Annotated in this window: 392 protein-coding genes, 1 tRNA gene, 1 other RNA gene, 3 pseudogenes and 1 riboswitch (2 of these 398 running past the window's edge); of the genes and pseudogenes, 242 read left to right on the plus strand and 155 right to left on the minus strand. The window is 63.3% G+C overall.

Annotated features, from left to right (window positions below; translation table 11 throughout):
* Positions 1 to 1,284 carry the 5' end (the start) of a diguanylate cyclase domain-containing protein gene (locus tag AC0IYS_RS05480; RefSeq protein WP_471704219.1) on the minus strand. The gene continues 1,803 nt to the left of window position 1, outside the view, so 1,284 of the gene's 3,087 nt are visible here — the first part of the coding sequence; the start codon lies at positions 1,282 to 1,284; the stop codon falls past the left edge of the window.
* Positions 1,285 to 1,470: 186 nt separating this feature from the next.
* Positions 1,471 to 1,580: riboswitch (TPP riboswitch) on the plus strand.
* Positions 1,581 to 1,651: 71 nt separating this feature from the next.
* On the opposite strand from AC0IYS_RS05480, the gene thiC reads away from it, so the two are divergent.
* The 10 genes from thiC to AC0IYS_RS05530 all read left to right on the plus strand — a co-directional run bounded on the left by thiC (position 1,652) and on the right by AC0IYS_RS05530 (position 13,471).
* Positions 1,652 to 3,568 carry a phosphomethylpyrimidine synthase ThiC gene (gene thiC / locus AC0IYS_RS05485; RefSeq protein ID WP_471704220.1) on the plus strand — a complete coding sequence of 639 codons (1,917 nt, stop codon included), beginning with the start codon at positions 1,652 to 1,654 and terminating at the stop codon, positions 3,566 to 3,568.
* 7 nt (positions 3,569 to 3,575) lie between these two features.
* Complete coding sequence (gene thiS / locus AC0IYS_RS05490; RefSeq protein ID WP_471704221.1) at positions 3,576 to 3,806, plus strand: sulfur carrier protein ThiS; 231 nt, start codon at positions 3,576 to 3,578, stop codon at positions 3,804 to 3,806.
* Between the two features lie 16 nt (positions 3,807 to 3,822).
* Positions 3,823 to 4,608: a thiazole synthase gene (locus tag AC0IYS_RS05495; RefSeq protein ID WP_471704222.1), complete on the plus strand. Its 786-nt coding sequence runs from the start codon at positions 3,823 to 3,825 to the stop codon at positions 4,606 to 4,608.
* On the plus strand, positions 4,605 to 5,447 hold the full coding sequence (gene thiD, locus AC0IYS_RS05500) for a bifunctional hydroxymethylpyrimidine kinase/phosphomethylpyrimidine kinase (protein ID WP_471704223.1): 843 nt from the start codon (positions 4,605 to 4,607) through the stop codon (positions 5,445 to 5,447). The genes AC0IYS_RS05495 and thiD overlap by 4 nt, the downstream gene beginning before the upstream one ends.
* Positions 5,448 to 5,481: 34 nt before the next feature.
* Entirely contained in the window at positions 5,482 to 6,180 is a 699-nt protein-coding gene (gene thiE / locus AC0IYS_RS05505; protein WP_471704224.1) for a thiamine phosphate synthase, read from the plus strand.
* Between the two features lie 35 nt (positions 6,181 to 6,215).
* Positions 6,216 to 6,845, plus strand: coding sequence for an ANTAR domain-containing response regulator (locus tag AC0IYS_RS05510; RefSeq protein ID WP_471704225.1), 630 nt, complete (start codon positions 6,216 to 6,218; stop codon positions 6,843 to 6,845).
* 270 nt (positions 6,846 to 7,115) lie between these two features.
* Complete coding sequence (locus AC0IYS_RS05515) at positions 7,116 to 7,568, plus strand: response regulator (protein ID WP_471704226.1); 453 nt, start codon at positions 7,116 to 7,118, stop codon at positions 7,566 to 7,568.
* Between the two features lie 121 nt (positions 7,569 to 7,689).
* Positions 7,690 to 8,796, plus strand: a complete 1,107-nt coding sequence (locus AC0IYS_RS05520) for an S-(hydroxymethyl)glutathione dehydrogenase/class III alcohol dehydrogenase (RefSeq protein WP_471704227.1) — start codon at positions 7,690 to 7,692, stop codon at positions 8,794 to 8,796.
* A gap of 141 nt (positions 8,797 to 8,937) precedes the next feature.
* Positions 8,938 to 11,055, plus strand: a complete 2,118-nt coding sequence (locus AC0IYS_RS05525) for a M56 family metallopeptidase (RefSeq protein WP_471704228.1) — start codon at positions 8,938 to 8,940, stop codon at positions 11,053 to 11,055.
* 100 nt (positions 11,056 to 11,155) lie between these two features.
* Entirely contained in the window at positions 11,156 to 13,471 is a 2,316-nt protein-coding gene (locus tag AC0IYS_RS05530; protein WP_471704229.1) for a UvrD-helicase domain-containing protein, read from the plus strand.
* Positions 13,472 to 13,632: 161 nt separating this feature from the next.
* On the opposite strand, the gene AC0IYS_RS05535 is transcribed toward AC0IYS_RS05530, so the two are convergent.
* From AC0IYS_RS05535 to AC0IYS_RS05545, 3 genes are all read right to left on the minus strand, one after another.
* Positions 13,633 to 14,415 (minus strand): BPSS1780 family membrane protein, encoded by a 783-nt coding sequence (locus AC0IYS_RS05535; RefSeq protein WP_471704230.1) that lies wholly within the window; start codon positions 14,413 to 14,415, stop codon positions 13,633 to 13,635.
* Positions 14,415 to 15,371, minus strand: coding sequence for a homoserine kinase (locus tag AC0IYS_RS05540; RefSeq protein ID WP_471704231.1), 957 nt, complete (start codon positions 15,369 to 15,371; stop codon positions 14,415 to 14,417). The genes AC0IYS_RS05535 and AC0IYS_RS05540 overlap by 1 nt, the downstream gene beginning before the upstream one ends.
* Positions 15,372 to 15,480: 109 nt before the next feature.
* Positions 15,481 to 15,894 (minus strand): hypothetical protein, encoded by a 414-nt coding sequence (locus tag AC0IYS_RS05545; protein ID WP_471704232.1) that lies wholly within the window; start codon positions 15,892 to 15,894, stop codon positions 15,481 to 15,483.
* A 257-nt stretch (positions 15,895 to 16,151) separates the two neighbouring features.
* On the opposite strand from AC0IYS_RS05545, the gene polA reads away from it, so the two are divergent.
* The 6 genes from polA (at position 16,152) to AC0IYS_RS05575 (ending at position 21,775) form a co-directional block, all read left to right on the plus strand.
* Positions 16,152 to 18,923, plus strand: coding sequence for a DNA polymerase I (gene polA / locus AC0IYS_RS05550; protein WP_471704233.1), 2,772 nt, complete (start codon positions 16,152 to 16,154; stop codon positions 18,921 to 18,923).
* A 97-nt stretch (positions 18,924 to 19,020) separates the two neighbouring features.
* Positions 19,021 to 19,905 carry a dienelactone hydrolase family protein gene (locus tag AC0IYS_RS05555; protein WP_471704234.1) on the plus strand — a complete coding sequence of 295 codons (885 nt, stop codon included), beginning with the start codon at positions 19,021 to 19,023 and terminating at the stop codon, positions 19,903 to 19,905.
* 221 nt (positions 19,906 to 20,126) lie between these two features.
* On the plus strand, positions 20,127 to 20,885 hold the full coding sequence (locus AC0IYS_RS05560; RefSeq protein WP_471708801.1) for a ZIP family metal transporter: 759 nt from the start codon (positions 20,127 to 20,129) through the stop codon (positions 20,883 to 20,885).
* Positions 20,886 to 20,945: 60 nt separating this feature from the next.
* Positions 20,946 to 21,233, plus strand: a complete 288-nt coding sequence (locus tag AC0IYS_RS05565) for a hypothetical protein (RefSeq protein WP_471704235.1) — start codon at positions 20,946 to 20,948, stop codon at positions 21,231 to 21,233.
* A complete protein-coding gene (locus AC0IYS_RS05570; protein WP_471704236.1) occupies positions 21,217 to 21,495 on the plus strand; it encodes a hypothetical protein in 279 nt (92 codons plus the stop codon). The genes AC0IYS_RS05565 and AC0IYS_RS05570 overlap by 17 nt, the downstream gene beginning before the upstream one ends.
* Positions 21,467 to 21,775: a type II toxin-antitoxin system RelE/ParE family toxin gene (locus AC0IYS_RS05575; RefSeq protein ID WP_471704237.1), complete on the plus strand. Its 309-nt coding sequence runs from the start codon at positions 21,467 to 21,469 to the stop codon at positions 21,773 to 21,775. The genes AC0IYS_RS05570 and AC0IYS_RS05575 overlap by 29 nt, the downstream gene beginning before the upstream one ends.
* On the opposite strand, the gene AC0IYS_RS05580 is transcribed toward AC0IYS_RS05575, so the two are convergent.
* From AC0IYS_RS05580 to AC0IYS_RS05590, 3 genes are read right to left on the minus strand one after another with little or no spacing between them, the layout of a single operon-like run.
* On the minus strand, positions 21,772 to 22,623 hold the full coding sequence (locus AC0IYS_RS05580; protein WP_471704238.1) for a sulfurtransferase: 852 nt from the start codon (positions 22,621 to 22,623) through the stop codon (positions 21,772 to 21,774). The genes AC0IYS_RS05575 and AC0IYS_RS05580 overlap by 4 nt on opposite strands.
* 12 nt (positions 22,624 to 22,635) lie before the next feature.
* A complete protein-coding gene (locus tag AC0IYS_RS05585; protein WP_471704239.1) occupies positions 22,636 to 23,559 on the minus strand; it encodes a DMT family transporter in 924 nt (307 codons plus the stop codon).
* A gap of 29 nt (positions 23,560 to 23,588) precedes the next feature.
* Positions 23,589 to 24,689 carry an aromatic ring-hydroxylating oxygenase subunit alpha gene (locus AC0IYS_RS05590; RefSeq protein ID WP_471704240.1) on the minus strand — a complete coding sequence of 367 codons (1,101 nt, stop codon included), beginning with the start codon at positions 24,687 to 24,689 and terminating at the stop codon, positions 23,589 to 23,591.
* Positions 24,690 to 25,057: 368 nt separating this feature from the next.
* On the opposite strand from AC0IYS_RS05590, the gene AC0IYS_RS05595 reads away from it, so the two are divergent.
* Genes AC0IYS_RS05595 through dxs form a run of 3 tightly spaced genes read left to right on the plus strand, consistent with a single transcriptional unit; the run spans position 25,058 to position 28,080 of the window.
* Complete coding sequence (locus AC0IYS_RS05595) at positions 25,058 to 25,315, plus strand: exodeoxyribonuclease VII small subunit (RefSeq protein ID WP_471704241.1); 258 nt, start codon at positions 25,058 to 25,060, stop codon at positions 25,313 to 25,315.
* Positions 25,312 to 26,202, plus strand: a complete 891-nt coding sequence (locus AC0IYS_RS05600) for a polyprenyl synthetase family protein (protein WP_471704242.1) — start codon at positions 25,312 to 25,314, stop codon at positions 26,200 to 26,202. The genes AC0IYS_RS05595 and AC0IYS_RS05600 overlap by 4 nt, the downstream gene beginning before the upstream one ends.
* Entirely contained in the window at positions 26,203 to 28,080 is a 1,878-nt protein-coding gene (gene dxs / locus AC0IYS_RS05605; protein ID WP_471704243.1) for a 1-deoxy-D-xylulose-5-phosphate synthase, read from the plus strand.
* Between the two features lie 5 nt (positions 28,081 to 28,085).
* Here the strand turns inward: dxs and AC0IYS_RS05610 are convergent, their stop codons facing one another.
* Positions 28,086 to 29,309 carry an SGNH/GDSL hydrolase family protein gene (locus AC0IYS_RS05610; RefSeq protein WP_471704244.1) on the minus strand — a complete coding sequence of 408 codons (1,224 nt, stop codon included), beginning with the start codon at positions 29,307 to 29,309 and terminating at the stop codon, positions 28,086 to 28,088.
* Positions 29,310 to 29,406: 97 nt separating this feature from the next.
* On the opposite strand from AC0IYS_RS05610, the gene AC0IYS_RS05615 reads away from it, so the two are divergent.
* Positions 29,407 to 30,366: a LysR family transcriptional regulator gene (locus AC0IYS_RS05615; RefSeq protein ID WP_471704245.1), complete on the plus strand. Its 960-nt coding sequence runs from the start codon at positions 29,407 to 29,409 to the stop codon at positions 30,364 to 30,366.
* 10 nt (positions 30,367 to 30,376) lie between these two features.
* Here AC0IYS_RS05615 and AC0IYS_RS05620 read toward each other — a convergent pair whose 3' ends face one another.
* Positions 30,377 to 30,952: a cob(I)yrinic acid a,c-diamide adenosyltransferase gene (locus AC0IYS_RS05620; protein ID WP_471704246.1), complete on the minus strand. Its 576-nt coding sequence runs from the start codon at positions 30,950 to 30,952 to the stop codon at positions 30,377 to 30,379.
* A 19-nt stretch (positions 30,953 to 30,971) separates the two neighbouring features.
* Positions 30,972 to 31,529 carry a suppressor of fused domain protein gene (locus AC0IYS_RS05625; protein ID WP_471704247.1) on the minus strand — a complete coding sequence of 186 codons (558 nt, stop codon included), beginning with the start codon at positions 31,527 to 31,529 and terminating at the stop codon, positions 30,972 to 30,974.
* 126 nt (positions 31,530 to 31,655) lie between these two features.
* Here AC0IYS_RS05625 and AC0IYS_RS05630 point away from each other — a divergent pair, with 126 nt between their 5' ends.
* The 3 genes from AC0IYS_RS05630 to glcF are packed head-to-tail and all read left to right on the plus strand — an operon-like array spanning position 31,656 to position 35,497.
* Positions 31,656 to 33,155, plus strand: a complete 1,500-nt coding sequence (locus AC0IYS_RS05630) for an FAD-linked oxidase C-terminal domain-containing protein (protein WP_471704248.1) — start codon at positions 31,656 to 31,658, stop codon at positions 33,153 to 33,155.
* Positions 33,156 to 33,165: 10 nt separating this feature from the next.
* A complete protein-coding gene (gene glcE, locus AC0IYS_RS05635; protein WP_471704249.1) occupies positions 33,166 to 34,248 on the plus strand; it encodes a glycolate oxidase subunit GlcE in 1,083 nt (360 codons plus the stop codon).
* 10 nt (positions 34,249 to 34,258) lie between these two features.
* Positions 34,259 to 35,497 carry a glycolate oxidase subunit GlcF gene (gene glcF / locus AC0IYS_RS05640; RefSeq protein WP_471704250.1) on the plus strand — a complete coding sequence of 413 codons (1,239 nt, stop codon included), beginning with the start codon at positions 34,259 to 34,261 and terminating at the stop codon, positions 35,495 to 35,497.
* Between the two features lie 18 nt (positions 35,498 to 35,515).
* Here the strand turns inward: glcF and AC0IYS_RS05645 are convergent, their stop codons facing one another.
* The 4 genes from AC0IYS_RS05645 to AC0IYS_RS05660 form a co-directional block, all read right to left on the minus strand.
* Positions 35,516 to 38,026 carry an EAL domain-containing protein gene (locus tag AC0IYS_RS05645; protein ID WP_471704251.1) on the minus strand — a complete coding sequence of 837 codons (2,511 nt, stop codon included), beginning with the start codon at positions 38,024 to 38,026 and terminating at the stop codon, positions 35,516 to 35,518.
* Positions 38,027 to 38,174: 148 nt separating this feature from the next.
* Complete coding sequence (locus AC0IYS_RS05650; RefSeq protein WP_471704252.1) at positions 38,175 to 38,660, minus strand: glutathione peroxidase; 486 nt, start codon at positions 38,658 to 38,660, stop codon at positions 38,175 to 38,177.
* Positions 38,661 to 38,674: 14 nt separating this feature from the next.
* Positions 38,675 to 39,811, minus strand: a complete 1,137-nt coding sequence (locus tag AC0IYS_RS05655; RefSeq protein ID WP_471704253.1) for a PilT/PilU family type 4a pilus ATPase — start codon at positions 39,809 to 39,811, stop codon at positions 38,675 to 38,677.
* Between the two features lie 99 nt (positions 39,812 to 39,910).
* Positions 39,911 to 40,954, minus strand: a complete 1,044-nt coding sequence (locus AC0IYS_RS05660) for a type IV pilus twitching motility protein PilT (RefSeq protein WP_090316767.1) — start codon at positions 40,952 to 40,954, stop codon at positions 39,911 to 39,913.
* Between the two features lie 60 nt (positions 40,955 to 41,014).
* Between AC0IYS_RS05660 and AC0IYS_RS05665 the strand changes: the two genes are divergently transcribed.
* Entirely contained in the window at positions 41,015 to 41,725 is a 711-nt protein-coding gene (locus tag AC0IYS_RS05665) for a YggS family pyridoxal phosphate-dependent enzyme (RefSeq protein ID WP_471704254.1), read from the plus strand.
* Position 41,726: 1 nt separating this feature from the next.
* Positions 41,727 to 42,551 (plus strand): pyrroline-5-carboxylate reductase, encoded by an 825-nt coding sequence (proC, locus tag AC0IYS_RS05670; RefSeq protein WP_471704255.1) that lies wholly within the window; start codon positions 41,727 to 41,729, stop codon positions 42,549 to 42,551.
* A gap of 62 nt (positions 42,552 to 42,613) precedes the next feature.
* On the opposite strand, the gene AC0IYS_RS05675 is transcribed toward proC, so the two are convergent.
* From AC0IYS_RS05675 to AC0IYS_RS05685, 3 genes are all read right to left on the minus strand, one after another.
* Positions 42,614 to 42,964, minus strand: coding sequence for an ElaB/YgaM/YqjD family protein (locus AC0IYS_RS05675; protein ID WP_471704256.1), 351 nt, complete (start codon positions 42,962 to 42,964; stop codon positions 42,614 to 42,616).
* A gap of 88 nt (positions 42,965 to 43,052) precedes the next feature.
* Positions 43,053 to 43,907, minus strand: coding sequence for a 4-hydroxybenzoate octaprenyltransferase (gene ubiA, locus AC0IYS_RS05680; protein WP_471704257.1), 855 nt, complete (start codon positions 43,905 to 43,907; stop codon positions 43,053 to 43,055).
* Positions 43,908 to 43,980: 73 nt separating this feature from the next.
* Entirely contained in the window at positions 43,981 to 44,913 is a 933-nt protein-coding gene (locus tag AC0IYS_RS05685; RefSeq protein ID WP_471704258.1) for a hydrogen peroxide-inducible genes activator, read from the minus strand.
* Positions 44,914 to 45,090: 177 nt separating this feature from the next.
* On the opposite strand from AC0IYS_RS05685, the gene rfaE2 reads away from it, so the two are divergent.
* Both rfaE2 and AC0IYS_RS05695 read left to right on the plus strand, forming a co-directional pair.
* Positions 45,091 to 45,576, plus strand: coding sequence for a D-glycero-beta-D-manno-heptose 1-phosphate adenylyltransferase (gene rfaE2, locus AC0IYS_RS05690; protein ID WP_471704259.1), 486 nt, complete (start codon positions 45,091 to 45,093; stop codon positions 45,574 to 45,576).
* Positions 45,573 to 45,866: a hypothetical protein gene (locus tag AC0IYS_RS05695; protein WP_471704260.1), complete on the plus strand. Its 294-nt coding sequence runs from the start codon at positions 45,573 to 45,575 to the stop codon at positions 45,864 to 45,866. Before rfaE2 ends, AC0IYS_RS05695 begins: the two co-directional genes overlap by 4 nt.
* 6 nt (positions 45,867 to 45,872) lie before the next feature.
* On the opposite strand, the gene trmL is transcribed toward AC0IYS_RS05695, so the two are convergent.
* A complete protein-coding gene (trmL, locus tag AC0IYS_RS05700) occupies positions 45,873 to 46,343 on the minus strand; it encodes a tRNA (uridine(34)/cytosine(34)/5-carboxymethylaminomethyluridine(34)-2'-O)-methyltransferase TrmL (protein WP_471704261.1) in 471 nt (156 codons plus the stop codon).
* Positions 46,344 to 46,379: 36 nt separating this feature from the next.
* Complete coding sequence (locus tag AC0IYS_RS05705; protein ID WP_471704262.1) at positions 46,380 to 47,222, minus strand: ComF family protein; 843 nt, start codon at positions 47,220 to 47,222, stop codon at positions 46,380 to 46,382.
* Between the two features lie 94 nt (positions 47,223 to 47,316).
* On the opposite strand from AC0IYS_RS05705, the gene AC0IYS_RS05710 reads away from it, so the two are divergent.
* The 7 genes from AC0IYS_RS05710 to AC0IYS_RS05740 all read left to right on the plus strand — a co-directional run bounded on the left by AC0IYS_RS05710 (position 47,317) and on the right by AC0IYS_RS05740 (position 53,346).
* Positions 47,317 to 48,243, plus strand: coding sequence for a methyltransferase domain-containing protein (locus AC0IYS_RS05710; RefSeq protein WP_471704263.1), 927 nt, complete (start codon positions 47,317 to 47,319; stop codon positions 48,241 to 48,243).
* 432 nt (positions 48,244 to 48,675) lie between these two features.
* Positions 48,676 to 49,893, plus strand: a complete 1,218-nt coding sequence (gene coxB, locus AC0IYS_RS05715; RefSeq protein WP_471704264.1) for a cytochrome c oxidase subunit II — start codon at positions 48,676 to 48,678, stop codon at positions 49,891 to 49,893.
* 15 nt (positions 49,894 to 49,908) lie between these two features.
* On the plus strand, positions 49,909 to 51,504 hold the full coding sequence (gene ctaD, locus AC0IYS_RS05720; protein ID WP_471704265.1) for a cytochrome c oxidase subunit I: 1,596 nt from the start codon (positions 49,909 to 49,911) through the stop codon (positions 51,502 to 51,504).
* 18 nt (positions 51,505 to 51,522) lie between these two features.
* Positions 51,523 to 51,630 (plus strand): cytochrome oxidase small assembly protein, encoded by a 108-nt coding sequence (locus tag AC0IYS_RS05725; protein ID WP_471704266.1) that lies wholly within the window; start codon positions 51,523 to 51,525, stop codon positions 51,628 to 51,630.
* 3 nt (positions 51,631 to 51,633) lie between these two features.
* Positions 51,634 to 52,230: a cytochrome c oxidase assembly protein gene (locus AC0IYS_RS05730; protein WP_471704267.1), complete on the plus strand. Its 597-nt coding sequence runs from the start codon at positions 51,634 to 51,636 to the stop codon at positions 52,228 to 52,230.
* Positions 52,217 to 52,423, plus strand: a complete 207-nt coding sequence (locus AC0IYS_RS05735) for a DUF2970 domain-containing protein (protein ID WP_090316718.1) — start codon at positions 52,217 to 52,219, stop codon at positions 52,421 to 52,423. Before AC0IYS_RS05730 ends, AC0IYS_RS05735 begins: the two co-directional genes overlap by 14 nt.
* 38 nt (positions 52,424 to 52,461) lie before the next feature.
* On the plus strand, positions 52,462 to 53,346 hold the full coding sequence (locus AC0IYS_RS05740; protein WP_471704268.1) for a cytochrome c oxidase subunit 3: 885 nt from the start codon (positions 52,462 to 52,464) through the stop codon (positions 53,344 to 53,346).
* Positions 53,347 to 53,540: 194 nt separating this feature from the next.
* Here the strand turns inward: AC0IYS_RS05740 and AC0IYS_RS05745 are convergent, their stop codons facing one another.
* Positions 53,541 to 53,744: a twin transmembrane helix small protein gene (locus AC0IYS_RS05745; protein WP_090316716.1), complete on the minus strand. Its 204-nt coding sequence runs from the start codon at positions 53,742 to 53,744 to the stop codon at positions 53,541 to 53,543.
* A gap of 39 nt (positions 53,745 to 53,783) precedes the next feature.
* Here AC0IYS_RS05745 and AC0IYS_RS05750 point away from each other — a divergent pair, with 39 nt between their 5' ends.
* The 6 genes from AC0IYS_RS05750 to AC0IYS_RS05775 are packed head-to-tail and all read left to right on the plus strand — an operon-like array spanning position 53,784 to position 58,836.
* Positions 53,784 to 54,518: an SURF1 family protein gene (locus AC0IYS_RS05750; protein WP_471704269.1), complete on the plus strand. Its 735-nt coding sequence runs from the start codon at positions 53,784 to 53,786 to the stop codon at positions 54,516 to 54,518.
* Positions 54,519 to 54,546: 28 nt separating this feature from the next.
* On the plus strand, positions 54,547 to 55,125 hold the full coding sequence (locus AC0IYS_RS05755; RefSeq protein ID WP_471708802.1) for an SCO family protein: 579 nt from the start codon (positions 54,547 to 54,549) through the stop codon (positions 55,123 to 55,125).
* A 5-nt stretch (positions 55,126 to 55,130) separates the two neighbouring features.
* Entirely contained in the window at positions 55,131 to 56,294 is a 1,164-nt protein-coding gene (locus tag AC0IYS_RS05760; RefSeq protein WP_471704270.1) for a COX15/CtaA family protein, read from the plus strand.
* 9 nt (positions 56,295 to 56,303) lie between these two features.
* Positions 56,304 to 57,197, plus strand: a complete 894-nt coding sequence (gene cyoE, locus AC0IYS_RS05765; protein WP_471704271.1) for a heme o synthase — start codon at positions 56,304 to 56,306, stop codon at positions 57,195 to 57,197.
* On the plus strand, positions 57,194 to 57,784 hold the full coding sequence (locus AC0IYS_RS05770; RefSeq protein ID WP_471704272.1) for an SCO family protein: 591 nt from the start codon (positions 57,194 to 57,196) through the stop codon (positions 57,782 to 57,784). Before cyoE ends, AC0IYS_RS05770 begins: the two co-directional genes overlap by 4 nt.
* A complete protein-coding gene (locus AC0IYS_RS05775; protein ID WP_471704273.1) occupies positions 57,781 to 58,836 on the plus strand; it encodes an AI-2E family transporter in 1,056 nt (351 codons plus the stop codon). The genes AC0IYS_RS05770 and AC0IYS_RS05775 overlap by 4 nt, the downstream gene beginning before the upstream one ends.
* Before the next feature lie 24 nt (positions 58,837 to 58,860).
* Here the strand turns inward: AC0IYS_RS05775 and AC0IYS_RS05780 are convergent, their stop codons facing one another.
* Positions 58,861 to 59,259 carry a GFA family protein gene (locus AC0IYS_RS05780; protein WP_471704274.1) on the minus strand — a complete coding sequence of 133 codons (399 nt, stop codon included), beginning with the start codon at positions 59,257 to 59,259 and terminating at the stop codon, positions 58,861 to 58,863.
* Positions 59,260 to 59,468: 209 nt separating this feature from the next.
* On the opposite strand from AC0IYS_RS05780, the gene AC0IYS_RS05785 reads away from it, so the two are divergent.
* Both AC0IYS_RS05785 and AC0IYS_RS05790 read left to right on the plus strand, forming a co-directional pair.
* Positions 59,469 to 59,681, plus strand: coding sequence for a hypothetical protein (locus tag AC0IYS_RS05785; protein ID WP_471704275.1), 213 nt, complete (start codon positions 59,469 to 59,471; stop codon positions 59,679 to 59,681).
* Positions 59,682 to 59,692: 11 nt separating this feature from the next.
* Complete coding sequence (locus AC0IYS_RS05790; protein WP_471704276.1) at positions 59,693 to 60,280, plus strand: hypothetical protein; 588 nt, start codon at positions 59,693 to 59,695, stop codon at positions 60,278 to 60,280.
* Here the strand turns inward: AC0IYS_RS05790 and AC0IYS_RS05795 are convergent.
* The 4 genes from AC0IYS_RS05795 to AC0IYS_RS05810 all read right to left on the minus strand — a co-directional run bounded on the left by AC0IYS_RS05795 (position 60,277) and on the right by AC0IYS_RS05810 (position 63,197).
* Positions 60,277 to 61,614, minus strand: a complete 1,338-nt coding sequence (locus tag AC0IYS_RS05795) for a hemolysin family protein (RefSeq protein ID WP_471704277.1) — start codon at positions 61,612 to 61,614, stop codon at positions 60,277 to 60,279. The genes AC0IYS_RS05790 and AC0IYS_RS05795 overlap by 4 nt on opposite strands.
* Positions 61,615 to 61,825: 211 nt before the next feature.
* Positions 61,826 to 62,206, minus strand: coding sequence for a hypothetical protein (locus AC0IYS_RS05800; protein WP_471704278.1), 381 nt, complete (start codon positions 62,204 to 62,206; stop codon positions 61,826 to 61,828).
* A gap of 26 nt (positions 62,207 to 62,232) precedes the next feature.
* Positions 62,233 to 62,697: a hypothetical protein gene (locus AC0IYS_RS05805; RefSeq protein ID WP_471704279.1), complete on the minus strand. Its 465-nt coding sequence runs from the start codon at positions 62,695 to 62,697 to the stop codon at positions 62,233 to 62,235.
* An 8-nt stretch (positions 62,698 to 62,705) separates the two neighbouring features.
* The gene (locus tag AC0IYS_RS05810; RefSeq protein ID WP_471704280.1) at positions 62,706 to 63,197 is read right to left on the minus strand and encodes an Hcp family type VI secretion system effector; all 492 of its coding nucleotides are present in this window, start codon (positions 63,195 to 63,197) and stop codon (positions 62,706 to 62,708) included.
* A gap of 293 nt (positions 63,198 to 63,490) precedes the next feature.
* Here AC0IYS_RS05810 and AC0IYS_RS05815 point away from each other — a divergent pair, with 293 nt between their 5' ends.
* Both AC0IYS_RS05815 and AC0IYS_RS05820 read left to right on the plus strand, forming a co-directional pair.
* Positions 63,491 to 64,105, plus strand: a complete 615-nt coding sequence (locus AC0IYS_RS05815; RefSeq protein ID WP_471704281.1) for an energy transducer TonB — start codon at positions 63,491 to 63,493, stop codon at positions 64,103 to 64,105.
* A gap of 131 nt (positions 64,106 to 64,236) precedes the next feature.
* Positions 64,237 to 64,713, plus strand: coding sequence for a GNAT family N-acetyltransferase (locus AC0IYS_RS05820; protein WP_471704282.1), 477 nt, complete (start codon positions 64,237 to 64,239; stop codon positions 64,711 to 64,713).
* Here AC0IYS_RS05820 and AC0IYS_RS05825 read toward each other — a convergent pair.
* Positions 64,679 to 65,122: a GNAT family N-acetyltransferase gene (locus AC0IYS_RS05825; RefSeq protein WP_471704283.1), complete on the minus strand. Its 444-nt coding sequence runs from the start codon at positions 65,120 to 65,122 to the stop codon at positions 64,679 to 64,681. The two genes, AC0IYS_RS05820 and AC0IYS_RS05825, sit on opposite strands and share 35 nt — an antisense overlap.
* A 133-nt stretch (positions 65,123 to 65,255) precedes the next feature.
* Positions 65,256 to 65,855 (minus strand): TetR/AcrR family transcriptional regulator, encoded by a 600-nt coding sequence (locus AC0IYS_RS05830; protein ID WP_471704284.1) that lies wholly within the window; start codon positions 65,853 to 65,855, stop codon positions 65,256 to 65,258.
* Between the two features lie 87 nt (positions 65,856 to 65,942).
* Here AC0IYS_RS05830 and AC0IYS_RS05835 point away from each other — a divergent pair, with 87 nt between their 5' ends.
* Positions 65,943 to 67,088, plus strand: a complete 1,146-nt coding sequence (locus AC0IYS_RS05835) for an aldo/keto reductase (protein ID WP_471704285.1) — start codon at positions 65,943 to 65,945, stop codon at positions 67,086 to 67,088.
* Here AC0IYS_RS05835 and AC0IYS_RS05840 read toward each other — a convergent pair.
* From AC0IYS_RS05840 to nhaR, 3 genes are read right to left on the minus strand one after another with little or no spacing between them, the layout of a single operon-like run.
* Positions 67,085 to 67,606 carry a hypothetical protein gene (locus AC0IYS_RS05840; RefSeq protein WP_471704286.1) on the minus strand — a complete coding sequence of 174 codons (522 nt, stop codon included), beginning with the start codon at positions 67,604 to 67,606 and terminating at the stop codon, positions 67,085 to 67,087. The genes AC0IYS_RS05835 and AC0IYS_RS05840 overlap by 4 nt on opposite strands.
* Positions 67,603 to 67,968, minus strand: a complete 366-nt coding sequence (locus AC0IYS_RS05845) for a GFA family protein (protein ID WP_471704287.1) — start codon at positions 67,966 to 67,968, stop codon at positions 67,603 to 67,605. Before AC0IYS_RS05845 ends, AC0IYS_RS05840 begins: the two co-directional genes overlap by 4 nt.
* Positions 67,969 to 68,024: 56 nt before the next feature.
* Positions 68,025 to 68,936, minus strand: coding sequence for a transcriptional activator NhaR (nhaR, locus tag AC0IYS_RS05850; RefSeq protein WP_471704288.1), 912 nt, complete (start codon positions 68,934 to 68,936; stop codon positions 68,025 to 68,027).
* Between the two features lie 110 nt (positions 68,937 to 69,046).
* On the opposite strand from nhaR, the gene AC0IYS_RS05855 reads away from it, so the two are divergent.
* From AC0IYS_RS05855 to AC0IYS_RS05870, 4 genes are all read left to right on the plus strand, one after another.
* Entirely contained in the window at positions 69,047 to 70,099 is a 1,053-nt protein-coding gene (locus tag AC0IYS_RS05855; protein ID WP_471704289.1) for a DUF475 domain-containing protein, read from the plus strand.
* A 115-nt stretch (positions 70,100 to 70,214) separates the two neighbouring features.
* A complete protein-coding gene (locus AC0IYS_RS05860) occupies positions 70,215 to 70,790 on the plus strand; it encodes a TerD family protein (RefSeq protein ID WP_090316687.1) in 576 nt (191 codons plus the stop codon).
* A gap of 33 nt (positions 70,791 to 70,823) precedes the next feature.
* Entirely contained in the window at positions 70,824 to 71,522 is a 699-nt protein-coding gene (locus tag AC0IYS_RS05865) for a TIGR00266 family protein (protein WP_471704290.1), read from the plus strand.
* A 37-nt stretch (positions 71,523 to 71,559) separates the two neighbouring features.
* Positions 71,560 to 72,141 carry a TerD family protein gene (locus AC0IYS_RS05870; protein ID WP_471704291.1) on the plus strand — a complete coding sequence of 194 codons (582 nt, stop codon included), beginning with the start codon at positions 71,560 to 71,562 and terminating at the stop codon, positions 72,139 to 72,141.
* 86 nt (positions 72,142 to 72,227) lie between these two features.
* Here AC0IYS_RS05870 and AC0IYS_RS05875 read toward each other — a convergent pair whose 3' ends face one another.
* Positions 72,228 to 73,550 carry a porin gene (locus AC0IYS_RS05875; protein WP_471704292.1) on the minus strand — a complete coding sequence of 441 codons (1,323 nt, stop codon included), beginning with the start codon at positions 73,548 to 73,550 and terminating at the stop codon, positions 72,228 to 72,230.
* 200 nt (positions 73,551 to 73,750) lie between these two features.
* On the opposite strand from AC0IYS_RS05875, the gene AC0IYS_RS05880 reads away from it, so the two are divergent.
* The 6 genes from AC0IYS_RS05880 (at position 73,751) to AC0IYS_RS05905 (ending at position 80,761) form a co-directional block, all read left to right on the plus strand.
* The gene (locus AC0IYS_RS05880) at positions 73,751 to 75,172 is read left to right on the plus strand and encodes a DHA2 family efflux MFS transporter permease subunit (protein ID WP_471704293.1); all 1,422 of its coding nucleotides are present in this window, start codon (positions 73,751 to 73,753) and stop codon (positions 75,170 to 75,172) included.
* A gap of 15 nt (positions 75,173 to 75,187) precedes the next feature.
* On the plus strand, positions 75,188 to 76,006 hold the full coding sequence (locus AC0IYS_RS05885; RefSeq protein WP_471704294.1) for an HDOD domain-containing protein: 819 nt from the start codon (positions 75,188 to 75,190) through the stop codon (positions 76,004 to 76,006).
* 322 nt (positions 76,007 to 76,328) lie between these two features.
* The gene (locus AC0IYS_RS05890) at positions 76,329 to 77,093 is read left to right on the plus strand and encodes a FadR/GntR family transcriptional regulator (RefSeq protein WP_471704295.1); all 765 of its coding nucleotides are present in this window, start codon (positions 76,329 to 76,331) and stop codon (positions 77,091 to 77,093) included.
* Positions 77,094 to 77,319: 226 nt separating this feature from the next.
* The gene (kdgD, locus tag AC0IYS_RS05895) at positions 77,320 to 78,231 is read left to right on the plus strand and encodes a 5-dehydro-4-deoxyglucarate dehydratase (RefSeq protein WP_463452560.1); all 912 of its coding nucleotides are present in this window, start codon (positions 77,320 to 77,322) and stop codon (positions 78,229 to 78,231) included.
* A gap of 80 nt (positions 78,232 to 78,311) precedes the next feature.
* Entirely contained in the window at positions 78,312 to 79,886 is a 1,575-nt protein-coding gene (locus AC0IYS_RS05900) for an aldehyde dehydrogenase (NADP(+)) (RefSeq protein WP_471704296.1), read from the plus strand.
* On the plus strand, positions 79,874 to 80,761 hold the full coding sequence (locus AC0IYS_RS05905; protein WP_471704297.1) for an SMP-30/gluconolactonase/LRE family protein: 888 nt from the start codon (positions 79,874 to 79,876) through the stop codon (positions 80,759 to 80,761). The genes AC0IYS_RS05900 and AC0IYS_RS05905 overlap by 13 nt, the downstream gene beginning before the upstream one ends.
* 67 nt (positions 80,762 to 80,828) lie before the next feature.
* Here AC0IYS_RS05905 and AC0IYS_RS05910 read toward each other — a convergent pair whose 3' ends face one another.
* The 8 genes from AC0IYS_RS05910 to AC0IYS_RS05945 form a co-directional block, all read right to left on the minus strand.
* Entirely contained in the window at positions 80,829 to 81,548 is a 720-nt protein-coding gene (locus tag AC0IYS_RS05910; protein WP_471704298.1) for an NADPH-dependent F420 reductase, read from the minus strand.
* A gap of 110 nt (positions 81,549 to 81,658) precedes the next feature.
* Positions 81,659 to 83,218 (minus strand): pectinesterase family protein, encoded by a 1,560-nt coding sequence (locus tag AC0IYS_RS05915; RefSeq protein ID WP_471704299.1) that lies wholly within the window; start codon positions 83,216 to 83,218, stop codon positions 81,659 to 81,661.
* Positions 83,219 to 83,226: 8 nt separating this feature from the next.
* Positions 83,227 to 85,071, minus strand: a complete 1,845-nt coding sequence (locus AC0IYS_RS05920) for a glycoside hydrolase family 28 protein (protein ID WP_471704300.1) — start codon at positions 85,069 to 85,071, stop codon at positions 83,227 to 83,229.
* A 10-nt stretch (positions 85,072 to 85,081) separates the two neighbouring features.
* Positions 85,082 to 86,470, minus strand: coding sequence for a pectinesterase family protein (locus AC0IYS_RS05925; RefSeq protein ID WP_471704301.1), 1,389 nt, complete (start codon positions 86,468 to 86,470; stop codon positions 85,082 to 85,084).
* A gap of 35 nt (positions 86,471 to 86,505) precedes the next feature.
* On the minus strand, positions 86,506 to 87,321 hold the full coding sequence (locus tag AC0IYS_RS05930) for a rhamnogalacturonan acetylesterase (RefSeq protein WP_471704302.1): 816 nt from the start codon (positions 87,319 to 87,321) through the stop codon (positions 86,506 to 86,508).
* Positions 87,322 to 87,408: 87 nt separating this feature from the next.
* A complete protein-coding gene (locus AC0IYS_RS05935; RefSeq protein ID WP_471704303.1) occupies positions 87,409 to 87,717 on the minus strand; it encodes a hypothetical protein in 309 nt (102 codons plus the stop codon).
* A gap of 119 nt (positions 87,718 to 87,836) precedes the next feature.
* Positions 87,837 to 90,137 carry a TonB-dependent receptor plug domain-containing protein gene (locus tag AC0IYS_RS05940; protein WP_471704304.1) on the minus strand — a complete coding sequence of 767 codons (2,301 nt, stop codon included), beginning with the start codon at positions 90,135 to 90,137 and terminating at the stop codon, positions 87,837 to 87,839.
* Positions 90,138 to 90,354: 217 nt separating this feature from the next.
* Entirely contained in the window at positions 90,355 to 91,053 is a 699-nt protein-coding gene (locus AC0IYS_RS05945) for a FadR/GntR family transcriptional regulator (RefSeq protein WP_471704305.1), read from the minus strand.
* Positions 91,054 to 91,376: 323 nt separating this feature from the next.
* Here AC0IYS_RS05945 and garD point away from each other — a divergent pair, with 323 nt between their 5' ends.
* Positions 91,377 to 92,939 (plus strand): galactarate dehydratase, encoded by a 1,563-nt coding sequence (garD, locus tag AC0IYS_RS05950; RefSeq protein WP_471704306.1) that lies wholly within the window; start codon positions 91,377 to 91,379, stop codon positions 92,937 to 92,939.
* Positions 92,940 to 93,011: 72 nt separating this feature from the next.
* Entirely contained in the window at positions 93,012 to 93,821 is an 810-nt protein-coding gene (locus tag AC0IYS_RS05955) for an NAD-dependent epimerase/dehydratase family protein (RefSeq protein ID WP_471704307.1), read from the plus strand.
* A gap of 57 nt (positions 93,822 to 93,878) precedes the next feature.
* Here AC0IYS_RS05955 and AC0IYS_RS05960 read toward each other — a convergent pair whose 3' ends face one another.
* The 3 genes from AC0IYS_RS05960 to AC0IYS_RS05970 are packed head-to-tail and all read right to left on the minus strand — an operon-like array spanning position 93,879 to position 95,933.
* On the minus strand, positions 93,879 to 94,472 hold the full coding sequence (locus AC0IYS_RS05960) for a flavodoxin family protein (RefSeq protein ID WP_471704308.1): 594 nt from the start codon (positions 94,470 to 94,472) through the stop codon (positions 93,879 to 93,881).
* 10 nt (positions 94,473 to 94,482) lie between these two features.
* On the minus strand, positions 94,483 to 94,866 hold the full coding sequence (locus tag AC0IYS_RS05965; RefSeq protein WP_471704309.1) for a DoxX family protein: 384 nt from the start codon (positions 94,864 to 94,866) through the stop codon (positions 94,483 to 94,485).
* On the minus strand, positions 94,863 to 95,933 hold the full coding sequence (locus AC0IYS_RS05970; RefSeq protein WP_471704310.1) for an aldo/keto reductase: 1,071 nt from the start codon (positions 95,931 to 95,933) through the stop codon (positions 94,863 to 94,865). Before AC0IYS_RS05970 ends, AC0IYS_RS05965 begins: the two co-directional genes overlap by 4 nt.
* Before the next feature lie 116 nt (positions 95,934 to 96,049).
* Between AC0IYS_RS05970 and AC0IYS_RS05975 the strand changes: the two genes are divergently transcribed.
* Positions 96,050 to 96,964 (plus strand): LysR family transcriptional regulator, encoded by a 915-nt coding sequence (locus tag AC0IYS_RS05975; RefSeq protein ID WP_471704311.1) that lies wholly within the window; start codon positions 96,050 to 96,052, stop codon positions 96,962 to 96,964.
* A 39-nt stretch (positions 96,965 to 97,003) separates the two neighbouring features.
* On the opposite strand, the gene AC0IYS_RS05980 is transcribed toward AC0IYS_RS05975, so the two are convergent.
* The 7 genes from AC0IYS_RS05980 to AC0IYS_RS06010 all read right to left on the minus strand — a co-directional run bounded on the left by AC0IYS_RS05980 (position 97,004) and on the right by AC0IYS_RS06010 (position 105,409).
* Complete coding sequence (locus AC0IYS_RS05980; protein WP_471704312.1) at positions 97,004 to 97,993, minus strand: GlxA family transcriptional regulator; 990 nt, start codon at positions 97,991 to 97,993, stop codon at positions 97,004 to 97,006.
* A gap of 33 nt (positions 97,994 to 98,026) precedes the next feature.
* Entirely contained in the window at positions 98,027 to 99,106 is a 1,080-nt protein-coding gene (locus AC0IYS_RS05985; RefSeq protein WP_471704313.1) for a DJ-1/PfpI family protein, read from the minus strand.
* A 101-nt stretch (positions 99,107 to 99,207) separates the two neighbouring features.
* A complete protein-coding gene (locus AC0IYS_RS05990) occupies positions 99,208 to 101,568 on the minus strand; it encodes a lysostaphin resistance A-like protein (RefSeq protein ID WP_471704314.1) in 2,361 nt (786 codons plus the stop codon).
* A complete protein-coding gene (locus AC0IYS_RS05995) occupies positions 101,565 to 102,305 on the minus strand; it encodes an ABC transporter ATP-binding protein (protein WP_471704315.1) in 741 nt (246 codons plus the stop codon). The genes AC0IYS_RS05990 and AC0IYS_RS05995 overlap by 4 nt, the downstream gene beginning before the upstream one ends.
* An 87-nt stretch (positions 102,306 to 102,392) precedes the next feature.
* Entirely contained in the window at positions 102,393 to 103,076 is a 684-nt protein-coding gene (lepB, locus tag AC0IYS_RS06000; RefSeq protein WP_471704316.1) for a signal peptidase I, read from the minus strand.
* Positions 103,077 to 103,139: 63 nt separating this feature from the next.
* Positions 103,140 to 104,906, minus strand: coding sequence for a gamma-glutamyltransferase (gene ggt, locus AC0IYS_RS06005; protein WP_471704317.1), 1,767 nt, complete (start codon positions 104,904 to 104,906; stop codon positions 103,140 to 103,142).
* Entirely contained in the window at positions 104,903 to 105,409 is a 507-nt protein-coding gene (locus AC0IYS_RS06010) for a hypothetical protein (RefSeq protein ID WP_471704318.1), read from the minus strand. The genes ggt and AC0IYS_RS06010 overlap by 4 nt, the downstream gene beginning before the upstream one ends.
* Before the next feature lie 156 nt (positions 105,410 to 105,565).
* Between AC0IYS_RS06010 and AC0IYS_RS06015 the strand changes: the two genes are divergently transcribed.
* On the plus strand, positions 105,566 to 105,832 hold the full coding sequence (locus tag AC0IYS_RS06015) for a hypothetical protein (RefSeq protein WP_471708803.1): 267 nt from the start codon (positions 105,566 to 105,568) through the stop codon (positions 105,830 to 105,832).
* A 74-nt stretch (positions 105,833 to 105,906) separates the two neighbouring features.
* Here AC0IYS_RS06015 and rpoH read toward each other — a convergent pair whose 3' ends face one another.
* The 5 genes from rpoH to AC0IYS_RS06040 all read right to left on the minus strand — a co-directional run bounded on the left by rpoH (position 105,907) and on the right by AC0IYS_RS06040 (position 110,914).
* Positions 105,907 to 106,800, minus strand: a complete 894-nt coding sequence (gene rpoH, locus AC0IYS_RS06020; RefSeq protein WP_471708804.1) for an RNA polymerase sigma factor RpoH — start codon at positions 106,798 to 106,800, stop codon at positions 105,907 to 105,909.
* 349 nt (positions 106,801 to 107,149) lie between these two features.
* The gene (gene ftsX / locus AC0IYS_RS06025) at positions 107,150 to 108,070 is read right to left on the minus strand and encodes a permease-like cell division protein FtsX (RefSeq protein ID WP_471704319.1); all 921 of its coding nucleotides are present in this window, start codon (positions 108,068 to 108,070) and stop codon (positions 107,150 to 107,152) included.
* A complete protein-coding gene (locus AC0IYS_RS06030; RefSeq protein WP_090316612.1) occupies positions 108,067 to 108,723 on the minus strand; it encodes a cell division ATP-binding protein FtsE in 657 nt (218 codons plus the stop codon). The genes ftsX and AC0IYS_RS06030 overlap by 4 nt, the downstream gene beginning before the upstream one ends.
* A 60-nt stretch (positions 108,724 to 108,783) precedes the next feature.
* Complete coding sequence (ftsY, locus tag AC0IYS_RS06035; protein ID WP_471704320.1) at positions 108,784 to 109,848, minus strand: signal recognition particle-docking protein FtsY; 1,065 nt, start codon at positions 109,846 to 109,848, stop codon at positions 108,784 to 108,786.
* A 118-nt stretch (positions 109,849 to 109,966) separates the two neighbouring features.
* On the minus strand, positions 109,967 to 110,914 hold the full coding sequence (locus AC0IYS_RS06040) for a MerR family transcriptional regulator (protein WP_471704321.1): 948 nt from the start codon (positions 110,912 to 110,914) through the stop codon (positions 109,967 to 109,969).
* Positions 110,915 to 111,188: 274 nt separating this feature from the next.
* On the opposite strand from AC0IYS_RS06040, the gene AC0IYS_RS06045 reads away from it, so the two are divergent.
* From AC0IYS_RS06045 to AC0IYS_RS06090, 10 genes are all read left to right on the plus strand, one after another.
* Positions 111,189 to 112,487, plus strand: coding sequence for an NAD(P)/FAD-dependent oxidoreductase (locus AC0IYS_RS06045; protein WP_471704322.1), 1,299 nt, complete (start codon positions 111,189 to 111,191; stop codon positions 112,485 to 112,487).
* Positions 112,477 to 113,286 (plus strand): DUF1365 domain-containing protein, encoded by an 810-nt coding sequence (locus AC0IYS_RS06050; RefSeq protein WP_471704323.1) that lies wholly within the window; start codon positions 112,477 to 112,479, stop codon positions 113,284 to 113,286. The genes AC0IYS_RS06045 and AC0IYS_RS06050 overlap by 11 nt, the downstream gene beginning before the upstream one ends.
* Positions 113,283 to 114,545, plus strand: a complete 1,263-nt coding sequence (locus AC0IYS_RS06055) for a class I SAM-dependent methyltransferase (protein WP_471704324.1) — start codon at positions 113,283 to 113,285, stop codon at positions 114,543 to 114,545. Before AC0IYS_RS06050 ends, AC0IYS_RS06055 begins: the two co-directional genes overlap by 4 nt.
* A 2-nt stretch (positions 114,546 to 114,547) precedes the next feature.
* The gene (locus AC0IYS_RS06060; protein WP_471704325.1) at positions 114,548 to 115,120 is read left to right on the plus strand and encodes a chalcone isomerase family protein; all 573 of its coding nucleotides are present in this window, start codon (positions 114,548 to 114,550) and stop codon (positions 115,118 to 115,120) included.
* Positions 115,117 to 116,406 carry an MFS transporter gene (locus tag AC0IYS_RS06065; RefSeq protein WP_471704326.1) on the plus strand — a complete coding sequence of 430 codons (1,290 nt, stop codon included), beginning with the start codon at positions 115,117 to 115,119 and terminating at the stop codon, positions 116,404 to 116,406. Before AC0IYS_RS06060 ends, AC0IYS_RS06065 begins: the two co-directional genes overlap by 4 nt.
* A gap of 15 nt (positions 116,407 to 116,421) precedes the next feature.
* A complete protein-coding gene (locus AC0IYS_RS06070; RefSeq protein WP_471704327.1) occupies positions 116,422 to 116,976 on the plus strand; it encodes a DUF3833 domain-containing protein in 555 nt (184 codons plus the stop codon).
* Positions 116,977 to 116,981: 5 nt separating this feature from the next.
* Entirely contained in the window at positions 116,982 to 117,761 is a 780-nt protein-coding gene (locus AC0IYS_RS06075; RefSeq protein WP_471704328.1) for an SDR family NAD(P)-dependent oxidoreductase, read from the plus strand.
* Complete coding sequence (locus tag AC0IYS_RS06080) at positions 117,758 to 118,192, plus strand: nuclear transport factor 2 family protein (RefSeq protein ID WP_471704329.1); 435 nt, start codon at positions 117,758 to 117,760, stop codon at positions 118,190 to 118,192. Before AC0IYS_RS06075 ends, AC0IYS_RS06080 begins: the two co-directional genes overlap by 4 nt.
* Before the next feature lie 816 nt (positions 118,193 to 119,008).
* Positions 119,009 to 120,085, plus strand: coding sequence for a porin (locus tag AC0IYS_RS06085; RefSeq protein ID WP_471704330.1), 1,077 nt, complete (start codon positions 119,009 to 119,011; stop codon positions 120,083 to 120,085).
* Between the two features lie 87 nt (positions 120,086 to 120,172).
* Positions 120,173 to 120,703, plus strand: a complete 531-nt coding sequence (locus AC0IYS_RS06090; protein WP_471704331.1) for a hypothetical protein — start codon at positions 120,173 to 120,175, stop codon at positions 120,701 to 120,703.
* A 131-nt stretch (positions 120,704 to 120,834) separates the two neighbouring features.
* On the opposite strand, the gene AC0IYS_RS06095 is transcribed toward AC0IYS_RS06090, so the two are convergent.
* On the minus strand, positions 120,835 to 122,535 hold the full coding sequence (locus AC0IYS_RS06095; RefSeq protein ID WP_471704332.1) for a thiamine pyrophosphate-binding protein: 1,701 nt from the start codon (positions 122,533 to 122,535) through the stop codon (positions 120,835 to 120,837).
* Between the two features lie 115 nt (positions 122,536 to 122,650).
* On the opposite strand from AC0IYS_RS06095, the gene rnpB reads away from it, so the two are divergent.
* From rnpB to AC0IYS_RS06195, 20 genes are all read left to right on the plus strand, one after another.
* An RNA gene (gene rnpB / locus AC0IYS_RS06100) (RNase P RNA component class A) lies at positions 122,651 to 122,994 on the plus strand.
* Positions 122,995 to 123,058: 64 nt separating this feature from the next.
* Entirely contained in the window at positions 123,059 to 124,558 is a 1,500-nt protein-coding gene (gene glpK, locus AC0IYS_RS06105; RefSeq protein WP_471704333.1) for a glycerol kinase GlpK, read from the plus strand.
* A 701-nt stretch (positions 124,559 to 125,259) separates the two neighbouring features.
* Complete coding sequence (gene mraZ, locus AC0IYS_RS06110; RefSeq protein ID WP_090316576.1) at positions 125,260 to 125,688, plus strand: division/cell wall cluster transcriptional repressor MraZ; 429 nt, start codon at positions 125,260 to 125,262, stop codon at positions 125,686 to 125,688.
* Positions 125,689 to 125,697: 9 nt separating this feature from the next.
* Complete coding sequence (gene rsmH, locus AC0IYS_RS06115) at positions 125,698 to 126,663, plus strand: 16S rRNA (cytosine(1402)-N(4))-methyltransferase RsmH (RefSeq protein WP_471704334.1); 966 nt, start codon at positions 125,698 to 125,700, stop codon at positions 126,661 to 126,663.
* On the plus strand, positions 126,660 to 126,935 hold the full coding sequence (ftsL, locus tag AC0IYS_RS06120; protein ID WP_471704335.1) for a cell division protein FtsL: 276 nt from the start codon (positions 126,660 to 126,662) through the stop codon (positions 126,933 to 126,935). The genes rsmH and ftsL overlap by 4 nt, the downstream gene beginning before the upstream one ends.
* Positions 126,932 to 128,707, plus strand: coding sequence for a peptidoglycan D,D-transpeptidase FtsI family protein (locus AC0IYS_RS06125; protein WP_471704336.1), 1,776 nt, complete (start codon positions 126,932 to 126,934; stop codon positions 128,705 to 128,707). Before ftsL ends, AC0IYS_RS06125 begins: the two co-directional genes overlap by 4 nt.
* On the plus strand, positions 128,704 to 130,293 hold the full coding sequence (locus tag AC0IYS_RS06130) for a UDP-N-acetylmuramoyl-L-alanyl-D-glutamate--2,6-diaminopimelate ligase (protein WP_471704337.1): 1,590 nt from the start codon (positions 128,704 to 128,706) through the stop codon (positions 130,291 to 130,293). The genes AC0IYS_RS06125 and AC0IYS_RS06130 overlap by 4 nt, the downstream gene beginning before the upstream one ends.
* Positions 130,293 to 131,693, plus strand: a complete 1,401-nt coding sequence (locus AC0IYS_RS06135; protein ID WP_471704338.1) for a UDP-N-acetylmuramoyl-tripeptide--D-alanyl-D-alanine ligase — start codon at positions 130,293 to 130,295, stop codon at positions 131,691 to 131,693. Before AC0IYS_RS06130 ends, AC0IYS_RS06135 begins: the two co-directional genes overlap by 1 nt.
* A 2-nt stretch (positions 131,694 to 131,695) precedes the next feature.
* Entirely contained in the window at positions 131,696 to 132,865 is a 1,170-nt protein-coding gene (gene mraY / locus AC0IYS_RS06140) for a phospho-N-acetylmuramoyl-pentapeptide-transferase (protein WP_090316561.1), read from the plus strand.
* Positions 132,865 to 134,385, plus strand: coding sequence for a UDP-N-acetylmuramoyl-L-alanine--D-glutamate ligase (gene murD, locus AC0IYS_RS06145; RefSeq protein ID WP_471704339.1), 1,521 nt, complete (start codon positions 132,865 to 132,867; stop codon positions 134,383 to 134,385). The genes mraY and murD overlap by 1 nt, the downstream gene beginning before the upstream one ends.
* Positions 134,385 to 135,605, plus strand: a complete 1,221-nt coding sequence (gene ftsW / locus AC0IYS_RS06150) for a putative lipid II flippase FtsW (protein WP_471704340.1) — start codon at positions 134,385 to 134,387, stop codon at positions 135,603 to 135,605. Before murD ends, ftsW begins: the two co-directional genes overlap by 1 nt.
* Positions 135,606 to 135,613: 8 nt before the next feature.
* Positions 135,614 to 136,705 carry an undecaprenyldiphospho-muramoylpentapeptide beta-N-acetylglucosaminyltransferase gene (murG, locus tag AC0IYS_RS06155; protein ID WP_471704341.1) on the plus strand — a complete coding sequence of 364 codons (1,092 nt, stop codon included), beginning with the start codon at positions 135,614 to 135,616 and terminating at the stop codon, positions 136,703 to 136,705.
* A gap of 3 nt (positions 136,706 to 136,708) precedes the next feature.
* On the plus strand, positions 136,709 to 138,100 hold the full coding sequence (gene murC, locus AC0IYS_RS06160) for a UDP-N-acetylmuramate--L-alanine ligase (RefSeq protein WP_471704342.1): 1,392 nt from the start codon (positions 136,709 to 136,711) through the stop codon (positions 138,098 to 138,100).
* Between the two features lie 2 nt (positions 138,101 to 138,102).
* The gene (locus tag AC0IYS_RS06165) at positions 138,103 to 139,065 is read left to right on the plus strand and encodes a D-alanine--D-alanine ligase (protein WP_471704343.1); all 963 of its coding nucleotides are present in this window, start codon (positions 138,103 to 138,105) and stop codon (positions 139,063 to 139,065) included.
* A gap of 7 nt (positions 139,066 to 139,072) precedes the next feature.
* Positions 139,073 to 139,879 carry a cell division protein FtsQ/DivIB gene (locus AC0IYS_RS06170; RefSeq protein WP_471704344.1) on the plus strand — a complete coding sequence of 269 codons (807 nt, stop codon included), beginning with the start codon at positions 139,073 to 139,075 and terminating at the stop codon, positions 139,877 to 139,879.
* Positions 139,880 to 139,891: 12 nt separating this feature from the next.
* Entirely contained in the window at positions 139,892 to 141,124 is a 1,233-nt protein-coding gene (gene ftsA / locus AC0IYS_RS06175) for a cell division protein FtsA (RefSeq protein ID WP_090316542.1), read from the plus strand.
* A gap of 160 nt (positions 141,125 to 141,284) precedes the next feature.
* Positions 141,285 to 142,508: a cell division protein FtsZ gene (ftsZ, locus tag AC0IYS_RS06180; protein WP_471704345.1), complete on the plus strand. Its 1,224-nt coding sequence runs from the start codon at positions 141,285 to 141,287 to the stop codon at positions 142,506 to 142,508.
* A gap of 131 nt (positions 142,509 to 142,639) precedes the next feature.
* Complete coding sequence (locus AC0IYS_RS06185; protein WP_463452512.1) at positions 142,640 to 143,143, plus strand: peroxiredoxin; 504 nt, start codon at positions 142,640 to 142,642, stop codon at positions 143,141 to 143,143.
* A 133-nt stretch (positions 143,144 to 143,276) separates the two neighbouring features.
* Complete coding sequence (locus tag AC0IYS_RS06190; protein ID WP_471704346.1) at positions 143,277 to 144,176, plus strand: LysR family transcriptional regulator; 900 nt, start codon at positions 143,277 to 143,279, stop codon at positions 144,174 to 144,176.
* Positions 144,177 to 144,302: 126 nt separating this feature from the next.
* On the plus strand, positions 144,303 to 145,049 hold the full coding sequence (locus tag AC0IYS_RS06195; RefSeq protein WP_471704347.1) for an SDR family NAD(P)-dependent oxidoreductase: 747 nt from the start codon (positions 144,303 to 144,305) through the stop codon (positions 145,047 to 145,049).
* Between the two features lie 51 nt (positions 145,050 to 145,100).
* On the opposite strand, the gene AC0IYS_RS06200 is transcribed toward AC0IYS_RS06195, so the two are convergent.
* Positions 145,101 to 145,877, minus strand: coding sequence for a class I SAM-dependent methyltransferase (locus tag AC0IYS_RS06200; protein ID WP_471704348.1), 777 nt, complete (start codon positions 145,875 to 145,877; stop codon positions 145,101 to 145,103).
* Positions 145,878 to 145,968: 91 nt separating this feature from the next.
* Here AC0IYS_RS06200 and AC0IYS_RS06205 point away from each other — a divergent pair, with 91 nt between their 5' ends.
* On the plus strand, positions 145,969 to 146,727 hold the full coding sequence (locus AC0IYS_RS06205; protein WP_471704349.1) for a helix-turn-helix transcriptional regulator: 759 nt from the start codon (positions 145,969 to 145,971) through the stop codon (positions 146,725 to 146,727).
* Between the two features lie 164 nt (positions 146,728 to 146,891).
* Here AC0IYS_RS06205 and AC0IYS_RS06210 read toward each other — a convergent pair whose 3' ends face one another.
* The 3 genes from AC0IYS_RS06210 to ctaD (AC0IYS_RS06220) form a co-directional block, all read right to left on the minus strand.
* Positions 146,892 to 147,344, minus strand: a complete 453-nt coding sequence (locus AC0IYS_RS06210) for a DUF2628 domain-containing protein (RefSeq protein ID WP_471704350.1) — start codon at positions 147,342 to 147,344, stop codon at positions 146,892 to 146,894.
* Positions 147,345 to 147,424: 80 nt separating this feature from the next.
* Positions 147,425 to 147,892, minus strand: a complete 468-nt coding sequence (locus AC0IYS_RS06215) for a DUF2244 domain-containing protein (RefSeq protein ID WP_471704351.1) — start codon at positions 147,890 to 147,892, stop codon at positions 147,425 to 147,427.
* 13 nt (positions 147,893 to 147,905) lie between these two features.
* Positions 147,906 to 149,543, minus strand: coding sequence for a cytochrome c oxidase subunit I (ctaD, locus tag AC0IYS_RS06220; protein ID WP_471704352.1), 1,638 nt, complete (start codon positions 149,541 to 149,543; stop codon positions 147,906 to 147,908).
* 181 nt (positions 149,544 to 149,724) lie between these two features.
* Between ctaD (AC0IYS_RS06220) and AC0IYS_RS06225 the strand changes: the two genes are divergently transcribed.
* Positions 149,725 to 149,913, plus strand: coding sequence for a hypothetical protein (locus AC0IYS_RS06225; RefSeq protein WP_471704353.1), 189 nt, complete (start codon positions 149,725 to 149,727; stop codon positions 149,911 to 149,913).
* Between the two features lie 5 nt (positions 149,914 to 149,918).
* Here the strand turns inward: AC0IYS_RS06225 and AC0IYS_RS06230 are convergent, their stop codons facing one another.
* From AC0IYS_RS06230 to AC0IYS_RS06240, 3 genes are all read right to left on the minus strand, one after another.
* On the minus strand, positions 149,919 to 150,317 hold the full coding sequence (locus AC0IYS_RS06230; RefSeq protein ID WP_471704354.1) for a VOC family protein: 399 nt from the start codon (positions 150,315 to 150,317) through the stop codon (positions 149,919 to 149,921).
* A 112-nt stretch (positions 150,318 to 150,429) separates the two neighbouring features.
* Positions 150,430 to 151,002: an SMI1/KNR4 family protein gene (locus tag AC0IYS_RS06235; RefSeq protein WP_471704355.1), complete on the minus strand. Its 573-nt coding sequence runs from the start codon at positions 151,000 to 151,002 to the stop codon at positions 150,430 to 150,432.
* Positions 151,003 to 151,070: 68 nt separating this feature from the next.
* Complete coding sequence (locus tag AC0IYS_RS06240) at positions 151,071 to 151,658, minus strand: DUF4240 domain-containing protein (protein WP_471704356.1); 588 nt, start codon at positions 151,656 to 151,658, stop codon at positions 151,071 to 151,073.
* A 358-nt stretch (positions 151,659 to 152,016) separates the two neighbouring features.
* On the opposite strand from AC0IYS_RS06240, the gene AC0IYS_RS06245 reads away from it, so the two are divergent.
* Together AC0IYS_RS06245 and lpxC are read left to right on the plus strand one after the other, a co-directional pair.
* A complete protein-coding gene (locus AC0IYS_RS06245; RefSeq protein WP_471704357.1) occupies positions 152,017 to 152,859 on the plus strand; it encodes a DMT family transporter in 843 nt (280 codons plus the stop codon).
* A gap of 54 nt (positions 152,860 to 152,913) precedes the next feature.
* Positions 152,914 to 153,849 carry a UDP-3-O-acyl-N-acetylglucosamine deacetylase gene (gene lpxC / locus AC0IYS_RS06250; RefSeq protein WP_471704358.1) on the plus strand — a complete coding sequence of 312 codons (936 nt, stop codon included), beginning with the start codon at positions 152,914 to 152,916 and terminating at the stop codon, positions 153,847 to 153,849.
* Here lpxC and AC0IYS_RS06255 read toward each other — a convergent pair.
* Positions 153,846 to 154,325: a DciA family protein gene (locus AC0IYS_RS06255; protein ID WP_471704359.1), complete on the minus strand. Its 480-nt coding sequence runs from the start codon at positions 154,323 to 154,325 to the stop codon at positions 153,846 to 153,848. The two genes, lpxC and AC0IYS_RS06255, sit on opposite strands and share 4 nt — an antisense overlap.
* Positions 154,326 to 154,582: 257 nt before the next feature.
* Between AC0IYS_RS06255 and secA the strand changes: the two genes are divergently transcribed.
* Positions 154,583 to 157,375 (plus strand): preprotein translocase subunit SecA, encoded by a 2,793-nt coding sequence (gene secA / locus AC0IYS_RS06260; protein ID WP_471704360.1) that lies wholly within the window; start codon positions 154,583 to 154,585, stop codon positions 157,373 to 157,375.
* Between the two features lie 42 nt (positions 157,376 to 157,417).
* On the opposite strand, the gene AC0IYS_RS06265 is transcribed toward secA, so the two are convergent.
* The 3 genes from AC0IYS_RS06265 to AC0IYS_RS06275 are packed head-to-tail and all read right to left on the minus strand — an operon-like array spanning position 157,418 to position 160,730.
* On the minus strand, positions 157,418 to 159,061 hold the full coding sequence (locus AC0IYS_RS06265; RefSeq protein ID WP_471704361.1) for a sensor histidine kinase: 1,644 nt from the start codon (positions 159,059 to 159,061) through the stop codon (positions 157,418 to 157,420).
* A 27-nt stretch (positions 159,062 to 159,088) separates the two neighbouring features.
* The gene (locus AC0IYS_RS06270) at positions 159,089 to 159,502 is read right to left on the minus strand and encodes a type 2 periplasmic-binding domain-containing protein (protein WP_471704362.1); all 414 of its coding nucleotides are present in this window, start codon (positions 159,500 to 159,502) and stop codon (positions 159,089 to 159,091) included.
* 13 nt (positions 159,503 to 159,515) lie between these two features.
* Positions 159,516 to 160,730 carry a porin gene (locus AC0IYS_RS06275; RefSeq protein WP_471704363.1) on the minus strand — a complete coding sequence of 405 codons (1,215 nt, stop codon included), beginning with the start codon at positions 160,728 to 160,730 and terminating at the stop codon, positions 159,516 to 159,518.
* 376 nt (positions 160,731 to 161,106) lie between these two features.
* On the opposite strand from AC0IYS_RS06275, the gene argJ reads away from it, so the two are divergent.
* The 6 genes from argJ to AC0IYS_RS06305 all read left to right on the plus strand — a co-directional run bounded on the left by argJ (position 161,107) and on the right by AC0IYS_RS06305 (position 165,690).
* Positions 161,107 to 162,342 carry a bifunctional glutamate N-acetyltransferase/amino-acid acetyltransferase ArgJ gene (argJ, locus tag AC0IYS_RS06280; protein ID WP_471704364.1) on the plus strand — a complete coding sequence of 412 codons (1,236 nt, stop codon included), beginning with the start codon at positions 161,107 to 161,109 and terminating at the stop codon, positions 162,340 to 162,342.
* A gap of 1 nt (position 162,343) precedes the next feature.
* Positions 162,344 to 163,231, plus strand: a complete 888-nt coding sequence (locus tag AC0IYS_RS06285; protein WP_471704365.1) for an ATP-binding protein — start codon at positions 162,344 to 162,346, stop codon at positions 163,229 to 163,231.
* Positions 163,228 to 163,647, plus strand: a complete 420-nt coding sequence (locus AC0IYS_RS06290; RefSeq protein ID WP_471704366.1) for an NUDIX domain-containing protein — start codon at positions 163,228 to 163,230, stop codon at positions 163,645 to 163,647. The genes AC0IYS_RS06285 and AC0IYS_RS06290 overlap by 4 nt, the downstream gene beginning before the upstream one ends.
* A 131-nt stretch (positions 163,648 to 163,778) precedes the next feature.
* The gene (locus tag AC0IYS_RS06295) at positions 163,779 to 164,315 is read left to right on the plus strand and encodes a DUF3455 domain-containing protein (protein ID WP_471704367.1); all 537 of its coding nucleotides are present in this window, start codon (positions 163,779 to 163,781) and stop codon (positions 164,313 to 164,315) included.
* A 104-nt stretch (positions 164,316 to 164,419) separates the two neighbouring features.
* Positions 164,420 to 164,974 carry a sigma-70 family RNA polymerase sigma factor gene (locus AC0IYS_RS06300; RefSeq protein ID WP_471704368.1) on the plus strand — a complete coding sequence of 185 codons (555 nt, stop codon included), beginning with the start codon at positions 164,420 to 164,422 and terminating at the stop codon, positions 164,972 to 164,974.
* Positions 164,971 to 165,690, plus strand: coding sequence for an anti-sigma factor (locus AC0IYS_RS06305; RefSeq protein ID WP_471704369.1), 720 nt, complete (start codon positions 164,971 to 164,973; stop codon positions 165,688 to 165,690). Before AC0IYS_RS06300 ends, AC0IYS_RS06305 begins: the two co-directional genes overlap by 4 nt.
* Before the next feature lie 123 nt (positions 165,691 to 165,813).
* Here the strand turns inward: AC0IYS_RS06305 and yacG are convergent, their stop codons facing one another.
* The 4 genes from yacG to AC0IYS_RS06325 all read right to left on the minus strand — a co-directional run bounded on the left by yacG (position 165,814) and on the right by AC0IYS_RS06325 (position 168,355).
* The gene (yacG, locus tag AC0IYS_RS06310) at positions 165,814 to 165,987 is read right to left on the minus strand and encodes a DNA gyrase inhibitor YacG (protein ID WP_090316479.1); all 174 of its coding nucleotides are present in this window, start codon (positions 165,985 to 165,987) and stop codon (positions 165,814 to 165,816) included.
* A 9-nt stretch (positions 165,988 to 165,996) separates the two neighbouring features.
* Complete coding sequence (gene zapD / locus AC0IYS_RS06315; RefSeq protein ID WP_471704370.1) at positions 165,997 to 166,752, minus strand: cell division protein ZapD; 756 nt, start codon at positions 166,750 to 166,752, stop codon at positions 165,997 to 165,999.
* A gap of 109 nt (positions 166,753 to 166,861) precedes the next feature.
* Positions 166,862 to 167,464, minus strand: coding sequence for a dephospho-CoA kinase (coaE, locus tag AC0IYS_RS06320; RefSeq protein WP_471704371.1), 603 nt, complete (start codon positions 167,462 to 167,464; stop codon positions 166,862 to 166,864).
* A gap of 15 nt (positions 167,465 to 167,479) precedes the next feature.
* The gene (locus AC0IYS_RS06325) at positions 167,480 to 168,355 is read right to left on the minus strand and encodes a prepilin peptidase (RefSeq protein WP_471708805.1); all 876 of its coding nucleotides are present in this window, start codon (positions 168,353 to 168,355) and stop codon (positions 167,480 to 167,482) included.
* A gap of 228 nt (positions 168,356 to 168,583) precedes the next feature.
* On the opposite strand from AC0IYS_RS06325, the gene AC0IYS_RS06330 reads away from it, so the two are divergent.
* Together AC0IYS_RS06330 and AC0IYS_RS06335 are read left to right on the plus strand one after the other, a co-directional pair.
* Complete coding sequence (locus AC0IYS_RS06330) at positions 168,584 to 169,399, plus strand: sensor histidine kinase (RefSeq protein WP_471704372.1); 816 nt, start codon at positions 168,584 to 168,586, stop codon at positions 169,397 to 169,399.
* 367 nt (positions 169,400 to 169,766) lie between these two features.
* Complete coding sequence (locus AC0IYS_RS06335) at positions 169,767 to 172,376, plus strand: hypothetical protein (RefSeq protein ID WP_471704373.1); 2,610 nt, start codon at positions 169,767 to 169,769, stop codon at positions 172,374 to 172,376.
* Here the strand turns inward: AC0IYS_RS06335 and AC0IYS_RS06340 are convergent.
* A complete protein-coding gene (locus AC0IYS_RS06340; RefSeq protein WP_471708806.1) occupies positions 172,373 to 173,623 on the minus strand; it encodes an IS256 family transposase in 1,251 nt (416 codons plus the stop codon). The two genes, AC0IYS_RS06335 and AC0IYS_RS06340, sit on opposite strands and share 4 nt — an antisense overlap.
* Positions 173,624 to 173,861: 238 nt before the next feature.
* Here AC0IYS_RS06340 and AC0IYS_RS06345 point away from each other — a divergent pair, with 238 nt between their 5' ends.
* Positions 173,862 to 177,800, plus strand: coding sequence for a hypothetical protein (locus AC0IYS_RS06345; RefSeq protein ID WP_471704374.1), 3,939 nt, complete (start codon positions 173,862 to 173,864; stop codon positions 177,798 to 177,800).
* A gap of 319 nt (positions 177,801 to 178,119) precedes the next feature.
* Here the strand turns inward: AC0IYS_RS06345 and AC0IYS_RS06350 are convergent, their stop codons facing one another.
* The 3 genes from AC0IYS_RS06350 to AC0IYS_RS06360 form a co-directional block, all read right to left on the minus strand.
* Positions 178,120 to 179,343 (minus strand): type II secretion system F family protein, encoded by a 1,224-nt coding sequence (locus AC0IYS_RS06350; RefSeq protein WP_471704375.1) that lies wholly within the window; start codon positions 179,341 to 179,343, stop codon positions 178,120 to 178,122.
* Positions 179,344 to 179,368: 25 nt separating this feature from the next.
* Positions 179,369 to 181,108 (minus strand): type IV-A pilus assembly ATPase PilB, encoded by a 1,740-nt coding sequence (pilB, locus tag AC0IYS_RS06355; protein WP_471704376.1) that lies wholly within the window; start codon positions 181,106 to 181,108, stop codon positions 179,369 to 179,371.
* Positions 181,109 to 181,263: 155 nt separating this feature from the next.
* Entirely contained in the window at positions 181,264 to 182,550 is a 1,287-nt protein-coding gene (locus AC0IYS_RS06360; RefSeq protein ID WP_471704377.1) for an HlyC/CorC family transporter, read from the minus strand.
* A 238-nt stretch (positions 182,551 to 182,788) separates the two neighbouring features.
* Between AC0IYS_RS06360 and AC0IYS_RS06365 the strand changes: the two genes are divergently transcribed.
* From AC0IYS_RS06365 to AC0IYS_RS06375, 3 genes are all read left to right on the plus strand, one after another.
* A complete protein-coding gene (locus AC0IYS_RS06365; RefSeq protein ID WP_471704378.1) occupies positions 182,789 to 183,364 on the plus strand; it encodes a hypothetical protein in 576 nt (191 codons plus the stop codon).
* Positions 183,365 to 183,379: 15 nt separating this feature from the next.
* Positions 183,380 to 184,417: a hypothetical protein gene (locus AC0IYS_RS06370; protein WP_471704379.1), complete on the plus strand. Its 1,038-nt coding sequence runs from the start codon at positions 183,380 to 183,382 to the stop codon at positions 184,415 to 184,417.
* Between the two features lie 79 nt (positions 184,418 to 184,496).
* A complete protein-coding gene (locus AC0IYS_RS06375; protein WP_471704380.1) occupies positions 184,497 to 185,714 on the plus strand; it encodes a glutamate carboxypeptidase in 1,218 nt (405 codons plus the stop codon).
* A gap of 88 nt (positions 185,715 to 185,802) precedes the next feature.
* Here AC0IYS_RS06375 and AC0IYS_RS06380 read toward each other — a convergent pair whose 3' ends face one another.
* Positions 185,803 to 187,311, minus strand: a complete 1,509-nt coding sequence (locus tag AC0IYS_RS06380; RefSeq protein ID WP_471704381.1) for a tetratricopeptide repeat protein — start codon at positions 187,309 to 187,311, stop codon at positions 185,803 to 185,805.
* An 18-nt stretch (positions 187,312 to 187,329) separates the two neighbouring features.
* On the minus strand, positions 187,330 to 187,683 hold the full coding sequence (gene uraH, locus AC0IYS_RS06385; protein WP_471704382.1) for a hydroxyisourate hydrolase: 354 nt from the start codon (positions 187,681 to 187,683) through the stop codon (positions 187,330 to 187,332).
* Between the two features lie 109 nt (positions 187,684 to 187,792).
* Here uraH and puuE point away from each other — a divergent pair, with 109 nt between their 5' ends.
* From puuE to AC0IYS_RS06435, 10 genes are all read left to right on the plus strand, one after another.
* Entirely contained in the window at positions 187,793 to 188,746 is a 954-nt protein-coding gene (gene puuE / locus AC0IYS_RS06390) for an allantoinase PuuE (RefSeq protein ID WP_471708807.1), read from the plus strand.
* A 7-nt stretch (positions 188,747 to 188,753) separates the two neighbouring features.
* Positions 188,754 to 190,223, plus strand: a complete 1,470-nt coding sequence (gene xdhA / locus AC0IYS_RS06395) for a xanthine dehydrogenase small subunit (RefSeq protein ID WP_471704383.1) — start codon at positions 188,754 to 188,756, stop codon at positions 190,221 to 190,223.
* 11 nt (positions 190,224 to 190,234) lie between these two features.
* The gene (gene xdhB / locus AC0IYS_RS06400; RefSeq protein WP_471704384.1) at positions 190,235 to 192,583 is read left to right on the plus strand and encodes a xanthine dehydrogenase molybdopterin binding subunit; all 2,349 of its coding nucleotides are present in this window, start codon (positions 190,235 to 190,237) and stop codon (positions 192,581 to 192,583) included.
* Positions 192,584 to 193,600 carry a xanthine dehydrogenase accessory protein XdhC gene (gene xdhC, locus AC0IYS_RS06405; RefSeq protein ID WP_471704385.1) on the plus strand — a complete coding sequence of 339 codons (1,017 nt, stop codon included), beginning with the start codon at positions 192,584 to 192,586 and terminating at the stop codon, positions 193,598 to 193,600.
* 62 nt (positions 193,601 to 193,662) lie between these two features.
* Entirely contained in the window at positions 193,663 to 194,973 is a 1,311-nt protein-coding gene (gene guaD / locus AC0IYS_RS06410) for a guanine deaminase (RefSeq protein ID WP_471704386.1), read from the plus strand.
* A gap of 22 nt (positions 194,974 to 194,995) precedes the next feature.
* Positions 194,996 to 196,471 (plus strand): adenosine deaminase family protein, encoded by a 1,476-nt coding sequence (locus tag AC0IYS_RS06415; protein WP_471704387.1) that lies wholly within the window; start codon positions 194,996 to 194,998, stop codon positions 196,469 to 196,471.
* A gap of 617 nt (positions 196,472 to 197,088) precedes the next feature.
* On the plus strand, positions 197,089 to 200,505 hold the full coding sequence (locus tag AC0IYS_RS06420; RefSeq protein ID WP_471704388.1) for a TonB-dependent receptor: 3,417 nt from the start codon (positions 197,089 to 197,091) through the stop codon (positions 200,503 to 200,505).
* Positions 200,506 to 200,662: 157 nt separating this feature from the next.
* Positions 200,663 to 202,372: a bifunctional metallophosphatase/5'-nucleotidase gene (locus tag AC0IYS_RS06425; protein WP_471704389.1), complete on the plus strand. Its 1,710-nt coding sequence runs from the start codon at positions 200,663 to 200,665 to the stop codon at positions 202,370 to 202,372.
* 33 nt (positions 202,373 to 202,405) lie between these two features.
* Positions 202,406 to 203,644: a phospholipase D-like domain-containing protein gene (locus AC0IYS_RS06430; RefSeq protein WP_471704390.1), complete on the plus strand. Its 1,239-nt coding sequence runs from the start codon at positions 202,406 to 202,408 to the stop codon at positions 203,642 to 203,644.
* The gene (locus AC0IYS_RS06435) at positions 203,641 to 204,711 is read left to right on the plus strand and encodes a S1/P1 nuclease (RefSeq protein ID WP_471704391.1); all 1,071 of its coding nucleotides are present in this window, start codon (positions 203,641 to 203,643) and stop codon (positions 204,709 to 204,711) included. The genes AC0IYS_RS06430 and AC0IYS_RS06435 overlap by 4 nt, the downstream gene beginning before the upstream one ends.
* A 4-nt stretch (positions 204,712 to 204,715) precedes the next feature.
* On the opposite strand, the gene AC0IYS_RS06440 is transcribed toward AC0IYS_RS06435, so the two are convergent.
* Positions 204,716 to 205,492, minus strand: coding sequence for a DeoR/GlpR family DNA-binding transcription regulator (locus AC0IYS_RS06440; protein WP_471708808.1), 777 nt, complete (start codon positions 205,490 to 205,492; stop codon positions 204,716 to 204,718).
* Positions 205,493 to 205,571: 79 nt separating this feature from the next.
* On the opposite strand from AC0IYS_RS06440, the gene AC0IYS_RS06445 reads away from it, so the two are divergent.
* From AC0IYS_RS06445 to AC0IYS_RS06455, 3 genes are all read left to right on the plus strand, one after another.
* Positions 205,572 to 206,150, plus strand: a complete 579-nt coding sequence (locus AC0IYS_RS06445; RefSeq protein WP_315212052.1) for an NUDIX domain-containing protein — start codon at positions 205,572 to 205,574, stop codon at positions 206,148 to 206,150.
* A gap of 114 nt (positions 206,151 to 206,264) precedes the next feature.
* Positions 206,265 to 206,546 (plus strand): hypothetical protein, encoded by a 282-nt coding sequence (locus tag AC0IYS_RS06450; RefSeq protein ID WP_471704392.1) that lies wholly within the window; start codon positions 206,265 to 206,267, stop codon positions 206,544 to 206,546.
* 9 nt (positions 206,547 to 206,555) lie between these two features.
* Entirely contained in the window at positions 206,556 to 206,942 is a 387-nt protein-coding gene (locus tag AC0IYS_RS06455) for a c-type cytochrome (protein ID WP_471704393.1), read from the plus strand.
* A gap of 12 nt (positions 206,943 to 206,954) precedes the next feature.
* Here the strand turns inward: AC0IYS_RS06455 and AC0IYS_RS06460 are convergent, their stop codons facing one another.
* From AC0IYS_RS06460 to AC0IYS_RS06475, 4 genes are all read right to left on the minus strand, one after another.
* The gene (locus tag AC0IYS_RS06460) at positions 206,955 to 207,926 is read right to left on the minus strand and encodes an ABC transporter permease (RefSeq protein ID WP_315212049.1); all 972 of its coding nucleotides are present in this window, start codon (positions 207,924 to 207,926) and stop codon (positions 206,955 to 206,957) included.
* A 7-nt stretch (positions 207,927 to 207,933) separates the two neighbouring features.
* Entirely contained in the window at positions 207,934 to 209,007 is a 1,074-nt protein-coding gene (locus AC0IYS_RS06465) for an ABC transporter permease (RefSeq protein ID WP_471704394.1), read from the minus strand.
* Positions 209,004 to 210,533, minus strand: coding sequence for an ABC transporter ATP-binding protein (locus AC0IYS_RS06470; RefSeq protein WP_471704395.1), 1,530 nt, complete (start codon positions 210,531 to 210,533; stop codon positions 209,004 to 209,006). Before AC0IYS_RS06470 ends, AC0IYS_RS06465 begins: the two co-directional genes overlap by 4 nt.
* A gap of 113 nt (positions 210,534 to 210,646) precedes the next feature.
* The gene (locus AC0IYS_RS06475; RefSeq protein ID WP_471704396.1) at positions 210,647 to 211,642 is read right to left on the minus strand and encodes a BMP family lipoprotein; all 996 of its coding nucleotides are present in this window, start codon (positions 211,640 to 211,642) and stop codon (positions 210,647 to 210,649) included.
* 591 nt (positions 211,643 to 212,233) lie between these two features.
* Between AC0IYS_RS06475 and AC0IYS_RS06480 the strand changes: the two genes are divergently transcribed.
* Positions 212,234 to 214,579: a TonB-dependent receptor gene (locus tag AC0IYS_RS06480; protein ID WP_471704397.1), complete on the plus strand. Its 2,346-nt coding sequence runs from the start codon at positions 212,234 to 212,236 to the stop codon at positions 214,577 to 214,579.
* 72 nt (positions 214,580 to 214,651) lie between these two features.
* On the opposite strand, the gene AC0IYS_RS06485 is transcribed toward AC0IYS_RS06480, so the two are convergent.
* From AC0IYS_RS06485 to AC0IYS_RS06495, 3 genes and pseudogenes are all read right to left on the minus strand, one after another.
* Complete coding sequence (locus tag AC0IYS_RS06485) at positions 214,652 to 214,921, minus strand: hypothetical protein (protein ID WP_471704398.1); 270 nt, start codon at positions 214,919 to 214,921, stop codon at positions 214,652 to 214,654.
* Between the two features lie 94 nt (positions 214,922 to 215,015).
* Positions 215,016 to 216,179, minus strand: coding sequence for a M20 aminoacylase family protein (locus AC0IYS_RS06490; RefSeq protein ID WP_471704399.1), 1,164 nt, complete (start codon positions 216,177 to 216,179; stop codon positions 215,016 to 215,018).
* A gap of 21 nt (positions 216,180 to 216,200) precedes the next feature.
* A pseudogene (locus AC0IYS_RS06495) lies at positions 216,201 to 217,429 on the minus strand (diaminopropionate ammonia-lyase).
* Positions 217,430 to 217,579: 150 nt separating this feature from the next.
* On the opposite strand from AC0IYS_RS06495, the gene AC0IYS_RS06500 reads away from it, so the two are divergent.
* Positions 217,580 to 218,047, plus strand: coding sequence for an Lrp/AsnC family transcriptional regulator (locus AC0IYS_RS06500; RefSeq protein ID WP_471704400.1), 468 nt, complete (start codon positions 217,580 to 217,582; stop codon positions 218,045 to 218,047).
* A gap of 21 nt (positions 218,048 to 218,068) precedes the next feature.
* On the opposite strand, the gene AC0IYS_RS06505 is transcribed toward AC0IYS_RS06500, so the two are convergent.
* Positions 218,069 to 218,950 carry an SDR family NAD(P)-dependent oxidoreductase gene (locus tag AC0IYS_RS06505; protein ID WP_471704401.1) on the minus strand — a complete coding sequence of 294 codons (882 nt, stop codon included), beginning with the start codon at positions 218,948 to 218,950 and terminating at the stop codon, positions 218,069 to 218,071.
* A 62-nt stretch (positions 218,951 to 219,012) separates the two neighbouring features.
* Between AC0IYS_RS06505 and AC0IYS_RS06510 the strand changes: the two genes are divergently transcribed.
* The 4 genes from AC0IYS_RS06510 to pcp all read left to right on the plus strand — a co-directional run bounded on the left by AC0IYS_RS06510 (position 219,013) and on the right by pcp (position 221,916).
* A complete protein-coding gene (locus tag AC0IYS_RS06510) occupies positions 219,013 to 219,486 on the plus strand; it encodes a MarR family winged helix-turn-helix transcriptional regulator (RefSeq protein WP_471704402.1) in 474 nt (157 codons plus the stop codon).
* Positions 219,487 to 219,556: 70 nt separating this feature from the next.
* Positions 219,557 to 220,255 carry a DUF969 domain-containing protein gene (locus AC0IYS_RS06515; protein WP_471704403.1) on the plus strand — a complete coding sequence of 233 codons (699 nt, stop codon included), beginning with the start codon at positions 219,557 to 219,559 and terminating at the stop codon, positions 220,253 to 220,255.
* Positions 220,252 to 221,208: a DUF979 domain-containing protein gene (locus AC0IYS_RS06520; RefSeq protein WP_471704404.1), complete on the plus strand. Its 957-nt coding sequence runs from the start codon at positions 220,252 to 220,254 to the stop codon at positions 221,206 to 221,208. Before AC0IYS_RS06515 ends, AC0IYS_RS06520 begins: the two co-directional genes overlap by 4 nt.
* A gap of 57 nt (positions 221,209 to 221,265) precedes the next feature.
* On the plus strand, positions 221,266 to 221,916 hold the full coding sequence (pcp, locus tag AC0IYS_RS06525; protein WP_471704405.1) for a pyroglutamyl-peptidase I: 651 nt from the start codon (positions 221,266 to 221,268) through the stop codon (positions 221,914 to 221,916).
* A gap of 12 nt (positions 221,917 to 221,928) precedes the next feature.
* On the opposite strand, the gene AC0IYS_RS06530 is transcribed toward pcp, so the two are convergent.
* Complete coding sequence (locus AC0IYS_RS06530; protein ID WP_471704406.1) at positions 221,929 to 222,828, minus strand: NmrA family NAD(P)-binding protein; 900 nt, start codon at positions 222,826 to 222,828, stop codon at positions 221,929 to 221,931.
* Between the two features lie 29 nt (positions 222,829 to 222,857).
* On the opposite strand from AC0IYS_RS06530, the gene AC0IYS_RS06535 reads away from it, so the two are divergent.
* Positions 222,858 to 223,829, plus strand: a complete 972-nt coding sequence (locus tag AC0IYS_RS06535) for a LysR family transcriptional regulator (RefSeq protein WP_471704407.1) — start codon at positions 222,858 to 222,860, stop codon at positions 223,827 to 223,829.
* 9 nt (positions 223,830 to 223,838) lie between these two features.
* Here the strand turns inward: AC0IYS_RS06535 and AC0IYS_RS06540 are convergent, their stop codons facing one another.
* The 3 genes from AC0IYS_RS06540 to AC0IYS_RS06550 are packed head-to-tail and all read right to left on the minus strand — an operon-like array spanning position 223,839 to position 226,855.
* Positions 223,839 to 224,744, minus strand: a complete 906-nt coding sequence (locus AC0IYS_RS06540; RefSeq protein ID WP_471704408.1) for a LysR family transcriptional regulator — start codon at positions 224,742 to 224,744, stop codon at positions 223,839 to 223,841.
* 26 nt (positions 224,745 to 224,770) lie between these two features.
* Positions 224,771 to 225,682, minus strand: coding sequence for a pseudouridine-5'-phosphate glycosidase (locus AC0IYS_RS06545; protein WP_471704409.1), 912 nt, complete (start codon positions 225,680 to 225,682; stop codon positions 224,771 to 224,773).
* Between the two features lie 3 nt (positions 225,683 to 225,685).
* Positions 225,686 to 226,855 (minus strand): carbohydrate kinase, encoded by a 1,170-nt coding sequence (locus AC0IYS_RS06550; RefSeq protein ID WP_471704410.1) that lies wholly within the window; start codon positions 226,853 to 226,855, stop codon positions 225,686 to 225,688.
* A gap of 256 nt (positions 226,856 to 227,111) precedes the next feature.
* Here AC0IYS_RS06550 and xapA point away from each other — a divergent pair, with 256 nt between their 5' ends.
* The 7 genes from xapA to AC0IYS_RS06585 all read left to right on the plus strand — a co-directional run bounded on the left by xapA (position 227,112) and on the right by AC0IYS_RS06585 (position 235,707).
* Positions 227,112 to 227,951: a xanthosine phosphorylase gene (gene xapA, locus AC0IYS_RS06555; protein ID WP_471704411.1), complete on the plus strand. Its 840-nt coding sequence runs from the start codon at positions 227,112 to 227,114 to the stop codon at positions 227,949 to 227,951.
* Between the two features lie 48 nt (positions 227,952 to 227,999).
* Positions 228,000 to 229,193 carry a phosphopentomutase gene (locus AC0IYS_RS06560; RefSeq protein ID WP_471704412.1) on the plus strand — a complete coding sequence of 398 codons (1,194 nt, stop codon included), beginning with the start codon at positions 228,000 to 228,002 and terminating at the stop codon, positions 229,191 to 229,193.
* A complete protein-coding gene (deoC, locus tag AC0IYS_RS06565) occupies positions 229,190 to 230,152 on the plus strand; it encodes a deoxyribose-phosphate aldolase (RefSeq protein WP_471704413.1) in 963 nt (320 codons plus the stop codon). The genes AC0IYS_RS06560 and deoC overlap by 4 nt, the downstream gene beginning before the upstream one ends.
* A 13-nt stretch (positions 230,153 to 230,165) precedes the next feature.
* The gene (locus tag AC0IYS_RS06570) at positions 230,166 to 232,547 is read left to right on the plus strand and encodes an aldehyde dehydrogenase family protein (protein WP_471704414.1); all 2,382 of its coding nucleotides are present in this window, start codon (positions 230,166 to 230,168) and stop codon (positions 232,545 to 232,547) included.
* A gap of 182 nt (positions 232,548 to 232,729) precedes the next feature.
* The gene (gene deoA / locus AC0IYS_RS06575) at positions 232,730 to 234,052 is read left to right on the plus strand and encodes a thymidine phosphorylase (protein ID WP_471704415.1); all 1,323 of its coding nucleotides are present in this window, start codon (positions 232,730 to 232,732) and stop codon (positions 234,050 to 234,052) included.
* Between the two features lie 12 nt (positions 234,053 to 234,064).
* Positions 234,065 to 234,469, plus strand: a complete 405-nt coding sequence (locus AC0IYS_RS06580; RefSeq protein WP_471704416.1) for a cytidine deaminase — start codon at positions 234,065 to 234,067, stop codon at positions 234,467 to 234,469.
* 5 nt (positions 234,470 to 234,474) lie between these two features.
* On the plus strand, positions 234,475 to 235,707 hold the full coding sequence (locus AC0IYS_RS06585; RefSeq protein ID WP_471704417.1) for a nucleoside deaminase: 1,233 nt from the start codon (positions 234,475 to 234,477) through the stop codon (positions 235,705 to 235,707).
* 21 nt (positions 235,708 to 235,728) lie between these two features.
* Here the strand turns inward: AC0IYS_RS06585 and AC0IYS_RS06590 are convergent, their stop codons facing one another.
* The 4 genes from AC0IYS_RS06590 to AC0IYS_RS06605 form a co-directional block, all read right to left on the minus strand.
* Positions 235,729 to 236,154, minus strand: a complete 426-nt coding sequence (locus AC0IYS_RS06590; protein WP_471704418.1) for a VOC family protein — start codon at positions 236,152 to 236,154, stop codon at positions 235,729 to 235,731.
* Positions 236,155 to 236,284: 130 nt separating this feature from the next.
* The gene (locus AC0IYS_RS06595) at positions 236,285 to 237,106 is read right to left on the minus strand and encodes a LytR/AlgR family response regulator transcription factor (RefSeq protein WP_471704419.1); all 822 of its coding nucleotides are present in this window, start codon (positions 237,104 to 237,106) and stop codon (positions 236,285 to 236,287) included.
* Positions 237,103 to 238,032 (minus strand): sensor histidine kinase, encoded by a 930-nt coding sequence (locus AC0IYS_RS06600; RefSeq protein ID WP_471704420.1) that lies wholly within the window; start codon positions 238,030 to 238,032, stop codon positions 237,103 to 237,105. Before AC0IYS_RS06600 ends, AC0IYS_RS06595 begins: the two co-directional genes overlap by 4 nt.
* Positions 238,029 to 238,295: a hypothetical protein gene (locus tag AC0IYS_RS06605; protein WP_471704421.1), complete on the minus strand. Its 267-nt coding sequence runs from the start codon at positions 238,293 to 238,295 to the stop codon at positions 238,029 to 238,031. The genes AC0IYS_RS06600 and AC0IYS_RS06605 overlap by 4 nt, the downstream gene beginning before the upstream one ends.
* Positions 238,296 to 238,618: 323 nt before the next feature.
* Here AC0IYS_RS06605 and AC0IYS_RS06610 point away from each other — a divergent pair, with 323 nt between their 5' ends.
* Positions 238,619 to 239,683 carry a collagen-binding domain-containing protein gene (locus tag AC0IYS_RS06610; protein WP_471704422.1) on the plus strand — a complete coding sequence of 355 codons (1,065 nt, stop codon included), beginning with the start codon at positions 238,619 to 238,621 and terminating at the stop codon, positions 239,681 to 239,683.
* 172 nt (positions 239,684 to 239,855) lie between these two features.
* On the opposite strand, the gene AC0IYS_RS06615 is transcribed toward AC0IYS_RS06610, so the two are convergent.
* Both AC0IYS_RS06615 and AC0IYS_RS06620 read right to left on the minus strand, forming a co-directional pair.
* A complete protein-coding gene (locus tag AC0IYS_RS06615) occupies positions 239,856 to 240,518 on the minus strand; it encodes a TetR family transcriptional regulator C-terminal domain-containing protein (RefSeq protein WP_471704423.1) in 663 nt (220 codons plus the stop codon).
* Positions 240,500 to 241,987, minus strand: coding sequence for an aminotransferase-like domain-containing protein (locus AC0IYS_RS06620; RefSeq protein ID WP_471704424.1), 1,488 nt, complete (start codon positions 241,985 to 241,987; stop codon positions 240,500 to 240,502). Before AC0IYS_RS06620 ends, AC0IYS_RS06615 begins: the two co-directional genes overlap by 19 nt.
* A 187-nt stretch (positions 241,988 to 242,174) precedes the next feature.
* Here AC0IYS_RS06620 and aptA point away from each other — a divergent pair, with 187 nt between their 5' ends.
* From aptA to AC0IYS_RS06665, 9 genes are all read left to right on the plus strand, one after another.
* Entirely contained in the window at positions 242,175 to 243,491 is a 1,317-nt protein-coding gene (aptA, locus tag AC0IYS_RS06625; RefSeq protein ID WP_471704425.1) for an omega-aminotransferase AptA, read from the plus strand.
* Positions 243,492 to 243,516: 25 nt separating this feature from the next.
* Positions 243,517 to 244,632, plus strand: a complete 1,116-nt coding sequence (gene ald, locus AC0IYS_RS06630; RefSeq protein ID WP_471704426.1) for an alanine dehydrogenase — start codon at positions 243,517 to 243,519, stop codon at positions 244,630 to 244,632.
* A 31-nt stretch (positions 244,633 to 244,663) separates the two neighbouring features.
* A complete protein-coding gene (locus AC0IYS_RS06635) occupies positions 244,664 to 246,166 on the plus strand; it encodes a CoA-acylating methylmalonate-semialdehyde dehydrogenase (RefSeq protein ID WP_471704427.1) in 1,503 nt (500 codons plus the stop codon).
* 59 nt (positions 246,167 to 246,225) lie between these two features.
* Complete coding sequence (locus AC0IYS_RS06640) at positions 246,226 to 247,623, plus strand: NAD(P)-dependent oxidoreductase (RefSeq protein WP_471704428.1); 1,398 nt, start codon at positions 246,226 to 246,228, stop codon at positions 247,621 to 247,623.
* On the plus strand, positions 247,623 to 248,909 hold the full coding sequence (gene preA, locus AC0IYS_RS06645) for an NAD-dependent dihydropyrimidine dehydrogenase subunit PreA (RefSeq protein WP_471704429.1): 1,287 nt from the start codon (positions 247,623 to 247,625) through the stop codon (positions 248,907 to 248,909). The genes AC0IYS_RS06640 and preA overlap by 1 nt, the downstream gene beginning before the upstream one ends.
* 146 nt (positions 248,910 to 249,055) lie before the next feature.
* On the plus strand, positions 249,056 to 250,540 hold the full coding sequence (locus AC0IYS_RS06650; protein WP_471704430.1) for an NCS1 family nucleobase:cation symporter-1: 1,485 nt from the start codon (positions 249,056 to 249,058) through the stop codon (positions 250,538 to 250,540).
* A gap of 25 nt (positions 250,541 to 250,565) precedes the next feature.
* Positions 250,566 to 251,960, plus strand: coding sequence for a dihydropyrimidinase (hydA, locus tag AC0IYS_RS06655; protein ID WP_471704431.1), 1,395 nt, complete (start codon positions 250,566 to 250,568; stop codon positions 251,958 to 251,960).
* An 18-nt stretch (positions 251,961 to 251,978) separates the two neighbouring features.
* Complete coding sequence (locus AC0IYS_RS06660) at positions 251,979 to 253,214, plus strand: Zn-dependent hydrolase (protein ID WP_471704432.1); 1,236 nt, start codon at positions 251,979 to 251,981, stop codon at positions 253,212 to 253,214.
* A gap of 45 nt (positions 253,215 to 253,259) precedes the next feature.
* Positions 253,260 to 254,600, plus strand: coding sequence for a tetratricopeptide repeat protein (locus AC0IYS_RS06665; RefSeq protein WP_471704433.1), 1,341 nt, complete (start codon positions 253,260 to 253,262; stop codon positions 254,598 to 254,600).
* 78 nt (positions 254,601 to 254,678) lie between these two features.
* Here AC0IYS_RS06665 and AC0IYS_RS06670 read toward each other — a convergent pair whose 3' ends face one another.
* Positions 254,679 to 256,448 (minus strand): allantoate amidohydrolase, encoded by a 1,770-nt coding sequence (locus AC0IYS_RS06670; protein ID WP_471704434.1) that lies wholly within the window; start codon positions 256,446 to 256,448, stop codon positions 254,679 to 254,681.
* A 103-nt stretch (positions 256,449 to 256,551) separates the two neighbouring features.
* On the minus strand, positions 256,552 to 257,490 hold the full coding sequence (locus AC0IYS_RS06675; RefSeq protein WP_471704435.1) for a LysR substrate-binding domain-containing protein: 939 nt from the start codon (positions 257,488 to 257,490) through the stop codon (positions 256,552 to 256,554).
* 130 nt (positions 257,491 to 257,620) lie between these two features.
* Here AC0IYS_RS06675 and AC0IYS_RS06680 point away from each other — a divergent pair, with 130 nt between their 5' ends.
* The 8 genes from AC0IYS_RS06680 (at position 257,621) to AC0IYS_RS06715 (ending at position 267,761) form a co-directional block, all read left to right on the plus strand.
* On the plus strand, positions 257,621 to 258,838 hold the full coding sequence (locus AC0IYS_RS06680) for a urate hydroxylase PuuD (protein ID WP_471704436.1): 1,218 nt from the start codon (positions 257,621 to 257,623) through the stop codon (positions 258,836 to 258,838).
* An 11-nt stretch (positions 258,839 to 258,849) separates the two neighbouring features.
* Positions 258,850 to 260,079, plus strand: coding sequence for an ArgE/DapE family deacylase (locus AC0IYS_RS06685; protein ID WP_471704437.1), 1,230 nt, complete (start codon positions 258,850 to 258,852; stop codon positions 260,077 to 260,079).
* 172 nt (positions 260,080 to 260,251) lie between these two features.
* Entirely contained in the window at positions 260,252 to 261,526 is a 1,275-nt protein-coding gene (locus tag AC0IYS_RS06690) for a paraquat-inducible protein A (protein WP_471704438.1), read from the plus strand.
* On the plus strand, positions 261,519 to 263,150 hold the full coding sequence (locus AC0IYS_RS06695; protein ID WP_471704439.1) for a PqiB family protein: 1,632 nt from the start codon (positions 261,519 to 261,521) through the stop codon (positions 263,148 to 263,150). The genes AC0IYS_RS06690 and AC0IYS_RS06695 overlap by 8 nt, the downstream gene beginning before the upstream one ends.
* Positions 263,147 to 263,782, plus strand: a complete 636-nt coding sequence (locus tag AC0IYS_RS06700; RefSeq protein ID WP_471704440.1) for a PqiC family protein — start codon at positions 263,147 to 263,149, stop codon at positions 263,780 to 263,782. Before AC0IYS_RS06695 ends, AC0IYS_RS06700 begins: the two co-directional genes overlap by 4 nt.
* A gap of 31 nt (positions 263,783 to 263,813) precedes the next feature.
* Positions 263,814 to 264,518 (plus strand): histidine phosphatase family protein, encoded by a 705-nt coding sequence (locus AC0IYS_RS06705; RefSeq protein WP_471704441.1) that lies wholly within the window; start codon positions 263,814 to 263,816, stop codon positions 264,516 to 264,518.
* A 53-nt stretch (positions 264,519 to 264,571) separates the two neighbouring features.
* Complete coding sequence (locus AC0IYS_RS06710; RefSeq protein WP_471704442.1) at positions 264,572 to 266,956, plus strand: DNA polymerase II; 2,385 nt, start codon at positions 264,572 to 264,574, stop codon at positions 266,954 to 266,956.
* A 10-nt stretch (positions 266,957 to 266,966) separates the two neighbouring features.
* A complete protein-coding gene (locus AC0IYS_RS06715) occupies positions 266,967 to 267,761 on the plus strand; it encodes an isocitrate lyase/PEP mutase family protein (protein WP_471704443.1) in 795 nt (264 codons plus the stop codon).
* Here the strand turns inward: AC0IYS_RS06715 and AC0IYS_RS06720 are convergent.
* Both AC0IYS_RS06720 and AC0IYS_RS06725 read right to left on the minus strand, forming a co-directional pair.
* Positions 267,758 to 268,177 (minus strand): DoxX family protein, encoded by a 420-nt coding sequence (locus AC0IYS_RS06720; protein ID WP_471704444.1) that lies wholly within the window; start codon positions 268,175 to 268,177, stop codon positions 267,758 to 267,760. The two genes, AC0IYS_RS06715 and AC0IYS_RS06720, sit on opposite strands and share 4 nt — an antisense overlap.
* A gap of 42 nt (positions 268,178 to 268,219) precedes the next feature.
* Entirely contained in the window at positions 268,220 to 269,044 is an 825-nt protein-coding gene (locus tag AC0IYS_RS06725) for a pirin family protein (RefSeq protein ID WP_471704445.1), read from the minus strand.
* Positions 269,045 to 269,162: 118 nt separating this feature from the next.
* Here AC0IYS_RS06725 and AC0IYS_RS06730 point away from each other — a divergent pair, with 118 nt between their 5' ends.
* Positions 269,163 to 270,050 carry a LysR family transcriptional regulator gene (locus AC0IYS_RS06730; protein WP_471704446.1) on the plus strand — a complete coding sequence of 296 codons (888 nt, stop codon included), beginning with the start codon at positions 269,163 to 269,165 and terminating at the stop codon, positions 270,048 to 270,050.
* Positions 270,051 to 270,060: 10 nt separating this feature from the next.
* Here AC0IYS_RS06730 and AC0IYS_RS06735 read toward each other — a convergent pair whose 3' ends face one another.
* Positions 270,061 to 270,798 carry an SDR family oxidoreductase gene (locus AC0IYS_RS06735; RefSeq protein WP_471704447.1) on the minus strand — a complete coding sequence of 246 codons (738 nt, stop codon included), beginning with the start codon at positions 270,796 to 270,798 and terminating at the stop codon, positions 270,061 to 270,063.
* Positions 270,799 to 271,315: 517 nt separating this feature from the next.
* On the opposite strand from AC0IYS_RS06735, the gene AC0IYS_RS06740 reads away from it, so the two are divergent.
* Both AC0IYS_RS06740 and AC0IYS_RS06745 read left to right on the plus strand, forming a co-directional pair.
* Positions 271,316 to 272,083, plus strand: coding sequence for a PEP-CTERM sorting domain-containing protein (locus AC0IYS_RS06740; RefSeq protein ID WP_471704448.1), 768 nt, complete (start codon positions 271,316 to 271,318; stop codon positions 272,081 to 272,083).
* 167 nt (positions 272,084 to 272,250) lie between these two features.
* Complete coding sequence (locus AC0IYS_RS06745; RefSeq protein WP_471704449.1) at positions 272,251 to 273,351, plus strand: NADH:flavin oxidoreductase/NADH oxidase; 1,101 nt, start codon at positions 272,251 to 272,253, stop codon at positions 273,349 to 273,351.
* Position 273,352: 1 nt separating this feature from the next.
* Here the strand turns inward: AC0IYS_RS06745 and AC0IYS_RS06750 are convergent, their stop codons facing one another.
* Positions 273,353 to 274,249: a LysR substrate-binding domain-containing protein gene (locus AC0IYS_RS06750; protein WP_471704450.1), complete on the minus strand. Its 897-nt coding sequence runs from the start codon at positions 274,247 to 274,249 to the stop codon at positions 273,353 to 273,355.
* A 101-nt stretch (positions 274,250 to 274,350) separates the two neighbouring features.
* Between AC0IYS_RS06750 and dkgB the strand changes: the two genes are divergently transcribed.
* The 3 genes from dkgB to AC0IYS_RS06765 all read left to right on the plus strand — a co-directional run bounded on the left by dkgB (position 274,351) and on the right by AC0IYS_RS06765 (position 277,039).
* Positions 274,351 to 275,154, plus strand: a complete 804-nt coding sequence (gene dkgB / locus AC0IYS_RS06755) for a 2,5-didehydrogluconate reductase DkgB (protein WP_471704451.1) — start codon at positions 274,351 to 274,353, stop codon at positions 275,152 to 275,154.
* 42 nt (positions 275,155 to 275,196) lie between these two features.
* The gene (locus AC0IYS_RS06760; protein WP_471704452.1) at positions 275,197 to 276,132 is read left to right on the plus strand and encodes a cyclase family protein; all 936 of its coding nucleotides are present in this window, start codon (positions 275,197 to 275,199) and stop codon (positions 276,130 to 276,132) included.
* Between the two features lie 199 nt (positions 276,133 to 276,331).
* A complete protein-coding gene (locus AC0IYS_RS06765) occupies positions 276,332 to 277,039 on the plus strand; it encodes a Fic family protein (RefSeq protein WP_471704453.1) in 708 nt (235 codons plus the stop codon).
* Between the two features lie 238 nt (positions 277,040 to 277,277).
* Here the strand turns inward: AC0IYS_RS06765 and AC0IYS_RS06770 are convergent, their stop codons facing one another.
* Positions 277,278 to 278,171, minus strand: a complete 894-nt coding sequence (locus tag AC0IYS_RS06770) for a LysR family transcriptional regulator (RefSeq protein WP_471704454.1) — start codon at positions 278,169 to 278,171, stop codon at positions 277,278 to 277,280.
* A gap of 164 nt (positions 278,172 to 278,335) precedes the next feature.
* Here AC0IYS_RS06770 and AC0IYS_RS06775 point away from each other — a divergent pair, with 164 nt between their 5' ends.
* On the plus strand, positions 278,336 to 279,535 hold the full coding sequence (locus AC0IYS_RS06775; protein ID WP_471704455.1) for an MFS transporter: 1,200 nt from the start codon (positions 278,336 to 278,338) through the stop codon (positions 279,533 to 279,535).
* 35 nt (positions 279,536 to 279,570) lie between these two features.
* The gene (locus tag AC0IYS_RS06780) at positions 279,571 to 279,960 is read left to right on the plus strand and encodes a cyclophilin-like fold protein (protein WP_471704456.1); all 390 of its coding nucleotides are present in this window, start codon (positions 279,571 to 279,573) and stop codon (positions 279,958 to 279,960) included.
* Between the two features lie 147 nt (positions 279,961 to 280,107).
* Here AC0IYS_RS06780 and AC0IYS_RS06785 read toward each other — a convergent pair whose 3' ends face one another.
* Positions 280,108 to 280,518, minus strand: coding sequence for a limonene-1,2-epoxide hydrolase family protein (locus tag AC0IYS_RS06785; protein ID WP_471704457.1), 411 nt, complete (start codon positions 280,516 to 280,518; stop codon positions 280,108 to 280,110).
* A gap of 10 nt (positions 280,519 to 280,528) precedes the next feature.
* Positions 280,529 to 281,296, minus strand: a complete 768-nt coding sequence (locus AC0IYS_RS06790) for an SDR family NAD(P)-dependent oxidoreductase (RefSeq protein ID WP_471704458.1) — start codon at positions 281,294 to 281,296, stop codon at positions 280,529 to 280,531.
* 112 nt (positions 281,297 to 281,408) lie between these two features.
* Between AC0IYS_RS06790 and AC0IYS_RS06795 the strand changes: the two genes are divergently transcribed.
* Positions 281,409 to 282,338: a LysR substrate-binding domain-containing protein gene (locus tag AC0IYS_RS06795; RefSeq protein WP_471704459.1), complete on the plus strand. Its 930-nt coding sequence runs from the start codon at positions 281,409 to 281,411 to the stop codon at positions 282,336 to 282,338.
* A gap of 26 nt (positions 282,339 to 282,364) precedes the next feature.
* On the opposite strand, the gene AC0IYS_RS06800 is transcribed toward AC0IYS_RS06795, so the two are convergent.
* From AC0IYS_RS06800 to AC0IYS_RS06815, 4 genes are all read right to left on the minus strand, one after another.
* Positions 282,365 to 283,273 carry a LysR family transcriptional regulator gene (locus AC0IYS_RS06800; RefSeq protein WP_471704460.1) on the minus strand — a complete coding sequence of 303 codons (909 nt, stop codon included), beginning with the start codon at positions 283,271 to 283,273 and terminating at the stop codon, positions 282,365 to 282,367.
* A gap of 63 nt (positions 283,274 to 283,336) precedes the next feature.
* A complete protein-coding gene (locus AC0IYS_RS06805) occupies positions 283,337 to 283,729 on the minus strand; it encodes a carboxymuconolactone decarboxylase family protein (RefSeq protein WP_471704461.1) in 393 nt (130 codons plus the stop codon).
* A 114-nt stretch (positions 283,730 to 283,843) separates the two neighbouring features.
* Positions 283,844 to 286,087 carry a catalase/peroxidase HPI gene (gene katG, locus AC0IYS_RS06810; RefSeq protein WP_471704462.1) on the minus strand — a complete coding sequence of 748 codons (2,244 nt, stop codon included), beginning with the start codon at positions 286,085 to 286,087 and terminating at the stop codon, positions 283,844 to 283,846.
* 118 nt (positions 286,088 to 286,205) lie between these two features.
* A complete protein-coding gene (locus tag AC0IYS_RS06815; RefSeq protein ID WP_471704463.1) occupies positions 286,206 to 287,255 on the minus strand; it encodes an NAD(P)-dependent alcohol dehydrogenase in 1,050 nt (349 codons plus the stop codon).
* A gap of 167 nt (positions 287,256 to 287,422) precedes the next feature.
* On the opposite strand from AC0IYS_RS06815, the gene AC0IYS_RS06820 reads away from it, so the two are divergent.
* A complete protein-coding gene (locus AC0IYS_RS06820; RefSeq protein ID WP_471704464.1) occupies positions 287,423 to 288,352 on the plus strand; it encodes an AraC family transcriptional regulator in 930 nt (309 codons plus the stop codon).
* A 20-nt stretch (positions 288,353 to 288,372) separates the two neighbouring features.
* Here the strand turns inward: AC0IYS_RS06820 and paoC are convergent, their stop codons facing one another.
* Complete coding sequence (gene paoC / locus AC0IYS_RS06825) at positions 288,373 to 290,583, minus strand: aldehyde oxidoreductase molybdenum-binding subunit PaoC (RefSeq protein ID WP_471704465.1); 2,211 nt, start codon at positions 290,581 to 290,583, stop codon at positions 288,373 to 288,375.
* Positions 290,584 to 290,810: 227 nt separating this feature from the next.
* Between paoC and AC0IYS_RS06830 the strand changes: the two genes are divergently transcribed.
* A complete protein-coding gene (locus AC0IYS_RS06830; RefSeq protein ID WP_471704466.1) occupies positions 290,811 to 291,716 on the plus strand; it encodes an AraC family transcriptional regulator in 906 nt (301 codons plus the stop codon).
* Positions 291,717 to 291,734: 18 nt separating this feature from the next.
* Here AC0IYS_RS06830 and AC0IYS_RS06835 read toward each other — a convergent pair whose 3' ends face one another.
* From AC0IYS_RS06835 to AC0IYS_RS06845, 3 genes are all read right to left on the minus strand, one after another.
* The gene (locus AC0IYS_RS06835; RefSeq protein WP_471704467.1) at positions 291,735 to 292,436 is read right to left on the minus strand and encodes a helix-turn-helix transcriptional regulator; all 702 of its coding nucleotides are present in this window, start codon (positions 292,434 to 292,436) and stop codon (positions 291,735 to 291,737) included.
* Positions 292,437 to 292,438: 2 nt separating this feature from the next.
* Complete coding sequence (locus AC0IYS_RS06840; protein WP_471704468.1) at positions 292,439 to 293,380, minus strand: NAD(P)-dependent alcohol dehydrogenase; 942 nt, start codon at positions 293,378 to 293,380, stop codon at positions 292,439 to 292,441.
* 91 nt (positions 293,381 to 293,471) lie between these two features.
* A complete protein-coding gene (locus AC0IYS_RS06845; protein ID WP_471704469.1) occupies positions 293,472 to 293,681 on the minus strand; it encodes a hypervirulence associated TUDOR domain-containing protein in 210 nt (69 codons plus the stop codon).
* A 114-nt stretch (positions 293,682 to 293,795) separates the two neighbouring features.
* Between AC0IYS_RS06845 and AC0IYS_RS06850 the strand changes: the two genes are divergently transcribed.
* From AC0IYS_RS06850 to AC0IYS_RS06885, 8 genes are all read left to right on the plus strand, one after another.
* Entirely contained in the window at positions 293,796 to 294,404 is a 609-nt protein-coding gene (locus AC0IYS_RS06850) for a TetR/AcrR family transcriptional regulator (protein WP_471704470.1), read from the plus strand.
* Between the two features lie 98 nt (positions 294,405 to 294,502).
* Positions 294,503 to 295,960 (plus strand): NAD-dependent succinate-semialdehyde dehydrogenase, encoded by a 1,458-nt coding sequence (locus AC0IYS_RS06855; RefSeq protein WP_471704471.1) that lies wholly within the window; start codon positions 294,503 to 294,505, stop codon positions 295,958 to 295,960.
* Between the two features lie 28 nt (positions 295,961 to 295,988).
* Positions 295,989 to 297,140: an alkene reductase gene (locus AC0IYS_RS06860; protein WP_471704472.1), complete on the plus strand. Its 1,152-nt coding sequence runs from the start codon at positions 295,989 to 295,991 to the stop codon at positions 297,138 to 297,140.
* Between the two features lie 2 nt (positions 297,141 to 297,142).
* A complete protein-coding gene (locus tag AC0IYS_RS06865; protein WP_471704473.1) occupies positions 297,143 to 297,883 on the plus strand; it encodes an SDR family oxidoreductase in 741 nt (246 codons plus the stop codon).
* Between the two features lie 15 nt (positions 297,884 to 297,898).
* On the plus strand, positions 297,899 to 298,033 hold the full coding sequence (locus AC0IYS_RS06870; RefSeq protein WP_471704474.1) for a hypothetical protein: 135 nt from the start codon (positions 297,899 to 297,901) through the stop codon (positions 298,031 to 298,033).
* 83 nt (positions 298,034 to 298,116) lie between these two features.
* A complete protein-coding gene (locus AC0IYS_RS06875) occupies positions 298,117 to 298,746 on the plus strand; it encodes a M17 family peptidase N-terminal domain-containing protein (RefSeq protein WP_471704475.1) in 630 nt (209 codons plus the stop codon).
* Between the two features lie 148 nt (positions 298,747 to 298,894).
* Positions 298,895 to 300,409: a family 43 glycosylhydrolase gene (locus AC0IYS_RS06880; RefSeq protein WP_471704476.1), complete on the plus strand. Its 1,515-nt coding sequence runs from the start codon at positions 298,895 to 298,897 to the stop codon at positions 300,407 to 300,409.
* Positions 300,410 to 300,653: 244 nt separating this feature from the next.
* Entirely contained in the window at positions 300,654 to 301,754 is a 1,101-nt protein-coding gene (locus tag AC0IYS_RS06885) for a porin (RefSeq protein ID WP_471704477.1), read from the plus strand.
* Positions 301,755 to 301,775: 21 nt separating this feature from the next.
* Here the strand turns inward: AC0IYS_RS06885 and AC0IYS_RS06890 are convergent, their stop codons facing one another.
* Positions 301,776 to 302,666: a LysR family transcriptional regulator gene (locus AC0IYS_RS06890; protein ID WP_471704478.1), complete on the minus strand. Its 891-nt coding sequence runs from the start codon at positions 302,664 to 302,666 to the stop codon at positions 301,776 to 301,778.
* A 103-nt stretch (positions 302,667 to 302,769) separates the two neighbouring features.
* Between AC0IYS_RS06890 and AC0IYS_RS06895 the strand changes: the two genes are divergently transcribed.
* Positions 302,770 to 303,936 carry a mandelate racemase/muconate lactonizing enzyme family protein gene (locus tag AC0IYS_RS06895; protein ID WP_471704479.1) on the plus strand — a complete coding sequence of 389 codons (1,167 nt, stop codon included), beginning with the start codon at positions 302,770 to 302,772 and terminating at the stop codon, positions 303,934 to 303,936.
* Between the two features lie 124 nt (positions 303,937 to 304,060).
* Here the strand turns inward: AC0IYS_RS06895 and AC0IYS_RS06900 are convergent, their stop codons facing one another.
* Positions 304,061 to 305,386 carry an ATP-binding protein gene (locus tag AC0IYS_RS06900; RefSeq protein ID WP_471704480.1) on the minus strand — a complete coding sequence of 442 codons (1,326 nt, stop codon included), beginning with the start codon at positions 305,384 to 305,386 and terminating at the stop codon, positions 304,061 to 304,063.
* On the minus strand, positions 305,383 to 306,120 hold the full coding sequence (locus tag AC0IYS_RS06905) for a response regulator (protein WP_471704481.1): 738 nt from the start codon (positions 306,118 to 306,120) through the stop codon (positions 305,383 to 305,385). The genes AC0IYS_RS06900 and AC0IYS_RS06905 overlap by 4 nt, the downstream gene beginning before the upstream one ends.
* 162 nt (positions 306,121 to 306,282) lie before the next feature.
* On the opposite strand from AC0IYS_RS06905, the gene AC0IYS_RS06910 reads away from it, so the two are divergent.
* Genes AC0IYS_RS06910 through AC0IYS_RS06925 form a run of 4 tightly spaced genes read left to right on the plus strand, consistent with a single transcriptional unit; the run spans position 306,283 to position 308,787 of the window.
* Positions 306,283 to 306,999 carry a cytochrome c biogenesis CcdA family protein gene (locus tag AC0IYS_RS06910; protein ID WP_471704482.1) on the plus strand — a complete coding sequence of 239 codons (717 nt, stop codon included), beginning with the start codon at positions 306,283 to 306,285 and terminating at the stop codon, positions 306,997 to 306,999.
* Positions 307,000 to 307,001: 2 nt separating this feature from the next.
* Positions 307,002 to 307,541, plus strand: a complete 540-nt coding sequence (locus tag AC0IYS_RS06915) for a thioredoxin family protein (protein ID WP_471704483.1) — start codon at positions 307,002 to 307,004, stop codon at positions 307,539 to 307,541.
* Positions 307,542 to 307,571: 30 nt separating this feature from the next.
* The gene (locus AC0IYS_RS06920; RefSeq protein ID WP_471704484.1) at positions 307,572 to 308,591 is read left to right on the plus strand and encodes an alpha/beta fold hydrolase; all 1,020 of its coding nucleotides are present in this window, start codon (positions 307,572 to 307,574) and stop codon (positions 308,589 to 308,591) included.
* Positions 308,592 to 308,628: 37 nt separating this feature from the next.
* Positions 308,629 to 308,787 (plus strand): hypothetical protein, encoded by a 159-nt coding sequence (locus AC0IYS_RS06925; protein WP_471704485.1) that lies wholly within the window; start codon positions 308,629 to 308,631, stop codon positions 308,785 to 308,787.
* A 76-nt stretch (positions 308,788 to 308,863) separates the two neighbouring features.
* Here AC0IYS_RS06925 and AC0IYS_RS06930 read toward each other — a convergent pair whose 3' ends face one another.
* The 3 genes from AC0IYS_RS06930 to AC0IYS_RS06940 are packed head-to-tail and all read right to left on the minus strand — an operon-like array spanning position 308,864 to position 311,677.
* Positions 308,864 to 309,952: an alkene reductase gene (locus tag AC0IYS_RS06930; RefSeq protein ID WP_471704486.1), complete on the minus strand. Its 1,089-nt coding sequence runs from the start codon at positions 309,950 to 309,952 to the stop codon at positions 308,864 to 308,866.
* A 27-nt stretch (positions 309,953 to 309,979) separates the two neighbouring features.
* The gene (locus tag AC0IYS_RS06935; RefSeq protein ID WP_471704487.1) at positions 309,980 to 310,618 is read right to left on the minus strand and encodes an NADPH-dependent F420 reductase; all 639 of its coding nucleotides are present in this window, start codon (positions 310,616 to 310,618) and stop codon (positions 309,980 to 309,982) included.
* Positions 310,619 to 310,654: 36 nt separating this feature from the next.
* Positions 310,655 to 311,677, minus strand: coding sequence for an alpha/beta hydrolase (locus AC0IYS_RS06940; RefSeq protein WP_471704488.1), 1,023 nt, complete (start codon positions 311,675 to 311,677; stop codon positions 310,655 to 310,657).
* Positions 311,678 to 311,868: 191 nt separating this feature from the next.
* On the opposite strand from AC0IYS_RS06940, the gene AC0IYS_RS06945 reads away from it, so the two are divergent.
* From AC0IYS_RS06945 to AC0IYS_RS06975, 7 genes are all read left to right on the plus strand, one after another.
* Positions 311,869 to 312,837, plus strand: a complete 969-nt coding sequence (locus tag AC0IYS_RS06945) for a LysR family transcriptional regulator (RefSeq protein ID WP_471704489.1) — start codon at positions 311,869 to 311,871, stop codon at positions 312,835 to 312,837.
* A 159-nt stretch (positions 312,838 to 312,996) separates the two neighbouring features.
* Positions 312,997 to 316,086 (plus strand): sensor histidine kinase, encoded by a 3,090-nt coding sequence (locus AC0IYS_RS06950; protein WP_471704490.1) that lies wholly within the window; start codon positions 312,997 to 312,999, stop codon positions 316,084 to 316,086.
* Positions 316,087 to 316,116: 30 nt separating this feature from the next.
* Positions 316,117 to 316,536: a limonene-1,2-epoxide hydrolase family protein gene (locus tag AC0IYS_RS06955; protein WP_471704491.1), complete on the plus strand. Its 420-nt coding sequence runs from the start codon at positions 316,117 to 316,119 to the stop codon at positions 316,534 to 316,536.
* A 157-nt stretch (positions 316,537 to 316,693) separates the two neighbouring features.
* Positions 316,694 to 317,908: an efflux RND transporter periplasmic adaptor subunit gene (locus AC0IYS_RS06960; RefSeq protein WP_471704492.1), complete on the plus strand. Its 1,215-nt coding sequence runs from the start codon at positions 316,694 to 316,696 to the stop codon at positions 317,906 to 317,908.
* A gap of 3 nt (positions 317,909 to 317,911) precedes the next feature.
* A complete protein-coding gene (locus AC0IYS_RS06965; RefSeq protein ID WP_471704493.1) occupies positions 317,912 to 321,109 on the plus strand; it encodes an efflux RND transporter permease subunit in 3,198 nt (1,065 codons plus the stop codon).
* Position 321,110: 1 nt separating this feature from the next.
* Positions 321,111 to 322,616, plus strand: a complete 1,506-nt coding sequence (locus AC0IYS_RS06970; RefSeq protein ID WP_471704494.1) for an efflux transporter outer membrane subunit — start codon at positions 321,111 to 321,113, stop codon at positions 322,614 to 322,616.
* 87 nt (positions 322,617 to 322,703) lie between these two features.
* Positions 322,704 to 323,699: a LysR family transcriptional regulator gene (locus AC0IYS_RS06975; RefSeq protein ID WP_471704495.1), complete on the plus strand. Its 996-nt coding sequence runs from the start codon at positions 322,704 to 322,706 to the stop codon at positions 323,697 to 323,699.
* Positions 323,700 to 323,730: 31 nt separating this feature from the next.
* On the opposite strand, the gene AC0IYS_RS06980 is transcribed toward AC0IYS_RS06975, so the two are convergent.
* Positions 323,731 to 324,069 (minus strand): hypothetical protein, encoded by a 339-nt coding sequence (locus AC0IYS_RS06980; RefSeq protein WP_471704496.1) that lies wholly within the window; start codon positions 324,067 to 324,069, stop codon positions 323,731 to 323,733.
* Positions 324,070 to 324,273: 204 nt separating this feature from the next.
* Between AC0IYS_RS06980 and AC0IYS_RS06985 the strand changes: the two genes are divergently transcribed.
* From AC0IYS_RS06985 to AC0IYS_RS06995, 3 genes are all read left to right on the plus strand, one after another.
* On the plus strand, positions 324,274 to 324,918 hold the full coding sequence (locus AC0IYS_RS06985; protein WP_471704497.1) for a response regulator transcription factor: 645 nt from the start codon (positions 324,274 to 324,276) through the stop codon (positions 324,916 to 324,918).
* A 133-nt stretch (positions 324,919 to 325,051) separates the two neighbouring features.
* Positions 325,052 to 325,897 (plus strand): alpha/beta fold hydrolase, encoded by an 846-nt coding sequence (locus tag AC0IYS_RS06990; RefSeq protein WP_471704498.1) that lies wholly within the window; start codon positions 325,052 to 325,054, stop codon positions 325,895 to 325,897.
* Positions 325,894 to 326,415, plus strand: a complete 522-nt coding sequence (locus tag AC0IYS_RS06995) for a VOC family protein (RefSeq protein ID WP_471704499.1) — start codon at positions 325,894 to 325,896, stop codon at positions 326,413 to 326,415. Before AC0IYS_RS06990 ends, AC0IYS_RS06995 begins: the two co-directional genes overlap by 4 nt.
* Here AC0IYS_RS06995 and AC0IYS_RS07000 read toward each other — a convergent pair.
* Positions 326,412 to 327,755: a YncE family protein gene (locus AC0IYS_RS07000; protein ID WP_471704500.1), complete on the minus strand. Its 1,344-nt coding sequence runs from the start codon at positions 327,753 to 327,755 to the stop codon at positions 326,412 to 326,414. The two genes, AC0IYS_RS06995 and AC0IYS_RS07000, sit on opposite strands and share 4 nt — an antisense overlap.
* Entirely contained in the window at positions 327,752 to 328,168 is a 417-nt protein-coding gene (locus tag AC0IYS_RS07005) for a DUF305 domain-containing protein (RefSeq protein WP_471704501.1), read from the minus strand. The genes AC0IYS_RS07000 and AC0IYS_RS07005 overlap by 4 nt, the downstream gene beginning before the upstream one ends.
* A 90-nt stretch (positions 328,169 to 328,258) precedes the next feature.
* Here AC0IYS_RS07005 and AC0IYS_RS07010 point away from each other — a divergent pair, with 90 nt between their 5' ends.
* Positions 328,259 to 328,675 carry a response regulator gene (locus tag AC0IYS_RS07010; protein ID WP_471704502.1) on the plus strand — a complete coding sequence of 139 codons (417 nt, stop codon included), beginning with the start codon at positions 328,259 to 328,261 and terminating at the stop codon, positions 328,673 to 328,675.
* A 16-nt stretch (positions 328,676 to 328,691) separates the two neighbouring features.
* Here AC0IYS_RS07010 and AC0IYS_RS07015 read toward each other — a convergent pair whose 3' ends face one another.
* Both AC0IYS_RS07015 and AC0IYS_RS07020 read right to left on the minus strand, forming a co-directional pair.
* Positions 328,692 to 329,576: a PEP-CTERM sorting domain-containing protein gene (locus AC0IYS_RS07015; RefSeq protein WP_471704503.1), complete on the minus strand. Its 885-nt coding sequence runs from the start codon at positions 329,574 to 329,576 to the stop codon at positions 328,692 to 328,694.
* Positions 329,577 to 329,604: 28 nt separating this feature from the next.
* Positions 329,605 to 330,489: a PEP-CTERM sorting domain-containing protein gene (locus tag AC0IYS_RS07020; RefSeq protein WP_471704504.1), complete on the minus strand. Its 885-nt coding sequence runs from the start codon at positions 330,487 to 330,489 to the stop codon at positions 329,605 to 329,607.
* Positions 330,490 to 330,921: 432 nt separating this feature from the next.
* Between AC0IYS_RS07020 and AC0IYS_RS07025 the strand changes: the two genes are divergently transcribed.
* The gene (locus AC0IYS_RS07025) at positions 330,922 to 333,954 is read left to right on the plus strand and encodes a S8 family peptidase (RefSeq protein ID WP_471704505.1); all 3,033 of its coding nucleotides are present in this window, start codon (positions 330,922 to 330,924) and stop codon (positions 333,952 to 333,954) included.
* Between the two features lie 1,483 nt (positions 333,955 to 335,437).
* A protein-coding gene (locus tag AC0IYS_RS07030; protein WP_471704506.1) for an IS3 family transposase occupies positions 335,438 to 336,603 on the plus strand; the annotation gives its coding sequence in 2 pieces (ribosomal slippage) (positions 335,438 to 335,714 and positions 335,714 to 336,603; 1,167 coding nt in all).
* Here the strand turns inward: AC0IYS_RS07030 and AC0IYS_RS07035 are convergent.
* Positions 336,578 to 336,925: a hypothetical protein gene (locus tag AC0IYS_RS07035; RefSeq protein WP_471704507.1), complete on the minus strand. Its 348-nt coding sequence runs from the start codon at positions 336,923 to 336,925 to the stop codon at positions 336,578 to 336,580. The two genes, AC0IYS_RS07030 and AC0IYS_RS07035, sit on opposite strands and share 26 nt — an antisense overlap.
* A gap of 114 nt (positions 336,926 to 337,039) precedes the next feature.
* Positions 337,040 to 338,080: an SMEK domain-containing protein gene (locus AC0IYS_RS07040; RefSeq protein ID WP_471704508.1), complete on the minus strand. Its 1,041-nt coding sequence runs from the start codon at positions 338,078 to 338,080 to the stop codon at positions 337,040 to 337,042.
* 111 nt (positions 338,081 to 338,191) lie between these two features.
* Here AC0IYS_RS07040 and AC0IYS_RS07045 point away from each other — a divergent pair, with 111 nt between their 5' ends.
* From AC0IYS_RS07045 to AC0IYS_RS07065, 5 genes and pseudogenes are all read left to right on the plus strand, one after another.
* Entirely contained in the window at positions 338,192 to 338,359 is a 168-nt protein-coding gene (locus AC0IYS_RS07045) for a hypothetical protein (protein ID WP_471704509.1), read from the plus strand.
* The gene (locus tag AC0IYS_RS07050) at positions 338,360 to 338,611 is read left to right on the plus strand and encodes a transposase (RefSeq protein WP_471704510.1); all 252 of its coding nucleotides are present in this window, start codon (positions 338,360 to 338,362) and stop codon (positions 338,609 to 338,611) included.
* Positions 338,578 to 338,916: pseudogene (locus AC0IYS_RS07055) on the plus strand (transposase); the annotation flags it as partial. The gene AC0IYS_RS07050 and the pseudogene AC0IYS_RS07055, both read left to right, overlap by 34 nt.
* 98 nt (positions 338,917 to 339,014) lie before the next feature.
* A complete protein-coding gene (locus AC0IYS_RS07060; RefSeq protein ID WP_471704511.1) occupies positions 339,015 to 339,503 on the plus strand; it encodes a hypothetical protein in 489 nt (162 codons plus the stop codon).
* Between the two features lie 40 nt (positions 339,504 to 339,543).
* Positions 339,544 to 340,200: a DUF2026 family protein gene (locus AC0IYS_RS07065; RefSeq protein WP_471704512.1), complete on the plus strand. Its 657-nt coding sequence runs from the start codon at positions 339,544 to 339,546 to the stop codon at positions 340,198 to 340,200.
* 28 nt (positions 340,201 to 340,228) lie between these two features.
* Here AC0IYS_RS07065 and AC0IYS_RS07070 read toward each other — a convergent pair whose 3' ends face one another.
* The 3 genes from AC0IYS_RS07070 to AC0IYS_RS07080 form a co-directional block, all read right to left on the minus strand.
* Complete coding sequence (locus tag AC0IYS_RS07070; protein WP_471704513.1) at positions 340,229 to 341,044, minus strand: DUF2971 domain-containing protein; 816 nt, start codon at positions 341,042 to 341,044, stop codon at positions 340,229 to 340,231.
* Between the two features lie 68 nt (positions 341,045 to 341,112).
* On the minus strand, positions 341,113 to 343,350 hold the full coding sequence (locus AC0IYS_RS07075; RefSeq protein ID WP_471704514.1) for a hypothetical protein: 2,238 nt from the start codon (positions 343,348 to 343,350) through the stop codon (positions 341,113 to 341,115).
* On the minus strand, positions 343,347 to 344,540 hold the full coding sequence (locus AC0IYS_RS07080; RefSeq protein ID WP_471704515.1) for a hypothetical protein: 1,194 nt from the start codon (positions 344,538 to 344,540) through the stop codon (positions 343,347 to 343,349). Before AC0IYS_RS07080 ends, AC0IYS_RS07075 begins: the two co-directional genes overlap by 4 nt.
* 1,237 nt (positions 344,541 to 345,777) lie before the next feature.
* Here AC0IYS_RS07080 and AC0IYS_RS07085 point away from each other — a divergent pair.
* Complete coding sequence (locus AC0IYS_RS07085; RefSeq protein WP_471704516.1) at positions 345,778 to 347,100, plus strand: ImmA/IrrE family metallo-endopeptidase; 1,323 nt, start codon at positions 345,778 to 345,780, stop codon at positions 347,098 to 347,100.
* A 534-nt stretch (positions 347,101 to 347,634) separates the two neighbouring features.
* On the opposite strand, the gene AC0IYS_RS07090 is transcribed toward AC0IYS_RS07085, so the two are convergent.
* Positions 347,635 to 347,711, minus strand: a tRNA-Pro gene (locus AC0IYS_RS07090).
* A 109-nt stretch (positions 347,712 to 347,820) separates the two neighbouring features.
* Between AC0IYS_RS07090 and AC0IYS_RS07095 the strand changes: the two genes are divergently transcribed.
* The 6 genes from AC0IYS_RS07095 to arsC all read left to right on the plus strand — a co-directional run bounded on the left by AC0IYS_RS07095 (position 347,821) and on the right by arsC (position 355,732).
* Positions 347,821 to 349,272, plus strand: coding sequence for an alkaline phosphatase (locus AC0IYS_RS07095; protein WP_471704517.1), 1,452 nt, complete (start codon positions 347,821 to 347,823; stop codon positions 349,270 to 349,272).
* A gap of 24 nt (positions 349,273 to 349,296) precedes the next feature.
* Positions 349,297 to 350,694: an alkaline phosphatase gene (locus AC0IYS_RS07100; RefSeq protein WP_471704518.1), complete on the plus strand. Its 1,398-nt coding sequence runs from the start codon at positions 349,297 to 349,299 to the stop codon at positions 350,692 to 350,694.
* A gap of 52 nt (positions 350,695 to 350,746) precedes the next feature.
* Positions 350,747 to 351,454: a hypothetical protein gene (locus AC0IYS_RS07105; protein ID WP_471704519.1), complete on the plus strand. Its 708-nt coding sequence runs from the start codon at positions 350,747 to 350,749 to the stop codon at positions 351,452 to 351,454.
* A gap of 134 nt (positions 351,455 to 351,588) precedes the next feature.
* On the plus strand, positions 351,589 to 352,869 hold the full coding sequence (locus AC0IYS_RS07110) for a vanadium-dependent haloperoxidase (RefSeq protein ID WP_471704520.1): 1,281 nt from the start codon (positions 351,589 to 351,591) through the stop codon (positions 352,867 to 352,869).
* 153 nt (positions 352,870 to 353,022) lie between these two features.
* Entirely contained in the window at positions 353,023 to 355,344 is a 2,322-nt protein-coding gene (locus AC0IYS_RS07115; protein WP_471704521.1) for a TonB-dependent receptor, read from the plus strand.
* Positions 355,345 to 355,384: 40 nt separating this feature from the next.
* Positions 355,385 to 355,732: an arsenate reductase (glutaredoxin) gene (arsC, locus tag AC0IYS_RS07120; protein WP_471704522.1), complete on the plus strand. Its 348-nt coding sequence runs from the start codon at positions 355,385 to 355,387 to the stop codon at positions 355,730 to 355,732.
* Between the two features lie 179 nt (positions 355,733 to 355,911).
* Here arsC and ispB read toward each other — a convergent pair whose 3' ends face one another.
* On the minus strand, positions 355,912 to 356,901 hold the full coding sequence (gene ispB / locus AC0IYS_RS07125; protein WP_471708810.1) for an octaprenyl diphosphate synthase: 990 nt from the start codon (positions 356,899 to 356,901) through the stop codon (positions 355,912 to 355,914).
* Positions 356,902 to 357,173: 272 nt separating this feature from the next.
* Here ispB and rplU point away from each other — a divergent pair, with 272 nt between their 5' ends.
* The 6 genes from rplU (at position 357,174) to AC0IYS_RS07155 (ending at position 363,123) form a co-directional block, all read left to right on the plus strand.
* Positions 357,174 to 357,485 carry a 50S ribosomal protein L21 gene (gene rplU, locus AC0IYS_RS07130; RefSeq protein ID WP_008445658.1) on the plus strand — a complete coding sequence of 104 codons (312 nt, stop codon included), beginning with the start codon at positions 357,174 to 357,176 and terminating at the stop codon, positions 357,483 to 357,485.
* 38 nt (positions 357,486 to 357,523) lie between these two features.
* Positions 357,524 to 357,805: a 50S ribosomal protein L27 gene (gene rpmA, locus AC0IYS_RS07135; RefSeq protein ID WP_090316164.1), complete on the plus strand. Its 282-nt coding sequence runs from the start codon at positions 357,524 to 357,526 to the stop codon at positions 357,803 to 357,805.
* Between the two features lie 112 nt (positions 357,806 to 357,917).
* Positions 357,918 to 359,027, plus strand: coding sequence for a GTPase ObgE (gene obgE, locus AC0IYS_RS07140; protein WP_090316161.1), 1,110 nt, complete (start codon positions 357,918 to 357,920; stop codon positions 359,025 to 359,027).
* 241 nt (positions 359,028 to 359,268) lie between these two features.
* Positions 359,269 to 360,387 carry a glutamate 5-kinase gene (proB, locus tag AC0IYS_RS07145; RefSeq protein WP_471704523.1) on the plus strand — a complete coding sequence of 373 codons (1,119 nt, stop codon included), beginning with the start codon at positions 359,269 to 359,271 and terminating at the stop codon, positions 360,385 to 360,387.
* 164 nt (positions 360,388 to 360,551) lie between these two features.
* Positions 360,552 to 361,682 (plus strand): alginate O-acetyltransferase AlgX-related protein, encoded by a 1,131-nt coding sequence (locus tag AC0IYS_RS07150; RefSeq protein ID WP_471704524.1) that lies wholly within the window; start codon positions 360,552 to 360,554, stop codon positions 361,680 to 361,682.
* 19 nt (positions 361,683 to 361,701) lie between these two features.
* Positions 361,702 to 363,123, plus strand: a complete 1,422-nt coding sequence (locus AC0IYS_RS07155; protein WP_471704525.1) for an MBOAT family O-acyltransferase — start codon at positions 361,702 to 361,704, stop codon at positions 363,121 to 363,123.
* Between the two features lie 18 nt (positions 363,124 to 363,141).
* Here AC0IYS_RS07155 and ampC read toward each other — a convergent pair whose 3' ends face one another.
* The 8 genes from ampC to fdxA all read right to left on the minus strand — a co-directional run bounded on the left by ampC (position 363,142) and on the right by fdxA (position 371,110).
* Positions 363,142 to 364,296 (minus strand): class C beta-lactamase, encoded by a 1,155-nt coding sequence (gene ampC, locus AC0IYS_RS07160; protein WP_471708811.1) that lies wholly within the window; start codon positions 364,294 to 364,296, stop codon positions 363,142 to 363,144.
* Between the two features lie 74 nt (positions 364,297 to 364,370).
* Positions 364,371 to 365,018: an endonuclease III gene (nth, locus tag AC0IYS_RS07165; RefSeq protein WP_471704526.1), complete on the minus strand. Its 648-nt coding sequence runs from the start codon at positions 365,016 to 365,018 to the stop codon at positions 364,371 to 364,373.
* Positions 365,015 to 365,767 carry an electron transport complex subunit RsxB gene (rsxB, locus tag AC0IYS_RS07170; protein WP_471704527.1) on the minus strand — a complete coding sequence of 251 codons (753 nt, stop codon included), beginning with the start codon at positions 365,765 to 365,767 and terminating at the stop codon, positions 365,015 to 365,017. Before rsxB ends, nth begins: the two co-directional genes overlap by 4 nt.
* 34 nt (positions 365,768 to 365,801) lie before the next feature.
* Positions 365,802 to 367,565 carry a chloride channel protein gene (locus AC0IYS_RS07175; protein WP_471704528.1) on the minus strand — a complete coding sequence of 588 codons (1,764 nt, stop codon included), beginning with the start codon at positions 367,563 to 367,565 and terminating at the stop codon, positions 365,802 to 365,804.
* Entirely contained in the window at positions 367,558 to 367,986 is a 429-nt protein-coding gene (locus tag AC0IYS_RS07180) for a MarR family winged helix-turn-helix transcriptional regulator (protein ID WP_471704529.1), read from the minus strand. The genes AC0IYS_RS07175 and AC0IYS_RS07180 overlap by 8 nt, the downstream gene beginning before the upstream one ends.
* A 127-nt stretch (positions 367,987 to 368,113) precedes the next feature.
* The gene (locus tag AC0IYS_RS07185) at positions 368,114 to 369,349 is read right to left on the minus strand and encodes a polyhydroxyalkanoate depolymerase (RefSeq protein WP_471704530.1); all 1,236 of its coding nucleotides are present in this window, start codon (positions 369,347 to 369,349) and stop codon (positions 368,114 to 368,116) included.
* 259 nt (positions 369,350 to 369,608) lie between these two features.
* Entirely contained in the window at positions 369,609 to 370,673 is a 1,065-nt protein-coding gene (locus AC0IYS_RS07190) for an NAD(P)/FAD-dependent oxidoreductase (protein ID WP_090316145.1), read from the minus strand.
* Between the two features lie 113 nt (positions 370,674 to 370,786).
* Positions 370,787 to 371,110, minus strand: a complete 324-nt coding sequence (gene fdxA, locus AC0IYS_RS07195) for a ferredoxin FdxA (RefSeq protein WP_471704531.1) — start codon at positions 371,108 to 371,110, stop codon at positions 370,787 to 370,789.
* Between the two features lie 216 nt (positions 371,111 to 371,326).
* On the opposite strand from fdxA, the gene AC0IYS_RS07200 reads away from it, so the two are divergent.
* Complete coding sequence (locus AC0IYS_RS07200) at positions 371,327 to 371,608, plus strand: polyhydroxyalkanoic acid system family protein (protein WP_471704532.1); 282 nt, start codon at positions 371,327 to 371,329, stop codon at positions 371,606 to 371,608.
* A gap of 45 nt (positions 371,609 to 371,653) precedes the next feature.
* Here the strand turns inward: AC0IYS_RS07200 and AC0IYS_RS07205 are convergent, their stop codons facing one another.
* Complete coding sequence (locus AC0IYS_RS07205; protein ID WP_471704533.1) at positions 371,654 to 371,905, minus strand: acyl-CoA-binding protein; 252 nt, start codon at positions 371,903 to 371,905, stop codon at positions 371,654 to 371,656.
* A gap of 193 nt (positions 371,906 to 372,098) precedes the next feature.
* The gene (locus AC0IYS_RS07210; protein ID WP_090316135.1) at positions 372,099 to 372,386 is read right to left on the minus strand and encodes an HU family DNA-binding protein; all 288 of its coding nucleotides are present in this window, start codon (positions 372,384 to 372,386) and stop codon (positions 372,099 to 372,101) included.
* Positions 372,387 to 372,589: 203 nt separating this feature from the next.
* On the opposite strand from AC0IYS_RS07210, the gene AC0IYS_RS07215 reads away from it, so the two are divergent.
* On the plus strand, positions 372,590 to 373,351 hold the full coding sequence (locus AC0IYS_RS07215; RefSeq protein ID WP_471704534.1) for a hypothetical protein: 762 nt from the start codon (positions 372,590 to 372,592) through the stop codon (positions 373,349 to 373,351).
* A 20-nt stretch (positions 373,352 to 373,371) separates the two neighbouring features.
* Here the strand turns inward: AC0IYS_RS07215 and AC0IYS_RS07220 are convergent, their stop codons facing one another.
* Positions 373,372 to 373,728: an FKBP-type peptidyl-prolyl cis-trans isomerase gene (locus tag AC0IYS_RS07220; RefSeq protein WP_090316130.1), complete on the minus strand. Its 357-nt coding sequence runs from the start codon at positions 373,726 to 373,728 to the stop codon at positions 373,372 to 373,374.
* A 163-nt stretch (positions 373,729 to 373,891) separates the two neighbouring features.
* Here AC0IYS_RS07220 and AC0IYS_RS07225 point away from each other — a divergent pair, with 163 nt between their 5' ends.
* The 7 genes from AC0IYS_RS07225 (at position 373,892) to AC0IYS_RS07255 (ending at position 383,412) form a co-directional block, all read left to right on the plus strand.
* Positions 373,892 to 374,860 carry a YVTN family beta-propeller repeat protein gene (locus AC0IYS_RS07225; protein WP_471704535.1) on the plus strand — a complete coding sequence of 323 codons (969 nt, stop codon included), beginning with the start codon at positions 373,892 to 373,894 and terminating at the stop codon, positions 374,858 to 374,860.
* Between the two features lie 77 nt (positions 374,861 to 374,937).
* Entirely contained in the window at positions 374,938 to 375,726 is a 789-nt protein-coding gene (locus AC0IYS_RS07230; RefSeq protein WP_471704536.1) for a polysaccharide deacetylase family protein, read from the plus strand.
* Complete coding sequence (locus AC0IYS_RS07235; RefSeq protein ID WP_471704537.1) at positions 375,727 to 376,722, plus strand: sterol desaturase family protein; 996 nt, start codon at positions 375,727 to 375,729, stop codon at positions 376,720 to 376,722. It begins immediately after the preceding gene.
* Entirely contained in the window at positions 376,722 to 377,564 is an 843-nt protein-coding gene (locus AC0IYS_RS07240; RefSeq protein ID WP_471704538.1) for an EI24 domain-containing protein, read from the plus strand. Before AC0IYS_RS07235 ends, AC0IYS_RS07240 begins: the two co-directional genes overlap by 1 nt.
* A 24-nt stretch (positions 377,565 to 377,588) precedes the next feature.
* Positions 377,589 to 378,374, plus strand: a complete 786-nt coding sequence (locus tag AC0IYS_RS07245) for a competence/damage-inducible protein A (protein WP_471704539.1) — start codon at positions 377,589 to 377,591, stop codon at positions 378,372 to 378,374.
* A 434-nt stretch (positions 378,375 to 378,808) separates the two neighbouring features.
* Positions 378,809 to 381,934, plus strand: coding sequence for a transglycosylase domain-containing protein (locus AC0IYS_RS07250; protein ID WP_471708812.1), 3,126 nt, complete (start codon positions 378,809 to 378,811; stop codon positions 381,932 to 381,934).
* A gap of 113 nt (positions 381,935 to 382,047) precedes the next feature.
* Positions 382,048 to 383,412, plus strand: coding sequence for a TAXI family TRAP transporter solute-binding subunit (locus AC0IYS_RS07255; RefSeq protein ID WP_471704540.1), 1,365 nt, complete (start codon positions 382,048 to 382,050; stop codon positions 383,410 to 383,412).
* A gap of 4 nt (positions 383,413 to 383,416) precedes the next feature.
* Here the strand turns inward: AC0IYS_RS07255 and AC0IYS_RS07260 are convergent, their stop codons facing one another.
* A complete protein-coding gene (locus AC0IYS_RS07260) occupies positions 383,417 to 383,875 on the minus strand; it encodes a rhodanese-like domain-containing protein (RefSeq protein ID WP_471704541.1) in 459 nt (152 codons plus the stop codon).
* A gap of 314 nt (positions 383,876 to 384,189) precedes the next feature.
* On the opposite strand from AC0IYS_RS07260, the gene glnA reads away from it, so the two are divergent.
* The 5 genes from glnA to corA all read left to right on the plus strand — a co-directional run bounded on the left by glnA (position 384,190) and on the right by corA (position 390,114).
* Positions 384,190 to 385,605: a type I glutamate--ammonia ligase gene (gene glnA / locus AC0IYS_RS07265; RefSeq protein WP_471704542.1), complete on the plus strand. Its 1,416-nt coding sequence runs from the start codon at positions 384,190 to 384,192 to the stop codon at positions 385,603 to 385,605.
* Between the two features lie 125 nt (positions 385,606 to 385,730).
* The gene (locus AC0IYS_RS07270; RefSeq protein ID WP_471704543.1) at positions 385,731 to 386,264 is read left to right on the plus strand and encodes a DUF4124 domain-containing protein; all 534 of its coding nucleotides are present in this window, start codon (positions 385,731 to 385,733) and stop codon (positions 386,262 to 386,264) included.
* Positions 386,261 to 387,373 (plus strand): nitrogen regulation protein NR(II), encoded by a 1,113-nt coding sequence (glnL, locus tag AC0IYS_RS07275; protein ID WP_471704544.1) that lies wholly within the window; start codon positions 386,261 to 386,263, stop codon positions 387,371 to 387,373. The genes AC0IYS_RS07270 and glnL overlap by 4 nt, the downstream gene beginning before the upstream one ends.
* Positions 387,374 to 387,442: 69 nt before the next feature.
* Entirely contained in the window at positions 387,443 to 388,975 is a 1,533-nt protein-coding gene (gene ntrC, locus AC0IYS_RS07280; protein WP_471704545.1) for a nitrogen regulation protein NR(I), read from the plus strand.
* 170 nt (positions 388,976 to 389,145) lie between these two features.
* The gene (gene corA, locus AC0IYS_RS07285; RefSeq protein ID WP_471704546.1) at positions 389,146 to 390,114 is read left to right on the plus strand and encodes a magnesium/cobalt transporter CorA; all 969 of its coding nucleotides are present in this window, start codon (positions 389,146 to 389,148) and stop codon (positions 390,112 to 390,114) included.
* Between the two features lie 98 nt (positions 390,115 to 390,212).
* On the opposite strand, the gene AC0IYS_RS07290 is transcribed toward corA, so the two are convergent.
* Positions 390,213 to 392,882: a TonB-dependent receptor gene (locus tag AC0IYS_RS07290; RefSeq protein WP_471704547.1), complete on the minus strand. Its 2,670-nt coding sequence runs from the start codon at positions 392,880 to 392,882 to the stop codon at positions 390,213 to 390,215.
* A gap of 429 nt (positions 392,883 to 393,311) precedes the next feature.
* Positions 393,312 to 394,955: an NAD(P)/FAD-dependent oxidoreductase gene (locus AC0IYS_RS07295; RefSeq protein ID WP_471704548.1), complete on the minus strand. Its 1,644-nt coding sequence runs from the start codon at positions 394,953 to 394,955 to the stop codon at positions 393,312 to 393,314.
* A gap of 1,250 nt (positions 394,956 to 396,205) precedes the next feature.
* On the opposite strand from AC0IYS_RS07295, the gene AC0IYS_RS07300 reads away from it, so the two are divergent.
* The gene (locus tag AC0IYS_RS07300; protein ID WP_471704549.1) at positions 396,206 to 399,106 is read left to right on the plus strand and encodes a TonB-dependent receptor domain-containing protein; all 2,901 of its coding nucleotides are present in this window, start codon (positions 396,206 to 396,208) and stop codon (positions 399,104 to 399,106) included.
* An 83-nt stretch (positions 399,107 to 399,189) separates the two neighbouring features.
* Here AC0IYS_RS07300 and AC0IYS_RS07305 read toward each other — a convergent pair whose 3' ends face one another.
* The 3 genes from AC0IYS_RS07305 to AC0IYS_RS07315 form a co-directional block, all read right to left on the minus strand.
* Complete coding sequence (locus AC0IYS_RS07305) at positions 399,190 to 400,473, minus strand: aspartyl/asparaginyl beta-hydroxylase domain-containing protein (protein WP_471704550.1); 1,284 nt, start codon at positions 400,471 to 400,473, stop codon at positions 399,190 to 399,192.
* A gap of 148 nt (positions 400,474 to 400,621) precedes the next feature.
* Positions 400,622 to 401,173 (minus strand): flavodoxin family protein, encoded by a 552-nt coding sequence (locus AC0IYS_RS07310; RefSeq protein WP_471704551.1) that lies wholly within the window; start codon positions 401,171 to 401,173, stop codon positions 400,622 to 400,624.
* A gap of 169 nt (positions 401,174 to 401,342) precedes the next feature.
* On the minus strand, positions 401,343 to 402,068 hold the full coding sequence (locus tag AC0IYS_RS07315) for a 16S rRNA (uracil(1498)-N(3))-methyltransferase (protein ID WP_471704552.1): 726 nt from the start codon (positions 402,066 to 402,068) through the stop codon (positions 401,343 to 401,345).
* 549 nt (positions 402,069 to 402,617) lie between these two features.
* Between AC0IYS_RS07315 and AC0IYS_RS07320 the strand changes: the two genes are divergently transcribed.
* The 4 genes from AC0IYS_RS07320 (at position 402,618) to AC0IYS_RS07335 (ending at position 411,863) form a co-directional block, all read left to right on the plus strand.
* Positions 402,618 to 405,644 carry a TonB-dependent receptor gene (locus tag AC0IYS_RS07320; RefSeq protein WP_471704553.1) on the plus strand — a complete coding sequence of 1,009 codons (3,027 nt, stop codon included), beginning with the start codon at positions 402,618 to 402,620 and terminating at the stop codon, positions 405,642 to 405,644.
* 190 nt (positions 405,645 to 405,834) lie between these two features.
* Entirely contained in the window at positions 405,835 to 407,829 is a 1,995-nt protein-coding gene (gene tkt / locus AC0IYS_RS07325; protein ID WP_471704554.1) for a transketolase, read from the plus strand.
* Between the two features lie 49 nt (positions 407,830 to 407,878).
* Positions 407,879 to 408,889 carry a type I glyceraldehyde-3-phosphate dehydrogenase gene (gene gap, locus AC0IYS_RS07330; RefSeq protein ID WP_315223063.1) on the plus strand — a complete coding sequence of 337 codons (1,011 nt, stop codon included), beginning with the start codon at positions 407,879 to 407,881 and terminating at the stop codon, positions 408,887 to 408,889.
* Positions 408,890 to 409,166: 277 nt separating this feature from the next.
* Positions 409,167 to 411,863: a TonB-dependent receptor gene (locus AC0IYS_RS07335; RefSeq protein WP_471704555.1), complete on the plus strand. Its 2,697-nt coding sequence runs from the start codon at positions 409,167 to 409,169 to the stop codon at positions 411,861 to 411,863.
* A 68-nt stretch (positions 411,864 to 411,931) separates the two neighbouring features.
* On the opposite strand, the gene AC0IYS_RS07340 is transcribed toward AC0IYS_RS07335, so the two are convergent.
* A complete protein-coding gene (locus AC0IYS_RS07340; protein WP_471704556.1) occupies positions 411,932 to 414,868 on the minus strand; it encodes a TonB-dependent receptor domain-containing protein in 2,937 nt (978 codons plus the stop codon).
* A 203-nt stretch (positions 414,869 to 415,071) separates the two neighbouring features.
* Entirely contained in the window at positions 415,072 to 417,891 is a 2,820-nt protein-coding gene (locus AC0IYS_RS07345; RefSeq protein WP_471708813.1) for a TonB-dependent receptor domain-containing protein, read from the minus strand.
* Here AC0IYS_RS07345 and AC0IYS_RS07350 point away from each other — a divergent pair.
* Complete coding sequence (locus tag AC0IYS_RS07350) at positions 417,860 to 418,039, plus strand: hypothetical protein (RefSeq protein WP_471708963.1); 180 nt, start codon at positions 417,860 to 417,862, stop codon at positions 418,037 to 418,039. The genes AC0IYS_RS07345 and AC0IYS_RS07350 overlap by 32 nt on opposite strands.
* Before the next feature lie 171 nt (positions 418,040 to 418,210).
* On the opposite strand, the gene AC0IYS_RS07355 is transcribed toward AC0IYS_RS07350, so the two are convergent.
* Both AC0IYS_RS07355 and glnE read right to left on the minus strand, forming a co-directional pair.
* Complete coding sequence (locus tag AC0IYS_RS07355) at positions 418,211 to 418,666, minus strand: cache domain-containing protein (protein ID WP_471704557.1); 456 nt, start codon at positions 418,664 to 418,666, stop codon at positions 418,211 to 418,213.
* Between the two features lie 114 nt (positions 418,667 to 418,780).
* Complete coding sequence (glnE, locus tag AC0IYS_RS07360) at positions 418,781 to 421,555, minus strand: bifunctional [glutamate--ammonia ligase]-adenylyl-L-tyrosine phosphorylase/[glutamate--ammonia-ligase] adenylyltransferase (RefSeq protein ID WP_471704558.1); 2,775 nt, start codon at positions 421,553 to 421,555, stop codon at positions 418,781 to 418,783.
* Between the two features lie 180 nt (positions 421,556 to 421,735).
* On the opposite strand from glnE, the gene AC0IYS_RS07365 reads away from it, so the two are divergent.
* From AC0IYS_RS07365 to tldD, 3 genes are read left to right on the plus strand one after another with little or no spacing between them, the layout of a single operon-like run.
* Positions 421,736 to 425,959, plus strand: a complete 4,224-nt coding sequence (locus AC0IYS_RS07365; protein ID WP_471704559.1) for a YhdP family protein — start codon at positions 421,736 to 421,738, stop codon at positions 425,957 to 425,959.
* A gap of 40 nt (positions 425,960 to 425,999) precedes the next feature.
* On the plus strand, positions 426,000 to 426,797 hold the full coding sequence (locus AC0IYS_RS07370) for a carbon-nitrogen hydrolase family protein (RefSeq protein ID WP_471704560.1): 798 nt from the start codon (positions 426,000 to 426,002) through the stop codon (positions 426,795 to 426,797).
* Between the two features lie 42 nt (positions 426,798 to 426,839).
* Positions 426,840 to 428,300: a metalloprotease TldD gene (gene tldD / locus AC0IYS_RS07375; protein ID WP_471704561.1), complete on the plus strand. Its 1,461-nt coding sequence runs from the start codon at positions 426,840 to 426,842 to the stop codon at positions 428,298 to 428,300.
* A gap of 90 nt (positions 428,301 to 428,390) precedes the next feature.
* Here the strand turns inward: tldD and AC0IYS_RS07380 are convergent, their stop codons facing one another.
* Positions 428,391 to 431,051, minus strand: a complete 2,661-nt coding sequence (locus AC0IYS_RS07380; RefSeq protein ID WP_471704562.1) for a TonB-dependent receptor — start codon at positions 431,049 to 431,051, stop codon at positions 428,391 to 428,393.
* Positions 431,052 to 431,603: 552 nt separating this feature from the next.
* On the opposite strand from AC0IYS_RS07380, the gene aroG reads away from it, so the two are divergent.
* From aroG to AC0IYS_RS07395, 3 genes and pseudogenes are all read left to right on the plus strand, one after another.
* Positions 431,604 to 432,683, plus strand: a complete 1,080-nt coding sequence (gene aroG / locus AC0IYS_RS07385) for a 3-deoxy-7-phosphoheptulonate synthase AroG (protein ID WP_471704563.1) — start codon at positions 431,604 to 431,606, stop codon at positions 432,681 to 432,683.
* Positions 432,684 to 433,002: 319 nt separating this feature from the next.
* A pseudogene (locus tag AC0IYS_RS07390) lies at positions 433,003 to 433,434 on the plus strand (TonB-dependent receptor plug domain-containing protein); the annotation flags it as partial.
* Between the two features lie 473 nt (positions 433,435 to 433,907).
* Positions 433,908 to 435,884 (plus strand): TonB-dependent receptor domain-containing protein, encoded by a 1,977-nt coding sequence (locus AC0IYS_RS07395; RefSeq protein WP_471708814.1) that lies wholly within the window; start codon positions 433,908 to 433,910, stop codon positions 435,882 to 435,884.
* A 51-nt stretch (positions 435,885 to 435,935) separates the two neighbouring features.
* Here the strand turns inward: AC0IYS_RS07395 and AC0IYS_RS07400 are convergent, their stop codons facing one another.
* From AC0IYS_RS07400 to AC0IYS_RS07410, 3 genes are all read right to left on the minus strand, one after another.
* On the minus strand, positions 435,936 to 438,776 hold the full coding sequence (locus AC0IYS_RS07400; protein WP_471704564.1) for a TonB-dependent receptor domain-containing protein: 2,841 nt from the start codon (positions 438,774 to 438,776) through the stop codon (positions 435,936 to 435,938).
* 415 nt (positions 438,777 to 439,191) lie between these two features.
* Complete coding sequence (locus AC0IYS_RS07405; protein WP_471708815.1) at positions 439,192 to 441,864, minus strand: TonB-dependent receptor; 2,673 nt, start codon at positions 441,862 to 441,864, stop codon at positions 439,192 to 439,194.
* A gap of 436 nt (positions 441,865 to 442,300) precedes the next feature.
* Positions 442,301 to 445,078: a TonB-dependent receptor gene (locus tag AC0IYS_RS07410; RefSeq protein WP_471704565.1), complete on the minus strand. Its 2,778-nt coding sequence runs from the start codon at positions 445,076 to 445,078 to the stop codon at positions 442,301 to 442,303.
* Positions 445,079 to 445,653: 575 nt separating this feature from the next.
* Between AC0IYS_RS07410 and AC0IYS_RS07415 the strand changes: the two genes are divergently transcribed.
* From AC0IYS_RS07415 to infB, 10 genes are all read left to right on the plus strand, one after another.
* Positions 445,654 to 446,592 (plus strand): ABC transporter permease, encoded by a 939-nt coding sequence (locus AC0IYS_RS07415; RefSeq protein WP_471704566.1) that lies wholly within the window; start codon positions 445,654 to 445,656, stop codon positions 446,590 to 446,592.
* Entirely contained in the window at positions 446,589 to 447,617 is a 1,029-nt protein-coding gene (locus tag AC0IYS_RS07420; protein WP_471704567.1) for an ABC transporter permease, read from the plus strand. The genes AC0IYS_RS07415 and AC0IYS_RS07420 overlap by 4 nt, the downstream gene beginning before the upstream one ends.
* Entirely contained in the window at positions 447,617 to 449,320 is a 1,704-nt protein-coding gene (locus AC0IYS_RS07425; protein WP_471704568.1) for an ABC transporter ATP-binding protein, read from the plus strand. Before AC0IYS_RS07420 ends, AC0IYS_RS07425 begins: the two co-directional genes overlap by 1 nt.
* Positions 449,321 to 449,345: 25 nt before the next feature.
* Positions 449,346 to 450,308 (plus strand): VTT domain-containing protein, encoded by a 963-nt coding sequence (locus AC0IYS_RS07430; protein ID WP_471704569.1) that lies wholly within the window; start codon positions 449,346 to 449,348, stop codon positions 450,306 to 450,308.
* A gap of 175 nt (positions 450,309 to 450,483) precedes the next feature.
* A complete protein-coding gene (locus AC0IYS_RS07435) occupies positions 450,484 to 451,509 on the plus strand; it encodes a glucokinase (protein WP_471704570.1) in 1,026 nt (341 codons plus the stop codon).
* A 318-nt stretch (positions 451,510 to 451,827) separates the two neighbouring features.
* Entirely contained in the window at positions 451,828 to 452,622 is a 795-nt protein-coding gene (gene scpB / locus AC0IYS_RS07440; protein WP_315221184.1) for an SMC-Scp complex subunit ScpB, read from the plus strand.
* Positions 452,609 to 454,939 (plus strand): pseudouridine synthase, encoded by a 2,331-nt coding sequence (locus AC0IYS_RS07445; RefSeq protein WP_471704571.1) that lies wholly within the window; start codon positions 452,609 to 452,611, stop codon positions 454,937 to 454,939. The genes scpB and AC0IYS_RS07445 overlap by 14 nt, the downstream gene beginning before the upstream one ends.
* A gap of 317 nt (positions 454,940 to 455,256) precedes the next feature.
* The gene (gene rimP / locus AC0IYS_RS07450; protein WP_315221180.1) at positions 455,257 to 455,745 is read left to right on the plus strand and encodes a ribosome maturation factor RimP; all 489 of its coding nucleotides are present in this window, start codon (positions 455,257 to 455,259) and stop codon (positions 455,743 to 455,745) included.
* Positions 455,742 to 457,307 (plus strand): transcription termination factor NusA, encoded by a 1,566-nt coding sequence (gene nusA, locus AC0IYS_RS07455; protein WP_090316017.1) that lies wholly within the window; start codon positions 455,742 to 455,744, stop codon positions 457,305 to 457,307. The genes rimP and nusA overlap by 4 nt, the downstream gene beginning before the upstream one ends.
* A gap of 46 nt (positions 457,308 to 457,353) precedes the next feature.
* A protein-coding gene (infB, locus tag AC0IYS_RS07460; RefSeq protein ID WP_471704572.1) for a translation initiation factor IF-2 crosses the window boundary here: on the plus strand, positions 457,354 to 459,685 show its 5' portion. Its footprint extends 539 nt past the window's final position; the window shows 2,332 of its 2,871 coding nt (coding positions 1-2,332); the start codon lies at positions 457,354 to 457,356; the stop codon falls past the right edge of the window.

Raw genomic sequence — 459,685 nt, forward strand, 5'->3', positions numbered from 1 at the left:
CTCGGTGCCGAGGTAGACGCTGCCGCCGCGCCCCGGCGCCATGGCCAGCACCCGGCCGGTCGGCAGCGTGCCCGGCGTGCCGGGCGGCGCCGGCGCCAGGCGGGCGACGGTACCCCGTTGCGGATCGACGATGTCGATGCCGCCGCCGACCACGCCCAGCCACAGCCGGCCGTCCGGGTGGACCAGCATGCTCGGCACGCTGAGCTTGGCGGCGGCGCCGCCGGTGGCCGGGCCGGTCGAGCGGATCGTCGTCACCGCCCGCGGCAGCGGGTCGTGCTGGCTCAGCGCGCCCATCGCGCCGACGAAGATGATGCCGCTGCGCTCGCGAAACAGCGCCATGACGTCGTTTTCGTACAGGCTGTCGGGCGTGTCGGGCTGGTGGCGGATGCGCCGCGTGGTGCCGCGCAGCGGATCGACCGCCACGATGCCGCCGTTGGCGCCGTCGGTGCCCAGCCAGACCTCGCCGAGCCCGGCCTCGACGATGGCGGTGACGCGCTCCCGGTCCAGCGTCGGCGCCGGGCCGCCCTCGCGCACGGCGCGCGCCACGGCGCTGCCGGGCTCGATGACGAAGGCGCCGTCGCGGCGCGTGCCGATCCAGATCCGTCCCGCGCTGTCCTGCATCAGGGCGCTGATGTTGGCGCCGGCGCCGTGCCCGGGGAGCGCCACGGCCACCGGCGCCGCCGCGCCGCGCGCGCGCCGCAGCAAGCCGTCGCGCGTGCCGATCCACAGCGTGCCGCCGCCGTCGCGCAGCAGCGCGCCGACCGCGCGCGCCGGCAGCGCCCGCGCGCCGCGCGTGCGCGCGCCGCGCGCGTCGAGATGATCGAGGCCGCCGCCGGTGCCCACCCATATGCCGCCGGCGCCGTCGTCGGCCAGCGCGGTGACCTGGGCGTCGCCCAGGCCGGCCGGGCCGGACGGCAAGCGGGTGAAGTGCTCGCGCGCGGCGTCATAGCGCGCCAGGCCGCCCGAGCTGGTGCCCACCCACAGCCGGCCGGCCTGGTCGACCAGCAGGCTGGTGATGTAGTTGTCGGGCAGGGCGTCCGCGCGCAGCGGATCGGCGACGAATTTGCGCGGGCGGTTGCCGTCCCAGCGCACCAGCCCGGTCTGGGTGCCGATCCACACGAAGCCGGCGCGGTCCTGGGCGAACGCCAGGCCGGCGCCGGTCTCGGCAAAGGTGTGGTGCTTGAACGCGGTGTGGGTCAGCGCCGCCCAGCGCGCCGGTTCGGCGCCGTCCGCGCGCGCCGGCGCCGGCAGCAGCGACAGCAGCGACAGCAGCGACAGCAGCATGGGCAGGCATGGGACGACGAGACGATGAAAGTTGCATTGTGGCATAAATCGACTATACATCAGCCGCCCCCGGCCGCGGACCGCCCCGGCACGGGGAAGCGTCCGGGCGTCGGATTTTCGCCACGCGGCGGCGCTGCCGGCCGCTGTGCCGGGTGCTCTGTTATAATCACCGCGCTGCCGCAAGGCGGCACACGCTAGGGGTCCTGCAAATCGCATGCAATGCGAGGCGCGGGTGAGAAATACCCTCCGAACCTGATCTGGATAATGCCAGCGAAGGGAAGCTTAGGACAACGCCGCGCCGCGCCACCTGCGGGCGCGGCGCCGTCCCACCTCCTTTGCTGGCTCCTGTAGCCAACCGAGGAGCCAAATGAACGCCAATCCCCAATTCCTGTCCGCCACCGCCACCGTGGACGCGGCAGCGATCCAGCCTTTACCCAATTCCCGCAAGATCTACGTCGAAGGCAGCCGCCCCGACATCCGCGTGCCGATGCGCGAAATCACCCAGGCCGACACGCCCGCGTCGTTCGGCTTCGAGGCCAATCCGCCGGTCTACGTCTACGACACCTCCGGCCCGTACACCGATCCGGAGGCGGTGATCGACATCCGCTCCGGCCTGGCCGCCACGCCCCGTTTGCCGTGGATCCTCGAGCGCGGCGACACCGAGGCGCTGGCCGGCCCGAGCTCCGAGTACGGCCGTGCGCGCCTGGCCGATCCGGCGCTGGCCGCATTGCGCTTCAACCTGCACCGCCAGCCGCGCCGCGCGCGCGCCGGCGCCAACGTCACCCAGATGCACTACGCGCGCCGGGGCATCGTCACGCCGGAGATGGAATTTGTGGCGATCCGCGAAAACCTGCGCCGCAAGGAGTACCTGGACCACCTCAAAGGCGCCGGTCCGATGGGCCAGCGCCTGGCCGACCTGATGGGCCGCCAGCATCCGGGACTATCGTTCGGCGCGGCCATCCCGGCCGAGATCACCGCCGAATTCGTGCGCGAGGAAATCGCCCGCGGCCGCGCCATCATCCCGGCCAACATCAACCACCCGGAGATCGAGCCGATGATCATCGGCCGCAATTTCCTGGTCAAGATCAACGCCAACATCGGCAATTCGGCCGTGACCTCGTCGATCGGCGAGGAAGTCGAAAAAATGACGTGGGCGATCCGCTGGGGCGGCGACAACGTCATGGACCTGTCGACCGGCAAGCATATCCACGAAACGCGCGAATGGATCATCCGCAACAGCCCGGTGCCGATCGGCACGGTGCCGATCTACCAGGCGCTGGAAAAGGTCAACGGCAAGGCCGAGGACCTGACCTGGGAGATCTACCGCGACACCCTCATCGAGCAGGCCGAGCAGGGCGTCGACTACTTCACCATCCACGCCGGCGTGCTGCTGCGCTACGTGCCGATGACGGCCAAGCGCCTGACCGGCATCGTCTCGCGCGGCGGCTCGATCATGGCCAAATGGTGCCTGGCGCACCACAAGGAATCGTTCCTGTACACGCACTTCGAAGAGATCTGCGACATCATGAAAGCCTACGACGTCTCGTTCTCGCTGGGCGACGGCCTGCGTCCCGGCTCGATCTACGACGCCAACGACGAGGCCCAGCTGGGCGAACTCAAAACCCTGGGCGAACTGACGCAAATCGCCTGGAAGCACGACGTGCAGGTGATGATCGAAGGCCCGGGCCACGTGCCGATGCAGCTGATCAAGGAGAACATGGACCTGCAGCTGGAGCAGTGCCACGAGGCGCCGTTCTACACCCTGGGGCCGTTGACCACCGACATCGCGCCCGGCTACGACCACATCACCTCCGGCATCGGCGCCGCGCAGATCGGCTGGTACGGCACCGCCATGCTGTGCTACGTCACGCCCAAGGAGCACCTTGGCCTGCCGGACAAGAACGACGTCAAGGACGGCATCATCACGTACAAGATCGCCGCCCACGCCGCCGACCTGGCCAAGGGCCACCCGGGCGCGCAGATCCGCGACAACGCCTTGTCGAAGGCGCGCTTCGAATTCCGCTGGGACGACCAGTTCAACCTCGGCCTCGATCCGGACAAGGCGCGCGAATTCCACGACGAGACCCTGCCCAAGGATTCGGCCAAGGTGGCCCATTTCTGTTCGATGTGCGGCCCGCATTTCTGCTCGATGAAGATCACGCAGGAGGTGCGCGAGTACGCGGCGGCCAACGGCATGAGCGACGGCGTGGCGATCGAACAGGGCATGCAGGTCAAGGCGGTGGAGTTCATCAAGAACGGCGCCGAACTGTATCGCAAGCTGTGAGGCCGGCATGGATGACGCAAACATTTCGATAGCGCCGATTGCGATAGAACTGAACGGCGCGCCCCACCAGGTGCCGCCGCAACAGACGCTGGACCAGCTGGTCGACGCGCTGTCCCTGACCGGGCAGGCGCTGGCGCTGGCGGTCAACCGCACGGTGGTGCCGCGCCAGCAATGGCCGCAGCGCGTGCTGCAGCCGCAGGACAAGGTCGACATCGTGCGCGCCATCGGCGGCGGCTAACAAGAAAGGAAAAGACATGAGCAATCAAGACTGCCTGACGATCGCGGGCAAGCAATACACCTCGCGCCTGCTGGTCGGCAGCGGCAAATACAAGGACCTGCAGCAGACCCGCGAGGCGACCGACGCCGCCGGGGCGCAGATCATCACCGTGGCCATCCGGCGCGTCAACATCGGCCAGGACCCGAAGGCGCCCAGCCTGCTGGACGTGCTGCCGCCGTCGCAGTACACCATCCTGCCCAACACGGCCGGCTGCTACAACGCCAGGGACGCGGTGTACACCTTGCAGATGGCGCGCGAGCTGCTGGGCGGCCACAAGCTGGTCAAGCTCGAAGTGCTGGGTGACGAAAAGACCCTGTTCCCGCACATGCCGGAGACCCTGGTCGCCGCCGAGGCCCTGGTCAAGGACGGCTTCGACGTCATGGTCTACTGCAGCGACGACCCGATCCAGGCCAAGCTGCTCGAGGACATCGGCTGCGTGGCGGTGATGCCGCTGGCGTCGCTGATCGGCTCGGGCATGGGCATCCTCAATCCGTGGAACCTGTCGCTGATCATCGACCAGGCCGAGGTGCCGGTGCTGGTCGACGCCGGCGTCGGCACGGCGTCGGACGCCGCCATCGCCATGGAACTGGGCTGCGACGGCGTGTTGATGAACACCGCCATCGCCGGCGCGCGCGACCCGGTGCGCATGGCGCGCGCCATGAAGCTGGGCGTGCAGGCCGGCCGCGAAGCCTGGCTGGCCGGGCGCATCGCGCGCAGGTTCGCCGCCTCGCCATCGTCGCCGATGGCGGGCCGGCTGGCATGACGGCCACCGCGGCCGCGCGGCCCTGCGTGCTGGTGTTTGCCGGCATGGACCCCTCGGGCGGCGCCGGCATCGTCGCCGACGCGCAGGCGGTGGCCGGGCAGGGCGCGCACGCGCTGTGCGTGGTCACCGCGCTGACGGTGCAGGACAACGACCGCGCCTATGAGGTGCAGCCGGTCGAGCCGGAGCTGGTGCTGCGCCAGGCGCGCGCGCTGACGCAAAAGATCGCGGTGGCCGCCGTCAAGATCGGCATTCCCGGCAGCGCCGCCAACGCGCTGGCGATCGCGCAGGTGATCCGTGAACTGCGCGCGCGGCAACCGGAACTGCCGGTGGTGCTCGACCCGGTGCTGGCCAGCGGCCATGGCGACACGCTCTCGCGCGGCGACGCGGTGGCGGCGCTGGCGCCGTTGCTGCCGCTGGTGACGGTGCTGACGCCGAACGGCCCGGAGGCGCTGGCGCTGAGCGCGCAGGCCACGCCCACCACGCCCACCACGCCCACCACGCCCACCACGCCCGGTGCGCAGGCGCGTGCCCTGCGCGCGCTGGGCTGCCGCCACGTCCTCATCACCGGCGGCCATGGCGATGGCGAGGAAATCGTCAATCGCTGGTTCGGACCGGGCGCCGAGCCAGGGGAAGAGCCGCCGGCCACGCAGCAATGGCGCTGGCAGCGCCTGGCCGGCGGCTTTCACGGCAGCGGTTGCACCTTGGCTTCGGCCATCGCCGGCCAGCTGGCGCTGGGTATGCCGACCGGCTGCGCGCTCGACCAGGCCCAGTACTACTGCAACGCCGCGCTGCGCGACGCCTACGGCATCGCCGCCGGCCAGCGCATGCCGCTGCGCTAGCCCCACCCACGCATCATCAACAGGAGAACCCATCATGCAAGGACTGTATCTGGTCACCCCCAACTGGGACGACACCGCGCGGCTGCTGGCCGCGAGCGAAGAGGCGCTCGACGCCGGCGTGGGCCGCGGCATCGGCGGTGACGACGGAATTGGCAACCTCGTCGCGCTGCTGCAATACCGCCACAAGGAAGCGTCAAGCGCGTTGCGCCTGGAGCAGGCCGGCGCGCTGCTGGCGCTGTGCCGGCGCTACGGCGTGCCGTTCATCGTCAACGACCACGTCGACCTGTGCCTGCAAACGGGCGCCGACGGCGTCCACCTCGGCGGCACCGACGCCGACGTCGCGCAGGTGCGCGGCCGGCTCGGCGCCGACAAGCTCATCGGCGCCTCGTGCTACGGCGACTTGCCGCGCGCGCTGGCGGCGCAGCGGGCCGGCGCCAGCTATGTCGCCTTCGGCGGCTTCTACCCGTCGCGTGTTAAACAGTACGCGGTCACCACGGGCCCGGAGATCCTCGACCAGGCGCGCGAAACGATTACCATTCCGACCGTCGTCATCGGCGGCATGACGCCGGAGAACGCCGCGCCGCTGGTGGCGCGCGGCGCCGGCATGGTCGCCGCCATCAGCAGCGTCTATCAAGCTGAAAGCGTGCGCGGCGCGGTCGGCGACTTCGCCTCGATGTTTGTCGTACACAACACCCGCAAATCATTCCAGCGGAAGAGTCTTTCCGCTTTATAATTGGGCCGTTCGCCATAGCCCAAGGTTGCCGCCACATGCCAGTTTCCCCTAGCCCCAAGCGTCTGATCCTGATCGTCGACGACGACCAACTGCTGCTCGACTTTCTCGGTGAAGTACTCGGCAACGCCGGCTACGACATCCTCAAGGCGTCGTCGGCCGAACAAGCGCTGGCCGTGATCGCCCAGCGCGAACCGGACCTGGCGCTGCTCGACATCCACATGCCCGGCATGACCGGCCTGGAGCTGGCCAAGCAGCTGCACGCGACCAGCTCGGTGCCGTTCATGTTCCTGTCCGGGCGCGGCGACGCCGACGCCGGCAAGCAGGCCGCCTCGTACGGCGCGGTCGGCTTCCTGGTCAAACCGGTCGACGAAAAACACCTGATGCCGGCGTTTGCCGCCGGCCTGGCGCGCGCCGACGAGATCCGCCAGCTGCGCCGCACCGAGCTCAATCTGAACGCCGCGCTGGCCGCCGGCCGCGAAACCAGCCTGGCCGTCGGCCTGCTGATGTGCAAATTCCAGACCGACCGCAACACCGCCTTCGAGGTGCTGCGCGACCACGCCCGCTCCAACCGGCGCAAGGTCAACGAGGTGGCCGACCAGCTGCTGGCCGCCGAGGAAACGTTAAACGGCCTGCACGCGGCGTTTAACCAACGTCTGAAAAAATAGACAGCGGCGTGATTGTTGTAGATCAAGGCAGGAATTTCCTGCCTTTTTATTTCCTTTTGGAATTTTTGTTGTACAATATCAACTAGCAACACCGAATATCAGCAACAAAGCACCGCGCCGCAGGGCCTCGTCTTCGCCTGCCGCCGCTCCGGCCGCCATTTCCCCGCGACCGTCTCAACCCCTCGGCCCAACTCCGCCGACCTGCTCCCGACAGCTTTCACACCAGCGCTGCCGGCCATGCATTGATTTCAGCCTTGTGCGGAGAACACCATGACCAACGATTTTTCCAACGACACCTTGCGTGCGTTCAGCGACCACGACGGCGCGGCGATCGGCTTTTCCATCTACGCGGCCGCGCCGCGCGTGCTGCACATCGACAGCGACGCCGACGCCGCGCTGGTGCTGGCCACCCTGCTGGTGCCGGAAACGCAGGTGACCCACGTGGCGACGATGGCCGCCGCCCAGGAACTGCTGCGCCGCGAGCAGTTCGCGCTGGTGGTGATCGATCCCGACCTGCAGGACGGCGACGGCGGCGCGCTGCTGCACGGCTTGCACCAGCACCAGCAGGACGCCCGCGTGCTGCTGTATTCGGCACGCCATCCGGAACGCCACATGGCCGGCAGCAGCTTCCTGCCCAAGCCGTGGACCTCGCCGCGCCAGCTGTGGCGCACCGTGTCGGACCTGCTGGCGATCGGCCCGGCGATGCCGGTCGAGCCGCAATAGTTTTTAAAGAACGCGCATTATCCCTGTTTGGCTCCCCGGCTTGTTATCATGACGGATCACCGGAACGGTTTGCCGTTCCGCTCTCCCGTATTCGCGTAACAACACAGCCAGAGGACGAACAATGAAAACCAAAGCCGCCATTGCATGGCAAGCGGGCCAGCCGCTGACGATCGAGGAAGTGGAGCTGGGCGGACCGCGCGAAGGCGAGGTACTGGTCGAGATCAAGGCCACCGGCATCTGCCACACCGATTACTACACCTTGTCGGGCGCCGATCCGGAAGGCATCTTCCCCGCCATCCTGGGCCACGAGGGCGCCGGCGTGGTGGTCGACGTCGGCCCCGGCGTCAAGTCGCTCAGGAAGGACGACCACGTCATTCCGCTGTACACGCCGGAATGCCGCCAGTGCAAATTCTGCCTGTCGCAAAAGACCAACCTGTGCCAGTCGATCCGCTCGACCCAGGGACGCGGCCTGATGCCCGACGCCACCAGCCGCTTCTCCATCGACGGCAAGCCGATCTACCACTACATGGGCACGTCGACCTTCTCCAACTACATCGTGGTGCCGGAAATCGCGCTGGCCAAGATCCGCGAGGACGCCCCGTTCGACAAGGTGTGCTACATCGGTTGCGGCGTGACCACCGGCGTCGGCGCGGTGCTGTTTACCGCCAAGGTGGAGGCGGGCGCCAACGTCGTCGTGTTCGGCCTGGGCGGCATCGGCCTGAACGTGATCCAGGCGGCCAAAATGGTCGGCGCCGACAAGATCATCGGCGTCGACATCAATCCGGCCCGCCAGGACATGGCGCGCAAGTTCGGCATGACCCATTTCATCAACCCGGGCGAGGTGGAAAACGTCGTCGACTCCATCGTCCAATTGACCGACGGCGGCGCCGACTACAGCTTCGAGTGCATCGGCAACACCACCACGATGCGCCAGTCGCTCGAGTGCTGCCACAAGGGCTGGGGCCAGTCGATCATCATCGGCGTGGCGGCGGCCGGGCAGGAGATTTCAACCCGTCCGTTCCAGCTGGTGACGGGACGCGTGTGGAAGGGGTCGGCCTTTGGCGGCGCCCGTGGCCGCACCGACGTGCCGAAGATCGTCGACTGGTACATGGAAGGCAAGCTCAATATCGACGACCTGATCACCCATCGCTTGCCGCTCGAGCGCATCAACGAAGGCTTCGACCTGATGAAGAGTGGCGAATCGATCCGTTCCGTCGTGATCTACTAAAACGCGATCGCCGCTTCGGCAAGGATGTAGAAAAAAAGTTCTAGACACGGCGTTCTAGATAATTTATTCTACATCCATCAACCGGGGAGCGCGGCATGACTAGTTCACACATCAGCATGAATTCGCGGCGGGCAGGCCGTCATGGTTAGCGCGCTGTCCGTGCTGGTGCCGGCCATCGGCTGGGCGCTGCTGCACTTCATCTGGCAAGGGCTGCTGGTCGGCTGGGGCGTGTCGATTGCGCTGTTTTTGCTGCGCGAAGCCCGTCCGCAGACGCGTTATGCGGTCGCTTGCGCCGGCTTGCTGCTGTGCGCGGCGCTGCCGCTGGCCGGCATCATCGTGCAGCTCAGGGCGGCCGATGCCGTCTCGCCTGCCGGCGCCGGCCTCGGCGCCGCCGCTTTACTGATTCCCGTCCTCTCGGCCGGCGCCGACGCCGCCCGGTCGGGCGCCGCCGCCACCGCCGCCCTGATCGACGACGGCACGCTGGCAGGCTGGGAAGCCACCCTGCGTGGCCAACTGGCCTGGGTGGTCGGCATGTGGCTGGCCGGCGCCGCGCTGATGTCGTTGCGCCTGGCCATCGGCCTCAAGTGGGTTGCCGAGCGCACCCGCAGCGACCGTTACACCGTCAACCACTACTGGCAGCGCCGCCTGTCCGAGATGGCGCGCCGCTTCGGGATTGCGCAACACGTGCGCCTCGGCGTGGCCGACCTGCTCGACAGCCCGATCACGGCCGGCTGCTGGCGCCCCATCGTGCTGGTGCCGGCCTCGCTCATCACCGGCATGGCGCCCGACCTGCTCGAAGCGCTGCTGGCGCACGAGCTGGCGCACATCAAGCGCCGGGACTATCTGATCAACCTCATTCAAAGCGCGGTGGAAATCGTGCTGTTCTATCACCCTAGTGTTTGGGCCTTGTCGCGCCGTATCCGTGTAGAGCGAGAACAAATCGCCGATGACCTTGCAGTCGCCATGCTCGGTCAACCGCAGATGCTGGCAAAGGCCTTGTCCGAACTGGATAAATTCCAGTTCGATACCATACAACTAGCCCACGCGGCTCACGGAGGAAATCTCATGTCTCGTATCAAACGCTTGCTGCGTCCCGATGTTGAACCGGTCAGCTGGAAAATGGCCGTGCCCCTGATCGGCCTGTTCGCGGCCACGGCCGTGTTTTATGTGCAGGCCGCCCCGCAGCCGCCGGCGGCGCTGCCTGCCGCCATTGGCGCGGTTGCCGCCGCTGCGCCCGCCGCTGACATGGCCGAACTTCCGGCGCTGCCTGAATTGCCGGAGCCGGCTTTGCCACCGGAACCGCCGGAGGTTCCCGGCGTGGCGGGAGGGCCCGGCGTGGCGCCTGCGGCACCGGCCGCGCCAGCCGCACCCGCCGCGGCTGCGCTGCCCGCCGCGCCGGCGATGGCGGCCTTGCCTGCCATTCCAGCGTCCCCGGCAGCGCCAGCGCTTCCCGCCGCGCCGGCCGCTCCTTACTCGTTGGGCAACAGCGCGGTCAACCTGTCTGTCAACAGCGGCGACCATGCCTACGCGATCGTCACCCGGGATATCGATCAAGTTCAGGTTTCCGGCTCGTCCGACGACATGCGCCGCATCGCCGAACTGCGTTCGAGCGCCAAGGGCGACTTTGTTTGGTACCGCGAAGGCGGCAAAACCTATCTGATCAACGACCCGGCCGTCCTCGCCAGGGTCCGGCAGCTGTGGAAGCCCGTCAACGAGCTCGGCGAGCGAATGGACGCGCAAGGCAAGCGCATGGACCTGCAGGCCAAGGTCATGGACGGCCTGGCCGCGCGGATCGACGCGGTGACCCGCGACGTTGATAACGGCCCTGTGGCGCAAGAGCGCCAGCGGCTGGAGCGCCAGATGGAAGCGCTGGCGGCGAAGCAGGAAGCGATCGCCGAGCGCATGGTGGCCGCCAGCGAACCGCCGAGCCACGACCAGGGCAAGGAAAGCCTGCGCAAACAGCGCGAGCTGGAGGCGGCGCTGCACCGCGAAATGGCTCCGACGCAACGCGAAATGGCGCAACTGCAGCGCGACATGGCCGAGAAAATGGCCGGCCTGCAGCGTAACCAGGCGCCGATGAAGGCGCTCAACCTGCAGATGGCCGAAGCCAGCAAACCGATGGCCGAACTGGGGCGGCGCATGGGCGAACTGGGCCGCGAGCAGGCCAAGGCCAGCCGCGAAGCCGAGCGCAACTTCAAAGCGCTGGTGCAGGACGCCATCCGCAGCGGCAAGGCGGTGCCGGCGCAAGGCTTGATGTAGGCGTGGTGTGCGCCGCCGGGCCGCTTCGGCGCATCCCGGCGGATGCCGCAACGCCACATATGGACCGACCCCGAAAGGCCGCTGCCGGTATAATCACGGCATGCAAAATCTTCTTCACAATCTTAACGACGAACAACTCGCTGCCGTGACCCTGCCGGCCCAAAGCGCCCTGATTCTGGCCGGCGCAGGCTCCGGCAAAACCCGCGTCCTGACGACCCGCATCGCCTGGCTGATCCAGACCGGGCAGGTGTCGCCGTCCGGCATCCTGGCCGTGACCTTCACCAACAAGGCCGCCAAGGAAATGACGGCGCGTTTGTCGGCAATGATGCCGATTAATACACGGGGCATGTGGATCGGCACGTTCCACGGATTGTGCAACCGCCTGCTGCGCACGCATCACCGCGATGCCGCGCTGCCGCAGACCTTTCAAATTCTCGACTCGCAGGACCAGCTGTCGGCGATCAAGCGCCTGATCAAGGCCAACAACATCGACGACGAGAAGTTCCCGCCGAAAGAGGTGATGTACTTCATCAACGGCGCCAAGGACCAGGGTCTGCGCGCCGACAAGATCGACCCGTACAACGCCGACGAGCGCAAGAAGGTCGAGCTGTACCAAATGTACGACGACCAATGCCAGCGCGAGGGCGTGGTCGACTTCGCCGAGCTGTTGCTGCGCACTTATGAACTGCTCAGCCGCAACCAGCCGCTGCGCCAGCATTACCAGCAGCGCTTCCAGCACATCCTGGTCGACGAGTTCCAGGACACCAACGATCTGCAATACAAGTGGCTCAAGCTGCTGGCCGGCCATGGCGAGCAGGGCGGCGGCGCGCTGTTCGCCGTCGGCGACGACGACCAGAGCATCTACGCCTTCCGCGGCGCCAACGTCGGCAACATGAGCGCCTTCGAGCGCGAGTTCCACGTCAAGAACCTGATCAAGCTGGAGCAGAACTACCGCTCGCACGGCCACATCCTGGACGCCGCCAACGTGCTGATCGCCAACAACAGCAAGCGCCTGGGCAAGAACCTGCGCACCGACGCCGGCCATGGCGAGCAGGTGCGCGTGTACGAAGCCAGCTCCGACCTGGCCGAGGCGCAATGGATCATTGAAGAAACCAAGAACCTGATCGCCGATGGCGCCTCGCGCAGCGAGATCGCGGTGCTGTACCGCTCCAACGCGCAATCGCGCGTGATCGAGCACGCGCTGTTCTCGGCCGGCATTCCGTACCACGTCTACGGCGGCCTGCGCTACTTCCAGCGCGCCGAGGTCAAGCACGCGATCGCGTATTTGCAACTGATGGACAACCCGCACAACGACTCTGCCTTCCTGCGCGTGGTCAACTTCCCCACGCGCGGCATCGGCCTGCGCTCGATCGAAGCGTTGCAGGCGGCGGCCGACCAGCACCGGGTGTCGCTGTACGCGGCCGTGCCATACGTCATGGGCAAGGCCGGCTCGTCGCTGGGCGGCTTCGTCAAATTGATCGAGGGTGCGCGCTTCGAAACGCAGCAGATGGCGTTGCCGGAACTGGTGCGCGTGGTGCTGGAGGCCAGCGGCCTGTTGGCGCACTATCAAACCGAAAAAGAAGGCGCCGACCGCATCGAGAACCTGGAGCAGATGGTCAGCGCGGCGACGCAATTCGTCTCGGAGGAAGGCTTCGGCCAGGGCGCGCCGGCGCACCTGGGTCCGCGTTCGCAGGAGCAGTCCGGCCTGCCGGTGGTCAACGAAGACGGCTTTGAGATCCTCGACGCCGACGCCCCGCTGGCGACGGTGATGTCGCCGCTGTCGGCGTTCCTGTCGCACGCCTCGCTGGAGGCTGGCGACAACCAGGCCACGGCCGGCCAGGAAGCGGTGCAGATGATGACGGTGCACTCGGCCAAGGGGCTCGAGTTCAACAACGTCTTCATCACCGGGCTGGAGGAGGGCTTGTTCCCGCACGAAACCAGTTCGCGCGAGGATGGCGGCGTGGAAGAGGAGCGGCGCCTGATGTACGTGGCGATCACGCGCGCGCGGCAGCGCCTGTACATGTGCTTCGCGCAGACGCGCATGCTGCACGGACAAACACGCTACAACATGAAGTCGCGCTTCTTCGACGAATTGCCGGAGGACGCGCTCAAGTGGCTGTCGCCGAAGGTGCAATCGCACTGGTTCGCCAACAAGAAAACGCCGTGGGACGACGTCGCGCCGCTGGCCGGTTCCGACAACGCCATCGCGCAAAAGATCGCGCAAAACATGGCCAACAAGGTGCCGGGCGCTGGCTGGCGCATCGGCGAATCGGTCGCGCACGGCAAGTTCGGCGAAGGCGTGATTGTCAATATCGAAGGCAGCGGCGCCAACGCCCGCGCCCAGATCAACTTCGGCAGCAACGGCATGAAGGTGCTCGACCTCAGCATCGCCAAGCTCGAGCGTTTAGCCCATTGATGAGGTGCCACGGTTCCACGTAGGGCAACTCCGGGGTCAGGTCCACCATTTCTACACGGGCTTAACCGTGGATCCTTAAATGGCGGTTTAGAGCGTGATTTTGCGCGCGGCTTAATCGGTACGGTCCCGTCCGTGTAGAAATGGTGGACCTGACCCCGGAGTTAAAGCAACGGTTCCGGGCTGTCTTCTTTGACTGGAACGCCGAGGTCGGTGGGGCCGAAGATTTGTCGGTAGGCGATGTACAACGTGCAGTGCGTCAGCACGATGGTGATCAGGAACAGCGTGAAGATGCCCGCCATCGCCAGCTGCGACGCGCCAAGGATCAGCACGACGATCTGGCAGGCGATGAAGTTCAGCAGATATAAGGTCACCGCCGCCGTCAGAAAGGCTTTCCAGCCACGCAGCACCGCAACCACGCTGAAAAACAGCGCCTTGTTCAACTTCATCTGTTGCCAGTAGATCAGCGGCGCGGTCAGGCACATCAGTATCCAGCCCACCGTGTAGATCGTCGATGCGATGAGCACCGCGACCAGCAAACCGTCTAACTGGCCCTGCTCGATCTGCGGTGGACGCTTGCTGACCAGCATGACGGTCTCGCCGGCCATGGCGTACAACACGCCCAGCGCGAGCGCCACCAACAGCAGGTTGAGCGCGCCCACGGTCAGCAACGGACTGCGCACCGGCTTGCGGAAACCGCTCAGCAGCAGATTCGGCAGGGCGCGCTTGCCCTGGTCGACCTGCGCGCAGCCTTCCAGGATCGCGACCGAGAACAGCGGCGTCAGGATGAATGGCGCGATCTGCCCCAGTATCGGCACGATCATCGAAAACAACGACACGAACATGCAGCAAAAGAACAGCGCCATGAGGCCGCCGGGCTGCTTGCGGAAAAGCATCATGCCCTGCTTGACCCATTGCCATCCGGCGCGCGCGGGGAATTTATTCATCAGAAAAGTTTCGGCGCCAGCGTGGCGATGCGTTCGCGCAAGATGCGCTCAAAGTGGGTCGGATCGTGCGGGGTGAGCATTTCGGCTTCGCGCGGCAGGTAGTAATCGTACAGGCGCGACAGCCAGAAGCGCAGCGCCGCCGCCCGCAGCATCGGCTGCCAGGCGGTTTGTTCGGCCTCGGTGAACGGACGCACGGCGTGGTAGGCGTCGAGCAGCGCGCGCACGCGGGCCGTGTCGAGCACGCCGGTGTCGAGATCGATGCACCAGTCGTTGACGGTGACGGCGACGTCGAACAGCCAGGTGTCGCAGCCGGCGAAGTAAAAGTCGAAGAAGCCGGTCAGGCGCTCGCCGTCGAACATGACGTTGTTGCGGAACAGGTCCGCGTGCACCGGGCCGCTTTGCAGTGTGCGGTAGGTTTCGCAGCCGGCGAACGCCTCCTGGAAGTGCATCTCGGCCTTGAGCAGGTGGGCGTTGCTTTCCGACAGGAAGGGCAGCACTTGCGGCGTGGTGGCGTTCCACCAGTCCAGGCCGCGCAGATTCGGCTGTTGCAGCGGATAGTCTCGGCCGGCAAGATGCATGCGCGCCAGCATGGCGCCCACTTCGGCGCAATGGACCGGCTGCGGGGCCATCTGCGAGCTGCCCTCGAGCTTGGTGACGATGGACGCCGGCTTGCCGTGCAGCGGCACGATCAGCTCGCCGTTGTCGGTGGCGATCGGCGCCGGCACGGCCACGCCGCGATCGGCCAGGTGGCGCATCAGGTTCAGATAGAAAGGCAGTTGCTCGAACGATAAGTTTTCAAAGATCGTGAGCACGAACTCGCCGCGCTCCGTGGTCAAGAAGAAATTGCTGTTCTCAATGCCGGAGGCGATGCCCTTGAGGGCCAGCGGCTTGCCGAGGGGGAATTGCGTGATCCACTGGGTGACATCGTCCAGGGTGACCGGGGTAAACACTGCCATGTGCAAGCTTGATGAGGTTCGTTGTATCGGCGCCCGCCGTGGCGGACGTCCGGAATGCCTGCCGAGGCAGGCGCGTCTTTAATAATAATTGTTGTTGATACTACCGCGTTTACTTGGCGGCCGGCGCTGCTGGCGGCGGTGGCGGTGCGTCGGCCTCGACCGCCGCTTCGTCTTCCGGATTTTTCTTTTTCTTGCCGCCGAAGGTCATCACGGTCCACTGCGGACCGCGCGCGGCGCCGGACATGGCGTCGCCCGGCAGGGAACTGCCCACCGGATGGGTCGGTTTCAGGGTGTAGGTGCTCGGACCGCTTTTGACGGTCGCTTCCACCACGTTGCCGCTGTTGTCGCGGCGTTCGGTGATCTGGCGCTCCGGCGCCGGCTTGGCCGTCACCGTGATCGGATCGTCGGCCACTTCCTCCAGTTTTTCCAGTTTCGGCGGCGCCTGGCTCGGCGTCGACTGCGCGAACGCGTTGGCGCCGAGCGCCAGGAGGAGTGCCGGCCAGAGGAGTGAGGTGCGCGTCATGATGGATCGCCTTAGTAGGTAAAAAGCCGTGGAATTTTTATGTATGATCCATTGTAACAAACAGACACGCTTCCCTGTGCGCCGTGGCCGATTTCGCGCTGATTTACGGAGGATTTCCCCACACGGAATGTGGAATTTCCTTAAGATATTGTCATACTTGAAATGCGGGCGCGGCAGGCGGACGTCGGCCAAAACCTGCGATAATGCGGCATTCGTGGCAAATCACGCCCTTTTGCCCTCACATCTCTTTAGTTCCTATGCAAAATACCCTGCTGTTAGTTGACGGTTCCAGTTACCTTTACCGCGCCTTCCACGCGCTGCCCGACCTGCGCAGCCCGGACGGCCACCCGACCGGCGCCATGCACGGCATGGTCAATATGCTGCGTCGCCTGCGCGCCGATTACCCGGCCGCCTACATCGCCTGCGTGTTCGACGCCAAGGGTAAAACGTTCCGCGACGACATGTATCCCGACTATAAGGCCACGCGCGCGCCGATGCCCGACGACCTGCGCCTGCAGATCGAGCCGATCCACATCGCCGTCAAGGCCATGGGCTGGCCGATCCTGATGGTCGACGGCGTCGAGGCCGACGACGTCATCGGCACCTTGTCGGTGGACGCGGCCAGGGCCGGCATGAAGGTGGTGGTGTCGACCGGCGACAAGGATCTGGCGCAACTGGTCAATCCGCAAGTCATGCTGATCAACACCATGACCAACGAGAAGATGGACGAGGCCGGCGTGCTGGCCAAGTTCGGCGTGCCGCCGAACCGCATCATCGATTACCTGACCCTGATCGGCGACACGGTCGACAATGTGCCCGGCGTCGCCAAGTGCGGACCGAAGACGGCCTTGAAGTGGCTGACGCAGTACGACAGCCTGGACGGCGTGATGGCCAATGCCGACAAGATCACCGGCGCCGTCGGCGAGAACCTGCGCAAGGCGCTCGAGTGGCTGCCGAAGGGCCGCGAACTGATCACCGTCAAGACCGACTGCAACCTGTCCGAGCACATGATGTCGATCAGTGAATCGCTGATCGCGCGCCCCGAGGACTCGGAAACCTTGCTGACCTTCTTCGGCCAGTACGGCTTCAAGACCTTGCTGCGCGAACTGAACGCGCTGACCCCGGCCGCCCCGATCGGCGCGGCTGGCAAGGCGGCGGCGGCCGTCGCCGCCGGCGGCGCGGTGTCGGCCAACGGCGACCTGTTTGGCGAAGTGCCGAAGGTCAACGTCAACTACGAGACCGTGTTTACCGACGAGCAGCTCGACAAATGGATCGCATTGATCGGCGCCGCCGAGCTGACCGCCGTCGACACCGAAACCACGTCGCTGGAGCCGATGACGGCGCAGCTGGTCGGCATTTCGCTGTCGGTGCAGCCGGGCGTGGCTTGCTACATTCCGGTCGCGCACGCCTATCCCGGCGTGCCGGAGCAGTTGACCCGCGAGCATGTGCTGGAAAAACTCAAGCCCTGGCTGGAGGACGAAACAAAGCTCAAGGTCGGCCAGAACCTGAAATACGACAGCCACATCTTCGCCAACCACGGCGTATCCCTGCGCGGCATCCATCACGATACCTTGCTGCAATCGTATGTGTTCGAATCGCACCGCACGCACGACATGGACGGCCTGGCGCTGCGCCACCTGAACCACACGACGATCCCGTTCGTCGACGTCTGCGGCAAGGGCGCCAGCATGATCACCTTCGACAAGGTGGACATCCAGCGCGCCACCGAATACGCGGCCGAGGACGCCGACATCACGCTGCGCCTGCACCTGTCGATGATCGGCGAGGTCGAGAACGACGAGCGCCTGAGCTACATCTACCGCAACATCGAGCTGCCGACGGCGGTGGTGCTGCAAAAGATCGAGCGCAACGGCGTGCACATCGACGCCGCGCTGCTCGACACGCAATCGGCCGAACTGGGCGCGCGCATCGTCGAGCTGGAGGCGAAGGCGCATGAGCTGGCCGAGCAGCCGTTCAACCTGGGTTCGCCAAAGCAGATCGGCGAGATCTTCTTCGAGAAATTGAAGCTGCCGGTGGTTAAGAAGACCCCGAGCGGTGCGCCGTCGACCGACGAGGAAGTGCTGCAAAAGCTGGCCGAGGACTATCCGTTGCCGAAGGTGCTGCTGGAATACCGCAGTCTGTCGAAGCTGAAGTCGACCTACACCGACAAGCTGCCGAAGGGCATCAACAAGGAAACCGGCCGCGTGCACACCAACTACGCGCAGGCGGTGGCGGTGACGGGCCGTCTGGCGTCGAACGATCCGAACTTGCAGAATATTCCGATCCGCACCAAGGAAGGCCGCCGCATCCGCGAGGCATTCATCGCGCCGCCGGGCAGCCACATCGTCTCGGCCGACTATTCGCAGATCGAGCTGCGCATCATGGCGCATATTTCGGGTGACGAAAACATGCTGCGCGCGTTCGCCGAAGGCGTGGACATTCACCGCGCCACCGCCGCCGAGATCTTCGGCGTGGCGCCGGACGAGGTCTCGAGCGAGCAGCGCCGCTATGCCAAGGTCATCAACTTCGGCCTGATTTACGGGATGAGCGCGTTCGGCCTGGCGTCCAACCTGGGCATCGAGCGCGCCGCCGCGCAAAGCTACATCGACCGTTATTTCGCCCGCTTCTCCGGCGTGAAACAGTATATGGACGACACCCGCCTGCAGGCGAAGGCGCGCGGCTATGTCGAGACCGTTTTCGGACGCCGCCTGTGGCTGCCGGAGATCAATTCGCCGAACGGTCCGCGCCGCCAGGGTGCCGAACGGGCCGCGATCAACGCGCCGATGCAAGGCACGGCGGCCGACCTGATCAAGCTGGCGATGGTGGCGGTGCAGAACTGGCTCGAGACCGACAAGTTGCAGACCAAGATGATCATGCAGGTGCACGATGAACTGGTGCTGGAAGTGCCGGATGCCGAGCTGGAGCTGGTCAAGCAAAAGCTGCCGGAATTGATGGCCGGCGTCGCGCAACTGAAAGTGCCGCTGACGGCCGAAGTCGGCGTCGGCAAAAACTGGGATGAAGCGCACTAAAAGCACGCTTCGCCAACAACCGACCCGCAAGTCTGGGGTCGTACCCGTACGGGGTACGACCCCGGTGTGCCGGGTCTAACATTACCGGAGGAGTCGCATGGATGATTTGAAGCGGGACGCGGAGAGTTTGTTGACGAAAACCAGCCTGTCGGACGGTGTCGACCGCCGCGACTTCCTCAAAGTGGCGCTGGGCAGCGGTTTTGCCGCCGCAGCGATGCCGGTGATGGCGCAAAACGTCATCAAAACCGACACCGCCGGCCTGACCGCCGGCACCATCACCCTCACGGTCGATGGCCAGACCGTCCCCGTCTACCGCGCCCAGCCGGAAGGCAAGAGCAATCTGCCGGTGGTGCTGGTGATTTCCGAAATCTTCGGCGTGCACGAACACATCGCCGACGTCGCCCGCCGCTTCGCCAAGCTCGGCTATCTGGCGCTGGCGCCGGACCTGTTCGTGCGCCAGGGCGATCCGCAAAAATCGGCCTCGATCGCCGACCTGCAACGCGACATCATCTCCAAAACCCCGGACACCCAGGTCATGGCCGACCTGGACGCGCTGGTCGCCTGGGCCAAGGCCAATGGCGGCAACCCCGACAAGATCGCCATCACCGGCTTCTGCTGGGGCGGGCGCGTGACGTGGATGTACGCGGCGCACAATCCGTCGATCAAGGCCGGCGTGGCCTGGTACGGCCGCCTGGTCGGCACCTCCAACGCCAACACGCCCACCAATCCGATCGATATCGCGGCCAAGCTGAATGTGCCCGTACTCGGCCTGTACGGCGAGAAAGATACCGGCATCACCCAGGATTCGATCAAGGCGATGCAGGCCATGCTGGCCAAGGGACCGAACAAATCGACCTTCGTCATCTACCCCAATTCCGGCCACGCCTTCCACGCCGACTACCGTCCCAGCTATGTGGAAGCGGACGCCAAGGACGGCTGGGGACGCATGCTGGCGTGGTTCAGGCAGAACGGCGTGGCGTGATACAGCAGTCGGCGGATTGAGCCGCGCGGCAACCCGGAAAGGCGGGGTCGTACCCCACGGGGTACGACCCCCGTGTGCCGCCGTACGGGGTAAAAAAGCCGATTTAGCCACTTTTCAGCCAAAAATGAGCAGGAAAGCGTGCCGGGCGGTAAAATAACGCCCCCGGCCTGCGCAGCGGCACGGCTCCAGGTACAAGAGGCTATAACATCGATCCCATACTCATCTCCATATTACTGGCGACCACACTAGCCGGTGTCGTCAGCATTTCGGCCGCTGCCGTGTTCTCGTTTACGTTGCTCTCGAAGGTAGTCGAGCGCATGGTCAGCCTGTCGGTCGGCATCATGCTGTCGACCTCGCTGCTGCACGCCTTGCCGGAAGCGTTCGAATCGCACGCCAGCGCGCGCAGCCTGTTCGCCACCTTGCTGGCCGGCCTGCTGGCGTTCTTCCTGCTGGAAAAGCTGGCCATCATGCGGCACTCGCACCACCACGAGGGCGACGGCCATCATCACCACCACGGGCACGACAAGCATGAGGCGGGCAAGGCCGGCTGGATGATCCTGGTCGGCGACGGCATGCACAACTTCACCGACGGCATTTTGATCGCCGCCGCGTTTATGGCCAACCCGGAGCTGGGCCTGGTGACGGCGCTGGCCATCATCGCACACGAAATCCCGCAGGAAATCGGCGACTTCATCGTGCTGCTCAACGCCGGTTTTTCGCGCACTCGGGCGTATGTCTACAATTTGCTGTGCAGTTTGCTGGCGATCGCCGGCGGCCTGCTGGGTTATTACACCCTGGACCGCGCCAGCGAGCTGATCCCGTATGTGCTGGTGTTCGCGTCGTCCGGTTTCATCTACATCGCCGTGAGCGACCTGATGCCGCAGATGCAACGCCGCGCCACCTTGCGCGAATCGGTGCCGCAAGTGCTGCTGATCGCCACTGGCGTTGCCATCGTGCTGTTCCTGACCCGCAACCATTGATCCACCCGTCTCGCTTGCGTTGAAGCTTGCAGCCAGCGCCGCCCGGCGTATGATGGTGGAATGAACCCCAGAGAAAAGAAGCAGGCGGAAGCGTTAGCGGCCCTTTCGGCCGCCGATCGCGCTCGCCTGGAGCGCCTGGCGGCGATGGCGAAAATGAGCGCCGATGATCTGTGGACGGATGTCCGGCGTTACGGTTTCGACGACGTTGAGGAGGGCATTCTCGCCGACATCGAGGCCGACGAGTATTTTAAGTCCAATGCAGGCATCGCCAATGAGGAAGTGATGAGGCACATTAAGGACTTGATCGCAAATCACAGCAAGAGGAATTTAGATGGACGCCAAATCTAAACAGGCGGTGGCACTGGCTGCTCTCTCGGCAGCAGATCGGGCGCGGCTGGAGCGTTTGGCCGCTCGCGCCGACGTAAGTCTAGAGGCTATATGGTCCGACGTGTGGCTCTACGGGTTTGAAGATACGGAGGACAGCGTCGAGACGAATCTGGCTGCCGCCGACGACATTGCAGCAGGTCGGACGGTCTCCAACGAGGAAGTGATGAAAGGGCTGAAGCGTATAGTGGATAGCCATGCCGGCCGCAAACAGCGCTCCGGTTAAGCTGCCAATTCGATGGCTGCCGAACGCGCAAAGGGCTGCCGAGAAATCACTTAATCATATTGCTGCGCAAGACCCAAACGCTAGCGCGCTGGTCTACAAGCGTTTGCTTAGCGCTCTAGACGTGATCTCGCTGCAGCCAGCGATTGGCACTCCGACGCATCAAAAGAATATCAAACGTTTCCCTATCCCTAAGACCGGGCACACGATTGAGTACCGCCCCACAACAAGTGAAATCGTCATTACCCGCTGGATTCGCCAAGCGAGACTGCGGAAGCCTTAGCCCCCGGTCGCCACCGGCCGCGCCGGATCCGAGCACCACTCGCTCCAGGAGCCGGGATACAGCGCCGCGCCCGGCAGCCCTGCGACCTCCAACGCCAGCAAATTGTGGCAAGCCGTCACACCCGAGCCGCACTGCATGATCGCTTGCGGCGCCGCCGCGAACAACGGTGAGAATTCCTGTTTCAACTGCTCGGCGCTCTTGAAGCGTCCATCCGGCGTCAGATTGTCCTTGAAGAAGCGGTTCTTGGCGCCGGGGATATGCCCGCCGACCGGATCGATGGTCTCGTTCTCGCCACGGAAGCGGTCCGCCGCGCGCGCATCGACCACCACCCGCGTCTGCGTGACCAGGTTCGACTCCACATCCTCCAGCGTCACCGTGTGCATCAGCGAAGGTTTGTCGCTGATCGTTCCGGCCGACCGCGTGACCACCATCGTCACCAGCGGCAAGCCCTGCGATTGCCACGCGGCCAGGCCGCCGTCGAGCACCGCCACCGCCGGATGGCCGACCCAGCGCAGCAGCCACCACAGCCGCGCGGCGAACATGCCGCCGTGCGCGTCGTAGGCCACCACTTGCGTGTCGTCGTCGATGCCCCAGCCGCGCAAGGTCGCGATCAGCGCGGCGCGATCCGGCAGCGGATGGCGGCCGTGGAACTTGCCGTCCGCGCCCACCTTGGCGCCCGACAGGTCGGTGTCGATGTTGGCGAACTGCGCGTTCTGGATATGGCCGATGGCAAAGCCGTCGCGGCCCGCGTTCGGATTCATCAGGTCATGCCGGCAATCGAGGATGACCCAGTTGTCATCGTTCAGATGTTGGGACAGGTCGGCGGCGCTGATTAACGTGGTGTGCATGTTCCGGACTCCTTAGACTTCACTGGCGATCGGGTCGGTATTGGCGATGGCCTTACCGCGTTCGGTGTTGCGGGTATTGTAGAACGTCGCGGCCACGCCCGACGCCAGAATGATGGCAATGCCGGCCCAGCTGTGCCAGCTGAACACGTCGCCGAACACCAGCACGCCCCAGATACTGGAGAAGACGATGCCGGTGTACTGCAGATTGGCGACGACCAAGGTCTGGCCGAGGCGGTAGGCGCGCGTCATGGCGATCTGCGCGCTGGTGGCGCACACGCCGATGCCCAGCAACAGCAGGGCGCCGTGGACCGTGTTGATCGGATGCCACACGGCCGGTTTGTCGCCGGCAAAAAGGAAATTGCCGGCCACGCCGGCGACGATGTTCATCACCGCGAAGTAGAACACCACGCGGTTTTCCGGTTCGCCGGCCAGGCCCAGCTTGCGCACCTGCATGTAGGCCATCGCCGTCAGCACGCTCGAGAACAGCGCGATCAGCGCCGGCACCAGCTGGTTGGCGTGGAAGGCCGGTTGCAGCAGCAGGGTGACGCCGACAAAACTCATCGCCACGGCCACCAGCAGCGGCCATTTGACCTGGTTCTTGGCGTGCCACCAGCCCATCGCGAACAGCCACACGGCGATCCAGATCGGCGACAGGTAGTTGAGCGTCATGGCGGTGGCCAGCGGCAGGTTGGCGATCGAGTAGTACCACAGCCACAGCGAGATGACGCCGATCAGGCAGCGCCAGAAGTGCGCCATCGGCATGGTGGTGCGGAAGCTGCCGCCCTGGGCGCGGATGATCACCGCCAGCACGATGACGCCGACGATGCCCCGGTACATGACCATTTCAGACGTCGAGAACTCTTCGGAGGCCAGCTTCACGCACACCCCCATGATGGCGAACATGAAGCTTGCGAACAACATCCAAAGTGACTGCATCTGATTCCTTACATCTGCGTGAAACGGTTTTATATGTCTATATTGGCGCGGTACCACTCGTGGAAGTGCTGCATGCCGTCTTCCATCGGCGACTGGTAGGGGCCGGCGTCGCTGGTGCCGCGATCGAACAGGGCCTTGCGGCCGGCGTCCATGCGCAGGGCGATCTCGTCGTCCTCGGCCACGGTTTCCATGTAGGCGGCGCGTTCGGCCTCGATGAACTCGCGCTCGAACAGCACGATTTCCTCGGGGTAGTAGAACTCCACCACGTTGCGGGTGCGCTGCGGGCCGTCCGGCCACAGGGTCGAGACGATCAGCACGTGCGGATACCACTCGACCATGATGTTCGGATACAGGGTCAGCCAGATGGCGCCGTACGGCGGCGGTTCGCCGCCACGGAACTTGAGCACCTGCTCCTGCCAGCGCTTGTAGATCTCGGAACCCGACTTGAGCAGGCCCTTGTTCACGCCCACGGTCTGCACGCTGTAGTCGCGGCCGAATTCCCAGCGCAGGTCGTCGCAGCTGACAAAGCCGCCCAGGCCCGGGTGGAACGGTTCGACGTGGTAGTCCTCCAGATAGACCTCGATGAAGGTCTTCCAGTTGTAGTTGCAGATCTGCACTTCGGCGTGATCGAACATGTAGCCGGAGAAATCCAGGTCCCCCGTCACCGACAGGTTCTTGAGCTTGTCCATGACGTTGTAGCCGTTCTGCTCGAACAGCAGCCCGTTCCAGCTTTGCAGCTGGGTCTTGGGCAGGTTCAGGCACGGCGTCTCGGCGAAATGGGGCGCGCCGATCAGCTCGCCCTTGAGGTCGTAGGTCCAGCGGTGCAGCGGGCAGACGATGTTGTTGGCATTGCCACGCCCGTTGAACATCAGCGCCTGGCGGTGGCGGCAGACGTTGGACAGCAGCTCGAGCCCGTTTGCGTTGCGCACCAGCATACGCCCTTCGTTTTCGGAAACAAGGGTCGCAAAGTCGCCGACGTTCGGCACCATCAGTTCGTGTCCGACGTAACGCGGACCGGCCTGGAATAATTGCTGCATTTCACGCTGCAACAGCGCTTCGTCGAAGTAGACGTTTACCGGCAGTTGCGCGTGTGGACGCGCCAGCTTGGCGTGGGTACCCAGATCGGACATCCCAACCCCCCTTAATATGTACATCAAACCAAAGAGAGACAGAATCCGTAAAGACCTGAATTCAAGTTCGTTGAAAATGGTATTTCGGACAGAACCGGCGATTATAGCGTGTTTCATTCCCTGCCGACAGACGCCAGTGCTTGTTTTCTGTGCAAAAACTTGTAACAAACACATGCAGATCATGTATATGGGGTCGATTGCGATAAAATCCATAGTTCGCCAACGGTGCGGCCGCTATAGTTCCACCGGAGAAGGTGGTTTGTTCTAAAATAACGGGCTACACTGCGCTGGCGGGTATTGTTAACCGCAAGTTAGCCTGGAATACGCCTGGAATTTGCCTTGAAGTTTGCCTTGAAGCCTGAGTGACTATGTCTAAGAAATTAACCGCCGACGCGACCGCCGCCGCCCCCGTCTCGTTTGAAGAAGCGATGGCGGAGCTGGCAACACTGGTCGCGCAAATGGAAGCAGGGCAACTGCCGCTCGAAGCGTCCGTGGCCGCCTACGCGCGCGGCTCGGAGCTGGTCAAGTTCTGCGCCGCCCAGCTCGAGAAAGTCGAATCCCAGGTCAAGGTGCTGGAGGGCGACATGCTCAAGCCGTTCGCGGAGACCGGCGAGGCCGAACAATGAGCGGCGCCTTCGACGACTGGATGAAAACCGTGCAGGCCGGGTCTGAAAACGATTTATCCGGTTTCCTGCCGACCGCGACGACGGTGCCGGCCAAGCTGCACGACGCCATGCGCTACGCGCTGCTCGGCGGCGGCAAGCGCGTGCGCCCGCTGCTGGTGTACGCGGCCGGCGCGCTGTTCGACGCCGACCCGGCCACCTTGGCGCGCGCCGCGGCCGCCGTCGAAATGATCCACGCCTATTCTCTGGTCCACGACGACATGCCGTGCATGGACGACGACGCGCTGCGCCGCGGCAAGCCGACCGTGCACGTCGCCTACGACGAGGCGACCGCGCTGCTGGTTGGCGACGCGCTGCAATCGCAGGCCTTCCTGGTGCTGTCCGAGGCGACCGGCGTGCCGCCGTCCCGCCAGGTGGCGATGCTGCGCCTGCTGGCGCACGCCTCCGGCTCGGCCGGCATGTGCGGTGGCCAGGCGATCGATCTGGACAGCGTGGGCCTGAGCCTGACCTTGGAACAGCTGGAGCAGATGCACCAGCTGAAAACCGGCGCGCTGCTGCGCGCCGCCGTGATCCTTGGCGCGCTGGCCGGCAAGGATCTGGACGACGCCGAACTGGCGGCGTTGAACACCTACGCGCGCGCCATCGGCCTGGCGTTCCAGGTGGTCGACGACGTGCTCGACGCCACGGCCGATTCGGCCACCCTGGGCAAGACCGCCGGCAAGGACGCCGCCGACAACAAGCCGACCTACGTCTCGATACTGGGTCTGGAACCGTCGCGCGCGCTGGCGCAAACATTGCGGCTCGATGCGCACGCAGCGCTCGCGCCGTTCGGAGACAAGGCTCTGCGGTTACGCGAACTCGCGGATTTGATCGTGCAGCGGAAGGCATAAATGAACTTGCTACAAAATATAGATTCACCAGCCGATGTGCGCAAACTGGCGTACACCCAACTGACGCCGCTGGCGCACGAACTGCGCGCCTACCTGCTCGATTCGGTCTCCAAGACCGGCGGCCATTTGTCGTCCAACCTCGGCACCGTCGAACTGACCGTGGCGCTGCACTACGTGTTCAACACGCCGCACGACCGCATCGTCTGGGACGTCGGCCATCAGACCTATTCGCACAAGATCCTCACGGGCCGGCGCGAGCGCATGAACACCTTGCGCCAGCTGAACGGCATCTCCGGCTTCCCCAAGCGCGACGAGAGCGAGTACGACACCTTCGGCACCGCGCACTCGTCGACGTCGATTTCGGCCGCGCTGGGCATGGCGCAGGCGGCCAAGATCAAGGGCGAGCAGCGCCACGCGATCGCCGTCATCGGCGACGGCTCGATGACCGCCGGCATGGCGTTCGAAGCGCTGAACAACGCCGGCGTGCAGGACGACATCAACCTGCTGGTCATCCTCAACGACAACGACATGTCGATCTCGCCGCCCGTCGGCGCCTTGAACCGCTACCTGGCGCGCCTGATGTCGGGGCAGTTCTACGCCGCCGCCAAGAATGTCGGCAAGTCGGTGCTGCCAGGTCCGGTGCTGGAACTGGCCAAGCGCCTGGAAGAACATGCCAAGGGCATGGTGGTGCCGGCCACGATGTTCGAGGAATTCGGCTTCAACTACATCGGCCCGATCGACGGCCACGATCTGGATTCGCTGATCCCGACGCTGCAAAACATCAAGCAGCTCAAGGGACCGCAGTTCCTGCACGTGGTGACCAAGAAGGGCCAGGGCTACAAGCTGGCCGAGGCCGAGCCGACCCTGTACCACGGCCCGGGCAAGTTCAATCCGGCCGAGGGCATCAAGCCGGCCACCGCGCCCGGCAAGATGACCTACACCGAGGTGTTCGGCAACTGGCTGTGCGACATGGCGGCCGCCGACCAGAAGCTGGTCGGCATCACGCCGGCCATGCGCGAGGGTTCGGGCATGGTGCGCTTCGAGCAGGAATACCCGGACCGCTACTTCGACGTCGGCATCGCCGAGCAGCACGCGGTGACCTTCGCCGCCGGCCTGGCGTGCGAGGACATGAAGCCGGTGGTGGCGATTTATTCGACCTTCCTGCAACGCGCCTACGATCAATTGATTCATGACGTCGCGCTGCAAAACCTGGACGTGACGTTCGCGCTGGACCGCGCGGGCCTGGTCGGCGCCGATGGCGCCACGCACGCCGGTAATTACGATCTGGCGTATCTGCGCTGCATTCCGAACATGGTGGTCATGGCCGCGTCGGACGAAAACGAATGCCGCCAGATGCTCACCACCGGCTACCAGTACAAGGGACCGGCGGCGATCCGCTATCCGCGCGGCGCCGGCATCGGCGCGGCCATCAAGCCGGAGCTGACGACGATCGACATCGGCAAGGGCGAGATCAAGCGCAAGGGCCAGAAGATCGCGATCCTGGCGTTCGGTTCCATGGTTTCCCCGTCGATGACTGCGGGCGAAACGCTCGACGCGACCGTCGCCAACATGCGCTTCATCAAGCCGCTGGATGTGGAGCTGGTCAAGCAGCTGGCCGCCGATCACGATTACCTGGTGACGGTGGAAGAGGGCTCGATCATGGGCGGCGCAGGTTCGGCAGTGGCCGAGGCGCTGGCCGCCGAAGGCATCGTCAAGCAGGTGCTGATGATAGGCTTGCCGGACAAATTCATCGACCACGGCGATCCGGTCAAGCTGCTCGCCAGCGTGGGCCTGGATGGCGCCGGCATCACCGCGTCGATCAAGAAGCGTTTCGACAGCGCCGGCGACGAGCCGCGCCTGGTGGTCAACAACGGTTGATCCGCTTACGGTAATCCACCCGTCGCCACCTCTTTGGCCATCGCCTCGTATCCCGCATCGCCGGGATGCAGGTGGTCGCCACTGTCGTAACGCGGCAGCATGCGCGCCGGCCGCGCCGGATCGCGCAGGGCCTTGTCAAAATCGACCACCGCGTCGAACTCTCCGCTTTCCCGTATCCACTGATTGACTTCGCGCCGTACCGCATCCTTCGCCGGCGTGTAATAGCCCTCCAACGGCGTGCCGCGCAGCGCGCCCTCGAACGGCAGCAACGTGGCGCCGACGATGCGCACCCCGCGCACGCGCGCCTGCGCGATCAACTGCCGATACACGGCGATCATATGCTCCGCCCGCATCGGCGGCTCGTCGGGCGCGAAGGCGCTTTGCGGCCAGCCGATGTCATTGATCCCCAAAAGAATCACGACGGTCTTCACGCCTGGCTGGCTCAGTACATCCTGCTCGAAACGCGCTGCGGCGTTGACGCCCATGCGATCGCCCAGCAACCGCGCACCGGAGATGCCGGCGTTGACCACGGCGACGCCGTCCGCGCTTAAACGGGCCGCCAGATAATCCGTCCAGCGGCGGTCGCGGTCCGGTGTCGAGCCGTTGCCATCGGTGATGGAGTCGCCCAGCGCGACCACTATGCCTTTGCCATTTGGCGCTTCGACCAGGATGGCGCTGAGCAGCGCGCGGCCATGCATCGCTTGCGCATCCTTGGGGGTTTCCGTTCCGGTAGCGTTGCCGTCGACGATATGGCCGGTTTGCTGCGCGCCCCAGTGGAAGGTCTTCAACGGCGTCGCCTCCGGCAGGTAGACGCTGACCGCCAGCTTTTCCAGGGTGCCGACGCGCATATCGACAGGATCGCTGACCAGGGGCGCCCCGGCCGGAATGGTGGCTGCGCGCTTGCCGCCAAAAGTCAGCTCCCGCGCGGTACCGGCTGTGTCGCCGGCGCGGGCGATGCGTGCTTCTCCAATGATGATCGGCGCGTCGCCATAGCGGTTCGACAAGACGATGCGTACGCGCGCTCCGCCGACGCTGATGCGCACCGTTTCGCGCACGGTTTGCCGCTCCAGCGTGGCAGGTACGGCGGTCGGCAGCGGAAAATCGGCTCCCCATGTGGCTTGCGGACTGGCGTACCAACTGGTGGTCCAGCCGCCCGTTCGTTCGGCGGCGTACAAAGGCGCCGCCAGTGTCAGTGCGGCGGCAAGTGCGAGATGGTTCAAAGTTTTCATCATGGGCTCCTGTAAAACCGCACGATAGGTCATTCCTAATGTCACGAGAAGACGCGTAATCGGACTATACTTCATTCAAATATCGAATAAACGAGCCATGGATACCATCCGATCATTACGCTGCTTCGTGCGCGCCGTCGAATTGGGCAGCCTGTCGGCGGTCGCGCGCGAAGAGCGCACCACCCAGCCCACCGTCAGCAAATTGATGGCGGCGCTGGAGCGTGAACTGGGCGTGCGCCTGCTCGAGCGCAGCACCACCAGCCTGCAACCGACGCCGCAGGGCAGCCGCTTCTATCAGCGCGCGCTTGGCGTGCTGGCGGAATACCAGGAGGCGGTGGCCGAGGCGCGCGGCCAGACCGACACGCCGGCCGGGCTGATACGCGTCAACGCGCCGGCGGCCTTCGGCCAGTTCCGGCTGAACGCCATGCTGGCGTCCTTTCTGGAGCAGTATCCGCAGGTCGACATCGAACTGATACTGGACGATCGCATGGTCGATCTGGTGAAGGAGGGCGTCGACATCGCGCTGCGCCAGGGCCGTGAGCTGCCGCCGGACGCGGTGGCGCGCCTGGCCGGCGTCTCGCCCAGGCATCTGGTGGCGGCGCCGTCCTATCTGCGCCTGCGCGGCCATCCGTGCCTTCCTGCGGAGCTGGCGGACTTCGACTACATCCGCTTCGCCTGGCTGGCCGATGCCGACATGCTGACGCTGCACAGCGGCGACAAGGTTGAAAGCGTGGTCACGCGCGGCCGTTACCGCGTCAACCACGCGCTGGCGATTCGCGAAAGCCTGGCGGCCGGCGGCGGCATCGGACTGTGTCCGCTATGGCTGGTGCAGGATTTGCTCGACAGCGGGGTGCTGGTGCGCGTACTGCCGGAGTGGGAGGGCCAGCCGCAGGCGCTGCACCTGCTATCGCCCTCGCGCCGCTACCAGCCGCTGCGCGCGCGCTTGCTGCTCGATCATCTGGCCGCGCACATCGCGCGGCTGCCGGGCTACGTCAGTTCGCAACCCGCAACCCGGAATCCTTCAACGGCAGGCGCGCGCCGCCACCATGGGGTCTGACCCTGTTGGGTCAGACCCCGCCTGGATTTGCGGGTTTGCTGCGGCGTTCGTGCTGCCACAGCACATCGCTACCGCCGCCGAAGCGGTTCAGCACCCGCGACAGCACGAACATCAGGTCCGACAATCGATTGACGTATTGGCGCGGATGTTCGTGGATGGTTTCCGTTTTACCCAGGGTGACGATGGCGCGTTCGGCGCGGCGGCACACGGTGCGGCACACGTGCGCCTGCGAGGCCGCGCGCGAACCGGCCGGCAGGATGAATTCCGTCAGCGCCGGCAGTGTCGCGTTGTATTTGGCAAGCAGCGTGTCGAGCCGCTCGACATGCGCCTCGGTGATCATCTGGTAGCCGGGGATGCACAATTCGCCGCCCAGATCGAACAGGTCGTGCTGGATCGTCACCAGCTCCTCGCGCAGGTCGGCCGGCATGTCCTCGCACAGCAGCAGGCCGATGTGCGAATTCAGTTCGTCGACTTCGCCGATCGAATGTATCCGTATGCTGTCCTTGTCGGTGCGGCTGCCGTCGCCAAGGCCGGTGGTGCCGCCGTCGCCGGTGCGGGTGGCGATCTTTGAGAGTCGGTTGCCCATGTGTGGCTCCTGGTGTGGATTATTTGCCGGCGATACTGGCGCGGGTGGGATCGTAGGGGTGGAAGCCGGGCGTGTTCCAGAATGCCTCGAGGCCCTTGGACTCGTACATGGCGATTTCCTCGTCATACATCGGGAACAGGCCGGCCAGGTAGATGGTGCGGTCTTGAAGTTCGAACTTGACCTGGTCCTTGTCCATGAACTGCGGACGGTAGACGAAGCAGGCGTTCATCGCGCTGTCGCCCGACATAGGCATATGCAGGGCGAACGACGACTGGTACGCGAACGCGCGCTTGCCGAAGAACTCCTGCGCGAGGTAGGCGGCGCCCTTGCCCCAGCCCCGATCGGTGGTCCTCAGCGTAAAACTCAGCTCCGGCTTGCCGTGCACCCAATCAGGGTGGCCGGCATTGGACAGGCCGGCGGTGACGGCCGTCAGCATGCCCGCCGCCGGGAAGTCGGCGAAATAGAAGATCAGCATGCGGGGACGACCGCTCAGCGTGATATGGGCGATTTCCGTCGCCTGCATGTTGAAGCGCCGCTCCAGTGCCAGCAGCCACTCTTTTTCAAAATTGTATTCCATACTATTCCAATGGGTTGATATAGCGACGGCCGGGAGATTATACGCCGCACATCGGTCAAAGATATCGCCTGGCGGGACGTTTGTGCTTACAATCGAGGCTCACTCGTGTTTTCAGGCGCAGGTCCCATGAACACTGTCATACCCGAAGCGGAAGTACTAGCCGATATCGCCGCCCGCCGCAAGCAGGTCGCCGGTGCGCTGCGGCAGGTGCTGCCGTCGAGCGCCATCTTGTCCGCGCCGGAGGATACCCGGCCTTACGAGTGCGACGGCCTGGCCGCCTACCGCCAGTTGCCGATGATCGTGGCGCTGCCTGACAGCGAGGCGCAGATCGTCGCCGTGCTGCGCGTGTGCCGCGAGTTGAACGTGCCGATCGTGCCGCGCGGCGCCGGCACCGGCCTGTCCGGCGGCGCCATGCCGATCGCCGATGGCGTGGTGCTGTCGACCGCGCGCCTGAACCGCATCGTGCGCATGGATGCGTACTCGCGCACGGCGGTGGTCCAGCCGGGCGTGCGCAACCTCGCCATCTCAGAGGCGGCGGCGCAGCACCGCTTGTACTACGCGCCCGATCCGTCGTCGCAGATCGCCTGCACCATCGGCGGCAACGTGGCGGAGAACTCGGGCGGCGTGCACTGTCTGAAGTACGGCCTCACCGTCCACAACGTGCTGCGCGTGCGCATGGTGACCATCGACGGCGACGTGGTGGAACTGGGCGGCGAAGCGCTGGATGCGCCGGGACTCGATCTGCTATCGGTTTTCATTGGCTCGGAGGGCATGCTCGGCATCGTGACCGAGGTGACGGTCAAGCTGGTGCCCAAGCCGGCGACGGCGCGCGTGATCATGGCGTCGTTCAACGAGGTGGTGACCGGCTGCGAGGCGGTGGCCGCGCTGATCGCGGCCGGTATTATCCCGGCGGGGCTGGAGATGATGGACCAAACCTCGTCGCGCATGGTCGAACCGTTTGTCCAGGCGGGCTACGACACCGACGCCGCCGCGATTTTGCTGTGCGAGGCCGATGGCACCGCCGAAGAGGTGGAGGAGGAGATCGCCCGCATGTCGGCCGTGCTGCAAACAGCAGGCGCCAGCGCGATCGCCGTGTCGCAGTCGGAGGCGGAGCGCCTGAAGTTCTGGTCCGGCCGCAAGAACGCCTTTCCGGCCGCCGGCCGCATCTCGCCTGACTACTACTGCATGGACGGCACGATACCGCGCAAGCGCCTGGGCGAGGTCCTGACCGGCATCGCGCAAATGGAAACCAGATACGGCCTGCGTTGCGCCAATGTCTTCCACGCCGGCGACGGCAACCTGCATCCGCTGATCCTTTTTAACGCCAACATTCCCGACGAATTCGAGCGCGCCGAAGCCTTCGGCGCCGAGATCCTGGCGCTGTGTGTGGCGGTGGGTGGCACCATCACCGGCGAGCATGGCGTGGGCATCGAGAAGATCGATTCGATGTGCGTGCAGTTCGCGCCGTCCGAGCTGGCGGCGTTCTTCTCGGTCAAGCGCGCGTTCGACCCGGCCGGCCTGCTCAATCCGGACAAGGCGATACCGACGCTGAACCGCTGCGCCGAATTCGGCAAGATGCGCGTCAGCGGCGGCGTGCTGCCGTTCGCCCATCTGCCGCGTTTTTGAACGGAGCCACATGTCCGACGCATCGAAGGATACATACACAGACATCGCCGCGCAGCTTGGTGACCGCATCCGCGCGGCGACGGCTGCCGGAAAGCCCTTGCGCCTGCGCGGCGGCGGCACCAAGGACTGGTACGGCCAGGTGTTGGACGGCGACGTGCTCGACACGCGCGCCTATTCCGGCATCGTGTCGTACGAGCCGACCGAGTTGGTGATCACCGCGCGCTGCGGCACGCCGCTGGCCGAGATCGAGGCGCTGCTGGCGCGGCACAATCAAATGCTGGCGTTCGAGCCGCCCCGCTTCGGGGCCGAATCGACGATAGGCGGCGTGGTCGCCAGCGCCTTGTCCGGGCCGCGCCGCGCCAGCGCCGGCGCCGTGCGCGACTTCGTGCTGGGCGCGGTGTTGATGGATGGAGCCGGCGAGGGACTGCGCTTCGGCGGCCAGGTCATGAAAAACGTCGCCGGATATGACGTCTCGCGCCTGCTGGCAGGATCGCTCGGCACCCTGGGTTTGATACTTGAGGTGTCGCTCAAGGTGCTGCCGTTGCCGGTGAGCGAAACCAGCCTGCGGTTCGACATGAGCGAGATCGACGCGTTGACGCGGTTGAACGAGTGGGCGGGCCAGCCGCTGCCGATATCTGCCAGTTGCTGGCATCGGGGCGCGCTTTGGGTGCGCTTGTCCGGCGCGGGGGCTGCGGTGGACGCGGCGCGGCAAAGGCTGGGCGGCGAAGCGCTGGACGACGGCGTCGCGTTCTGGACATCGCTGCGCGACCAGACGCACGACTACTTCAACGGCGGCGCCTTGTGGCGCCTGTCGGTGCCGCCGGCGGCCAGCGCCATCATCCTGCGCGGCGAGCAGTTGATCGAGTGGGGCGGCGCCCAGCGCTGGCTCAAGGTGGACGATTGCGACGCCGCGCAGGCGGCCGGTATTCGTAGCGCGGTGGCGGCGGCGGGCGGGCACGCGACGCTATTCCGGGGCGGCGACAAGCAGCTTGGCGTCTTTCATCCCCTGGCACCGGCGGTGGCAAAGATTCATGACCGGCTGAAGCAGTCCTTCGATCCGGCCGGGATCTTCAATCCCGGCCGCATGTATTGACAAGAATCCTATGCAAACCAATCTGGCCGATTTCATCAAGAATACCCGCGAAGGCGAAGAGGCCGACGCCATCCTGCGCTCGTGCGTCCACTGCGGTTTTTGCACCGCGACGTGTCCCACCTACCAGTTGCTGGGCGATGAGCTGGACGGGCCGCGCGGGCGCATCTATCTGATCAAGCAGGTGCTGGAGGGCGCGCCGGTCACCGCCAAGACGCAAACGCACCTGGACCGCTGCCTGACTTGCCGCAACTGTGAAACGACTTGTCCGTCGGGCGTGCAGTATGGGCGCTTGATCGACATCGGCCGCAAGGTGGTGGAGGAGCGCGTCGAGCGTCCGCTGATGGAGCGGCTGAAGCGCAAGGTATTGAAGGAGGGCTTGCCGCGCAAGTCGGTCTTCACGGCGGCCTTGCGCGCCGGGCAGCTTTTCCGTCCGCTGCTGTCGCCCGCCATGCAGGACAAGATCCCGGCCATGAAGAGCGCCGGGGCCTGGCCGACGCGCGAGCATGGGCGCAAGATGCTGGTGCTGGAAGGCTGCGCGCAGCCGGCCATGGCGCCCAACATCAACGCCGCCACCGCGCGGGTGCTCGATGCGGTGGGCGTGCAGTTGATTGTCGCCCCCAAGGCCGGCTGCTGCGGAGCGGTACGGCATCACTTGAACGATCACGAGGCGGCGCTGGACGACATGCGCCGCAATATCGACGCGTGGTGGCCGTATGTCGAAAGCGGCGCGGTGGAGGCGATCGTCATGACGGCGTCCGGCTGCGGTTCGACGGTCAAGGATTATGGGCATCTGCTGGCGCACGACAGCGACTACGTCGGCAAGGCGGCGCGCATCTCGATGATGACGCGCGATCTGAGCGAAGTCATGCCGGAGTTCGAGGAGGGGCTGGCGCGGCTTGGCGCCGTCATCGAGGAGCGTGTGGCTTATCATCCGCCGTGTACTTTGCAGCATGGGCAGCAGATACGCGGCAAGGTGGAGGGCGTGCTGCGCGCGGTTGGCGTCGACGTGACCTTGTGCGCGGAGAGCCATTTGTGTTGCGGCTCGGCGGGCACGTATTCGCTGCTGCAGCCGGAGTTGTCGTTACAGCTGCGCGATCGCAAGCTGGCGAATCTGGCCGATACCGGGGCGACCACCATCGTCTCGGCGAACGTCGGCTGCACCGCGCATTTGCAATCGGGGACGCAGACGCCGGTGCTGCATTGGATCGAATTGATCGACAGGGCGTTGGCGGCGCGCAAGCGGCGCTGAGCCGCCACCAGCGTTAGCCTACCCCGCGAACAGCGGTATCTGCGCGGTGCCGCCGGCCGGCTCGTCGCTATGCAGGCTGACGATCGGCGGCAATGCGGCGGCGGCCTGCCACATGGGCGCCAGGTCGAAGCCGTCGACCCACGCCAGCACTTCTTCCGCCGGCATCGGACGCGCTATCCCGTAGCCCTGCACCAGGTCGCAGCCCAGCCGCATCAGCATCGCCCCGTGTTCGACCGTCTCGACACCCTCGGCGATCACGCCCAGGCCGAACGACCTGGCCAGGCCGATGACCGCGCTGACCAGGTGCAGATCGTCGCGGTCGACCAGCATGTTGCGCACGAAGCTTTGATCGATCTTCAGCAAATCCGCCGGCAACCGTTTAAGGTAGGACATCGACGAATAGCCGGTGCCGAAATCGTCCAGCGCGAAGCTGATGCCCAGCGCCTGGCAGTCGAGCATGATGCCGCGCACGTGGTTGATATCGCTCAGCGCCGACGATTCCAGGATCTCCAGCTCCAGCATATGCGGCGGCACATCCGGGAACTCGGACAGGATGGCGGTGAGCCGGTCGACGAAATCGCCGCGCTGGAAATGGCGCGCGGCGATGTTGACGCTGATGACCCAGGCCGGATCGAAGGCGCGCCATTGCTGCAACTGGCGCAAGGCCTCGCGCAGCACCCATTCGCCGATGTCGACGATCACGTCGCTGTGTTCGACAATGGGCAGGAACTCCATCGGGCCGACCACGCCGCGCGACGGATGCTGCCATCGCAGCAGCGCCTCCATGCCGACGATGCGGCCCTTGCGCATGTCCAGTTTGGGCTGATAGTACAGCCGCAGCTCGCCGGCGCGCAGGGCCGAGCGCACCTCGGTGCGGCGGTTGTGGTGCGTGCGCACCTGCTCGTCGAGGTCCGCGTCGAAGAAGTGAAAGCGGTTGCGGCCCATGATCTTGGCCTGGTACAGCGCCTGGTCGGCGTGGCGCAGCAGGCTGTCGGCGCTCACTTCGTTGCCGGTGTAGACGGCGATGCCGGCGCTGGCCGACATCGCCACCGCCTGGCCTTCGCCCAGGTAGTCGCGCGACAGCGCCGACATCAGCCGGTCCATCGCCACCTCCACGGCCGCGCGGCAATGCATCTCCGGCAGCAGCAGGACGAATTCATCGCCGCCCAGGCGCGCGGCGTAGTGGCGCTGGCCGGCGAAATCGTGCAGGCGGCTGGCGACCTGCTTGAGCACCTCGTCGCCGACCGTGTGGCCCAGCGTGTCGTTGACGCGCTGGAAGTGGTCCAGGTCGAACAGGCACACGGCCAGCAGGTAGTCCTGCTCGCGCGCGCGCGCGACCTCGTTTTCGAAGCGTGCCGCCAGTGCCGCGCGGTTGGGCAGTCCGGTGAGGACGTCATGATTGCTTTGCCACGAGATCTGCTGCATCAACTGACGGCGTTCGGTCACGTCGCGGAACACCAGCACCGAACCTTGCACCTCGCCGTGGGCGGCGCGGATGCCATTGGCCGTGTACTCCACCGTGAATGTCTCGCCACCGCGATGGCGCAGGCTCTGGTTGCCGACCTTGACCACTTCGCCGCCGTCGTAAATCGCCGACATCGCCTTGAGCAGCGAGTGCTGGCCGAAGTTATTCGCCAGGACGAACACCTGGTGCAGCTCCATGCCGCGCGCGAGAGGCTCGGACCAGCCGGTGAGGCGCTGGGCGACCTCGTTGATGGATTCGATCTTGCCCGTCAGGTCGGTGGTGATGACGGCGTCGCCAATCGACGCCAGGGTCACCTCGATGCGCTCCTTTTGCGCCTGCAACTGGTCCTGCGCGGCCAGCGTGCGTTGGAGCTGTTCGCTCAATTCTTTCTCGCTGGTTTGCAGCTTGCCGACCAGCGCCTGCACGCGCTGCGCCATGTTGTTGAAGGTAACCGCCAGCATGCGCGCCTCCAGCGTACCGCGCACCGGCAGGCGCACGTCATGCTCGCCGCCCTGGAAGCGCCGGGTGACGTCGTTGAGGCGCTTGAGCATGCGCTTGTTGGCGAAGATGATAATGCCCAGCAGCGTGTAGATCACGGTGACATTGAGGGCGGTGATGACCATCTGCTTCCAGACCGACTCCCACACCCTCGCCACCGGCAAGGTCGGATCGAATTCCAGCACAAGGCTGGCGGTGCCGATGTAGATGTGGCGGCGGATCGGCTCCAGTGGATGCAGCCGGGCGAACCATGCGGGGACGTCGGAGCGTGGCGGCGGCTGGCGCAGCGCCTCCAGATGGCCGCCGGCGAAGTCGAGGCGGGCGGCGGCCAGGTCGGGACTGAGCAGCAGGGCGTCGGCCAGCGCGCCGTCGATGGCTGCGCGGTCCGGCACTGTCACCGAAGGCAGCAGCGCCTTGTGCAGATAGATGCCGATGTCGCTGGCGTCCTTTTGATAGCGCGCGTTGGCGTTGGCGGTCTCCCCCTGAAACAGCAAGGTGTAGCGCACGCCCACCACCATGGCGATGATGATGAAGATGGGCACGAACAGCCGGGAGTACATTCCCATCCGCAGCCAAGGCGACAATAATTTTCCAAACACGGACATAGGGACTTGATTCGATGGGGCCAAGGGCCATTATTACCGAAAAGTTAACCTAAGGCACGTTTTTTGAAGAAGGGATCGCAGAATTTACGTGGTGTACTAGACAACGATATTATTCTGCCAGCAGTTTTTCGATGTCGGCGATCAGCTCTTCCGGCTTGGTGGCGGGGGCATAGCGGTTGAAGACGGTGCCGTCCTTGCGGATCAGGAACTTGGTGAAGTTCCACTTGATCGCCTCGGTGCCGAGGATGCCGGGGGCGTCCTTCTTGAGCTTGACGAACAGCGGGTGGGCGCGCTCGCCGTTGACGTCGATCTTGGCGAACAGCGGGAAGGTGACGCCGTAGTTTTTCTCGCAGAAGGCGCCGATCTCGTCGGCCTGCCCCGGCTCCTGCGAGCCGAACTGGTTGCAGGGGAAGCCGAGCACCGTCACGCCCTTGTCCTTGAACTGCTGGTAGACCTGCTCGAGCCCCTTGTACTGCGGCGTGAAGCCGCACTTGCTGGCGGTGTTGACGATCAGCAGGACCTGGCCCTGGTACTGGCGCAGGTCGACGGGCGCGCCCGTCAGGCTGTCGGCGGAAATGTCGAAGATGGTGCTCATGGCGATGCCTTCTATTAGATGATGCCCAGGTGTTCGGTGCCGGCGGACAGGTCGCGGTTTTTCGCGGCCTTGCCTTCGAGCTTGATGGCCAGCCGCAGGTCGTTGACGGAATCGGCGTTGCGCAGCGCGTCCTCGTACGTGATGATATCCGCTTCGTGCAAATCGAACAGCGACTGATCGAAGGTTTGCATGCCCAGCTCGCGCGACTTCTTCATCAGCTCCTTGATCTCGTGGACCTGGCCCTTGAAGATCAGGTCCGAGATCAGCGGCGAGTTGAGCATGATCTCGATCGCCACCGCGCGGCCCTTGGCCTCCTTGCGCGGGACCAGGCGCTGCGAAATCATGCCCTTGAGGTTGAGCGACAGGTCCATCAGCAGCTGCTGGCGGCGTTCCTCGGGGAAGAAGTTGATGATGCGGTCGAGCGCCTGGTTGGCGCTGTTGGCGTGCAAGGTGGCCAGGCACAGGTGGCCGGTCTCGGCGAAGGCGATCGCATGGTCCATGGTCTCGCGGTCGCGGATCTCGCCGATCTGGATCACGTCGGGCGCCTGGCGCAGCGTGTTTTTCAGCGCGACGGCCCAGTCGTCGGTGTCGACGCCGACCTCGCGCTGGGTCATGACGCAATTCTTGTGCGGGTGGACGTACTCGACCGGGTCCTCGATGGTGATGATGTGGCCGTAGCTGTTCTCGTTGCGGTGGTTGACCATGGCCGCCAGGGTGGTCGACTTGCCGGAACCGGTGGCGCCGACCATGATCACCAGGCCGCGCTTGGCCATGACGACGTCCTTGAGCACCTCGGGCAGGCCAAGGTCGTCGAGCTGGGGAATCTCGCTGGTGATGGTCCGCAGCACCATGCCGACCGAACTCATCTGCACGAACGCCGACACCCGGAAGCGGCCCAGGTCGCCGGGGCTGATGGCGAAGTTGGCCTCCTTGGTCAGTTCGAACGACGCGGTCTGCTTATCGTTCATGATCGAGCGGGCCAGGTCGACGGTATGGGCGGCGGTCAGCACCTGGGACGACACCGGCGTCATCTTGCCGTCGATCTTGATCGCTGGCGGAAAGCCGGCGGTGATGAACAGGTCCGAGCCTTTTTTGCTGGTCATCAACCTCAGCAGATCGAACATGAATTTGGAGGCCTGGTCGCGTTCCATGATATTCCTTCAGGACGGGGTCAAGTCTGTCATTCGGACACGAGCTGTACCGCCACGTGTCGAGTCCGTGTCCGAATGACAGACTTGACCCCAGTAGTTTTAGCCGGGGAAGTTGTCCGGGGTTTTGGCGGCGCTGCGGGCGGCGGCGGCGGAGATGACGTTGCGCCGCACCAGGTCCGTGAGGTTCTGGTCCAAGGTTTGCATGCCGACGTTGCTGCCGGTCTGGATCGCCGAGTACATTTGCGCGATCTTCGATTCGCGGATCAGGTTGCGGATCGCCGGCGTGGCGACCATGATCTCGTGCGCGGCCACCCGGCCGGCGCCGTCCTTGGTCTTGAGCAGCGTTTGCGAGATCACCGCCTGCAGCGATTCCGATAGCATCGCGCGCACCATTTCCTTTTCGTCGGCCGGGAAGACGTCGACGATGCGGTCGATCGTCTTGGCCGCCGACGAGGTGTGCAATGTGCCGAACACCAGGTGGCCGGTCTCGGCCGCCGACAGCGCCAAGCGGATCGTTTCGAGGTCGCGCAGCTCGCCGACCAGGATGGCGTCCGGGTCTTCCCGCAGCGCCGAGCGCAGCGCGTTGTTGAACGATAGCGTGTGCGGCCCGACCTCGCGCTGGTTGATCAGGCATTTCTTCGATTCGTGCACGAATTCGATCGGGTCCTCGATCGTGAGGATGTGGCCGTATTCGTTTTCGTTGAGGTGGTTGACCATTGCCGCCAACGTCGTCGATTTGCCCGAGCCGGTCGGGCCGGTCACCAGCACCAGGCCGCGCGGCTTCAACGCGAATTCGGCGAAGATCTTGGGCGCGTTGAGCTCTTCGAGGCTGAGGATCTTCGACGGAATCGTGCGCAGCACCGCCGAGGCGCCGCGCTCCTGGTTGTAGGCGTTGACGCGAAAGCGCGCCAGCCCCGGGATCGCGAACGAGAAGTCGACCTCCAGCATCTCCTCATACGCCTTGCGCTGGCCGTCGTTCATGATGTCGTAGATCATGCCGTGCACTTCCTTGTGCTCGAGCGGCGGCAGGTTGATGCGCCGCACGTCACCGTGCACCCGTATCATCGGCGGCAGCCCGGCCGACAAGTGCAAATCCGAGGCCTTGTTCTTGACGGAGAATGCGAGAAGTTCGGATATGTCCATTTATAATCCCTGCCTGGCGTTGGTGTGATGACGCTTACCGCTGTCTTTTACTCGATGATTATGTCCCCGATCCCCCAAAACTTGCAAGCAATCACCGCGACTATCGTTGCCGCCGCTCAAGAATCCGGCCGCGCGCCGGACACGGTGCAACTGCTGGCCGTGTCCAAGACTTTCGGTCCGGAAGCCGTGCTGGAGGCGGTGCAGGCCGGCCAGCGGGCCTTCGGCGAAAATTATCTGCAGGAAGCGCTCGACAAGATCGCGGCGCTCAGCGCGCAGCCCGAGGTTGCAGCCACCCCGCTGGAGTGGCATTTCATCGGCCCGATCCAAAGCAACAAGACGCGGCCCATCGCCGAACATTTCGATTGGGTGCACACGGTCGAGCGCGAGAAGGTCGCGCAGCGCCTGTCCGAGCAGCGGCCGGCCGGCATGGCGCCGCTGCAAATCTGTTTGCAAGTGAATATCAGCGGCGAGGCCAGCAAGAGCGGCGCCGCCCCGGAGGAGGTGGCGGCGCTGGCCCACAAGGTCGCGGCGCTGCCGAATCTGACGTTGCGCGGCCTGATGGCGATCCCCGAGCCGGCCGTGGAATTCGACCAGCAGCGCGCCGCGTTCGCGCGCTTGCGTCAGTTGTACGAGCAGCTGCGCGCCGACGGCCTGGCGCTCGATACGCTGTCGATGGGCATGTCGGCCGACATGCGCGCGGCGATCTTCGAGGGCGCGACCATCGTGCGCGTCGGCAGCGCCATTTTTGGAGCACGAACTTACAAGGCTTGATATGAAGATTGCATTTATTGGCGGGGGCAACATGGCCTCCGCGTTGATCGCCGGCCTGGCCGGCAAGCTGACCGCCGGCGCGAACATCCATGTGGTCGATCCGAATCCGGCCTCGCTGGAAAAACTGAAGCAGCAATACGGCGTGACCACCGCCGGCGCCGCCGACGCCGTCCTGGGCGCGGCCGACGTGATCGTGCTGGCGATCAAGCCGCAGAGCATGCGCGAAGTGGCGGCGCAGTTGCTGCCGCTGCTGGGCCAGGCCAAGCAGACCTTGATCGTGTCGGTGGCGGCGGGCATCCGCAGCGCCGACCTGTCGCGCTGGCTGGGCGGCTACGGCGCCATCGTGCGTTGCATGCCGAACACGCCCGCGCTGATCGGCATGGGCATCACCGGCATGTTTGCGGCCGCCGGCGTCAGCGACGCGCAAAAGCAGGCTGCCGACGACATCCTGCGCGCGGTCGGTCCGACCGTGTGGCTGGGCGACGAGGCCAAGATCGACGCGGTGACGGCGGTTTCCGGCAGCGGCCCTGCCTATGTGTTTTACTTTATCGAAGCGATGCAGCAGGCGGCCGAGGAAATGGGCCTGAGCGCGGAGCAGGGCACGCAGCTGGCGCTGGCGACCTTTGCCGGCGCCGCGCAGCTGGCCAAGCAGTCGAGCGAGCCGGTGTCGCTGCTGCGCGAGCGGGTCACGTCCAAGGGCGGCACCACCTACGCGGCGCTGACCAGCATGGAGCAAGGCGGCGTGAAGGCGGCCATCGTCAAGGCGGTGAAGGCCGCCGCCGCGCGCGGCAAGGAAATGGGCGACGAGCTGGGCGCGGCCAACTAAGGTCGCGCCCGGACAACGGTGTCGCGTTTAATCAAGCCGCGCCCGAACGAACGGGCCGCGTTTTAGCGGCGCGACACCAGGATGCCGAGCAGCACGCCGACGGCCGCGCCCACGCCGACCGCTTTCCACGGGTTGTCGCGCACATACACGTCGGCCACTTGCGCCACCTCGTGGCTGCGGGCGATGACGCTGTCCTCGAGTTTGCGCAGGTCGGTCCTGGCGGTGCGCAAGGTGTCCTCGAAGCGGGCGCGGACCTCGGAGGCCTTGTCGCCGACTTGTTCGCCGGCATCGCTGAGATAGTGTTCCGCTTCGCCGATGGCGGTCTTCAAGCCGTCCATCAATTTGTCGCGTGCCGCGCCGCTGGCGGCCTGTCCGTTGGAGACGCCGTTGCCGTTCTGATGAGTTTGATCCATGGTGATGACCTCCTGTCTGTCGCTTGTTGAAAGGGGATAGCCGGTGCGGGCGCCAGTAGCGCGCGGCCATCGCGCCGGGGCTATCGTTTCAGCGCAGCGAGTAATCGACGGCAATACCCGCAAACACCGCTGCACCCAGCCAGTTATTATGGCGGAAAGCGTAAAAACACGCGTCGCGCTCCCGTGCGCGGATCAAGGTGTAGTGATACAGCGCGATGCCGGTGGCCACCGCCAGGCCGGCGAGGAACCACGACCCCAATCCCATCTGCAGCCCGCACACCAGCAACAGCGCCAGATGCACGCCGTAGCACAGCATGACGGCGGCGACGTCGTAGCGGCCGAAGGTGATGGCCGAGGTTTTGATGCCGATCTTCAGGTCGTCGTCGCGGTCGACCATCGCGTATTCGGTGTCGTAGGCCAGCGCCCAGAACACGTTGCCCAGCAGTAGCACCCAGGCCAGCGGCGGCACGGTGGCCTGGACCGCGGCGAACGCCATCGGAATGCCGAAGCCGAAGGCGATGCCCAGGTAGGCTTGCGGGAGGGCAAAGAAGCGCTTGAAATAGGGATAGGTGCCGGCGATGATGACCGCCGCCACCGATAACTGCTTGGTCAGCGTGTTGAGCGGCAGGGTCAGGCAGAACGAGACGATCGCCAGCCCGGCGGCGATGGCCAGCGCTTCCTTGCCGCTGATGCGCCCGCTGGTGATGGGACGCTGCGCGGTGCGTTTGACGTGCTTGTCGAAGTCCTGGTCGGCGTAGTCGTTGATCGCGCAGCCGGCCGAGCGCATCAGCAGTGTGCCAAGCGAGAAGATCACGATCAGTTTCCAGTCCGGTATGCCGCCGGAGGCCAGCCACAGCGCGCATAGCGTCGGCCACAGCAGCAGCAAGGTGCCGATGGGTTTGTCCAGTCTGACCAGGCGGAAATACAGCTGCAGCTTGTTCATCGATTGCGTCGCTTGAAGGGAAAGACTGGCATTATCGCAAATCTTTCGAGCGGGACGGCCCGGGCCGGCCGCTTTATTCCTCGCAGAGGGTGGTGATGCCGGGCAGGTTGCAGGAGGCGACGACTTCGCAGACGGCGTCGATGGCCGCCTTGCGGGTGAAGCTCTTGCGCCAGACGATGACGACGCGGCGCGATGGCTGCGGCGCGTCGAAGTTGCGGAACTGCAGCATGCCTTCGGTGGTGTTCATGTCCGGCACCGAGGCGCGCGGCAACACGGTCAGGCCGATGCCGCTGGCGACCATGTGACGGATGGTTTCCAGCGACGAGCCTTCGAAGGTGCGCTGCATGCCGTTGCCGGGCGCCGAGAAGCGCGCCATTTCCGGGCACACTTCCAGCACCTGGTCGCGGAAGCAGTGTCCGTTACCGAGCAACAGCATGTTTTCGGTCTTGAGGTCGTCGGCGGGGATGGTCTTGCGCTTGGTCCACGGGTGCTGGGCCGGCATCGCGACCACGAACGGCTCGTCGTACAGTGCCTGCATCGCCATGCCGTGGTCGGGCAGCGGCAGCGCCATGATGGCCGCGTCGAGCTCGCCCTGGCGCAGCATCTCCAGCAGCCGCACGGTGAAATTTTCCTGCAAAATCAACGGCATTTGCGGCACTTTGTCGATCATGCCCTTGACCAGCGGCGGCAGCAGGTACGGGCCGATGGTGTAGATCACGCCCAGGCGCAGCGGGCCGGCCAGCGGGTCTTTGTTCTGTTTGGCCAGTTCCTTGATCGCGGCGGTCTGCTCCAGCACGCGTTCGGCCTGGGCCACGATTTGCGCGCCCAGCGGGGTGACCGAGATCTCGGCGCCGCCCCGTTCGAACAGCACCACGCCCAGTTCGTCTTCGAGTTTTTTGATGGCGACCGACAGCGTCGGCTGCGCAACGTAGCAAGCCTCGGCGGCGTGTCCGAAATGTTTCGCGCGCGCAACGGCAACTATGTATTTCAGTTCGGTCAGAGTCATGAATCTATTTGAACACAGGCAATGTACAGATGCAATAATTGTGGGGCAAGAAAGGTCATTGTAGCGGAATGGTGTCGATATAATGCACCTTGGCGGACCAAGCCGGAGAAAGAAGGGTGTTATGTCCACGACATTCGGACCGCGAAGAACCCAAGTAATCACATCGAAAAGACTTACATGCCCCAATTTGAAGACAAGATCTGCACCCGTGAACAATTGGCCGCGCGCGTGGCCGCGCTGCCCAAACCGGTGGTGCTGACCAACGGCGTATTCGATATCCTGCACCGGGGCCACGTCACGTATCTGGCGCAGGCGCGCGCGCTGGGGGCGTCGCTGGTGGTCGCCGCCAACACCGACGCGTCGGTCAAGCGGCTGGGCAAGGGCGACGACCGGCCGCTGAACAACTGCGCCGACCGCATGGCGGTGCTGGCCGCGCTGGAGTCGGTCAGCCTGGTGGTGGATTTCGACGAGGACACGGCGCTGGAGGTGGTGCAGCAGGCACGGCCCGAGATCTACGCCAAGGGCGGCGATTATCAGATGGATGCCATTCCGGAGGGTAAGGCGGTGCTGGCGTACGGCGGGCAGGCGATCGCGATCGATTTCGAGCATGACCGCTCGACCACCAAATTGTTGACCAAGGTGCGCGCGCAGCGTCCGGCATGAGGCTGCTGCTGATCGCCGTCGCGGTGCTGGTGTTCATCGGCGTGCTGTGGGGGCCGGTGACCTATGTGGCGTGGCGGCTGTGGCAGCGCGGCGATCCGGTCGCGTTCCGGCAGCTGCGGTTCATGCTGCCGGCGCAGCTGATGGCGGCGGTGGCGCTGGCCTTCACGGCCGATGTGCTCGGCATGCGCAATCCGCCGGCGCTGTTTGCCGCCTCGACGGTGATCGTCAGCGCCGTCGGCACCGGCGCGCTGGCGCTGGCGCGCTATGTCGCCAGGCGCAAACGTCGATAATGTATTTCAGGCGCCGCCGTCGTAGCCGTTCTGGCGCCAGGCTTCGAAGACCACCACTGCCACCGTGTTCGACAGGTTGAGGCTGCGGTTGTCCGGACGCATCGGCAACCTGATGCGCTGGGCCGGCGGAAAATTCTCGCGCAGCGCCGGCGGCAGGCCGCTGGTCTCGGAACCGAACACGAACACGTCGCCCGGCTGGAAGCTGGCCTGCGCGAACGGCGACGAGCCGTGCGTGGTCATCGCGAACATGCGCGCCGGATCCGGCTGCAGGTCCGCCAAAAACGCTTGCCAGTCGGCGTGCACCTTCATCTTCGCGTATTCGTGGTAGTCCAGCCCGGCACGCTTCATCTTGGAATCCTCCAGCGGAAAGCCCAGCGGTTCGATCAGGTGCAGCTGCGCGCCGGTGTTGGCGCACAAACGGATGACGTTGCCGGTGTTCGGCGGAATTTCGGGATGGACCAGCACTACGTGAAACAAAATGTTCTCCTCAAGCCTTAATATTCAATGCGCAATTCAATGTGGCGGCGTGCGCGCGAACACCAGGTTGCTCACGCGCGCGGCGCCGTGGCGCTTCAGGGTGGCCGCCAGTTCGTCCAGGGTGCCGCCGCTGGTCATGACGTCGTCGACGATGCCGATATGCCTGCCGCGCACCAGCGCCGCGTCCGGCACCGCGAACGCGCCGGCAATGTTGCGCTGGCGTTGCTCCGGCGCGACGCTGCTTTGCGCCGTCGTGTCGCGCACCCGGGCCGTCAGGCGCGGATGCAGCGCGACGCCGAGGCTGCGCGCCAGCGGCCTGGCGATTTCCAGCGCCTGGTTGTAGCCGCGCTCGGCCAGCCGGCGCGGTCCCAAGGGCACCGGGCAGATCAGCGCCGGCAGCACGAAGCCTGGCTGCTGCAACACGGCGTCGCGCAGCAGGCGGGCAAACAGCACGGCCAGCGCCAGCCGGTGGCCGAATTTCAGTTGCAACACGAGTTGGTCGACCGGCATCGCGTAGTCGGCCGCCGTCAAGGTGACGTCGAAGGCGGGCGGATGCGTGGCGCACAGGCCGCACAGCCGATGATCGGGCACGGCGCGTGGTCGCCTGCCTGGCTGGGGTTGCGCCTCCGGCTGCACCACCGCGCCGGGCAACGGATTGGCGCAGCAAACGCAGCGCGCGAGCGCGACATTGGCGCCGAAAAATTGCGCCGCGCAATCCGGACACAGCGCTTCGTCGCTGCCGAGGCCGCACAGCGCGCACGATGTCGGCAACAGCGATCGCAAGACCCCGGCGCTGGTGCGCCGCAACAATCCGCCGCCCGGGCCGGCCCTGGCGCCACGGTCGGCGTACGTTGTTTCTTCGATCAGCTTGCCTCGCATGCCACGCTCCCGGCAAAAAACGCGCGCCATCCGCGTCGCATTCGCGTTCAACCATGTACACTGCCGACATTATCGCATTACAGACCACCCCACGATGCATGTGCCCGCAAATCCACCCAAACTGAGTGCGCCTATCGATCTGGAGCGTGTGCGCGCGCTATTTTCCCGCCCTGAACGCATCGCACCGGCCGATTTCCTGCGCCGCGAAGTGTCGTCGCGCATGTTCGACCGATTGGAACTGATCAAGATCGCGCCGCAGCGCGTGCTCGACGCCGGCTGTGGCGCCGGCGCCGACCTGCCGCTGTTGCAGAAATCCTACCCGGCCGCCCAGATCCTCGGGCTCGATTCGGCCGAGGCGCAGTTGCGCGCAGCGCAAGGCCAGTCGACCCGGCAATCGTCGCTGAACCAGCTGCTGAGCAAGCTGTTGCCGTCCAAGACAGGCGTCGACCTGATGTGCGGGGATTTCGCCGAATTGCCGCTGGCGCCGAACTCCGTCGACCTCGTGTGGTCTAATCTGGCCCTGCATTGGCATCCCCAGCCGGATCGCGTGTTCGCCGAATGGCGCCGCGTGCTGCGTGTAAACAGTCTGCTGATGTTTTCCTGCTTCGGTCCCGATACCTTCCGCGAGTTGCGGGCGGCGTTCGCCGAGGCCGATCTGGCCCAGCACGCGCTGCCGTTCGTCGATATGCACGACTTCGGCGACCAGCTGGTGGAGGTCGGTTTTTCAACGCCGGTGCTGGACATGGAAGTGATCACCGTGACCTACGACACCCCGCGCGCGATGCTGGCCGATGTGCGCGCCCTGGGCGGCAATCCGCTGGGAACGGTGAGCAGGGGACTGATGGGCAAACACGCCTGGCAACGCATGCTGGACGCGCTGGAAAAGACCCGCCGTCCGGACGGCAAGCTGGGGCTGACCTTCGAGGTGATTTACGGGCACGCCTTCCGGCCGGCGCCAAAAGTGACTTCCAAAGGTGAAGCCATCATTCGCTTCGATCTGCCCCGCAAGCCGCGCCAGTAGCGGGTTTGCGGCTGTTTCACCTTTTGTTTAACATTTCGCACTGTGGTAAAGCTGAGTGCGCTGTAAGGCACGGAAGAGTTGCAAAATGGATTATTTGTTGATGTGCGCCGTTGTTGTTATATATAATCATTGACTAATTTTGCCAGCATGTCACGTCGCCAGCTATCACCCACCGACGCGAGGCGAAAGCAGTCAGAACGAACAAGAACAAGCAGTTGAATTAAGCAGAATCAGGCTTTTATGTTGTCCCTAGGCAGTATGTAGGGACGACAATAAAAGTCTCAAGGTCCCGCCGGGGCCGCGTTGAAGAAGTTTTTCAAACGTGGCTGGCATGGGGCCTGAAGTTGTTTAAGGAGCGGCGCCGGTTCAGTTCACCGAAATCCGGAGTCGTTAAAAAAATATTTTTTAATTTCTTGGGTGGTTGGGGAAAACATGACACATGCGAAGCGACTTCAATCGTTGATGCTCGGGCTGACGATGACGGCAGCCAGTATCCCAGCGTGGGCGGCGGAGACGGCGGCAGGCACCTACGGTCCGGCGACCGGCGGCACCGGCGGCCCCGTGCCCGGGCAGGTGAACCTGCAACCGCCCGCGACCCAGATCGCTTCCCAAATCTACGACCTGCACACCTGGATGATGGTGGTCTGCCTGGTCATCTTCGTCGCCGTGTTCGGCGTGATGTTCTATTCCATTTTCAAGCACCGCAAGTCGGTCGGCCACAAGCCGGCCACCTTCCACGAATCGACCGCCGTTGAAATCGCCTGGACGGTGGTGCCGTTCCTGATCGTCATCGGCATGGCGCTGCCCGCCACCCGCACCGTGGTCGGCATGAAGGACACCTCCAACGCCGACATCACCATCAAGGCCACCGGCATGCAGTGGAAGTGGGGCTACGACTACCTGAAGGGCGACGGCGAGGGCATTTCCTTCCTGTCGAACCTGAAAACCCCGCGCGCACAAGTGGGCGCGCCAGGCTTCGCGCCGACCGAGGCGCGCGGCGACAACTACCTGATGGAAGTCGACAACGAAGTGGTGGTGCCGGTCAACAAGAAGATCCGCATCGTCACCACCGCCAACGACGTGATCCACGCGTGGTCGATCCCTGCCTTCGGCGTCAAGCAGGACGCCATCCCCGGCTTCGTGCGCGACACCTGGTTCAAGGCCGACCACACCGGCACCTACCGCGGCTATTGCTCCGAGCTGTGCGGCAAGGAGCACGCGTTCATGCCGATCGTGGTCAAGGTCGTCACCGACGCCGAGTACAAGACCTGGGTCGACGGCAAGAAAAAGGAAATGGCCGCGCTGGCCGACGATCCGACCAAGACCTGGACCATCGACGAACTGAAAACCCGTGGCGAGAAGGTCTACACCGCCAACTGCGTGGTCTGCCACCAGGCCACCGGCAAGGGCGTGCCGAACGCCTTCGCGCCGCTGGACGGCTCGGCCGTGGTCAACGGCCCGAGAGCCGATCAGATCCATGTGCTGCTGAACGGCCAGAAGAGCGGCAAATACCCGGCCGAGATGCCGGCCTGGAAGCAATTGTCGGACACCGACATCGCCGCCGTCATCACCTACACCCGTAACAGCTGGTCGAACAAGGCCGCCGAAAACATCGTTCAACCGGCCGAAGTCATGGCTGCACGTAAGTAATCAGGAGCGTTACAAATGAGCACAAGCACCTTGGATCACGCACACGATCACGCACACGATCACGCTCACGACCACCCGCACGGGCTGTCGCGCTGGTTGTTCGCCACCAACCACAAAGACATCGGCACGCTTTACCTGTGGTTCTCGTTTGTCATGCTGCTGTCGGGCGGCGTGTTGGCGCTGATGATACGCAGCGAGCTGTTCAAGCCGGGCCTGCAATTCTTCCAGCCTGAGTTCTTCAACCAGCTGACCACGATGCACGGCCTGGTGATGGTGTTCGGCGCCATCATGCCGGCCTTCGTCGGCTTCGCCAACTGGATGATCCCGCTGCAGATCGGCGCCTCGGACATGGCGTTCGCGCGCATGAACAACTTCTCGTTCTGGCTGCTGCCGCCTGCCGCGCTGCTGCTGGCGACCTCGTTCCTGGTCCCGGGCGGCGCCACCGCCGCCGGCTGGACCCTGTACGCGCCGCTGTCGACCCAGATGGGACCGGGCATGGACATGGCCATCTTCGCGATGCACCTGATGGGCGCGTCGTCGATCATGGGCTCGATCAACATCATCGTCACCATCCTCAACATGCGCGCGCCCGGCATGACACTGATGAAAATGCCGATGTTCTGCTGGACCTGGCTGATCACCGCCTACCTGCTGATCGCCGTCATGCCTGTGCTGGCCGGCGCCATCACCATGACCCTGACCGACCGCCACTTCGGCACCACCTTCTTCAACGCGGCCGCCGGCGGCGACCCGGTCATGTACCAGCACATCTTCTGGTTCTTCGGCCACCCCGAGGTGTACATCATGATTCTGCCGGCATTCGGCATCGTCTCGCAGATCCTGCCGGCGTTCGCCCGCAAGCAGCTGTTCGGCTACGCGTCGATGGTGTACGCCACCGCGTCGATCGCGATCCTGTCGTTCATCGTCTGGGCCCACCACATGTTCACCACCGGCATGCCGGTGACGTCGCAGCTGTTCTTCATGTACGCGACGATGCTGATCGCGGTGCCGACCGGCGTGAAGGTCTTCAACTGGATCGCCACGATGTGGAAGGGTTCGATGACGTTTGAAACCCCGATGCTGTTCGCGGTGGGCTTCATCTTCGTGTTCACCATTGGCGGCTTCACCGGCCTGATCCTGGCCGTGACCCCGATCGACATCCAGCTGCAGGACACCTACTATGTGGTGGCGCACTTCCACTACGTGCTGGTGGCCGGCTCGCTGTTCGCGCTGTTTGCCGGCTTCTACTACTGGTCGCCGAAGTGGACCGGCCACATGTATAACGAGACGATGGGCAAGGCGCACTTCTGGCTGTCGCTGATCACCTTCAACGTCACCTTCTTCCCGATGCACTTCCTGGGGCTGGCCGGCATGCCGCGCCGTTATGTCGACTACTCGGCGCAGTTCACCGACTACAACATGATCGCCACCATCGGCGCCTTCGGTTTTGGCCTGTCGCAGGTGTTCTTCCTGTTCGGCGTCATCATCCCGACCATTCGCGGCGGCAAGAAAGCCGAAGCGAAGCCATGGGATGGCGCCGAAGGGCTGGAGTGGACCGTGCCGTCGCCGGCGCCGTTCCACACCTTTGAAACCCCGCCGCAGTTCAAGTAACGCGGTTGGATTAAGATCATGTCAGAACATAAGAAGCCGAACAACGCGCGCACCGGCTGGATCCTGGCCGGCCTGGCGCTGTTCTTTTTCCTTTCCGTGTTCGTCAAGCGGATGTGGTTGAGTTAAGCGTTGAGCACAGATAAAGAAACCAGCGGCTTGAACCGCACCCTGCTGGGCAAGCTGATCGTCATCGCCGTGGTGATGTTCGGCTTCGCCTACGCGCTCAATCCGTTCTACCGCCAGATCTGCGAAGCGCTGGGGCTGAACGTGCTGACACAAAAGGATGGCACGGTCGAGTTCGACAAGAACACGCAGGTCGACAAGACCCGCAACGTCGTCATCGAGTTCGACGCCAACGCGCAGGGGCCGTACCGCTTCCGCCCCACGGTGACGAACATGACGGTGCACCCGGGCGAGCTGGCCACGGTCATGTACGAGGTGGTCAACACGCAGAACCGCGATGTCGCGGCGCAGGCGATTCCAAGCTACGCGCCGCAAAACGCGATGCAGCACTTTAAAAAGGTCGAATGCTTCTGCTTCAAGCAGCAGGCGCTGAAACCGAACGAGGCGCGGCAGATGCCGGTGGTGTTCTTCATCGATCCGGCGCTGCCGAAGGATGTGAAGACGATCACGTTGTCGTACACCTTCTTCGAGGTGGGCGGCATGGATAAAACCGCGGCCAAGACCGCCGCGGTGAACGGGGGCGCTCAAAATGCCGTCCGATAAAAAGGAAAGCGCGTCGTTCCTGTACTCGTTGCGGGCGGTGTTCTGGTCGTTTTTCGGCCTGCGCAGGAAGAGCGATTTCGATACCGATTCGGCCAAGCTGAATCCGCTGCACATTGTCATCGCCGCCCTGATCGGCGTGGCCGTTTTCATCGGCCTGCTGATCACGATAGTCAAATTAGTAGTGGCACAATAAAAGTAGCATCCTCGAATAAATGATTTAGGGAGATGAAGATGAGTTCACAGGTCGGTTCACACGCCGGTTCGCACAACGCCACGGCGCCGTACTACTTTGTGCCGGGGCCGTCCAGATGGCCGCTGTTCGCCGGTCTGTCGCTGTTGATCACGATGGTCGGCGCTTCCGGCTGGGTGAACGACGCATCGTGGGGCATGCCGGTCAACTTTATTGGCCTGGCGGCGATCATCACCGTGCTGTATTTCTGGTTCGGCGACGCCATCAAGGAATCCGAAGCCGGGCAATACAGCCAGCGCATCGACTACTCGTACCGCTGGTCGATGGCGTGGTTCATCTTCTCGGAAGTGATGTTCTTCGCCGCCTTCTTCGGCGCGCTGTTCTACGCGCGCACGATCACGATGCCGTGGCTGGGCGACCTCGACCACAAGTTCATCTGGCCTGACTTCGCCGCGCACTGGGGCAACACCGGCCCGGCCGGCACGGTGGAAACCTTCAGCACGATGGGCCCGTTCCCGATTCCGACCATCAACACCGCGTTGCTGCTGACCTCGGGCCTGACGTTGACGATTTCTCACCACGCGCTGCGCGCCGGCCACCGCGCGCAGACGGCGATCTGGCTGTTCGCCACCGTCCTGCTGGGCGCCATCTTCATGGGTTTCCAGGCCTACGAATACATGCACGCGTACTCGGAACTGAACCTCAAGCTGACCTCGGGCATCTACGGCTCGACGTTCTTCATGCTGACCGGCTTCCACGGTTTCCACGTCACGATGGGCGCGATCATGCTGTCGGTGGTGCTGTACCGGGTCCTGAAGGGCCACTTCACGCCGGACAACCACTTCGCGTTCGAAGGCGCGGCCTGGTACTGGCACTTTGTCGACGTGGTCTGGCTCGGTTTGTACGTTGTCGTGTACTGGCTGTAAGGGCGCAGCGTTATAATGCCGCGACGGGTTCGTCGCGGCGCAAAAAAGCCGCAGACGGGAACGCCCGCTGCGGCTATTTTTTTAACTGCAACTCCGGGGTCAGGTCCACTTTTTCTACACGGTCTGGACTGTAAGTCGTGAAAATGCCGCCCCAAGGTTGGGTTCGTGTAGAAATGGTGGACCTGACCCCGGAGTTAGGTGCGGATGCCGGTGGGGTGGATGTAGCCGAGCTTGTAGAAGAGCAGGATCAGCAGGAACAGGGCGATCGATAGCCCGACCCGCAGCGCGAGCGCGTTGACGGTGTTGTTGCTTTTGCCCTTGTCGCGCATCAGGAAAAACAAGGCCGATCCCAGGCTGCCCAGTATCAGGATGAACGCGATGGCGACAGCAATTTTCATGACAGGACCGGGCGGTGAAATGATTGAGGCTCCATTGTAATGCCTATTAGCTTCCGCTTTAAATTGATCCCTTTCGTGGCGACCGTGCTGCTGGTGACGCTCGGCATTCAGCTGGGCAACTGGCAGGAACGCCGCGCCGCGCAAAAAATCTCCGCACAGGATAAACTTGCTCAAGGTAACCTCGCCGGGCCGCTGCTGCTCGACGGTAAGCCGCTCGACGCCGGCGCCGTCGAATTCCGCCGCGTGACCGCGACCGGCCGGTTCGTCGCCGACTGGCCGCTGTATCTGGATAATCGGCCCTATCAGGGACGATCCGGCTTTTACGTGCTGATGCCGTTTAAGATCGCCGGATCGGGCATGCATGTGCTGGTCCAGCGCGGCTGGCTGCCGCGCGATTCGGCGCAGCACGACAAACTGCCGGCCTACATCACGCCGACGGGCGAGGTGACACTCGAAGGCGTGGCGCGCTTGAATCCGGGCCGTGTGATGCAGCTGGGTACGGCGCCGCCGCTGGCGCCGAACGCGATCGTGCAGAACGCCGATCCGTTGCACGTGGCCGAGCAGAGCGGGCTGACGATGCAGCCGTTCGTGCTGCAGCAGACGGCGCCGGCCAAGCCGGGCGGCGACGATACCGGCATGGCGCGCGATTGGGCGCTGCCGGCGATGAGCGTCGAAAAACATCAGGGCTACGCCTTCCAGTGGTACGCGCTGGCGGCGATGGCCGTTGTCTTCTTTGTTGTGAACGGATTCAGACGTGCAAAACCCGCCAAATAATCAAACCTCCCGTGGCCGCTGGAAGCTGATGGCCGTGCTGGCCGTGTGCGCCGCGCCGCTGATCGCTTCGTATTTTATGTATTACGTGGTCAAGCCCAAGGGCGGCGTGACCAACTACGGCACCCTGATCGATCCGCGCCTGCATCCGATTCCGCCGATGGCCAGCACCACCCTGGACGGCAAGCCGGCCACCCTGGACAACTACAAGGGCAAGTGGATCATGCTCAAGGTCGGCCCGTCCGAGTGCCTGCAGGAATGCCAGGACCAGCTGTTCGCGATGCGCCAGCTGCGCACCATGCAAGGCAAGGAGATGGAGCGCATCGAGCGCGTGTGGATGATCACCGACAGCGAACCGCTCGATACGGTGCTGATGCGCGTCAACGACGGCACCCGCATGCTGCGCGCGCCGGCGGCCGTGGTCGACAAGTGGCTGCCGCTGGACAAGTCCGCACCGGCCGACAAGGTCGCCGACCACGTCTACCTGATCGATCCGCTGGGCAACCTGATGATGCGCTTCCCGAAAGGCGCCGTCTCCAGCGACACCGAAAAAGTGCGCAAGGTTCACAAGGACCTGTACAAACTGCTTAAAGCTTCGGCGATCGGATAGCCATCATGCACATGACCCTGATCCAAATGGCGGTCACGGCGTTGCTGGTCGCGCTGCTGCCGCTGTCGCTGGTCTACACCTCGTCCGACGCCAGCAAGTACCGCAAGCTGGTGTGGGTCAGCGTGTTCCTGACGTTCGACCTGATCGTGTTTGGCGCCTTCACCCGCCTGACCGATTCCGGCCTGGGCTGCCCGGACTGGCCGGGCTGCTATGGCGCCGCCAATCCCTTCCTGGCGCACGCCCAGATCGTTGCCGAGGAAACCTTGCGCCCGACCGGCCCGGTGACCGTGGTCAAGGCCTGGATCGAGATGATCCACCGCTACCTGGCGATGGCGATCGGCGTGCTGATCGTGGCGATGATGTCGCAGGCGTGGTACCGCTGGATCAAGTCCCAGCGCACCCGCATCGAGTACGCGCCGGCGATGCCGACCTTCCTGTTTTTCTTCGTCTGCCTGCAGGGCGCGTTCGGCGCCTGGACCGTCACCCTGAAGCTGCAACCGGTGATCGTCACCATCCACCTGCTGCTGGGCATGGGATTGCTGGCGCTGCTGGTGTGGTACGGCGGCCGCCAGAACCAGCTGATCGCGCCGGTGCGTACGGTGACGGCCTCGCCGCCGGCGATGCGCAACATCCGCCTGCTGGCGGGCGCTTCGGCGCTGATCCTGCTGGTGCAGATCGCGCTGGGCGGCTGGGTCAGCACCAACTACGCGACCCTGGCCTGCACCGATTTCCCGCTGTGCGGCGGCAAGCTGGTGCCGGAGATGGACTTCGAGCACGGCTTCACCCTGTGGCGCGAGCTGGGCAAGACCGCCGCCGGCCATTATTTGCCATTCTCGGCGCTGACGGCGATCCACTGGGTGCACCGAAACATGGGCTTCCTGGTGGCGCTGGTGGCCGGCTACACGGCCTGGCGCGCGTGGGACCACCCGGCGCTGCACAAGGTGGCGCGCGGCATCGCCGTCATGCTGGCGGTGCAGATCGCCAGCGGCGTTGCCACCATTTACCTGAGCTTCCCGCTGACCATCGCCGTGCTGCACAACGCCGGGGCGGCCATGCTGGTCCTGCTGCTTACCATGTTAAACTACAAGGCTAAGTACCAGTACGATCTTGCCAAAAAAGCAGCTTCAGGCTCGGCTTTCTCGCAGATCTTGCCGGTCCGGCAACGATAAGCACACCTGATGACCACTCACACCGCCATTTCCAAACCACCCAGCCGCGCCTCGCAATATTGGGCGCTGACCAAGCCGCGCGTCACCCAGATGGCGGTGTTCTGCGCCGTCATCGGCATGTTCCTCGCCACCGAGGGGCTGCCGGACTGGCGCGTGGTGGTGGCCGCCACCATCGGCATCTGGCTGCTGACGGGCGCCGCCTTCGCCGTCAACTGCCTGGCCGAGCGCGAGATCGACGCCCGCATGGCCCGCACCGCGCGCCGTCCGATGGCGCTGGGCGATATCACGGTCATGCAGACGGTGGTGTTTGCTACCATCATTGGCGGCGCCGGCATGTGGATTCTTTACACCATGGTCAATCCGCTGACGATGTGGCTGACCTTTGTCACCTTCATCGGCTACGCCATCATCTACACGATGATCCTGAAGCCTTCCACGCCGCAGAACATCGTCATCGGCGGGCTGTCGGGCGCCATGCCGCCTGCGCTGGGCTGGGCCGCCATCGCCAACGAGGTGCCGATGGAAGCGTGGCTGCTGGTGCTGATCATCTTCGTCTGGACGCCGCCGCATTTCTGGGCGCTGGCGCTGTACCGCCGCGACGACTACGCCAAATCCGGCCTGCCGATGCTGCCGGTCACGCACGGCATGCAGTTCACGCAGTTCCACGTCTGGCTGTATTCGATCGCGCTGGCCGCCACCACCTTGCTGCCGTTCGCAGTGCACATGAGCGGGCTGATTTATCTCGTCTCGGCCGTCATCCTCAACGCCGTGTTCCTGCACCACGCGTGGAAAATCTACCGTCACTACACCGATCAGGTAGCCCGCAAGGCCTTCACCTGGTCGATCATTTATTTGTCGCTGCTGTTCGCGGCGCTGCTGGTGGACCACTACATCAAACTATGAAGAAAATCCTCGCCCTGGGCCTGCTGGCCGTTTCCTTGATGTTGGCCGGCTGCGGCGAGAAAACCGCGCCGGCGCCGACGTTCAAAAACGTCGATATCACCGGCGCCACCTTCGCGCGCGACTTCGCGCTGACCGACCACACCGGCAAGCCGCGCACCCTGGCCGACTACAAAGGCAAGGTGGTGGTGATGTTCTTCGGCTTCACCCAGTGCCCGGACGTGTGCCCGACCACGATGGCGGAGATGTCGGCCGTGATGAAGGAACTGGGCCCGCAGGCCGGGCAGGTGCAGGTGCTGTTCGTCACCGTCGACCCCGAGCGCGATACCAAGGAGTTGTTGTCGCAGTACGTGCCGGCGTTCGACAAGCGCTTCGTCGGTTTGTACGGCACGCCAGAGCAGACCGCCGCCACCGCCAAGGAATTCAAGGTGTTCTACGCCAAGGTGGAGGGCAAGACGCCGGGCAGCTATTCGATCGACCATACCGCCGCCAGCTACATCTTCGACCGCAATGGCAAAGTGCGCCTGCTGGTGCGCCATAACCAGGGGCCGGCGCCGATCGTGCACGACATCAAACAACTGCTGCAATGAGCGGGGACGGCGTGGGCCAGCGCTTCCAGCCTTTCACCCGGCTCGCCGCCATCATCCTGCTGGTGATCGGCTGCCTGTTCGTGCTGCGACCGTTCCTGGCCGCGATCCTGTTCGCTTGCGCCATCGCCATCTCCAGCTGGCCGCTGTACCTGCGCCTGCTTGACCGCGTGAACGGGCGGCGCTGGCTGGCCGCCATCATCATGAGCGTCGGCCTGACGTTGCTGATCGTCGTGCCGCTGACGCTGGTCACCTGGAACATCGCCGACAACGCCTCCGAATTCTACGACCACTTCAAGGGCGACCTCGACACGGGCGCCTTGTCGCCGCCGGCATGGCTCAAGGATATCCCCATCGTCGGCGACATCATCGACACATATCTGCGCAAGCTGCTGGGCAGCCGCGACGAGCTCGTCAACACCGCCAAGGGCATGCTGGAGCCGGCGCGCCACTTCCTGCTGGGCGGCGGCATGGTGCTGGGCAGCGGCGTGGCGCAGGTCAGCCTGGCCGTATTCGTGAGCTTCTTCCTATACCGGGATGGCCAGAACATCATCGTCACGCTGTCGAACGCGATGAACAAATTGATCGGCGCCGAGCAGAGCCTGTCGGTGTCCGACACCGTCAGCCGCACGGTGCGCGGCGTCATGTACGGGCTGCTGGGCACGGCGCTGGCGCAGTCGGTGGTGGCGGCGATCGGCTTCCTGATCGCCGGCGTGCCGGCCGTGGCGCTGCTGTCGGTGGCGACCTTCCTGTTCTCGTTGATACCTGTGGGGCCGCCGCTGATCTGGGGCGGCGCGGCGTTGTGGCTGTTCAACGAGGGCAGCGTGGCGTGGGGCGTGTTCATGCTGGTGTGGGGCGTGTTCCTGATCAGCGGGGTGGATAACGTCGTCAAGCCGTTGCTGATCAGCCGGGGCAGCAGCCTGCCGTTCGTGCTGGTGCTGCTGGGCGTGATGGGCGGGGTGCTGGCGTTCGGTTTTGTCGGCCTGTTCATCGGGCCGACGTTGCTGGCGGTGGGACTGGGCTTGCTGAAGAACTGGACCGGCCAGCCGGTTTGATTCGGCCGGTTTTTCGCGCCGTGGCTACAGGTGCCGCACTTCGTCCGGCGGGGTCTCCCAGTTGTCGTTGCGGCCGTCCAGATAGGTGATCGGCGCGTTGATCAGCTCTTCGGGCATGACATCGTCGAGGCAGGTCACATTGACGGCATAAAACTCGCCCCAGCGCGGCGAGCTGCCGATGCCAAACGAGCGCACGCCGCAATGGCGGCAAAACAAATGCTTGTCCCGCTTGGTCAGGAATTGATAAGTGGTGAGGTCGGCTTCGCCGGAGAGAAGCCGAAACGCTGCTGTCTCGATGATGGCCGGCCAGAACCGCACCTTGGTGCAGATCGAGCAATTGCAGCGCAAGGTTCCCTGGCTTAGATCGATGTCCGCTTCAAAGCGCACGGCACCGCAATGGCAGCTTCCACGGTAGGTTTTCACGAGTTCTCCGGCAGATTCAATGCCTTCAAGATTAACAGTGGATCGTGTCACTGACAATGTCCTGCGGCGTGCCGATTGCTACCAGAGCCGGTTTGTTTTACCTCAATGCGCGCGCGCCTGGTTTGAACTGTGTACTCGATATCGTGGGTATATAATTTTTGTTCGCAGACGTTCGATGGCGGTTTAATTGTTCTAACGAGGTGGACAATATGAGCGCGAAACCTATATTTTCCCATGCCGACGTGGCGGCGATTAATGCTCGGATCGCGCGCTATTCCACTGCGCCTCTCGCATCGGCTGATTTGCCCCGCGTTCCTGCCTCGCCGGTAGCCGCGAAAGTGCTGCGTGAGATTGGAATTTCCCGCGAAAAGCTGAACGAGGCATTCCGCACCGCTCTGATGACGGCTGATTCTGAAAAATAGGGTTAGCGGCCGTGACCTACAGTTCCGTATATCAGCGATTGACTGCGGACCCGAGCGACGCGATCGGGGTGTTCGCATACATCATCTACAAACAGCAAAAGATTGAGTTCTGTAAGTCCTTTGGTGGGCGCGAACTTACGAGGGAAGAACTGGACAGCTTTCATGTCATCGCTTCGTTGGATACATCCATCGCCGTATATAGGGCCCGTGGCGAGACTCTGATGAGATTTTTCATCAGTGCGGGTGTCGAAGAGCTTGTTGAAAGTATTGAGGCCACCACTCGCAAGGGTGTGCTGTACCGGAGAATCGAATCCGGCAATGTGGACCTTCAGGAGAAACTGGCGGCAATCAGCGGAACCCTGCGCGAAAAACGAACTATTATTGGTTGGGTGCGCGACGTTTCGGGCAATCTGATCGTCAATCTAGTGTCGATTTTCGTGCTCGGCGCGCTTTTGCTTGGATACCGGTTCAGCGCGGAGCTTCAGCAGGGCGCTGAGAGGAGGGCGGGCGTGAGTGATACGTCTGCCAGTCAGAGTCCAACAGTAACCGATCCTGCATACCCCAGCCCGGTCACTCCGCCAAGCCCACCCGATCCTTAATCCAGATCGGCGTTGTCCTCGGTGTCGTCCTTCGGAATGACCTTCACCAGCAGGATGCGCGGGCCGTTCATTTTCTTCGCGACGATATCGAAGTGGCGGAAGCTGATGCGCTGTCCCTGCTTCGGAATGTCGCCCAGCTTCAGCATGATCAGGCCGCCGACCGATTCCACCTCGTCCATGCCCAATTCCTCGTTCTCGATATCGATGCCCAGGGTGCGTTCGAGCGAGAAGATCGGCAGGCTGGCCTTGCCGATCAAGGTGCCGTCAGGCTGCTTGAGCCAGTCGTTCTCGTTGAGGCGGAACTCGTCGTGGATCTCGCCGACCATGGCGCCGAGCAGGTTATCGAGCGTGATGAAGCCCAGCGGGCGCTTGCCCTTTTCGCCGATCAGCGCGAAGTGCGGGGCGCCGTCGCGGAAGCGGCGGAACTGCTCCAGCGCCGGCGTGCGCGCCGAAATCGTCTCCACCGGCCGCAGGAACGGCATCAGGTCGGTGATCGGCTTGCCCGATTGCTGGGCGAAGAACAAATCCTTCAGGTGCACCACGCCCAGCACGGTCTCGCCGTCCTTGTCGTAGTACGGATAGCGGCTGAAGCGGTTGCGCAGCATGGTCTGCAGGTTGTCGGCCAGCGAGCGGCCCGCGTGCAGGCTGATCACCTCGTTGATCGGGCGCATCAGGTCCGACACGGCCAGATCGCTGAAATCGAGCGAATGGGCCAGGATGTTGCGTTCGTCCTTGTTGTACTTCTCACCAGGCTGGCTGGTGCGCAGGATCATCTTCAGTTCCTCGACCGAATAGTGGCTTTCGTGACCGCCCTTACCGGCCAGGCCCGCCAGCCGCAGCACCAGATTGGCGCTGCCGTTGAGCACCCAGATGAACGGATACATGGCCCAATAGAAAGCGTACAGCAGCGGCGCGCACCACAGGCCGATCGCCTCCGGCATGCGGATCGCGAGCGATTTCGGCGCCAGCTCGCCGACGACGATGTGCAGGAAGGAGATGACGCCGAAGGCGAACACGAAGGCGATGCTGTGGATGAGTTTGGGTGAGTCGATGCCGATGGCTGCCAGGAACGGTTCGAGCAGGCTGGCGAAGGCCGGTTCGCCGACCCAGCCCAGACCGAGCGAGGCCAGGGTGATGCCGAGTTGGCAGGCCGACAGGTAGGCGTCAAGCTGGCCGTGCACTTTGCCGAGGATGCGACCGCGTAGTCCCTGGGTCTTGGCGATGGCGCGAACGCGCGTCTTGCGCAGCGTGACGATGCCGAATTCGGCCGCCACAAAGAATCCATTGAGCGCGACCAGGAACAGGGCGAGCACGACAAGCATAACGTTTTGCATAGGGGCCGGGCGGCGGGCGACGTAGTTAAAACATGCATCTTAAACGACTGCGAGGAGATGGGGCGCAAATTGCCGTTCATCAATCGAAAATCGGGCCATTTCTCTGCCGTTACGAGTGGACGGTCCAATCATCATATGCATCGGACCGTACGGCGCCGCGACAGGCGATGGCGACAAGATGCCTGTAGTTATTGCAGGGTGTTTTTCCAAGCTAGCAGATTGATCCAGTTGTACTTTTCCCTGTACGCAGGTCTATTCCAAAGTGACAGGTGTACGGCGAGGCGGGGCGATCCTTGTCATAAGTGCAGTCCACGTGGCCTTTTTGACGCACACGCAGGCCCGACAGGGTACCGCAGGCATCCCTCAGGTCGGGGGCTATGGATTCGAACAGGTCCTTCGCAACCTCGCCTTGCACCATAAAGGCTGCTTTGCGATCCGCACGTGTTGGAGGCTGCTGTTCTCCCAAGTCGCCCGAGTAAACAAGGTAGCTGCCTTTAAACGACTTGTAGGAGCCATCCCAGGGCTGCCTGGCAGCGTAAGCTAGCGAAAACAATGACGCCGCCAACATGATAAGCAGGGAGAGTTTTCTCATTTTTTTGCCTCGGGATGGTATGCCGATTAATTAATTTCGAAGTGGAAGTGGTTGTCGTGCTTTTCGCGGTGTCGCACTCCGGGTATCTTGTTGTCGTTGAAAAAAATATTCATGTGTCCCGGCGCTTGCGAGCGGAAAATGCTGATTAGTCTGGCAGTCGCGTCACGGTCATACTGAGAATCATAGTAGCGGACCGATTCATGAAGTCCGTCCTTCCTTACCGGACGCACGTCCACCTCGAGTCCTTTCACGTGAGAGCTGTGATCCGGGTGTGTAATCCCCCCGGCTAAACTGATGTTTCCGATTCCAAATTTCCGTGCATCGAACAATTGCCACTCCCGTTCCACGGCCAGAATAATGTTAAGCAAGCGCGAACTTGCGTACTGGCTCGCGCCGTTTCCCGGCGTTCCGTACACATAGTATCCGGCTCCTTCAGGCGCTTGCGGAAGCATAAAGTAACCGCGTGAATCCTTTGGCTGGACTTCAAGCATAGCCCCTCCTAAGCGATTCGGTTGGTGGAGAGATCCCAGCCGCCGGAAGTATTTCCACCGGCGCCGCCGCCGATTTTTTGGTGGCAGTATTTCCACTTTACTTTGGAGAACTTCAGACCAATCGAGTCGTGTAGGATGTTGCCTTCGTGCACCACTTGGCTGATGTTGCCAATCAATACGTTCTCTAGCTCGACCTCGTAATATTTGACGCGCTCACCCTGTCCGTCGGCACGCATGAATTCGAGCCGCGCCTTTGGAATCGTCCTGCCTGCTGAACAGGTCTGCATCAGAATCGGCGAGGACATATCTGCCAGTTTGGTGATGGAGATACTCTCATGCTCGCATCGCTCCGCTGTATGTCCTCCCCCCGTTGATGCTGTCGCGCTTTTTGGCTGCCGCACGCCCCATTGTGCGGACGTGATTTCGATCCAGCCAGTGTGGGTGGAGTCCGCCGATTCGCCCTTGATGCCGTCAATTTGCAGATATACATCGATTGCCATGATTTCTCCAACTGGTTGAGGGAACGTCAGGGCAGTGTTACGTCCATAGCCAAGAAACGCGTTGTGCATAATCAATCTTAGTGCCGGCTAGAGAAAATTTTGTCGAAGTGGTTGGGCTGGGTCATATATATGGCAGGGAGGGCTGGAGAGTGTTTGGGCAACCGGCGATTTAGATCTTGTAATCAACGCCCGATACACATCCCGTCCCGATCTGTGAGAGTCCGCGTACTTTCCAGTTGAGCAAGATGCTATTCTTATCGCAGGTTCAGATAAATTAATAAATCGGAGACGGCATGCGCATCACAGGAAAATGGCAACAGGTGCTTTTTACGGCGGCGCTGCTGCTGGTGTCGGTGCGAAGTGACGCCGCACCAACGGCTAGCTGCGCCAAACCAGAGTGGCCGCAGGAAGCGCGTCGCTATGAGCTCGAAGGCACGACCACGTTGAGTTTTGTCGTGGGACCGGATGGCAAGCCCGTGTCGGCGAAGGTCGAGAAAAGTTCTGGCTGGCGTATTCTGGATAAGGCCTCCTTGATCGGACTGTCCCGTTGCGTGTTCCCGAAGCCGGAGGCGGAAGCTCCCGCCAAGCCGACGCAATTTGTGTGGCGGTTGAACGGCGAATCGATGCTGCACCCGTCGATGGTGGAGGGGAGCTGTCCAGCATCCGAACAGTTCCAGACGTTTAAAAGTCTGGACAAATCGCCCAGCGATGCCAACGGCATCCTGCTGCGCATGTTAGTGAAACCTGATGGAACGCCTTGGAACGTGAAGGCGGAGGCAACCGGGCTGTCGCCGGAAGTGCTGAATGCCGCTGCGGAATTTGTTCAAAGCTGCCGCTTCGCCGTAGACCCGGACGCCAAAGGGAAACGGACGGATACCACCTACGGCAAACTGCTGCTGAAAAACTAGTGCTCAATCCGGCCAGGCTTTCTTCCCTTAACCTGAAAAATGAAACGATACGACCATGACTATGAGGACGGGGGCGATATCGTGGCGCCACAGGCGGCAAAAATGCTCGAGGCCCTCCGGCCGTGAAAAACATGTCTGATCCTGCCGCGGGCGTGCCGATGGCGAATCGTGTCAGACAGTTTAACCAAGAGGATCTTGCCGATATCTGCCGAATTTACATCGATGCCAAGCGTGACGAGCTGGCGAACGAAGGCAAGGTGGTTGACATCGTTCCGCTTGAAGACGACGCCGTCATCCTGGCGGCGTTTCGCGAGTCCGAGGTCATCGTTTGCGAACATGGCGGAGTGATGGGGTTCGCCGCCATGTTCGACGGGCAATTGCGGGCGTTATTCGTGCACAGCGAGGCGCGCGGACGAGGTGTCGGCCACGCACTGCTGAACGCGGCCCTGGCACGAGCGCCTGGAGGACTGTCGCTGCATGTGGCGGAGTCAAATTTAAACGCGCGACAATTTTATGAGCGAAGCGGATTCACCGTTACCGGCATGGAGAATCGACACTACAACGGCACTGACATTAGCTACGTGAAAATGTCGTCGCCGTGCGTGTAAGACGGAACCCCGCATCGCGATCGTTCAACACGCTTCGGGTCCATCCCTGGCCTGTATAGAATCTGTCGGCCCGCGTGTCTTTCGACGTGCTCAAATGGACGCTGTCGTGGCCGAGCGCGAACAGCCAATCGACGGCTTCCTGCAGCAAGCGCTTGGCGATTCCCCTGCCTTCGTGGTCCTGCGAGACAAACAAAGCCCAGATCGATGCGTCGGTCTTGTCGGCGTAGGAAAAGCCGACCACGGCGCCGTCCACTTCCGCGACCCAGCCGCGCCCCAGCAGTTCCAGATAGTCCCGATACATCTGCCCGGTTACCCGGCTCGGATCGGACAGTATGTTTTCCTTGACGCTTAAACGAATGGTCGACATCGCTGGAATGTCGAGGAGGGTGGCTTGTCTGATATTTATCATTCGAAAATCGTATCACGTTCCCTGGGCGCCGCTTAAATAGAATTTTCCCCTGTGCCACTCCACATCCAGCATGCGCTCTAACAGCGCGCCGGCGACTTGCGCGCTCGCTAATGAGAAGCCGCCGCGCTTCCTTTCACGGCCACGCCCGCATCGCGGTCTCGGCCACCTTTAACAATTTGCCCCGCGCCGCGCCGTCCCGCGCGAGGGTGGACATGCCCTGAATGACGCCCATGGTCAGGCCGGCCAGCGCGTCGGCGTCGGTGTCAGCGGGCAAATGGCCCTGGCCGACCGACCAATCGATCTTGTCGCGCAGGCGCGCTTCGATGTCGCGCCGGATCGCGGCCAGCTCTTCCTTCACGTCGTTGGCGGCCTCGGAGCAACTGATCGCCGAACTGGCCAGCAGGCAGCCTGGCGGGGTATTGGCGCCGGTGTAGCCGACCGCCGAGACGTTGAGCAGTTCGCGCGCCGCGTCACGCGCCGTGGGCGCATCGTCGATGATGCTAAAGGCCGTCACCGGTCCGGACATATACAAGGCGACCGCGTCAAGAAACAGGCCCTTCTTGTCGCCGAACGCCGAGTAAATGCTCGATGGCTTGACCTCCAGCGCGGCCGTCAGATCGTTGAGGGAGGTGGCCTCGTAGCCATGCCGCCAAAACAGCAGCATGGCCTTTTGCAGCGCCTGGTCACGGTCAAAGGACAGCGGTCGTCCCTTCTTGCGGTGCGTTTCGTTCATAATACTTGAGTGATCACTAGGAAATGTGTTGTGCCGACTTTGTATCTCGGCTATGATTTTCCTATCAATCACTCGGAAAGTAAAGCCATGCCCTTGACCGACTATCGCACCCTTGGACGTTCCGGCCTCGTCGTCAGCCCGTTCTGTCTCGGTACCATGACGTTCGGCACCGCCCGCTGGGGTTCGGGCGAAGGCGAATCGCGTGCCGTGTTCAACGCCTACGTGGAGGCCGGTGGCAACTTCATCGATACCGCCGACGTGTATTCCAGCGGGCGCAGCGAGGAGATGCTGGGTGCTTTCATCGCCGATGGCGCTTTGCGCGAGCGGATCGTGCTGGCGACCAAGGCGGGATTCGCGAATGGACAGGGGCCCCACGCCGGCGGCAACGGCGCCAAGCATCTCCGCGCGGCGCTGGAGGCGTCGCTCAAGCGCCTGCGTACCGATTACATCGATATGTTCTGGATACACGTGTGGGATTCGGTCACGCCGGCGGAGGAGTTGCTGGAGACGATGGCGGCACTGGTTCGCTCGGGCAAGATCCGCTATTGGGGTATTTCCAACACGCCGGCCTGGTATATCGCCAAGCTGGCGACGTTGGCCGCCGTCAGGGGCGTGCCGGGGCCGATCGCGTTGCAGTATTTTTATTCGCTGGCCAATCGCGGTATCGAGGACGAGTTTGTGCCGCTGGCGGCGGAATTCGGCATGGGCATCGTGCCGTGGAGTCCGCTGGCGTTCGGCTTGTTGACGGGGAAGTACGACCGCGCGGCCGTGGAAGGGGCGGCGCCGAGGGCGGGCGGATTGCCGCGCGATGCGGCCCAGGCGGACGAGGCGCGGCCGGAAGGCGACAAGCGTCTGGACGGGGCGAATCCGTTTGGAGATGCGCTTTTCACTGAGCGCAATTGGGCGATCGTCGACATGGTCAAGTCGGTGGCGCGGGAGACGGGGCTGAGCCCGGCGAAGGTGGCGCTGGCCTGGGTGACGGGCAGGGCGGGGGTGGCGTCGACATTGCTGGGCGTGAGCCGGGTCGAACAGTTGGTCGATAACGTCGGGGCGTTGGCGTCGGTTTTGTCGCCGCAGCATCTCGCGGCGCTCGATGCCGTCAGTGCGCCGGATCAGGCGATGTTGTATAGCTTGTTTACGCCGTCGTTGCGGCAGCATGCGGTGTTTGGCGGGAGTTCGGTGCAACCGCATGCGGCGTTGGCGGAGCGCGGCGGATTACGCCGTGCCGGCTAATCCGCCCTACGTGGATCCGTTGATTCGTGACTCAGCAACGATTCGAGGATCGAATCATTGTCCGGCATGCGTCCGCGGAACCGGCCTTTTTCGTAGCGCAGGCAGCGGCACACCCGTTGCGTGGATGCCAACCGGCCGTCTTTCAACATCAGCGTAACCGTGCACAGGAACGCTTCGCCGATAATCTCCCGCCCATCGGCGGGTATGTACAGATCGGCGTCGAAGTTCAACTCGACCCTGGCTTCGGCCAACTCCTCCAACGGCACGCCCTTCTTGATCGCCGCGCGCCGCAGGAATTCTCCATAATTTCGGGCGACCAACTGCGCGATGTTGGTCGGCGGAATTGATGTGTGGTCAAGCAAGTTCAGTTCTACACGCAGGTCCAGCGGCGCGTTGCGATACAGCAATCCAAGCGCCCACTGGCCGCCCACATCGTTGTTGCGACTGACGAAAGCACTCGCCAGGCCTGCGGCGATGTGCCTCAGCCTTTTCAGGCTGATCGTCGGCGAGTGGCTCATCTGGTCGGCAGCCAGCGCGGCTTGGTATCGACGAACAGTTCGCGTTCCACCGGGCCGCCGTATTCCGGTTCCATGGTGCCCAGGGTGACTGCGATGCGGTCCGGGCTTTGCGTGCTGCGCCAGAATAAGGTGGAACCGCAGACGCTGCAAAAGCCGCGCCGGCCTTCGTCCGACGAGGCGTATTCCGTCACCAGGTCGGCGCCGCGCTCGAAGGCGAAGCCGGCGGTGCCGACATTGGCATAGGTGCCGGCCGCAGCGCCGTGCTGCTTCTGGCACATGGTGCAGTAGCAATGGCTGGAGTGAGACACAGGACCGTCCGCGCGGTAGGCTACGCCGCCGCATAAGCAACTTCCTTTTAACATCGCGTCCTCCGATTTAATCAGTCATCGATAAACTGTAACCGATTCGATAACGGCTGTCAGCTTGCCACCGCGAATGGTCCCCCGTGCACCGCCGACAGGATCGCCTCCACTGCGGGATGCTTGATCTTGCGGGCGTTGGAGATGGCGTAGAAATGCTCGCGCAGCTCCGGCGCGTCGCCCACCAGCACGGCGCCGAATTGCTCCTCGATATCTTGCGCCAGTGCCGACGTGGCGAAGAACAAACCCATGCCATTGCGCCCGAACGTGTTGAGCATGGCGTTGTCCTCGAACTCGCCGACGATTTCCGGCCGCACTTCGTGCTGCACCAGCCAGGCGTCGATGCGTCCGCGCAGCGCGTTGTTGCGCGTGGGCACGAGCAACGGCGCGTGGTTCAGGCTGGCGGGGAAGTTGGGGCGGTATTTTTCCGCCAGACGCGGCACGCCGAACAGCTTCATGTCGCTTTCACCGAGCAGGTGGCTAAACACCTTGAGGCTGCCGCCGGCGTGCACGGTGCGGTCCGTCAGCACGACGTCGAGCTTGCCCAGCGCCAGGTCGGCCAGCAAATCCTCGAATTCCGCCTCCATGCATACCAGCCGCACCTGCTTGCCCATTTCCTGGGTCGCTTGCAGCAGGCGGAAGGCGATCAGCTTGGGCAGCGAGTCGGAGATGCCGACGGTCAGCCGCATCTTGCCGGCCTCGGCCTCGTCGAGCGCGTCCTGCAATTGTTCGCCCAGCAGGAAGATCTGGTCGCAGTAGCTCAGCGCGAGCCTGCCGGCCTCGGTCGGCACCAGACGCCGCCCTTGCGGCTCGAGCAATTGCTTGCCGACCGATTGCTCCAGCGACGCCAATTGCATGCTGATGGTCTGCACCGCCAGCCCCAGGCGCTCGGCCGCGCGCGTAACGCCGCCCTCCTTGGCCACCATCCAGAAAAAATACAGGTGCCGGAAATTCAATCCACTGGTCTTCATTGTATCAATCTTCTGTTTTTGCGAAGTAATACTTCAATTATCTTCTATTTTTAAATTGTTCGCACGCCTATACACTGCGCTACATCAACTTATAACTGGGGAAAAAATCAATGAAGCACTTTAGAATTTCCTTCCTGGTCAGCTTCATCTGCCTTGCGGCGGCTGGCTGGTGGGGATACACGCTGAACGGATGGCCTGGCGCCTTGTCCGCTTTCGGTGTCGCACTGATTCTGGCGGCGATGGAAGTGTCGCTGTCGTTCGATAACGCGGTGGTCAACGCCTCCGTGCTGAAGGATTGGGATGAGTTCTGGCAAAAGCTGTTCCTGGGCCTGGGCATCATCATCGCCGTGTTCGGTATGCGGTTGCTGTTCCCGCTGGTCATCGTCGCCGTCGCGGCCGACATCGGCATTATGGATGTGTGGACCCTGGCGCTGAACGATCCCAAGACGTATTCGATGCACCTGACCAATCACCACGCGGAAGTGGCGGCATTCGGCGGCATGTTCCTGCTGCTGGTGTTCCTGAACTTCCTGCTCGATGAAGACAAGGAAGTGCACTGGCTGGGCAACTTCGAGAAAAAGCTCGGCTCGCTGGGCAAGGTCTCGTCGATCTCGGTGATGATTTCGCTGGGCGTGCTGATGGCCTGTATGGGCCTGGTGACCGAGGCGCAAAAGCTGGTGGTCCTGATTTCCGGCCTGTGGGGCATTCTGGTGTACGTCGGCGTGGACGCGATCAGCGGCCTGCTGGAGAAGGAAGAGTCGGGCGGCAGCGATGTCGGCGACATGGTCAAGAAGGGCGGTATCGGTGGTTTCCTGTACCTGGAAGTGCTCGATGCTTCGTTCAGCTTCGACGGCGTGATCGGCGCGTTCGCCATCACCACCGACGTCGTGATCATCATGCTGGGCCTGGCCATTGGCGCGATGTTCGTGCGCTCGATGACGGTGTACCTGGTCAAGAAGGGCACGCTGGACCAGTTCGTGTTCCTGGAGCACGGCGCGCACTATGCGATCGGTATCCTGGCCGCGATCATGCTGGCAAGTATGAAGTTCCACGTGCCGGAAATCTTCACCGGTCTGATTGGTATCGCCTTCATCGCCGCCTCGGTCTGGTCGTCGGTGCGCCACCGCCGCAAGGAAGCGGCCACCGCGGCGATCCCGGCGTAACGAGGTTGTAGTCAAACAAAGTTAGAGTTGTATCAGAACACGGCGGGTCGTTAAATACGGACACGACCCGCCGCCTGCAGTACCCAAGTCCGGTTTCTTTAAGGAGTATCACATTATGGCAATCAGTCTGCAAAAAGGCGGTAACGTTAATCTGAGCAAGGAAGCCCCGGGCCTGTCGCAAATCGTCGTCGGCCTCGGCTGGGACGCGCGCGCCACCGATGGCAGCGCCTTCGACCTGGACGGCTCGGCCTTCCTGTTGAAGGTCGACGGCAAGGTCCGCGCCGACAACGACTTCATTTTCTATAACAACCTGAAATCGTCCGACGGCGCCGTCACCCACTCGGGCGACAACCGCACCGGCGCCGGCGACGGCGACGACGAAACCGTCACTATCGACCTGACCAAGGTGCCGGCCGATGTCGAGCGCATCGCCATCTGCGTGACGATCCACGACGGCGACGCCCGCAAGCAAAACTTCGGCATGGTGCAGAAGGCGTACATCCGCACGGTCAATGCCAGCGGCAACGCCGAGATCGCCCGCTACGACCTGTCCGAAGACGGTTCGACCGAATCGGCGATGGTGTTCGGCGAGGTGTATCGTAACGGTACCGATTGGAAGTTCAAGGCCGTCGGCCAGGGCTTCAAAGGCGGTCTCGGCCCGCTCGCCGCCTCGTTCGGCGTGGGCGTTTAATTCAACTGATTTTTAACTGGAAAGGACTCAGTCATGCCAAAATTTTCGGTCACCGGTGATGTCGACCCGTTTCTGCACGTAACACTGGCGCAGGGAGAGAAGATCTACTGCGAATCGGATGCGATGGTGATGATGGAGGCGACGCTCGATTTGAAGGGCAAGGTCACCGGCGGCATCGGTGCGGCCATCATGCGGCGCTTCGCCAACGGTGAGTCCTTCTTCCAGCAACACATCGAAGCGGTGCGCGGCGGCGGCGATTGCCTGCTGGCGCCAACCTTGCCAGGCGCCATGCAGGTGCTCGACGTCGGCCAGGTGCAGTACATGTTGAGCGACGGCGCCTTTGTCGCCGCCACGTCCAACGTGGAACTGAAGGTGCGCACGCAAAGCCTGGGCAACGCCCTGTTCGCCCAGAGCGGCGGTTTCTTCATCACCGAAACCGCCGGCAGCGGCCAGGTGGCGGTGTCGGGCTTCGGCTCGATCTCGGAACTGGAGGTCACGCCCGGCAACGATGTGGTGATCGACAACTCGCATGTGGTGGCGTGGGACAACAGGCTGCGCTATGAAATCTCCGTCACCACCGGCGGCAACAGCGGCTTTTTGAGCAATCTGGTCAATAGCCAGACCAGCGGCGAAGGCATGGTGCTGCGCTTTTCCGGAACCGGAAAGATCCTGGTGTGCTCGCGCAACGGCGCGGCGTTCCGGGCTTGGGCCCAGCGCCCCGGGTCGCAGTAATCCATGATCGCCAATTAAACCAACTAAGGAGCACACAATGTCAGTCAATTTGAGCAAAGGCCAGAAGATCTCTCTGGAAAAAGAAGGCGGCGGCACACTGGGTAAGGTCACCATGGGCCTGGGCTGGGATGCCATCAAGAGCAAAGGTTTCCTGGGCTTCGGCGCCAAGACCGAGGCGGTCGACCTGGACGCCTCCGTCGTCATGTTCGATGAAGGCCAGCGTCCGGTGGACGTGATCTGGTTCCGCCAGCTGAAGAGCAAGGACGGCAGCATCGTCCACACGGGCGACAACCGCACCGGCGCCGGCGACGGCGACGACGAGCAGATCAACGTCGACCTGAACGCCGTGCCGGCCAGCGTCAAGAGCCTGGTATTCACCGTCAACAGCTTCACCGGCCAGACTTTCGCCCAGGTCGAGAACGCGTACTGCCGCCTGCTGGATGCGTCCAACGGCAAGGAAGTGGCGCGTTTCAATTTGTCCGTGCAGGGTCCGCACTCGGCGCAGATCATGGCCAAGGTGTACCGTCACAACGGTGAGTGGAAGATGCACGCGATCGGCGAAAACGGCAACGGCCGTACCTTCGACGACCTGCTGCCGCAGATCGCCGCGCACCTGTAATGAATTGGGGCGCATGCGTCCCGATAATGAGTTGTACCCGCAGTTGAAGCGGAGCACCGTACCGGCGGTGCTCCGCTTTTTTACGTTTAAAACGCGTGGCGGATGCCGAGGCTGACGATGGTGGTCTTGGCGTCGAGGTTCTGGCCGGCGCCGGCGAACAGCGGCACTTCCTGCGAACCCAGCGGCAGCAGCAGCGCGCCCGGACCGCCGGCGATCGGCAGCGGGGTGATGGCGCCACGGACGATGTTGCCGCGCTTGTCCTTGACGCCGCCGACGCGGGTGTACAGCGCGGTACGCTTGGAGAAGTTGTAGTCCAGGCCGAACATCAGGCCGCGCTCGCGTCCGCGCGTGTAGTTGGTGAAGCGCGTGTCGAGCAGGTGCGCGCTGACGTCGACCTGGCCGATGGCCTGTTTGATCGTCGCGCCCCAGGTGTTGACGGTCGGATCGGTGTTGCCGCCCAGGTTGAACTTGCCCTGATGGCCGACGAAGGCGACGGTGGTGCCGGTGCCGGCGAAGATGTACTTGAACGACGCCATGTAGGCGCGATAATTCTCGACGGTGAACAGCGGCACCAGGTTGGTGCCCGAGACCACGCCCAGCGGCACACCGCCGAAATCGTTGCGGTGGTAGGAGGCAAGCGCGGTCAGGCTCTCGCCGCGCCAGGCCAGCATGGCGCCGACGGCGCGGCCGCGGTCGTCGGTGGTTTCGGCGCCGGCGGTCAGGCCGCCGACGATTTGTCCGGTGGCGGCGGTGGCCACCGGCGTGCTGGCGGTGGCGACGGAGCGCGCGGCGCTGACGCCGCTGCCGACGCCGGCGTTGGTCGAGAACGAGGCGATCGCCGTCCATGGACCCTGTTTGACGGCATAGCTGACCTGGTTGTCCTGGAATGTTTGCAAGGTGTTCACGGCCAGGCCTGCGCTGAACAGGTCGGTGCTGCCGATCGCTTCCGGCGTCACCAGGTAATAGGCGATCAGCATCGGGCTGGCCTGGCGGCCGAGTTTGACTTCGCCGACCGGCGTGGTCAGGCCGACGTAGGCCTGGCGGCCGAAGATGCGGCCGTCGTTGGCGACGCCGCCGTTGTCGAGCGTGAGGCCGCCTTCGAGCACGAACAGGCCGCGATAGCCGCCGCCCAGGTCCTCGACGCCGCGCATGCCGAAGTTACTCTGCCGCGTGTGCGACGGGCTGACCCGCACCGAGGTGCTGGCCGGCGAGGCGATCGCGTTCGGAATCGGCGTCGTGCCGCGCAGTCCGAACAAGGTGCCCTGGACGTTGCCTTCGCCTTTTTCGATGCGGTCGACGCCGACATCAAGGGTACCGTAGAGGGTGACGGACGATTGCGCGAGAGCGTGCCCCATGGCAAGGAAGGCGAGCGCGGACAGGCATGCTGCGGATGCGGCGGTTCGTTTCATATTCTTGTCTCCAGATTTTTTATAGTGGCTATCAAAACCGACCATATGCTCGGTCGTGTTGACGTTTTAAGTGTAGAGCAACATGCCGTGTGTTACGCACAGTTGTCATTAAAAGAAGGCGCGGTGCGTATAATTTGTGTACCGCAAACAACGCCCGTTTATTCCATGCTTACTTCCCGCCGCTTCTCCAAGGCCTGCGCGTGAGCGGCCACGCCGCACAGCCGGCGGCCGGCAAATGGATCGCGCTGCTCGTGGCCGGCGCCTTCTTCATGGAGAACCTGGACGGCACCATCATCACCACCGCGCTGCCGGACATCGCCAAATCGTTCGGCGTGGCGCCGCTGGCGCTGAACATCGGCGTCAGCGCTTACCTGCTGACCTTGGGCGTGTTCATCCCGATCAGCGGCTGGGTGGCCGAGCGGCTCGGTGCGCGCCGCGTCTTCGCGGCGGCGCTGACGATCTTCACCTTGGCCTCGGTGCTGTGCGGCATGGCCGACAGCGTGACCGAATTCGTCTGTCTGCGCGTGCTGCAAGGCGTGGGCGGGGCGATGATGGTGCCGGTCGGACGCCTGCTGGTGCTCAAGAACACCCCCAAGGAAAAGCTGATCGGCGTGATTGCCACCCTGACGTGGCCAGCGTTGGTGGCGCCGGTGCTGGGGCCGCCGGTGGGCGGCTTCATCGCCAGCTACCTGTCGTGGCGCTGGATCTTCTATCTCAATCTCCCGCTCGGCGTGATCGCGCTGGCGCTGGCCTTGTGGCTGATCCCCGAGCAGCGCGCGGAGACCCGGCGCCCCTTCGATTGGCCCGGCTTCGTGCTCAGCGCGGGCGGTGTGCTGTTGCTGACATGGGGCGCCGAGTCGGTCGGCGGCGCCAACCCGGACTGGGTCGAGGCGCTCTCCTGCATGACCGCCGGCGCCGTCATGCTGGCGGCGATGGTCTGGCACCTGCGCCGCGCCGCCCATCCGTTGATCGACCTGGGTGCGTTCGCCATCCCGACCTTCGCCATTACCCTGGTCGGCGGCTCGCTGTTCCGCATGGCGATCGGCACCGTGCCGTTCCTGCTGCCGCTGATGTTCCAGCTCGGCTTCGGACTGGACGCCTTCCAGTCCGGGCTGCTGGTGGTGGCCGTCTTCGCCGGCAACCTGATGATGAAGCCGGCCACCACGCCCATCCTGCGGCGCTTCGGCTTCAAGCCGGTGCTGCTGGTGAACGGCCTGGCCAATGTCGCCTCGCTGGCGGCGTGCGCGCTGCTGTCGCCGGCCACGCCGGTGTGGCTGATCGCCGCCGTGCTGTTCGTCGGCGGGCTGACGCGCTCGATGCAGTTCAGCGCCCTGAACACGCTGGCCTTCGCCGACGTGCCGCAGCAGCGCATGGCCGCCGCCAATACCTTGTTCAGCACCTCGTTCCAGGTGGCGGTGGGGCTCGGCATCGCGATGGGGGCGGGCGGGGTGCGGCTGGGCCACTGGAGCGCACAGCGGCTGGGCATCGCCGACTGGCCGGCCATCGAGTACCGGCTGGCGTTTTTGCTGGTGGCGCTGGTCAGTTTGCTGGCCATGCTGGACGCGATGTTCCTCAAAGCGGACTCAGGCGCACAAGTTGTTACAAAGCGGCGTGGCCTTTAACGCTATAATCTTGCTATGGAAAAACTAAAAGACATCTCGCAGATTGTTACGCAAGCCTCACGCGGCGAGTTGGTCTTTCCTACCAGCGTCAACGCCGCGTTGCGGCTGCAATTTGCGCTGGCCGATCCCGATTGCGACACCGAAGACGTGATCCGCAAGGTGCTGGCCGAGCCGTTGCTGGCGGCGCGCACCGTGGCGCTGGCCAACGCGGTGGTGTTCAACCGTGGCGGCGTGCCGGTCACCAGCGTGCGCTCGGCCGTGGCGCGGGTGGGCTACCGCCACCTGTACACGATGGCGGCGGCGATGGTGGTGCGCCAGTTCGGCAGCCGCATCCGCGACCCCGGCCTGCGCGCCAAGGCCGAACAGCTGTGGCGCCACACGGCCCACGTGGCGGCGCTGTCCCACGTCATCGCCCGCAAGCTGACCGCCACCGACGCCGACACGGCGATGTTCGCCGGCATCGTGCACGAGGCCGGCGGCTTTTACCTGCTGTCGCGCGCCGATGAGATTCCCGGCCTGCTGGACGATCCGGCCGACTGGATGGGCGCCGCGCACGAAATCATCACCCGCGAGATGATGAAGAAGATGGCGATCCCCGAACCGGTGAGCCTGGCCATCGTCTCGCTGCGCGGGGCAACCTTGACGCCGCCGCCGCTGGGCCTGCGCGACACCTTGCTGATCGCCAAAGGGCTGGCGCCGGTGGCGTCGCCGTTCTCGCCCATGCAGGAGCACGCCGGCCTGGCCGGCTTCATCGACGATAACGCGGCGCTGGAGCAGATGCTGTCCGAATCGGCGGAAGAGGCCGCGTCCATGAGCGCGGCGTTGTTGGTTTAAAACGGGTGGCCGGTCAAATGCCGGCGGCGGTGAGTCCGCCACGGTTCCACGTAGGGCGGATTAGGCGGAACGCCGTAATCCGCCATGCATGAGCCGTCGGCAACGCAACCATGGCGGATTACGCTGCGCTAATCCGCCCTACGTGTCTCCGTGACGGATATATCGTCGCATTCCGTTCGCCGACCGCCACCAACCGCCACGGCGCCTTGTGGCAAAAACGATGTGTAAGCAATCATTTTTGTCGAAACTCTGGCAATATGCACATCGCACGACCCTCATAGGCGATAATGCCGAATAGTCGTCATACAACAAGCCATCAGCCATGAGTCAAACCGCAGCAGTCCCATCGCCCGCCGCGCCGGCGCCCTTGCCCAAGAAGAAGCACCGCAACCTCGCCCAAGGCGTGGTGGAGAGCTTCACCCACAGCATCCAGGCCGGCACCCTGAAACCGGGCGAGAAACTGCCGACCGAATCGGTGATCATGGAAATGCACGGCGTCAGCCGCACGGTGGTGCGCGAGGCCATCTCCCATCTGCAGGCGGCCGGACTGGTGCAAACCCGCCACGGCATCGGCACCTTCGTGCTGGAACCGCAACCGGCCAACCTGCGCATCTCGTCCGACACCATCCGCACCCTGGGCGACGTGCTGGCCATCCTGGAACTGCGCATCAGCCTGGAAACCGAGGCCGCGTGGCTGGCGGCCAGCCGCCGCAGCGAAGAGCAGATGCAGGAAATGGGCGTGGTGCTCAGGCGCATCCAGGAGTCGCAAACCCGTCCCGGCTCGGTCGAGTCGGACGTCAAATTCCATCAGCTGATCGCGCAAGCCACCGGCAACCGGTATTTCGTCGATATCCTGAGCGACCTGGGCAACACCATCATCCCGCGCACGCGCGTCGATTCGGCGTCGCTGGCGCACGACGATCCGGTGGTGTACCAGGAGCGCGTCAACCGCGAGCATGACGATATTTACAACGCCATCCTGCGCAAGGATGCCGAGGCGGCCCGCGCCGCCATGCGCACCCACCTGAGCAACAGCCGCGAGCGCCTGCGCCGCGCGCAAGAGGATATCGCCGCCAAGAACGGCTGACGGGCGAAAGGGGGGGCCGTGGCCTTTGCCCGGCTCCGGCCGCTGTTGCGGCCGGGGTTACGGCCGGCTCCGGCGCCGCGGGAGCAACGCTAGTGCCGGCGATCGGCGAGTTTTCGCTAAATCGCTTGCTCCCTTCCGAATATGGTTGTACGATGTCATACAACAACCGACGGGAAGCCCGTCGAACTTCCCCTTCACACAATAGACGTCGATTATTGGAGACCTTATGCAACCGAATGACCTGAAAAAAATCCTTTCCTCTGGCCTGCTGTCGTTCCCGATCACCGACTTCGATGCCGAAGGCAACTTCCGTAAGTCGACCTACATCGAGCGCCTGGAATGGCTGGCACCGTACGGCGCGACCGCGCTGTTCGCCGCCGGCGGCACCGGCGAGTTCTTCTCGCTGACTCCGAACGAATACACCGACATCATCAAGACCGCCGTCGACACCTGCGCCGGCCAAGTGCCTATCCTGGCCGGTGTCGGCGGTCCGACCCGCGTCGCCGCCGCCTACGCCAAGGAAGCCGAGCGCGTTGGCGCCGCCGGCCTGCTGCTGCTGCCGCACTACCTGACCGAAGCGTCGCAGGACGGCCTGATCGAGCACGTCGCCGAAGTCTGCAAGGCCACCAAGCTGGGCGTTGTGGTGTACAACCGCGCCAACTGCCGCCTGACCGCCGATTCGCTGGCCAAGCTGGCCGACCGTTGCCCTAACCTGATCGGCTTCAAGGACGGCGTCGGCGACATCGAACTGATGGTCTCGATCTGGCGCAAGATGGGCGACCGTTTCAGCTACCTGGGCGGCCTGCCAACGGCCGAAGTGTACGCGGCGGCCTACAAGGCGCTCGGCACTCCGGTATACTCGTCGGCGGTGTTCAACTTCATGCCGAAGCTGGCGATGGACTTTTACCACGCGGTCGCCTCGGACAACCACGCCGAACAAAACCGCATGCTGGACGAGTTCTTCCTGCCGTACCTGGAGATCCGCAACCGCAAGGCCGGCTACGCCGTCAGCATCGTCAAGGCCGGCGCCCGCCTGGTCGGCCACGACGGCGGTCCGGTGCGCGCACCGCTGACCGACCTGACCGCCGAAGAATGCGACATGCTCGACAAGCTGATTCGCAAGCAAGGCGCGCAATAATCCGGTAAGCTAGCGTCATACAACGTCATACAACATAAAGCGCGGCTGGTCCGCGCTTTTCACACATCTAAGGAGTCGATATGCAAGTAGCTGGCGAAATGATCATTGGCCGCAGCGCCGTTGTGGGTAAAGAAGGCACGATGAAGGCGATCGATCCATCGCGCAACGTTGAAATCGAACCGGCGTTCGGCCTGGCCGGCGCCGCCGACCTGGCGCGCGCCTGCGAACTGGCCGATGCCGCCTTCGACGTCTACCGCGCCACCGGCCTGGAAGCACGCGCCAAGTTCCTCGAAACCATCGCCGACCGCATCATGGATCTGGGTCCGACGCTGATCGAGCGTGCGATGACGGAAACCGGCCTGCCGCAAGCCCGTCTGGAAGGCGAGCGCGGTCGCACCTGCAATCAACTGCGTTTGTTCGCCAAAGTCGTGCGCGACGGCCGCTTCCAGTCCGCCACCTTGGACAGCGCGCTGCCGGAACGCACCCCGCCGCGCAGCGACCTGCGCCTGCGCAAAATCGGCCTGGGCCCGGTCGCGGTGTTCGGTGCCTCGAACTTCCCGCTGGCGTTCTCGGTGGCCGGCGGCGACACCGCCTCGGCACTGGCTGCCGGTTGCCCGGTTGTCGTCAAGGCCCACTCGGCCCACCTGGGTACCTCGGAACTGGTCGGCAAAGCCGTCGCCAAGGCCGCTGAAGAATGCGGTATGCCGGAAGGCGTGTTCTCGATGCTGATCGGCTCCGGCCAGACCATCGGCCAGGCCCTGGTGAGCCACCCGGCCATCAAGGCGGTAGGCTTCACCGGCTCGCGCGCCGGCGGTATCGCCCTGATGAAAACCGCCGCAGAACGCAAGGAACCGATCCCTGTGTACGCCGAAATGAGCTCGATCAATCCTGTGTTCCTGCTGCCGGGCGCGCTGGACAACGTCAAACTGCCGCAAGCTTTCGCCGACTCGCTGACGATGGGCGCCGGCCAGTTCTGCACCAACCCTGGCCTGCTGATCGGCCTGAAAAGCGACAAGCTGCAAGCGTTCGTCGCCGCCGCCGCCGGCTCGCTGGGCGCCAAGCCTGCCGCCACCATGCTGACCCCGGGCATCCACAAAGCCTACGTCAACGGCGTCAAGGGCCTGGCAAGCATCGAAGGCGTTTCGCAAGAAGCCGCCGGCCTGACCACCGAAGCGCCATGCGCCGCGCAAGCCTTCCTGTACCAGGTCGACGCTAAAACCTTCCTGGGCAACCCAGCGCTGGAAGGCGAAATCTTCGGACCAACCTCGCTGCTGGTCGTCGCCAACGACGAAGCCGAACTGCTGGCCGTGGCCGAACACGTCGAAGGTCAGCTGACCGCCGCCGTTCACGCCACCGCCGACGACCGTCAACTGGCCGCGCGCCTGATGCCGGTGCTGGAACGCAAAGTGGGCCGCATCCTGTTCAACGGCTTCGGCACCGGCGTGGAAGTTTCGCACGCCATGGTGCACGGCGGCCCGTTCCCATCGACCTCGGACAGCCGTTCGACGTCGGTAGGCGCCGGCGCCATCGACCGCTTCCTGCGCCCTGTTTGCTACCAGGACGTGCCTTCCTACCTGCTGCCGGAATCGCTGGCTGACGAAAACCCGCAAAAGCTGCCGCGCATCGTCAACGGTGACCTGGTATGGAACGCGTAAGCGACATCCAATGCGCGGTGGGCGAAAGCCCGACGTGGAGTGCGGCGGAATCGGCCTTTTACTGGACCGATATCCCCGCCAAGCGTGTCTGGCGTTTGGACCTCGCGTCCGGCGCCACGCGTTTCTGGACCCTGGATGAAATGGCCGGCTGCGTCGCGACCCGGGCCGATGGTGGCCTGATCGCCGGCATGGAGACGGGCGTGTTCAAGCTCGATCTGGGCGAAGGACCGGCCGCCGTCGCAACCAAGGTGGCGACACCGTCGGTCGAGTCGGGGGCACTCGGCGAGGGCAAGCGCTTCAACGACGGCCGCTGCGACCGTCAGGGTCGTTTTGTGGCGGGCACCATGTTCATGGACATGTCGGCCAATCGTCCGGTCGGCAAGCTGTTCCGCTACGACGCGGCGCACGGTATTTCGGCGCCGCTGGTGGTGGAGCTGCTGACGCAGAACGGCACCGCGTTTTCGGCCGACGGACGCACGATGTACCTGTCGGATTCGCATCCGCTGCGGCGCATGGTGTGGGCGTTCGACTACGACATCGCCGACGGCGTGCCGTCGAACCAGCGCGTGTTTGCCGACCTGACGAAGGAAGTCGGTCGCCCGGACGGCGCGGCGGTCGACGCCGACAGCTGCTACTGGGTCGCCGGCAACGACGGCGGCTGCCTGCTGCGTTTCACCCCGGACGGCAAGCTCGATCGCCGCCTCGAGGTGCCGATGAAGAAGCCGTCGATGTGCTCCTTCGGCGGCAAGGATCTGGACACGATGATCGTCACGTCCATCCCGTCCGGCAAGCCGGAGGACGCGGAGTGGGGCGGGGCGGTGCTGCTGCTGCGGCCCGGCGTCAAAGGGCTGGCGGAAACGCCGTTCGCATCATGATAAAAGGGCAGACGCCTTAAGCGTCTGCCCTTTTCAATCCGCGTTGTGAGCACTGCGGCAAGTTACTTTAGTTCGAGCCGTTTGCCGCCATCTCACGTTCCAGTTTGGCGTGATTGGCCAGGTACTCAGCGTGTTGCGCTTCGGTGCGTTGTGGCCCCAGCTTGTTGAAAAGCTCAGTCAGTTTGTCGGCGGTCAGATCGGCGCCGTAAGCTGGCGTACCCGGTTGCTGACGCCACGACTCGTGCAGGCTGCCGTCATCGACGGCGTCAAAGCCCAGTTCCTCGACCAGCGCCATGACTTTTTGCTTCGCCGCGGCGTCGTCGCTGGCGACCGGCAGTGCAACACGGCCTGCCGCGCCTTTGGGCAGACCCTTGGTTGGAATGTGTTCGGCGTGGATATTGTTAAACACCTTCACCACCTTACGGCCCAAGTGCTGCTGCACCCATTCGCTTTCGGTGAGCTCACCGGTTTCCAGCTCCGGAATACGGCCGTCGCGAAGGATAGGGTAATAGTTACTCGTGTCAATAATCGGCACGTCGGCTGCAACACCGGTAAACAGGTCCTGTGGTAAATCAGGAATGTTTTTGAGAGGAATGGTGACCACGAGAATTTCGCCATAACTGGCGGCTTCCTGGATCGTGACTGGCTTCGCTCCGGTTTTTTGCGCCACGTCGTTCAACGTTTCTGGCCCGCGCGAGTTGGCGATGTGTACCGAGTGACCAAGCTTGGTCAGCTGCATGGCAAGGGCGCTGCCGATATTACCTGCGCCAATGATTCCGATTTTCATATAATTCTCCATGTGTCCATCAAACAAAGTTGAAAAACTAGCTTGATGTTACACACCAACCTTGCAGTGTGTCGGTACGGTTCTGCACGGTCAGATCGGGGTCAAGTCTGTCATTCGGACACGGGCCCGTCTGTTGTTGGCGGCGCCCAGCCGCCCAACACCCACGACGGGGTGCTGTAGTTATTGATCAGCTCCGCATCCCGCTCCATCGTCAGTTGACGCGACGCCGGATGGCGCTTGCTCACATCGACCGGCGTGCCATCCACATTGCGGCTGTTGTATTCCCAGAAGCGCACGTTGGAAGCGTCGCCGCCGATCTCGCCCCAGCCTTGCGGACTCACGCCGCTCAACGTGGCGTTGATCAGCACCGCCTCCGCATGCGGATAACCCTTGCCCTTGTTGACCGGCGAGCGGGCAAGGTGCTGCAGCCCATCGCCAATCGCGCTGAAGCGGCAATCGACGAACACATTCCCATGGTTGGCGGACGTGTTGCGTATCCACATAAACGGCCCACGCGATTCAATCTCGCATCGACGGAAGAAGGCGGGCCCGCGTCCGAGTATGGTATCGCCGTGACCGACGATCTTCACGCCCTCGAGATAGGTGCTGCCGTTGACCTGCAACGCGTCGCCGGAGCCGATGACGGTGACGTCGCTGACCATGTTCTCCTCACCCGTGATCAGCAAGCCTTCCGCCTGCCCCTCCAATGTCGTCTGCAGCGTCATGTTCTTTAGATGGACGCCTTTGACGTTGTCGGCGGCGAAGGCCGCGCGGCGGGACGGAAAAGTACCGGGCGCCTCGTTGGTGCTGATATTGGCCCGATGCGGATTGAATATCTCGTTGTTGGCATAGTGGACCCGCACCTTGCTGCGATGCTCGCCCTCGATCGTCAGGTTCGACTTGCGCCGGAAATAGACGATCTCCTCGTAGTCGCCGTTGTGCACGAAGATCGTGGTGCGCCGCGCGGGATGGTCCGGAACGAAGTCCAACGCGCCTTGCACGGTATTGAAATCGCCGCTGCCATCGGGGTTGACCGTCACGCGTTCGATGTCCGGGCGGGGCGGCCTGGCCTTGGTGCTAAAACCCCATGCCTTCTTTCCGCTGATGCCCTTGAAGCCGACGATCACGCCCGGATCGATCTGCACGTAATAGCGCTTGCCGTATTCAAGCAGATTGTGATGCGGGTAGATGGTCGCGGTGTTCCCCCTGACGATCACGGGATGGAAGTGGAAGCCGTCCGTAAAGCCCCCGATGATGGTCAACTGGTAGCTGTCCGGCGTGGGCTCGGCGCCGGCCGAAGGCTTGCCCGCCCTGGTGTTGGCATTGGTGCGGCGCGGCCCGTCCGGATAAGGGTAGGGCGTTGCCAGATATGGCGCGGCCGGCAGCTTGGTGCGTTCGGTCGGACCGGCCGGAATGGCCAGGTCCAGCGTATCGACAAGCCGGTCGTCCGCCGCATCGTAAATGCGGATGCGGCCGGACTTGCCGAGCACCGGCGGCTGCGTGAAACGCAGCACCAGGTGGGTATCCGGATTGACGTTGCGCGCGCCGCTGGCTGGTGAGGCCAGTGGCGCCACTTCCAGCGCCAGGGCGGGCGCCACGGCGGCCGGCAACGTCATGGCGGCCAGCAGCGCCGGCAGCCTCCTTAGTACAGCGCGCCGGTCGATTGCCATGGCTATCCTCAGGCGTTGAGCGTGGTGTTGTGGACCTTGCCGCCGATGGTGACGTTTTTCAAGGTCAGGCCTTTGACGTTGTACAGGAACCAAGGCTGCGCGGCGTTGACCGGGGCGCCGAAATCGCAGTCGGTGATGGTCACGTCGGTCACCGGCACCACCGGCGGCATCGGGCCCGGACCGTTGTAGTCCGACGCTACAGGTCCCAGTATCACGATCGCCTGGAAGCACGACGCGGTCTTGCCATCCTTGGTCACGTTGCCGACCTTGATGTTGGAGATATGGATGTTCGACACCACCGGCGGGCGGGTACGCACGTTGTCGCTGATCGGCGTGTAGTCGCAATCGAAGGTGACGATGGCGCCGGCCGCCGTCGCCACGGTCTTCGACTGGATCGGCGACCCTGGCAGCGACGCGTAGAACGATGGCGACAGCTGCACGCCATTCGGTACCGTGCAATCGCGCACGTAGAAATTGCGCAGGTAGCCGCCGCGATTCATGTTGGTCTTCATGCGGATCGCGGTGTTGAGCGGGTTGGTCTTCCAGTTGGCGTTTTCGAACACCAGCTTTTGCGCGAACACGTTCTGGATGCCGCCGGCCATCTCGCTGCCCAGGGTCACGCCGCCATGGCCGCTGTGCATGATGCAGTTCTGGATCACGATGTTTTGCGAGGGGCCGAATTGCGTGTCCAGGTCCTTGCCGGCCTTGATGGCGATGCAGTCGTCGCCGGTGTCGAAGGTGCAGCCATCGACCAGCACGTGGTCGCAGGCTTCCGGATCGAAGCCGTCGCTGTTGGGGCCATGGCTTTCGCAGTGCACCTTGCGGATGACGATATTGCGGCAGTGGACCGGGTGGTGCATCCAGAACGGCGTGCGCGTCACGTGATAACCCTGCAGCAGCACGTTGGTGCAGCCGATCAGCTGGATCATCGGCGGACGCAGATAGTGGCCGACGCCGAACACGCGCTTCGACAGCGGCACGCCCGCTTCGGACAACGCCGGGAGATACTGCGCGTCGGCGCGCCAGCGCTGGCCTTCACCCTGGATCAGCAGGCGTTCGGCCTCGGTCAGGTTAGGCGCGACCGTCGCCAGCGACATGGCGTTGAGCGGGTTCTCCGTATTCTCCGACATTTTGCCGGCCTTGAAGTTGGGCGTGGTGCCCTGGCCAATGGAGTTGATGGTTTTTTGCTTGCCCTTCCAGGTCCACCAGCAGTCGCCGTCGTCGTTGAACGGCACGCCGCCCTGGCCGTCCAGGGTGCTGGTCCAGTCGTCGCCGGTCAGCGCGATGTTGTGCTGGTTGTAGGCGTAGATCATCGACGAGTAATTCAGCACGTCGTTGCTCTGCCAGCGCGAGATCGACAGCTTGCCATGCTTGCCGCAATCGATGTCGCCGTACTTGACGTAGTCCTCCGGCTTGTGGCTGAAGTAGACGTGGGCCTTTGCGCTCAAGTGCACGTTCACGTTCGACAGCAGCACGATCGGCCCGGCGCAGTACCAGTCGCCGGCCGGGATGACGACGCGGCCGCCGCCGGCTTCGCTGCAGGCCTTGATGGCGTCGCGGATGGCGGCGTAGCAGTCGGGCGATCCGGCCACCGGGGTGTCGATGGTGTCCTGTTCCTCGAACGAGATCCAGGCCTTGACCTTGGACAGCTTGCAGGTCTTGGCGCCGTAGGCGGTGATGTCGAAATCCTGTTTGCGGAACTTGAGCGGCCTGGAGACGTGGTCGACGATCGCCTGCGCCTGCAGCCATGGATCGGGCGCGGTAGCGGCGCTGGCGGTAACGGGAAGGCCGAGCGTCAGGCCGGCGGCCGGCAGGGCTTTCATCAAACTGCGGCGCTGGGTATTGATAGACATGCTGTATTCCTTATTCGTCCTGATTGTTGAATTCACCGATGAAGATATCGGCGGGAGTAGGTTTTGCGTTGTAGCCGAGATCCCTGACCGGGTCGATGCCGGCCTTGATCAAATTGTTCCAGTAGTCGTCCGAGTTGTATTGCGCCGGACGGTAAGACAGGGCACCTGGCTTGTTCCAGTCCGACCACGGCTTGCCGCGGTTGATATGGGCGCCGATGCGCGAATTGAGCACGGCCATCTTGCCGACCGCCTCCAGGGATACGCGGGCGATGGTGCCGGTCGGCGCCTGGTAGCCGTTGGTATCGCCCAGAAGGCAGGCATAACCCTCGACCGGCACCGGTGCGTACGGCGTGCAGCGGGAGCTGTGGAACCACTGGCGCAGCAGGTAGAACGTGCCTCGCCGCGCGTTGGCCGAGCCGTCGTGCGTGAAGCGGCAGTTGTCGAAGACGAAGCCGTATTTGGTTTTCAAATGCGTGTCCGGCGCCGCGACATACGACAGGCCACGGTCGCCGATCGATTTGATCTCGGTTTGGTAAAAGTAGGCGGTGCTGTCGCCGAAAATGAAATCGACGTCGCCTTCGATATAGGACTTGTTGAAGAAGCTGCGCGAAGTGCTGCCGATGCGCGGCGACTTGAGGTACAGCGTGTCCTGGAAGCCGATCAGGCGGATGTTCTCGAATTGCGCCTTGTCCGCGCCGTCCACCTGCAACGCCAGGGCCTGGTGGTGCACGTTGTTGACGTTCGGGAGCGATTCCGCCCTGGCATTGCCGATGTCCTTGTTGTAGCCGTTTTCGAATGTCAGGTTGCGCGCCTGGAAGCCGTTGTTTTGTACCCAGACGGTGGCGGTGCCGAAGGTGCCGATGACCGCGCGGTCCTTGATCGTCGCGTACATCGCCTGCGCGTCCGGCGCCGCTTTGGCGAACTGCGCGCCGTATTGCGCGGCGTAGGCGGCGCCGGTCACCGAGGCGTCCAGTTTGGCGGTGACTTTGGTGGCGGCGGGGTCCTTGCCGTCGCCATACATCGTCAGCGGCGCGGTGTTGGCGGGGACATACACCAGCTCATGATAGGTGCCGGGTTTGACCAGCATGTACAGGCGCTTGGCCGGATGCGTGGCGCTGTCGAGCACCGCGCGGTCGACCGCCTGCTGGATGGTGTTGAATGTTCTGACGCCGTCCGCCTTCGCGGCATGGTCGACGATGTAGTCGGGCGTGAACGCGGCGCCCCTGGCCAGCGGATCGGCCAGCGGGTCCCAGGGATCGACGATTTCCTTGCCGGCGGCGCCGACGTACTTGAGCACTTCGCCGTAAGCGAATTGTCTGGCTTGCGCGGCGCTCAGTTGTGGGCGGGTGCTCGAGGCCACGGCCTGCGGCTGCCGCGCCCACGCGCCGCTGGCAACCATCAGCGCTGCGGCGGCAAAAACCGAATGCCCCAGCTTCACTGTTCGCCCTCGCGCTTGAACATGCCCGCGCTTTCCGGCACGGCGCGCTTCATCTCCTCCACCACCATGTTGGAGAAAAACGCGGCGCCTTTCGGGCCGACGTGGGTGCGGTCGAAGGCGGATTTGGCGGCGCCGGCGACTTCCACCTTGCCGGCGGCCGGTGCCGGTGCGGCTTCGGCGGTTTTCTCAGGACGCGGGGCCATCGCCAGCGTGTCGGCTTCGTCCTGGCCCATCGCCTGCACGGCGGCGTAGCTGTCGGCGTTGAGGTCCAGCAGCGGCACACGCTGGGCGGCGGCGGTGGCGCGGATCACGTCGGCCCATGGCTGCAGATTGTTCTCCAGGACGTTGTCCTTGAAAGTACGGCGCGTCAGCGGCGTGACCAGCACGGGAAAGCCGCCGAGCGCTTTCACTTCCTGCGCGTAGCGGGCCATATTGACCGGGAATTCGGTTTTGAGATCGGTCGAGCGGCCGGGTTTTCCCGGCTGGTCGTTATGGCCGAACTGGATCAGCACATAGGTGGCGCGATAGGCGGCGCTGCCGCGCAGCAGTCCCTCGACCTCGTCCCAGCGGCCCTCGGCGCGGAAGCTGCCCGAGCTGCGACCGCCCCGGGCCAGGTTGATGCAGGTGTTCGAACGTTGCACGCGGGCGCAGAAGGCGTCGCCGTAGCCGCTGTTGTTGGCCATCGTCGAATCGCCGACGAGGATGACGCGCACCGGCTTGGCCGGTGGTGGCGGCGCGGGGTCGGCGGCTTGGGCTGAGTGGGCGCACATCGACAAGGCGATGGCGGCGAAAAAGCTGGTCGGGAGTTTCATGGGCTTCTCGAATAAAAAAAGGCGCCGGCCGCAATCGCTGCGGTCCGGCGCCGTTGATCAAGCATCCATCGACATCATCAGGGTCTATTAATAGAACTTGTAGGTGGCGCGGAAGTTGAAGGCGCGGCCGATCGGGCTGGCGGCGCTGCTCAGATAACCATTGCTATACAGGCTGCTGTTGGTGACCGGCGGCTTGGCATCGAACAGATTGGTGATGCCGGCGGTGAGCGACAGGTTTTTGAAGCCGGTGTAGGTGGTCGTCCACTGCCAGTTCTTGTACGAGTTGATGTCGCGCCAGTACTGCTGCGCCACCAGGTTCTGGTCTTCGTACTTCGAATTGTAGTTCTGGGTCAGGGTGCTGTTCCAGTTGCCCATCGCCCAGTTGAACTTGGCCACGTGCTTCCAGCGATAGGTGACGATCGGGAAGCTGCTGGTGGTGCCGTTCGACGCCAGGCCGAAGCGGCCGACGTTCGATACGTACGGGCTGCCGTTGTCAAGCTGGTTGTCGAACTTCGTCAGGTAGGTGCCGTCGATCGATACCTTGAAGTCGCCGAACGAGGTACGAGGGAAAGCGTACGATGCCGAGATGTCGATACCGGCCGCCTTCTGTCCCCCAAATTCATGATGGTGTTGCGGATGAAGTTGATGGTGCCGTCCGGGTTGCGCACGAAGTCCGACGCGTACTTGGTCGGGTCGAGGAAGAAGACCTGTTCCGGCAGATTCGCCAGCATGTCGGTCATGCGGATGTTCCAGTAGTCGATCGACACCATCGAGGTGGCGGTCGGCTCGAACACGGTACCCAGCGTGAAGCCCTTCGATTTTTCCGGCTGGACGTCGGCGTTGCTGCCGGTCTGTTTAGGAAGCTGCACGTTGCAGACGTTGGCCGAGACGTAGCCCGGCAGTGCGGTACCGGTGCCGGCCACGCCTGGACGGCCACCAGGGCACAGCACCGGATCGTCCCAGCGCGCCGAGGTCAGGCCGGTGGCGCCGGGCAGGCGGTAGCCGTAGCGGTCGAACAGCGTTGGAGCGCGGAAGCCGGTGTTGGCCGAGCCGCGGAACATCAGCTGCTTGGTCGCCTCGTAGCGGAAGCTGACCTTCGGATTGATGGTGTTGCCGAAGTCGCTGAAATGGTCGTCGCGTACGGCGACGTTGACATTCAGCTTTTTGGTGAACGGCATATCCAGCTCGGCGAACAGCGCGGCGACGTTGCGGCCACCTTCGCCGTGCGACGGGCTGGCGTTGGCATAGGTCACCTGGCGCACGATGTCGAGGCGCGTGTCCTCGTTGGTGTCGCGGCTGAAGCTCGTGCCGACGGCCAGCGCCAGGTCGCCGCCGCCCAGTTCCATCACGGCGCGGCTGGCGGTGAAATCGACGCCCTTGTAGGTGCTCTTCGATTCGCGGTTCTTCTGGCCGTCGACGTTGATGCTTTCCAGATAGGCGCGGCCGGCCGCGTCCTGCAGGCCGAATGGATTGAGCTGGCCGTTGCGCAGGCCGTCGAGCAGGCCCTGGCCGGTGAAGTAGCCGTTGTCGTAGTAGTTGTCGCGATTCGAGATGCCGACCACCAGGCCGGTCTTGTAGTCCCAGCCCTTGATGGTGCCTTCGGCGGTGATGGCCACGCGCTGGTTCAGCTGCACGTCCTTGGTGGCGGCGGCGCCGTAGTCGGCGACGGCCCAGGTGGGGATCAGGGTGGCGCCGTTCAGGCCCGACATCGCCGGCACGCCGCCGCTGTTACCCGGATACCATTTGCTGGTCGACGGCAGTTGCGGCTGGACGCCGTTGACCGCCAGCGCATTGGTCGGATTGCGGGTGCCGATGATGTGCTCTTCGCCGCGCGAGTAGTCGATCGAGACGACATGGTCTTCGCCGAGTTTTTTCGAGGCGCGGGCGTAGAACGTCACCTGCTGGTTTTCATACAGCGCGTTGCCGTAGGCGCTCGCGTCGAGCACGCAGGTGTTGGAGCGGCCCGGCAGCGAGTACGGGGCCACGCAGCCGGTGGCGGCGTACGGATTGCGCGCGGTGCGGTTGGTGGCGGTGGTGAAGTTGGCCGGGGTGGCGTTGCCGCCGGTGCCCAGCGATGGCGAACGGCCGATGCTGGTCAGCAGCTCCGGGGAGCTCAGACTGGCGCGGTCGCTCGCGGCCAGGGCCGAGCGCTTGTGCGCGTCGACCGTGCCCCAAACGCTCCAGCCGTCGCGTTCCAGATTGCCCTTACCCCAGGTCAGGGTGCCGCGTTCCTCTTCGCCGCCGCCGCGACGGCCCACTTCCACGTGCTGCAAGGTCGCTTCCAGGCCCTCGTACTGCGTGCGGGTGATGAAGTTGACCACGCCGCCGATGGCGTCGGAGCCGTAGATCGACGAGGCGCCGTCGCGCAGGATCTCGACGCGCGCGATCGCGCTCATTGGAATCACATCCAGGTTGGCGTAGCCGTCGGCGATCGCCTCGTTGGCCAGGCGGCGGCCGTTCAACAGCACCAGGGTGCGGTTCACGCCCAGGCCGCGCAGATTGATGTTGGTGCCCGAGCCGGCGTTGGACGGCGCCAGCGAAGCCGATTGCGGCAGCGCCATCATCAGGTCGGCCAGCGTGGTCATGCCCTGCTTGACCAGGTCTTCGGCCTTGACGGTGCTGACCGGCAGCGAGGCCTCGGTGGCCAGGCGTTTGATGCTCGAACCGGTCACCTCGACGCGCTGCATCGGCGCCTCGGCTTCCTGCGCCAGCGCGGCGGTCTGGTTGGCCAGCGTCAGCACGGCCAGGGTAATGGCCGACAACATCAGCCTTGGTTGTGCGGAGCGGCTTTGGACCGGTTGCTCGGGCTTGTACATTCTAGTCTCCTTCGTTTTTTGAATAAAGTTAAACGCTTAACCGCCGAGGCGGCATTGAACGTGTGTGGAGCACCTCGCGTACTCCGTGCCGTTGAGACGAGGGGCGCTGTGCGGGCACAGTCCGGGGTCGCAAACGGTCAATAACTTGATTACTTTTTTTAGCGGGCGGCTTCGAGGCCGCTCCTGCTTTACTGCGGGTACTGCAAATCTTTGGTGGTCAACCGCGCGAGAAGGTGCGCGTGACGCGTTCCAGGTGGGCGCGCATCGCCTTGCGCGCGGCCGCCGGATCGTGGGCGGCGATCGCCTCCAGGATGCGGCGGTGGTCCTTCAGCGTTTCCTGGCGCAGTTCCTCGGTCTGGAAGTGTTCTTTGAGCTTGTGCCACAGGCGGCCGCGCTGGTCCCACAGGTAATCGAGGGATCCCACCAGCGCGCTGTTGCCGGTGGCGCGCGCGATAGCGATATGGAAGTTGCGGTCGGCCGCTTCGTTGCTTGAATAGTTGGAGTGGTTCTGTTCCATCTCGACGACCGCCTTGAGGATGGCGTCGATCGCGCTGTCGGTGGCGACGCGGGCGGCGATGGCGGCGATTTCCGATTCGATCAGGCGGCGCGCGGACAGTACTTCGAACGGACCTGGGCCGGCTTCGGGCAGGTCGGCCGGGGTGGGGCGCTCGCTGACGTAGACGCCGGAGCCGCCGCGCACCTCGATCACACCGCCCAGTTCCAGCGCGATCAGCGCTTCGCGCAGCGAGGCGCGGCTGACGCTGAGCTTGGTCGCCAGGTCGCGTTCCGACGGCAGGCGCTCGCCGGGGGCGATGTGTTCGTCGCGGATCAGTTCCTGGATACGGTCGGCCACGAGACGGTATAAGCGCGTCTCCGGAGTGGTGCCGTCATTGGCCGCTAAAGTTCTCTTCAGCATCGTTCTTGTCTCTTAATGTTATGGTCGTGGCGTTTTTGATATGGCCATCTGGTCAGGCCATTCTAAGGTGGTCTGACCAAAAGGGCAACGTGGACTAGCCAAATTTATTTTTAGCTGTCATACTAAATTCGTCAGGTAACCGCTTTCCGACCGTGTTTTCCAGATGAAGAACCTCTAAAAACACGGTAGAATCAGGGCTGTAAGGTTGTGGCGCCCCGGATACACACAGAACGCTGGCCGGCCAATATGCAAATTGGTCTGACCAATTTATGCTACCAAAAAACAACGTTAGCCGGGCAGAGACTCCCGGAAAGGAAGCCAGAATGATGCCACCGACTAGCGCCGCCACGCCGCGCTACATCCTCATGCATGACAACGACAACGTCGCCATCGTTGTCAACGACGGCGGCCTGCCCGCCGGCGCGGTGTTCGACAGCGGCTTGACCTTGCTGGAAGCGGTCCCGCAAGGCCACAAGGTCGCGTTGCGCGACGTCGCCAAGGGCGAGGCCGTGATCCGCTACAACGTCACCATCGGCTTCGCCGCCGACGACCTGCCGGCCGGCAGTTGGCTCAACGAGCAGAATGTGCAGATGCCGGACGCGCGCGAACTGGTCAACCTGCCGATTTCGACCCGTTTGCAGCCACCGGCCGAACCGCTCGAGGGCTACACCTTCCAGGGCTTCCGCAATCCGGACGGCAGCGTCGGCACGCGCAACATCCTGGCCATCACCACCACGGTGCAATGCGTATCGGGCGTGGTGGAATTCGCCGTCAAGCGCATCAAGGAAGAACTGCTGCCCAAGTATCCGAACGTCGACGACGTGGTGGGCCTGGAGCATACCTACGGCTGCGGCGTGGCGATCGACGCGCCGGGCGCGATGATCCCGATCCGCACCTTGCGCAACATCACACTCAATCCGAACTTCGGCGGACAGGCCATGGTCGTCAGCCTCGGTTGCGAGAAGCTGCAGCCGACGCGCCTGTTCCCCAAGGGTTCGATCCCGATCCAGAACGGCGGCGGCACCGAGCCGGCGCTGGTGTGCCTGCAGGACGCGCAGCACGTCGGCTTCATGTCGATGATCGACTCGATCATGAGGCAGGCCGAGGCCAACCTGGTCAACCTGAACAAGCGCCAGCGCGAGACCGTGCCGGCCTCCGAGCTGGTGGTCGGCGTGCAGTGCGGCGGCAGCGACGCCTTCTCCGGCGTGACCGCCAATCCGGCAGTCGGTTTCGCCACCGATCTGCTGGTGCGTGCCGGCGCCACCGTGATGTTCTCCGAAACCACCGAGGTCCGCGACGGCATCGACCAGTTGACGTCGCGCGCGGCGACGCCGGAAGTGGCCGACGCGATGATCCGCGAGATGGCCTGGTACGACAACTACCTGCAGCGCGGCGGCGTAGACCGTAGCGCCAACACCACGCCGGGCAACAAGAAGGGCGGCCTGTCCAACATCGTCGAGAAGGCCATGGGCTCGATCGTCAAATCCGGCAGCAGCGCCATTTCCGGCGTGCTGTCGCCGGGCGAGAAGCTGACGCAAAAAGGCTTGATCTACGCCGCCACGCCGGCCAGCGATTTCATTTGCGGCACCTTGCAGCTGGCCGCCGGCATGAACGTCCATATCTTCACCACCGGCCGCGGCACCCCGTACGGCCTGGCGGAAGTCCCGGTGATCAAGGTCGCCACCCGCAACGACCTGGCCAACCGCTGGCACGATCTGATGGACATCAACGCCGGCCGCATCGCCAGCGGCGAGGCCACCATCGCCGATGTCGGCTGGGAGATGTTCCAGCTGGTGCTGGACGTGGCCAGCGGCCGCGAAACCTGGGCCGAGAAGTGGAAGCTGCATAACGCGCTTGTGCTGTTCAACCCGGCGCCGGTGACCTGACGCCTGATTGGCGTCCGCGCTTTACCCTCAACGATCACTTTTCAATAAAAACCGAACGAGAGACAAACAACAATGAGCAAGCCATTCAAACGATTGCTGCTGACCGGCGCCGCCGGCGGCCTGGGTAAAGTCCTGCGCGAGCGCATCAAGCCTTGGGCCGATGTGGTGGTGCTGTCCGATATCGCCGACATGGGCGAAGCGCGCGAGGGCGAGGAAATCATCCAGTGCGACCTGGCCGACAAGGCAGCCGTCATGAAGCTGCTGGAGGGCGTGGAGGCGGTACTGCACTTCGGCGGCATCTCGACCGAGAACACGTTTGAAAACATCATGCAGGCGAATATCCTCGGCACCTACAACCTGTACGAGGCGGCGCACAAGCAGGGCACCAAGCGCATCATCTTCGCCAGCTCTAACCACACCATCGGCTACTACAAGTGGACCGATTACATCGACGCCGACAGCCCGACCCGCCCGGACAGCTTCTATGGCGTCAGCAAGTGCTTCGGCGAGTCGCTGTCGCGCTACTACTACGACCGCACCGGCCTGGAAACGGTCTGCCTGCGCATCGGTTCCTCCTTCCCGGAGCCGGCCAATCCGCGCATGCTGGTGACCTGGTTGAGCTACGACGATCTGGAAGAGGCGCTGCGCTGCTCGCTGTTCACGCCGCGCGTCGGCCATACGATTTTGTTCGGCGCCTCGGCCAACCCGGCCAGCTGGTGGGACAACAGCAAGGCCGCGCACCTGGGCTATGTGCCGAAAGATAGCTCGGTGCAGTTCTCCGACAAGTTCCCGGACACCGGCGTGTATCCGGCAGCGGACGATCTGGCGACCGTGTATCAGGGCGGTGGCTTCGCCGCCGTCGGTCCGCGCTACCAGGACTGATCGGACACGCAAGCCCGGAGACGGCCTTGCGTATCGACCGCCGCTCAACGCCGGCGGTTATGCGATCTGCGCCGACGACGCCGACAGGAACAGGCCGGCGATTTCAGCGACGCGTGCGCCATACTGCCGCGCGGTCTCCAGGTCTCCCGGGGACATCTCTTCGGGCGTAGCGTCGGCCGGCGTTTGCGCCATCGGTCCCAAAAAAGATCCCATGCGATTGATGTCGTCCCGTTGGGACGCTTTGGTATTGGACGACTTCACGCCGACGCCGACCCAAATGCCACGGTGCTGCGCGGCGAGCAGCGTGAAATACTGCAGTGTCGCCAGCTTGTCGCCATTGACGCTGGCGCTGTTGGTGAATCCGCCGAAAATCTTGTCCTTCCATTGGTCCGCGAACCACGGCTTGGAAGAGTCGTCGGCGAATTTCTTGAACTGCCAGCTTGGTCCTCCCATATAGGTCGGCGATCCAAGGATGATGAAGTGCGCCGTCTCGATGGCGGCCCAGTCCTCGTCGGGCAAGCTGCCGTCGGCACCGATTTGCAGCAGACTTGCCTGCGCGCCCTGCGCGACGGCGTCCGCCATCCGTTTTGTGTGGCCGTAGCCGGAATGGAAGATGACGACGCCTTGTAAAGCCGGGGAGGTAACGTTCATGATAGAGCCCTTAGTGTGATGGTGATGTGCCATTGGCCATGGCACCGGTTTTGAGCCGCCTGGATCGCGCGATCAGCGTGAAGGTCAGGGCGGCCAGGATCAGCGCGGGGAACACTGCGTGTGTCCACTCGCGGTGCAGGGAGAGGGTGGCGACGGCCGACGCCATGATCAGCATGCCGAGGGTGAGGCCCGCCCACGATGTGGCGCGGCGGCTTTGCAGCAAGGCGCTCGTCAGCTCAAGCGCGCCGGTGGCGAAATGGAACCAGGTTGGATAGCCCCATCGCGCATAGTCTTCTTGCAGCGACACCGGCGCCACGATATTCAGCACGCCTGCAAATACGAAAAAGGCGACAAGACCCCAGCTTAGCCAGGTACGCAACGCAAACGTTCTCATAGCGCGCCTCCACCGGCCGAGCCGCCCGGCGTTTGCTGCGAACCTGCGGGCATTCGGGTGGGAGCGGTGCGCTCAAGCATCCACCCCGGATACTCCGGCGGCAGCGCCCCGGCGGCATCGAGCGCCGCAAGGTCGTCTTCGTCGAGCTGAAGTTCGACGGCGGCCAGGTTCTGTTCCAGCTGGTCGAGCCCCTTGGCGCCGGTGATGACGGACGTGACGAAGGGTTTGGTCAGCACGTAGACCAGCGCCACGGCGGCCACGCTCGCGCCGTGTTTTTCCGCGATGGGCCGCATCGCAGCCACGCACGCCCAGGCACGATCCCTGTCGACGGGCGGAAAGTCGAAGGTCGCGCGTCGTCCTTGGCTCGCTGCCCCGGGGCCGAATTTACCGGACAGCAGGCCGCCAGCGAGCGGCGACCAGACCATCAGGCCTACTTTTTCTTCGACCAGCATGGGAGCGATCTCTCGCTCCAGGTCGCGGCCCGCGATGGAGTAGTAGGCCTGCAATGTCTCAAAGCGCGCAAAGCCCCGCTGCTGGGCGATGCCTTGGGCTTTCGCCAGACGCCAGGCCGGCCAGTTCGAGGCGCCGATGTAGCGCACCAGGCCGCGCGAGACGAGATCATCGAACGCGCGCAGCGTCTCCTCCAACGGGGTCACCGGATCGTTCGCGTGGACTTGATAGAGATCGATGTAATCGATCTGCAAACGCTCCAGGCTTGCTTCGACAGCATCCATGATGTGGGCGCGCGAGGCGCCGCGATCATTCGGTCCGCTGCCCGACGGGTTGAACACCTTGGTGGCGATGACCACGTCCTTGCGCGCCACCCCAAGGTTCTTGAACGCACGCCCCAGCATGCGCTCGGACTGGCCATGGGTGTACACGTCGGCGGTGTCGAAGAAGTTCACGCCGGCCCTCAGGCAGCGTTCGACGATGGCGTCGGCCGTCGTCTGGTCCATGCCTGCGATATCGTGGTAAAGCCCTTGCTGTCCGGCCGGACCGAAGGTCATCGTGCCTAGGCACAGCTCCGACACGAACAGCCCCGTACTGCCAAGTTGGTTGTAGCGCATAACGCCTCCAGTTTGCATGGGAGCGGCCGTCCGCTCCCGAAGACTTGACTATGCCCGTGTCGACTTTTGCGATAAAGTACGCCAATCAAAACCCATCGTTACTCCAAAAAGACACAATGCAGGATCTCGAGTCCCTCGCCATCTTCGTGCGCATCGCGGAAATGGCCAGCTTCACCAACGCGGCGCAAAGCCTGGGCATTCAAAAGGGCAGGGCGTCGAACGTCGTTCGTCGTATCGAGGCGTCGGTGGGGGTGCGGCTGTTGCACCGGTCGACGCGCAGCGTCCAGCTCACCGAGGACGGGCGCATGTTCTACACCCGTGCGCGGGCATTGCTGGCAGACGCCGAGGAACTGGACGCGATGTTTGCGGCAAGCGATGCGACGATGCGCGGACGCCTGCGCGTCGACTTGCCGACAGAATTAGCCCGAGGCACCATCGTGCCCGCGCTTCCTTCGTTCATGGCCGCCTATCCGCACGTCCAGCTGGAGATATCGAGCACAGACCGGCGTATCGATTTGATTCAGGAAGGGATGGACTGCGCGATACGCATCGGCCCCATTGTCGATGAGACCCTGGTGGCGCGCCGGATCGGGGCACTGCGCATGGTGAATGTCGCCAGCCCGGACTACCTTCGACGCCAGGGCGTACCCCGCACGCTACATGATCTGCTGGCCCAAGGCCATCGCATGGTCCACTACGCGCCGACTTTGGGAAGCCGGCCATTTGGATGGGAGTATCCGCAGGCCGATGGCGGCGGCTACGAAACGCTGGCGCTGGCCGGCTCCGTGAGCGTCAACAGCGTGCAGACCTACCACGCGGCGGGGCTGGCCGGGCTGGGATTGATCCAGGCCGTATTCTCGAGCCTGACGGAGTATCTGGCGCGCGGCGAATTGGTGGAGGTGCTGCCGGAGCTGCGGCCTGAACCCCTGCCGATATCGTTTGTGGTGGCCCATCGCCAGAACCTGACGCGCAGGGTAGGCGTTTTCATGGAATGGGCCGAACAGATACTGGCGCCGTATTTGGACAGTTAGCCAGCGTTTCACGGGGGACGGAGTACCTTTGCAGCATTGTTAAACGGCGCAGGCTGAAAAACGGTCGCGGTATTGGCCGGGACTCACACCCAGCTGGCGCTGGAACACGCGGCGCAAATTCTGCTCTTCCACATAGCCCGTGTTGGCCGCGATCGTCTTCAAAGGCAGCGCGGTTTTCTCCAGCGCGCGGCAGGCGGCTTCCAGCCGCATCGCTTCCACCATCTTTGCCGGCGTGCGTCCCAGCTGGGCGGCGTAGGTCCGTGCAAAGGTGCGCGCCGACATGCCGGCTTGCTCGGCGAGGCGTTCCACCGTCAAGGTCTCGCGCAGGTGAGTGGCGACCCAGGCGTGCAGCGCGTCGAAACGTCCGCCCTCATGCGACTGCGCCGCCAGCGGCACGCTGAATTGCGATTGTCCGCCGGTGCGTTTCATGAACACTACCAGCTGGCGCGCCGTTTCGATGGCGATATGGTGGCCGTAATCCTCCTCGATCAGCGCCAGCGTCAGGTCGATGCCGGCGCTGACGCCCGCCGAGGTCCATATCGAACCATCCTTGACGAAAATCTTGTCGGCGTCGACGTCGACGCGCGGATGGCGCTCGCGCAAGCGGTCCACCCATTCCCAATGCGTCGCCGCGCGCCGGCCTTCGAGCTGGCCGGCGGCGGCCAGCAAAAACGCGCCGGTGCAGACGGAGCAAAGCCGCCGCACCAGCGGCGCCCGCCGCACGATCCAGTTCACCAGCGCCGGCGAGGCGTTGAATTCCTGGCCCTTGCAGCCGCCGGGAACGATCAGGGTGTCGATGGCGACGCCGTCGAGCGTGGCGATGGACACCGTCGCCACCGGCAATCCGGCGCTGGTGGTGATCAGGCCCCCGTCGGCGGAAGCGACGAGGGTTTCGTACAGGGCGGGTCCATCGCCCGGATGGCGCTTGCTGGCGGTCGCCAGCGCCTGCAGGGGGCCGCACAGGTCAAGCAGGTTCATGTCGTCGTAGGCCAGCAGCACGACGCGCAGTGTTTGTCTTGAGATGGTCATGTTCATACCTGCCAGTTTATCGTGCTTGCGCGGCTAGGGGACGGTCGCGCGGGCGTATTCGAATTCAAGGGCGACCAGCTTGGCGGTGTTTGATCCATATCGCGTGGCGATTGCGTCCAGCGACTCGTCCAGCGATCTGCCGGGCGGGGTGGCGGTCGACAGGGGCGGCAGCATCCGCAAGCCGTCGATACCCTCGCCGTCGGGCAGCAGCGTCAGGCCGTGCAGGGTAAGCAGCGCCGCCCCGTCCTCCGTGCTCGCCGCGACCGCGTACACGCGGCTACGCTTGCTGCGCGACCAGGCATCGGCGGTATAGGCCAGCGCGATTTCGTCGACGCCCGCCGCCACCGGCAGGCCTAGCTGGTCGACCGGATGGAACCACTGATTGGTGTAGCCGGTGATGTAGGCGCCCAGGTTGGCGCCGAGGCGCGGCTTGAACATGTCGCTGTCGTGCGCCGTGCTCCAGTCGCCGCCGGCGACCTGGCGCGCCACGTCGCCGGCCCGCTCACGCCCGGCGATGGCTTCGACCAGTGCCAGCGCGGTGGGCAAGGCGGCGCTGACGCCGGCGCTGGAAACCATTTTGCCGTCGGCCACGTAGCGGACGTTGTTGATCCATTGCGTATCCGGGTAGTGCTCCTTTCGGTAGGATTCCGTGGCCCAGTGCCCGGTGGCGCGCCGTCCCTTGAACAAGCCGCTGTTGGCCACCACCAGCGCGCCGTCGCAGATACTGACCACGGTGGCACCCTTGGCGCCTTGCGCCGCGACCCACGCCAGCAAAACGGGATCGCTGGACTTCGCGACGGCCGGCACGATCAGATAGTCCGCGCCGTCCGGGAAGCGGGTGTCGAATTCTTCGATCGTCGCCTGTGGATTGATCTTCAGCGCGGGAAGCATCCTCACCGGGCCGGCCTGCGTGGCCACCGCGACCAGTTCGGCGGAACCGGAACGGGCGATGACGCCGTAGGGGATGACGAAGTCGGTCAATTCGGTGCCGTGGTTTTCGGCGATGACGGCGACGACCGGTTTGGCGCGGTCGAAGCGGTTTTGGTAGGGGGCGATTTCCCCGGCGACGGCCACTCGGCCAATCAGCAGGATGAGTACAAACAAAGTGCGCATGACAGTCCCTGACGGTGGTTGGTCAGGAATTATCGAAGATGGGATGTCTGGCGAAATGCCATTAAACAGTCAATTCCTGCCACCACCGCTTTCGCCCGGATTTACAACTGGATCGCGACCATCGCGGCATTGTAAGCCGCGTGCACCAGCATCGGCGCCAGCAGCGTCTTGCTGCGCTCATATACCCAAGCCGTGCACAATCCCACCACAAACACCGGCAACAGCGATAACGCCGGATGCACCGCCGCGAAAACGGCGGCGCTGATGACGATCGCCTGCGCGGCCGGCATCGAGCGTCGCAGGCCGCCGAAAATCAAACCACGGAAGATGAACTCCTCGCACAGTGGCGCCGCCAGCACGGTGAGCGCGAACAGCCACAGGCGCGTGTCGGCGGCCGGCGGCAATGCCGGCAGATGCGCCGCCAGCGACGAGTGCTTGAGCGCGTAAAGATATGCAAAAGCGACGGCGCAGCTGACGGCGATGGCGATGGCCGCATCCCGCAGCGATGCGCCGAGCCGGATGCCGCGCCAGATCACCGGTACGTTTGCCGTTTTGCTGCGCCAGTAGATCAGCCGCACCAGCGCATAGACCACCAGGCCGGACAAACCGAAGGCCAGCGTGATGACATCCAGCCCCGGCGCCTTGGCGTCATCGGCGAGCACCAGCACCAGGATGCCCTGCATGATGAAGAAAGCGGTGGCGGCGATCAAGCCGTCCGAGGTCGATACGCGTGCCGGCGGCGCCGCGGCCGGATCGAGCAGGTAGGGCAGGGCGTCGCGCGCCTTCTGCCACAGGGCCAGCGCGAAGGACGCCGTCAGCACCATCGTGATCAGTTTTTGCGCCCAGTTGTCGCTGTAGATCGACCAGGTGTAAAAGCTCGCCAGCAGCATGTACAGATAGGCATAGGTCGGCCGCACGCGGGTGCGCACTTCCACCGCCGTCGGGTCGCAGGCGAAGACGCCGAGCGAGACGGCGATCATCGAGTAGATCGGGATACCGGCGAGCACCGTCAACGCCAGGACCAGCGCGCGCCAGTCCCACACGTCGGTATGCATGGCGGTGAAGACCAGCACAATCAGCGGGTAGGTCAGCGCCAGCACGCCCCACAGCTTGGCCTTTTCCTTCAATACGCTCTCCATCGGGCGCGGCACCGTGTATAGCAACCAAAGGACGTGGCCTTCGTTGTTCAGCGTCTGAAAGGCCGACAGCATCAGCACATACACGCCGATGCCGAACGCGATCGCGGCGGCCAGGGTGTGGTGCTGGCCGATTTCTCCCATGCTCTTCAGCGTACCGTTGAACACCACCTGGCTACCGACGATGATGACCGGCAGCAGCAGCGTTTGCACCAGGAAGTTGCGGTCGCGGCTCAGTAGACGCAGCTCGCGGCGCTGGATCGTCGACAGCAGCGAGCCGACCGCGGACAACGCGCCGGCTGGCGCCTTGACGGCGACGCGCTTGCCCCGCGTGCTTTCGCGCGAGCTGGAACCGACCACGCCGTTGCGCAGCTGGTAGCGCATCAGCGCCACGCCGCTCCACAACAATACGGCCAGTTGCGCCAGCAGCAGCGCGGCGGCGGATGCGAACTGCGCCAACGTCTGCGCCTGTATCGCCTGAAGCGCCACGCCTGGCGGCGTCCAGATCATCCACGACGGGAATGCCCCCGCCCATTCCATCGCGAAGCCGTCGGCACGCGGCATGCCGAGCGCCATGACCAGATAAATCAGGGGCATATTGAACAGCGAGGCAACCGCCTGCAGATTGCGCAGCTGCGACGCCGGGAGCCACATGCGCAGGCCGGTGTCGGCCAGCGTATGCAGCAGCGCCGCCAGCGGCAGCAGCAGCGCGGTCGCCAGCAGCGCGATCGGCAGCGCGGCCCATTTGAAGCCGGAGTACCAGGCGATCATCACATACGGCGCGGTGAGGGCGACGATGCCGGCGCTGTTGCTGGCGCTGCGTTCGAGCAGCCGTCCCCACAACAAGGTGGAGCGCTTGATCGGCAAGGTCACCAGCCATTCGAGATCCCAGTCCGGCTGCGCCATTTCCTTGCTGCCCAGCGGGAGCAGCACGGCGACCGCGAACAGGATGGTCAGCTCCATTGTCAGCCCGTTGAGCAGCGTGGAATCGAACGGCGCCGCGTGCAGTTCGTCGGCCGCGATCTCGACGTCCACATGCCGCCGCCCCTGCTTATCCACGCTCTGGCAGGCGCTGGCCTCGACCAGCCGGCACTGCATGTTGACGATCACCGTGCGCGCCAGGCTGCCGAACGAGAACGAAAACAGCAACGCCACCACCAGCGTCAGTATCCACATGTTGCCGCGCTTGGCGGCGATGCCGTCGCGCGCTTTCTTCTTTTTGAAGCGGCTGAACATGGCGCTGGCCATGATCTGGTTGGCCTGGCGCGTCAGGCGCATTTTCGCCATCAGCCAAATGGCGCGCGCCGCCGTCGGTTGCCGCATCATTGCGGAGTCTCTGCGCCGGCTTCGTCGGTGATTTTCAGGAAGACGTCTTCGAGCGACCCGCTGGTGGCGGCCTTGGCGCGGATCTCGTCGAGCGTGCCGGTGGCCGCCAGCTCGCCGCGATGGATGATGCCGACCCGGTCGCACAGCTTCTCGGCCATGTCCAGCAGGTGGGTGGAGACGAAGATGGTGACGCCTTGCGCGGCGGCAGCCAGCAGGCGCTCCTGCACTTCGCGCGAGGCGCGCGGATCGAGGCCGTTGATCGGTTCATCGAGGATCAGCACCGCCGGTTCGTGGATCATCGCGCAGGCCAGGCCGAGGCGCTTCTTCATGCCCAGCGAGTAGTTGACGGCGTAGTCCTCGCCGGCTTCCTGCAGGCCGAATTCGGCGATCAGGCGCGCGCTGCGCCCGGCCGCCTCGGCGCGCGAATAGCCGTGCATTTCGCCGACGAATTGCAGGATCTCGCGCCCGCGCAGGTAGTCGTAGAAGATCGGCGTGTCGGGCAGGTAGCCCACGCAGCGTTTAACTTCGGTCGCGTCGGCGTGGCAATCGAGGCCGTCGATGAGCACCTTGCCGCCGCTCGGCACCAGGATGCCCATCATCATGCGGATGGTGGTGGTCTTGCCGGCGCCGTTGGGACCGAGGAAGCCGAACACTTCGCCGCGCCGGACGGTCATCGACAGCGGCTTGACGGCGTCGAAGCCGCCGTAGGTTTTGGACAGGCCCTGGAATTCGATCATGGGTTCTTCGCGGCCACGGCAAGCAGTCCGCAATGTTAAGGAATTGACATTCATCATAACATCGGTCGCGGCGGCGAAGATAGCCTGCTATGGCGCCTTGTATAAGCTCATGCCAAAGCGTTCGGTGCGCGGCAGCCAGTTGCCTTTGATGTCGGCGGAGGCCAGCACGCGCTCGGCGCGGCCGATCAGCAGCGCGCGCGGCACCAGGCCGATGTAGCGCGAGTCCTCGCTGTTGTCGCGGTTATCGCCCAACATCATGTACTGGCCGGGCGGCACGGTGACGGCTGCGAAGTCGCGCCGCGCCATCACCTGCGGCAGGATCTGGATCGCGTGGCTGCGGCTGTCGCCGCCCAGCGATTCGCCAAGGCGCACCGCGTCGATGTCGCCGATGCCTGCGAGGGTTTCGGTGGCGGTGCCGATCGGCGCATAGTCGGCCGGCTTGCCGTTGATGACCAGGCGCTCGTTGCGCATCTCGACGCGGTCGCCCGGCAGGGCGACGATCCGCTTGATCAGCCGCGTGCCGTTCCTGGGCGAGGAGAAGGTGACGATGTCGCCGCGTTGCGGTTCGCCGGTGGCGCCGAGCACGATGTCGGTCAGCGGCACCTTGACGTTGTAGGCCAGGCGGTTGACGAAGACGACGTCGCCCTCGAGCAGGTTGGGGCGCATCGATGCGGAAGGGATCGGATTCCAGTCCGCGACGGCGGTGCGGAAGATCCCGAACAGCATCAGGAACATCAGAAAGCCTTTATTCGCGCGCAGCCATTTGTTCATCACGTCTCCGATTGGTGTGGGGTGGGGGAGACGCCATCATGTGGTGAAAAAATTAATCCGGGCTTAGTGTGGTTTTTTCTGCACAAGCGCGCTGCCGACGCCGTGCCGGCGGCCTTCGCTGACGGCAGTGACGGTGCCGTCGGGATTGAAGACCAGCGCATTGGCGGCGCCGATTTCTTCCGGCGCGGCGCTCCAGCGTTGACCGCTCTTTTCCAGCGCGGTCGCCTGCGCGCTGCCAGGAAAGCCAGGCTCCACATCGGTCGCTTCGCCGTTGCGCTCGGACAGGCGCGGCGCGTTCAGCGCGTCGGGCATCGTCATCCCGAAGTCGATGTGGTTGACGATCGTTTGCAGCACGGTGGTGATGATGGTCGCGCCACCCGGACTGCCGATGGAGAACGCCGGCTTGCCGTTCCTGAACGCCAGGGTCGGCGACATGCTGCTGCGCGGACGCTTGCCCGCCTCCGGCACGTTGGGGCGCGGGCCGGAGAAATCGAAATCGGTCATCTCGTTATTGAGCAGGAAGCCGTAGCCCGGCACCACGATGCCGCTGCCGCCCCAGTCTTCGATGGTGTAGGTGTAGGCGACGATATTGCCGTCCTTGTCCGACACCGTCAGGTGTGTGGTGTGCGCGCTTTCCTTCAGCAGCTTGACCGACGTCATGGGCCGCAGCGGCACGCTCTGGTCTGACTGGAAGGCGTACGGATCGCCGGCCCCCGCCGGCCTGCGCGCCTGCGCCGGATCGATCTGCTGGCGGCGCAGCGCGGCGTAGTCCTTGCTCAGCAGGCCGGCGACTGGCGCGTCGACATACTCCGGATCGGCCAGATAAGCGTTGCGGTCGGCGAAGGCCAGGCGGCTCGCCTCCAGATACAGGTGTTCGGCCTGCGCGCGCGGCATCGCCTTCAGGTCGTAGCCTTCGAGGATGTTGAGCGCCTCGGCGATGGCGATGCCGCCGGAGCCGGGCAGCGGCATGCCGTAAATGTCGTAGCCGCGATAGGTGCTGTGCACCGGCTGCCGCAGGCGCGCTTCGTAGTTGGCCAGGTCGGCCAGGGTCATGTTGCCGCCCCGGACCTGCACGCCCGGCGCGGTGGCCGGGTGGTTGACCGCGTCGACCACGGCGCGCGCCATTTTGCCCGAGTAGAAAGCCTTGACGCCGCCGGCGGCCAGTTCGCGATATGCCTTGGCCAGGTCGGGATTGCGCAGGGTACCGCCGGCCGCGACGGCCTCGCCGTTTTTCAAGTACAGCGCGGCGGTGGCGGGGAACATGCCGAATTTGGTTTTATTCTCGCCCGCCATGCGCGAGAAATTCTCGCTGATGGCGAAGCCGTTGGTGGCGACCGCGATGGCCGGCGCCAGCACCTGCTTGAACGACATCGAGCCGTAGCGGTCCAGCGCCTCGTGCCAGCCGCGCACCGTGCCGGGCACGCCGACGGACATGCCGCTGTCGCGCACCGTTTCGAATTTCATCGGCGCGCCGTTTTCCTGGAACACGGTGGGCGTGAAGCCGGCCGGCGCGGTCTCGCGGTGGTCGATGGTGATGACGCGCTTGTCCTTGGCCAGGTAGATGACCATGAAGCCGCCGCCGCCGATGCCGCAGCTGAATGGATCGGTCACGCCCAGGGTGGCGGCCGCCGCGACGGCGGCGTCGATGGCGTTGCCGCCCTGGTTGAGAATGGACAGCGCCGCTTTCGACGCCGGCTCGCTGATGGTGGCGACGGCGCCGCCGGTGCCGGTGGCGACCGGGGTTTTGGTCCATGCCGGGGACGGCAGGAGGAGGGTGACGATAATCGAGTGGAGGAGGACGGTGCGGGCGGGGCGGGTGTGAGGTGTCATGAGGGGTGCGGTGTTGGGTCTGAGGGTGGCGTGTTGCTCACTCTCAAGCTTACCCGATAATCCGGCGCTGGTTCATTTTTGGCGGGCACCGCTTGCGGCTCGACGCCGGCCAGCGCGAAGGTCAGGCCGTCCTGGGTGATACTGGGTTTGCCGTTGGGCATGCTGTCCGACAGCACGAAGTTGCTGGTCGTGCCATCGGCCTTGGTCAGTGTGAAGCTGTAGCTGATGTAGCCGGCCCATACGCAGACGGCGCCGACGCGGCAGCGGCTGTCGTTGACGCGCTCCAGCTTGACGGTGGGCGCGGTGGCGCCGCCAGCGATGCCCTGGCTGGCGGCCTGGCTGATGACGGCGCTCGCCCCTGGTTGCAGCACGTAGGTGGCGTCGAACGGTTTATTGACGGTGGCGCCGGCGCGGCCGTTGGCGGTACCGCAGGCGTACAGCATGGCCATGACGCCAAATAGCAAGGGCAGGACGATCAGCTGCCGCAGTAGTGTCTTCATCATGTGCGACCTCTTGAATGCAAAGTGGCCATTAGCTTAGCAAAAGTATCATTTTGGCGGCGCACGAACCGCATGCCGCCGTGGTTTCCGCAATAAAGGCCACGCGGGGTGGATAAGCTGCGTAGAATGTCTGCTCTGAATTATTTTTGGATTAAAGACATGAAAAAAACTGGCCTGGCGAAGAGTGATGCCAAAAAATTGATGGGCAAGATGGCCGGGCCGAGCGCGGCGACCTTTGGCAAAGTGGCCGAGGTGGTCGACAAGCGCGAGCAGCGCCGGATCGATCAGGCGGCCGGTTTGGTGCCGTTCGCCGTGAAGCTGAACAGTGATCTGGTGGCGCAGCTGAACGCGCAAGCCAGGGAGCGCGGCGTTGACATGAACCAGTTGGTGGCTGAGTTGTTGACCAAGGGTTTGGCCGCCGCGTAGTTATCCGAAGCAAGATATAGAAAAAGCCGCGTGGTTCGCACCACGCGGCTTTTTTTGCTCCAACCCTCTACGTTTTACACGTAGGCGGCCAGCGAGCCCTTCATTTTCTTCAGCGCGGCCGATTCGATCTGGCGAATGCGCTCTGCCGATACGCCGAACTCGTCAGCCAGCGTGTGCAGGGTCGCGCCGGAGCCGTCGTCGTTGGCCAGCCAGCGCGCTTCGACGATGCGGCGCGAACGCGGATCCAGCTTGCCCAGCGCCTGCTCCAAGCCTTCCGATTGCAGACGGGTGACTTGCTCCGCTTCCAGCACGCGGGTCGGCTCGCTCTGCTCGGACGACAGGTAGGCGATCGGGGCGAACTTGTCGTCCTCGTCGTCGTTCGGCGATTCCAGCGCGATGTCGCGACCGCTCAAACGGGTTTCCATCTCGATCACTTCTTCGCGTTTGACGTCCAGCAGCTTGGCCAGGTTGTCGATCTGCGTTGGGCTCATCGCGTCCAGGCCGGTCTTGTGGCTGCGCAGGTTGAAGAACAGCTTGCGCTGCGCCTTCGTCGTCGCCACTTTGACCAGACGCCAGTTTTTCAGGATGTACTCGTGCATCTCGGCTTTGATCCAATGCATCGCGTACGACACCAGGCGTACGCCCTGGTCCGGGTCAAAACGCTTGACGGCTTTCATCAGGCCGATATTGCCTTCCTGAATCAGGTCGGCGTGCGGCAAGCCATAGCCCAGATAGCCACGGGCGATCGACACCACCAGACGCAGGTGCGACAACACCAGCTCTTGCGCGGCGCCCAGGTCGTTATTGTCCTTGAGGCGCTTGGCGAGCGAGATTTCATCGTCATGCGTCAACATCGGCAGGCGATTAACGGCGGAAATATAGGCGTCCAGGTTCCCCAGGTTGCCAGTGAACCCGAGTCCTAAAGCGCCCTTGTTGGTGGGGACCAACGCGGCAGGTGCGGACATCATAGTCATTTTCATTCCTTCGCTCGAAATTGCCAAGTCTTGTAGTGCCCAGAGGGCCACAAAGACAAAAAATATTGCTTAATTACCATTTCTGCGGAGTGTTATGAACTCTGCAGTTTTCATATATTAGCACTCTCCTCGATTGAGTGCCAATCACCTTATTTTTATCGCCACGATAGGGAAAATACTATCGGGTAGGTCTGAACAATGGCTTTTGATAAACACAGCATGCGCCATGGAGCTTAGGCCTGACTTAATGGGAGATCGGGGGGAGATGTATCAATGGTAGGCGGGTGCGGCGGCCGTTTCCGTGCGCGGGCGCACGGAAAGGCGGACAGAATTAACTCAGCAATTAATTCAGGCGGGACAGGTGACGCTGCACCGACAGCAGCGCGGCGATCAGGCCCAGGCCGGCCGAGAGGGCCAGCAGAAAAGCCATCATCATCGGTTGCAGCGGGGTGAGCTGGAACTCGGAGGCGTACAATCTTGCGAATTCGGCAATCGCGACGTTCAACGGGCGCAGCGCCAATGCCACCGCGCCCAGCGCCAGTCCGCCGGCGCACAGGCCCAGCAGCGCGCCGGTGTAATAGAAGGGCCGGTGGATGAAGCTGTCGGTCGCGCCGATCAGCTTGGATACCAGGATTTCCTCGCGCTGCGTCATCACCTGCAGGCGGATGGTGTTGAAGATGACGGCCACCACCACGGTGCCAAGGGTAACCGCCAGCAACAGCAGTCCCAGATGCAGGATATTCAGCAGCGCGGCCAGCCGCTTGACCCAGGCCGAGTCGACCTGCACCGTATCGACGCCGGGCAGGGCGCGGATCTGCTCGGCCAACTGGTCGACGTCGCCGCCGGACTGGGCCAGGCGGAAGGCGTCGAGCTTGAGCACATAGCTGTCCGGCAGCGGGTTTTCGCCGAGCGTGGTCAGCACGTCGGCCAGGCCGCTCTTTTCCTTCATGCCTTCGAGCGCTTTTTCACGCGAGGTGAAGATGATCTTGGCTTGCTTGTCCGGCAAGGTCTGGCGCAGCTGCACGGCCAGCGCCTCGGCCTGGTCGCGCGGCGTGTCCTGCTTGACGAAGACGCTGATTTCCGGATCGACGGACAATTGCTCCGACATGGGGCGCACGTTGTCGAGCAGCGTCACGCCGGTGAAGGGCAGCGCCAGTGCGATCGCCACGACAATGATATTGAACAGGAAACTGCCCGGCGAGCGGCGCAGATGCACCAGCGCGGCGGACAGCGCGTAACGGTGTTGGCGGAACCAGTACGTCATGCCGCCACCTCCAGTTGACCCTGGTTGAGATGGATGACGCGCGCGGCGGCGTCGAGCATTTGCTCGTCGTGGCTGGAAATGAGGCAGGTGACGCCGACCGAGTGGAAGGCCTTGAGCGCGTCGAGCACCTTGTTGGCGCTGGCACGGTCGAGGTTGGCGGTCGGTTCGTCGGCCAGGATCACCTGCGGCCGGTTGACGATGGCGCGCGCGATCGACACGCGCTGCTGCTCGCCGCCGGACAGGGCCAGCGGGTGCGAGCTGGCGCGGTCGGCCAGGCCGACCTTGTCGAGGGCGGCGCGGGCGCGTTGCTCGGCCTGGTGGTGCGAGGCGCCCGTCACCAGCAGCGGCAACATCACGTTGGCGAGGATGGTGCGATCGTTGAGCAGGCGTTGTTGCTGGAAGATCAGTCCGAGATTGCGGCGCAGAAACGGCACGGCGGCCGGCTTGATGCGGGCGATGTCCTGGCCGTTGACGATGACGTGGCCGGCGGTGGGCCGCTCGATGGCGGCGATCATCTTCAACAGCGTGGATTTGCCGGCGCCCGAAGGGCCGGCAAGAAACACCAGTTCGCCTTTTTCTACCGTGAGCGAGATGTCGCGCAGCGCCATCGCGTCGGGGGAGTATTGTTTCGAGACGTTCCGGAATTCGATCATGTAATGGGGGGTTATCCGAGCAATTATGTGGGCAACTATCGTGGCAACCGCGGTGGCAAACTACGGCAGCAAGGCGTCGACGAACTCGGCGGCCACGAACGGCTGCAGGTCTTCGATTTTTTCGCCGATGCCGATGAAATACACCGGCACCGGACGCACGCGGGCGATCGCCGCCAGCACGCCGCCCTTGGCCGTGCCGTCCAGTTTGGTGATCACCAGGCCGGTCAGCTTCAGGGCGTCGTCGAAAGCTTTCACTTGCGCCAACGCATTTTGCCCGGTATTGCCGTCGATAACCAGCAGCGTTTCGTGCGGTGCGCCGTCCATGCCCTTGCCGATGACGCGCTGGACCTTCTTCAACTCTTCCATCAGGTGCAACTGGGTCGGCAGACGGCCGGCGGTGTCGATCATGACCACGTCGAGGCCGCGCGCCTTGCCGGACTGCACGGCGTCAAACGAGACGGCCGCCGGGTCGCCCGACGCTTGCGAGATGACGGTGATGTTGTTGCGCTGGCCCCAGACCATCAATTGCTCGCGGGCGGCCGCGCGAAAGGTGTCGCCGGCGGCCAGCAGCACCGACTGGCCGTTCGATTGCATGTGCTTGGCCAGTTTGCCGATGGTGGTGGTCTTGCCGGCGCCGTTGACGCCGGCGATCATCATCACCATCGGCTGGTGGCGGCCCAGCTCGAACGGACGCTGAAGCGGGGTCAGCAACTCGACCATCAGCTGCTTGAGCGCGGTCTTGACGGCGGCGGCGTCGAGCAGCTTGTCGTCCTTGACCTTTTGCTTGAGGGCGTCGAGCAGGTATTCGGTGGCGTCGACGCCGGCGTCGGACATCAGCAGCGCCGCTTCGAGCTCGTCGTACAGGTCGTCGTCGATCTTGGCGCCGACGAACAGCAGCGACAGGTTATTGGAGGTTTTGGACAGGCCGGCCCTCAGGCGCGTCATCCAGGACTGCTTCTGCGCCGGCTCCTCGATCGGCATCAGCGGCTCGGGTAAATAAGCGTCGACGGCGGAAGTGGTGCTGGGGGCAGGGCTGGAAATAGCGCTACCAACGGGCGCCGGCGCGGGGATCTGGACCTCTGGCGCCTCGGGGGCGACAGGTTTTTTCTTGAAGAAACTAAACATGGATATGTGGTTGGGGGCGCTTCAAGCTGATGCCCGGCAGCGCCGGACACGGGGAAATGCGGCTATTTTACCAGAGCGCGGCCGGGCGGCCGTGGGCCGCTACCGGAATGACAACTTTTCAGCCCGTGGCGACGTTGGCGTTGCGCATGCGCCATTCGGTGATGGCGGCGCTGATGTCGGCCAGCGCGAACACCCGCACATAAGACGGACGGCGCCGTTTGAGCGCGGCGTTGCCGCCGCCGGCCCACAGTTCGACGCTGCCGTTGAGGCGGGTATGCAGCTCGGCCAGGCCGTCGAGCGCCTGGCGCGGATTCATCGCCGCCGAGAACGACAGCGCGATGATGTCGACCCGCTGCACTCGCGCCGCCTCGACGATGTCGAGCAGCGGCGTTTGCACGCCCAGCGAGATGCAGTGCGCCCCTTCGGCCACGCACATGGCCTCGGCCATCAGCAAGCCCAGCCCGTGGCGCTCCTGCGGCAGGGTGGTCAGCATGATGCGCGGCGCGCCCAGGTTGCTGGCGGCCGCCTGCGGCATGGCGAAGATGGCGCTGCGCATCACCACCGTCAGCGACTCCGTATACAAGTGTTCCTCGAACGTGGCCAGCTGGCCGCTGGCCCAGGCGTCGCCGACCAGGGTGGTCAGCGGGGCGACCAGGTCGATGACGAAACTTTTCAAGCCCATCATCAGCAAGGCCTGCGACAACTGGCGGCGCAGCGCTTCCATCTGATGGGTTTTGCACAAGTCGAGATAGCGCTGCAGCTCGGGCGGCGGCAGCGACGGGCCGTTGACGCCGCCGGTGGCCTGGCCGGTCAAGGTCTGCAATTCCTCGGCGCTGAACTGGATCACCTTGCCCGGACGGAAGCCGAGGTCGATCAAGCGCTTGACCAGACGCAGCTTTTGCACCTGTTCAATCGGGTAGACGCGCTCGCCGTTGGGGTCGCGCAGCGGCTGGGGAAAGTCGTAGCGACGTTCCCATACCCGCAGGGTTTCCTTGGCAACGCCGGTGTCTCGCTCGACGTCGCTGATCGTGCTCGGAACTGGTTGTGAAGAAACGGTAGTTGTCATTAGAGAATCTTAAGCGTCTGCCGTCGTTCGACAGTCGCGAGTGTTGGCACAGGGTCGGGGTGCACGGCGCTGGAAGCGGTTCTGATCCGGCGCGACCTGCATTTTACCTTCGTTTTGCCTCAAAAGTTTCCACATCCAAAGCTCATCTGCGTGCGTATAAGCAGTACTAAAGAGCTTGTCCACGACATGCAGTTGACATTGAGAACTAATTAACTGATTATCGCCTTTGCCCATGAGTTGTCCTGGACAAAATATTTTGTAACGGTGGAAAATAATGAAAATAGCTGTTGTTGGCAGCGGAATTTCCGGGCTCTCCTGCGCTTATCGTCTGGTGCAAGCTGGTCACGAGGCGGTGCTGTACGAGGCCGGCGGGTATTTCGGCGGCCATAGTAATACCGTGGATGTGACTTTTGATGGTGAAACCCATGGTGTCGACACCGGTTTCCTCGTTTTCAATCACCGTACCTATCCTCATCTGACCGCGCTGTTCGCCGAGCTGCAGGTCGACACCGCCGCCAGCGACATGGGCTTTTCCATCAAATTGCCGGTCGGCGGCCGTCTGCTGGAGTGGGCCGGCGGCAATCTGGACCAGGTTTTTTGTCAGCGAAGCAACTTGTTGCGTCCGGCTTTCCTGCGCATGCTGCGCGACATACTGCGTTTTAACAAAGCCGCCACGGCGCTGGCGCAAACGCCGCAATCGACGCCGCAGATTTCCCTTGGATCATACCTTGATGCGCAGGGTTACAGCGCACAGTTTTGCGATTGGTACTTGTTGCCGATGGCGGCGTGCATCTGGTCGTGCCCGTCCGAGCAGATGCTCGCCTTCCCGCTGGCCAGTTTCGTCCAGTTTTGCCACAACCACGGGCTGCTGCAGGTGAACGACCGGCCGCAATGGCGCACGGTGCGCGGCGGCTCGCGCCAGTATGTCGAGCGCCTGCTGGCCGGCATCCCCGAGCGGCATTTGAATATGCCGGTGACGGCGATCGCGCGCACCGCGCACGGGGTAGCGCTGCGCTCGGCCCAGGGCAATGCGCTGTTCGACGAAGTGGTGCTGGCCACGCATAGCGACCAGTCGCTGGCGCTGCTGACCGACGCCAGCGACGAGGAGCGCGGCGTGCTGTCAGCGGTGGGCTACCAGGCCAATCGCGCGGTGCTGCACACCGACACCAGCTGCCTGCCGCAGAACCGCAAGGCCTGGTCGGCGTGGAACTACCAGGGCAGCGGGGACGGGCAGGCGGGCGGCGGGCCTGCGCGCGTTTGCGTGCACTACCTGTTGAACAAACTGCAGCCGTTGCCGTTCGAGCAGCCGGTGATCGTCTCGCTCAATCCCCTGACGCCGCCGGATCCGCGCAAAGTGCTGCGCGAATTCGATTACGCCCACCCGGTGTTCGACGCGGCGGCGGTCGAGGCGCAACGGCGGCTGCCGCGCATCCAGGGTCGCAACCGCGTGTGGTTCGCCGGCGCCTGGACCGGTTACGGCTTCCATGAAGACGGCCTCAAATCGGGATTGTCGGTGGCGTCAGCCATTGCCGCCCGCGCGCAGCAGCTCACCTTTGGCTCCCATGCCGCCTGACCTGTCGACAGCCCCGGCCGCGCCGCAGCTTTGCTTCGGCCAGGTGCGGCACCAGCGTTTGCGGCCGGTGCGCCATGGTTTTCAGTACGGGATGTACTTCGTGCGCTTGCCGCTGCGGACGCTGGGCCAACATGAATTCGGCTGCCGCCTGTTCGCGCGCAACCGTTTTAATCTGCTGTCGTTCCACGACGCTGACCATGGCGACGGCCGCCAGCCCTTGTTGGCGTGGATCGATGGCCTGCTGGCGGCGGAGGGCGTGCACGATGCCGACGGCGAGGTCTGGCTGCAAACCATGCCGCGCGTGCTGGGCTACGTGTTCAATCCCGTCTCGTTCTGGTTCTGCCATCGCCGCGACGGCACGCTGCGCGCCATCGTCGCCGACGTGCACAACACCTTCGGCGAGCGCCATTGCTACCTGCTGGAGAACGGCGGCGCCATCGGCGCAGGCGAGGAACTGGCGGCGCGCAAGATCTTCCACGTCTCGCCGTTTTGCGATGTGCGGGGCGGCTACCGCTTCCGCTTTTTTTGGGGCCGGCGTGCCTCCGGCCCTTATGCCGGCCAGGAACACACGCTGGCCAGCATCGATCACGACGACGAGGCCGGACCGCTGATCGAAACCAGCCTGTCCGGCCGCGCCGGTCCGCTGGACAACCGCAATACGGCGCGCGCCTTCTTCACGTATCCGCTGATGACCATCGGTGTGATCGTCCGCATCCATTGGCAGGCCGCCAGGCTTTGGCTCAAGCGCGTGCCATTCTTTTCAAAACCACTACCGCCTCAACAGAAAGTATCACGATGAGTACAGAATCCCTCGCCACCGCGGCCGCGCCGCTGTCGGCGCCATTGCCGGCGCCCTTGTCCATCCAGGCGCCCGCGCATGGTGGCGCCATCCCGGCGGCCGCCCGTGTGATCCTCAAGATGCTGCGGCGCCTGAAGCACGGCGCGCTGTTGCTGCAGCGGCCAGACGGCGGCTTCGAGGTGTTCGGCGACGGCTCCTTTCCGATCGCGCTGGAGCTGAAGAACTGGAATCTGTGCGGCGCCGCCATGCGCTCCGGCGATATCGGCTTCGCCGAGGCGTTCATCGACGGCGACTGGAAGACCGATAACCTGAGCGGCTTGATCGAACTGTTGATACGCAACCGCGACGAGTTCGAGCAGCTGGTCTATGGCAGCTGGTGGGGCAGCCTGCTGTACCGGATCAAGCACCTGATGAACCGCAATTCGCGCGCCGGCAGCCGCAAGAACATCCACGCCCATTACGATATCGGCAACGCGTTCTATCAGCTATGGTTGGACCCGACGATGACGTATTCGAGCGCGATCTTCCGCGACGGCGACGGCGGCGACCTGGCCACCGCGCAGCTGGCCAAATACCGTCGCATCGTCGGCGCCTTGAACCTGGGGCCGGGCGCGCGCGTGCTGGAAATCGGTTGTGGCTGGGGCGGTTTCGCCGAGACGGCTGCGCGCGAGGCGCGGGCGCACGTCACCGGACTGACCTTGTCGACCGAGCAGCTGGGGTACGCAAAGCAGCGGCTGGCCGGGGCCGGACTGGCCGCGTCGGCCGATTTGCGCTTGTGCGATTACCGCGATTGCGACGGCCAGTTCGACGCCATCGCCTCGATCGAGATGTTCGAGGCGGTCGGCGAGAGCTATTGGCCCAGCTACTTTGCCTGCGTGGCGCGCAATCTGAAGCAGGGCGGGCGCGCCTGCATCCAGACCATCACCATCGACGACGGTTTGTTCGAGCGTTATCGCAAAGGGACCGACTTCATTCAGCAGTACATTTTCCCCGGCGGGATGCTGCCGTCGCCGTCGGAGTTCCGGCGCCAGGCGGGCCTGCATGGTTTGCGGGTGGTGGACGAATTCTGCTTCGGCATCGATTACGCCGATACGCTGCGGCAGTGGCGCGCCAGCTTCCTGGCCCGCCGCGCGGAGGTGGAAGCGCAGGGCTTCGACCAGCGCTTCATGCTGACCTGGGAGTTTTACCTGGCCTATTGCGAAGCCGCCTTCCGCGCCGGGAACACCGACGTGATGCAGTTCACGCTGGTGAAGGATTGAGGGTGCCCACGGCGTCGCGGGCCCGGTGTTTTGCCATGGCGGCGCTGTGCGCGCTGATGCTGGCGGCCGGGCCGTCCTCCCGTGCGGCGGAAGCGCCGGCCCACGTCGAGCGTGAGCTGGGCGCCGCGCGGCTGGCGGGGCAGGGCGTGTTCACTTATTTCGGGCTGTCGATCTACACAGCCGAATTGTGGGTAGGCCCCCAGGGATACCGGCCGGCGGCAAAGGACGCCGCGCCCTACGTGCTGGATCTGCGCTACGCGCGTGCGCTGGACGGCCGCAGGATCGCCGAGGCCAGCGCCGCCCAGATGGAGAAGACAGGCGCGGGCAGCGCGGCGCAGCGTGCCGCATGGCTGGAAAAGATGCAGGCGATCTTCCCGGACGTGAAGGAAGGCAGCCGCTTGAGCGGTCTATTCCTGCCCGGTGAGGGCGTGCGCTTCTACCGCGACGGCAAGCCGCTGGCGACGGTGGCCGATCCGGCCTTCGCCCAGGCCTTCTTCGGCATCTGGCTCGATTCCGCCACCACCGCGCCCAAGCTGCGCGAGGCGCTGCTGCGCGACGCCGCGCCGAAACCGTGAATCGCGATTCCGCGCCCGCCGTCGTTGCCGCCGCCACGCGTGCGCCATCGCTGTCGTTGATGGCGATGCTGTATTACGGCTTGTTCGGCCTGCCGCTGGCGATGCTGGCGCTGCCCATTTATGTGTACGTGCCGCAGTTTTACGCGCAGCGCGGCGCGTTGACGCTGGCCGTCATCGGCGCCGCGCTGCTGGCGGCGCGCACGGTCGCGGCGTTCATCGATCCGCTGCTGGGCTGGTGGATCACGCGGGCGGGCGGCGCCTATCGGCGCGCGGTGCTGATCGCGCTGCCGCTGCTGATTGCCGGCTACGCCATGCTGTTCCACCCGCCGGCGCTGACCGGCGTGCCGGCGCTATGCTGGTTCCTGCTGTCGCTGATGCTGGTGTACACCGGCTTCAGCCTCGCCACCATCGCCCATCAAAGCTGGGGCGCCGCATTGACCCAGCTGCCGGGCGAGCGCTCGAAGCTGGCGGCGGTGCGCGAGAGCTGCGGTCTGTTCGGCGTGATGATGGCCGCCGTGCTGCCCGCCGTCTTCGATTACGACGCGTTGAGCTATGCCTTTGCCGCCACGCTGCTGGCGGGCGCCGTTTGTCTGTTATATAGGGCTCCCCAGCCACCCCGGGCCATGCGGGACGCGGCAGCGGTAGCTCCCTTGCGCTTTGCCGAGCTGTCCGCGCCGTTCCGGCAGCGCCGTTTCCGCGCGCTGTTCCTGGTGCTGATGGTGAACGGCGTCGCCGCCTCGATACCCGCCACGCTGTTCCTGTTCTTCGCCGAGGACCGCCTCAAGCTCGGTTCCAACGCCGGCCTGTTCCTGTTGCTGTACTTCGCCAGCGCGGCCGCTTCGATGGCGGCGTGGCCGGTGGCTGCGCGGCGCCTTGGCGAGGCGCGGGCCTGGGTCGCCAGCATGCTGCTGACGGCCGCCGTCTTCGTCTGGGCGTATTGGCTGGGGCCCGGCGATGTCGTTTCGTTTGGCGTCATCTGCGCCATTTCCGGCCTGGCGCTGGGCGCCGACCTGGCGTTGCCGCCTGCGTTGCTGGCCGGCGTCATCGCCGGCGCCGGCGACAGCGGCCGGCGCGAGGCGGCGTATTTCGGCGTATGGAACTGGGGCGTGCAAATGACCCTGGCGCTAGCGGCCGGTGTCGCCTTGCCGGCGCTCGAATTACTGGGCTACACGCCTGGCACGGGGCAGGGCCTGGGCGCGCTGTCATTCGCCTATGCGTTGCTGCCTTGCTGTTTAAAACTGATTGCGGCCGCGCTGTTGTGGCGCGCGCCGCTACGCGATTGCTGAATTGGAGACCACACAATGAAAATTACCCGCCTTTGCGCCGCCGCCGCGATCACCTGCGCGTTTTTGCTGAACGGCTGCTCGCTGCCGGTGCAGCCGGACCACTACGCGCAGGAGGCGCCCAAGCTTGATATCCAGCGCTACTTCAACGGCACGCTCGACGTCCACGGCATGTTCCAGAACCGCGCCGGCACGGTGGAGAAACGCTTCACGGTGCTGATGCGCTGCAGCTGGAACGGCGACGTCGGCACGCTCGACGAGGAATTCGTCTATTCGGACGGCACCAAGCAACGGCGGGTCTGGACCTTGCGCAAGACCGCCGAGGGCCGCTACATCGGCACCGCGCCCGATGTCGTGGGCGAGGCGAAGGTGGAGGTGTCGGGTAACGCGATGCGCTTGCAGTACGTGCTGGCGCTGCCGGTCGGCGACAAGGTTTATAACGTCGACTTCGACGACTGGATGTATCTGATCGACGACCGAGTGATGCTCAACCGGGCGCAAATGAGCAAGTTCAATGTCGGCCTGGGCAGCCTGACGGTGGTGTTCAACCGCCGTTCCGAGCAGGTGCGGTGATGGCGATGAACCATGTCATCGACGACTGGGCCGATCAATATGTGTGGATCGTCGGCGCTTCCACCGGCATCGGCGCCGCCACGGCACGGCTGCTGTTGGCGAAGGGCGCGCACGTGGCGTTGTCGGCGCGCCGGCAGGATGCGCTGGACGAGCTGGCGGCCGCCGATGCCGATGCCATGCCCAGGACCCTCGCGGTGGCGCTGGATGTCACCAATCACGCCAGCGTGGCGCGCGCGCGCGACGAGATCCTGGCCAGCTGGCCGCGCATCGACCTGGTGCTGCTGGTGGCCGGCGGGTATAACGAAATGCGCGCCGACAGCTTCGATCTGGAAAAAGCGAATCAGCTGATCGATCTGAATCTGCGCGGCGTGTTCAATTGCCTGGCGCCGGTGTTGCCGATGCTGATCCGGCAGGGCAGCGGCGGCATCGGCATTGTCAGCTCCGTGGCCGGCTACAGCGGCTTGCCGAAGGCGCTGGTCTACGGTCCGACCAAGGCGGCGCTGATCAATCTGGCCGAGTCGCTGTACTTCGATCTGCACCCGAAGGGCATCGCCGTGCATCTGATCAATCCGGGTTTCGTCGATACGCCGCTGACCAAGGGGAATGATTTTCCGATGCCGGGACTGATGCAGCCGGCCGACGCCGCGCGGGAACTGGTGCGCGGTGTCGAGCGGGGGGCATTCCACATTCACTTTCCGCGCAAGTTCACCAATACGCTGCGCTTCGCCCGGCTGCTGCCGTATCGACTTTACTTCTGGCTGATCGCCAGGGTGACGCGCTTATGAGCGATATGCAAGCGGCTTTGCGCCGCCTGATCGTGTTTTACGAGACGCTGACGCCGGCGGCGGTGTCGGGGATCGCGGAGGTTTACGCGGCCGATGCATTGTTCAAGGATCCGTTCAATGAGATTCGCGGACATGCGGCCATCGTCAAGGTCTTCGAGCATATGTTCGTGCGCCTGCGCGAACCGCGTTTTGTCGTCATCGAGCATATGGGCCGGGGCGACCAGGCGTTTTTGACGTGGGAAATGCAATTCCGCTTCGTGCGCTGGCCGGAACAGCCGCAGGTCATTCGCGGCGCCACGCATGTGCGGTTCGATGCCGATGGCAAAGTTGCGCTACACCGGGATTACTGGGACGCGGCCGAGGAGTTGTACGAGAAGCTGCCGGTGCTGGGCGCGCTGATGCGCTATCTAAAACGCTCGGCGTCCCGCTAGTCGCGCCGTCCACTACGGCGCCGGATATGAGTTTTGCTCATGCATAAAAGAGCGCTGGCGCAAGCACGATCGCCCCGCTTTGGGGCGATAACGTGTCGAATTGGTGCGTGATGTGTCGTTTCTGTGCAACACGTAGCAATTTCTTACAAATTCCTGATGCACCGCAATAGTTGCCCTACGGACAGAATTTATGACGAGTTTACTCCTGTAACACTACGATCATCGTTGGTTTGGAGGCTATTTTGCTGTATTTCCAAGCCAAACGATGTCGCTGGTTGTTAGCTTATTACCATGGAGTGCGCAGGTCCGCGCAGGGGCTTCAGTATAAAATAGCGCCAGAAATAGCAAAGTGGCTATTTTTACTTGGTCCGACAACGATGTAGTACGCATGCATTGATCTTGCATTTGTCACTAGGGCGGCCCGCAAAACGGGTTGCTGCATGAAGTTCATCGTGCGGAAAAACTGGGCTAGTTCGCTTGCTCGGCATGAAATATTGCGATGCGTTAAAATACGGGTGTTTTGAAAATCTGACAAGGACAGGGACGTTGGACTATGAACGTTTTTGCACTTGATGGAGTCGTCAAGCATCAGTATAGTGCCGCCTCCGGTGCGTTTGCGCACCGCGAACCTGCGAGCGTCGATTAAATCGGCCGCAACTTAAGTGAGCGCGTTCCGCCTGATGGGACCGCACAGTGGCAGCTGGGGAGTTTGCCCTCACGCACATACGGCGCCTGCTGGTGACGCCGATAAGCACCGTATTTAGCCGCACTACTAGCTATACCTTTTTACAGCAACACAACTGAAGGAAACACGTAATGAAAAAATCCCTGATCTCCATCGCCATCCTGGGCGCCCTGAGCAACGTAGCTATGGCGCAATCGAACGTCACCATGTACGGTATCGTCGATGCCGGCCTGACCTCCGAGCGTGGCGGTGCTGCTGGTAACAAGACTGCAGTACAAAGCGGCGTGGCTTCGGCTTCGCGTATCGGTTTCAAAGGCACCGAAGACCTGGGCAGCGGTCTGAGCGCAATCTTCAAGCTGGAAGCCGGCGTTAAAATCGACGACGGTTCGCTGGACAACGCCAACAACCGCCTGTTCAACCGCGAAGCCTATGTTGGCCTGAGCTCGAAGACCGCCGGTACCCTGACCATCGGTCGTCAGTACACCCCTTACTACGAAACCCTGCGCGACGTGGCTGACCCGTTCGCAATGGGCTACGCTGGTACCGCTAAAAACCTGTTCCCGGTTGCCGGCAACATGACCCGCGCCGACAACGGCGTTGTGTACAAAACCCCATCGCTGTACGGTTTCTCGGCTGCTGCTTCGTACAGCCTGGGCGAAACCGCCGGCGATTCGGCTGCACAGCGTCAACTGGGCGCGTCGATCGGTTACACCAACGGTCCGCTGAACATCGCTGCCGCTTACAACAACCGTAACAACGACACCGCTACCGTTAAAACCAACAGCATCGGCCACAACAGCCTGATCGCCGCGAACTACGACTTCAAAGTTGTTAAAGTTTTCGCAGCCTACGGTCAAGACAAGGGCCAGAACAGCGCGCCTCTGGCTAACACCACCAACCCATTCGGCTACACCGTTGCTCCAGTCGCGTCGCAAGACAGCGCTGACGCACTGGTCGGCGTAACCGTTCCAGCCGGTAACGGCGTTGTCATGGCTTCGTACATCCGTAAAAACGATAAAGAAGCCGCTAACAACGACGCTAGCCAGTGGGGCGTTGGCTACTCGTACAACCTGTCGAAGCGCACCAGCGCTTACCTGGCGTACGCTAAGATCAAAAACAAAAACGGCGCAGCTTACACCGTTGGCAACAACACCGAAGTTGGTTCGGGCGACAAAGCCTTCAACATCGGCGTGAAACACAGCTTCTAATCTGTTCATTCAGAGTTAGTATCAACAACGGCTGCCTGGTGCAGCCGTTGTTCTTTTCTGAAAGCGGTTTTATTGATGACGACGACCATGATGATGAAACGACGCGCCGTATTCGCCGGCGCCATGCTGATCGCCTCGTGCGCCGTGCTGGCCGCGCCCAAGGCGGCGCGCAAGCCGTCCGCCAATGCCGGCCTGCCGCGTTACGGCATGGTGGTGTTTTCCGATTTGTGCATCAACGGCGAGAGCGGCGAATTCGGCGGCCAGCGCATCACTTTGCAGCGCTTCGCGGAAGTCGATACGGTGCTGTACGAGTACACGGCGGGCGGCTTGAGCTGGCCGGTGGTGGCCAGCGACGTCAATATCGATCCGCGTGGGCGTCAGATGTATTTCACCGTGCGCCCGCCCGACGAGGAGGAGCGCACCATCAGCGGCAAGATCGCCGACGGCGGCAGGACCCTGGTGCTCGATGGCGGCTATTGCGGCGACGAGGCGGTGCCGATGCGGTTGCCGCTGGTGACCGATTTCGGACGCAAGGCCGGCACCTGCAAGGTTTGTCCGCAGGCGAAGAAGGATAAAGAGAAGGTGGAAGAGGCGCCGTCGAACCAGGCGCCTTCTTAAGCCTAGCGATGCATGCGAGTCGTGGAGACACGTAGGGCGGATTAGCGCAGCGTAATCCGCCATGAGCCGTCGGCGGCGCTTGGCGGATTACGGCGTGTCGCCTAATTCGCCCTACGTATCTCCTCGTCCAGTCAAGTTTTTTTGGCCGCTTCGGCGTTTTTGCGGATCGTTTCCAGTGTGGCGCCGGGCGTGATCAGGTTGCCGTCGTAGCGCAACTCGATCAGCGCCGGCAGGTTGCGGCCGTTGGCATGCGCCAGCGCGCGCTCCAGCGCCGGGCCGAAATCGGCCGTCTTGTCGACCACTTCCCCATGCGCGCCATACGCCACCGCCAGCGCGGCAAAATCGGGATTGTGCAGCTCCGTGCCCGATACGCGTCCCGGATAGTCGCGCTCCTGGTGCATGCGGATGGTGCCGAACATGCCGTTGTTGAAGACGATGACCACCACCCCCGCCTTGTACTGCACCGCCGTGGCCAGCTCCTGGCCGTTCATCATGTATTCGCCGTCGCCGGCGAAGGTGATCACCGTGCGTTTCGGGTCGATGATCTTGGCGGCGACGCCGGCCGGCACGCTGTAGCCCATCGCGCCGCTGGTCGGCGCCAATTGCGTGCGCATGCCGCCGTAGCTGTGGAAACGGTGCGCCCAGGTGGCGTAGTTGCCGGCGCCGTTGGTGATGATGGTGTCGTGCGGCGCGATCTTGTCGATCTGCTGCACCACCTGCCACAAGTCCAGCGGCGCCTGGCCGTCCTGGAAAATCGCCGGCTGCTGCTGCCATGCCGCCAGATCCGCCTTGGCCTCGGCCACGGAGTCGCTCCATGCGCCGGCGTCGACCGGCGCCATCGCCGCCAGCATGGCCGCGATCTGCGGCATGCCGCTGTTGATCATCAATTCCGCCTGGTAGACGCTGCCCAGTTCTTGCGCGTCGGCGTGGACGTGGATCAGCCGCTGCGCCGGCACCGGCGCGGAAATCAGCGCGTAGCCGCCGGTGGTCATCTCGCCCAGGCGCGGGCCGATGGCGAGGATCACGTCGGCCTCGCGCACGCGCGCCGCCAGTTTCGGGTTGATGCCGATGCCGACATCGCCGACGTAGTTGGGGTGGGCGTTGTCGAGCAAATCCTGGAAGCGGAAGGCGCAGCCCACCGGCAGGTGGTTGGCTTCGGCGAAGCGCTGCAGGTCGGCGCACGCTTGCGCGTTCCAGCCGCCGCCGCCCAGCAGGACCAGCGGCTTTTTGGCGCTGGCGAGCATGGCGCGCAGCACGTCGATCTGCGCCGCCGACGGCGAGGCTTGCACCGCCTGATACGCGCGCGTATCGGCCACCGCGGCCGTATCGATCAGCATGTCCTCGGGCAGCGCCAGCACCACCGGGCCCGGACGGCCGCTGGTGGCAACCTGGAAGGCGCGCGCGAGGTATTCGGGAATGCGCTCGGCGCGGTCGATCTGCGCCACCCACTTGGCCATCTGGCCGTACATGCGGCGGTAGTCGATCTCCTGGAAGGCTTCGCGGTCGATGAAGTCGTTGCCGACCTGGCCGATGAACAGGATCATCGGCGTCGAATCCTGGTAGGCGGTGTGCACGCCGATCGAGGCGTTGGTCGCGCCCGGGCCGCGCGTGACGAAGCAGATACCCGGCTTGCCCGTCATCTTGCCGTAGGCGTCGGCCATGAAGGCGGCGCCGCCCTCCTGGCGGTTGATGATGAAGCGGATGTCGGAGTCGTGCAGCGCGTCGAGCACGTCCAGGTAGCTTTCGCCGGGTACGCCGAAAGCGGTGTCGACGCCGTGGATCTTCAGGGCGTCGACCAGGATCTGGCCGCCGGTGCGGGTTGGGTGCGTCATGTTCTGGCCTCAAGGGGGATAGGTAGCATGATTCTAAGGCCGGGCAGGGGGCGGCGCTTTTCAAATGGCGACATCAAATTATAGAATCGGCGGCCCGGCTGGTACAATACCGCCTGAAGCAAGCCAGACAGCCGCTGGCCAGCGCGTAATGCCTGGCGGGAGGAAGGTCCGGACTCCATAGAGCGGGGTGACGGTTAACGGCCGTCCGCTGAAAGCCGCAAGCGCAAGCCCAAGGTATAAGGCGAGGAATAGGGCCACAGAGACGAGCGTATTAAGTTACGGTGAAACGCGGTAACCTCCACCTGGTGCAATTCCAAATAGGCACGCGATGATGCTGCTCGCGGAGCGTGCGGGTAGGAAGCTTGAGCGCTGGAGTAATCCAGCGCCTAGAGGAATGGCTGTCATAGCGCGGGTTCGCCCGCGCCGTAACAAAATCCGGCCTATCGGCTTGCTTCAACTAATATAGACATTCGCGGCTGCCGCGGGACCGACGCGCATACCGCGTCGACCTGGGGACGTGCCGATGAAAACATACATACTGGCCTTGGATCAAGGCACCACCAGTTCGCGCGCCATCCTGTTCGACCACCAGGGACAGATCTGCGGCAGCGCGGCGGCCGAATATCCCCAGCATTTCCCGCAGCCCGGCTGGGTCGAGCACGACCCCAACGACATCTGGAACAGCCAGTTGGCCGTCGCCCGCAAGGTCTTGCACGACAATCAAGTCGAGAGCCGCCAGATCCTCGCCATCGGCATCGCCAACCAGCGCGAGACCACCCTGGTGTGGGACCGCAAGACGGGCGAGCCGATCGCGCCGGCCATCGTCTGGCAGGACCGCCGCACCGCGGATACCTGCGACGCGCTGCGCGCCGACGGCAAGGCCGGTCGCATCGCCGGCATCACCGGCCTCGAACTCGATTCCTACTTCTCCGCCACCAAACTGAAATGGCTGCTCGACCACGTGCCCGGCGCGCGCGACCGGGCGCGCCAGGGCGGGCTGGCGTTCGGCACCGTCGACAGCTGGCTGGTGTACAAGCTGACTGGGCGCCACGTGACGGACGTGGGCAACGCCTCGCGCACGCTGCTGTTTAATATCCACCTGATGCGCTGGGACCATGATTTGCTGCAGCTGTTCGATATTCCGGCGTCGATGCTTCCGCAGGTGGTGTCGTCCAGCGAGGAAGTCGGCATGACCAAGGCCTCGCTGTTCGGCGCGCCGATCGCGGTGGCCGGCATCGCCGGCGACCAGCAGGCCGCCACCTTCGGCCAGGCCTGCCACGCGCCGGGCATGGCCAAGAATACCTATGGCACCGGATGCTTCATGCTGATGCAGCTGGGCGAGCATCCCGTGGTGTCGCACAACCGCCTGCTGACCACCGTCGGCTGGCGGGTCGACGGCGCCACCGAGTATCTGATGGAGGGCAGCGTCTTCATGGGCGGCGCTACGGTGCAGTGGCTGCGCGACGGCCTTGGCATCATCGAGAAATCGTCCGACGTCGAGCCGCTGGCCGCCAGTGTGCCCGACAGCGGCGGCGTGTTCATGGTGCCGGCCTTCGTCGGCCTGGGGGCGCCGCACTGGGACCCGTACGCGCGCGGCGCGCTGGTGGGGCTGAGCCGGGGCAGCAACCGCGCCCACATCGCCCGCGCGGCGCTGGAGGCGATCGCCTATCAAAGCGCGGAGCTGATGGCCGCCATGCAGAAGGATGTGGCGGCGTCGAGCCGGGACATTCCGCTGACCGAGGTGCGGGCCGACGGCGGGGCCGCCCGCAATGACCTGCTGATGCAGTTCCAGGCCGATTTGCTGGGCGTGCCGGTGGTGCGTCCGCGCGTGACCGAGACCACGGCGCTGGGCGCCGCCCACCTGGCCGGCCTGGCGGTGGGCTTCTGGCAAACCCGCGAGGAGGTCGCCGCCCAATGGACCTGCGAACGCCGCTTCGACCCCGTCATGGGCGCCGACCGGCGCGGTGCGCTGATGGAAGGCTGGGCGCGCGCCGTCGATCGCTCCAAGGGTTGGGCGGCCTGAGCTGTAAGTAATATAAATTATGCTTTTGTCACGGAAGTTGACAGTTTTTGCGGCAATTCGCGCTGGAATTGTCTCCCGGCGCAGGCGTATAATGACGTTTTTGGTGCAGTGCGGCAGTCAAAAATTTGCCTATACAAATTGCTTGTCGAAAATATATCGGCGGTCGGGCCGCTGTTGATTAGCAAAAACGAAGTTGCAGTTATTAAAAGGTTTCATACTCCCCGTAATCGCGCTTCTGGCGCGACATCCGACCATTCCCCTATCAAACCACGCGACTTTCAGCGCCATCGGGCGATCTATTGACCAGTTGTCAATATGATACGTCAATGTTGGCGCTTTGCAACTATATGTAAATATTTCAATTATTTTGGGAATTCATTTTCACCGCTTTAGTGCATGCATACACATGTGTGTAGATGAGGTAGCACATTCACAGTCTTCGATAAGTACTTAATTTGTCGAGTTATTTTATTTCTAGCTGGCTTCAAGGAATTGCGCTAAGTCCTTAATTTCATTACGAAAATCCCTGTTTCGTTTGCCTGAAAGCGCTTGACCGCTATTCTCCCATCCACTAAAGTGGGCATCTGTGTGAAAAAGTGTCTTTTTGTGGGAAATTTGTCCTGACTTAGCGGCGGGGGAGATGAAACTGGAAAGTCGCCGTTCATGCTCCGCTAACCATACTGAGGTCAAAAGGTAATCCCGTGTTTCAAGGCGCGTCCGCAATCAATCTCGATGCAAAAGGCAGGATGTCTATCCCCGCCAAGCATCGTGACGCGCTCTCGATCCAATGCGAAGGCCGCCTCACCCTGACCCGCCACCCCGATGGCTGCGTCATGTTGTTCCCCCGCCCGGTGTGGGAACAACACCGTCAACAGATTGCCCAGTGGCCGATGCAGGCGCGCGCGTGGCAACGGATATTCCTCGGTTACGCCACCGACGTCGAAATGGACACGGCCGGCCGCATCCTGATTTCGCCGGAGCTGCGGGCCGCCGTTGGCCTGGAGCGCGAAGTCATGATGATGGGCATGGGCTCCCACTTCGAAATCTGGGATGCCGCCAAGCAGGCGGAAAAAGAGCAGCAGGCGATTGAAGCCGGCACCCCCGATGTACTCGCCAATTTCTCTTTCTAAGGTCCCGTGATGACATCCACATCGGTGCCTGAATTTCAGCATCGCACGGTGCTGCTTGACGAAGCGGTCGACGCCCTCGCGCTGGACGGCGCGCGCGCCGACGGCGTCTACGTCGACGGCACGTTCGGCCGCGGCGGCCATTCGCGCCTGATCCTGTCGAAGCTGGGCGCCAACGCGCGCCTGATCGCCTTCGACAAGGACTTGCAGGCCATCGCCACCGCCGAACAAATCGACGATCCGCGCTTCACGATCGTCCACGACAGCTTTGCCACGATGACGGCGGCGCTGGCCGAACGCGGCGTGGGCCAGGTCGACGGCATCCTGCTCGACCTGGGCATCTCGTCGCCGCAGGTGGACGACGCCGCGCGCGGCTTCAGCTTCCGTAACGATGGTCCGCTCGACATGCGCATGGATACCACGCGCGGCATGTCGGCGGCGGCGTGGCTCGCCACAGAAACCGAACAGACACTGGAAAAGGTGATCAAAGAATATGGGGAAGAACGGTTTGCTTTTCAGATTGCAAAGGCGATTGTTGCTCGCCGGGCAGTCGAACCAATTTCAACCACACGACAGCTTGCCGGCATCGTGGCAGGCGCGGTCAAGACTCGGGAAAAGGGCAAGGATCCGGCAACCCGCACATTTCAAGCTATCCGGATTTTCATCAATAAAGAGCTTGAAGACCTCGAGGTCGGTTTAAACCAGGCCTACGCCAGTCTGGCGCCGGGCGGCATCATCGCCATCATCAGCTTCCATTCGCTGGAAGACCGCATGGTCAAGCGCTTCTTCGCGTCCAAGGCCAACGTCGAACAACCGGACCGGCGCCTGCCGATCCGCGCGGTCGATCTGCCGCAGCCGGAGCTCAAGCTGCTGTTCAAGATGAAGCCCTCCGACGCCGAAGTCGACGCCAATCCCCGTTCCCGCTCGGCGGTGATGCGGGTGGCGCGCCGCCTTCCCATTCCGGCGGAGGCGCAATGAGCGGGAAGATCAACCTGGTGCTGGCGGCGCTGCTGGTGGGCTGCGGCCTGTCGGTCGTTAACGCCCAGTACCAGGCGCGCCACCTGTTCATCGAACTGGAACGCTCGCAGTCGAAGGCGCGCCAGCTCGATATCGAGTGGGCGCAGCTGCAGCTCGACCAGTCGACCCTGGGCAAGCACGCGCGCATCGAGGAGATCGCGCGCCGCGACCTGACCATGACGCCGCTGACGGCCGCGCGCACGCAGTACCTGACGCCGGAAGGATCGAAATGAGCCGCGGCTCCAACGTGAACACCTCGCGCGTGGCACGCTCCAAGGGCGTGCCGTTCTCGAAGAACCCCGTGCTGGCGGTGCGCCTGCCGGTGTGGCGTTCGCGCGTGGTGCTGTTCGTGCTGTTCTTCGCCTTCTTCGCGCTGGCCGCGCGCGCCGCGTGGCTGCAGGGCGTGTCGACCCAGTTCCTGCAAAAGCAGGGCGAGATCCGCTACGCGCGCACGCTGGACCTGCCGGCCACGCGCGGCAAAATCACCGACCGCGATGGCCAGGTGCTGGCATCGTCGGTGCCGGTCAAGGCCATCTGGGCGATCCCGGACGACGTGCAGAACGCACCGGCCGACAAGCTGAAACAACTGGCGCAGCTGCTCGGCATGAGCAACGCCGAGCTTCAGAAAAAACTCGATTCGGACCGTGGCTTCGTCTATCTGAAGCGCCAGGTCGAGCAGGACGTGGCCGACAAGATCGTCAAGCTGGGCATCGAGGGCGTGCAGACCCGTAAAGAATACAAGCGCTTCTATCCGCAGGGCGAAGTGACGACCCACGTGGTGGGCTTCACCAACGTCGAAGACGTGGGCCAGGAATCGATGGAACTGGCGCAGCAGAAAACGCTGGTCGGCCAGCCGGGCAGCCGCCGCGTGATCAAGGACCGCCTGGGCCACATCGTCGAGGACATCGAGTCGATCCGCGAGCCGCACGACGGCAAGGACCTGACGCTGTCGATCGACAGCAAGATCCAGTACATCGCCTTCACCCAGATCAAGGAAGCGGTCGAGAAGTTCAACGCCAAGGCCGGCGCCGCCGTGGTGCTGGACGTGCACACCGGCGAGGTGCTGGCGCTGGCCAACTACCCGACCTACAATCCGAACGACCGCTCCAAGCTGACCGGCGAACAGCTGCGCAACCGCGTGATGACCGACACCTTCGAGCCGGGATCGTCGATGAAGCCGTTCCCGGTGGTGATGGCGCTGGAAGCGAAAAAAATCACGCCGCACACCATGTTCGACACCGGTAACGGCGCCATGGTGATCGCCGACCGCGTGATCCACGATACCCACGCCAACCACACTATCGACGTGCAGACCGTCATCCAGAAGTCGTCCAACATCGGCACCACCAAGATCGCCATGTTGATGACGCCACAGGATCTGTGGGAGATGTACACCAAGCTCGGTTTCGGGCAGCAGCCCAAATGGGGCTTCCCGGGCGCCGTCGCCGGCCGCTTGAGGCCCTACAAATCGTGGCGTCCGATCGAACACGCCAACATGAGCTTTGGCCAGGGTGTCTCGGTGTCGCTGATCCAGTTGGCGCGCGCCTACCTGGTGCTGGCGCGCGACGGCGACATCATTCCGCTGTCGTTCCAGAAGGTGCACGAGGCGCCGCACGGCACCCAGGTCATCAGCCCGAAAACCGCCGCCGAAATGCGCGAGATGCTGGAAATGGTCACGCTGCCGGGCGGCTCCGCCGTCAAGGCGCAGGTGCCTGGCTACCGCGTGGGCGGCAAGACCGGTACCGCGCAGAAGTTTATCGGCGGGCGCTACTCGCATACCAAATACATCGGCAACTTCGTCGGCATGGCGCCGATGTCGGACCCGCGCTTCATTATCGCCGTCATGATCGATGAACCAAGCGGCCCGCTCAAATACGGCGGCGACGTCGCCGGTCCGGTGTTTTCCGCCCTGGCGGCGCAGGCCCTGCGCGCCAAGAACGTGGCGCCGGATTCCGACCTGACCCATATCATCATTCCAGAGTCCGCAGCACAGGGGAACATGTGACGACTTTTAACTTCGATTCATCGGCCGATTTCGTGGCCATCGCGGCGGCGATCCGCAAGCTGGCGCCTGGCGCGCAGCTTGCGTCGGACTCGCGCCGCATCAAGCTGGGCGATGTGTTTTTTGCTTTCGCAGCCGACGCGGCAAACGCCGTGGACGGCCGTGGCTTCATCGACGGCGCCATCGAGCAGGGCGCGGCACTGGTCGTGGTGGACCCGGCCGGCTTCACCTGGAACGACAGCTGGAGCGTGCCGTATATCACCGTCGACAATCTGAAACAGCATGCGGGCCTGATCGCCCACGCTTATTACCAGCAGCCGGATGAGGCGATGTTCACCGTCGCCGTCACGGGCACCAACGGCAAGACCTCCAGCGCGGTGTGGCTGGGGCAGGCCTTGTCGCGCGGGGCCGAACCGGCCGCGGTCATCGGCACCCTCGGCGTGGGCGTGTTCCGCGCGCGCGGCGAAGTCGAATACGACGTCACCGGCTACACGACGCCGGACGCGGTGCTGCTGGCGCGCACCCTGGCCGACCTGCGTGACCAGGGCGCCAAGTCGCTGGCGATCGAAGCGTCGTCGATCGGTCTGGAACAGGGCCGCCTGGCGGGCATGCATTTCGACGTCGCGCTGTTCACCAACCTGACCCGCGACCACCTGGACTACCACGGCGACATGGCGGCGTACGAAGCGGCCAAGACCAAACTGTTCGACTGGCCAGGCCTGAAGACCGCCGTCGTCAACCTGGACGATCCGATGGGCCTGCGCCTGATCGCGCATCTGAAATCGAAGGCGCCATTGGCGGGCGCACTTTCCGGCGTCATTCCGCTGATCGGCTATACCCTGCGCGGCGCCGCCACGCAGCCTGACATCGACGGCGTGCTGATGCTGCGCGCCAGCCAGTTCCGCAGCACCCGCAGCGCCGGCACCGAATTCCACCTGGAGTCGGCGCTGGGCGTAGCGCTGATCAAAACGAAACTGGTCGGCCACTTCAACATCAGCAATGCGCTCGGCGTGATGGGCGCGATGCTGGCCAAGGGCCTGGGCCTGCGCGCCGCCATCGAGGCGGTCGAGGCGCTGCGGCCGGCCCCGGGCCGCATGCAGCAGGTGGGCGGCCAGGACGCGCCGATGATCGTCATCGACTACGCGCACACCCCGGACGCGCTGGAAAAAACCCTGGCGGCGCTGCGCGCCGTCGCGAGCGACCGTGGCGGCCAGCTGTGGTGCGTGTTCGGCTGCGGCGGCGACCGCGATCCGGGCAAGCGTCCGCAGATGGGCAAGATCGCGCAGATGGCCGACCATGTGCTGGTCACCAGCGACAATCCGCGCAGCGAAGACCCGCATTCGATCATCGAGCAGATCGTCGCCGGCATGGACCGGAACAATCCGGCGTCGACGGTGCAGACGCTGGACGACCGCGCCGCCGCGATCCTGTCGGCGATCAAGCACGCCGCCAAGCCGGATGTGATTCTGTTGGCCGGCAAAGGCCATGAGCCGTACCAGGAAATCAAGGGCAAGAAACTGCCATTCTCCGATGTCGATCACGCGCAGCTGGCGTTGTCGGCCCGTTTAACCATGATGAGGACGAATTGATGCGTGCAGCACTCGCACAGATTCTGCCTTCCCTCCCGGGCGCGCGGCTGGTCAATGCCGCCGCCGATTCGGGTGAAGTTGTATTTGCGGGCGTGTCGACCGACAGCCGCAATGTCTCCGCAGGTTCTTTGTTCGTGGCCTTGCGCGGCGAAGTATTCGACGCCCATAACTTCCTCGCGCAGGTCGCGGAGAAGGGCGTCGCCGCAGTCGTAGTCGAGGAAGTGCCGGAAGGTTTTTCACTGCCTGCGATCGTGGTGCCAAATACTTTGACGGCACTGGGGCAGATCGCCAACCACTGGCGCCGCCAGTTCGCCATGCCTGTCATCGGCGTAACCGGCAGCAACGGCAAGACCACGGTCAAGGAAATGATCGCGGCGATCCTGGCCGCCGCCCATGGCGAGGAAGGCCGCCTGGCCACGCGCGGCAACCTGAATAACGAAATCGGCGTGCCGCTGACGCTGTTCCGCATGGAAGCGAAGCAGCAGTCGGCCGTCATCGAGATGGGCATGAACCATCCAGGCGAAATCGGCCGCCTGGTCGCCATCGCCGAGCCGACCATCGCCATGGTCAACAACGCCCAGCGCGAACACCAGGAATTCATGCACACGGTCGAAGCGGTGGCGCGCGAGAACGGCGCCGTGTTGGCCGGCCTGCCAGCCGACGGCGTGGCGGTGTTCCCGCATGGCGACGAGTTCACACCGATCTGGGAAGAACTGTCGGCCGGTCGCCGCATGATCCGTTTCGGCCTGACCAAGGACGCTGAAGTGAGCTGCACCTTCCGCGCCGGAGGCTTCGGCAGCGAGATGTTCATCACCATCCGTTCCGCCGATGGCGTCGAGCCGGAGCAGTTCTTCGTCAACCTTCTGGCGGCGGGCGAACACAATGTGCGCAACGCGCTGGCCGCGGTGGCATGCACCTACGCCGCCGGCATCGCGCTGGAAAAGATCAAGCTGGGACTCGACACCTTCGCGCCGGTTAGTGGCCGTCTGCAAAAGAAGGCCGCCGCCAACGGCGCCGTCGTCATCGACGACACCTACAACGCCAACCCGGATTCGGTGCGCGCCGCCATCGACGTGCTGTCGAAAGCGGCCGCGCCGCGCGTGCTGGTGCTGGGCGACATGGGCGAAGTCGGCACGCAGGGCCGCGAGTTCCACGAAGAGATAGGCGCTTACGCGCACAGTAAAGGCATCGAACAGGTGCTGGCCACCGGCGAACTGGCATCCCACATGAAGGGGGGCGCCATTCGCCATTTTGAACAGTTCGGCGACTTGCTGGCTGCCGTGGAGGCAGCCGTCGCACCGAATGCAACCGTATTAATCAAGGGCTCCCGCTTCATGAAAATGGAACGGGTCGTGCAGCATTTGATTGGATCGCAACAAGCTAACAAGGAAAGTCACTAATCATGCTGCTCTGGCTCGCACAGTTTTTCCAGGACGAGATCGGCCCCCTGCGGGTCTTCAACTTCATCACCTTCCGCGCGGTGTTCGCCGCCGCCACCGCCTTGTTGATCGGCCTGTGCGCCGGTCCGGCCGTGATCCGCATGCTGACCGCGATGAAGTACGGCCAGGCCGTACGCACCGACGGTCCGCAGACCCACCTGAAAAAACACGGGACGCCGACCATGGGCGGCTTGTTGATCCTGATCGCCATCGGCGTCTCGACCCTGCTGTGGTGCGACCTGTCGAACCGTTTGATCTGGCCGGTGCTGGTCGTCACCTTGGGCTTCGGTGCCGTCGGCTGGGTCGACGACTACCGCAAGGTGGTGCGCCAGGACCCGGAAGGCATGCGCTCTGCGGAAAAATACTTCTGGCAGTCGCTGGTCGGCCTGGCCGCCGCGCTGTACCTGGCGTTTTCGGTGTCGGCGCCCAATGCCGGCAAGGTGTTCGAACTGTTCTTCGCCTGGGTGCAGTCGGGCTTTTCGATGGATCTGCCGCCGAAGGCCGACTTGATCGTCCCGTTCGTGAAGACCATCAGCTATCCGCTGGGCGTGTGGGGTTTCATCGCATTGACATATTGTGTCATCGTCGGCACCAGCAACGCCGTTAACTTCACCGATGGCCTGGACGGCCTGGCGATCATGCCGACGATTATGGTCGGTTCGGCGCTCGGCCTGTTCGCTTACCTGACCGGCAGCGCGACGTATTCGAAGTACCTGTTCATTCCGCACATTCCCGGCGCGGGCGAACTGATTATCTTCTGCGGCGCGCTGGCCGGCGCCGGTCTGGCCTTCCTGTGGTTTAACACGCATCCGGCGCAAGTGTTCATGGGCGACGTCGGCGCGCTGGCCCTGGGCGGCGCGCTGGGCACCATCGCCGTGATCGTGCGCCAGGAAATCGTGTTGTTCATCATGGGCGGTATCTTCGTCGCCGAGACGGTGTCGGTGATTATGCAGGTGGGCTGGTTCAAGTACACCAAGAAGCGTTTCGGCGTCGGCCGCCGCGTGTTCCTGATGGCGCCCTTGCACCACCACTTTGAACAAAAAGGCTGGAAAGAGACTCAGGTTGTCGTGCGCTTCTGGATTATCACGATGATGCTGGTGCTGGTTGGACTCTCTACTTTGAAACTGCGCTGATGATCTACGAAGGCAAAAACGCACTGGTACTGGGGCTCGGAGAATCGGGCTTGGCGATGGCGCTGTGGCTCGCCCGCAGCGGCGCGCGCCCGCGCGTTGCCGATACCCGTGAGTCGCCGGAGCGTTTGCCAGCACTGAAGGAGGCGATCGCCGACGTCGAATTCGTCGCCGGTTCGTTCACTGCCTCGCTACTGGAGGGCGTGGATTTCGTCGCCGTCAGTCCCGGCCTGGCGCCGTATCGCGAGCTGGCCGAGATCGGACCGGCCGCAAGCGCCGCCGGCATTCCCGTCTGGGGCGAGATCGAACTGTTCGCGCAGGCGCTCGAATCGCTGGAGAAGGAACGCGCCTACGCGCCGAAGATCATCGCCATCACCGGCACCAACGGCAAGACCACCGTCACCACCCTGGTCGGCCAGCTGTGCGAGCGCGCGGGCAAGAGCGTGCGCGTGGCCGGCAATATCAGCCCGGCGGCGCTGGACGTGCTGCGCCAGGTGATCGACGAAGACGCGTTACCGGAGATTTGGGTGCTGGAGCTGTCCAGCTTCCAGCTGCAAACCACCTTCACGCTGGAGGCGGATGCCGCCACGGTGCTGAACGTAACCCAGGACCATCTGGACTGGCACGGCGACATGCCGTCCTACGCCGCCGCCAAGCACCGCATCTTCGCGGCCGATACCGTGCGCGTGCTCAATCGGGAGGACGCCACCGTCATGCGCATGGCCAGCGCCACCGGTCAGAACGTCACCTTCGGCACCGACGCGCCGGTCTTGCGCGACGATTTCGGCCTGAACAGCGAGCGTGGCGTGTTGTGGCTGGCGACGGCGATTCCGTCGGAAGAAGAGGCCGAGCCGAAAAAACGCAAGAAGAGCGATCCGCCGCCGCCACCGGTCGAATGCATGGTCAAGAACCTGATGCCCGCCGACGCGTTGCAGATTCGCGGCGTGCACAACGCCGCAAACGCGCTGGCCGCGCTGGCGCTGTGCCGCGCCATCGACCTGCCTTTGGCGCCGCTGCTGCACGGCCTGCGCGAGTATCGCGGCCAGCCGCACCGGGTGGAACTGGTCGGCGCGATCAACGAGATCGAGTACTACGACGACAGCAAGGGCACCAACGTCGGCGCCACCGTGGCCGCGCTCAATGGCCTGGGCAAGGCCTTCACCGGCGCCGACCAGCGCCTGCTGGTGATCATGGGCGGCGACGGCAAGGGCCAGGACTTCGGGCCGCTGGCAGAGCCGGTGTCGCGCTACGCGCGCGCCGTGCTGCTGATCGGCCGCGACGCGCCGCTGCTGCGCGCCGCGCTGGAAGCTTCGGGCGCGCAGTTGACTTATGAATTGATTGATTGCGGCACCGACCTGCCGTTGGCCGTCAAGCGCGCCAGCGAACTGGCCAAGGGCGGCGATGCCGTGCTGCTGTCGCCGGCCTGCGCCAGCATGGACATGTTCAAGAACTACGCGCATCGCGCCCAGGTGTTTATCGACACCGTGCGCGATATCGCCCTCGACAACGGACAGGAGATCTGATGGCGCTCCAGATGCCGTTCCGTTTTGGCGCGAAATCGACGGTACCGTCGATAGACAGCCGCGCGCGGCAATCCAAGATGATGGAGTACGACCAGCCGCTGGTCTGGGTCACCCTGTTGCTGATGCTGCTGGGGATGGTGATGGTGTATTCGGCCTCGATCTCGCTGCCGGATTCGCCCAAGTTCGCCAACTACATCCGCTGGCAGAACACCTACTTCCTGCAGCGGCAGGCGATGTTCGTCGTCGTCTCGCTGATCATCGGCCTGTTCGTGTTCCGCACCCGCATATCGACGTTGCAGAAGGCCGCGCCCTACCTGTTCATCGCCACCCTGGTGCTGCTGGTGATGGTGCTGATTCCTGGTCTCGGCTCCGTCGTCAACGGCAGCCGCCGCTGGCTGTCGCTGGTGGTGATCAAGCTTCAGCCGTCGGAATTGATGAAGGTCGTGGCGGTGCTGTACGCCGCCGACTACACGGTGCGCAAGCAGGAATACATGCACAAGCTGACCAAGGGTTTCATGCCGATGGCGGCGGCGGTCGGCTTTGTCGGCCTCTTGCTGCTGCTGGAACCCGATCTGGGCGCCTTCGGCGTGATCGTCTGCATCGCCATGGGCATCCTGTTCCTGGGCGGGATCAACGTCATCTGGTTCGGCGGCATCGGCGTCATGCTGGTGGCGATCTTCGGCTCCATCATTGCGCTGTCGAAGTTCCGCCGCGAGCGCTACTTCGCCTACCTGAATCCGTGGGAAGAGGACAACGCCTTGAACAAGGCTTACCAGTTGACCCACTCATTGATCGCCTTCGGTCGCGGGGAGATCTTCGGCGTGGGCCTGGGCGGCAGCGTCGAGAAGCTGCACTACCTGCCGGAGGCGCATACCGACTTCCTGATGGCGGTGATCGGCGAGGAACTGGGCCTGGTGGGCGTGCTGGTGGTGATCGGCTGCTTCTACTGGATCGTCAAGCGCGCCTTCGATATCGGCCGCCAGGCGATCGCCATCGACCAGACCTTTGCCGGCCTGACGGCCAAGGGCATCGGCATCTGGATCGGTGTGCAGACGTTTATTAACATGGGCGTGAACCTTGGCCTGCTGCCGACCAAGGGCCTGACCCTGCCGCTGATGAGCTATGGCGGCACGGGTGTTGTGATTAACTGCGTCGGACTCGCGATCCTGCTCCGGATCGATTACGAGAACCGGGTCCTGATGCGTGGTGGCAGACTATGACGGGGAATATGAAGAAGCTGATGATCATGGCGGCCGGCACCGGCGGCCACATTTTCCCCGGCCTGGCCATCGCGCAGACGATGCGCGCGCGCGGCTGGGAGGTGACCTGGCTGGGTACCTCCACCGGCATGGAGCAGGAACTGGTGCCGAAACACGGCATCGCGATGGACAGCATCGACTTCACCGGCATGCGCGGCAAGGGCTTGAAGCACTCGCTCGGCGGCGCCCTGAAGATGGTCAAGGCGTTCATCGCCTGCCGTGGCTACATCGGCAGCCGCAAACCGGACGTGGTGCTGGGCATGGGCGGCTACGTGACGGTGCCCGGCGGCTTGATGGCGCGCATGGGCGGCGTGCCGCTGGTGCTGGTCAACGCAGACGCAGCGCTGCTGTTGTCGAACAAGACGCTGGTGCCGTTCGCGGACCGCGTGTGCTTCGGCTTCCCGGCCGATTTCGGCAAGGCCGCCGACAAGGCTGTCGTCACCGGTAACCCGGTGCGCAAGGAGATTCTGGACATGCCGGCGCCGGCGCAGCGTTTCGCCGGCCGTGAAGGTCCGTTGCGAATCCTGGTGGTGGGCGGCAGCTTGGGCGCCAAGGCGCTCAACGACAACCTGCCGGCGGCGCTGGCGCTGATCCCGGCCGATCAACGTCCGCTGGTGACGCACCAGTCGGGCAAGAAGAACATCGATGCGCTGCGCGCGTCGTACGCGCAGGCCGGCGTGCAGGCCAACGTGGTCGACTTCATCGACGACATGGCCGGCGCGTACAGCGCCGCCGACGTGGTGATTTGCCGCGCCGGCGCGATCACCGTGTCGGAATTGACCGCCGCCGGCGTGGCCAGCGTGCTGGTGCCGCTGGTGGCGTCGACCACCAGCCACCAGCGCGACAACGCGCAGTGGATGGCGAAGCAGAACGCGGCGATCCACATGCCGCAGACGGAAATGAGCGCGCAAAGTGTGGCGACGCTGCTGGAAACGCTGACCCGCAACGCCTGCCTGACGATGGCGACGGCGGCGCACAAGGTCGGCAAACGCGATGCGAACGAATCGATCGCGCAGGTATTGGAACAATCAGCATTACAACTGAAACAGGCAAAAGGTTAAGCAGTGAAGCATAAAGTACAGAACATACACTTCGTCGGCATCGGCGGCAGCGGCATGAGCGGCATCGCCGAAGTGCTGCTCACGCTCGGCTACACCGTCTCCGGCTCGGACCTGGGCAGCAACGCTGTCACCCAGCGCCTGGCGGACATGGGCGCGAAAGTGTTCCAGGGCCACGCGACCGAAAACATCGGCGACGCCGACGCCGTCGTGACCTCGACAGCTGTACAACAGGACAATCCTGAAATCGTCGCGGCGCGCAGCCGCAAGATCCCGATCGTCCCGCGCGCGGTGATGCTGGGCGAGTTGATGCGCCTTAAACGCGGCATCGCCATCGCCGGCACGCATGGCAAAACCACCACCACCAGCCTGGTGGCGTCGGTGCTGGCGCAGGGCGGCCTGGATCCGACCTTCGTCATCGGCGGGCGCCTGACTTCCGCCGGCGCCAACGCCAAACTGGGCAGCGGTGAGTATCTGGTGGCGGAAGCCGATGAATCGGATGCATCGTTCCTGAACCTGACGCCGATGATCGAAGTAATCACGAACATCGACGCCGACCACATGGAAACCTACGAGCACGATTTCGAAAAGCTCAAGCAGGCCTTCGTCCACTTCACGCACCGCCTGCCGTTCTACGGCCGCGCCATGCTGTGCATCGACGACGCCAACGTGCGCTCGATCATTCCGCATGTGACCAAGCCGGTCACCACCTATGGCTTCCACGAGGACGCCGAAGTGCGCGCCGTGAACGCCCGCGCCGTCGGCGTGGAGATGCACTTCACCGTGATCCAGGAAGGTTATCCGGACCTGGACGTGGTGCTGAACCAGCCGGGCATGCACAACGTGCAGAACGCCTGCTCGGCGATCGCCATCGCCCGCGAGATCGGCATCGAGGACAGCGCCACCCAGGCCGGCCTGGCCGGTTTCGCCGGCGTCGGGCGCCGCTTCACCAAGTATGGCGAGGTTGCGATTCCCGGCGGCGGCAGCTTCACGCTGGTGGACGACTTCGGCCACCACCCGCTGGAGATGGAAGTAACCACCGGCGCCGCGCGCGCCGCCTATCCGGGCCGCCGCCTGGTGCTGGCCTTCCAGCCGCACCGCTTTAGCCGCACGCGCGACCTGTTCGAGGACTTCGTCAAGGTATTGGGCACGCCCGACGTGCTGGTGCTGGCCGAAGTCTACGCCGCCGGCGAAGCGCCTATCGTGGCCGCCGACGGCCGCGCGCTGGCGCACGCCTTGCGCGCACGCGGCAAGACGGAACCGATTTTTGTAGAGGCGATCGGCGATATGCCGGAAACCATCATGAACGTGGTGCGCGACGGCGACGTCGTCATGACCATGGGCGCAGGCTCGATCAGCGGCGTCCCGGCGAAACTGACTAATTATCCAAAGGTCTGATCGTGAACCAGCTTACTTCTATTGATGTAAAAACTTTCGGCAAGGTCGGCGTGCTGTTCGGCGGCCGCTCGGCCGAGCGCGAAGTGTCCCTGATGTCCGGCACCGGCGTGCTGGCCGCGCTGCAAAGCAAGGGTGTCGACGCCCACGGCTTCGACACCGGCGAACGCACGCTGGCCGAACTGGCGGCGGAAAAATTCGACCGCGTGTTCATCGCGCTGCACGGCCGCTACGGCGAGGACGGCAGCCTGCAGGGCGCGCTGGAACTGCTGGGCATTCCGTACACCGGCAGCGGCGTGATGGCCAGCTCGGTGGGCATGGACAAGATCACCACCAAGATCGTGTGGCTGGCCGCCGGCCTGCCGACGCCGAACTACGCGGTGCTCGACGCGAAATCGGATCTGGACAAGATCGCCGCCGGTCTGGGACTGCCGCTGATCGTCAAGCCGCCGCACGAGGGCTCGACCATCGGCATCACCAAGGTCAACGCCGCCGGGGAATTCAAGGCCGCCTACGACATCGCCGCCGCGCTGGACGACTCGGTGCTGGCGGAGGAATTCGTCACCGGCCGCGAGTTCACGGTCGCGATGCTGGGCGGCGGCGGCGCCGACGCGCGCCCGCTGCCGATCGTCGAGATCATCGCGCCGGCCGGTAATTACGACTACCAGAACAAGTACTTCACCGACGACGTCAAATACGTTTGTCCCGCAGTGCTGCCGGACGCGCTGGCCGCCGAGATGCAGCGCATCGCCGTGGAAGCATACCGCGCGCTCGGTTGCGAGGGCTGGGGACGGGTCGACGTGCTGCTGCGCGAGCGCGATCAGAAGCCGTTCCTGCTGGAGGTGAACACTTCGCCGGGCATGACGACGCACTCGCTGGTGCCGATGGCGGCGCGCGCGACGGGCATCAGCTATGAAGACCTGTGCGTGGAGATTTTGCGCACGGCCCGTTTGAAGATGAAGGGATAAGTATCAGATGTGGCAAGACGCTAAAGCCTTGAATGCAACCGCCAACGGCATTTTCGCCCTGGTGCTGTTGGCATGCATCGCCGCCGGCGTGTGGTGGGTGGCGCAGCGCCCGGCGTTCAACCTGCGCACGATTCGTATCGAGAGCATCGGGCATGACGAGTTACAGCATGTGAACCACCTGACCTTGCGGAACAACGCGCTGGGCCGCATCAAGGGCAACTTCTTCACGACGAACCTGGACGCGGTGCGCCAGGCGTTTGAATCGGTACCCTGGGTACGCCGCGCAACCGTGCGCCGCGAGTGGCCGGACCAGTTGATCGTGGCGCTGGAGGAGCATGAGGCGCTGGGCACGTGGGGCGAGGACGGCCGGCTGCTGTCGGTCAAGGGCGATGTGTTCACCGCCAACCTGGCCGAGGCGGAGGAGGACCATGAGTTGCCGTCGTTCGACGGGCCGGATGGCAGCGAGAAGGAAGTGATGTCGCGGTTCGCCGAACTGCGTAACTGGTTCGCGCCGCTCAAGCTGGTGCCGCAGGCGCTGTCGCTGTCGAGCCGCTATGCGTGGACGGTGCGGCTGGATAACGGCATGAGCGTGGCGCTGGGGCGCGAGCAGACCAGCACCACGTTGAAGGAGAGGGTGGACCGGTTGACGGGGATTTATCCGCAGCTGGTGGAGCACTTGCCCGATATAGAGACGATCGATATGCGGTACCAGAACGGTTTGGCCCTGAGCGCGGCGGGATTGAAGATTCCGAAAGAGGGCGCCAAGCCAAAAGCGGCAGCAAAAAAAACGATAAGCGTTAAACCCCAACACTAGGTAGCAACAGACATGACAAAAGACGCTAAAAACCTGATCGTCGGTCTCGACATCGGCACCTCGAAAGTGGTGGCCGTGGTGGCCGAGGTGATGGGCGATGGACGCCACGAGGTGATCGGGCTGGGTCAGCACGAATCGAGAGGCCTGAAGAAGGGCGTGGTGGTCAACATCGAAGCGACCGTCGAATCGATCCAGCGCGCGCTGGAAGAAGCGGAGCTGATGGCCGACTGCAAGATCCGCAATGTCTACGCGGGCATCGCGGGCAGCCATATCCGCAGCTTCAATTCGAGCGGCATGGTGGCGATCAAGGAAAAGGAAGTGACGGCGACCGACGTGGCGCGCGTCATCGAAACGGCAAAGGCGGTTAACATTCCGACGGACCAGCAGTTGCTGCACACGGTGCCGCAGGAATTCATCGTCGACAGCCAGGAAGATGTGCGCGAACCGATCGGCATGAGCGGCATCCGCCTTGAAGTGAAAGTCCATATCGTCACCGGCGCCGTGTCGGCGGTGCAGAACATCGTCAAGTGCGTGCGCCGCTGCGGACTGGAAGTGTCGGACCTGATTTTGCAGCCGATGGCATCGGCCGACGCGGTGCTGACGCCGGACGAAAAAGAACTCGGCGTTGTGTTGATCGATATCGGCGGCGGCACCACCGACGTGGCGGTGTTCTCGGACGGCGCGATCCGCCATACCGCCGTGATTCCGATCGCCGGCGACCAGATCACCAACGACATCGCGATGGCGCTGCGCACGCCGACCTCGGAAGCCGAAGAGATCAAGATCCGCTACGGCGTGGCCAAACAGGTGCTGGCCGATCCGGGCGAGAGCCTGGAGGTGCCGGGCTTGGGCGACCGTGGTCCGCGCAACCTGTCGCGCCAGGCGCTGGCGGCGGTGATCGAGCCGCGCGTCGAGGAGCTGTTCGCGATGGTGCACCAGGTGGTGCGCGAATCCGGCTACGAGGGCGTGCTCTCGTCGGGCATCGTGCTCACCGGCGGCACGGCGATCATGCCGGGCATGGTCGAAATGGCGGAGGACATATTCCTCAAGCCGGCGCGCCTTGGCACGCCGGACTATCGGGGCCAGTTGGCCGACGTGGTGCGCAGCCCGCGCTACGCGACCGTGCTTGGCCTGTTGTTGGAAGCGAAAAAGCAGTACCTGCGTGGTCACATCGTCACGCGGCAGGATGGGTCGGTGAAGGCAGTGTGGCAGCGCATGAAGGAATGGTTCTTAGGTAATTTTTAAGGCAGCACGAGTAAAAGATACGCAGCGAATTTGCAGCAAAAACACGGGTGGTTTTTTCACTAAACTTTTTTTTAAATTGAAACAGCAGTTTTCAATCCCCAGTTCTCCTACAAATATGAGGACTGGCGCTTGGAAACCGCATTCTGATAGGGAGCACATCATGGAGTTTGATATGGTCGATAACGCAGCTTTGGGCACCGTCATCAAGGTCGTCGGCGTCGGCGGAGCAGGTGGCAATGCAGTTCAACACATGATCGTTAAAGGCATGTCCGGCGTGGAGTTCATCGCCGCAAACACCGACGCGCAGGCGCTGTCCACCTCGCGCGCGCACAACGTCATCCAGATCGGCGAGACCGGCCTGGGTGCGGGCATGAAGCCGGACGTCGGCCGCAAGCTGGCCGAGGAATCGCGCTCGCGCATCGAGGACGCGCTGCGCGGCGCGCACATGGTGTTCATCGCCGCCGGCATGGGTGGCGGCACCGGCACCGGCGCCGCACCGATCGTGGCCGAAGTGGCCAAGTCGCTGGGCGCGCTGACCGTGGCGGTGGTATCGAAGCCGTTCTCGCACGAAGGCCAGAAGTGCATGGACATCGCCGACGAAGGCCTGGAGCAGTTGTCGGAGCACGTCGACTCGCTGATCGTGATCCTGAACGAGAAGCTCGAAGAGATCTACGAAGATGAATCGCTGATCGAATGGCTGCAGCACGCCGACGATGTGCTGAACAACGCCGTCGCCGGTATCGCCGAGATCATCAACGTGCCGGGCCACATCAACGTCGACTTCAACGACGTCAAGACCATCATGGGCGAGCAGGGCAAGGCCATGATGGGTACCGCGACCGCGTCGGGCATCGACCGCGCGCGCATCGCGGCCGAACAGGCGGTGGCTTCGCCGCTGCTGGACGGCGTCGACCTGTCGGGCGCGCGCGGTGTGCTGGTCAACGTGACCGCAAGCCGTGGCCTGAAGGGTAAAGAGATCAAGGAAGTCATGGCGGCGGTGCGCGCGTTCGCGGCGCCGGACGCTTCGATCGCCCAAGGTATCGCCTACGACGACACGATGGGCGACGAGATCCGCGTGACCGTGGTGGCGACTGGCCTGGGCAAGGGCAAAAAGCACGTGCAACTGGTGCCGCAGCAGCTGCTGCGCACCGGTACCCACAACAGCCCGATGATGCCTTCGGGCGCGATGGGCGGCGCGGCGTCGGCCGGCGTGTCGATGGGTGCGACCAGCGGCATGGGCGGCGGTGGCGCGCCCGCCTTCGACGGCATGAAGGCGCCGGCGGTATGGCGTCGCGAGTCGGCTTCCGAGCAAGTACGCGCGATGGAAAAAAACGGCATGGAGACGTACGATATTCCAGCCTTCCTGCGCAAGCAGGCCGACTAAGAGTCGATTAGGCCATTCTGCACGATCGTGCAGGATGGCCTGGGTTCAGGCATACTGTGCGTTCTATGCCGGGAAAAGCCGCGCTTGTCGCGGCTTTTTTACGTTCAATACCCAAACAAAAGGAGTCACACATGACCATCAAGATTGGCGATACCCTGCCGGAAGGCACCCTGTCCGAATTCGTCGAAACCGAAACCGAAGGCTGCTCGCTCGGCCCGAACACGTTCAACGTGCAAGACTTGGTTAAGGGCAAGAAGATCGCGATCTTCGGCCTGCCGGGTGCCTACACCCCGACCTGCTCGGCACAGCACGTGCCAGGCTACGTCAAGCACGCCGCCGACCTGAAGGCCAAGGGCGTCGATGAAATCTGGTGCATCTCGGTCAATGACGCGTTCGTCATGGGCGCGTGGGGCCGCGACCAGAAGGCCACCGGCACCGTGCGCATGATGGCCGACGGCAACGCCGCCTACAGCAAGGCGCTGGGCCTGGATGCCGACTTCAGCAAGCACGGCATGGGCACGCGCTCGCAGCGCTATTCGATGCTGGTCGAAGACGGCGTCGTCAAGCAGCTGAACGTGGAACAAGGCGGCAAGTTCGAAGTGTCGAACGCCGAGACCCTGCTGGGTCAGGCGTAAGCCGGCTTGATTTGATGCAGTGAAGAGGCGCCGGGGACGGCGCCTTTTTTGTAAGCGCCGGCCCTGCACGGCTGGTGCTTCAAAGCGCGTGAAAAATACACAGTAACGCAGGATTACGGTATTCTGCCGAGTAATGGACCGTATCAGCGCTTTACAATTTTTTGTTCGTGTCGTCGAGAGTGGCAGCTTCTCGCAAGCTGCCCGAGAACTTGGCGTCGGGCAGCCCGCTGTCAGCAAGCAGATTGCTGCACTTGAGAAGCGGCTGGGCGCACAATTATTGAACCGAACATCGCGAGGGCTACGCCCCACGCCTTCAGGTATCGAACTCTACGAGGATGCCATTCTTGTTCTGAGATATCTCGATGATGCCGAGAGCCGTGTGGCGAACGCACAGCAGCGCCCTAAAGGCAGCGTGAGGGTCGCAGCGCCCCCGGTTTTGACCAGCATGATGATCGTTCCCGAGCTGCCTAAATTTTTTGACGAGTTTCCCGATGTTTCTATTGAGCTTGTCGTATCCGAACGCTACGCTGATTTAATAAAGGAAGGTCTGGACCTGGCGCTGCGTATTGGCAGTCTTGATGATTCGAACCTGGTCGCCCGTCAAATTGGGCATATGCAGTTCGCGGCCGTCGGTAGTCCCTCTTATTTCGCGAAACACGGCGTGCCGTTACATCCGTCAGACCTGGTCGGGCACCAGCTCGTCACCAATCGCCATCTCGGTGAGATCAGCAACTGGCGCTTTGGCGGCAGCGCACCTGCGCTATTGAAACCCGCCGCCGGTCAATTCAGCTGCAACAATCCATCGGACATGCATGCCGCCGTACTTGCCGGACTGGGTATCGCGCAAAGCGCACGGGGCCTTTTCGAGAATGAGCTGCGCTCGGGACAGGTAAGGGAAGTGTTGAGTGACTTCGTTCCGGATCCCCTTCCTATTCATATGCTCTATGTCGGGCCGCGCATTTCGCATCGGGTGCGAGTCGTCAGCGATTTTCTCGAGCAATGCATTCAATGCCAGCCCAATCTGCGTCTCTAACATCTATTCCATTGAAGAATGGAAGCTAATCGGCGCGCCTATCTTCCCCACCGTCACCAAGCTGCCTAAGATGAAATTTGCCGCCCGCACTTTTCGCCAGCGCGGCTTTCATCCAGGAGTAATCTTATGCAAGAGAAAAAAGTCGCCCTCGTCACAGGAGCCAATAAGGGACTAGGCAAGCAAATTGCCAAGGAGCTGGTCGCCCACGGTTACATCGTGTTTGTCGGTTCACGAAACTTCGCCAACGGGCAGAGGGCGGTGATGGAAATGGGCGATGGCGCTGTCGCTATTCAGCTCGACGTGACCAACGCTGAGAGCATCGCAGTGGCGGCGCAGCGCATTCGTTCGGAGGCAGGACGGCTCGACTTGTTAGTGAACAATGCTGCAATCGGCCAGTCGGGGCGCTTTGCATCGGGGCAGGAAGTCCTGGCAGCGAGCAAAGCCAGCGTCGCGCCGCTGGACGAATTACGTGTCCTGTTCGAAACCAACGTTATCGGTGTACTTGCCGTAACGCAGGCAATGCTGCCTTTAATTCGCATGTCCGATACAGGTCGCATTTTGAACGTCTCCAGCGCGGCCGGTTCCCTGACGCTCAACTCGGACCCGAATTTCCCGTATCGCCCTTATTTTGGTGCGACCTACCCCGCATCCAAGACCGCACTCAATGCCATTACCCTCGCGCTTGCCGTCGAACTTGAGGATACCAACATCAAGGTCCGTGCCGCGAGTCCTAGCTTCACTGCCACCGCAATCAACGACTTCATGGGGACGGACTCCGTGGAAGTCGGCGCCCGCGCCCTGGTACTTGCAGCCCTCGACACGGAAAGTCCGAGTGGAAGTTTTACAGGGCCGGATGGCCCGCTTCCTTGGTGATGCAAGGCGTTAGTTGAGCGTACATAGCGGCGGCGAACGCGCCGCCGCGATCTACTTGCTGATGTCGTCGGCATCGTGGGTGGCTGTGAACAGCGTCGAGGCGATCGTGAACGAGCCATCGGGCTGCACCTCGAAGTGTTTCAGCGTTTCCTCCGGCGCGCTGGCGAACAGGCTGCGGATCGCGTCCACCCGCCCGGGCGGCGTGCGCATGCGCGCGGTCCACTCGTCGAAGACCATCTGCAGCTTCCAGTCGCCGGCGCGCTCGGGCTGGAAGCCGGCCGCTTGCAGCATCGCGGTCCATTCGGCCGGGCGGTAGTCGCGCACGTGCGAGCCGTCGCGCAGCAGTTCGACCGCCTGCAGAGTCGTGTCGTGCAGCGGTGCTTCGGGGGCGGTGATGTCGATGACCACAAGCAGGCCGTTGGGCTTGAGCACGCGCTTGACTTCGCGCAGCGCGGCCGGCACGTCGAGCCAGTGGTGTGCCGAGAAGCGCGTGACGACCATGCAGAACGAGGCGTCGGCGAACGGCAGGCTGGCGACGTTGCCTTGTTCGGTGACGATGTTGTGCAGGCCGCGTTCCTGCGCTGTGGCTGCCACCACGGCCAGCATCTCGGAAGACAGGTCGAACGCGGTGACCGAACGCGCAACCGGAGCGATGGCGAAGCTGGCGTGGCCGGCGCCGCAGCCGAGATCGAGCACCATGGGTTTGCCCAGGCCGGCAGCCAGATCGCGCAGCGCGGCCAGGTCGGCCCCTTGGGCGTGGACGGTGCTGGTCAGGTAGGCGCTGGCGGTTTGGCCGAATTGCTGGGCGACGACGGCTTGCTGTTGCATTTTATTTCTCCTGAAATGGGCTGGTCAGGGCAGAATAGGCGTGTTCGTATCCTGTAACAAGACAAGTACTTATCCTGGTATAAAAACCACCATGCATAACAAGTTAGGCGATTTTATCCGCGCCCACCGGGAGCGCACGACGCCAGCCAGCGTCGGGCTGCCCGGCGGGGGGAGGCGGCGCACGCCGGGGCTGCGGCGCGAGGAGTTGGCGCAGTTGTGCGAGGTCAGCCCGACGTGGCTGACGTGGCTTGAGCAGGGCAGGCCGGTGTCTGCGTCGGGCAAGATGTTGGCGCGGCTGGCCGAGGTGCTGCAATTGAGCGGTGCCGAGCGCGGTTATTTGTTCAGCCTGGCCGAGCGGCTCGATCCGCACGGCGAGGCCGACGGCGCGCCGGCCGAGGCGGCGCTGGACGCGATCGTGGCGGCGGTGGATGCGCCGGCCTATATCCTCGATCTGCGCTGGGACGCGGTGGCATGGAACGGCGCTGCGGCGCGGTTGTTCGCCGGCTGGCTTGACGGGCCGTCGCCGAACCTGTTGCGCTTCATGTTCCAGTCGGCGGCCGCGCGTGGGTTGATCGTTGATTGGCCGGAACGCGCGCGCCGCTTGGTGGCCGAGTTCCGCGCCGACATCGGCAAGCACGCGGAACATCCGGCCGTGCGGGAGCTGATCGCAGACGTGGCGCGTGACAGCGCCGAGTTCCGGCAGTTGTGGCGTTTGCAGGACGTGGTGGGCAGGGAGGGCGGATTGCGCAGTTTCCAGTCGCTCGACGGCAGCGAATTGCGCTTCAACCAAGTGACGCTGCATCTGGCCAAGCGCCACGACCTGAAACTGGTCATGCTGCTGCCGACCTAACCTCGCGGAGGCCTGCGCAATCTAAAAACCACGGATCCACGTAGGGCGGATTAGGCGGAACGCCGTAATCCGCCAATCTACGATTCGTCGAAACGCAGGCATTGGCGGATTACGCTACGCTAATCCGCCCTACGTGATTTAGAAAGCGCTCGCTTCGTGCGGCGCTACCACCAGCCGTTGTCACCCAATACTATCTTCTTGTAGTAGTTGATGTTGCCGTTGAGGGAAAACCAAAAACTGATCATCGTCGTCAGCATGTTCTCAAGAAAATCGAGGCTGCCGTCTGGCGCCAAAATGTGGTTGAGCACGACCACGGCTACCGTGAGGATCAGGATGGTAATCGCTTTGCGCCACATGCCTTTGGCAAGGTAGAAGAAGGGTCCCAAAAGTAAGGCCGACGGGTTGAATATGAGTCGATAGCGCTCGCTCACGCTGAGCTGCTTGAACAGAGGCCGCGTTGGCCCGCCAGCTTTTTCGATCAAGTCGAATCGGATGCGCCACAGCGCCGATAGATCGGCATCCGTGCCGGCAACTGGTTTGGGAAGATCTTTTCCGCAGGTTGTACAGAGTGAACGAATGGGTGAATTTCCGATACCGCAGTGCTGGCACGTCGACATGAGTGACTCCTTGAGAGGGAGCTTCATCATGTCACCGGCAGACGTGTTAAAAATTGACGTTGAGCAATGCAAGTGAGCGTTTATCTGTTGGCGCGGCGCAGACATTGACCTAGTTCATTGGCGAGGTGGCGGCGCTCCTCCTCCGCGAGAAAACGCCCGAGGACAACGAGGCGATTCCGTTTGTCGTTGATTCGTATCGGGTCGCCATCACGTACCGGCGACAGCAGGCGGGCGCTCCACAAGTCGAGATGGCGATAGCTGCACCGTCCGCCCCTGCGCTGTTCAACAACAATGGCACTCTCCGAGATTTCGATCCGGTCGTAGTCGTCGAGGTGGCGTCCGTAGTACCAGAGGCAGGCCGCCAGCGCGGCCATCTCCAGCAGCGCATACGCCAGCATGTGCCAGTAGCCCAGATACGCAAAGCCGGCCGCGACGCCCAGTGTGGGACAGCACAGCGTGGCAAACAGCACGGTCAACTGCGGCCGCTGCAGCAACGCGCGGCGCCGCACCAGCCAGCTGCGTCGCTCCGAAGGCACATCACGTGGCATCGTTCGCTCCCGCTCAGATCACGGTCGGCGGTTTTTCGAAGGTGTGGAACGGCGCCGGACTCGGCACCGTCCATTCCAGGCCGTCGGCGCCTTCCCACGGCTTGGCGGGGGCCGGCTTGCCGCCGCGTATGGTCGGCAGCACGATGGCGAACAGGAAGTACACCTGCGTCAGCCCGAACAGCAACGCGCCCACGGTGGCCACCTGGTTGTAGTCGGTGAACTGGGTCGAGTAGTCCGCGTAGCGGCGCGGCATGCCGGCCAGCCCGAGGAAGTGCATCGGGAAGAAGGTGACGTTGAGCCAGATGAGCGAGTTCCAGAAGTGGAAGGCGGCGCGCCGTTCATTGAACATGTGCCCGGTCCACTTCGGCACCCAGTAATAGTAGCCGGCGAACAGCGCGAACAGCGAGCCGGCCACCAGCACGTAGTGGAAGTGGGCGACGACATAATAGGTGTCGTGCACCTGGATGTCGATCGGCGCGACCGCCAGGATCAGGCCGGAGAAGCCGCCGATCGTGAACACCCACAGGAAGCCCACCGAGAACAGCATCGGCGCCTCGAACGTCATGGCGCCCCGCCACATCGTGGCGATCCAGTTGAAGACCTTGACGCCGGTGGGCACGGCCACCAGCATGGTCGCGTACATGAAGAAAAGCTGGCCGGTGATCGGCATGCCGGTGGCGAACATGTGGTGCGCCCAGACGATGAAGGAGATGATGGCGATCGAACCGGCCGCGTACACCATGGAGGCGTAGCCGAACAGCCGCTTGCGCGAAAACGCCGGGATGATCTCCGAGATTATCCCGAACGCGGGCAGGATCAAAATATAGACCTCCGGGTGGCCGAAGAACCAGAAAATGTGCTGGTACATGACGGGATCGCCGCCACCGGCCGCATTGAAGAACGTGGTGCCGAAGTGGCGGTCGGTCAGGATCATGGTGATGGCGGCGGCCAGCACGGGCATGACGGCGATGAGCAGATAGGCGGTGATCAGCCAGGTCCAGCAGAACATCGGCATGCGCATCAAGGTCATGCCCTTGGCGCGCAGGTTGAGGATGGTGGTGATGATGTTGATGGCGCCCATGATCGACGAAATGCCCATCAGGTGGATGGCGAAGATCGCCATGTCCATGCCGACGCCCATTTGCGTCGACAGCGGCGGGTACATGGTCCAGCCGGCGGCGGTGGCGCCGCCCGCGCTGAAGAACGATCCTATCAGCAGCAGCGCGGCCGGCGGCAGCAGCCAGAACGAGAAGTTGTTCATGCGCGCGAATGCCATGTCGGAGGCGCCGACCTGCAACGGGATCATCCAGTTGGCGAAGCCGACGAACGCCGGCATGATGGCGCCGAAGATCATCACCAGGCCGTGCAGAGTGACCATTTGATTGTAGAACTCGGGATAAAAATACTGCAGGCCGGGCTGGAACAGTTCAACGCGGATGAGCATGGCCAGCAGGCCGCCGCTCATCAGCATCGCCAGCGAGAACCACAGGTAAAGCGTGCCGATGTCCTTGTGGTTGGTCGCGTACAGCCAGCGGCGCCAGCCGTGCGGATGGTCGTGGTGGGCGTGCGCCGGGTCGTCGGCGTGGACGTATCCATCTGGACTGGTTTTAGCGGTGGGTGTGAATGCTTCGTCGATTGTTTTGATGGCCATCGTCGTTCTCCGTGAGTCAGGCCAGCTTATGACGGGCAGAGCGCGCTCGCCAGCGCCAAGCGTGCCGCATGCTCGTAGGCGTCGGCGCTATAATTTTTTCAGAAAATTCTGAAGCGGGGCGGGGGCGTCCGAGCAACTTGCGCGCCCGCCATTGGTCTATCTATTTTTGAAGGAGTGAGCGATGAAATCTCAGCAACGATCAGATACCCTGCTGCCGGCCGATGACGAAGTGGCCGAGGAGGTCAGCACCGACCAACAGTCGGAACAGGCGCGCAAGACCGGCCATCCGCCGGAGCAGCCGCCCGCCGCGCCGGCCGTGGACAAGGCGGTGGACGAGTCGCTGGGCGGCGCCGGCCGCAAGGAGAAATAACTCGCTCAGGCCTGGGGCGCCGCCCACACCAGGTTCCACAGGTGGCCGTCCAGATCCTCGAAGCCCTGGTCGTACATGAAGCCGTGATCCTCCGGCGGGTGTGGAGTGCGCCCGCCGGCGGCGACCGCTTTGGCGATCAGGCTGTCCACCTCGTCGCGGCTTTCGCAAGTGAGGCAGATGATGACCTCATTGGCGTCTTTCGCCTGCGCGAGCGGCTTGTCGGTCAGGGACCGGAAAAAGTTTTCGGTCATGAGCATGGCGCAAATGGTGTCGTCCACGATCAGCATGAAGGCCGCGTCGTCGTTGCTGAATTCGGGCTTGAAGCTAAAACCCAGCGCGGAAAAGAAGGCCTTGGATTTGTCGAGGTCCTTGACCGCGAGGTTAAAGATAACTTGTTTGTTCATGATGCCTCCATGGGGATAACCGGATGATAAAAGGTATTTCATGGTGACGACGAACAAGACGCGGTGAATTCGACAGCCCTGCGCAATTTTTTTTGATCAACGCGGTCGGGGCTTAAGACAACTCGGCGTCCTCACGATTGATCAAACCGCCGTACGCGTCCGAGTAGACGAACTCGCCAGAAAATACGCCCTTCGCATAGGACTTGAACCAGGCGCCGAAATTAGGCGCAACGAGTTCCCGCTCGCCGGAATCATGCCACATGGTGATTATTTGCCCCGGGGAGCCGGAGGCGTCAGGCGAAAGATCAAGGCAAAGGTGATTGCCGCTGCCGTCGTGGGTGAACGGAATCCAGGCGGCATTCCACCAATCGCCCCGAATCCCACTTGCTGGATCGGATTCGATACCCGAAAATTCGCCGGCATCAAGCAGTTCCTTCCACACACTCCACTGGGACAGGATCTCATCGGTTGAAAGAAATTCCGAACCATCGAACAAACCGCCGACATCGGGAGACTGCCCGTTGTGGATCTTCAGGCAAGTCACATAATCGTCCGGCAGCGTGACGCCGAGCGTCTTCTGAAGGCTGGCTATCTGTTCATCGGTCGCGGGAGGATTAAGGCTTTCAAACCCTTCAGGCCAATGTTCGGACAGCCACGTTTCAAATCTGGTCCACGAACTACGCATATTTATCTCGATTGAACGGCAACTGGGTTCTGTAACGGGAATCGAGGTCGGAATTGCACCCGTGTTCCTTATTTTGCAAGGTACTTCGCGGCCAGCGCGGGTAGCAGGCGAGGTAAATCCGATTCGGCCCATTCCTCGCCTGCCGTGACTGCATATTCCACTTTGAAATCTCGTTCCAATTCCCCGGCGCCCTTCGCGGCGTAGGCTTTGAGGGCGGCGTAGCCGAATAGCTCCAGTTCGAAATACTCTATCCGCGCAACCGAGGTCAGCGAATCGGGAGTCTTAACCGCGTTCTTAAAGGTTTTCTCCCCCTCGGAAATCAACCAGTCACGAAAGTACTTAAATCCATCATCCGAACATCCTCCGTTCATGAGGGAAGCCGCGCCCCAGAGGCTCCAACTGTTGGCTTCAAGTAGCAGGGACTCGTATCGCTGCTGGAAGCGTTGAATCTGTTTGGGCTCAAGTGACGAAAGCTGCCTTTGCAAGAGCGCGGGTCTGGACAGGAAGTCTGTACCGGCCTCGAGTTTTACCGCTTCAATCAGGTGCCAAAAATCTTTTTCATTCATAGGGGTAGGCGTCGCGAGAATTGGGGATGACAGACCGCACAATGCTGCGAAGCTTGCGGCGAGAAGGATGATGCGACGTTGAAAAAACATGGTTTTGATCGGTTATTCATGCACATGCGCTCATCTTTTCTTGAAGAGGAAATAGAGGGGATATGTATTTTGCAACGCCTTCATCAAAAAAGGGTAAGAATTCTCGCGAAATTTCCATTGCCCGAAATTCGCTCGACAACCGCCGGCCCCATGGCCAACTGCAAAGCAATTGTCAACTTGCTATAATTGCTGCCGATCGCGCCGCCGATGACCCTTCGTTGCCGTCCGAGATCCTGGCTCCGGACGTCGCCATGATGACGTTCCCAGTGGCCCGAGCCGGGCCCGCAGCAAGGGGCTTCCTCTGTCTTCCGCATCCACTCCTATTTCCCGCAAAGAAAACCTGCACAGCATCTACGCGATGCTGATCGCGGTGGCCATGTTCTCGTTCATGGACACGGCCATGAAGCTGCTGTCCGCCCATTATCCCGCCATGCAGGTGACGGCCTTGCGCGCGCTGAGCTCGCTGCCGCTGCTATGCGGCTACATCATTTATCGCGGCGCCTTCCGTGGCATTTTCAAGGTCCGCTGGTCGATGCAGATTTTCCGCGCCGTCCTCGGCATCGCCATGCTGACCACCTTCGCCTTCGGCCTCAAGTCGCTGTCGCTGGCCGAGGCGTATTCGATCTTTTTCATCGCGCCGTCGCTGATCACGGCGCTGTCGGTGTTCGTGTTGAAGGAGAAGGTCGGCCCGGGGCAGTGGGCCGCCATCGTCGTCGGCCTGGTCGGCGTGCTGGTTGTGCTGCGTCCGGAGGGCACCGGCTTCCTGACCATCGGCGGCCTGGCCGTGCTGGCCGCAGCCGCCTGCTATGCGATGTCGGCCATCGCCGCCCGCGTGCTGGCGCGCTCCGACAGCACCGAATCCATGATGTTCTGGTTGCTGACCATGATGGCCGCCGGCGCCGTGGCGCTGTCGTACCGCAGCTGGGTGCCTGTGCGCGCCGACGATAGCTGGGTGCTGCTGGCGCTGGCGCTGTCGGGCTTTTTCGGCCAGTTGGCCATCACCAAGGCCTTCAGCACCGGCAAGGCGTCGGTGGTGGCGCCGTTCGAATACTCGGCGCTGGCCTGGGGCGTGGCGATCGACTGGCTGCTGTGGCAGACGCTGCCGGACGGCTATACCTTGCTCGGCGCCGGCATCATCATCGCCAGCGGCATTTACCTGGTGCGGCGCGAGGCGGTGCACGTCGAGGCCGAGCATCCTTGACCCGAGGAAACCCGGGGCGCAGCGCGGCGATCTCAACTTCGTTATAATCGGACCATGTTAAAACAACGCACCATCAAAGAACTGGTCCGCACCACGGGTGTCGGCCTGCACTCCGGCACCAAGGTCGAGCTGACCTTGCGTCCGGCCGAGCCCGACGTGGGCATCGTTTTCCGCCGCGTGGACCTGACGCCTGTCGTGGAATTCCCCGCCAGCGCCATGGCCGTCGGCGACACGCGCATGGCGTCGGTGCTGGTCAAGGACGGCGCCCGGGTCTCGACCGTCGAGCACCTGATGTCGGCCTGCGCCGGCCTCGGCATCGACAACCTGTACATCGAGGTCAGCGCCGAGGAAATTCCGATCATGGACGGCTCGGCCTCGTCGTTCGTGTTCCTGCTGCAGCAAGCCGGCGTGCTCGAGCAGCCGGTTGCAAAGAAATTCATCCGCGTGCTCAAGCCGGTGGAAGTGCGAGAAGGCAAGGGCGACAAGGAAAAATGGGCGCGCCTGACCCCGCACAACGGCTTCAAGCTGGACTTCTTCATCGAATTCAACCATCCGGCAGTCGACGGCACGCAGCAGCGCGCCAATGTCGACTTCGGCGACGTCTCGTATGTGCACGACGTGGCGCGCGCCCGCACTTTCGGCTTCATGCAGGACGTGGAGATGTTGCGCGGCATTGGCCTGGCGCGCGGCGGTTCGCTCGAGAACGCCATCGTCATGGACGAGTACCGCATCCTCAATTCGGACGGACTGCGCTACGACGACGAGTTTGTGCGTCACAAGATTCTGGACGCCATCGGCGATTTGTATCTGGTCGGGCACCCGCTGCTGGCCAGCTACGAGGCGCACAAGTCCGGCCACGCGCTGAACAACCAGCTGTTGCTGGAGTTGCTCAAGCATCCGGATGCGTATGAGATCGTCTCGTTCGAGACCAACGAATCGGCGCCGCCGTCGTATCTGCGCCAGATGGCGCGTGAGTGGGCGCTAACTTAAGCCGGACGGCGCCGCGCCACCATCGCCTTTAACGCGGCGATCAGGGTGGCGTTTTGTGGCGTATCTTCCAGCGTATCACCCAAGGCGTCGAAGGCCGTCACGGCCGCTTCCGGCAGCGACAGCGCCCGCATCTGCTCCTTGATCTCGGCCGGCTTGGTCATCTGCACCCGCAGTTTGACGCCGTTGACCTGCCAGCCGCGCCGCGCCAGCGTTTCCTGCAGCTTGGGGATTTGCTGCTTGAGCTTGGCCGCCAGCGATGCGTTCGGCAGCGACAAGGTCAGCTGGCCGTCGTCGAACGCCAGGATTTCGCAATACTTGAACATCGCAGGCAAGGCCGTTGCACAATCTTTTTGCAGCGCCGCCATGCGCTCGATGGCCGGCATCATGGCCGCCAGCTTGTCGTCGCGGCGCAGGAAGTCGGTGGCCCCGACCGGGTTGCGGCGGTTGATCGATACGTTGGAGGAATTAAATCGCATGCGGCGAACCATAGCACGGCGCCGGATTTCCGTCATCAGCCCGCTTTGCCTCCGCGCCCGCGCGCGTCTCCAGCGGGGAAATTTGATTGATTGAGTGACATTGTTTACGCTTGGGGTATTGTTATATAGGCCAATAACCCAACCTTGGCACGGGCGCATGATAAAATCACCGTCTTTTGCCATAGTCGAACTCCGTGCGGTAAGGCGTTTTTCACCTACAGAGCTTTTTTTAACGGCGTTTTTTCAAGAATTCAAGCATGTCATTACTGACCCAGATTTTCGGCAGCCGCAACCAGCGTCTGCTCAAGCAATACCAAAAAACGGTACGCGAGATCAATGCGCTCGAGCCGGCGATGGAAAAACTGTCGGATGCCGAGCTGCAAGCGAAGACGCCCGCCTTCAAGGCGCGCATCGCCAATGGCGAGGCGCTCGACGCGCTGTTGCCCGAGGCCTTCGCCGTTTGCCGCGAAGCGAGCAAGCGCGTCTTCAAGATGCGCCATTTCGACGTTCAATTGCTGGGCGGTATGGTTCTGCACTTCGGCAAGATCGCTGAAATGGGCACGGGCGAGGGTAAAACCCTGACCGCGACCCTGCCGGCCTATCTGAACGCGCTGTCGGGCAAGGGCGTGCACATCGTCACCGTCAACGACTATCTGGCCCAGCGCGACGCCGAGACCATGGGCAAGCTGTACGCCTGGCTCGGTTTGACCACCGGCATCAACCTGTCGCAGATGGAGCACGCCACCAAGCAGGCGGCCTACGCGTCGGACATCACCTACGGCACCAACAACGAATTCGGTTTCGACTACCTGCGCGACAACATGGTGTTCGAGGCCAGCGACCGGGTCCAGCGCGCGCTCAATTTCGGCATCGTCGATGAAGTCGACTCGATCCTGATCGACGAAGCCCGCACCCCGCTGATCATTTCCGGCCAGGCCGAGAACCACACGGACCTGTACCACAAGATCAACGAGCTGCCGCCGCTGCTGACGCAGCAGATCGGCGAAGAGACCTCGGACGGCAAGGGCAAGGTTGAAGTGCCGGGCGATTACGTCAAGGACGAAAAAGCCCACTCGGTGCTGCTGACCGAAGCCGGCCACGAAAAAGCCGAAGGCATCCTGACCAAAATGGGTCTGCTGCCGGAAGGCGCCTCGCTGTACGACTCCGCCAACATCACGCTGGTGCACCACCTGTACGCGGCGCTGCGCGCGCACGCGCTGTACTTCAAGGATCAGCACTACGTGGTGCAGAACAATGAAGTGGTCATCGTCGATGAGTTCACCGGCCGCCTGATGACGGGTCGCCGCTGGTCCGACGGCCTGCACCAGGCGGTCGAGGCGAAAGAGGGCGTCAAGATCCAGAACGAGAACCAGACGCTGGCCTCGATCACCTTCCAGAACTACTTCCGCATGTACGCCAAGCTGGCCGGCATGACCGGTACCGCCGACACCGAAGCGTACGAGTTCCAGGAAATCTACGGCCTCGAAACCGTCGTCATCCCGCCGAACCGCCCTTCGCAGCGCAAGGACCGCCAGGACCAGGTGTACAAATCGGCGGCCGAGAAGTACAACGCCATGATGCTGGAAATCCGCGAATGCTACGACCGCGGCCAACCGGTGCTGGTCGGTACCACCTCGATCGAAAACTCGGAGCTGTTGTCCGGCATCCTGACCAAGGGCGGCCTGCCGCACAACGTCCTGAACGCCAAGCAGCACGCCCGCGAAGCCGAAATCATCGCGCAGGCGGGTAGCCCGAAGGCGATCACCATCGCCACCAACATGGCCGGTCGCGGTACCGACATCGTCTTGGGTGGCAACGTCGAGAAGCAGATCCAGTTCATCGAAGCCAATCCGGACCTGAGCGACGCCGACAAGGCGGCGCAAGCGAAGGCGATGCGCGAAGGCTGGCAAGCCTTGCACGAGCAGGTGGTCGCCGCCGGCGGCCTGCATATCGTCGGCACCGAGCGTCACGAATCGCGCCGCGTCGACAACCAGCTGCGTGGCCGCGCAGCGCGCCAGGGTGACCCGGGCATGTCGCGCTTCTTCCTGTCGCTCGACGACCAGTTGCTGCGCATCTTCGCGGGCGACCGCGTACGCGCCGTGATGGACCGTCTGAAAATGCCGGAAGGCGAACCGATTGAAGCGGGCATCGTCTCGCGCTCGATCGAATCGGCGCAGCGCAAGGTCGAGGCGCGCAACTTCGACATCCGTAAGCAGCTGCTTGAGTACGACGACGTCGCCAACGATCAGCGTAAAGTGATCTACCAGCAGCGTAACGAGCTGCTGGAAACCACCGACATCTCGGAACTGATCGAATCGCTGCGCCACGGCGCCTTCACCGACCTGGTACGCGAATACGTGCCGGCCGAATCGGTCGAGGAGCAGTGGAACGTCAAGGGCCTGGAAGCGGCGCTGGCGGCCGAATGGCAGATCGACGTGCCGCTGACGGCGATGCTGGAGTCGGAGCAGAACCTGAACGATGAAGACATCCTGGAACGCGTGTTGGCCGCGGCCGATGCGGTGTACCAGGCCAAGATCGATATCGTCGGCAAGGAATCGTTCGGCGGCTTCGAGCGCAACGTCATGCTGCAAAGCGTCGACAGCCACTGGCGCGAGCACCTGGCGGCGCTGGACCACCTGCGCCAGGGTATCCACCTGCGCGGTTATGCGCAGAAGAATCCGAAGCAGGAATACAAGCGCGAAGCGTTTGAGCTGTTCGGCCAGATGCTCGAAATGATCAAGAACGAAGTGGTCAAGTTGATCATGACGGTACGGATCCAGTCGCGCGACGAGATCGACGCGGCCGAAGCGGCGATGCAGCAATCGCACGTGGAGAACGTCAGCTACCAGCACGCGGACTTCAACCCGAACGCGGCGCCGGAGGAGTTGCTGGCGCCACAGGCGCCGACCAACTTCGGCGGCTTGCCGCCGGAGCTGCAAGGCCTGAGCGGCGAGCAACTGATGGAGCTGGGCCTGAAGGTCGGACGCAACGACCCTTGCCCATGCGGCAGCGGCAAGAAGTACAAGGCTTGCCACGGCAAGCTGGCGTAAAATAAAAAAACCGGAGCCAGCTCCGGTTTTTTTTCGTTCTTGCTAACGGGCGGGGTCGCGCTGCGGCGCGGAACGGGGCAATAGCATTCGCACCGACGTTCCCGCACCCGGCGCCGACGATACCGTAATGCGCCCGCCCAGCACCGCGTTGACGATGTTGTACACGATGTGCATGCCCAGCCCCGTGCCGCCCTGTCCCATGCGCGTGGTGAAGAAGGGATCGAACACCCGCCGCAACACCTCGTCCGTCATGCCGACGCCGTCGTCGCCGAACGTCAGCGCCACCATGCCGTCGGCCGCCGCTTCCGCGTGCACGGTGATGGTCCCGCCCTGGCCGGCCTCGAACGCGTGATTGAGCGCGTTGTTCATCAAGTTATTGAGCACCTGATACAGCCCGCCCGGATAGGAGTCGAAGCGCAATCCCTCCTGGACTTCCAGCACCACCTCGCAACCGGCCCGGCGCAAACGTGGCGTATAGGTGGCGATGGTGTCGCGCACCGCTTCCTGAAGGTCGAACTCGCGCCGCTGGTCGTTGGTCTGGTCGACGGCGATCTGCTTGAACGATGAAATCAGCTCCGCCGCCTTGTGCAGCGAGTTAGATATCAGCTCGCTGGCCATGCGCACCTCCTCCAGGTGCACGATCAATTCCGAACGGCGCAGCGCGCCGGCGGCGACATGGCTTTCGAAATCCTCGACGCGGTCGCGCAGCGAGGTCGAGGCCAGCAGGCTGTTGCCGATCGGCGTATTGAGTTCGTGCGCGATGCCCGCCACCAGCGATCCGAGCGACGCCATTTTTTCCGACGCCAGCAGCTCGACCTGCGTGCGCTGCAAGGTGGCCAGGGCGGCGCTCAAGTCGGCGTTGGCGCGTTCCAGCGCGGCCGAGCGCTCGGTCACGCGGCTTTCCAGCGAGATGTTGAGGTCTTTCAGATCGCGCTTGGCCTCGGACAGGCGCAGCTCCGAGTGCTCCAGCTGCGCGATGCGTTCGCGCAGCGCCGCGCTCATGGTGTTGAGGGCGCGCGCGAAGGCGGCGATTTCGTCGTCGCCGTCGACCGCCAGCGCCTTGCTGTAGTCGCCCAGTTCCATCTGCGCGGATTGCCCCATCAAGGCGTGCAGCCTGCGCCCGATGCCGTGGGTGAAGGCGTAGAACAGCAGCAGCCCGAAGGCCAGGCCGGCCAGCGAGATCACGCCGCCCTGCAGCATGACCTTGTCGCGCGCGTGCTTCAGGTCTTCCGTGGCAAGGCCGAAGTTGATGCTGCCGATGCGGTTATCCCGTAGCAGCAAGGGCGAACGCGCATGGAGCGTCGTGTCGCTGATGATGGTGTGGACACCCTTGAAACTGGTGCCGCCACCTTGTTTGAGGATCGCTGGCAGCGCCTCGTCGCGCTTGCCCACTTCGATGATCGGTTGTTCGTTTTCGTCCAGTATCAGCAGATAGCGCAGCAGGCTGTCGTCCGGGTCGGCCAGCATTTCGGCCAGATAGCCGTTCAGCTCCGGCAGGCGGCCGCGCGTGGCATAAGGACTGAGGGAGAGGTTGAGCGTGACCGCGTATTCCTGCGCGACCCGCTCGGCGTTGGTGCCTACCGCATGGTTCATCAGGCGGATGCTATTCCATATCAGCAGGCCGACCACCAGCGCCTGGATCACGGCACTGAGCAAAAGGAATTTGGCGCGCAGCGATAGGCTCACAGTGGTCGGCTCACAACGAATGAAGGTTTAAGGCAGCGTCAGAATCACCTTGACGGTATCGTCCACCGCGGACTTGTCAATATAACCGATCGCCTTGGGATCGGCGGCAACCGCCTTCTTTACTTCGGCGTTGCCGTTGTATTCCTTCGGCGGCGAGCCCTTGCCGGTGAACACCAGCTTGGACCACAGCGCCTTGACCTGCGCGGCGTCCTTGTCGGCAACCTTGCGGTAAAAGTCGGCGCGGATCGGCGAACCCTCGGCCTGGTCGACAGGCGTGAACAGCGTCGATTTACCGAGGAAGAATTGCGACGCCTGTTCCGAGAACATGCGGGTGGCCGGGTTTTTCTGGCTGACGATGACCACGGTTTCCGCCGACGCCGACAGCGCGAAGCAGGCCATGGTCACGGCGGACAGTGCGAGCGAGATAACGATTTTTTTCATGTGCGCTCTCCAATCAGAATACGAAGTCGAGCGAGGCGCCGACGACGGTGACGCTATTGCGGTAGCCGGCGGCCGGCGCGAAGATCAGCATGCCCGATTTGGTCTTGGGCTTGACGCGGTCCACTTGCACCTTGAGCGCCAGCGATTTGGCGAAGTCCCAGCGCACACCGACCAGGTCGGAGCTCTGTTCGGCCGACGTCAAGGTGCTGCGCACGGTCGACGACAGCACGCCCGCGCGCGGGAAGTTGGCCGGCAGGTTCACCGAGCTGCCGGCGTCCTTGGTGGCCGCGTGCGAGTAGTACGGCAGGAATTTGCCGAAGCGGTAGCCGGTCATGAAGTACCAGGCGTTGGTGTCCGGGATGTAGACCGGGTCCTTGGCGCGGCGCTGCGCGTACTCGGTCTGCACCAGGATGTTATTCCAGTCCATGGTCGCGCCGAGCGACGTGAAGGCGATCTTCTTGCCGTCGGTCAGATTGATGTCGCTGGCCAGTTGCGCGAAGCCGACCTGGCGCAGGGTCGCGCCCAGGCTGTTGATTGGCGCCAGATCCTTGATCTTCAAGTCGGCGCGGGCATGGCCGATGCGCACCGTGAACGGACCGTATTCGCCACCCAGGCTGATACCTGCTGCGGGCGCGCGGTAGTTGGCCACCGAGCCGGCGCCGGTCGGCACGAACAGCTTGCCGCGGCTGCGGCCGACGAAGGCCTGTCCGGTGAAATTGAAGTCGCCGAAGGCGCGCTGGTAGTTGATGTCGGCGCCGTCGGCGTTTTCCATCGGTTCCTGGCCGTACATCTCGATCGGTGGACGCATCATGGTGTTGGCGTAGCCGACGTTCTGGTAGTCCGAGATCAGGAAGATCGGCATGACGATGCGGCCCACGCGCACGCTCACCTCATCGTTCACGCGCGCCTTCAGGAAGCCCCAGGTCAGGTCGGTGGAGTAGCTGTCGCTGGTGGTTTTGCGGGTCAGCACCTGCACAGTGCCGGACAGCCAGTCGTTCATTTTGTAGGTCGCTTGCAGACCCAGGTTGGTATCGAGGCCGATGCGGGCCTTGTCGCCGACGCCTTCGGCCTGGTTGTAGCGGGCGAATTGCGCGTCGTCGGTGTTGCTCTTGGCGACGCCCAAGGTGCCGAAGCCACTGATGGTCAGGTTGCCGTCGTCCAGCGCGCCCGCGCTGGCGGTGGCGGCGAGGGCGGACAATACTGCCGCTACTAAAAGTTGCTTTTTCATGTGATCAAAATCCTTGGTCGTGTTCGATTTTTAGTTAGCTTGGTGTATGACAATGCGGGGGTGGGGCATTCGTTGCTCACGTTAAACTAATTTCTCAAATGCATGAAAGCGAAAGTAACAAAATGTACGACCGTGCTAAAAAGATGTGGTTTTTCCGCAAAAACTCCCATGGAATCATGGGCTTGTGTTGCAACGTTAAGATACTTTTTACGCATATTTATCAATTTCGCCAGTGATCCGACAACTTTGAGAGTGTGTGACCAATAGTTACTCACGCGCCTGACGGGTTCGCCGGTACCGGCGCGAAGGCATGCGCCGTTTTGCCTGTCAGGGATTACAATAGCGGCTCCCACTTTCCACCCACGAGATCACTTATATGGCCGTCAATTCCCCTCTGCCCCTTGCCTCCGCACTCAAGCCTGTCGCCGGTGTCGAAATCGGTTTCGCCGAAGCCGGCATCAAGAAGCCGAACCGCAAGGACGTGCTGGTGTTGAAGGTCGCGCCGACGGCCACCGTGGCGGGCGTGTTCACGCTGAACCGCTTCTGCGCCGCGCCGGTGCAGATCGCCAAGGCCCACCTGGCCGCCGCCAAGGAAAGCGGCAAGCCGATCGCCGCGCTGCTGATCAACACCGGCAACGCCAACGCCGGCACCGGCGAACTGGGTCTGTCGCTGGCCAACGAAACCTGCGCCGCGCTGGCCGCGCAACTGGGCTGCGAACCGTCGCAGATCCTGCCGTTTTCCACCGGCGTGATCCTCGAGCCGCTGCCGGCCGCCAAAGTGATCGCCGGCCTGCCGCAAGCGATCGCCGGCCTGAAGGCCGACAACTGGTACAACGCGGCCGAAGCCATCATGACCACCGACACCCAGCCCAAGGCCGGCTCGCGCACCGTCACCATCGGCGGCCACACGGTCACCATGAGCGGCATCAGCAAGGGCGCCGGCATGATCAAGCCGAACATGGCCACCATGCTGGGCTATCTGGCGCTGGACGCCAAGGTCGCGCAGCCGGTGCTCGACGTGCTGGTCAAGCAGGTCGCCGACCAAAGCTTCAACTGCATCACCATCGACGGCGACACCTCGACCAACGACTCCTTCATGCTGATCGCCACCGGCGCCGGCACCCTGGAAGTGAACTCGGTCGACTCGCCGGCATACGCCGAACTGGCCGCCGCCGTCACCGAGCTGTCGCTGTTCCTGGCGCAGGCCATCGTGCGCGACGGCGAAGGCGCCACCAAATTCATCACCATCACGGTTGAAGAAGGCGAAAGCGTCGAGGAGTGCCGCAAGATCGCCTACTCGATCGGCCACTCGCCGCTGGTCAAGACCGCGTTCTTCGCCTCCGATCCTAACCTGGGCCGCATCCTGGCCGCCATCGGCTATGCCGGCGTGGATCTGGACGTCGGCAAACTGAATCTGTACCTGGACGATGTCTGGGTCGCCAAGAACGGCGGCCGCAATCCGGACTACAAGGAAGAAGACGGCCAGCGCGTGATGAAGCAAAGCGAAATCACGGTGCGCGTCAAGCTGGCGCGCGGCGCGGCGGCGGCCACCGTCTATACCTGCGACCTGTCGCACGACTACGTGAGCATCAACGCCGACTACCGCTCCTGAGATGGCGACGCCCCTCGAACAATTCCTGGTGCGCGCGGAGGCCCTGCTGGCGCGCGTGGAGGCGGTGCTGCCCCAGGCGCCGCGTGAACCCGACTGGAAGCTGGGCTTCGCCTTCCGCTGGCGCAAACGCAGCGGCGGCGGCGCCAGCTACCTGCAGGCGGTGGCGCACGTGTCGCCGATCGCGCTGGACGACTTGCAGCATATCGGCCCGCAGAAAGAGCAGATCGAGCAGAACACGCGCCAGTTCGTGCAAGGCAGGCCGGCCAACAACGTGCTCCTGACGGGCGCGCGCGGCACCGGCAAATCGTCGTTGATCAAGGCGTGCCTGAACCAGTTCGGCAAGGACGGCCTGCGCCTGATCGAAGTGGACAAGGCCGATCTGGCCGAGCTGCCGGACATCGTCGACATTGTCGCCGGACGGCCGGAGCGCTTCATCATCTTCTGCGACGACCTGTCGTTCGAAGAGGGCGAGAGCGGCTACAAGGCGCTGAAGGTGGCACTCGACGGCAGCATCTCGGCGCAGTCGGACAATGTGCTGATCTACGCCACCTCCAACCGCCGCCACCTGATGCCGGAGCGGATGTCGGACAACACCAGCTACAAGCATGACGAGGATGGCGACCTGCATCCCGGCGAAACGGTGGAGGAGAAGATTTCGCTGTCGGAGCGCTTCGGTCTGTGGCTGTCGTTCTACCCGTTCAAGCAGGATGACTACCTGGCCATCGTTGGCCACTGGTTGTCGTCGCTGGGCTGCACCGAGGCGCAGATCGAGGCGGCGCGCGGCGACGCCCTGCGCTGGGCCTTGCAGCGCGGATCGCGTTCGGGCCGGGTGGCGTGGCAGTTCGCCAAGGATTACGCCGGCAAGCTGCCGCAGGACGGCAAGGCATGAGCGGCGGCGAAGCGAAGATCAAACCGGTCGATGTCGCCGTGGGCATCCTGATGAAGCCGAATGGTGACGTGCTGCTGGGTCAGCGTCCGGCCGGCAAGCCGTACGACGGCTACTGGGAATTCCCCGGCGGCAAAGTCGATCCGGGCGAAACGATACTGGAGGCGCTCAAGCGCGAGTTCGTCGAAGAGCTGGGCCTCACGATCAACAGCGCCGACGAATGGTGCGGCGTCGAATACGTGTACCCGCACGCGCACGTGCGACTGCATTTCTACATCAGCCGCGATTGGGAAGGCGAGCCGCAAAGCCTGGAAGGGCAGGCGTTCGCGTGGCAGGGTACGGTGGGTGTCGAACCGCTGCTGCCGGCGACGATCCCGCTGCTCGAATGGCTCGACGTCGTCCGCGCCGAGCAAACTTAACTTCCGTACACTCCGGATTTGCTGCTGCAAAATATATTTGCATCCGGCTGCATCCAAACTCTGCGCTCGCGTGTAGTACTGACATCAACGGGACAATCCCGCTGGTTCTCACTACTACTCAGGAGCCTGCCATGCAAATCCAACAATCCGCCGCCATCCTCGCCGCCGCCGTCCTGCTGTCCGCTTGCGCCAGCGCCCCGACCTTCGACCAACAGGCTTTGCCGGCCGCCGTACAGGTGCCAGCAGGTAATAAGGTTGCCATGGAAACGGTGGGCGCCGGCGATATCACCTACGAATGCAAGGCCAAGAAGGACGCCGCCGGCCAGTTCGAATGGACCTTCGTCGGCCCCGACGCCGTCCTGAACGACCGCAGCGGCATGAGCGTCGGCAAATACTTCGGCCCGCCGGCCACGTGGCAGAACAACGATGGCTCCAAGCTCACCGCCACCCAGGTCGCGGTCGCTCCGGCCGGCGCCGGCAATATTCCATCGCAACTGGTCAAGGCCAACCCGGCCATGGGCAGCGGCGCCATGACCGGCGTCACCTACATCCAGCGCGTCGCCACCAAGGGCGGCGTGGCGCCGGCCAGCGCTTGCGCCGCCGCCAACCTGGGCGCCAAGGAAACCGTGAAGTACCAGGCCGACTACATCTTCTGGAAAGCCGCGTAATTCCGTTGCGGAGCCGGCGGTTGGGCGGATGTGATCGGCTATAATCGGCCGACACTCAGCAGAACACCGCCGGGCCGCGCCCACCCTTTTTTTCCTGATTGCTGATGCCGAACGCCCCGGACGGTTTTGACTACGACGCCGCGCTGCACGCCTGTGCCAAAGGCGACCAGCGTGCCTTGCAGCGCCTGTATGAACAGGACGGCCGCCATTTGTTGGGCGTGGCGCTGCGCATCGTGCGCCGCCGCGACGTGGCCGAGGACGTGCTGCACGACGCCTTCGTCAGCATCTGGCAAAAAGCCGCCAGCTTCGATCCGCAACGCGGCGCGGCGCGCGGCTGGATTTTTACCGTCGTGCGGCATCAGGCGCTCAACACGCTGCGTTCGCGCGAGCGGGAAGTGTATGTCGAGGCTGACACGCTCGACGCCTTGCAGGAAGACCGGACCGATACCGTGGCCGAACAATTTGAACTGCAGGCCAGCATGGGCCGCTTGAACGATTGCCTGAGCCATCTGGATAGCGCCAAGCGCAACAGCATCGTCTGCGCCTATGTCGACGGCTGCAGCCACAGCGAAATCGCGACGCGGCTGAACGCGCCGCTGGGCACGGTCAAGGCCTGGCTCAAGCGCGGCCTGGCCGCATTGCGGGAGTGCATGGGATGAACGAATCACTGGAGCAATTGCAGCAGCTGGCCGGCGAGTACGTGCTGGGCACCTTGCCGCTGGCGGCACGCCTGCAAGTGGAGCGCCGCATGCAGGACGAGCCGCTGCTGCGCGCAGAAGTCGATGCATGGGAGCGCCGCCTGCTGCCGCTGACGGCGCTGGCCGAGCCGGTCGAGCCGTCGCCGAAACTGTGGCCGCGCATCGTCGGCAATCTGCGTCCGCAAGCGGTGACCGATGCCGGCGGCTGGCGCCGCTGGTGGGACGATCTGCGGCTGTGGCGCTCGCTTGCGGGCCTGGCGATGGTCGCGACCTTCGTGTTGGCCAGCATCGTGCTGGTGCGTCCCGATCCGGCGCAGCCCGCCTATATGGTGGTGCTGGTGTCGCCGCAGGAACGCAACGCCGGCTATGTGGTGCAGGCCAGTCTGAACAATCAACTGACCTTGACGCCGCTCGAAGGCACGCCAGTGCCGAGCCAGAAATCGCTGCAGTTCTGGACCAAGGGAAAAAACTGGGGCAAGCCGGAATCGCTGGGATTGGTGACGCCGAACCAGCCGCTGAAGGTAGCGCTGGGCAAGCTGCCGCAGGTCGAAGCCGGACAGCTGTTTGAAATCACGCTGGAGCCGGAAGCCGGTTCGCCGACCGGCCGTCCAACCGGTCCGATCCTGTACATCGGTAGGGCCGTCAAGGTGATGCAAGCAAACCCGCGTTCTACGTAGGGCGGATTAGGCGGAACGCCGTAATCCGCCATCTTCGAGCCGCCTGCAGAGCAGGCATGGCGGATTACGCTGCGCTAATCCGCCCTACGTGTAACCGTAGCCCATCGCGTTGAACGAACCAGTTTACTCTTCTTCCAACGGATCTTTGGGCGGCGCGGCGGGGATGGCGTACTTTTCCTCGGCCCAGGCGCCGAGATCGATCTGTTTGCAGCGTTCCGAACAGAACGGGCGATACTTATTCTCTTCCTTCCACTCCACTTTGGCGGAGCAGGTAGGGCAGTCAACTACGGTGGCCATGATAATTCTTCAGAAGTTACAGAGTGTGAGCTCGAATGGTACATCATCTTCCAGCGCCTTGGGTTTCAGGTCGCCGCCCTGGGTGGTAAAGCGCACCCACAGCATGTACTTGTTGGCCGAGATCTCGGGGATAGCGCCCATCGATTCGTCCAGCGTCAAACGCAGCATCTGATAGACCTTGCCCTGCAACATTTGCTGATAACTGCCGGCGACGGCGATCATCTTGACCGGGCCGCCGGAGTCGCGCAGCAGGCGCAGCACCAGCGCCAGCGCGTCGAACAACGGCGCCAGCGGCGCGAACCAGATGGCGATGTCGTTGAAGCGCTGCTCGGCCGGGCGCTTTTGCCAGGCGTAATACGAAGGCAAATCGAATTCGCAGGCGCCGCCGGGAATGATGGTGCGGCCACGGATGCTCATCAGCCATTCGTTGTCGCGCACGTTCTGGCCGGTCTTGCCCTGGGCCGCGACCAGCGCGCTGCTCACACCGTCGAGCTCGGCAAGGATGGCGTCCAGGGTTTCGGTCTGGACATTCGGATTCATGCGGTAGCCCAGCAGGCTTTGACGCTGGCGTTCCAGCTCTTGCAGCAGGTCGGATTTCAGGTCGGCGCGGCCGGCCACTTCCAGCATATCGAAGATCGTCGACAGCGCGACGTGATGCTGCATCGGATGTTCCTGATGCACAAAGAATTTGAATTTCTCGTACAGATCCTCTAATCGCAACAACGTGCGGATGCGCTCGTTGAAAGGATATTCGTAGACAATCAAAATAACATCCCTCTATTGGTGGACCTGCGGTGAATTCACGTGATTCTGAAGCAAGCCAAGCAAAAATACAAACGTTGCAGAGGTATTGTTACCGTTCTTTTTGAAAATGCTAGCGAATTTTCATGTAGAGAGCGTGTAAACGGTCGATTTGCGGCCCCAAAGCGGCGATTCCGTCGTTATTCTCGATAATGTCGTCGGCGGCGGCCAACCGTTGCGCGCGGCTCGCCTGGGCCGCCATGATGGCCAGTACCTGCGGTTCCGGCAAATTGTTACGCGCCATTACGCGGGCAATTTGCACTTCCTCGCGGCAGTCGATCACCAGCACGCGCGCCACGCGGGACCGCCACGTGTCGGACTCGACCAGCAGCGGCACCGCGTAGATGACGTAGCTGCCGGTCGCGGCCGCGCCGGCCGCCAGCGCGCCGTCGCGGATGCGGGGATGGAGGATGGCTTCCAGGCGCGCCTTGGCGCCGGCGTCGGCAAACACCAGCTGGCGCATGCGCGCGCGGTCGAGCGCGCCGGTCGCGTCGGCGAACTCCGGGCCGAATTCGGCGACGATGGCCGGCATGGCCGGGCCGCCGGGCGCCGTCAGGCCGTGGGCGATGAGGTCGGTGTCGACGATGCTGGCGCCGCGCTCGGCGAACATATTGGCCACCGTGGTCTTGCCGCTGCCGATGCCGCCGGTCAGGCCGATGGAGAAAGGGGCGCTCATGCTGTGGCTTTGCTCTTAATAGTAAGGATAGACGACGCGGGTGAAGGCGGTCAGCGGCTCCCGGTACAGGAAGGTGATCAGGCCGGCGGCCGCCAGATACGGGCCGAACGGAATCTGGTAATCGAAGCCGCGCCGGTTCGCCACCATCAGCACGATGCCGGTCACCGCACCGACCAGCGAGGCCATCAGCACGATGGCGGGCAAGGTCGCCCAGCCCATCCACGCGCCCAGCGCGGCCAGCAGCTTGAAGTCGCCGTATCCCATGCCTTCGCGGTGACGCACCAGTTTATACACCCAATAAATGGTCCACAGCGCCAGATAGCCCGCCGCCGCGCCGACCACCGCATCGTGCAGCGACACGTAGGTGCCTTTGATGTTGATCAGCAGGCCGGCCCAGATCAGCGGATAAGTCAGGTCGTCCGGCAGCAATTGGGTGTCGGCGTCGATGAAGGTCAGCGCGACCAGGAAATACAGGAAGCACAGGCCGCCGAGGCCCTGCCAGCCGGTGCCGAGCTTCCACACCACCAGCGCCGACAGCACGCCGGTCAGCAGCTCGATGGCCGGGTAGCGCGGCGAGATCGGCGCCTTGCAGTTGCTGCACTTGCCGCGCAGGACCAGATAGCTGACGACCGGGATGTTTTCCAGCGCGGTGATCTGGTGGTGGCAATGCGGACAGGCCGAGCGTGGCACCATCAGGTTGTAGCGTTCGGTGTGGACTTCCGGCTTGCCGGCTTCGACGGCGCAATAGTTGTCCGACTCGTTCTGCATCATCCTCGGCAGGCGGTGGATGACGACGTTGAGGAAGCTGCCGATCAGCAGGCCGAACAGGCCTGCGATCAGGCTGATGGCCAGGTCGGCGGCGGGGGCGAACAGCAGCGGCGATTGCGGCATCGTGTCGAGCATACGGGGTCAGCGGCCCTGGGCGGGCGGGTAGGTGGTCACAGGCCCATATTAAAGCATCACGGCAACATCGCGGGGCGTTTTTCTGGACGTGCGGCGCCGGACGGTCCGCGCGGCGCCTCCCTCGTTGGGGATATGGGAAGGATATTGAAATGATGGCAATGTGCGGGGACCGCATATCGAAATTAATATTACCACCTACGCCGCACGGAGCCGTTCTTGCTGTTGTTCCTACAGACACCTTTATTTGTGATGCTTGGACTGATCCTTGAATGCTTGCTGCTGGGCGTTTTATTCCGGATTTGCCTGCGCAACTTCGGGCGCCGCTACGAGTCCCGCCTCAAGCAACTGGAGGAGCGCGAGCACGCAGCCTTCGCTCTGCACGACACGCTGCTGCAAAACATGCAAGGCGTCCTGCTGCGAGTGCAGAGCGTCGGCCAGCGGCTACCCGATGGCAGCGCCGAGCGCGACACCATTGAAGCGATACTCGACCAGGCCGACGAAGTGCTGGCCGACGGCCGCCATCAGGTATTGACCCTGCGCACGCCGCTGATCTACGGGGACAATGTGAGCCAGGCGTTCGCGCAGGTCGGGCATTCGCTGCGGGACAGTTTCAAGACGCCCTTTCGGATGATCGTCACCGGCCGGGCGCTGCCGCTCGATGGCGAATTCGGCGAGGAGATTTTCCGGATCGGGCGCGAGGCGCTGTTCAATGCGTTTCAACACGCGCAGGCAGGTCACATCGAGCTGGAGCTGGCGTATGGCTGCGAATACTTTTCGCTGTTCGTGCGCGACGACGGCAAGGGCATCGACGCGGCGCCGGTGCCTGACGCGGGCTATCGCGGCCTGGCTGGCATGCGCAGTCGGGCCGAGCGCATGGGCGGGGGCGTTGAGGTGTTGAGCTTGCCCGAGCGCGGGACGGAAGTGATTCTCAAGGTGCCGGGCAAAGTGTGCTACGTGCCGCATGGCGGGCGCGGAGGGCGCTGGCGGCAAAGGCTCGCGGCCTGGCTGGGCCGCACCGAGTCGCGCGGATGACTATGACCAATGAACTCGGCGCTACCCAAGGAACAACTCGGAAACGAGTAAGGCGGATTTAGATCAGGAATGTCAGCTTGCCCGAGGCTGCGGTAGCGTAACGGTACGGCAGCGGATTGATACTGCCAAGCGCATGTAATTCATCACGCTCGAAGACGAGGTTGGTACTCTGAACGTGATCTACTGGTCGGGCCTTAGTTAGATGATAGGCGAGCCTCTTGGCGTTTATTGCATCTGGCGTAGCGACAGGCGCTACGCACTTGGTCAGAAAACGAATGCTCCGCCTTAGTCATCTGCTCGGTAAAATCCCGACAAAGTCCCGAAATATCCACTAACGTTGGCAGCGGGCTCGGACTATGTTCACCGTATGCTGACCAAACAGCGCGTAACTGATATCCTGACCAAATTACGTCGGCCTCCAGTTATGGAACTTACTCCAAATATGAGCACTGCCAAAGATCAAGATGAACCATCCCAAGCAATTAAAATTGATAAATTGCGGGCCTCAAAAGCAGGCCATGCTTTTCATGAAGCTTGGGCAGCGCGAACAGCGCTGGAACTTCTCCCGCCGTCGACAAGCTTGACCGCCATTACGCTGGAAGGTTTCGATATACAGGACGAGGAGTCGCTCGGCGATGATGCGGTTGAAATTGCAGATCTCGTTCGCTACTATGGTGCCACTGATATCGCCCACTCTCGTCGAGTTGCAGTTGTTCAGTTTAAGTATTCTATTGCTAAAGCAGATACCGCAGTACGTGCTGCGGATTTTGAACAGACACTAAAAAAATTTTCCATTACTGATACTCAATTACGGACACAGCATGGCGATGAACATGTCCTTTCTGTTGTCAAATACGAGTTCGCCACAAATCGACCAATTCATGAGAACTTGGATAGGGCGGTATGCACGTTGATAAGTGGCGGCTTAATGTCCGGCGACGTGAAAAGTCAAGCTGACCGCATTCAGCTTGCGTTAGCGGGTTATTCCTTCCCAATTGCTGAGCTATTACAACGAGTTGATTTAGTCGGTGGGAAAGGGAGTCTGAAGCAGGCAGAGCATTCGGTTGCGACAATGTTGGCATCTTGGAGCGAGCCTAGCGACCCTGATGCGGAGAAGCGCTTGCTCAAGCTACAAAGTCTCGTAAGGGGGAAAGCTGGCCCGGGAAGCGAGACGGATAAGCGAATTGATCGTGTCGCTGTTTTAGCTGAACTAGGCGTAGACCACGAGGATCTGCTTTACCCAACACCAGATGCGTTCCCACATGTTGCTGTAGTCGTCCAGCGCGCCATCCTCGACGATCTTGTTGTTTGTGCTCGAACTGCGGAGGCGCCGGTTGTAGTTCACGCAGCTGGTGGGATGGGAAAGACGGTCCTGATGCAGGGACTGGCTGAGCGCTTAAGCGTTGACGGCTCTGTCGTCCTATTTGATGGCTTCGGTGCGGGTCGTTGGCGAGATCCCGCCGACGGCCGACATTTGCCAGAGCGAACACTGGTGCATTTGGCAAACCTTCTTGCGGGCTACGGCCTGTGTGATATTTTGCTCCCTTTCACTGATATAACGGGGTTGGTGAGAGCATTCAGGCGAAGGATCACTCAAGCTGTTGCGACAGCTCGGTCGGTTGATGTCAACGCAACAGTTTCATTGCTATTGGACGCTATTGATCATGCGGCCATTGCGGCGATCGATACTGCTACAGTGTCCTTCGCGCATCTACTATTGCGCAGTCTGACAGCCGATCCGATTGATGGTGTTCGCGTCGTTGTATCGTGTCGAACCGAACGGTTGGAGCTTGCAGTTGGCAATATATTGCATCGGTCTTTTTCCATTCCTCTGTTCACGGAAGCAGAAATAAATGCCCTCGTCACCAAGCGCGTTGCTGACGCTTCATCGGTCGAGATCGCGTCGCTATCGATGCGATCAGGCCAGAATCCCCGGTGTCTCGATAGTCTGATCACAACAGGTCGACCTTTCGATCCTTGGATGTCGCCCGATGAGCCCGTTGAGCCTAGCGAATTGCTTGATACCTTGCTGCAAAAGCGTCTTGCCGACGCACGTGAAACGGCGCGTATTCGAGGTGCGAGTGATCAGGAAATTGATATGTTGCTCGCTGGGGTGGCGTTGCTGTCGCCACCTGTTCCAATAGAGGAGCTTGCAGCTGCGAATGGCATGGTTACGGCACAGGTGGAAAGTTTTGTAGCTGACCTTTATCCACTAATTGAACGAACGCCGCATGGCCTAATGTTTCGGGATGAACCAACCGAGACATTAATTCGAAAAAATTATGGCAATGATCAAGCTGCACGAGATCAGATCGTAAAGGTGCTTCAGGAGCGACAGCTCGAATCAAACTATGCATCGAGGGCGTTGCCGGGGTTACTGACTTCACTGCGCTATGCAGAGCAGCTGACCGAACTGGCATATGACCTCCGCGTGCCGCGAGGAGCCTCGCTTGTCAGCATACGAGAGATCCGCTTGTCACGAATTACTGCGGCAATCGCATTGGCTGCTAAAAGGGAGAAGTACGACGATCTGTGGCGTCTATTCATGGAGGCGTCTTTAGTGGCAGCTGGACATGAGAGATCGGATCGACTGCTGTATGAATACCCAGATCTAGCCGCAATATCTGATGATGCCGACGCTTTGCGGCGGCTGTCCGCGACCAAGATCGGATGGCCTGGTGGGAAGCATGCCGCACTGGCGCTTGCGGCGTCTTTTTCCGGCAACTACGAGGAGGCTCGTCGCCATTCTCGTCGATCAATTGATTGGTTTAATTGGTCGGTACAAAAGAAACGTAACACTGGGTTAAGACAAAGCAATGTATCGAACAATTGGGATGATATCGGCTTCGCATATGTCTCAATGCTGACCGGTAGCGATGTTAAAGTGGCAGAGTTTTTCATTTCACGGGGGGAAGAAGCAAGCTTTTTGAAGTTCCGGACGTGTAAGAAATTCTGTGTGTGCGGGGCCGGGTTTTAGTTAATCGCGTTCGTGAAGCGTTCGCCAAACATGATGGCAAACTGATTGGCCGCCAGCTTCCAAGTCCGCTGCGGCATCTTCCAATCTTTTTCGATATTGCGCAAGGCCAGGAACAGCAGTTTGGTCGCTGCCTCGTCGCTGGGGAAGTGCCCACGGTTCTTGACGATCTTCCTCAGACGCATATGCAGGCTCTCGATGGCGTTGGTGGTATAGATAATGGTGCGCACCTCCGGCGGGTAGGCAAAGAACGGAATCACCTGCTGCCACTGGCGCCGCCACATGGCTGCGACGGTCGGGAATTTCATCCCCCACGGCCCCGCCTCAAACTCGTCCAGCGCCGCTGCAGCCAAGTCGGCATTGGCGGCTTGGTAGACCGGCTTCAGAGCCGCCGCCAGTTCTTTGCGGTCCTTCCACGACGCCAACGTGGTCGAGTTGCGGATCAGGTGCACGATGCAGGTCTGGATTTGTGCCTGAGGATAGACGGCCTCTATGGCCTCAGGGAAGCCGCGCAGGCCGTCAACGACGGCGATCAGGATATCGTCCAGCCCACGGTTCTTGAGCTCGTTAAACACCTTCAACCAGAACTTGGCGCCCTCGGTCTGCTCGATCCACAGCCCCAGCACTTCCTTGCGGCCGTCAGCGCGTATGCCCAACGCCAGGTAGACCGCCTTATTCTTGACTGTGCCTTCGTCGCGGATTTTCAAGCGCAGCGCGTCGAAGTAGACGATGGGATACATCGGCTCCAACGGACGCTGCTGCCACTGGGTCACTTCCTCAATGACCTCGTCCGTGATGGTCGAGATCAGCATCGGCGACACCTCGGTGCCGTACAACTCCAGCAGATGTCCCTGGATCTCGCGCACGCTCATGCCGCGCGCATACATGCTGATCACATGATCATCGAAGCCCGGCATGCGCCGCTGGCCTTTGGCCACCAATTGCGGCTCAAAGCTGGACAGCCGGTCACGTGGAATGTCGAGGTGCAGCTCTCCGCCCGGTGCCAGCACCTTCTTGGGCGTGGTGCCGTTTCTATGATTCTTGCTGGTCGCGTCCTCGTTGGCCAAGTGATGCGTCAATTCGGCCGCCAGCATTCGCTCCGCCAGCATCTTCTTGAGCTGGCCAGCTAAGCCAGTCTCACCGAGGATCGACTCGGCGTTCTTGTCCTGAACCTGGGCCAGCAGTTGGTCGATCAGCTCAACTGGGAATGGATATGGCTCTTTCTTTTTGCGAGGTTTCTTCGTGGTCATCGTGTCGGTCATGGAACATCCCTTTCGGTATTATTTCATGACCCCGGTTCACACAGAAATTCTTACAGGCTCGAAGTTCCGAGATTTGTTTGATCTTCTGGAGCGGCATCGACAGTCTCCGCACCCTCCCAATATACAAATCGAAGCCCGCCTTGCAAGATGCCGCTCGTCTGCCCGATCACTATACGCAGCCGCGCTTTGGTTCACCCACCCGGCCGGCCCTCACACGAAAAATATATTGAAGGCGCTTGCTACCGCTCCTTCCGCTGCGGAGAAAGGTGAAGGACTTAACGCTGCGGCTGTCTTCGCTGCTGCTCGCGCGGCGGGACTTGGCATGGATGCAGAGGCAAGAGGCATCCTTTCTGGAACTGTTCTTAAATTAAAATCGGTCTATGATTTTTCCAGTCCATACCTATTGGATAGTTCGATCCATGTATCGGTTTTAGCTGCCGGCATCAATGCTGTGCTGTCTAAAAGGCGGGCGGCATTGATCGATTTCGTGCCCAACGAATTAGCGGAATTGGCATCAGTGAGTGTCAGGTCTCGTGGGAACGGGGTATTCATCGCAGCCCTCAAGCAGAAGCTCGCGGCACCGACTTATAACGGTGGGCACTCGCGGCGCAAACGGCACGCCGTGGATGAGGAAAAAAGGTCGAACTATTCCCGAGCATTCGACAATCGCATTTTTCCGCTATTGAGCTACGCACAATATGTTGCATTTATCGTTCGACCGCCAGCAGGAAAAAAACGCCGCGAGATGCTCGTTGCGGCGGTCGATCAGCTCAGGCATGACGTTGATAAGGCATCAAGTTATCCGTATCGGGATGGAAAGGCATATGTTGCTAGAACTGGCTTACGGATAATTTTCGATGTCGCCGATGCCGTAGGAGCGCTCGATGAAATTGTCACCAAGAGTTTAGTTGAATGGGTGATCAGCCTGCCAGGGATTCATACTCCCGAGCTTATTTATTTGGTCACGCGCCTTTCACGTCATCAGAAATGCCATGATGCGGCGTTGGATCTTGCGGCACATGCGGATCGTCAGATACAGCTCGGTACGGATATCAGCGCCAGGATTACTTCATACGGTGATCTTGCCCGTGCGGTCTGGCGTGTCAGCGTCGAGGAGGCCGCTGCCTATTTTAGGCTGGCGCTCGATCTCGCGGGTGCGATTGGGTCGGATGACTTCAACCGTACCAACCATTTACTGGCGATCGCCGGCCACTATTCAGGCCCTGAGCTTCCGAGTGAGGCGTCGCATACACTTGCTCGGATTCTGGAGCTAAATCAGCATGAGGACAGCAAATTTCCTTGGACCGAATATGCTCAAGCAATGGTGTCCACTGCGGGCTTGGAAACATTAGCGAAGCTTGCGCGGCAAGATGATCGAGGCGCCGCGCGATTTGGGCTTTCGCTGGGACCTGCGTTGACAATTCTTGTTCGCAATTCCAAGTTGTCAGCCGAGACTGCCGTCGCATTATTTGGATTAGCGGCACCTATTGAGACGTGGACGTGGCATATCTCGGATTTCGCTTCAGAGATTGCTAGCCGTTTAAGTCCAGCGCGCAAAGAATGGTTCTTCAACTTGTTGTTGATCGAAATCGATCGGTTGGATCAATTGTCTCCATCAAAGAATACGATTGATGTGCTTGCGAGACTCGCCAAAGAAAGTCTTACAACAGGTTCCCCAGCGCGGTCAAGGATTGAAGCACTGCAAAAACGGCTCCGATCCGATTCAGAGTCAGGAACTGCGATAAACCCTGTAAAGACGGGACCGGCGTCTGCGCTTTACTCAGTAGATATCGGTGATCCGGATGAGATTGACCGCCAGATTCTCAATGATGGAGAAGACGACAACGAACGTCGGTGGCCATCTTTGACATTGACGCGGATGGCCCAACAGGTCAGCAGCCCCTCTGACCGTCTCCGCTACGTACGTGCGGTTGTCGAAACCAATGCTGCCACGCTTGCCGATAAGATCCGAGCATTGGACGACTATCTTCCAGAGTGGGAGAGATCGTCCCGAGCAATGCGGGACGAGTTGCCAACGCTTGGACTTCGCTTAGCCAAGAAGCACGCGCTTGAACTCGCTGGCTCTGATTACGAGGCGTCGATTGGCTGGGCTGGGATAGAGCAATATTTTCATTCCAATCGGCGATTACTTGTCCAGCATGCAGTAATAGCATTGCGTAATACGGCTGAAAACCTCAGCGGCGACAGCTGGCTACTACTAGCGTCGAAGCTTGCGCCTGAAGTAAATCTACCAGCATTTGCTGGAGGACTGGAACGCTTTTTAAATAGTACCGGGGAAAAGCTTCCCAACGAAGTTGGGGACGGACCTTGGCAGGTTGGTTTCCAAGTGGCTGCGAATGAAGCGATGTTTCTCGCATCATTGTTGTGGGCAAGATTGGGACACCCTGTCGCGACAATGCGTTGGCGCGCCGCACATACAGTTCGCCGGTTGGTGGCCATAGACCGCTTTGATGTTGTAGATGCACTCTTGATGCGCTTTAATTTTAGGTCAGGCCTGCCATGCGCCGATGCAAAGCTTCCATTTTATTCAATGCATGCCCAACTCTGGCTACTGATCTCTTGTGCTCGTATTGCCAAGGATTCAGCTCAGGGCCTGGTTAAGCACCTCACCATATTTGAGGAGATTGCATTTTCTACGACGTTCCCACATGTTGTAGTACGCTCTTTTGCGATCGACATCCTCAAAGAGTTGGAGTCGTTGCTAGGGGGCGATGAGCGTGCAGCGCTCCGATCAAAATTAGCGACTGCCAATCGATCAGCTTTCGCTATGGTCACTCGGAAGGAGCTGGGCGAGCTCTGCTATAAACCCAGACCCGGTTCTTGCCCGACAGAAGATGGCGCGTTTCGCCTCGACTACGATTTCAACAAATACCAAGTCGATCGCTTGTGTAGAGTGTTTGCCTGCCCTGGTTGGGAAATTAGTGATCGAATTAACTCTTGGGTAAGACGTTGGGATACCAAAATCGGCACAATGAACGACTGCCCGCGATCTGGTGATTACGATTACGAGGGTACGTCATCATCCTACGTGCCGGCACGCGATCGATATGGCGGTTATCTCGGATGGCACGCCTTAATGCTGGTAGCGGGGGAGCTCCTTTCAACTCGGGCAGTCGTTGAGGAGGCATGGGATACCGATGCCTGGAATCATTTCTTGCAGGCTTATATATTGTCACGAGATGATGGGGCATGGATTTCGGATCTAACCGATCTGTTCCCCTTGGATCTTGCGGAGTTCTCTGATTTGTCTATGCCGGAGTGCGGACAATCCGGTACTCTGCGAGAGGACCGTAAGCTTTTATTGCCTTTGCTTGGCGTGTCAGATGGCGTTGCGATTGGTGAAAATCTTTTGGTCTCGGGCCGTTGTTCGCTTGGAGCCGATCTAACGTTGACAGTCCAAAGCGTAATAGCTAACGCGCATGATGCGAAGGCCACAGCCATGACATGGCTGTCTGCCGATCAGATATTTCGCTGGTTGCCACACGATAGGTCTGAGATCGCTCGTCACTTCGGGCGTCGCGGCCATACCGTGAGACCTTGGCTCGATGAGATGGAAAATGCCGAGTACCGCCTTGATCAGCATGATATCTATGGGGCGAGTAGCGCATTAGACCGGCCATTTCCGGCGCGGTGGACACAAAAAAAGCTAGGCTTAATCCAAGAGGACCCAGTTGTAAGATCTTGGCGACGCGATGGCAGTCCGGCCTACTGCGCGCAGGCTTGGGGAGCTGAAGGCGGACGTGGTGATTCTGCCTGGAGCAAGACCGGTTCTCGGTTGTTCGTCAGCAGAGGTGCTTTGCTCGCGCTGCTTCAATCATGCAGACGCAAGCTAGTCATATCAATTCAGCTTCGGAAATATTACAGTGCCAAGTCAGGGGCGCGTAATGGGGATAGTGGTTCTTTTAGTTACCGTTCCTTATTGATTATCGTAAATGAGGATGGAGAAATCTGGGTACCGCGTGGCCTTAGTGCCCACGCGAAAAAAGCGATTGCGACCCTCAGCCCAGATAGTCGACACGATTTTTATCCGAGATTTCGCGCCATCGCCGGACTACCTGATGAATGGAAGTTAAAGCGTATTCAAGGACAATTCACTGAAGTGCAAATTCGGATGATGAGCAAGCTCTTTGAAAGTGAAGAATAGTCTATATGGTCATGTCAGCAACTGTGCCGTAGTAGGGAAGATATTTATCAGGACTAAGCTCCGTTTAGGTAGCGGTCAGTCTGTCGCAAGTTGTTTCCGATCCTGGGGCTGGCCACAAGCGATACGGCCTGATCGCTGGCCAACTTCAGCGGCAGTCTGAGCGATCCCCTAAATTGCAGAGCCCCAAACATAATCTGACTGACAATTTCAGATGAGCTACAGTGCGGGGGATACCTCAAACTGCCACGCGGCTGCGTAGCTTCAGCGTTGATGCCGAAACTCGATTGAGGCCGGCATCCGAGTTTGCGCGGTTCTCGCCTTAAACCACCGACCCCAACTTGAATATCGGTAAATACATCGCCACCACCAGCCCGCCGATCAGCACGCCCAGGATCACCATGATCGCCGGCTCCATCAAACTCGACAGCGACGCCACGGCCTCGTCCACTTCCTCTTCATAGAAATCGGCGACCTTGCCCAGCATGGCGTCGAGCGAGCCCGATTCCTCGCCGATGGCGACCATCTGCGTGACCATGTTGGGAAACACCTCGACGTTCTGCATCGCCACCGTCAGGCTGGTGCCGGTGCTGACTTCGTTTTGGATCTTGCGCGTGGCGTCCAGGTACACCGCGTTGCCGGCGGCGCCGCCGACCGAGTCGAGCGATTCGACCAGCGGCACGCCGGCGGCAAACATCGTCGCCAAGGTGCGGGTCCAGCGGGCGATCGTGGCTTTGCGAATGACCTCGCCGAACACCGGCAGTTTGAGCAGCAGCTTGTCCATGAAGCGCTGCATTTGCAAGGAGCGCTGCCACGCCCGGAAGAACAGATACAGCCCCATGCCGATGGTAAAGAAGATCACGTGCCACCACGTCACGAAGAACTCCGACAGCGCCATGACGAACAAGGTCGGCGCCGGCAGGTTGGCGCCGAAGCTGGCGAACACTTCCTTAAAGGCCGGCACCACCCAGATCATGATCACCGCCGTGACAACGAACGCCACCGCGAGGATGGACACCGGATACATCAGCGCCGACTTGATCTTGGCCTTCATGGCCAAGGTCTTTTCCTTGTAAATCGCCAGCCGCGTCAGCAGGTCCTCCAGGATGCCGGCCTGTTCGCCGGCGCCGACCAGGTTGCAGAACAGCGGGTCGAAGTACAGCGGGAATTTGCGGAAAGCCTGGTTCAGGCTGGTGCCGGTTTCGATGTCGGCGCGCAGGTCCATCACCAGCTTGGAGACGGACGGGTTGGCGTGGCCCTTGCCGACGATGTCGAACGATTGCAGCAGCGGCACGCCGGCCTTCATCATCGTCGCCAGCTGGCGCGTGAACAGCGAGATGTCCTTGTCGGTGATGCGCTTGCCGCTGCGGTAGGCCTTCTTCTTGACCTTGGTGACCATGATGCCTTGCCGGCGCAACGTGACGTTGACCACCGCTTCGCCGCCGGCGCGCATCTCGCCGCGCACCGTCTTGCCGGTCTTGTCCTTGCCTTCCCAGGCGAAGATCATTTCCTTGACCTGGTTGCCCGCGTTGCCCGAAGTCGCCATGATCGTTGTCCCCCTTGTTCACTGCTTATTCGTTGGTACAGCCGAGCACTTCTTCCAGGCTGGTCAGGCCGTTCCTGACCTTCACCAGCCCCGACTGGCGCAGCGACTTCACGCCTTCCTCCTCGGACTTGGCGGCGATTTCCATCGAGTTGCCGTGCGCGAGGATGATGCTTTCGATGGCCGGCGTGATCGGCATGATCTGGTAGATGCCGACCCGGCCCTTGTAGCCGCCGCCGTTGCAGCGCTCGCAGCCGACCGGACCGTACGGCTTCCAGCTGCCGTCCAGCTCGTGCGGCCTGAAGCCGGCCTTGAGCAGCAGGTCATGCGAGATCTCGACCGGCTGCTTGCAGTTGCACAGCCGCCGTGCCAGCCGCTGCGCCGTGATCAGTATCACCGACGAGGCGATGTTAAACGGCGCCACGCCCATGTTCATGAGGCGCGTCAAGGTCGATGGCGCATCGTTGGTGTGCAAGGTGGAAAAGACCATGTGCCCGGTCTGCGCCGCCTTGATGGCGATGTCGGCCGTCTCCAGGTCGCGGATCTCGCCGACCATGATGATGTCCGGATCCTGGCGCAGGAAGGACTTCAGCGCCACCGGGAACGTCAAGCCGGCCTTGTCGTTGACGTTGACCTGGTTCACGCCCGGCAGGTTGATCTCGGCCGGGTCCTCGGCGGTGGAAATGTTGATGCCGGGCTTGTTGATGACGTTCAGGCAGGTGTACAGCGACACCGTCTTGCCCGAGCCGGTCGGGCCGGTCACCAGCACCATGCCGTACGGGCGCTGGATGGCGTCGAGCAGCAGTTCCTTCTGGTCCGGGTCGTAGCCGAGCGCGTCGATGCCCATCTGCGCCTGCGTGGCGTCGAGGATACGCATGACGGTCTTCTCGCCGAACAAGGTGGGCAGGGTCGAGATGCGCAAGTCGACGGTCTTGGTCGGCGAAACGATCAGGCGCATGCGGCCGTCCTGCGGCACGCGCTTCTCCGAGATGTCGAGCTTGGCGAGCACCTTGATGCGCGAGACCAGCTTTTCCTTGATCGAGATCGGCGGCTGGGCGTGTTCCATCAGCACGCCGTCGACGCGGAAGCGCACCCGGTAGAATTTCTCGAACGGTTCGAAGTGCAAGTCCGACGCGCCCATGTTGACGGCGTCCATCAGCATCTTGTTGAGGAAGCGCACCACCGGCGCGTCCTCGACATCGTTGGTGGCCGACTCGGCCGCCGCCGTCACCGCCGCCGCCGCGCTTTCCTCCTCGGCGAACTGGATGTCCGCGTCGTCGCCGGCGAGGTCGGAGATGCTTTGTTCGCTGCTCTTGTTGAGCCGGGCCAACAACTGCAGCAGCGCATCGTGCGCCACGATGACCGGCTCGACCGTGGACTCGGTCTGGAACTTGATCTGGTCGAGCGCTTGCAGATTGGTGGGATCGGAAATGGCCACCGACATCTTGTTGCCGCGCTTGGCCAGGGCGATGACGCGCTGGGCCTGCATCAGCTTGTTGTCGATGGCCTTGGCCGGCAACGCGTCGACGTTGAGCGTGGCCACATCGATCAGCGGGTAGGCGAACGTTTCGGAGCAAAAGGCGGCGAGGGCGCGGGCGTCGATGACGCCGCTAGAGAGCAGCACGTCGATGAAGGCCTGCTTGTCGAGCACGGCCTTTTTTTGCAATGCCTCGGCTTGCATGGCGGAGAGCCGTCCGGCTTGCAGCAACGCGCGCGCCAGTCCCGGCATCGGGGCGCCTGGCGCGGCGTTGGGGAGGACTGCTGCCATAGAAGCATCTATCTTGATAGGGGGCGGGCGGTCAAAGAATCATGCTCTTGAGCATTAATTTTGTAAAGCCTTGTCGTCTATTTGTCGCTGCCAAGAAACGATTGTACGCCCGGGTGTTGCGTTAGCCACATGGGCTTGGCAATCAGACACCGCGTTTAACCGCGTTTCGTGCCCGGACGTATCAATTTGACGACCTTGATCGATTGATCATGCGCCTGGATCACCTCGATGATGCAGTTGCCGATTTTGATACTGATCGGCGCCTCTGGAATTTCCTGCAACAGTTCGAGCAGCATGCCGTTCAGCGTTTTGGGGCCGTCGAGCGGGAAGTTCAGGCCCAGGCGTTTGTTGACGTCGCGCAGCGCGGTGGCGCCCTCGAGCAGGCACTCGCCCTGCTCGTTCCAGGCGAAGCTGTCGGCGCGGGCGTCGCCCGGCATCGACGTCGTGAATTCGCCGATCATTTCCTCGATGATGTCGTCCAGCGTCACCAGTCCCTGCACTTCGCCGTATTCGTCGACGATGATGCCCAAGCGCTCCTTGCGCTCCTGGAAGTACTGCAGCTGGGTGAAGACGCCGGTGTCCTGCGGAATGAAGTAGGGCGTGGTCAGCAGCGCGCGGAAATGTTCGACCGTCAGTTCTTCTTCCTGGTTCAGCAGCGCCACCGCCTTGCGCACGTGCAGGATGCCGACGATGCGGTTGATCTCGCCTTCGTAGACCGGCAGCTTGTTGTGGTAGCAGGTGGTCAGCTCGCGCTTGATCCCCTCGACCGACTGTTCCAGGTCGAGCGCCTCGATCTGCGAGCGCGGCGTCATGATGTCCTCGACGACGATGGTTTCCAGGTCGAACAGGTTGAGCAGGATGCTCTTGTGCTTTTGCGGAATGAAGTTGCCGCCCTCGAGCACGATCGAGCGCAGCTCCTCCGGCGACACGCGCTCGTCCTGCAGGTGGGCGCCGGCCTTGGTGCGGAACAGCCGCAGCACTTGCGTGACGAACAGGTTGACGAACCACAGCACCGGCTTGAACAGCGCCATAAGCGGCCGCAGCACGACGCTGGTGGGCAGCGCGATGCGCTCCGGATAGGTGGCGCCGATCATCTTCGGCGAGATCTCGGCGAACACGATCAGCAGGAACGCCACCACGCCGGTTGAGATGATGATGACGTTGTCGTCGTGGCCGAAGTATTCGATGGCGATCGACGTCACCAGCGCCGTGGCCATGGCGTTGACCAGCGTGTTGGCGATCAGGATCAGCGACAGCAGCTTATCGGTGCGGTCGAGCAGCCACAAGGTGGTGATCGCGGCGCGGCTGCCGCGTTTGGCCTCGTGGCGCAAGCGATAGCGGTTGGCCGCCATCAGGGCGGTTTCGGCCATGGCGAAAAAGGCCGAGCACAAAATCAGGAGGGCGAGTGCAAGCAGTTGCACCCATAGGGGCACGGTATCCAATTGTCACCGTAAAGAGTCTGGAAAACTGGTCGCCGTGCAGCGGTTGCAGGCCCAGAGCGTTATCAGCTTGGAATTTTAAGGCATGGATGAGTCAGGTGCAAGTTGTACTAGTTTCATGTCGTAACAATGTCGTAACAAAAGATTTGTAAGCTGCGCATGGTCGTTCATTAGAAAAAAAGTCTTGAACATCACTACATCCATCGCCACGCAGCACCGTGCAAACCTCACTTAGGAACCCATGATGAAATCCATAAAGATAGTTTTGTTGTTCGTTTTGATGTCCGTTTTCAGCGGCATGGCAGGAGCCCAGGCGCTGGATACGCGTTTCGAAGGCTGGCTGGGCAAGAACCAGCACGGGTACTACCTCGACGGTTCGGAATGGCACTATTGCTTCGGCAATCGCGGTGGCAGCTGCGGTAGCGTGGCGTTGACGACCGGCCATTCCAGCTGCAGGACGACCGGCTTCAACATCGGTGGAAAGTGGGCGATACCGACCCGTATCGGTGGCATGGAAGTCAACGCGTCGGCCAACCGGTCCTGGACGGCCTGCAACATTCGAAGCGAGACCATCACCTGCAGCCCCAACAAGGGTTACAAAGGCCGGGCGGTGATCAACTTCAGCGAACGGATGGGCAGGGTGCGGGTGCTTGGCGCCCAAAACTACTTCTCGATTGACAATGACTGCCCGGCCGGGTTCCGCAACGACTGGATGGGCGGCACCAGCTGGCGTTGCACCTACGTCGGCGGCACCTACAACGTCGATGGCTATTTGCCCGAGTGGCGTGGCAGCAGCTGCCAGTACGAGAAAATTTAAGGAGGGCTTACTGCGATGCCTTCCAATATTCATTTCTCCTCGCGCCGGCTGGCTGCGGCAGCGGTGATCGGTGCGTGTCTGTTGATCGCCGCCGGCAGCTACTACCTGTCCCGCGGCGAGCCGCGTGCGGACAAGGCCGGCGCGCCGCACGTCAACGGCATGGACGCGCTATTGGCGCGCGCTCCGGCGGGCTCCGCCGCGCCAGCGACGTTGTTCGCCAAGGCGGACGCCGTCCACGTGGCATCCGGCGCCGGGGAGGAGGGCGCCGCAGCCGTCAAGCCATTCACTGCCGACGAGGCGGCAGCCAGTCTTCGTCACTTTGTCGACAAGATCCTGAAGCGGCAAAACCTGACCGCGCAGGAAATTGAAGAACTCCAGACGCGGCTGCTGGCCGGGATCGAAACCGATCCTGGCGTCGGCAAAGCCGTGGAACAGTTCTATCACGGCATGCCGGACGAACAGGCCATGGAGCGCGACATGCTGCGGGCGCTGCTGGTGGCGTCGCCGGCTGGCCGCAGCGTGGTATTGCAAGAGGCGAACGCCATCTGGGAAGGCAAGAACGAAAGCAAGTTCGCGGAGATGTACGAGACCTACTTCAATCTGCCCGGCCAGGTGCCGCAGGATGTCCTCGTGGCGGCGCTGGCCGATTTGAAGGCCGGCAAGCCTGCCGATGAACGAACCGCCGTGGCGCGGCTCAATTTCATCGGCACCTTGGCGGAGCAGAAAACCGGCGATACCGCCAATCTGCGCAGCGATGCCGTCCAGCTCCTGAATCAGGCGGCGGAAGGCCAGGGCAGCGAGATGGTGCGGGCGCTGGCCGTGCAGAAGCTCTACCGGCTGAGCTCTCCCGGGGAGGCATCCAATATCGCCATCACGCAGTTGTCGAAAGGCGCCTCCAGCGATCTGGTGCGGGAAACTCTGAGCTCGGTGACCAGTGGCGATGTGGAGCTCACGCCCAACCTGCGGGCGGCGTTGACCACGGCCGTTAAACGCCCGACCGCGTCGGCCGAAGAGAAGCAGCAATTCAGCCAGGTCCTGGGTTCGCGCGGTTGAGGTGCATGCCTTGTGGTCATTGCGTTGACCAGGCGTTACTATGGAGCTTACTTCCATATAACGATAAGGCTCATCGATCATGCGTAAGAACTTTGTTTTGCTTGGCTTGATGTTGGGGTTGGGCGGCGCGGCGGTACAAGCCGCGCCGCTGAACAAGGCCTTATTGACGCAGGCCGAAAGGGCCAGACCGGACGCGCTGGCGCTGCTCGAGCGGCTCGTCAACATCGACTCGGGCACCTACAACGAGGCAGGGCTGGACAAGGTCGGCGCGATCGCGCAGGAGGAATTAAAGAAGCTCGGCGCCCGCATCGAGGTGCAGCCGGCTGCGCCGGCCAAGTCGAGCAATATCGTCGCCACGTGGACCGGCAAGGGCAAGGGCCGCATCCTGCTGGTGGCGCACATGGACACCGTGTTCGGCGATGGCGCTGCCGCCGCGCGGCCCTTCCGCGTGGACGGCAAGCGTGCCTACGGTCCGGGCATCATGGATGACAAGGGCGGCATCGTCATGGCGCTGTATGCGATGAAGCTGCTGCGCGAGGCCAAATTCGACGACTACGCCAAGGTGACGCTGATCCTCAACACCAACGAGGAAACCGGCTCGGCCGGCACGCTGGCGCTGATCAACAAGCAGGCGCGCGAACATGACGTGGCCTTCAACCTGGAACCGGGCCGTCCGGCCGATGGCCTGGTGATCTGGCGCAAGGGCAGCGGCGGCATCGAGCTTGATGTCAAAGGCAAGGCGGCGCACGCGGGCGTGGCGCCGGATGCGGGCCGCAACGCCGCCATGGAGGCGGCGCACCAGGTGCTGCAACTGAGCAAACTGGGCGACGCCGGCAAGCAGACCACCGTCAACTTCACGGTGATCAAGGCGGGCGAGCGCAGCAACGTCATACCGGACGCCGCGCACGCCGAGGCCGATGTGCGCGTGGCGGTGGCGGAGGAGTTCGACCGCGTCGAAAAGGATATGGCGCGCATTTCCGCCAACAAGCTGATCCCGGACACGCAGGTGAACGCGAAGCTGCGCCGTGGCTTCCCGCCGATGCCGCAAAACGCCGCCACCGACGGCATGGCGGCGCGCGCGCAGGCCATCTACGCCGAGTTGGGCAAGAAGCTGACCTTGGAAGGCAGCGGCGGCGCGGCCGATTCGAGCCTGATCGCGGCGGCCGGCGTGCCCACCATCGACGGCCTGGGCATCGTCGGCGGCGGCATCCACACGCCGGAGGAATATATCGAAGTCGACAGCATTGCGCCGCGCCTGTATCTGCTGGCGCGCTTGATCCAGGACTACAGCAAATAAGCGCAACCCGCACGGCCACACGGGGTCGTACCCTGCTGGGTACGACCCCTAAGCGGTACGGCAAGCGTATCGCTAAAGGCCGGCGGGTTTACTTCGAGCAGCGCAGGATCAAGGCGTGGCCGGCGATGGTCGCGCCGTTTTCCTGTCGCGCGGCAAGTGGTTCGGCCGCCAGCATTTCAAAACCCGTCGCCTTGGCCAGTCGTTCCAGATAGCTCACCGTGTGGGCATAGCGATTGGTGGGGCGCAAGGTGAAGTCGGCGCCGTCGCCGGCTTCGACGGAGAAGCAAAAGCGTCCGCCGGGCCTCAACGCGCGCCGCACCCGCTCGAACACGGGTTGCAGGTCGCCGATGTAGACGAAGACGTCGGCGGCAACCGCCAGGTCCCAATGGTTGTCGTAACCGTCCAGATAGCTCAGTAGATCGGCGCAGGCCAGCGTGTCGTAGCCGCCGCGTTCGGCCGCCTTGTCCAGCATCTGCTGCGACAGGTCGACGCCGTCGAGTCGACGCGAGTATTCCGTCAGATACGGCGCGCACAGACCGGTGCCGCAGCCGATGTCCAGCGTGTCAAGGCCGGTCGATGGCGCCACCCGCCGCAGCATCCCGTCGAGATAGGCCGGGGTCTGGTAGTCCAGCACTTGCACCAGATGCTCGTCGAAGTGGTTGGCGTATTGGTCGAACAGGGAGCGCACATATTCGGCCGGCAGCGCGGCCGGCGTCTCGCCGACGCCCAGCGACGCCAGCGCGAAAGCGATGGTTTCCGGATTGTCGCCATGGGCGAGAGCGGCGCGGTAGGCGGCGATCGCCTCGTCGTTGCGCGCCAGCGAGCGAAGGGCGTTGCCGCGATGGTAGTGCGCCAGCGCGTGGTCCGGTTTCAGTTTGAGCGCGTGGTCGTAGCTGTCTAGCGCCGCTTCGAATTCGCCCAGCCGGAACAGGCTCGAACCCTGCGCGCTGTAGGCCTCCGCCCATTCTGGCCGCAGATGGATGGCGCGGTCGAAGCTCTCCACCGCATCCGGCAGCAGGCGCAGGCAGTGCAGCGCGTTGCCGCGCGCGAACCAGGCGTCGGCGTAGCGGTCCTTGATGTTCAGCGCATCTTCCGCCGCGCCCAGCGCCTCCAGGTAGCGGGCTTGGTCCTGCAGCACGATGGCGCGGTTGCAGTGCGCCTCGGCGTAATGCGGTTGAAGCTCGATCGCGCGCTGGTAGCTGAGTAGCGCGTCCTCGAGTCGTCCAAGCTTGCGCAGCGCGTTGCCGCGATTACTCCAGGCCATGGCGTAGTCGGGCAGCAGGGCGATGGCGCGTTCGTGGCTCGCCAGCGCTTCGTCGGCGCGTCCGGCGTCGAGCAGCGCCGCGCCGAGGTTGGCGTGGGCCTTGGCTTGCTGGCCGTCGATGCCGATCGCCTGCGAGATCAGCGCGATGGCGGTTGCCGCGTCGCCCTGCTGGCGGGCGATCACGCCCAGCAGATGCAGCGCGTCGAACTGGCGTGGATTGAGGTTGAGCACCTGGCGGTACAGCGCTTGCGCGGAATGGAGACGACCCTGCTGGTGCAGTTCAACGGCCTGTTGGAGGAAGGACGCCTCGAGGGCGGAATGGGATTCGGTCATAGTGGGCGCATTGTAGATTCAACTGCCCCTATACGTCGAATAAGCCCAGGGAGACACCACCAGCGGCACGTGATAATTCTGCTCCGCGCCGGCCACGCCAAAGGCGATCGTCACCTCGTCGATAAAGCGCGGCTCCGGCAGCTCCACCCCCTGCGCGGCGAAATAATCGCCGGCGCCGAACACCAGTTCATACTTCCCGGCTTTCATCGTCTCGCCCTCCAGCAGCGGCGCCGAACAGCGGCCGTCGGCATTGGTGACGTCGGTTTTGATGAGGATGCGCCCCTGCGCGCCGACGGCGTACAGCGCCACCTTCACGCCGGCCCCAGGCTTGCCCTGCGTGATGTCGAGAACGTGCGTACTGAGCTTGCCCATGGTTGTCCTATATGTGTACGTCATAAGTATCTATTGTACAAATCATATACCGATGGAGGTCTGCGCATATATGATTACAGATATATTCCCCATCGACTTGCCGGCGCCCATGACCACTTACGACAACTATCCGCGCGACATGATCGGCTACGGGCCGAAACCGCCCCACGCCCACTGGCCCAATGAGGCCCGGGTGGCCTTGCAGTTCGTGCTGAACTACGAGGAGGGCGGCGAGAACAACGTCCTGCACGGTGATGCCGGATCGGAAACATTCCTGTCCGAGATCATCGGCGCGGCCTCGTTCAGCAACCGCCACATGAGCATGGAATCGCTGTACGAGTACGGTTCGCGCGCCGGTTTGTGGCGCCTGCTGCGCATGTTCGAGGAGCGCAAGCTGCCGCTGACGGTGTTCGGCGTGTCGATGGCGCTCAAGCGGCATCCGGAGGCGGTGGCCGCCTTCCAGTCGCTGGGGCACGAAATCGCCTGCCATGGCCTGCGCTGGATCACGTACCAAAACATGGACGAGGCCACCGAGCGCGCGCACATGAAGGAGGCGGTCGATATCATCCGCGAACTGACGGGAAGCGCGCCGCAAGGCTGGTACACGGGCCGCGATTCGCCCAATACGCGCCGGCTGGTGATGGAGCACGGCGGCTTCCGCTACGATTCCGACCACTACGGCGACGACTTGCCGTTCTGGCAAAAGGTCGACTACACCGACGCCGACGGCAAGGCCGCCACGGCGCCGCAACTGATCGTGCCGTACACGCTCGACACCAACGACATGCGTTTCGCCGCCGCGCAGGGCTTCAACTCCGGCACGCAGTTCTTCGACTATCTGAAGGACGCCTTCGACGTGCTGTACGCGGAAGGCGACCCCAATGGTTTGAACCAGCCGAAGATGCTGTCGATCGGCCTGCACTGCCGCATCGCCGGCCGGCCTGCGCGGGCGGCGTCGCTGGCGCGCTTCCTCGACTACGTGCAGGGGCACGACAAGGTCTGGATCACGCGCCGCATCGATATCGCCGATCATTGGCGTGCCACACATCCATTTGCAGATTGAGACCACGATGTCCGAACCGATTCGTTTTTACTTCCGTGGCGCGGTCCAGGAGATCACCACCGCCGCGCCAACGCGCACCGTGCTCCAGCACTTGCGCGAGGACTTGCATTGCACCGGCACCAAGGAAGGCTGCGCCGAAGGCGATTGCGGCGCCTGCACGGTCGTCATCGGCAGCTTGAACGCAGGCGGCCAGCTGGAGATGAAGTCGGTGAACTCCTGCATTCAGTTCGCGCCGACCCTGGACGGCAAGGCGCTGTTCACGGTCGAAGATTTGCAGCAGGCCGACGGCGCGCTGCATCCGGTGCAGCAGGCGATGGTCGAATGCCATGGTTCGCAATGCGGCTTCTGTACGCCCGGTTTCGTGATGTCGTTGTGGGGCATGTACCTGGACAAGGACGGCCAGCCGGCGCAGCGCAAGGAAATCGATGACTGCCTTTCCGGTAACCTGTGCCGCTGCACCGGCTACCGTCCCATCATCGACGCCGCGCACCGCATGACGGAGCTGCCCAAGGTCGGTTTCGACCGCGAAGCCCTGGCGGAGCAACTGCGCGGACTGCGGCGCGACGCCGGCGCGAGTTATACCGCCAATGGCCAGACCTTCCAGGCGCCGCGCACGCTCGATGAATTGGTGGCGCTGCGCGCCGCGCATCCGGAGGCGACGCTGCTGGCCGGTTCCACCGACATTGGCCTGTGGGTCACCAAGCAAATGCGCGAGCTGGGCGACATCATCTACCTCGGCCACGTCGCCGCGCTGCAAACCATGAATGAGAAGGATGGCATGCTGGAAATCGGCGCCGGCGTGTCACTCGACGATGCGTATCGCGCCTTGGCCGAACTGTATCCTTCCCAATTGAGCGAAATGCGCCAGCGCTTCGCATCCCTGCCGATTCGTAACGCCGGCACGCTGGGCGGCAACGTCGCCAACGGCTCGCCGATCGGCGATTCGATGCCGTGGATGATCGCCCTCGGCAGCGAAGTGGTGCTGCAAAGCGCATCGGGCCGGCGCGTGCTGCCGCTGGAGGCGTTCTACCTCGATTATCAGAAAAAGGATATGCGGGCGGACGAATTCGTCGTCGCCGTGCGCGTGCCGCTGCCGCGCACCGGTATCGCATTCCGCACCTATAAACTGGCCAAGCGCTTCGACCAGGATATCTCCGCCGTTTGCGCGGCGTTCGCGTTCAAGCTCGATGGCGACGTCGTGGTTGACGCCCGCATCGCTTTCGGCGGCATGGCCGCGACGCCGCGCCGCGCGCCCCGCGCCGAGGCCTCGCTGATTGGTCTGCGCTGGAACGAGGCCAATCTGCGCGTGGCGATGGACATGCTGGCGCAGGACTTCGCGCCGCTGTCGGACATGCGTGCCTCCAGTTCCTACCGCATGCAGACGGCGCAAAACCTGCTGCGCCGCTTCTGGTTCGAAACGCGCGCGGATGCACCGCTCGCGGCCGATGCCGTCAACGCCTTCGCCTGCCGCGCCTGAAAGGAGCCACCATGAACCATCCAGCCGCTCCTGTATCTTTAGACGCCGCCAAGGCCGCCGCCGCCGAGGCGTGGAAAGCCGTCGGCGTCGCCCGTCCGCATGAATCGGCCGAGCTGCACGTGCTTGGCCAGGCCACCTACACCGACGATATACCCGAGCAAGGCACCTTGCATGCCGCGCTGGGCCTGTCGTCGAAGGCGCATGCGCGCATCACCGCGATCGACCTGGCGCCGGTGCGCGCCTCGGCCGGCGTGGTGGCGGTCTATTCCGCCGGCGATATCGTCGGCACCAACGACTGCGGCCCGATCATCCACGACGATCCGATCTTCTGCGTGGAGGAGGTGATGTATGTCGGCCAGCCGATCTTTATCGTCGTCGCCGACACGCACGACAACGCCCGTCGCGCCGCCCGTCGCGCCGTCGTCGACTATGACGAGCTGCCGGCCATTTTTACGCCGCAGGAGGCCAAGGCCGCGCAATCGTATGTGCTGCCGCCGATGCAGCTCAAGCGCGGAGAGTTCCAGACCACCTTCGACACGGCGCCGCGCGTGGTCAAGGGACAGTTGTTCGTCGGCGGCCAGGAGCAGTTTTACCTGGAGGGCCAGATCGCCTACGCGATCCCGAAGGAGGACAACGGCATGCTGGTGCAGTGCTCCACCCAGCACCCGAGCGAGATGCAGCATGTGGTCGCCCATGCGATCGGCGTCCATTCGCACAAGGTGCAGGTCGAGTGCCGCCGCATGGGCGGTGGTTTCGGCGGCAAGGAATCGCAATCGGCGCTGTGGGCCGCCGCTGCGGGCATCGCCGCCGCCAAGCTGCGCCGGCCGGTCAAGCTGCGCGCCGACCGGGACGACGACATGCTTGTCACCGGCAAGCGCCATTGCTTCTTCTACGAATATGAAGTGGGCTACGACGACAGCGGCAAGATACTTGCCGCCAAGGTCGACATGACACTGCGCGCCGGCTACTCGGCCGACTTGTCCGGCCCCGTGGCCACGCGCGCCGTTTGCCACTTCGACAATACCTACTATCTGTCGGACGTGGACATTCGCGCCGCCTGCGGCAAGACCAACACGCAATCGAACACCGCCTTCCGGGGTTTCGGCGGGCCGCAGGGCGCCATCGCCATCGAGTACGTGATCGACGAGATCGCGCGCAACCTGGGCCGCGACGCGCTCGACATCCGCCGCCTGAATTTCTACGGCAAGACCGAGCGCAATGTCACGCCATACGGCCAGGAGATCGTCGACAACGTGATCGAGGCGCTGACAACGGAGCTTGAACAAACCAGCGAGTACCGTGCGCGCCGCAAGGCCATCGACGCCTACAACGCGAATAGCCCGGTGCTGAAGAAAGGACTGGCGCTCACGCCGCTCAAGTTCGGCATCGCCTTCAACGTCACCCACTTGAACCAGGCCGGCGCGCTGGTGCACGTGTATGTGGACGGCTCGGTGCTGGTCAATCACGGCGGCACGGAGATGGGGCAGGGCATTAACACCAAGGTGATACAGGTGGTCGCGCATGAACTGGGCCTGGATATGGAGCACGTGCGCGCGACGGCGACCGACACCAGCAAGGTGTCGAACACGTCGGCGACGGCCGCATCGACCGGCGCGGATTTGAACGGCAAGGCGGCGCAGGACGCCGCGCGCCAGATCCGCGAGCGCCTGTCCGCCTACGCGGTCAAACTGTATGGCGACGAGGACGGCCAGCCGGTGCGCTTCTTCGACAACGCCGTTCACGTCAACGGTCATACCGTGCCGTTCCCGGAGCTGGTGCAGAAGGCGTACCTGGCGCGGGTGCAGCTGTGGTCCGACGGTTTTTACGCCACGCCCGGCCTGCACTGGGACCCGAAGACGATGAACGGCCATCCGTTCTCGTATTACGCTTACGGCGCCGCAGTTTCCGAAGTGGTGGTCGACACGCTGACCGGCGAGTGGAAGCTGCTGCGCGCGGACGCGCTGTACGACGCCGGCCGCTCGCTCAATCCGGCGATCGACATCGGCCAGGTGGAGGGCGCCTTCATCCAGGGCATGGGCTGGCTCACTACCGAGCAGCTGTGGTGGAACCCGGCCGGCAAACTGATGACGCACGCGCCGTCCACGTACAAGATTCCCGGCGTGTCCGATTGCCCGGAGGACTTCCGCGTCAAGCTCTATGACAACGGCAACGTGGAGGACAGCATCCACCGCTCCAAGGCGGTGGGCGAGCCGCCGCTGCTGCTGCCGTTCTCGGTGTTCTTCGCGATCCGCGATGCGATTTCCAGCGTCGGCGGCCATCGCGTCAACCCGCCGCTGAACGCGCCCGCGACCAGCGAAGAGATACTGCGCGCGGTGTCCGCAGTGGAAATGGCGGCTTAAGTGAACGAGTGGCTGACAACGCGGATCACGGAGCCGGCGGTGCTGGTGACGGTGGCCATCGTCGAAGGCTCCGGCCCGCGCGAGCCGGGAGCCAAGATGCTGGTGACGACGCAAGGGCAGGTCGACACGATCGGTGGCGGACATCTGGAGATGTGCGCGGTCGAGGTGGCGCGCGGGATGCTGGACGGCGCGCACGCGGCGCGGCTGGAGCGCTATGCGCTAGGCCCGACGTTGGGCCAGTGCTGCGGCGGCGTGGTTCACCTGGCGTTCGAGCTGGTCGATGCCGCGCTGCTGTCCGTGTTCGATAGCTTGAGACTACGCCATCGCGAAGACAGCTGGCGCTTGAGCGCCATCGACGGCCCGTCTGTCTCGCTGCTGCTCGATGTCGATGGCAGGACGGTCGCGGGGGAGGGCGATAGCCCGCCATTGGTTGACCGCAAGCGCGGTACGCATGTGATCAAAGATGCCGCCGGCCGCCGCTGGTTCGCCGATCCGTGCCTGGCTCCGCGCGCGCATCTGCTATTGTTCGGCGCGGGCCATGTCGGCGCCGCCATTGTCCGCATGCTGGGCGAGTTGCCGTGCACCGTCACCTGGATCGACGAGCGCGAGGACATGTTCCCGTCGATGATACCCGCCAACGTCACTGTCGAAGCGACCGACATGCCGGAGGCGCTGGTTGCCGGCGCGCCGGCCAATGCCAGTTACCTTGTGATGACCCACAGCCACGCGCTCGACCAGCGCTTGAGCGAAGCGATATTGGCGCGCGCGGATGTCGGCTGGTTTGGTTTGATCGGCTCCAAGACCAAGCGTGTGCAGTTCGAGCGCCGGATGGCCGCGCGCGGCCTGCCGAAGGACCGCATCGGCGCCATGGTCTGCCCGATCGGCCTGGCCGGCATCACAAACAAGCTGCCCGCAGCGATCGCGGCTTCTGTATGCGCGCAGTTGCTGATCGTGTGGGAGGCCCGGCAGAGCGTCGCGTTGAATCAGGATCACGTAGGGCGGATTAGCGCAGCGTAATCCGCCATGCATGCGCCGCCGACGGCCCATCGATGGCACCACGAAAATTTTGAAAGAACCTCATGTCGAACCCAAATCTGCAAGCCTACCGAGGCAGCTTGCTCCACTTCCTCGCCGATCCGGCCTTCAGCGACCAGTCCTACGACTGGCACGAAGACGGCCTGCTGATCGTCGCCGACGGCAAGGTCCAGGCGGCGGGCGACTACGCCACGCTGCACGCGACCCTGCCGCCGGAAACCGAAGTGCACGACTACAGCGGCAAGCTGCTGATGCCAGGCTTCATCGACACCCACGTCCACTATCCGCAAACCGATATGATCGCCTCGCCGGCCGAAGGCCTGCTGCCCTGGCTGGAAACCTATACCTTCCCGGTCGAGAGTAAATTCGGCGACCCCGCGCATGCCGCCGGCGTGGCCGACTTCTTCCTCGACGAGCTGCTGCGCTGCGGCACCACCACCGCCATGGTCTATTGCAGCGTGCATCCGCAATCGGTGGACGCCTTCTTCACCGCCAGCGAGCAGCGCGGCCTGCGCATGGTCGCCGGCAAGGTGATGATGGACCGGAACTGCCCCGACTACCTGCGCGACACCGCCGAATCGAGCGCGCGCGACACCGAGGCGCTGATCCAGCGCTGGCACAACCACGGCCGCTCGCTGTACGCGATCACGCCGCGCTTCGCGCCCACCTCCACCGAGCAGCAGCTGCACCTGGCCGGCGAACTGGCGCGCGCCTACCCGGACACCTTCATCCAGACCCACGTATCGGAGAACGAAGCCGAATGCGCCTGGGTGCGTGAACTGTTCCCCAAGTCTCGCAGCTACATCGACGTCTACGACAGCTACGGCATGATGCGTCCGCGCGCGATGTACGGCCACTGCATCTGGCTCGATGCGCGCGACCGCGAGCGCATGGCCGAAACTCGTTCCGCCGCCGCCATCTGCCCCACATCGAACCTGTTCCTCGGCAGCGGATTGTTCGACTTCGAGCGGGCCGACCAGGCGGGCGTGCTGCTGTCGCTGGCGACGGATGTCGGCGGCGGCACTTCGTTCTCGATGTTGCAAACCATGAATGAAGCCTATAAAGTAGCGCGCTTGGGCGGCAGTTATCTGCCGGCTTTGCGGATGTTCTACCTGGCCACGCTGGGCGCGGCGCGCAGCATGCAGCTCGAAGGCACGATCGGCAATTTCAGCGCCGGCGCGGAGGCGGACTTCATCGTCGTCGACCCGCAGGCCACGCCGCTGCTGCAGCGGCGCACCGACCGTGTCGAAAGCCTGGAGGAGCTGCTGTTCGCACTGGCGCTGCTCGGCGACGACCGCGCCATCGCGGCGACGTATTCCGCCGGCCGCAAGGTGCACGCCCGCAGCTCGACTTGACTCTATTCACATTGGAAGCCACATGCAAAAAAATATCGCCAGCCTGAAGGCCGTCGCCCTGGCCGCCGCCGTGTTCTGCGCCATGCCGCAAGGCGCGCACGCCGCCAGCAACGAGGACATCGTCAAGCGCCACTTCGCCTCGCTGGTCTCCGGCCAGGAGCCGAAACTGGCCGAGCTGACGATGTTCTTCACGATGATGCCCAAAGGCGGCGATCTGCACCACCACTATTCCGGCGCGATCTACGCCGAGCAGTATCTGGAGTGGGTGGACAAGGAGGGCTACTGCGTCAACAAGACCAGCTTCATGATCGACAAGACCAAGGAGACCGTCGCCGGCGAGCGCGCCAAGCCGCTGGCCGAGCGCGCGTGCCTGTCCGGCCAGGACATTTTGCAAGACAACACGGTGCTGGCCAACCTGCTGCAAAAATGGTCGGACAAGGATTTTTACAACCATAGCGCCATCCAGTCGCCGCCGGACCGCCAGTTCTTCGACACCTTCGGCTACTTTACGCCGGTGGCGTCGACCAACGCCGCCGAAGGCCTGAAGACGCTCAAGCAGCGCGCCATCCAGGAAAACCTGAGCTACATCGAGACCATCTACGAGATCGCGCCGATCGCGCAGGACCCGGCCTTCGACGAAAAAGCGCTGGCCGGCGGCGTGACCGACGCCGACCTGGCCGCCTACAGCACCAAACTGGAAGGCGACAAGGCCTTCCAGGGCTGGATCGGCGCCTACCTGGAAAACGTCAAGACCTCCGGCGCCGGCATCGACGATGCAAATTTCACGATGCGCTACCAGCCGTTCGCGCTGCGCTTCCTGTCGCCGTCGCAGGTGTTCTCGCAGATGGTGTCGAGCTTTAAGCTGGCGTCCTCCAGCCCGATGATCGTCGGCGTGAACATCGTCGGCCAGGAGAGCGTCCACGTGTCGATGCGCGACTACGCGATGCACATGCAGATGTTCAAATTCCTGAAGGCGAAATACCCGAAAGTGAAACTGGCGCTGCACGCCGGCGAGCTGGCGCTGGGCATGGTGCCGCCGGAGGGCCTGACCTTCCATATCCGCGACGCCATCGACGTCGCCGGCGCCAGCCGCATCGGCCACGGCATGGACATCGCCCACGAGACCGATCCGCTGGGCATTATGAAAAAAATGCGTGATCGGCAGATTCCCGTCGAGGTCAATCTGAGTAGTAACGACTTTATTTTGGGTGTGAAGGGGGCCGCGCATCCGGTCACCTTGTACCGCAAATACGGCGTGCCGTTCGTGCTGTCAACCGACGATGCCGGCGTGTCGCGCAATAACCTGTCCGGCGAATACGTGCTGTACGCGGCCCGTTACCAGCCGACTTATGCCGAAGTTAAAAAGCTGTCCTACGACAGCATCCGTTATTCCTTCCTGGCCGAGGCCGACAAGCAGCGGCTGTTGAAGGGATTGGATGGCAAGTTCAGCAAGTTCGAGGCGGAAATTGCTGCGTCGCAAAGCAAGGCCGCGCGCTAGTTCAACGAACGTCACCGGCGACAAGCTGGCTCAACAGCAGGGTGGTGTGGTGCGCAACCCACACCACCCTGCGGTTTGTTACAAAATATCCTTCCGCACAGCAGCATCCGACTGTTGTCATAAATTCCTCTCTGTGGCAGACGCCGCGGTCTTTTTTTAACGCTTGTGGCCGCGATACGACATAAGCGCTACCGGTAGTGTTGCTTTGTGCATTTATACCAATGAAAAGATTTCACGTGAGAATGGCTGATTTATAATTCCGGCTTATTGCACGTCGTCGTTGCACTTGCCTGTGAATCTAGCCTTATTTATATATTTTTCATCTGAATTCGTAAAATAAATCGTATTTGTCATGCTTTTTTCGATCCTGCATAGTTGGATCAAATGATCCAAAAAAGCAAGATTATTGCTTTCTCACAGTTCAGTAGATAAGTGGCAAACCAGGCGGAAGCGTCACCTACGGACGTCACAGCCCTGACATATTAAGCCGTTACACTCACCCGCTGCCGTTGGCACGCCGGGATTTGGGCGGCTCGACCAGTTGCAGCAAACGTAAAGAGGAGTTCCGCCATCAGCGGGATTTCCACATAACTATTAGTCTTTTTTGGGGTTATACAATGATCAATCATAAACGGCTCAAGCTGACGCAAATCGCGCTCAGCCTGTCCATCGCGCTCGCGGCGGCACCGGCCTTTGCACAGAACACGACGTCGGCCATCGGCGGCCGCGTCTCGGTGGCGGACGGCAAGCCTGCGGCGGGTGCCGTGGTGTCCATCCTCCACACCGAATCGGGTTCGGTCACCAATGTGGTGACGGACGCCGAAGGCCGTTATGTGCAGCGTGGCTTGCGTACCGGTGGGCCGTACACGATTACCATCACCAAAGACGGCGTCACCGAAACGCGCAAGGACGTCTACATCCAGCTGGCTGAAACGGCCAGCGTCGACGCCACCCTGGGCGCGCCTGCCATGCAGACCGTGACCATCGCCGGCACCGGCGGCCGCTCGGACAAGTTCAACAAATCGTCGATGGGCGCCGGCACCAGCATCAGCGCGACCGAACTGGCGATCCAGGGCTCGATCAACCGCAACCTGCAGGATTACGCCCGTGCCGACCCGCGCGTGTCGCAGACCGATAAAGAGCGCGGCGAAATGTCCGTGGCCGGCCAGAACTCGCGCTACAACTCGCTGACCATCGACGGCGTGTCCGTCAACGACACCTTCGGCCTGGAGGCGAGCGGTTCGCCGACCGCCAAGCAGCCGATCTCGATCGACGCGATCCAGTCGGTGCAGGTCAACGTCGCTAACTACGACGTCACGCAGAAGGGCTACACCGGCGGCAACATCAACGCCGTGACCAAGTCCGGCACCAACACCGTCAAGGGCAGCGTCTACTACGTGTTCCGTAACGACAGCATGGCCGGCGACCGCTTCAACGCCACCAACAACACCTACGCGGCGCCCGCGCCGTTCAAGGAAACCACCAAGGGCGGCACCATCGGCCTGCCGCTGATCCAGGACAAGCTGTTCCTGTTCGCCGGCTGGGAAAAGCTGGAATCGACCCGCGCCGCGCCGGCCTTCGGCCCGCTGGGCAGCTCGGTGACCAACGTCGGCATCACCCCGTCGGCCATCGCCTCGGCGCAGTCGATCGCGCAGAGCGCCTATGGCGTCGATATCGGCAACAGCAATGTGCCGTCGGGCGCCGCGCTCGATGTCACCGACAAGCTGGTCAAGTTCGACTGGAACATCAGCGACAATCACCGCGCCATGTTCCGTTACTCGAAGACGGACCAGACCGAGCCTATCTTCAGCGGCCTGTCGGCCACCGGCCTGTCGCTCAACAGCGAATGGTACCAGCAGGGCAAGACCATCGAAACCAAGGTCGCCCAGGTACTGTCGGACTGGACGCCGACGTTCTCGACCGAGTTCAAACTGTCCTCGCGCGACTACGATTCTGTGCCTAAACTGAATACGCAGCTGCCGTTGATCGGCCTGCAATTCTCCGGCGCGCTGCCACCGGGCACGCCGTCGACCGTTTCGTCGGCCAACCGCACGCTGTTCTTCGGTACCGACAACAGCCGTCAACGCAACATCCTGGGCACCAAGACCATCGACGCCTACGCCGGCGCCAACTGGTCGCTGGGCGACCATGAAATCAAGTTCGGCAGCGATTACAGCCGCAACAAGATCTACAACGCGTTCCTGCAAAACGTCTGGGGCAACTACACCTTCGGTTGCATCACCAACGTCGCCTACCAGTTCAACAACAACGCCAACTTCAACTGCGGCACCGGCAGCAACGCCCAGATCGAAGCGGCCGTGCTGGAGAACTTCCGCCGCGGCCGTCCAAGCAGCTACAGCGTGCAGGTCGCCAATCCAGGCCTGACCCTGGACGACGCCGTATCGCAGTTCACGATGAAGAACTATGGTGCCTTCATCCAGGACACCTGGGCGGTCAGCTCGAACCTGAACGTGAGCTTCGGCGTGCGCGTCGACGGCACCGATGTCGCCGAGCGTCCGCTGCGCAACGACCGCGTGGCGCAGGCGGCCATCGCCGGCAACCCGGCCACCAACACCCGCGCCACCGGTGGTTTTGGCATGGACAACACCAACACCTTCGACGGCCAGAAGTTGTTCCAGCCGCGCGCCGGCTTTAACTACAAGCTCGACACCGCCCGTCAGACGCAAATCCGCGGTGGCGCCGGCCTGTTCCAGGGCTCCGCCCTGACCGTCTGGCTGTCCAATCCGTTCTCCAACACCGGCGTGCAGACCCGCACCGTGGGTTGCGGTATTGCCGGTTACGCGGCGTGCCCGAGCACCGACGGCTTGTTCCGTACGGACATCAACAACCAGGTGACCAGCTTCACCGGTTCGGTCCCGGCCGCCAACGTCGATATCCTGGCCCCAGGTCTGAAGCAGCCTTCGGTATGGAAAGCGAATATCGCGGTTGAAACGGAACTGCCATGGTACGGTCTGGTGCTGAGCGCCGAGTTCCTGAAGACCAAGGCCAACGACGCGATCTACTACCAGAACGCCAACTTGGGCGTTGCTACCCGCACCGGCACCGACGGCCGCGCGCTGTATTACAGCCCGCAAGGTTACAACCAGGCTTGCTGGTCGCCAACCGGCGCCTCGATCTCCAACGGCGTTTGCTCGGGCTTCGTCGCCAAGGCCTTGAGCAACTCGTCGTTCAACAACGTGCTGGTCGCCACCAAGACCGACCAGGGCTACAGCAATGTCGCCACCGTCTCGCTGACCCGTCCGATGATGAACGGCTGGAGCTGGTCGGCCGCGTACAGCTACACCTCGGCCAAGGAAGTATCGCCGCTGACGTCGTCGACCTCGGCGTCGAACTACTCGAGCCGCGCCACGTTCAATCCGAACGAGGAAGTCAACGCCAACTCGACCTATCTGGTGAAAGACCGTATCAGCGCGCTGCTCAACTTCCGCAAGCGCTTCTTCGGCAGCTACAACACCACCTTGGGCGTGTTCTACGAAGGTCGTTCGGGCAAGCCTTACAGCTGGACCGTCAACAACGACTTGAACGGTGACGGCCTGGCCGGCAACGACCTGATGTTCATCCCTTCGGCGCCGGGTTCGGGCCAGGTGGTGTTCTATGGCGACACGGCCACCAACCACGCCAACGAAGACAAGTTCTGGAGCATCGTCAATTCCAATGGCGTGCTGCGTAATTCGAAAGGCCGCGTTGTCGATCGCAACAGCGACTTCGCGCCTTGGACCAACAGCTTCGACGTTCGCATCGCCCAGGAAATTCCTGGCTTCTTCAACAATAAGGCGACGTTCTCGCTCGACATCTTCAACTTCGGCAACCTGCTGAACAAGAAGTGGGGCCGTATCAATGAAGTCGGCTTCCAGAGCAATGGCGGTGTGGCGCGCAGCTTCGTCGACTACCAAGGTTTGGATGCGGCCGGCAAGTACGTGTACCGCGTGCGCGATGTCGAAAGCGTCGATGTCCGCCAAGTCAAGGGCGAGTCGCAGTGGGCAATCCAGGCAACGGTACGTTACGAATTCTAAGTTCGTAGCACGTCTCTGATCCGAAAACGGCTGGTGGCGACATCAGCCGTTTTTTTATGCCGGGACGGTTTGTAACGTAATATTTTCACCGGGCCCGGCGGCGTTTTTCGCCCGGCCCGGGCTGTACAATATTTGATTATTTCCGAGTTGATCAGTAATGACTAAACCATTGAGTTCCGTCGCCCGCGCCGTGTTGGTGGGCGCGCTGGCGGCCTTGTCCGGCGGCTGCGCGTTTTTGTCGCCGCCGTTGCCGCCCGGCGTCGTCGAGGTGCAACTGGTCACGCTCAACGACTTCCACGGCAACCTCGAACCGAGCAAATACGTGTGGGATAGCGTGCGAAACCGCGACGCGCGCACGGTGATGGCGGGCGGTATCGATACGCTGGGCGCGGCGTTGCAGGCCTGGCGCAAGCAGGACCCGGAACTGCTGCTGGTGGGCGCCGGCGATTTGATCGGCGCCAGTCCGGCCATTTCGTCGATGTGGGCCGACGAGCCGACCATGGCCGCGATGGATTTATTGGGGCTGCGCGCGAGCACCGTCGGCAATCACGAATTCGACGCCGGCCGTGTCGAGCTGCTGCGCCAGCAGAAGGGCGGCTGCAAATCGCCGCGCGCCGACAAGGCCTGCAAGTTCGACCCGGACTACGCCGGCGCGAAATTCAGTTATCTGGCGGCGAACGTGATCGACATGGTCACCCGCAAGCCGATCCTGCCGGCCTACAGGATCGAGACGGCGCATGGCGTCAAGGTGGCCTTCATCGGCACCGTGTTGCGCGAGACCGCCGAAACCTCGCTGGCCTCGGGCATCGCCGGCCTCCAATTCATCGACGAGGCGGACGCCATCAACCGCCAACTGCCGGAACTGCGCCAGCAGGGCGTCGGCGTGTTCGTCGTGCTGCTGCACCAGGGCGGCACCACCGTCGAGAAGTTCGACCAGCAGGATTGCAGTCAGCTGAAAGGGCCGGTCGTCGATGTCGTCAAACGCCTCGATCCGGCGATCCGGGTGGTGGTCAGCGGCCACTCGCACAAGGGCTATCTGTGCCGGGTGGACGGCCGTCTGGTGACGCAGTCCGATTCGGCGGGCCATGTGATGGCGCGCATCAAGCTGCGGGTCGATACCGCCACCAACACGCTGCGCGACGTCAGCGCCACGCAGGAGGTGATGGTGCCCGGCACCTGGCCCGCCGATCCGGCGCTCGATGCGTATCTCAAGACGGCGCGCGAGCGCAGCGCGGCGCAACTTGCGCGTCCGGTGGCGGCGCTGGCCGTGCCCAGCGTGGAACGCGGTCTCGATGACAACGGCGAGTCGCCGCTGGGCGATCTGGTGGCCGACTCGGTGCTGGCGGCGGGCCGTCCCTTCGGCGTGCAGATCGCTTTCATGAACAACGGCGGCATCCGCAAGGATCTGGAAAGTGGCGCGGGCAACCGCGTCACCGTCGGCCAGGCGCAGGTGGTCCTGCCGTTCGCGAACAAGCTGGTGGCGATGAACCTGAAAGGGTGGCAGATCCACGAGCTGCTGGAGCAGCAGTGGCTCGGCGGGCGCGACTCTTGGCGCGGGCTGTTGCAGGTGTCCGAGGGCTTCACCTACCAGTGGGATGCGAAGCGCGGCGAGGGCAGCAAAGTGGTGCCTGACAGCGTGACGTTGAACGGCGTACCGCTGCAGAGGGAGTCGTCGTACCGGGTGATGGTGAATAACTTCCTGGCCGAAGGCGGAGATGCTTTTCCGATGTTCGCCAATGGCGCGAACCGCGCCGAAACGGGCATCCTCGCCGTCGATGCGCTGACCGCTTATCTGGTCAAGCGCGAAGAGGCGGGCAAGCCGGCCGGCAAGGCCGAAACGCAGCAGCGCATCAGGCGCCTGCGGTAGTCAAGACTAAACATATTCATTGGAGTTACCGCTATGCGTCGTATTTTACTTTCCGTTGTCGTGCCCGCGCTGCTGGCATCGGCCGCGCCGGCCCGTGCCGAGTTTTCCATGCCCGGCTTTGAACTGGTGCAGACTGCGCCCGTCGAAACACCGCTGCGCAGCGACGACCTGCGCGATCCCGCGACGGTGTGGAGCGAGATGTTCGACAACGCCAAGACCGAGATCGTGATCGGCCAGTTCTACGCGGTCAACAAGCCGGGCAGCGTGTTCGACAAGGTGGTCGAGCGCCTGGCGGCGGCCGGCAAGCGCGGCGTCAAGATCCGCTTCCTGCTTGAACAGAAAGGCATCGGCCTGTCGGAGAAGCCAACCCTGGACCAGTTGCGGGCGATTCCGAACCTGGAACTGCGCATCCTCGATTTCAGCAAGTTGACCGGCAACGGCATCATCCACGCCAAGTACATGGTGGTCGATGGCGCCACCGCGTTTATCGGCAGCCAGAACTTCGACTGGCGCTCCTTCGAGCATATCCACGAGACGGGACTGCGCATCACCGATCCGAAGCTCGTCGGCCAGGTGCTGGCGGTGTTCAACCAGGACTGGCGCGCGCAGGCGCTGACGGAGCAGGGCACGGCGGTGCCGGCGCTGAACGCGGCTGCCAGTACACCCGCCGCCGCGCCCAACTATCGCCAGGAGACCTTCCTCCTGGCGAGTCCCAACCGTTACAACCCGGCCGGCATCGGCGACTCCGAGTCCGGCTTGCCGGCGCTGCTGGCCGACGCCAAGAGCGAAGTGCGCATCCAGCTGCTCGACTACGCGCCGCTCAGTTATGGTCCGAAGGGCACGCGGCCCTACTACGCCGTGATCGACAACGCGGTGCGCGCCGCCGCCAACCGCGGCGTCAAGATCAAGCTGATGGTATCCAATTGGAACCTGGAACAGCCGGCGCAAGCCTACCTGAAAAGCCTGGCGATGCTGCCGAACGTGGAGATCCGCGTGGTGACGATACCGGTGGCGTCGGACGGCTTCATTCCGTTCGCGCGCGTCATCCACAGCAAGACCATGGTGATCGATAATCAGATCGCGTGGGTCGGCACCAGCAACTGGGCAGGCGGCTACATGGATTTGTCGCGTAATATGGAAGTGGTGATGCGCAACGAGAAAATGGCGCAGCGCCTGGCGGCGACGCAGGAGCAGATCTGGAGCTCGCAGTACGCGCAGGCGCTCGACATCAACAAGCAGTATCCCAAACCTGTAAAAGGCAAAGCGGAATGAAGAAGCTATTGTTGGTGACGGCGCTTGGCGGCGCCTGCGCACTCGTCTCGTTGAACGCGCAGGCGTGGGGTAATGACGGCCACCGTGCGGTCGGCGCCATCGCCGATCAGCTGATCAAGGGTAGCAACGCCGAAAAGCGCGTGCAGGCCTTGCTGCTGCCCGGCGAGACCCTGGAGAAGGTCGCCATCTGGGCCGACTGCGTCAAGGGGACTTATTGCGGCCCGCAGACTACCGAGATGGAAGCCTACGTCGCAGCCAATCCCCGGCATACCGAGTATCACTACACCAACGTGCCGTTCCAGCTGACGGAGTACCACGACCACGCGCTCGGCACCGCCGACGACGACATCGTGCAAACGCTCAAGCAGTGCATCGCCATTTTGCAGGGCAAGGGCGACAAGGCCACCAATCCGCACAACTTCACGCCGCGCCAGGCCTTGCTGATGCTGGCTCACCTGACGGGCGATATCGCGCAACCGCTGCACGTAGGCGAAGCGTATGTCGGCAAGGACGGCGGTTTCGTCGTGCCGGCGGGGCAGGCGCAGTTGGATGCCGGCGAGGCGTTCGCCACGCAAGGCGGCAATAATCTGCTGCTCGATGAGGTCAAACTGGGCGAGAGCAGCGGACGCCTGATTCCGCCGCCGGAGGCTGAAAACGTCGACCCACCAGGGCCGCCGCGCCCGCCGAGGGCCACCCGTCCGTTGCATTCGTATTGGGATGGCACGACGGTGAACTACGCCTTCCGCCGCATCGATGCGCGCTCGCCGCAGCAGTTCGCGGAAGCGGTCATCGCGGCCAATCCGACTGTGGCCGTCGACGGCGGCGATCCGGTGAACTGGCCGTACCGGTGGGCCGAACAAGCGTTGGTGGTGTCCAAGCGCGCTTACAACGGCGTGGTTCCGGGTGCGATATCCAGGCAGACCAGCAAGAGCAGTGGCGCGGTGTACGGCGTGTGGCCTGTGTCGGTGCCCGATGACTATCCGGTGCCGACATCGGCCGACGCCAGGACGCAGCTGACACTGGGCGGCTATCGTTTGGCCGCGGTCCTCAAAGCCATCTGGCCTTGAGTGGTCAGCCGGCCAGCACCACCTCGATACCCATGGCGCGGTAGGGCGCCAGCAGGGCGTCGGATACGCCGGCGTTGACGATGATCGCGCCCACGCTTTGCATCGGCGCGATCTGGAACGGTGATGCGGTGTCCAGTTTTTCCGGCGACGCCAGCACCACCGTTTTTTGCGCCGCTGCCGCGATCGCGCGTTTGACGCCCGCTTCGTCGTAGTCGCCGGTACTGATGCCTTGCTCCGGATGCAGGCTGCACACGCCCATGAAGTAGATGTCGGTGCGAATCTGCGCGATGGCCTCCAGCGCGGCCGGTCCCATGGCGACGATCGAATGCTTGAACAGGTGGCCGCCGATGATGATCACCGCGATCAGCGGATGCTCCGTCAGTTCGACCGCGATGCTGGGACTGTGGGTGACGACGGTGCATTTCAGGTCGGCTGGCAAATGGCGCGCCAGCTGGACCGCTGTCGTGCCGCCGTCGATAAATACCACTTGCCCCGGCTTGATCATGGCGGCGGCCGCGCGCGCGATGGCCGGTTTGGCGTCGCTCGATATTTGCTGGCGCTCGGCGAAGTTGCCCATCGCCGGCGATGCGGGCAGCGGCGCCGCCAACGGCAGGGCGCCGCCGTGCACCCGCTGCAGCAAACCTTCGCCTGCCAGCTCCCGCAGGTCGCGGCGTATCGTATCCTCCGACAATCCCAATTCCTCGCTCAGCGATTTGGCGACAATCTGACCATCCTGTTTCAGGCGGGAGAGCAGTAGTTCCTTGCGTTGACGTGTTAGCATGGTTTGCATGAATTATCTTGATATTGCACGATATTGCATGATATCTTAAAAATACGCAATCAAAAAAAGGAAGGCCGCCATGCCCGAAGACCGCATCCGCATTCACAAAGTCGAAACTTTGTCCGACGACTGGTTCGTGCTGAAAAAGACGACGTTCGACTATCGCCGTAGCGACGGCACGTGGCAGCGCCAGTCGCGCGAAACCTATGATCGCGGCCATGGCGCCACGATCCTGCTTTACAACCGCGAGCGGCGCACCGTGGTGCTGGTGCGGCAGTTCCGCTTTCCGGCGTATGTCGAGGGGCACCCCGGCTTTTTGATCGAGGCGCCGGCCGGGCTGCTGGACCAGGCCACGCCGGAAGTGCGCATCAAGGCGGAGGTGGAGGAGGAGACGGGCTACCGCATCGGCGAAGTGCACAAAGTGTTCGAAGCGTTCATGAGTCCCGGATCGGTCACCGAGCGGCTGCACTTCTTCGTCGCCGAATACGATCCGGCCTCGCGTCCCGGCGCCGGCGGCGGGGTGGCGGAAGAGGGTGAGGACATCGAAGTTCTGGAGCTGACGATGGAGCAGGCGATGGCGATGATGGCCTCCGGAGAAATCGCCGACGGCAAAACCATCATGCTGCTGCAATACGCCGCGCTGCACCTGCTGCGCTAAATTTGGATCGCGCACTCGATATGACCTCTGATGCACGCAATGGCGGATTACGGCGTTCCGCCTAATCCGCCCTACGTATCTCTGTAGCAATGTGAGCCTCATTGGAGTTTCCGAATGCTCGATCGACAGAAAAGGTTTAAAGTTCTAATCATGAAAACCAGCGTTGAGAAAATCGATGGCATGGCCCTGGCTGCGGCATGGCAGGAGTTCGACCACATCGCGAGGCTGAGGCCGATCAAAACCGAAACAGACTATGATCACACTGTCGCATTGATGAACCGGGTACTGGATGTGATGGGGGAAGATGAACACCATACCTTGGCGGGATTATTGGAATTGTTAGCGGAAATGGTTAGCAGCTACGACAAGATACATTATCCGTTGGAGCAATTATAGAAAGTATCAATGCACTTCATTAGTAGGATACTCGTCGCTGCGATAGCGGCCTTGCTCCTCTCAAGCCACGCTGGCGCCGCCAGTTACGTCGGCAACGCCAAGGCAGGCCAAGCGGCGTTCCGCAAGTGCGCCTCGTGCCATCAGGTCGGCCCCTACGCGCAGGCCGGCTATGGCCCGCAGCTGAACGGTATCATCGGCCGCAAAGCCGCTGCCACGCCAGATTTCAAATATTCCGAAGCGATGAAGAAATCAGGCATCGTCTGGACCGAGCAAAAGCTGGCCGCCTACATGCGCGCGCCGCACGACGTGGTGCCGGGGACCAGCATGCGGTTCTGGGGCATCAGCGACGACCAGCAGATCGCCGATCTGCTGGTGTATATGCGGGAGTTCCGCTAGGGGAGCGCGCGCTTAGCGCGACTTGACGAACGGGATGCCGAGCGATTTCGGCGCCACCGACTTGGCCATCAAGCCGGCCAGCACGATCACGGTCAGCACGTACGGCACCATCTGGATCATCGCGCCCGGCAGGCGGCCGATGCCAGGCAGTTCCACGCCTTCGATCTGGATTTGCACCGCGCCGAAGAAGCCGAACATCAGGCAGCCCAGGAAGGTGTACAGCGGACGCCAGTTACCGAACACCATCGCGGTCAGCGCCAGGTAGCCGGCGCCGGCCGACATGTCGCGCAGGAAGAAGCCACTCTGCACGATCGACAGGTAGGCGCCAGCGAACGAGCACAGGAAACCGGCAATCAGCATCGCCATGTAGCGCTGGCGCTCGACGCTCACGCCCGCCGCGTCGGCCGCGTGCGGGTTCTCGCCACAGGCGCGCAGGCGCAGGCCGAAGCGGCTGTGATAAACGATCCAGTGCACCAGCGGCACCAGCGCGAAGGCCATGTACACCAGCACCGAATGGCCGCCGATCAGATGCGCGTACACCCAGCCGATGACCGGGATGCCCTCGACCGCCGCCGTTCCGGGCAGCACCACGTCGAACAGCCGCGCGGACCCGAGGTCCGGCGTGCGGCCGCCCTGCTGGAAGATGTACTGCGCGACGACGAAGGTCAGGCCGCTCATGGCGATGTTGATGGCGATGCCGGCCACCAGCTGGTTGCCCTTCTGGGTGATGGCGATGTAGGCCTGCAGGCTGGCCAGCAGCATCGACACCACGATGCCGGCCATGACGCCGTACCACGGGTTCTGCGTGGTGAAGGCGACGGCCGCCGAGACGAACGCCGACGCCAGGATTTTGCCTTCCAGGCCGATGTCGATCACGCCCGAGCGCTCGGCGAACAGGCCGGCCATGCCGGCGAAAATCAGCACCGGCGCGTTGCGCACGGTCGATACCAGGATACTGCCGATATGGAGGTCGTCAAAAGTCATAGTGTCCTCACTTCTTCAGTTTGAGCATTTTGGCGATCACCGGCGCGTACAGGTTTTCCATCGCGCCGCAGAACAGGATGATCAATCCCTGCACCAGGATCACCGTCTCCGGCGGGATGTTCTGCTTCTCCAGCGACAGGTCGAAGCCGCCCTGGGTCAGCGCGCCGAACAGCACCGCCGACAGGAAGATGCCGACCGGATGCTGGCGGCCCATCAGCGCGATGGCGATGCCGATGAAGCCCGCGCCGCCGACGAAGTTGAGCGACAGGTAGTGGGTCGAACCCATGATGGAATTGACCGATCCGAGACCGGCCAGCGCGCCCGAGATCAGCATAACGATGATGATCATCTTGCTGATGCGGATGCCCGCGTAGTGGGCGGCGTGCTTGTTCAAGCCCGTGGCGCGCAGCTTGAAGCCCCACGAGGAGCGCGACACCACCACGCCGTAGATCACCAGCGCGATGATCGCCAGGAAGAAGCTGATGTTGAGCGGCGTCTCGCCCAGCACCGGGAACCATTGGTTCAGGCGCGGCATTTCGGCGGCGGCCGCGAACGAGCGGCTGGCAGGATTTTGCTCGCCCGCCGGCACCAGCTTGACGATCACGGTGTTCATCAGCGCGGCGGCGATGTAGTTGAACATGATGGTGGTGACCACCACGTGGCTGCCGCGCTTCGCTTGCAGATAGCCGGGCACGAAGGCCCACAGCGCGCCGAACAGCGCGGAGCCGATCATGCCGACCGGGATCAGCACCAACGCCGGCAAGGTGATGTCGAAGGTCAGCATCGCCAGTGTCAGGCCAAGGCCGGCGAAGTACATCTGGCCTTCGGCGCCGATGTTGAACAGGCCCGCTTCCATGGCGATCGACACGGCCAGACCGGTGAAGATGAAAGTGGAAGCGTAGAACAGCGTGTAGCTCAAGCCTTCCGGATTGACGACGGCGCTGTTGATCAGGATCGCCAGCGATTCGGTCGGACTTTCGCCCAGCAGGTGGATCACCAGCGCGGTCACCAGCAGTGCGGACACCAGGTTCAGAAGGGGCAGGGCAAACGCGGTCGCCCAGCGTGGCAGGTCTTTGTTCATGATTTGTGCATTCCGCCCATCAGCAAGCCGATACGGGTCGTGTCGAATTCTTCAATTTTCAGTTCGCCGGTGATGCGGCCGCCGCACATGACGAGGATGCGGTCCGCCAGCGCGCGCACTTCCTCCAGTTCGACCGACACCAGCAGGATGGCCACGCCGGAGTCGCGCAGGGCCAGCAGCTGTTTGTGGATGCTCTCGATGGTGCCGATGTCGACGCCGCGCGTGGGCTGGCCCACCAGCATCAGCTTGGGCTGCGCCAGCACTTCGCGCGCGATCACCACTTTCTGCTGGTTGCCGCCGGAGAGCAGGCCGATACGCAGGTCGTGGTTGTCGGGCCGTACGTCGAAGCTTTTCATCAGCGCGTCGCAGCGCGCCGCGATGGCCTTGAAGTTAAGCAGGCCCCATTTGTTTTTCAGCTTGTCCTGGTAGCCGAGGATGGTGTTGTGCATGACCGAGAAGGCCTTGACGACGCCGTCGCGCAGGCGGTCCTCCGGCACGTGGGCGATGCCCAGTTCGCGGAAAGTGCGCGGCAGGCCGTCCGGATCCGAGCGGCCGGCGTACGGCAGGTCCTTGCCGAGGAATTCCAGCTTGCCGGAGGTCGGCAGGCGCATGCCCGACAGGATCTCCATCAATTCGCTTTGGCCGTTTCCGGAGACGCCGGCGATGGCGACGATCTCGCCGGCGCGCAGGGTGAAGCCGATATCGGCCAGCAGCTTGACCTGCTGGTCATCGCTGAGCTGAAGGTTCTCGACGCGCAGCACCGGCGCGCCGGGATTGTAGGGCGCGCGCGGCAGGTTGTTCTCGATCGGACGGCCGACCATCATGTTGGCCAGGTCTTCCTTGGTGGTGCCGGCGGTCGGCAAGGCGCCGATCACGCGGCCGCCGCGCATCACGGTGACGGTGTCGGTGATGTCGAGGATTTCCTGCAGCTTGTGGGTGATCAGGATGATGGTCTTGCCCTGTTCCTTGAACAGGCGCAGGATCTCGAACAGCGACGCGGTTTCCTGCGCCGTCAGCACGGCGGTCGGCTCGTCGAGGATCAGGATGTTGGCGCTGCGGTAGATCTGCTTGAGGATCTCGACGCGCTGCTGCGCGCCCACCGACAGGTCGTGGATGGTGGCCAGCGGATCGACGTCGAGCTGGTAGCGCGCGCAGATCTCGCGCAGCTTTGCCTCGACGGCGGCGCGCTTCGATTGGAGCTTGAACCCGCCCTCGCTGCCCAGCATGACGTTGTCGAGCACCGTCATGTTCTCGACCAGCATGAAGTGCTGGTGCACCATGCCGATGCCGAGCGCGATCGCCTCCTGGCTGTTGTGGATGCGACGCGCCTGGCCATCGAGCAGGATCTCCCCGCCGTCGGCGCGGTAGTAGCCGTACAGGATACTCATCAGGGTCGATTTGCCGGCGCCGTTCTCGCCCACTAGGCCGTGGATCGATCCCTTGGCGATGGCGAAGCTGACATCCGTGTTCGCCTTGACAGCTCCGAAATGCTTGGAGATGCCGCGAAATTCTACTGCTGGCTGCATAGGGTCGTTTTCGGTTCGGTTAGATAGTAAACGCGTAAAACACTAAACGCTTAAAACGTTAAACGCGCCGCTCGGGGGACAACCCCGGCGGCGCGCTCGTGTTCAAACTGGTGTCAGACCGGGCAGGCCGCGCCGGAACGGATATCGAAGACCTTCACTTTGCCGTCGATGATGTCCTTGCGCGCGCCCAGCACGCGCTTTTCGATCTCCGGCGTGATCAGCGAACGATTGTTGGCGTCCAGCGCCCAATCGACGCCGCCTTCCTTGATGCCCTTGGCGGTCACGCCGGCCTTCCAGGTGCCGGCCTTGACCTGCATGAAGGAGTCGTAGACGGCGTTGTCGACGCGCTTGACCATCGAAGTCAGGATCGCACCCGGATACAGGTGGTTCTGGTTGGAGTCGACGCCGATGGCCAGCTTGCCTTTTTCCTTGGCCGTCTGCAGCGTGCCCAGGCCCGAACCGCCGGCCACCGCGAATACCACGTCGACGCCGCGGTCGAACTGCGAGCGGGCCAGCTCACCGCCCTTGGCAGGGTTGTTCCACGAGTCGGCGGTGGTGCCGACCATGTTGGAGGTGACGTCGACCTTTTTGTCGACCGCCTTCGCGCCCTGGGTGTAGCCGCAGGCGAAGGTGCGGATCAGCGGGATGTCGACGCCGCCGATGAAGCCGAGTTTTTTGGTTTTGGACGCCATCGCGGCGGCCACGCCGACCAGGTACGAGCCTTCTTCTTCCTTGAAGGTGATCGAATTGATGTTGGCGCCTTGCGCCACGCCGTCGATCAGCACGAAACGCACCTTCGGGAATTCCTTGGCGACCTTCTGCACGGCCGACTGCTGGGCGAAGCCGATCGAGGCGATCAAGTCCATGTTCTTGCGCGCGAGGCCGCGCAGCACTTGCTCGGCCTGGGTGTCGCTGGAGGCTTGCACCTCGGTGAAATTGATATTGGTTTCCTTCTTGAAGCGCGAGGCGCCTTCAAAAGCGGACTGGTTGAACGATTTGTCGAACTTGCCGCCCGCGTCATACACGATGGCCAGTTTTGGATCCGCCGCGGACGCGCTGGCAGCGATACAGATGGCTGCAACCGTCAAACTAAGTTGTGAAAGTTTCATGAGTAGGCTCCTGGAAGATCGATATTGTATATTTTTATTGGACGAAACATATAATCCGGTGCCGTTTTATAGCGGCAAACCCCTGATTTTTAGAGCGTTACCTCTGACTTGGCCGCTTCCCGCCACCACGGCGCGTCGAAAGCTTGTTTAAATTGCAGCGCGCGTCAACCCGTCTTGCGCGCCGGTCAGGTCCGTCCCCGCCGCCTATGTCGCACTGCCGCAACAGTCGGCGCCAAATTAAATATTTTTGTATTGTTGCTTTTTGTCCTATTGGAAAAACTTCCTGCCGTTCGGATAAGCCGGGCGCCACGCATCAAGCGGGCTGTGCCAGCGGCCCCCTGTCATTCTCAAATACCCTTCATTGCTGCAAGCCACCAGCGTTTCCGCTGGGGAATCGGCTATTTTTTAGGCAATCCGTCACTATGCATCACCGTGGATATGTACGACAAATTCGATTTTATTTAGTCATTTATATAAAATAGATATGAATCGAACCATGGAAAAAGTAGGTTTATGTCATTTTTTTCCATGCTAGGATGATCGGAATAACTACAAATACCATCCAAACTTATACAACCGGGAGCAGCATTTATGAGCAAGAACAGTAGTGGTTTCGCAGCGCGGTCGTTGATCGCCCTGGCCGTGGCGAGCGCCTTCCCGCTGCACATGGCCCTGGCCACCGAAGCGGGCGCGAACGCCCAGCCGGCAGCCGCTGAGGGACAAGACGCTGCGGCTGCGCCCGCCGCCACCGGCAGCACCGGCAACCAGCTGGAAACCGTGATCGTGACCGCGCAGCGCCGCGCCGAGAACATCAAGGACGTGCCGATGTCGATCGCCACCATCAAAGGCGACAAGCTCGACGTGCTGACCTCCGGCGCCGGCGACATCCGCGTGCTGTCGGGCCGCTCGCCCTCCCTGAACATCGAATCGGACTACGGCCGCGCCTTCCCGCGCTTCTACATTCGCGGCCTGGGCAACACCGACTTCGACCTGAACGCCTCGCAGCCGGTCGGCTACGTGATGGACGACATCGTCCAGGAAAACGCCATGCTCAAGGGCTTCCCGGTATTCGACGTCGACCAGGTCGAAGTGCTGCGCGGCCCGCAGGGCACGCTGTTCGGCCGTAACTCCCCGGCCGGCGTGATCAAGTTCGACTCGGCCAAGCCGGTCTTCAAGCAGGAAGGCTATTTGCAGCTGGGCATCGGCAACTACTCGGCCAAGAATGTCGAAGGCGCGTTCAACTTCCCGGTCAGCGACACCGTTGCGTTGCGCTTCTCCGGCACCAGTCAGCACCGCGACGACCGCGTGCACAACACCAACCCGACCCCGGGCAAGGGCACCCAGGACTTCGAAGGCTACGGCGACAACGCCTTCCGCCTTCAGGCGCTGGTGCAGCCGAACAAGGATTTCAGCGCGCTGTTTAACTACCACCAGCGCAACTACCATGGCAGCGCCACGCTATTCCGCGCCAACATCATCAAGCAGGGCACCAACGACATCGTTGACGGTTTCGACTACGGTTCCTACCCGACCGACGGCGTCAACTACCAGAAGCTGGAAACCAAGGGCGGCAGCATGCGCCTGAAGTACAACGCGGGCGATATTACGCTGCACTCGATCACCGGCTACGAAAAACTCAAGTTCAACAGCCGCGCCGACGTCGACGGCGGTTATGGCGCCGTGTTCGCGCCGCCATACGGCCCGGGCCGTATTCCGTTCCCGGTCGAGACCGCCGACTTGTTGCCGGACCACAAGCAGTTCACGCAAGAGTTCCGCGCCGAGTCCAACTACGCCGGCCCGCTGCAATGGATCGGTGGGCTGTTCTATTTCAAGGAAAACATCCAGATCGACAGTATCAGCTTCGACTCGTTCGCTGCTGGCAATCCGCAGAACACCGCCTTCGCGCGCCAGTTCCAGGATTCGAAGTCGTGGGCCGCGTTCGGTTCGCTCAACTACACGGTGTCCGAGAAACTGAAAGTGCGCGGCGGCGTTCGCTACACCAGCGACAAGAAGGACTTCAGCGCCTCGCGCACCGACTTCAACGCCGCCAACGCGCTGGTGACGGCCTCGCACGCGTTGAACAGCGACTCGAGCAACATCAGCTGGGACGCCAGCGGCACTTACGAACTGGACAAGAACACCAACCTGTTCGCCCGCGTGGCCACCGGCTACCGCGCGCCGTCGATGCAGGGGCGCCTCAACGGCCTGGCCGACGTGCCGTCGATGGCCGGCGCCGAAAAGGCGCTGTCGTTCGAGGCCGGCGTCAAGCAGGACCTGTTCGACAGGCGCGCCCGCCTGAGCGCGGCCGTGTTCCAGTATCGCGTCAAGGACAAGCAGCTGACCGCCGGCAGCGGCACCATCAACATGAACCAGCTGCTCAACGCCGACAAGGTCACCGGCCAGGGTGTCGAGCTCGACTTCCAGGCCAACCTGGGCTACGGCTTCAGCACCACCGCCGGCTACAGCTTCAACGACACCGAGATCAAGGACCCGCGGGTGCGCGTGCAATATTGCGGCAACCTGGCCAACAACGCCGGCCTCGGTTGCACCCCGACCGATCCGGTGGCCGTCGGCTTCCCTGGCAACGTCCTGATCGACGGCAACGACCTGCCGCGCGCGCCGCGCCACCAGGCCAACTTCACGCTCAAGTACAGCACCGACGTCGCCAACGGCGAACTGTATGCGCTGACGGACTGGAGCTATCGCAGCGGCTACAACTTCTTCCTCTACACCGCGCCGGAATACCGCGCCAAGTCGCTGGTTGAAGGTGGCGTGCGGGTCGGCTACAAATGGGGCGACGGCAAGTATGAAGTGGCCGCCTTCGGCCGCAACATCACCAACAAGATCGTCCTGCTCAGCGCCATCGAGTTCGACAACCTGACCGGCATGCTCAACGAACCGCGCACGTGGGGCGCCACGTTCAAAGTCAACTTCTAACCCGAAGCCATGACCGGATCCCCGCGCATCGCAAGGTGCGCGGGGATTTTTTCATCCCGATCCCGGTCGTCGTCAGCGCTGCGGCGGCGGGTAATTCCGGTCGTTCAACTCCGCGATGACGGCCTCGCCCCGGTCGAGCAAACGTTCGATGGCGGCGCGCTGCGCGTTGTCCGCCGGCAGGCGCTGGCCGATGTGGTGGAAGCCCAGCAGCAGTCCTTGCATCGACTGTAAAAACGCGTCATGGGCGCTGGCGGCGGCGCGCTGCTGCTCGGCCAGCGCCAATGTCAGGCGCTGATGGCGGCGATAGGCATGGCGACAGCGGATCCAGAACAGCAAAGCCATGGGGCAACCGGCTCCAAGCGCCCCCAGCGTGAAAATAAACGGTGTGTGTAGATAGACTGACAAAGAAGCTCCATAGGTCGTGGAAACAGGCGGCTCAGCCGAGCGGCAGGGCCAGCCGGGTTAGTTCGGCGAAGTACCGCGCGCCCGTTTCGAGGATGTGGTCGTTGAAATCGTAAGTGGCGTTATGCAATGGCACGCCGCCGTCCTCTCCGGTGGCGCCGTTGCCGATAAATACAAAATTGCCGGGGACCACCCGCAGGAAGGCGCCGAAATCTTCCGAGATCATCATCGGCTTGACGTTCGCGTCCACGCGCGCCGCCCCGACCACGCGCGTCGCCGCATCGACCGCCAACTGGACATACTCGGGGGAATTGACGGTCGGGGCGAACTCGTGGGTGTACGCGAATTCGCAGTCCACGCCGTGGGCCTGGCAGACGCCCTGGCAGATCTCCCGCATGCGCTGTTCCAGCAAGGATTGCACCTCCACGTCGTAGCTGCGGGTGTCCCCCTTGATGGTGACATTCGACGGGATCACATTGCGAATGCCATCGGTGATGAATTCGGTGCACGAGACGACCGCTTGCAGGCCGGGATCGACGTTGCGGGATACGACGGTTTGCAGCGCTAGCACGACTTGCGCACCGGCGACGATTGGATCGGCGCCCATGTGCGGCCTTGCCGCGTGGGTGCCCCGCCCCTTGATGCGGACCACGAAATTGTCTTCGCTGGCCATGATGCCCGCCGGGCGCGTGGCGAAATTGCCTGCGGCAATGCCGGGCATGTTGTGGGTGCCGAAGATGGCGTCGACCGGAAAGCGCTCGAACAAGCCGTCCGCGATCATGGCCTTGGCCCCGCGACCGTGCTCTTCGGCCGGTTGGAAAATGAAGCGCACGGTGCCGTTGAAGTCGCGGGTTTCCGAGAGCATCCTGGCCGCGCCGAGCACCATGGCCATGTGGCCGTCGTGACCGCACGCGTGCATCTTGCCCGCCTCGCACGAGGCGTGTGCGCGCCGGTCGGCTTGTTCCGCGATATGGAGCGCGTCCATGTCCGCCCGCACACCGATCACCCGGCCGCTCGTGCCGGCCTGCAGGCTGGCCACCAGCCCGGTACCGCCGATGCAACGGTGTACTTCCATGCCCATGCGGCCCAGCACGGCCGCGACGTAGTCGGCGGTCTGGAATTCCTCGAAGCCCGTCTCGGGATGCCGGTGCAGGTGGTGGCGCCAGGTGACGAGTTCCTCGTGTAGCGTGTGATTCATGTTGGTTCCTTGTGATGGGGTTCAGGCGCTGTCGCGCGACAAGCGCTCGGCTTGGCGTTGCAGCACAGCGGCCGCCGTGACGCTGGCGAGGTCGGCATACACCGACGGGGCTGTCGCGCCTTCCGTGTTGAGGAGCAGGATACCGGCATCGCCGTTCAAGCCGAGCATCTCCGCGTTCTTGCGGTCGTTGAGCAGGACGGCCAGTCCTGCCATGCCGGCCGCCCCGGATTCGCCGGCCACGATCGGCACGTCGTCACCGCCGCCGGCCGCCAGCAAGCGCATCGCGTCGACCGCGTCGCTATCGGCGATGGTCAGGAACGCGTCGATGCATGGCTGAAGAATGCGCCAGGCCAGCGGGGAGGCCTCGCCGCAAGCAAGCCCGGCCATGACGGAATCGACGGTTCCGGTGGCCCGCGACGCGACATTCCTGAGCGCGCTTTGACACAGGCAGTCCGCCTGCTCCGGTTCGACGACGACGAACTTGGGGCGGTCGGCGCCGTGATACTGCCAAAAATAGCTGGCCACCCCCGCCGCCAAGCCGCCGACCCCGCCCTGAATGAACACGTGGGTGAATGCGGGGATTGCGCGGGGAGAGCGGGTTTGTTCGATGACCTCGGCGGCGATCGTGCCATACCCTTGCATCACATCGCGCGGGATGTCTTCGTAGCCGTCGTAGGAGGTGTCGGAAACGACGAACCACTTGTTTTGCGTCGCCAGCCGCGCGGCCTCGTTGACGGACTGGTCGTAGTTGCCTGCGATGCGGATGATGTGCGCGCCGCAGGCCGCGATGGCCTGTTCCCGCTCCCCGCTGACGTGGGCATGCAGCACGACGACGCAGCGGCAGCCCAGCGAGCGCGCCGCCGCCGCCAGCGCGCGGCCGTGGTTGCCATCGGTCGCGCTGATGACGGTGAGATCTTTTAGCAGTGCATGGTGACGCCCACCGAACAGGGCGGCAGCGTCGAGTTTTTCGGCCGGCCACAGGCGTTGAACCAGCCGGACCAGCGCGATCGGGGCCCCAAGGGCTTTGAAACTGCCCAGCGGCGAGCGGACCGATTCGTCCTTGACCGCGATCCGCGCGACACCCAGTCTCCTCGCTGTGCCGGGCAACGACCGGAGCGGTGTTCCCCCCGGCTTATCTGGTCCCATTGCCGGAGCCAGGCGCGGCTCTCCTCGGCCGCCTCGATATTGAGGACATGCGCGAGGTGGGAGGGGTAGGGCGCGCGCACGGCATTTTGATTTGCTACATACATAGGCTGCTCACCATGGTGTTCGTGAAGGGGCGCGTCGGATGCGGCGCGGCGTGTATGGAATTTTATTCACAAAGGAGTGGAAAAGTGGCTTAGTATTTGAGGTTAAGACGCAATGTCATTGCAAATTAAGTGCCGATTAACGAAAAATCCATGACGGTAAAACTCGACGCCTACGACCGCAAGATCCTTGCGGAGATCCAACTCGACGCGGCGCTGCCGCAAAACGAACTTGGCGCGCGCGTCAATCTATCGGCGGCGGCAGTCAACCGGCGCCTACGGCGGCTCACCGACATCGGCGCCATCCTGCCGCCCACCGCCATCGTGGCCCCGGGCGCGGTCGGTTACGGGCTGTCGATCATCGCCACCGTGGAAGTCGAAAGCGAACAGATCGATATGCTGGACGGGATGAAGCGTACGTACGCCGGATGTCCCCAAGTGCAGCAGTGCTATTACGTGGCCGGCGAATGGGACTTCGTGCTGGTGCTTGCCGTGAAGGACATGGACCAGTACAACCAGCTGACGCGCACGCTGTTCTTCGGGAGTAACAACGTCAAGCGCTTCAAGACGTTGGTCGCCATGGACCGCGTGAAGGTCGGGCTGAGCGTGCCGATCGAGTAGGCCGGGCAAGCCGTTCCGGCGTCATGGGGAACGGCCGATCTCAAGCGTCCGGTCGAACGGCGTCAGCAGGCGCTCGGTCGCGTCCCACAGTTCGGCTTGTGTTCGCTCGTTGCCGGCGGCCGGTATCGGCAGGGACAGGCCATCGCGGGAGAAGTAGCCGCCGGTGAGCTGCTGGAACGCCGGTTGCGTCGCCAGCCGCACGATGATCGCGGCACCCCGCCGGGGATCGCCGATTTTAAGAAACATCAACGCGCGCTCCAGCAAAGCCGCGCCAGGCAGCTCGCGACCGAGGCCCGTGACGTTGAAGCCGGGATCAAGGCAATTCGCGACCACGCCCGTTCCGGCAAGATGGCGCGCCAGTTCCGCGCTGAACATGATGTTCATCAGCTTGGTCTTCGCGTAAATGGTGGAGGAGCCACGGCGTGAAAACGGCCGGGTATCGCGCAAGTCCTGCGGGGGATCGAGGCGCCGCACACCGCGCGAGGCTTGTGAGCCGACCGTCACGATGCGCGCCGGACCGCCCGCGATCAGCGCATGGCGCAAGTGGGCCGTCAGCAGCCATGGCGCCAGATAGTTCGCCGATACCATTTCGGAAAAGCCGTCGGCCGTCACGCGCTGGGAGAAGGCATGGATGCCGGCGTTGTTGATCAAGACGTCGATACACGGATAGCGGCGCGATATCTCCAGCCCGGCGGCGGCCACGGTTTCCAGGCGTGAGAAGTCGGCGATCACATAGTCGTAGCGCCCCTCTGGCTGCGCCATGGACAACTCGCGGCATAAGGCGGCGGCTTTCGATTCGTCGCGCGCTACCAGCACAAGCCGCAGGCCCGGCGACGCGAGGGAGCGCGCCGCAAGACGGCCAAGGCCATTGGTGCCCCCGGTTAGAATGATGGTGTTGAACAAGCTGGTTCCAGTGCATACAAAAATTTATGGTAGCATTTTAATGGACTTTTGCACACTAAATAATGATTAAAAATGACGGCAGTGCCGGGGGCGCCGAAGCCCGGGCCCGCAAGCTTGAGGCGCTAGGCAAGGAACTCAACTGTCTGCTGGCGGAGGCGCGCGCGTTCGCCAATGAAACCGCCGCGCTGTTCGATCCGCCGCTTTCCAGTACCGGTTTTCAAATCGTTCAGTGGCTGCACGGCGCAGGCGCCACGCGCTCGACCCACATCGCGGCGGGACTGGCGATGGACCGCAGTGCGTTGAGCCGGTCGTTGAAGCAGCTCGAGCAGGGCGGACTTCTTGCTTCCCATGCCGATCCGCTGGATGCCAGGGCGACCGTTTATGCCCTGACGGCCCTGACCCGGTCCAGGATGAGCAAGGCCTTGGTCAACAAGGGCGTCCGCTATGAGCAGCGCCTGGCGGCCTGGACTGTTGACGAGATCGGCCTGCTTGCGGGGTTGTTGCGGAAGTTGAATGGCAACGAGCCCGGTTCCTGAAGACACTAACGAACTAGCCGGGCCCGTCACAGGTTAATATGCTGCGATTCGTTTTGTCCCGGAGCCTGCCTTGAATCAAACCGTCAATCTTTGGCCGCTGCTTGGCGTGGCCGTTATCATTCTTGGTTTCGCGCTGCGCGCGCACCCGGTGCTGGTGGTGATCGCCGCCTGCTTCGTCACCGGCCTGGCCGCGTCGATGGACGTCGAGCATCTGCTGGCGGTACTCGGCGCGGCCTTCATCAAGACGCGCAACCTGCCGCTGATTTTGCTGCTGCCGCTGGCGGCCATCGGCCTGCTGGAACGCTACGGTTTGAAGGAGCACGCGCAGGCGTCGATCGCGCGCATCAAGTCGGCCACCACCGGACGCCTGCTGATCGTCTATCTGGCGATCCGCGAGATCACCGCGGCCTTCGGCCTGACCAGCATCGGCGGCCATCCGAACATGGTGCGCCCGCTGATCGCGCCGATGGCCGAGGGCGCGGCCGAGAACCGCTACCCGGCGCTGACCGACGCGCTGCGCCACCGCATCCGCGCCATGTCCGCCGCCACCGACAACGTCGGCCTGTTCTTCGGCGAGGACGTGTTCGTGGCCTTCGGCGCCATCGTGCTGATGCAAACCATCCTGCGCGGCGAGGGCATCGAGGTCGATCCGCTGCATATCGCGATGTGGGGCATCCCGACGGCGGTGACGGCCTTCATCATCCACTCCTGGCGGCTGCACCGGCTCGACGCCCACATCGCCCGCGCGATGATGAAGGGCCAGCCATGATACTCAAGCTCGACTTTTTCTACCTGGTGCTGGGCGCGATGCTGCTGATGATCGCCGTCATGGCGCTGCGCGACCCCCACAATCCCAAGCGCTATTCCAGCGCGCTGTTCTGGGCCTTGTACGCGGTGGTGTATCTCGCCGGCGATTGGCTGTCGCCGGTGGCGGCGGGCGCGCTGATGGTGGTGATGGCGCTGATCGCAGGCTTCGGCGGCGTCACGCTGGGACGTTACGGCGAGCGCTCGCCCGAGCAGCGCCGCGACAGCGCGCAGCGGCTCGGCCACAAGCTGCTGATCCCCGCGCTGGTCATCCCAATCACGACGATGATCGGTTCGACCTTGCTGAAGGACGTAAAATTCGACGGCCTGTTCCTGCTCGACCCGAAGAACACGACCCTGGTCAGCCTCGGATGCGGTTCGCTGTTCGCCGTCGCCACCGCGTGCTGGCTGACGCGCGCCACGCCGCTGCAGGCGATGCGCGAGTCGCGCCGGCTGGTCGACCATCTGGGCTGGGCGGTTGTGCTGCCGCACATGCTGGCGGTGCTTGGCTTGTTGTTCACCGAGGCGGGCATGGGCAAGGCCGTGGCGCACGTGGTGACGTCGTACATCAACATGGATGTGAAGCTGGTGGCGGTGGCGGTGTACTGCATCGGCATGGCGCTGTTCACCATCATCATGGGCAACGGCTTCGCCGCCTTCCCGGTGATCGCCGGCGGCGTCGGCATCCCGGTGCTGGTGGGGGTGTACCACGCTAACCCCGCAGTTATGGCGGCTATCGGCATGTTCAGCGCCTACTGCGGCACCTTGATGACGCCAATGGCGGCGAACTTCAACATCGTGCCGGCGGCGTTGCTGGAGCTGCCCGACAAAAACGCGGTGGTCAAAATCCAGGTGGCGACGGCGCTGCCGCTATTGCTTGCTAATATTGCACTACTGTATTTTCTTCTGAACATGTAAACGACAATCATTTAGGTTAGAGTAGCGATCTGGTAGTGAAGTTGGGAGTCAAAGCGGATGAAAAAGATCATATTGTTGACGGGTTTCGAACCCTTCAATCAGGAGACGATCAACCCTTCCTGGGAAGCGGTACGCGCCCTGCAGGGCTGGCATGAAGGGGACTTCGTCGTGCATGCGCGCCAATTGCCTTGCGTGTTCGGACAGGCGAAGAAGGCGATGCACCAGGCGGTGGAGGAACTGCAGCCGAGTATCGTGATCGCAGTCGGCCAGGCCGGCGGCCGCGTCGACCTGTCGATCGAACGCGTCGCCATCAACGTTGACGACGCGCCCATCGCGGACAACCAGATGCGCCAGATCGTCGACCAGCCCATCGTCACCGGCGGTCCCGCCGCCTACTTCTCCACGTTGCCGATCAAGGCGATCGTGCAGGCGCTGCGCGATGCCGGCCTGCCGTCGTCGGTGTCGCAAAGCGCCGGCACCTTCGTTTGCAACCACGTGTTCTACGGCTTGATGCACCAGGCCAGCGAGTGGGGCACGACCATGCGCGCCGGCTTTATCCATATTCCTTATCTGCCGCAGCAGGCGGCTTCGCATCCGGGTTCGGCCAGCATGCGGCTCGACGACATGGTCGAAGGCCTGCGCATCGCCATCCGCACCACGCTCGCGCACACTGTCGATGTGCGCGCGGCGGGTGGCGTGACGCACTAACCGCAGCAAGCTTTATCGCTGACGCTGTACCAGTTCGACGATGACTTGTTCGAGCGCCGTCGTTCCTGTCCATGCGAGCGCGGTGGGATCGCTCTTGATGTCGATATGCGCGCTATTCAGGCCACGGGTCATTTCGGTGAAACCGGCCAGGGCGGCCGCTGAGAATCCGGCATCCGCCAGCGCTTTGGGCCATTCTGCCTGGGGCAGGGCCGCCACGCCGACAGGCTTCCGAAGCGTGGCTGAAATAATGGTCGCGACTTCATTCGGCGTGTAGTCTTTTGGACCCGCGAGGGTGGCGACGGACGTTCCAGTGCTGTCTTGTCTTAGCAATGCCGCCGCAGTGCTACCCACATCGGCCGTCGCCACCATCGGTAGCGCGCGCTCTGGGGGCGACAGGAACGTCGGCAGGGTGCCGCTGCGCATGGCCTGTCCCACCATAGGCATCCAATTCTCCATGAAGTAGGCCGCGCGCAGGAAGATCGCGGCCACTCCGGCGTCGCCCAACCGCTGCTCGAACATGCGGTTCATCCCGATCCATCCGGTTCCACTTTCACGGTCGGCACCCACCGAGGACAGCGCCACTAGCCTGGGCACGTCCGCCGCCACAGCGGCGCGCGCCGTGGTATCGGCGATCAAGGCGGCCCTCTCGAACAGGTCTTCACGGCCGTACTGCTGTGGACTGACGACATAGGCGCCCCGCGCCCGGCTGAGCGCCCTGGTCATCGATGCCAGGTCTGTCAGGTCGGCCACGGCAACCTCCGCGCCGCGTTCGGCCCACGGCCGGCCCTTGGCCGGGTCGCGCACCACCACGCGCACCGGATCGCCGGCGCGCAACAGCGCATCGGCGGTGGCGGCGCCGGTGCGGCCCGTCACGCCGAATACCACGTAGGGAAGAGGGGTGGAAGCAGTCATATAAAAATCTCCTATTCAGATGAACCGGAATGGTGGATGATGCCCCGACATACATCAATGGCATGAAAGTCATGGTCAACATGCACCAACTGGATTTATCGACGGTCGATCTCAATCTGTTAAAGCTGTTCGAGGCGCTGGTTCGGGAGCGGAGCGTGACCCAGGCGGGCCTGCACCTGGGATTGAGCCAACCGGCCGCCAGCCGCGCGCTGGGCCGGCTGCGCACGATGCTGGGCGATCGCCTGGTGGTGCGCGGCAGGCTGGGACTGGAGCTGACGCCGCGCGGCGCGACGCTGGCGGGGCCGGTGGCCAAGCTCCTCGAGGATGCCCGGGGCATCGTCTCGCCTGCCGTCTTCAATCCCGCCTCCGCGACAGGGCGCATCACAATCGCCGCCCACGACCATCTGAGCATGACGGTCCTCGCCGGGTTGACCGCCCGCTTCGAGCGTGATGCGCCTGCGCTCAGCCTCCATATCGCGCCGCCGGCCGGGGACAACGTTCGGCTGATCGAGCAGGGCGGCGCGGATTTGGCGCTGGGCGTTTTCCAGGCGCTGCCCGGCAGTTTGCATCGGCGCGGCCTTTACGCCGATCGGCTGGTGTGCGTGGTCAGGTCTGGCCACCCGACGGTGGCGGACGGACTTCGTCTGGAGCGTTATGCGACCTTGCGCCACATTGCCGTGACCATTTCAGGGACTGGGGAAAGCGCGGTCGACGTCGCGCTGTCGGCGCTGGGGCTCGGCCGCCACGTCGCGCTGCGCGTTCCGCACTTTCTGGCCGGTGCGATGCTGGTGGCCGACAGCGACATGATACTCACCCTGCCAAGCCGCCTGGCGCGCCTGCTCGCGCAAAGGCTGCCGCTCGCGTTGCTCGATCTGCCGCTGGAGGTTGTGCCTTTGTCGCCGGCGATGATCTGGCACGAGCGCTTTCAACGCGACCCCGCCCATATCTGGGTGCGGCAGCAGCTTGTCGACGTCGTCGCGTCGTTCGATACGATCAACTAGGCCGATCAACTAAGCCGGCTTCGAAGGATTGAGGATGTTCAGGAACGCCCGCACCACCGGCGCGTCGTCCAGCGTGGTGTAGGTGATGTACAGATTGGCCGACGGCGGGTTGCTGCGGATCGGCAGGAACACCACACCAGGCCAGCCGATACGGCTGGTGGTCTCGGGCAGCAGCGCCACGCCCAGGCCCGCGCCCACCATCGCCAGCAAGGTTTGCGGCTCGGACGCTTCCTGGAAAATCGTCGGCTGGAAGCCTGCCTTCACGCAGCACTGGATCAGATAGCGGGGGAACGAGGATTTGTCGAGCGCCAGCGTGAGCATCGGTTCGTCGGCGATGTCCATCAACTCGATCGACTCCTCTTTCGCCAGCGGGTGGTGCTCGTTGATGGCCACGCACACGTCCTCGCGGAAGCACGGCTCCTGGCGCAGGTTGTCCTGCTTCAGGTCATCCTCGTCGAGCTTGGGCTCTCGCCAGAAACCGACGTCCACCTGCTTGGCGCGCAGCGCCTCGTACTGCAAGGTCGGCCCCAGTTCGTGCAGGGTCCACGTCACGCGCGGGAACTTGGTCTGGAATTCTTCCAGCAAACTGGGGATCGGTCCCCACATCGCCGAGCCGACGATGCCCACCCGCAGGCGTCCCACTTCGCCGCGGTCGATCTGGCGGATGGTGTCGATCGTCATGCGCATCTTCGCCAGCAGCTCGGACGCCTCGCTCATGAGCGCCTTGCCGGCCACCGTCAGCTCGAAGGTGCGGGTGGTGCGGGCGAACAGTTTGACACCGAGCTCGCTCTCCAGTTTCATGATCTGCTGGCTCAGTGGCGGCTGCGAGATGTGCAGGCGTTCGGCGGCGCGGCTAAAGCTCTTTTCCTCGGCGACGGCCAGGAAGTACCTCAGTTGTTTCAGATCGATGGACATGGCGGGCCTGGTGTCGGGAATCTCGATTAGTGCGACTGCATGGCGCAGGCCAGCGCGGCGCCGCAGCGGGCGTTGTTCTTCACCAGCGCGATGTTGGTGGCCAGGCTGCGGCCCTCCGTCAGCTGCTTGATGCGGCCGAGCAGGAACGGCGTGACGTTCTTGCCGGTGACGCCTTGCGCGTCCGCTTCGCCCAGCGCCTGGAGGGTGATGGCGTCGATCTCCGCGTTCGGCATCGCTTCCGCTTCCGGCACCGGATTGCTGACGACGATGCCGCCCGCCAGGCCCAGCTGCCACTTGGTCTGGATGAAGGCCGCCTGTTCGGCCGGGGTATCGAGCTGGAAGTCGGCGTTGAAGCCGCTCTCGCGCGTGAAGAAGGCGGGGAAGCCGCGCTGGCCGACGCTGACCACCGGCACGCCGTGCGTCTCCAGGTATTCCAGCGTCAGGCCGATGTCGAGGATCGATTTGACGCCCGCGCATACCACCGCCACCGAGGTACGCGCCAGTTCCTGCAGGTCGGCCGAGATATCGAAGCTGGTTTCCGCACCCCGGTGCACGCCGCCGATGCCGCCGGTGACAAACACCTGGATGTCCGCCAGTGCCGCGCAGATCATCGTCGCCGCCACGGTGGTGGCGCCCAGTTTCGATTGCGCCAGCACGTAGGCCAGGTCGCGGCGGCTGACCTTCATCGCCTCGGGTGAGGTGCCCAGCAATTCGAGCTGCTCGTCCGACAGGCCGATGCAGATCTTGCCGCCCATGACGGCGATGGTGGCCGGCACGGCGCCGCCGTCGCGGATGATTTGCTCGACTTCGCGCGCCATCTGTACGTTTTGCGGGTACGGCATGCCGTGCGAGATGATGGTCGACTCCAGCGCGACGATCGGTTTGCCGGCGGCGCGGGCGGCGGCCACTTCGGGCGAGAACAGGAGGAATTGGTGCATGGGTCAGTCCTTATGGGGGAAGAGGGGAGGCTCGAAGCTCGAATAAACCGGCGGCATCGGGGCGGTCGGCGTGGGATAGAAATCCTGGATCTCGTCGAGGATGTCGGCGGCCAGCATGGGCGATACCGTCTCGTGGCTTTCCAGCGTCATCGCGGCCACCTTCAGGCCGCGCCGGCAGGCCAGGGTCAGATCCTGGCTGCCCTGGTACAGCGACCAGCAGACCGCGGCCGAAAAGGCGTCGCCGGCGCCGGTGACGTCGACCACGTCCACCTCCTGGGCGGCCAGCCATACCAGCTCCCCGTCGCGGGTGTGGAACACGCCCTGGCCGCCGCAGGTGACGATGACATCCCGGGCGCCGCGCGCCAGCACCGCGCGGCAGGCCACGCGCACGTCGGCCTCCGTCGGCAGCGCGCGGTCGGCCAGCGTTTCGAGTTCGCCGCGATTGAGTATCAGCAGGCGCAGGCCGGTCAGGTCGGCCGGCAGGCGCGCCATCTTCGGCTGCGACACGGCCACCAATATCAGCGGCACATTGTCGGCGCGGGCGCCATCGAGCAGCGCGCTGACGCTGTCGGCCGGCAGGTTCAGGTCCGCCACCGTCATCGACGCGGCGGCGCGCTGCGGCAGCCGGTTGGCCAGGAACTCCGGTGTCATGCGGTCGTACAGCGCCATGTCGGCCAGCGCCACCACCAGCTCTCCGCGCTCGTCGAGGATGGCGGTGTAGGTGCCGGTGGCGGTGTCGGTCAGGTTCAGCGAGCCGCGCATGTCGATGCCGGCGGTTTCCGCGTGGTCGCGCAGCGCGCGCCCGGCGCCGTCGTCGCCCAGGGCGGTCAGCAGCGCGGTCGGCAGATTCAGGCGCGCCAGGTTCTCGGCGATGTTGCGTGCCACGCCGCCGTAGACTTCCTCGGCGGTGGCCGGATTGGACGTCCCCAGCTGCATGGCGGCGATGCTGCGCAGTTTGCGGTCCAGGTTGGCCGCGCCGATGCACAGCACGGGGCGTTTATCGGGCAGCACGTAGGCGCGGCCCAGCAGACGGCGCTCGCGGATCAGGCTGGCGATGTGGCCGGCCACGGCCGAGCGCGACAGGCGCAGCCCGACCGCCAGATCCTGCTGGGAGATGAATGGGTTGGCGCGGATCAACTCGTAGAGCTGTTCTTTTTTAGAAATATCGTTCACGGTCGGCCTTAAAACATTTGTCCGATATAATAAACATTTGGTTGTTAATGGTCAATCAAGGCGTAAGAGGCTGCGCCTGCTCAGTTGACAGGCACTGATAATACCCCTGATTTATACGGGTTTTGTATAAATGCGGAAGAAAAATGGTATTTGCCATACATATAGGGAATGATGCATAGTGTCAGTATCCGCAGTAAAACTTCAATCGGCCAACCTACGGCCCGCAGCGCGTCATCTATAAAAACAGAGGATAACCATGTCGAATAACTCCCCATTCCAGGCCGCCGAAATCATCCGCGCGCGCATTCCCGCCGATTTCAAGCCGCGCGTCGCCATGATCCTGGGTTCCGGCCTGGGCGTGCTGGCCGAGCAGATGACCGACGCGGTCACCATCAGCTTCAACGAATTGCCTGGCTTCCCGATCAGCACCGTGCACGGTCACGCCGGTGAACTGGTGATCGGCACCTTGTCCGGGGTGGCGGTGGTGTGCATGAAGGGCCGTGGCCACGTTTACGAAGGCTATGGCCTGGGCGTGATGACGAGCGCCGTGCGCACCATGAAGCTGCTGGGCTGCGAGATGCTGTTCGTGACCAACGCCGCCGGTTCGCTGCGCACCGAAGTCGACGCCGGCGCGCTGGTCGCGCTGACCGACCATATCAACTTCATGCCCGGCACGCCGATGATGGGCCCCAACGACGAACGTTTCGGTCCGCGTTTCTTCAGCATGGCCAACGCCTACGACGCCGACCTGCGCGCGCTGCTGTTGAAGTCCGCCGAAGAGAAGAATGTGACCCTGCACCAGGGCGTTTACATCGCCTACGCCGGTCCGAACTTCGAAACCCCGGCAGAAATCCGCGCCTTCAAGATGCTGGGCGCCGATGTCGTCGGCATGTCGGTGGTGCCGGAAGTAGTGTCGGCGCGTCATTGCGGTTTGAAGGTGGTTGGCGTTTCGGCTGTCACCAATCTGGCCGAGGGCTTGTCGCCGTTCCCGCTGTCGCACGAGCAGACCTTGAAGTATGCGGCCATCGCCGCGACGTCGCTGATTGAAGTCATCCTCGGCTTCCTGGCCAACGTGGCCAAAACACCGCAGGCGTAAGAACCCGAAGGGCGGCTAAGCCGCCTTTTTTGCTTTTTGGAGCACACTATGAAACGCGCATTTATCCTGCTGCTTGACTCCTTCGGTCTGGGCGCCACGCCCGACGCAGCCAAATACAATGATGTCGGCGCCAATACCTTCGGCCACATCGCCGCCTGGGCCGCCAAGGCCGGCAAGCCGATGTCGTTGCCGACGATGGAAAAACTGGGCCTGGCCGCCGCCGCCCATGCCGCCAGCGGCCAGTGGGCCGAGGGCTTCGCGCAGCGCGACGGCTTCACCGCCGCCTACGGCGCCGCGCGCGAGCGCTCGACCGGCAAGGACACGCAGTCCGGCCACTGGGAAATCGCCGGCGTGCCGGTGGAATTCGACTGGGGCTACTTCCCGAAGACGGTGCCGTCGTTCCCCGCCGAGCTGACCCAAAAGCTGCAGGAGCTGACCGGCGTGCCGGGCTTCCTGGGCGACTGCCACGCCTCCGGCACGGAAATCATCAACAAGCATGGCGATGAACACGTCGCCACCGGCAAGCTGATTATCTACACCTCGGCCGACTCGGTGCTGCAGATCGCCGCGCACGAGGAGTCGTTCGGCCTGGAGCGCCTGTACGAAGTGTGCGAGATCGCCTTCAAACTGGTCGAGCCTTACAACATCGGCCGCGTGATCGCGCGTCCGTTCACGGGCGCCAACGGCAACTACACCCGCACCACCAACCGTCATGATTACGCCGTGGCGCCGCCGGCGCCGACCTTGCTGGACCACGTCAAGAACGATGGCGGCGAAGTCATCGCCCTCGGCAAGATCAGCGATATCTTCGCCACCCAGGGCGTATCGCGCGTGGTCAAGGGCAAGGACAACATGGCGCTGTTCGACGCGCTGATGAAGGTCGAACAGGAAGCCGGCGACAAGTCGCTGACGTTCGTGAACTTCGTCGACTTCGACCAGGCCTTCGGCCACCGCCGCGACGTTACCGGCTACTCGAACGCGCTGCACGAGATGGACGCGCGCCTGCCGGAATTCATCTCCCAGCTCAAAGAGGGCGACCTGGTGGTGATCACCGCCGACCATGGCTGCGATCCGACCTGGCCTGGCTCCGACCACACCCGCGAGCACATTCCGATGATCTTCTTCGGTCCGGGCGTGAAGGCGCAGCAGCTGCCTATCTCCGAAACCTTCTCCGACATCGGCCAGACGCTGGCCCATCACCTCGGCGTGAAACCACTTTCCCACGGAAGCAATCTGTTATGAACGTAATTACTGATTTCAAACGTAATGAAGCGGTCCCGCTGGACCTGGGCTGGATCAACCATATCCATATCAACAAGAGCGCGGCCGACCGTCGCGCCGTCAGTCTGGCCAACCGCCGCACCGTCAAGAAGGAATACCAGGCCGCGTGGCTGGTCAAGGCCATCGGCCTGATCGACCTGACCACCTTGTCCGGCGACGATACCCCGGGCCGCGTCGAGCGCCTGTGCATGAAGGCCATGCGTCCGCTGCGTTCGGACCTGGTCGAGGCATTGGGCCTGCAGGACGTCAAGCTGGCCACCGGCGCCGTCTGCGTGTACCACGAGATGATCAAGCCGGCGTTGCAGGTGCTGCAAGGCCGCCTGCCGATCGCCGCCGTGTCGACCGGCTTCCCGGCCGGTTTGACCAGCATGGAAACCAAGGTGCGCGAGATCGAATTGTCGGTCGCCGCCGGCGCCAGCGAAATCGATATCGTCATCACCCGCCAACACGTGTTGACGGGTAACTGGCAGGCGCTGTATGACGAGATGGTGGCGTACCGCCAGGCTTGCGGCGAAGCGCACGTGAAGGCGATCCTGGCGACCGGTGAACTGGTCACCCTGGAAAACGTGGCCAAGGCGTCGTGGGTCTGCATGATGGCCGGCGCGGACTTCATCAAGACCTCGACCGGCAAGGAGCCGGTCAACGCGACGATTCCCGTCTCGCTGACGATGGTGCGGGCGATCCGCGACTATTACGAGCAGACCGGCTTCAAGATCGGCTACAAGCCGGCGGGCGGCGTCGGCACGGCCAAGGCCGCGCTGCAGTACCTGACCCTGATGAAGGAGGAGCTGGGCAACGAGTGGCTGGAGCCGCACCTGTTCCGCATCGGCGCATCCAGCCTGCTGACCGACATCGAGCGTCAGCTTGAGCACTATGTGACCGGGAACTACTCGGCCGCTCATCGCCACGCACAACCTTAATACGGACCACGTCATGCCATCTATCAAAGAGATCCTGAATACCATGGAATACGGCCCAGCACCCGAAAGCCAAAAAGAAGCGCAAGCGTGGTTGGAGCAGCACGGCCGCACCTTCGGTCTGTTCATCGACAACGCGTGGAGCGAGCCGGGCGAACTTTTCGCCTCGACCAATCCGGCCGACGCCGGCAAGCTGGCCGACCTGACGCAGGCCACCGGCGCCGACGTCGATCGCGCCGTTGAAGCCGCGCGCCGCGCGCAGCCGGGCTGGCAGGCCTTGGGTGGCCACGGCCGCGCAAAAGTCATGTACTCGCTGGCGCGCCTGCTGCAAAAGCACGCGCGCCTGTTCGCGGTGCTCGAGACGCTGGACAACGGCAAGACCATCCGCGAAACGCGCGATGTCGATCTGCCGCTGGCCGCGCGCCACTTCTACTATCACGCCGGCTGGGCGCAATTGCAGGCAGAGGAATTCGCCGACTACCGCGCCGTTGGCGTGGTCGGTCAGATCGTGCCGTGGAATTTCCCGCTGCTGATGCTGTCGTGGAAAATCGCTCCCGCCATGGCGGCCGGTAACACCATCGTCTTCAAGCCGGCCGAGTTCACGTCGCTGACGGCGATGCTGTTCGCCGAGATCTGCGTGCAGGCCGGCGTGCCCGCCGGCGTGGTCAATATCGTCACCGGCGATGGCCGTGTGGGCGAGGCGATCGTCAACCATGCGGGCATCGACAAAGTCGCCTTCACCGGTTCGACCGAAGTGGGGCGCCTGATCCGCATCGCCACCGCCGGCAGCGGCAAGAAGCTGTCGCTGGAGTTGGGCGGCAAGTCGCCGTTCATCGTGTTCGACGACGCCGATCTGGATGCCGCCGTCGAAGGCTTGGTCGATTCGATCTGGTTCAACCAGGGACAGGTTTGCTGTGCCGGTTCGCGCCTGCTGGTGCAGGAATCGGTGCAGGACAAGTTTCTCGCCAAGCTGCGCGCGCGCATGGACAAGCTGACCCTCGGTTCGCCGCTGGACAAGTCGATCGACATCGGCGCGCTGGTCGATCCGGTGCAGCAGCAGCGCATCGCCGGCCTGGTGGAATCGGCCCGCGCCGAAGGTTGCGAGGTCTATCAGCCTGCATGCGAGATTCCGGCCAACGGTTCGTGGTACCCGCCGACCCTGATCACCGGCGCGTCCACTTCCGCGGCCGTGGCGCAGGCCGAGATCTTCGGCCCGGTGCTGGTGGCGATGAGCTTCCGCACTCCGCCGGAAGCCGTGCAACTGGCGAACAACACCGTCTACGGCCTGGCCGCCTGCGTGTGGACCGAGAACATCTCGCTGGCGCTGGACGTCGCGCCGCAGATCAAGGCTGGCGTGGTGTGGATTAACACCGCCAACCAGTTCGACGCCGCTTGCGGCTTCGGCGGCTACCGCGAATCGGGCTTCGGCCGCGAGGGCGGCCGTGAAGGCATGTACGAGTACATGACCGCGCTGTCGGAGGATGCGCGTCCGGCCGCGCCGCTGGTCGAGGCGAAACAGAAGGCCAAGGCGGCAGCGCCGGCCGCAGGTGCATTCGCCATCGACCGCACCGCCAAGATGTACATCGGCGGCAAGCAGGCGCGCCCCGACGGCGCCTACAGCCGTCCGGTGCATGGCGCCGACGGCGCCTTCATCGCCGAAGTGGGCGAGGGCAGCCGCAAGGACATCCGCAACGCGGTGGAAGCGGCGCACAAGGCCGGCGGCTGGTCGGAGGCCACATCCCACAACCGCGCGCAGGTGCTGTACTACATCGCCGAGAACCTGGCCGCGCGCGGCGAGGAATTCGCGGCGCGTATCGCCGCGATGACCGGCACCAAGAACGCCGAGAAGGAAGTGCAAGCGTCGATCGAGCGTCTGTTCTACTACGCCGCATGGGCCGACAAGTACGATGGCCTGGCGCACCAGCCGCCGATGCACGGCGTGACCGTCGCGTTGAACGAGCCGGTTGGCGTGATCGGCATCGTCTGCCCGAACGAGGCGCCTTTGTTGGGCTTCATCTCGCTGGTGGCGCCGGCGATCGCGCTGGGCAACCGCGTGGTCGTGGTGCCGTCGGAAGCGCATCCGCTGTCGGCCACCGATTTGTATCAGGTGCTCGATACGTCGGATCTGCCGGATGGCGTGATCAATATCGTCACCGGTTCGGCCGACGAGTTGGCGCGCACGCTGGCGACGCATTCGGATATCGATGCGGTGTGGCGTCATGACGGTTCGGCCGAGGGTTGCGCCGAGGTGGAACGCCTGTCGGCCGGTTCGCTGAAGCGCACCTGGGTGGGCGGCGCGAAAGGGCGCGACTGGTATAGTACGGCCCAAAGCGGCGGCCGCGCGGTGCTGGCGCATGCCTCGCAAGTCAAGAATGTCTGGATACCTTACGGCGTTTAATTGAGCGCCGACAGCGCGCAGATGGCGGATTACGCTTCGCTAATCCGCCCTACGTGTATCTGCGAACGGGACGCGGCCATGCCATGGATAGACGTAGGGCGGATTAAGCGTAACGCCGTAATCCGCCATTTGTGAGCCGCCGGCGTCCTTCTTAATACCTAATACTCAACGCGGAGAATCGCATGTTTTTACCTCAAGAGATCATACGCAAAAAGCGTGACGGCGGCGTGCTGAGCGCCGAAGAGATCCAGTTCTTCGTCGGTGGCATCACCAGCAATCGCGTGACCGAAGGCCAGATCGCGGCGCTGGCGATGGCCGTGTTCTTCAACGATATGACCATGGACGAACGCGTGGCCTTCACGCTGGCCATGCGCGACTCCGGCGAAGTGCTGGACTGGCGCTCGCTGGACCTGCCGGGCCCCGTGGTCGACAAGCATTCGACCGGCGGCGTCGGCGACGTCGTCTCGCTGCTGCTCGGCCCCATGATCGCTGCGTGCGGCGGTTTCGTGCCGATGATCTCCGGCCGTGGCCTGGGCCACACCGGCGGCACGCTGGACAAATTCGATTCCATCCCCGGCTACACCACGGTGCCGGACAACACCCTGTTCCGCAAGGTCGTCAAGGAAGTCGGCGTCGCCATCATCGGCCAGACCTCGTCGCTGGCGCCGTCGGACAAGATCTTCTACGGCGTGCGCGATGTCACCGCCACCGTGGAATCGGTGGCGATGATCACCGGCTCCATCCTGTCGAAGAAGCTGTCGGCCGGCCTGGACGCGCTGGTCATGGACGTGAAGGCCGGTAGCGGCGCCTTCATGCCGACCTACGACAAGTCGGTCGAGCTGGCGGACAGCATCGTCAAGGTCGGCAACGGCGCCGGCATGATGACGTCGGCCATCCTGACCGACATGAACGAATCGCTGGCGCCATACGCCGGCAATGCCCTGGAAGTGCGCGGCGCAATGGATTACCTGACGGGCGTGTCGCGTCCGGCGCGTCTGCACGAAGTGACGATGGCGCTGTGCGCCGAGATGCTGGTGTTGGGCAAACTGGCCGCCAACGAAACCGAAGCGCGCGCCAAGCTGCAGGCTTGCCTGGACAACGGTTCGGCCGCCGAGCGCTTCGCGCGCATGGTGGTGGCGCTGGGCGGCCCGGCCGACTTGATGGAAAATCCGGACAAGCATCTGGAGCAGGCGCCGATCGTCATCCCGGTGCCGTCCCTGAAGTCCGGCTACGCCTCGACCACCGACTGCCGCGGCATCGGCCTGGCGGTGGTGAGCCTGGGCGGCGGACGTCGCCGCGCGGCCGATCCGATCGACTTCGCCGTCGGTCTGACGCAACTGGCGGGCCTGGGCGACAAGATCGAAGCCGGCCAGCCGCTGGCGATGGTGCATGCGCGCAGCCAGGAAGCGGCCGAGCAGGCGGTGCGCGAGATCCAGGCGGCTTACCGGATCGGCGACATCGCGCCGACGGCCAACCCTGTAGTCTATCGCACAATTCGTCCATAAGCGGAGACACTGATGAACAAAAACGAACTGATCGCCGAAGCCGCCGCCGCGCGGCTGAAGGCTTACACGCCTTACTCCAACTTCAAGGTCGGCGCCGCGTTGCTGACCAGCGACGGCAAGGTTTTCCACGGCTGTAACGTGGAGAACGCGGCCTACGGCTTGTGCAACTGCGCCGAGCGCACCGCCTTCTTCAGCGCCTTCGCGCACGGCTACAAGCCGGGTGATTTCGACCAGCTGGTCGTCATCGGCGAGACCGACGGCCCGATCGCCCCGTGCGGCGCCTGCCGCCAGGTGATCCTGGAACTGGGCGGCGACGAGCTGCCGGTGTTGTTGACCAACCTGAAAGGCGACATCTTCGAGACCACGGCCGCCGCCCAGCTGCCGAACGGTTTCGGCCGCGCCGATCTGAAGAAGTAATCGCTTTGGCCCTCAAGAAGACGATCGACGTGCAGGCGGCCGTCGCGATCGCGGCGGCCGAGGCGATCGCCGCCAAGACGCAGGGCACCTTCGGCGTCGGTGGCCTGATGCTGGACCAGCATGGTAACGTGCTGCAATCGCTGCACAACAACGTCGTCAAGCAGGGTTTGATTTTCGATCCCACCGCCCACGGCGAGCGCCAGTTGATCGACTGGTACTACGCCGAACGGGCCAAGGGCCGCGACCTGCCGCCGCCGCAGGACATCACCATCGTCACTTCGCTCGATCCGTGCTGCATGTGCAGCGGCGCGATACTGGCCGGCGGCTTTAATGTGGTGGTGGCCGCGCCTGACCGCGAAGCCGGCATCGACCACGATATCAGCGCCGGCTTCGGCGCGCTGCCGCAGGCGCTGCGCGCGCAAGCCGCATCCACCTTCAGCTATCCGGCGATTTTGGGCTCGTCGCTGTATGCGCGCGCCGCTTCCGGCGCCACGCCCAAGTCCTTCTTCATCGGTAAGACCATATCGGAACCGACGCAGGCCTTGTGCGCGCTGGTGTTCGAGGCGACATCCGATGAGGTGATGCGTTTGTTCCAGACCGATCCGCCTGCGGAACAGCTGCGCGATCCCGCCACCTTGGCGCCCGACCACGCCATCGCGCTGGCCCTGAAGCAGGTCTATCCGGACGCGCTGACCTACCGCTGCGCGCCGCTCAAGCCCGACGCGGGCCTGGCGCCGTTCCTGTTACAGACGATGGCGCGCGACCGCGAACATGGCGGCGGTGGCGAAGGCGACGCCGTCGCGCTGCTCGATTCGTTCGGCAATCTGCTGCTGTGCATGCACGGCAGGATGACGCAATCGGGCATCCGTAGCGCCTTCATGGAAGCCACGCGCGCCTACGCGCAACTGCGCTACAAGTTGATGGCGGGCGCCGCGCCGGAACGGCAGGAGGAGGTGCGCCGCTATCTGGGCCACCCGAAGGACGGCACCCTGGTTTTCGCCAGGGGGCCGGACGCCGGCGCGGTCAGCTTCATGAATCTCGGCGCCTACGGCTCGACGATGGAAGGGCCGCTGCCGGCCAACAATCCGAGGCAGTTACAGTATGTGGTTCCGGCCATCGCGCAGGCGGAGCTCGATGCCATCTGCGCCGCGATGCCGCCGCTGTACAGCGACATCATCCGCATTCATCCCACGCAGGTCGCCGACCGGGCGCTGATCGACGCGTTGACGCAGGGCTGACGGCGTGGCCGGGGCGGGCGCTCAGCCTTGTGGATCGTAGGTGCCGATGCTCCATACGTGGCCTTCGGGGTCGCGGCAGGTGAAGCCCCGGCCGCCGTAATCTTCGTCTTTGATATCCAACAGGATTTTGGCGCCGGCTTCCAGCGCGCGGCCGTACACCAGGTCGGCGTCGTTGACCACCAGGTAGGTGCTTTGCGTGACGAAGTGGCCGACTTCGGCGGGCTGCTTCATCAACCTGCCGAATTCGGTGTCGAACACCGAACCGAGCATGATCATGCTGTTGCCGAACGAGAGCTGGGCGTGGGCGATGGTGCCGTCCTCGTTGGGGACGACCAGTTGCGGTTCGAAGCCGAAGGTGTCGCACAGCCAGGTGATGGCGGCCGGCGCGTCGCGGTAGCGCATGCAGGGTACTACGGTGCAGAGGGTTTGCTTGGGTATGCTGGACATTCTTTTCTCCCCGTTCTGTCGATGGAACAGATTCGATCGATTTTCCGCGCGGTCGGTTCGCCGTGCTGATGCAAACAGGCCGGGAAAAGAAAGTATATTTTGATAGCGCTCAGGGGAAAATCACAAATCCTCACATCTGCTGGAACAGGTGGGTGTTGCCCCGGCTGACCTCCAACTGCTCGGAGAAGTTCCTGATCTTGACCATCTGCCGGCCGCGCAGGTCGCGCGTGACGCCCTCGATGGCGTCCACCCGCACCAGCGTCGAGCGGTGGATGCGCCAGAATTCGTCCGGGTCCAGCTCGTCGGCCAGCTCCTTGAGTGTCTTGCGTATCAATACCTCGGACTGCTCGGTCTGGACGCGGGTGTATTTTTCGTCGGCGCGGAAGAACAGCACTTCGCGCGTGCTGATCATGCGCAGGTTGGCGCCGACCACCGCCTGGATCCAGCGCAGGTATGCGGGCTTGGCCGGATCGGGGCGTGCCGGTTTGCCCTGGGCCGCCAGCAGCGCGCCCAGCTGGCGCTCTATGCTGGACGGCTGCCGGCCGATCAGCGTTTGCAGCCGCGCGCAGGTGGTCTTGAGCCGCTCGCCGCCGGCCGGTTTGAGCAGGTAGTCGAGCGCGCCCTGTTCGAACGCCTCGATCGCGTACTGGTCGTAGGCCGTCACGAACACCAGGTGGCAGCGGTTGAACAGCATGCGCGCCGCCTCGATGCCGGACAGGCCGGGCATGCGGATGTCGAGGAAGACGATGTCCGGCTGGTGCTGGCCGGCCAGCGCCACGGCCTCGATGCCGTTGGCCGCTTCGGCCACGATCTCCAGCCCCGGCCACGCTTCGCGCAGGCGGCTGCGCAGTTGGTCGCGCATCGGTTCCTCGTCGTCGGCGATCAGCGCGGTGGCGCGGCGCGGCGGCGCAGTCGTTGAAAAATTCGTGTGCGGATTCATGGGAAGGTTCATTTGACCCCGCCGGCAAAAATGTCGGGCGCGTATGGCACCCGGATGCTGGCGCGGGTGCCGCCCGTCAGCGGCGCCTCGATCACCAATTGCGCGCGTTGGCCGTACAGGATGCGCAGGCGTTCGCGCACGTTCGCCAGTCCCAGGCCGTCGCCGGCGTGGACGTTGAAGCCGATGCCATCGTCGATGACGTCGACCTGCAGCATCTGGCCGTCGACGTTGGCGCGGATGTCGATGCGGCCGCCGTCGATCTTGGGCTCCAGGCCGTGCTTGATGGCGTTCTCGATCAGGATCTGCAGCATCATCACCGGGAAGGTGGCGCTGAGCATGTGGTCCGGCACGTCGACCGAGACGGCCAGCCGCGCGCGCATGCGCGCCTGCATGATGGCCAGATAGGCGCGCGACATCTCGATCTGCCGTCCCAGCGTGCCGGCGCCCTTGGCGCGCATCTGCGGCAGGGTGGCGCGCAGGTAGTCGATCAGGTTCTGGTGGATGCGCGCCGCCTGCGGCGGATCGGTCTCGATCAACTGGCCGATCAGTGCCAGGGTGTTGAACAAAAAGTGCGGCTCGACCTGCGCCTGCAGCGCTGCCATGCGCGCTTCCACCAGCCGCCGCTCCAGGCCTTCCTCGTCGGCGTGGCTGGTGGCGTCGCGCGCCTCCAGCTCGGCCTTGCGCTTGCCGCCGGCCAGCACCTTCAGGCCCAGCGACAGCAGGATGAAGCCGACCGTCTGCTTGGGCAGGCCGAACGGCGTCAGGCCGAGGATCAACAGCAGCAGCCAGATGATGATCAGCTTGCGCCACTCGACCTGCGCCAGCCAGTCGAAGAAGCGCCACCACAGGGTGGCGGCCGTTTCGCCGATCTCGCGCACGATGTCGAGCAGGCTTTTGGCATTGTCGTAGCCGGCCTTGGCCAGCCGCGATTTTTTCATTGCAGGCGCTCCTTGCGCAGCCGTTGGCGGCGCTTGGCCATCACGCAGCCCAGCACCGCCAGCTTGACCAGCATGAAGGCGGCGAACAGCACGATCGCCATCGGCAGGATGGCCAGGATCAGCGCCAGCGCGAGCGCCGCGCCCAGCAGCGCGGACGGCGGCATGGCGCCGATCAGGCGCACCGCGCGGCGCAGCATGTGCATGCTGGTGGCGAAAATCTCGTCGAGCAGGTGGGACAGGGAATCGGTGGTCGGCTTGCGCATGCTGGGTCTCCATAGTGTGTTGCGATATGACCACTGTAGCAAAAGGGCGCCGGCGCCGGGAGGGATTCCGATCAACTGCGGTTTGGGCGGCTTGACCGGCGCTAACCGCCGACGAACGGCGGGCGGGAGCAGGCGCAGGTTTCGACGGCGCCGGTGTTGTGGAACATCAAACATGGATCTGATCACAACAAAAATTTGTTAAGAAAAAACAAAAACATATGTGATATTGGCAATTAAGAGTGGTATACTCCGTGCAACTGAATTGTTCATCGGTAATATGCGTGCCGCCAAGCGGCCATTTATTCTTAAACTAAGGAAATTTAATGTCCCGTTATTTCGCACTGAGCACGCTGGCCATCGCCGCCATCTTCGCCGCTCCCGCACAGGCCGGTTCGCTGAGCCAGCAGCAGATTTTTGAACAGTTCAACGTTGTTACCTTGGGCAACATGAAGTCCAGCTCGCACGTCGACGGCCGCACCTATGTGACCGGTTCGATGCAGGGCAATGGTGCCGTGCTGGGCATGCATCCGCAAGACATCCGCGCGTCCGATTACGCAGCGGTGACGGTCAGGGGCGTCGGCGTCACCGCCGGCCAGCCAGCCATGAGCAACACCCAGGTCACCGACAAGGGCGCCGTGGTCTACGGCAACGTTGTCGATTCCATCGTCAACAACGGCAGCAGCGCGATCTACGGCAACTCGATCAACACCAGCTACAACGGCAACGGCAGCGTCTACGTCCAGGGCAGCACCAACGGCGGCAACGTCAACGTGACCAAGCTCAACTCCGTAGCGGCCGGCAGCCTGCAGGCGACCAACTCGGCCGCCGCGACGTCGACCGACATGGGCCAGGTGCTGGGCCATCTGTCCAATACGATGAAAACGTTTACGTCGACCGGCAGCAGTGTCGTCATCGATTCGGGCAAGGCCACTTTCAACGCCAAGGTCAACAGCCAGGGCGCGGCGGTGTTTGATTTGACCGGCATCGAAAGCACGCTGTTCAACCAGAATCTGGTGCACGAATTCAGCTTCAACTTCAACGGCGCCACCTCGGTCTACATGAACACCGGCATCACCTCGGCCGTGATCAACGATAACTTCCTGGGCGGTAGCGCACGTGAAGCCGGCCAGAAGGTCATCTGGAACTTCTACAACGCGACCGACCTGACCATCAACGCCGAGTTCGGCGGCTCGATCCTGGCCGTCAACGCCGATCTGATCAACAACGCCAACATCGAAGGTGGCGTCTACGTCAACAACCTCGATTCGCGCGCCGAGATCCATATCAACACCTTCGCCGGCGCCGTGCCGGAACCGGAAACCTACGCCATGCTGATGGCCGGCCTGGGTCTGCTCGGCTTCATGGCGCGCCGCCGCAAGCAGGCATAAAGCAGGCATCCGGGCCACGCGGCCCGACCACTGAGAAATCAACGATGTCTTCCGGGCATCGTTGATTTTTTTTCGTCTCAAGGAGCAGCGGACCTTTTCGGCCGGCCCACCTGCGCGATGAGGCTGGCCGGTGTAGCGTTGATCGGCGTGATGATGGCACGCCGTGGAAAAATCATGGCGCCGGCACGCTGATCGCCGCCAGCACCATGTCGACGATGACTTTTTCAGCATCCTCGAAGTCTTTTTTGTTCAGCTGCTTGCGGTTTAACACCAGCGCCATCTGCGCCGAGAAGTCGGCGTAGGACTGCGTCATCGCCCAGATGGCGAACAGCAGGTGCGTGGCGTTGATCGGCGCGATCTTGCCGGCGCTGATCCATTTTTCAAACACCTCGATATCCCTGCGCAGCAGCGGCACCACGCGGCTTTGGATCTGCGCGCCGTACAGCTGCGCGCCGCTGATCACCTCCATCGCGTAAACGCGCGACGCCCACGGCTGCTCGCGCGAGAACTTCAACTTGGCCTGCACGTAGGTGCGCAGCACTTCGCGCGGCTCCTGGTCCTCGGCGGCCAGATTCTCCATGCGCTCCAGCCATTCGTCGAGCACCTCGTCCAGCACGCGCTGGTACAGCGACTGCTTGGTGGGGAAGTAGTACATCAGGTTCTGTTTCGACAGGCCGGCGTTCTCCGCCACGGTGGCGATCGACGTGCCCTCGTAGCCGCATTCGGCGAACACCCGCACCGCCTCGGCGGCGATTTCCGCTTCGAGCTTGTCGCGGTTCAGGACGCGCCGTTTGATCTTCGGCGGGGGCGCTGCGGTCAGTTTGGCTGTCGACATATGTGGCTCAGGAAGGTCAGTAGTTGCGGGTGGTCGGTGTAGGCGACGTTGAAGCGGAACCAGATCGTCTCCGGCTGGCGCAGCATGAAGAACTCGCACGGCGACAGCAGGATGCCGGCCTTCAGCGCCATATCGGCGATGACCTGGCCGTTCCATTCGGCGCTGGGCGCCTGCTGCCAGCCGGCGCTGACGAACATGCCGCCGCGCGGCTTGGCCAGCGGCGTCATGCCGGCGCCGCGCAGGCTCTCGATGGTGCGCTCGCGGCCCGCCTCCAGCTGGGCGATCAACTTGTCGACCATGCGCTTGTAGGGCCGCGCGCTGATGGCGTGGTAGACGGCGCGCTCGTTGATCTCGGAGGTGGTCAGCCCGGCCAGCATCTTGACCCGCACCAGCTCCGGCAGCAGCGAGGCCGAGGCGCAGATTGAGCCGACCCGCAGCACCGGCGACAAGGTTTTGGAGAAGCTGCCGACGCGGATCACGCGCCGCAGGCCGTCCATCGCCGCCAGCGAGGCCTCGCCGCGCGGCGCCAGCTCGCGGTAGATGTCGTCCTCCACCAGCCAGAAGTCGAACTGCTCCGCGAGGCCCAGCAGGCGGTGCGCCTGCGCCGCGCTGAGCGAGGTGCCGAGCGGGTTTTGCAGCACCGTGTTGACGAACATGAGTTTGGGCTGGGTGTGCGCGGCCTGCCTGGCCAGCGCCTCGAAGTCCAGCCCCTGGTCGCCGCGCGGGATGCCGACCGCCACGCAGCCGTGGTGGCGGATCAGCGACAGCAGATTGCTGTAGCCCGGGTCCTCGACCAAGACGGTGTCGCCCGGCCGGGTGAGCGTGCGCAGGATCAGATCGAACGCGTGGGTGGCGCCGTGCGTGAGCAGGATCTGCTCCGGCTCCACCGGGAACAGGTCTTCGGTCAGGCAGGCGGCAAGGTGCTGGCGCAGGGTCGGGAAGCCAAGCGGATGGCCGTAGCCGCGCAGGCGGTTGGCCGGGATGCGCATGGCGTGGCGCACGGCGTCGAGGATGGTGTCCTCGCCGTACCACTCCGGCGGCAGCCAGCCGGCGCCCACCGCCAGCGCGTCGGACATGCCGGAGTACAGGTGGGCGGTGAGGGCGTCGATGGCGGTCGGCGTGGCTTCGCCGGCCAGCGGCAGCAGCGCCGCCGGCAGGTCCTGGCGCGCCACGAAGTAGCCGGAACCGCGCCGCGACGACAGCAGCCCCAAGGTGACGAGGCGGTCGTAGGATTCCACAACTGTAAAGGTGCTGACGCCATTACACTTGGCGAATTGCCGCACGGACGGCATTTTGGTTCCGATGCGCAACTCCCGCGCACCGACCATGGCGCTGATCGCAGAGACGATCTGATCCACGAGGCTGCCTTTGCCGCTGCGCTCTATGACGACGACGGGCCAGCCGGCCGCGCCGGGCGGCTGAGATGGTTCGTTGGCGGATTGATCGATCGCAGCAGACGCTTGTTCCATCCTTGACTCCAAAGGCGGCATAAAGCAAAACTGTACTGTTTTTACTACCAATACGGTTGGACAGTTTTGATATTTGTGTATCTGTGCCATAGTTGTAGCGCTGTCTATTATTGCATCATCATTTTGCCAACTGGTAAATTTTTTTACGGTTCGTCAAAAAATCCGCTTGGCGCCACAGGAGATATGCATGAACGAATCACGACCAGAATCGATGGCGTCCTTCTGGATGCCGTTCACGAACAACCGCGACTTCAAAGCCCATCCCCGCCTGCTGGTATCGGCCGAGGGCATGTACTACAAGGACGTCGACGGCAACAGCATCCTCGATGGCACGGCGGGCCTGTGGTGCGTCCCGTGCGGCCACGCCCAGCCGAAGATCGTCGCCGCCGTGCGCGAGATGGTCGGCCAGCTCGATTTCGCGCCGACCTTCCAGATGGGCCACCCGGCCGCCTTCGACCTGGCCGAAAAGCTGATGGACTACACCAACCACCGCTTCGGCCACGTCTTCTATACCAACTCCGGCTCCGAAGCCGTGGACACCGCGCTGAAGATGGCGCTGGCGTACCACAAGGCGCGCGGCGAGGCGTCGCGCACGCGGCTGATCGGCCGTGAACGCGGCTACCACGGCGTCGGCTTCGGCGGCATCTCGGTCGGCGGCATCGCCGGCAACCGCAAACAGTACACCGTCATGCTGCCCGGCGTGGACCACCTGCCGCACACGCACAACCTCGAAAAGAACGCCTACACCCGCGGCGAGCCGGAATACGGCACCGAGCTGGCCGATGAACTGGAGCGCATCGTCGCGCTGCACGACGCCTCCACCGTGGCCGCCGTCATCGTCGAACCGGTGGCCGGATCGACCGGCGTGCTGATACCGCCCAAGGGCTATCTGAAGCGCCTGCGCGAGCTGTGCACCAAGCACGGCATCCTGCTGATCTTCGACGAGGTGATCACCGGCTTCGGACGTTTGACGACGCCGTTCGCGTCGGACTATTTCGACGTCGAGCCAGACATGATGACCACCGCCAAAGGGCTGACCAACGGCGTGATTCCGATGGGCGCGGTGTTCAGCAAACAGCATATCCACGACGCCTTCATGGATGCGCCAGCGGGCATTGAGCTGTTCCACGGTTATACCTATTCGGGCCATCCGGTGGCATGCGCGGCTTCGCTGGCGACCCTGGAGGTGTTCAAGGAGCAGAACATCCTGGAGCACGCGGCCGGCATGGCCGAGTACTGGGCCGACGCCGTGCATTCGCTCAAGGGCCTGCCGCACGTGATCGACATCCGCACCATTGGCCTGATCGCCGGCATCGAGCTGGCGCCCATCGCCGGCAAGCCGGGCGTGCGCGCGTTCACCGCGTTCAAGCAGGCCTTCGCCGACGGCATCCTGATCCGCACGACGGGCGACACAATCGCCTTGTCGCCGCCGCTGGTGCTGGAGAAAAAACATATCGATGAATTGTTTGGGAAACTGACCACGGTACTAAAAAACCTGGAATGAGCGGTATTAAAACGAGGAGACCATCATGCTGGTAGGCGTTCCAAAAGAAATCAAGAACCATGAGTCCCGCGTTGGCCTTACCCCGGCCAGCGTGAAGGAACTCGTACTGCGCGGCCACCAAGTCCTTGTACAAAAGGACGCGGGCGCCGCCATCGGACTGACCGACGCGATGTATGAAGGCGCCGGCGCCGAAATCGTCGACAACGCGCCGGACATCTTCGCGCGCGCCGGCATGATCGTCAAAGTCAAGGAGCCGCAGCCGAACGAATGCGCGATGCTGCGCAAGGACCAGATCCTCTACACCTATCTGCACCTGGCGCCGGACGCCGAACAAACCAAGGCGCTGGTCGAATCGGGCGCGGTGTGCATCGCCTACGAAACCATCACCGGTGACAACGGCGGCCTGCCGTTGCTGGCGCCGATGAGCGAAGTGGCGGGGCGCATGTCGATCCAGGCCGGTGCCGCGCACCTGGAAAAATCCAAGGGCGGCATGGGGCTTTTGCTGGGCGGCGTGCCCGGCGTGGCGCCCGGCCATATCGCCATCATCGGCGCCGGCGTGGTCGGCACCAACGCCTTGCAGATGGCGGTGGGCATCGGCGCGCGCGTGACGGTCCTCGACAAGAACATCGACCGCCTGCGCCAGCTCGATCTGGTGTACGGCAACCGCATCTCGACGATGTTCTCCAGCGCCCATTCGATCGAACAGGCGGTGCTGGACGCGGACCTAGTCGTCGGCGGGGTGCTGGTGCCCGGCGCTGCCGCGCCCAAGCTGGTTACGCGCAATATGATCTCGCGCATGAAGCCCGGCGCGGTGGTGGTGGACGTCGCCATCGACCAGGGAGGATGCTTCGAAACCTCGCGCGCCACCACGCACCAGGACCCGACCTTCGTGGTCGACGGCGTGGTGCACTACTGCGTGGCCAACATGCCCGGCGCGGTGGCCCGCACCTCGACCTTCGCGTTGAACAACGCGACGATCACCCACGCGCTGGCGCTGGCCGACAAAGGCTGGCAAAAAGCGCTGAAAGCCAATGCCCATCTGAAGAACGGCTTGAATGTATGCCAGGGCCACGTCACCTATGCAGCGGTGGCGCATGCGCTGGGCTACCCCTATGTAGACGCGGACGGCCTGCTGGGCTGACCATAAGACGATATAACGAAAGAAGAACACCATGAGCAACCTTGACACCATCACCCACTTCATCAACGGCGCCAAAGTCGACACCCAAAGCGGCCGCTATGCGGACGTGTTCAATCCGGCGCTGGGCGAACCGGTGGCACGCGTTGCGCTGGGCACCGTCGAAGAAGTCGACGTCGCCGTGCGCGCGGCAGAAGCGGCTTTCCCCGCCTGGTCGGCGACGCCGCCGCTGACGCGCGCGCGCGTTCTGTTCAAGTATCTGCAGCTGTGCCAGCAGCACGTCGACGAATTCGCGGCGATGCTGACGCGTGAACACGGCAAGACCTTCGCCGATGCGCAGGGCGAAGTCGCTCGCGGCATCGAGATGGTGGAGTTCGCGGTCGGCATTCCGCAGATGCTGAAGGGCGAATTCACCGATCAGATTTCGCGCGGTATCGACGCGTGGTCGATGCGCCAGGCGCTGGGCGTGGTCGCCGGCATCACGCCGTTTAACTTCCCGGTGATGGTGCCGATGTGGATGTTCCCGGTTGCTATCGCCTGCGGTAACACCTTTGTGCTCAAACCTTCCGAACGCGATCCGTCGCCGTCGCTCCTGCACGCCAAGCTGCTGAAGGATGCCGGTCTGCCGGACGGGGTATTCAACGTTGTGCAAGGCGATAAAACCACTGTCGACGCGCTGCTCGATCATCCGGTGGTGCAGGCATTGAGCTTTGTCGGCTCCACGCCGATCGCCGAATATATCTACGCGCGCGGCTGCGCTGCGGGCAAGCGCGTGCAGGCTTTGGGTGGCGCCAAGAACCACATGGTGGTGATGCCCGATGCCGATATGGAGATGACGGTCGACGCGTTGATGGGCGCCGCATACGGTTCGGCCGGCGAGCGTTGCATGGCCATTTCGGTGGTGGTCGCCGTCGGCGACGCGGGCGATAAAATCGTCGACGCACTGGCAAAGCGCACGGCCGCACTGAAAGTGCGCGACGGTATGGAGCACGACGCTGAAATGGGGCCTGTCGTTTCAAGCGCGGCCAAGCAGCGCATAGAGCGCTTGATCGGAGAAGGCGTGGAGCAGGGCGCAAAACTGGTGGTCGATGGCCGCAACCACATCGTGCCGGGACGCGAGAACGGCTTCTTCGTCGGCGGTACTTTGTTCGACCACGTCACGCCCGATATGACGATCTACAAGGAAGAGATTTTCGGCCCCGTGCTGTGCATGCTGCGCTCGCCCGATGTGGGCAGCGCGGTGGAGCTGATCAACCGCAACGAGTACGGCAACGGCGTGGCGATCTACACGCGCGATGGTGGCGTGGCGCGCGAGTTCGTGCGCCAGATCCAGGTCGGCATGGTGGGTGTGAACGTGCCGCTGCCTGTGCCAATGGCGTTCAACAGTTTCGGCGGCTGGAAGCGCAGCCTGTTCGGCGACCATCACGCCTACGGTCCCGAAGGCGTGCGTTTCTACACGCGCCACAAGGCTGTCATGCAGCGCTGGCCGAACACCGCGAGTGCTGGCGCGGAATTTGCATTCCCTCAGATGAAGTAGTCGGACGAATTCGTCGTCCGGGGTGTCCGATTCTACCGAGCCATTAGCCAGGAAAATGAATGATGATCGAATCCCTGAAATACATGCCGCATCCGAAGGAAGCCAATGCGGCGCTGGCGGAACACTTCACCGATCTCGCGCCGGCACTCAACGCGCGCAAGGCCGCAATCGAGAGTTCGCGCTGCCTGTACTGCTACGATGCGCCGTGCACGCGCATCTGCCCGTCGGACATCGACGTCGCCAGCTTCATCCGCAATATCCACGACGGTAATATCAACGGCGCGGCGGTCGGTATCCTCAAGCAGAATATCTTGGGGGGCAGTTGCGCCCGCGTTTGCCCGACCGAGATCCTGTGCGAGGACGCCTGCGTGCGCAATCACGACGCCGAAGGCCAGCCGGTGAAGATCGGCCTGTTGCAGCGCTACGCCATCGACAACATGTCGCTCGACGAGCATCCATTCAAACGCTTCCCGTCGACCGGCAAAAAGATCGCTGTTGTCGGCGCCGGCCCGGCGGGTCTGTCGTGCGCGCATCGGCTGGCGATGTTGGGCAACGACGTGGTGATCTACGAATCGCGCGAGAAATCGGGTGGCCTCAATGAATACGGCATCGCCAAGTACAAGCTGACCGATAATTTCGCGCAGAAGGAAGTGGACTTCCTGCTGGCGATCGGTGGCATCGAAATCCGCCACGGCCAGACCCTGGGCGGCAACGTGCAGCTGAAGGACCTGCACGCGCAGTTCGACGCGGTGTTCCTTGGCCTTGGCCTTGGCGCCAGCAAGCAGCTCGGGTTGACCGGCGAGGATGCCCCCGGCCTGCTGGCCGCCGTCGACTACATCGCCGCGCTGCGCCAGGCGGATGATTTGAGCCAGTTGCCGCTGCCATCCCGTGCCATCGTCATCGGCGCCGGCAATACCGCCATCGACATGGCGGTGCAGATCCAGCGCCTCGGCGCGGAGGAGGTCACTCTGGTGTACCGGCGCGGCTTCGAGGCGATGAGCGCCACCGAACACGAACAGCACATCGCCAAGGAAAACCAGGTCCGCATGCGCACCTGGGCGCAACCGCAGCAGGTGCTGCTGGACGAAGCGGGCCGCGTGCGCGGCATGCGCTTCGAGAAAACCGCCATCGTCGACGGCCGCTTCGGCGGGACCGGCGAGACCTTCGAGATCGCGGCCGACGCCATCTTCAAGGCCATCGGCCAGAGCATGGACCAAACGAGCATCAGCGATCCACTGGCGAAAACGCTGAAACGCGACGGTGACAAAATTTATGTCGACGATCAGTTCCGCACGGTGCTGCCGGGGATCTACGCCGGCGGCGACTGTGTGGCGCCGGGCCAGGATCTGACCGTGCAGGCGGTCCAGCATGGCAAGCTGGCGGCGCACGCGATCCATGAAGACCTCAAATCAATGACAGCATCAATGACCGAAGCATCGAAAGTGGAGGCTGCATAATGGCTGACCTGAGCATAGAATTCTGCGGCATCAAGTCGATCAATCCATTCTGGCTGGCCTCCGCGCCACCGACCGACAAGGCCTACAACGTGGTGCGCGCCTTCGAGGCGGGATGGGGCGGCGTGGTGTGGAAGACGCTCGGCGAAGATCCGGCTGCCGTCAATGTCTCGTCGCGCTACTCCGCGCATTACGGCAAGAACCGCGAGGTCCTCGGCTTCAATAACATTGAGTTGATCACCGACCGTTCGCTGGACATCAACCTGCGCGAGATCACCCAGGTCAAGAAGGATTGGCCCGACCGCGTGATCATCGTCTCGCTGATGCTGCCGTGCGAAGAAAAGCTGTGGGCCGATATCCTGCCGCTGGTGGAGGCCACGGGCGCCGACGGCATCGAATTGAATTTTGGCTGCCCGCACGGCATGCCGGAACGCGGCATGGGCGCCGCGGTGGGTCAGGTTCCCGAATACGTGGAAATGGTCACGCGTTGGTGCAAGACGCACAGCAAGCTGCCGGTCATCGTCAAGCTGACGCCCAACATCACCGACGTACGCGCGCCGGCACGCGCCGCCAAGGCCGGCGGCGCCGACGCCGTCTCGCTGATCAACACCATCAACTCGATAACGCATCTCGATCTGGACCAGATGGTGGCGTTCCCCATCGTCGGCGGTGCCAGCACGCATGGCGGCTACTGCGGTTCGGCGGTCAAGCCGATCGCATTGAACATGGTCGCCGAGATCGCGCGCGACCCGGCCACCAAGGGCCTGCCGATCTCCGGCATCGGCGGCATCGGCAACTGGCGCGACGCGGCCGAATTCATGGCGCTCGGTTCCGGCTGCGTGCAGGTCTGCACGGCCGCCATGCTGCACGGCTTCCGCATCGTCGAAGAGATGAAGGACGGCCTGTCGCGCTGGATGGACGAGAAGGGCTACACGAGCGTCAGCCAGTTCGTCGGCAAGGCGGTGCCCAACACCACCGACTGGAAGTACCTGAACATGAACTATCAGGTGATCGCACACATCAACCAGGACGACTGCATCAAGTGCGGCCGCTGTTATGTGGCATGCGAGGACACGTCGCACCAGTCGATCGCGCAGCTGATCGACGCGGCGGGCGTGCGCACCTATGAGGTGATCAAGGAGGAATGCGTCGGCTGCAACCTGTGCGAGATCACCTGCCCGGTGCAGGGTTGCATCACGATGGTGCCGCAGCACACCGGCAAGCCTTACATGAACTGGACGCAGGACCCGCGCAACCCGCGCGCCGATAAGGTTGCGGAGACGGTATGAGTGGACGCGGCACCCAACCCTAGGCAAAAAGGGGTCGTACCCCAAGGGGTACGACCCCGGCGGAGCGCCGTGCGGGTTGGAAGCCGGCATCAAGGTACGGAACTTGCAGTAGTGAGCGCATACGATCAACCCTTGGAGAACGCCCTGTGAGCAAAGAACTCTCTGGCAGCACACAACTCTGGAACGAAGACCTTGCGCCGACCACCGAAGCGCAACGCACCTGGCGCTGGTATCACTTCGCGTCGCTGTGGGTCGGCATGGTGATGTGCATTCCGGCGTACACGCTGTCGGCGAGTTTGATCGAAGGGGGCATGTCGGGTTACCAGGCGGTGCTGACGGTGTTCATCGCCAACGCCATCGTGCTGCTGCCGATGCTGCTGATCGGCCACGCCGGCACCAAGTACGGCATTCCTTATGCGGTGTTGGCGCGCGCCTCGTTCGGCACCGCCGGTGCGAAGCTGCCGGCGCTGATGCGCGCTATCGTCGCCTGCGGCTGGTACGGCATCCAGACCTGGTTCGGCGGTTCGATGATCTACACGCTGCTCGGCGTGATGATGGGCGGCGAAATCGGCGGGGCCAAACTCGGCTTCCTCGGCATCAATGGCGCGCAGCTGCTTTGCTTCCTGGCCTTTTGGGCCATCCAGTTCTGGTACATCGTGCACGGCATGGACGCGATCCGCAAACTGGAGACCTACACCGCGCCGCTGAAGATCGCTATCTGCTTTGTGCTGCTGGCGTGGGTGCACAACAAGGCCGGCGGCTTTGGCGAGCTGTTGTCGGCGCCTTCGCAGTTTGTCGCTGGCGGCAAGAAGGAAGGCCAGTTCTGGTCCGTGTTCTGGCCTTCGCTGACGGCGATGGTCGGCTTCTGGGCCACCCTGGCGTTGAACATTCCCGACTTCACGCGCTTCGCCAAGTCGCAACGCGACCAGGTGATTGGGCAGTCGGTCGGCCTGCCTGTTCCTATGGGTCTGCTGGCGGCGATGGCGGTGATCGTCACCTCGGCCACTGTCGTCCTGTACGGCAAAGCGATCTGGGACCCGGTCGACCTGGCGAGCCGCATGACCGGCGTCGCCGTGCTGGTGGCACTGCTGATTTTGTTGATCGACACCGTCTCGGTCAATCTGGCGGCCAATCTGGTCGGACCGGCGTATGATTTTTCGGCGCTCTCGCCCAAAAAAATCTCCTACAAGACCGGTGGCTACATCACCGCCGGTATCGCCATCCTTATGATGCCGTGGAAGATACTCGAATCGACCCAGGGCTACGTCTTCACCTGGTTGATCGGCTATTCGGCGCTGCTCGGGCCCATCGCCGGCATCCTGATCATCGACTACTACATGGTGCGCAAGACCGAACTGCATGTGGCGGAGCTGTATCGCGAGGACGGCGTCTACTCGTACGGAAACGGCTGGAACGTGGCCGCGCTGGTGGCCTTCGTCATCGGCGTGGTGCCGAACATCCCAGGGTTCCTCAACGCCGCCTTCCCGGCGTCGTTCCCCGGCGTGGGCGCGGGTTTCAAAACGATTTATACCTACGCATGGTTCGTCGGAATCGTGATCTCCGCAATCGTGTATGGGGTTATGATGAAGGGGAAGACAGTGCCCGTGGTGAGGGCGCCCGCCCACCCCTAAGATTCCCAGGATTCAGGAGATGTAAATGACTACTATCATCCGCGGCGGTACCGTCGTCAACGCCGACCGCGCCTTTCGTGCCGATGTGCTGTGCTATGGCGACAAGATCGTCGCCGTCGGCGAAAATCTGGATGCGCCGGCGTCGGCGCGCGTGATCGACGCCACCGGGCAGTACGTCATGCCTGGCGGGATAGATCCGCACACCCATATGAACCTGCCCTTCATGGGCACCGTCACGCAGGACGACTTTTATACCGGCACCGCCGCCGGGCTGGCTGGCGGCACCACCACCATCATCGACTTCGTGATTCCGGCGCCCGGTCAGAACCTGATCGAGGCCTATCACCAGTGGCGCGGTTGGGCCCAAAAGGCCGCCGGCGACTACACCTTCCACGTGGCGATCACGTGGTGGGACGAGACCGTGCACCGCGACATGGAAATCCTGGTGCGCGACCATGGCGTCAACAGTTTCAAGCACTTCATGGCGTACAAAAACGCCATCATGGCCGACGACGAAACGCTGGTAAAGAGCTTCCGCCGCTCGCTGGAGTTGGGCGCCATTCCCACGGTGCACGCGGAGAACGGCGAACTGGTTTATCAGTTGCAGCAGGATTTGCTGAAGAAGGGCTTGACCGGACCGAGTTCGCATCCGCTGTCGCGCCCTCCGGCAGTGGAGGCGGAAGCGGCCAACCGCGCCATCGCCATCGCCAATGTGCTCAACACGCCGGTCTACATCGTGCACGTATCCTGCGCCGAATCGCTGGATGCGATCACGCGCGCGCGCGCCAACGGCCAGCGGGTCTACGGCGAGGCGCTGGCCGGCCATCTTCTTATCGACGAAAGCGTCTACCAGAGCGATGACCTTGAATACGCCGCCGCCCACGTCATGAGCCCACCTTTTCGCAGCAAGCATCACCAGGCCGCGCTGTGGCATGGTCTGCAAAGCGGCAACCTGCACACCACGGCCACCGACCACTGCACCTTCTGCGCGGAGCAGAAGGCGGCCGGCAAGGACGACTTCACCAAGATTCCGAACGGTTGCGGTGGCGTCGAGGACCGCATGTCGGTGATCTGGGATGCGGGTGTCAACAGCGGCATGCTGACGCCTTCGGAATTCGTCAAGGTCACGTCGACCAATACCGCGCAGATTTTTAATATGTATCCGCGCAAAGGACTGATCGCGGTCGGTTCCGATGCCGACATCGTCGTCTGGGACCCGGAAGGCACCCGCACGATTTCGTCGCTGACCCAGTTCGCCAAGGGCGGCTTTAACGTCTTCGAAGGCCGCACCGTGCGCGGCATCCCCAGCACCACGCTGGCCGCCGGTAACGTCGTTTTCCATCGCGGCGTGCTGATGGCGGTGGAGGGCGCCGGCCGCCACATCGATCGTCCCGCATTCAAAGCCACGTCGGCGCGTTAATCAACACAGGAGCAGGTTATGAGTGAAATGCGCATCAATGGCGACCGTCTGTGGGCGGCGCTGATGGAACTGGCCCGGATCGGCGCAACGCCGAAAGGCGGCGTCAAACGCCTGGCGTTGACGGACCTGGACAAGCAGGGCCGCGACCTGGTGGTCGGCTGGGCCAAGGACGCCGGCATGTCGATCACGATCGACCAGATCGGCAACGTCTTCATGCGCCGCGACGGCACCAACAACGCGCTGCCGCCGATTATGACCGGCAGCCATATCGACACCCAGCCCACCGGCGGGAAGTTCGACGGTAACTACGGCGTGCTGGCCGGCCTGGAGGTGGTGCGCACATTGAACGATCTGAAGATCAAGACCGAGGCGCCGATCGAAGTGGCCTTTTGGACCAACGAAGAAGGCTCGCGCTTCGTCCCTGTGATGATGGGTTCCGGCGTGTTCTGCGGCGCCTTCAGCCTGGAGACGGCCTACGCGGCCAAGGACACCGAAGGCAAGACGGTGGGCGAGGAACTGGCGCGCATCGGCTACAAGGGTGACCAGGTGCCGGGCCAGCATCCGATCGGCGCCTACTTCGAGACCCATATCGAACAGGGTCCGGTGCTGGAAGACGCCGACAAGGTGATCGGCGTGGTGCCGGCTGTGATGGGTCTTTCGTGGTACGACTGCGTGGTCAGCGGCATGGAGGCGCATGCCGGCCCGACGCCGATGGGATTGCGCAAGGACGCGCTGCAGGTATCGACGCGCATCATGCAGGAGGTGGTGGCCATCGCCAACCGCTATCCGCCTTATGGCCGCGGCACGGTAGGCATGGTGCAGGTGTTCCCGAACAGCCGCAATGTGATTCCGGGCGAAGTCAAATTCAGCATCGACTTGCGCAACGTGAACGATGAACTGCTCAATACCATGCACGAGGAGATGCTGGCCTTTATCGACAAGACCCGCGCCGACAGTGGCTTGGGGATTTCGATCGAGCGCGTGTCCTACTATCCGCCTTGCCCGTTCCATCCGGACTGCGTTGACGCCGTGCGCAACGCCACCGCCAAGCTGGGATATTCGACGATGGACGTGGTGTCCGGGGCCGGCCACGATGCGATCTACGCCGCGCGTCTGGCGCCGTCCGGCATGATCTTCGTGCCATGCAAGGACGGCATCAGCCACAACGAGATCGAGGACGCCAAGTCCGAGCATCTGGAAGCCGGCTGCAACGTGCTGCTGCACGCGATGCTGGAGCGCGCGCGGGTAGTGTGAGAGTATACAGACCCACAGCAAGCCTACCTCGATGGCAACCGGCGTATGGCCGTCGGCGACGCGCTCGGCGCCGAAGAGTGCTTTTGGCAGGCCATAGCGCTACAGCCGGAGCACGCCGGCGCGCGCGCCAATCTCGGTTATCTGAAAGAGCTGCGCGGGGACTTGCTGGAGGCCGAGTTCCACTATCTGCAAGCGCTCGCGCTGCTGCCCGATAACGCGCAGCTATATCAAAATCTCGGCGTACTTTTGCAGAAGTCCAAGCGCTTCGACGAGTCGGAAGCTGCCGTGCGCATGGCGCTCGATATCGCACCCGAGTCGCCGTCCGCATGGAGCCAGTTGGGCGTGCTGCTAGCGTGCTTGCAGCGCGAGCAGGAGGCGGAGGCGTGCTACCGCCGCGCGCTGGAACTGGACGAGGACTATCCCAGGGCGCAGTTCAATCTCGCTTACATCCTGTTGCGACAAGGCCGGTTTTCCGAGGGCTGGCCGCTGCTGGAGTCGCGCTGGCACTTCGACAGTCTCGCGCAGCCCTTTAATTGCCCGCCGTGGGAAGGCGAATCGCTGTCAGGCAAAGCGGTGGTGATCGTGTCCGAGGCCGGGCAGGGCGACATGATCCATTTCAGTCGGTACGCCGCGAAGTTGAAGGGGGCGGGCGCGGTCCGCGTCGCGGTGGCATGTCCGCCGGCGCTGCGGCGCCTGATGGCTGGGTTGGATGGCGTCGATGAGGTCTACGTCCAGCAGGGTGCGGTGCCCGGCAGCGGTTGGGATTTTTGGACGCATCCTATGCGGTTGCCGGCGATGTTCAGCACCGACTTATCCAACATACCTTCGGCGCCCTATATCACGCCCGATCCTGAGCTGGTGCGCTACTGGGCCGGCATGCTGCCTCAAAAGGGATTGCGGGTTGGTTTGGTTTGGAAAGGCAATCCTCAGTTTGAGAATGACGCCGAGCGTTCGCTGCCCTCGTTGCATACGCTATTGCCGCTGGCGGACATCTCTCACCATGGAGCGCTGCATTTGGTCAGCCTGCAGAAGGGTGATAGCGAGGCGGAGGCGCTGACGCCACCAGCGGGGATGACGCTGCAAGCGATTGCGCCGCGTCTACAGGACTTTGCCGATACGGCCGGCGTCATCGCCAATCTGGATTTGGTGATCAGTGTCGATACGGCGGTGGCGCACCTGGCGGGCGCGCTGGGCAAGCCGTGCTGGCTGCTGCTGCCGGATCATCGCTGCGACTGGCGCTGGCTGACGGAGCGCAGCGATACGCCGTGGTATCCGTCGATGCGATTGTTCCGGCAGCCGCCGGGCGGTGGCTGGGCCACAGTGATCGCGGAAATGGCGTCAGAATTGCGGCTTAAAGTCACCTCAGATCCACGTAGGGCGGATTAGCGCGAAGCGCGTAATCCGCCATGCATACGCCGCCGACGGCCCAACCATGGCGGATTACGGCGTTCCGCCTAATCCGCCCTACGTGGAACCGTAGCTGCGCAAGAAATCCAGCAGCACCTGCGCCGCGATATCGGCATCGTCGGCCGTCATCGTCTCCAGCGGATTGTGGCTGATGCCACCATTGCCGCAGCGCGTGAACAGCATCGCCACATCCGTTATCGCCGCCATCGCCATCGCATCATGCCCGGCGCCGGACAGCAAATCAAAGCGCGGCAAACCCGCCCGCTCGATCGCCGCCCCCAACTGGTCCATCAACCTCGGTGCACACGGCGCCGCCGCCGCATCGACGATCCGCTGCAAACTGAATTCAACCTGGCGCCGCGCGCAAATCTTTGCGATGCCATCCAATACATCCTTGACGGCGGCCTGCCTGACCGCGTCGTCGGCCGCGCGGATGTCCAGCGACAATTTGCACGCCCCAGGCACCACGTTGACCGAACCACCCGGCACCTGCAACTGCCCAACGGTTCCAACCAACGCCACACCTTGCCCGCAACGCCGCTCCACCAGCAGCACGATCTCCGCCGCCGCTGCGGCAGCGTCCTTACGCATCGTCATCGGCGTGGTGCCTGCGTGGCTGGCCAATCCGGTCAGCTCGACGAGGTAACGCGAGCTGCCGGCGATGGCCGTCACCACGCCCAGCGCCAGATCCCGTTCCAGCAGCACCGGCCCCTGCTCGATATGCACTTCGACAAAGCCAAGCAACTGCGCCGGATCGCGCGCGATCGCGGGAATGCGCGATACGTCATGGCCGGCCGCCAGCAGCGCGTCGCGCATCGCGATGCCGTCGGCGTCGGTCTGGTCCAGCAGCGACAGATCGAAACGACCGGTCACCGCGTTGCTGCCCAGGAAAGTGCTCTTGAAACGCACTCCTTCCTCCTCGGCGAAACCGACGATCTCGAAGTGATACGGCAGCTTCTCGCCGCGCTGGTGCAGATGGCGCACGATGGCGATCGGCAGCAGGATACCGAGCCGGCCATCGTATTTGCCGCCATTGCGCACCGTGTCGTAGTGCGAGCCGGTCATCAGCGTTTTGGCGCCCGGAACGTCGGAGCGGTATACGCCGACCACATTGCCGACGTTGTCGATATGCGCCTCCATGCCGGCTTCGCGCATCCATTCCGCCAGTTGCGCGGCGGTGCGGCGATGCGCCGGCGTCATATAGGCGCAAGTCAGGTCGAAGTCCGCGTCGCCCCCGTTGTCCGCGTCGCTCCAGGCGCCGATGATCTCGGACCACTGCATGATCGCCGGGCCGAAGTCCAGGGCCACTCCCAGCAGGTCGTTTAGGCGGATCTCGGCGATGCGCTTGATCTGCCGCAGGCACTCGGCGATTTCGTCGGCGCGCTGGTTCTTCAAACGCCGCGTGAAGGTGGCGATGATGTGGCGCCGCGTCAGCCCCTGTCCGTCCGGTCCTTTGACCGCCAGGATGAACGGAAAGCCGAATTTGGCGTTGTAGTCGGCGTTGAGCCGGTGCAGCGTGGCGAATTCCTCGGCGCTGCACAGGTGCAGCCCGGACCTGGCCTGTTCGCTGGTCGATTCGGCGGTCAGCTGGCCGGCGACTGCGGCTTTGCCGGCCAGTTCCGGGTGTTCGCGGATCAAACCGAGTTGCTCGTCCAGGGTAGCGGCGCTGACCACGTCCTGTAACGCCAGCTTCAGCGCGGTGGCGTTGGCGAAGGGACGTTGCGCCGCCGCCCGCTGCGGTATCCAGGGCGAGTGCTCATAGATGCCGCGCAGGTGCTCGACGAAGGTAGCGGCGTCGCAGCTGTTTAAATCGGAGAGTGTGGTCATGGCGTGGTATCCGGTATCGAACCCTTATCATAACCGCGTCGGCGCTCGCGCGATATACGCGGTATGCCGTAAGATGTATATCGTACGGCGTACTTCGCGTGGCTTACTTCTGGATCAGCGCCTTGGCGGCGGCGGCTACCTGCTCGCGCAGCCATTTGTGCTCGGGCGCCTGGTGCACGCGTTCGTGCCACAGCTGGTAGAAGCGCATCGCCGGGAACTTGACCGGCACCGTATAGGTTTTCAGCGCCATCTGTTTTTCGTAGTAGCGGACGAACTGGCGGCCGGTGGTCAGCACCAGGTCTGTCTGGGTCAGCATGTAGGGGATCAGGCCGAAGTAGGCCGATTCGACGACAACGTTGCGCTGCAAATCCTGGCGCTCCAGATAGTCGTCGATGACGCCGTGATATCCGGGCAGGATCTGGGTCGGCGCCACGTGGGGCAGGGCCAGGTACTCGTTGAGCGTCATGGCGTCGTTGGCGGTGCGCAGCGCGTACGGGCAGTCGGCGCGCATCACGCAGATGATCGGGTCTTCGAACAGCTTGGACATGTGCAGGTGCTCGGGCGGCTCGTCCCAGTTGGCGATGACCAGGTCCATGTCGCCGTCGGAGAGCAGGCGCACGTAGTCGACACCAGGCCCCAGGCTGTGGATTTTCACGCGACTGTTGGGCGAACCGCGTCGCAGCAGCGCCACCAGGTTGGGCAGGAACTGGCTGTCCAGGTAATCCGGCGCGGCGATGTGGAAGGTGCGCGCCTCCTCCTGCGGGACGAAGGGCGACTTCTTGAGGAACAGGCTTTCGGTTTCGTCGAGAATGCGCTTGGCCGGGATCAGCAGGCTTTCGCCGTGCTGGGTGGGCACCATGCCGCGCGCGCCGCGCACCAGCAGCGGATCGCCGGTCAGCTCGCGCAGCTTGCGCAGCGAGGCGGAGATCGAGGGCTGCGGCTGATTCAGTTTGAGGGCGACGCGGGAGACGTTTTTCTCCACCAGCAGCAGGTAGAGGATGCGGATCAGGTGGAGGTCCAGGTGTTGCGGCAGGGCGGCCATGAACTATAAGCGCTTGAATTGAAGGTTTATACGAAAATCGATATGTTCAATATACTCTAATCTTCATGTGGCCGGTATCAAATCCGTTTATCTTCTGTAAATTAGCCACATCCTCGACCGGAAAGAATCCATGGAATTATTCGCCTATCTGATCCCGTACGGCCTTGAGTGGCTGAACCTGATCGTCCGCTGGCTGCACGTCATCACCGGCATCGCCTGGATCGGCGCCTCGTTCTACTTCGTCTGGCTGGATAACTCGATCCGTCCGCCCGCGCCGGGTTCCGAGCTGGCGAAGAAGGGCGTGTCGGGCGAACTGTGGGCGGTGCACGGCGGCGGCTTCTATAACCCGCAAAAATACCTGGTCGCCCCGGCGGAGCTGCCGAAGGAACTGCACTGGTTCAAATGGGAAGCCTATTCGACCTGGCTGTCCGGTATCGCGCTGCTGACCATCGCCTACTACTTCAACGCCCAGGCGATGATGATCGATAAATCCGTGGCGGACATCAGCAGCCTGCAGGCGATCGGCATCGGCGTAGGCACCCTGGTCGTCGGCTGGACGGTGTACGACCTGCTGTGCCGCTCCCCGCTGGGCAAGCATGACCTGTGGTTCGGCATCGTGGTATTTGTGCTGATCGTGGCGGCGGCCTATGGGTTGACGCATGTGCTGAGCGGGCGCGCCGCCTACATCCACGTCGGCGCGCTGATCGGCACCATCATGGTCGGCAATGTGCTGATGCTGATCATCCCGGGCCAGCGCAAGATGGTCGAGGCCATGTCGGCTGGCCGCATGCCCGATCCTGTCCATGGTCAGAAGGCCAAGCAGCGCAGCGTCCACAATAACTACTTCACGTTGCCGGTGCTGTTCATCATGATCAGTAACCATTACGCGATGACTTATCGTCACGATCATGCGTGGCTGGTGCTGGCGTTTATCATGGCGGCTGGCGTCTTCATTCGCCACTTCTTCAATCTGCGCCACAAGGGCCGCGTCGAGTGGCGCTATCCGGCGATCGGCGTCGCGCTGCTGATGGCAGTGGCCGTGGCGATCGCTCCGGCCCATCCGGTGGCGGTGGCGCCGGCGGCCGATCCGGCGGCGGAATTCGCCAAAGTGAAGGCCATCATCGCGCACCGCTGCGCCTCCTGCCATGCCGAACGGCCGACACAACCCGGCTTCGCGGCGGCGCCTTTGGGGGTGATGCTTGAGAACGACGCCGAAATCCATCAGAATGCCGAGAAAATCTACAAGCAGACGGTCCAGCTCAAAGCCATGCCGTTGGCGAACCTGACCCAAATGACCGATGCGGAACGGGCGCAAATCGCCGCCTGGTACGAAGCCGGTGCAAAATAAAGGAAGCGACTATGAACGGCATCAAGGAGCAACTGGCCAAATGGATCGATGACCACTTCGACGAGGAGGTCGGCGTTTTGCAGCAGTTATTGCGCGTGCCGACCGATACGCCGCCCGGCAACAACGCGCCGCACGCGGACATGGTGGCTGATCTGGTCAAGGCCTATGGCTGGAGCGCCGAGAAGCACGCGGTGCCGCAACAGGTGGTGCGCGACTACGGCATGGAGACGATCACCAACCTGATCGTCCGCCGTCCGTACGAGGCGGGCGGTCCGACGGTGGCGCTGAACGCGCACGGCGACGTGGTCCCGCCGGGCGACAACTGGACCTATCCGCCCTACGGCGGCGTGGTGGAAAACGGCTATATCTACGGGCGCGCGGCCGCCGTCTCCAAGTGCGACTTCGCCACCTACATCTTCGCCACCCGCGCGCTGGAAGCGCTGGGCGTACCGCTCAAGGGTGGCCTGGAACTGCATTTCACCTATGACGAGGAATTCGGCGGCCTGCTCGGCCCCGGATGGCTGCTGGAGCAAAAGCTGACCAAGCCCGATTACGTCATCGCGGCGGGCTTCAGTTACAACATCGTCACCGCGCACAACGCCTGCCTGCAACTGGAGATCACGGTCAACGGCAAATCCGGCCACGGCGCGATGCCGGAAACGGGCCACGACGCGCTGCAGGCGGCGACGAAAATCCTGAATGCCATCTACGACCAGCTGCCGGAGCTAAAGAAGATCAAGTCCAAGATCGCCGGTATCGACTCGCCGACGATGCTGGTGGGCCGCATCGACGGCGGCACCAACACCAACGTCGTACCGGGCAAGGTGGTGCTGAAGATGGACCGTCGCATGATTCCGGAAGAGGAGCCGGCGGAGGTCGAGGCGCAGGTGCGCGCGATGATCGAAAACGCGGTGCGCGGCATTCCCGGCATTAGCCTGGAAGTCAAGCGCCTGCTGCTGTCGCACGCGCTGCGCGAGCAGCCGGGAACGGAAAAGCTGGTCGCCAGCCTGCAGCAAAACGCCCAAACCTATATCGGAGAGCTGATTCCGGCGCAGGGTACGCCGCTGTACGCGGACGCGCGCCTGTACGGCGAACACGGTATCCCGGCGGTGCTGTACGGCGCCGGTCCGCGCACGGTTCCCGAATCGAATGCCAAGAAGGCGGACGAGCGCCTCAACCTCGAAGACCTGCGCAAAGCCACCAAGGTGGTCGCCGCAACCCTGCTCGATTTCCTTGGCTAAACTCCGGGGTCAAGTCTGACATTCGGACACGAGCTGAACGCTACGACGCACCACAGCCGAAGCCGTGTCCGAATGACAGACTTGACCCCGGAGCTGGGGTGTGGTGTAGCGCACGGCAGGTGCAATCAAGATTGCCGTATGATATGGAAATTATTGTCCATACGGCTAGCCTGTGCTGCGATACGAGTTAATCAGTTGCCATGACTGCGGGGTGCTGCACCAGTACCGCCCCGTGCGGCCGCGCGAAAAGGCGCGCTGCGTGCGCTGCGGCTCCGTTCTCTATCGCGGCATCCATTCGGACCCCAACCGCATGGCCGCCATCACCCTCGGCGCCATCGTTACCTTCCTGATCGCGCAGTTCTTCCCCATCGTCGAACTGCAAATCGGCGGCTATAGCACCAGCGCGACTTTGCTCGGTTCCATCCGCGTGCTTTGGCACGAGCAGATGCAGCTGGTGGCGGCGGTGGTGTTCCTGTTTACGATGCTGCTGCCGGCGGTGGAGCTGGGGGCGCTGTTCTATGTGACGATGGCGCTGCGTGCCGGCCGCCGTCCTCCCGGCTTCGACCATCTGCTGCGCGCCATCGGCGCGGCCCGGCGCTGGGGCATGACCGAGGTGCTGATGATCGGTATCCTGATCACCATCGTCAAGATGACCAGCCTCGCGCAGGTTTTGCTGCAACCGGGCCTGTTCGCCTTTGGCGCGCTGACGTTGATGTTGGCCATCGTGGTCTCCTTCGATCCCAAACACCTGTGGAATATCGGCGAGCATTTGCCGGGTCCCGGCGGCCCGCGCGCGTCGCAACGTCAGTTCCATTACAAGGCGGCGCCCGGCGGCGCCCACCTCGAGGCCTGTCACAGCTGCGGCCTGGTGGCGTCGGTGCCGCGCAAGGCGCGCCATCAGCGCTGCGAGCGTTGCGGCGCGGCGCTGCACCGGCGCCGTCCCGACAGCGTCGGCCGCACGTGGGCTTTTCTGCTGGCGGCCACGATTCTGTACATCCCCGCCATGCTGCTGCCGGTGATGTACACCGACTCGCTGTTCGGCAAAGAAGACGATACCATCATCAGCGGCGTCATGCTGTTCTGGAACAGCGGCTCGCAGGCGCTGGCGATCATCATTTTCATCGCCAGTATCGTGGTGCCGGTGCTGAAATTGGCCGCGCTGTCGCTGCTGGCGCTGACGGCGCAGACCCGCTCGCGCTGGCGTCCGCAGCAACGCACGGTGCTGTACCGGATCGTGGAATTCGTCGGCCGCTGGTCGATGCTCGATATTTTCGTCATCACGCTGACGGTGGCGCTGGTGCGCTTCCAGACGCTGGCGGTGATCACCGCCGGACCCGGCGCGCTGGCGTTTTGCGCGGTGGTGGTGCTGACGATGCTGGCGTCGATGCAGTTCGACCCGCGCCTGATATGGGATGCAACCGATTCAAATGGAGAAAAACATGCCTGAAAACGAAGGCGGCCAGCCGCCGCTGCACGAGCCCCATGTGGAGAAGGCCAGCAGCTGGCTGCCTTCGCTGGTATGGCTGATTCCCTTGCTGGCGGCGTTGATCGGCGCCGGCCTGGTGGTCAAGTCCTTCATCGACCGGGGACCCACCGTGACGGTGAGCTTCCGCAGCGGTGACGGCCTGGAACCCGGCAAGACCAAGGTCAAGTTCAAGGATGTGGACATCGGCCTGGTGAAGTCGATTTCGCTGGCGCCCGATCTGACCAAGGTGCTGGTCACCATCGACATGAGCAAGGAGGCGGCGCGCTTTACCGCCATCGATACCCGTTACTGGGTGGTGCGCCCGCGCATTGGCGCCAGCGGGGTGTCAGGACTCAATACCCTGCTGTCAGGGTCCTACATCGGCGTCGACGCCGGCAAGTCGGAGGAGACCAAGAGCGAATTCACCGGCCTTGAACAGGCGCCGCAAGTGGCGTTCGACGAGAAGGGCAGCTATTTCACGCTGCACGGCGAGACCCTCGGTTCGATCGACGTCGGTTCGCCGATCTTCTATCGCCGCATCCCGGTCGGGCAGGTCGCGGCCTACGATCTGGAGGCGAAGGGGCGCGGCATCAACATGAAGGTGTTCGTCAAGTCGCCCTACGACCAGTACGTCGGCAAGGGCACGCGCTGGTGGCATGCCAGCGGCGTCGACGTGCGGCTCGATTCCAACGGCTTCAAGGTCAACACGCAGTCGCTGGCGGCCTTGCTGGTCGGCGGCATCGCCTTCGAGAGCATGAACGGGCAAAAGCCCGCCGCCGCGGCGCCGACCGGCAGCGAATTCCTGCTGGCGGCCGACCAGGCCAGCGCACTGCGCGAGCCCGATGGCGCGCCGATCACCACGGTGCTGTACTTCGACCAGTCGCTGCGCGGCCTGTCGCAGGGCGCCACGGTGGACTTCCGCGGCATTGTGCTGGGCGAGGTCCGGTCGGTGGGCGTGGAGTTCGATCCGGTCAAGAAGTCGTTCCGCATGCCGGTGACGGTGGATATGTATCCGGCACGCCTGGGGCGCGCCTTCCAGAAAACCGTCGACGAGGATCAGCGCAATAGCGCCGGCTCGCAGGTGCTGGAGCGGATGGTGGCGCGCGGCTTGCGCGGCCAGCTACGCACCGGCAATCTGCTGACCGGCCAGTTGTACGTGGCGCTGGACTTCTTCCCGAACGCCGCGCCGGTCAAGCTGGATATGAGCAAGGAGACGGTGGAATTGCCGACGGTCCCGAACAGCCTGGACGAACTGCAAACGCAGCTCGCCAGCGTCGCGCGCAAGCTCGATAAGGTGCCGTTCGACGAGATCGGCGTCAATCTGCGCGATACGCTGAAGAGCGCCAACGTGCTGCTGAAGCAGCTCGATGCGCAGGTGGTGCCGGAAATGAAGGACACCCTGGGCGCGGCGCGCAAGACCTTCAGCACCGCCGACCAGATATTGCAAAAGGACTCGCCGGTGCAGTCCGATTTGCGCGAGGCCTTGCAGCAGCTGACGCAGACGATGCAATCGCTGAACGCGCTGTCCGATTATCTGGAACGCCATCCGGAATCGTTGTTGCGTGGCAAAGGCAGCAAGCAGGATAAACTGGGAGAGAAGAAATGACGCAGACGATCAATCGATGCACCCGCCTGACTCGGTCGGCCCTGGCGATATCGGCGGCGGCGCTTGCGCTGGCGTTGGCCGGCTGCGCCAGCACGCCGCCCGAGCATTTCTACAGTCTTAGTAACGGCATGGGCGTGGCGCAGAAGGCTGACACGCCGTCCGCCGGCTACTACATCGAAGTGCCGGCGGTGACGGTGCCGCAGCAGGTCGCGCGCAACCAGATGGTGGTCACGACGGGCGCCGGCAGCATCGATCTGCTGGAGTACGAACGCTGGGCGTCGCCTCCGGCCGCGGAGATCGGGCAGGCGCTGTCGCTGGCGATTTCCGGCGAGCTGGGTACCATCGACGTGTTCCGTACGCCCTCGCCGGACGGCACGCCGGTCTACCGCATCAGCACCAACGTGCAGCGCTTCGAATCGGCGCCCGGCAAGTACGCGCTGATCGATGCGGTGTGGAGCGTGCGGCTGGTGGGCGGCACCAAGGTGCTCACCTGCCGCAGCGTCGCCAACGAGGACGTCGGTCCGGGCAACGACGCGCTGGTGGCGGGCCATCGCCGCGCCGTCGTGCGCATCGGCGCCGATATCTCCAAGGCCGTGCGCGCGCTCGCCGCCGGCGGCAACGCGGGCTGCTGACAGCACTCTTGAACTAGGACTCCAAGAATATATGGGACAAATTTACCTGGTGCGCAGCGGACAAGCATCCTTCGGCAGCGCCAATTACGATCAGCTGTCGGACATGGGCTACGAGCAGGCGCGCCTGCTGGGAAAGTGGTTCGCCAAAAGCGCGCAGCCGTTCCACCGTATGATCACCGGCGGCATGGCGCGGCACCACCAGACCGCCGACGCCTGCATGGCGGAGCTCACCAAGCCGCAGGTGGAGGGCGCCGACTGCCTGACCGACGCGGGCTTCGCCGAATTCGATCATCATGAGGTGATGCTGCGGCATTGTCCGGAATTCGCCGATCCCGCCGCCTTCCAGCAATTGCTGTCCCGTTCAGCCGACCCGCAGCGGGCGGCGGAGCAGTTGTTCCGGGGCGCCATGCAACGCTGGATGACGGGGTGGCACGACGACCAATACGTCGAAGCCTGGCCGGATTTCCGCCGCCGCGTGGTGTCCGCGCTGGAGCGGCTCGATACGCCGGACAGCAAGCGTACCACCATCGTTTTTACCTCCAGCGGCGTGATCGCGACGGTGATCCAGCATGTGCTGGGGTTTCAGGATTTTCAGGTGATGGAGATGACGTGGAAGGTGGCCAATTGCGCCGTCACCCGGCTGCTGCACCGTCCGGGCGAATTCGGTCTGAGTTATCTGAACAATTATTCGCACCTTGAGCAACCCGGGCGGCCCGACGCCGTGACGTACCGCTAAATCACGATCGTATCGCCTGATGTTGACTGTATGAGCATACAGTATAATTAAGTATGCCTACCCCCGCAGATCCACCTTCACAGCAAGGATTTATCCTGACCCGCCATTGGCGCGACGCGCCCAATGGGACGGAGATCGAGTTTTGGCTGGCGACCGACGACGGCCCCAGGAAAATCCGCCTGACGATGCAGACCTCGGTGGCCTTCGCCGAGGCGCGGGAGCGCTCGGCCATCGAGGCGCTGCTGGACAAGTCGGATGGCATCGAGCTGCGCGAGCTAAAGCTCAAGACCTTCGAGCAGGAGCCGGTCCTCGGCGTCTACTCGTCCCGCTACAAACAACTGATGGCGCTGGAGCGTACGCTGCGCGACCACGGCATCAAGATGTACGAGGCCGATATCCGCCCGCCCGAGCGCTATCTGATGGAGCGCTTTATCACGGCCGGCGTGCAGGTGGAGGGCGGCCGCGTCGACGGTGCCACCATCCGCGATTGCAAACTTAAACCTGCTCCCGACTACCGCCCCAAGCTCAAGATGGTATCGCTCGATATCGAAACCAGTGCCTACGAGGACCTGTATTCGATCGCGCTCGAAGGCTGCGGCCAGCGCCAGGTGTACATGCTAGGCGCGCCGCCCGCCGAGGCGCCAGCCGGGATAGACTTCGATCTGGAATACTGCGCCACGCCGCGCCAGCTGATCGAAAGGCTCAACGCCTGGATGGCGCGCCACGACCCCGATGTGCTGGTGGGCTGGAACGTGGTGCAGTTCGACCTGCGCGTGCTGCAGAAGAACGCCGACAAGCACAAGATCGCGCTGACCCTGGGCCGCGAGGGCAAGACCATCGAATGGCGCGAGCATCCCGGCAAGCAGGGATACATGTTTGCGCCGGTGGTCGGCCGCGTCGTCCTCGATGGCATCGACGCGCTCAAGGCGGCGTCGTGGATGTTCCCCTCCTTTAGCCTGGAGAACGTGTCGCAGGCGATGCTGGGCGAGGGCAAGGACATCGGCGACGTCTACGACAAGATGGCGGAAATCGAACGCCGCTTCCAGGAAGACAAGCCGGCGCTGGCCCATTACAACCTGAAGGACTGCGAACTGGTCACGCGCATCTTCGACAAAGCCAATCTGCTGGCCTTCATGATCGAGCGCGCGACGGTGACCGGTTTGCAGGCCGATCATCTGGGCGGCTCGATCGCCGCCTTCGGCCACCACTATCTGCCGCGCATGCACCGCGAAGGCTATGTGGCGCCGAGCGTGGGCGATATCTCCGGCGGCGCGTCGCCGGGCGGCTTCGTCATGGATTCCAAACCTGGCCTGTACGACTCGGTGGTGGTGCTGGACTACAAAAGCCTGTACCCGTCGATCATCCGCACCTTCCTGGTCGATCCGGTCGGCCTGATCGAGGGCGAGATCGCCGAAGATCCGGCGTCGATCGTGGAGGGCGTCAACGGCACGGTGTTTTCGCGCGAGAAGCATTGCCTGCCCGAGATCACCACGCAAATCTGGAAGCAGCGCGACGCCGCCAAGCGGGCGAAGAACGAGCCGCTGTCGCAGGCGCTCAAGCTGCTGATGAATTCCTTCTGCGGCGTGCTGGGCGCGACCGAATGCCGTTTCTTCAATCCTCGCCTGGTCTCCTCTGTCACCTTGCGCGGACACCAGATGATGAAACAGACCCGCGAGCTGGTCGAGGCGGAAGGCTACGACGTCATCTACGGCGACACCGATTCGATCTTCATCTGGCTTAAAAAAGAGTACAAGAACGCCGACGCGCTGGACATCGGCCAGCAGCTTGCGAACAAGATCAACGCCTGGTGGCGCAGCATGTTGAAGGATAAGCATGGCCTGGAATGCCATCTCGAGATCGAGTTCGACACGCACTTCCAGAAGTTTTTCATGCCGACGATACGCGGCACGGAAATGGGCAGCAAGAAGCGCTACGCCGGGCTGACGGTCAACGCCAAGGGCGAGGAAGAAGTGATTTATCGCGGACTGGAAGTGGCGCGCAGCGACTGGACGCCGTTGGCGCAGCAGTTCCAGAAAGGGCTGTTCCTGCGCATCTTCAAGGACGAGCCTTATCAGGACTTCGTGCGCGACTACGCGCGCAAGACGGTGTCCGGTGATTTCGACGAGCTGCTGGTGTACCGCAAGCGACTGCGCCACCGGCTGGACGAGTACAAGGTCAACGTGCCCCCGCAGGTGCGCGCCGCGCGCCTGGCCGATGAATACAACCAGTCGCATCGGCGCCCGCTGCGTTATCAGAACGGCGGCTGGATCAGCTACGTGATGACCACCGGCGGACCCGAGCCGCTGGAGGCGATGCGCTCGAATATCGACTACGACCATTATCTGACCAAGCAGTTGCAGCCGATCGCCGATTCGATCCTGCTGCCGATGAAGGACAGTTTTTCCAGCCTGACCACCTTACAAGCCAGTCTTTTTTAACGGAGCGACCATGAACGATTTCAAGAAACTGCACGACGGTAGCCAGCTGCTGCGCCTGCCCAACGCCTGGGATGCTGGCAGTGCGCGCTTGTTCGAGAGCCTCGGCGCGCCGGCCCTCGCCACCACCAGCGCCGGTGTGGCATGGGCCGCCGGTTACGCCGATGGCGACAACATGCCGGCCGACGTGGCCATTGCCGTCGCCATCAACATGGCGCGCGTGCTGACGGTGCCGTTGTCGGTCGACCTGGAAAACGGCTACTCGGATGATGCGAACACCGTGGCGCAAAATGTGATGAAGCTGGTCCATGCCGGTGTGGCGGGCATCAATCTGGAGGATGGCCATGGCGCGCCCGAGGCGCTGGCCGCGAAGATCGTCGCGATCAAGAAGGCGGTTGCGGCATCGGGCAAGGAACTCTTCATCAATACCCGTACCGACGTGTATCTGAAAGGGCTGGCGCCGGAAGGGGAGCGTGTGGCGGAGGTGTTGAAGCGCGCCGCGATCTATAAGGCCGCTGGTGCGGATGGTCTGTTCGTGCCGGGTATCTGCAAGGTCGACGAGATCAAGGCCGTCGTTGCAGGCGCAGGGCTGCCGGTGAATGTGATGGACTGGCCGGGCGTGCCGTCCGCCGACGAATTGCATCAGCTGGGTGTGTGCCGCTTGAGTGCCGGTTCCGGCATACCGCAGGCCTTGTGGGCCGTTGCCGCCGACATGGCGAAGGGTTTTCTGGCCACCGGCACCGCCGGTCCTTTGATGGACAAGGCGATGCCGTATGGTGAGTTGCAGGCTTTATTCATCAAGGCTTAGCGGGTCGCAGGGACCAGCGCCTTCGACCGGTTATCGAAGCTGTACGCGCCGGCGCCGAACGCCACCACTTGCAGCAAACCACCGGCCATCGCGAAGTTTTTCAGCAGATGGATCATTTGATTCTGGTCGCCCACCGCGTTGTGGAAGGCCAGGCCGGTGACGATCGAGAACACCGCCAGCCCCGCCGCCACAAGGCGCGTCTTGACACCCAGGACCAGCAGCAGGCCGCCGCCCAGTTCAACGCCGATGGAGATCGCCAGTGCCAGCGGCGCGAACGGGAGGCCGGTCGAAGCGATGTAACCCATCGTCGCGGCGGGCGCGGCCAGCTTGCCGAAGCCGCTCAGGATAAAGATCGCCGCCAGCAGTACGCGGCCGATGACAGGAATGACGGAGGTGTTTGGATTGATGGTGTTCATGGTATTTCCTTTCGAGGTTTAATTAAGTTTTTACTGCACGGCTTACATCAATTTCGCGGAGCGCAGCTGCGCGCCGATACGTTCAATTTCGTCCTCGCCCTTGGCCAGAGCGGCCTCGCTGGTGTGCACCGAGTAGTAGCCGGTCACCAGGTCATACGGATGCTTCACGGCCGAACCGAGAACGAATTCGGTGGCGCCTTCGGCGACGAAATCAATCGCCTCGTTCCCTTCGGCGAACACCGCGACCTCCTTGCCGATCGTGGTGCGGCCGGTGCGCAGCGCGCCGCTGGCGACCGATGCCCAGGCCACGTCATGGCCGGCGGGCGGCGTGTAGGTCCAGCGCTCGCCATCGGCCAATTTCACATGCAGATAATTGATCGAGGCGCGCGGCCGGATGGCACTGACGGCGCCACCATAGCTGCCGATGATCACGCGCGCCGGACCCACGCTTTGCACCTGCTCGGGCGCCAGGTACTGGCTGTGTGCCGGGCCGTTTTCATCTTCGGACGACAGTGCGAGCCACAGCTGGAAGCCGGTCACGCTGGCGCCGGCCACCGGGCCGCCGTCGTGCCAGACGCCGCCGCCGGCGTTCATCCATTCGACACCGCCGGCCGTCAACTGGCCTTCGCTGCCGGTGGTTTCGCGGTACTGGATGGCGCCGTCCATGACCACCGTGACGGTGGCGATGCCCGAATGCGGGTGCATGCCCATCATGTGGCCGCTCGTCGCTTCCATATGGAACAGGTCGAGGAAGACGAAGGGCTTGATCAGCTGGCCGACATCGCCAGGGCTCACCAGGCGGGTGATGCCGCCGCGGCTGCGGCCGGCGGTGCGGTGAATCAAAGCGCGTTGAATTGACTGGTTCATGGTACGGCTCCCTTGTTTTGTTTGCGGCACATGTCAGTGCATGGGATGAATCATAGATATCGCCGACCCATCTGAGAAGCCTATATAATTAGATGTATAGTATCCAAGGAGTAGATACATGCTGGACGCCATGTCGCTGGACCAGCTGCGGACCTTTATCGCCGCAGCGGAGGAGGGGAGTTTTTCGGCCGCCGGGCGCAAGCTGCGCCGGGCGCAGTCGGTGGTCAGCACCACCCTTGCCAATCTGGAGCAGCAGGTCGGCTTCCCGCTGTTCGAGCGCACCGGCCGCTATCCGCAATTGACGGAGGCGGGCCGGGCGCTGCTGTCGCAGGCGCGGCAGGCGGTCGACAGCATGGACGCCTTCAAGGCGCGGGCGCGGACCCTGGCCGAGGGGCTGGAGCCGGAACTGGTGGTGGCGGTGGATGTGATGTTTCCGATCGAGACTCTGACGGCCGCCGTGCAGGCGTTTCATCAAGCCTTTCCCGGCACGCCGCTGCGGCTGTATGTGGAAGCGTTGGGCGCGGTGCTGCAGCCTCTGCTGGACGGCAACTGCCGGGTGGCGGTCATCGGCAGCTTGCCGGACATCCCGGATGGCTGCGCGTCGGAATTCCTGCTCAGCGTGGCGGCCGTCTGCGTGGTCGCACCCGGCCATCCGCTGGCGGCCACCAAGGGGCCGATACCGCGCGCGGTCGCCGCCGAACAAGTGCAACTGGTGCTGACGGACCGCTCCAGCCTGACGGCGGGACGCAACTTCGGGGTGATGTCGTCCAAGACCTGGCGCCTTGGCGACTTGGGCGCCAAGCACGCCTTCCTGCGGGCGGGACTGGGCTGGGGCTATATGCCGCTGCACATGGTGGAGGAGGAGCTGCGCGACGGCAAGCTGGTCGAGATCCGCCTGGAGGGCCAGCCCGCCGTCGGGGCGGGTTTCTCCATGCACGCGCTGCACATGAAGGAGTTCCCGCCCGGCCCCGCCGGCAGATGGTTCGTCAACCAGCTGAAGATCTAGCAGCCCGGCTTTAGAACATGCTGGCCGTCGGCCGCACGATGATCTCGCTCACGTCGACGTCGGCCGGCTGGTCGATGGCGAACTGGATCGCGCGGGCGATCGCCTCCGGCTTGATCGAGACCTGGCGGAAGGCGCGCATTTCCTCGCGCCCGCCGGCGTCGGAGATCGACTCGGCCAGTTCGGACTCCACCACGCCCGGCGACACCACCGTCACGCGGATGTCGCCGCCCACCTCCTGCCGCAGGCCCTCGGAAATCGCCGCCACCGCGAACTTGGTGGCGCAGTAGACGGCCGCCGTCGGGCTCACCGTGTAGGCGCCGATCGACGCCAGGTTGATGATCTGGCCGCTGCGCTGTTTCTGCATCAGCGGCAGGGTGGCCGCGATGCCGTGCAACACGCCGCGAATGTTCACGTCGATCATGCGGTTCCATTCGTCGACCTTGAGCGCCTCCAGCTTCGACAGCGGCATCACGCCGGCGTTGTTGATGATCACATCGACACGGCCGTGGCGGTCGACGGCGGCGTCGACAAAGCGCTGCATGCTTTCCTGATTGGTCACGTCGAGCGCGCACACGCTGGCCGAGCCGCCCGCCGAGCCGATCTCGACAGCCAACGCCTCCAGGCGATCGGTGCGGCGCGCGCCCAGCACCACGTGCATGCCCTGGGCCGCCAAATGCCTGGCGGTTGCTTCGCCGATGCCGCTGCTGGCACCGGTGATGAGGACGACTTTTTTCGATGGGTTATTCATTTTCTGCTCCTTTTGGTTGAGATGCGATGGAGTCAGTATGCGGAAATAGGCACGTCTCGAACATATCGGATCGTCTCTGGACCTTGCCTGATCCTCCAAATTCACCACGCTGAGCATTGAGCCAGCTTGTAGCGAAATAGAAACATTCTCAAAGATAGTCAGTCATCGACAAAATGTGTCATTTTCAGTTTTTCCAATCGGACAAATTTGCTCGCCGCGGCCAATATTTCCTCATAGCGAAGTTGATACTATTAATCGCTTGTTGAAACTTTTTGTTACAGTTTCTTGATGGAATGTCACTTATGTTCACAGAAACTTGGTTACATTTCCCTTACAAAATAGTTTCGTGCAAGCTTTGACAGTCGAGGTCGTCAACAACAGAATCGACCCCACACCACTTAAGAAAACGTTAATTCTGACGTGATTCAAGCCCGGCGTCCGGCCAACCGTCGGTCACCGGAAAAGTGGGTGTGGTGTTAGCGCTATCTCTCTAACTGTCTGATAAAAAGGAAGACTCATGACTTTGAATAAAGCAATGATGGCATTGACGTTGTCGTTGGCCGGCGGCCTGGCGATGGCCGCCCCAAGCTCCTCGTTCGTCGATTTCTCCAATGGGGCGCAAGGGTGGGAAGGCATGCAGCCGATGGACGGCAACGGCGGTTCCGGCATCAACCCCAACCTGGGGAATGGCGCGCCGGCCTTGCACACCGTGATGGAAAACTTCGGTATCAGCTTCAGTAACAGCACCAACCAGTCCTACCTGGGCGATTACGGCAAACTTGGTAGCGTCACCATCGGCCTCGACGTCATCGCCAACTCGATCCGTTACTTTGGACAGGAAGTGTCGCGCAACATGGTTGTCGAACTGCGCGACTACGGCAACACCTCGCAGGGCATGCCTTACACCAGCGTTTGGTACGACCTGGGCGCCATCGACTACACCAAGGGCTGGCAGCACCTTTCTGTAACTATCGGTGATACGACGTCGACTGCTCTGCCGACCGGCTGGGGTGGTTACGGCTCCTCCGACGATGCCGCCGGTCCGGGCCTACCGCCGGGCCGCAGCTTCGCCGACGTGCTGTCCAGCGTCGACGAGCTGGTCTTCACCACCTACGTTCCCGGCTATATGTACGGTTTCACGGATTATGACGTCGCGGTCGACAACATCTCCGTCAGCGCCGTGCCGGAGCCATCGACCTACGCAATGATGTTCGGCGGTCTGGGCATGGTCGGCTGGATGAAGCGCCGCAAGTCGCGCGCGGCCTCGTCGGCGAAAGCGGCTTAAACGCCGGGGTTTAAAACATTGAATCGGAGAGTGGGGCCCCGCTTTCCGATTGCACGATTCTACAAGATGCTTCCCTTCCAAGGCCGGCGTTCGGGAAGTCGGCCGGTTGAAGATGAAATTTTCAGTCATGACATAATCGAGGGATCTCCACTACCGAAGGGCACGGCGTGAGCAAACTCTTTTCTCCTATCAAGATCGGGCCGCTGGAGCTGGCCAACCGCATCGTCATTGCGCCGATGTGCCAGTATTCGGCCGAGCAGGGCAGCGCCACCGACTGGCATCTGATTCATTTGGGCAATCTGGCGCTGTCCGGCGCCGGCCTGCTGATCCTCGAAGCGACCGCCGTCTCGGCCGAGGCGCGCATTTCGCCGGCCGATCTGGGCTTGTATTCCGACGATAACGAGCAGGCGCTGGCCCGCGTGCTCCAGGCGGTCCGCAAGCACTCGGACATGCCGGTCGGCATGCAGCTCGGGCATGCCGGACGCAAGGCGTCCTGCGCCGCGCCGTGGGACGGCGGCGGGCAAGTGACGGCGGACGCGGGCGGATGGACCACCGAGGCGCCCTCCGCGGTGCCGTACGCGGCCACGGACCGTCCACCCGTGGCGCTGGACGACGCCGGCCTGGCGCGCGTGCGCGAAGCGTTCGCGCAGACCGCGCGCCGCGCCGCCCGCCTGGGCCTGGACATGGTCGAGGTGCACGCCGCCCACGGCTATCTGCTGCACCAGTTCCTGTCGCCGCTGTCGAATCAGCGCACCGACCAATATGGCGGCTCGCTGGAGAACCGCATGCGCTTCCCGCTGGAGGTGTTCGACGCCGTGCGCGCCGCCTTCCCGGCCGATAAGCCGGTCGGCGTGCGCATCTCCGCCACCGACTGGGTCGAGGGCGGATGGGATGTCGAGCAAAGCGTGGCCTTTTCCAAGGCGCTGGTGGCGCGCGGCAGCGCCTATGTGCACGTGTCGAGCGGCGGCTTGTCGGCGCAGCAGAAAATCGACGTGGGGCCGGGCTACCAGCTGCCGTTCGCGCAGGAGATCAAGCGCCACGTCGAGGTGCCGGTCATCGGCGTCGGCATGATCACCACGCCGGAACAGGCCGAGACGGCGATCCGCGACGGCAGCGCCGATCTGGTGGCGCTGGCGCGCGGCATCCTGTACGACCCGCGCTGGCCGTGGCACGCGGCCGCTACGCTTGGCGCGCAGGTCAAGGCGCCCAAGCAGTATTGGCGTTCGCAGCCCTCGGCGTACAAAAACCTGTTCGCTACAGGGAAGTGATCTACTCGAAGCCGCCGCCCAAGGCGCGCTTCAGGTAGTCGACGAAGGACTTGATGCGCGACGACAGGGCGGTATTGCGGTAGTAGACCGCGTTGATCGGTTGGCGGACCTCGAAGGTCTGCTGCGCCAACACCTGCTTGAACCGCTTGGTTTTTCGGTCCTCGCGCGTCATGAAGTCGGACAGGCAGACGATGCCCGCGCCCTCGAGCGCCAGCTGCCGCAAGGTCTCGCCGCTCGACGAGCGGATGGTTGGCTGGATGTGGAGCTGCTGTCCGTTGTGGTCCAGCAGCGGCCAGTCGTTCAGCGACTCGGGCTGGTTGAACCCCAGCAGCGCATGGCGCGCCAGGTCGGACGCCTTCCTCGGCGTGCCATGCGCCGCCAGATAGTCCGGCGTGGCCAGCACCCGTATCCTGCTGCTGCCGATCGGCGTCGCATGCAAGGTCGAGTCCTTGAGCGCGCCGATGCGGATGGCGACATCCGTGCGCCGCTCCAGCAGATCGATGATGCCTTCGTTGCTGTTGAATTCCAATTCCACCTGCGGATAGCGCTCGCGGTAGCCGCGCACCAGCGGCACCACCACGTGCAGCATGAACGGCGACGCCGCATCCACGCGCAGCAGCCCGGCCGGCGTATCGCGCCGCACCGACATCTGCTCCTCGGTCGCCTCCACCGACGCTACGATCTCGCGCACCCGGTCCAGGTAGGCCGACCCCTCCTCGGTCAGCTCCATGCGCCGCGTGGTCCGCCGCAGCAAGGTGGTTTGGAGCTTTTCCTCCAGCCTGCCGAGCGTGCGGCTGGCGGCGGAGGTGGTCTGGCCCAACTGCTCCGCGGCGCCCGTGATCGACCCGTTGTCCACCACGGCCAGGAACAGCTGCATTTCATCGAGGGTCGTTTTCATATTTTACATATTATCAAATATCTTTCCCGGATTAGCGGCTTTTTCGAGGAGAATAAAGCGCGCACACTCGGGTCTTCGATTTATCACGCAAGGAGATCCACATGAGTATTCCATCTTTCGGCGTCGGCACTTTCCGCCTGCAGGGCCAGGTTGCCGTCGATTCGGTGCGCAGCGCCCTTGAGGTAGGGTATCGCGCCATCGACACCGCGCAAATCTACGGCAACGAAGCCGCTGTCGGGCAAGCGATCGAGGAGTCCGGCGTCGCGCGCGACCAGCTGTTCGTCACCACCAAGATCTGGACCGCGAACTACGCCGCCGACAAACTGATTCCGAGCCTGAAGGACAGTCTCGCCAAGCTGCGCACGGACCATGTCGACCTGACTTTGATCCACTGGCCCGCGCCCGGCAACGGCGTGCCGCTGGCGGAAACGATGCAAGCGCTGGCCGAGGCCAGGGCGCAAGGTCTGACGGGGCAAATCGGCATCTCCAACTTCAACATCGCGCTGACCCGCGAGGCCATCGCGGCGGTGGGAAAGGAGGCGATCGCCACCAATCAGATCGAATTGAGCCCCTACCTGCAAAGCCGGCAGCTGACCGCTTTCCTCCAGGAGCAGGGCATCCACGTCACCTCGTACATGACGCTCGCTTACGGCAAGGTACTGAAGGACCCTGTCATCGACGACATCGCGCAACGTCATGGCGCCACGCCGGCGCAGGTCGCGCTGGCGTGGGCGCTGGGCCAGGGCTATTCGTTGATCCCGTCGTCGACCAGGCGCGAGAACCTGGTGAGCAATCTGCTGGCGCGCGATCTGCGCCTGACCGACGACGACCTGGCGCGCATCGCCGCACTGGAACGCAATGGCCGTGAAGTCAGCCCGGATGGCCTGGCGCCAGCCTGGGACTAAGTCGACCGGTTTCGCTCCAAACACCTCTTAAAGGACACGTCCATGAATGACCTCAAACACATCGCACTCGCCGCCGCCGTCACGCTGGCGGCAAGCGCCGCTACCGCAGCCGACTGGTATCCCTCCACCTACGGCCCCAAGGACGAAATCGGCGCCGCCAACCTGCTGACGCCGGAAGTGGTGCGTCAGGCCGCGACGCTGGTCAAAACCGGCAAGACCTATCCGCTGGCGGTACCGGTCAGCAAAGACTTGCCGGCCTTCCGCCACCGCAGCTTCAAGCTCTACAACATCCAGCCGGGCGAGCAGGCCGGCTTGACGATGGGACCGAACAAGTTCACCTTCAACGACGAGCTGGCGGTGGCCTGGACCGGCGTCGGCACGCAGCTCAACGGCATCGGCCATATCGGCATCGACAACGTCTACTACAACGGCAACCGCGCGGCGGACTTCGTCACCGTCGAAGGCGTCAAGAAGCTCGGCGTCGAGAAGGTGCCGCCGATGGTCACGCGCGGCGTGGTGCTGGACATGACCAAGCACTACGGCAAGGAGATCGTCCCCGGCGGCACCGAGTTCACCGTGGCCGACCTGCAGGCGGTGCTCAAGCGGCAGGGCATCGCCTTGCGCAAGGGCGATGTCGTGCTGTTCAACACCGGCTGGCTGGAACTGATCGGCAAGGACAACAAGCAGTTCCTCGAAACGGAACCGGGCATCGGCATGAAGGCGGCGCAGTGGCTGGCCGACCAGGGTATCGTCGCCTTCGGCGGCGATACGTGGGGGTCGGAGGTGTATCCGAACAAGAGCGGAGAAGAGTTCCCCGTCAACCAGTTCATGCTGGCCAAGCGCGGCATCTACAATCTGGAGCTGATCGACAGCCGCGCCCTGGTGCGCGACCAGGCTTGGGAATTCATGTTCGTGCTGGGCCAGCCGCTGTATGTCGGCTCGACGCAGGTCAACGTTAATCCGGTGGCGATCCGCTAAAACCACGAAGAAATGACGCGGCAAAAAAGCGGTAGAAAAAATATCAAAAAATAGTGGAAACTTCTAAAATTACTCCTATAATCAAAGGGTTGCAGTAAAACTAAAGCGGCAAAAAAAGCGGCAGAAATGTACCATTCGCCACATCAGTTCGAGCCTCTGTTGCTCAGCACTCGCCAACTGGAGGAGGTTGCTCCTTGGGATGCACGTCGCCCCCACTGCGGCATCGCTGTCGGCGTTTCTAAAGAGGCTGGACGACGTGTACGGATCATCGCGGAGTTGGGACGGTGTTCTGATCAGCGCGGCATGTGCCCATCATCGCGTGGCCTGGGTCCACCCCTTTTTGGACGGAAATGGACGTGCGGCTCGGCTGCAAACGCACTGCGCGCTGTGGGAGCTCTCCGCAGGCCTGTGGTCACCGAGCCGCGGTTTCGCCAGATCGACCAAAGCTTATTACGCAGCGCTGCATAATGCGGACTCTCCACGAATGGGCGCGTTGGATGGGCGCGGAAATCTCAGCGCACTGGGTTTGCTGGAATGGGTGCAGTACTTCCTTGGGATTTGTGAGGACCAGGTTTCGTTCATGGCCAAGATGCTCGCCCTCGACGGAATAAAGCAGCGGATCGAGGCACTGGTCACGCTGCGATCCGCACAGGATAAGCGCATCAGGCGCGAAGCTATCCTTCCGCTCTGTCATGTTTTTGCGCTTGGGCCGGTCTCCCGGGGCGAGTTCGCACAGATGACCGGCCTGGGGGAGCGCAACGCCCGCTCACTGCTCTCGAAGCTACTTTCCGACGGCTTGATCGTCAGCGACTCCCCCTACGGGCCGGTGCGTTTCGGTCTGCCGTTGGACGCGCTCTGCATACTTTTCCCAAACCTTTATCCCGAAGCCGATATGCCTCTGGATTAATCTGCTGCGTCGATCCGTATGACCGGACCAAGCTGATTCCGTTCAATGAGCTGGCCAACTTCTTTACGCTTCACCTGAATAGCGGAGTCACCGGCGGCGCTAACACGGCGGATTACGGCGTTCCGCCTAATCCGCCCTACGTGTCGCCGTGGCAGGGCCCTGGTAGCTGAAATAAAGGAGGATCCACGTAGGGCGGATTAGCGCAGCGTAATCCGCCAATGCGTGATCCGTCGTTCACTTAACCCTGGTAGCGCAGCGCGTCGATGACCAGCGTGAAGGCGCGTGATGGATGGCGTCTCGACAAATAGTAGGCGTGCAAACCCGGAAACGGCCGGCACCACTCCTGCATCACGCTGAGCAGCCGTCCGTCCCTGACGTATGGCTCGGCGATTTCCGCCGTCACAAAAGCCAGGCCGACGCCGCTCACCGCCGCGTTGAGCATTTGATACGCGCTGTTGAAGGTGGCCTGGCCGCCAACCTTTACTTCGATCGGTTTGTCGCCGTCGCACAGCTCCCAGGCGTACACGCCGCCGTTGGACGACAGCCGCAAGGTGACGCAGTTGTGCTGTAACAGCTCCTGCGGCGAGGTGGGTATCGCGCGGCGCTTGAAGTAGTCCGGCGATCCGACGATCGCCATCGGCGCGTCGGCCGTCAGGCGCACGGCGATCATGTCCTGCTCCACCTGGTCGCCCCAGCGCACGCCGATGTCGAATCGCTCTGCCACGATGTCGTGCATCCGGTAGTCGGAGTTGATCTCGATGCGCAGGTCCGGGTATTGCGGCAGCAGGTAGGCCACGCGCGGCCACAGCACGCTGTCGATGATGTGGTCAATCGCGGTGATGCGGATCAGGCCCGCCGGACTGCCACCCAGGTCGCTGATGGCGGCGATCTCCGCCTCGATCTCGGCGAAGCGCGGCGCCACGGTCTCCATCAGCCGTTCGCCGGCCTCGGTCGGGGCGACGCTGCGGGTGGTGCGCGCCAGCAGCTGCACGCCCATGCGCGCCTCCAGCCCGCGCACTATGTGGCTCAGCCCCGACTGCGACATGCCCAGTTTGGCGGCCGCGCGCGTGAAACTGCGCTCGCGCGCCACCTCGAGAAACACAAGAATGTCGTTGATGTTTTCGCGGGCCATGGGGTCGCTTCCGGGTGGGGTGATCTTGCATTCTAGCAGTTGCACGACGTCGCCTGGATGGGCGCGATTGATGATTTTCCTGCATAAACCCTAGCAAAACCGCATCGCGCGCGGGCCCGTCAATGCCGCTACCATGCCCGATTGGGTTTGGAAGGACAAGAACTATGAACATCGCCAGCAGCTCCCTACCGAAGCAGACTTTCACCGGCCAGCCCGCCTGGAGCGCGGTCGGCGCCATGGCCATGTGCGTGGCGCTGCTGATCGCCTCCGAGTTCATGCCCGTCAGCCTGCTGACGCCCATCGCCAGCGACCTGGGCGCCACGCAAGGCATGGCCGGCCAGGCGATTTCGATCTCCGGCCTGTTCGCGGTGGTGACCAGCCTGCTTATTCCTTCGATCGCCAGCCACTTCGACCGCCGCCACGTGCTCATGGCGCTGACCGGCGTGATGCTCGCCTCGCTGGTGCTGATCGCCTGCGCGCCGAACTTTGCCGTGCTGATGGTGGCGCGCTCCCTGTTGGGCATCACCGTGGGCGGATTCTGGGCGCTGGCCACGGCCACGGTGATGCGCCTGGTTCCAGCCGAGTCAATTCCCAAGGCACTCGGCTTGATGTACACGGGTAACGCCGTCGCGGCGGCGTTCGCCGCGCCCATCGGCAGCTATTTTGGCGCCATCATCGGCTGGCGCGGCACGTTCTGGGCGTTGACGCCGTTCGTCGTCGCCAACCTGGTGTGGCAGTGGATCAGCTTGCCGTCCATGCCGCCGCAGGACGCCAATCCGGTCGGCAGGGTCCTCGGCCTGCTGAAGAGCCCGAATGTGGCGTTCGGCATGGCCGGGGTGATGCTGTCGTTCGCCGGCGCCTTCGCCACGTTCACCTACCTGCGGCCCTTCCTGGAGGCCTACACGGGCGTGACCGTGCCGCAGCTGTCGATGCTGTTGCTGGGCCTGGGCGCGGCCGGTTTTTTCGGCACCTACGCCGCGACGGTGATGCTGGGCAGCCACCTGTATGGCTTGCTGCGCTGGTTGCCGCTGGCGCTGGGCGCCGTCACGCTGGCGCTGCTGGCCGTCGGCCATGTGTTGTGGGCGGTGGCGATCGCGCTGATCGCCTGGGGCGCGCTGAACGCGGCCATTCCGGTGGCGTGGTCGACCTGGCTGAGCAAGGGCATCGCTGACGAACCGGAGAGCGGCGGCGGCCTGCTGGTCGCGGCGATCCAGCTGGCGATCATGCTCGGCGCCGCGCTTGGCGGCGTGCTGCTGGACCACCTGTCGATCATGGCCACCCTGATCGGCGGCGCCGCGATGCTCGCGGCTTCGTCGATCGTTGTCGGCGATGGGGGACGTCTGAAACCACGCGGGAATGCCTGATGCGATCGCACACCCTATTCTTTTCTTCGATAACCATGACTATGGCTCTTATGGCGGGCCGCTCCGCGCATGCCCAAAAAATCAGGATGACCGTGGACGGGCAGGTCGTCGCCGCGACCCTGGTGGACAACCCGACCACACGCGACTTCATCACCAGGTTGCCGCTGACGCTGACGCTCGGCGACTACGCCAGCACCGAGAAAATCGTCTATCTGGATTGGAAATTATCGACTGCGGGCGCGCCGGCCGGCGTCACGCCGACGGTGGGAACCATCGCCTACTACGCGCCTTGGGGCAACCTGGCCTTCTACTACAAGGATTTCCCCTACTCGCCGGGACTGATCCCGCTGGGACGCATCGATAGCGGCCTGGCCGCGTTCAAGCGCGCGGGCGACCTCAAAGTAAGAATCGAGCTGGCCGATTAGCGCCGCCCCGTTTCTCGCGTGCCTGCCACCGCTATAGACCCATGAGGCACGTAGGGCGGATTAGCCGAAGGCGTAATCCGCCATCTATGAGCCGCTGGGGAAGCATGGCGGATTACGTTGCGCTAATCCGCCCTACGTGCCTTTAAGTCAGGTCTTACTCTGCGTGGCGTGTTTGAGCTGGCGGTCGAAATCGGCCGGATCGAAGTAGTCGCGCCAGACGGTGATCTCGCCGTTTTCGACCGTCACCGTGCCCATGACCGGCAAGGTGATGGTGCCGCCGTTCTTGTGGCGGAAGATGTCGATCCGCTCGTTGAGGACGACATTGTCGGTCGCCGCGATATGCGTCACCTGCCAGTCGACCAGGAAGTCGGTGCCGATGCCGAACCCGCGATGGAAGGCTTCGACACCGGCGCGGCCGACGATGTCGGGGAAGGGCACATTGTCGTACAGGACGTCCTCGGACAACATCGCCAGCGCCTCGTCGATGCGGTTGGCGCTCCAGTGCGCAAAGAAGGTTTCGGCGATCTGCACCGGGCCGTTGGTTTGGTTGGTGTTCATGTTCTTCTCCTTAGGCGATCTGGCCGCCGTCGACGTTCAGGGTCGCGCCGGTGATGTAGCTGGCGTCCGGGCCGGCCAGGAAGGCGACGGCGGCGGCGATTTCTTCCGGCCGGCCGTAGCGGCCCAGCGCGGCCATGGTTTTCAGCGTCTCCGCGAAGGCGCCGCTATCCGGATTCATTTCGGTGTCGATGGCGCCGGGCTGGATCACGTTGACGGTGATCTGGCGCGCACCGAGGTCGCGTGCCCAGCCCCGGGTGTAGGCCGCCACCGCCGCCTTCGAGGCGACATAGTCCGCCACGCCTGGGAAGGCGATGCGGTCGGCGCCGGTGGTGCCGATCGAGACCACGCGGCCGCCGTCGGCCATCAACGGCGCGGCGGCGCGCACGGCCGCGGCCACGCCCTTGACGTTGACGTCGATCTGGCGCTCGAAGCCGGCCAGGTCGGCCTCCGGATCGTCCACCTTGCCGGTGACGAACACGCCGGCCGAATTGACCAGGATGTCGAGGCGGCCGAAGTGGGCGTGCGCCTGTTTGACCATCGCGGACACCTCGCCAGCCTTGGCCTGGTCGGCGCGGATGGCCAGCGCCTGGCCGCCCAGCGCCTCGACTTCGCCCACCACCTGGTTGGCGCGGTCCGGCGAAGCGGCATAGCTGAAGGCGACCTTGGCGCCGTCGCGGGCCAGGCGCTTGACGATGGCCGCGCCGATGCCGCGCGAACCGCCGGTGACGATGGCGACTTTGCCTTGCAGCGGCAGGTGGGAGACGGTGTTGGTGTTCATGGTGTTCTTCCTTGAAGTGGTTTGTCGATGGGTCTACTATCCGCTTTTTATTTCCCCTTGATTAGTGCTGAATGACTTTAAATATCTTCAAGTATTGGTATAAGATGAAAGCATGGAAACTCTCAGCAATCTCGAATGTTTTGTGCGGGCGGCCGAAGCGGCCAGCTTTTCGGAAGCGGCGCGGCGGCTCGGCCTGACGCCGGCGGCGGTCAGCCGCAATGTCGCCATGCTGGAAAAGAATCTGGGCGCGCGCCTGTTCCAGCGCTCGACGCGGCGGCTGCACCTGACCGAGGCCGGCGAGCGCCTGCTGACCGGCATCGGCGCCAACCTCGACGGCCTGCAAGCGGCGCTGGCCGACGTCTCGACCGAACAGCAGGCGCCAACCGGCATTCTGAAGGTGAGCCTGGCCCCCAACTTCGGCATCGGTTACGTGCTGCCGCAGCTGCCGGCGTTTCTGGCGCGCTATCCCGGCATACGGCCGGAATGGCATCTGGAGAACCGCCAGGTCGACCTGATCGGCGAAGGCTACGATGCCGCCATCGGCGGCGGCTTCCACCTCAATCCCGGCGTGGTGGCGCGCGCGCTGGCGCCGGCGCATCTGGTGGCGGTGGCCGCGCCGTCGTGGCTGGCCGGGCGCGCCGTCCCGTCCCACCCGGGCGAGCTGGCTGACGCCGACGCCATCGGCATGCGCTTCCTGCAAAGCGGCCGCTTGCGCGACTGGACCATGCGTAACGGCGCCGGGGAGGAGGCCGGGCTGGAATTGCGCCCGCTGGCGGTGCTGAGCGATCCGCAGGCCGTGTGCGCGGCGGCGGTCATGGGTGTCGGCGTGGCGGTGCTGGCGATGTCGGACGTGCTGGAGGCGCTGCGGCAAGGCACGCTGGTGCGGCTGCTGCCGGAGTGGTACGTCGATGCCGGCATGATCTCGCTGTATTACCCCAGCCGCACGCAATTGCCGGCCAAGACGCGGGCGTTTGTCGATTTCGTGGTGGCGGCGTTCGAACGCGAGGGCTGGGCGCGCAGCTTGTCGGCGGCGCGGTCCTAGCGACACCGCCCGTCAAGCCGCCGGCGTCACGCGATGGCCGGGGCGGTGGCGGCCTCGCTCTGGAAATATCCCACCAGTTTCCGTATCAGTAACAGCAGCATCGGATTGGCGGACGCCGCTTTGTAAGCGATGCCGATATCGATGTACAGCAGGTCGTTTTCCTTCAACTCCCGAAACACCACGCCGCGATGACGGATCTTTTGCAGCGATTGCGGGATCAGGCCGATACCGCCATGATTGGCGACCATACTCAACAGGACATGATGATCGGCCGGCTCCGGAATGCGCTGCGGCGAGAATTGGATTTTTTTAAATAATTCTTCGCAATAGTCGTAAAAGCCGGCATTCAGTTCGCGCCTGAACCAGAATAAAACCTCTTCATTCAAGTCCGCCAGCGATACCGCCTTTTTATTGGCCAGGCGGTGTCCTTTGGCCAGCGCCACGCAAAAGCGATCGCGGTAAAGGTGCTGAACGGTCAAATCGCTGATTTTCGACGGCATTCCAATGACGGCGGCGTCGAGCCGATTATGGTGTATATCCCGCACCGATTTAATCGAGGTTTGCCGCTTGAAGTCGATCTCCAGATTCGGTATGTCCGACTGCAACAGCGGCAGGATCTGGGTGAACCTTTCCGTATCGACCACCGTTGTCAGGCCGATATCCAAACGGCCCTCCGGCTTGTCCACCTCCGCGTGGAAGCGCTGCGCCATTTTCTCGCAGGCGCGCAGCAGTTCCGACGCCTCTTTCACCAGCGTTTCCCCGGCTTGCGTCAAGGTCACGCCGTGATTGGAGCGGTGCAGCAATTGCACCCCCAGCGCGGTCTCCAATTCCTGGATCTGGCGGCTCAACGGCGGCTGCGTCATGTGCAGGCGCACGGCCGCTTCCCTGAAATTCAACGTCTCTGCCAGCGCGAGGAACATCTCCAGCTGTCTCAATTTGAATCGCAGCGCCATATGGGAAAGGGAAAGTTTGGATTGGCAATTGTAATGTAAGAAACATCATTCCTGGCCACATGACGCGGCCTCCTGGGCGAAGACTTCCTTGGCCGCGAACAGGCCGTTGAGCGCGGCGGGAAAGCCGGCGTAGACGGCCATCTGCATGATGATTTCGACGATCTCGTCCTGCGTGCAGCCGACGTTGCGGGCGCCGTGGATATGCACCTTCAGCTGCGGCGCCGCGTTGCCCAGGGCGGTCAGGCCGGCCACCACGGCCAGCTCGCGCACCTTCAGGTCCAGGCCCGGTCGCGAATAGATGTCGCCGAACGGAAACTCGATCAGCAGGCGGGCGAAATCGGGGGCGATGTCCTTGAGGCTGTCGATGACTTTCACACCGGCCAGGCCATCGATCTCCTTGAGCTTGGCCAAGCCCCGCTCATAACGTTCATTACTCATGAATACACTCCCTCGGTTGGTTACCCCGGGCAGTGTAGGCAAGCACCGGAGGGGCCGCCAATACCATTTTCGTGATGCGTTTTAGGTATCGCGGCCGCTCCGGTTCCGGCGGGGTCAGGCCAGGCCGGTGCCCAGGTTCATCACCTTGGTCCAGGCGGCCACGAAATCGCCGATGAACTGCTGCTGGCCGTCGGCGCTGCCATAGACTTCGGCGACGGCGCGCAGTTGCGCGTTCGACCCGAACACCAGGTCGGCGCGGCTGGCGCTCCACTTGACGGCGCCGGTTTTACGGTCGCGGCCCTCGAAGGCATCCGCCGCGCGCGAGGTCGGCGCCCACACCGTGGCCATGTCGAGCAGATTGACGAAGAAGTCGTTGCTCAAGGTGCCGATGCGCGTGGTGAACTCGCCCTGCTTGGAGGAGTCCACGTTCGCGCCCAGCACGCGCAGGCCGCCGACCAGGGCGGTCAGTTCCGGCACGGTCAAGGTCAGCAACTGCGCGCGGTCGACCAGCATCACCTCGGCCGGCACCGCATAGCGCTCCTTCTGGAAGTTGCGGAAGCCGTCGGCGAACGGCTCCATCGCTTCGAACGACTCGGCGTCGGTCTGCTCCTGCGTGGCGTCGGTGCGGCCCGGCGTGAACGGCACCACCACGGCGGCGCCGGCCTGTTTGGCCGCCTGCTCGATGCCGGCCGCGCCGGCCAGCACGATCAGATCGGCCAGCGACACGCGCTTGCCGCCGGCGTTGAACGCGCTTTGAATGCCCTCCAGCCTGGCCAGCACCTTGGCCAGTTGTTGCGGTTGGTTGACCGGCCAGTCCTTCTGCGGCGCCAGGCGCACGCGCGCGCCGTTCGAGCCGCCGCGCAGGTCCGAGCCGCGATAGGTCGAGGCGGACGCCCAGGCCGTCGACACCAGCTCCGGCACGGTCAGGCCCGAGGCCAGGACCTGCGCCTTGAGCGCGGCGATGTCCTGCGCGTCGACCAGCGGATGGTCGACCGCCGGCACCGGATCCTGCCAGATGAAGTCTTCGGCCGGCACTTCCGGTCCCAGGTAGCGCGCCTTCGGTCCCATGTCGCGGTGGGTCAGCTTGAACCAGGCGCGCGCGAAGGCGTCGGCGAATTCGGCCGGGTTGGCCAGGAAGCGGCGCGAGATTTTTTCGTAGGCGGGATCGAAGCGCAGCGACAGGTCGGTCGTCAGCATCGTCGGCAGCAGTTTCTTCGACGGATCGTGCGCGTGCGGGATGGTCGCCTCGGTGCCCTTGGCGACCCACTGGTGCGCGCCGGCCGGGCTCTTGGTCAGCTCCCATTCAAAACCGAACAGGTGCTCGAAGAAGTCGTTGCTCCACTGGGCCGGCGTCTTGGTCCAGGTCACTTCCAGGCCGCTGGTGATTGTGTCGCCGGCGTTGCCGGTGCCGAACTTGTTGTGCCAGCCGAAGCCCTGGGCGGCGATGTCCGCGCCTTCCGGTTCTGCGCCGACGTTGTCGGCCGGGGCCGCGCCGTGCGTTTTGCCGAAGCTGTGGCCGCCGGCAATCAGGGCCACGGTTTCCTCGTCGTTCATGGCCATGCGGGCGAAGGTTTCGCGGATGTCGCGCGCCGCCAGCACCGGATCGGGATTGCCGTCCGGGCCTTCGGGATTCACGTAGATCAGGCCCATCTGCACCGCGCCGAGCGGGTTCTCCAAGTTGCGGCTGTGGACTTCGCCATCGGCGTCGTCGTCGGTCACCAGCACGCCGCCGGCCTTGGCCACGCCGTCGCTGCCGTGGGCGTAGCGCACGTCGCCGGCCAGCCAGGTGGTCTCGCGGCCCCAGTAGACGTCCTGGTCCGGTTCCCACGTGTCGACCCGGCCGCCGCCGAAACCGAGCGTCTTGAAGCCCATCGTTTCGAGCGCGACGTTGCCGGTCAAAATCATCAGGTCGGCCCACGAGATCTTGCGGCCGTATTTTTGTTTAATCGGCCAGATCAGGCGGCGCGCCTTGTCCAGGCTGACGTTGTCGGGCCAGCTGTTGAGCGGCGCGAAACGTTGCTGGCCCCGGCGCGCGCCGCCGCGACCGTCGCCGGTGCGGTAGGTGCCGGCGCTGTGCCAGGCCATGCGGATGAACAGGCCGCCGTAGTGGCCGAAATCGGCCGGCCACCAGTCCTGCGAGTCGGTCATCAGCGCGGCCAGGTCCTGCTTGACGGCGGCCAGGTCGAGGCTGTTGAATTCCTTGGCGTAGTCGAAATTCGCTCCCATCGGGTCGGACTTGGCCGAGTGCTGCAGCAGCAGGTCCAGCCGCAGCTGGTCGGGCCACCAGTCGGCGTTGGCGGTGCCGGCGCCGGTGGCCTGGCTGAATGGACATTTGGCGGCGTGATTATCGTTGCTCATGCGGGGGACTCCTGATCGGTTGGGGAATGGCCACGCCATCATATTCCGGTTCGCATGAGATTGCTTAAAAGATTGAAAGATTGGCGGGACAACCTCCCTTCCGGGAGGGATTCATGGATCAGGCCGCCAGGGTGGCGGTATCGATCACGAAGCGGTAGCGCACGTCGCCCTGAAGCATGCGCTCGTAGGCGTCGTTGATCTGGTCGGCCCGCACCAGTTCGATATCGGCGACGATGCCGTGCTCGGCGCAGAAGTCCAGCATCTCCTGGGTTTCCGGGATGCCGCCGATCATCGAGCCGGCGATCGAGCGCCGTTTCATGATCAGGTTGAAGACGTTGGGCGACGGATGCGGCGTCGCCGGCGCGCCCACCAGGGCCATGGTGCCGTCGCGCTTGAGCAGCACCAGCAGGGCGTCGAGGTCGTGCGGCGCCGCCACCGTGTTGAGGATGAAGTCGAAACTTTTGGCGTGGGCCGCCATTTCATCCGCGTTTTTCGACACCACCACTTCGTCGGCGCCCAGCTGGATCGCCGCCTCGCGTTTGGCGTCGGAGGTGGTGAAGGCCACCACGTGGGCGCCCATCGCGTGGGCCAGCTTGATGCCCATGTGGCCAAGCCCCCCGATGCCGACCACGCCGACTTTTTTGCCGGGGCCGGCGTTCCAGTGGCGCAGCGGCGAGTAAGTGGTGATGCCGGCGCACAGCAGCGGCGCGACGGCGGCCAGTTGTTCCTCCGGATGGCGCACCTTCAGCACGTAGCGCTCGTGCACGACGATCTTTTCCGAGTAGCCGCCCAGGGTCCAACCCGGCGCGTCCGGCGTCGGACCGTTGTAGGTGCCGACCATGCCGTCGCAATAGTTTTCCAGGCCGTCGTCGCACTCGGCGCAATGCTGGCAGCTGTCGACCAGGCAGCCGACGCCGACCAGGTCGCCGACCTGGTGGCCGGTGACGTGGGCGCCGACCGCCGACACCCGGCCGACGATCTCGTGGCCCGGCACGCACGGGTACTGGGTGCCGGCCCATTCGGAGCGCACCTGGTGCAGGTCCGAGTGGCAGATGCCGCAAAAGGCGATGTCGATCAGGACGTCGTGCGCGCCCGGCGCGCGGCGGGTGATGGCCAGCGATTCGAGCGGCTTGTCGGCGGCGTGGGCGCCGTAGGCTTGTACTTGCATGGTATGACTCCTTGGTGCGTTTGAACAGATGGACATTTTCCGTGTCCGGGCGTTCAATCGGTAGCCCGTTCCGCCGGAATTCTTGCCCGATCCAGCGTTGACCCGGTGTTTTGATAGGCAATGGCCGGCCCGGAAGCTAGAATCCACACCAGGAGGAAGTGAGCGGAATGAGATCGACAGACGACATGGCGGCGCCGCGCGGCGCGCATCAACAGGCGGTGGCCCGCATGATTAAAAGCCGGCTAAGCGGCACCGGAGACTTCGAGACGGCGATTCCGCACCTGCGGTTTTTCCGGCGTGACGAGGTCGCGCCGCCGACGGTCTGCATGATCGAGCCGTGCATCGTGTTCGTCGCGCAGGGGGCCAAGCGATTGTGGGTCGGCGGCGAAGGATATTTATATGACAGTTCGCGGCTGCTGGTGACGTCGCTCGATTTGCCCGGCGGATCGGAGGTGCTGACGGCCAGCGCGGAGCAGCCTTGCGTGGGGCTGATGTTGAAGCTCGATATGCGCGCGCTGGCGGAACTGATCGCCCAGGGCGGCTTGCCGGCCCCGGATGTGGCGAGCGCCGGCGGCGGTGTCGGCATCGGCGCGGTGACGACCGATATCCTGGCGCCGCTCGAACGGCTGCTGGCGCTGCTGGACGATCCGCAGGCCATTCCCGTCATCGCGCCGTTGATACAGCGCGAGATTTACTACCGCCTGCTGCGTGGCGACCAGGCCGCGCGCCTGCGGCGCATCACGGCGGTGGACAGCCAGGGGCACCGCATCACCAAGGCGATCGACTGGCTGAAATCGAATTTCACGCAGTCGCTGCGGGTCGAGGAACTGGCCGCGCGGGTGCAGATGAGCGCGACGACGTTCCACCAGCATTTTCGGCAGCTGACCGCGATGAGTCCCTTGCAGTACCAGAAGTGGCTCAGGTTGAACGAGGCCAAGCGCCTGATGCTCAACGAGCACCTGGACGCGGCCAGCGCTGCCTACAAGGTGGGCTACGAAAGCCCGTCGCAATTCAGCCGCGAGTACAGCCGCCTTTACGGGCTATCGCCCAAGCGCGACATCATGGAGATGCGCGGCCGGGCCGGCGAGGGCGTGTAGCCCGCGTTTTAAGCCTTCTTTTAAGCCACCTTCGGTAACTCGCCGATCAACTTGTCCAGCGTGATCGGATATTCTCGCACCCGTATCCCGGTGGCGTTGTACACGGCGTTGGCGATGGCCGCCGCCACGCCGCTGATTCCCAGTTCGCCCACGCCCTTGGCCTTCAATGGCCCGGCGGTGGCGTCGGCTTCGTCGAGGAAGATGGCGTCCAGGTGCGGGATGTCGGCATGCACCGGCACCTCGTAGCCGGCCAGGTCATGGTTGACGAAGTAGCCGACGCGCTTGTCGACCACCATGTCCTCCATCAGCGCGGCGCCGGCGCCCATCGTCATGCCGCCGATGATCTGGCTGCGCGCCGTCTTCGGGTTGATGATGCGTCCCGCCGCGCATACGGCCAGCATGCGCCGGATGCGGATCTCGCCGGTGTACGCGTCCACCGCCACCTCGGTGAAGTGCGCGCCGAAGGTTTGCTGGGCGAAGCGTTTGGCGAGGTCGCCGTACTCCATCTTGTCCTCTCCCACCAGCTCGCGCTCGCGCGCGGCCGACTGCAGGGCCACGCTGCGCCCGCCCCATGTGACCTGGCCTTGCGCGAAGGTGGCGTCGGCGACGTTGAAGCCGAACTGTCTGGCCACCGCCTCCCGCAGCTGGACGCAGGCTGCGTAGACGCCGGCCGTCGACGAGGCCGCGCCCCACTGGCCGCCGGAACCGGCCGACTCCGGAAAGCGCGAGTCGCCCAGGCGCACCACCACCTGGTCCAGCGCCACGCCCATCATCTCGGCGGCGGTCTGCGCGATGATGGTGTAGCTGCCGGTGCCGATGTCGGTCATGTCGGTTTCCACCGTCACTACGCCGCGCTTGTCCAGGCGCACGCGTGCGCCCGAGGCCATGACCGGCGCGCCCCGGATGGCGGCGGCCACGCCGTAGCCGATCAGCCAGCGGCCGTCGCGCCGGCTGGCCGGATGCTCGGGACGCCGGCTCCAGCCGAAACGCTCCGCGCCGGTGGTCAGGCAGGCGATCAGCTGGCGCTGCGAAAATGGCCGCTTCGGGTCTTCCGGGTCGACCTGCGTATCGTTGCGGACCCTGAATTCGACCGGGTCGATCTTGAGCTTTTCCGCCATTTCATCCATGGCGATTTCCAGCGCCATCATGCCCGGCGCCTCGCCCGGCGCGCGCATCGCGCTGCCTTCGGCAAGGTCCAGCTGCGCCAGTTTCAGTTGCGTCATGCGGTTGGCGCCCGCGTACAGCAATCGGGTGGGGGCGGTGGCGGCCTCCGGACGTCCGCCGGCGATATTGCCCGACCAGCTTTCGTGGCCGATGGCGACGATGTCGCCCGCCGCCGTGGCGCCGATGCGGATGCGCTGTATCGTCGCCGGCCGGTGGGTGACGTTGTTGAACATGAGGGGACGCTGCAGCGCCACCTTGACTGGGCGTTTGGCGGCGCGCGCGCCCAGCGACGCCAGCACGGCGTCGCACAAGACCGTGCCCTTGCCGCCGAAGCCGCCGCCGATGTACGGCGACACCAAACGCACATTTTCGACGGCGATGCCGAGCGTCTTGGCCAGGTCGCGCCTGCCCCAGTTGACCTGCTGGATTGCGGTCCACAACGTCAGCTGGTCGCCGTCCCAAGCGGCGATGGTGGCGTGCGGCTCCATCATCGCGTGGGCCTGGTCGGGCGTGGTGTAGGTGGCGTCGAGCTTGACCGCCGCGCCGGCGTAGGCGCCGGCGAAATCGCCGATGCCGGTTTGCGCCGGTGGCATGAACTTGCCCGGCTTCGGCGGCTGCGCGCCGTCCTTCGCGGCCTCCAGGTCGAAGGCGCCGGGACTGCGCGTGTAGCGCACATCGATCAAGCCGGCCGCCGCGCGCGCCTGCTCGAAGGTCTCGGCTACCACCAGCGCGACCGCCTGGTGGTAGTGGTCGACGGCGGGACCGGCCAGCGCGCGGTCGGCATAGAATTCACCCCTGTCGAGCTTGCCGGCATTGTCGGCGGTGACCACCGCCAGCACGCCCGGCGCGGCCTTGGCGCGGGCGGTGTCGATGCCGTCGATGCGGCCCTTGGCGATCGCCGCGCCCAGCACGTAGCCGTAGGCCGCGCCGGGCGCCGCCGCGTGCTGCTCGTAGGCGTAGGTGGCGGTGCCGGTGACCTTGAGCAGGCCTTCGACGCGGTCGACCGGCTTGCCGACCACGCGCAACTGGTCGATCGGGTTGGTGGCGGCGGGTTTATCGAATTTCATGAGGTGGCCTTTCCGCCATCGGCGGGGATCGAGTGCAGCGTGCGGTTTGCCAGGGTGGCCTTGAGCGTCGGGATCAGTGTGATGGCTTGCCGGGCTCGACGGTATCCCGTTCCTCTAGATTGATTGCCTGATACTCTGCTTGCGCAGGTTCCGCTAGCCAGTTGCCAGCCGCACTCGGTATCATCGAAACGAAAACAGGGAGGCTCACTTTGTCATCTGACTCATCAGTGGAAAAATCGCTCGACGCGCTGTGCGACGAGCTGGCGCGCAAGTGCGCGCCGTTCGCGTCGTCGATGGAAAACCCCACCGTCATTTCGCCGCTGACCCTGTATCGCCATACGGCCGCCACGCAGCCGCTGCCGATCACCTACACGCCCAGCGTCGCGCTGGTGGTGCAGGGCCGCAAGCAGGTGCATCTGGGGACCAACACCTTCGTCTACGACCGCTCGCGTTTTTTGCTGACCTCGATCGAACTGCCGGTCACCAGCCAGGTGATCGAGGCCAGCGAGGCGGTGCCGTACATGTGCCTGCGGCTGGCGCTGGACATGCGGTTGGTGGCAGAGGTGATCGCCGGCACCGAGCCCGCCGCTGCACGCACGGGGAGCGATTCCTTCGGCATGGAAACAGGCGAGGCGACCGCCGACCTCATCGGCGCTTTTGGCCGGCTGGTCGACGCGCTGTATGCGCCGCGCGACGCGGCTTTCCTGGGTGAACTGCTCCAGCGGGAAATCATTTACCGGGTGCTGCAAAGCGAGGCGGGTAGCCGGCTGCGCGCGATCGCCACCAGCGGCGACCACAGCCACCGGACCGCCAAGGCGGTGGCCTGGGTCCGCGCCAACTTCACCATGGCCTTGCGGGTGGAAAACCTGGCGGCGTTGGCCGGCATGGGGGTGTCGACCTTGCACTACCATTTCCGCCGGCTGACGTCGATGAGCCCGCTGCAATATCAAAAGCAGCTGCGCTTGCAGGAAGCGCGTCGCCGCATGCTGATCGACGGCCTGGACGCCGCCAGCGCCGCCTTCGAGGTGGGCTACGAGAGCGCCAGCCAGTTCAATCGGGAATACAGCCGCGTGTTCGGGCTGTCGCCCATGCGCGACGTGCGCGCGCTGCGCGACCAGGGCGGCGCGCTGTAGGCGTGGCGGCCGGCGCCATCAGGCGCAATCGGACCGGTTGCAATGCAGTTTGGCCCGCGTGTGCCATTCCTTGACCAGCTGCCGGCGGCTGGCCTCGTAGGGCTCGTCCAGGAATTGCGCCTTCACCACGCGCGCGGCGTGGAACATGTGGAAGTCGCCCAGCGCCTCGCACCATGCGGCGATGAAGCGTTGCGCGTCGATGAAACCGAGGATGATGGGCCAGATGACGCGCTCCGATGCGTTGCCGTCATCGTCGGTGTAGAGCACGCGCATTTTGCGCTGCTCGCGGATCGCCGCGCGCACGCGGGCCAGGTCGAGGCCTGCGGGATTGTCCGGCTGGCGGCTGATATACAGTGTGTTGTCGTTCAGGGCGCGCCGCATGTCCGGCGGCAGCACCGCGTCGATCTTGGCCAGCGCGTTTTGCACCGCGTGCGCCAGGCCGTCGTCGGTCTGGCGGCTGACCCACTGGGCGCCGGCCACCAGGGCTTGGATCTCTTCGGCCGTGAACGACAGCGGCGGCAGCAAAAATCCCGGCCGCAGGATGTAGCCGACGCCGGGTTCGCCGTCGATATCGGCGCCCATGCTTTGCAAGGTCACGATGTCGCGCCGCAAGGTGCGGATCGATATGCCGACCTCGCGCGCCAGCACGGCGCCGGCCACCGTGCCGCGATGGCGGCGTAAAACCTGCATGAGGTCGAATAGTCTTTCGCTGCGGGACACGGTTACTCCATTTTAACGAGGCATTTGCCGCCGGCCTTCAAACCTGCCTCCAGCTCGGCGATCAACCCGGCCGCCGCGTCCAGCGGCACAACGCGGCCGATCGGCAGGCGGAGCTTGCCCTCGCTGGCGGCGCGCGCCAGCTTGTCGAGCGTCTCGAACCTTGGCGCGCCGACGACCGGCTTGAGCCGGCGGTTGAACAGCGCGCGGATAAATTTTCCCGGCGTCGGATGCAGGTCCAGGAAGACACCGGTTTTGTTCAGCAGGCCCATGGCTTGCTCGACGGTCAATTTCTCGGCGGTGTCGATGACGACATCGTAGCGCCCCCTGATCGCCGACAGGTCGATGGTGCGGTAGTCGTACACGGTTTGCACGCCGAGCGCGCGCATGCGCTCGATGTCCGCCGCGCCGCAACTGCCGGCCACCGTCGCGCCGTGCATGCGCGCCACCTGCACGGCCGCTTCGCCCACGGCGCCGGCGCAACCGTTGATGAACACGCGCTGGCCGGCGGCCAGCTTGGCCTTGTCCATCACGCTGCTCCAGGCCGTCATGCCCGGCGTGCCGAGGCAGGCGGCGTCCTCGAAGGAGACGCCCTCGGGCTTCTTGGCCACGAATAGTTCCTTGGTGATCAGCGCCTGGCCCAGCGCGCCGCTCTCCTTGAAGCGGGCCAGGCCGAAGACGGCGTCGCCGGGCTGCAGACGCGTCACGTCCGGACCCACGGCGATGACCGTGCCCGAAAAGTCGAAGCCCATGGCGCGCGGGAATTTTTGTCCTGTCATCATCTTCATCACGCCCTGGCGCAGTTTCCAGTCGATCGGGTTGATTGCGGCGAACTGGACCCGAATCCCCACTTCGCCCTTGCCCGGCGTACCAAGGTCGAAGTGTTCAAGCCGCATCAGCTCCGGGCCGCCGTACTGGTGATATTGAAGTCGTTTCATCGTGCTCATGGTGGAATCTCTTGTTTGGTGTAAAGAGATCCAGTGTAGAGCGCCATGGTGCCAGATTATGGCACCATGCTGAGCCGGCGAGGAAAGCAAATCATACTTTTTTCAGCGCGTCCGCCTTGTGCGCGGCTTCGGCGCCGGTCTTGTCGCTCACGACCAGATACTCGGGATGTTCCTTCGACGCCACCACCTCGTGCCCCTTGATGTGGGTGGGAGAGGTCAGCTTCTTCTTGACCTTGCCATGCACCACGCCCTGCGGCGAGTTCCACTGCACCTTGTCGCCCGCCTTCAAATCGTTCGCCATATCGCCTCCCTGTTTGAGTGTCCGCCGATTGGATCATGGTTCGTCTCATCGCCACGTACGTTACCGCTCAAAAAAACTGTAGACGACTGGTCTAGTTGTGCTATAGTGGCGTCCATGGGCACAACAACTACCTCCGAAAACGTCGATGTTCGCGGGAACATCCTGGCCACCGGCCAGCGCATCATGGCGGGCAAGGGCTTTTCGGCCGTCGGCCTGAACGAGATCCTGGCCACGGCCGGCGTGCCCAAGGGTTCCTTCTATCATTACTTCGGTTCGAAGGACGCGTTCGGCGAGGCGATGCTCGAAGCGTACTTCGAAGACTATCTGGCCGACATGGACGCGACGCTCGGCCAGTCCGGTTTGACGATGGCGCAGCGCCTGATGAATTACTGGCAGGCGTGGCAGAACTCGCAGTCGTTTTTCGATTGCCAGGGCAAGTGCCTGGCCGTGAAGCTGGGCGCGGAAGTGGCGGACTTGTCGGAGGCGATGCGCTTGTCGATGAAACGCGGCACCGCAGGCATCGTCGGCAGGCTGGCCGGCGCGATCGAGGCCGGCGTGGCCGAGGGATCGCTGTCCATCGACGGCGACGTCCAGGATACGGCGAGCAGCCTGTATCAACTGTGGCTGGGCGCCAGCGTGATGGTGAAGATCGTCCGGGACACCACCCCGTTCGAGTCCGCGCTGCGGACGACAAAGCAGATTTTGCATTTACCCCCTGTTTGAGCGGGGCAGTTACAAGGCATTTCATTTGAAATGCTTTTTTTTGACAGCTTACTAGACGACTAGTCTACTAACATTCTTGAACACAGAAAGGTTATGCGATGCTGGAACATATCAAGTCCTCGGGTTGGCTGCGTGAGACCAACTTCATCGGCGGCGCATGGGTCGCCGCCGCCGACAGCGCCGTGCACGGCGTCAACGATCCCGCCACCGGGACGGCGCTCGGCTCGATCGCCTGGTCGGGCGCGGCCGACACCCGGCGCGCCATCGACGCCGCACACTCGGCTTTCGCGTCATGGTCGATGACCACCGCCAATGAACGGGCCGATGTGCTCCAGAAAATGGCCGCCACGGTGCGCACCAATCTGGACGACTTGGCGGCCATGCTGACCCTGGAGCAGGGCAAGCCGCTGGCCGAGGCGCGCGCGGAAATCAAGCTCGGCGCCGACTACATCCAGTGGTTCGCCGAGCAGGCGCGCCGCATCAACGGTGAGATCATCCCGTCGCCGTGGCAGGGCCGGCAAATCCTGGTGACGCGCGAACCGGTCGGCGTGGTGGGCGCCATCTCGCCCTGGAATTTCCCGTTCTCCATGCTGGCGCGAAAAGTCGCCCCGGCGCTCGCGGCCGGCTGCACCATCGTCGTCAAGCCGTCGGAGCTGACGCCGTATTGCGGTTTGCTGTGGGGCGTGCTGGCCGAGGCGGCCGGGGTGCCGGCCGGGGTGGTCAACGTCGTCACCGGCGACGCGGCGGCCATCGGCGGCGAACTGGTGGCCGATGCGCGGGTGCGCAAGCTTACCTTCACCGGTTCGACCCGGATCGGCAAACTGCTGTACCAGCAATCGGCAGCGACGATGAAGAAGTTGTCGCTGGAGCTGGGTGGCAACGCGCCGTTTATCGTCTTCGACGACGCCGACATCGACCGTGCGGTTGACGGCGCCGTCGCGGCCAAGTTCCGCAACAGCGGGCAAACCTGCATCTGCGTTAATCGCTTCTATGTGCAGGACGGCGTCTATGACGAATTCGCGCGCCGGCTGACAGAACGGGTCGCCGCGCTCAAGGTCGGCAACGGCTTCAGCGCCGACGTCCAGCAGGGGCCGCTGATCAATGAGGCGGCGGTTGCAAAGGTCGAGGCGCATATCGCCGACGCGGTGGCCAAGGGTGGACGGATTCTGTCCGGCGGCCAGCGCCACGCGCTCGGCGGCACCTTCTTCGAACCGACCGTCATCGCCGATGCCAGCGCCGACATGCTGATTGCGCACGAGGAGACCTTCGGCCCGGTGGCCGCCTTGTTCCGCTTCGAGCATGAGCAGGAAGCGGTCGACGCGGCCAACGCCGCCCCGTTCGGCCTGGCCGCCTATTTCTACAGCCAGAACCTGTCACGGGTATTCCGCCTGTCGCGGGCGCTGGAGAGCGGCATGGTCGGCGTCAACGAAGGACTGGTGACGACCGAGGTGGCGCCGTTCGGCGGCGTCAAGGACAGCGGCATCGGCCGCGAAGGCGCGACCCAGGGCATCGAGGAATACCTCCATCTCAAATATGTCAGCCTCGGCGGCCTGTAACCGAACAACATCTAATCAAAGGCACACAGTGAATAACAAAAAACTCCTCGAACCCGTCACATTGGGGCGCCACCAGCTGGCAAACCGCATCGTCTTGCCGCCGCTGACGCGCCAGCGCGCCGCCCAACCCGGCGACGTTCCCACCGACCTGATGGCGCAGTACTACAGCCAGCGCGCGAGCGCCGGTTTCATGGTCACCGAAGGCACGCAGATCGAACCGCGCGGCCAGGGCTATGCCTGGACGCCGGGCATCTATAGCCCGGCGCAAATCGCCGGCTGGCGCAAGGTGACCCGCGCGGTCCATGCCGAAGGCGGCGTGATCTACGCGCAGCTGTGGCATGTCGGACGCGTCTCGCACACGGCGCTGCAACCCGGCGGCGCCGCGCCTGTCGCGCCGTCCGCCTTGCCGGCGCTGAATGCCAAAGCCTTCATCGAAACCGGTCCCGGCGCCGGCACGCTGGTGGCGCCTTCCGTGCCGCGCGAATTGAGCGTGGCCGAGATCGCGGAGCTGGTCAAGTTGTACGCCCAGGCCGCGCGCAACGCGCTCGAAGCAGGCTTCGACGGCGTCGAGATCCACGCCGCCAACGGCTACCTGGTCAACCAGTTCATTTCCGGCCACGCCAACACGCGCACCGACGAATACGGCGGCTCGCTGGAGAAGCGCTTGCGCTTCCTGCGCGAAGTCGTGGATGCCGTCGCCGCCGTCGTGGGGCCGGAACGCATGGGCGTGCGCTTCACGCCACTGTTCACCAGCACCGACGAGGACCGCGTCTATATCGGCTTCGTCGAAGACGATCCGCACGCCACCTACATCGAGGCCATCAAGGTGCTGGAGCAGGCCGGCGTTGGCTACCTGTCGATCGCCGAGGCGGACTGGGACCACGCGCCCGACCTGCCTGAGCAGTTCCGGCGCGATGTGCGGAAAGCCTTCAGTGGCCGCATCGTCTACGCCGGCCGCTATACGGCGGAGCGCGGCGAGCGCTTGCTGGAAACAGGACTGGCTGATTTGATCGCGTTCGGCCGGCCGTTCATCGCCAATCCCGATCTGCCGGCGCGCATCGCCAACGGCTGGCCGCTCAACGCGGTCGATCCGGCCACGATGTACGGCGGTGCGGAGCAGGGCTACACAGACTACCCGGCGTTTGCCGAAACAACCTCCATCACAACCAACAAGGAATAATCATGAACGACAATATCGCAAACAAAGTAGTGCTGATCACCGGCGGCAGCACCGGCATCGGCGCCGAGGTGGCGCGCCTGCTGGCGAGCCGTGGCGCCAAAGTGGCGATCGCCGCGCGCCGCAAGGACAAGCTGGACCAGGTCGTAGCCGAAATTGAAGCGGCTGGCGGCACCGCCAAAGCCTACAGCCTCGACGTCACCGACAAGAAACAGGTCGAGGCCGTGGTGGCAGCCGCAGTCGCCGATTTCGGCAAGCTGGACGTGCTGATCAACAACGCGGGACTGATGCCGATCCGGCCCATGTCCGAGGTCAATACCGACGAGTGGGACGCGATGATCGACGTCAACCTCAAGGGGACGTTGTACGGCATCGCCGCCGTGCTGCCACGCTTCCTCGCGCAGCAGGGCGGCCACATCATCAACCTCAGCTCGGTGGCGGGCATCAAGGTCTTCGCGCCGGGCGGTACCGTCTACTCCGGCACCAAGTTCGCCGTTTCGGCCATTACCGAAGGACTGCGCCAGGAAGTGGGCGACCAGATCCGCGTGACGTCGATCGCGCCGGGCGCCGTCGACAGCGATCTGAAACACAGCACCTCGGGCACGGCGGCGGAAACGGTGATGGACTTTTACAAGCAAGCCATTCCCGCATCGTCGGTGGCGCGCGCGGTTGCCTACGCGATCGAGCAGCCGGCCGATGTCGACATCAATGAGATCGTGCTGCGGCCGACGCGCCAGGTGTTCTGACGGTAGGGTAAAACGATGCCCGTCATCGACAAGGTGTATGCGTTTGAGGACGCCGTGCAGGCTTTCGAGCACCTGGCGCGCGGCCCGTTCGGCAAGATCGTGATCAGGGTTGCAGACGTAGAGAGCGAAGGCCGTTTCAGCGTCCGGTAAAAGTCTCCCTGCCTTTTGGCGGGTTCGTTGCGGCGCCTCTGGGCGGTAAGATCGGCCTTTCGCCAATACCGAGGGACCGAACCATGACCGCCACCGACCACGCCGCAACTTTCGCTCCCGTACGCCTGCAGATCGGCACCACCGACGGCGTCGTCTTCGACGTGGTCGCCTGGGGGCCGGCCTATGCCGATGTCGACTTCAGCGTCGCTTGCATGTTCGAGCACGAAGTCGATGGCGCGCCCATTGCCGGCGGACTGCTGGGACTGGACCAGGCGCTGGGCGGTCACCTGACACGCATGCGCGCCGCCGGCGCCTTCCGCGCGCAGCCGATGGAAACCATGTTGATCGCGTCGCCGCCGCCGGGCATGCTGCCGCGCGCGGTGCTGGTGATCGGGTTGGGCGATCCGGCCACGCTGGACGCGGAACGGCTGCGCCAGGCCACCCGCGTCGCCATGCGCGAGGCGATCCGCAATGGCGCCCGCTCGATGGCCTTCGCGCCCAGCGTGCTCGACGCCGGCCACACCGACAACGCCGCGCTCGACATGCCGGCGGTGATGTTGGACGGCATGCTGAGCGCCTTGCGCGCCGAGCTGGCATTGGCCAAGGCGGAGCTGGCGCCGGCACCGGCGCTGGGTCATTGCACCTTCGACGTGGGCGCGGCGCGCGTGGCCGGCGCGGCGCAGGCGTTCGCGGCCGCGTTCGCGCGGTATTGAGCTGGCGGCAATCGACAAAAAATCACAAGATTGAGCAGGAACCCGTTGTCGAACTATTACAGTCGGTCAATGCACTGAACGATGGGCGTTCAAAGCCCGCGTAGCCGGGTCGTGCATTTCGAACTGTTTTATTTCTTGGAGAACGACAATGACGACTTTTCTGGCTTTGATGGGCCGCTGCATGGCGGTCGCCGCCGTGGCGGCAATGTTAATTTCACCGGCGCAGGCCGCGCCCAAACTGATCAAGAACGATACGTTCTGGCGTGACACCAACAACAACCCGATCTATTCGCAGGGCGGCGGCATCCTCAAGGTCGGCGCGACTTATTACTGGTACGGCGTCAAATACGACGGGGCGGTGACGTACGCGGCCAATCCGGTGTCCTCCAACAGCAACACCGGCTTCAACGCGATTACCGTCTATTCATCGACCGATCTCGCCAGCTGGAAGTTCGAGGGCAACGCCGCATCCACCGGGCCGGTCGGCGGGCCGTGGGAATCGGGCAACTGGATCGGCCGCCTGGGCGTGGTCTACAACAAGAACACCAATAAATACGTGCTGCTTTCGCAGATCTGGTCGCCGACCCTGGGCAGCGGCGTGCTGTTCGCCACCAGCAGCACGCCGGTCGGCCCCTTCGTGTTCGACCACATCCAGCCGCAGATCACCAACGTGGTCACGCCTGCCACCGGCGACCAGACGATCTACACGGATGACGACGGCTCGTCGTATCTGATCTTCAGCAACGCCAACGGCCGCGCGCGCTCATACGTGGCGCGGATACGCGCGTCCGATTCGTTGTATATCGAGCCCGCCGTCAATATCGCACTCAACAGCGCCGGCCGCGAGGGCAACGCCTTGTTCAAGCATGCCGGCGTGTACTACTTCTGCTCGTCCGATTTGCACGGATGGAACGCGTCGCAAACCTACTGCCGCTCCGCCAACGCGATCAATGGTCCCTACACGGCCGAATTCGTACTGGACGGTTCGCAGGGCGACTTCTCGCATGTGTCGCAGAACGGCTTCTTCATTCAGGTAAACGGCAGCGCGGCCAGCACGGTGCTGTACGCGGGCGACCGCTGGAGCGATTTCGCCGGCAACGGCATCGGCTACAACCAGTGGGTGCCGCTGTCGTTCAACGGCGCCACGCCGCGCTTCAATTCGCTGAGCCAGTTCAACCTGGACGCGGCGACGGGGACGTGGACTGTCGGCGCGGGCAACAACTACGCCATCAATCCGAGCTTCGAAGCGGACCGGGTGCGCCAGAACGCGCTGGCCGGCTGGACCACGTGGACCAATCTGACCGACGCCGATCCGAATAACAATTTGCTGCGCGGGCATACCGGGCGCTGGAACGCCGAGCAATATCACACCGCCGCGTACTCGGCCAGCCGCTACCAGGATTTGACGGGGTTGCCGAACGGGACCTATACGCTCAGCGCCTGGGTGAAAAGCAGCGGCGGGCAGAGCGTCGCCCGCATCTATGTGAAAAACTTCGGCGGTGCCGAGCTCGTGTCGAGCATCAACACCGCGATTCCGAACTGGACGCAGGTCACGATACCCAACATCCAGGTCACCAACGGCAAGGCCACCATCGGCATGTACCAGGTGGCGAACGCCGGCAACTGGATCAATGTCGACGACTTTTCGTTCACTAAAAACTAGTGGATGCACCAGCGGCCGCCATGCATGCGTGGCGGTCGCATGCAGGGTTGAAAGTATATGAGGATCGTAATGTTGTGTAAGGCACCCGTGTCGCCGGAATAATCACGCAGATGTCTTTTGGATAACTTGAGTTATCCTAGGTTCATGTTTTGTATCCAAGTCATTGTTTGTACTGTACAATTATTTCGCCACTCGTCGCGAAATGTGCAAGGAGGCCCACACCAACGATATTGGATACGATGTAATGAACAAGACAGCATACGCTTGCGCCATCGCCTGCTTCGGCAGCCTCTCCACCCACGGGGCGATGGCGCAAAGCAGCGTGAATATCTATGGCTTGCTCGATAGCGGCGTGGTCTACACCACCAACGCCAACGCGGCTGGCGACGCCATCGCCAAGATGCCCACGCTGACGGGCAGCATGCCGTCGCGGGTCGGTTTCCGTGGCGTCGAAGACCTCGGCGGCGGCTTGCAGGCGGTGTTCACGCTGGAGGCGGGCCTGCATGTCGACAACGGATTGATGGGGCAGGGCGACCGGCTGTTCGGCCGCCAGGCCTCCGTCGGCCTGAGGGGCGCCTACGGCACGCTGACGCTCGGCCGGCAAGTGAACATGACGTCCGTCGCGGTCGCCAAGTCGGACGTGCTTGGCCCCAACCTGTTCAGCCTGGGGAGCATCGATCCCTATATTCCTAACGCCCGCAGCGACAATGCGATCGGTTATCTCGGTAATTTCGGCGATTTCACGGCCGGCGCCACCTACAGTTTCGGGCGCGACGGCTCGGCCGCCGGCGGGCCGCCGGCCACCAATTGTCCCGGCGAGGTGGCCGGCGACGCGAAGGCCTGCCGCCAGGCGACCGCCATGCTGGGCTACGACAACGATCGTCTGGGCGCCACCGTCAGCTACGACATCATGTACGGTAACACCGGTGCGGCGGCGGGATTGACCACCAGCGACAGCAACGATCGCCGCATCACCTTGAACGGCTATGCGATGGTGGGGAAGCTGCGCCTTGGCAGCGGCATCATCGCGCGCAAGCGGGTGGCCGCCACGCGCGTCAACGACCTCGAATCGAACTTGTACTACCTGGGCGGCAGCTATCCGCTGACGCCGAGGTTCACGCTGGATGCGCAGCTATCGCGGTTGGCGGTCAAGGGTAGCGACAGCGACTCGACCCTGGCCTCGCTTCGCCTGACGTACTCGCTGTCGAAGCGCACCGCGGTCTACTGCCTGCTTGGACGGATGAACAACTCCGGCCGGGCCGCGATCCCGCTCGATGTCGGCGGCACGGTAGGGCAGGGGCTGAACCAGTCGGGCGTCGCCACCGGCATACGTTACGCGTTTTGATGTCGCGGTGGCGCCTCCCGCTCAGCGGAATTCTTCCGCGATAAAGTCGATGAATGCCCGTACCTTGGCCGGCAGATTGCTGCGGCTAAGGTAGTACAGATAAAGATCCGCGTCCGGCAGCCTGTAGTCCTTCATGATTTCCTTCAGGCGGCCGCTCTCCAGGTATTTCGCGACATCCCACTCGGAGCGCTGGACGATCCCGTGCCCGTCCAGCGCCCAGTTCATGACGATGTCGCCGTCATTGCTCGATACCGCGCCGCGCACCTTCACCAGCTCCACCGCTTTGCCTTTCTGTAGCCGCCAGGTGCCGTACACGTCGTCGTTTTGGCGGTGCAGGATGCAGCGGTGCTGGTGCAGTTCGGCCGGGGTTTGCGGCTCGCCGGCTTTTTTCAGATACGCCGGCGACGCGCACAAAAACCGCTTATTCGACATCAGCTTGCGCGCGGTCAGGCGCGTGTCCGGCAGTTCGCCGAAGCGGATCGCCAGATCGTAGGCCTCCTCCACCAGGCTGATAGGGCGATCGGTCAGATGCAGTTCTACTTCAACGTCGGGATACGCGTGCGCGAAGCGCGAGACGATAGGCGCAATGCGCGTGCGGCCGAAGCCTGGCGTGGCGTTCACGCGTAGCAGTCCCTTGGGCGCGGCGCGGCCGCTGGAAATCGATTCCTCCATCTCGCGTATCTGGTGCAGGATCTGCGTCGACTGCGCCAAGTACGTCTCGCCCTCGTTGGTCAGGCTGATGCGCCGCGTGGTGCGGTTGACCAGCCGCACGCCGAGCTTTTGCTCCATCAAGCTGAGGCGCTTGGTGATGGCCGGCGGCGTGACGCCCAGCTCGCGGGCGGTGGCCGACATGCTGCCCAATTTCGCCAGCAGTACGAAAAACGCCAAATCCGGTGCGGTCTCAATTTTCATTTAAAGTGAATAAAGGATTAAATTGAAGTGAATATTATCAGTTAAATTCAAGAGTAAGCTGCGGTTATTGGCTCAGTACAGCGCCCCACCCAGGAGACTTACCATGAAAATTGTTGAAATCCGCGAAAAAACCGTCCCGATCAGCTCCCCGATCCGCAATGCCTACATCGACTTCAGCAAGATGACCTTGAGCCTGGTAGCGGTGGTCACCGACGTCATCCGCGACGGCAAGCCGGTGATCGGCTACGGCTTCAATTCGAACGGCCGCTACGGCCAAGGCAAGCTGATGCGTGAGCGCTTCATCCCGCGCATCCTTGAAGCCGATCCGCAGAGCCTGGTCGACGACAGCGGCAACAATCTGGACCCGCACAAAATCTGGAACTGCATGTTCACCAACGAAAAGCCGGGCGGGCACGGCGAGCGTTCGGTGGCGATCGGCACCATCGACATGGCCGTGTGGGACGCGGTCGCCAAGATCGAAGGCAAGCCGCTGTTCCAGCTGCTGGCCGACCGCTATGGCGACGGCAAGGCCGACCGCAACATCTTCGTCTACGCTGCCGGCGGCTACTACTACCCGGGCCAGGACCACAACAAGCTCAAGGACGAGATGCGCAGCTACATCGACCGCGGCTACACGGTGGTCAAGAAGAAGATCGGCGGAGCCTCGCTGGACGAGGATCTGCGCCGCATCGATTCGGTGCTGAGCGTGCTGCAGGATGGCCAAAAGCTGGCGGTCGACGCCAACGGCCGCTTCGACCTCGACACCGCTGTCCAGTACGCCAAGGCGCTGTCGCAGTACGACCTGTTCTGGTATGAGGAGCCGGGCGACCCGCTCGACTTCGAACTGCAGGCGACCTTGCGCAACTACTACAAGAACCCGATGGCGACCGGCGAGGACCTGTTCTCGATGCAGGACGCGCGCAACCTGATCCGCTATGGCGGCATGCGCGCCGACCGCGACTGGCTGCAGTTCGACTGCGCGCTCAGCTACGGCCTGGTCGAATACCTGCGCACGCTCGACATGCTGCGCGAGCACGGCTGGTCGCCAAAGCGCTGCATCCCGCACGGCGGCCACCAGATGTCGCTCAACATCGCCGCCGGGCTGGGCCTGGGCGGCAACGAATCGTACCCGGACCTGTTCCAGCCGTACGGCGGCTTCCCGGATGGCGTCAAGGTCGAGAACGGCCACATCATGTTGCCGGAGTTGCCGGGCATCGGTTTCGAAGGCAAGGCCGACCTGTACCGCGAAATGGTCAAGCTGGCCGACTAAACCCCGGGGTCAAGTCTGTCATTTGGACACGAGCCCATGAGCAGGGCGCCTTCAGGGAAGAGGTCGCGACTAAACCCCGGGGTCAAGTCTGTCATTTGGACACGAGCCCATGAGCAGGGCGCCTTCAGGGAAGAGGTCGTGTCTGAATGTCAGACTTGACCCCGGTGAGGGTGGCTTCGAGGCCGCCTTCGGGATGGTTGCGCAGGGTTAGCGTGGCGCCGATGGCTTGCGCCAACTGCCGCCCGATCGCCAATCCCAGCCCGGTGCCGCCGGTGTCGCGATTACGAGAAGCTTCGAGGCGGTAGAACGGCTGCATGACGTTGTCCAATTCATCGTGGGGGATGCCGGGGCCGTGATCGCGCACGCGGATCGTCAATTGTCCATCGGCGCTATCGACATGCAGGTCCGCCGATCCGGCGTATTTCAGTGCGTTGTCGATCAAGTTGCCCAGCACCCGGCGTAGCGCGTGCGGGCGGGTGACCACCGGCGCGCCGGCTTGGCCTTCTAGTTTGACTGGATGGCCGCCATCCAGATAGTCCCCAACCAGGCTACCCAGCAGCGAGTCCAGATCGACACGGCACGCCGCTTCCGACGTGCCGTGCAGCGTGCGCGCATAAGCCACGCCGTCGCGCACCAGTATCTCCATCTCGATCAGATCGCGGTTCATTTTCTCGCGCTGGATGTCGTCATCCATCATGTCGGCGCGCATGCGCATGCGCGTGATCGGCGTTTGCAGGTCGTGCGAGATCGCCGCCAGGATCTGCGTGCGCTCGTTCAGGTGCGCGCCGATGCGGTCCTGCATGGCGTTGAAAGCGCGCGCCGCGCGCGCCACCTCCAGCGGTCCGTTTTCCGCGACCGGGGCGGCTTTGAGATCCGGTCCCAGACGGTCTGCCGCGTCGGCGAGTTGCGCCAGCGGGCGTGTCGCCAGCCGCACGCCATACCACGTGACCACTGCCAGCAACGCCAGCTGTAACAGGAGCACCGCCGGCAGCCACGCCGGAATCGGCAGGCCGTTCGGACGCATGTCGATGATCAGCTTTGTCCCATCGCTTAGCGTCACATGCGCCTGCACGCGGTTAGGGTGCCCCGGCACGGCGCTTGCGGTGACGGGGTACTGTTTGCCGATGGACTTGACGAACGAGGCGGCGGCCCGCTTCGACAGCTCGGTGTCCGGCGCATGGCCAGTGTCGCCCGGTCCCAGTGAAAATCTATAGCTGCGGCGCTCCAGCCGTGGCAACCATTCGGACCGTTCGCTGGCGGGCAGACGATCCAGCAACGCCACCGAACTGGCGACGTCCTGCTCCAGGTAGCCGAGCATCAAACCGGTGGTCGCTTCGCGCCGTTCGCTGACGATCAGCCAGTACGACATCGCATGGGCCGCAGCCAGGCCGATGAACAGGATCAGCGTCAGGCGCGTGAACAGCGTGCGTGGCCAATGCAGCCAGGTCATGCCGCGCCTCCGAGATCGACCTCGGAGGAGAACACATAGCCTTCGCTGCGCAGGGTTTTGATGTAGCGCGGCTCGCGCGCGTCGTCCAACAGTCGCTGGCGCAGGCGGCTCACCAGCAGGTCGATCGAGCGGTCGAAACTGTCGGCGTCGCGCCCTTGCGTGAGGTTGAGCAGCTGGTCGCGCGTGAGCACTCGGCGCGGATGGTCGAGGAATACGCGCAGCAGCCGGTATTCGGCGCCGCTCAGCGAAACGATCGTGCCGGCCCGGTCGAGCAGGTGGCGGCCGACGGTGTCCAGCTTCCAGTCGCCGAAGGTGATGAACTGCCCCGGCTCGTCGACCTGCATATTCGGCGGCAGCATGCGCGCGCGGCGCAGCACCGAGCGGATGCGGGCGAACAGCTCGCGCACCGCGAAAGGCTTGGTCAGGTAATCGTCGGCGCCCATTTCCAGCCCGACGATGCGGTCGGTCTCCTCGCCGCGCGCGGTCAGCATCAGCACGGGCAGGGCGCGCCATTTGCTGGCGCGCAGTTCGCGGCACAGGGTCAGGCCGTCCTCGCCGGGCAGCATCAGGTCCAGCACCAGCAGATCGAAGTTTTGTTGTTCCAGCAGCGCGCGCATCTGGCGCCCGTTTGCCGCGACGGTGGCACGCATGCCGTTCTTTTCCAGATAAGCGGCCAGCAGCTCGCGGATTTCGCGGTCGTCGTCGACGATGAGGATGTGGTCTGTATTTTCCATGGACGCATCTTAACCCGTGAAAGAGGGCGCCATCGCCCGCTTTGTATCCCAGTGTATCCGGATCGACGCTGTACACACAACATTGCAAAAGCCGTGGTTTTGGACACAGCCGATACACACCGCACCGGTTAAATGGAGTCTTCCAAAACAGGAGGGCAAGCCATGAACAACCTTATCGAACTGCCGCTGGCGACGCTCGCCGGCGTGCTGACCATCGCCTCTCCCTGCGTGCTGCCGATCCTGCCGATCGTATTGGGCAGCACGTTGCAGGGTACGAACCAGCGTAGAAACCGCAGCCGACCGCTGTTCATCGTGGCGGGCTTCGTGCTGACCTTCGCCGCGCTGGGCATGCTGCTGGCCAGCGCATCGCAGCACGTCGTCGTCGCCCACGAGACGCTGCGCCTGGCCGGCATCGCCATGCTGATGTTGACCGGCTTGCTGATGCTGTGGCGCCAGCCCTACGAATGGCTGATGGCCCGCATGGGCGGCTTCCTGAACCGCGCCGGCCCGTCGGCGGATGGTAGTAGCGGAAATGCCGGCGGCTTCGTGCTTGGCATGTCCCTCGGCGCCGTGTGGACGCCGTGCGCCGGTCCGGTGCTGGCGTCGATCCTGGTGCTGGTCGCCAAGGCACAGGACATCGGCTGGTCGGCCACCCTGCTGGTGATGTACGCCCTCGGCGCCGGCATACCGATGCTGGTGATCGCCTACGGCGGCCAGTTCATGGCGACGCGGGTCCGGATGCTGGCGCGCCACTCCCATCGCCTGATCCAGGTATTCGGTGCGCTGATCCTGCTGACCGGCCTTGCCATCTACTTCCAGTACGACGTTGTGATCTACGCGGCCCTTGCGGACTTTTCCCCTACCCTGAAAGGATATTAAACATGAAATCCGTTTTGCAAACCACCTTGGCCGCCGTCGTCTTGTCGACCGCCGCCTTCACCGCAGTGGCAACGGCAGCGACGGTCGCTCCGATGACGGCGCCGGAATTCACCGGCATCCAGCAATGGCTCAATAGCGAGCCGCTGACCATGCGCCAGCTGCGCGGCAAGGTGGTGCTGGTCGATTTTTGGACCTACACCTGCATCAACTGCATCCGCACGCTGCCCTATGTGAAAAGCTGGCACGAGAAGTACAAGGACCAGGGCCTGGTGGTGGTGGGCGTCCACACTCCGGAATATCCGTTCGAGCGCTCGACCGACAACGTCAAGACCGCGATCAAGCGTTTCGGCATCACGTACCCGGTCGCGCAGGACAACAAGTACGCCACCTGGAGCGCGTACAACAACCAGTATTGGCCCGCCTTCTATTTGATCGACAAGCAGGGCAGGGTGGTCTACCAGCACTTCGGCGAAGGCGAGTACGCGGCGACCGAGGCGAAGATCCGCACCTTGCTGGCCGAACCGGCGGTAATGCCCCAGTAATCCGTTTTCATACTATCGAAAGGAATCATCATGAGTGAACTCACCAACATGAAACGCCGCAGCTTTTTGAACACCGCTGCGCTGGGGCTGGCCGTGAGCCAGATCGGCTATGTGGGAGGCGCCTTTGCCGCTACGCTGTCGCCGGCGAACGCCTTCCCCGCGCTCCGGCAGATCAACGCCGGCCTGCTCGACGTCGGGTACGTCGACATGGGGCCAGCCGACGGCATGCCGATACTGCTGCTGCACGGCTGGCCCTACGACATCCATGCCTTCGTCGACGTGGCGCCGATCCTGGTGGGGGCGGGATACCGCGTCATCGTTCCGCATCTGCGCGGCTATGGCAGCACGCGGTTTCTGTCGCCGCACACGCCGCGCAACGGCCAGCAGGCGACCTTCACCGCCGACGCCGTCGCCTTCATGGATGCGCTGAAGATCGACCAGGCCATCGTCGCCGGCTTCGACTGGGGCGCCAGGATCGCCGGCACCCTGGCGGCGTTGTGGCCGCGACGCTTCACGGCGCTGGTGTCGGTCAGCGGTTACCTGATCGGCAGCCAGGAGGCGAACCGCGCGCCGCTGTCGCCCAAGGCGGAGCTGCAATGGTGGTACCAGTACTACTTCGCCACCGAGCGCGGGGAACAGGGCTACCGCGCCAACACCCACGCGTTTGCGCGCCTAATTTGGGAGCTGGCCTCGCCGCAATGGAAATTCGACGACGCCACATTCGCCCGGTCTGCGGCGTCGCTCGACAACCCGGACCACGTCGCCATCTCGATCGGCAACTACCGCTGGCGGCTGGGACTGGCGCCGGGCGAGGCCCGCTATGATGATCTTGAGCGCCAACTGGCGCGTTTTCCCGACATCGGCGTGCCCACCATTACGATGGAAGGCGACGCCAACGGCGCGCCGCATCCCGATCCGAAGAACTACGCGAAAAAATTCACGGGCAAGTATGAACACAGGTTGGTGACCGGCGGTATTGGCCACAACCTGCCGCAGGAAGCGCCGCAGGCCTTCGCCCGGGCCATTCTCGATGTGGCGAAATTGAACTGAACCTCACACATATTATTCACACACAGAGGAAACGATCATGAACCACACTGAAAAAACGCTGTACACCGGCGGCACACACACCACGTCCGGCGGCCGCGACGGCGACGCGCGGGAATATCGACGTCGCCATCCGGTTGGCGAGTTAGTCAACGTCAGTTCTTCCACCCGATGCCGGGGCCGTGTCGTTGGGATGTAGGTTAGCAACCAGTCGGTACGCTATGTGCCTCACGCAGACCGAAGTCCGTCGTGTAGAACCGGCGTGCGCAACGCTGCTACTTGTCGAGCCTTGGGTAATCGAGGTAGCCTTGCTCACCACGGCTGTACCAGGTCGCCTCCTGGTCCAGGTTCAGCGCCGCGCCGGTCGCCAGCCTGTGTGGCAGATCCGGATTGGCCAGGAATGGCCTGCCGTACGCGATCGCGTCGGCCAGGCCGGCGTCGAGGGCGGCTTGGCCGCTTCGGCCATCGTATCCGGTATTGAGCACAACCGGCCCTTTGAACGCCGCGCGCATCAACGGCGCGATGGGCGGGCGCAGGATGGTCGGGTGCATAGCGTCGATGCGCGGGGCGCTCGGCTCGCGGATTTCGAGGAAGGCGATGCCGAGGTCTGACAGCGCTTTGGCGGCGGCGCAGAACAGCGACGCGGGATCGCTGTCGTCGACGCCCTGGATCTCGCCGTTGGGCGACAGGCGCACCGCTGTCCGGTCGGCGCCGATTTCCAGCGCCACCGCTTCGGTCACCTCGCGCAGCAGGCGGATGCGATTGTCGATGCCGCCGCCGTAGGCGTCGTTACGCCGGTTGGCGCCGTCGCGCAGGAACTGGTCGAGCAGGTAGCCGTTCGCGGCGTGCAGCTGTATGCCGTCGAAACCGGCGGCGCGCGCGTGGCGCGCGGCCACACGGAAGTCGCGCACGATGTCCGTGATTTCGTCGGTGCGAAGGGCCCGCGCCTCAGTGTAGGGGACTTTGCCGTCATAGGTGTGGGCCAGGCCGGGCGCCGTGCTCGCCGAGGCGGAAACCGGCGCCTGCCCGCCGAGGAAGGACGGATGGACCACCCGTCCCATATGCCACAGTTGGGAGAAGATGCGCCCGCCCGCCGCGTGCACCGCGTCGGTGACCGGGCGCCACGCCGCCACTTGCTCGTCGCTCCACAATCCCGGCGCGTAAGGCCAGCCCAATGCCTGGCGGCTGATGCCGGTCGCCTCGGAAATGATCAGGCCCGCGCTGGCGCGCTGACGATAGTATTCCACCATCATCGCCGTGGGGACGTGCTCCCGGGTATTGCGCCCGCGCGTAAGTGCGGCCATCAGCACGCGGTTGGGCGCGGCGATCGCACCGAGTTGAATCGGATCGAAAAGTGACAGCATGGCGGCTCTCTTTCTAGTGATGACAGCTTAGCCGTCGATGACATCCATCTCCGGCAGCGAGGCGCCGCCTTGCTTTTGCAGCAGCATGCTGTGGGTGGTCAGCGGTCCGCCGAATTGCTGCAGCATACCGCCGGCCGCGATCGGACCGAGATCGATGGCCGCGTAGCCGAAGCGCTCGATCAGTTCGGCCAGGGTGCGATTGGCGGCCGGATCGTCGCCGGACAGGAACAACACGCGCCTGCCGCCGGCCTCGCCGGGCTGGCGCCCAAGGATAGTGGCGAACAGCGTGTTGAACGCTTTCACCAGCCGCGCGCCGGGCGCCGCCTCGGCGACGATGTCCGAGGACGGGCGGCCGCCCAGGTTGGCGGGCGAAAAATCGATGAAGTCGATGGCGTTGGTGGTGTCGACGATGATGCGGTTGTTCCAGGCCGGCGCGTCTTTCAGCGCGTCCGGGACCGCGGTGAACGGCACGGCCAGGAAGACGATGTCGGCGGCGAGCGCCTCGTGCAGGGCGGTGGGCACGATGGCCGGGCCGAGTTCGTCGACCAGCGCCGCCAGGCTGCCAGGACCACGGGTATTGGCCACCAGCACCGGCAGCTCTTGGCGGGCGAACTGGCGCGCGATGGCCGTGCCGATGGCGCCCGAACCGATAATTGCGTATTGCATAGCTTCCTCCTGGATGATGCGTAGATTGGCGGGCGGTTACTTCAGATGGTTCTTGAGCTCATTGCCGGCCTGGCGCATCGCCGCCTTGACCGCCGGCACGGTGGCCAGCGCGTTCAGCAGGCCGTAGTCGTGGATCAGGCCGGGATAGCGCGTGACGGTGACGTCGACGCCGGCGGCGTCGAGCTTGCGGCCGTAGGCTTCGCCCTCGTCGCGCAGCACGTCGAGTTCAGCCGTCTGGATCAGGGTCGGCGGCAAGCCCTTGAGCTGTTCGGTCGCCGCGCGCAGCGGCGAGGCGGTGATTTCGGCGCGTTGCTTGGCGTCGGTGGTGTAGTTGTCCCAGAACCACTGCATCATGCCCTTGCTGAGGAAGTAGCCATTGCTGAACTGGTTGTAGGAGGCGGTGTCGAAGTTGGCGTCGGTCACCGGCCAGAACAGCACCTGCGCGCTGATTTTCGGCTGGCCCTGCTGCTTGGCCATGATGCTGACCACCGTCGCCATGTTGCCGCCGACGCTGTTGCCGGCCACGGCCAAGCGCTTGCCGTCGACCTTGATTTCCTTGCCGTTCGCGGCGACCCACTTGGTGGCCGCGTAGGCTTGCTTGATCGCGACGCCATACTTGGCTTCCGGCGACGGCGTGTAGTTGACGAAGACGGCGGTGGCGCCGGAATTGTCGACCAGGTCGCGCACCATGCGCGAGTGGGTCGGGAAGTCGCCCAGCACCCAGCCGCCGCCGTGGAAGAACATGAACACCGGCGTGTCGCCCTTGGCGTTCTTGGGACGGACGATGGTGAGGTCGATCTTTTGGCCGTCCTGGGTGACGGTCTTGTTGCTCACTTCAACCGACGACAGATCGGTCGGCACGCTGGCCTGGGCGCCGACCAGCACCTGACGCGCGTCCTTCGGGCTGAGTTGCTCGATCGGCTTGCCGGTGCCGCTGTTGAGCACCTTGAGGAAGGCCTGGACGTTGCGTTCCGGGACGGGCGGCACATCGGCGGCGAGGGCGGCCTGGCTGGCCAGCGACAGGAGGGATGCAGCCACGGTTTTGGTAGGGAGATTCATTTTGTACCTTCTGGTTGGGTTATCGTTTCCGAGGACTGCACGTTAGCGCCGTGCGGCAACGCCAACAAGAGAGGCGGGCATCGTTTTAGAAGTTCCCAAATGGCACAAATGGCGGCCGCGCCGCCCGGTTGTTTCTTTGTTGTTACTTCCTCCGGATTGACAATAGCGCTTGAGGTTGATTTAATTGTGCCATGTCAGCAAAAATCGGATTAGAAAGCCTTACCGGGCTCATCGCCTTCGCCCGTACCGCCTCACTTGGCAGTTATACGGCGGCGGCGCGTTCGCTGGGGGTGTCGCCCTCGGCCGTCAGTAAAAGCGTGCTGCGCCTCGAGGAGCAACTCAAGCTCAAACTGTTCGTGCGCACCACGCGTTCCCTCACGCTCACGCCCGAGGGACTCGATCTGCAGGAGCGCACCAGCCGCCTGCTGCAGGAAGTCGAGCAGATCGAACAGGCGGCCGCCAGCGCGCGCGCCGAGCCGTCGGGGCTGCTGCGGGTGACCGCGCCGCTGCCCATCGGCACGCACATCCTGGCCGGCGCGCTGCCGCGCTTTCGCCAGCGCTACCCGAAGGTCACGATCGACCTGCGCATGGGCGACCTGTACAACGACCTGGTCGAGGAGGGCATCGACGTCGCCATCCGGGTCGGCGCGCCGGGCGACTCGCGCATGATTTCGCGCCCGCTCGCCCCTCATCGCCTGTGCGCGTTCGCGGCGCCCAGCTATCTGGCGCGGCACGGCATCCCGCTGGCGATCGACGACCTGCTCGAGCACGAGTGCGTGAACTTCCGCTATCAGAGCTCCGGCCAGGCGCTGCGCTGGCCGTTCCAGGTCGGCGACCGGCTGGTGGAGATGACGCCGAGCGCCGGCATCATCATCGACACCACCGACGGCGTGATGGCGGCCGTGGTCGCCGGCGGCGGCATCGGCATTTCGCCGACCTACGCGGCCGCCTCCTTTGTCGATCGAGGGCTGCTGGTGCCCATCCTGCCCGCGCTGGCGGTCGAGCGCTTCACCATCTCGGCGGTGTGGCCGGAAAGCCGCCGGGGCAGCCCCAACGTCAAAGCCTTCATTGAATTTTTGATCGAGCTGTTCCCTTCGCCGGCGCCGTGGGACGTGATCGTGGGCACCGACCAAGCGGCGGCCACGCCGGGGGCACGGTGATTTGTGCCTTCGTGGAAAAAGTGAAACGACACCATCGCGCCTTGCCCGCGCCGCGCGGTGACAGTATTCTGCGCCACGCCGATCAACGTGACTGGCAGGGCCGCGTCCATCGGTTTGGACCCAGGCCGAATTCGAATCGCGTCTCTTCCACGGCACTTTATGATCGGCCCCATCTTCCACTTCCGTTCGCGGCCCCGCCGCGCCAGTTTGTCCGGCCCGCCGGCACGCGCCCTGCTGGCCTTGCTGCTGTGGATGGCGGCCGGCCTGGCGCCGTTCGCCTCGGCCACCGAGATCGGCCGGCGCATGTCGCCGGTCATCGAGCTGCTGCACACCGGCTGGACCGCGCGTGACGGCGCGCCGGCCGGCATCAGCGGCATCACGCAGACGCCCGACGGCTGGATCTGGATCGGCAGCTCCTCGGGCCTGTACAAGTTCGACGGCGTGCGCTTCCTGCGCGCAAGCGGAGAGGATGGACCGCTGACGTCGGCCGTCTCCGCCATCGGCCTGCTGCGCGATGGTACTTTGTGGGTAGGCTACAAATACGGCGGCTTCAGTATGATGACCAAGGGCCGGATGAAGCATTTCCGGCTGGAGCAGCCGGACACGCCGCGTGGAACGATTTTCGACGCCGCCGAGGACGACGATGGCCGTCTGTGGGTGGCGACGTCCGGCGGCCTGTTCTATCTGGATGGCGACGCGCGCTGGCATCATCCTGAGCGGTCGTCGGATGCGCCACAGGAATATGCGCTGGCGTTGCTGTTCGACCGTGGCGTGTTGTGGGTGCGCAGCAGCCAGGGGATCTATTCGCTGGCTCGGGGCGCCGACAAATTCGTTCAACGCAATACCGACAGCGTTGGCTGGCTGGCCCGTCATCCGGACGGCAGCGTGTGGACCAGCGATGGACGCACGCGCGGGCTGCAGATGCTGGCCGGCCCGGCTCAGGGTAAACCGCTGCGCTGGAACATCGACGATCTCGTCGGCCGCTTTTTCTTCGACCACGACGGTTATACGTGGTTCGTCTCCGCACCGGACCTGGTGCGCACCGCGCACGCCGGACTACAAAAACCGTCGCAGCGCACCTGGCCGGAGCGTGGCCTGAGCGGGGTCGAAGCGTACGCTCTGTTCCAAGACCGCGAGCAAAACGTCTGGGTCGGCACCGAGAACGGCCTGGACCGTTTCCGCGCGCCGCGCCTGGAAACGGTGAAGCTGCCCAAGAACGCCGGTATCACCGCGCGGCCGATCGCCGGCGGTCCCGGCGCCAGCGCCTGGGTCGACCGTTCCTATTTGCTCGCCCCGAACGCGCCCGCCAGGCCGTTCGCCCCGGAACTCGAGATGGGCATGGTCAATACCGCGCTCTACCGGGCTGCCGACGGCAACGTCTGGATGGGTGGCGACGAGGGGCCGTTGTTTGTCCTGCGCGACGGCGTGCGCCAGCGCGTCGCGCTGCCGCCGGGCATCAACGTCAACCGGTTCGTCTATTCGCTGACGGAAGACCGGGCCGGGGCCTTGTGGATCAGTTTCGGGCGCGCCGGATTTTATACGCTGCGCGCCGGCCAGTGGGCGCTTGGTGGCGGCATCGCCGGAATGGCAACGTTCGCCGCTTCCGTGATCGCCGCCGACCCGCGCGGGCCTGTATGGCTCGGTTCGGTCAACAACCACCTGGCCGTGGTTGCCGACGGCCGCGTGCGCCACTACGGCAAGGCCGACGGGCTGACCGTCGGCACGGTCATGCAGATCCTGCCGGTGGCCGGCGGCGCGTGGATCGGCGGCGAGAACGGCCTGGCTTATTTCGACGGCAGCCGTTTCCATCCCATCGTCGGCGCCGAGGGCGATCCGTTGGCGGGCATCACCGGCCTGATATTCGGCCGCGACGGTACCTTGTGGATCAACGGCGGAAGCGGCATCACCAGCATCGGCCCGAAGGAACTGGCGCGGGTGATGCGCGAGCCGCGCTACGCGGTGCGGTTCGACCGGCTCGACTACCGCGACGGCTTGACCGGCTCGACCAGTCCCTTGTTCCCGCTGCCGTCGGCCGCGCGCAGCGACGATGGCACCTTGTGGTTCTCGACCACCGGCGGCGTCTACGCCTTCCAGCCCGAAAAGCTGCCGCGCAACGCGATGGTGCCGCCCGTGGTCGTCACTTCGCTGCACGCAGGCGAAGCCGCCTACGCGACAACCGGCGGCGCGCGCCTGCCTGCGGGCACCCGTGCGCTGGAGATCGATTTCACCGCGCTGTCGTACCAGGACCCGGAGCGTATGCGTTTCCAGTACCGGCTGGAGGGCGTCGACGGCGCCTGGCGCGACGGCGGCAGCCGCCGTTCGGCCAGTTACACCAACCTGGGGCCGGGAAAGTACACCTTCCGCGTCATCGCCTCCAACAACGACGGTGTGTGGAACCTGCAAGGCGCGTCCGTATCCTTCTATATCGAGCCGGAAATCATGCAGACCATGTCGTTCCGGGCGCTGTGCGTGGTCGCCGCCTTGCTGCTGCTGTGGCGGCTTTACGTGTTCAAGGCCCGCCTGCTGGCGCGCCGTTACGGCGAGTTGATGCAGGAGCGACTCGCCGAGCGCGAGCGCATCGCCCGGGCGCTGCACGACACCCTGCTGCAAGGCCTGCACGGCGTGGTGCTGCGCGTGGCCAGCGTGGCCAAGCGGCTGCCGCCCGAGAGCCAGGAGCGCGGGCGCATCGCCGCCATCCTCGACCAGGCCGGCACCGTGATGGCGCAGGGCCGCGACGAACTGATGAACCTTCGCACGGCGCCGGCGGCTGGCGACGACATCGTCGCCGCGCTGTCCGGCTTCGGCCAGTCGCTGGAACGCGATTTCGGCCCGCGCTTCGGCATCGTCGTGCCGGAGGGCTTCCGGCCGCTCGACGCCATCGCCCGGCCGGCGATCTATTGTATCGGCCGCGAGGCGCTGTTCAATGCCTACCGCCACGCGGCGGCCAGCCACGTCGAGGTGGCGCTGGCCTACGGCAGCGAGCACTTCATGTTGTCGATCGTCGATGACGGCGTCGGCATGCCCGGCGCGGTGCTGGACGCGGGCGGGCGCGAGGGGCACTGGGGCCTGACCGGCATGCGCGAGCGCGCCGCCGCCCTCGGCGGCTCGCTGGACATCGCCAATCAGGCGGGCGGCGGCACGCGCATCGTGCTGACTGTCCCCGCCAGCCGCGCCTACATGATGCCCGAGGAGTTCAATATCGGCCGCTGGCTGCGCGCCATCGTGCATAACCTGTTTGCCCGTTCTTAACCGTCGATCCAACCCAAACGAAAGGCTCACATGTCATCCATTCCGACCGCCACCCCGGTGCAGATCGCCGAAGTCTTCTTCTCTCACTGGAGCAACAACCGCATTGAGGCCGCGCTGGCGATGCTGTCCGCTGACGTGCCTTACGATAACGTGCCGTTCCCCGACATCGTCGGCCGCGCCGAGGTCGAGAAATTTCACCGCGGCTTCGGCATCGGCACCGACTTCCTGCTGGACTGGAAGGTGACCCATATCGCGGCGGCCGGCAACGTGGTGCTCAACGAGAGGATCGATGTGTTCCGGCATGTCAATGGCGGCGTCATCACGCTGCCGGTGATGGGCACCATCACGGTCGAGAACGGCGAGATCACCGTCTGGCGCGACTACTTCGATCCGGCCGATTTCGACCGCCAGCTGGCAGCCGTGAAAGGCCGCGCCGCGCCACAGCCGTAGCCCCAGCCACTTAGCGGTCCGGCCCGGCCTCATCTCTTCAACGCCCTGATTTGTGCCGTGGAGGCACATCTAAAATGCCTCGGCCGTGGATTTTCGGTGTGACTACAAACCTATAAGCTGCCAGATAGCTTGGTTGAAAATCACAAAGGAAACAGAGATGAAGATAAAGGACACCACCGCCCGACGGGCGCTGTTGATCGCGCTGGTCGCGGGCGCCGGCGGCGCCGCGCTGCTGTCGGGATGCGGCAAGAACACCAATGCGGCGGCGCCGGCGCCGGCCGCGCCGGCGCCGGCCGCGCCGGCCGTGGCCGCCGCCGTCGGCGTCGAGAAGGCCGTCAGCGATGTGCAGGAATTCTCGGGGCGGCTGGAGGCCATCGAGCGCGTCGAGATACGCCCGCGGGTGTCCGGCTTCATCACCGCCGTCAATGTGGCGCCCGGCACCGAGGTGAAGAAGGGCGATGTGCTGTTTATCATCGACCAGCGCCCCTACCAGGCCGAAGCCAACCGGGCCGAGGCGGCCGCCAGGTCGGCGCGCGCGAAAGCCGAACTGGCGCGCCTGGAACTGACCCGCGCCGAACGCCTGCTCGGCGACAAGGCCATCGCCCAGCGCGAATACGATGAACGCGCTTCCGGCCAGAAGCAGCTGGAAGCGGACGCCGGCGCGGCCGAAGCGCAGTCCCAGGCCGCGCGCCTGAACCTGGAATACACCAAGGTGGTGTCGCCGATCAACGGTCGCGTATCGAAGGCGGAAATCACGCTTGGCAACCTGGTGGACTCCAACGCGATCCTGACCTCGGTGGTCTCGCTCGACCGCGTCTACGCCAGCTTCGACGGCGACGAGGCGACCTACCAGCGCGTCGCCGCGCGCGCCTACGCCGGCCGTTCGGTCAACGTCAGGGTGGGGCTGGTCAACGAGGAAGGCTTCCCGCACGAAGGCAAGCTCGAATTCGTTGACAACCAGCTCGACACGCGGACCGGCAGCGTACGCATGCGGGCGGTCTTCGCCAATAGCGACCGCAGCATGGCGCCGGGGCTGTTCGCCCGCGTGCAAATCGGCGGCGGCGACGAGCAGCGCGCGCTGTTGATCACCGACCGCGCCGTCGGCACCGACCAAAGCCGCAAATTCGTGTTCGTCGTCAGCGCGGACAACAAGGCCGAGTACCGCGAAGTCAAGCTGGGACCGCTGGTCGACGGCTTGCGCGTGGTGCGTTCCGGCCTCAAGTCCGGCGAGAAGGTCGTCGTCAACGGCTTGCAGCGCGTGCAGCCGGGCGCCGTGGTGGCGCCGCAGATCGTGCCGATGACGGCGGACGGCGCGCCCGCCAAGGCGGCGGCGCCGAAGCTGGCGGCCGCCGATACCGGCGCGAAGGAATAACGGATGAACATCTCCCGCTTTTTTGTCGACAAGCCGATCTTCGCGGCGGTGCTGTCCATTATCGTGTTCGTGGCCGGCCTGATTTCGATTTTCCAGCTGCCGATCTCGGAGTATCCCGAGGTGGTGCCGCCTTCGGTGGTGGTGCGGGCGCAGTATCCCGGCGCCAATCCGAAAGTGATCGCCGAGACGGTCGCCACGCCGATCGAACAGGAGATCATCGGCGTCGAGGACATGCTGTACATGACGTCGCAAAACACCTCCGACGGCGCGCTGCAGCTGACGGTGACGTTCAAGATCGGCACCAATGTCGAGCAGGCCGAGACCGCCGTGCAGAACCGCGTCCAGCGCGCGCTGCCGCGCCTGCCCGAGGAAGTGCGCCAGATCGGCGTGACCACCGCCAAGAGCTCGCCCAACATCACCTTGCTGGTGCACCTGAAGTCGCCCAGCGGCCGCTATGACGACCTGTACCTGCGCAACTATGCGGTGCTGAACGTCAAGGACCAGCTGGCGCGCTTGAAGGGCGCCGGCGAGGTCCAGCTGTTCGGCTCGGGCGACTACGCGATGCGCGTCTGGCTCAATCCGCAGAAGATCGCGGCGCGCGGGCTGACCGCGACCGATGTGGTCAACGCCATCCGCGAGCAGAACGTGCAGGTCGCCGCCGGCGTCGTCGGGCAGGGGCCGAGCAAGGGCGCCGACTTCCAGATGTCGGTCAACACGCAGGGGCGCTTGCAGACCGAGGAGCAGTTCGGCGACATCGTGGTCAAGACCAACGCCGACGGCGCCGTCACCCTGCTCAAGGATCTGGCGCGGCTCGAAATGGGGTCCAATTCCTACGCGCTGCGCGCGCTGCTGGACAATAAATCGGCGGTGGCGATTCCCGTCTTCCAGGCGCCCAACGCCAACGCGCTGCAACTGTCGGCGGACGTACGGGCCTTGATGGCCGAGTTGTGCAAGGATTTCCCGCAGGGGATGGAGTACGACATCGTCTACGATCCGACCCAGTTCGTGCGCGAATCGATCCGCTCCGTCATCCACACCTTGTTCGAGGCGATCGCGCTGGTGGCGCTGGTGGTCATCGTGTTCTTGCAAACCTGGCGCGCCTCGGTCATTCCGCTGGTGGCGGTGCCGGTGTCGGTGGTAGGCACGTTCGCCGTCATGCTGGCCTTCGGTTTTTCGATCAACACGCTGTCGTTGTTTGGACTGGTGCTGGCGATCGGCATCGTCGTCGACGACGCCATCGTGGTGGTGGAAAACGTCGAGCGCAACATCGCCGAAGGCCTTACCCCGCACGACGCCACCATCCAGGCGATGAAGGAGGTGTCCGGGCCGATCATCGCCATCGCGCTGGTGCTGTGCGCGGTGTTCGTGCCGATCGCCTTCGTGTCCGGCCTGACCGGCCAGTTCTATCGCCAGTTCGCGTTGACAATCGCGATTTCCACCGTGATTTCGGCGTTTTGCTCGCTGACCCTGGCGCCGGCGCTGTCGGCGGTGCTGCTCAAGCCGCACGACGCGCCGAAGGACCGCCTGACCCGCTGGATCGACGCCGTGCTGGGCCGCTTCTTTGCGCTGTTCAACCGTTTCTTCGCGCGCTCGTCGCAGCGCTACGAGGCCGGCGTGCAGGGCGTGTTGAAGCGCAAGACGGCAGCGCTCGCAGTCTATCTGCTGCTGGGCGTGGCCGGCGTGTTCATGTTCAAGGCGGTGCCGCCGGGCTTCGTGCCGTCGCAGGACAAGGCTTACCTGATCGGCTTTGCGCAGCTGCCGGACGCCGCCTCGCTCGACCGCACCGACGCCGTTATCCGCAAGATGTCCGACATCGCCGGGCAGATTCCCGGCGTCGGTTCGTCGGTGGCGTTCCCCGGCCTGTCGATCAACGGTTTTACCAACGCGCCGAACGCCGGCATCGTGTTCGTTACGCTCAAATCGTTCGATGAGCGTCATGGCAAGAGCCAGAGCGCCGACGCCATCGCCGCCGAGATCAACAAGCGCATGGGCGCGATCGAGGACGCCTTCGTGCTGGTGCTGTCGCCGCCGCCGGTGAACGGGCTGGGCACGACGGGTGGCTTCAAGATGATGATCGAGGACCGGGGCAACGTCGGCTACGACGAACTGTACAAGGCGCTGCAGGCGATCCAGGGCAAGGCCTGGGCCGACAAGCGCTTGCAAGGCGTGTTCTCCGGTTTCCAGATCAATGTGCCGCAGCTGTTCGCCAACGTCGACCGGGTCAAGGCCAAGCAGCTGGGCGTGTCGCTGGCGGAGATCAACCAGACATTGCAGATCAATCTGGGCGCGCTGTACGTGAACGACTTCAACCAGTTCGGCCGCACCTACCAGGTGCGGGTGCAGGCCGACGCGCCGTTCCGTTCGCAGCGCGAGCAGGTCGCGCAGATGAAGGTGCGCAACGACAAGGGCGAGATGATTCCGCTGTCGTCGCTGATGCGGATCGAGGATACCTACGGCCCCGATCGCGTGCAGCGCTATAACAATTTCGTGTCGGCCGAGTTGAACGGCGGGCCGGCGCCGGGCGTGTCGTCCGGCCAGGCGCAGGCGGCGATGGAGGCGATCGTCAAGGCCAACTTGCCGAAGGGGATAGGCTACGAGTGGACCGACCTGACCTATCAGGACATCCTGGCCGGTAACACGATGATTTATGTGTTCCCGCTGTGCGTGCTGCTGGTGTTCCTGGTGCTGGCCGCGCAATACGAAAGCTGGACCCTGCCGCTGGCCGTCATCCTGATCGTGCCGATGTCGATCCTGTGCGCGCTGACGGGCGTCAAGCTGACCGGTGGCGACAACAACGTCTTCACGCAGATCGCGCTGTTCGTGCTGGTCGGGCTGGCGTCGAAAAACGCCATCCTGATCGTCGAGTTCGCGGTGGAGCTGGAGCAGCGCGGACGGACCACCGTCGAGGCGGCGCTGGAGGCTTGCCGCCTGCGCCTGCGGCCGATCCTGATGACGTCGGTCGCCTTCATCATGGGCGTGGTGCCGCTGGTGTTCTCCCATGGCGCCGGTGCGGAAATGCGCCACGCGATGGGCGTGGCGGTGTTTGCCGGCATGCTGGGCGTGACTTTCTTCGGGCTGTTCCTGACGCCGGTGTTCTACGTACTGCTGCGCACGTTGGCCAAGTGGCTGGACAAGGCGCCGGCGACGACGTCGCCGGACGACCGCAAGGAACCGAAACCCGCACTGGAAGGCAATCACTAGCATGATCAACAAGACCAACACCATGACCATTGCCGCGCTGTTGCTGAGCGCTTGCGCGGCGCCCGATTTCAAACAGCCCGACGTGGCGACGCCGGAGGCGTTCAAGGAGCATCAGGGCCAGGGCCTCGATCGGGCCCGGATTCCGTCCGCTCAGGACGAGGTGCGGCGCGCCGCCGATGGCAGCACCTGGACCGTGGCCCGTCCGGCCGACCCGCCGGCGCGCGGCGAATGGTGGCGCGCGTTCAACGATCCGGCGCTCGATGCGCTGATCGCCGAGGCGAGCGGCGCCAACCAGACGCTGTCGGCCGCCGCCGCGCGGGTCCGGCAGGCGCGTGCGATCGCAGGCATCGCCGAGGCCGACCGGATTCCGCAGGTGTCCGCCGGCGTCGGCGCGCAGCGCCAGCGCCTGTCGCCGCTGGAAGCCAACCAGCCGCCGGGCAGCGCCGTTCCGGCGAGGTCGGCGTATTCGGCGCGGCTGTCGGCCAGTTACGAGGTCGACCTGTTCGGCCGGGTGTCGTCGGGCGTGGCCGCCGCGCGCGGCGACGCCGCCGCCGTCGAAGCGACTTATCGCGCCGTGCTGATGGCGCTGCAAGCCGATGTGGCCCAAACCTATCTCCGTCTGCGCGCGCTGGACGCGGAGCTGGCCACCGTCGAGCGCACGGTGCGCCTGCGCGAGGAGAGCGTGCGCGTCACCGGCAGGCGCTTCGAGCTGGGCGACATCGGCGAATTCGACCTGTCGCGGGCCAGGACCGAGCTGGCGACCGCGCGCGCCGAGGCGATCGGCCTGCAACGCCAGCGGGCGACGTCCGAACACGCGCTGGCTGTGCTGCTCGGCAAGCCCGCCGCCGCCTTCACCGCCGCGCCGCGGCCGCTGGTCGGGGATGCGGCATCTGCCAGCGCGTCGACAGCGGCGGCGCCGTTGCCGGTGATCCCGGCCGGACTGCCTTCGGCGCTGCTGGCGCGCCGTCCCGATATTGTCGGCGCCCAGCGGGCGATGGAGGCTGCCAACGGCCGCATCGGTGTGGCGCGCTCGGCGATGTTCCCGGCGCTTAACCTCAGCGCAGATGGCGGCGGCGTCGGCGGCGCGTTCGCCGACGTGTTCCGCTGGAGCAGCCGTTCGTGGCTGCTGGGCGCCGCGTTGGGCATGCCGGTGATCGATGGCGGCCGCAATCGCAACAACGTGCTGCGCAGCGAGGCGGCGCTGGAGGAGGCCGTCGCCACCTATCGGCAGAGCGTGCTGGTGGCGTTCGCCGAGGTCGAGGACAACCTGGCCGGGCTGCGGGTACTGGCGGGGCAGAGCGAGCAGACCGAGTCGGCCGTGGTGTCGGCGCGCCGCTCCGCCGAGCTGGCGCAAAAGCTGTATGACGCCGGACGCGGCACGTATCTGGAGTTGCTCGACGCCCAGCGCAATCTGGCCACCGTCGAGCGCAGCGCCGTCCAGCTGCGCGGCGACAGGGCGCTGACGACCGTCGCGCTGATCCGCGCATTGGGGGGCGGCTGGGGTTAATCCGGCAAGTGGACCCGTTGTTTAGGATAAAATCTTGACAATGGGTTAGTAAATTGGTTTAATTGTTCCATGATGGCAAAAATAGGATTGGAAAGCCTTACCGGGCTCATCGCTTTTGCGCGCACCGCGTCGCTGGGCAGCTATACCGCCGCCGCCCAGTCGCTCGGGGTGTCGCCGTCCGCCGTGAGCAAGAGCGTGCAGCGGCTCGAAGAGCAACTGTCCGTCAAACTGTTCACGCGCACCACGCGCTCACTGGCGCTGTCGCCGGAAGGGCGTGACATGCAGGAGCGCACCGCGCGCCTGTTGCTCGAGGTCGAGCAGATCGAGCAGGCCGCAGCCAATTCGCGCACCGAGCCGGCCGGCCTGCTGCGCGTGAGCGCGCCGCTGCCGGTGGGTGTGCACATTCTCGCGCCCGCGCTGCACCGTTTCCGCGAGCGCCATCCCAAAGTCAAAATCGACCTGCGCATGGGTGACCGTCACGCCGACCTGATCGAGGAGGGCATCGACGTCGCCCTGCGCGTCGGCGAGGTGGGCGACTCGCGTCTGATCGCCAGGGCGCTGGCGCCGCACCGGCTGTGCGCCTTCGCCGCCCCGGCCTACCTCGCCCGGCGCGGCACGCCGCTGGCGCTCGACGAGCTGGCCGCCCACGACTGTGTGAACTTCCGCTACCAGGGCTCCGGGCAATCGTTGCGCTGGCCTTTCCAGATCGGCGAGCGCATCGTCGAGATGACGCCGGACGCCGGCATCATCATCGACGCCACCGATGGCGTGCTGGCGGCGCTGGTCTCCGGCGGGGGCATCGGCATCGCGCCGACCTATGCGGCGGCCGATTACGTGGCGCGCGGCTTGCTCGTGCCGATCCTGCCCGAGCTGGCGGTCGAGCGCTTCACCGTCACCGCGCTGTGGCCGGAAAGCCGCCGGGGCAGTCCTACCGTCAAGGCATTCGTCGAGTTCCTGCTTGAGATATTTCCCAGCCCGGCGCCGTGGGATCTGGTCATCGCCGCCGCCCAGGGCGAAGGATCGGCCCAACGGAAACCGGACCAGAGCCGGGACCAGGACCAAGGCCAGGCGGCGCGGCACTGAGCGCGCGCCCCTGCGGGCGGCTGCGGGGAGTTTAGCGCGCGCAGGCCGCTTCTTTTCGCGGCCCCGGCAGCGCCCGGTCGCACAGCGTCCGCAGCGCCGCGCTGGGTTCGATTTCCCGGGCGAAGCGCAGTTCATTGCCGGACAGGTTGTCCACCAGCGATGCGAGATAGCGGGTTTCCGCCGGGCCGTTGACCTGTTCGAAGACTTGGCCGATGAGCGCGGTGCCGGCGCTGCGTTCGCCCTGGAAGTGCAGCAGGCAGCCCAGGGCGAACATGTCCGCCAGCATTTGCGGGTGGAGCGGAGCATTGCAACGGAGCATGCCGTGCAGGTCCAGCGCCGAGCAGATGCGTTCTTCAGAGAAGGAGTTCACGGTTGACTTGTCGCGCGATCGGTCGAAAGCGCTCTGTTGTTGAGATAACCCATCGTAGTGGCGAATCGCGAACGCCGCATCAGTAGGCCGGGCGGTTGCGCTCTACCCAGAAAGTAGAGTCCGTGGGTAAACTATCTAAAGTACGGGAAGTCGCGTCCCCTTTTGTAATATTCAGTAGTAGATGATTTCGCAGGATTAACAAGCATGTCGACAAATTTAATTACCGTTCTCATCGTGGATGACCACCCGGTGTTCCGCCAGGGACTGGCCAGCATTCTCGAGGACGAGGAGGGCATCGGGCTGGTGGGCGCTGCGTGCAACGGCCGCGAGGCGGTGGAGCGGTGCGCCGCGCTGCGTCCCAATGTGGTGATCATGGACATCCAGATGCCGGAGGTGAACGGCATCGACGCCACCGCGCTCATTCGCCGGCAGTATCCATCGACCCGGGTCATCGTGCTGACCACCTTCGAAGGCGACGTCCATGCGGTGCGAGCCATCAAGGCCGGCGCGGCGGGTTACATGTTGAAGAGCAATGTGCAGGGCGATCTGGCGCATGCGATCCGTTCGGTCCATTCGGGCGGGCGCTGCATCGCTTCGGAGGCGGCCATCGCGATGGCGTCGCACCTGCACATCGACGCGCTGACGGAGCGCGAAATTCAGGTGCTGGAACTGGCGTCGCTGGGCAAGACCAACCGGCTGATCGGCGTGCAACTGGGTATTTCGGAATCGACCGTCAAGGTGCACATGAAAAGCATCCTGTCCAAAATGGACGCCAACGACCGCACGCACGCGGTCATGCTGGCCGTCGAGCGCGGCATCATCGATTTGCGCGCGCGCCCGCGCGCCTGACGTTCCGCAGTCCCGGCGGCGTTGCGGGCATTTGTGCCGTCGCGGCACAACTATTGCGAGCGCCACCTTATTGTTGACCACGACCGCGCACGGTACCTTGCGTGGACACGTCATCCAACAATAGGGAAAAATCATGGTAAAGCTCAGCCACAAGCGCGCGAAGGTCAACGGCATTACTTTGCACTACGTCACGGCGGGCGAGGGGCCGGTCGTGTTGTGCATGCACGGCTGGCCGCAGAATCACCGTGAATTCCTGCCGGTGATGGAGGGCCTGCTCGACCGCTACACCTTCATCGCGCCCGACTTGCGCGGCTTCGCCGACAGCGACAAACCCTACGACGGCTACGAGCCGCTAACCATCGCGCGCGACATGCTCGACCTGCTGGCGGTCGAGGGTGTGGACAAGTTCCATATCCTCAGCCATGACCTGGGCGGTCCGCCGTCGGTGGCGCTGGCCTACCTGGCGCAGGACCGCGCGCTGTCGTTGTCCACCATCGAAACGCCGTTCTTCGGCCTGGATTACCCCGGCTATGTGGACCCGCGCGTGGCCTACTGGCATTTGAGCATGCACATGAACATGGACGTCACGCGCTTCCTGATCGAGGGCAAGGAGGAGCAATACCTGCGCCACTTCTTCCGCGACTTCGCCTACAACCCCACGGCGATGCCGGAGGAGGACGTGCAGGCCTACGCGATGCAGATGCGCCAGCCGGGCAACCTGCGCGCGAGCCTGAACCACTACGGCTACATCCCGCAGATGGCCGAACAGACGGCGCAGCTGACCAGGGAAAAGCTGAAGGTGCCGATGATGGCGTGGGCCGGCCGCGCTTCGTTCGGCGAGCATTGCCACGCCAGCGCGCGGGCGATCGCGGAGTCGGCGCAGGGCGGCGTGATCGAGGAATGCGGCCACTGGGTGTTCGAGGAAAAGCCCGACTTCATTCGCGGCGAGCTGGCCGCGTTTTGGGCGCTTCACCCATGAATGCGATGTTCCGCAGGGCGGACCACACCGGCGTGACCGTCGTTTCACTGGCCGACTCGCTGCGGTTCTGGGTCGACGTGCTGGGATTCCGCTTCGTCTCGCAGACCCGCTACGAACCGAGCGTATTCCTTGAAAACGTGGTCGGCGTGCCGGGCGCCGACGTCACGCTGGCCATAGTCGAGGGGCCGGACGGCCACCTGGTCGAACTGCTCGAATACCACGCGCCGACCGGGCGCCAGGTGATGATGCCGCGCGCCTGCGATGTCGGCTCGGTGCACCTGGCCTACATGGTCGACGACCTCGACGTCCTGCTGGCCAAAGTGGAGGCGGCGGGCTGGCCGAGGCTCGGCGCGCCGCAGACGGTGCGCGGCGGCGCGCGCGACGGGCTGCGCATCGTTTACGTGCGCAGCCCGGAAGGGGTGACCCTGGAGTTCCTGCAGGCGCCGCGCCAGGCGGACGGCCACGCCGCCGGGTGGGCCAATTCGCTCGGCGCGCCCGACGTTCCCTGCCTGAGTTAAACCACCGGCGCCGACTTCAGCACCGTCGCGCCGCCGCTTTCCTTGACGACGATGGCGCCGTCGACGTGGCCCGGACCGATCATCGTGCCGTTGGCCATGCCCATGGCGTTGGTGCGGAAGCTGCCGACCGGGTTTTTCTCCGCACCGGCGTAGATGTCGTATTGCGTGTCCGGTTTAAGCTTGTAAAGGAAGGCTTCGATGCCTTCCACCACGCCCATCGGGCGCACCACGACGAAGCCCTTGGCGTCGCCGGCGACGGCTTTGAGCTGGATATTCTCCGAGTCCTGGTTCACGCGGGGCACGAGGTTGGACTTGTCGTCGGCCGACGGCGCCACGTTGGACAGGTAGACCAGCGCCTGCGGCGCCTGGCCGCCGCCCATCGTGGCGACGACCTTGTTGCTGGCGGTGTCGATCACCTGGACGCCGTCGCCGTTTTCCAAGCCGACGTACACGCGCGAGCCGTCGTCGGAGGTCCAGGCGCCGTGCGGCAGCGCGCCGGTGGCGATGGTCGCCAGCAGCCTGGCCTGTTTGCCGGTGCTGTAGACCTTGACCGCGTTCTCGCCGCCGATGGTGACGTAGGCGCGCACCTCGCCGCCGACCTTGGCGAAGGCCAGGTGGTTGGTGATGAAGCCGGTGTCGATCACGCCGGTCACTTCCAGCGTCGAGGTGCTGATGCGCGTGACCTTGCCGACGTCCTTGTGCGTCATCCAGATCTCGCCGAAGTCCGGCGTGAACTGCAGGAACGGCGAGAACGGGCTGACCACGCTGATCTTCTTGATGACGGTGTGGGTCGCCATGTCGATCACATCGACGACCGGCGTGAAGCTGGAAACGGCAAAGGCCAGCTTGCCGTTCGGGTGGAACTGCACCATGCCCGGGCCGATCGCGGTCTGGATGCGGCGCGTTTCCTTGAACGTGGCCGGGTCGATGACGTAGATGTAGTCCTCGCCGCGCACCACGACCCAGACCTCCTTGCCGTCGGCGCTGAAGAAGCCTTCGTGCGGCGAGCGCCCGACATAGGTTTTGCCTTTGACCTTGTTGGTGGCGGTGTCGATGAAGGTCACCGAATTCGAGCCGTTGGAGATGGCCAGCAGCGTTTTGTGGTCGGGCGAGAAGCCCATGCCGTGCACATTGACCTCGCCCCGGTACAGCGGCGAGAGGATGTCCGGGCGGGAGTTGCCCAGCTTGATCTGTCCCAGCAGCGTGTTGGTGGCGGGACTGAAAACGGAGATGGTGTTGGTGTTCTGGTCCGCCGTGTAGACGCGGTCCCGCGGTGAAATGGGGGCGGCCCAAGCTTGGGCGCACAGCATGGCGCCGGCGGCGATGGCGAGTGTCTTCATTTGTCGATCTCCTTGGTGGGGTGGTTGTGCAGCCAGGCTTTCATGACGTCGATCTCGACCTGCTGTTCGGCGATGATGCCCAGCGCAAGATTGCGGATTTCCGGGTCCGTGGTGTGGAGCAGGACGGCCTTGGCCATGTCGACCGCGCCCTGGTGGTGCGGGATCATCATCGTGATGAAGTCGTGGTCCGGCACGCCGTTCATCGGCGCCCGCTTCATGCCGTCGTCCATCACCGACATGGCGTCGTCCATCAGGGCGGCGAACGGCTTGGCGGTGCTGGCGACGAAGGCCGGCGGCGGTGACGACGTTGTGGCCTGCGCGACGGCGCCGTGGTGGTGTTCCTGCGCCATCGCCGTGGCGCCCAGGGCGGCCAGGATCGTGGCGATGAGTGCTGCGCGCAGCGGTCGAATCATGGTGGTCCTTTCGGTGCTTGAGTGGGATGACTCCAGTGTAGGGCGCTGACATTAACGGCACGATGACGTGCGCATGACAAATTTGTAATCATGAAAATTCTGGTTGTCGAGGACGAGCCCAAAGCAGGCGACTATCTGGTCAAGGCCCTGCGCGAATCCGGCTATGCGGTCGATCTCGCGCGCGATGGCGAGGAGGGTCTGGCGCTGGCGCTGGGGAATGACTACGCGCTGGTGCTGCCCGAGGTGATGCTGCCGAAGATGGATGGCTGGACCGTGCTGCGCAAATTGCGCGAATACAAGGAGACGCCGGTGATGTTCCTCACCGCGCGCGACGACGTCGCCGACCGGGTGAAAGGGCTGGAATTGGGGGCGGATGATTATCTGGTCAAGCCGTTCGCGTTCGATGTCGCCATCGGCCGCTTGCGGGCCAAGGTCGACGATCCATTTCCCGTCAAGCTGGTGCAGACGGTGCGCGGCATGGGCTATTTTTTGGACGAGGTCGCCTGACGGGCGACCCCGGGGATTACTTCGCGGCCTGTGCTTGCTTGCCTGCCTTGCGACGCACTGCGGCGATCAGCGCAAGTCCGGCCAGCATCATGCCGTAGTTTTCCGGTTCGGGCACCGGCGACACGCCGTCCCAGACGGCCGACTGGCCTTCGCTCAGTGCGACCCCTTGCAGCCATGCATCGGCAACGGTCGAACCGTAATTGATGAACGAGGAGGTCAGCATGCCCGACCAGCTATCGCTGACGCCCGACACGGTGTTATCGTCGTTGACGAAGTACTCGGCCAGCGCGGCGTACTCTTGCCCGTCGTTCTGCCACTGGCCGTTGACGGTGCCACCGGCGTTCAGCAAGACGCGGGCATAGCCGTATTCGGCCATGTCGGCGTCCAGGTTGTAGCCCATGCTGGTGCTTGCTTTTACATTGGCGACGACGCTGAAGGTGACCTGTGTCATGGGCGACAGGATGAACGAGCTGACGCCGTTGCCGTTATACGCCTGGCTGAAATATTTGCCGTACCCATCGGTGCCGCTTTGCGCCGCGCCGTGCGCCGACATCGCCGTGAATCCCGCCGCGTTGGCCGCCGTGGCCACACTGGCGCTCGAGGTTGACCAAGCGGTGTCGATTTGTTTCGTCAACAGGCCATTCTGATGGGGAGCGGTGGCGTAGTCGTCGCGGGTGTAGGATTCGTAGACATCGCCCCAGCCCTTGGCTTCATTGTGCAATCCGGACACGCTGTTGGGCGTGAACGACAGCCATGGCGATATGCCGTCGGTGGGGTTCAGGTCGGTCAACGTGATGATCAGGTTGCCCATGGTGGCGCTGCTGGTGGCCGTCGCGAACGCCGGAGTGATCGCGGCCGTCAGGCAGACAGCCGCCAGGGTATGCAGTGCAAGACGCTTCATAAATTTTCCTTGATTGAGCAAACTTGTTTTACGCGCCAGCGCGGCGGCGGCGGCGCGCGACGGCACCGATCAGTCCCAGGCCGCCAAGCAGCATGCCGTAGGTCTCGGGCTCCGGCACGGCCGTGAGCATCGAGGCGCCCTCGATACCGCCGTACGCCCAGAAGCCGCCGCCGGCGCTCTCAGCGCTCAGGTTGCTGTAACTGGACGAAATCATCCCGCTCCAGCTATCGCCGCCACCGCTCGGGATGAGATCGCCGGGATAGCCCACGCTCAGCGTTTGCTCATGCTGGTCCACCAGCACGTTTCCATCCAGGTCCAGTCCGCTCACCTGCAGCCCCAGCCGCGCGAAAGCCAATTCGTTGCGCAGTTCGCCGGGATAGGTGCCGGGATTGGTGCTCACACTCATGGAGCCGGCCACCGAAAACACCACCTGGGTATTTGCCGATAGCATGAACTCGCGCAGATTGACGGCTGGCACGTTAGCCGCGCCGTTGAAATAGCTCAGGTGTCCCGGCGTCGACAGTGCGCTGCCGGACAAGTTGAGGGACGTGAAGCCGTTGCCATCGGCCGATGCGTTGACGCTGGCCGACATCGACGCTGTCTCAGTTTGTGCGCCGCCAGCAATGTTAGCGCTACCCCAAGCGGCTGATTTATTCATCTTTTCGTCGTGCAGATCGACAAAGCTGCCCACTTCACGCCAGGTCTCGACTTCGCCCCTGATCGAGGCGCCGTCGGTGAATTTGGTCGTGCGGGGAAGGAACTGGATACTGGCGGCCACACCGTCGTCGACATTCAGATCGATTAATGTGATGGTGAGATTGCCGAAAGTGGCCGTGCTGTAAGCGTCCGCAAAAACAGGACTGGTGGCGGCCACCAGGCAGGCGGCAACCATTGCTTTGCGTGCGAATTTCATTATTCCCCCCCTCAGTTAAGAAGTGGCCAAGTATGCCCACAGCACTGGGGAAACGTCTATACGATAAAGATTTTTTTTATTTTTACAAACGGCAAAAATATTGGCCATTTTCGACCGTTCGGCATGGTTGGTTTCGCTCTGAAACTTATAGCGTAATGTTGCAGATATAACATCAAAAAAAGTGTGATTTTCCTGTTGTATTAATGTAACCAAGTAATAACTTTAATAAAATTCATGGTTACACCGTCAACGGTCTGGGTATAGTCTAGAGCTCAATTCTTCAGCAAACCCATCCCACAAACCGGAGCGTTTCACATGGCAAAGAAACAACTATCGCCACATCGTCTTCCCGCGCAGATCTTGTTAGCGCTAACTTCGTTAATCGCAATTGCCCAGCCGGCATCCGCCGATGACGGTCGGCGGTCTTACATCGTGCAGCTGTCCGATCAGCCGGTGGCCAACTATGGCGGCAACATCGGCACCATGCGCGCCACCAAGGTCGCGCCCGGCCAGCGGCTCGACTTGTCGACCAATGAAGCGCGCCAGTACCGAAGCTACCTTGGCACCCGGCAGGCCCAGGCCAGGGCGCTACTGCCGGCCGCCAGCATCACGCACCAGTACCAGGTGGTGTTCAACGGCTTCGCGGCGCGGCTGACGGACGCCGAGGTGCGCACCCTGAAGGCCAGCGGCAAGGTGGTCAGCATCACACCCGATGAAAGAAACCGCGTCGTCACCAGCTATACGCCGACTTTCCTCGGCCTGGACCAGCCGGGCGGGCTGTGGGAACAGCTGGGGGGCAGGCAGCATGCGGGCGAGGACGTCATCGTCGGCGTGATCGATACCGGCGCCTGGCCGGAAAACCTGTCCTATGCCGATCGCATCGACAGCGGTGGCCGGCCCACCTTTGACGTCAGCGGCACCTCCGCCTACGGCGCGCCGCCGGCGCGCTGGAAAGGCGCGTGCCAGACCGGTGAAGGCTTCACGAGCGCCGACTGCAACAACAAGCTGATCGGGGCGCGCTATTTCGACGCCGGCTTCCGCGCCAGCGGCTTGCCGATCCACCCGAGCGAATTCCGCTCGCCGCGCGATTCGCTGAGCGGACCGGCCGGCTTCGGCGGCCATGGCACGCACACATCGAGCACGGCGGCGGGCAACGACCAGGTTCAGGCGGTGGCCGCCGACGGCACCCCGCTTGGCGTGCGCACCGGGATGGCGCCGCGCGCGCGGCTGGCGATCTACAAGGTTTGCTGGAGCTTCAAGCCCACCAATGGCGATCCCGACAACACCTGCTTCTCGAGCGATAGCGTGGCGGCGATCGAAGCGGCGGTCGCGGACGGCGTCGATGTCCTGAACTTCTCGATCAGTGGCGGCGAAACGCCGGTCGATCCGGTGGAGCAGGCGTTCCGCCACGCCGTTGAAGCTGGCGTGTTCGTTGCCGCCGCCGGCGGCAACGATGGCCCTGCCAACCAGGTCAACCACACCGGTCCATGGCTGGCCACCGTGGCCGCAGCGGCCCACGACAAGACCCACACCGCCACCGTCAAGCTGGGCAACGGCAAGACCTACAGCGGCGTCTCGATCATCGGCAAGCCGTTGCCGGCGACTGCCTTGATTCGCAGCGTCGACGCTGCGGCGCCGGGCGCCACCGCCGAATTCGCCAGGCTGTGCATGAGCGCCGCGGACGTCGGCAGCGCCCAGCTCAACCCGGCCAAGGTCGCCGGCAAGGTGGTGGTCTGCCAGCGCGGCAGCAACGCCCGCACCGCCAAGGCCGAAGCGGTGCGCGCCGCGGGCGGCGTCGGCATGATCATGCTGGACGACGGCAACGGTCCCGTGATCGACATGTACAGCCTGCCGACGGTGCATGTGCGCCAGGAAGACGCCGCCGCCATCGACGCTTACGCCGCAGGCATCGGCGCCACCGCCGCCATGTCGGCCAGCACGCTGACCGACATCTACGGACCGACGCTGGCCGAGTTCTCGTCGCGCGGTCCGAACCGCTTCGATCCCGGCGTGCTTAAACCGGACATGGCCGCGCCCGGCGTCGATACGCTAGCCGGCATCTCGCCGAGCCTGAGCGCCGCCCAGCGCGCCGCGGTCATCGCCGGCACCGCACCTTCCTACAGCTACTCGGCGTTCATGTCGGGCACCTCGATGGCGACCCCGCACGTGGCCGGCCTGGCCGCGCTGCTCAAGCAGCGCCATCCCGGCTGGTCGCCCGCAGCCATCAAGTCCGCGCTGATGACCACCACCCGCACCGTGCTGCCGACCGCCCTCACCGGCGATCAGGACGGCACGCTGCCCTGGGGGCAGGGCGCCGGCCTGGTGGTGCCGAACCTCGCCGCCGATCCTGGGCTGGTGTACGACATCGCCGCCGGCGATTACCTGAAATACGTGTGCGACATCACCGGCGATCCCGCCGACTGCAACACCGGCGCGATCAAAGGCCCGGCGCTGAACCTGGCCTCGATCTCGCTGGCCGGCGTGGTCGGCGTCCAAAGCATCACCCGCAGCGTCACCAACGTCGGCGACAAGCCAGCGATCTACACCGCCACCAGCACGCTCGACGGTTTTGACGTCGTCGTGACGCCGTCCTCCCTGCAACTCGCTCCGGGCGAAAAACAGGCTTACACGGTCAAATTGACGCGCACCAGCGCCGTGCCGGGCGTCTGGAGCACAGGTGAACTGGTGTGGAACGATAGCGAGCACACGGTGCGCAGCCCGCTGCAGGCGCGCTACAACGACGGCGTGTCCGCACCGGAAGTTGTTTCCGCCACCACCGTCAGCGGCAGCCGGCAGATCGATGTGCAGACAGGGTTCGCCGGGAAATTGACGGTCGAACGGGCCGGCTTGCGCGAGTACACGCGCCTGGCCCATACGGTCACACAGGCCGCGCCAGGCTCGCTGGAATCACTGGAGGACGTCAAGCAAGCCTGCGTGGCGCGCGGTCCTGGTGTCAAGGCGGTCACGCTGGCCATTCCGGCCAAGACCATCCTGGCGCGGTTTGAAATCAGCAATCAGGAGACGGCGGGCGGCGCCGACGATGACCTCGATCTGATGGTGCTGGATCAATGGAATAATGTGGTCGCGTTCAGCGCCCATAGCGACTCCAACGAAAGCGTGAGCCTGGTGTCGCCGCCGATGGGCGTGTTCAAGGCTTGCGTGCTGGGCTACAAGCTGAAGAATGGCGCGAGCACCAACTACACGCTGTCCTACGCTACCGCCATTCCGAACGACACCAAGGGCAATATGAAAGTCACGGTGCCGGCGTCGGTCCAGGTCGGCGGCACGAGCCCGGTCGTCGTCAGCTGGAGCGGCTTGGCGCTGGGCGCGCATTACCTGGGCGGCGTGCGGATGGCCAATCCGGCCGGCGGCATCACGGCGGTCACCGAGCTCAATATCGACACGCGCGATGTCACGCCGGCGACCGGGGTGGCGGTGGCCAAGCGTCTTAACATGGAGAAATAAGGGCTTGCAATCTGGCATCGTTAGCGCCTCGTAAGGTGCTGGCGATGCGGCGGCCGGGGGGCGTTGTTTTTCGGGCTGGTCGGGGTGAGAGGATTCGAACCTCCGGCCTCTGCGTCCCGAACGCGCTTTGCACTACTTTTACCGTACCCCGGGTTGTGGGTTATTCATTATAAATCAAAGACTTATCAGTATATGATTTTTCTTCTTAGAAATTAAAATCAGTGGCGAAGGAAAACTGCCACTGATTTCCCACTGATTTTTGAACTGCTCGACCTGCCACTGATCTGCCATTTCTAGTGTCTTGAAGTGCGGCTGCGTGCGAATTCAGCCAGGGCGGACGTAGCCGCCGAAGCGATAAATGTGTGTTCGACCGTTTCGCAACTTGTCGATGGTGCGATTGCCACGTCAACTGCATGACCGCATTGGATACTAAGCACGAGAACAGGAGATAGACGCAGTCACTAAAAACTACCGTGTGGATTCCTGTCGCCGATGCATCGATCTCTGGCCATGGTGCCTTCACAAGCGGGTCAAGCCAGTCGGCCATAAGAGCCATGAGCTCCAAGGCGTCAACGAGGTCAGCCGGCGCCATTTTGCTCGCAGCGACCTCTTCCATAAAGCGGCGAAGCGACCTGGCACGGTCCAGGTCCTTTGCCATTTTCTCGAACGCGGCGAGCTTGGCCAGAAGTGCGTCCTTGTTTGCTTTGGCAGCGTCGCACTCTTGCGCTTTCTTATGGCGGGCAAGCTCGCGCTCCGCTCGCACCTCGTTTCGACGTTCCGACGGAGGGCCGCATCCGCGACCCAACGAACCGTCTTTCGTACCTTGATCTGAATCGTCCCGCGGACGGTGTCCTCGACCTTGTAACTTTCGTAGTAGGTCGCAGCGTCAACGATAGATGCGTATAATTTCCCCGTAGGGATGTAGCGATACTCAGGCGAACGGTATTCCCACGCTGGCTGGCGCGCCCAGGCGCGCAGGGGCTTTGGTAGAGGTGGTGGCACCAGCTCTTGCGTGATCCGTTCTTGGATGCGGACGAAGTAGCGTTGCCCATGCAAAGTAAAACAGTTCCGCTTACTACCGGCTTCGCGGCGTGTTGCGGCGGAGCGTAGGCAAGGGCGGGTGGGCGTTCTCGAATATTGCGTCCAAGACGTGAAGCTCATGAGCGAATCTATCGACCAGCAGAAGCGCACGTTCCTTCCGGTCTGGAGAGACCGAGATATCGGCCCAGGTCACGCCCAACGAGCTGAAGGCGCCTTCCTCAAGCTTTACGCTCTTCATGGCACGCATGACCTCCTTCGCTTGCTGGGAGAGAGCTGCCGGGTCGAGGGGAGGGGAGTAGTCCGGTGTCTCCGAGCTTTCCACATCCGATATGGAACGTCGCGCTTAGAGACGCGGTCTTCTAGCACCTGGTCAACCTCGACTGAGCTACTCTGACATTAATGGACACTTCCATTTGATAAACTTGTCAGAGGGAGTGAAAACATGAAATCACCAACATACACGCCGGAGTTCCGGGCCGAAGCGGTCAAACTGGTACTGGCGCAGGGATTGACGATAGAGGAAGCGGCGCAGCGCATCGCGATGCCCAAAGGGACGTTGGCCAACTGGGTGAGCGCGGCGAAGCGCGGCACGGACCCTAAGGCGCCACCAGGGAGCCGCAGCGTCGCGGAGCTGGAGGCCGAGGTAGCCAAGCTGCTTAAGGAGCTTGCTGTCGAGCGGATGGAAAAGGACGTGTTAAAAAAGGCCACCGCGTACTTTGCCAGGGAGTCGCTGCCCGGTACGCGTTCATGAAATCGGTGCGACTTGAATACCCGCTTGGCCTGTTGTGCCGCGTCTTCGATGTGTCGCGCAGCGGCTTTTATGCGGCGCTCGCTCGCCCGCCGTCGCGGCGGGCACAGGACGATGAACGATTGAAGGTGGCCATCAAGGCGGCCCACCTGCAGACCCGTGAAACCTACGGGCCTTTGCGCCTGCAGCCGGAGCTCGCCGCCCAAGGATTCGACACCGGCCGTGATCGCATCGTTCGACTGCGGCGCGAGCTTGGCCTGCACTGCAAGCAAAAGCGCAAGTTCAAGGCCACGACAAACTCGAACCACAGCTTCCCGGTGGCGCCGAACCTGTTGGAACAGACCTTCGCCCCGACGCGCCCGAACGAAGCTTGGGTCAGCGACATCACCTATGTCGCCACCGACGAAGGATGGCTCTACCTGGCAGGCATCAAGGACGTCTTCACGTGCGAGATGGTGGGCTACGCGCTCGGCCCGAGGATGACGCAGGAGTTGACCGCGCAAGCGCTGTGGCGCGCGGTTCGCGCAAAGCGGCCGGCGCCAGGGCTGATTCTGCACTCGGATCGTGGCAGCCAATATTGCGCCGACGACTATCGCAAACTGGTCGCGCAGTTTGGCATGCAGGCATCGATGTCGCGCAAGGGGAACTGTTACGACAACGCGCCGATGGAGAGCTTCTGGGGCAGCTTGAAGAACGAAATGATTCATCATCAGGGGTATGCCACACGGGCCAACGCGGAAGCGGCAATCAAGGAGTACATCGAGATTTTCTACAACCGCCAGCGGCGCCATTCACGCCTTGGCTACGTATCGCCGGCGTCGTTCGCCGAGAATTTCAGAAAACAGGCGCTGGCTGCTTGAAGCGGACGTGTCCACTACTGACAGTACACCTCATGGTGTCCATCGCGATGCGCTTCGGCTTTGGGATTTTGTTCCCGGCGGCCATCGCCATATCGGCCTTCGCTTGCTCTTCCTTCGTTAGCTTCTTGAGCGGTCGGTGGCGTTGGGGGATAAACCCGTACCCGCCGACCTTGAGCGCTCGGCGCCCGTGCTCATAACGAAAGATGAAGGGCGCGTTGTAATCGCGGTAGATTTCGTCACGCCATTCGTCGGTGACTTCGAGAGGTGTGCGGAACCAGTCGAAACACATTTGCCGGCTTACGGTTATGTAGTTGACGCACATTGCGTTTTCCCCTTCGTTGCTCTCGTTTCGGTTCTCACCTTATTCTTAGGCCGCATGGGCGATTGTCGCTATCCAGCGCAGAGGTCCATTGCCCCGTTCCTGCCACACTCAATGCTATTGAACCGTGTCCAGTAAGCCAAAGTCTAACCCAACAATTATTCTTCGCAGTATCGAAGGATCATTCTGAACATACGCTCGGATAAACTCAAGGAGATTTCCATCTAAGGCTCGACTGGAGAAATTGGGCATCACGTAGTTCGGATAGCCCTCCAGTGGAACTAGCAGCTCGGCAGCATACAGGTCTTCGATCATATAATCCCTTTCCAAATCGCTTAGATAGTACGCAGTTCCGAAGCGGCGCGTGTCTGCGATCAGGCAGTTGCGAGAGATATAGCGGGGGCAGTCCTCCCAAGTTTCCCCGTACCTCCAGCTTTCCTTCGCATTGGAAAGTAGAATGTAGAGATACTCACGTATGGCCAAGTATGTCCCACACCTCAGGACTTCGAATAGCCTGCCTATGTCTACCCTGATCGCTACTTCTTCTTCGGACCTTGCGCTTACATGCTTCATGAAGGACGATGCATGCGTTGCTGGCGTTCCTTCCAGCATATTTAGCCGGTCCAGCAGGCTGTCGGGCGGGCTGACTGCGCGAACGATTCTTGGTAGTTGCTGGCGTACCAGTGTTTCGACTTCCTTGAAATCGAACTCATTGCGTCTGAGTTCTATAAGCCCCAAAAGGTCGTCGATATCCCATATGTCGAATTCACGTATGCCTTGGCTGTCATTGGTAAAGTCCGATTTATAGTTCTTTTTGCTGGTCAGTATTAGAACGACCAAACGACTGTATTTTTCCTCGAACCCTTCCGCAAAAAATGTCGTCAAGGTCTCTTTGATTTTCCCGGAAGTGTTTTCTGCCGTTACTTGAATCGCGATACGGTGGGTTTCGCATCCGAGATCGATTGCAGGATGATTTGGTGTTTGATGGTTGAGGTTCTTCAGCCCATAGCCGAGTGTAATGTTTAGCAGCGCGCAAAAGAAATCTTCTGCTTCGATTGCGATGTCAGTTCTCCCCCTCTTGCAGTTTGAAGCGATGGCATATCTGAGGACGGAGAGGCAGACAATAACTTGTTGGAATGCTTCGGCTTGGGCGAACATATTTTCCTTCGACGTCAGATCGGAATAGACATTGTACTGCGCTGACCATTCGAGCCTGTAAGAATTTCTGTGTGAACCGGGGTCATGAAATAATACCGAAAGGGATGTTCCATGACCGACACGATGACCACGAAGAAACCTCGCAAAAAGAAAGAGCCGTATCCATTCCCAGTTGAGCTGATCGACCAACTGCTGGCCCAGGTTCAGGACAAGAACGCCGAGTCGATCCTCGGTGAGACTGGCTTAGCCGGCCAGCTCAAGAAGATGCTGGCGGAGTGAATGCTGGCGGCCGAATTGACGCATCACTTGGCCAACGAGGACGCGACCAGCAAGAATCATAGAAACGGCACCACGCCCAAGAAGGTGCTGGCACCGGGCGGAGAGCTGCACCTCGACATTCCACGTGACCGCCTGTCCAGCTTTGAGCCGCAATTGGTGGCCAAAGGCCAGCGGCGCATGCCGGGCTTCGATGATCATGTGATCAGCATGTATGCGCGCTGGACGAGTTTGCGGCGGGGCCGTGGGGTATGAAATTCCCGACCGTCGCAGCCATGTGGCGGCGCCAGTGGCAGCAGGTGATTCCGTTCTTTGCCTACCCGCCGGAGGTGCGCACCATTATCTATACCACCAACGCTATCGAGAGTCTGCATATGCGTCTGAGGAAGATCGTCAAGAACCGCGGGCACTTCCCCAGCGACGAGGCAGCGACCAAACTGCTGTTCCTGGCCTTGCGCAATATCGAAAAAGATTGGAAGATGCCGCAGCGGAATTGGAAGCTGGCGGCCAACCAGTTTGCCATCATGTTTGGCGAACGCTTCACGAACGCGATTAACTAAAACCCGGCCCCGCACACACAAAATTTCTTACACGTCCCATCGCCGACCTTGAAACCACATTTGCCGGCGCGTCGCAGGACCCGAAAACGCTGCGTGCCTTGAAACAGGAACTTGGATTTCGGCAGGTTCCCCGCGCCGTAGCACTTTTAGCTAAAGTGAACTTGGCACTAACAGCATTGGCTCCCGCCGTCGATTCAAAGGGAATCGAAGTAGTTCTAGAAACTCCAGAGGCTCAGTTGGATTTGCAGTCGACGCCAGGTCCTAAATTGTTCCGTCAATCTAGCGGAACACAAGATGCAGTCGTCGCGTCGCAATTGGGGCCGCGCCAATCAGGTCCTGTGAAATTGAAATCTTCGAAGAAAGCGTTCGACCTGACGGCCCAGGCTGCATATGGCCTTCTTCAAGCCACCGCCAGTTCGACTTGGGAATCAATAGAAGAAAAGCGCAGAACCATTGTCCAGCGGGCCAGTCCGGAAAACACATTCGAATTAGACAGCGAAGAGCGAGAGCAAATGATGGTCGAAGCCGAGCGCGCGAACGCTGCGTATGCGCTTCTACTAGGCGAGCGCGCAAAGAACATTAATTAAATCTAGGGTTTCCAGTTCTAACCTTCTCAAATTCTTGACCATGATATCCAACTCCAGACCAGATTCGCCGCCGATTTCTGCGGAAGCTTATCAGCGTATATTTCAGACCATCCACGGCATCGTGAAAGTGGAATGCCGCGACGAGACGAAGTCCTGCACATACTTTGGGATGCTGGGGGCGTATTTGCTCGACAAGCATCACGGACTGAAATCTGCCCGTCCGTTACTTGGAGTGGCTGGATACAATCTCCGTACTCCGACCAACTTCGTGGCAATCTATGGCCGGAAAATCGATGGAAAGGTGGTCGCTGCGGGAGAAGGATTTCATTGTTGGGTAGAAGTAGATGGATGGACGATTGACTTCAGTGCTCCCTTGTTTGGACAAGCACTAGCGCCTAGTGTGTATGGCTCTGTAGTGCCGCCTTTGATGTTCATGAAGCGGCACCAGGACTCCGTCACTGAAATCAATGATTTAAATATTCCCGGCGCCTATCTACACCGGCACGACAAGATGCTCACGCTCACGTTGATGAGTGACTTCCTTTCCCGGCCTATCAACGGTAGGTTGGCGGACGTATGTGCGAAATGGTATGTGGCGCCGCCGGGCGATATGTCGCCAGTTTTCGAAGCGACAATACGGGACGGTAAAACGTCGAGATACGACCGCTCGGAGGTGGCTGTCAACGATTCCTGGTGACGACCAATAGCGGCTTCTAACCTGTCGCTTACCCAGCACGGAAAGGGATTTTCGAGCTGATTATCTCTATCCAGAACTCAATGTTCGCGGATTCGCTCTGCCAATCCCTCTCGACTCGTTCACAGAATCCGGTCATGGATAAAATCGCCTCATCTTGCGCGGGCATTGGGCCGACATGAATCGCTTTAATGCAGTCTAAGGAGATAGGAATTTCTATGTATGGGATGAGCACTTGCCCCCGTATCCGATACTGAGTTCCCGCCTCAGGTAATTTGTCGATAATCAGTCGCGCTTCCTGCTCTTCTGCGAAGCCCAAATCTTTAAACGTGGACGCCACCCTGTAAAGCTCTGCAACTGCATCAGCCCCCTTTATGCCCACGATATCGTTCGGCTGGAAGTCATGACTAACGGTTGCCAGTGATTCTGTAAGTGCAGCGAACGCAACCCGGCGTTGGGCACCAGCATCGTAAACGCACTCACTAAGTGACGGAACCTGTCGAATCAGTTCATCTTCGTGGAACTCGATTGCGTACGACCCGTAGCCCCGCCATTGGCTCAATAAATCGGTGCTGCGGCTAAGTGACATTACGAAATATGGGTTGTATTGTGAAAACTCTGAGACAGCGCGGTCAAGCGCGTTCGCTATGTAGAGTTCGGCATCTTTTACTCGGTCCTCGTTTATAAAGAAGCCAGGTCCGACCGTTTTGAAGATTTCCCGTAGTCGCTCTATACCATGCTTAAATTCTGTCTTGTCGTTGAGGTATCTCAGGTCGGTACATCGAAGCACCGGCTTGTTCAGGATTGAAACGACCGCGTTTAGGTCAGTGTAATGTAGGAGTGGCATGGCGGTCTTTTTCGGTTTCTCAGGTTTGTCCAGATTGTATTGACCGGCCGATTTATCAGGGCGACAGATTAAAAACCTGAGGGAAGATCTGCATCGGCAGCCGGGGAATCAATTTTCAATAGCAATCGCAGCAGCGTGTTGAGGGGCGTGTCGGCAGTTAACGCATCTCGTACCTGTTCCACAAGCTTCTTCGAGTGTTCTCGGGTCAACTTGAGTCGGTCCAAATAATAGGCTAATGCAAAGTCTGCGGCTGCTTCCCCCTGTGGGAGCGCGCTCTGTACGAAAACCTTTGTAAGGAGGTCCAGCATGTATTTGCTGGACTCGGCCTCCGATGAGTAGTCCAGTTCACCGGGCAGCGCCGCTCTTAAGATAGCAGCCTGGATAATGCCGTCGTTGTACCGTCCAAAATTTTCAGGGTCCAGAACGACTTGTTGGAACGCCGCTGTTCCTAGCCTGTGAACATTTTCAATTGTGGCTGACTCTCGAGCGTTTTGTAGTATCGCCGCGACGGTGAGCAGGACTGCGGGCGCATGCTGCGTACGTTCGTCATACTCGAAACTCCAGAACGCGAAATCAGGTCTGAGGCTCTGCTTGGTCTCAAGACCGCTACCGGATGGGAGGACTGCGTCTGCGGCCACACCCTCAGGCGTCCCTGAAACGAGCGCCAAGCGTCCAGATATGCCTGCACCAACGGATTCCAATCTCAGCTTGGCAAATGCGTCAGCTTCCGCCCGATAGGCTAGGGGCAACGACGCACCGATGGCCGCGCTGGCGAAAGCGACAATTTGTATTGAAGACTGCGTCGCTGAGAATTCTAAATTTCGTTTTAGCGTGACCGCTTGCGCTTTGGTCTCCGATATCTGTGCGCCGATTATGTACACGCGCGCGCCAGTATGTTTAGGTCTCAAATCGCGGCTGATTGACAGCAGTTTAGTTCCCCTTCCAACTACCGCAGCAATTATCAACAGCGCGCCTGTTTTGTGTATTTCTTGGTCTGCATGGTCAATCCGAGATTGCGCAATTAACGGCAATTTGGTGGACGCCCCAGTGATACGCTGCAGTTCTACTGCACACCGTTGTGCAATGGCGAGAGAAGGTGCATCGTCTTGATGCACGATTGCCTTAGTCGAAGCCGGGACGCTTTGTTCAAGATGCTTGACTAAAAATTCCTCGAACTTCGGATGTTCGCCCAGTGCTGCGCCGTTGATAAAAAGTGGGCGGACTTTGGAAGTCGGGATTGGACCTCGTCCTTGAACTGTAAGGGCCACGCCGCCCGTGAAAAGTTCAGAGCAATTATCTGCGTCCTCGTTGATAAAGTGGATTTTCTTCCTAAGAAGAATCTTTTTAGGCAGTAGCTCTTCCGGCGCGAAACGTTCGCCAGCCATTCGAATGTCCCTTAAGCCGTCCGGAAGGCTAGCGGCTGCCGACCCGTTAGCGATCGCGTAGAGCGCGTCAGATGAATTTTCTGCGTTGGACATTGTCAGTAATGTGACCACCTCAGAGGGGTGGCAACGTGACTTCTCCAGCCATCGCTGCTGCAGCCGCATCGACGACGAGGCCGATATTATGCACAACGAAGTTCCCAGCTGAGGGAAGTCTACGTCTTTAAGACCATCGTGTGAGTGGAAGCTAACAACTCTAGGGCTGGGAACGTTAAAGAAAGCGCAGTACAGGTCCCTGAGCGCGTACGCCACTGATGCGATAGCCATTGAGTCTATGTATATCACCTCGATGGGGCTTTTAACGTCAGCTTCACGCCTCTTGACCTTTGACATCAGGGCTAAGCTCAGGAATTGAACATTTTCAATTTCGTTGAGGGCATCTTCCGCTCGGAGAAACTGTGTGGAGCGTTCACCCGATGGTTTTACGAAGGTGAAACCGGGCGGAGCATTGACGAGCACATGATGCGCGGAGAAAAGCGTTCGCAGGCCTGCGGAAAATATTCGGCTCGACGCAGAGCGCAAGTGGCCCTTGTCTTCGTTGATCGCATTGTGAACTGCTTTGTTGAACAGTATTTTACCGGCGCTATCGACGCTGCACACGCACAGTGAAATTTTATTTGATAGTCGAGCAATGGCCTGCTTGAGTCCGGAAGAACTTTGTAGCGCGCTCGTTAGCGCTGCTACCTCTGACTGAACGCAAACTATAGCGATACCGTCTGGCCAAAGTCCCTGGCCGGCGCTACTTTCTATAGCGTCGGCGAGGTCTCCCTCTTTCAAAGTTCCTGGTGACTTGAACAGAAATTGGTAGTTTCGTCGGCTGCCGGTCGGGGCGATGTTGCAGCTGAATGCGAAATAGTTTTTCACTGTTCACCCCTCGACAGTGGGATGATTATTGAGTATGCCGCGCCTGGCACTATTTCTAATTCAGGGCGCTCGCGTAGCCAGTGTCTTGGTGAAAACGAAGTCGCAGATGTGGAGGAAAAGTCTTGGTATAAGCACACACGGCCAGTACGAAGTCTAAGGAACGCATTCACCTCCCGAAGCGCAGTAACAACCAAGCTTAGGCCATGTCCACTCTCTTCGCTATCCTTGGTCGTTGCGTGTCGCTCGAAACACTCTTTTACGTATTGCATTTCGGAGTCGATATCTATGTTTTCCAATGATTGGTTAGGAGCATGCTTACTCATCCAACGTCGAACGAGTCCAGGCCCCGTATCGAAGACTGTCAGTTCGAGAAACGTGGCATCGGCAACTGCTCGCGCCCTAGCTCCATCTACTGATTTTGCCAGGCGGGCATTTGATAACGTCCTTAGCATGAAAATGTTTTGGGGCACATCTTTGCCCGCGCTATCAGCAGCAATTGTTGACTTGCTCTGTGATACAAACTTCGCCATCACGCCCCTTATGTTTCGGCGATAGCGTTTAGCATTTTCATCAGTCTGCGCGTGCTCATCGGTATTGCGAAATAGTTCGTAAATTAAGTTTGAAATTGCTTGGAATTGAACAGGTGAGATGCTGCGCATAGCCGACGGAGCGCATGAGTCAATCAACCGTTCCGCAAGATGTGTGAAGTCTTCACGTCCTCGAAGTGAGCCCTTTTTTCCGGTCGAGTACAACGGCATCAGGTATTCATTTGTTGCGCCTGCGAAGCAGGCCAGAAAGGCTCCGCGGCCGTGCATCGTCTCACGGTATTTCCCACGTTGCATAGCTTCGATGCGGGGAATGGCATGAGCCAAACCGACCCTCGAAGGTACTGGACCGGCATTGGAATATTCGATGTTTGGCGTGAAGTAGAGCGCAGCCATACCTTGGGGTTCTTGCGCAAATGCTTCCAAGTTCGCTTCGGGCGCATCCGATGCGTAAAGCTTCAAAAGCGGGTTTTCGCAGGCTCTAGACCAAGCCGCCAAGAACTGGATGAACGCCGCAGGGATCCCAAAGCCTCCACCGTGTCGCAGTCCGCCTGGAACGCGTATCGAAGCGCACGGTTCTTCCAACAGTTTTTTGTAGGCGCCCTCTATGTCATTTAAGGTTGTTGCCTGCTTGAAAGAAATCATTTGCTATCAGCCGTAGTTCGTGCGCGGGGACCTCTCGCTCATCCTGACTCGGGACCGCAGCGGGATTTTCGAATTAAATTTATGATAACTTAGACGGAAAGTTGGTTGCAGTCAAACTATTTTTCGTTTGGGTAAAGATTTGCAGCGGCAAGCCTACCCCGCTCCAGAACTGGCCAACTGCAAGTTGTTCTACACCTCTCTGAGGCACAAAGCGTTTTGTGCCGCTGACAGCGTGTGCTTAGGCGCGCATTGTGGGGTCGACTTCCTCGGATCATTTGTTGGTATCATGCCAAGGTCTCTTTTTATAGGTGGCTGCGATGCAAGAGGTACTGACTTTGTTTCGCCAAAATTTCGACCATGACGGTCAAGCCCGACTTTGTGCTCGACATTTGGAATTGCTGCGGAGTGATATGGGAAACCTGTGGTGGGACTATCCGAAGGATGAGCGGCGCCGAGCACCGCGGCGTCGGAGTGAGGACGTGGTCGAAGGGCCTTGGACGCGCGAGCAAATCGGCTTAGCTGGTCATCTCATCAGGCACGCAGGGGAATCCACAGACTTTCATGCGACCGTGGATTTCGTGACCCGTGCGGCCCTTGAGCACATCAAAGCCGCGCGCAGCGCGTCGAAGAGGGTGACTACCGGCAGTCTTAGACAATGGAGCCTTTTCACCCATGAGCATATGGTGCCAGGTCAAGCGGTACTTCGTTTAATAACGGATGTAGCCCATCCGTCAAGCCGAGGGGATTTGCAGCCTCTGCTCGCCGCGCTCAGCCTTAGGGCTTTAGTGACCGGGACTAAGCGGAGGAAGGCGGACTCTTCGGCCGGGCAGGAGATTGATGCTCTCGATCTTAATTGGGCTTCTCGGCTTCCAGAACCATCTTGCATCGATGGGTGGAATGGACCTGAGCGGCTGACAGAAATTCCATCCCGTTTTTACGGTTTGATGCGTTACGAAGCAGCGAGGCTGCTCTGTGAGTTGTTGCCAGTTAGTCGACGCGGGCGCAAAGTTTTGGCCGATTATTACGTCTACCGTGGCCTAAGTAGAGAAAACCTTCAATCGAGTGTGGGGCGGATTCTTCAAGTTGCGACGGATTAGAGTTGGGCTCGAGAGTTCGCTTGCAGCATGCCTCCGGCGCCTGTGCTTTTGCACGACGTCAGCCCAACTCAGTCGATTAATTTGCACCTGGTAGAAGACTCCTTGGCACGGACCTAATTGCTCAACCAAAGAACGAACTCATGATAACCAAGAATACAACCACTAAAGGCGACATTCTCGAAAAATCGATTTTCGACCTTTTTACTTCGTTTGTTGAGAGCGGCCAGTTTTGGGGAAACTCCAGTATGAGTCAGGTCTTTCGGAAGAAGGGGTACTATTCGAGAGCCAGGGAAAAGGACATCATCTTTGATGTCGCCGTTGAGGTTCGTCTGCCCGGCGCCGACCGGTTTTCCCAGGTAACGCTTATTGAGTGTAAAAATTATACACACTCTGTTCCTGTGGACGATGTCGAAGAGTTTTTCGCGAAAGTGCAGCAGGTGGCGCCTGCGAATGCCAAAGGTGTATTAGCTAGTACCGCGCCTTTCCAAGAAGGTACTGTGAAATACGCCAAAGCCCAAGGAATTGCGCTTCTTCGTTATTTTGATGCTTCGAATTTCAAATGGGAGCTTTATCGCTCGCCGTCTGTTACTGCATTTAAGCGGCATCACTCCATCGATGAGCATGTCCTCGAGGGGTTATCGTCGGAGAGATTTGTAAGCACTACCTTCGATATGTACATGCAGTCGCCAGGTGGACTAACCAATTCCGTTTGGGATTTTTTTGATGGCATGCTTACTGACTCCGGTCTAGCATCCGATGAACTGGCTACGCTACGGAACCGTCGAGGGCGGCCGCAGAGACTAGTGCCATTTCTAAGTCAAGAATATCTTGAGGAGATGAGCCTCTCGATTCTGCGCGACATTAGCTATAGCGGAGATGCGATACCGCTGGAGGCGATTTGCGAGCGCGAAACGGCACGATGCGGTTTAGTGCTTAAGACCGGTGTATCTGGGAATGCGTTTTCTGGCAGATTTCCGCCGCTGGGGCAAATCTCATTCTCGCCTCTGGAGATTACCTTGTACGAGCAGGCCATCGCAAACAGCGGGCGGGATAGATTTACGCTAGCTCATGAACTTGCCCATCACTTCCTATCGCATCATAAGTATATGTCCAGAGAGTCATGTGACGAAGGCGACTTCTCACTAGAAAGATATGGAAGCGGCATGACGCTCGATGTCGCACGCCTGGAATCTCAGGCAAATCTGTTTGCGTCTTGCTTGCTGATGCCTAAGTGTGCGTTCATCTCGAACTTCAAACAGATAACCGAATCGCTTGATATTGCCAACAGGGGGTTCGGCGAACTTTACCTGGACGACCAGCTCTGCAACTATCAAAGCTATCGGCAGGTGACGTGGGAGTTAATGTCATATTACGGCGTGTCGCGGGCTGCAGCTACGATTAGGTTGGCGAGCTTAGGATTGCTCCGTGACGTCCGCCGTATTCACGGTCAACATATAGACTGACTGAAGATGATGACCTTGCTTCCGACTTCCTCTGCACGCGCATTCATCGTATCCATTCTTACGCGCGGCGCCTCCGGCAAGGGCTTTCCTTGTACTTGGGTTTTCTGCACCTTCGCGTCGAACTTCGTTTTTTTTCAGCCGTTAGCTTCTTGAACGGACGATGCCGCTGGGGTACGAAGCCGTACGATCCTAGAAGGTCTTTCCTCTTTCCTTGGTCATCGTGAATGAATGGTGCCAAGACATATGCTGCAAATCCCTGCAGCTGACCGATAATGTTGTTTGCGAACGCTTCGTTGTATCTCCGGCCAAGCATGTCGGTCAGTAGTCTTCCTCGAACTGCGCCAAGTTGCCCTTGCCCCGCCACGCGACCATGGCGCGTCGAAGTACGTCCGCTTTGCCCGCCGAGAACGCGGCGGCATTATATGTATTGCGGGGAGACCACAAGCTTAGCGACTAATTTGCCACTAACGCGCAGAAATCTGTCAAAGCCACATTCGCCTGGGACGAGAACCCTTTGCTTTATAAAGGGATTTTTGGTCGGGGTGAGAGGATTCGAACCTCCGGCCTCTGCGTCCCGAACGCAGCGCTCTACCGGGCTGAGCCACACCCCGACTCATGGTGTTATTACAGCAGATTTTTAAACGAGCTTCAACCGCGTCATCAGCGTGTCACACGAACTTGTTATCTTGCAAAGCTTTAAAACGAAGCTGGATAGATACCATGAAACGCACGTCCATACTCCTTGCCGGCCTGAGCGCGGCGCTGATCGCCGGCTGCAGCAGCGATTCCACGCCGATCAACACGCCCGTGACCCCGCCGGTGGCCGCCGCGCCGAAGAACGTGATCTTCTTCCTCGGCGACGGCATGGGCATGACCACCATGACCGCCGCGCGCATCTACGCCGTCGGCGAGGACGGCGAGCTGACCGTCGACACCTTGCCGGAAACGGCTTTCGTCAAAACCTACTCGAACGACGCCCAGGTCACCGACAGCGCGCCGTCGATGGCGGCTTACATGACCGGCGTGAAGATGAACAACGAGGTGATCTCGATGTCGTCCAACACCAAGGCGGTCGATCCGGTGGCCGACGCCAACGGCAACAAGCTGGGCAACAACTGCGGCGCCAACAACGGTACGCCGGCCACCACCTTGCTGGAACTGGCCAAGGCGCAGGGCCTGGGCACCGGCGTGGTCACCACCACCCGCGTCACCCATGCCACGCCGGCGGCGACCTATTCGCACATCTGCCACCGCGACCTGGAGAACGATATCGCCGCCGCCTCGGTCCCGGGCGGCACCGGTTACAACAGCGCCCTGGGCACCGGCCTGGACGTGCTGCTGGGCGGCGGCAGTCAGTTCTTTACCCCCGTCAAGGACGGCGGCAAGCGCAGCGACGGCCGCAACCTGATCACCGAGATGAAAGCAAAGAACGCCGCCTTCGTCAGCAACGTGACCGAACTGAACGCCATCGACGCCAGCAAGACCGAGCGCCTGCTGGGCCTGTTCACGTCGAGCCACATGAGCTACGACCTGGATCGCGATCCGGCCAAGGAGCCGAGCCTGGCCGAGATGACCACCAAGGCGATGGACATGCTGGCAAAGAACAGCAAGGGCTATTTCCTGATGGTCGAGGGCGGCCGCATCGACCATGCGCTGCACGAAACCACCGCCAAGAAGGCGCTGCAGGACATGGTCGCGTTCGACAACGCCATCAAGGCGGCGCTGGCCAAGGCCCGCGTCACCGATCCGGAGCTGAAAAACACGCTGGTGGTGGTCACCGCCGACCACGACCACACCCTGGTGCTGAACGGCTACGCCAAACGCACCGGCAAGACCACCGCCGGCAACGCGGGCGTGCTGGGCGTGGTGAAGAACTACGTCACCGGCGCGGTCGACAAGGATCTGGACGGCGCGCCGTATTCGATCATCGGCTTCGGCAACGGCGAGAACCGCACCCAGGGCAGCCGCAGCAGCATGGCCAGCCTGGACGACAGCGTCACCGGTTCCAACACCTACCACCAGGAAGCGGTGGTGCGCATGCCGGCCGGGGGCGAGACCCACGGCGGCACCGATGTGTTCCTGGCCGCCACCGGCAAGGGCGCCGACACCTTCACCGGCACCATCGACAACACCAAGGTCTACAGCCTGGTCAAGGCCGCCGCCGGCCTGTAACGCACATTGAACGGATACCAGATCATGAAACCCACAAAAATCGCGGCCGCGCTGGCCCTGACCCTGGCCAGCGCGCAGGCGGCCCACGCCGCCGGCGAAGCCAAGAACATCATCTTCTTCCTCGGCGACGGCATGGGGCCGACCACCGTCACCGCCGCACGCATCTACAAGTACGGCGAAGACGGCAGCCTGACCATGGACACGCTCGAGCGCACCGCCCGCATCAAGACCTTCTCGGCCGACGCCCAAACCACCGACAGCGCGCCGTCGATGGCCGCCTACATGACCGGCGTGAAGATGAACAACGAGGTCATCTCGATGTCGCCCGAAACCGTCGCCACCAATCCCGGCCGCGACGCCAACGGCAACCTCGGCGTGAACAACTGCGCCGCCGGCAACGGCACGCCGGCCACCACCATCCTGGAACTGGCCAAGGCCAAGGGCAAGGCGGTCGGCGCCATCACCACCACCGAGCTGACCCACGCGACGCCGGCGGCGACCTATTCGCACATCTGCAACCGCAACGCGCAGTACCACATCGCGGCGCAGCTGGTGCCCGGCGGCGCCGGCTTCAACAGCGCGCTGGGCGACGGCGTCGACGTGCTCATGGGCGGCGGCCGCAACCACTTCACGCCGTTCGGCACGGCCAACACCACCGGCCGCGCGGATGGGCGCAACCTGCTCACCGAGCTGCAAGCCAAGGGTTACACCGTGGCCGCCAACAAGGCCGAGATGAACGCCGCCAGCGGCAAGAAATTCATCGGCCTGTACAGCACCAAGAGCCATCTGGAATATGAGCTGGACCGCACGGCGACGCCACCGCTGGGCGAGGGCGCGACCCAGCCGAGCCTGGCCGAGATGACCGTCAAGGCGATGGACCTGCTGGCGCAAAACACCAACGGCTACTTCCTGATGGTCGAGGGCGGCCGCATCGACCACGCGCTGCACGGCACCAACGCCAAGCGCGCGCTGACCGACACCATCGCCTTCGACGACGCCATCAAGGCTGCGCTGGCCAAGGCCAAGCTGACCGATCCAACGCTGGCCAATACCTTGATCGTCGTCACCGCCGACCACGACCATACCTTGGCGTTCAACGGCTACGGCAAGCGCGGCAATCCTATCCTCGACATCAACCGTGGCTACCGCGACGGCCAGCCGGCCAAGGATGCGGACGGCAAGACCTACACGACCCTGGTGTTCGGTAACGGTCCGAACCGCGTGAACACGCGCGCGGACCTCGACAGCAGCACCGTGCTGGCCGACAACTATCTGCAGGAGACCGGCGTGCGCCTGTCGAGCGAAACCCACGGCGGCGGCGACGTCAAGCTGTTCGCCACCGGCGCCGGCGCCAAGCCGTTCAAGGGTACGCTGGACAACACCAAGGTGTTCGGCTTGCTCAAGTCGGCTTTCGGCCTGTAATCGCAACGCAACCGCGCCGGCGTTCAGCGCCGGCGCTTTTTGATCGAGCTTCATGAAGATTTTTCGTTTCGCCATGCCGCTGGCCGCCGTTTGCGCGGCCGTTGCCGCTTATGCGGCCACCGCCGCGATCGGCCAGGCCGCCACGCCGGCCGCCGCGCCGGCAGTCGCCCCTGACCTCGACCTCACGGTCGCCTATTACAGCAAAACCGTCACGCCCGACGGCGTGACGCGCGAATCGCGCTACGAGGAAAAAATGCTGCGCCGCCCCGGCCATGTGTGGAGCGCGCGCGTGCTGCCGGCGCGCGCCGCGCCGCAGGAAGGCCATCACCATGGCTTCAACCACATCGTGCTGCCGCGCCATCTGACGTTGGCCGGCAAGACGCCGCGCGTGGAATACGTCGACGCCAAGGAACGCGCGGTGGTCGCTATTCCGCCGTCCGAATTCGAGAACGTCAATTTCGACGGTTCGTGGGATCGCGCTTTCTATTTGCTCGATCCGCGCCTGCTGGGCGCCATGCCGGTGACCGCGCGCGCCTCCAGCGTGGCCGGCGCGCGCTGGCGCGAGCGCGAGGAGGGCGGCGTCTACCAGCGCGTGCTGTGGGACGAGCAGCGCCAGATTCCGCTGGTGATCGAAAGCGGCGACAAGGCCGGCACCTTCTACCGCCGCATGGACGTGACGGCGCAGGCCGGCGTCGCCGAGGCGCCGTGGAAGAAACTGCAAGGCTATGCGCAGCGCGAGTATTCCGACTTCCTTGATTAAACCGCAGCCCGAACCTCGGGCGTAAACGCCCGCCATCCGGCATGGGTTTCGCATAATTGGCTTGCGAAATTATCAAAAAGACATTAGCCTTGGGGTCGGTGGCCGCCCGGCCGCCCGCTAATGTCGGAGGCCCCATGTTTGAGCTGTCGCGGTGTATTGTGCTGGCGCTGGTGTGCGCCCTGGCCGGATGCGCAAGTGCGCCCCACGTCACCGTGACGCCGGACAAATCCAACGCGGTCGCGTACTGGCACGCGGTTGGTGCGGCGATCGTTAACGTTAACGCGACCGTTCCAACAGCCACCACCGAAGCGGAGAAATATCCCGCTTTCTCGGTCGACATGGCGACCATGCATGTGGCGATCTACGATGCGGTGTCCGCCATCACGGGACGTTATCAGCCGCTCTACGCTTTCCCTCAGGGCGATTTTTCCGGCGCCTCCCCGGACGCGGCGACCGGCGCGGCGGCATACGGCGTGCTGCGGGCGCTGTTTCCCGACCGCGCGGCCCATTATCGTCCTGCGTACGACAGTTTCATGGCCTTGTTGCCGGACGGCGCTGCGAAGACGCGCGGCATTGCATTGGGAAGTGAAGTCGCTACCGCCGTCCTTGCCCGGCGCGCGGCGGACGGGCGGGCGATAGTCCTGGCGGAATACGTCCCCGGCACGGCACCCGGGGAGTATCGCGGGCGCAATCCGGTGGTCCGCTATTTTCCCCATATCCGCCCGTTCACACTGAACAGCATGGACCAGTTCCGGCCGCCGCCTCCACCGGCCCTGGACAGCGCCGAATACGCGGCCGATTTCAATGAGACGAAGGACTACGGCGGCACACTCAGCAGCCGGCGCACCCCCGAGCAGCTGGAGCTGGCGCGCTTCCACACCGAAGCGCCGCAAACGTTCATCACAAGAAATTTCGGACGATTTGCGCGCAGCACCGGCGACGTTGGCGACGCTGCGCGCTTGATGGCGATCCTTTATTCCGGTTACACCGATGCGATCGGCGCGTGTTTCGACGCCAAATACCACTACAACGCCTGGCGCCCGCTCAGCGCCATCCCGTTGGCGCAGACGGACGACAATCCGGCCACGGCGAGCGATCCGGACTGGAAACCGGTCCTGCCGACGCCGCCGCATCCTGAATACCCGGCCGCGCACTCGTGCACGGCCGGCGCCGTGGGCGAGCTGTTGCGCCTGTATTTCGGCACCGGCAATGTCAGCTTTACTCTGGATAGCATCGTGACCAATGTGACCCGCGACTATGCCGACGTGGACGCGTTGGCGCGCGAGAGTGTCCAGGCGCGCATCTACGGCGGCATGCACTTCCGTTACGCCACCACAGCCGGCTACACCCTTGGGAAGCAAGTCGCTGGCTGGACGATGGGACACGCCTTCATGAAGCTGAACGCTACGAAATAGCCCGACTGGCTGATCAACGACACCGCCAACAAGATTTTGGCAAGTTTCTTGCTTGTTAAAAATCACAAGATGATTAATATATAAAAATGCATCATTCTGGGGCACGTCCCTATTGACTGGAGAAGCGCAGGCATGAAGATCACTCGAAAAATAATGTGCAGTTCCATCGCCGCCGCCTTGGCCGCGCTGGCCGGTCCGGTAGGCGCGCAGCAGGCGCCGGTCAAGCAGTCCGACGAAATCGAGGTCGTTACCGTCACCGCGCAAAAGCGCAAGGAAGATCCGGCGAAGGTGGCGATGAGTATTTCGGCCGTCACCGGCAAGCAGCTGCAGGAAGAGCACATCCGCGACATCACCGACCTGACACGCGTGGTGCCCAACATCTCCTTCACCGCCGCCAGCGGCAACGGGGGCGCCGGGCCGGGCACGTCCAACATCGAGATACGCGGCATCAGTTCCACGGCCGGCGCGGCCACCGTCGGCGTCTACCTGGGCGATACGCCTGTCACCGTCGGCAACGTCTACACGATGGGGAACGTCGAACCGAGGTTCTTCGATATCGACCGGGTGGAGGTGCTGCGCGGCCCGCAGGTGACCTTGTACGGCGCCAGCTCGATGGGCGGCACCATCAAGTTCGTGCCGAACGAGCCGGATCTGAAGGAGCGCGAGTTCACCACCTACACCGAGGCCTCGCACACCAGGGAAGGCAGCCCAAGCTACTCTGCCAACGTGGTCGGCAACATCCCGCTGATTGCGGACGAATTGGCGCTGCGTATCGGCGTGCAGGCCCAGCACACCGGCGGCTACATCAACCAGGTGGACGGCGACGGCGCGGTGCTCGCCAAGGACATCAACAAGTACAGCGACCAGGAACTGCGCCTGGCGCTGAAATGGAAGCCGACGCGCGCGCTGACGATCACGCCGTCGATCTACTACCAGCGCCTGGACGCGAAGGACATCTCGGCCTTCAACATCGAGCTGCCGAACTACCAGGCGCAGAAGCAGGTGCGCGAGCCTTCCATCGACAAGCTGCTCACGCCCAGCGTGACCGTCAACTGGGATCTTGGCGCGGTCGACCTGACGTCGGCCACCAGCTACTTTTCGCGCAAGTTCGACCGCACGCAGAACGGCTCGGCCTATAACAGCTATTCGCTGTCGACCTTCCTGACGTCGACCAACGATGGCGGCAAGGCGCCGCCGGAGCTGATCGACGCCATCGCGGCGCTGCCGTCGGCCGTGTATCTGAACAACCAGGTGCGGCAGGTGTCGCAGGAGTTCCGCCTGGCTTCGCGTCCGTACGACGCGGCGGTGTCGCCCTGGACCTGGCTGGCGGGGACGTACTTCTCGCGCCAGCACACCAACATCACCGAGAACGATCCGATCTTCGGCGTGACCGACACCTTCAAGCAGTTTGGCTTCGACATTTACGATCCCGAGCTGCTGCCCGATGTGCGTCCCGGCTCCTTCCCGAACGATAACTCGTTCGCCGGCACCTTCCACTACAAGGAGAAGCAGTCTTCCATCTTCGGCGAGGTCAATTACTACTTCACGCCGACCGTGCACGCCACGGTGGGCGCGCGCTACCTGCGCGCCAGCTCGAATCTGGAACAGCGCAACGGCAACTACCTCGCTGGCGCCGGCAACAACAGCGGCGCGAGCCTGAAGTCGACCGCGTTCACGCCGAAGTATGCGTTGACGTGGGAAGTCGATCCGCGCCATACCTTGTACACCAGCGTGTCGAAGGGCTTCCGTCTCGGTGGATCGAACATCTTCGTGCCGCCGACCACCTGCGGTCCCGACCTGGAGTTGAACGGCCTGACCGAGGGTCCGCCGAACTACGCGTCGGACAGCCTGTGGAATTACGAAGTGGGCAGCAAGTCGCGCTTCCTCAACAACCGCTTGACGATCAACGCCGACGTCTTCTACATCAAGTGGAAGAACATCCAGCAGGGCGTTTATCTGCCGACCTGCGCGTACACGTATAACGCCAACGCCGGCGACGCCACCAGCAAGGGCTTCGAATTCGACATCAAGGCCAAGCCGATCGCCGGCTTGACCTTGAGCGCGTCGGGCGGATATGTGAAGGCCGAGCTGTCGAACGACCAGGGCATCCAGAATGGCGTGGTCGGCGCGGTGGCGGGGGCGCAGATCCAGGGCGTACCGAAATATAACGCGGCGCTCAATGCGCGCTATAACTTCGCGCTGGGGGACCGCAGCGCGTTCGTCATGGGCGGCGTGCAGTGGGTCGGATCGAGCAAGGGTTCGCTCAATCCGGAGCTGACGGATTACGAGCGTCCGGCGTATCACACGGCCGACTTCAGCGCAGGCATGGGCTTCGACCGTTACAACGTCAGCGTGTTCGTCAAGAACGCGTTCGACAACGACAAGGTGATCCAGCATCCGCAGGTGGCGTCGATCGTGCAGGGTTATCGTTTGATGCCGCGTGCGATCGGTGTCAGTTTGGCGGCGAAGTTTTAAGCGATAATGCTGCCTCTGAATTTACGCTCGAAGGCAGCATATGACCGTCACCATTTATCACAACACCGCTTGCGGGACTTCGCGCAAAACGCTGGAGGCGATACGCGCCGCCGGCATCGAGCCGGAGATCATCGATTACATCAAGAACCCGCCGTCGCGCGCTGCGTTGAAGGCGATGATCGCCAGGGCCGGATTGACCGCGCGTCAGGCGATGCGCGACAAGGGGGATTTGTATCTGGAGTTGGAGCTGGCCGATGCGTCGTTGTCCGACGATGCGCTGCTCGACGCGATGATCGCGCATCCGATATTGATCAATCGGCCGTTTGTGGTGACGGAGAAGGGCGTGCGCTTGTGCCGGCCGTCGGAGCTGGTGTCGGAGCTGCTTTAATGATGCTGGTGGCGGCCCTATGGCGGATTACGCTGCGCTAATCCGCCCTACGTGACTCCTGGATCCATCCGCCATCGTGACCAGGTGTGCCGCCACGGAGACACGTAGGGCGGATTAGGCGGAACGCCGTAATCCGCCAAGCGCCGTCAGCGGCCCATCCAGTGTAGCCGACGCGGCGTTTAATGCGTGCGGTGGACCGAGAAATCGGCCAGCTGCAGCAGCGATTCCTTGTAGACGCTGTCGGGCAGGTCGGCGATCGCTTCGGCGGCGCGCCGGGCGGCCGTTTCGGCCTGCTGGCGCGTGTAGTCGAGCGCGCCGCTGCTGGTGATGGCGGCCAGGATCGTGTCGAAGTGCTGCTCGTCGCCCTGCTCGATGCAGGTGCGCACCAGCTCGCGCTGCTCCGGCGTGCCGTTTTCCATCAGGTAGATCAGCGGCAGGGTCGGCTTGCCTTCGCGCAGGTCGTCGCCGACGTTCTTGCCGATTTCATTGGCGTCGCCGGCGTAGTCGAGCACGTCGTCGATCAGCTGGAAGGCCGTGCCCAGCGAGCGGCCGTATTCGCCGGCGGCGGCGATTTGCGCGTCGTTGGCGCCGGCGATCAAGGCGCCCAGCTCGGCCGCCGCTTCGAACAGCTTGGCCGTCTTGGAGCGGATCACCTGCAGATAACGCTCCTGGCTGACGTCGGGATCGTGCATGTTAAGCAACTGCAACACTTCGCCCTCGGCGATGACGTTGGTGGCGTCCGACAAAATCTGCATGACGCGCATGTTGTTGAGGCCGACCATCATCTGGAACGAGCGCGAGTACAGGAAGTCGCCCACCAGCACCGAGGCGGCGTTGCCGAACAGCGCGTTGGCGGTGGCGCGGCCACGGCGCAGCGACGATTCGTCGACGACGTCGTCGTGCAGCAGGGTGGCGGTGTGGATGAATTCGACCACGGCGGCCAGTTCGTGGTGCCCGGTGCCCTTGTAGGAATAGGCGTTCGCCACCAGCAGCACGAGGACCGGGCGGATGCGCTTGCCGCCGGCGCTGATGATGTATTCAGCGATCTGATTGACGAGGCTGACCTCGGAATGCAGCTTGCGGCGGATCACCGAGTTGACCGCGTCCATGTCGGCGGCGATCGAGTGGGCGATATTGTTTTGTGTTGCGGTGTGGGTGGCGGCAGACAAGACGAACCTGTGCAGTGGACTATTGGTGCCGAGATTATACGACATGCCCCCGCCCGCAGGGGCGCGCCACCTTGTTTGTGGCAACTACTTTGTTAATCGGATAACACCCGCCATCATGCAAGCTTGTCGACATACCACGCCATCGGCCATTTGTGAATAGTTTTTGACGTCAATTGGCATCCCATGTATAATCAGCGGTTCCCCGATCACCATGCATGTTGTTGCGCTGGCGGCGGAGGGAATTTTCTTAACATTTGATGAGGTTTCAAATCATGTACGCGGTCATAAAAACCGGTGGCAAACAATACAAAGTTGTCGCTGGCGAAAAACTTAAAGTAGAACAGATACCGGCAGACATTGGTTCCGAACTCACCATCGATCAGGTCCTCGCCGTTGGCGAAGGCGAAAGCATCAAGTTTGGTGCTCCCCTGGTTGAGGGTGCAAAGGTACTGGTTACTGTTGTGGCACACGGTCGTCACGATAAAGTGAAGATTTTCAAGATGCGTCGTCGTAAGCACTACCAGAAGCATCAAGGCCATCGCCAAAATTACACCGAAATCCAAATCGTATCGATCAACGGTTAATACCGTTTGCCCGAGAATTAGTATCCAAGGAGTCTTAAATGGCACACAAAAAAGGCGGCGGCACAACGCGAAATGGTCGTGACTCAGAGTCAAAGCGTCTGGGCGTAAAAGTCTACGGCGGTCAATCGATCAATGCTGGCGGCATCATCATTCGTCAACGCGGCACCCCGGTGCGCGCTGGTGAAGGTGTTGGCATGGGCAAAGACCACACCCTGTTCGCTCTGGTGGACGGCAAGGTCAAGTTCGTAGTCAAGGGCGAAGGTTCGAAGCAATTCGTCACCGTCGTACCAAACGCTCCAGCAGCTGCAGTACCAGCGTAAATCACGCTCACGGCCAGGCGTTCGCGCCCGGCTGTCCCCTTTGTAAGGCGCAAGCCTTCAATCGAAAGGCTCTGCCCACGGTAGAGCCTTTTTAGTTTTATGGCGGTACATCATGAAGTTTATCGACGAAGCAAAAATTGAAGTGATCGGTGGTGACGGCGGCAATGGTTGTGCCTCGTTTTGCCGTGAAAAATTCCGCCCGTTCGGCGGCCCTGACGGCGGCGACGGCGGCAAGGGTGGCTCGATCTGGGCCGTAGCGGACCGTAACATCAACACCTTGGTCGATTTCCGCTTCTCCAAGATGCACCGCGGCAAAGACGGCGAAGCCGGCCGTGGCGCCGATTGCTACGGCAAGGGCGCGGACGACATCCACCTGCGCATGCCGGTCGGCACCCTGATCATCGACGACGCCTCCGGCGAAATCCTGGCCGATTTGACCGAACACGGCCAGATGGAACTGCTGGCCAAGGGCGGCGAGGGCGGCTGGGGCAACATCCACTTCAAGACCTCGACCAACCGCGCACCGCGTCAAAAGACCGAGGGCAAGGAAGGCGAACGCCGCGAAATCCGCCTGGAACTGAAGGTGCTGGCCGACGTCGGCCTGCTGGGCATGCCGAACGCCGGCAAGTCGACCTTTATTTCGGCCGTGTCGAACGCGCGCCCGAAGATCGCCGACTACCCGTTCACCACCTTGCACCCGAACCTGGGCGTGGTCCGCGTCTCGCACGAGAAGAGCTTTGTGATCGCCGACATTCCCGGCTTGATCGAAGGCGCTTCGGAAGGCGCCGGCCTGGGTCACCAGTTCCTGCGCCACCTGCAGCGTACCGGCCTTCTGCTGCACATCGTCGACCTGGCGCCGTTCGAGACCAATGTCGATCCGGTCAAGGAAGCCAAGGCCCTGGTCAACGAACTGAAAAAGTACGACGAGTCGCTGGTCGACAAGCCGCGCTGGCTGGTGCTCAACAAGCTCGATATGGTGCCGGAAGAGGACCGCAAGAAAACCGTCAAGGATTTCGTCAAGAAGTTCGGCTGGAAGGGTCCCGTGTTCGAGATCTCCGCGCTGAGCCACGACGGCACCCAGGAACTGGTCAACGCGATCCAGATGCACCTGGAAGAGAAGCGTCATTCCGAACAACGTTCGGAAGAAACGCAAATGACGGAGGAGGCGCGCGGCATTTCGTCGATCGATCCGGACGATCCCCGTTTCAAAATTCTCGATTAAGTTCCTGATTAAGCTCGACTAGTCCTCGATAAAAATCCGCATCACCGGCATAATCAGCTATTCGCTGCTTATGCTTTCCACAACAGCGCCGTCCCGCACCCCGGGACGGGCGTCTGCTTCGGCAAGAACGGGTCATCCACCCGGCACTTCACAGCAAAACAGCAATGTACGTCCTGGCTCGCGCCGGGGATCCGGACTCACGTCCCGCAGGTAACAAGACTGTTAAGAGACTGTCGCACCCATGAATTCCGTCATACAAAAAGCTACGCGCATCATCATCAAGGTAGGATCGTCTTTAGTCACCAACGACGGCCGCGGCCTCGATCACGCCGCCATCGCGCGCTGGGCCGCGCAGATCGCCGCCTTGCGCGGCATGGGCAAGCAGGTGGTGCTGGTCAGTTCCGGCGCCATCGCCGAGGGCATGCTGCGTTTGGGCTTCGAGCAGCGGCCCACCGATATCCACGAACTGCAGGCCTGCGCCGCCGTCGGCCAGATGGGGCTCGCGCAAATCTACGAAACCAGCTTCCGCGCGCACCAGCTGCGCACCGCGCAGGTGCTGCTCACGCACGCCGACCTGGCCGACCGCGAACGCTATCTGAACGCGCGGTCGACCTTGACCACCTTGCTGCGCCTGGGCGTGGTCCCGATCATCAACGAGAACGACACGGTCGTCACCGACGAAATCAAATTCGGCGACAACGATACATTAGGCGCGCTGGTGGCGAACCTGATCGAGGCCGACGCGCTGATCATCCTGACCGACCAGAAGGGTTTGTACAGCGCCGATCCGCGCAAGGACCCGGCGGCGGTGCTGATCCAGCAGGGCCGCGCGGGCGACCTGGCGCTGGAGGCGATGGCCGGTGGCGCCGGCAGCAGTCTGGGACGCGGCGGCATGCTGACCAAGATCCTGGCGGCCAAGCGGGCCGCCAAGTCGGGCGCCCATACGGTGATCGCCTATGGGCGCGAGGATAATGTGCTGGAGCGCCTGGCCGGTGGCGAATCGATCGGCACCGAGCTGGCGGCGCAGACCGGGCATCTGACGGCGCGCAAGCAGTGGATGGCCGATCACCTGCACACGGCGGGGCAGGTGGTGCTCGACGCCGGCGCGGTGCAGAAGCTGACCGGCGAGGGCAAGTCGCTGCTGCCGATCGGCGTGGTCGAGGTGAAGGGGGAGTTCGGACGCGGCGCGGTGATCACGTGCGTGAACGAGAGCGGGTTGCCGGTGGCGCGCGGACTGTCCAACTACACCAGCGCGGAGACGCGGCGCATCATGCGCAAGCCGTCGAGCGAGATCGAATCCATTCTGGGCTTTGTCGAGGGCCGCGAGCTGGTGCACCGGGATAACCTGGTGCTGGTGTGACCGGGGCCGGGTCCGGCGAATTGATTGCCTATTGCTTTTAGGCTATCATGGCGCCGCTGTCCGGCAAACACCGATCAAAAAGCATACCAATGAGTTCACTTCCATTCCCGCGGGCCACTGCCAGTGTGGCGCCGCGGTCTGGCAGGACGCGGCTGCCGCGCACGTTGTTTGTCCTGCTCATCTTCGCCATCAGCGTCGTTCCCGCCATCCTGAGCTATGCGCCCCTGGCGAGCCGTCTGCAGCAGACCTTTCCGACACTGGCGTCGCGCTATTCACCGCTGGTCGAGATGCGCCCGCTGGCATCGTGGCCGGTCGCCTGGGAAGGCAGCTGGTACGACTTCGACAAGAACTATCACCGCTTCGAAAAAGGTTTTTCCGACCAGCTGGGACTGCGCAGTGTGATGGTGCGCGCCAAAAACGAGATCGACTTCCGCCTGTTCGGTTCCTCGCGGCGGGTGTATTTCGGTAAAAAGGGCGAGCTGTACGGCCGTTCCATTTCCGACATCGAACTGCCGGCGACGGAAAATTTGCTGGCCAACCCGGCCGCCGCCGACGCCGTCTACCAAGGCATGGCGCGGCTATCGGCGCAATTGCGCGCGCAGGGCACCACCATGGTGCTGGTCACGCCCGTGTCCAAGCAATACTTCACGCAGGACCGGATTCCATTCTTCCTGCCGCGCCTGAAGATGGAATCGCACTTCATGCAGCTGTACCGCCGTTTCCAGGCCACGCCGGCATTCCATTTTGTCGATGTCTACGGCATCCTCCAGCAATCGCAGGACAAGTTCCAGATTTTCTATCATCAGGATTTCCATTGGACCGACCTGTCGGCCATGCGGGTGGCGGCCGAAGCCACCGACAGCATCGCGCGCCTGGAGCAGTCGAGCGCCGGGTGGCGCCACCCGATGACCGTCCATGAAGCGCCATTTTTCGGCTCGGAGGCGCGTTTCGCCGCGCGACTCGACGCAGTGGAGGCGGAACCATCGCCGCAGCTGACCAAGACCTGGCAGGATGTGCACCGCGTGACCGAGATGAACGCCAAGCAGACCGGCTATGAGTTCATCACCGACACGGTCGCCGGACAGGGACTGCTGCCGGCCACCTGCATGTTCGGCAACAGCTTCGGCGACGGCATGGTGCGCGCCGGCCTGGCCGACCATTTCGAGCAGTTCGTCAAGCTCGATCGGGCGGCGACGCTGTGGCGGTTGCCGGCGCTGACCAAGGGACGCTGCAAATACCTGATCGTGCAGGTGCTCGACAACGAAGCGGGCGCCTGGCTCAGTCTGTCCCAATAATCCCTATCACTGGAGTGTCATGGTTTTTTCGTCGCCGGGATTTCTGTTCCTGTTCTTCCCCTGTTTTTACGCGCTGTACTTCCTGCTGCCCAATACCTGGCGCAACGGCTTCATCCTGCTGGCCAGCCTCGGTTTCTACATGCTGGGGGCGGGCGCGCTGACGATCGTCGCGCTGCTGCTGTTGGTGGCCAACTATCTGCTGGCCGGCGTCATCGGCGCCTTGCGCCGCAGCGAGGCGGACCGGCCGCGCGCGCGCCTGCTCATGGGGCTGGCGCTGGTGCTCAACCTGGCGCCCTTGATCGCCTACAAGTACCTCGGGTTCCTGGCGCAACTGGTGGCCGACATCAGCGGCGTGGCCCTGCTGGGCGAGGTCGCCAAGCTGGGGCTGGTGCTGCCGCTCGGCATTTCGTTCTACGTGTTCCACTTCCTGTCCTACCAGGCCGACGTCTACGCGCGCCGCATCGCGCCCGAGCGCAGCCTGCACAAATTTGCCATCTACATCTTCCTGTTCCCGCATCTGATCGCCGGTCCGGTGGTGCGTTTCGCCGAAGTGAAGGAGCAGCTCGACATCAAGCGGCGCGCGCTGGTCGGCAGCGACGTGTTCTGGGGCATGAATTTATTCATCATCGGCCTGTCGAAGAAGCTGCTGATCGCCGATCCGTTGGGCGCGGTGGTCGACATCATGCATCGCCCGGACGCCGCGCTGACCACCTACTCGGCGTGGCTGGCGGCGTTCTGCTATTCGTTCCAGATCTATTTCGACTTCTCCGGCTACACCGACATGGCGATCGGCATGGCGCGCATGATGGGTTTCCGCTTCCCGCGCAACTTCAACCGTCCCTACGCGGCCCATAGCGTCACCGAGTTCTGGCAGCGCTGGCACATGACGCTGTCGCGCTTCTTCCGCGACTACGTGTACATCCCCCTGGGCGGCAACCGCGGCTCGACCTTCAAAACCTACCGCAACCTGTTCATCGTCTTCGGCCTGTGCGCGCTGTGGCACGGCGCCGCCTACACCTTCCTGGTCTGGGGCATCGGCCATGGCATGCTGATCGCGCTGGAGCGCGCCGGCGTGCTCAACAGCGCGAAATGGCGTCTTGGCAGCTTGCCGGTGTTCGTCTTCGCCACCGTGCTGTGGGTGCCGTTCCGCGCCGAGAACATGGAACAGAGCAACAAGATGCTGCGCGTGATGGTCGGCGCCGAACCGTCGGCGCCGCTGTGGACGCACGCCAACGTGATGCTGGCCGATCCGAAGGTGATTTTCCTGCTGGCGCTGTCGGCCTTGATCTGCCTGGTGGGCGACCGCCTGTTCCACCGGCTGCGCAACATGAGTTTCCGCCGGCCGATGCTAGTCGCCGCCTACAGCCTGGTGCTGTACGTACTGTCCTGCCTGTCGGTGGTGGAGGGCGGCTTCAACCCGTTCATCTATTTCCAGTTTTGAACCGGCGCGGGTCGCCGGCTACGGCGACAGCTGTTGAATGATCTCGTGCGCGGCCTTGACGCGCGCCGGTATCGGATAGTTTTTGTTGGCGAGGATGACGATGCCGATCTTCTTTGCCGGCACGAACGCCACGTAGGCGCCGAAGTTCGATGTCGAACCGGTTTTGTTAAACAGCGTATCCGGCGCCGGCGTTTGCGGCGGCACCAGCGCCCGCGCCGGATTCGCCTCCCAAATCATCGTTTGCGAGTTCCCGGCTTGCAGGTCCTTCAGCGAAACCGGATAGGGATACTGTTCCCATCCCAGGCCCTGCACCATGCCATCGATCTTGAAGTAGCCGACATGCGTGCCCTCGATGGCGCGCCGCAGCGGTGTGTCCAGTCCGCCCGGGTCGATGTTCGCCTGCAGGTAGCGGATCATGTCCGCCGCCGACGAGCGTATGCCGTAGGTTTCCGCCGCGAGCGGTCCCGGGTTCATGCGGCCCGGTTTGTTCGCTTCGCTGTAGCCCCAGGCGTAATCGGCCATCGCGCCGGCCGGCACGCGCACGTAGCTGTGCTTCAAGCCCAGGCCCGGCAGGATTCGGCCCTCCATCGCGTCGGCGTAACCGGTTCCCATCGATAGCGCGGCCACATGACCGAACAGCCCAAGGCTGGGATTCGAATAGCGGCGCTGCGTGCCCGGCGCCGCGTCGGCTTTCCATTGCTTGAAATAGGCGAGCATGCCGTCGTCCGGCACGTCGTCGGGGAACTGCAGCGGCAGGCCGCCCGCCGTGTAGGTGCCGAGATGGCGCACGCTGGCCTTGTCGATAGCGGCGCCCTTCAGCGCGGGCAGGTATTTGCCGGGGTGGTCGTCGAGCGAGAGCTTGCCCGTCGCCATAGCGTACGAGGCCAGCGTGGCGGTAAAGGTCTTACTGATCGAACCCAACTCGAATAAGGTGTTTTCGGTGACGGGCACGTGCTGCTCGCGCGAGGCTAGTCCATAGTTGAAGAAGCTGGCCTGGCCGCCGATGATGACGGCCACCGCCACGCCGGGCAGGTCGTATTCGGCGACGACGGGACGGATCGCCTGATCGACGATGGCGCGCAGCCTGGCTGCGTCATCGGCGGCGTGGGTCGGCGCGGGGAGGCAGGCGCAGAGCGCTGCCGCGGCAAATGTGGCGCGGAGTTTGGACGGGATGGGCACGCGAATTCCTTGGTGGCGACAGATGACGCCATTGTGCGACATCTGTCGCAATCGCGTCAAGCCTTGCGTTACAACCCGTCCGGCATCGGGGTTTTCTGGCGGTAGTCGCACAGGTCTTGCTGGATGCAGTTCCAGCACTCCGGCTTGCGCGCCTTGCATGTGTAGCGCCCGTGCAGGATCAGCCAGTGGTGCGCGTCCTGCAAAAACTCTTTCGGCACGAACCGCAGCAGCTTCTGCTCGACGATGTCGACGTTCTTCCCCGGCGCCAGGCCGGTGCGGTTCGAGACGCGGAAGATGTGCGTGTCCACCGCCATCGTCAGTTCGCCGAACGCGGTGTTCATCACCACGTTGGCGGTCTTGCGGCCCACGCCCGGCAGGGCCTCCAGCGATGCACGGTCATTCGGCACTTCGCCGCCGTGCTGCTCCAGCAGGATCTTGCAGGTGGCGACGACGTTCTTGGCCTTGGTCTTGTACAGCCCGATGGTCTGGATATAGGATTTCAGCTCCTCCTCGCCCAGTGCCAGAATCTTGGCAGGCGTGTTCGCAACCGGGTACAGCTTGCGCGTGACCTTGTTGACGCCGACGTCGGTGGACTGCGCCGACAGCAGCACGGCGATCAGCAATTCGAAGGGCGTTGTGTAGTCGAGTTCGGTCTTGGGACTGGGATTGGCGGCGCGGAAGCGCTCGAACATTTCTTGGCGTTTGGCTGGATTCATTCAGGCGGGTTTTCGTCGTGGGGCTTGGCGTCGGCGGCCGCTCGCGCGGCTTCCTCCTTTTTGAGGCGCGCGCGTTCCATCGCGGCGGCGATGATGGCGCGCTTGCGTTCCTTCTCGGCGGCGTCGGCGTCGGTGGCCGGGTCGAGCGCTTCGACCGCCGCCAGCTTGGCGCTGGCTTTCGCTGCGAGACGAGCGTCGTTTTCGTCCTTCTCGCGCTTGAGGCGCAGCGTGCGGAAGTCGTGCCGCTCGCGCGCGGCGTCGGCCTCGAACTGGCTCCACGCGGCCCAGCCGGTGCTTTCGGTGACGGGATACATGACGATGCAATCGACCGGGCAGGGATGGACGCACAAGTCGCAGCCGGTGCATAGTTCCGGCACGATGGTGTGCATCAGCTTTGCCGCGCCGACGATGGCGTCCACCGGGCAGGCCTGGATGCACAGGGTGCAGCCGATGCACAGCGCTTCGTCGATGTAGGCGACCGCGCGCGGGCGCTCAAGGCCGTTGACGGGATTGAGCGGTATGACCTTGCGGCCGGTGACGGCCGACAGCCGCACAATGCCCTCGGCGCCGCCGGGCGGGCATTGGTTGATGTCGGCCGCGCCTTCGGCGATCGCCTCGGCGTACGGACGGCAGCCGTCGTAGCCGCATTTGGTGCATTGCGTCTGCGGCAGAACGTCTTCGATGCGGTCGGCGAGTGTTTTATTGGTGGGCACGGCGGTAAATGGCGCGGGAAAGCGATAAAGCGCCATTATCCGATATCTGCGCCGGACGGGCCGAAAAACCTTATCGCGGACGCTGTTTCGGCTGCCAAACCTGGCGCACCGTTTGCCGCGTCAGCTCCTCCGCGTGCAGGCTGAGCGCCGGTTTGATCAAGTCGCTGCGGCTGACGATGCCGATCAGGCGGCGGCTGGCCGCGTCGTCGACCACCGGCAGGCGCTCCAGCTGGTGCACGGCCAGGCGCGTGGCCAGCGCGCGGCAGGTTTCGTCGGCCAGCGCGAAGATCGGCAGGTTGACGCCGAACAGGTCGCCGACGCGCACGGCGTCCGCGCGCGCGTTGGCGACGGCGGCGCGGTCCAGCATGCCGAGCAGGGCGCCGTTGCGCGTGACGGGATAGGCGCGGTGGCGCTGCGACGCGCCGAAGTGGCTGTCGAGCACCGCGGCGATGGTCAGGCCGGCGTCGATGCTGGCCGGCGCCGGCGTCATCACCTCGGCCACGCTGTGGCGCTCCATCGGATCGACGCCGTATTCGCGGTAGATGTGGTGGCCCCGGCGGGCGATCTTTTCGGTCAGGATCGAGCGGTGCATGGTGATCACCGTGAAGCCATACGCCACCGTGGCGGTGGCCAGCACCGGCAGCAGGGCGTTGACGTCGTGCGTCAGCTCGAAGGCGAACACCACCGCCATCACCGGCGCGCGCATCATGCCGCCGAGGGTGGCGGCCATGAACACCAGCGGCCAGACCGCGGGCTCGCCGCCCGGCAGGTAGGGACCGACCAGCGCGCCCAGGCCGGCGCCAAGCATCAGCAGCGGCGCCAGCACGCCGCCCGAGGTGCCCGAACCGAGCGCCAGCAGCCAGATCACGGCCTTGACGATCAGCAGGCTGGCGATCACGCCGGCGGGCAGGTGGTTGTTGAGCAGGTCGGCGATGACGTCGTAGCCCACGCCCAGCGCGCGCGGTTGCAGGTAGCCGCCGATGCCGACCGCCAGGCCGCCGATCGCCGGCCACCACATCCAATGCAGCGGCAATTTGTGAAAACCGTCCTCGACCCGGTACAGCGCGGTCGACAACAGCCACGCCAGCGCGCCGCACAGCACGCCGCCGATCAGGCATGAGATCAGCGCCGACGGCGGCAGCGCCGCCGTGTGCAGCGGGAACAGCGGGCCGCTTTCGATCAGCAGCGGGCGCAGGAAGCCGGCCACCGCGCAGGCGACGGCGACCGGCGCCAGGCTGCGCGGACGCAGTTCGAACAACAGCAGTTCGACCGCCAGCAGCAGGGCGGCGATCGGCGTGCCGAACACCGCCGTCATGCCGGCCACGGCGCCGGCCACCAGCAGTGTCTTGCGCTCGGCGCCGCTCAGGTGGAAGTGCTGTGCCAGCAAGGAGCCGACCGCGCCGCCGGTCATGATGATCGGTCCCTCGGCGCCGAACGGGCCGCCGCTGCCGATGGCGATGCCGGAGGCGAGCGGCTTGAGCACGGCCACCTTGGGCGACATCGTGCTGTTCTTGAACAGGATGGCCTCGATCGCCTCCGGGATGCCATGGCCGCGTATCTGTTCGGCGCCGTAGCGGGCGATCAGGCCGATGATCAGGCCGCCGATCACCGGCACCGCGATCACCCAGGCGCCCAAGGCGTTGGTGGCTGGCGAGGTGAAGGCGCTCGACAGCTTTTGGAAGAAAAACAGGTTGGTGAAGAGGCGGATCGCGTGCAGCAGCAGGTCGGCCGTGACTGTGCTCAGCGCGCCGACCACGGCGGCCAGGGCGCCGATCATCAGCAGCCTGGCGCTGCCGTCGAAATCGCGGCGGCTGTCGTAAATGTCTTTATTCATGGTCGTCGCGCAGGAGTTTGGGGATGGTGAAGACGCCGTCGAGCGACAGCAGTTCGGCGCGGTGCAGTTCGGCCAGCTGGGCGAGCAGCGCCTCGCCGGCCGGCAGCAGGTGGACTTCGACGCGGCGGCGGTCGATGTCGCTGATCCTGCGCTCGACCAGGCCGCCGGCCTCGCAGCGGGTGACCAGCGCCACCACGCCGTGCGGCTTGGCTTGCAGCCGCTCGGCCAGTTCGCCGACGGTGGCCCAATCGCGGCCGGGATAGCCCTTGATGTGCAGCAGCAGCAGATACTGCAACGGCGTGATGCCCTTGGCCTGGACGGCGTCCTCGGAAAAGCGCTCGAAGCGGCGCATCTGGTAACGAAATTCGGACAGCGCGGCGAAATCGTCCTTGACGAGCGCGGGCGGGGAGCGGGATGGCATAAAGCGATAGCAAAGAAGGAAAAGCGCAAATATATCACAAGATGATATATTTCCGCAGCGCTGAACTTCTGCAATGGGCGAAAAAAAATCCCTGCGCTGGGCAGGGATCTTGTCGGGGCCGGCTCGCTTAACCGTGTTTTTTGATGAACTCGGTGATTTTCGGGCAGACCATCTCGCGCCAGCGCCGGCCGGAGAAGATGCCGTAGTGGCCGGCGCCCGGGGCGACGTAGTCCTGCTGCATCTCGGCCGGAATGCCGGTGCACAGGTCGTGCGCCGCTTGCGTCTGGCCGGCGCCGGAGATGTCGTCCAGCTCGCCCTCGACGGTGAACAGCGCGACCGTGGTGATGTCCTGGGGACGCACCAGCTTGCCGCCGACCTCCCACGTACCCATCGGCAGCGCGAACTCCTGGAACACGGTTTTGATCGTGTCCAGATAGTATTCGGCCGGCATGTCGAGCACGGCGTTGTACTCGTCGTAGAATTTGCGGTGGCTTTCCGCCGGCTCGTCGTCGCCTTCCACCAGATGGCTGTAGAACTCGCGGTGGCTTTGCGCGTGGCGGCCCGGATTCATCGCGATGAAGCCGGCGTGCTGCAGGAAACCCGGATAGACCTTGCGGCCAAAGCCCGGATAGTTCGGCGGCACCGCGTAGATCACGGTGTTTTCGAACCACGAGAACTTCTTTTCGGTGGCCAGGTTGTTGACCGCCGTCGGCGAGCGGCGCGGGTCGATCGGGCCGCCCATCATCGTCATCGTCTTCGGCAACTTGGGGTCCTTGTCGGTGGCCATCAGCGCGATGGCCGCCAGCACCGGCACCGTCGGCTGGCACACGGAGATCACGTGCAGGTCCGGGCCCAGCAGGCGGATGAAGTCCTGCACATAGTAGATGTAGTCGTCCAGGTGGAATGCGCCCTCCGACAGCGGCACCATGCGGGCGTCGGTCCAGTCGGTGATGTAGACGTCGTGGTCGACCAGCAGACCGCGCACGGTGTCGCGCAGCAGGGTCGAGTGGTGGCCCGACAGCGGCGCCACCAGCAGCACGGTCGGCTGGTTCAGCGCCTTGGCGCGCTCGTCGCCGAGGTCTTTCTTGAAGTGGATCAGGCGGCAGAAGGCTTTGTTGACCACCACCTGTTCGATGATGCCGATGGTCTCGCCGTTGATGACCGTCGAGTCGATCTCGAACGCCGGCTTTTCGTAGTCCTTGCCGAGCCTGTACATCAGCTCGTAACCGGCGGCGATCCGTTGCGAAAACGGTGTGTGCGCCAGCGGCGAGACCGGATTGGTCAGAATTTTAGACGTCGCGTCCGCCCATTGCATCAGGGGCGAAAGGAGTGTGCGTTGCATTTCGTGCAGTTGGTAGAGCATAGGTCTTCCCGGTCAAAGCATGGTGCGGTGCACCAATACATCTCATCATAAGCCAATTATAGATTAATTGTTCGTGGCGCCAAGCATTTCTAAATACCCAGGAGAAAGCGCGATGATCTAGCGCAACAGCCTCCTGCACCGATAATAGTACCGCCGAACCCATAAAAAAAGCAGCGTTTCCGCTGCTTTTGTGTAGGACACTATCCTACGCACCGCCTTGCCGTTGTTTCCGTGGCGCGGAACCGGCGTTTGCGCGACCTTAATCGAAGACGGGAGTCTCCACGCCCAGCACTTTGTGCAGTTTCGGCGAGGTCGTGGTGTACTGCATGTGGATCTTTTTGTCCGGGAAGATGTACGGCGCGGCGCCGAACGCGGCCAGCGCAGCCTCGTGGAAGCCCGACAGTATCAGCTTTTTCTTGCCCGGATAGGTGTTGATGTCGCCCACCGCGAAGATGCCCGGCACGTTGGTCTCGAACTTCTCGGTGTTTTGCACCTTCAGCTGGCGGCGTTCGATGTCCAGGCCCCATTCGGCGATCGGACCCAGCTTCGGCGACAGGCCGAAGAAGACCAGCAGCATGTCGAGCGGCACGCGGCGGGTCACGCCGTCGGCGCCGGTCACCTTGAGTTCGCTCAGTTTGTCGTCTTTCGACTCGAAACCGGTGGCCTGGCCGATGATGAGCTGCATTTCGTAGTCGTCGCACAGGGCTTTCATCTTGGCGACCGATGCCGGCGCGGCGCGGAAGTCTTCGCGGCGATGCAGCAAAACAACCGATTCGGCCTTGCCGACGAAGTTCAGCGCCCAGTCCAGCGCGGAGTCGCCGCCGCCGCAGATGACGATGTTCTTGCCTTCGAAGATGGCCGGGTCCTTGACCTTGTAGTGCAGCTGCGAGCCCTCGAACACTTCGATGCCGTCGACCTTCAGGGTGCGCGCCTGGAACGAGCCGACGCCGGCGGCGATGAAGATGGTCTTGGTGGTGAAACGGGTGCCGGCGCTGGTTTCAACGTCGAAACGGCCGTCGTCGCGGCGCTCGACCTTGGTCACTTCCTGGCCCAGGTGGAAGGTCGGCTCGAACGGCTCGATCTGCTTGAGCAGGTTGTCGGTCAGTTCCTGGCCGGTGCACGACGGCACGGCCGGGATGTCGTAGATCGGCTTGTCCGGGTACAGTTCCACGCACTGCCCGCCCACCGCGCCCAGCGAATCGATGACGTGGGCTTTGATTTCCAGCAGGCCCAGTTCGAAGACCTGGAACAGGCCGACCGGGCCGGCGCCAATGATGACGGCATCGGCTTCGATGACGCCTGGAGGGGTGACAGTGCTATTCATTCGTATATTCCTGTGATTTCAATGGTGGTTGGGCGAACACAAGGCTGTGCGGCGCTCGACTTTGGCGCCCGCGGATGACGCTGCCCGGTGCTGCCCGGCCAGACAAACTCGTCTTAGCGTACCAGCAGGTGCAGTTTTTCTTTGACGTCCTTGAACTGGTCGGCTTCCGGCAGCGGCGCGATGGTCTTGGTGATCGAAGGCCAGTGGCGCGCGAGATCGACGTTGATCTTGATGAACTGCTGCTGGTCGCTCGGGATGTCTTCCTCGGCGAAAATGGCGTTGACCGGGCATTCGGCCACGCACACAGCGCAGTCGATGCACTCGTCCGGGTCGATGGCGAGGAAGTTCGGGCCTTGGCGGAAACAATCTACCGGGCAAACATCGACGCAGTCCGTATAACGGCAGCTGATGCAAGATTCGGTGACAACGTGGGTCATAACAGTCCTATCAATGTTGGTGTGCAGCGGCGTCGGCGGCGGTGGGATGGCCCGGCTATCCTCAGCAAAGCACTGTATTTTAAGGTAATTCGCTATTTCTCACAAATTGCGCTTATATACAATACATATAAGCAAATGCGCAGGCGCCCTTGCGGACTAGCGTGACGCCGGGCCAACTGGCATCATGTCGGCTTTGTTGATTATTAAGGAAGCCGCATGGCGGACATTAACATCGTTCAGGAACACAACCTTGCGCCGGAGCAGGCCCGGGCGGCGGCGCAGCAGGTGGCCGACAAACTGGCCGAGCAATTCGAGCTGGAATGCCGCTGGGACGGCAATGTGCTGCGCTTCGAGCGCAGTGGCGTCGACGGCAGCCTGACCCTGGAGCCGACCCAGGCGCGGCTGCAGATCGCCCTCGGTTTCCTGTTCAGCGCGTTCTCGTCGCAGATCGAGAGCAAGGTGGTCGACAAGATGCGCAAGGTGTTCGCGCCGGTCTGAACGCAAAAAAGCCCCGTCAGGGGCTTTTTTTTGGTCGGGCAAATTTTATTTCAGGTCTTCGATCAGGTCGATGTACTGCTGCTTGGCCTCGTCGGCGCTGGTGCCCTTGAGCGCATCCCAGGCGTCGAACTTGGCGCGGCCGACCATGTCGGTGAAACCCGGACGCTCGCCGCTGGCGTCGCCCACCGACGCCTGCTTGAACAGCGCGTAGATTTTCAGCAGGGTCATGTTGTCGGGACGTTCCGGCAGGTTCTTCGAGTCCGCCTGGGCTTGTTCAAATTGCTCTTGTAAGCTCATTTACATCTCCTTGGTATGGTGGCTGGTGGGTGTGCGACATCATAACCGGCGCGGCGCCGAAAGCCGCTAGAGGGCATCCTCAAAAACGGCCTCCCCAAAACAGAACGGCGGCCATGGCAGGTCGGGGACCTGGCCATGCGCCGCCGTTTCCGGTGCCCTCGCGGGCACGAACACAGCCTGCTTAGCGCAAGAATTACTTCTTCTTGGTCGGGTTGACAGCCGACTTCAGGGTTGCGCCAGCCGAGAATTTCGGGGTCTTCGACGCGGCGATCTTGATCGCTTCGCCGGTTGCAGGATTGCGGCCTTTGCGTGCGGCACGTTTGGCGACGGAGAAGGTGCCGAAGCCGGTGATGCCAACCGTGTCGCCTTTTTTCAGACGCTCGGTCACGATCGCGATCAGAGTGTTCACCGCACCGTTGGCGGCAGCAGCAGACATCTCCGTGCGTTTCGCAAATTCTGCAATCAATTCGCCTTTTTTCATTACTACCTCCTTGGTTATTAGAGCGCGCAGATTAGCATAAATATTGTCAAATGTAATGGTTTCTGTACGAAGTAGGCCTTACGGTAGTTGCCGTGCGACGCTGCGACGCAATAAAACCCTTGTATATAAAGGGCTTACGCGATCCTGACAGCGCGGCCTTCGGTGAAAAAAAGGTTTATGATGGTGCGACTGGGGACGTGAACATGAGCTTTTCGGACGAGACACTGATTGCCTATATGGTCGGCGAACTGGACGACGCGACCCGCCACGCCGTCGAGGACGCCATGCGGCGCGACAGCAGCATCGCCCGCCGCGTGGCGCGGTTGCGCGCCGCGCGCGACGGCGTGTTCGCCGAGCCCGCGGCGATGCGTTCGCAGCAGGCCAAGGTGGTGCAGCTGGCGGCGGTGCGGGCGCAGCGCGTGGCCACGCAGCAGGCGGCCCGCAAGGCGGTCAGGCGGCAGCTCGGCTGGCGCGAGTGGAGCGCGCTGGGCGCGGTGCTGGTGGTGGGGCTGGCGGTCGGCAAGTTCGGCCTGGCGCACTGGCAGCCCGCATTCCTGGCCGATCCGGCCAAGGCGCCCACCACGGTCATCAGCCGCAACGGCATGCTGGTGGCGCAGGGCCGGCTCGATGCCGTCCTGAGCCAGCAGATGGGCGGCGCGGCGCCGTCCGAGGGCGATGTGCGGGTCGGGCTGAGTTTTCTGTCGAACGAGGGAGGCTATTGCCGCACCTTCACGGTGGTGGGACTGAGCCAGGATCTGGTGGGGGTGGCCTGCCGCGCCAGCGCGGAGTGGCGGATACCGGTGATGGTGCAGAGCGTGCGGCCGTCGGCGCAGATGACCGCGACCCGGATGGCGGGGACGGAGATGCCGGCGGCGGTGCTGGAGGCGATCGACCAGCGCATCGTCGGCGGCATGCTCGATACGCGCGCAGAGCTCGAGGCCCTGCGGCGCAACTGGCAGCGCTGAACGTTTACACGTTCAGGCGCTTAAACGCCCAGCAGTTCGACGTCGAAGATCAACGTGGCGTTTGGCGGAATCACGCCGCCGGCGCCGCGCGAGCCGTAGCCCAGTTCGGCTGGAATGATCAGCTGGCGCGCGCCGCCGACCTTCATGCCTTGCACGCCTTCATCCCAACCGCGGATGACCATGCCGGCGCCCAGTGCGAATTCGAACGGGTCGTTGCGGTCTTTGCTCGAGTCGAATTTCGGACCCTTGGTGCCGTCGTCGTTGCGCAGCCAGCCGGTGTAATGGACGGTGACGTTCTGGCCGGCTTTGGCTTCATCGCCCTCGCCAACGGTCAGTTCGATGTACTGCAGGCCCGATTCGGTCGTGATGGTGGTCATGGTTATTCCTTCTAGATTCGTTGAACACAGCCGGCAATTGTAGCAGGGCGTTGTGGTTCAGCCGCCGCGCTTCATTACGGATAGGAATAATTGTCCGGTTTTAACTTGTGACGGCCCGGTTTGCACGTAAAATAAACGTTTAGTCCTTCTAAGCGATTTCTTCATGCTCCGCAGTGTCCGCCGTCTGGTTTTCTCCTGTGTTTGCGCCGCGATTGCCATCGGCAGCGCGCAGGCCAATGTTGTCGTTGTGCTCAACTCGCGTGATGCTACCGTGCAGTTGCTGGACCAGGCAACCTACAAGGACTTGTCCACTTTCCCGGTCGGCAAGGAGCCGCACCACCTGATGGCGACGCCGGACAACAAGTCGCTGATCGTTGCCAGCTCGGTCGGCAATGAACTGATCTTCCTCGATCCGAAGAGCGGGCAGATCCAGCGCACCGTCAAGGACATCCTCGACCCGTACCAGATCGGCTTCTCGCCGGACCAGAAGTGGTTCGTGTCGGCCTCGCTGCGGCTGGACCGCGTCGACCTGTACCGCTACGACGGCACCAACATGACCTTGGCCAAGCGCATCCCGCTGCCGAAGCTGCCGAGCCACATGGCCTTCAACGCCGCCAGCAACATGGTCTTCATCACGCAGCAGGGCAGCGACCAGGTCAGCGCGATCGACCTGGTCACGCAGACCGTCAAGTGGACGCTGCCGGTCGGTAAGCTGCCGGCCGGTATCGCGATGACGCCGGACGACAAGTATCTGCTGGTGGGCATCATGGGCAGCGACTACGTCGAGGTGATCGACTGGAAGGCGCAGAAAACCGTCAAGCGCATCAAGACCGGGCAGGGCGCGCACAACTTCCGTTCGGCCGGCGATGGCCGCTACACGTATGTGTCGAATCGTGTTTCCAATTCGATCAACATCATTGATCAGAAGACATTGGAAAACGTCGGCATGATCAACGTGCCGGGCGGCCCGGACTGCATGGAAGTGACGGCCGACGGCAAGATGATGTGGGTCACCTTGCGCTGGATTAAAAAGGTGGCGGTGATCGACTTGGCCACGCGCAAGCTGGTCAAGACGATACCGGTGGGGCGCTCGCCGCACGGCGTGTTCTTCAACAACTCCGCCCAGCGCTGATGAAACGCCCCACTGCGAGGGTCAAGTCTGTCATTCGGACACGAACACAACCATCGCGTAGTTCAGCCCGTGTCCGAATGACAGACTTGACCCCGGGGTGGGCGCTGTTGGTGGCGCTGGCGGTAGCGGCGGCGCCTGCCGTGGCGGCGCCGGCGGCCTGCAAAGGCACGATTTATCTGACGTTCGATACCGGCAGCCAGTCGCAGGCCGAACTAATCGCCGATACGCTCAAGCGCCACAGCATCAAGGCAACCTTCTTCCTCGCCAACGAGAAAACCGTGCGCGGCGACTATTCGCTCGATCCGGCGTGGTCGGCGTACTGGAAGGCGCGCGTGGCCGAGGGCCATGCGATCGGCTCGCACACCTTCGACCATGATGTGCTGGTCAAGGATGTCGGCGACGGCTTCAAGGTCAAACCTGGTTTCGGCGCGTCGGCCGGCAAGCTCCGCACGCTGACGCCGGCGCAATATTGCGAGGAAATCAAGCGGGTCGACCAGCGCTTCGTCGAGCTGACCGGCAAGCACCTCGATCCGATCTGGCGCGCGCCGGCCGGGCGCACCTCGCCCGGCACACTGGCGGCGGCCAAGGCCTGCGGCTACGCGCATGTGGGCTGGGCGCCGGCCGGCTTCTCCGGCGATGAGCTGTCGAGCACGGCTTACCCGAATGCGGTATTGTTGCAGAAGTCGCTGAGGGATTTGCGCGACGGCGATATCTTCGTCGCGCACATGGGCATCTGGTCGCGCAAGGAGCCTTGGGCGCCGGCCAACCTGGAGCCTTTGATCAGCGGCCTGGAGCAAAAAGGCTTTTGTTTCGCCACGCTGCGCGAGCATCCCGGGTACAAAACTTCTTTCACATCGCACCACTAAATGATCCAACTATTTTCTGACTGGCTGGGCCTGGCCCAGGGCTGGTTGTTCGAGACGGTGATCCAGCCGTTGGTGTTCCAGCTCGGATTCGGCGAATTCATCGAGGAAGCCTTCGAGGGCACCGAGTGGCTGCTGATCGGCGTGCTGGAGCTGACCTTGCTGTTCCTGGTGCTGCGCCCGCTCGAGGCGATGATCCCGGTCCATAAGTTCAACGATCCGCGCGCCCGCTGGAACGATTTCATCTACACCGTGCTGCACCGGATCGGCCTGTTCCCGATACTGGTTTTCTTCACGCTCGATCCGCTGCTCGACAGCGTGGCCGGCATGCTGCGCTTCGAGAGCTTCCAGCCGTTCAACCTCGAGTCGCTGATACCAGGCATCTCGCCGCTGGGCGCCTTCCTGGTCTACTTCGTCGTGCTCGATTTCTTCGATTACTGGTACCACCGCGCCTCGCACCACTTTAATTGGTGGTGGGCGCTGCACGGCCTGCACCACAGCCAGCAAAACATGAACCTGTGGAGCGATAACCGCAACCATCTGCTCGACGACATGATGCGCGACATTTACATGGGCGTGATCGCGCTGGGCATCGGCGTCGAGCCGTCGCAATATGTGATGCTGGTGTCGGTGTCGCGCATCCTGCAAAGCCTGCAACACGCCAATGTGCGCATCCACTTCGGCAAGGTCGGCGAGTGGCTGCTGGTGTCGCCGCGCTACCACCGCATGCACCACGCGATCGGCGTCGGCCACGAGTCGAACGGCCAGGGTACCCTGGGCGGCTGCAATTTCGCCGTGCTGCTGCCGATCTGGGACATCATTTTCCGCACCGCCAATTTCACGCCGCAGTTCGTCGCCACCGGCATCCGCGACCAGTTGCCGCAGACCGTGGCGGACGGCGCCGTCAGGCCGGGCCGCGAATACGGCAAAGGCTTCTTTTCGCAGCACTGGCTGGCCCTCAAGCGCATGGTCGAGTACGCGCGCAAGGACACCGTCTGATGGCGGGCGGATTGTCCGGAGTGGTGCGCGCCTGGGGCCGCGCCTTCGCCTCGCAATGGCACGGCAAATTGCTGTTGATGAGCGTGGCGCCGTTCCTGCTGGCGGTGGGCGTGTGGGCGGTGCTGCTGTATCTGGGCCTGCAGCCGCTGATCGATTTCGTCCACGCGACATTTTCGCAGTATGGCGTGTTCAGCTACAGCGGAAGCTTCCTGAGCTCGCTCGGTCTTGGCGCTTTGAAAACAGTCGTTGTGCCGTTGATAGCGATGCTGCTGCTCTTGCCGCTGATGATACTGACGGCGCTGATCTTCATCGGCGTCATCGCCATGCCGGTGATCCTGCGCCACGTCGGCGCGCGCAATTATCCGCAGCTGGAGCAGCGCAACGGCGGCAGCGTGCTTGGCAGCGTGGGCGTGGCGTTGGGCGGCATGGCCGCCTTTATCGGCCTGTGGCTGCTGACGTTGCCGCTGTACGTGTTCCCGCCGCTGGCCGTGTTCGTGCAGGCGCTGCTGTGGGGCTGGCTGACCAGCCGCATGATGGTCTACGACGTGCTGGCCGACTACGCCAGCGCCGACGAGCGCCGTCAACTGCTGGCCGAGCACCGCTGGCCGCTGATCGCCATCGGCGTGGTGTCCGGCACGGCCGGGGCGCTGCCGAGCGCGATCTGGCTGGGCGGCGTGATGGCAGTGGTATTCTTCCCCTTCCTGGCAGCCGCGTCGATCTGGCTGTATGTGCTGGTATTTATCTTCACCGCGTTGTGGTTCGCCTATTATTGCCTCGAAGCGCTGGCGCGCATGCGCGCCGCCGAGGCCGTGAAGGCCGCGCCGCCGGCGGCGGAATTTTGAGATAACTAAGAAAGCGGAACCAATATGGCGATCGGACTCATCATCATCGGCGACGAAATCCTGTCCGGCAGGCGCGTCGACCAGCATTTCCCGAAAGTGGTGCAAATGCTGGCCGCGCGCGGCCTGCAACTGGCGTGGGCGGAAATCCTGGCCGACGATCCGGCCCGCATCACGGCCACGCTCAAGCGCACCTTCGCCAGCGAGGACATCGTGTTTTGCTGCGGTGGCATCGGCGCCACGCCTGACGACCACACCCGCCTGGCCGCCGCCGACGCGCTGGGCCTGCCGCTGGTGCTGCACGAACAGGGCAAGGCCAACATCCAGCAGCGCATCGTGCAGATGGGGCAAGAGGCCGGCCACGCCGTCGACCTCAATTCGGCCGAGAACCTGCACCGCCTCAAGATGGCCGAGTTCGCGCAGGGCGCGGCGCTGATCCCCAATCCCTACAACAACATCGCGGGCTTCGCGCTGCATAAGCATTACTTCGTGCCGGGCTTCCCGGTGATGGCCTGGCCGATGATCGAGTGGGTGCTCGACCACCACTACGCCGACCTGTTCAACCGCGAGCCGCACCTGGAGCAGTCGGTGCTGGTGTACGAGACGGCCGAATCTGCGCTGACGCCGCTGATGGTAGAGATCGAGTCGCTGTATCCGCGCGTGAAGGTGTTCAGCCTGCCGAGCGTGGGCGACGCCAACACTCGCCGCCACATCGAGCTCGGCGTCAAGGGCGAGCCGGCGCAGACGCTCACCGCGTTCGAGCACATGTGCTCGGAATTGAAGAAGCTCCAGGTGGAGTTCAACAACACTTAATGCGCCCCGGTATCGGGTGATGTCGCGCCGCTATCGCTCGATAGCGCTTCGACATCGGCCTCGGCGGCGGCCCGACGGTGCCCCGCTGTCACGGGCTTGTCACTTAGCGGTCACATGCATTCACGGCGTTCCTCCATAGGGGAGAAACGCCGTTGTTTTTTTGCGAAAAATAAACTACGGTTGCAAATTATTGTGCGTCATCACCGGTTGCTACCGTGCCGATGTGGTGCAATGGTGGCTAGTAGGTTTTACTGAAACAGCTGACCGGTTTGAATCATATGTTAAGCAATCGTCGTTTCCGCCGGCCCCTAGTCAAAGCAGTGCGCAAGTTGCGCGCAGGCGCGGCAGCACTAGGCTATCGTCGCACCCGGCATCTGCATGTCGTGCCACCCCTTAACCCCGAAGAAAGCGAGGCGCATTTGGCGCAAGCGCAGATGGACGCGCCGCCGCCTGGCGAGCCGACCAAGAGCAAGCGTTCGCGCAACGCCCTGATCGTGGTGCTGCTGGTGGGCGCCTCGTTTGCGGTGTGGTGGGGCGTGCACGAGAGCCGCACCTCGACCGTGCAGGCGCGCATTTTCACCGACCTGGCCGGCAAGATGACGTACAAGGTGCAGCCGGGGCCGAGCAATGCGATCCGCTTCCCGCACGACAGCCCGTACGACGAGCGGCTCGGCTACGCCAGCCTGCCCGACTACCTGGCCAAGCTGCGCACGCGCGACTACCAGGTCAGCGCGCAAGCCCGCATTTCGCCGAAGATGGCGGAGCTGGCCGACATGGGCATCTTCGCGACGTATCACGAGAAGACCAAGACCGGCCTGACGATCTACGACTGCCGCGCGCAGGAACTGTTCGCGGCCAGCTACCCGGAACGCATCTACAACAAGTTCGAGCAGGCGCCGATGGCGCTGATCTACAGCCTGCTGTTCATCGAGAACCGCGAACTGCTCGACAACAAATACCCGAAACGCAACCCGGCCGTCGAATGGGACCGCCTGGGCAAGGCCGTCATCGAGAAAAGCGTCAACGCGGTGGCCGGCGGCCACCGCGCGGCCGGCGGCAGCACCCTGGCCACGCAGATCGAGAAATACCGCCACTCGCCGGAGGGCCGCACCGGCTCGATGAAGGACAAGCTGCAGCAGATGGTCTCGGCCAGCCTGCGCTCCTACCAGGACGGGCCGGACACGACCAAGGCGCGGCGCCGCATCGTCATCGATTACCTGAACACGGTGCCGCTGTCGGCCAAGCCCGGCTACGGCGAGGTCAACGGCATCGGCGACGGCATGTGGGTCTGGTACGGCCGCGAGTTCGCCGACGTCAACCGCCGCCTCAGCGGCAATCTCGACAATCCCGATCCGGAGACCGCGCTGGTCTTCAAGGAAGCGCTCAGCCTGATGATCGCGCAGCGCCGTCCGAGCCACTACCTGGGCGACGGCGCCGACGACCTCGAAGTGCTGGCCGACAGCCACCTGCGGGTGCTGGCGCAGGAAGGCATCATCACGGCCGCGATGCGCGACGTCGCGCTCAAGCAGCCGCTGCATCCGGCCAAGGGCAACGGCCTGCAGGCGGCGCCGGAGATGACCTTTGTCACGCGCAAGGCCTCGAACGCGATCCGCAACCACCTGGCCAACCTGCTGGGCGACAACCGCATGTACAACCTCGACCGCCTGGACCTGAACGTGGTCAGCACGCTCGACGCGCAGGCGCAGAAGGCGGTCACGCAGGTGCTGCGCGACCTGCGGGACCCCGAGCGCGCCGCCGCCGCCGGCCTGACCGGCAAGGGCATGCTGGGCAACGGCGATCCGGCCAATGTGGTGTACAGCTTCACCTTGCTGGAGAAGGGCAAGGACAACAACCTGCTGCGCCTGCAGACCGACAACTACGACCAGCCGCTCGACATCAACGAGGGCGCCAAGCTCGACCTGGGTTCGACCGCCAAGCTGCGCACCCTGGTGTCCTACCTGGACATCGTCGACCAGCTCAACAAGAAGTACAAGGGCATGAACGCCGAAACGCTGAGCATGATCCCGGTCGATCCGCAGGACAAGCTGTCGCGCTGGGCGATCGAGTACCTGACGGCGCTTCCGGTCGGCAGCGCCGGGCGCGAGATCACGCCGATGCTCAACGCGGCCATGGAGCGCAAATACTCGGGCAATCCGGGCGAGGGCTTCTTCACCGGCGGCGGCCTGCATTACTTCGGCAACTTCTCCAAGGAAGACAACGGCAGAATACTGACCGTGACCGAGGCGCTGCGCCGCTCGACCAACCTGGTGTTCGTGCGCCTGATGCGCGACGTGGCCAAGTTCTACATGTTCCAGACGCCGGGCTCGTCGGCCTCGCTGCTGGCCGACGCCGACGATCCGCGCCGCGCCGTCTACCTGGCGCGCTTCGCCGACAAGGAGGGCAAGGAGTTCCTGAACCGCTTCTATGCCAAGTACAAGGGCAAGCCGGCGGCCGACCTGGACAAGATCCTGCTGGCCAATATCCGCAGCACGCCGACCCGGCTGGCGGTGATCCACCGCACCGTGTATCCGGCCGCCAGCATCAAGCAGTTCGGCGACTTCCTGCACGAGTACCTGCCGTCGCAGAACGAGGTGTCGGACGAGCGCGTCGAGAAGCTGTACGACCAGTACGCGATCGACAAGTGGTCGCTGCCGGACCGCGGCTACCTGGCCAGCATCCACCCGCTGGAGCTGTGGATGGCGGCGTATATGCGCACGCATCCGGGCGCGACCTTGTCGCAGATGACGGCGGCCAGCGAGAAGGAACGCCAGGAAGTCTATTCGTGGCTGTTCAAGACGCACCGCAAGCACGCGCAGGACCGCCGCATCGCCGGCCTGATCGAGGTCGAAGGCTTCATGGAAATCCACAAGCAGTGGAAGAAGATGGGCTATCCGTTCGAATCGCTGGTGCCGTCGTATGCGACGACCTTGGGCGCGTCCGCCGACCGGCCGGCCGCGCTGGCCGAGATGATGGGCATTATCGTCAACGGCGGCGTGCGCAAGAGCAGCCAGCGCATCTCGTCGCTGCACTTCGCCAAGGGCACGCCGTATGAGACCGTGGTCACCAAGGCCCCTGCCACCACCAACGAACAAGTGCTGTCGCCGGAAGTGGCGCGCGTGGTCGCCGACGCGATCCGTGGCGTGGTGTCGGACGGCACGGCCAAGCGGGCGCGCATGGCGTTCGTGCAGTCGGACGGCACGGTGCTGCCGGTCGGCGGCAAGACCGGTACCGGCGACCAGCGTTTCGATGTGTATGGCGGCGGCGGGCGCTTGATCGAGTCGCGCTATGTGAACCGCTCGGCGACGTTCGTGTTCAATATCGGCGAGCGCTTCTTCGGCAGCATGACGGCATACGTGCACGGGCCGGAATCGAAGAATTACGATTTCACCAGCGCGTTGCCGGTGCAGTTGCTGGTGGTGCTGGCGCCAAGCTTGATGCCGCTGATCGAGCCGAATCCGGTGGCCAAGCCGGGCGCGTTGCCGCCGCCGGTGGTGGTCAAGACGGGTGGCGTGCCGGCCAACGCCGCGACAGCCGTTCAGTTGCAAGCCTGCGGCGGCTAGTCAATAAGGGAACACGTGCTTGACACGTGTTCCCTTGGATGAGCCCGTATTCCCCTTGCATAATTGCTCATTTGTTGGCATGGTATCAGCCCATGAAACCAATGCGCCATCACATGTCCAAAATCCTCAAGTTCACGCAATTCTCGGTGCGGGACTTGTTTGTCGCCTCGGCCCCCACCATCGCGCTGATCGTCGGCGTCTGCCTGCTGGCCTATTGGCTGGTCGATCCCGCCCCGCCGCGCAGCGTGCGCCTGGCCACCGGCCAGGAAAACAGCGCCTACGAGGAATTCGGCAAGAAATACGCCGCCGCCCTCGCCAAGCACGGCGTCAAGGTCACGCTGGTCCCCTCGGCCGGCTCCGGCGAAAACCTGCGCCGCCTGCGCGCCGGCGAAGTCGACATCGCCTTCGTCCAAAGCGGCTCCACCAACGAGGAAGCGGCCGAACGCGAAGGCTTGTCGTCGCTGGGCAGCCTGTTCGTCGAGCCGCTGTGGCTGTTCCTGCGCGAAGCCAAGGGCCAGCCGCCGATCACCCAACTGAGCCAGTTAAAAGGCAAGAAGATCAACTTCGGCCCCAAGGGCGCCGGTGCGCCGCGCCTGTTCCGCCAGGTGCTGTCGCTCAACGGCCTGGAGAAGGAAGACGTCGAGCGCTACTCGCTGGCCAACACGCCCGCCACGGTGGAACTGCTGGAAGGGCGCATCGACGGCCTGGTGTTCACCTCGGCGCCCGAAGCGCCGCTGATCCAGATGCTGCTGCAAACGCCGGGCATCAAGCTGTTCAACTTCAGCCAGGCCGAGGCTTACGCGCGCAAGCTGCCGTTCCTCACGCACGTGGTGCTGCCGCAGGGCATCGTCGACCTGGGCCGCGATATTCCCAAGGAGAATTACAACCTCATCGCGCCGACCGCCACCCTGGTGGCGCGCGACGATCTGCATCCGGCGCTGGTCGATTTGTTCGTGCAGGCGGCCAGCGGCATCCACAACGGCGCCGGCTGGTTCCAGCAGCAGGGACAGTTCCCGTCGGCCAAGTACAGCGAGATTCCCGTGGATGCCGAGGCGGCCAAGTTCTACAAGAACGGCCCGCCGCTGCTGCAGCGCTACATGACGTTCTGGCTGGCCAATTTCTTCGACCGCATGTGGGTGGTGGTGCTGGCGCTGAGCGCCTTGATCATTCCGCTGTCGCGGATTATTCCGCCGCTGTACGTGTGGCGCATCCGCTCGCGCGTGTATCGCTGGTACGGGCAGTTGCGCACGGTGGAGCAGCAGGTCGAGAGCGCGCCGGAGGCGTCGCGGATGCAGGTGTACGAGGCGCAGCTCAAGCGGCTCGACGAGATCGAGGAGCTGGTCAACCAGATCTCGATTCCGCTGTCGTTTGCCGATGGCTTGTATGGCTTGCGCAGCCACATCCAGTTCGTGCGCAAGCGGATACAGTTTTTGATGGGGGAGGGCACGCCGGCGGCGACGCAGGCGGTGCCTGTTTAAACAATCACGCGCCGGTCCACGGCAGGCCGGCCTTGCACCAGCCGCCGATATTCTTGCGGTGGCTGTGCTCGTCTTTGTCGCCCTCGAAGCCTTCCAGGATGTCGTAGCAGTGCTGGTAGCCGTGCTCGGTGGCCAGCTTGGCCGCACCACGCGAGCGCACGCCCGAGCGGCACAGGAACAACAGCACCTGGTCCTTGCGCGCCACCGAGTTCAATTGCTCGATGAATTCGTGGTTGGCGATGCCGCCCGGATAAATACTCCACTGCACCGCACCATGTTGGGCTTCCGGAATGGCGACCCGGCCGACCCAGTCGCGCTCGGCATTGGTGCGCACATCCACGATCTTGACGGCGTTGTCGGCGCCGATCAGCTCGTAAGCCTCCTCCGGCGTGACCGCTCCGGCATACGGCCAGTCCTTGCTGCGTCCACGGGCCACGGCCAGGATCTCGTCTATTTTGCTCATGGGATGTCCCTCCAAATAAGATTGAGTTTATTATAGGCGTCCTATGCATGCCGGAGACAATGGCGCACCAAAGTCGTGCAATTTTCCGTGAAAAACGAAAATTGCACGATGACGGTGCGATTTGTTTGATTTGCACCAAGTTGGTGCTGCATTGATCCGGTGTAAATAGTGGCATTTTGGTGCTTCGCCCCGTTTTAGTCCCTTTTGTCGGCGAGTTCCAAGACGCTATGAACATATCGTTATGAGTTTCAGGCTGGCATAGATACTGCTTATAGAGAGCGCACCAGTTATACACATTCCTTTAGGAGATACGCATGGCAATGACAGCCGCAGAAGTCTTGAAAATGGTCCAGGAAAACGAAGTCAAATTCGTTGATTTCCGTTTCGCCGATACCCGTGGTAAAGAACAGCACGTCACCGTGCCCGTGTCGCACTTCGACATGGACAAGTTCGAATCGGGTCACGCATTCGACGGTTCCTCGATCGCCGGCTGGAAGGGCATTGAAGCATCGGACATGATACTGCTGCCAGATCCAAACACCGCGAACATCGATCCATTCATGGAAGAGACCACGCTGTTCATGCAGTGCGACGTCATCGAGCCGGCCGACGGCAAAGGCTACGACCGCGACCCGCGCTCGATCGCCAAGCGCGCCGAAGCCTACCTGAAATCGTCGGGCATGGGCGACACCGCCTACTTCGGCCCTGAGCCGGAATTCTTCATCTTCGACAGCGTGCGCTGGAAGATCGACATGTCGGGCTGCTTCGTCAAGATCGATTCCGACGAAGCGTCGTGGACCACCGGCGAGAAGCTCGAAGGCGGCAACAGCGGCCATCGTCCTACCGTCAAGGGCGGCTACTTCCCGGTCCCACCGGTCGACAGCTTCCAGGACATGCGTTCGGAAATGTGCCTGATCCTCGAATCGCTGGGCATCCCGGTCGAAGTGCACCACCACGAAGTGGCCGGCGCCGGCCAGAACGAAATCGGCACCAAGTTCTCGACCCTGGTCGAGCGCGCCGACTGGACCCAGAACCTGAAATACGTGGTCTGGAACGTGGCCCACAGCTATGGCAAAACCGCCACCTTCATGCCGAAGCCTATCGTTGGCGACAACGGTTCGGGCATGCACGTGCACCAGTCGATCTGGAAGGACGGCGTCAACCTGTTCGCCGGCGACGGCTATGCCGGCCTGTCGGACACCGCGCTGTACTACATCGGCGGCATCATCAAGCACGCCAAGGCGCTCAATGCGATCACCAACCCGGGCACCAACTCGTACAAGCGTCTGGTGCCAGGCTTCGAGGCGCCGGTGAAACTGGCTTACTCGGCTAAAAACCGTTCGGCTTCGATCCGCATTCCACACGTGGCCAATCCAAAAGGCCGCCGCATCGAAACCCGTTTCCCTGATCCACTGGCCAACGTGTACCTGTGCTTCGCCGCGCTGCTGATGGCCGGTCTGGACGGTATCGCCAACAAGATCCATCCGGGCGAAGCGGCATCGAAAGACCTGTACCACCTGCCGCCGGAAGAAGACGCGCTGATCCCGACCGTGTGCTCGTCGCTGGAAGAGGCACTGGACAACCTGAACAAAGACCGCGAGTTCCTGACCCGTGGCGGGGTGTTCAGCGATTCGATGATCGACGCTTACATCGAACTGAAAATGCAGGACGTCCAGCGCATGCGCATGACGACCCACCCAGCCGAGTTCGACATGTACTACTCGCTGTAATTGCAACGCATCGGCTTGCCGGTGCTTGTGGTGAAGCAAAAAACGCGGGGCGAGCCATGGCTTTCCCCGCGTTTTTGTTTGGATGTTGTATATTCAGGATGGAGCGTTCCACCCACGGATTACGAATGACAATGAGTTTCAAACGATGCGGTTACGCCAATGTTGGCGCGCTGTTAGCGCTGGCGCTGGCCGCCGGCGGCGCCGCGCGGGCGCAGGGCGTGATCTACAAATGCACGCCCCCAAACGGCAGCACGGAATACACCGACGTTTATCGCGGTAACTATTGCAAGGCGATGGACTTGCCCGGCCTGGCGATTCCGGCGCCGGCCAAGCGGCAGGGCGCGCCGGCGCGCGCGGCGGGAGCGGCGCCGACGCCGTCGGCGCCAGCTGCCACGCCGGGCGACTTTCCCCGCGTCGACAGCGCCGAGCAGCGCGCGCGCGACGCCGACCGCCGCGCGATACTAGAAGACGAACTGAAGAACGAAACGCAGAAGCTGACGGCGTTGCGCAAGGAGTTCAACGGCGGCGAGCCGGAACGGCGCGGCGACGAACGCAACTACGCCAAATACCAGGAACGGGTGGCCGCCATGCGTGACAGCATCAGCCGCTCGGAAAAGAATGTCGACGCCTTGAAACGTGAGATCGCGAATATCAGATGAGCATTGTAAGTAATATCGCCGCCCGCGCCGTGGCCGCCATGAACCGTCCACCGGCCTTGGCCGGCCTCGAACTGCTGGCCTCGGCCGTGGTGCTGCTCGACGGCGAGGGCCACATCGCCTACGCCAACGCGGCCGCCGAGAACCTGCTGGAAAGTTCGCTGAAAGCGCTGTCGCGCCAGAAGCTGACCGCGCAGTTCCTCAACCCCGAGGAGCTCGACCACATCTGCGCCCAGGCGCGCGAGCACAAGTTCTCCGACCTGCGCCAGGACTTGACCCTGGAGCGGGCCGGGCGCGATCCGCTGCACGTGCACAGCATCGTCTCGGCGCTCGACGATCCGGTCGACCACATCCTGATCGAACTGCGCGAGCACCTGCAGCATCTCAAGCTCGACCGCGAGGAACGCATCCTCGACCAGAGCCAGGTCAACAAGGAGCTGATCCGCAACCTCGCGCACGAGATCAAAAATCCGCTGGGCGGCATCCGTGGCGCCGCCCAGCTGCTGGAGATGGAACTGCCGGCGCTGCACGCGGTGCAACTGCGCGAATACACGCAGGTGATCATCAAGGAGGCCGACCGCCTGCAAACGCTGGTCGACCGCCTGCTGGCGCCGCACCGCCGGCCGCACATCGTCGGCGACGTCAACATCCACGAAGTGCTTGAGCGCGTGCGCAGCCTGATGCTGGCCGAATTCCCGTCCGGCCTGACGATCCTGCGCGACTACGACGCCTCCATCCCCGAGTTCCGGGGCGACAAGGAGCAACTGATCCAGACGGTGCTCAACATCGCCCACAACGCCGCGCAAGCGCTCGCTTCACAAATCGAAGCGGGCGGCGCGCAGATCGTTTTGAAGACCCGCGTGGCCCGTCAAGTGACCCTGGCCAAGGTCCGCTACGGGCTGGCATTAGACTTGCATATCATTGACAATGGACCGGGCATCGCACCCCAGATCCGCGACCGAATTTTCTATCCGCTGGTGTCGGGCAGGGAAGGCGGCAGCGGCCTCGGGCTGACCTTGGCGCAGACCTTCGTGCAGCAGCACATGGGCGTGATCGAGTGCGAGAGCCGGCCTGGATATACGGATTTCCGTATCCTGCTGCCGTTGCCATAAGCCGAGGCAAGCAGGGGCGGGTGCCGAGTCCCTTGATTGACGATCCATATTGCGGGATAACACAAACACATGAAGCCAATCTGGATAGTAGACGACGACGAATCGATCCGCTGGGTACTGGAAAAAGCGCTGGCGCGGGAAAACCTGGCCACCAAGAGTTTTGCCAACGCGCGCGACGCCATCGCCGCGCTGGAGTTCGAGACGCCGCAGGTGCTGGTGTCCGACATCCGCATGCCGGGCGACTCCGGCCTCGACCTGCTGCAACTGGTCAAATCGCGCTTTCCGGGGCTGCCGGTCATCATCATCACAGCCTTCTCGGACCTGGACTCGGCCGTCGCCGCGTTCCAGGGCGGCGCCTTCGAATACCTGGCCAAGCCGTTCGACATCGACAAGGCCGTCGAACTGATACGCCGCGCGCTCGACGAGAGCCTGCGCGAGACCAGCGTCGAATCGGGGCCGTCGGAAACGCCGGAAATCCTCGGCCAGGCGCCGGCAATGCAGGAAGTGTTCCGCGCCATCGGCCGCCTGTCGCAATCGAACGTGACGGTCTTGATCACCGGTGAATCGGGCTCGGGCAAGGAGCTGGTGGCGCGCGCGCTGCACAAGCACAGCCCGCGCGCGCAGCAGCCGTTCATCGCGCTCAACACGGCGGCGATTCCCAAGGATTTGCTCGAGTCCGAGCTGTTCGGCCACGAGCGGGGCGCCTTCACCGGCGCGCAAACGACGCGGCGCGGCCGCTTCGAGCAGGCCGAAAACGGCACCTTGTTCCTCGACGAGATCGGCGACATGCCGTTCGACCTGCAAACGCGCTTGTTGCGGGTGCTGTCGGACGGGCACTTCTACCGCGTCGGCGGGCATCAGCCGCTCAAGGCCAACGTACGCGTGATCACCGCGACGCACCAAAATCTGGAGCAGCGGGTGCGCGAAGGATTGTTCCGCGAGGATTTGTATCACCGCCTCAACGTGATCCGGCTGCGTTTGCCCAGTTTGAGGGAGCGGCGCGAGGATATCCCTATTTTGGTGCGCCACTTCCTGGTGCAAAGCGCCAAGCAGCTGGGCGTGGAAGCCAAGCGCATGAGCGACGCCACGGTGCAGTTCCTCAGCAGCCTGGACCTGCCGGGCAATGTGCGCCAGCTGGAAAACCTGTGCAACTGGATCACGGTGATGGCGCCGGGGCAGACGGTCGAAGTCAAGGATTTGCCGCTGGAGCTGACGCAGGAGCAGGCCGGCGGAGGTGCGGCGGCGTTAAGCACCGGCACCGGCGCGGGCCTGGCGGCGCCGTCGGAAAGTTACGGCGCGATCCAGCACCACGGCACGGTGGTGCCGGTGGCGACGGCGGAAGCGGGCGGCGCCAATGGTGCGGCCGGCTCGCCGGACGCCTGGCTCAGCCTGTTGGAAGTGCAGGCCGCCTCGATGCTCAGCGGCGGACAGCAGGAAGTGATGGCGGTGCTGGGACGGCAATTCGAATCGGCGCTGATCCGCACGGCGCTCAAGCACACGCACGGCCGCAAGAACGACGCCGCCGTCAGGCTCGGCATCGGCCGCAACACCATCACCCGCAAGATCGCCGAACTGGGCATCGACGGCGCCAAGGACGACTAGCAACGCCCAACGCCGGGGTCAAGTCTGGCATTCGGACACTAGCCCAACCGTATCGGCGGATTACGGCCGACTTCGTGTCCTAATGACAGACTTGACCCCGATGGTTGGTTGTACTTTAAGGTAAGCTCTTGGCTGACAAAGCCAAGGGCTTTTTTTTTTATGGAAACTGTATGTTGATTAATTGTGTGGCCTATCAGGACGGCCAGAAGCTGGCGGATATCCCGGTCGAGGAAATCAGCGATTACATGGAGCGGCCGGAGACGTTCGTCTGGGTCGCGCTGCGCGACGCCGAACCCGACGAACTGAAGACGATGCAGCACGAGTTCGGCCTGCACGAACTGGCCGTCGAGGACGCCAGCCGCGGCCACCAGCGCCCGAAGATCGAGGAATACGGCGATTCGCTGTTCGTGGTGGTCAAGACCATCGAGTGCCGCGACGGCGACGTCGCCATCGGCGAGGTCGACATGTTCGTCGGCCAGAACTATATCCTGTCGTCGCGCGACGCCGAAAGCCAGCAGGGCTTCCTGGGCGTGCGCGCGCGCGCCGAGAAGGAGCCGCATATGTTGCGCCTGGGCCCGGCGTTCGTGCTGTACGCGCTGATGGATGCGGTGGTCGACCGCTACTTCCCGGTGCTCGACATGCTGGAAACGGAACTGGAAAAAATCGAGGAGTTGATCTTCAGCCAGGGCAAGCAGCGCGACAACATCGAGCGCTTGTACGAGCTCAAAAGCAAGGTGACGACGGTGCGCCACGTGGTCGCCCCGCTGATGGAGGCGGTCGGACGGTTGCATGGCGGCCGGGTGCCGTCGATGTGCATGGACACCCAGGAATACTTCCGCGACGTGCACGACCATTTGCACCGCATCACCGCCTCGCTCGAGTCGATCCGCGACACCATCGGCACCGCGATCCAGGTCAACCTGTCGATGACGGCGATCGAGGAGAGCGAAGTGAACAAGCGGCTGGCGGCGTGGGCGGCGATCTTCGCCATCGTCACCGCGTTCGCCGGCCTGTGGGGCATGAATTTCAAGTACATGCCCGAGCTGGAGTGGAAGTACGGCTATCCGATGGCCATCTCGATCATGGTGCTGGTGTGCCTGGGGCTGTACCGGCGCTTCAAGCGCTCCGGCTGGCTGTAGCGGCCGGAGGCGGGGGGCAAAAAAAAGCCCACCCTGCGGCGATGTGGCGGCCTTGGCCGTCACACGCACGCAGGGTGGGCTTTTTTACGCCTGGCTGATTAGAACTTGTAGCCGGCGGTCACGTAGACAAAGCGTCCGCGTGGATCGTACTGGTTGATGTCGTAGCCGGCCTGGAACTGGTTGGTCACCGGCGAGCCGATCGGATCTGGCTGCTTGTCGAACATGTTCTTCACGCCCAGCGCCAGGGTCACGTTCTTGAAGCCTTTGTAGGTCACATTGGCGTCGTAGATCGCTTCCGAGCGGATGTGCACCGGATTGTCGTTCAGGTCGTGGCCGACTTCGTAGCCGTCGCGGTAGTTCTGGATCAGGGTGGTGGCCCATGGGCCCTGGCTCCAGGTCGCCGACAGCTGGTGTTTCCAGTTCAGGATCACGCCGCCGTTCTGGGCGCCGATCACCGGGGTGCCGGTCGAGTCGACGATGGTGCCGACCTTATGCGACACCTGGCCGCCAGGGCTGGTCTGGTCGAACTTGTCCATGTAGGTGCCGTTCAGGTTGACTTCCAGCTTACCGAAGCTGAAGTTGTCCTTCCAGTTACCGAACACGTCCAGGCCTTGCACGGTGGCGTCGCCGGTATTGGCCAGGGTCTGGCGAATGCTGGCGATGTTGTTGCCGCGCAGGGTCACCAGGCCGGCGTAGGCCGGGTCGCCGGCGCGGAAGCGCGATACCACTTCCTGGGCCGACGGCGTGGCCAGGATGTCGGTGATCTTGATGTTGAAGAAGTCGACACCGATGCTGGTGGTGCTGGCCGGCTGCCATACGGCGCCGAACGAGTACTGCTTCGACTCTTCAGGCTTCAGGTTCGGGTTGCCGCCGGTGAGCGAATTGACCTGGCGGCCGGTTTCGCCGGTGACCGGATCGGTGAACTGCTCGGACGTGCCCAGGGTTTGCGGGGTCCACAGGTCGACCAGCGACGGCGCGCGGAAGCCGGTGCCATAGGAGGCGCGCAGCACCAGCTGCTTGACCGGTTGCCAACGCACGTTGCTCTTCCAGTTGAAGGTGTTGCCGACGTCGTCATATTTGTCGTCGCGGCCGGACAGGTTCACTTCCACCGACTTGAGCACAGGGATGCTCAGTTCGGCGAAGGCCGAGTTGACCTTGCGCTTGCGGTTGATCGGCACGACCGAACCGCCCAGGCCGGAGATGTCGCCGGACTGGTAGGCGGCGCTCGGGTCGGTGATGTATTTTTCCTGGCGCGACTGCAGGCCCACCGAGTACAGCGGGGTGATGCCGGCGATGGTCGGCACTTCGCCGCTCAGTTTGGCGTCGATGGCGTCGCTGGTCGACTTGGCGTTCAGGAACGTGCCGCTGAAGGTCGCGCCTTTGAGCTGGTCGGCCAGGGCGCCGCTCTGCACGCCGCCTTCGGCCCACGGATTCCAGCTGCTGCCGTTGATGATCTTGGCGTAGGCCACTTGCGAGAAGTAACCGGTGGTGACCGCGCTTTCCAGCTTCGATTCGTTGTGGTTGTAGGCGATTTCATAGTCGCCGAAGCCCACGTTGCCCTTGGCGCCCATCACCACGCGCGATTGCTTGGCGGTGTCGACGTTCTGGCGCGGACCGTAGTCGAACACGCGCGAGGTGATCGCCAGCGGCTGGCCGATCAGCGCGTTCTGGCCGCGGCTTTGCAGGTATGGCACGGCGATCGACTGGTAGGCCGGGTTCGACGGGAACAGCAGCAGCGCGGTGTCCACGCCTTGCTTGGCGAACTCGCCGTCGCTCTCGAAGAAGTCCGAGCGGGCCGGCGATGGCTGGTAGGTCTGGGTGATCTTGCTTTGCGAGTACAGCAGGTCGGCGAACAGCTCGTGGTTCTCGTTGAGCTTGTAGCTCAGGTTGCTGGTGAAGTTGTACAGTTCGCGTTTCGGCGTCAGGCCGACGTCCGGGCCGCTGTCGTAGGCGCAGTACGGGGTGCCGCCGCCGGTGGTCACGCCGACCATGCGGATGCTGCTGCACTTGTTGCCGATGGCCAGAGGGTTGCCGTAACCGGCGCCGCCGTCGATGTAGTTGTCGCTCGGACCTTTGCCCGGCACGAACGCGCCCTGGATGTTGCCCTGGCCGGTCGCGGTGCTGTTGTAGTACGGCAGGCGGGTGGCCGATTTGGCGTAGTCGCGGTCGCGGCCGAACAGTTCTTTTTCTTTTTCGAACGCCGCCGAAGCGACGATGCTCAGCTTGTCGGTGTTGTAGCCGCCGGTGATCGAGGTCTTGGCGTTCTGTCCGCCGCCGCTTTCGGTCGGGGAGCCGTAGCCGCCGGTAATTTCGATGCCGTCGACGCGCTTGGACAGGATGAAGTTGACCACGCCGGCCATGGCGTCGCTGCCGTACAGGCCGGAGGCGCCGTCCTTCAAGATCTCGACGCGCTCGATGGCGGCCAGCGGAATGGCGTTGACGTTGACGGAGGCGCCGTCGCTGCCGGCGAAGGCTGCCAGGCGGCGGCCGTTGACCAGCACCAGGGTGCGGGTCGAGCCCAGGCCGCGCAGCGAGATCGACGACAGGCCGCCGGTCGAGGTGCCGGCGCCGGTGGCGTTGGTGGTGCCGCCGGCCGACGAGAAGGCGGCGATCGACTGCAGCAGTTCCTGGGTGCTGGTGGCGCCGGTGCGGGCGATTTCCGCCTTGCCGACGATTTGCACAGGCAGTGCGGTTTCCGCGTCAACACGCTTGATTGACGAACCGGTGATTTCCACGCGCTGGATCGGCGCGTCGGCTTGTTGGGCCATTGCTGGTTGTGCCAGCGCGAACGCGGCACTGCCCGCAAACATCAAACGCAGTGAACGCGAAATTACAGTTTCCATCATCATTGCTTCAACTCCCGGAAGGATTCTTGTTGGACTAGGCTAATTGTTACAAGTTAAATAATGTGCTTACATTATTCAAGGGTGGCATGAGACCATCTGGCGCGGCGATGGTCAATTGCGTGTCTGTAACAAGTTTGACATAAACAACACTTCCTACGGTTTTTGCATAAAAAATCGCGTTTTTTACACAAAAATACAAAGTTTTTGAAAAGTTATGGCAATTTTGTGCTATGGATCGCTGGAAAATTCAACCACGTTCATGGTGGCCAATGACGTAACAGTTAACAGCGGCTCGACTTGTGCACCGGGGTGCCGCATCCACATCCGCCCGCCCGCGGTGGCACAGGCGTCCTACGGCCGCTGGTTGTCCGCGGCCATCGACAAGGCCACCGCCTCGGCCACCTTGATGCCGTCGACGCCGGCCGACAGGATGCCGCCGGCATAGCCGGCGCCTTCGCCGGCCGGGAACAGGCCGCGCGTGTTCAGGCTTTGCAAGGTGTCGTCGCGGCGCTTGATGCGGATCGGCGACGAGGTGCGCGTCTCGAGCCCGGTCAGCACGGCGTCGTGCTTGAAGTAGCCGCGCACCTGCTTGTCGAACGCCGGGAAGGCTTCGCGCAGCGCCGTCACGGCGAACTCCGGCAGGATTTGCGCCAGGTCGGTCAGGTGCACGCCCGGCTTGTACGACGGCACCACGGCGCCGAACGCGGTCGAGGCGCGGCCGGCGACGAAGTCTCCCATCAACTGGCCCGGGGCGTTATAGGTGCTCCCGCCCAATTCAAACGCTTTTTCCTCCAGCCGGCGCTGGAACTCGATGCCGGCCAGCGGGTGGCCCGGATAATCGACTTCCGGCGAGATGCTCACCACGATGGCGCTGTTGGCGTTGCGCTCGTTGCGCGAATACTGGCTCATGCCGTTGGTGACCACGCGGCCCGGTTCGGACGCGGCCGCCACCACCGTGCCGCCCGGGCACATGCAGAAGCTGTAGACGGCGCGGCCGTTGGAGGCGTGGTGCACCAGCTTGTAGTCGGCCGCGCCAAGGATCGGGTGGCCGGCGTTGGGGCCGAAGCGACAGGTGTCGATCAGCGACTGCGGGTGCTCGACGCGGAAGCCGATCGAGAACGGCTTGGCCTCGATGTAGACGCCGCGCTCGTACAGCATTTCGAAGGTGTCGCGTGCGCTGTGGCCGATCGCCAGCACCACGTGGTTGGTGACGATTTTTTCACCGCTCTCGAGGGTCAAACCGCGCACCTGGCCGCCGTCACCGAGTTGCTCGATCTCGATGTCGACCACCTTGTTTCCGAAGCGGTATTCGCCGCCCATGGCCTCGATGTTGGCGCGCATCTGCTCGACCATCTTGACCAGGCGGAAGGTGCCGATGTGCGGCTTGCTGACGTAGATGATCTCCGCCGGCGCGCCGGCCTTGACGAACTCGGTCAGCACCTTGCGGCCGTAGTGTTTCGGGTCCTTGATCTGGCTGTAGAGCTTGCCGTCCGAGAAGGTGCCGGCGCCGCCTTCGCCGAACTGCACGTTCGACTCCGGGTTCAGCTCGCGCTTGCGCCAGAAGCCGAAGGTATCGACGGTGCGCTCGCGCACCTGCTTGCCGCGTTCGAGGATGATGGGCCGCAGGCCCATCTGCGCCAGGATCAGCGCGGCGAACAGGCCGCACGGCCCGGTGCCGATGACCACCGGGCGCGGGTTCCGGTCGTGTCCGGCCAGCTGCTCGCCGGCGGCGACGTACTTATAGGAGGTGTCCGGCGACGGCATCAGGTGGGCGTCGTGCTTGAGGCGTTTGAGCAGCGCGGCCTCGTCGCGGACGTCGACGTCGAGCGAGTAGATCAGCACGATCGCGGTTTTCTTGCGGGCGTCGTAGCTGCGCTTGAACACGGTAAAGCCGAGCAGGTCGGCGGCGGGGATGTCGAGGCGGGCCAGGATGGCGGCCGGCAATTCGTCCTCGGCATGGTTCAGTGGGAGCTTGACTTCATTTAAACGCAGCATGATCGATTCCTGAGAGGGCGCTGTCTAGGCGCCATGGCGGTCGGACCCGACGCGCGGGCCGCCGGCCCGGGTCCGGCCCGGCAAAGGCCGTATTTTACCAATATTGCCGGCCGGACGCAGCTTTCCCGGCCGGCCCGCCTGTTGAAATGCGGCCGATCGTCCGTCGGAAAAATATTAAACGCCGCGGCGGCATTTATAGAATATTAAGTTCAGCGGCCTGGGCGCGTTCAGCCTGCCGCAGCGCGGCGCGGCGCTACCATTATTAATCGGCGACCGCTTGCGCCGCGCCACGGATAATATGCGCTTATTCTCCGGCGATGTTTTATCGGCGTAGCTCTTATTCCCGGATTTATATGTCGGTTATTCGTCTGAATTTTGCCGCCGGTACGCCCTCCTTAGGCCGGCTGAGCGCACCGATCATCCCGCCTCATCGGCGCCGCGCCGCTTTGCCAAAGACAAAATATTGCATATAAGAAATGGTTTGTATGCCGGCAACGGATGTGTTTGTTGTTAAAACACGACTTGCACCAGATTGGGTCGCGTCCGGGTTTTCTACGGCCCAAGCTCCAGTTCGCCTAACGCGGCGCGCCGGCCGGAGCTGAAATCCTGCTTCGGCGACCTCTGCGATGCCCGGGTTTCAATGTTCTTTGTTTTGCGGATGGCGTGGCGGACGTTGATTTTCTGTGGTTGCTCCTTGACGGCAGCGGGTTTTGATGCAAATCCCCCGAGCAACGTTACTTCCGAGCGGAAAGCATGGCCATGTTGTCGTTTTGTTGTTTTTTCAGGCGGAGATTGTTGTCATGTAGGACATGAAAAATGTTGAACTGAAAATATTTCTCCCGATTCCGGTGCATCTTGTTGTCAAGACGAGACAAATAAAAATAATGTCAAATTAATATCACTGCGGTGGGAAGGATTGCCGCCCAACCCTGCGCCCCAAAATGGTGCGTCACGTATTGATACCCTCTCCGCCGACCGGACCGGCCATCAGGTTTATTGACAATGGTCGAGGTGCTATGTTTTTATGAATGGCGGCAAAGTTCTGGATTATTTCGCCCATGATCCATTCCCGGACTTCGCCACCGGTAACAACAAGTTTTGAAAGAGCAGGGCAGCAATCGGGTGGTTTTATCAAAACTTCCGATGAGCTTATAAAAGAAGAGGGTCGTTTTACTCGTCGTTCAAAAGATGCAGTGAAACGTCTAATAAACACACCAAGGGAATTCAATATAATGATCAAGGAAACAGTATTGTCTCGCTCGATCCGCGTGATGTTCATCGGCGGTATCGCGCTGGGTGCGCATGTCGCGTCCGCGCAGAACGCGGCCGAACCGATGCAAAAAGTGGAAGTGACCGGTTCGCGCATCCCGACCCTCAACACCGAAGGATCGAGCCCGATCACGGTGGTGAGCGCCAAGGACATCAAGGTCGATGGCGTGCGCAACACGGAAGACATCCTCAACAACCTGCCACAGGTGTTCGCCGGCCAAGGCTCGGCCGTGTCGAACGGCGCGACCGGTACCGCGACGGTCAACTTGCGCAACCTCGGTTCGGACCGCACGCTGGTGCTGGTCAACGGCAAGCGCCTGCCTGCCGGTAGCGTGCAGGATTCCGCTCCCGATCTGAACGAAATTCCCGCTGCCCTGATCAAGCGCGTCGAAGTGCTGACCGGCGGTGCCGGTGCGGTCTACGGCGCCGGCGCCGTGGCCGGTGTGGTCAACTTCATCCTGCGCGACAATTTCGAAGGCGTCGAAGTGCAGGCCAACCTGTCTGGCTACAACCACCAGCAGGGTAATGGCGTGGCCAAGGCCGTGTCCGACCGCAACTTCCCTCTGCCGGGCGACGCCAAGTTCGACGGCAAGACCAAGGATGCCAGTATTTTGATCGGTGGCAACTTCGCCGACAATCGCGGTAACGCCACGCTGTTCTTCAATTACAAGGAAACCGACGCCGTGCTGCAATCGGCGCGCGACTTCACCTCGTGCGCGCTGGCGGGCAGTGACGACGGCTTCGCTTGCTCCGGTTCGGGCACGCAGGCCAGCGGCCGCATCCGCATCACCGGCAACGGCTTTACCAACGACGGCAATGGCGGCGTGAAGCCTTACACCGGCGCCGATGCGTATAACTTCGGTCCGTTGAACTATCTGCAGCGTCCGTCGAAAATCTACGGCTTCAACGCCACCGCGCATTTGGACATCACCGACAAGATGCGCGTCTACCAGCAGTTCGCGTTCCACAATTATTCGACCGACGCCCAAGTGGCGCCGGGCGGCATCTTCTACGGCATCCAGGCCAACATCCGCTCCGACAACCCGATGTTGACCCCGGCCTGGCGCAACGCGCTGGGTCTGAACACGGTCGACAACGTCGACGTCACCATCGGCAAGCGTAACGTCGAGGGCGGCCCGCGTATCAACTCGATCAACGATACCTCGTTCCGCGAAGTGTTGGGCCTCAAGGGCGAAGTCGGCAACTGGAGCTATGACGTCTTCGGCCAATACGGCCGCGTCAGCCACAGCGAGAAAAACAGCAACTACTTCTCGGCCCAGCGTACCGCGCGCGCGTTTGACGTGGTCAACGTCAATGGCGTGGCCACTTGCGCCTCGAAGGTCAGCGGCGCCGACGACAAGTGCGTACCGTACAACCTGTTCGGCGGTCCGATCACCGCTGAGCAACTGGCGTACCTGAACACCTCCGGCATCATCACCGGCTACACCCAGCAACTGATCTACGGCGGTAACATCGGCGCCGATCTGGGCGTGTACGGCATCAAGAGCCCATGGTCGAGCGCTGGCGTAGGCGTGTCGTTCGGCGCCGAGCGCCGTGCCGAGAAGCTGGTGTTCTCGCCGGATGAAACCTCGCTGTCGGGCGACCTGGCCGGTTCGGGCGGCGCCTCGCCACCGCTGACCGATGGTTACTCGGTCAAGGAAGTGTTCGGCGAATTCCGCCTGCCGCTGCTTGAAAACAAGTTCCTGGCCAAGTCGCTCGATGTGAACGGTTCGTTCCGTCGCTCCGAGTACAGCACCAATCACACCGCCAACACCTACGGCGCCGGTATCGACTGGGCTCCGGTCGACACCCTCCGCGTCCGCGGCAGCTACCAGCGCGCGGTGCGTGCAGCGACCATTCCGGAATTGTTCAACCCGCAAACGATCGGCAACAACGGCCCGTCCAACGATCCGTGCGCCGGTATCGGCGCCTTCGGTTCTTCGACTGGTCCGACCGCCACCGCGGCGCAGTGCGCACGCACCGGCGTTACCGCGGCGCAGTACGGCAACCTGGAGAGCAACCCGGCCAACCAGTACTCGAGCCAGACCGGCGGCAATCCGAACGTGGCGCCTGAACGCGGCACCACCTACACCGCCGGTATCGTCCTCACGCCTGTCAAAAACCTGACGATGACTGTTGATTACTTCAACATCAAGATCGAGGACACGATCAGCACGGTTGATCCGACCATCGCTCTGAACCAGTGTCTGCAGACCGGCAACCCAGTGTTCTGTTCGCTGGTGCAGCGTGACTCGCGTGGCTCGTTGTGGCAGTCGCCTAACGGCCCAGCCGGCTTCATCGTCGCCACCAACGCCAATATCGGCAAGGTTGCAACCTCGGGTCTGGATCTGGCCGGTAACTACGCCCTGCGTCTCGGCACAGCCGGCTCGCTTAGCTTCAATCTGGCCGGTACCTACACCAAGAAATTTACCACCGAGAACGTTCCAGGCCTGGGCGACTACGATTGCGCTGGTTACTTCGGCGCGACCTGCGGCACCCCGACCCCGAAATGGCGTCACAAGTTCCGCACCACCTGGTCGACGCCTTGGGACTTCGACGTGTCGGCGACCTGGCGCTACATCAAGGGCACCAAGCAGGAAGGCTTGAACCCGAGCCCATTGCTGGCTGCCGACGAAGATAACATCCCGGCATCGATCGAAGATCACATCGACGCACGCAACTACCTGGATCTGAACGTTCAGTATCCAATCACCAAGAAGATCAGTCTGAGCTTCGGCGTGAACAACTTGCTCGATAAAGATCCACCGATCGTGTCGACCAACGTGACCGCCGCCGCCGGCTTCGCCAACGGCAACACCTACCCACAGGTGTATGACTCGATGGGCCGTTACATCTACATGAACCTGACCGCGCGCTTCTAAGCCGATCGGATCCGGATGTGACAAAGGCGCTCAGCTTCGGCTGAGCGCCTTTTTTATGCCGGCGCCGTTGGCGCCGGCGCTGCCTACGAATAGTCGACCGGATCGTCGCCCTTCTTGAAGGCGTTCATGGCCACGGTCATGGCGCTGATCATGTCGCGCTCGGCAGGCGACAGGTGCGGGTGCCAGATGTCGAAGATCAGCACCACGCGCAGCTTGTCGCTGTCGTTCCACGCCTCGTGCTCGATGGTGTCGTCGAACACCCAGGCCTGGCCCGGCACCCACTGGCGCGTCTCGTTGGCCACGCGGAAGCCGCAACCGGGCGGCACGATCAGCGGCAGGTGGGTCACCAGGCGCGCATTGCTCACGCCCACGTGCGGCGGGATGCGGGTCTTGGGCTTGAGTAGCGAGAACATCGCGGTTGGCGTGCGCCCGGCCTGCTCGGGCTGCGGCGCGCCGCCCAGCAGGGCCATGGTGCGCGGACATTGCGCCGCGTTCGCCGCGACCGGCGCGCCGTCCTTGATTAAATGGAAGGCGCTCCAGCGCGGTGAGTTGTTCAACTCTGCGAACTGGTTGTGCGGCACGTCGTCGGCGTAGGTCAGGTAGGGCGTGAAGCCGTCCTCCTGTTGCAGCACCGCCAGGAACTCGTCGCGGATGGTGTCGGTGCCGGCCTCGATCGCGTCGAGCCACGGGAAGTCGGCGCGCGCCAGGAACGGCGTCGGCACCAGGCCCGGGTAGTGGTACAGCATCGACTCGGACTCGTAGCGGCGCTTGCGCCCGACCATGATGTCGACCGATTCGCGGAAGCGGCGCAGGTCTTCGCCGGCGTGGCGCTGGTATTGCTGCTCGAGGAACTGATCGAGGAAGCGGCCGTAGCCGGCCTGGTAGTCGCCGACGTATTTCCTCGCGTGCTCGACCGCGTCGCGCATGCCCGGGTCGAGCTGCTCCAGCGGCGGGGCGACCTGGGTCACCGCGCCGTAGACCGACGCCGACTGGTGGGTCTTGCCCTGGCGCTCGAGCAGGTTGGCGCGCAGGATCAGCGCCACCATATTGGAAGGGTCGGCCACCAGGGCGTTGTGGATCGCGGTCTGCTCGGCCGCTTCGTCCTTTTGCGCCTGGCAGGCCAGCGCCAGGTTGATCCAGGCTTGCGGATCGTCCGGGGTGGCCTGCACCAGGCGCTCGAACGCAAGGCGGGCGGTGGCGTGGTCGCCGTAGCGGAAGGCGCGCTTGCCCAGCGCGGCCAGCGCCAGCGGATGGGCCGGCGCCAGTTCCAGCATGCGCGCCCACAGGCGGGCGGCGTCTTCTTCCTTGCCGGCTTTGGCGGCCTGGACGGCGGCGGCTTCCAGGATCGCGATTTCGGGGTCAGCCATGAACGGACTCTTTTCTTTTATGGTGGAAACTGGCGGTTGCCAGAAGAAAAATTATAGCGTGCCTGCCGGGGCGCGCCGACAAAAAAAACCCGCGCGGCCTGGCGGCGCGCGCGGGTTTTCGCGGGGAGTTGTGGCTGCGGTCGCGGGCTTATTTCAGGCGCGCGGCGATGGCGGCGACGCGCGCGCCGTAGGCCTTGGCGGTGTCGAGGTCGCCTTGCGGGATTTCATCGACACCGGCGTCCGACGGCGACTGCGCCATGGCACCGACCGAGCCGCCGATGTTGTTGAGGTCGGTGCGCTGGGCGGCCTTGGTGTTCGACGGCAGCATGCCCAGGCTGACCCAGATGCCGCCGTGCTGCGAAGCGAGCGTGTTCAGGTAGACCAGGGTGTTTTGCTTGTCGCCGCTGAAGCTGGCGCTGTTGGTGAAGCCGCCGAAGACCTTGTCCTTCCAGCCGCTGCCGAACCAGACCTTGGAGCTGGCGTCGGCGAATTTCTTGAACTGCCAGCTCGGGCCGCCCATATAGGTCGGCGTGCCGAAGATGATGGCGTCGGCCGCCGCCAGCGTTTCCCAGGCGCCGTCGGGCAGGTTGCCCTCGGCGTCGATGGCCAGCAGTTCGCCACCGGCGCCCTCACTGACGTACTCGGCGACACGTTTGGTATGTCCATAACCGGAGTGATAGACGATGACGATTTTGCTCATGTGGCCTCTTCAATAGAAAGTGTGTGGGAATCTATAGAGTAGAGCACGGATGGCGGTTCGACAATACTAACCCGAAGGTAGGGGGAGGGCAGGCGCTGCTGGCGGCGCTTGGCGGCGCTTGGCAAATTACGCGCTGCGCGCTAATCCGCCCTACGTGTGCGGCGTGTAACTACATCCCGCCCCAGATCGCGCTCAGCGCGCCGACGGCCGCCAGCGCCGCCGTCTCGGTGCGCAGGATGCGCGGGCCCATCGACAGCGGCAGCGCGCCGTGACGCAGCGCCAGTTCTTCCTCCTGCTCGCTCAGGCCGCCCTCGGGGCCGATCACCAGGGTGACCGCCTGCGCTCCCTGGTGGCGCGCCCAGTCCGGCAGCGACTGCTGCGCGCGCGGCGTCAGGATGATGCGGCGGTGCATGTCCTGCTGCGTGATCCATTGCTTGTAGTCCTGTAGCGGCGCCAGCCGGGCCAGCCGGTTGCGCCCGCTCTGCTCGGACGCCGATTCGATGATGCCGCGCCAGTGCCCCATCTTTTTTTCCGCGCGCTCGGCCGACAGGCGCACCACGCAGCGCTGCGCCGCGAGCGGCTGGAAGCCCGACACGCCCAGCTCGATGGCCTTCTCGATGATCCAGTCCATCTTGGTCCCTTCCGGCAGCGCCTGCGCCAGGGTGACGGCGAACGGCAGTTCGACGTCGCGCGCATGGTGGGCCTTGATCTCGACGGTGGCGCTGCGGCGTTCGATCTGAACCAAGGTGGCGCTGTATTCGCCCCCTTCGCCGTTGAACAGCGTGATCAGCTCGCCCTGGGCCAGCCGCAGCACCTGGATGTGATGGGCCACGGTGTCGGGCAGGGTGACGAGCTGGCCGACGGCCAGCGGCTGGGGAATGTGAAAGCGGGGCATGCAAAAGTCCGGTCGGTGGTGACCGACAATTTTAATCGCTGTGCAAGCGTCTTGGTGACTTACTTATGGTTATGACTGGAAGTTACAAAATTGGCGCGATTGTGGTGCGAGGTGGCGCGATATTTGTGCAAAGGTCGGGTTCGTGATTAAAATCCGCACCAAGATGGGAAGTTGGCGTGAACGACGTTTTCACGCTTTAACTAAAATTCTGAAAAGGTCTTAAATATAAAACTTCATATCGATAATGGCATTTTAGGCTGAATAAAAAATGTAACCGGCCTTTATTGTAGGGGGAATGTGTGGCTTCATCGTAAAGTAATATTATTGGATACTGTATACAATTCGTTCGGATTTGCCTGTTTTTTAGTCATATCGTTGTTTTCTTGCATTATGAAAGTGCCTTCATTGACAGTGCAATTCTGTCCATGGTGTTATCGGTTGCGCAGGCCGTGAAATTTTGCGAACTGTGATTATTGGTAAACAGATCTCCGTCAGAGAGACAACGGGCAATGGTGCCCACAAGGCAAATCTTCTTAATCGGGAAAACACATGTTCAGGAAAACAGTCTTAGTGAATGCGCTGTCGATCGCCTTCGGCACGGCGGCGTTGACGGTGGCAGTGACCCAGCCGGCGATGGCGCAATCCAACGCCTCGGGTAATATTTTCGGCCAGGTCGAATCGCCGTCCGGCGCCTCGATCGTGGTGGAGAACAAGCAAACCGGCTTAAAGCGGACGGCGCTACCGGAAGCGGGTGGGCGCTACCAGCTTACCGCGTTGCCGGTGGGCCGCTACACGGTCCAGTTGGTGCGCGACGGCAAAGTGGTCGGCAGCAATGAAGTCGAGGTGCAAATCGGCCAGGGCGTCAACGCTTCCTTCACCGGCGCCGTGCAGGCGGTGCAGGTGACCGGCCGCCGCAGCCGCATCGACATTTCCAACACCAACAGCGGCGTGTCGTTTACCGCCAGCGAGCTGGCCAAGCTGCCGATCACGCCGTCGGTGGCGTCGATCATCCAGCTCGCGCCCAACACCACGCGCGGCGACTCGCGCTACGGCGACGGCAACGCGCCGAGCTTCGGCGGTTCGGCCGCATCCGAAAACGCCTTCTATATCAACGGCTTCCCCGTCACCAACGTGCTGTTCCAGGTCGGCACCTCCGAACTGCCGTTCGGCGCCATCGGCGGCGCGCAAATCCTCACCGGCGGCTTCGGCGCCGAATTCGGCCGTTCGACCGGCGGCGTGATCAACATCTCGACCAAGAGCGGCACCAACACCTGGGAGGCGGGCGGCAGCGTCAGCATCGAGCCGAACTCGTTGCGCGCGACCGAAAAGAACATCTATTACGGCAACAACGGTCTGGCGACCGACGGCAAACTGTACCGGTATAACCAGGACAACACCCGCGACAACACCATCGCCAACGTCTATGTCAGCGGCCCGATCATCAAGGACACGCTGTTCTTGTACGCCAATATTGAGCGCACCAAGACCGACATCGACAACAGCCGCGCCAACGCCGACAGCACGGCGCTCAACACCGGCTGGGAGGAGCGGCGCGACACCATCAATCGCGGCCTGGTCAAGGTCGACTGGAACATCAACGACAACCACCGCCTGGAAGGGACCTACATCAACGACGATCCGAAGTCGGACCGCACCTACTACAGCTACGACTACAACACCCTGGCGCATGGTGCCAAGACCGGCGGCGCCCACTACGAAAGCTATGGCCCGACGCCGGTGGCCGCCCGCGTCGGCGCCGAGATCAAGATCCTCAACTACACCGGCAACCTGTCCGACGACGTGACCCTGACGGCCATGGTGGGCAAAAGCCGGACCGAGCACGTGTACGATCCGGTCGGCTATAACCCGACCATGTTCCAGGTCACCGCGCCGGAAACGGCGCGCATCCCCGGCTTCAGCTACAACAGCCCGCAGACCACCACCGGCAACATCCTGGCGCCGGGCGCCTTCGACGAGCAGAAGGTGATGAACCTGAACCTGCAGTACAAGGTGGGGGACCACACCATCCGCCTCGGCGCCGACCAGAACAAGATCAGCTCGAAGGCCGGCAACAGCCGCGCCGGCGGCGGCACCTGGGTCTACGCCTTCGCCAAGGACCCGAACGTGCCGATCAACTCGGCCATCCCGGCGCCGGCCACCAACGGCGGCTTCGGCAGCCAGGGTTACTACGTCAGCCGGGTGCTGTCGTCGGGCGTGTCGACACCGTCGGTCGACCAGGACGCCCAGTACATCGAGGACACCTGGCAGGCAACCGCCAAGATCATCCTCAAGGCCGGCCTGCGCAACGAGCAGTTCACCAACTACAACGGCGACGGCCAGCCTTACGTGTCGATGCGCCACCAATTGGCGCCGCGCTTCGGCGCCACCTGGGACGCGTTCGGCGACTCGTCGCTCAAGGTGTTCGCCAACGCCGGCCGCTACCATCTGCAAATGCCGACCAACGTCGCCGTGCGCGCTGCCGGCGCCTCGCTCAACACGTCGGAGTTCTATACCTACACGGGGGGCGATCCGGCCACCGGCGCGCCGACCGGTCTGCGCGCGCTGGGCGCGCTGTACTCGGCCAACAACGAGTTCGGCCAGTCGAAGGACCCGCGCGGCGTGGCCGCCCAAAACATGGACTCGCTGTACCAGGACGAGCTGATCCTGGGCTTCGAGCGGGCCTGCTCGCCCAGCCTGAACTTCGGCGCCAAAGTCACGTACCGCAAACTGAAATCGACCATCGACGACTTCTGCGACCAGCGTCCGTTCGACAAGTACGCGGCCGACAATGGTATCGAGAACAACTTCGTATTCAATTGCGCGCTGTTCAATCCGGGCAAGGACAACGACTTCCTGGTCGATTACGCCGGCGACGGTTCCAAGCTGACGCCGGTGCACCTGACGGCTGCCGAGCTGGGCTATCCGGAGGTCAAGCGCAGCTACGCGGCGCTGGACCTGTTCGCCGAACACCCGCTGCGCAACGGCTGGTACGGCAAGATCAACTACACCTTGTCGCGCAACAAGGGCAACACCGAAGGCCAGACCCGTTCCGATTCGGGCCAGGCCGACGTCTCGACCACAGCGGTGTTCGACTATCCGGAGTTGTCGCTGAACTCGGATGGCTTGCTGCCGAACGACCGCAAGCACCAGATAAAGGCCTACGGGTTCTACCAGTTCACCGACCAGTTCACCGTCGGCGGCAACCTGCTGCTCGCTTCGGGACGGCCCAAAAACTGCATCGGCAACTTGCCCGATTCGTACTACATCGCCAAAAACGACGCCACCGGCTACGGTTCGGAGTTCTTCTTCTGTAACGACCAGGCGGCGGCGCGCGGCAGCCGGGGCCGCATGCCCTGGGACACCCGCCTCGACCTGAACCTGGCCTATAGCCCGAGTTTCCTGAAAGGCTTGATCCTGCGCGCCGACGTCTTCAACGTCTTCGACCGCAAGACCGCCCAGAACCAGACCGAGTCGTACAACACCGGGCGGGGTCCGAACGCCCTGTACGGCAACGTGATCAGCTATACCGCGCCGCGCTCGGTCAAGCTGACCGCCGAGTACAGCTACAAGTTCTAAAACAAGTTCCAAACCTCTGCTTGTTGGTTTGATAATGCCGCCCGGTTGACGACCGGGCGGCATTTGGCGTTTGGGCCGTTGCAAATCCGCCAATTTTAGGCCGCCGGGGTGGGCTCTGGTAGAATACTGCGTTCAGCAGCACGGCAGTTGGCAGCTCCAGGATTCCAAACCTCCCGCACTTACTTACACCATGAACACTACGCTCCCGCACACCCAAATGGCTAACGCGATCCGCGCGCTGGCAATGGACGCCGTCCAGAAGGCCAATTCCGGCCACCCAGGCATGCCGATGGGCATGGCCGAGATCGCCGTTGCGCTGTGGAGTGGCCATTACAGCCACAACCCGGCCAACCCGAAATGGGCGAACCGCGACCGCTTCCTGTTGTCGAACGGCCACGGCTCGATGCTGCACTACGCGCTGTTGCACCTCTCCGGTTACGCGGTGACGATGGACGACATCAAGGCGTTCCGCCAGATGCACTCGAAGACCCCGGGCCACCCGGAAGTGGACGTCACGCCTGGTGTGGAAACGACCACCGGTCCGCTGGGCCAGGGCTTGGCCAACGCGGTCGGCATGGCGCTGTCCGAATACTTGCTGGCCAGCGAATTCAACAAGCCGGGCCTGGAAGTCGTCGACCACTACACGTACGCCTTCGTCGGCGACGGCTGCCTGATGGAAGGCATCTCGCACGAGGTGTGCGCGCTGGCCGGCACCCTGGGCCTGAGCAAGCTGATCGCCCTGTACGACGACAACGGCATCTCGATCGACGGCAAGGTCGAAGGCTGGTTCACCGACGACACCCCGGGCCGCTTCGAAGCGTACGGCTGGAACGTCATCCGCGCGGTCGACGGCCATGACGTGGGCGCCGTGTCGGCCGCGATCGCCGCCGCCAAGACCTCGGACAAGCCGACCCTGATCTGCTGCAAAACCATTATCGGCAAGGGTTCGCCGAACCTGCAGGGCGGCGACAAGGTCCACGGCGCCGCGCTGGGCGACAAGGAAATCGCCGCCGTGCGCGAACACCTGGTCTGGACGTCGGTGCCGTTCGAGATCCCGGCCGAGCTGTACACGGCGTGGGACGCGAAAGCGTCCGGCGCCAAGGTCGAGTCCGAATGGAACGCCAAGTTCGCCGAGTACACCGCCCAGTTCCCGGCCGAAGCGGCCGAACTGACCCGCCGCATGAACGGCGAACTGCCGGCCGCCTTCGACGGCGCGCTGGCCGCCGCCATCGCCTCGTGTGTCGAGAAAAAGGAAAACATCGCCACCCGCAAGGCCAGCCAGAACGCCATCCAGGCGCTGGCGCCGGTGCTGCCGGAATTCCTGGGCGGCTCCGCCGACCTGACCAGCTCGAACCTGACCAACTGGAAGGAATCGATCGCCGTCCGCTCCGGCAAGCCCGGCAACCACGTCAACTACGGCGTGCGCGAATTCGGCATGAGCGCGATCATGAACGGCATCACCCTGCACGGCGGTTTCATTCCGTTCGGCGCGACCTTCCTGACCTTCTCCGACTACAGCCGCAACGCGCTGCGCATGGCCGCGCTGATGAAGCTGCGTTCGATCTTCGTGTTCACGCACGACTCGATCGGCCTGGGCGAAGACGGCCCGACCCACCAGTCGGTCGAGCACATCTCGTCGATGCGCCTGATCCCCAACCTGGACAACTGGCGTCCGTGCGACACCGTCGAATCGGCGGTGGCGTGGGGCGAGGCGGTCAAGCGCAAGAACGGCCCGTCGACCCTGATCTTCTCGCGCCAGAACCTGCCGTACCAGGAGCGCAGCGCCGAGCAGATCGCCGACGTCGCCCGTGGCGGCTACGTGCTGAGCGAAGCGGCCGACGCCAAAGTGACCCTGATCGCCACCGGTTCGGAAGTCGAGCTGGCCGTCGCCGCCGCCTCCGCGCTCAAGGCCGAAGGCATCACCGCGCGCGTGGTGTCGATGCCGTCGACCGACGTGTTCGACCGCCAGGACGCCGCCTACAAGGCAGCCGTCTTGACCAAGGGCATACCACGTGTGGCCATCGAAGCCGGCGTGACCGATTTCTGGTACAAATATGTCGGCCTGGAAGGCGCCGTGGTCGGCATCGATACCTTCGGTGAATCGGCCCCGGCGGGCGTGCTGTTCAAGCATTTCGGCTTCACGGTGGAAAACGTCGTGGCGAAAGTCAAACTGGTCATTGCATAATCTATAATTGCAGACCGGACTACCTTATTTTTTTAATCAGGAGCAGAGTATGACGATCAAAGTTGCAATCAACGGCTATGGCCGTATCGGCCGCAATGTATTGCGCGCTTTCTACGAAGGTGGCAAGAAGCAAGACATCCAGATCGTGGCGATCAACGACCTGGGCGACGCCAAGTCGAACGCCCACCTGACCCGCTACGACACCGCCCACGGCAAGTTCCCTGGCACGGTGGAAGTCGACGGCGACAACATGATCGTCAACGGCGACGTCATCCGCGTGTTCGCGCAGCGCAACCCGGCTGAAATCCCATGGGGCGACCTGGGCGTGGACGTGGTGCTCGAGTGCACCGGCTTCTTCACCACCAAGGAAAAGGCTTCGGCCCACCTGAAGGGCGGCGCCAAGAAAGTCATCATCTCGGCACCGGGCGGCAAGGACGTCGACGCCACCATCGTGTACGGCGTCAACCAGAACGTGCTGAAGTCGACCGACACCGTCATCTCGAACGCATCGTGCACCACCAACTGCCTGGCCCCGCTGGTCAAGCCGCTGAACGACGCCATCGGCCTGGAAACCGGCCTGATGACCACCGTCCACGCCTACACCAACGACCAGGTGCTGTCGGACGTGATGCACGAAGATCTGCGCCGCGCCCGTTCGGCCACGATGAGCATGATTCCGACCAAGACCGGCGCCGCCGCCGCGGTCGGCCTGGTGCTGCCGGAGCTGAACGGCAAGCTGGACGGCTTCGCGATCCGTGTGCCGACCATTAACGTTTCGCTGGTCGACCTGTCGTTCATCGCCAAGCGCGACACGACCGTCGAAGAAGTCAACGCGCTGATGAAGGCCGCCTCCGAAGGCGCCCTGAAGGAAGTGCTGACCTATCAGACCGAACCGCTGGTGTCGATCGACTTCAACCACAACCCGGCGTCGTCGAACTTCGACTCGACGCTGACTAAAGTGTCGGGCCGCCTGGTCAAGGTATCGTCGTGGTACGACAACGAGTGGGGCTTCTCGAACCGCATGCTGGACACCACCGTGGCGCTGATGACCGCGAAGTAATTCGTTTCATTCAATAGAAAGCCCTCCCGGCGCGATCCGGGAGGGCTTTTTTGTTTCGTGCGCCGAAATTGCGGCCATTCCTAACGCATAGGAAAGGTTAGTAATCGCTCACTGTTGTAAAAAGTGCGATTTGTAAATTTTGATACAAATCCACCCGGCCACACCCTTCACCCATGAAACGCGCTCATGCGAGACTGAACCGTCGGCCCGCGACAAGCTGGCCGGCGTTCGTCATGCAGTCGAACCGCGACTGTCGCCAATCATCGGGAGTTATTGAATGAGCTTAAAAGAAAAGCAGGGAGTTTTGTCCGTCCGCCTGGCACTGGGGGCGCTGGCCGGCGTTACGGTGCTGTTGTCGACCGCCCACGCGCAGACCGCCGTGGCGGGCGCCGCCGCCGAGCCGCCGAAGGTCATCATCACCGGTTCCAACATCGCTCGCATCGCCGGCGAGGGCGCGACCCCGGTGGAAATCATCACCCGCGAGGATATCCAGAAAAGCGGCGCCAGCACCGTGGTTGAAATGCTGAGCAAGCTGCCGTCGGTGGGTGTCGCGCTCGATGGCAACAGCTACAACTCGTTTGCCGGCGGCGCCAGCTCGGTGGCCTTGCGCGGGCTGGACGCGAAGTACACGTTAATTCTTCTCAACGGCCGGCGCCTGGCCAACTATGGCTTCGCCAACGGTGCCGAGAACAGTTTCGTCGATCTGAACAATATCCCGCTGGCGGCGCTCGAGAGCGTCGAGATCCTGCGCGACGGCGCCTCGGCCATCTACGGCTCGGACGCGGTGGCCGGGGTGATCAACTTCAAGACCCGCAGCAACTACCAGGGCATGGAGGTGAGCGGCAACCTCGGCGCCAACGTCAAGGGCGACGGCTCGACCTTCAACGCCAGCCTGACCAAGGGCTGGGGCGACCTCGACCAGGACGGCTACAACGTCCTGATGACCGTCGACGCGCTCAAGCGCAATTCGCTCTACGACGACAAACATTCGGCGTTGGCCAATCCCGACTACACCCGCTTCGGTGGCACCGATAAACACACGACGAGCCAGTTCCAGGGGTATGTGCGCGACTACGACAACGGCGAGCCGGGTTATGTCATTCCAGGTTGCAGGGGCACGGTGGGGATCGCCGCCGGTACGCTGGACCAGGTTTGCTTCACCACGCCGCGCGGCCAGCTGACGCCGCGCATCGAGCGGGTCGGGGTGTCGACCATCGTCACCAAGCGACTGGGCGGTGGCGACGAGCTGTTCGCCGAGCTCGGTTTTAACCATAACAAGTCGACCTATGAGCAAGGTTATCCAGGCTTTAGCAGCGCGCAGCTGGTGCCGACCGACGGCACCACCAATCCGGGCGTGCTGGCGCTGCCGGGCCCCACCGATACCACCTACGGTTTCACGCCCGGCGACCGCTTGCAGGTATTTCACGCGATCACCGAAGCCGGCCATAAAATCGAGACCATCAAGAACGACACCGCGCGCGTGGTGGGCGGCTGGCGCGGCACCTTGCAGGGCTGGGACAGCGAATTCGCCGTCAATCTGAACCGTAGCAAGCTCGACGACGACACCACCAACACCGTGTTGCTGGACGCGTCGACCCGGCTGCTCAACGATGGCATCATGGGCAGCGGCGGCTACGATCCATTCAATCCGGCCAATCCGATGAGCGTGGTCTCGCCGATGCTCTACAACATGCACCATAGCGCCACCTCCAAGCTGGAAATGGCCGAATGGAAAATGAGCAAGGCCGAGTTGTTCTCGCTGCAGGGGCGTCCGGTCGGCTTCGCCTGGGGCGCGCAGGCCAGCCATGAATCGATCGACGATGTCGCCGATCCGCAGACCTTGCTGGGCAATGTGGTCGATTACGGCGCCACGAGCAGCAAGGCCTCGCGCAGCGTCTATTCGGTGTACGGCGAGCTGGCCGTGCCGGTGCTGTCCAAGCTCGATGCCCAGTTGGCGCTGCGGGGCGACCGTTACAATGATTTCGGCACCAGCTGGAATCCGAAGGTGGCGCTGGCCTGGCGGCCGACGGACGCGGTGCTGCTGCGCGGTTCGGCCACCACCTCGTTCAAGGCGCCGACCTTGCCGGAGATCGGTTCGACCACCACCGCCTATAATACCGTGGCGGACTACGCCCGTTGCGGGCCGCTGGGCTACGTCGGCGCGCAGTGTTCCTACAGCCCGAAAATCTACCTGCAGGGCAATCCCGATTTGAAGGCGGAAAAGGCCAACAACTATTCGCTCGGGATTGTTTTGCAGCCGGTGAAAAACCTGTCGATGTCGCTCGACTGGTACGGCATCGACCAGCGCGACACGATCCAGGCGCTGGACCCGCAGTACATCGTCGACCACGAGGACAGCATTCCCGGTTACGCCGCGCTGATCGGCCGCGACCCGCGCAATCCGGCGCTGGAGGCCGCCCATCCCGGGCTGAACAAAGGCCGCATCAAGAGCATCACGACGCCGTTCAGCAATCTCGGCAAGACCAAGATCGCCGGCGCCGACCTGGACGTGAAGTATGACCTGTCGCTGGGCGGCTACGGCGCGCTGCACTTCCACGAGGTCAACAACCATACCTTCAAATACGACCAGAGCATCGCCCCCGGCGAGGCGACGCAAAGCCGGCTGGGCGGCACCTACCATCCGCGCTGGAACAACTCGTTCCTGACCGCGTATGAGTTCGGCGCACACGAGGTCGGTCTGACGGCGCGCACCGCCGCCGGCACGTTGAACATCACCGATCCGACCTATACCCAGGACGCGGCGGTCACTAACGCGCGCATTCCGTCGTACACGGTGTGGGACCTGAACTACTCGCTCAAGGCCAGCAAGACGCTGAGCGTGAACGTCGGCGTCAACAACGTGTTCGACAAGGCGATGGTGTATTCGAACAGCGTCTACAACGACACCTTCGTCCAGGGATTGAACGACGTCGTGGGCCGCTATGCCTATGTCAACGCGCGTTACGCGTTCTAGCCGCCAGCAGTAAAAAAGCCTTCCCGGCGCGAACCGGGAAGGCTTTTGTCGGAGGCTGCGACGGCGCCTTACAACGTCACGCGCAGGCCCAGGTAGTAGCGGCGGCCGATCGGATCGTAGACCGAGGCGTCGGTTTCCGTGCCGGTGGTGTTGCCCGGCAGGCCGCTGATGATGCGCGCCGGCTTGCGGTCGAACGCGTTGTCCATGCCGAAGTAGACCTGGAAGGCTTTCTTGACGTCATACGTTACCTGGAAGTCGGTGGTGGTGTAGGAACCGATCTTCGGCGCTTCGTTGCCATTCTCGAAGGTGTTCAGGAACTGGTCGTCCAGCTTGGAGCGGCCGGTGTAGGTGGTGGTGGTGCTGATGCCAACCGGTCCCCACTTGTACGCCAGGCCCAGCACGGCCTTGTTGCGTGGCGACTCCAGTTCGCCAGCCGACTCGTCCCTCTCTTCGCCTTGCAGCGGGACGTCCCACAAAGTTTTCAGGTAGGTGTAGGAGGTTTGCACCGCGAGACGGCCCGGGCCGACACGGTCCGCCCACGAGGCGGTCAAGTCGATGCCCTCGGTGCCCTTGCCGCCACTGTTCGACACCGCCGTATCGCTGTACTTGATCGAGCCGGCGCTGTACGAGCCTTCCGACACGGGACGGCGCGTGATGAAGCTGCAATAGTTGGCATTGCCGCCGTAGCACTGCTGCAGCGAATACTGGCGCGGCGTGCTGACGATGGCGTCCGAGATATTGATCTTGAAGTAGTCGGCCGTGAAGGTGAACTTGCTCAATACCGGAATCGACCGCGGCGTGACGACCACGCCGATCGTGCTCGAACGGCCCTTCTCGGCGGCCAGTTGGGGATTGCCGCGGTTGTAGCCGCTAATACCCTGCTGGTCCGATTGCGACTGGGTGAACACGCCACCGTTGGCGGCGATGTTGGCGTTCACACCGGGCGCCGCGCGGCAGGCCACGCTGGTAGGGTCGCTGCTGGTGGCGGTGACGCCGATGCAAGGATCGACCAGACCGCTCGGGAAATCCTGGCTGGGCGCCTGGTACAGCTCGTTGATGTTGGGCGCGCGGGTCGAGACCGCGCGCGTGCCGCGGAATTTGACGTCCGACACCGGCGTCCATTCGAAACCCGCGTTCCAGCTGTTGGTGCTGCCGACGGTGGAATAGTCGCCGTGGCGGAACGAGCCGCGGAAGTCCAGTGCCTGGACGAACGGCTTGTCCTTGAGCAGCGGCACGCGCGTTTCGGCAAATACCTCGCGCACGTTGAACTTGCCGTAGGTGGGCGGCGTCGCGTTGCCGGCGTTCAGGCCGGCCTGGGTCAGCGGATCGGCCACGCTGCTCGATTCCTCGCTGCGCCATTCATAGCCCGCCGCCAAGCCGATTTTACCGGCCGGCAGTTCGAACAGCTCGCCGCTGATGGTGCCGCCGGCGATCTTCTGGGTGATGCTGGTGGCCAGCGAGCCCGGCGCGGTCACATACTTGAGCGCCTCCTGGGTGATGGTGTTGTAGCCGAACACATTGAGCGGCACGCAGCCCTGGGCGCGCGCGACCGGGTCGGCGCACATGACGCCGCCATCCGGATTCGGAATGGCTTCAAGCGCCGAGCGGGCCGTCAGCGTGTTGATCTGGCCGGTGGAATTCTGCGATTCGGTGGTGCGGCCGTAGCTGACGAAGGCGTCGTAGTTCCAGTCGGTGAGCAAGCCCGGCAGGAAGCTGCCTTTCAGGCCGGTCGCCAGGCGCAGGGTGCTGCGGTCGACGGTGCTGTGGCGCGGGCCGAATTCGGCCAGCCGGCGGCTGAAGTTGTAGTCGCGCAGGCCGTCGTCGTTGTTGTCGATGCTGTTGTCGAACAGGTATTGCGGCACCAGCGGATTACGCACCTTGATGCCGTTGATCAGCGATTCGGCCGGCACCTGGCCGCCGTTGTTCTTGTAGATGTCGCCCGACGTCATCGGGTACGGCTCAATGTTGGTGTCGACCTTGGTCTGGGCGTAGGTACCTTCGAAGAACGCGTTGTTGTTGTCGTTGATCTTCAGGTTGCCATTGGTGGCGAACAGGAAGCGCTCGGTCGGCACGGCGATGGTGCGGTATTCCGAGCGGTTGAAACCGGTGGCGGCCAGGGTTGCGCTGCCGTTGGTCGACCACGGGATCACGTTGCCGTTGCGGTCGTAGGTGAAGCTGGTGCCGTCGCCGCGGAAAAAGCGGCCCTGCGGCGGGATGCTGGAATAGAACGGCGCCAGTGGCGTGAACAAATCCCTGGCGTCGCCGGTATCGCTCGCACCCAGCGAGGTCTGGTCGATGGCCGCGCCCAGGCGGGCACGGTCCTTGGACATCACGGCGCCCTGCTTGGAGTAGCCGAAGTGGCCCATGATGTTGCTGGCGCCGTCGGCGCTGCTGGTGCCGAAGGTCAGCCCCAGTTTGCGCTTCTGGTCGTCGTTCTTCTCCCAGGCGCGGCCGGCCGAGCCGTCGATCAGGATGCCGTTGAAGTTGCGCTTGAGGATGATGTTGACCACACCGGCGACCGCGTCCGAACCGTAGGTCGCCGAGGCGCCGCCGGTCAGCAGTTCGACGCGTTCGATGAAGTCGATCGGAATGGTGTTCAGGTCGACGGCGGTGTCGCCCGGCACGCCGGAGACGAAGCGGCGGCCGTTGACCAGCACCAGCGTGCGCGAGTCGCCCAGGTTGCGCAAGTTGACGGTGGAGACGCCGCCGCCTGAAGTCAGGAAGTTGGAGTTGGTGCGGCTCAAGGTCGGGGTGCCCATGGTCGGGTTCTTCTGCATCAGTTCCTGCAGGTTGACGGCGCCGGAGGCGGCGATGTCGGCCGAGCTGAGGATTTGCAGCGGCGACGGCGAATCGGCGTTCGGCGACGAGATGCGCGAACCGGTGATTTGCACTTTCTGGATCGGCTCGGATGCGGCTTCCTGCGCATGGGCCGCTTGCATCCCTAACGCCAGACCGGTGACGCAGATCATGCGCACGGACCGGGATAGTGTGGTCTCTTTCATCATTTGCAACTCCCTGAGTATTATGATTGGTGGTCTGATTGTCGAAACATTATTTTTTCGACCAGCCACTGTACTCAGTCGTTATTGGCACTGTAAATACGAACACTCTAGAAAATCAAAAAACCAACAATAGCAAAATGATAGTTGCGCTGCACCGTTGTGGTGCAGCCACAAACACGTCAACACAGTTGACTTTGGCAACGATATTACAGCTGGACGCGCAGCCCGACATAGAAACGGCGGCCGATGGGGTCGTAGGTCGAGGCATCGGTTTCGGTGCCGGTCTGGTTGCCGGGCAGGCCGCTGATGATCGGCGGCGGGTTGGCGTTGAACAGGTTGTCGATGCCGAGGTAGAGCTGCACCGATTTGCGCACGTCATAAGTGAGCTGGACATCGTTGTAGGTGCGTGAGCCGACGCCCACTGTGCCGGGCGCGATGCTCAGGCTTTTGAGGAACTGATCGTCCAGCGACACCGGTCCGGTGTAGGTGGTGGTCCAGTTGGCGCCGTACGGTCCCCATTTGTAGGCCAGGTTCAGGGTCGCGCGGTTGCGCGGCGCGTTGACATTGTTGGCCGTGACCTCGGCGACGTCGTGGTTTTTCTCGGCGTCCGGCGTGGCCTGTTGCCACAGCTTGCGCAGCCAGGTATGGGCCAGCCGGGCGCTCAGGTTGCCCGGCCCGACGCGCCCGGCCCAGGAGGCGGTCAGGTCGATGCCCTCGGTGCCGTAGCCGCCGCTGTTGGTGGAGGCGATGTCGCTATAGCGGATCGAACCGGCGCTGAGGTTGCCCACGGCGGCGGGGCGGCGCGTGATGAAGGAGCAAAAGTCCAGGTTGTTCTGGTTGTAGCACTGGTCGAGCGCGTACTGGCGGTCGGTGAAGACGATGGCGTCGGCGATCTTGATCTTGAAGTAATCAAGCGTGAACACCGCGCGCCTCAGCAGCGGAATTGCACGCGGCGTGACGACCAGGCCGACCGTGGTCGAACGGCCGGTCTCGGCCTCGAGGTTGGGGTTGCCCCGGTTATAGCCGCTGATGCCTTGCTGGTCGGCTTGATTTAACGTGAAGATGCCGCCGTTTGCCGCCATGTTGGCGGTAACTCCGGGCGCGTTGCGGCAATTGACCGCCAGCGGACTGGCGTCGCCGACCGATACGCCCTGGCACGGATCGACCAGTCCGGTGGGGAAGTCCTGGCTGGGCGCCTGGTACAGCTCGTTGATGTTGGGCGCCCGGGTCGATTGCGCGCGCGTCGCCCGCAGCTTGATGTCCGGCGTGACGGTCCATTCAAGGCCGGCGTTCCAGCTGTTGGTGGCGCCGACGGTCGAATAGTCGCCGTGGCGGAAGGTCGCCAGCGCGCTGAGCTCGCGCACCCAGGGGCGCTCCTTCAGCAAGGGCACGCGGGTTTCGACGAACACCTCGCGCACGGTGAACTGGCCGAAGGTGGGCGGCGTGGCGTTGCCGGCGTTCAGGCCGGACTGGGTCAGCGGATCGGGAATGGCGCTCGATTCCTCCGAGCGCCATTCGAAGCCGGCGGCGATGCCGATGCGGCCGGCCGGCAGGCCCGGCACCTCGCCGGTGGCGGAGGCGCCGACCAGCCGCTGCGTGATGGTGGTCAGCAGCGAGCCCGGCGCGGTCACATAGCGCAGCGCGTCGGGGCTGATGCTGTTGTAGCCGAACAGGTTGATCGGCACGCAACCCTCCTGGCGGGCGTTGACGTCGCGGCAGACCGGCGTGCCGTCGACGTCGGGGACCGCCTCCAGCGCGTTGCGCAGGCTCATGACGTTGACCTGCCCGGTGGAGCTTTGCGCTTCCTTGGTCTTGCCGTAGGTCAGATAGGCCTCGTAGTTCCAGTCGCGCACCGTACCCTTGAGTCCGGTGGACAGGCGAAAGGTGTCGCGCTCGACGTTGGACCGGCGCGGGCCGAATTCCGACAGGCGGCGGGTGAAGAAGTAGTCGGGCACGCCGTCGCCATCGGTGTCACTGATGCGGTCGTACAAATACTGCGGCACCAGCGGATTGCGCACCAGCGCGCCGTTGACCAGCGAGGCGGCGGGCACCTGGCCGCCGGGCTTGTAAACATTGTCCGATCCCAGCGCGAACGGTTCGATGTTGCTATTAACGCTGGTGGAGGCATAGGTGCCTTCGAAAAACGCGCTATGGTCGGGGTTGAAGGCCCAGGTGCCGTTGGCGGCGAACAGATAGCGCTCGATGGGCACGGCGATCAGGCGGTATTCGGAACGGTTGTAGCCTGTCGCGCCGACCCCTGTGCCCGGCGCGCCATTTTGATTCCAGGGAATAATGTTGTTGTTTGCGTCATACGTGAAATCTTCAGCGTCGCCGAAGAAGTGGCCCTGGGGGGCATAGCCGGAAAAGTTCGGCCGGCGCGGCACGAACGCCAGGTCGGGGCGTCCCTGGGTGATCGACGAGAATTGGTCCACGGCCGAACGCTCGCGGTCGCGCGAAAATACCTCGCCCTGTTTGGAGTAGCCGAAATGGCCCATCAGGTTGCTTGCGCCGTCGGCGCTGGTGATACCGAAAGTCAATCCCAGTTTCTTTCTGTAGTCGTCGCCTTCCTCGCTTTGCCCCACCAGCGAATCGAGCAGCACGCCGTTGAAGTTTTTCTTCAAGATAATATTTACCACCCCGGCGACCGCATCCGATCCGTAGGTGGCGGAGGCGCCGCCGGTCAATAACTCGACCCGCTCGATAAAGTCGGTGGGAATAGTATTGAGATCGACAGCGGTATCGCCGGGTACGCCGGAAACAAAACGCCGCCCATTCACCAGGACCAAGGTACGGGAATCGCCGAGATTGCGCAGATTGACCGTGGTCACACCCGCGCTCGATGTCAGGAAATTGGAATTGGTTCTGCTGACGCTGGGCGTTCCCATGGTCGGATTTTTTTGAAGTAATTCTTGCAGATTTGTTGCGCCGGATGCCGCTATATCGGCTGAGCTTAATATCTGCAATGGCGACGGCGATTCGGCGGCGGGGGAGGCGATGCGTGAGCCGGTAATCAGAACTTTCTGCATAGATTCAGCAGATTCCTGGGCATCGGCGATGGTCGTGCCGAATATCACACCGCTGGCGCAGATCATGCGGACCGAGCGGGCGAGCGATCTTTCTGTTGTCATTATCCGACTCCTTTTTGATTATCAACGTGATGTCACCGTTGAATAGACAGGAGTGGCGGTCGAGGAGTTCCCCTGCAAGCCAAGCTCGTTTTTGGCTTTTACGTGCCAATTTCAAGCATGATGCCCGGCCGAAACGACCTCTGGAACAAAAAAACGGGCGAAAAAAAGCCGGGAAGCATCCCGGCGGCAGCCATTTGAAGACGAATGAGTTATAAGCTCATTTATAAATCCCGGACCCCACAAACATATCGTCGACCTTTTCCACATACCCCGCCTTGGATTCGACCGCCTTTGTCACCGGATTGGGCCATTTGAAATCAACCCAGCCGCTGCCTTTGGTCTTGGCGAGTTCCACCATTTCCTTGATCATCGGTTTTCCCTCGTTATCTTTCAGGCCGATTAAAGGCTTGCCGACCATTTTAGGATTATTCCCGTGGGCTAAAGCGACGCCATTCAGATCATAAACGTAAACATATAAATCGCGGTCGTGAAACGTCGCGTTGGCCGGATCGGAAATGGCGGCAAAGGCTTTTTCCTTGCCGTCCGATTTAATCAGCGCGACCGCCCGCTTGACCATGGCGACGGCTTCTTCCTTGCTGCCTTTGTCGGCGGCATAAACGGTCGTGGACATCGCCAGCAGGCTGAATGCCACGGCACCCATTAATGTTTTCATGTCAATTCTCCAGGTTATCCAGGTTAAGTGAGGCGGCAGCGGGGCGCGGTGTTCTATATCGCGCTCTCATTTTCCGACTCTCCATAGTACTGCACTTAATCGGGTATCCCGTTGTTAGTCGGCAACATTTTGTCCAAAGATGAGTTGCCAGAGAGCTAATACGTTGGGCACGTGGGCGGCCATCGATCCCGGGTCGACCCGGGCCATATCCTGGCCCTGCAAACGCAACTGGTGCTGCAGCTTGCGTAACTGCCGGTAGGCGTCGCCGACCTTGGCGGCCAGATCGGCCGGAATCAAACCGAGCTCGCCGAACATCTTCAGCAAGGTGATATTGCCGATATTGATCGTCAGTTGCGGATAGGTCGAGGCGTGCCGCAGCACCAGGTATTGGACCATGAATTCGATATCGATCATGCCGCCCGCGTCGTTTTTCAGGTCGAACATCTGGGTGTGGTTAGGCTTGGCGTCCACCATCCGCTTGCGCATGGCAACCACTTCGCGCTTCAGCGGGCCGTCGACAGGACGTTCCTTGCGCAGCACCGACTCGCGGATCTGCTCGAAGCGCTCGCCGATGGCGGCGTCGCCAGCGCAAAAGCGCGCGCGCGTCAGCGCCTGGTGCTCCCATACCCACGCCGAGGTGTTCTGGTACTTTTCGAACGAGGCCACGCTCGACACCATCATGCCGCTGGCGCCGTCCGGGCGCAGCGCGGTGTCGATGTCGAACAGCGTGCCGGCCGGGGTTTGTGATGTCATCCAGGTAATAAAACGCTGCGCCAGCTTGGCGTACTGGGCCGGGGCGTCCTGGTCGGTGTCGTCATACAGGAAGATCACGTCCAGATCGGACACGTAGCCCAGCTCCTTGCCGCCCAGCTTGCCATAGGCGATGACGGCGAATTGCGGCACCTCACGGTGGCGGGTGGCGATGGTCTGCCAGATCGCCTTGATGGCGGCATCGACAATCTTGTCGGCCAGCGCCGACAGGTGGTCGGCCAGCCTTTCCACCGTCAGGTCGCCGGCCAGGTCCTGCGCCAGCAGGTGGAACAGCTGGGCATGGTGGATTTCGCGCAGGATGTCCATCTGGCGCTCGGTGTCGCCGGGCGCGGCGGCCAGCTGCAGCTCAAGATCCTGCGCCAGCGAGGCCGGGTCGAACACGGCGTTGCGCACGCGGTCGTCGAGCAGCTCGTCGAGCAGGATGGGGTGCAGGCTGAGAAATTGCGCGGCCCAGCCGCTGGCGTGCACCATGCGGATCACGCGCGCCAGGGTGTGCGGATATTCGGTCAGCAGCGACAAATAGGCCGAGCGGCGCGCCACCGCTTCAAGAAAGTCGAGCAGGCGGCCCAGCGTGGCCTGCTGGTTGCCGCCGCTCGATTCGGCCGAGCACTCGATAATCAGCGGCAGCGCCGCGTTGACCAGGGCCAGCAGCCGGTTGCGGCTTGCTTCCGGCAGCGATTGCAGGCGCGGCGCCTGCCAGGTCGCGATCAGGCGCTTGGTGGCGACCTCGGGGGCGTCGAAGCCGAGTTCGGCGAAGCGGGCGATCATGGCGTCGCGATTGTCGGGATCGGCGCATTCGTTGCTCGACTGCGGATTGATGTCGTTCTCGCTGCCGCTGGTCTTGTCGGAGAACATTTCGTCGAACTGCCCGGCGACGAACTGGCGATGCGCCTCCAGCTGGGCCAGCAGGGTGGCCGCGTCGGGCAGTCCCATCATCTGGGCCACCAGCAGCCGGTCGGCCTCGTTGGCCGGCAGGGTGTGCGTTTGGGCGTCGTCGAGGTATTGCAGACGGTGTTCAAGATTGCGCAGGAAGGTGTAGGAAGCCAGCAGTTGGTAGACGATGGCGTGGCTTAGCAAACCTTTTTCGGCGATGGTACGCAGGGTGGTGCGGGTCGAGCGGTCGCGCAGCGCGGCATCGCGCCCGCCCCGTATCAACTGGAACACTTGCGCCAGGAACTCGATTTCGCGGATGCCGCCCCGGCCCAGCTTGACGTTGTTGCTGCGGTCCGGATGCAGCCGCTCCTGGCGGTTGACCTCGGCGCGAATTTGCGCGTGCATGTTGCGGATGGCGTCGATGACGCCGAAGTCCAGGTAGCGGCGGAACACGAACGGCCGCACGATGGCGTCGAGCGCGGTGATTTCCTCGGCCTGGCCGGTGACGGCGCGCGCCTTGACCCAGGCGTAACGCTCCCATTCACGGCCCTGGACGATCAGATATTGCTCCACCATGTTGAAGCTGGCCGCCAGCGGGCCGGAGCCGCCGTTGGGCCGCAAGGCCATATCGACGCGGAACGTGTAGCCATCTTCCGTGATCTCCGCGATGGCGGCGATCAGCTTCTTGCCGAGCCGGATGAAATACTCATGGTTGGACAGGCTGCGCTGGCCCGGCGCGACGACCGCCGTGTCGCCGTCCTCGGGATAGACGAAGATCAGGTCGATGTCTGACGAGACGTTAAGCTCGCGGCCGCCCTGTTTGCCCATCGCCAGCACAATCAATTCCTGCGGCAGGCCCGATTCGCGCCCGGTCGGGATGCCGTGGGCGGCGCTCATCTCGACGCTCAGTTCATGCAGATGGCGCTGGATGGCGAAATCGGCGAAGCGGGTCATGGTTTCCACCACTTCGGCCAGATTGGCCTGGCCTTCCAGGTCGCGCCGTATCAGTCCGCACACCAGCAGATTGCGCAACCGGCGCATCGCGCGCTGCAACGGCAGCGGCGGGGCGACCGCCGGCACGGCCGCCGCTTCCCGGGCCAGATAGGCGTCGAGGTCGATCTGGGCCAGCGGGATTTGCGCAATTTCATCGGCTTTGGCGGCGCGGTCGGGCGCGGCGGCCAGCCAGCGTTGATAGAAGCGCGACGCGGATGGGGGGACAGAAGATTTAACGGCGGAGGCGTTCATTGGCTGCTATTTTCCCGATACGAATAAGTTGGCCCCCGCCGGACGCGTAAAACCGGCGCAACAAGGGCTAACAGGCGCTGTGTTAGCGGTGCGATGCGGTAGAATGCGCAGACTGGGAAGCTTGAAAAAACCGAGTGTAGCGATTTTATTTGACGCATGGCCTGATTTATTAGCTTATTGATGCAAAAACAAGAAGAGGAGACCGTGACAGACGAGGGGCCATTGGCTGCCCGCTGGCATCGGCTTCGTGCGGCCTACCGCTTCTGTAATCTGGCCACCCACCATGTGCTGGGATTTTCGGTCAAGCTTCTGTTGCTGCTGTATTTCGCCTTCACCATCCTGTTCCTGGTGCTGCGCTACGCCGTGCTGCCGAATATCGACCACTACAAGGGCGATATCGAACGCGCCGCGAGCCGCGCGGCCGGCAACCAGGTCACCATTTCCCGCATTTACGCTTCCTGGAACGGCTTGCGTCCCAGCCTGTACCTGGGCGATGTCGTGCTGCACGACAGCCAGGGCCGGCAGGCGCTGACGCTGCCCGGCGTCTCGGCCACCCTGTCGTGGTGGAGCGTGCTGGCCGGCGGACCGCGTTTCGACTCGCTGGTGCTGACCCGTCCCGACCTCGACCTGCGCCGCGAAGCCGACGGCCGCCTGTATGCGGCCGGCATGTATCTCGACCCCAACAAACCGAGCGACGGCAAGGCCGCCGACTGGCTGCTGTCGCAGCGCGAGATCGTTATCCGCGACGGCCGCGTGCGCTGGACCGACCGGCAGCGCGCAAGTCAGCCGGCGCCGCTGGCGCTGGAAGGCGTCACCCTAGTGCTGCGCAACAAGTGGCTGCGCCACCAGCTCGCGCTCAAGGCCACGCCGCCGAGCGCGCTGGCCGCGCCGCTCGACGTGCGCGCCGACTTCACCCATCCCGCCTTCGCCAGCCGCGTGTCCAATGTGTCGATGTGGAAGGGCGAGCTGTACGCCGACATCCGCGACACCGACGTCGCTGCCTGGAAAGCCTGGATCGATTTCCCCTTCGTGCTCAACAGCGGCGGCGGCTCGCTGCGCACCTGGCTCGGTTTCGACCAGTCGCGCCTGACCGCCGTGACCGCCGACGTCGGCTTGCGCGACCTCTCGGCGGTGCTGGGCAAGGATTTGCCGCAGCTCGAGCTGCGCGAACTGACCGGCCGCATCGCCGCCCGCGAAGACAGCCCGCCGTTGGCGTCCCCGGTCGCCACGGGCGCGGCAGGGCAAAAATTCGGCGAGCGCGGCCACAGCATCGAACTGACCAATCTGACCCTGACCACCAGCGACGGCCTGGTGATGGCGCCGACCTCGCTTTCGGAAACCTATGTCGCGGCCACCGGATCGAAGCCGCAGAAATTCCAGCTGCGAGCGCCCCAGCTGGACCTGCGCACGGTGGCCGGCCTGGCCGAACGCTTGCCGCTGAGCGCCGGGCGGCGCAAGCTGCTGGCCGACGCCGCCCCGCGCGGCCTGTTGCGCGATTTCTCCGCCGAGTGGACCGGCGCCTTCCCGGCCGTGCAGTCGTACCGGATCAAGGGCGACCTGGTGGGCGTGGGATTGCAGCCGCAGCCGCCGCGTCCGGCGCAGCCGAAGACGGGCAAGACGCCGGCCACCGCCGCCGTGCCGGGCATTCCGGGGTTTGACAACCTGACCGGATCGATCGACGCCACCGACAAGGGCGGCCGCTTCAGCCTGGATTCGCGGGATCTGGTATTGCAGATGCCGGACCAGTTCAGCGACGCGGCCATGCCGTTCGACAGCCTGAACCTGAAGGCGCGCTGGTCGTTCGAAGCGGACAATCAATTGCTGTTGCAGATCGACGAGATGGCCTTCCTGCAGCAGGGGCTGAGCGGCACCCTGCGCGGCACGCACACGATGCCGCTGGCCGGCAAGGGGGTGGGCAAGGCCGACCTGACCGGCACCTTGAACAACTTCGAGCTGAACCGCATCGACCGCTTCCTGCCGATGCAGACCCCGCACGACCTGCGCGCCTGGCTGACCGGCGCGCTCGAAGGCGGCGTTGCCAGCGACGTCAGCGTGCGCCTGCGCGGCGACCTGGCGCATTTTCCCTTCCACGGCGAGCACGCCGCGCACGGCGAGTTCCGCGTGGCCGGCAAGCTGACCGAGGGCAAGCTCAATTATTCGCCGAACCACTATCTGCAAGACGGCAAGGTGCTGGGCAAGGACGGCAAGCCGCTGCCGCTGTGGCCGCAGGCCGAGCACATCAAGGGCAGCTTCGTGTTCGACCGCGCCCGCATGGAAATCCATGGCGATACGGCCACCACCGGCGGCGCCGCGCTGACCAGGGTCAAGGCGGTGATCCCCGACCTGACCATCCACGATGCGATACTGGAAATCGACGGCAACGCCGCCGCGCCTATGCAGGAATTCCTCAAGTATGTCGCCAACAGCCCCGTATTGAACTGGATCTCGCACTTTACCGAGGACACCCAGGCCAGCGGCAACGCCACCCTGGCGCTCAAGCTGCAATTGCCGCTGTCGCACATGATCGACGCCAAGGTGCAGGGCGCCTTGCAGCTCAATAACAACGACATCACCTTGATGAACGATTTGCCGCCGGTGCAGGCGGCGCAGGGCAAGATTGAATTCAACGAGCACGGCGTCAACCTGAACCAGTTGTCGGGCATATTCCTGGACGGGCCGATTTCGATCACCGGCGGCAGCCAGCGCGACAACGCCATTGTCATCAAGCTGGGCGGCATGCTGACGGCCGACGGTTTCCGCAAGCAGTACCCGATGCCGGTGATGCAGCGCCTCGGCAGCCATTTCTCCGGCGCCACGCGCTACAACGGCACGGTGACGGTGCGCGACCACCAGCTGACGGTGGCGGTCGATTCGAACCTGGCCGGTCTGGGACTGGACTTGCCGGCGCCGGTCAACAAGGCGGCGGCGGACGCGATGCCGCTGCGCTTCCTGCTGACCAGCACCTTGACGCCGGACGCCAACAGCGCGCTGCACGACGAGATCCGCATCGCGCTGGGCTCCAGCATCGCGGCGCGCTACCAGCGCCAGAAGACCGGCAAGACGCCATGGAAACTGGTGCGCGGCGGCATCGGCGTCAACACGCCGGCGCCGGAACCGGACAGCGGTCTGGCGGTCAACATCAGCCTGCCGGCGCTGAACGTCGATTCCTGGCTGGACTTCGGCGGCAGCGTGGCCGGCAAGAACGAGCCTGCGACCGCGACCGACGCCGCCGCCACGCCGGCCGCCGACGCCGCCGACTTCGCCCAATACGTGGTGCCGGACACCATCGCCGCCCGCAGCATCGAACTGATCATCGGCGACCGCAAGCTGGAGAACGTGGTCGTCGGCGTCAGCCGCCAGAAGACCGTGTGGCAGGCCAGCATCGATTCGACCCAGGCCAACGGCTATCTGACCTGGAGCGAACCATCCACCGGCCACGGCCTGGGCAAGGTGACGGCGCGCCTGTCGTCGCTGGTGATCCCGGCGTCGGCGTCGAAGGAGGTGCAGGACCTGCTGTCCGACGGCAAGAGCGCGGCGGCGTCGATTCCGGCGCTCGATGTCGTGGTCGAACGCCTCGAATTGTTCAACAAGCCGCTGGGAATGCTGGAGCTGCAGGCCAGCAACGCGCAATTGCCGAGCGAGAAGGCGCGCGAATGGCGCATCAACAAGCTGTCGCTGACCAACGCCGACGGCGAGCTGACCGGCACCGGCAAGTGGGTCACGCGCGAGGGCGCGCACAACACCAGCCTCAATTTCAAGCTGGACATCGCCGACGCCGGCAAGCTGCTGGACCGGTTCGGCTTCGTCGGCACGGTCAAGAACGGCAAGGGCTCGCTTGGCGGCGACATCGCCTGGAAGGGCCTGCCGTATTCGCTGGACCTGCCGAGCCTGGAAGGCCAGATCACGATGAACGTGGAAAAAGGCCAGTTCCTCAAGCAGGACCCGGGCGCGGCCAAGCTGCTGGGCGTGCTCAGCCTGCAAGCCTTGCCGCGCCTGCTCAAGCTCGATTTCCACGACGTCTTCTCCGAGGGCCTGGCGTTCGACGGCATCACCGCCAACGCCAGCATCCACCAGGGCATCGCCAAGACCGACAACCTGAAAATGCACGGCGTGGCCGCCACCGTGTTGATGGACGGCACCGCCGACATCGCCAACGAAACGGCCAACCTGCACGTGGTGGTGATACCGGAAGTGAATTTGGGAACGGCCCCGCTGGTCTACGCGCTGGCCGTCAACCCGGTCATCGGCCTGGGCAGTTTCCTGGCGCAGCTGTTCCTCAGCGCGCCGGTGATGCGGGCGCTGACCTATCATATGCAGGTCACCGGGCCGTGGAAGGCGCCCGTGGTCACCAAGCTCGACGGAGCCAGGGCGGACCCGCCGCCGGCCGCCAAGGGCGCGCATTAATCTGTACTAACCTTCCGCTTCAGCCACGATTGGAACCGCCATGACTCAAGTCGCCGCAGTACAAATGATTTCCTCGCCGTCCGTGACGGAGAATATCGCCACCGCGCGCCGGCTGGTGAAACAGGCCGCCGACGGTGGCGCCACCCTGGTGCTGCTGCCGGAGTACTGGGCCATCATGGGCCTGAGCGACAGCGACAAGGTCGCCGTGGCCGAGCCGCTGGGGGAGGGGCCGATCCAGGACTTCATGTCCTCGCTGGCGCGCGAGCTGGAGATCTGGCTGATCGGCGGCACCTTGCCGCTGGCGTCCGACGATCCGGAAAAAGTCGTCAACACCACCCTGGTCTACAACGCCCAGGGCGAGCACGTCGGCCGCTACGACAAGATCCACCTGTTCGGCTTCACCAAGGGCACGGAGTCGTACAACGAATCGAAGACCATCGTGCCGGGCAAGCACGTCGGCGTGGTCGAGGCGCCGTTCGGCAAGGTCGGCATGTCGGTCTGCTACGACCTGCGCTTCCCCGAGCTGTACCGCGCGATGGGACCGGTGTCGCTGATCGTCGTGCCGGCCGCGTTCACCTACACCACCGGCCAGGCCCATTGGGAAATCCTGTTGCGCGCGCGCGCCATCGAAAACCAGTGCTACGTGCTGGCGGCGGCGCAGGGCGGCACCCACCCGAACGGCCGCCGCACCTGGGGCCACAGCATGCTGATCGACCCGTGGGGCGCGATCAAGGACGTGTTGGCCGAGGGCGAGGGCGTGGTCAAGGGCGACATCGATCCGCTGTTCATCGACGGCGTGCGCCAGAGCCTGCCGGCGCTCAAGCACCGCACGATGTGAACCCAAGACAGTTGCACAACAATCCCGAACCGGAGCACCACCATGAAGCCTTTTGAACCGAACCTGTCCACCCTGGCCGTCGCGCGCGATATTTTGCTGACGCCGTTCGGACTCGACGAGGGCAAGCTGCTCAAGACGCTGGGCGCGATGTTCACCCACAAGGTCGACTACGCCGACCTGTATTTCCAGTTCACCAAAAACGAGGGCTGGAGCCTGGAAGAGGGCATCGTCAAAACCGGTAGTTTTTCGATCGACCAGGGCGTCGGCGTGCGCGCCATTTCCGGCGACAAGACCGCCTTCGCCTATTCGGACGAGATCTCCGAAGCGGCGTTGCTGGACGCGGCCACCGCGACCCGCACCATCGCCCGCGCCGGCGCCGGCAAGATCAAGGTGGCCGGCGCGATGACGCCGACCGGCGGCCGCTCGCTGTACATGCCGAACGACCCGCTCGCTTCGCTTGACGCCACCGCCAAGGTCAAGCTGCTCGAGCGCATCGAGAAGATGGCGCGCGCGAAAGATCCGCGCGTGGTGCAGGTGATGGCGGGCCTGGCCGGCGAATACGACGTGGTGCTGGTGGTGCGCAGCGACGGCGTGCTGGCGGCCGATATCCGGCCGCTGGTGCGCGTCTCGCTGACGGTTATCGTCGAACAGAACGGCCGGCGCGAGATGGGTTCGTCCGGCGGCGGCGGCCGCTACGATTACGGTTACTTCAGCGACACCTTGCTGGACTTCTACGCCACCGAGGCGGTCAAGTCGGCGGTGGTCAACCTGGATGCGCGCCCGGCGCCGGCCGGTCCGATGACGGTCGTGCTGGGGCCGGGCTGGCCCGGCATCCTGCTGCACGAGGCCATCGGTCACGGCCTTGAGGGCGACTTCAACCGCAAGGGTTCGTCGACGTTCTCCGGTCGCATCGGCGAGCGCGTCGCGGCCAAGGGCGTGACGGTGGTTGACGATGGAACGCTGGCCGATCGCCGTGGTTCGCTGAACATCGACGACGAAGGCAATCCGACGCAGTGCACCACGCTGATCGAGGACGGCATTTTGAAAGGCTACATCCAGGACACGATGAACGCGCGCCTGATGAAGATGCCGGTGACGGGCAACGCGCGGCGCGAATCGTTCGCGCACCTGCCGATGCCGCGGATGACCAACACCTACATGCTCGGCGGCGACAAAGACCCCGGCGAAATCCTGGCGTCGGTCAAGAACGGTTTGTACGCGGTCAATTTCGGCGGCGGCCAGGTCGACATCACCAACGGCAAGTTCGTGTTCTCGGCCAGCGAGGCGTATATGGTGGAGAACGGCAAGATCACGTATCCGGTCAAGGGCGCGACCTTGATCGGCAACGGACCGGAAGTGTTGAACCGCGTGTCGATGATCGGCAACGACATGCGGCTGGATCCGGGCGTCGGCGTGTGCGGCAAGGAAGGCCAGAGCGTGCCGGTCGGCGTGGGTCAGCCGACCTTGCGCATCGATGGCGTCACAGTAGGCGGCACGGCTTAATCGCTAACCCGCACTGCGGCCACATGGGGTCGTACCCGGTTGGGTACGACCCCTGCATCCGGGGTGCGGGTCTAGGTCTTAATCGACCTTTTAAAACTTATAGGTCGCCTTCACATAAAACGTCCGGCCCAGCGGGTCCGTATAACGCGGATCGTAACCACTCTGGAACGTCGTCCCCTGATTGGTATAAGGCGGATTGGTATCGAACAGATTCTTGACCCCCACCGTCAAATCCGTATTCCTGATGCCGGCATAACTGGCCGACAGCGAATACGTCGAATAGGCGCGCACCTTGTGATAATAAGCGTCCGCCACATCGTTCTGATCGACATAGCCGCTCATATACTTGTTGGCGAAACTCGCGCTCCACGACCCTTTCTTCCAGTTGATCGCCGCGTTGTGCTTCCAGCGGAACACCGGTGAATTCTCCGCATACACGCCGACGTTTTCCACATAGGCGCCGCCCGGTTCGTTCTGATATTCGTAGCTGTGCACCCAGGTGCCATCGACCACGAAACTGAAATCGCCGGCCGCGCTGCGCGGCAGCTTCCAGCGCAGGCTGGCGTCGATGCCCGACGTGTGCACTTCGCCCAGGTTATCCAGCACCGCGTTCACGTACTGCAAGGTCTTGCCGTCGGCCGAGTACACGAAATAGCTGGCGTACTTGTCGTAGTTGTCGAAGATGGTGGTCTCCGACACCGTGCCGATCTTGTCCTTGATCCTGATGTTGAAATAGTCGAGCGACATGCTGACCGCGCTGGTTGGCTCGAACACCGCGCCGAGGCTGAAGGTCTTCGACTTTTCCGGCTTCAGGCCGATGTTGCCGCCGCTGCGGATGTACTGCTGCTGGTTGCACGCCAGGTTAGGATTGGCGCCGGCAGCCGCCGTGCCTCCGGGGCACAGTACCGGATCGTCATACGAGTTGCTGGTGAAGGTCGACGTCGCCGGCCCGTGCAGGTCGTACAAGGTCGGCGCGCGGAAGCCGGTATTGTACGAGGTGCGCAGCATCAGTTCCTTGACAGGCTGCCAGCGCAGGCCGATCTTCGGATTGAAGCTTCCGCCGACATCGTTATAGTGGTCGTAGCGCGCGGCCATCGACAGTTCCACATCCTTGGCCAGCGGCACGCTCAGCTCCGAGTACAGCGCGGCGATGTTGCGCTGGCCGGCCTGGTCCTGGGCATCGGCGTAGCCCGAGCTCGATGCCTGCGAGGCCAGCTCGGTGTTGACGTCGTAGCTGGCCTTATCGTGACGGAACTCGGTGCCGATGGCGAAGCCGACCGCGCCCGCCGGCAGGCGGTAGATTTCCCGGCTGACCTTTGCGTCGACGCCGACGCTGGTCATCTTGGCCGACAGGTATTCGCCGCGAAGTTGCGCCGCATCGATATAGGCCTGGCCTGCGGCCGACTGCTCGCCGAACGGATTGAGCGTGCCGTTGAGCACACCCGCCTGCATCAGCGAGTCGTTGGTGTAGCCGCCGACGAAGGCGCTGCTGGCCTTGCTGACGGCCCAGGTCAGGCCGACGTTGTAGTCCCAGCCGGCCACCAGGCCTTCCGAGCCGAGCACGAGGCGGTCGGAGATGCTGGTGTCGTAGCCCATGCGGTTGCCGGCCGCCACGGTGCGCCAGTTGACGCTGAGGTCCTCGCCGGTCAGGCCGGCGACGGCCGGCACGCCGGCGCTGCCGCCCGGGTAGTAGGGGCTGGCCGAGGTCAAGGTCAACCCCGTCAGCGGCGACGGTGCGATGGCGCTGGTGTTGGTGCTGCGGCTGTGCAGGTATTCCACCGTGGCGAGGTTGTCGCCGCCCAGTTTGAAGGTCGCCTTGCCGAGGAAGGATTCCTGCTGCGTCTTCGGAATCGCCTGGATGTACTGAGTGGTATCCGTGCGGCAGGTGCCGTTGGCGCTGTTGGCGACGGGGGTGGCAATTAAGCCCTTGCCGACGCAGCCGCCGGCGTAGTACGGATTGCCGGTGATGCCGTTGTCGGAGAAGAAGTTGCCCGGCTGCGAGGTGCCACTGCTGTTGTTGACGCCCCGGTCGGGACGCACGCTGGTGCTGGCGAAGTCGCGGTCGGCGGCGGCCAGCGCGGTCTGCTTGTGCAGGTCGACCACGCCGAAGAAGTTGTAGCCGTCCTTGTTCAGGTCGCCGATGCCGCCCGACAGGTTCAGGCGCGATTCGCCGCCGGCGCCGCTGGCCTGCGGCTGGAAGCGCTCGACGCTGACGGTCAGGCCTTGCACTTCGCGCTTGGTGATGAAGTTGATCACGCCGCCGATGGCGTCGGTGCCGTAGATGGCGGAGGCGCCGTCGCGCAGCACTTCAACGCGCTCGAGGGCCGACAGCGGAATGATGTTGAGGTCGACGCTGGAGCCGTTGAACGGATGGCTGGCGATGCGGCGCCCGTTCAATAGCACCAGCGTTTTGTTGGCGCCCAGGCCGCGCAGGTCGGCGCTGGCGACGCCGCCGGTGCCGGAGCCGACCGACTGGCTGCTGCCGGTGGAGCTCTGGTTCATCGAAATGGTGTTGAGCACTTCGGCCGCCGTCGTCAGGCCCTGCTTGACGAAGTCGCTGGCCTTGATGGTGGTGATCGGCAGCGCCGTTTCCGATGCCAGGCGCTTGATGCTGGAACCGGTCACTTCGACGCGCTGGATGCCGGCTTGTTCGCCGTCGGCCTGCGCTTGGGCATGCGCTTGCATGGATACGGCCAGGCCGCCGGCGAACATCAGGCGCAAGGTACGGGACATCGCTCTTTCAATCATCATTATTATTTACTCCTGCTATGGGGATGGGTGGGTTTTCATCTGCTGCCCGGCCTGGGCTCTTGGCACAAGCGGGGCGAGCCATCAAAACATTTCACGTGGCAGGCGGACAATGACCATTCAATAACAGTGCTGATAACCAACAGTGGCAAACCCTCACACCTGTAAAGAGGGATTTCTGTATAAAGCACCAAGGCGGGCAGTGGTGCTGGCCGGGCGGCGATTACAATTGGTCACAGCCGATAAGATGTAAAGAGGAATGCTCAGGTGTAAATTTTTGTAGGGACGGCATTGAAGCTAGTCAAGAAATAGCTTGCCAAGCCTTGCGCGTTGGCGTTATAGTCATTCCACGATATTTACCCAATACCTGTCGAACACGTTCATGACCCACTTCTTCTTTACCGGCTACTTTTACTTTAGCGATTCCAACCCCAAGGCGGTGGAGTAGCGGCCGGTGCACGTAGAAGTAAAAACGAGTTCCCGCAAATCCTGAAAAAACCGCCTGATGAGGCGGTTTTTTTTTACCCCGACATTTTTGAATACCTGGAGAACAGCATGCCCCGTACCGACGATTTGCGCATCCGCGAGATGAAGGAATTGGTCCCACCGTCGCACCTGATCCGCGAATTCGCCTGCAGCGAGGCGGCCGAGCACACCGCCGCCAATGCCCGCATCGCGCTGCACCGCATCCTGCACGGCCAGGACGACCGCCTGATGGTGGTCATCGGCCCGTGCTCGATCCACGATCCGAAGGCGGCCATGGAATACGCCAACCGCCTGATCCACCTGCGCCGCGAACTGGCCGGCGACCTGGAGATCGTCATGCGCGTGTACTTCGAGAAGCCGCGCACCACCGTCGGCTGGAAGGGCATGATCAACGACCCGTACATGGACAGCAGCTTCCGCATCAACGACGGCTTGCGCATGGCGCGCGAACTGCTGCGCGACATCAACGAACTGGGCCTGCCGGCCGGCACCGAATACCTCGACGTCATCAGCCCGCAATACATCGCCGACCTGATCAGCTGGGGCGCGATCGGCGCCCGTACCACCGAATCGCAGGTGCACCGCGAGCTGGCGTCCGGCCTGTCGTGTCCGGTCGGCTTCAAGAACGGCACCGACGGCAACGTCAAGATCGCCGTCGAGGCGATCAAGGCCGCGTCGCAGCCGCACCATTTCCTGTCGGTCACCAAGGGCGGCCACTCGGCCATCGTTTCGACCGCCGGCAACGAGGATTGCCACATCATCCTGCGCGGCGGCAAGGCGCCCAACTACGACGCCGCCAGCGTGGAAGAGGCCTGCAAGGCGATCGCCGCGCAAGGCCTGGCCGCGCGCCTGATGATCGACGCCTCGCACGCCAACAGCTCGAAGAAGCCGGAGAACCAGGTGCCGGTGTGCGCGGACATCGCGCAACAAGTGGCCGGCGGCGACAGCCGCATCGTCGGCGTGATGGTCGAGTCGCACCTGGTGGCGGGCCGCCAGGATCTGGTGCCGGGGAAAGAACTGACCTACGGCCAGTCGGTGACCGACGGCTGCATCGATTGGGACAGCAGCGTGCAGGTGCTGCAAGGCCTGGCCGCCGCCGTGCGCCAGCGCCGCCTGGCCACGCAAGCGGCGGAAGCGGCTTCGAAGTAAAACCGTAGAAGACTTCACCCCGGAAACACAAACGGCCCCAGTCGCCATATGGGGCCGTTTGTTTTTGCATCGCGCGCGGCGCGCTGTTGTAAGAACCCCGAATCGAGCTCAAGATCGATTGACACTTAATTCCTTGGCATGTTTTTATATCAACCACGCCAGGTGTCGATGGACACCTTCCTGAAGTAAATCAATAAACGCCAATCATGACCGCGACCCGTTGCCGCCCCGGCAACGGGCGTTGGACCGGTGTTTTCCAAAACAATTGCGGAGGTTTGCCATGATGCAGGAAACAGTGTTGTGCCGTTCGTTGCGCTTGATGTTCACCGGCGGCGCGTGTTGCGCGTTCGGCCTGCTGGCCGTGCCGGCGCCGCTGCTGGCGCAGGAGGCGGCGACCGGCAATCCGGTCATCCCCCGGGTCGAGATCACCGGCTCGTCGATCAAGCGCATCGCCCGCGAGGGAGCGCTCCCGGTGCACGTGCTGAGCGCGGCCGAGATCCAGCAGAGCGGCGCCACCACCGCGACCGAACTGATCCAGATGCAGCCGTCGATGCAGGGCTTCGTGCCGGCGTCGAGCTCGGTCAACGGCGGCGGCGCCGGCGTCACCACGGCCGCGCTGCACTCGCTGCCGTCGAAGTACACCCTGGTGCTGGTCGACGGCCAGCGCATGGCGCCCAGCGCGCTCGGCTCCAGCCAGGGCGGCGGCTACGCGGTCAACATCGAAAGCATCCCGCTGGCGGCGGTCGAGCGCGTCGAGATCCTGGCCGACGGCGCCTCCGCGCTGTACGGCTCGGACGCCATCGGCGGTGTGGTCAACTTCATCCTGAAAAAGGATTTGACCAAGGGCGAGGTCTTCGCCACCTACGGCCAGCCTAGCAAGTCGTCGGCCGGGTCGTGGTCCAGCGCCGGCATCTCCAAGGGCTGGGGCGATCTGGAGAAGGACGGCTGGAACGTCCTGGCCTCGTACAGCCACGACGAGCAGGAGCGGCTGACGGCGCTGCAACGCGACTTCTCGGCGCGCGGCGCCTTTTTCCGCTTCGGCAGCGGCGGGCGCCAGTACTACTTCGACCAGCGCACCGGCAACACCGAGCCGGCCAACATCACCTTCAACGTGCGCCCGCGCGGCTCGGCCGGCACGGTCGAGACCAGCGGCGTGGCGATCAATCCCTACCTGGCCGCCAACGGCAATTGCGGCAGCCCGCTGGCCGGACCGCAGGGCACGCAATGCCGCTTCAACTACGGCGCGACGGTGGAAAACATTCCCGGCTCGAACCGCGACAGCGGCCTGCTCAAAGGCACCCTGAAGCTCAACGACACGCTGTCGGTCTGGAGCGAGCTGATCCTGTCGAGCTATGCGATGACCGCGCAGTTCGCGCCGTCGGCGCAGCCGATGGGCGTCAACACCACCGACCGCTTCCCGCAGTTGTACGCGCGCTATGTGCAGCCCTACCTGGACGCCAACAACCTGGAAAACCCCAGTGGCGAGGCGACCCTGGGCTACCGCTCGGTGCTGATCGGCGGACGCGCCGACAAGTACCAGACCGACGCCCGCCACTTCGCCGCCGGCATCGACGGCAACCATTTCGGCTGGACCTGGAACGCCAGCCTGATCCTGTCGAAGACCAAGCTCAAGGATATCGCGGCCGGCGGTTATTCCGACTACGACAAGCTGTCCGCGCTGGTCGCCTCCGGCGCCTACGATCCGGTCACCGGCGCCGGCGCCGACCAGCTGCGCGGCGCGCTGGTCAACGGCACCGTGTTCTCCCGGACCGACTCCAAACTCAACACCTTGCACGGGGCGGCGCAGCACGACCTGTTCGGCCTGCCGGGCGGCACGGCCATCGTCTCTCTGGGCGGCGATTATTCGAAGACGCGCTACCAGACCGCTTACGACCCGACCATCCTGTCCGGCTCCGGCTATTCGACCCAGCCGGCGTCGCCCAACTACCCCGTCGGCGGCAGCTACGGCCAGGTGCCGTTCGACGCCAGGCGCGACAATTGGGCGCGTTTACCGAGATGCTGCTGCCGGCCACCAAAACGCTGGAGGCGACCCTGGCGGCGCGCTACGACAGCTACGACAAGACCCGCAGCGGCTACATCTTCGAGCGGCTGGCCGACGCCAGCGGCGTGCGCCAGCGCTTGCCCGGCGGCGACGTCGGCAACGACTTCAGCAAGGCCACCTACAAGCTCAGCACACGCTGGACGCCGCTCGACACGGTGTTGGTGCGCGCCTCGTACGGCACCGGCTTCAAGGCGCCCAACATCAACGACATCGCCGGCTCGCCGACCTTCTTCGGCAGCACCGCCGGCAGCTACGCCTGCCCTTTCCCCGGCTCGCGCGGTTGCCAGGTCGGCTCGGCGCAGTACGACCTGCTGACCGGCCCGAACGGCGCCAGCGGCGCGGAGGGGCTGCAGCCCGAGAAGTCCAGGCAATGGACGCTGGGCGGGCGGCTCGAGCCGCTGGCGGGCCTGTCGTTGGGCCTGGATTTGTGGAACGTGCAGATCCGCAACCAGGTGTTGTCGGCGGGCGTGCCCGAGCAAGTGGGCTTTGCCAATCCGCAGGCGTACCAGCGGCTGTTCGTCAATCCCTATCCGGACCCGGCCGGTTATACGACGATCGGCTATATCCTGGCGCCTATCAACGGCGGCGTGGCCAATTACCGCGGCGTCGACTGGGACTTCACCTACCGCCTGCGCTCGCGCGTCGGCGATCTGCGCGCGGCGTGGAATGGTACCTATATGCTCAAGCAGAACTACACCACCACGGCCGGCGGCGAGGTGCAGTCGGACCTGGGCAGGTTCGGGCCGGACAACGCGGTGGTGTTCCGCGTGCAGAGCCATTTGAATCTGAGCCTGGTCACGGGGAAGCTGACCAATACGTTGACGGCCAATTACCGCTCCGGGTATCACGACCAGCCATATCCGCTCGACACGGCGATTTTCGCGGTGGCGCCGGACGGCGGCATTGGGGAATCGGTGGCGTTCGAGGGCTTGCGCACCGCGTCGTACACCACGTTCGATTGGCAGGGCAAGTATGATTTCGGCGCGTTTGCGCTCACGGCCGGAATCAGGAACCTGTTCGACCGCGATCCGCCGTTGACGTTGCAGAACGCCGGGGGCGGCAACCAGCTCGGGTACGACGCGCGCTACAGCGATCCACGCGGTCGGTCGTTCTACCTCACCGGTAGTTACCGGTTCTGACGCTGTACAAAAAAGGGCTCCGGGGAGCCCTTTCGATCATGCCAGCCCGGCTTAGAACTTGTAATTGCCCGTCAGGTAGAAGGTGCGGCCCAGCGGGTCGGTGTAGCGGCCGTCGTAACCGGACTGGTTGCCGCCGCCGGCGTTGCGCATGGTGAACGGCGGGTCGATGTCGGCCAGGTTCTTGATGCCGGCCGTCAGCGTGAACTGCTTGGTCAGCTGCGCCTTGGTCTGCCAGTCGAAGGTGGTGTACGAGCTGACCCGCCGCGTCAGCGGCACGTTGCCGCCCAGGCTGCCGTCGGCCAGCACCTCGCGCACCACCGAGTTGTCCTCGTTGTACTCCTGGTCGGTATAGCCCGAGTGGTAATTGGCCGTCAGCGAGTGCATGAACATATTGGTGCGCAGCGACGCGGTCAGCTTGGAGATCACGCGGAAGGTGACGTCGGCGTACGAGTTGAAGCGGCCGATGTTCTTCTCAAGGCCCGTGCCGGGGTTGTCCTGTTCGGCCTTGGTCATGAAGGTGCCGGTCCATTGCAGCGCCACCTTGCCCAGCGCGGTGCTGGTGCGGTAGGTGTGGTCCCAGTCGATGCCTTGGTAGTGCGCGGTGGAGAGGTTGAACGGCGTCAGCGCCGCCACCAGCACGTCCTGCTTCTGGATCGGGTCGAAGTAGCTGCGCAGCAGGCTGTCGTACACGGCCGGATTTTCGAACACCAGGTTTTCCGACAAGGTGGCGATCTGGTTGGTCAGCTTGACGTCCCAGAAGTCGAAGCCGAGCGACAGGCTGGGAATCGGCTCCAGACGGAAGCCCAGCGTGGCCTGCTTCGATTCCTCCGGCAACAGCGCGCCTTCGCCGGTGGCGGCGTTGCCGCCGCTGAGCAGCGCGTATTCGGCCGGGCCGTGGCACAGGCGGAAGCGCGGATCGGTCGGCGAGGTGATCGGGCAGTTATGGAATTGCGACGAGCCGCCGTTGACCAGCGGCTTGACGATGTCGGTCAGCACCGGCGCCTTGAAGCCGGTGCCGTAGGAGGCGCGCACCAGCAGCATGTCGACCGGATTCCAGCGCAGCGCCAGCTTGTAGGTGGCCTTGCTGGCGGTCTTGCCCTGCTTGCCCGAGCCGAGCAGATTGCCGTCGGTGTCGAAGTTCTTGTCGTTGGTGACGGCGCCGAAATCGTCGTAGCGGGTCGAGGCGGTCAGGTCCATGTTCTTGAGCACCGGCAGCAGCAGCTCGCCGTAGGCGCCCCAGTTCTTGCGGCTGGCGTCGATCGGCAACGCGCCGGAGGTGCCGCCGACGGCGGCGTCGTCGAAGTCCGGCTGCTGCTTGTTGGGGCCCTGGTTGTAGGCGCTCGGCGCCTCCGAATATTTCTGGCGGGTGAAGTCGGCGCCGACGGCCAGCTGGGCCGCGCCGGCCGGCATCTTGAACAGTTCGGTCGTCGCGCTGGCCTGGATCTGGTCGAGCGTGGACTTGGTCTCGCCGAACTGGACGTCCAGCACGGCCGGCGCCAGGATGCCCTGCGAGCTGCCCGGCGGCGCGAACGGGTCGAACTGGCCGGACGTGACGAGGGCGTCGAAGGCGTTCAGGCTCATGTAGCCACCGGCGGCGGTGTCGGTCTGCTTGTTTTCCGAGTGCGTGAACGCGGCGCGGTAGTCGAAGCCCTTGACGGTGCCGTCGACGCCGAAGGCCAGGTGCTTGGCGACGGTTTTGTAGTTGTCGGCGCGGCCGCCGGCGTCGACCAGGCGCAGGCTCATCGTCGCGCTGTCGACGGTGGCGCCGGCCGGCACGCCGACCCGCGCCAGGTACGGCGCGATCGAGCGCGCGTACAGCGCGCTGTTGAGCGGCACGCCCAGCGGCTGGGCCGGCGGCGCGTATTGCGCGGTGTTGGTGAACGACGAGCCGAGCGCTTCGGCGAAGAAGTTGGCGCTGTCGTTGATTTTATAGTTGAGCGAGGCGAACACGCTGTCGCGCTTGATGGCCGGGGTGTTTTGCACCGTGGCCGCGTAGTCGTACTGGCAGCGGGTCGGGCTGATGCGGAACAGGTTGCTGCCGTTGCAGGCGCCGGTGGCCAGCAGGTTGGGGCTGAACAGGACGCTGCCCGCCGATTTGTCCGGATTGGTGTACTGGACGGTGGCGGTGCCCGGCATCGAGTTCGAGCTCAACTGGTAGAGGCTGTAGTTCTTGCCGTTCGACGAGAACGGGATCACGCCGCTCTTGGAAAAGTCGCGGTCGCGCGCCCAGGAGGCCTTGGTCTCGTCGTGCGAGGCCGACACCAGGATGTTGAAGCCGTCCGTGTCGATATCGCCCCAGCCCTTGGAGATCGACGCCGTCTGGGTGCGCCCGCCGCGGCTGCGCGGCTGGCTGTACGAGCCCTCGATGATGGCGTCGGTCTGGTTTTTCTTGAGGATGAAGTTGACCACGCCGGCGATCGCGTCCGAGCCGTACAAGGTGTTGGCGCCGTCGGTCAGAATCTCGACGCGCTCGACCGCCGCCAGCGGGATGCTGGCCAGGTTGACGGTGGAACCGGAGGTGGCCGGCGCCAGGCGCCGTCCGTTGAGCAGCACCAGGGTGTAGCCTTCGCCGATCGAGTGGATCGACGCCGATTGCAGGCCGCCGCCGCCGCCGTTGACCGACATCGACGAGGTGGTGAAACCCTGCATCGACGGCAAGGTGGCGATCAGGTCGGCCACGCTGGCCGCGCCGCTTTGTTCGATCTGCGCCTTGGTCAGCGTCTGCACCGGCAGCGCGCCCTCGGCGCTGATGCGTTTGATGCTCGAGCCGGTGATCTCGACGCGCTGGACCGGCGCGTCGCCGGTTTGCGCCACGGCCGCGTGCATGCCGAAGGCCAGGCCGCCGGCGCAGATCAGCCGTACCGATCGTGACAATACTGTTTCAACCATCATTGTTTAACTCCCGATTTGAACGGGACACACGGACGGGTCCCTTGACTCATCAAATCACCTGGCGCAAATCGCTGTCAATCCGCAAGCCGGGGCGTGTTAGCCAAAGCTGCGCATGGCCGTGCGGCGCCGGCGCGCGCCAGTTTCGCGCGGAAAAACGCGCTAATTTGGTGAGGGGAGGGGAAGCGCAAATGGAAAATCCGCATTGCTATCGAAATGGAAGTGATTCTGCGGCGAAGCGCGCTGATCCATGGTGCGATGTTTGTGCGAAACTAATCATCATGAAACTGGATCAATATCGAACCGGGCGTGGGATTTCCACAACAGCGTCCTCCCACCGCGGCGCGCGGACGTGAAAAACCCGGACGCGCCTGGCGGCGGGTCCGGGTTGGACAGGCGTTACAGCCGCCTGGACGGCTTAGAAGGTGTAGCTGCCGCGCAGGTAGATCGCACGGCCGACGGCGTCGGTGTAGCGTGGATCGTAACCCTTCTGGAACAGCGTGCCCTGGTTGGAGAACGGCGGGTCCTTGTCCAGCAGGTTTTTCACGCCGGCGGTCAGGCTCACGCCCTTGAAGCCGGTGTAGGTGCCCGACAGGTTCCACAGGCTATACGACGGCACCTTGTTCAGGTACTGGTCGTCGATGTCCAGGTTCTGGTCGGTATAGCCGGACTTGAACGACTGCGCCAACGTCGCGGCCCACACGCCCTGGCGCCAGTTCAGCGCGGCGTTGTGCTTCCAGCGGAACACCGGATTGTTGGCGGCGTAGCGGCCGACGTTCTGGGTGTAAGGGCCGCCGCGCTCGTCCTGGTACTCATACTTGTGGACATAGGTGCCGTCGACCGTCAGCGTGAAGTTGCCGTACGGGGTGGCGCCGGAACGCATCGTCAGGCTCACGTCCAGGCCGTCGGTGTTGACCTTGCCCAGGTTTTCCTTCAAGTCCAGGATCGCGTACGGCGAGCCGTCCGGGTTGCGGATGAAGCGCGCCTGGTACTTGGCGTAGTCGCCGTAGATGGCTTCTTCCGGCAGCGCGTTGATCTTGTCCTTGAGCTTGATGTTCCAGTAGTCGACCGACAAGGTCGCTTGCGGGATCGGCTCGACCACCACGCCGAAGGCGAAGGTTTTCGATTTTTCCGGATTCAGGTTCTGGTTGCCGCCCTGCAGTTTGTACTGTTGCAGGTCGCAGTCGCGCAGCGGGTTGGCGATCGGATTGGTCGACAGCTTGCCGCCCGGGCACAGGATCGGGTCGTTGTACGAGTTGTTGGTGTCGTTCTTCGACTGCGGCGCGTTTTTCTCGAACAGGGTCGGGGCGCGGAAGCCGGTCGAGGCCGAACCGCGCAGCACGATTTCCTTGGTCGGCTGGTAGCGCAGGCCCAGTTTCGGATTGGTGGTGTTGCCGACGTCGCTGTAGTCATCGAAACGGGCGGCCAGCTGCACCTCCAGGTCCTTGATCAGCGGCATATTGACTTCGCCGAACACGGCCTTGATGGTGCGCGCGCCGGAGGTCGACTGCGAACCGGACAGGCCGGAGCTGGTCGCCTGGCCGGCGATGTCGCGGTTGACGTTGAAGTCGGCCTCTTCGCGGCGCAGTTCGCCGCCGATGGCCACTGCCAGCTTGCCGCCCGGCAGGTCCATCAGCTCGCGGCTGGCCTTGGCGTCGATGCCGGTGTTGCGGGTCTTGCCCTTCTGCACCTGGCCGCGCAGCGCGGTGCTGTCGAGGTAGGTCTTGCCGGCGGCGTCCTGCTTGCCGAACGGATTGAGGATGCCGTTGGCGACGCCTGCGGCGAAGCTTTCGTCGCGCACATAGCCGCCGGTGAAGTATTCGGCCGAACGGCTTTCCGACAGGTTGAAGCCGGTTTTGTAGTCCCAGCCGGCCAGCAGGCCTTCGACCGAGAACACCAGGCGGTCGGCGGCGCCCTTGGAGTTGATTTCACGCGGACCGGCTTCGGTCGGACGCCAGTTGACCGACAGCGGCTGGCCGGACAGGCCCGGCATGGCCGGCACGCCACCCGCGTTGCCCGGGTAGTATTTGCTGGTGATCGGCAGGATCAGGCCGGTCTGCGGCGGCGGCGCCGTGTGCGAGACCACATCGTTTTCCGAATGCAGGTACTCGATCGAGGCCAGGTGGTCGTTGTTGAGCTTGAAGGTGGCCTTGCCGAAGAAGGCGGTTTGTTTCTGCTCCGGCAGATCGTCGATCTGGCGGGTGTAATCCTGGCGGCAGGTGCCGTTGCTGGCGCGCGGCACCGACAGCGGCGCGTCGCAGCCGCTGGCGAAGCCGGGGTTGCCGGTGGCGCCGGAGACCGGGTCGAAATAGTTACCGGGGAAGGTGGTGCCGGAGGTCAGGTTCAGGCCGCGCTCCGGAATCACGCCGGTTTTCGAGAACTCGCGCTGCTGCGAAGTCAGGATGTCGATCTTGTGGTGGTCGAACACGCCAAAGACGTTGTAGCCGTCTTTTTCCAGGTCGCCGAAGCCGCTGGAGATGTTGACGCGCTTCTCGTCGGCGCCCGGGGCGCGCGGCAGCACCGCCTCGGCGGTGATGGTGGTGGCGTTGACCGAGCGTTTGGTGATGAAGTTGATCACGCCGCCGATGGCGTCGGTACCGTAGATGGCCGAGGCGCCGTCGCGCAGCACTTCGACGCGTTCGAGGGCGGAGACCGGAATGATGTTGAGGTCGACGCTGGCGCCGTCGTACGGATGGTTGGCGATGCGCCGGCCGTTGAGCAGCACCAGGGTCTTGTCGCCGCCCAGGCCGCGCAAGTCGGCGCTGGCCGCGCCGCCGGTCGGCAGGCCGCTGCTGTTGCCGCCGACGACGTTGCCGGCGCCGAAGCTCGAGCTGTTCGACGGGATCCGGTCCAGCACTTCCTGCGCGGTGGTCAGGCCTTGCTTGACGAAGTCGTCGGCCTTGAACACGGTCAGCGGGTTGGCCGTCTCCGACACCAGGCGTTTGATCGACGAGCCGGTCACTTCGACGCGCTGCATCGGCTGGTCGGCCGTTTGCGCCAGCGCTTGGCCGACCGGAGCGATCAGGCCCAGGCCCAGCAGGCCGCCGGCGCACACCAGGCGTACGGATCGTGCCAAAGTTGTTTCAACCATCATTCTGTTGTTCTCCCAATTCTTCTATCGATGACCACCAGGTGGTCGCTGTTTTTGAGCGGCGCGTGCCAATGAGAAAAACGTAACGTTTTTCGCATTCGCCATCAGATCATTCACGGATGGCGGCTGTCAACGTACAAAGTTTTGTAAAAGGACGTAAAAGACGGGATTTCGTGCAAGCAACATTGCGCCATTAAGGCGCCAAAAAACGCTCTAATTTGGTGCGGGAGCCGATCCGCTGCTGAGAAACATTGGCGTACCGGCATAAATTTAGCGAATATCTTGGTGCGGTGTGGCCGGTGTGCCACACCTTGGTGCGTGACCAACACTCGTACATTCGGGTTTAGGCAGACTTACAACGTTACATTTACACCACAAAAAAAGGGCGGCGCCGCGGCGCCGCCCTTCAGGGTCGCTTCACACCGCCGTCAGGCGATCAGAAGAACTTGTAGCTTGCGCCGATTTTCATGTAGCGGCCGATGGCGCCGGAAGCGTCCATCGGGTTGTAGCTCATCCCGCCGTAGGTCTGTGGATCCAGCGGCGCGATCTTGTCGAGCACGTTGTTCATCGACGCGTACAGGGTCAGCTGCTTGTTGACCGCGTAGCGGGTCGACAGGTCAAGGGTCGTGAACGAGGCGATTTCGCACTTGGCGTTCGGCGCGTTGGCGCCGCCGACGAAGGTGTTGGCGCACAGCGACGCGGCATCGGCCGTGTTACGCATCTTGTCGCGGTAGTTGACGTTGCCCGTCACGTTCAGGTTGCCCAGGTCCCACGAGGCCATCAGGCTGACCTTGTTCTTCGGGGTGCCGGCGCAGTTCGACGTATCGCAGTTGCCGTGGGTGCCGGCGTACTGGTACGTTTTGGTGGCCGACTCGGCCCGCAGCCACGAGGCGACGTGAGTCCAGGTCAAGCCGACGACCGCGCGGCCGTAGGCGCCCAGGCGCAGGCGCTGCTTGATGTCGAAGTCCACACCGCTGACCTTGGTGTAGCTCGAGTTGCGGTACGGCGCCTGGGTCAGCACCAGCGTGCCGGTGTTGGGCTGGGCGACGCCGCCGACGACCAGGTTGTTGTCGTTACGAACTGCGGTCGGCAACGCCGCCGCCTGGTCGTACGGCAGCGAGTTGATCTCGTTGCTGCGCTTGATGGTCCAGCCGTCGAGCGACAGGCTGGTGCCGTCGAGCGGATCCCAGACCAGGCCCAGCGTCTTGCCCTTCGATTCCTCCGGCTGCAGCTTCGGATCGCCGACCTTGACGGCGGCCACGGTGATGGCGCAGTCGGTCGAAGTGGCGCCGCCGGCGGCCGGCACGCCGCCCGGGCAACGGATCGGATCGCGCACCGGCGCCGAGCCGGTCGATTGCGAGGTGGCGTTGCCCTCGGCCGGGCCGGGGGCGCGGAAGCCCTCGGTGTAGGTGCCGCGCAGCGCGAAGCTCTTGACCGGGGTCCACTTGATGCCGGCTTTCGGCGTCGACGAGCTGAAGTTGTCGTATTTGTCGTAACGAATCGCCGCCGACAGCTCGACGGTCTTGATCACCGGCGCCAGGATCTCGGCGTACACCGCCTTGACCTTGGTGTCGCCGAAGGCGGCCACATAGCTCGAGTTGATGGTGCCGTTCTCCGAGCCCGACAGGGACGGGTTCGACAATTGTTCTTTGCGGTATTCGCCGCCGAATGCCAGACCCAGGTTGCCGCCGGGCAGGGCGAACAGTTCACGCGAGGCCTTGAAGTCGATGATGTCGAGCTTGGTGGTCGATTTCGACGTGGCGTTCACGCGCAGCGCCGCGTACAGCGAGGCCGGATTGCGGTAGGCCTGGTCGCCGATGTAGTACGGGAAGTACTGCGAGGCCGGGTTGCCCAGCGCCGCGCGCAGCACCGTCATGTTGAGCATGTTGGTGTATTCCAGGTCCAAGGTGGACTCGGAATGGGTGTAGCCGGTGTCGTAGTCCCAGCCCATGGCCGAGCCCTTGATGCCGATCACGGCGCGCGTGAATTCGTTGTCGGCGCTGCGGGTGCTCGGGCCGACGTCGAACGCCGAGTAGCGCAGGCGGGTGGCCACGCCGTACGGGTTTTGCGGGTGCGTCGCGCCCAGCAGCGCGATGTTGCCATAGTTGACGAAGCCTAGCGGATTGGTGGCATTCGGCGGGAAGGCGATCGTCGGCGTGATGGTCGGCGGAATCATCATGAACGAGGTGTTGCGCTTGGAGTAGCCCGCTTCGGCGTAGGCTTGGGTGTTCTCGTTGATTTGCCAGGTGCCGCGCGTGTACAGGTTGACCGATTCGATCTCCGGCTGCATGTCGCGGAACTGGTCGTGGTGCCACAGGCAACCGCCGTTCGCGCCGGTCTGGTCCTTGGTGGCCGACAGGGTCGAGCAGCCGGGCAGGGACACGTAGTCGTTGGTGGCCGGATTGCGGATCGAACCGGCCGGGCTCGGGCTGGCGTTGTTGTTGCCGGCGATGTAGCCGTTGGCGAACTGGGTACCGACCGGGTAGCCATACGGACGCAGGTCGGCCTTGCCGATGTGCGCGCGGTCCTTGCGGTCGCTGTTTTTGATGCTGTCGGACTGGAAGTACTCGGCGTTGAAGACGAAGTTGTACTTGTCCTCGTCGAGGTTGCCCTTGCCGTAGGTCAGCGAGGCTTTGTTCTGCTTGCCGTCGTCGTAGCGCGACCAGCCGGTGTCGCCCTTGATCTGCAGGCCTTCGAAGTCCTTGCGCAGGATGATGTTGACCACGCCGGCGATGGCGTCGGCGCCGTAGGTCGACGAGGCGCCGTCCTTGAGGATCTCGATGCGTTCGACGATCTGCATCGGAATGGTCGACAGGTCGGTGAAGCTTTTCTGGCCGTCGTCGGCGCGCGCGAACGGCGCCATGCGGCGGCCGTTGAGCAGCACCAGGGTCGAGGTGGCGCCCAGGCCGCGCAGCGAGATCGCCGTCGAGCCGGCCGCGAAGCCGTTGCCGAAGCCGGTCGGCAGGGAGCCGGCGCCGTCGGCGGTCAAGGTTTGCAGGTATTCGGAGACGGTGCCCTTGCCCGATTTCAGCAAGTCCTCGCTGGTGATCACTTGCACCGGCGACGCGGTTTCGGCGGTCGCGCGCTTGATGCTCGAACCGGTGATCTCAACGCGCTGGATCGGCGCGTCGGTCGTTTGCGCCATGGCCGGCACGGACATCAAACCGGCGGCGGCGATACCACCCGAAAAAATCAGGCGTACTGAACGGGACAAAACTGTTTCCATCATCATGCTGACACTCTCCAACTGAACTGGGACTACCCTGAAATGAGCCGCCGGCCATGAGGCTGATAGCGACATGGCGGCGCTCTCGTGCGAGAAATTTTCTTTCCTCTGTTTTTTATAAGAGCATCGGTATTGCCGGGGTGTCAACGTGGCCCAAACGTATCGAATTTGTTTCTTCAGGCAGCCGGGGGGCTGCCGCGCGGCGGTCCAAAAGTAAGAGCCGGTACCGAAATGGCGCTAACTGGCAGCTAAGTTCTATCAACATGCACGAAATATTTGGTGTTTTGCCAACCATAAAAACGTTAACAAAATTTCGGAAAGGACCGTTTTCGCCGGAAATTAAACTGTAACAATGCTGTCATGTGTTACTTTTAGACGACAGAATGCGGATTTCCAAATGAATGTTTGTTCGGTTGAAGCTGCTTATAATTCGGCTGCTTGCGGAATTTTCGACTACTGGAGCTTGCGCGCGGCGCCGGCGTAGTCAGCGGCTGCGGGATCGGGTATAACTGCCCGGGTGGAAAAATCGGTGGCATAACGTCGGCAATGGGGAGAGGCGCGGGATGGGGGCTTTTGTGGTGCGCCGCGTGTGGCAGATGCTGCCGACGATGCTGGGCGTGGTGTTGCTGGTGTTTATGTTGTTTAACTGGGTCGGCGGCGATCCGGCGTATTTATTGGCCGGCAAGATGGCCAATGCCGAGGCCATCACCAACATCCGCCACCAGCTCGGCGTCGACCAGTCCTATCCGGCGCAGCTGTGGATTTTCATCCGCCAGATCGTCACCTTCGACTTCGGCCTCAGTTGGGCGACCGGCGAGCCTGTGTCGCGCATCATCGCCACGCGGCTGGGGCCGTCGCTGACGGTGCTGATTCCGCTGACCTTGCTGGAAACCCTGATCGGTGTCGCGCTGGCGCTGGCGGTCGCCTTCGTGCGCGGCTCGCGGACCGACCGCGCGGTGATGATCGCCTGCACGGTCGGCATGTCGATCAGCATCCTGGTGTACATCATCGTGCTGCAGTACGGGCTGGCCTACAAACTCGGGCTGTTCCCGGTGCAGGGCTGGGGCCAGGGCTTGCGCGAGAACCTGCTGCGCTACGCGGCGCTGCCGATCCTGATCGGGCTGGCGGTGTCGATCGCGCCGACGTTGCGGCTCTATCGCAGCTTCGTGCTCGACGAGATCGGCCAGGATTATGTGCGCACCGCGCGCGCCAAGGGGCTGTCCGAGCGGCGCGTGATGTGGGTGCATGTGCTGCGCAACGCCGCGATTCCGATCGTCACGCATGTGATGGCCAGCCTGCCGGCGTTGCTGATCGGCGCCTTCCTGCTGGAGCGTTTCTTCGGCATTCCCGGCATCGGGCGCGAGGTGATCCTGGCGGTCGAGCGCAGCGATTTTCCGGTCATTAAGGCCATCACCGTGTACGTGGCGGTGGCGACGATGGTCTTCAACCTGTTGACGGATCTGATGTACCAAGCGCTCGATCCCCGGGTGAAGCTCGCATGACGGCCGCGATGCTGGCGGCGCCGCCTGCGGGCCTGTGGACGCTGGCGTGGCGGCGGCTGCGCGCGGACCGTGTGGCGATGTTGTCGCTGGCGGTGGTGGCGGGTTTCCTGCTGATGCTGGTGTTGTCGGCCGGCGGGCTGGTGGCGGCCGACTGGGAGGACGAGGTCGGGGTCAATTACGCGCCGCCGGGGTTCGTCGGCGCCAGGGCCGGCGGAGCGCCGTCCCCGGTCCCGGCGGAGCGGGCCGCGTTGCCGGACAATCCGTTCGATCCGCTGGCCGACGACATCCGCGCGTTGAAGGCGCAACTTGCCGCCCGTGGCGATGCCGCGCCCGAGCCGTCGCGCCGCGCGACCCTGCCTTTCGGTGGCGACAAATGGGGGCACGACATCATCAAGAAGACCATCAAGGGCGGCGAAACCTCGATCGTGGTCGGGCTGGCGGCGGCCGCGCTGGCGGTCGGCATCGGCACCCTGTTCGGTGCGCTGTCGGGGTACTGGGGCGGCGTGGTGGATGATGTCTTCAACTGGTTCTACAGCATCTTCACCGCCATTCCGTCAGTGCTGATGATACTGGCGGTGGCCGCCGTGCTGCAGCAGCGCGGCGTGGCCACCATCGTGCTGATCCTCGGTCTGACCGGCTGGACCGGTCCGTACCGTCTGATCCGCGCCGAGTACATCAAGCACAAGGGCCGCGAATACGTGCTGGCTGCAGACGCCATCGGCGCCTCGCACTGGCGCAAGATGTTTTCGCACATCTTTCCTAATGTGAGCCATGTGGCGCTGGTGCAGTTGTCGATCCTGGTGGTGGGCTTTATCAAGGCCGAGGTCATCCTCAGCTTCCTTGGCTTCGGCGTGCCGGTCGGCGTAGTGTCCTGGGGCAGCATGCTGAACGAGGCGCAGAACGAATTGATCCTCGGCCGCTGGTGGCAGTTGACGGCCGCCGCCCTCGCCATGGCGGTGCTGGTGACGGCGTTCTCGCTGCTGACCGACGCGCTGCGCGACGCCCTCGATCCCAAGGTGAAATGATGGCCGACGACATCTTGTTGGAAGTCAGCCAGTTGCGGATCGCCTTCCGTGTCGACCGCAATACGCTCGTCGAAGCGGTCAAGGGCGTGTCGTTCAGCGTGCCGCGCAACGGCACGGTGGCGCTGGTGGGCGAGTCGGGCAGCGGCAAGTCGGTCAGTTCGCTGGCGGTGATGGGGCTGCTGGCGCCGGACACAACGGTGATCGGGCCGTCGAGCAGCATCCGCTTCGGCGGCCGCGAGTTGCTGTCGCTGCCGGCGGCGCAGCGGCGCGCGCTGTGCGGCAGGGAGATCGCGATGATCTTCCAGGAGCCGATGTCCTCGCTCAATCCGGTGTTCACGGTGGGGGCGCAGATCGGCGAAGTGCTGCGCCTGCATCTGGGCATGGGCCGGGCGCAGGCGCGCCGCCGCACGCTCGAGTTGCTCGACGAGGTGGGCATCCCCGATCCGGCGGTCAAGATCGACGCCTATCCGAGCCAGCTGTCCGGCGGCCAGCAGCAGCGCGTGATGATCGCCATGGCGATCGCCTGCGAACCGAAGCTACTGATCGCCGACGAACCGACTACGGCGCTCGACGTGACGATCCAGAAACAGATCATGGCGCTGATCGCCAGCTTGCAGAAGCGCCGCGCGATGGCGGTGTTGCTGATCACGCACGACCTGGCGCTGGTGGCGGAGATCGCCGACCATGTGGTGGTGATGCGCCACGGCGAGGTGCGCGAGGCCGGCGCGGCGCGGCAGGTGCTGACGGAACCGGCCGACGCGTATACGAAGGCGCTGTTGCATTGCCGGCCGAGGCTGGACCAACGGCCCTGGCGCTTGCCGGTGATCGCCGATTATATGAAGGAAGCGGAGGAGCGCGGCGTGACGTTGTTGCATCCGCCGGAGCGCGAACGCGGCTACCGGCCCGACGACCAGCCGGTGCTGGTGGTCAACAACCTGAGCAAGAGCTTTTATCTGCGCGAGGGCTGGTTCGGCAAGCGCGAGTTCAAGGCGGTCGACGGTGTATCGTTCACCCTGGCGCGCGGCAGGACCCTGGGCGTGGTCGGGGAATCCGGTTCCGGCAAGACCACGGTCGGGCTGACCTTGCTGCGGCTGCACCGGGCGACCGGCGGCAGCGCCATGTTCGAAGGGCGCGACTTGCTGTCCATGACGGCGCGCGAGTTCCAGGCCTACAAGCGCCGCATCCAGATCATTTTTCAGAATCCCTACGCGTCGCTGAACCCGCGCTTCACCGTCGGCCAAATCTTGCTGGAGCCGATGCGCATCCACCGCATCGGCGCCGACGACCGCGAGCGGACCGCCGCCGCCTATGCGTTGCTGGAAAAGGTGGGGCTGCCGGCGTCCGCGTTCCAGCGCTATCCGCACGAGTTTTCCGGCGGGCAGCGGCAACGCATCGCCATCGCGCGTTGCCTGACGATGAAGCCGGAGATCCTGGTGTGCGACGAGTCGGTCTCCGCGCTGGATGTGTCGGTGCAGGCGCAGGTGCTCAACCTGTTGCAGGATCTGCAAGACGAGTTCGGGCTGTCGTACATCTTTATCTCGCATGACCTGTCGGTGGTGAAATACATCGCCGACCAGGTGATGGTGATGCGGCAGGGCGCAGTGGTGGAGATGGCCGGTTCCGACGAGCTGTATCGCGATCCCAAGCACCCTTACACGCGGACTCTGCTGGCGTCCATCGCGGGGCGCGCGCGGGACGGTTAAGCGATTTTTAAGTTAAGATATAAGAATGCCGAACTTAATCCACCTGCTGCAAGAATATGGCGTACTGATCGTGTTCGCGATCGTATTGATCGAGCAGATCGGCATGCCGATTCCTGCCTATCCCATCCTGATCGTCGCCGGCGCTTTGTCCGTCGATGGCGACTTCAGCTGGCCCGCCGTGCTGGCGGCGGCCATCTGCGCCTGTTTGATCAGCGACGGTTTCTGGTTCCGCATGGGGCGCTATTATGGCAAGCGCATCCTCAAGCTGTTGTGCAGGATTTCGCTCTCGCCCGATTATTGCGTCAGTCAGACCGAGGACAGCTTTACCAAGTGGGGGCCGAAGATGCTGATCGTGGCCAAGTTCATTCCCGGATTTAACACCATCGCCTCGCCGCTGGCGGGGGCCATGGGCACGCGGTACCAGGTGTTTCTCGGCTACAGCGTGCTCGGCGGGGCATTGTGGAGCGGCACCGGCATCGCCATCGGCGCCTTCTTCCACTCGAGTATCGATTCGGTGCTGACCACCTTGAGCGACCTGGGTTCGACGGCGCTGATGGTGCTGGTGGCGCTGCTGGCGCTGTTTGTCGCGTATAAGTATGTGGAGCGCAAGCGTTTCCGCCAGTCGGTGCAGATCGACCGGGTGACGGTGGACGACTTCAAGCAGTTGATGGAAGAGGGGCATGAGCCGGTGCTGGTCGATGCGCGCAGCGTGACGGCGCAGATGCTGGAGCCGGCGATTCCGGGCGCCTTGTTGTTCAAGGGCGGCGAACCGAGCACGGAAATCATCGCGCTGGATAAGCGGCGGCATATTGTTGTGTATTGCAGCTGCCCCAACGACGTGACGGCGGCGCAGGTGGCCAAGGAGTTGAAGGCGCACGGGTTCACGATGGCTCGGCCGTTGCATGGTGGCCTCGACGCGTGGAACGCGAGGTTCGGCACGCGCGAGCCGGCGGACAACGAGGTGATCGATACCGCGCCGGCAGCGTAAGCGGCTGGCAAACCTCCCTGGCAGCGCAGCGCCGGGTAGTCATACTACTCAAAATAAATTCTCAAAAGTAATTTGCTGTGGCAAACGGTACTTAACTGTACTAAAACTACAAACTCCGCTTGCCTGAAATAGTGAAAATACCTTAAGCTTAGGCCTCAACTATTTTGCGCCGACCATGACAGCCCAGTCCCTTCAATCGCCATCCTCCCCGACCACCGACTACATCGGCGGCCCGCGTCTGCTAGCGGATATCGGCGGCACCAATGCGCGCTTCGCGCTGGAGACCGCCCCGGGCAAGATTGAGGCGATCGAAGTGCTGCCTTGCGCGGCCTACCCGACCATCGCCGACGCGCTGGTGGCCTACCTCGGCTCGCCGGCCGTGGCCGGCAAGGGCGTCACCGGTATCCGCAATGGCGCCATCGCCATCGCCAACCCGGTGACCAGCGACATGGTGCGCATGACCAACCACCACTGGCAGTTCTCGATCGAGGCGCTGCGCCGCGAGGTGAACTTCGACATCCTGGTGGTCGTCAACGATTTCACCGCGCTGGCCAGCTCGCTGCCGCAACTGTCGGCGACGCAGAAGCACCAGGTCGGCGGCGGCGTGGCCGTTCCCGGCACGCCGCTGGGCCTGATCGGCGCCGGCACCGGCCTCGGTGTTTCGGGACTGATCCCGGGCAAGGACGGCTGGACCGCGCTGCTGAGCGAGGGCGGCCACGTCAGCTTCTCGCCGGTCAATGCGAAAGAAGTGGCGATCCTGCAGTTCGCCTGGAAAGAATTCGAACACGTGTCCGCAGAGCGCCTGATGTCCGGCGCGGGCATCGAACTGATCTACCGCGCGCTGGCCGACCAGCAAGGCGTCACCGCCGAGCCGCTGAGCGCGGCCGACATCTCCACCCGCGCGCTGGCCGGCGCATGCCCGCTGTGCGACGACGTCATCGAGACCTTCTGCCGCATGCTGGGCACCATCGCCAGCAATATCGCCATCACCCTGGGCGCGCAGGGCGGTATCTATATAGGCGGCGGGATCGTGCCGCGCCTGGGCGAGCGTTTCGATAAATCCGGCTTCCGCGCCCGCTTCGAGCAGAAGGGCCGCTTCAATAAATACCTGTGCCAGGTGCCGACCTGGGTCATCACCGCCGAGTACCCGGCCTTTGTTGGCGTATCCGCAATCTTGTCGGAACGCCTTGCTGCTGCATAAGGCAAGTTACACTTCGATGTGGCCGAAATGCGCGTTTTGCGCTTTTATCGGGTACAATTCGGCTTGTAGGATGAAACGTCATTGATTGGTCTCGCATGTTTTCGCCCGAAAATCGCGTTTCGCAGTCGCGTTTCACGTAGAAAAGCGGCGGCCTCGGTCGTCGTCGGCATGCCTCTCTCTCCCGCCCGGCGCGTATCGCCCGGGCTCGGAAAACAGCTTCAGCGAGTACTCCGGCAGGCGGCATTTTGAATGCGGCCACTGCCTCACTGAATGTGATTGATTTCTTTCTTTGCATGACAATGCAACCACAAGATTGCTATGGATACAGCTGAGGCTAAAAGAGTCCTCGAAACCGCCTTGCTATGCGCCCATGAGCCGTTGTCGATCCACAGTCTGAAGAAGCTGTATGTCGATGTCGATGACCAGGGCAGGCCGCGCGGTCCCGGAGTAGGTTCCGATACGATCAAGGAATTGCTGGAAGAACTACGGCTCGATTGGGCCGGCAAGGGTATCGAAGTGGTCAGCCTGTCGACCGGCTGGCGCTTCCAGAGCCGCCCCGAGATGAAGCTGTACCTGGACCGGATGAATCCGGAAAAACCGCCCAAGTATTCGCGGGCGACGCTGGAAACCCTGGCGATCATCGCGTACCGGCAGCCGGTCACGCGGGGCGATATCGAAGAAATACGCGGCGTCGCCGTCAATTCACAGACGATCAAAATGCTGGAAGACCGTGGCTGGGTAGATGCCATCGGTTACCGCGACGTCGTGGGCCGCCCGGCGTTGCTGGGCACGACCAAGCAGTTTTTGGATGATTTGGGATTGAATTCGCTGTCCCAGCTGCCGCCGTTGCAGCAATTGAGCGATGTGCAGGGCGGCGGTCCGGATATGGAAGCGCTGGAGGCGGCCCTGCAAGAGAACTTTGATAAAGCCGCGCACAGCGAAAGCGTCGCGCAACAACGAGATGGTACGGATAGCGAGTTGCAAGTGGCCGACGAAGCAGTAGACGCCGCGACTAGCCCGGAAGCCGGCCAGCAAGCAATCAATCACGACCATGCGCCAGATTTAACGGTTGACGCTGAGCACAACCAAGAAACGAATAATGAACAAATCTAATACCCCCGAGACAGTCAACGACGCCACCGCAGAAGTGGTCGCCAAGCCAAAACGCCGCACCAAAGCACAGATCGAAGCCGATGCGGCTGCCTCCGGTGCCGCCGAAGCGGCCCCTGCCGTCAAGGCCAAGCGCAAGCCGAAGGCTGACGCCGCCGTTGAAGGCGCCGCGCCTGCCGCTGCCGCTCCAGTTGCCCCAGCTCCAATTGCCGCCGCCGACGCACCCGCGCCGGTGAAGAAGCCGCGCGCCAAACCGGTCGCCAAGGTTGCCGTCGAGGCTGTCCAGGCTGTTGAATCGGCGCCGCAAGCCGCGCCAGTTGCAGAAGCGGCCAAGGCGCCGGCCAAGGCGCCGCGCGCCAAGAAGCCAGCCGCCGCCGTGACGGCGTCGGCCGAATCGTCCGCGCCAGCCGTGGCAGTGGAAGCGCCAGCCGCTCCTGCCGCAGCCGCTTCGGGTGCCGAAGGCCAGGACGGCCAGCCGGCCGCCCAGCGCGAGCGCAGCGACCGTGGTCCACGCGGCCCACGCGGTCCGCGCCAGATGCGCGAGCAACGCGCGCTGCGCGAAGCGACGATGCCACGTCCGGAGCCGGTGGTCGCGGCCGAAGGCGAAGCGGCGCCAACTGAAGAGGGCGCCGAGCCGAACGGCAAGCCGCGCAATGAGCGTGGTCCGCGTCCCGACGGTCAGCAGCGCAATGGCAAGGGCGGTCGCGGCAAGGGTCCGAAGCCGCAGCGCGTGCATGGCGCCTTCGGTAATGTGGGCAAGGGCAACGATGCCGACGCCGCGTTCTCGTACGTCACCTCCGACGCCTTCGACAGCGAAGAAACCGGCAAGGGCCGCAACGCGCCGAAAGCCGTGCGCCGCGACCTGACGTCGGAAGACGACGCGCCGAAGCTGCACAAGGTGCTGGCCGAAGCCGGTCTGGGCTCGCGCCGCGACATGGAAGAGCTGATTGTTGCCGGCCGCGTGTCGGTCAACGGCGAGCCGGCCCACATCGGCCAGCGCATCCTGCCGGCCGATGCCGTGCGCATCAACGGCAAACTGTTGCAGCGCCGCGTCAGCAAGAAGCCGCCGCGCGTGCTGGTGTACCACAAGCCGGCCGGCGAGATCGTCAGCCATGACGACCCGGACGGCCGTCCGTCGGTGTTCGACCGCCTGCCGACGATGAAGGCAGGCAAATGGCTGGCCATCGGCCGCCTCGACTTCAACACCGAAGGCTTGCTGCTGTTCACGACTTCCGGTGACCTGGCGAATCGCCTGATGCACCCTCGCTACAGCATCGACCGCGAGTACGCGGTGCGGACGCTGGGCCTGCTGGAAGAGGGCATGCGCCAGAAACTGCTGGCCGGCGTCGAGCTGGAAGACGGCTTGGCGCAGTTCTCCAAGATCGCCGACGGTGGCGGCGAGGGCATCAACAAGTGGTACCGCGTGATCATCGGCGAGGGCCGCAACCGCGAAGTGCGCCGCATGTTCGAGGCGATCGGCCTGACCGTGTCGCGCCTGATCCGTACCCGCTACGGCGCGATGACCCTGCCAAGCAGCTTGAAGCGTGGTCGTTGGGAAGAGATGGAAGAAAACACCGTGCGCGACCTGCTGGCCGCGTACGGCGTCGACAAAAAAGGCAGCGATACGCCGGCGGCTGCCGCGCCGCGCGGCAAAGGCCCGCAGCAAGCCAAGCCGACCGCACAGAATAAAGGTCCGGAAAAGCGTCCGCAGCGCGGCCGCGCCGACTTCGACGACCGCGACGATGACGACGACGAGGATGATGGCGACGAGCCAAACTTCAACCGCGCCGATGTCAGCAACGACAACGCGATGCCTTTCGCCAAGCAGCAACGCGGTCCGCGTTTCGGTAACCAGGGTCGTCCGGGCAATGGCGCCGGTGGCGCTGGCGGTCCAAACGGTGGTGGTAATGGTCGTGGCGCGCAGGGCTCGGGTCGTCCGGGTGGCAATGGCCAAGGCGGCCAAGGTGGCGGACAGGGCCGTCCAGGCGGCGCCCAGGGTTCGGGCCGTCCGGGTGGTCGTCCGCAAGGTATCGGCGGTTACGCCGGTGGCCGTCCGCTGGGCGAAGGTCCGGCACGCAGCGCCGGTGGTGGCCAGGGCCGTCCGCAGGGTCAAGGCCGTCCGCAAGGCCAGGGTGGTCAAGGCGGCCAGGGCGGCGGTATGGGCGGCGGCCAGTCGGCCAAAGGTCCAAGCCGTGGTCCGCGCCAGCCCGATCCGCTGCAGACGACTTTTGGCTTCGGCAACGCCGGCGCGCCGCGTCGCAACCAGCCGCCACGCGGCGGTGCGATCGACCACGGCATGCCACGTCGCCGCAAGGGTTAATCGTCAGCAATACCCCGCAAGGCGATGACGCTGCGGGGTCGGACCCCTTGGGGTCCGACCCCTCTTACGTTGGGGGTTTAAGCGCTTGTTTTCTGGTCCATCGACCTTATTTGTGTTATGCGCTGATTGCAGCGAAGACCAGATAAGGTTATAATAACCAGCCTAGTAAAAGTTCTTCGCGGGTAGCTCCCACAGGAATCCTTTCATCTGGCTAGGTATTACAAGAAGATGGGCAGATGCCCATTTTTTTTTTGTTAAAGCGTTTTGTACGGCCTGTTTTTGAATAATTGCAAACAGGCCTTGATTTGGAGAATTTCTTGCAGCTGCCGGAACTAATTGAAAAGACCGTCATGGGTCTGGGCTACGAGCTGGTTGATGTCGAACGGGCCGAGCGCGGAGTCTTGCGCGTGTTTATCGATTTCAGCGCAGCCGACGCGGAAGAAAAAGGCCCGATCACCGTGGAAGATTGCGCCACGGTCAGCCACCAGCTGTCGCACGTGCTGACAGTCGAGAACGTCAACTACGAACGCCTCGAAATCTCGTCGCCGGGTCTGGATCGTCCGGTGCGCAAGCTGGAAGACTTCGTGCGTTTTGCCGGTTACGAGGTAATCGTCAAACTGCGCACCGCAATGCCGGGTACGAACAACCGGAAATCGTTCCAGGGCGTTCTGCAAGAACCCCAGGGCGATAATTTGTCGTTGGAATTTGATAGCAATGATGGTCCGGCGCTGTTGGAGTTTACGCTCGCCGACGTGGATAAGGCACGCTTGGTGCCGCAGGTGGATTTTAAGGGACGCAAAGCATGAGTCGCGAAGTTTTGTTATTGGTAGACGCGCTGGCGCGTGAGAAAAACGTCGATAAAGATGTCGTTTTCGGCGCGCTGGAATTCGCGTTGGCGCAAGCCACGAAGAAACGCTATGAAGGTGAAGTCGATATCCGCGTTTCGATCGACCGCGAGTCGGGTGAGTTCGAATCCTTCCGCCGCTGGCACGTCGTCCCCGATGAAGCGGGCCTGCAACTGCCGGACCAGGAAATCCTGCACTTCGAAGCCAAGGAACAGATCCCTGACATCGAAGTGGACGACCACATCGAAGAACCGATCGAGTCCGTCGAATTCGGCCGCCGCTTCGCGCAAGACACCAAACAGGTGGTCCTGCAGCGTGTGCGCGACGCCGAGCGCGAACAGATCCTGGTCGACTTCCTCGAACGCGGCGACTCGCTCGTGACCGGCACCATCAAGCGCATGGAACGCGGCGACGCGATCGTCGAGTCGGGCAAGATCGAAGCCCGCCTGCCGCGCGACCAGATGATTCCGAAGGAAAACCTGCGTATTGGCGACCGCGTCCGCGCCTTCATCCTGCGTATCGACCGCAATATGCGCGGCCCGCAAGTGATCCTGTCGCGCACCGCGCCGGACTTCATCATGAAGCTGTTCGAGCTGGAAGTGCCGGAAATCGAACAAGGCATGCTGGAAATTAAATCGGCCGCCCGCGATGCAGGTGTCCGCGCCAAGATCGCCGTCTACACGGCCGACAAGCGCATCGACCCGATCGGTACTTGCGTCGGCATGCGCGGTTCGCGCGTGCAGGCCGTCACCGGCGAGCTGGGTGGCGAACGCGTCGACATCGTGTTGTGGTCGGAAGATCCGGCCCAGTTCGTCATCGGCGCATTGGCCCCGGCCAACGTGTCGTCGATCATGGTCGATGAAGAGAAGCACGCGATGGACGTCGTTGTCGACGAGGAAAACCTGGCGATCGCGATCGGCCGTTCCGGCCAGAACGTGCGCTTGGCTTCCGACCTGACCGGCTGGAAGATCAACATCATGACGGCCGAGGAATCGGCCGACAAGGCAGCCCAGGAAACCGCGGCGGTGCGCGCACTGTTCATGGAAAAACTGGACGTCGATCAGGAAGTCGCCGACATCCTGGTGGAAGAGGGCTTTGCCAGCCTGGAAGAAATCGCTTACGTGCCGATCTCCGAAATGCTGGAAATCGAATCGTTTGACGAAGATACCGTCAACGAACTGCGCACCCGCGCCCGTGACGCCCTGGTCACCGAAGCGATCGCTTCGGAAGAAGGCCTGGAAGGCATGGACGAGGCGCTGGTCGGTCTGGAAGGCATGGACCGCATCACCGCCGGCAAGCTGGGCCTGGCTGGTATCAAGACTGTCGATGCATTTGCTGCACTGGCCTACGACGAATTTGGCGCCATTCTGGCCCTGTCCGCCGACCGTGCACGCGCACTGATTACAAGTGAATTTGAAGATGTGACCGACGATGAGATGAAGTTGGTTGACTCGAAGTACGACGATCGTGCCAAGGGCCTCCAGGCCAAGGCATGGAGTCTTGCCGAATCTGCAAAGGCATAATTTGAGTATCTTTATCATCTCCGCGACACATAGAAAAGAGGACTGAATGGCGAGTAACAACGTAGCCCAATTTGCCACCGAACTGAAGATGCCTGCAGATTTGCTGCTGACGCAGCTGCGTTCTGCCGGCGTCGAAAAAAGTTCGACGTCAGATCCATTGTCGAAAGATGATAAGGATAAGCTGCTTGATCACTTGCGTCGTACCCACGGCGCATCGGCTGATACCGAAAAGAAGAAGATCACGCTGACGCGCAAAGAAACCACTGAAATCAAGCAGGCCGACGCCAATGGCAAGGCCCGCACGATTCAGGTCGCTGTGAAGAAGGTTCGCACCTTCGTCCAGCGCGACGAGCCGGTCGCCGCTCCCGCCCCCGCCCCCGTGGCGCCGGTGGTGGATGCTGCCGAGGTGGCCCGCCGTGAAGAAGACGCCCGCAAACAGGCCGAACTGATCGCGCGCCAAGAAGCCGAGCTGCGCGAGAAGCAAGACCGCCTGGCCAAGCTGGATGCCGAGAAGGAAGCCCAGGCCAAAGCCACGGCCGCCGCCGAAGCCGAAGCGAAGAAGGAAGCCGACGCCGAGGCGAAGAAAGCCGCCGCCAAGGCAGCGGCCGCTGCAACCAACGCCGGCGCCGCAGCGCCTGCGCCGGCCGTCGACGTCGCAGCCGAAGAGAAGAAAAAAGCCGCAGCGGAAGAGGCCAAGAAGAAGGCCGCCGCCGCCGCCAAGGAAGCCGCTGAAAAAGCCGAAGCCACCGACCGCGCCCGCAAGGCCGTGGCGGACGAGGTCGCCCAGATCAAGGCCATGATGAACGCGCCACGCCGCGCCATCAAAGCCCCTGAGCCGGCACCTGTCCCCGTCAAGGCCAAGGTTGCCGAAGGCACCCTGCACAAGCCTGCGACTGGCGCCGTCGCCAAGCCTGGCGACAAGCCGGGCGACAAGAAGCCGGTCACCGCCGACAAGAAGTCGATCAAATCGGCCAATGTCTCGTCGACCTGGTCGGACGACGCCAAGAAACGTGGCGCGCCGGGCAACACCGCCAACAAGGGCCGTGGCAACACCGGCACCGGCGGGCGTGACGGCTGGCGCAGTGGTGGCAAGAGTGGCGGCCGTCGCGGCTCGCACTCGGACGACCGCGAAACCAACTTCCAGGCGCCGACCGAGGCGGTCATCAAGGACGTGTACGTCCCTGAAACCATCACCGTGGCCGAACTGGCGCACAAGATGTCCGTCAAGGCATCCGAGGTCATCAAGCAGCTGATGAAGCTGGGCCAGATGTGCACCATCAACCAGGTGCTGGATCAGGAAACCGCGATGATCCTGGTCGAGGAGATGGGCCACAAAGCCTTCGCCGCCGAGCAGGACGATCCGGAAGCGCTGCTGGCAGACCAGGGTGAGCACGCTCACTTCGAGTCCGTCTCGCGCGCACCGGTGGTGACCGTCATGGGTCACGTCGACCACGGTAAAACCTCGCTGCTGGATTACATCCGCCGCGCCAAAGTGGCGTCGGGCGAAGCCGGCGGCATTACCCAGCACATCGGTGCATACCACGTGGACACCCCGCGCGGCATGATCACCTTCCTCGATACCCCGGGTCACGAAGCCTTTACGGCAATGCGTGCCCGTGGCGCGAAAGCGACCGACATCGTGATTCTGGTGGTGGCGGCCGACGACGGCGTGATGCCGCAAACGAAGGAAGCGATCGCCCACGCGAAAGCGGCCGGCGTGCCGCTGGTTGTGGCGATCAACAAGATCGACAAACCGGGCGGCAACGTCGACCGTGTGACGCAGGAACTGGTTGCCGAACAAGTTGTGCCGGAAGAATACGGTGGCGAATCGCCATTCGTGCCGGTCTCGGCAAAAACCGGCGCCGGTATCGATGCGCTGCTGGAACAGGTGCTGTTGCAGGCCGAAGTGCTGGAACTGAAAGCCCCGGTCGACGCGCCAGCGCGCGGCCTGGTGGTCGAAGGCCGTCTGGACAAGGGCAAGGGCCCGGTCGCGACGATCCTGGTGCAGTCCGGTACCCTGAAGCGCGGCGACGTGATTCTGGCGGGCTCCTCGTATGGCCGCGTTCGCGCGATGCTGGACGAGAACGGCAAGCCGATCAACGAAGCAGGTCCTTCGATCCCGGTCGAAATCCAGGGTCTGACGGAAGTGCCGCAAGCCGGTGAAGAAGTCATGGTCATGGCTGACGAGCGTAAAGCCCGTGAGATCGGTCTGTTCCGTCAAGGTAAGTTCCGCGACGTGAAACTGGCCAAGCAGCAAGCCGCGAAGCTGGAAAACATGTTCGACCAGATGGCCGAAGGCGAAGTCAAAAACCTGCCGATGATCATCAAGACCGACGTGCAGGGTTCGCAGGAAGCACTGGTCAGCTCGTTGCAGAAGT

The sequence above is a fragment of the Duganella sp. AC237 genome (assembly GCF_979254035.1).

Excerpts from the sequence above, each read along its gene's own strand:
- thiC (WP_471704220.1), top strand. The coding sequence starts at position 1,652 with ATGAACGCCAATCCCCAATTCCTGTCCGCCACCGCCACCGTGGACGCG.
- thiS (WP_471704221.1), top strand. The coding sequence starts at position 3,576 with ATGGATGACGCAAACATTTCGATAGCGCCGATTGCGATAGAACTGAAC.
- AC0IYS_RS05495 (WP_471704222.1), top strand. The coding sequence starts at position 3,823 with ATGAGCAATCAAGACTGCCTGACGATCGCGGGCAAGCAATACACCTCG.
- thiD (WP_471704223.1), top strand. The coding sequence starts at position 4,605 with ATGACGGCCACCGCGGCCGCGCGGCCCTGCGTGCTGGTGTTTGCCGGC.
- thiE (WP_471704224.1), top strand. The coding sequence starts at position 5,482 with ATGCAAGGACTGTATCTGGTCACCCCCAACTGGGACGACACCGCGCGG.
- AC0IYS_RS05510 (WP_471704225.1), top strand. The coding sequence starts at position 6,216 with ATGCCAGTTTCCCCTAGCCCCAAGCGTCTGATCCTGATCGTCGACGAC.
- AC0IYS_RS05515 (WP_471704226.1), top strand. The coding sequence starts at position 7,116 with ATGACCAACGATTTTTCCAACGACACCTTGCGTGCGTTCAGCGACCAC.
- AC0IYS_RS05520 (WP_471704227.1), top strand. The coding sequence starts at position 7,690 with ATGAAAACCAAAGCCGCCATTGCATGGCAAGCGGGCCAGCCGCTGACG.
- AC0IYS_RS05525 (WP_471704228.1), top strand. The coding sequence starts at position 8,938 with ATGGTTAGCGCGCTGTCCGTGCTGGTGCCGGCCATCGGCTGGGCGCTG.
- AC0IYS_RS05530 (WP_471704229.1), top strand. The coding sequence starts at position 11,156 with ATGCAAAATCTTCTTCACAATCTTAACGACGAACAACTCGCTGCCGTG.
- AC0IYS_RS05535 (WP_471704230.1), bottom strand. The coding sequence starts at position 14,415 with ATGAATAAATTCCCCGCGCGCGCCGGATGGCAATGGGTCAAGCAGGGC.
- AC0IYS_RS05540 (WP_471704231.1), bottom strand. The coding sequence starts at position 15,371 with ATGGCAGTGTTTACCCCGGTCACCCTGGACGATGTCACCCAGTGGATC.
- AC0IYS_RS05545 (WP_471704232.1), bottom strand. The coding sequence starts at position 15,894 with ATGACGCGCACCTCACTCCTCTGGCCGGCACTCCTCCTGGCGCTCGGC.
- polA (WP_471704233.1), top strand. The coding sequence starts at position 16,152 with ATGCAAAATACCCTGCTGTTAGTTGACGGTTCCAGTTACCTTTACCGC.
- AC0IYS_RS05555 (WP_471704234.1), top strand. The coding sequence starts at position 19,021 with ATGGATGATTTGAAGCGGGACGCGGAGAGTTTGTTGACGAAAACCAGC.
- AC0IYS_RS05565 (WP_471704235.1), top strand. The coding sequence starts at position 20,946 with ATGAACCCCAGAGAAAAGAAGCAGGCGGAAGCGTTAGCGGCCCTTTCG.
- AC0IYS_RS05570 (WP_471704236.1), top strand. The coding sequence starts at position 21,217 with ATGGACGCCAAATCTAAACAGGCGGTGGCACTGGCTGCTCTCTCGGCA.
- AC0IYS_RS05575 (WP_471704237.1), top strand. The coding sequence starts at position 21,467 with ATGCCGGCCGCAAACAGCGCTCCGGTTAAGCTGCCAATTCGATGGCTG.
- AC0IYS_RS05580 (WP_471704238.1), bottom strand. The coding sequence starts at position 22,623 with ATGCACACCACGTTAATCAGCGCCGCCGACCTGTCCCAACATCTGAAC.
- AC0IYS_RS05585 (WP_471704239.1), bottom strand. The coding sequence starts at position 23,559 with ATGCAGTCACTTTGGATGTTGTTCGCAAGCTTCATGTTCGCCATCATG.
- AC0IYS_RS05590 (WP_471704240.1), bottom strand. The coding sequence starts at position 24,689 with ATGTCCGATCTGGGTACCCACGCCAAGCTGGCGCGTCCACACGCGCAA.
- AC0IYS_RS05595 (WP_471704241.1), top strand. The coding sequence starts at position 25,058 with ATGTCTAAGAAATTAACCGCCGACGCGACCGCCGCCGCCCCCGTCTCG.
- AC0IYS_RS05600 (WP_471704242.1), top strand. The coding sequence starts at position 25,312 with ATGAGCGGCGCCTTCGACGACTGGATGAAAACCGTGCAGGCCGGGTCT.
- dxs (WP_471704243.1), top strand. The coding sequence starts at position 26,203 with ATGAACTTGCTACAAAATATAGATTCACCAGCCGATGTGCGCAAACTG.
- AC0IYS_RS05610 (WP_471704244.1), bottom strand. The coding sequence starts at position 29,309 with ATGAAAACTTTGAACCATCTCGCACTTGCCGCCGCACTGACACTGGCG.
- AC0IYS_RS05615 (WP_471704245.1), top strand. The coding sequence starts at position 29,407 with ATGGATACCATCCGATCATTACGCTGCTTCGTGCGCGCCGTCGAATTG.
- AC0IYS_RS05620 (WP_471704246.1), bottom strand. The coding sequence starts at position 30,952 with ATGGGCAACCGACTCTCAAAGATCGCCACCCGCACCGGCGACGGCGGC.
- AC0IYS_RS05625 (WP_471704247.1), bottom strand. The coding sequence starts at position 31,529 with ATGGAATACAATTTTGAAAAAGAGTGGCTGCTGGCACTGGAGCGGCGC.
- AC0IYS_RS05630 (WP_471704248.1), top strand. The coding sequence starts at position 31,656 with ATGAACACTGTCATACCCGAAGCGGAAGTACTAGCCGATATCGCCGCC.
- glcE (WP_471704249.1), top strand. The coding sequence starts at position 33,166 with ATGTCCGACGCATCGAAGGATACATACACAGACATCGCCGCGCAGCTT.
- glcF (WP_471704250.1), top strand. The coding sequence starts at position 34,259 with ATGCAAACCAATCTGGCCGATTTCATCAAGAATACCCGCGAAGGCGAA.
- AC0IYS_RS05645 (WP_471704251.1), bottom strand. The coding sequence starts at position 38,026 with ATGGGAATGTACTCCCGGCTGTTCGTGCCCATCTTCATCATCATCGCC.
- AC0IYS_RS05650 (WP_471704252.1), bottom strand. The coding sequence starts at position 38,660 with ATGAGCACCATCTTCGACATTTCCGCCGACAGCCTGACGGGCGCGCCC.
- AC0IYS_RS05655 (WP_471704253.1), bottom strand. The coding sequence starts at position 39,811 with ATGGAACGCGACCAGGCCTCCAAATTCATGTTCGATCTGCTGAGGTTG.
- AC0IYS_RS05660 (WP_090316767.1), bottom strand. The coding sequence starts at position 40,954 with ATGGACATATCCGAACTTCTCGCATTCTCCGTCAAGAACAAGGCCTCG.
- AC0IYS_RS05665 (WP_471704254.1), top strand. The coding sequence starts at position 41,015 with ATGTCCCCGATCCCCCAAAACTTGCAAGCAATCACCGCGACTATCGTT.
- proC (WP_471704255.1), top strand. The coding sequence starts at position 41,727 with ATGAAGATTGCATTTATTGGCGGGGGCAACATGGCCTCCGCGTTGATC.
- AC0IYS_RS05675 (WP_471704256.1), bottom strand. The coding sequence starts at position 42,964 with ATGGATCAAACTCATCAGAACGGCAACGGCGTCTCCAACGGACAGGCC.
- ubiA (WP_471704257.1), bottom strand. The coding sequence starts at position 43,907 with ATGAACAAGCTGCAGCTGTATTTCCGCCTGGTCAGACTGGACAAACCC.
- AC0IYS_RS05685 (WP_471704258.1), bottom strand. The coding sequence starts at position 44,913 with ATGACTCTGACCGAACTGAAATACATAGTTGCCGTTGCGCGCGCGAAA.
- rfaE2 (WP_471704259.1), top strand. The coding sequence starts at position 45,091 with ATGCCCCAATTTGAAGACAAGATCTGCACCCGTGAACAATTGGCCGCG.
- AC0IYS_RS05695 (WP_471704260.1), top strand. The coding sequence starts at position 45,573 with ATGAGGCTGCTGCTGATCGCCGTCGCGGTGCTGGTGTTCATCGGCGTG.
- AC0IYS_RS05705 (WP_471704262.1), bottom strand. The coding sequence starts at position 47,222 with ATGCGAGGCAAGCTGATCGAAGAAACAACGTACGCCGACCGTGGCGCC.
- AC0IYS_RS05710 (WP_471704263.1), top strand. The coding sequence starts at position 47,317 with ATGCATGTGCCCGCAAATCCACCCAAACTGAGTGCGCCTATCGATCTG.
- coxB (WP_471704264.1), top strand. The coding sequence starts at position 48,676 with ATGACACATGCGAAGCGACTTCAATCGTTGATGCTCGGGCTGACGATG.
- ctaD (WP_471704265.1), top strand. The coding sequence starts at position 49,909 with ATGAGCACAAGCACCTTGGATCACGCACACGATCACGCACACGATCAC.
- AC0IYS_RS05725 (WP_471704266.1), top strand. The coding sequence starts at position 51,523 with ATGTCAGAACATAAGAAGCCGAACAACGCGCGCACCGGCTGGATCCTG.
- AC0IYS_RS05735 (WP_090316718.1), top strand. The coding sequence starts at position 52,217 with ATGCCGTCCGATAAAAAGGAAAGCGCGTCGTTCCTGTACTCGTTGCGG.
- AC0IYS_RS05740 (WP_471704268.1), top strand. The coding sequence starts at position 52,462 with ATGAGTTCACAGGTCGGTTCACACGCCGGTTCGCACAACGCCACGGCG.
- AC0IYS_RS05745 (WP_090316716.1), bottom strand. The coding sequence starts at position 53,744 with ATGAAAATTGCTGTCGCCATCGCGTTCATCCTGATACTGGGCAGCCTG.
- AC0IYS_RS05750 (WP_471704269.1), top strand. The coding sequence starts at position 53,784 with ATGCCTATTAGCTTCCGCTTTAAATTGATCCCTTTCGTGGCGACCGTG.
- AC0IYS_RS05755 (WP_471708802.1), top strand. The coding sequence starts at position 54,547 with ATGGCCGTGCTGGCCGTGTGCGCCGCGCCGCTGATCGCTTCGTATTTT.
- AC0IYS_RS05760 (WP_471704270.1), top strand. The coding sequence starts at position 55,131 with ATGCACATGACCCTGATCCAAATGGCGGTCACGGCGTTGCTGGTCGCG.
- cyoE (WP_471704271.1), top strand. The coding sequence starts at position 56,304 with ATGACCACTCACACCGCCATTTCCAAACCACCCAGCCGCGCCTCGCAA.
- AC0IYS_RS05770 (WP_471704272.1), top strand. The coding sequence starts at position 57,194 with ATGAAGAAAATCCTCGCCCTGGGCCTGCTGGCCGTTTCCTTGATGTTG.
- AC0IYS_RS05775 (WP_471704273.1), top strand. The coding sequence starts at position 57,781 with ATGAGCGGGGACGGCGTGGGCCAGCGCTTCCAGCCTTTCACCCGGCTC.
- AC0IYS_RS05785 (WP_471704275.1), top strand. The coding sequence starts at position 59,469 with ATGAGCGCGAAACCTATATTTTCCCATGCCGACGTGGCGGCGATTAAT.
- AC0IYS_RS05795 (WP_471704277.1), bottom strand. The coding sequence starts at position 61,614 with ATGCAAAACGTTATGCTTGTCGTGCTCGCCCTGTTCCTGGTCGCGCTC.
- AC0IYS_RS05800 (WP_471704278.1), bottom strand. The coding sequence starts at position 62,206 with ATGAGAAAACTCTCCCTGCTTATCATGTTGGCGGCGTCATTGTTTTCG.
- AC0IYS_RS05805 (WP_471704279.1), bottom strand. The coding sequence starts at position 62,697 with ATGCTTGAAGTCCAGCCAAAGGATTCACGCGGTTACTTTATGCTTCCG.
- AC0IYS_RS05810 (WP_471704280.1), bottom strand. The coding sequence starts at position 63,197 with ATGGCAATCGATGTATATCTGCAAATTGACGGCATCAAGGGCGAATCG.
- AC0IYS_RS05815 (WP_471704281.1), top strand. The coding sequence starts at position 63,491 with ATGCGCATCACAGGAAAATGGCAACAGGTGCTTTTTACGGCGGCGCTG.
- AC0IYS_RS05820 (WP_471704282.1), top strand. The coding sequence starts at position 64,237 with ATGTCTGATCCTGCCGCGGGCGTGCCGATGGCGAATCGTGTCAGACAG.
- AC0IYS_RS05825 (WP_471704283.1), bottom strand. The coding sequence starts at position 65,122 with ATGATAAATATCAGACAAGCCACCCTCCTCGACATTCCAGCGATGTCG.
- AC0IYS_RS05830 (WP_471704284.1), bottom strand. The coding sequence starts at position 65,855 with ATGAACGAAACGCACCGCAAGAAGGGACGACCGCTGTCCTTTGACCGT.
- AC0IYS_RS05835 (WP_471704285.1), top strand. The coding sequence starts at position 65,943 with ATGCCCTTGACCGACTATCGCACCCTTGGACGTTCCGGCCTCGTCGTC.
- AC0IYS_RS05840 (WP_471704286.1), bottom strand. The coding sequence starts at position 67,606 with ATGAGCCACTCGCCGACGATCAGCCTGAAAAGGCTGAGGCACATCGCC.
- AC0IYS_RS05845 (WP_471704287.1), bottom strand. The coding sequence starts at position 67,968 with ATGTTAAAAGGAAGTTGCTTATGCGGCGGCGTAGCCTACCGCGCGGAC.
- nhaR (WP_471704288.1), bottom strand. The coding sequence starts at position 68,936 with ATGAAGACCAGTGGATTGAATTTCCGGCACCTGTATTTTTTCTGGATG.
- AC0IYS_RS05855 (WP_471704289.1), top strand. The coding sequence starts at position 69,047 with ATGAAGCACTTTAGAATTTCCTTCCTGGTCAGCTTCATCTGCCTTGCG.
- AC0IYS_RS05860 (WP_090316687.1), top strand. The coding sequence starts at position 70,215 with ATGGCAATCAGTCTGCAAAAAGGCGGTAACGTTAATCTGAGCAAGGAA.
- AC0IYS_RS05865 (WP_471704290.1), top strand. The coding sequence starts at position 70,824 with ATGCCAAAATTTTCGGTCACCGGTGATGTCGACCCGTTTCTGCACGTA.
- AC0IYS_RS05870 (WP_471704291.1), top strand. The coding sequence starts at position 71,560 with ATGTCAGTCAATTTGAGCAAAGGCCAGAAGATCTCTCTGGAAAAAGAA.
- AC0IYS_RS05875 (WP_471704292.1), bottom strand. The coding sequence starts at position 73,550 with ATGAAACGAACCGCCGCATCCGCAGCATGCCTGTCCGCGCTCGCCTTC.
- AC0IYS_RS05885 (WP_471704294.1), top strand. The coding sequence starts at position 75,188 with ATGGAAAAACTAAAAGACATCTCGCAGATTGTTACGCAAGCCTCACGC.
- AC0IYS_RS05890 (WP_471704295.1), top strand. The coding sequence starts at position 76,329 with ATGAGTCAAACCGCAGCAGTCCCATCGCCCGCCGCGCCGGCGCCCTTG.
- kdgD (WP_463452560.1), top strand. The coding sequence starts at position 77,320 with ATGCAACCGAATGACCTGAAAAAAATCCTTTCCTCTGGCCTGCTGTCG.
- AC0IYS_RS05900 (WP_471704296.1), top strand. The coding sequence starts at position 78,312 with ATGCAAGTAGCTGGCGAAATGATCATTGGCCGCAGCGCCGTTGTGGGT.
- AC0IYS_RS05905 (WP_471704297.1), top strand. The coding sequence starts at position 79,874 with ATGGAACGCGTAAGCGACATCCAATGCGCGGTGGGCGAAAGCCCGACG.
- AC0IYS_RS05910 (WP_471704298.1), bottom strand. The coding sequence starts at position 81,548 with ATGAAAATCGGAATCATTGGCGCAGGTAATATCGGCAGCGCCCTTGCC.
- AC0IYS_RS05915 (WP_471704299.1), bottom strand. The coding sequence starts at position 83,218 with ATGGCAATCGACCGGCGCGCTGTACTAAGGAGGCTGCCGGCGCTGCTG.
- AC0IYS_RS05920 (WP_471704300.1), bottom strand. The coding sequence starts at position 85,071 with ATGTCTATCAATACCCAGCGCCGCAGTTTGATGAAAGCCCTGCCGGCC.
- AC0IYS_RS05925 (WP_471704301.1), bottom strand. The coding sequence starts at position 86,470 with ATGGTTGCCAGCGGCGCGTGGGCGCGGCAGCCGCAGGCCGTGGCCTCG.
- AC0IYS_RS05930 (WP_471704302.1), bottom strand. The coding sequence starts at position 87,321 with ATGAAACTCCCGACCAGCTTTTTCGCCGCCATCGCCTTGTCGATGTGC.
- AC0IYS_RS05940 (WP_471704304.1), bottom strand. The coding sequence starts at position 90,137 with ATGTACAAGCCCGAGCAACCGGTCCAAAGCCGCTCCGCACAACCAAGG.
- AC0IYS_RS05945 (WP_471704305.1), bottom strand. The coding sequence starts at position 91,053 with ATGCTGAAGAGAACTTTAGCGGCCAATGACGGCACCACTCCGGAGACG.
- garD (WP_471704306.1), top strand. The coding sequence starts at position 91,377 with ATGATGCCACCGACTAGCGCCGCCACGCCGCGCTACATCCTCATGCAT.
- AC0IYS_RS05955 (WP_471704307.1), top strand. The coding sequence starts at position 93,012 with ATGAGCAAGCCATTCAAACGATTGCTGCTGACCGGCGCCGCCGGCGGC.
- AC0IYS_RS05960 (WP_471704308.1), bottom strand. The coding sequence starts at position 94,472 with ATGAACGTTACCTCCCCGGCTTTACAAGGCGTCGTCATCTTCCATTCC.
- AC0IYS_RS05965 (WP_471704309.1), bottom strand. The coding sequence starts at position 94,866 with ATGAGAACGTTTGCGTTGCGTACCTGGCTAAGCTGGGGTCTTGTCGCC.
- AC0IYS_RS05970 (WP_471704310.1), bottom strand. The coding sequence starts at position 95,933 with ATGCGCTACAACCAACTTGGCAGTACGGGGCTGTTCGTGTCGGAGCTG.
- AC0IYS_RS05975 (WP_471704311.1), top strand. The coding sequence starts at position 96,050 with ATGCAGGATCTCGAGTCCCTCGCCATCTTCGTGCGCATCGCGGAAATG.
- AC0IYS_RS05980 (WP_471704312.1), bottom strand. The coding sequence starts at position 97,993 with ATGACCATCTCAAGACAAACACTGCGCGTCGTGCTGCTGGCCTACGAC.
- AC0IYS_RS05985 (WP_471704313.1), bottom strand. The coding sequence starts at position 99,106 with ATGCGCACTTTGTTTGTACTCATCCTGCTGATTGGCCGAGTGGCCGTC.
- AC0IYS_RS05990 (WP_471704314.1), bottom strand. The coding sequence starts at position 101,568 with ATGATGCGGCAACCGACGGCGGCGCGCGCCATTTGGCTGATGGCGAAA.
- AC0IYS_RS05995 (WP_471704315.1), bottom strand. The coding sequence starts at position 102,305 with ATGATCGAATTCCAGGGCCTGTCCAAAACCTACGGCGGCTTCGACGCC.
- lepB (WP_471704316.1), bottom strand. The coding sequence starts at position 103,076 with ATGAACAAATGGCTGCGCGCGAATAAAGGCTTTCTGATGTTCCTGATG.
- ggt (WP_471704317.1), bottom strand. The coding sequence starts at position 104,906 with ATGACACCTCACACCCGCCCCGCCCGCACCGTCCTCCTCCACTCGATT.
- AC0IYS_RS06010 (WP_471704318.1), bottom strand. The coding sequence starts at position 105,409 with ATGATGAAGACACTACTGCGGCAGCTGATCGTCCTGCCCTTGCTATTT.
- AC0IYS_RS06015 (WP_471708803.1), top strand. The coding sequence starts at position 105,566 with ATGAAAAAAACTGGCCTGGCGAAGAGTGATGCCAAAAAATTGATGGGC.
- rpoH (WP_471708804.1), bottom strand. The coding sequence starts at position 106,800 with ATGATGTCCGCACCTGCCGCGTTGGTCCCCACCAACAAGGGCGCTTTA.
- ftsX (WP_471704319.1), bottom strand. The coding sequence starts at position 108,070 with ATGACGTACTGGTTCCGCCAACACCGTTACGCGCTGTCCGCCGCGCTG.
- AC0IYS_RS06030 (WP_090316612.1), bottom strand. The coding sequence starts at position 108,723 with ATGATCGAATTCCGGAACGTCTCGAAACAATACTCCCCCGACGCGATG.
- ftsY (WP_471704320.1), bottom strand. The coding sequence starts at position 109,848 with ATGTTTAGTTTCTTCAAGAAAAAACCTGTCGCCCCCGAGGCGCCAGAG.
- AC0IYS_RS06040 (WP_471704321.1), bottom strand. The coding sequence starts at position 110,914 with ATGACAACTACCGTTTCTTCACAACCAGTTCCGAGCACGATCAGCGAC.
- AC0IYS_RS06045 (WP_471704322.1), top strand. The coding sequence starts at position 111,189 with ATGAAAATAGCTGTTGTTGGCAGCGGAATTTCCGGGCTCTCCTGCGCT.
- AC0IYS_RS06050 (WP_471704323.1), top strand. The coding sequence starts at position 112,477 with ATGCCGCCTGACCTGTCGACAGCCCCGGCCGCGCCGCAGCTTTGCTTC.
- AC0IYS_RS06055 (WP_471704324.1), top strand. The coding sequence starts at position 113,283 with ATGAGTACAGAATCCCTCGCCACCGCGGCCGCGCCGCTGTCGGCGCCA.
- AC0IYS_RS06070 (WP_471704327.1), top strand. The coding sequence starts at position 116,422 with ATGAAAATTACCCGCCTTTGCGCCGCCGCCGCGATCACCTGCGCGTTT.
- AC0IYS_RS06075 (WP_471704328.1), top strand. The coding sequence starts at position 116,982 with ATGAACCATGTCATCGACGACTGGGCCGATCAATATGTGTGGATCGTC.
- AC0IYS_RS06080 (WP_471704329.1), top strand. The coding sequence starts at position 117,758 with ATGAGCGATATGCAAGCGGCTTTGCGCCGCCTGATCGTGTTTTACGAG.
- AC0IYS_RS06085 (WP_471704330.1), top strand. The coding sequence starts at position 119,009 with ATGAAAAAATCCCTGATCTCCATCGCCATCCTGGGCGCCCTGAGCAAC.
- AC0IYS_RS06090 (WP_471704331.1), top strand. The coding sequence starts at position 120,173 with ATGATGATGAAACGACGCGCCGTATTCGCCGGCGCCATGCTGATCGCC.
- AC0IYS_RS06095 (WP_471704332.1), bottom strand. The coding sequence starts at position 122,535 with ATGACGCACCCAACCCGCACCGGCGGCCAGATCCTGGTCGACGCCCTG.
- glpK (WP_471704333.1), top strand. The coding sequence starts at position 123,059 with ATGAAAACATACATACTGGCCTTGGATCAAGGCACCACCAGTTCGCGC.
- rsmH (WP_471704334.1), top strand. The coding sequence starts at position 125,698 with ATGACATCCACATCGGTGCCTGAATTTCAGCATCGCACGGTGCTGCTT.
- ftsL (WP_471704335.1), top strand. The coding sequence starts at position 126,660 with ATGAGCGGGAAGATCAACCTGGTGCTGGCGGCGCTGCTGGTGGGCTGC.
- AC0IYS_RS06125 (WP_471704336.1), top strand. The coding sequence starts at position 126,932 with ATGAGCCGCGGCTCCAACGTGAACACCTCGCGCGTGGCACGCTCCAAG.
- AC0IYS_RS06135 (WP_471704338.1), top strand. The coding sequence starts at position 130,293 with ATGCGTGCAGCACTCGCACAGATTCTGCCTTCCCTCCCGGGCGCGCGG.
- mraY (WP_090316561.1), top strand. The coding sequence starts at position 131,696 with ATGCTGCTCTGGCTCGCACAGTTTTTCCAGGACGAGATCGGCCCCCTG.
- murD (WP_471704339.1), top strand. The coding sequence starts at position 132,865 with ATGATCTACGAAGGCAAAAACGCACTGGTACTGGGGCTCGGAGAATCG.
- ftsW (WP_471704340.1), top strand. The coding sequence starts at position 134,385 with ATGGCGCTCCAGATGCCGTTCCGTTTTGGCGCGAAATCGACGGTACCG.
- murG (WP_471704341.1), top strand. The coding sequence starts at position 135,614 with ATGAAGAAGCTGATGATCATGGCGGCCGGCACCGGCGGCCACATTTTC.
- AC0IYS_RS06170 (WP_471704344.1), top strand. The coding sequence starts at position 139,073 with ATGTGGCAAGACGCTAAAGCCTTGAATGCAACCGCCAACGGCATTTTC.
- ftsA (WP_090316542.1), top strand. The coding sequence starts at position 139,892 with ATGACAAAAGACGCTAAAAACCTGATCGTCGGTCTCGACATCGGCACC.
- ftsZ (WP_471704345.1), top strand. The coding sequence starts at position 141,285 with ATGGAGTTTGATATGGTCGATAACGCAGCTTTGGGCACCGTCATCAAG.
- AC0IYS_RS06185 (WP_463452512.1), top strand. The coding sequence starts at position 142,640 with ATGACCATCAAGATTGGCGATACCCTGCCGGAAGGCACCCTGTCCGAA.
- AC0IYS_RS06190 (WP_471704346.1), top strand. The coding sequence starts at position 143,277 with ATGGACCGTATCAGCGCTTTACAATTTTTTGTTCGTGTCGTCGAGAGT.
- AC0IYS_RS06195 (WP_471704347.1), top strand. The coding sequence starts at position 144,303 with ATGCAAGAGAAAAAAGTCGCCCTCGTCACAGGAGCCAATAAGGGACTA.
- AC0IYS_RS06200 (WP_471704348.1), bottom strand. The coding sequence starts at position 145,877 with ATGCAACAGCAAGCCGTCGTCGCCCAGCAATTCGGCCAAACCGCCAGC.
- AC0IYS_RS06205 (WP_471704349.1), top strand. The coding sequence starts at position 145,969 with ATGCATAACAAGTTAGGCGATTTTATCCGCGCCCACCGGGAGCGCACG.
- AC0IYS_RS06210 (WP_471704350.1), bottom strand. The coding sequence starts at position 147,344 with ATGTCGACGTGCCAGCACTGCGGTATCGGAAATTCACCCATTCGTTCA.
- AC0IYS_RS06215 (WP_471704351.1), bottom strand. The coding sequence starts at position 147,892 with ATGCCACGTGATGTGCCTTCGGAGCGACGCAGCTGGCTGGTGCGGCGC.
- ctaD (WP_471704352.1), bottom strand. The coding sequence starts at position 149,543 with ATGGCCATCAAAACAATCGACGAAGCATTCACACCCACCGCTAAAACC.
- AC0IYS_RS06225 (WP_471704353.1), top strand. The coding sequence starts at position 149,725 with ATGAAATCTCAGCAACGATCAGATACCCTGCTGCCGGCCGATGACGAA.
- AC0IYS_RS06230 (WP_471704354.1), bottom strand. The coding sequence starts at position 150,317 with ATGAACAAACAAGTTATCTTTAACCTCGCGGTCAAGGACCTCGACAAA.
- AC0IYS_RS06235 (WP_471704355.1), bottom strand. The coding sequence starts at position 151,002 with ATGCGTAGTTCGTGGACCAGATTTGAAACGTGGCTGTCCGAACATTGG.
- AC0IYS_RS06240 (WP_471704356.1), bottom strand. The coding sequence starts at position 151,658 with ATGTTTTTTCAACGTCGCATCATCCTTCTCGCCGCAAGCTTCGCAGCA.
- AC0IYS_RS06245 (WP_471704357.1), top strand. The coding sequence starts at position 152,017 with ATGCTGATCGCGGTGGCCATGTTCTCGTTCATGGACACGGCCATGAAG.
- lpxC (WP_471704358.1), top strand. The coding sequence starts at position 152,914 with ATGTTAAAACAACGCACCATCAAAGAACTGGTCCGCACCACGGGTGTC.
- AC0IYS_RS06255 (WP_471704359.1), bottom strand. The coding sequence starts at position 154,325 with ATGCGATTTAATTCCTCCAACGTATCGATCAACCGCCGCAACCCGGTC.
- secA (WP_471704360.1), top strand. The coding sequence starts at position 154,583 with ATGTCATTACTGACCCAGATTTTCGGCAGCCGCAACCAGCGTCTGCTC.
- AC0IYS_RS06270 (WP_471704362.1), bottom strand. The coding sequence starts at position 159,502 with ATGAAAAAAATCGTTATCTCGCTCGCACTGTCCGCCGTGACCATGGCC.
- AC0IYS_RS06275 (WP_471704363.1), bottom strand. The coding sequence starts at position 160,730 with ATGAAAAAGCAACTTTTAGTAGCGGCAGTATTGTCCGCCCTCGCCGCC.
- argJ (WP_471704364.1), top strand. The coding sequence starts at position 161,107 with ATGGCCGTCAATTCCCCTCTGCCCCTTGCCTCCGCACTCAAGCCTGTC.
- AC0IYS_RS06285 (WP_471704365.1), top strand. The coding sequence starts at position 162,344 with ATGGCGACGCCCCTCGAACAATTCCTGGTGCGCGCGGAGGCCCTGCTG.
- AC0IYS_RS06290 (WP_471704366.1), top strand. The coding sequence starts at position 163,228 with ATGAGCGGCGGCGAAGCGAAGATCAAACCGGTCGATGTCGCCGTGGGC.
- AC0IYS_RS06295 (WP_471704367.1), top strand. The coding sequence starts at position 163,779 with ATGCAAATCCAACAATCCGCCGCCATCCTCGCCGCCGCCGTCCTGCTG.
- AC0IYS_RS06300 (WP_471704368.1), top strand. The coding sequence starts at position 164,420 with ATGCCGAACGCCCCGGACGGTTTTGACTACGACGCCGCGCTGCACGCC.
- AC0IYS_RS06305 (WP_471704369.1), top strand. The coding sequence starts at position 164,971 with ATGAACGAATCACTGGAGCAATTGCAGCAGCTGGCCGGCGAGTACGTG.
- yacG (WP_090316479.1), bottom strand. The coding sequence starts at position 165,987 with ATGGCCACCGTAGTTGACTGCCCTACCTGCTCCGCCAAAGTGGAGTGG.
- coaE (WP_471704371.1), bottom strand. The coding sequence starts at position 167,464 with ATGAGCGCCCCTTTCTCCATCGGCCTGACCGGCGGCATCGGCAGCGGC.
- AC0IYS_RS06325 (WP_471708805.1), bottom strand. The coding sequence starts at position 168,355 with ATGCCGCAATCGCCGCTGCTGTTCGCCCCCGCCGCCGACCTGGCCATC.
- AC0IYS_RS06335 (WP_471704373.1), top strand. The coding sequence starts at position 169,767 with ATGCTGACCAAACAGCGCGTAACTGATATCCTGACCAAATTACGTCGG.
- AC0IYS_RS06340 (WP_471708806.1), bottom strand. The coding sequence starts at position 173,623 with ATGACCACGAAGAAACCTCGCAAAAAGAAAGAGCCATATCCATTCCCA.
- AC0IYS_RS06350 (WP_471704375.1), bottom strand. The coding sequence starts at position 179,343 with ATGGCGACTTCGGGCAACGCGGGCAACCAGGTCAAGGAAATGATCTTC.
- pilB (WP_471704376.1), bottom strand. The coding sequence starts at position 181,108 with ATGGCAGCAGTCCTCCCCAACGCCGCGCCAGGCGCCCCGATGCCGGGA.
- AC0IYS_RS06365 (WP_471704378.1), top strand. The coding sequence starts at position 182,789 with ATGATGAAATCCATAAAGATAGTTTTGTTGTTCGTTTTGATGTCCGTT.
- AC0IYS_RS06370 (WP_471704379.1), top strand. The coding sequence starts at position 183,380 with ATGCCTTCCAATATTCATTTCTCCTCGCGCCGGCTGGCTGCGGCAGCG.
- AC0IYS_RS06375 (WP_471704380.1), top strand. The coding sequence starts at position 184,497 with ATGCGTAAGAACTTTGTTTTGCTTGGCTTGATGTTGGGGTTGGGCGGC.
- AC0IYS_RS06380 (WP_471704381.1), bottom strand. The coding sequence starts at position 187,311 with ATGACCGAATCCCATTCCGCCCTCGAGGCGTCCTTCCTCCAACAGGCC.
- uraH (WP_471704382.1), bottom strand. The coding sequence starts at position 187,683 with ATGGGCAAGCTCAGTACGCACGTTCTCGACATCACGCAGGGCAAGCCT.
- puuE (WP_471708807.1), top strand. The coding sequence starts at position 187,793 with ATGACCACTTACGACAACTATCCGCGCGACATGATCGGCTACGGGCCG.
- xdhA (WP_471704383.1), top strand. The coding sequence starts at position 188,754 with ATGTCCGAACCGATTCGTTTTTACTTCCGTGGCGCGGTCCAGGAGATC.
- xdhB (WP_471704384.1), top strand. The coding sequence starts at position 190,235 with ATGAACCATCCAGCCGCTCCTGTATCTTTAGACGCCGCCAAGGCCGCC.
- guaD (WP_471704386.1), top strand. The coding sequence starts at position 193,663 with ATGTCGAACCCAAATCTGCAAGCCTACCGAGGCAGCTTGCTCCACTTC.
- AC0IYS_RS06415 (WP_471704387.1), top strand. The coding sequence starts at position 194,996 with ATGCAAAAAAATATCGCCAGCCTGAAGGCCGTCGCCCTGGCCGCCGCC.
- AC0IYS_RS06420 (WP_471704388.1), top strand. The coding sequence starts at position 197,089 with ATGATCAATCATAAACGGCTCAAGCTGACGCAAATCGCGCTCAGCCTG.
- AC0IYS_RS06425 (WP_471704389.1), top strand. The coding sequence starts at position 200,663 with ATGACTAAACCATTGAGTTCCGTCGCCCGCGCCGTGTTGGTGGGCGCG.
- AC0IYS_RS06430 (WP_471704390.1), top strand. The coding sequence starts at position 202,406 with ATGCGTCGTATTTTACTTTCCGTTGTCGTGCCCGCGCTGCTGGCATCG.
- AC0IYS_RS06435 (WP_471704391.1), top strand. The coding sequence starts at position 203,641 with ATGAAGAAGCTATTGTTGGTGACGGCGCTTGGCGGCGCCTGCGCACTC.
- AC0IYS_RS06440 (WP_471708808.1), bottom strand. The coding sequence starts at position 205,492 with ATGCTAACACGTCAACGCAAGGAACTACTGCTCTCCCGCCTGAAACAG.
- AC0IYS_RS06445 (WP_315212052.1), top strand. The coding sequence starts at position 205,572 with ATGCCCGAAGACCGCATCCGCATTCACAAAGTCGAAACTTTGTCCGAC.
- AC0IYS_RS06450 (WP_471704392.1), top strand. The coding sequence starts at position 206,265 with ATGCTCGATCGACAGAAAAGGTTTAAAGTTCTAATCATGAAAACCAGC.
- AC0IYS_RS06455 (WP_471704393.1), top strand. The coding sequence starts at position 206,556 with ATGCACTTCATTAGTAGGATACTCGTCGCTGCGATAGCGGCCTTGCTC.
- AC0IYS_RS06460 (WP_315212049.1), bottom strand. The coding sequence starts at position 207,926 with ATGACTTTTGACGACCTCCATATCGGCAGTATCCTGGTATCGACCGTG.
- AC0IYS_RS06465 (WP_471704394.1), bottom strand. The coding sequence starts at position 209,007 with ATGAACAAAGACCTGCCACGCTGGGCGACCGCGTTTGCCCTGCCCCTT.
- AC0IYS_RS06470 (WP_471704395.1), bottom strand. The coding sequence starts at position 210,533 with ATGCAGCCAGCAGTAGAATTTCGCGGCATCTCCAAGCATTTCGGAGCT.
- AC0IYS_RS06475 (WP_471704396.1), bottom strand. The coding sequence starts at position 211,642 with ATGAAACTTTCACAACTTAGTTTGACGGTTGCAGCCATCTGTATCGCT.
- AC0IYS_RS06480 (WP_471704397.1), top strand. The coding sequence starts at position 212,234 with ATGAGCAAGAACAGTAGTGGTTTCGCAGCGCGGTCGTTGATCGCCCTG.
- AC0IYS_RS06485 (WP_471704398.1), bottom strand. The coding sequence starts at position 214,921 with ATGGCTTTGCTGTTCTGGATCCGCTGTCGCCATGCCTATCGCCGCCAT.
- AC0IYS_RS06490 (WP_471704399.1), bottom strand. The coding sequence starts at position 216,179 with ATGAATCACACGCTACACGAGGAACTCGTCACCTGGCGCCACCACCTG.
- AC0IYS_RS06500 (WP_471704400.1), top strand. The coding sequence starts at position 217,580 with ATGACGGTAAAACTCGACGCCTACGACCGCAAGATCCTTGCGGAGATC.
- AC0IYS_RS06510 (WP_471704402.1), top strand. The coding sequence starts at position 219,013 with ATGATTAAAAATGACGGCAGTGCCGGGGGCGCCGAAGCCCGGGCCCGC.
- AC0IYS_RS06520 (WP_471704404.1), top strand. The coding sequence starts at position 220,252 with ATGATACTCAAGCTCGACTTTTTCTACCTGGTGCTGGGCGCGATGCTG.
- pcp (WP_471704405.1), top strand. The coding sequence starts at position 221,266 with ATGAAAAAGATCATATTGTTGACGGGTTTCGAACCCTTCAATCAGGAG.
- AC0IYS_RS06530 (WP_471704406.1), bottom strand. The coding sequence starts at position 222,828 with ATGACTGCTTCCACCCCTCTTCCCTACGTGGTATTCGGCGTGACGGGC.
- AC0IYS_RS06535 (WP_471704407.1), top strand. The coding sequence starts at position 222,858 with ATGGTGGATGATGCCCCGACATACATCAATGGCATGAAAGTCATGGTC.
- AC0IYS_RS06540 (WP_471704408.1), bottom strand. The coding sequence starts at position 224,744 with ATGTCCATCGATCTGAAACAACTGAGGTACTTCCTGGCCGTCGCCGAG.
- AC0IYS_RS06545 (WP_471704409.1), bottom strand. The coding sequence starts at position 225,682 with ATGCACCAATTCCTCCTGTTCTCGCCCGAAGTGGCCGCCGCCCGCGCC.
- xapA (WP_471704411.1), top strand. The coding sequence starts at position 227,112 with ATGTCGAATAACTCCCCATTCCAGGCCGCCGAAATCATCCGCGCGCGC.
- AC0IYS_RS06560 (WP_471704412.1), top strand. The coding sequence starts at position 228,000 with ATGAAACGCGCATTTATCCTGCTGCTTGACTCCTTCGGTCTGGGCGCC.
- deoC (WP_471704413.1), top strand. The coding sequence starts at position 229,190 with ATGAACGTAATTACTGATTTCAAACGTAATGAAGCGGTCCCGCTGGAC.
- AC0IYS_RS06570 (WP_471704414.1), top strand. The coding sequence starts at position 230,166 with ATGCCATCTATCAAAGAGATCCTGAATACCATGGAATACGGCCCAGCA.
- deoA (WP_471704415.1), top strand. The coding sequence starts at position 232,730 with ATGTTTTTACCTCAAGAGATCATACGCAAAAAGCGTGACGGCGGCGTG.
- AC0IYS_RS06580 (WP_471704416.1), top strand. The coding sequence starts at position 234,065 with ATGAACAAAAACGAACTGATCGCCGAAGCCGCCGCCGCGCGGCTGAAG.
- AC0IYS_RS06590 (WP_471704418.1), bottom strand. The coding sequence starts at position 236,154 with ATGTCCAGCATACCCAAGCAAACCCTCTGCACCGTAGTACCCTGCATG.
- AC0IYS_RS06595 (WP_471704419.1), bottom strand. The coding sequence starts at position 237,106 with ATGAACCTTCCCATGAATCCGCACACGAATTTTTCAACGACTGCGCCG.
- AC0IYS_RS06600 (WP_471704420.1), bottom strand. The coding sequence starts at position 238,032 with ATGAAAAAATCGCGGCTGGCCAAGGCCGGCTACGACAATGCCAAAAGC.
- AC0IYS_RS06605 (WP_471704421.1), bottom strand. The coding sequence starts at position 238,295 with ATGCGCAAGCCGACCACCGATTCCCTGTCCCACCTGCTCGACGAGATT.
- AC0IYS_RS06610 (WP_471704422.1), top strand. The coding sequence starts at position 238,619 with ATGTCCCGTTATTTCGCACTGAGCACGCTGGCCATCGCCGCCATCTTC.
- AC0IYS_RS06615 (WP_471704423.1), bottom strand. The coding sequence starts at position 240,518 with ATGTCGACAGCCAAACTGACCGCAGCGCCCCCGCCGAAGATCAAACGG.
- AC0IYS_RS06620 (WP_471704424.1), bottom strand. The coding sequence starts at position 241,987 with ATGGAACAAGCGTCTGCTGCGATCGATCAATCCGCCAACGAACCATCT.
- aptA (WP_471704425.1), top strand. The coding sequence starts at position 242,175 with ATGAACGAATCACGACCAGAATCGATGGCGTCCTTCTGGATGCCGTTC.
- ald (WP_471704426.1), top strand. The coding sequence starts at position 243,517 with ATGCTGGTAGGCGTTCCAAAAGAAATCAAGAACCATGAGTCCCGCGTT.
- AC0IYS_RS06635 (WP_471704427.1), top strand. The coding sequence starts at position 244,664 with ATGAGCAACCTTGACACCATCACCCACTTCATCAACGGCGCCAAAGTC.
- AC0IYS_RS06640 (WP_471704428.1), top strand. The coding sequence starts at position 246,226 with ATGATGATCGAATCCCTGAAATACATGCCGCATCCGAAGGAAGCCAAT.
- preA (WP_471704429.1), top strand. The coding sequence starts at position 247,623 with ATGGCTGACCTGAGCATAGAATTCTGCGGCATCAAGTCGATCAATCCA.
- hydA (WP_471704431.1), top strand. The coding sequence starts at position 250,566 with ATGACTACTATCATCCGCGGCGGTACCGTCGTCAACGCCGACCGCGCC.
- AC0IYS_RS06660 (WP_471704432.1), top strand. The coding sequence starts at position 251,979 with ATGAGTGAAATGCGCATCAATGGCGACCGTCTGTGGGCGGCGCTGATG.
- AC0IYS_RS06665 (WP_471704433.1), top strand. The coding sequence starts at position 253,260 with ATGGCCGTCGGCGACGCGCTCGGCGCCGAAGAGTGCTTTTGGCAGGCC.
- AC0IYS_RS06670 (WP_471704434.1), bottom strand. The coding sequence starts at position 256,448 with ATGACCACACTCTCCGATTTAAACAGCTGCGACGCCGCTACCTTCGTC.
- AC0IYS_RS06675 (WP_471704435.1), bottom strand. The coding sequence starts at position 257,490 with ATGGCCGCCCTGCCGCAACACCTGGACCTCCACCTGATCCGCATCCTC.
- AC0IYS_RS06680 (WP_471704436.1), top strand. The coding sequence starts at position 257,621 with ATGGAATTATTCGCCTATCTGATCCCGTACGGCCTTGAGTGGCTGAAC.
- AC0IYS_RS06685 (WP_471704437.1), top strand. The coding sequence starts at position 258,850 with ATGAACGGCATCAAGGAGCAACTGGCCAAATGGATCGATGACCACTTC.
- AC0IYS_RS06695 (WP_471704439.1), top strand. The coding sequence starts at position 261,519 with ATGCCTGAAAACGAAGGCGGCCAGCCGCCGCTGCACGAGCCCCATGTG.
- AC0IYS_RS06700 (WP_471704440.1), top strand. The coding sequence starts at position 263,147 with ATGACGCAGACGATCAATCGATGCACCCGCCTGACTCGGTCGGCCCTG.
- AC0IYS_RS06705 (WP_471704441.1), top strand. The coding sequence starts at position 263,814 with ATGGGACAAATTTACCTGGTGCGCAGCGGACAAGCATCCTTCGGCAGC.
- AC0IYS_RS06710 (WP_471704442.1), top strand. The coding sequence starts at position 264,572 with ATGCCTACCCCCGCAGATCCACCTTCACAGCAAGGATTTATCCTGACC.
- AC0IYS_RS06715 (WP_471704443.1), top strand. The coding sequence starts at position 266,967 with ATGAACGATTTCAAGAAACTGCACGACGGTAGCCAGCTGCTGCGCCTG.
- AC0IYS_RS06720 (WP_471704444.1), bottom strand. The coding sequence starts at position 268,177 with ATGAACACCATCAATCCAAACACCTCCGTCATTCCTGTCATCGGCCGC.
- AC0IYS_RS06725 (WP_471704445.1), bottom strand. The coding sequence starts at position 269,044 with ATGAACCAGTCAATTCAACGCGCTTTGATTCACCGCACCGCCGGCCGC.
- AC0IYS_RS06730 (WP_471704446.1), top strand. The coding sequence starts at position 269,163 with ATGCTGGACGCCATGTCGCTGGACCAGCTGCGGACCTTTATCGCCGCA.
- AC0IYS_RS06735 (WP_471704447.1), bottom strand. The coding sequence starts at position 270,798 with ATGAATAACCCATCGAAAAAAGTCGTCCTCATCACCGGTGCCAGCAGC.
- AC0IYS_RS06740 (WP_471704448.1), top strand. The coding sequence starts at position 271,316 with ATGACTTTGAATAAAGCAATGATGGCATTGACGTTGTCGTTGGCCGGC.
- AC0IYS_RS06750 (WP_471704450.1), bottom strand. The coding sequence starts at position 274,249 with ATGAAAACGACCCTCGATGAAATGCAGCTGTTCCTGGCCGTGGTGGAC.
- dkgB (WP_471704451.1), top strand. The coding sequence starts at position 274,351 with ATGAGTATTCCATCTTTCGGCGTCGGCACTTTCCGCCTGCAGGGCCAG.
- AC0IYS_RS06760 (WP_471704452.1), top strand. The coding sequence starts at position 275,197 with ATGAATGACCTCAAACACATCGCACTCGCCGCCGCCGTCACGCTGGCG.
- AC0IYS_RS06765 (WP_471704453.1), top strand. The coding sequence starts at position 276,332 with ATGCACGTCGCCCCCACTGCGGCATCGCTGTCGGCGTTTCTAAAGAGG.
- AC0IYS_RS06770 (WP_471704454.1), bottom strand. The coding sequence starts at position 278,171 with ATGGCCCGCGAAAACATCAACGACATTCTTGTGTTTCTCGAGGTGGCG.
- AC0IYS_RS06775 (WP_471704455.1), top strand. The coding sequence starts at position 278,336 with ATGAACATCGCCAGCAGCTCCCTACCGAAGCAGACTTTCACCGGCCAG.
- AC0IYS_RS06780 (WP_471704456.1), top strand. The coding sequence starts at position 279,571 with ATGACTATGGCTCTTATGGCGGGCCGCTCCGCGCATGCCCAAAAAATC.
- AC0IYS_RS06785 (WP_471704457.1), bottom strand. The coding sequence starts at position 280,518 with ATGAACACCAACCAAACCAACGGCCCGGTGCAGATCGCCGAAACCTTC.
- AC0IYS_RS06790 (WP_471704458.1), bottom strand. The coding sequence starts at position 281,296 with ATGAACACCAACACCGTCTCCCACCTGCCGCTGCAAGGCAAAGTCGCC.
- AC0IYS_RS06795 (WP_471704459.1), top strand. The coding sequence starts at position 281,409 with ATGGAAACTCTCAGCAATCTCGAATGTTTTGTGCGGGCGGCCGAAGCG.
- AC0IYS_RS06805 (WP_471704461.1), bottom strand. The coding sequence starts at position 283,729 with ATGAGTAATGAACGTTATGAGCGGGGCTTGGCCAAGCTCAAGGAGATC.
- katG (WP_471704462.1), bottom strand. The coding sequence starts at position 286,087 with ATGAGCAACGATAATCACGCCGCCAAATGTCCATTCAGCCAGGCCACC.
- AC0IYS_RS06815 (WP_471704463.1), bottom strand. The coding sequence starts at position 287,255 with ATGCAAGTACAAGCCTACGGCGCCCACGCCGCCGACAAGCCGCTCGAA.
- AC0IYS_RS06820 (WP_471704464.1), top strand. The coding sequence starts at position 287,423 with ATGAGATCGACAGACGACATGGCGGCGCCGCGCGGCGCGCATCAACAG.
- paoC (WP_471704465.1), bottom strand. The coding sequence starts at position 290,583 with ATGAAATTCGATAAACCCGCCGCCACCAACCCGATCGACCAGTTGCGC.
- AC0IYS_RS06840 (WP_471704468.1), bottom strand. The coding sequence starts at position 293,380 with ATGAGCACGATGAAACGACTTCAATATCACCAGTACGGCGGCCCGGAG.
- AC0IYS_RS06845 (WP_471704469.1), bottom strand. The coding sequence starts at position 293,681 with ATGGCGAACGATTTGAAGGCGGGCGACAAGGTGCAGTGGAACTCGCCG.
- AC0IYS_RS06850 (WP_471704470.1), top strand. The coding sequence starts at position 293,796 with ATGGGCACAACAACTACCTCCGAAAACGTCGATGTTCGCGGGAACATC.
- AC0IYS_RS06855 (WP_471704471.1), top strand. The coding sequence starts at position 294,503 with ATGCTGGAACATATCAAGTCCTCGGGTTGGCTGCGTGAGACCAACTTC.
- AC0IYS_RS06865 (WP_471704473.1), top strand. The coding sequence starts at position 297,143 with ATGAACGACAATATCGCAAACAAAGTAGTGCTGATCACCGGCGGCAGC.
- AC0IYS_RS06870 (WP_471704474.1), top strand. The coding sequence starts at position 297,899 with ATGCCCGTCATCGACAAGGTGTATGCGTTTGAGGACGCCGTGCAGGCT.
- AC0IYS_RS06875 (WP_471704475.1), top strand. The coding sequence starts at position 298,117 with ATGACCGCCACCGACCACGCCGCAACTTTCGCTCCCGTACGCCTGCAG.
- AC0IYS_RS06880 (WP_471704476.1), top strand. The coding sequence starts at position 298,895 with ATGACGACTTTTCTGGCTTTGATGGGCCGCTGCATGGCGGTCGCCGCC.
- AC0IYS_RS06885 (WP_471704477.1), top strand. The coding sequence starts at position 300,654 with ATGAACAAGACAGCATACGCTTGCGCCATCGCCTGCTTCGGCAGCCTC.
- AC0IYS_RS06890 (WP_471704478.1), bottom strand. The coding sequence starts at position 302,666 with ATGAAAATTGAGACCGCACCGGATTTGGCGTTTTTCGTACTGCTGGCG.
- AC0IYS_RS06895 (WP_471704479.1), top strand. The coding sequence starts at position 302,770 with ATGAAAATTGTTGAAATCCGCGAAAAAACCGTCCCGATCAGCTCCCCG.
- AC0IYS_RS06900 (WP_471704480.1), bottom strand. The coding sequence starts at position 305,386 with ATGACCTGGCTGCATTGGCCACGCACGCTGTTCACGCGCCTGACGCTG.
- AC0IYS_RS06905 (WP_471704481.1), bottom strand. The coding sequence starts at position 306,120 with ATGGAAAATACAGACCACATCCTCATCGTCGACGACGACCGCGAAATC.
- AC0IYS_RS06910 (WP_471704482.1), top strand. The coding sequence starts at position 306,283 with ATGAACAACCTTATCGAACTGCCGCTGGCGACGCTCGCCGGCGTGCTG.
- AC0IYS_RS06915 (WP_471704483.1), top strand. The coding sequence starts at position 307,002 with ATGAAATCCGTTTTGCAAACCACCTTGGCCGCCGTCGTCTTGTCGACC.
- AC0IYS_RS06920 (WP_471704484.1), top strand. The coding sequence starts at position 307,572 with ATGAGTGAACTCACCAACATGAAACGCCGCAGCTTTTTGAACACCGCT.
- AC0IYS_RS06925 (WP_471704485.1), top strand. The coding sequence starts at position 308,629 with ATGAACCACACTGAAAAAACGCTGTACACCGGCGGCACACACACCACG.
- AC0IYS_RS06930 (WP_471704486.1), bottom strand. The coding sequence starts at position 309,952 with ATGCTGTCACTTTTCGATCCGATTCAACTCGGTGCGATCGCCGCGCCC.
- AC0IYS_RS06935 (WP_471704487.1), bottom strand. The coding sequence starts at position 310,618 with ATGCAATACGCAATTATCGGTTCGGGCGCCATCGGCACGGCCATCGCG.
- AC0IYS_RS06940 (WP_471704488.1), bottom strand. The coding sequence starts at position 311,677 with ATGAATCTCCCTACCAAAACCGTGGCTGCATCCCTCCTGTCGCTGGCC.
- AC0IYS_RS06945 (WP_471704489.1), top strand. The coding sequence starts at position 311,869 with ATGTCAGCAAAAATCGGATTAGAAAGCCTTACCGGGCTCATCGCCTTC.
- AC0IYS_RS06950 (WP_471704490.1), top strand. The coding sequence starts at position 312,997 with ATGATCGGCCCCATCTTCCACTTCCGTTCGCGGCCCCGCCGCGCCAGT.
- AC0IYS_RS06955 (WP_471704491.1), top strand. The coding sequence starts at position 316,117 with ATGTCATCCATTCCGACCGCCACCCCGGTGCAGATCGCCGAAGTCTTC.
- AC0IYS_RS06960 (WP_471704492.1), top strand. The coding sequence starts at position 316,694 with ATGAAGATAAAGGACACCACCGCCCGACGGGCGCTGTTGATCGCGCTG.
- AC0IYS_RS06965 (WP_471704493.1), top strand. The coding sequence starts at position 317,912 with ATGAACATCTCCCGCTTTTTTGTCGACAAGCCGATCTTCGCGGCGGTG.
- AC0IYS_RS06970 (WP_471704494.1), top strand. The coding sequence starts at position 321,111 with ATGATCAACAAGACCAACACCATGACCATTGCCGCGCTGTTGCTGAGC.
- AC0IYS_RS06985 (WP_471704497.1), top strand. The coding sequence starts at position 324,274 with ATGTCGACAAATTTAATTACCGTTCTCATCGTGGATGACCACCCGGTG.
- AC0IYS_RS06990 (WP_471704498.1), top strand. The coding sequence starts at position 325,052 with ATGGTAAAGCTCAGCCACAAGCGCGCGAAGGTCAACGGCATTACTTTG.
- AC0IYS_RS06995 (WP_471704499.1), top strand. The coding sequence starts at position 325,894 with ATGAATGCGATGTTCCGCAGGGCGGACCACACCGGCGTGACCGTCGTT.
- AC0IYS_RS07000 (WP_471704500.1), bottom strand. The coding sequence starts at position 327,755 with ATGAAGACACTCGCCATCGCCGCCGGCGCCATGCTGTGCGCCCAAGCT.
- AC0IYS_RS07005 (WP_471704501.1), bottom strand. The coding sequence starts at position 328,168 with ATGATTCGACCGCTGCGCGCAGCACTCATCGCCACGATCCTGGCCGCC.
- AC0IYS_RS07010 (WP_471704502.1), top strand. The coding sequence starts at position 328,259 with ATGAAAATTCTGGTTGTCGAGGACGAGCCCAAAGCAGGCGACTATCTG.
- AC0IYS_RS07015 (WP_471704503.1), bottom strand. The coding sequence starts at position 329,576 with ATGAAGCGTCTTGCACTGCATACCCTGGCGGCTGTCTGCCTGACGGCC.
- AC0IYS_RS07020 (WP_471704504.1), bottom strand. The coding sequence starts at position 330,489 with ATGAAATTCGCACGCAAAGCAATGGTTGCCGCCTGCCTGGTGGCCGCC.
- AC0IYS_RS07035 (WP_471704507.1), bottom strand. The coding sequence starts at position 336,925 with ATGTGCGTCAACTACATAACCGTAAGCCGGCAAATGTGTTTCGACTGG.
- AC0IYS_RS07040 (WP_471704508.1), bottom strand. The coding sequence starts at position 338,080 with ATGTTCGCCCAAGCCGAAGCATTCCAACAAGTTATTGTCTGCCTCTCC.
- AC0IYS_RS07045 (WP_471704509.1), top strand. The coding sequence starts at position 338,192 with ATGACCGACACGATGACCACGAAGAAACCTCGCAAAAAGAAAGAGCCG.
- AC0IYS_RS07050 (WP_471704510.1), top strand. The coding sequence starts at position 338,360 with ATGCTGGCGGCCGAATTGACGCATCACTTGGCCAACGAGGACGCGACC.
- AC0IYS_RS07065 (WP_471704512.1), top strand. The coding sequence starts at position 339,544 with ATGATATCCAACTCCAGACCAGATTCGCCGCCGATTTCTGCGGAAGCT.
- AC0IYS_RS07070 (WP_471704513.1), bottom strand. The coding sequence starts at position 341,044 with ATGCCACTCCTACATTACACTGACCTAAACGCGGTCGTTTCAATCCTG.
- AC0IYS_RS07080 (WP_471704515.1), bottom strand. The coding sequence starts at position 344,540 with ATGATTTCTTTCAAGCAGGCAACAACCTTAAATGACATAGAGGGCGCC.
- AC0IYS_RS07085 (WP_471704516.1), top strand. The coding sequence starts at position 345,778 with ATGATAACCAAGAATACAACCACTAAAGGCGACATTCTCGAAAAATCG.
- AC0IYS_RS07095 (WP_471704517.1), top strand. The coding sequence starts at position 347,821 with ATGAAACGCACGTCCATACTCCTTGCCGGCCTGAGCGCGGCGCTGATC.
- AC0IYS_RS07100 (WP_471704518.1), top strand. The coding sequence starts at position 349,297 with ATGAAACCCACAAAAATCGCGGCCGCGCTGGCCCTGACCCTGGCCAGC.
- AC0IYS_RS07105 (WP_471704519.1), top strand. The coding sequence starts at position 350,747 with ATGAAGATTTTTCGTTTCGCCATGCCGCTGGCCGCCGTTTGCGCGGCC.
- AC0IYS_RS07110 (WP_471704520.1), top strand. The coding sequence starts at position 351,589 with ATGTTTGAGCTGTCGCGGTGTATTGTGCTGGCGCTGGTGTGCGCCCTG.
- AC0IYS_RS07115 (WP_471704521.1), top strand. The coding sequence starts at position 353,023 with ATGTGCAGTTCCATCGCCGCCGCCTTGGCCGCGCTGGCCGGTCCGGTA.
- arsC (WP_471704522.1), top strand. The coding sequence starts at position 355,385 with ATGACCGTCACCATTTATCACAACACCGCTTGCGGGACTTCGCGCAAA.
- rplU (WP_008445658.1), top strand. The coding sequence starts at position 357,174 with ATGTACGCGGTCATAAAAACCGGTGGCAAACAATACAAAGTTGTCGCT.
- rpmA (WP_090316164.1), top strand. The coding sequence starts at position 357,524 with ATGGCACACAAAAAAGGCGGCGGCACAACGCGAAATGGTCGTGACTCA.
- obgE (WP_090316161.1), top strand. The coding sequence starts at position 357,918 with ATGAAGTTTATCGACGAAGCAAAAATTGAAGTGATCGGTGGTGACGGC.
- proB (WP_471704523.1), top strand. The coding sequence starts at position 359,269 with ATGAATTCCGTCATACAAAAAGCTACGCGCATCATCATCAAGGTAGGA.
- AC0IYS_RS07155 (WP_471704525.1), top strand. The coding sequence starts at position 361,702 with ATGGTTTTTTCGTCGCCGGGATTTCTGTTCCTGTTCTTCCCCTGTTTT.
- nth (WP_471704526.1), bottom strand. The coding sequence starts at position 365,018 with ATGAATCCAGCCAAACGCCAAGAAATGTTCGAGCGCTTCCGCGCCGCC.
- rsxB (WP_471704527.1), bottom strand. The coding sequence starts at position 365,767 with ATGGCGCTTTATCGCTTTCCCGCGCCATTTACCGCCGTGCCCACCAAT.
- AC0IYS_RS07175 (WP_471704528.1), bottom strand. The coding sequence starts at position 367,565 with ATGAATAAAGACATTTACGACAGCCGCCGCGATTTCGACGGCAGCGCC.
- AC0IYS_RS07180 (WP_471704529.1), bottom strand. The coding sequence starts at position 367,986 with ATGCCATCCCGCTCCCCGCCCGCGCTCGTCAAGGACGATTTCGCCGCG.
- AC0IYS_RS07185 (WP_471704530.1), bottom strand. The coding sequence starts at position 369,349 with ATGCTCTACCAACTGCACGAAATGCAACGCACACTCCTTTCGCCCCTG.
- AC0IYS_RS07190 (WP_090316145.1), bottom strand. The coding sequence starts at position 370,673 with ATGAATAGCACTGTCACCCCTCCAGGCGTCATCGAAGCCGATGCCGTC.
- fdxA (WP_471704531.1), bottom strand. The coding sequence starts at position 371,110 with ATGACCCACGTTGTCACCGAATCTTGCATCAGCTGCCGTTATACGGAC.
- AC0IYS_RS07200 (WP_471704532.1), top strand. The coding sequence starts at position 371,327 with ATGGCGGACATTAACATCGTTCAGGAACACAACCTTGCGCCGGAGCAG.
- AC0IYS_RS07205 (WP_471704533.1), bottom strand. The coding sequence starts at position 371,905 with ATGAGCTTACAAGAGCAATTTGAACAAGCCCAGGCGGACTCGAAGAAC.
- AC0IYS_RS07210 (WP_090316135.1), bottom strand. The coding sequence starts at position 372,386 with ATGAAAAAAGGCGAATTGATTGCAGAATTTGCGAAACGCACGGAGATG.
- AC0IYS_RS07215 (WP_471704534.1), top strand. The coding sequence starts at position 372,590 with ATGAGCTTTTCGGACGAGACACTGATTGCCTATATGGTCGGCGAACTG.
- AC0IYS_RS07220 (WP_090316130.1), bottom strand. The coding sequence starts at position 373,728 with ATGACCACCATCACGACCGAATCGGGCCTGCAGTACATCGAACTGACC.
- AC0IYS_RS07225 (WP_471704535.1), top strand. The coding sequence starts at position 373,892 with ATGCTCCGCAGTGTCCGCCGTCTGGTTTTCTCCTGTGTTTGCGCCGCG.
- AC0IYS_RS07230 (WP_471704536.1), top strand. The coding sequence starts at position 374,938 with ATGACAGACTTGACCCCGGGGTGGGCGCTGTTGGTGGCGCTGGCGGTA.
- AC0IYS_RS07235 (WP_471704537.1), top strand. The coding sequence starts at position 375,727 with ATGATCCAACTATTTTCTGACTGGCTGGGCCTGGCCCAGGGCTGGTTG.
- AC0IYS_RS07240 (WP_471704538.1), top strand. The coding sequence starts at position 376,722 with ATGGCGGGCGGATTGTCCGGAGTGGTGCGCGCCTGGGGCCGCGCCTTC.
- AC0IYS_RS07245 (WP_471704539.1), top strand. The coding sequence starts at position 377,589 with ATGGCGATCGGACTCATCATCATCGGCGACGAAATCCTGTCCGGCAGG.
- AC0IYS_RS07250 (WP_471708812.1), top strand. The coding sequence starts at position 378,809 with ATGGACGCGCCGCCGCCTGGCGAGCCGACCAAGAGCAAGCGTTCGCGC.
- AC0IYS_RS07255 (WP_471704540.1), top strand. The coding sequence starts at position 382,048 with ATGTCCAAAATCCTCAAGTTCACGCAATTCTCGGTGCGGGACTTGTTT.
- AC0IYS_RS07260 (WP_471704541.1), bottom strand. The coding sequence starts at position 383,875 with ATGAGCAAAATAGACGAGATCCTGGCCGTGGCCCGTGGACGCAGCAAG.
- glnA (WP_471704542.1), top strand. The coding sequence starts at position 384,190 with ATGGCAATGACAGCCGCAGAAGTCTTGAAAATGGTCCAGGAAAACGAA.
- AC0IYS_RS07270 (WP_471704543.1), top strand. The coding sequence starts at position 385,731 with ATGACAATGAGTTTCAAACGATGCGGTTACGCCAATGTTGGCGCGCTG.
- glnL (WP_471704544.1), top strand. The coding sequence starts at position 386,261 with ATGAGCATTGTAAGTAATATCGCCGCCCGCGCCGTGGCCGCCATGAAC.
- ntrC (WP_471704545.1), top strand. The coding sequence starts at position 387,443 with ATGAAGCCAATCTGGATAGTAGACGACGACGAATCGATCCGCTGGGTA.
- corA (WP_471704546.1), top strand. The coding sequence starts at position 389,146 with ATGTTGATTAATTGTGTGGCCTATCAGGACGGCCAGAAGCTGGCGGAT.
- AC0IYS_RS07290 (WP_471704547.1), bottom strand. The coding sequence starts at position 392,882 with ATGGCCCAACAAGCCGACGCGCCGATCCAGCGCGTGGAAATCACCGGT.
- AC0IYS_RS07295 (WP_471704548.1), bottom strand. The coding sequence starts at position 394,955 with ATGCTGCGTTTAAATGAAGTCAAGCTCCCACTGAACCATGCCGAGGAC.
- AC0IYS_RS07305 (WP_471704550.1), bottom strand. The coding sequence starts at position 400,473 with ATGGCTGACCCCGAAATCGCGATCCTGGAAGCCGCCGCCGTCCAGGCC.
- AC0IYS_RS07310 (WP_471704551.1), bottom strand. The coding sequence starts at position 401,173 with ATGAGCAAAATCGTCATCGTCTATCACTCCGGTTATGGACATACCAAA.
- AC0IYS_RS07315 (WP_471704552.1), bottom strand. The coding sequence starts at position 402,068 with ATGCCCCGCTTTCACATTCCCCAGCCGCTGGCCGTCGGCCAGCTCGTC.
- AC0IYS_RS07320 (WP_471704553.1), top strand. The coding sequence starts at position 402,618 with ATGTTCAGGAAAACAGTCTTAGTGAATGCGCTGTCGATCGCCTTCGGC.
- tkt (WP_471704554.1), top strand. The coding sequence starts at position 405,835 with ATGAACACTACGCTCCCGCACACCCAAATGGCTAACGCGATCCGCGCG.
- gap (WP_315223063.1), top strand. The coding sequence starts at position 407,879 with ATGACGATCAAAGTTGCAATCAACGGCTATGGCCGTATCGGCCGCAAT.
- AC0IYS_RS07335 (WP_471704555.1), top strand. The coding sequence starts at position 409,167 with ATGAGCTTAAAAGAAAAGCAGGGAGTTTTGTCCGTCCGCCTGGCACTG.
- AC0IYS_RS07340 (WP_471704556.1), bottom strand. The coding sequence starts at position 414,868 with ATGATGAAAGAGACCACACTATCCCGGTCCGTGCGCATGATCTGCGTC.
- AC0IYS_RS07350 (WP_471708963.1), top strand. The coding sequence starts at position 417,860 with ATGCGTGAGCCGGTAATCAGAACTTTCTGCATAGATTCAGCAGATTCC.
- AC0IYS_RS07345 (WP_471708813.1), bottom strand. The coding sequence starts at position 417,891 with ATGCAGAAAGTTCTGATTACCGGCTCACGCATCGCCTCCCCCGCCGCC.
- AC0IYS_RS07355 (WP_471704557.1), bottom strand. The coding sequence starts at position 418,666 with ATGAAAACATTAATGGGTGCCGTGGCATTCAGCCTGCTGGCGATGTCC.
- glnE (WP_471704558.1), bottom strand. The coding sequence starts at position 421,555 with ATGAACGCCTCCGCCGTTAAATCTTCTGTCCCCCCATCCGCGTCGCGC.
- AC0IYS_RS07365 (WP_471704559.1), top strand. The coding sequence starts at position 421,736 with ATGCAAAAACAAGAAGAGGAGACCGTGACAGACGAGGGGCCATTGGCT.
- AC0IYS_RS07370 (WP_471704560.1), top strand. The coding sequence starts at position 426,000 with ATGACTCAAGTCGCCGCAGTACAAATGATTTCCTCGCCGTCCGTGACG.
- tldD (WP_471704561.1), top strand. The coding sequence starts at position 426,840 with ATGAAGCCTTTTGAACCGAACCTGTCCACCCTGGCCGTCGCGCGCGAT.
- AC0IYS_RS07380 (WP_471704562.1), bottom strand. The coding sequence starts at position 431,051 with ATGATGATTGAAAGAGCGATGTCCCGTACCTTGCGCCTGATGTTCGCC.
- aroG (WP_471704563.1), top strand. The coding sequence starts at position 431,604 with ATGCCCCGTACCGACGATTTGCGCATCCGCGAGATGAAGGAATTGGTC.
- AC0IYS_RS07395 (WP_471708814.1), top strand. The coding sequence starts at position 433,908 with ATGCCGCTTCAACTACGGCGCGACGGTGGAAAACATTCCCGGCTCGAA.
- AC0IYS_RS07400 (WP_471704564.1), bottom strand. The coding sequence starts at position 438,776 with ATGATGGTTGAAACAGTATTGTCACGATCGGTACGGCTGATCTGCGCC.
- AC0IYS_RS07405 (WP_471708815.1), bottom strand. The coding sequence starts at position 441,864 with ATGGTTGAAACAACTTTGGCACGATCCGTACGCCTGGTGTGCGCCGGC.
- AC0IYS_RS07415 (WP_471704566.1), top strand. The coding sequence starts at position 445,654 with ATGGGGGCTTTTGTGGTGCGCCGCGTGTGGCAGATGCTGCCGACGATG.
- AC0IYS_RS07420 (WP_471704567.1), top strand. The coding sequence starts at position 446,589 with ATGACGGCCGCGATGCTGGCGGCGCCGCCTGCGGGCCTGTGGACGCTG.
- AC0IYS_RS07425 (WP_471704568.1), top strand. The coding sequence starts at position 447,617 with ATGGCCGACGACATCTTGTTGGAAGTCAGCCAGTTGCGGATCGCCTTC.
- AC0IYS_RS07430 (WP_471704569.1), top strand. The coding sequence starts at position 449,346 with ATGCCGAACTTAATCCACCTGCTGCAAGAATATGGCGTACTGATCGTG.
- AC0IYS_RS07435 (WP_471704570.1), top strand. The coding sequence starts at position 450,484 with ATGACAGCCCAGTCCCTTCAATCGCCATCCTCCCCGACCACCGACTAC.
- scpB (WP_315221184.1), top strand. The coding sequence starts at position 451,828 with ATGGATACAGCTGAGGCTAAAAGAGTCCTCGAAACCGCCTTGCTATGC.
- AC0IYS_RS07445 (WP_471704571.1), top strand. The coding sequence starts at position 452,609 with ATGAACAAATCTAATACCCCCGAGACAGTCAACGACGCCACCGCAGAA.
- nusA (WP_090316017.1), top strand. The coding sequence starts at position 455,742 with ATGAGTCGCGAAGTTTTGTTATTGGTAGACGCGCTGGCGCGTGAGAAA.